Origin of the sequence: Christiangramia sp. 3-2217-3z (genome assembly GCF_051195275.1) — a bacterium.
Taxonomy (GTDB): Bacteria; Bacteroidota; Bacteroidia; order Flavobacteriales; family Flavobacteriaceae; genus Christiangramia; species Christiangramia marina.
The window spans coordinates 172,712-559,229 of the sequence record NZ_JBNJLI010000002.1 but is presented as its reverse complement, the minus strand read 5'-3'; the positions used below and the strand labels follow the sequence as shown (position 1 = coordinate 559,229).

Genomic DNA, 386,518 nt, shown 5'->3' with positions numbered 1-386,518 from the left:
GAAGATTTTGCCACCAAATGGAACTCTAAGTATTCTTATGCGATAAAAAGCTGGAGGGACAACTGGGAAGACCTTACCGTCTTTTATGAGTTCCCGCTGGAGATCAGGCGAATCATTTACACCACCAATCTTATTGAGAACCTGAATGGTAAGATCAGAAAGTACACTAAAAACAAATTATCCTTCCCAACCGATGATGCTGTAATGAAATCTGTATATTTGGCTTTAAGGGAAGCAACCAAAAAATGGTCTATGCCCATTAGAAATTGGGGAATCGTCCTCAATCAGTTCTTGACTATATACGAAGAAAGGGTTCAACTTTAGATAAAAGTTAAACCCCTTTATTTAGAACTTACACACTTTACGGGATAGTGTCTAATTCGCAGATAAGGTTCGTTTTTTGCCCCTTTCTTAAATTCCCAGGTGCCAACGAGACTCGGTCCACAATTCTTATTTTCGCCATTATTGTCTCGAACGCTATGATCATTTGAAAAACTCTGGCGATACTCCATAAAACATGGTCCCATGTTCATTCGAACGTTATTATTTAAACGCCTGGCAAGCTTCCAGGTTTTGGTATCTCCATCTGTAAGTAAAGATTCTGCATCCTCTGGCAAGCTGTACACCTGCTCTTCCTGGCAGGAAAGTATGAGAATCATCATCATCAATATTGAAATTGAATTCTTCATTAAAATTTGAATTTTAATTGTACCGATATTTCCTTTTCCGCCTCTTTATTATCCGATTTTTCAGTGTTCAAATTGGAGAGTGATATTCCAAGAAGTCTAACCGAATTCTTCATTTTTTCCTGGTACAATAATTCTTTCGCGATCTCCAAGATCAGATCATTGTTTGAAATATAGTAGCTAATTGTCTTACTCCTGGTTTGCTGGGTAAAATCACTGTACTTGATCTTCAAAGTGATTGTTTTCCCGGCAACATCAGATCTTTTCAGTCTGCGTTCTATCTCTTCAGCGATATTCTGAAGTTTCTCCAACATAAAGATTTCAGAAGAAATATTCTCATTAAAAGTTCTTTCAGCTCCGAGCGATTTTCGGGTTCTGTGCGGTTTTACTTCACTATGATGAATGCCGCGCACTACTCTGTAAAAATGTCTGCCGCTCTTTCCAAAATGTTCACTCAGATATTCTTCTGTTTTAGACTTCAAATCTTTACCGTTAAAGATGCCGAGCCGATACATTTTTTCAGCAGTTACTTTTCCCACACCGTAGAATTTTCTAATGTCCAGCTCTTCCAGGAACTCTAAAACTGCTTCTGGCGGTACGGTTTTCTGTCCGTTTGGTTTATTAATATCACTGGCGACCTTGGCGATGAATTTATTAACGGATATTCCTGCGGAAGCGTTTAAACCAGTTTTTTCCCTGATCTGGTCTCTTATCTTTTTAGCGATAAGCGTCGCACTCATCAGGCCTTTTTTGTTCTCGGTAACATCAAGATATGCTTCATCCAGGGACAAGGGCTCGACCAGGTCTGTATACTCATAAAAGATCTCCCTGATCTGTGCTGAAATTTCGCGGTATCTTTCAAAGTTTGATTTCACAAAGATAAGATCGGGGCAATTCCTTTTGGCCATCACGCTGCTCATCGCGCTTCGCACACCAAACTTTCTGGCTTCATAACTGGCTGCGCTTACCACTCCGCGTTGTGAACTTCCACCTACTGCGACTGGCTTTCCCCGAAGATCAGGGTTGTCCAGTTGCTCGACTGATGCATAGAAGGCATCCATATCTACATGGATAATTTTGCGAAGTTTTTCCACCTTGCAAATTTAAGTAATATCTTAGTCTAATTAATAGCTACTGCAATGGAACAGGCGAAAACAGCAATCATCCTGGGAGCTACCGGTCTAACCGGTGGAATTCTTTTAGATAAATTAATTAAGGATGATCGTTATAGAAAAATCAAGGTTTTTGGAAGAAATCATGTGTCTCAAAAAAGTGAAAAGATCGAGGAATATCTCATTAATCTTTTTGAACTTGAGAAAGTTCAGGAACTATTTACCGGAGAAGAGGTCTTCTGCTGCATAGGAACTACAAAAAGCAAAACTCCAGATAAGGAATTATATCGAAAAATTGATTTTGGAATTCCTGCGACCGCGGCCAAACTGGCCAAAAGGAACAATATTGACACCTTTATGGTCATCTCGGCATTGGGAGCCGATGAGGAAAGTAATATCTTTTATAATAAGGTAAAAGGAGAAATGGAAGGTGCAGTAATGGAACAGAAAATTTCAAATACTTACATACTACAACCATCTTTGATCGCTGGTGACAGGGCAGAGAACAGGTTCATGGAATCCATATTTATTAAATTAATGAAATTGGGCAATCACTTGCTTATTGGAAATCTTAAAAAGTACCGGAGTATAGAACCAGAAGAGATAGCCAACGCCATGCAATATCTGGCAAATCATCCCTATGAAAGTGGAAGAATCGAATCTGATAAGATCAAGGCTTTCAGCAACACTTCAGCATGATAGAAATAGAAAGAAAATTTTTAATTACTTCAGAAGCATATAAAAGTGAAGCCAGTAGTAAAACATTATTCGTTCAGGCTTATTTAAATACGCATCCGGAAAGAACCATCCGCATACGCATCAAAGCTGAAAAGGCATTTATGACCATCAAAGGAAAAAGCTCTGAAAATGGCGTTTCCCGATACGAATGGGAGAAGGAAATACCGGTTAATGAAGCTGAAGAACTGCTTAAACTTTGTGAACCCGGCAAAATTGAAAAGTACCGTCATCTCGTGAAAGCTGGAGCACATGTTTTTGAAGTAGACGAATTTCTTGGAGAAAATAATGGACTTACGATCGCAGAAGTGGAACTAAGCACCGAAAATGAACATTTTATAAAACCAGAATGGCTGGGTGAGGAAGTCACCGGCGACCATAAATATTACAATTCACAGCTTATTCTTAATCCATATAAAAACTGGGAAAAATGAAAAATCTAGTATTAGTAGCAATCCTGTCCTTATTCTTATCCTGTGATCAATCTTCTAAAGAGGCTTCCGAAGAAACTGTGGAGGTGAAAGGGGATACGATCGTAGAAGAAGCTAGTACAAAGTCTATCGAAGAAGATCTGAAAAAGAAAGGCTACCAGACTTTTAGTTATAAGGAAGGAGATACCACGTATCTAATGCAGCAATATTATATGGTTTTTCTGAAATCCGGACCTACAAGAGGCCAGGATTCTACCGAGGCTGCAGAACTTCAAAAGAAGCATATGGCGCACCTCGAGCGTTTGGCTACTGAAGGTTATACCAGTTTAACCGGACCTATGGGTGATGATGGCGATCTTCGTGGAATTGTAGTTTTTAATACTGCGACTCAAGCCGAAGCAGATAGCCTGGCAAATTTAGATCCCATGGTGAAAGCAGGCAGGCTCAAAGTGGAAATACACCCATGGTGGGTTGCAAAAGGCGGGAAGCTTAAATAGAATTTATTTTGCTTACAATATCATGTTTGGGTAATAAGCCTGACTGTCTCCAGAATTGTTTCCCATCCTTGAAGAGGATCATGGTGGGAACACCTCTAACCTGGTATTTCGAAGCCAGTTCCTGGTTCTTGTCCACATCGATCTTCACGATCTTAACCCCGTCACCAAGATCATTCTTAACTTCCTTTAAAATTGGTGCCAGCGATTTGCAAGGTCCGCACCAGTCGGCATAAAAATCTACAAGTACTGGAGTCTCTCCGGAAATGATATCATTAAAACTACTTTTCATCTTTTTCTTTTAAAGTTAAGAAATCTATAGTTCGAATTATTTTAAAAGCAGGTTAAAAAGTACCTACGATGCCTACCCGGCCAAGACCTACCTGCATTTTCCAGCTTATTTTATTGGGATTCTGTACTCCGTAGTTTCGTTCGTTCTTCAGGTATTTATCTATACTGTCCACAACCGCAACGCTAATTGCAAGACTAAGTCCAACATCGGTAAGCCAGTGTGCACCAGACCAAAGCCTGGAAACCGGCGAGACCATTCCAACTCCAATAAGTCCAGCCTTTACAAAAGGATTATCGAACTGCTTGGATAAAGCATACAGTGTTGTAAAGGAGAGGATCGTATGCCCAGATGGAAAGGAGTGGTATTTTCCTTCACTGCTGAAAGGGTCAAAACTCCCTTTGCCTTCGCCACCTGTGGGTCTGGCTCTTCCTACTATGGTCTTGGAAATCGACTGAATGATCCCGGAAGCAGTAGCTGCAGAGATCATCAAAACCCCTGTTTGTCTTATTTTCTCATTCTTGGTGAATAAACCAACCAGGTAAACCGCACCAGTTACTCCGTAATTATTTTGCGGACTCCCAAAATACCATCCAAAATCCTTTACAAGTTCAGGAGCATCCTCGCCCTGATCCATAAAGTATTCGCTGGTCTCTTCATCAAAAATATAGAGTGCAGCAGTTCCGGCAACTACAGCTCCGGCGGTGATAAAATCATCTTTTTGCCATCTAAGGGGAGAAGAATAAGCATTCTTTATTCCGCCAAAAGCACTGGCACCGTCATATTTTAGAAGTTCCCAGGTGGTGGGAATACTATCATTTTCTGGTTCTGGCTTTTCTGTATCCTGAGCATAGATAAAAGAGGAGATAGTCAAAAACACCAAACAGAAACAAATGGATTGTAATTTTCTAAGCATATTATAATTTTAAAAAGTGACCTCAAACCCTAAAGCCTGAGGTCACTATCAACCAACAACTAACTAACTATGAAAAAACTAAATTTTAATTAATTCCAGCCGCCACCTAAGGCTTCGTAAAGATCGACAATTGATTTTAATTGATTGTACTTTGCGTTAGCAAGATCTAAACTCGAATTTAAGGCATTCTGTCTAGCCGTTAAAACCTCAAGGTAATTGGCAAGCCCATTATTCAGTAATTCTTCGGAATAATCTGTCGCAAGATCATAAGCTTTGAATTCTTTCTGTTTTACATCGATCTTTTCTGAAGCAGCCTCGTAAGAATACATGGCATCTGAAACTTCTTTACTCGCCGTTAGAATCGCTCTTCTAAATTCAAGTCTGGCCTGTTCCTGTTCTGCCTGTGATACTTCATATTCAGTTCTAATAGCTCTTCCTTTCAAAATAGGCTGAGCCAAACCGCCAATTACGGTAGCGAAAAGTGAATTAGGATCAAAAAGATCTCCTTTATCTAAAGCCTGTAATCCACCAGTTGCACTTAAAGTAAGCGAAGGATAGAAATTGCTTTTCGCAACATTGGTCAATTCAAATGCATTCACCAGATTATATTCCGCGGCAATAACATCAGGTCGGTTACGTAAAAGTTGTACCGGAACACCAATATTAAGATCTGTCGTGATCTCCTGCTCGTCAAGGTTGGATCTTTCAATTAACATGGGTGCTTCACCCAGAAGTATAGAAAGTGTATTTTCAAGTAATCTTCCTTCATTTTTAAGGTCTATCAAGATAGCTTTTGCGGTGTATAGCTGCGCTTCAGTTTGCTGCACCCCAACTTCAGTAAGAGTTCCAGCTTCCTTTAAAGCTTTTGTAGTCTCAAGGCTATTCGCCCTGGTTTCTACCGTTCTTTCAGTAATCGCGATCTGCTCGTCCAAAGTCAGCAATTGATAGTAGGTTGAAGCTATATCTGAGATCAGCCTGGTTTTCACTGCCTGATGTGCCGCGATACTTTGCAAATACCTGGCATCAAAAGCACGTTTTCTACTTCTAATCTTACCCCAGATGTCTGCTTCCCAGGAAAGATCTGCACTTAATTGATACTGGTCCAGTGAACTAAACAAACTACCAAACTGGCTGTTTTGAGAAAGTTCCTGGTGAGTAAAGGTGGCATTAGCTCCCAGAGTTGGAAGATAACCAGCTTTCCCTTGTTTTACGTAAGCTTCTGCAGCATTGATCTGTTGCATTGCCACCCGAATATCAATATTGTTTTCCAGGCCTTTAGAAATATAATCCTGTAAGATCGGATCTGTAAACATCTCCTTCCAAGAGACATTTGCCATATTCAAACTATCCTGGTCTATCTCATCGGTTCTGTAGTTCGCTTCTTCAATTACCTCTGGTTGTTCGTAATCTTTAGCAACAAAACAGGATTGAAGGCTAAGGAGTACAACTCCTACCAGACCAAATTTCATGTTATATAATACGTTCATTTTCAATCTTATTTAGTTTCAACAGCTTCAGGTTTCTTACCTACTTTTTCCTGCAACCACTGGAAGAGAATAAACAGGATAGGAATTACGAAGACTCCCAGAATAGTTCCAATTAATAATCCTCCGGCAGCACCTGTACCAATAGAACGGTTTCCTTCTGCACCAACTCCTGTAGCAAGTACAAGCGGCAGTAATCCAAGGATAAAAGCAAAAGAGGTCATAAGAATTGGTCTTAGCCTGGATTTCGCTCCATCAATGGCGGCATCTACGATCGATTCTCCCTGTCGTCTTCGCTGCAAAGCAAATTCCACAATTAGAATAGCATTCTTGGCAAGTAGACCTATTAGCATGATCAATGCGATCTGGAAATATATGTTGTTCTGCAATCCTGAAAATTTTGTGGTGATATAAGCACCAAAAACTCCAAGTGGTAATGAGAACAGCACTGAAAACGGTAATAAATAACTTTCATATTGTGCCGCCAGCAAGAAGTAAACGAACACAATGGATAATAGAAATATCGTGGTCGTTTGGTTTCCGGCGTTTACTTCCTCCCGGGTTAGACCACTGTAAGCAGTCGTATAATTTTCAGGAAGTGTGCTGGCAACTTCTTCGATTGCTGTAATCGCATCTCCTGAACTAAAACCTGGATTGGTCGCACCACTGAGCTTAGTAGAGTTGAACAGGTTGAATCGGGTTACAGATTGTGGTCCATAAACTCTTTTAAGATTCACAAACTGTGTTATTGGACTCATTTCTCCGGAAGACGTACGAACGTAAAGCTTATTAAGATCAGATTTTTGTGCACGATCTTCAGGATAAGCCTGTACATAAACCCGGTATTGTTTTCCGAATTTAGAGAAATCGGCAGCATAAACCCCTCCAATATATCCCTGAAGAGTACTGAATATTTCATTTATCGTAACGCCTTTTTCTTTAGCTAAGGGTACATTCAATTCCAGTTCGTATTGAGGATAATTGGTATTGAAAGAACTTTGTGCATATTGAATCTCAGGTCTTTCAGAAAGTTTCCTGATAAATTCCTGGTTGGCTTCATCCAACTCATTAAAACCAGCCCCAGATCTATCCAGTAAATTCACTTCGAATCCTGATGAATTTCCGAAGCCGGGAATACTGGGAGGTGTGAAGAAAATAATATTTGCTTCCGGGATGGTTGCCGCAACACCGAACAACTTTCCTGTAATGCTTTGAACAGATAATTCATCGCTGTCACGCTCTTCCCAGTTATCCAGTTTAATGAATCCAAGTCCATAATTACTTCCTGCACCACTAATTAAACTTCTACCGGCAATTACTGAAACTCCCTGAATACCTTCAATGTCTTTCACTTTCTGGTACAGGAGATCATTAACTTCCTGGGTTCTGTCTATGGAAGCACCTGCTGGTAGTTCCAGATTTACGAATATAAGTCCGCGATCTTCATCTGGTACAAACCCTGAAGGAGTTGTAGAAGCAGACCACCAGATTCCACCAATCGCGAGGATAAGGATCAAAGCGGTCACCCATTTGTTCTTGTAGAGAAACTTCAGCGATCTTCCATATCTTTCAATAGTCGCATTAAATCCGCGGTTAAATCCATCATAGAACTTCTGAAGGAAACTTTTCTTACCATTTTTCTTTTCGTCATGAGTCTTCAGAAATAATGCACACAGAGCAGGGCTCAGGGTCAAAGCGTTTACTGCAGAAATAAATATTGCTACGATTAAGGTGATTCCAAATTGCTCGTAGAACACACCAGTTGGTCCCTTAATGAATGTCACCGGAATAAATACCGCTGCCATAACTAGGGTGATAGAGATGATCGCTCCAGAAATTTCGTTCATGGCTGTGGTAGTAGCCTGTTTGGCACTTTTAGCACCTTCATCCAGTTTCGCGTGGACGGCCTCCACCACCACGATGGCATCATCTACCACAATACCGATGGCCAACACCAGCGCAAACAAGGTCAGTAAGTTAATACTATATCCAAAAAGGTTCAGGAAGAAAAAAGTACCAATAATAGATACCGGAACCGCAATGGCCGGTATCAAGGTCGACCTGAAATCCTGTAGGAATATAAATACTACCAGGAAAACAAGGATAAATGCTTCAATAAGCGTATGTGTCACCTTGTTGATCGAGGCGTCCAGAAATTCGTTAGTATTGTACGGTACATAGATCTCCAGACCTTCAGGAAGATCTTTTTCAACTTCTGCCAGTCGGTCTTCGATTTCCAGGATGATATCACGTGCATTGGAACCTTTGGTCTGGAAAACACCCATGTTTACCGCAGGATATCCATTAGTCATGGAACTTCCACTATAACTCTGAGCATCGAGTTCGATCTCAGCAATATCTTTAAGTCTTAGAAATTCTCCATTTCCAAGAGCCTTGATCACGATATCGCTGTATTGCTCCTCAGTATTATACCTACCACTGTATTTAATAGTGTAGTTAAAAGCTTTACCGTCATTCTCACCCAGAGAACCGGCAGCAGCTTCCAGACTCTGCTCATTTAAAGCAGCGATCACATCTGTAGGAACAAGGTTGTATGCTGCGAGTTTATCAGGTTGTAGCCAGATTCGCATGGCGTAATCCTTACTTCCAAAAACCTGAACATTCCCAACACCATTTACCCTTTGGATTTCAGGAATTACATTAATCTTTAAGTAATTCTGAATAAAAGTATCGTCAAAATCCTTGTTCTTACTCAAAAGAGAAAAGAACATTAGTGCACTCGTTTGTTGTTTCTGGGTAGTTACCCCGGTTTGTTTAACTTCTGCAGGTAATAGAGGGTTTGCACGGGCCACCCTGTTTTGTACGTTCACCGCAGCAATGTCTGGATCTACCTGTTGATCGAAATAAACTGTGATCTCTGCAGTACCATTATTAGTAGCTGTTGAGGTTAAATAGGTCATTCCCTCCACACCGTTGATCTGTTCTTCAATAGGAATGATCACACTTTCCAGCACCGTTTCTGCATTGGCACCTGGATACGAAGTGCTTACAGTGATGGTTGGAGGTGCGATGTCAGGATATTGCGTGATAGGAAGGTTGGAAAGTCCAAGAACTCCCAGGATCACGATAATAATGGAAATCACCGTAGAGAGTACGGGTCTTTCTATAAATGTTTTTAGCATAACGTTACTTTTTCCTGAAAATTTATCTGAATACCTTATTAATAGGCTTAGCCACACTATCGAAAGCGACTGGTTGTGGCTGGATCTGGGTATCTGGTCGTAATTTGGCCAGGCCTTTTGCAACAATCGTATCTCCCTGCTTCACCCCAGATTTCACAACATATAAATTATCTATTCTCGTAATAATTTCTAAGGTTGAACTGGTCACTTTATTGTTGGCTCCAATCTTATAAACAAGAACATTTCCCTGCCTCTCAAAGGTGGATTCCTGCGGAACTATCAAGGCATTTTCATAGGTCTTCGGAATTAAAATTTTACCGCTATTTCCATTGGAAAGAAGTCTTGAAGGATTGTCAAAAACTGCCCTGAAGGATATGGATCCGGTATTTTCATTCACCTGCGAATTGATGGTTTCGATCTTACCTTTTTCAGAATAGGTTGTTCCATTGGCAAGCTTCAGTTCTACTTCAGGCATATTATTGATCTTATCCTGAACTTTTTCCCCTTCATATTCTTTCAGAAAATCAAGATATTCGGTTTCATTCATGGAAAAGTAGGCATAGACTTTACTTATATTACTCACGGTGGTTAATGGTTGAGTACTGGTAGGACTCACCAATGCACCTTCGCGAAGTCTTATGGAACCAACATAACCGTCTACTGGACTTTTGATATTGGCGTAACCAATATTTGCAGCAACACTATTGTAGCTACTTTGCGCCTGTTGCAGTTTTGCTTTTGCTGTTTCCAGCTGAACGTTACTAATAATGTTCTTCTCCACTAAAGGTTTTAGCTTGTCTACTTCTACCTGGGCAGCATTAACGTTAGCTTTCGCTGCAGCTGCATCCTGGTTAAGAGATTGAGTTTCGAGTTTGAATAGTAACTGACCTTTCTTTACTTCCTGTCCTTCATCAACCAGCACATCTGTAATGTATCCGGAAACCTTTGCACGAACCTCACTATTAATGATCCCTTCGATCTTAACGGGATAAGTGGTATAGCCAGTAAGTGTTCTCTGAGGAACCTCTGTCACCGGAAATGGTTTTGCCTGCGGTGCTGCAGCTTGAGTCTGTGATTCTCCTTCATTCCCGCAGCTTGCCAGGACTAATAGTAGGACGAATAAACCTGAGATTGATAACAATTTTTTCATTTCTGCTTTTCTTCTTCGATAATTAATTTTCCAGTTCCTGGTTCATTTGTTCGATCGTACGTTCCAGGTTTTCTTTTTGCAATTTTAAATGATTCATATATAAACGGCCTACACCGCCAGATCTCTTTAACTTCTCTTTATTATAGGTTGAATTGAACTCGTGAATTTTATCAACGACCCTGATCTCTTCTTTCGTCCTGTTCATCTCGTCGTTAAGAGTATTCTTGAGATATGTTCTGCTTGCCCTGAAATAGCGCTTTCTATCCCCGGGTTTAGTGAAGTATTCTACTTTTTTGGTTTGTAGCAGTAAATTAAGTTGTGTAGAGACAGAACTTTTACTCGCCTGTGTGATTTCGATGATCTCATCAAATGTATGACCGTCGTTAGGGGATAGGATCATAATGATGTAGATCCTTGCCGATAAAGGAGCGAGATTATGTATTTTCTCAAAATGAACCCCGATCTCTTCGATTAGTTTTCGTTTTTCTGGTGAACAACAATCCATGCTATAATTTTAAATGAGCTTGCAAAGATACAATTGGTTCTGAATGCACCGAACTAATAAAACTTAAATGTTCGTTAAAAATTTTAGTTTTTAGATGATAGCCATGGTCTGCCCCAATTTCTGAAAAGCAAAACCTACGGGAAGATTATTTTGTTCGCAAGATATTGAGGTCTGTAGATTTAATAACATAACCAATTCTAACCATACTGGTATACTTGTCGTAATCGATAAGACTTTCAGCATAACCAGCGAACCATTCCAGCATTAAATACTGGTTTCCGGAATTATTGAATAATTTGTAGTAAACCTTTGTACCTACAGATCCTTTCCAATCTTTCAATCCTTTCCGAACTGTCACCTCGCCAATCAATAGATCTCTGAAAAAGGTCTGTTGTACTTTGACTTCAGCTAAACCAACAAAATCCAGGAGATCAGGATGATTTTCGGTATAGGCAAAAGGAACCCATGCTTTCGCGCTTAGCATAGTGCGCCTTCCCAGTGGAGTATGAAACATTCCTGAAACTCTATTCCAGCTCCTACTAGCCAGGCTGTCCCTACCATTAGATTCATGTTCCAGCTGCAGTTCTGCCAGAGCAATAATTCTATTTGATTTATCGAATATTGGCGTCCCAACTCCCACGGCGGGATTAAAGTTGATCTCTTCAAAAGGACTGGATTTGTCATAGATATTCCAGAAAGCTTTCTGTGTATAGCTCACGAACAAATAGCTGTTAAGAGGTAGGGTTGCCCGGGAAATTAGCTGCTTAAAACTGATCTGATATTTGATATCAGAATTCATCTTGTTTGCCGACTTGTTCGTGGGAATCCCACTTATCAGATAGTTGTCATGATAACTACTAAATGAAGGCATGCTTTTGATGGTGTCATTAACTTCCTCACGAGACATTCGTTGCGCGTTGACATTTGAAGAATCGCAAAATATAAGAACGATAAGGCTTAAAAGGCCGATCTTTTTTGGAAATGACATCATATTAGGACTTTGTAGTGAATCTTGGAGTGTACAAAGGTAGCTCTTAGTTCGCGTTAAATCTAATTTGATGCATATACAGAAATATAACTAAACTTACAAAGCTCCTGATTCCAGGAGCTTTGTAAGTTTCAAACGATATATTTTAATCGGTGTTATTCTCTTTGTAGATACCCAATTGTAGATCACCTTTCGCATTCATGCTCGCACGGTACATTCCCTCAGTATTAAATTCCATCGCCACATTTCCTCTATGGTCAATAGCGATGATCCCACCATTACCGCCTAAAGCCGGTTGTTTTTTCTGAATAACTTCACTCGCAGCTTCCTGCAGACTCATACCCTTATATTCCATCATTGCTGAAATATCATAGGCTACAACTCCGCGAATAAAGAACTCACCCCAGCCGGTACTGGAAATTGCGCAGGTGGAGTTATTCGCATAGGTTCCGGCTCCAATAATTGGAGAATCCCCAATCCGGTTATATTTTTTGTTAGACATTCCTCCCGTTGAAGTACCAGCTGCAAGATTTCCATCTTTATCTAAAGCAGCACATCCTACAGTTCCAAACTTTTCGTCCTTAACGAAAGGGTCGTAAAAAGCAGTCTTGTTATCTTCGCGGTTCTTTGCTCTTTCCATTGCTTTAAACCTGTTTTCAGTATAGAAATATGCAGGGTCAACAATTTCGAGTCCTCTTTCTTTAGCGAAATCTTCAGCCCCTTTTCCAGATAACAATACATGTTCCGAATTTTCCATGACTTCAAAAGCCAGGTTAATTGGGTTTTTGACGTTTGTAACCCCAGCCACCGCCCCGGCATTTAGATTTTTTCCCTCCATGATTGAGGCATCGAGTTCATTGATTCCTTCGTTGGTGAATACTGCCCCTTTTGCCGAATTAAATAGCGGACTGTCTTCCATAATATTTATGGTTCGTTGTACAGCTTCCACAGCCGATCCTCCATTGGCCAGAATTTCGTGACCCGTTCTAATTGCCTCTTCCATCTTATCCTTGTAGGCCTGTTCCAGACTATCACTCATATTTTCCTTAAGGATCGTACCAGCACCACCATGGATCACAATTCCAAAATTCTGTGTTGTATCGGTTGTAGTTTTATTTTCTTCTGCTGAAGTTGAAACTTCTGATTTATTTTCTGAATTCTGATCACAGGAAAGTAAAGTGACAAAACTGAATAAGAGTAGGAGTTTTTTCATAGGTCGTATTTGTCTGAAAGTTATAAAATTTCAAATTGACTTCTGAAGCAAACTCTTAATTCAATTTTAATAGATGTTGTTCTAAAGCTTTCCGTAGTATTCAGTAATTTTAGAAAAAATCGAAATATGCCTGTAGAAGGACCTTTTAACCTGAATAAGTGGATCGATCAAAATCGCGAGCACTTAAAACCTCCCGTAGGAAATAAGAATTTATATAGAGAATCTGGCGATTATATTGTCATGATCGTTGCCGGGCCGAACGCTAGGAAAGATTATCATTATAATGAAACAGAAGAATTGTTCTACCAGCTTGAAGGAGAGATCGAGGTTCATATTCAGGACGAAGGTAAAAAGAGAACTATGAAATTAGGTCCTGGCGATATGTATTTGCATCCCGGGAAAGTGCCACATTCACCTGAAAGAAAGGAAGGTTCCATTGGCCTGGTAGTGGAACGCAAAAGACTTAATGAAGCTGGTGAGGACGGTTTGCTTTGGTTTTGTGATAATTGCAATCACAAGTTATATGAGGTTTACTTCCCTTTACACGACATAGAAACCGACTTTCTAAGGCATTTTAAACATTTTTATAATAGTGAGGAACTTCGCACCTGCGAAAATTGTGGTGAAGTAATGCCTGCCGATGAACGATTCACAGCACCGGAGGAATAGCCGTTTATTTTTACTATTTTCGCAATAACTACACAAAATAATCGATAAAAACGCAATTTAATGAGCAAAATCGCTGAAGAATTCGGGATTAAACAAGCCCTGAAAGATTTAGGTTTAAATGACGTAAATAACGGAACATCTACCGGCAAAGACTGGTTTAGTAATGGAGATATCATTGAATCATATTCACCAGTTGATGGTGAACTCATTGGGAAAGTGAAAGCAACCACCAGTGAGGATTATGAAAAAACAGTTTCAACAGCTGCCAAAGGATTTAAGGAATGGAGAACATGGCCAGCACCACAGCGTGGGGAAGTTGTACGACAGTTTAATGATGAACTTAGAAGATTAAAAGAACCACTAGGGAAACTTGTTTCTTATGAAATGGGAAAATCCTACCAGGAAGGTCTTGGTGAGGTTCAGGAAATGATCGATATCTGCGATTTTGCAGTGGGGCTTTCAAGACAATTGCATGGTTTGACCATGCATAGTGAACGCCCTGGGCATCGCATGTACGAGCAATACCATCCTCTTGGAATTGTAGGGATTATTTCAGCTTTTAATTTTCCGGTAGCAGTTTGGTCATGGAACACGGCTCTGGCCTGGGTTTGTGGCGATGCCTGTATCTGGAAAGGTTCAGAAAAAACTCCGCTTACTTCTGTGGCCTGTCAAAACATTGCAGCTAAAGTATTTGCGGAAAATGATGTGCCTGAAGGTATTTCCTGTTTGATCACCGGAGACTACAAAGTCGGCGAAATGATGACTAAGGATGAACGTGTACCATTAATTTCGGCTACAGGTTCTACCAGAATGGGGAAAATTGTAGCTAAGGAAGTAGCTGGAAGATTAGGAAAAACATTGCTGGAACTTGGTGGAAACAATGCGATCATTGTAACACCAGATGCAGATATTAAAAATACGGTAATTGGAGCTGTTTTTGGAGCAGTTGGAACTTGTGGACAGCGTTGTACTTCGACCAGGAGATTGATCATTCACGAAGATATTTATGATAAAGTAAAGGATGCTATCGTAAGCGCTTACAAGCAGATAAGGATAGGGAACCCACTTGATGAAAATAATCATGTTGGACCGCTAATTGACAAGGACGCCGTAAAAAATTATCAGCATGCTTTGAAGAAAGTTGTGCAAGAAGGAGGAACCATTTTGGTTGAAGGTGGTGTGCTTGAAGGTGAGGGTTACGAAAGCGGTTGTTATGTGAAACCGGCGATTGCGGAAGCTAAGAATGATTTTGAGATCGTACAGCACGAAACCTTTGCACCGGTATTGTACATTATGAAATATTCCGGGGATGTAAGTGATGCGCTGGAATTACAAAATGGAGTAAGACAGGGGCTTTCCTCTGCGATTATGACAAACAATTTGAGAGAAGCTGAACGTTTTCTTTCTACGGAAGGATCAGATTGTGGAATTGCTAATGTGAATATTGGAACCTCGGGTGCTGAAATTGGTGGAGCATTTGGAGGAGAAAAAGACACTGGTGGTGGTCGCGAATCAGGTTCTGATGCATGGAAAGTATACATGCGAAGACAAACGAATACGATCAATTACACTACTGAACTTCCACTAGCTCAGGGAATCAAGTTTGATTTGTAATCATTATAAACTTATTAAAAACCCGCTTTGTAAGAATAGCGGGTTTTTTATGTTATCCTTGACCGTAAATCGTTAAATCATACTTAAATACGCGACCCAATTTTGAATCAGGCTTAGATAATCTTTATTTTCGAGGATTAGAAACCAAAAGAAGTTATGAGCGAATTTTCAAAAGAACAGGCTGAAAAGGAACATCAGAAAAGAACGGAAGACTTTTCTAAGGAAGATGTAGGGAAGGTGATCGATGAGGAGGAAAAAATTCTCAATAAGTTCGAAACTAAAGGAAAATTGAAACGTTATCTGGATGATGCCATGATCCTTTTTTCCCTGGTTAAAGATTATGCCAAAGGGGATTACAGGGATATTCCATTTAATATCATAGCAGCGGCCGGTGCGGCACTTTTATATGTATTGTCTCCAATAGACCTTATTCCGGATTTTATACCGGTACTTGGCTATCTGGATGATGCAGCAGTAATCGCTTTCTGTCTGAATTTAATGGAGAAAGATCTGGCAACTTATAAGGTTTGGAAACAAAACTTTAAGCAACTTAGCTAATTCAAAAATTTAGGGCTAAAAAAAGCCGATTCGCAAGAATCGGCTTTTTTTATCTTGAAATTTAATATTAGAATCTATAGCCAATATTTAAACCTGCATTGAATTCGATAGCAGAGAACCTGTCTTTCACTTCATCACTAAAATTTCTTCCAATATTAACGAAAGGTCCTATTACGAAAGTATCATTGAAATTCCATTTGTATCCTCCACCAAGTCCAATGATAAAGGAATTCATATCTGTTATTAGATCACCATTAAATTCTGCATCTGGAGCAGCTTCGCTAAATTCGCCACTTCTGTACTTCAGGAATGGATTTACATATAAACCAGATGCGGCGTATTCTTCTCCAAAATAGTAGTTATAACCAACTTTAAAACTATTGGTTTCAAATTTTCTGGAACCACTTTCAGAATGATAGTTGATACGATCATTGATCAGGATCATTCCTTCGATAGATTGATGATCATCCAGGAATCTTTCATATCCAAATTCAACAGACGCGATTGCAATGGTGTTGGCAATATTCAGTTTGATCTCGTTATTCTTTTCTGTGCTCTGTGCTTGTGCAAAATTGGTAGCGACCAGGCAAGTAAGGGCAAAAATTAATTTTTTCATATGGTTCTTTTAGTGCTTTGTAGCATTTGTAGATTTAAAAAACCCTGCAAGTGAACTGCAGGGTTTATATTTTTTATGGAATTTCAATTATAGCATTCCGTTGCTGGAAACCCATTTGAATGTATGAGGATCCTGTGGTACTGCAATTCTACCAGCGATTCTTGTCATCCTTTCTGGCAGGGCCATCAGGTAATCACGAGCTTTCTCTGCATCGTCATTAAGACCACGCATTTTATCAATTTCCCAATAATCGTTTAACTTCTTCAGAATATCGATATAATCCATAGTAGTATATACTCCTAATCTTTGGGCAGCATTTGAAAAGTTTTCGAAAGCTTCAGCAATTCCCTGTCCAGATTCTCTAATAAATTGAGCAGGCATTACGATCTTCTTTTTCATCATATCTACATAAGCCAGCATCATTTCACTTGGATCATGTTCGAAAATGGTCTTTACAAATTCTCTGTAAGCCATGTAATGTCTCATTTCATCCCCAGCAATGATGTTACACATTTTAGCCAGCATCTTATTTCCCTTTTGCTTAGCCAGTTGTCCTACGCGTTTGTGAGAAATGTTGGTAGCCAGCTCCTGGAAGCTGGTGTAAACAAAGTTTCTATATGGGTCTCTCCCGGTTCCAATATCGAAACCATCGCTAATTAGGTGCTGAGTCGTTTTTTCGATCTCTTTCATATCTACTCTACCAGAGAGGTAAAGGTATTTATTCAACGTATCACCATGTCTGTTTTCTTCTCCAGTCCAGTGTCTTACCCATTTAGCCCATGAATTGGATTCTCCTTTACTGGCATCATGTTGTTTTACACCTTCCATATCCATTAACCAGGATTCGTATGTAGGCAAAGCTTCTTCAGTCACCATATCGGCTACTAAAACCACCCAGAAGTCATACCCCAGTTCTTTAGCTTCTTCACGAATCTGGTGTACACCTTCAAAACCATCTTCAGTTTGAAGATTTGGTAGAAGGTCTGTAGGTTGCCAGATGTCTTCCACCGGGATAAGGTATTTGTCGATGAAACCCTGTACAGATTTCTCCACCGTATTCATTACTTCTAAACGTATATTATCCATTGCCATGCTGTAGTTCTTTGTAGATTTTCGAGTGCTAATTAAAGCCTGTTTGTTCAATAAATTACAATAAACGTGCAAATTTTTTTTAAAACTTCAAAATTTGCGAATTATAACCTCAAAAACTTGAACTTCAAAGATACGAATAAGGATAGAGAAGCTATCGTAAATGAATGCTAATTTCTGCCCTGTTCATCAGGATATAACGTATGAACCGGGTCACTTTGCACGATTTCTTTGGTAATAACATCAATTGCTGTAATTGGTCCCTTAAAAGCTGCTCCAGTATCTACATTCCAGATATTTGCTTTATTCACAGGTGTTGTCTCACCAATTCTAGTCACCGGGGTATGTCCAATGAATATTTCATCAAAATGAGCAAGTCTTTTTGGATAGAACATATCACCGGGTTTGATCGAAGAATCCATAGCTAATGCCATTTCCCATAAAGTCCGGTCCCAGTAAAAGCCTTTGTCTGAATACTCATAATCTGGACCATGTAAGTTTGTAAAGCCGGCATGAACAAATAACCGATTATCATGTCGGTAGTAATTCAGCGTATCCTTAAAGAATTGAATATGAGCCTCGATCTGTTCAGGAGTAAAAGTGCGATAAGCATCGATGCTCGACTGGCCACCATGTTCCAGCCATTTTTCGTTCATTTCTCCACCTTCAAGCCACTTTTGTGCAAGATCATCATGATTTCCACGAATAAAAATACAGCTGTTCTGCTGGGCAAGTTTGATGAGGTAAGTAACCGTATTTGCAGAATCGCTCCAGCCATCTACATAATCACCCAGAAAAATCAGGGTATCCTCAGGCATCAGGTCGATTCGTTCCAATAGCTGAATTAGCGCTTTCTTTCCTCCGTGTAGATCTCCAATAGCGAATGTTCTTGCCATCTTAATTATATTTTACTTTTCTTAAAATTCTCATACTGTCTTTGTAGGACTGGTAATATTCAGCTCCAAAATTCTTCAGATAAGGTCGGGCGTCTTCAAGTTTATCCAATGCATCTGAAAAATTGTTCAAATAGCAAAGTAAATAGGTAGACGGTAAATTCCGCAGATCCTTAAGATCTTCAGTATTAAGATCAATACCGTTCTTTAATTTATCCACAAGACTGCGATTGGTATTATAAATATGATATAGTGTCTTTTTATCGAACTTCGGAGCTTCAAAAATAACATTACTTTCAATTTCATAGCTCCCATTATTACCGAAACTAATGGTTACTTCCTCTAAAGGATAGTACTTAAACTGATCGTGTAATCCAAGATGCACATATTCCAGGATCTTAAAACTGTCTTCATTCTGAATAATACTCACCTCGTCAAGAGCAGAATAGAATAGTTTTACCTGTTCGTTGATCAACTCGATATCTACCCGGGAATAATAGGATTGCTGATTGATCTTTTTCTCCCTTCCTGCCCAGCAAACCACAAAATATTCTTTGAAAACCTTGTAACTAGGACTATAATCCTTCCTTTTCCGCATAAAATCGAATACGCCGTCTAAAGTGTATTCTATATTATTGTGTGAATGATTTTCGATAGATGCTACCTGAGCTGAGTTTACATCATGAATTTCTATATCAAAAACCTTAGGCATGGAGATACTTCCATCCCGCATAAAAATGAACCCTCCGTAATATTTCCAGATATTTTTTCTGAAGGAACAGATCTTAGCATGATTGGGCCTAATGGTGACGAGTCCAACCACCAGGTGATCTGGTAGATGTGGAAAAGGAATATTCTCATAAGAGATTCGCGGAGGATTGCTGAGGTAAGCATTGATCAAATTCTGAATTTTACTATCATCAAAAAAATCAATGCCTACTATTTTGCTATCCTCATCTTCAACTCCAATCACGATATAAGAATTGTTTTCCGGATTGGAATTGGAAAGCGCGCAGATATGCTTCAGGAATTTCGCTTTTCCTTCCCGTTCACCAATGTTCAATTGTCGCTTCTTATCGTAAAAGCTATTCTCATCATTATGAGCCAGCAGGTTTTTAATAAGTAGTCTTTTATTGATCATGTTGCAGTCCTGTTCACTAGTTTTTATCTACAATGGTGCTACTGGCCTGAGCTGTGCACATCACGGTAAGATCTGCGATGTTTACGTGGTAAGGTCTGGTAACTGTAAAGTGAATGATGTCTGCGATATCTTCCGGTTGTAAGGCTTGAAAACCCTGGTAAACCTTATCAGCTTTAGCAGCATCTCCTTTAAATCTTACATCGCTAAATTCAGTTTCGGTGAGTCCTGGATTTATTGCACCAACCCGAATTCCGTTGCCATTGAGGTCGATTCGCATTCCCTGGTTGATGGCATCTACCGCATGTTTGCTGGCACAGTATACATTTCCATTTGGATATACCTCTTTTCCCGCAGTAGAACCAATATTGATAATATGACCAGATTGTCTTTCCATCATTCCCGGGATGACCGCCTTACTCATGTATAAAAGACCTTTAACATTGATATCCAGCATATTGTCCCAATCATCCATATCACCAAATTGTATAGGGTCCAGTCCATGTGCATTTCCAGCGTTATTCACGAGAATATCGATTTGCCTGAATTCCTCCGGAAGACTGTCAATATTATCAAATACTTCCTGTCGATTTCTTACATCAAAGTTGAGGATATGTACCTCGGTTTCTACAGCTAGTTCCTGCTGTAATTGCTGAAGTCTTTCCAGTCGTCGACCACAAAGTATCAATCTAAATCCTTCCACTGCGAAGCGTATAGCAGTAGACTTTCCTATCCCGCTCGTAGCGCCGGTTATAAGGGCTGTTTTCATATTTGGAATTTATTTTCTAAAGTAAGAAAGTATTACTTAGCATTAGGTATCCGTGTATTAAAGCGTGGTTAAGTTGAGTTAAAAAGAGTTAAATCGCTTCAATGGCTGAAATTTAGCACGAGGATTGCCGTTCTCACGCTGAACCAAATAAAATCAATATATGAAATACTTAAGTGTAAGTTTTAAAAGCCTACTTGTCGCAACGCTAATTTCTGTTGGACTTGTAAGTTGTAATGATGATGATTCTGATGGATCTTCTTCTGAAATGGCTAATCTAAGCATTAGAATGACAGATGCTCCTGGAGATTATGACGCTGTTTTTATCGATGTACAGGGAATTGAGATCCAGCTTGAAGCCGATGATGATCTGGATGCGACCGATGATGATGGAACAGAAGGTAGCGAATGGGTGACTGTGGAAGATGTAAACACAGGGATCTACGACTTACTTGAACTTACTGGCGGAGTTTCACAACTACTTGCAGATACTGAAATTGAAGCAGGTTATGTAGGGCAAATGAGATTGATCTTAGGACCTGATAACACAGTGGTTGTAGATGGAGAGACTAAAGCTTTAAATACTCCAAGTGCACAACAATCTGGTCTTAAATTACAATTGAATCAGCGTTTAGAAGGTGGTGAAAATTATGCATTTCTTCTTGACTTTGATGTTGAACAATCAATTGTAGAGACAGGAAATGGAGGTTATAACCTTAAGCCTGTTATTAGATTGAGTGCAGAGGCCAATGCCGGAATGGTAGTTGGAACAACCGTTGTTCCTGCCGCTTTAAGCAGTGATGTACAGTCACTGGTTGTACTTACTGGAAATGGAATTACAGTATCGGCATACACAAACAATGATGGTGATTTTGCACTGAATGGAGTTCCTGCTGGTACTTATGATGTGAAAATCACACCTCAGATTTCTTCAGGTCTTACAGTTTATACGGTAAGTGACGTGGAAGTTCGTCCAAACGAAACTACAGATCTTGGTGAGATAGAGCTATAAGCTTTTAAAACATTTAAGTAGAAAAGGCAGTGCTTCAGGGTACTGCCTTTCTATTTTAACCTTTTTTTAACCAACGTAAATCCAATAAAATAACAATTTGCGACGCTTACATGTTGTACGTATATTCACGACATCAAAATCCGAAAAATCATGATGGAAAACGATTCATCTGTTGATATAGCCAGTATTAACGAAAAAATTGAAAGAGAGAGTGCTTTTGTAGACCTGCTAACCCGGGAGATGAACAAAGTCATCGTAGGGCAGAGTCATATGGTCGAACGTTTGCTAATAGGCCTTTTAGGCCAGGGACATATCCTTTTAGAAGGGGTTCCGGGACTGGCGAAAACTCTTGCGATAAACACCTTGTCTCAGGCTGTTCATGGAAGCTTCAGCAGGGTGCAATTCACACCAGATCTTCTACCTGCAGATGTAGTGGGAACCCTCATCTATAATATGAAGGAGAATGACTTCAGTATAAAAAAGGGACCAATTTTCGCGAATTTCGTACTTGCAGATGAGATAAACCGTGCTCCGGCAAAAGTGCAGTCGGCATTACTGGAAGCCATGCAGGAAAAGCAGGTGACCATTGGTGATGAAACTTTTATTCTGGATAAACCATTCCTGGTGATGGCGACTCAAAACCCGGTGGAACAGGAAGGAACCTATCCGCTGCCAGAGGCACAGGTAGATAGATTCATGCTGAAGACGGTGATCAAATATCCGAAAATGGCTGAGGAACAATTGATCATTCGCGCCAATCTCAAAGGTGCTTTTGAAAAAGTGAATCCTGTTGTAAGCCTTGAACAGATCCTGCGTGCACAAAGTGCTGTTCGTGATGTTTATATGGATGAAAAGATCGAAAAATACATTCTTGATATCATCTTTGCGACAAGAACTCCAGAGAATTACAATCTTTCAGATATCAAACCATTAATAAGTTTTGGAGCTTCGCCTAGGGGAAGTATCAACCTCGCGATCGCTTCCAAATGTTATGCATTTATACGTCGTCGTGGTTATGTGGTGCCAGAAGATGTTCGTGCCGTAGTACATGATGTGCTAAGACATAGAATTGGGATCACTTATGAGGCCGAAGCTGAAAATATTACTTCGGAAGATTTAATCAACAAGATCGTGAATGAAATCGAAGTGCCTTAGCGATCAAGATCGTGCACGGCCGAAGATTGGTAATAAATTTACCGGTTCATAAACATTGTTGAAGGAAGAGATGGATACAAAAGAGCTCCTAAAAAAAGTACGTAAAATAGAGATCAAAACCCGCAGACTGAGCGATCATGTCTTTGGCGGGGAATATCACTCTACTTTTAAAGGACGCGGAATGACCTTTAGCGAGGTAAGATCTTACCAGTTTGGGGATGACGTTAGAAATATTGACTGGAATGTTACCGCACGTTATAATGAACCATTTGTAAAAGTATTTGAAGAAGAACGTGAGCTTACCATGATGTTAATGGTAGATGTTTCAGGTTCTGAACTTTTTGGTACCCGTGAGCAGTTTAAAAAAGATGTAGTTACTGAAATCGCTGCTACACTTGCATTTTCAGCAACAAAAAATAATGATAAGATAGGTTTGATGTTATTTACCGATAAGATCGAACTTTATATTCCGCCGAAAAAAGGGCGTTCTCACGTGCTCAGGATCATTCGGGAACTCCTAGAATTCCACCCGGAAAATTCAGCAACAGATATTACAGGTGCATTGAAATACCTATCTAATGTCATGAAGAAAAAAGCGATCGTTTTTATTCTTTCAGACTTTATGGATGAGGGCTATCAGCATACCCTTAAAATTGCTTCTAACAGGCATGATGTGACCGGGATCAGGATTTTTGACAAAATGGAAGAGAGTATTCCAAATCTTGGTCTTGTACAAATGCAGGATGCCGAAAGTGGTAATTATATCACGGTAGATACCGGGTCTAAATCTGTTCGCAATTCGTATTCAAAATATTATCAGGAGCGAATGGATTATTTTCTACAGAGCTTCTCTGTAAGTGGCGCGGGGACCATTAATAACCGGACAGATGAAAATTACGTAAAGAAACTACTGGGCTATTTCAAAAGAAGAGCTTAACGAATGGACTTGAATAAAATCTCCACATATCGCCAATTAATTCTAAGAAACTTACCCGGGCTTCTGGCAATTTTGTTGTTTCAAAATATCTCGGCTCAGGTTACTTCGAGCATAGACTCAACGAGCATTAGGATAGGTGAGCAGATCACCTATAAAATTGAAGTGAATTCTAATCCTGAGGATTTAGTTGTTTTTCCTGAAGGTGAAACGTTTTCACCGCTGGAAATGGTGGAAAGCCTGCAACCTGACACCATTCGGAAACAGGGAAATTATAAATTGCTTAAAGAATATTTTCTAACCCAGTTTGATAGTGGCAAATATGTGATCCCTTCTCAGGAAGTTCTTATTCAGAATCGTACTTACAGAACAGATTCGTTTGCTGTGGAGGTTAAAGATGTCATCGTCGATACCACTAAGCAGAATTTATATCCATTAAAACCTTCGGTAACGGTTTCACCAGGATTCAGTATTCCAGACTGGTTATGGTGGTTGCTGACAATCCTGGCAATTGCAGGTACGGCAGTTTACCTGATTGTACGAAAAAGAAAATCTGATGATAAGGTGCGCGAACTTCCCCCCTATGAAGAAGCAATGGTGCAGCTCAAACAACTGGACAGTTCGGGACTGCTTGAAAACAGGGAGATTAGAGAATACTATTCACAGTTAAGTTTTGCCGTGAGAAAATACCTGGATCGAAAAATCTACGATCATGGGCTGGAAAGAACTACCGGCGAGTTGATTTTATACCTGCAGGCACAACGCGAATCTGGAAAGCTTAATCTTAATGAAGAAACCCTTCGCAATTTTGAAAAAATTCTTAATCGTGCCGACCTGGCGAAGTTTGCTCGTTCCAAACCAGATATTATTACGGCTAAAGATGATCGTACTAAAACTCAGTTGATAATTGATGATCTACGTGCTGCGGTTCCACAACCCACACAGGAAGAGTTGCTGCAAGACGAAGAATATTTAGAAGCACAACGCAAAAAACGTAAGAAACGCAAGATCATTCTGGGGATTCTCGTGGGCGCCGCCATCGTAATAATTGGCGTTACCACGTTGATTGCTACCAAGGGTATTACCTATGTCATGGATACTTATATTGGTCATCCTACGAAAGAATTACTGGAGGGAGAATGGATTCGTAGTGAATATGGAAATCCTACGGTTGCTGTAACCACTCCAAAAGTACTGGTTCGAGGGGAGATCGAAATGCCGGAAGATGTACAGCGTATGATGGTTGGTTCTGAAACCTTTGTTTATGGAAGTCTGCTTAGTAATTTTTATTCCGCAGTAACTACAATTAAATTCCGCGGAGAAGTACAATTCGATCTTCAGAAAGCTGTAGACGGAATTTACACGAACCTGGAAGGACAGGGCGCGACGAATATTGTCATGAAGCAGGAGGAATTTACAACGCTTAATGGTGCGAAAGGATTAAAAGTCTTTGGAACCTTACAAGCCGAAAATCCTGTTACAGGAGAAGCAATCCCGAATGAATATGTGATCTTGAATTTTGCTGAAAAAGGTGGTTTTGAGCAGATCATTGTCATCTTTAATGAAAACGACACTTATGCTGAAGAGATCTCGCAAAGGATCATCAATTCAGTTGAAATAAATAACCTGAAAGAATAATGTTTGCAAATTTCAATTTTGAGAATCCGGAGTTTTTCTGGTTACTGTTGCTGCTTCCGCTGGCAATAGGCTGGTATATCTGGAAGCGAAATAAGCAAACTGCTGCCCTTAAGATTTCTTCAACTAAAGGATTCAATGGGAAATCTGGCTTGCTTCCTAAATTGCGACCGGTACTTTTTATATTAAGATTACTTACTCTGGCTTTGATTATTACGGCGATGGCGCGACCAAGAACGGTTGATGTTTCTACGCAGTCCAGTAGTACTCAGGGAATCGATATTGTCATGGCAATAGATGTTTCTGCCAGTATGCTAGCGAGGGACTTACAGCCAACACGTCTTGAGGCTACTAAAAATGTGGCAGAAGAATTTATCAAGGATCGTCCTGCAGATAGAATTGGTCTGGTAGTCTATGCAGGAGAGAGTTTTACAAAAACTCCCATTACCAGCGATAAGTCTATCGTACTGGACGCCCTGGAAGGAATTGAATATAATAATGTTCTCGAGAATGGAACTGCGATTGGTTCCGGACTGGCCACAGCAGTAAACAGGATCAAGGATAGTGATGCAGAAAGCAAAGTAATCATTCTGCTTACCGATGGTGTCAATAATTCTGGATTTATAGATCCTAACACCGCCAGTGAGCTGGCACTTGAGTTTGGGATTAGAGTTTATACAATTGGTGTAGGTAGCAACGGGATGGCTTTATCTCCAACTGCCATACTTCCAAACGGTAGGTTTCAGTATGGAAATGTTCCTGTAGAGATCGATGAAGAATTACTTACTCAAATTGCATCTACTACGGGAGGAAAGTATTTCAGAGCGACCGATAACGAAAAGCTGGAAGCTATTTACGAGGAAATTGATGCCCTGGAGAAAACAGAAATTGAAGAATTTCGATATTATAATTACGATGAAAAGTACAGACCATTGGTTTTACTTGCCGGTGGATTGTTGTTGCTGGAAGTATTATTAAGAATGACAGTTTTTAGAAGCTTTGTATAATATGATGTTAGAAGAAAAAATATGGTTTTGGTTGATGCTGGTGATTCCACTAGTGATCTTACTATATCTTCTACTGGTATTCTGGCAGAGAAGAACGCGACGAAAATTTGCTGATAGCCACCTCTTAAAAAGTCTTGTTCCCGACCGATCCAGAAGTAAACCTTTTCTAAAACTTTTATTGATCTTGCTAGGAATTGCTGCGCTTGTTGTAGCGCTGGTCAATCCTAAAATAGGTTCTAAAATGGAAACTGTGAAGCGGGAAGGCGTTGATATCGTTTTTGCCATAGATGTATCCAAAAGTATGGAGGCCGAAGATATTGCACCAAGCAGGATCGAGAAGTCAAAACAACTTGTAAGTCAGATTTTGAATAATCTTGGTAGTGACCGGGTTGGGATTATCGCTTATGCCGGCGGTGCATTTCCGCAATTGCCAATTACGACCGACTATTCTTCAGCCAAAATGTTCCTGCAGGCTTTGAATACAGACATGATCTCCTCACAGGGAACTGCCATTAGCGATGCGATAGAACTGGCAACAACCTATTATGACGATGATCAGCAGACCAATCGGGTTTTGTTCATCATTAGCGATGGAGAGGATCATGAAGGCAATGTAGAGGATATCGCGGAACAGGCTGCGGAAGATGGGATTCGTATCTTTACTATTGGTGTAGGAACCGAGAAAGGTGGGCCAATTCCTATTAAACGAAACGGGGTTATTCAGAATTATAAGAAAGATAACCAGAACGAAACGGTTATCACAAGGTTGAATCCTCAAACCCTTCAGGAAATTGCAGATGCTACTGAAGGTGCTTATATCGAAGGCAATGTTACCGGAGATGTTGTGGATGAAGTTTTGAGTCAGCTTCAGAATATAGAAAAAACAGAATTTGAAGCCAAGCAGTTTGCCGACTATGAATCTCAATTTCAGTTGTTTCTGGGGATAGCTTTGGCATTATTTTTTCTAGATATTTTTGTATTAGAGAAAAGTACCGCCTGGTTAAGAAAACTGAATCTTTTTAATGAAGGTGGCAGGAAAAAGGAGAAGAACGATGCAGCATAAAACAGGTTTTAAAATCACACTCAGTATTTTACTGTTCCACTTCGGAATAGTGACAGTTCTCGCGCAGAAAGATCAGGAGAAACTTCAGCAGCAATCCAATGAATATATTGTAGAGGCGCAGGAAGCTCTTTCAGAAAATAAATTTGCGAACGCTGAAGCTTCTTACCGTAAAGCCATTGCGAAGGATCCTTCCAATATGAAGGCGAAGTATAATATGGGAAACCTGTATCACGCTAAGGAGAAATCGCTGAATGCAGAACAGCGCTTAAAAGAAGCTGCAGAAATCGCTGAAAGCAAAGATGAAAAACACCAGATCTTTCATAATCTTGGGAATTCATATATGCAGCAAAGAAATTATCAGGAAGCTGTAAGTGCTTATAAAAATGCGCTTCGGAATAATCCAAACGATGATGAAACTCGTTATAATTTAGCCTTAGCGAAGAAAAAACTGGAAGAGGAGAAGCAGAATCCAGATCAAAACGACGATCAGAATCAGGATAAGAAGGATAATAAAGAAAACGAAGACCAGAACCAGGATCAGAAAGATCAGAATAACGATGGTGAAGGTGGAGAAGACGAAAAGCAGGATCAAAAGCCTAAGGACGAGGGAGAGAACGAAAAGGATAAGAAAGAAGGCGATCAAAACGAGGATAAGGAAAAGCAGGAAGGCGACGAGAAAAAAGAGGATAAAGGCCAGGGTGATGAAAAGCAGCAGCAAAAGCCTAAACCGGCACAGGGTCAGCTATCTCCTCAACAAATCCAAAGTTTACTGGAAGCCATGAATAATGAAGAAAAGAAAGTCCAGGATAAAATTAATGCCCAGAAAGCTAAGGGCGTGAAAGTTAAAGCTGAAAAGGACTGGTAAGAATTTTTAAAATTTCTGACTAAAATTTGCGTTGATACAGATAATGATGAAAACAAAATTATTGATTTTAAGTTTTTTGATGTTTACCGGAGGTTTGCTCCAGGCGCAGGTGCGCTTTGAAGCAAAGGTTAGCAGGGAGAAGCTGGGAATTAATGAACGGCTTCGGGTTGATTTCGAAATGAACGAAGATGGAGACAATTTTAATGCTCCTACCTTTTCAGACTTTACCGTGGTTGGTGGACCTAATCAAAAGATTAGTACGAGCATCCTGAACGGGAAAATGGCTTATTCCAAGACCTACAGCTTTTATCTCCAGCCGAAAAAGCGTGGAACACTTACTGTTGGACAGGCTGAGATCGTTATCGATGACAAGATCTATAAAACTTCACCCATAGATATAGAAGTGACCGCGGCGGTCGACAAACCTACTGATGGGAATAATACTGAATTATCAGTGGAAGATAATTTGCATTTGGTCGCAGAGGTTTCAAAGTCGAATCCTTATTTAAATGAAGCGATCACCGTGGTTTATAAGCTGTATGTGAGTCCGCGAATTAGTGTAAGTAACTGGAGGGAACTTGACAATCCAAAATATAATGATTTCTGGAGTCAGAGTGTGGATATCAAACAACTTCGTGTCGAAAATGGTGAATACCGTGGTGAGCCGTATCGATACGTGATACTAAGAAAAACGATTCTTTATCCTCAAAAAACAGGTGAATTAAATATTGAGCCACTTACATTATCTGTGGCGGTGGATGTTCCTAGCGAACGCCGCGATATTTTTGGAAGCAGGATCTACAAAACGGTTAATAAAACCGTGGCGGCAGATAATAAGAAGATCAAGGTGAAAGCTTTGCCTACGAATGCGCCAGAGAATTTTACCGGAGCTGTAGGGAAATTTGATTTTAGCGTAAGTAGTAGTAAAAACGAGCTCAATGCAGGTGAAAGTCTGCAGGCCAAAGTTGAGGTAAAAGGAAACGGAAATTTGAAGTTATTCGATCTTCCAGAACTAACCGCTCCTTCATCTCTGGAAATGTATGATCCTGAACGTCGTGAAAATGTGAATACGAATTTGAACGGGATGCAGGGAAGTATCTCAAATTCCTATACGATCATACCAACCAGAAAAGGGAAATATCCAATTCCGGCTTTGTCCTTTTCTTATTTCGATCCAAAAAGCGAAACTTATATCACGCATACTTCAGATGAAATGCTGATAAGCGTTGATAGCGGACCTCTAGCAGGATCTAACAATACGAGCAATTCTGGAGTTAATAAGCAACCGGTTGCTTTCAATCACAGTCAGTTTAGATTTATTAAGCTGAATACTAATTTGAAACCACTTAATGATTCCGGTTTCTTTGGTTCCGCAGGTTTCTGGACAGCTTTAATACTTCCGCTGGCAGCGATTCCATTATTTATTCTCTTCGGAAGAGAAAGAGATAAAAGAGCCGCAGATGTTACCGGAAACAAAATTAGAAAAGCAGATAAACTGGCTAGAAAATATCTTTCAGAAGCAAAAAGGAATTTGGGAGAACAGAAGGAATTTTATCTTGCACTGGAAAGATCGATGCATAATTATCTAAAAGCAAAACTTGGAATTACCACCAGTGAAATGAGTAAGGATAGAATTCAGCAAATACTTAGCGAGAAGCAGGTTGATGAGCAAACTACAACAGAGTTTATATCGCTTTTGTCCAGTTGTGAATATGCACGTTATACACCGGCATCATCAGACGCTATGCAAGAAGACTACGAAAAAGCAGCACGAGTAATTTCAACCCTGGATAAACAACTATAACATGAGAAAAGTAACTGTTCTTGTCTTTCTATTTGTTTCCATTCTTGGGTTTTCCCAGAATCAGGAACTTTTTGATAAAGCGAACGCAGCTTATCAAAATGGAGAATTTGAAGCTTCTATCTCTAGTTACGAGAAGATCATAGAAAATGGTGAAGCTTCAGCAGAGGTTTATTACAATCTTGGAAATGCTCATTATAAATTGAATAATGTCGCGCCAAGTATTTATTATTTTGAAAAGGCACTTCAGCTTCAACCAAATGATGAAAATATTAAGAATAACATCGAGTTTGCTCGCAACATGGCGATAGACGATATCGATGAGGTGGAGCAAACAGGACTTTCCGCTTCTTTTGGTAATTTGATCTCAAAATATACGGCTTCTGGGTGGGCAATTTTTGCCATTATATTTTCGGTGATCTTTGTGGTGTTGTTCTTACTTTACTATGTTTCCCGAAGCTCTTTTCAGAAGAGATTATTCTTGGGTTTTGCATCTCTAAGTGTAATTGCCTGTATTGTATCTGTCGTATTCGCGTTCCAGCAGGAGGCCTATGTCGAGGATAACCAGTACGCGATCATATACCGGGAAGTTGTAGAGGTGCGGGATGAGCCTAATTTACGTGGAGAAGCCAGCTACGAGCTTCATGAAGGTACCAAGGCGAAAGTTCTCGAAGACTTTCAGGAATGGTCAAAAATTGAACTTTCTAACGGAGCTCAGGGTTGGGTTAAGTCTCAAAATATCAAGAAACTATAGATAATCTTGATAAAACCTTAACAATTCAGTATTAGAGTCTTCTATTTAATTCTGAAATTTGCGTTAGTTTTGCAATTGTGAAGAAAATCTCTTACATCCTGGCTTTTATATTTACAGCTTTTCTGTGTACTCCAAGCGTAATTGCTTTGATCGACAGAAATGTTGATATTTCTATTGCCTATAATGTGAACGAAGAGGAAAGTACTTCCAAAAACCAGATCAGCCTGGAATATACTATTGAGGAGATGGATTCTAATTACAAAAGCATCCATTATCTTCAAATTAGAAAGCAGGATGGACATAACTACAGAGAAAGCAGGTATAAGGTCTTTCTTTCCATTACCTCTCCACCACCGAAACTGGCATAATACTCCCACATCTATATTCACGATAAATTCGTGAACCCATTTATTATTCAATTTTAAGATTACAGGAGTTCTTCCTGATATAATATATTATATATGTTTAAGCATTTAAATAAAGATTTTCCGGCAAGTATTGTCGTGTTTTTTGTTGCCATTCCTTTGTGTCTTGGTATTGCCCTTGCCAGTGGTGCACCATTGTTCTCCGGTTTAATTGCCGGTATCATTGGTGGTATCGTGGTTGGAGCCATTAGTGGTTCAAGCCTTGGAGTTAGTGGACCTGCAGCAGGGCTAGCAGCCATCGTTCTTGCAGCGATCACTAATATTGGTTATGAGAATTTACTGCTGGCTGTAGTGATTGGTGGTGCGATCCAAATTGGATTCGGACTTCTAAAAGCAGGTATTATTGGGTATTATTTCCCAAACTCGGTAATTAAAGGAATGCTTACAGGTATCGGGATAATCATTATCCTGAAGCAGATCCCTCACTTCTTTGGTTACGATGATGATCCTCAAGGCGACTGGGCATTTTTCCAGGTAGATGGAGAGAATACGTTCTCAGAAATTTTCAATATGGCGAATGGCATTAGCCCGGGAGCAACTTTGATCGCTATCATTGCGATGATCATTCTTGTACTTTGGGAAACTGTATTAAGCGATAAGGGTAAGTTCTTTAAACTTGTACAGGGACCATTAGTTGCAGTGGGAACGGGAATTATTTTCTTCCTGGTTACCAAGGGAAATGAGACATTCGGAATTTCTCAGGAGCACCTTGTAAATGTTCCAGTACCAGATAGTTTTGATTCATTCATTGGTCAGTTTACTGTACCTTCTTTCGAAATGATAGGAACTTTACAGATCTGGATCACCGGTTTTACGATCGCGTTGGTAGCCAGTCTGGAAACCTTATTATGTGTGGAAGCAACAGACAAACTGGATCCGCACAAAAGAACCACTCCTACTAACCGTGAACTGTTCGCACAGGGGACAGGAAACATGCTTTCAGGTATGATTGGTGGATTGCCAATTACACAGGTAATCGTAAGAAGTTCTGCGAACATCCAGTCTGGAGGTCAAACCAAAATGGCAGCAATTCTACATGGTTTTTTACTGTTGATATCTGTTGTAGTAATTCCTAATATTCTTAATTATATTCCACTTTCAGTACTGGCAGCTATTCTATTTCTTGTAGGATACAAACTGGCGAAACCTGCTTTGTTCAAAGAAATGTATTTGAAAGGCTGGAAGCAGTTCGTACCATTTATTGTAACCATCGTTGGAATCGTATTTGGTGACCTTCTAATTGGAATTGGTCTGGGACTTGCCGTTGGAATCGTGGTAATTCTTATCAAATCTTACCAGAACTCTTACTTCCTTCATATTGAAAATGAAACTGATCAAAACAAAACGGTGAAAATGACCCTTGCTGAAGAGGTTACTTTTATCAATAAAGGAGCGATTATCAAAGAACTGAATAAATTAAAAGAGAATTCTTATCTTATCATGGATGTGCGAAAAAGCAGGTATCTTGATAACGATATCATAGAGATTCTTGACGATTTCAGAGTAAAGGCTGCGGAAAAGAATATAGATATCAAGATTATTTCAGAAAGAGGAACTATTGAGAATCCGGATAGTTACCAGGAATTTTTCGCACAAAAGAAGATCAGCTAAAATTAATCATTAGAAAAAAATATAATTATGGATAAGTTTTATAATCAACTGAAAGAAAATAATAAAAAGTGGGTAGAATCTAAACTGGATCAGGACCCTGAGTTTTTCAAAAAATTAGAAAACGGCCAGCAGCCGCCAGTTCTTTGGATCGGTTGTGCGGATAGTCGTGTTCCTGCAAATGAAATTATTGGAGCAGAACCGGGAGAGGTGTTCGTACACAGAAATATAGCAAATATGGTGGTACATACAGATATGAACATGCTAAGTGTACTGGATTATGCGGTAAATGCACTGAAAGTGAAGCATATTATTGTATGCGGGCATTATGGTTGTGGTGGCGTACAGGCTGCATTAAAACACCAGTCTATAGGATTGATAGATAACTGGATTAGACACATTAAGGATGTTTACAGGCTTCATAAGAAGCAATTAGATGCTATGGAAAATGAGCAGGAAAAATGGGATACATTAGTAGAACTGAATGTGAAAGAACAGGTTTTCGGGTTGGCTAAGACTTCTATCGTTCAAAATGCGTGGCATAATAAGCAGGATCTTCATTTGCATGGATGGGCCTATGGAATTGGCGACGGAATTATTAAAGACCTTGAAGTGAATGTGAGACACGATTCTGAACTCGATAGTGTTTACCAACTAAACTTCTAGGGACTATTTATATATAATAGCAATGATAATCCGGGACTACTTCAATGTGGTTCCGGTTTTTATTCAGCCTCCGCTTCAGAGTCCCAAAGGTCTTTTTCCTTTACCTGTTTTATGATCGATGGTAATATGATAGGGGCAATTACAGCTACCGGTTCATAAAGTACAGATTCCTCAAGTGTTTCAGTTTCTACGAATTCTAGCGTTTTATTGCTAGTCACAAAAAACATGATGATCACGCTTGCCACAAAAGCAGATTTCAGTAATCCAAATATAGCTCCCAGGAGTTTGTTTACGATTCCTAGTGCTGCAAAGTCTGCTACTTTGGTAAGCATTTTACCAACTAAGGATACCACGAAAATGATTATTAAGAAGGTGATAGCCAGGCTCGCCAGATTAATGATTTCGATATCCCAATCCACATGTTTCGAAAGAAATTCACCAGCGTAATAGGAGAAGTGAATGGCACCGTATATACCGGCTATAAGTCCTACCAATGAAGCAAGCTCAGTTAAAAATCCTCTGAAAAAACCACGTACCAATCCGTAAAGCAGGAAAATACCCAGGACAATATCCACTGTATTCATACCTCAAATATAATAATTATAAAATCTTAGATGATATCTTTGCAGTATGGCAAGAGATGAACAATTAAAAGAGCGCTGGCAGGAATTACAAAACAAATTATCTAATCAATTTGCAGATGGAGAAATTTTGGAGCTGGATGCTATTATATACTTAATCGGGGTACAGGAATTGGGTCAGGTTCACCGGAAATTCAAGAAAGACCATAAGCTTGATTTGATGCATATCGCAATCTGTACTTTACTGGAGCCTTATGGCTATTATGAATTCGATTATTATGATGAAGACAGCTGGCCACATTTTAAGGTGAAGGAGGAGTTGCCAAGTTTAAAAGCCGGCGAGCAGTCGGTTTTAATGAAGGAAGCGATCGTGAATTATTTTATGGAAAAAAAGTATATTTCATAAATGAACCTTCTGCTAAGTTTTGATTCGTTTCCAAATGATAGTGGTCCTATCTACCAGGAAACAATGGCCGGAAGATTACCGGTGGAGCCGTTCAATACTTTTAGCAACATTTTCTTTCTACTTATCATAATTTACTTTTCGCTAAAGGTCTATAGCGACTATCGTAATCATAGATTTTTAGCCTGGAGCCTACCGGTTCTTTTTATGGGATTTGTTGGAGGTACCGTCTATCATGCTACCCGAAGTCATGACTTCTGGATGTACCTGGACTGGCTACCCATTATATTTCTATGCCTGGCAGTTTCAGTTTATTATACAATAAAACTGGAAATCACCAACCGGAATAGGATCTGGCTAATCGTACTGATTTTGATTCTGGTGTTTGGAGTACGTATGCTCCCCTGGGATAATAGTGTACAAACCTCTGTAGGTTATGTGGGTACAGCGCTGGGACTTTTACTTCCTGTAATCACCTATTTCCTTACCACACGAGCTGAAAACTGGGTTTATATTTTACTGGCATTCCTCAGTTTTGGATTTGCCATCAGCTTCAGGGTACTGGATGGATTTATGTATGTAATTCCTATGGGAACACACTGGTTATGGCACAGCTTCGGGGCACTTTCCGTATTTTTTCTTATGAGCTTTATTTACCGGGACAGGTTGCTCGTAAAGTCTCTTTCTTCGGAAGTGGTTACTTCAGAATAAGCATTTAAAGCGCACGATTTTCGGTATTAATTTTACTAAATTTGCGCTTCTGAAAAGACTAAACCAATGATTGATAAGATTAAAGGGCATATTGCTGAAGTTGAAAGCTTTAATGCAGCTACGAATGAAGAAATAGAAACTTTCCGAATCAAATACCTTGGTAAAAAAGGGATTCTGAACAACTATTTTGCTGAGTTCAAGAATGTTCCAAATGAGCAGAAGAAAGAGTTCGGCCAGGTGATCAATCAGCTTAAGAATGCTGCAACCCAGCGTGTAAATTCTTTAAAGGCAAGTCTTGAAAACAGTCAGGAAGAAAAAGGTGTGTATGGCGACCTTAGCAGACCGGGAGAACCGGTTGAAATAGGTTCGAGACATCCAATTTCTATTGTTAAGAACCAGATCACCGAAATCTTTAGCAATATTGGTTTCAATGTTTCTGAAGGACCAGAGATGGAAGATGACTGGCATAACTTTACGGCACTGAACCTTCCGGAATACCATCCAGCAAGGGACATGCAGGATACTTTCTTTATCCAGACAGATCCTGATATCTTGCTGAGAACACATACTTCTTCAGTTCAGGTGCGTTACATGGAAGAGAACAAACCGCCTATTAGAACAATCTCTCCGGGAAGAGTTTTCAGAAATGAAGCAATTTCAGCAAGATCACATTGTATATTTCACCAGGTAGAGGGGTTGTATATCGATAAGGACGTGTCTTTTGCTGATATGAAACAAACGATATTGTATTTTACCGAGCAACTCTTCGGAAAATCAAAAATTCGCCTTAGACCTTCTTATTTCCCGTTTACCGAGCCAAGTGCGGAGGTTGATGTTTACTGGGGTCTGGAAACTGAAACCGATTACCGAATCACCAAAGGAACGGGTTGGCTTGAGATCATGGGCTGCGGAATGGTAGACCCGAACGTTCTAAAAAATTGTAATATAGATTCACAGGAATACTCTGGATTTGCGTTTGGGATGGGAATTGAAAGAATCGCCATGCTGCTATACCAGATAGAAGATATCAGGATGTTTTACGAGAATGACCTAAGATTTCTTGAGCAATTTAAATCTGCACTATAATGAAAAAATACGCTATCCTCATTATTGGAGCAATAATCCTGGGAATCATCATTTATGTGACCTTCGTGATCGCGGTTATCAAACTGACTTTAGGATTAATCCTGCTTGCCGTTGCAGCAGCACTCCTGTACTGGTTGTGGATAAAGATCAAACACAAAGCTGAAGATACATTTTGAGGAAAGATATCGAAATACCGGAAGTAGAAGAGGTATACCTCGCTGCGGTCTATGTATTGAACGAACAATTCGAGTCCTACGAATGGAATGCCTATTTGATCAATGCTTCTTCTGAAGCTTTGGAAATGGCGCTTATAGTATCCAAAGGTTTCGACAAAAAGAAGGAAACTTCTACGATGCGACATAAAATTGAAGTACTGCCGGCAAAGAATTTCGCCAAGATCGAATTTCTTCAGGAAGATGTTCTAAAGCTGAACAATGAGTTTAAGGTGACATTCTTCCAGAACAATAAGATGTACGAGAAGACTTTTGTTTTTAAGGCGAATAGCATTCGAGAAAATGTCCGGGTGGAGATCCCGGTAATACCGGAAAAAGGAATTCTTGCAAAATGATGACTCGATACTAGAACTAAAAAAGCCTCCATTTGGAGGCTTTTTTAGTTCTGTATATTAATATGATTCTTATTAAAACCTGTCATTAAGATCTTCAAACTCCCCTTCAAGAGCACCACCATCATGAACTTTTACAGTTCCTCCCACATAAATTTTTGAACCTTCTCCAACGAATTCCAGTTTCCCGTTGCTCTGGATATTAAGATCTCCGTGAATTTCAACCATTCCGTTTACTCTAAGCGTACTTCCAGAAGTGATCGTAAGATTTTCAGCAGATCTATTATTACCAAGATACATAGCTCCAGAAACATTCATTTCTCCGCCGCTACTAAGATTAGCACTTTTCTCGATCATAAGTGTTCCGCAGAAATTAAGCGTTCCATTTACATTAAGATTCTTCACGTTCATAACACCAGAGTAAGACTCAGTGGTAGAAGGTGTAATCGTTAGGTTCTTATTACCGTCAAATACCGGGTAATCTGAGCAACTTAGAAATTCTTCCGGGCTATTATTTGGTGCATCTTCCAAAGAAATGATTCGAAGAATTTTCAAACCTTTTCCAGAAGCAACGTAGATATATTCACCTTTCGCCTGTACGAAGTTTGCACTACCTTCAATTTCTGCAATACCTTCAGCAAGTGGAGTTAGATCTTCACCAAGCTTTAAGATATCAAGTCCTGCACCACCGTTAGCCATATATACATAATTCCCATCAGTAGAAACAGCGTTAGTCACAGCATCTTCAGTAGAAATAGTAGCAGCATCAGGATGCATTTTTAGTGGCAGGCTGCCTACTTTAGAATTACTTTCAAAACTATAGATCCCGACACCTTCTGAACCTTCAGAAACAAGAATATTATCACCATACCAGGCAATCGTTCTTTTTGATTCAGCAGATAATGCAGCAGTACTTATTTGAGAATTAAGAGTAAAACCTTCAGCTACATTGAAGTTCATAAGTCCGTCAACGCCACTTAAAACAGCCAACGTGTTGTTTTTTAGTGCAGCATATCTAAGGTCTCCAATTTCTTCTGTAGAGATTCCTTCAAAAGCAGTAATCATTCCAGGATATTCAAATCTTGTGATCGCACCTGCATCTCCACTAATTGCGATAGCTTCACCATCTATAGGCAGCACATGAACACCTGCATTTCCAGAATTCCCGAAATCAAGATTATAGTTAACTTCTACTCGAATGTCATCAACTTCCTGAACGAGAGTGGAAGGTAAATTACCGTTTTCAAGGTTGAAATACGCCATCATCGTGCGATTTCCTGTTCCGCGATTCTCTTTTGCTGAAGCCCCAGTTATTACAAGCACATTATTGTTATCTACGAATAATGAATTAATATCTGCAACTGTAGAGGTCATTCTGTTTACTAAAACAGGATTGTATTTATCCTGAATGTTGATAACATCGACAGCTCCAAGATAAGTGGCGCCTTCTTTATTATAAGAAACATAAGCGAGATCACCTTTTACATCTACATGTGTAGCTCTTAGTTTTACTCCATCAACTTCAGGAGCTTCAAGCGAAGCGATCTGCTCGATACCAAATACGGTGGAAGCATCAGAATTTCTATTGTTGCTAATTGAGGCAAAACCAATAACGCCAGTTTCGTTAAAATTGATCGCAGAGGAAAGTTCTGAAGCATCTGCAATACTGAAATCAGATTCCTGAGAAGTTTCGTCTGAAATACTGCTCTTTTCGCAGGATGCAAATAATAGGATCGCACTTAGGCTGAATCCGAATAATCTTTTATTCATGGTAAATAGGTTAGTTAAAGTATTTGGGCAGGTAAAAACAGCAATTAATCTCTATTTTTAAAATGAAACTGGTTGAATGACAGGTAAGAAACTACCGATAAGAAAATACTGAAAATGAAAAAAGCCAGCAATTTGCCGGCTTTTTAAGTATAACGAAATTATGAATTTTCTAGTGTTCGTGACCGTCGTGATCATGATCTTCCTCACCATTATAGGTATTGTACATACCGTAAACAAAGGAATAATCGGCAGTTCTAATATCTCCCATTACCCATAACCAGTTATTGTCAAGGTCATCATTCAGGAATTGTAGGGTAGCTCCAGAATTCAGGATTAAATCTCCAGTTACGATCAGGACTCCGTTGATATTGAAGTGCCCACCGTAATTGATGATAAGGTCCTTAGGTTCTTCTTCAGATCCTATAATTGCAAGACCAACTGTTGTCATCTCACCGTTACGTCTAATAACCGTATTTTTTTCTGTCTCGATCTCACCACAAATATTCAGTTCACCAGCTACACGCAGGTTTTCTAAATGAGTATGTTCACTAAAGTCCATAGCTTCACCTTTACCTACATGCAGATCCTTAGGACCATCATAGACAGGAAAGATATCGCAATCTTCGAACCCGTTCTTTAAGAAAACTGGTTCGTGGATCCCCTGTAGAAAAACAGGCTCATGGATTTTTGTAGTAGAAGTTTTTGATTCTTTTACTGCTGATGAAGTTTCTGTTGTAATATCTTCAGAAACACTATCAGTCTCACACCCGGTTAGGAATAGGCCAAGTCCTAAGCCGAGAAAAAGTAATTTTTTGTTCATGATAATTTTTGGTTTAAAATGATTTGGTAGGGTAAAAGTACTATATAAGATGATAACCGTGCAAATAAATCGCTGAAAAGTTTGTCTCACAGCGATTTATAAGATAGTGAGTAAGAAAAAACTGATATTTTAATCTAATTTGTCCACTAGTTTATTAAAAACTTTCTTCGGATTTTTTCCCTCATAGAGGATGGCATATACCGCATTGATAATCGGCGTTTTAGCTCCCTTTTCCTGGTTGATCTTATAAGCACTTTCAGTAGCGTAGTATCCTTCAGCAACCATGCTCATCTCCATCTGAGCGCTTTTAACGGTATATCCTTTCCCGATCATGTTTCCGAACATCCGGTTACGACTAAATACAGAATAACCGGTCACCAATAGGTCTCCCAGGTAAGCGCTGTCGTTGATATTACGCTTCATTTTGTGTACTTTCTTAATAAACTTCTTCATTTCCCTGATGGCGTTACTCATAAGTACACTCTGGAAATTATCACCATAACCCAGACCGTGAGCGATTCCTGCGGCGATTGCGTAAATGTTCTTTAATACGGCTGCGTATTCCGTACCAATAACATCATCTGTAGTTTTACAGGTGATATAATCACTTCCAAGATAGCCTGCAACCAGCTGGGCCTTTTGTTCATCCTGGCAGGCAACGGTTAGATAAGAAAGTCTCTCCAAGGCAACTTCTTCCGCATGACATGGTCCGGTTAATACTCCAATGCATTCCATAGGAACATCGAAATACTGATTGAAATGTTCTCCAACGATTAGACTAGTTTCCGGTACGATCCCTTTAATTGCAGAGAAAACAACTTTGTCATGCAAGGGAATGGTTAGTGCATCCAGTTCTCTCTTTAGAAAAGCGGAAGGGATCGCAAAAATGATGAATTCTGAAGCTTCTACAACTTCATTAATATCGTTGCTAAGTGTAAGCTGATCATTATTAAATTCTACGGAACTTAAGTAATTGGGATTATGATCCTGCTTTTTAATATGTTCTACAGCATAAACACTGCGCATATACCAATTCACATTATCAAGATTCTCACATAGCATTTTCACGATAGCCGTTGCCCAGCTACCTCCACCAATAACACCAAAACTCGGAGCTTTATCCATATAATTACATTCTCTTCTTCAAAAATAGTCAATTTTAGAGGTATTAAAAGAATTCTTCGGTATTTCAGCATAAATATTGAGAATGCTATAATCCCACTATTTAAAGATTAACAATTAAAGTTCAATAGCTGTACAATTTGATAAATCTGTTGTCGTTCTAATATTGTGCTTTACTTTTAATTTTGTAAAGTTTACATTCTTAGTTTTTTTGGTTGGTTATTTAGTTGAAAAAAACCGTTTCGGAAGGAGCGGTTTTTTTTATCCCTTGAATTTTGAGAAAACTTTAGGATGTACAAGAGTTGCGAATCTGGAAGGCTTTTGTACATTTAGATAACTAACTATAAATCATAATAATGGGATTATTTTCGTTCATTAAGAATGCAGGAAAAAAGATCTTTGGTGCTGATAAGCCAAAGGATAATGAAGTAAGTACAACAGATAATCAGTTAAAAGAAAAGAAGGAAAATGAAAGAGTTTCAAGGAATCTTGAAGAAACTATTCGCGACCTGAACCTAAAAGCTGATAATCTTCATATCAATATTGAGCACGATATGGCTACGATCACAGGTACTGCTTTAGATCAGGCAACCCGTGAAAAGATCGTACTGGTTGTAGGTAATTCTGAAGGAATTGCGCAGGTAGATGATAGAATGGATGTTGAAAATAAAGAGCCTGAAGCCGTTTTCCATACCGTAGAAAGAGGTGAAACTCTAAGTAAAATCTCTAAAAAACATTATGGAGATCCAAACCAGTATCCATTGATCTTTGAGGCAAACAAGCCTATGCTGGAGGATCCAGATAAAATTTATCCGGGGCAGGTTCTGAGAATACCTCCAATGGATAGTAAAAGATAGATTTCAAAGACTGTTTAAAAGTCCTGAGAATATTAAATTGAGAGCAGTCGACGTTCTTATGCTTGTAGTTCCACAATGAAAAAAGTAGGTTCAATCAGCAAACTAGGATATTCAAAAAACGGATTTTTAAACAGTCTTTACTTATTTGTAAAAATTCATTTCTTCAATATATTTCCAGACATCATCGGTCAACAGAGGTGTCACATTTTTTCCTTCGGAAATAGATCTTCTTATAAAGGTTGCTGAAATTTCAATGATTGGAGCGTCAACTCTGGTTATTTTGGCATGATCTCGAAATCTTTCGATCTCCGTACCTTCGGCTATTCGGGGATACACATACAACTGATGGTTCTCCAGAATAACTTCATAATTCTTCCAGCGATGGAAACTCTTTAAATTATCCTCACCCATAATCAGGCAAAACTCATTGGTAGGAAACCTTTCCTGTAAGTGTGCCAGCGTGTTTACGGTATAATTTGGTTGTTCCAGACCAAATTCAATATTACTGGGTTTGAGGTTTTCGAAAGGTTCACAAGCCCTATATACCATTTCGAGTCTGTGATGATTATCAAGTAAACTGCTTTTCTTTTTGTGCGGATTGTGCGGAGTCACAACCAGCCAGACCTCATCAAGATCTGAATGCTCTACCATATGATTGGCAATGATCAAATGACCAATATGGATAGGATTAAAGGATCCAAAGAATAAACCTACTTTCCTGTTCATTCCTTAATATTATTTGCGCCAACATAATTGGAAACCAGATTATAAGCTTCCTTTAAAGCAGTTCCCAGGTGATTGTTCTCGATAATAAAATCAAATTGAGGTGCGGTGGCAAGTTCAATAGAGGCTTTTGCTACGCGCATATTTATTTTATCGTCACTTTCAGTCTCACGTTTTTTTAACCTGATCTTTAATTCTTCGATACTTGGTGGTTTCACGAAGACTGCTAGCGTTCTGTCTGGATAGATATGTTTGATATCCAAGCCGCCAACCACATCAATATCAAAAATAACGTGCTTTCCTTTCGCCCAGATTCTTTCCACTTCGCTTTTCAAGGTTCCGTAGAAATTATCGCGATAAACTTCTTCCCATTCCAGGAACTCGTCATTTTTGATCTTTTGTTTAAAATCTGACAGTGAAAGGAAATAATAGTCCTGTCCATGTTTCTCTTCACCTCGGGCTTCTCTAGAGGTAGCTGAAATTGAAAAATCAAGTTTCAATTCCTCATGTTTCAGTAAATGTCTAACTATAGTAGTTTTACCCGATCCTGAAGGAGCTGAAAATACGATCAATTTACCGTCGTCCATTACAATACGTTTAAGATCTGTTCCTTAATCTTTTCAAGTTCATCCTTCATTTGGACCACCATTTGTTGCATTGGTGCATAATTGGATTTGCTACCTATGGTATTAATTTCTCTTCCTATTTCCTGGGAGATGAAGGCAAGTTTACGTCCATTGGAATCTGAAGAATCCAGTGTCTTCTGAAAATAATCTAGATGGTTATCCAGTCTTACCTTTTCTTCAGTAATATCAAATTTTTCGATATAGTATACGATCTCCTGCTCAAAACGATTTTCATCGGCTTGCTCCTTTATCTCTTCTATACCTTTCCGAAGTCTTTCTCTTACAGCTTCCACACGATCCGGATCGATCCTGATCACATCCTCAAGCAAGCTTTTTATATTGTTGATACGAAGTTGAAGATCTTTTTCAAGGGCTTCACCTTCATCTGTTCTAAAGTTATTGATCTCTTTTAAAGCATCTTTTACTGCAGTTTCGATCACAATAAATTCCTCTTCATCGATCTCCTCACGTTCAGTTTTAAGAGCATCGGGCATTTTTACTGCCATTTTCAACAGCTCAATTTCGCTGGTATCTACAATCTTCCGAAGTTGATCCATATAGATCTTTACTACCTCAGTATTCACATTTGTAGTAGTTTGTTCTGCGGTAGATTCCACATAAATGGAAAGATCTACTTTGCCGCGTCCAAGAGAATCGGAGATAATATTTCGAAGTTCGAGTTCCTTTTCACGGTATTGCGACGGAATGCGGGCATTCAGGTCAAAATTCTTACTGTTGAGAGATTTGAGTTCAACAGTGATTTTCTTGGTGGGAATTTGTGTAACGCTCTTCCCAAAGCCTGTCATCGATTGGATCATGCCTGAATTTTAAAAGCTTGCGCAAAGATAATCAATTCTATAGCATGTACAATTGTATGCCTGGTAGATGCAATCTAATCTAAAAGGGAACTCATAAATTCGGTAATTCTTTTTTCATGATAATAAACATTACTTCTGGTTACAAAGCCTACATGGCCACCAAAAGCAGGCATCTCAAGATGTATATTTTCTGAATTTTTCGCAACCTCTTCAGGATAACAACCTGTAGATAGAAAAGTATCATTCTTAGCATTTATCAATAAAGTGGGCACTTCTATATCCTGAAGAAAATTCTGAGCGCTCGCCTGAGCGTAGTAGTCATCTGCATTTTTGTAACCATGAGCCCTGGAAGTATAGAGTTCATCAATATCCCGAAGAGAATTGCAGGAGGCTATCTTATTTTTATCAAGATGATCTGGAAACAGTTCTGCACGTTTATTGAGGTGCTGCTTCAAGTTGATTTCGAATCTCTTACTATAGATAAAATTCCGTATTCTATTGATCGCTCCCAGTGATCCTGCCAGGTCACATGGAACGGAAACTCCCGCAGCACCAATGATTTTCTTCGGCCTGCTACGCTGTTCACCCAGGTATTTCATGAGTAGATTTCCACCCAGGCTAAATCCAACCAAAGCGATTTTCTTATATTTTTTCAAGGACAATACATGGGTTATCACTTCGGCCAGATCATCGCTGGCGCCGGCATGGTAACTTTGAAAATATCGGTTCATTTCTTCGCTGCATCCTCTAAAGTTCATGGCCACGGCATCCCATTGCATATTATTGAAGGCAAGTGCCATACCGTGCATATAAGGTCTATCTGCACTCCCTGCTAAACCATGAAGCAGGATCACCAGCAATTCTGAATCTTTTTTGCATTTGCTCCAGTCCAGATCTATAAAATCTCCGTCACTAATAGTGATACGTTCCCGTGTATAGCTTAGCTCTACCTTCCGGAGTTTGCCAGCGTAAATGGTTGAAGCATCTGCATTCTTGAAAATTCCTGTAGGATGATAGTTGCTTGAGAGAAGCGGCATGTATCTATTTTAATATAAACTTAGGTAAAATTTGTTATGCATGCATACTATTTATTGGTAGTTTTGAATAAAAGTAAGATCATGTATACCAAGAAATTCGAGATACGATGGAGCGACCTTGATGCGAACAGGCATCTGGCCAATTCTGCCTATATAAACTTTATGAGCCATACAAGAATGGGCTTTTTGATGGAAAATGGTTTTGGGCAGAAGCAACTCGCTCATTACAATCTGGGACCTATCGTCTTTTATGAGCATATATATTATTTCAAAGAGATATTTGCAGGCGAACCGGTTACAGTAAGTCTAGAGTTAAACGGACTTTCTGAAGATGGGATGTACTTTGAATTTATTCATAAGATCTATGATCATAAGGGAAGGAATTGTGCAACCTGTGAAATGATGGGATCGTGGATAGACCTTGAAGAACGTAAACTTACCACCCTGCCGGAAGAACTTTTCAAGCAGTTGGACAGTACGCCAAAAACGAAAGAGTTCAGAACCCTAACCAAGGAAGATACCCGTAAATACGGCAAACGACCAGATAATTTAAGCAGCGAAGAGCTGGCTAAACTATAAGCAGTATTAAGTTTATAGAAAGGTCTGTATTGTAGATTTATTCTACAATATCAGGCCTTTACTTTTGTCTTTTTCATACTTACCATATACACCCCAACGAATACCAGTGTAGCCGCAATTCCCTTCGTCCAGTTCAGGGAATCTGCCCCAACCATGATGGCGAAGGTGATCGCGATAAGCGGTTGCAGGTATATGAATGCACTTATCGTTGATGCTGAAAGCTGCTTCAGGGCATAAATATTCAGTAAATAGGTCATAAACGTTGTTCCAAGAACCACAAATCCCATTTTCCAGATCGCATCCAATGGTAAATTGTTCCAGTCCACAGCAACAAATTCAGAATAAGTAATAGGAAGATTGATGAATACGGCGATTAAGAATAGCCACTTCATCAAAGTGATCGCATGATATTTTCTAGTCAGTGGTTTTACGAGTATAAGGTATAGACCATAAGAGAAGGCATTGACGATAAAAAGAACATTTCCTAACGGGATGTTCGGGGCGTTCTGGTTTTGATCTGAGCTAAAAAGCACCAACACCAGCGCACCTGCCATTCCTACAATGATCCCAATAGTTTTTAGTAAAGTGATACGTTCTTTTATCAGGATAGACGCAAGAATCAAAACCATTACTGGCGATAATGTAATGATGACCGAACTATTGATAGGTGTTGAAAGACTAAGCCCTTTAAAAAAGAAGAGCATATTAATAACCATCCCAAAAATAGCACAGCCAATAATACGCGGCCAGTCAGAAGTTGCGATCTTTTCTTTCGGTGCAAAAATGCTTATCGACCAGAAAAGGATCGCTGCACCGGTCACTCGAAGTAATATAAAACCGAAAGGCTCGATATACAAAGGCATTAAACCTTTGGCAAGCGTATGGTTGATCCCGTAAATGGTGCTCGCTCCAATGGCTGCCAGAATGGCTAATAATCTGGTATTATCCATGTACAGAACTTTTTGCAGCTTCCACGGTCTTTTTAGAATTACCAATAAAAATTTTGTCTCCGTTAATAACCACCGGTCGCTTCAGGAATGTATAATGCTCCAGAATAAGTTCCTTATAATCAGATTCCTCTAAGGACTTATTTTTTAGATCACGCTCTTTATACAACCTCGCCCTTTTACTGAAAAGACTCTCATAAGAACCAGCTAATAGATGCATTTCTTCCAATTGTTCCTTAGAAATAGCTTCGGTCTTGATGTCCTGAAGTTCAAAATCATCTGGAAGATCCAGCTCCTTCAAGATTCGTTTACAGGTATCACAGGTGGAAAGATGATAGACTTTTTTCATAACTGAGAGTTTTCGGAAAATGCAAAGAACGAATATTTTGTCGGGAAAACATATATTCTACGCCATCCTTAATCTTCAGATAAAACAGAAAGGTGATTGAGATTCCGTTTATTCACCTATTAAGATCATTAAAAAATCTTGATTTGAATTCCTTAATATCATTTAATAGGGTCAAAATTCACAAAATTTGAAGACATCTACGATCTATAAACTCACAGCAGTACTACGATATGGGTTGGAGGATCATGGCTCCTTCTGGCACCAATTCAGCCACTGATGCCCGATGATATCAATGGAGTTTACGAGCGATTTATTTGTAGTCTGCTGGTGATCTGGCCTGCAGTAATTTCTTATTATTTATGGAATTCTGCTAATTTAGAAAATGCGAGTCACAATTAATTTAAACCGAAGCTATTTCAGATTTCTGGTATATTGCTCTTCTATAGTTTCTTTAGTCTTTAGATATTCTGAAATTTCTGCTCTGGAATAAGTCATTCTGAAACTTCCTGCGGAATAAGGAGCAATCTCATAAGCATTATAATGCAATACGATCTTCCCAGGATAGACACCGATATTAGCTGGAAGGTGGAACTTTTCATTTTCAAAGAAGAAACCGGTATTATTGATACTGGCACCTTCAGGAATGTTCTGTTTAACGCGGAAATCCTGCTCTGCTTTTTTGATAAATTCCGAAGAAAAGAGGTCTTCTACGACTAATAGCCTGCCCGTTTCAGCGTCAAAATTGAGGTAACTCACACTATTATAGCCATGTGCACCACCGGTGAACATATCTGTAGTAAATTCCATGGAAACCAGCTCTTCGTTCTGCTGAATTACTTTTCCAAGGATCGTGGCTTCCCAAGGAAGGTCGTAATCGGGAAAGTCGGCGGCAGTTCTTTCATAATTCTGCAAAAATTGATCTACCAGTTTCCGGGGGGATTGTATACTATCCGCCTCTGTGAAATCCACAGTATTCTGGAGGAAGCTTTCCACTTCTAAATTGATCTTTTTCGAGATCTTTCCATCATTTTTTGCGACCGGGTAGCTGAGACTTATAAAAGTGCAATCTCCATTCTCAGGATCACAATTGTTAAAACTCTTCTCAACGGTTTCCTGCTTAAATTCCAGGATTTCTATTTCGTCTTTTTTCTCCTCATCTGCACAGGAGAATAGAATCAGAATCATTAAAGCTGAAAGAATTGCTTTTTTCAAGGCTATTGGTGTTAAATTAGAGGATAAAGGTAAATTGAATTTTGTGAATGCTCAACGAGCTGATTACATTTGTTTACTACGATTTTCAGGCATTGAAAGGCTAATGTTCAAGAATGAACACAAGCACTTTTCGTAATTAAAAATTTTGCAATTTGAAGTTCAATACCAAGACTATACATGGAGGACAGGACAACGTGGATCCAGCTTATGGATCTGTCATGCCACCTATCTATCAAACCACGACCTATTCTCAAAGTTCACCCGGTGAACACAAGGGCTATGAATACTCCCGAAGTGCGAACCCAACCAGAACCGCACTGGAAAAATCACTCGCCAGTCTTGAAAACGGTGAATATGGTTTGGCATTTGGTTCAGGGCTGGCTGCAATAGATGCAGTGCTTAAAATGTTTAAACCAGGTGATGAGATCATCTCCACAAATGATCTTTACGGGGGTTCCTACAGGTTGTTTACAAAGATTTTTGAAGGTCTTGGAATCAAATTCAAATTCGTGGGAATGCAAGTTGTAGGAGATATTGAGCAGCATATCAATGAAAAAACAAAGCTCATCTGGGTAGAAACTCCTACCAATCCAATGATGAATATTATCGATATCGAGGCAATTTCAAAGGTTGCGAAGAAGCACGAACTGCTTTTAGCTGTTGATAATACTTTTGCCACACCATATCTGCAAAGGCCTTTGGAACTTGGAGCCGATATTGTAATGCATAGCGCTACTAAATATCTGGGAGGTCACAGTGATGTGGTGATGGGTGGACTGGTCGTGAAGGACAAGGAACTTGCCGATAAATTATATTTTATCCAGAATGCGAGTGGTGCGATTTGTGGTCCTCAGGATAGTTTCCTTGTTTTGCGAGGAATCAAAACCCTGCATGTCAGGATGCAGCGACACTGCGAGAATGGTCGAGCAATTGCAGGTTTTCTGAAGTCCAATGATAAGGTGAAAGATGTCTACTGGCCGGGTTTTGAAGACCATCCCAATCACGAGATTGCGAAAAAACAAATGTCAGGTTTTGGAGGAATGATCTCGTTCAATACAATAGAAAACACGCTGGAAAGCGCGCGTAAGATCGTTGAAAATTTGAAAGTTTTCACACTTGCCGAATCTCTTGGTGGTGTAGAATCGCTTGCAGGACATCCCGCCAGTATGACCCATGCCTCAATTCCAAAGGAAGAAAGAGAAAAAACAGGTGTGGTGGATTCCTTAATTAGACTTAGCGTGGGAATCGAAGATGAAGAAGACTTAATCGAAGATCTTCGACAGGCTATTGGATAAATAATATTAATTTTAATTTCTGAAACCCCTCAAATGGGTTTCTTTATATATACCACGATGATTAAAACTTCAATTTTCTCACTATTACTTCTGCTAGTTTCAGGCTTTACTACTGCCCAGAATCTAAGTTCTCCAAATGCTGAACTTAAGATGAATTTTAGCCTGACCGATGCAGGTGAACCAACTTACGAATTGACGTATAAAGGTAAGTCTGTGATCAAACAAAGTAAGCTAGGTCTGGCCTTGAAAGATTCAGAAGATCTGCTTAAGAATTTTGAAGTAGAGAATAGCAGTGAAACCAGCTTCGATAATACCTGGAAGCCAGTTTGGGGAGAAACTAAAGATATAAGAAACATTTATAATCAACTGCAGGTTGAACTAATTCAGAAAGACACAGATCGTAAATTGATCCTTAACTTCAGACTTTTCGATGAAGGTCTTGGGTTTCGATATGAATTTCCGGAGCAACAGAATTTAACTTATTTTGTTATTGAAGAAGAACATTCTCAATTTGCAATGGCAGGAGATCACACCGCATTCTGGCTTCCCGGCGATTATGATTCACAGGAGTATGACTATACCGAATCAAAACTTTCAGAAATAAGTTCAAAATTTGATACGGCGGTTACCGGGAACGCTTCTCAGGAACAGTTTTCAAACACAGGAGTGCAGACTTCTCTTATGATGAAATCCAGTGACGGTCTCTACATCAACCTACATGAAGCGGCTCTTGTAGATTATTCGCTAATGAATCTTAATCTTGATGAAGAGAACCTGGTTTTTGAATCCTGGTTAACTCCAGATGCAGTTGGAAATAAAGGATACATACAGACGCCGGCAGTATCTCCATGGAGAACGATCATGGTAAGTGATGAGGCAACAGAGATCCTCGCTTCAAATTTGAACCTGAACCTTAATGAACCAAATAAACTGGAAGATACCAGCTGGATCAAGCCAGTGAAATATATTGGGGTATGGTGGGAGATGATCACAGGTAAAAGCTCCTGGGCGTATACAGATGAGTTACCTTCAGTACAACTAGGGAAAACCGACTATTCCAAAACAACTGCAAATGGTAAACATGCTGCAAATACAGAGCATATAAAGGAATATATAGACTTCGCCGCAGAGCATGGTTTTGACGCCGTTCTTGTGGAAGGCTGGAACGAAGGTTGGGAAGACTGGTTCGGCAAATCAAAAGATTATGTATTTGATTTTGTAACTCCGTATCCAGATTTTGATGTGGAAGCAATTCATAAGTATGCACAAAGTAAGGGTGTGAAAATGATGATGCACCATGAGACTTCCGGGGCGATCAGGAACTATGAACGTCATATGGATACAGCCTACCAGTTCATGAATAAGTATGATTACCCAGCCGTAAAAAGCGGTTATGTTGGAGATATAATTCCGCGTGGTGAACATCACTACGGGCAGTGGGCGATCAACCATTTTTTATATGCTGTAACCAAAGCTGCAGATTATAAGATCATGGTGAATGCTCATGAAGCGGTAAGACCAACGGGATTGAGAAGAACCTATCCAAACCTTATAGGTAACGAATCTGCTCGTGGTACCGAATTCCAGGCATTTGGAGGTTCCAAACCAAATCATGTGACCGTATTACCTTTTACAAGACTCATTGGCGGACCTATGGATTATACTCCCGGAATCTTTGAGATGGATATTTCTAAGCTGAATCCTGACAACAATTCCCATGTAAATAGTACGCTGGCGAATCAACTAGCTATGTATGTAACGATGTACAGCCCATTGCAAATGGCTGCTGATCTTCCGGAAAATTATATGAGATTCCCAGATGCTTTTCAGTTTATTAAAGATGTAGCATTGGATTGGGATGAAAGTGAATACCTGGAAGCGGAGCCTGGCGATTACATTACTGTTGCGAGAAAAGCAAAGGGAACCAGTAACTGGTTCGTTGGAAATGTGAATGGCGAGAAAACGCGGACTTCAAAAATTGAATTTGACTTCCTGGATAAAGGTAAAACGTACATTGCAACGATCTATGCAGATGCTGCAGATGCGCATTACAAGACTAATCCTCAAGCCTATGAGATCAAAAAGTACCGGGTGAATAGCAAATCCAGGTTGTCACAGCAATCTGCTCCGGGTGGTGGTTTCGCGATCAGCATCATGGAAGCCGAAAAATCTGAAGTAAAGGACCTTAAAAAGCTATAATTTCAAATGGCCGGGATTTCTTTAGATAAGTTCCCGGTCATTAAATTTTCATAAGTGAAAAAACTTTTAGTAATAGTTCTGCTATTTATCACGGTTGAGTCATTCAGCCAGAGATACCGGGATTTTGAGGTGGGTCCAAGTTTGAGCTATGCCCATACCTCCCTGTATCTTTCTCAGAATGTTTTTGATAGCGGGGAGAGCGACAGCTTTACCAATTCAGGTTTTGAGCCTAACTACGCGGTGGGAATCTACGCGATCTACTACTTGTTGCCTAAAACAGGCTTTGGAGCCGAACTCTACTGGCAGCGAACTTCAGCTTCAGATCTTAGTGATAATGAACATTACAATTCTTTGACTTTTATGCCCTATGTTAATTTCGACCCCTTTAACCAGATCGAAAATGTACTTTTCGGGGCGGGAATTGGAGCTTCGTTTATTCAAAATGCTCCAGATTACGGGAACGTTCTGGAGGAAGACATTAGGGTGATCACGATCCCGGCAAAATTATCTGTTTCCTACCGGGTTCGTAATCAATTTACTTTTGAAATCTCCGCACAAGCAGAGGTACTGGAAGTAGTAAAGGATCAGGTACGAAGAAACTCCATTTTATTGGGCTTCAAAATACCTTTTAATCGTGTCTTCGGTAATTACCGTTAAGACTTAAAGATCGTTTTAAAAACTTCTATCAGTTTATCAACTTCTTCCAGGGTATTGTAGTGTACCAGGCTCACTCTTACCACGCCGTTATTATCTTCCATCTGAAGGTCCTGAATTAATTTTTTAGCATAGAAATCACCAAACCTGATTCCAATATTATAAGGATCTACTGCTTCTACAATTTCATTACTTCGGAAGTTTTGGTGCAAAAATGAAATGGTAGGCACTCTTTTTTCAGCAGCAGCACTGGGTTGTCCAATGATCTTTATTTCTGAAACTGAATTTAAATAATCCAGAAGTCTTGTGGCCAGCTTCTCTTCATGGGTAGAAATAAGCTCGTAGGTTTTATTCAATTTTTCCTTAAACTGAAGATCTTTTCCGTCGAAATGATGATCGTGCAATTCAGCATAGTAATCGGTAATTCCGGAAACCGCATAGGTAAGCTCGAAATTGAAATTTCCGGGTTGCAGTTTATAGGGAACAGCATCTTTATCTATAAAATAATGGTTGATACTTTCCAGCTCTTTCAGTAAGTCATACTTACCGTACATCATGGCCAGGTGTGGTCCATAAGTTTTGTACCAGCTAAATGTATAGAAGTCGGCATCCAGCTCCTGAACGTCCACTTTTCTATGCGGAGCGTAGGCGACACCATCTACACAGATCAAAGCACCTGCTTTATGTACTATTTCAGCGTATTGCTTAACGGGATTGATCGTTCCCAGCACATTGGAGGCGTGAGTAACTGCAACGAGTCTCGTCTTATCTGTCAATAAATGTTCAAGATCTTTTATATCCAGTTCCAGGGATTCTGGATTTATCTGCCAACTCTTAACTTTGAAGCCAGACTGTTCAAGATCGGTCCATGGAGAAACATTCGCCTCATGGTCTGTATTGGTAACAATGATCTCATCTCCCTTTACCCAGTTCTTACTAATGCTTAGGCTAAGAATTCGCATAAGCATAGTTGTACTGGAACCCATCGCGATCTCCTCAGGTCTGGAAGCATTGATAAGCTCTGAAACAACTTGGGTAGAAGCCTTTAATCTGTCTCCGGCTTCCTGGGAAACAGCGTAAGAAGCACCTAGCTGTACATTGGAATGAAGCAAATATTCTGTGATCTTGTTGGTGACCTGCTTTAAAACCTGTGATCCTCCAGCATTATCCATAAAAACGAAATCCCGTTCAAGCGCAGGAAATTGTTCTCTTACAAATTTGATGTCTATCATTCTTCCAATAGGTTTTCATTAAATAGTTCAAGTATTCTTCGGTATTCATCTGTCCAGCTACTAGGCTCCACGAATCCGTGATCTTCCACTGGATAAACGGCAAGTTCCCAGTTTTCTTTTCCTAATTCGATCAAACGCTGACTTAATCTAACCACATCCTGAAAATGCACGTTTACATCTACCATTCCATGAGCGATCAACAAATCACCTTTAAGGCCTTCAGCAAAATAAATAGGTGAAGAGCGCTTGTAGGCGATTGGATCCTGGGAAGGTTCGTTAAGAATATTGCTGGTGTAGCCATGATTGTAGTGCGCCCAGTCTGTTACAGACCTTAAAGCAGCACCTGCCTGGAAAGTATCAGCTTCAGTAAATAAAGCCATTAAGGTGATAAATCCACCGTAACTACCACCATAAATACCCACTTTTTCAGGATTGATATCATGCTCATCTATAAGATATTTTACGCCATCCACCTGGTCACTTAGGTCTTTTCCGCCCATATGCCTGTAAATACCAGTTCTCCAATCCCTTCCATAACCAGCACTACCACGATAATCGATATCGATCACGGTGTAACCAAGATCAGTTAAAAGGTTATGGAACATATATTCGCGAAAATAACTGGACCACCATTTGTGAGCATTTTGCAAATAACCTGCACCATGAACAAATACGATTGCAGCATCATTTTTCACATCTTCTTCAGGCAGGTATAGTCTGGCTGGAACTTTTGCGCCATCCTGCGCTGTAAATTTAATAAGTTGAGGTTCACGCCAGTCATAAGCCTTAAAGGCTTCAGATCTGCCATCGGTTACCTGGATCGCTTCAGCAGTTGTTGAGGTTTCTTTTAAAAATAGTTCTTCCGGTTTGTTCATATAGGAATAAGTGATCGCCATTTGCGATTCATCTGGAGATAACCGTACATCGTTATTCCCGGTCATGGAAGTAAGTTGCTCCATGTTACCGCCCATTAAAGGCATCTTATAAAAATGTCTTTCCCCGGCATGAACTTTCGAAGAAGTGAAATACCAGTACTTTCCATCATTTGAGATCATAGGATCAAAAACTTCATATTTCCCGGGAGTAAGATCTTTCTTTTTCCCTGTTTTCGTATTCAGGATCACTAAATGAGAATAGCCTGATTCTTCAGTCTGAAAATAAATATGCTTATTATCTGGCAACCATCCCATAGTTTCATATCCGTAGTAAGTATAACCAATTCCCGGTCCTGCGAGCCATGCTTCATCCCTTTGATGGTCAAGCGTTTCAAATGTTCCGGTTTCAAGATTCACAGCCACGATCCAGCGGTCCTTATTATCTGTAGAACGTATATTTACTACCGCTTTGTCTCCTTCAGGACTAAATTTCATGGAAGATGGAATTACCGGTCGCGGCTCTTCTTTCCATTCTTTTTCAGGATAGTCTGCAGTATAATCAGGTAGTTTTGAAATTCCAGGTAGACTGGTGAAATCAAACTTTAGTACCGTATCCTTTTCAATTTGATAAAGCGCCAGTTCTGCGGAATATTTTAGATCTCCAACCTTGCTTCTGGCCGAAAGATCTTCGGTATACCCACTTTCATCTACATAATTAGGAACGCCTGTGTTTTTTCCGCTTTCCCGGTCGATTAGGCTGAATGCAGCATATTTAGCGTTTGGTGAAATCACGAAATTGCTCATGTTCTTGCTGTCCAGGAAAAAAGTGAATTCTTCAGGATCGCTGGTAGATTCGCGGTACTTTTTCGATGCTTCCCTGTTCTCTTTACGCTCTCTCACAACCTGTAAAAGATCAAGGTTCTCGTCCTGAAGCCATTGATCCTTTTCGTTTAGTTTTTTATCTGCGGAAGCTTTTTTCGATCCAGATTTGATATTGGTAAGTTGCTGAAGCGTTCCGTTTTCGAGCTGATAGATAAATGCGTTGTCTTCAGCTTTAAAAAGAATTTGATTTTCTGAAGCTGAAAATTCAGGATCACTTATTCTGAAGGGCAAACTGATCAATTCCTTTTTGGATCGATCATTCATATCGTAGATGACGAGTTTTCCTTCATCTGTATACAGCATTTTCTTTCGGTCACTACTGAATTTACCGTAAGTTGGGATCATTGCTTTAGATTCTTCCGAAGAAACCTTTAAGATCTTTTGAGGGTCATCTATCGTGATTTTATAAAGACTGTCTGCAGCATTCCCTTCAGGATTGTACTGAAAATAGACATTTTCACTATGAATTCCCCAACGAACTCTATCAGGAAAGTTACCCATCCATTGCGGATCCTGCATGATCTTCTGGACACTAAGTTCTGAAGTTTGGGCATTTAGCTGTAAAAATGGGAGGCATAGGATGGCGAGAAACGCGAATCTTTGAAGCATTGGTGAAAATTTACGATTTTGGAAGGCCAATATAGCCAAATTTTAACTCCGCATTAAACGTTTTCGTACCACTGCGGTCTAATTTCAGAGCAATTGTTCTAAAAAGAACGATATTGTAAAATACATCAACCAATCTTTACATTATGACAAAAAAATTATCCTTAGCCTTTTTATTTTTCATCTCCTTTTCGGCTGCATTTGCGCAAAGCACCCAGGAAATGGTGGAGAAAATCGTAAAAGAAGCAGAAGGCAATTCAGAACTTGAAAATCTTGCGCATGAATTACTGGACGTTGTAGGTCCAAGACTTGTTGGGACGCCTCAAATGAAACAGGCTAACGACTGGGCGGTAAATAAATACAAGAGCTGGGATATTGATGCGAGAAATGAAGAATGGGGAAAATGGAAAGGCTGGGAGCGCGGTATCACACATGTAGACCTTATCTCTCCAAGAATTCAGAGCCTTGAAGCACGACAGCTGGCCTGGAGTCCATCTACCGGCAAAAAAGGAGTGCAGGCTGAAGTTATCATCCTTCCGGCAGCAAAAGACTCTATGGACTTTGTAAATAAATTGAAGTCGGTTAAAGGGAAATTCGTGATGATCTCGATGCCACAGCCAACAGGAAGACCAGATGATAACTGGGAAGATTGGGCGACAGAAGAGTCATTCGAAAAAATGAAAAAGGATCGTGATAGTTTAAGTGAAGTTTGGAGAGAACGTACTTCAGCTAGCGGATTATCTAGAAGAGAATTACCTCAGGCACTGGAAAAAGCAGGAGCAGTCGGGATCATTTCGTCTTACTGGTCTCGCGGATTTGGCGTAAACAAAGTTTTTTCTTCGTATACCGAAGAAATTCCAACCATCGATATTTCACTGGAGGATTATGGGATGCTATACAGGCTTGCAGAATATGGTGATAAACCTGAATTAAAAGTAGTAGCTGAATCTCAGGAGCTGGGAGAAGTTCCTACTTTCAATACAATAGCAGAGATCAAAGGTTCAGAAAAGCCTGAAGAATATGTGATTCTTTCAGCACACTTCGATAGCTGGGATGGCGCAACTGGTGCAACTGATAATGGAACAGGAACTATCGTAATGATGGAAGCGATGAGGATTCTTAAAAAGTTGTATCCAAATCCAAAAAGAACCATTCTGGTAGGACACTGGGGTAGTGAAGAACAGGGATTGAATGGATCCAGAGCTTTTGTGAAGGATCATCCGGAAATCGTTGAAAATACACAGGCTTTATTTAATCAGGATAACGGAACTGGAAGGGTAGTAAATATTTCTGGAAACGGATTCCTGCATGCATATGACTATATAGGACGCTGGTTGTACGAAGTTCCAGAAAATGTTACTACGCATATTGAAACCAATTTCCCTGGATCTCCAGGAAGAGGAGGATCTGATTATGCATCCTTTGTAGCGGCTGGAGCACCAGCATTCAATCTAAGTTCATTGAGCTGGGATTACTGGAATTACACCTGGCATACCAACAGGGACACCTATGATAAGATCGTTTTTGACGATGTTAGAAATAACGTGATCCTTACAGCGGTACTTGCTTACATGGCTAGTGAAGATCCTGAAAAGACATCCAGAGAACAGATTAGCTTACCAAAAAGTCGTAGAACCGGAGAGCAGATGACTTGGCCAGAGCCACGGGATGCAACTCGTAGAGGAGGTCTGGACGAAGATTAATAAATTAAAACATTACTAAAGCGGTCAATTTGCCAATTTCTTTTTGAGCACATTGGCCGCTTTTGTATATCCTCCATTTCCACCATCTATAAAGTGGATATGTTCATCTGTCTTTATGTTTCGAACATAGCAGGACATGATACTTTCTTCACTAATATGAAAACCATATTTAATGAGACCCTGTTTTTCAACACTATCAAGGTATTTGAAAAGTTCTTTTCTTTGATCTGCGCTACCGGTGATCACCGTATTAATTCTGCCATCGAGGCTTAGATTATCAGATAATTCCACCATTCGCTTTAAATATGTTTTTCCAAGATTGGTGTTTCTAAGATAAAACTCCCCGAACAGGCTAATCAAAACTCCTTTTAGAAATTCCGGAATATTACTGTCACCCCACTTAACCTTTACATCATTGCTAATTCGGTCAAAACTGGTGGACATTTTAAGCTTGTCTGTAGAGATTGGTCTTCTGCGTTGCGTGGAACCGTAGATCTCGTTGAGCTTTTCGAGAATATCTGAATAAACTTCCGGGTAGTTAGCATCACCGCATCCAGCTATAAGAAGGCTTAAAACTTCCTGGTTTTCCAATGGTGGTTTGATCTTGTCCCATTTACAATCCATCCCGGATAAATTCAGAGAAATTTGATCTTCTTCGATTTGCGGGGATTCAGGTCTTTCTTTGATAAGCTTTTCTGCAATTAGTAATCCCTGACCCATGATAATCGGGATCACCAGAGATTCTGTAGTACTTACGCGAGCTATCTTTAATTCGATCCCATCCCGATAAAGATCTTTCACAGGATAAGTTCCCAATGAAAGTTCAAATTCAAAATTCTTCTGAACGTTCCTGTTGTGTTTCTCAAGAACAGATAAAGCTTTGGTAGTTATACTATCAGGTATTAAAAAAGTAGCTCCATCGCCTCCAAAAAAGAATGGAACGGTGATCCCTTCAAAAATGGACAAATTAAGTATAGCGATCACACAGCCGGTAGCTACCAGGTTCACTTCTTCATGCCTGCCTTCGTTGACTGCTTTGGTAGAATCCCGAATATCTGCAACCAGGACATGCCAAGTTGGTGGAACCTCCTGAAAATTGCTTCTGTCTCGAAAAAGTTCATGAATAGCCAGATCACTAATCGGGACTTCGGTATAGAAATTACGATGCTTGTCCATCATAGAACTTCTGTCGAAATGGATGTGTAAAAATTTCGGATTTTAGAATTAATTGAGCTCAGCACCCACAGCTACTGAACAGTCATGTCCAGGTTGCCCGTGTGGAGGATTAATCGTTGGAGTGGCGCTCTGCATTCTAACAGGGCTAGTGGTCATAGGTTGGGCCGGAGTGTTTCCCTCACTTGTAAGAGGAGCTCCTACCGGTAGTTCACAACGATGACCTTCTACGCCATGAGCAGGATTGTATTTAAGCTCACTGCCTGCTGCCATATTCGTTTTCATCGAATTCGCAGTGCTTATGGTTTCTTTTTCTTCGGAAGTTTTCTCTTCTTCTTTTTTAGTCTCCTCACAAGCGATGAAGGCTATGAACAGAAGGCTTAAAAAACTAAATTTTATCAATTTTATCATATGGCTATCTTATTTAGTAAGTGTATCTAATTCTTCTTCTGAAATATTCAGAAGTCCTGATGCCGGCAATCTTTTGGTCATTTCTTTCCAGTTTTCATCTGTAGCGAAAACTTTCTTGAAAATTGGTCTTGCTTCTTCCATTCTCCCACTATTAGCAAGAGCTACAGCTTTCCAGTATTTCATTTCCAGGTTTTCAGGAAACATTTTTTCTGCAGTACCATATTCCTGAAGTGCTTTTTCCATGTCGTTGGCTTCCACAGCAAGGTCTCCTTTATTCATATGCTCGTAAGCACGGTGCACCTTCAGTAATCTTCCAAGTTCCTTGATTGGAGTTTCGTGATCATCCACTCTAAGATCCACCTTTTTATCTTCCCAGCTTTTTTCGGTTTTTTCAGGACCTACGACAATAAGAGCAGCAGATTGTTTTCCTCGTATATCACCACCGGCTTCCTGCGCGGCCAGCATCACAGCGACCACTCTTTCAGCTAAAGCAAGATCTGAATTCGTAGCATAGGCATTTGCCATGGCAGGAACTACATTCTCATTTAACATCATATTTGCCTGTACAGAAAAATTATTACCCTGTATATCTTCCGCAGCCTGAACGCATTTATCACCAGTATAGGCAGAAACATTTCCGTTTATATCCAGAAATGCAACCTGACGGAAAGCACGGCCTTCATCTTCATCTACCATTTTAGCCAGCGCGATATCTGCAGGCATTCCATTTTCCATTAATTCAAGTCCCTGAGGACCGTAGGCCGGATTTACAAAGGATTGAGTAGCAACCACTCCAACACCAGATTTGCCCCAGGATACTATAGAACCCACCGAAAACCAGTGACTTTGAACGCCTACAGCCATTTCACCGGTGACAGTATCTCTGGCAACAATTGAAAATGTATGCGCAAAAGCGCTTTTTTCATGTCCAATATTCTGTGCGTGAGTGCTGAATATCGATAAACAGAAAACTGCTAAAACTAATTTTTTCATACTTAACGAACTTAAAGTCTAAAGATATAGAATAAGACTGTAAATTTTAGAATTATGTGGTAGCGAAGTCAATGCCGATTTTTATAAATTCGTTCAATGGCCTCATAGTTCAATGGATAGAATAGAAGTTTCCTAAACTTTAGATCCAGGTTCGATTCCTGGTGAGGCCACTGGAAAGGGTATAGCCTTAACCAAAACCTTGTTAATCTTTTGATTTTCAAGGTTTTAATTTTTTTTGATATTATGTGATATCGTTTGAAATCAAGTATTTCGTCACGCAGATCGTCAACATTTTGTCAACAAAAATTCTTATCTTGAGGAGGCGTAAACCTGCGCGATCACTGATTTGACTTTCGTATTAATGTTTCATTTTAACACGTCAAATCATGCGTACTTCGTCAACATTTTCAGTATTGTTCTGGATATACATCCAAAGAGAAAAGGGCGGTGAAGCCCCTATTTATGTTCGTATATCACTGGATAACAAAAAGTTAAACATCAGTTTAAAGCGTAAGATTGCCATAGAATTATGGGATTCCAAAAGGCAAAGATCAACTGGTGTTGACGCTTTCGATTTAGAGCTCAATGAGTTCCTAGACCACGAATACTCTATGCTTTTTCAATATTACCAGGAATTAAGGATAGAAGGTAAGGTTCGATCCCTGGAAAATATCAAGAAAAAATACTTCGGGGAGACTGAAAAATTGTACTCTTTGGAGGATATATTCGAATACCATAATACAACTTGTTTTTCAAAGTTAAGGCCGAATACTAGGCGGCTTTATAATACCAGCCAGAACTATATCCGGAAATTTATTAAACAGGAGTTTGGTAGAAAGGATTATTACCTACAAGAGTTAGACTATAATTTCGTATTGAAGTTCGAAAACTTTCTAAGGATTCTAAAGCCAAAACATTATCAGAAGAATTTGCAACATAATGCGGTTATGAAGCATATTCAACGACTGAAGAAAATGATATCATTGGCTTACCGGATGGAATGGATCGATGAGAACCCTTTTTTAAAGTTTCAATCTACTTTAGAAGCCAGGGAGCGAGAATTTCTATCATCAGAGGATCTTAGGAAGATAGAAGACAAAGATCTTGAATTAGAAAGATTGGAAAGGGTACGGGATTTATTTGTTTTTAGTTGCTATACCGGGATAAGCTATGGAGATTTAAATTTACTGAAACCTGAAAATCTAACTATTGGCATTAATGGCAAACTATGGATTGTAACCAGAAGAATGAAAAATGGAAATTCTGTAAAAGTGCCCTTGTTGAGAAAGGCCGTTTCAATTATTGAAAAATATAAAAACGATATAAGCTGCCAGGTAAATGATTCTTTATTGCCTGTGATCTCTAATCAAAAGGTCAATCAATATCTAAAGGAAATCGCAATAGCTTGTGAAGTAAAAAAGCATGTAACTTTTCATTTGGCCAGGCATACTTTTGCTGCTACGGTAGCTCTATCTAACGGAATGCCTATTGAAACAGTATCGAAAATTTTAGGGCATAAAAACTTTCTACTACCCAGATCTATGCAAAGGTTGTGGAGAGAAAATTGAGCGATGATATGGATTTTCTCCAAAAAAGACTCGATGGAGAAAATGGAGATATTAGTAAAGAAGTTTCAATTAGCTGATTTTCCAAAAAAGAGGGAATATTGCATTGGCTGATGGCAGCAGGTCTTTGTTAGTTAATTTGATAAATCCGGTTTCGTTTGTTTTAGCTTGTTGAAAACATGTCTAATTATGGCACTTAGCGATTAGTATATTAGAGAGATACTTCCTCTCTTTTTCCTCATAAATTAAAACTCAATGAATCAATTTTTTTATTAAAATTCTTCTGCTTTATGCAAGAGAGTTAAATTTTTTTCTTCGATTTCAATCCTAGTTTCTAAATGGAATGGTCTGGAATTATTTCCTTTAGTGGAGCAAGCATGTCCAATAATCTAAGGTGAGGTTTAAAGAAACACTCACTAAATGCGTAGAGCATATACAACGCGTGGGTTACTCTTATTTTACATATTACCCTCAATATATCTTGCTGATTTTGGACGTATTTTATATTGAAATCCAAATTGCAATCCTATTCTAAAATAAGATAACTCATAACTGTAGGCACTATTATTATCTAGCAAACCAAGATCATATTCAGTTCGTAATTTTATACTGTAGGAAAATGAATCTGTTATTTGTTTTTCCAAACCGAACTGTCCTACCAAGCTGAGCTTTTGCTTTGAGAAAAATTCATCTTCAATCACACTTTTAACCATATCTTCATTTTTATTATAGAGTGTTCTTTTACCATTCTCAATGGTTATAATCTGAAGACGATCCTCAATTTTCAAAAAGTAATCGTTCAAGCTTAGAAATTGACCACCTAAACCAAAAGATATCCTAGTATCCTTTTTATATCCCATTGCCATCCATAATTTATTAGTAATGGAACTTTTATATAACTTAATTCACTAAGATAATGTGATCCTTCTTCAACAAAACTAAGTGCCTTACCGTTATAAGTTTTTTCCGAATACTGCATTCCCCCTTCTACCTGCCAGGAATCTGATGTATTATATTTAATTGAAATACCTAAATTATATCCTCCAGATAGGCCCTCACTTTCTACGTTAGAATCGCTCTCTGAATTTAAGGCTCCAAGAAAAAATGGGTTTAAATTAGCTTCCAATCCCCATTTGTTTTCCTGGGCTTTGACATTTAATGAAATCAAAATTATAGCAACTATGCCCATTTTTTTATCATCTATTCAATATAATTTGTTGGTTCGATTCATTTTTACCGGTAATTATTCTTACACCAGATTCGCGGTACAGAGGCTGTATCAAAAATGCACAGGCACTGGTGCGCCTTGGTTGCATTTATAAGACAAGCAGTGTACCATTACTGTATTGGCACTGTACTACCTGTGAACAAATACTGGAATCTTTTATAAACAATACAAACAGGCAAACAATAATAAACTGCCAAATGACTGGCAGGCATTTTTTACAAATTTAATTCTTTTGAAAAAAGCCCAGAGTCCAGGATTAAAGTTTCCATCTCAGGATGATTTTAGATGCTATTTCTTAGCTTTTTACTAGCCTTTGATGTATGATTATACTGATGAATAAAAAAATCATTAATTGCCCTTAAAATGCCGTATTTAAACGTTTAAATGTTTTCCATTTTATTAGGTTTAATTTATAGCAATTTGATGTTCCGCTAGTCATCAATCATGAATTCTCAGCTATTTTTTCTCCATTCAAATAGCAATTTCGGAGTAATCCTGAATATCTAAATTCTAGATGCTCCAAAAAATGTTTTATTGATAAAAGTGTATTCTCAAACTTTTTACAATTAGTGCTTTCTTTTTAGAAAGTTCTGTTTGTTAAAAACAAGAATCCTATTTCATGGTAATTGCATTGCTGAAGAATGAATTAAATTACAAAAATCATTTACTTTTTTTACCTGGCGCATTTTCCTTTTGCTCTTCATTGAATTTTGCATTCAGATCAAAATGAAACTAATAATGCCTTTTATAATTTACTTCTTTCAGAGCTGTATGCATTACCTTTTGATGCATGACGGCATTTCAGGATTTGAAATTAGAAAAGGACTTATAAAAAGCGAAGCGGCTTTATGCAGTCCGCTAATTTCAAATGCTATTGATTTGGCATCAAAAGGTAAGGCTATGAACGATCAGAGAATTATGAATGATTGATCGGTCTTTTACAGTGAGCCCTTAATTATGGAAATCTATCCAGCGGACTTAAGTCATAAAAGTTCTTCGATTAAGTACTTTAGAAATCCATCATACTTTTTTGACTTGGGTCCAAGACGTTATGAATGAACCTCTTTTTCTGAAACGTAGCATTTGCGAAGAGAAAGGAAATGGGGTGAGTGGGATACTCTAAAATATTGTTTTTCCGTGAAAAATATATCCGTTTATAAGGCCTTCGAAGGTTTTTCCGTGAAAAATTTTAGAGTAGAATTTCTAATTCATTCAATTTGTAGGCAATAAACAACAAATAGGCTCAAAACTAAGGGGGAATGGATTGTAACGGGGCTTTGCCCGTTACCCTCTTGCTATTCCATTCCTTCATTTCATTTTGGAATTCTCATATTAATTACCTAAACCTAATAGTTTTTAGAACGGAATTTCCATCATTGAAAAGAAGGAACATTAGAACCAATTCTTCACTTAAAAACTTCAACACTTTAATAGGAATTATTTAATTTTTTAGAATTAGATAAATTTTTTTCTACATTAACCTAATTTACTTTCAGGGATTTAAATTGATCATAATATGAATATAAGTACTTACTTATTATATCCTGAGCATTTTCCTATTTTCAAGCTGAAGTTGTTTTTTCTAGTATTTAGACTAAATCCAGAACAACCAATCCTCTCTATTTAATTTCTATAGCCTCTATAATCTTTCTGCTAATATCTTAAATAACACTCACAGCAGTCATGTAAGTAATCTAGGAGATGGAAGATTTTAAAAGTCTCATTTAAAACCAATCGAGCTATTTGGAGATTTCTAGGAGAACTTCCATAAAAAGTTTTTCCAGTTTTTAAGGAGGTTCAAGATTTGTTCAATGAAGCTCTGGTTCCAAAACGAAGTCATGTCGTAATAGAGGTTGATGGGGTTTCGGGTGTCATTACAAGTATTCTCTTAAAGTTTGTTCCTTTCATTGGGCTGAGTGTGTGTAACTCAGGTAAAGGAAGTTAAAGGGATCCCATTTATTGATCTCGTAAAAACTAAAAGGGTTGTGATAAAAATCACAAGGAAATTGAGAATAAACCTCTAGAAAATCACCTTAGGAACTCCTTAGCCAGGCATTCTTTGTTATAATCACTATGAACAGCTAGTTAAAAAGGCGTAAAATCTTCAGTAACAACAATTGAAATAGCAATTTCCGAATTACAAAGATTTTTGAGTGATCACAGACATTATAGGGAGACTTACAATTACTTCCCTCTGAAAATTGAGAAACTATTAATGGTAGTGAAAGTTTGTCCTAAATGGATAGTCACTGGTTAAAAGCTTTTCTTTTTACTAATTTTATAAGCTAAAAAAAAGCCTATGATTTTAATCATAGGCTTTAAATGCGAATTTGATCTATTCCAACTAAAACATTTATTCGCATATTAGTTTTACCGTGAAAAAAGAGAAATGAAACTAGCTCCATCAGCTTCAAATTTTAGCTCTCCATTTTTCGGCTTTAATGATTTGCCTTTTTTAAAAGATTCCTTGCTATTAGTAGTATATAGGGTAAATGAACTTACACTTTCCGGAATTCCAATAATAGTAATTTCTCTAGTTGCGCTTTTATTCACCAGATGAAGAGCATATTCACCGTTTTTTTGATCTCCGAGGGCAGTAGCAGTAATCATTTCTTCTTTAGAAATAAGAGGAATAACGTTTAGTCCTTTAGGAGTGGTGCCCAGTTGTTTCAAATTAAAAAAGCGTTGTGTGGGATGTAATTCTTCTTCATCATTACCAAACACTCCACCGCCCGATAGCACCGAATAATCTGAGGTCAACTGCCACTGAAGAATACTCAATGGCTGGGCTATTTTCAGTATTTTTAGGTAAATGCGTATTTCCTCAAGGGCATAAGTAGACTCTTCAAAGATTTGGGGATATCTCCATGCCCCTGCATCAATACTACCTTCACCAACAAAAAGAGGTTCATCAACACGATTCGCAATATCATGCCACTTTATAAGGTTTTCATCAGTCCAGCCTCTCCAGGAATGAAAAGAGACACCACCAATAAAGGGCAGGCTTTCCGGATTTATCGACGCCTGAGTGGTAAAATCCCAACCATTGGCATCTGCCGTATCTCCAAGCAGAAATTTGGTTTTTACGCCTGCATTTCTAAAATACTTTCCAAGCTCTTCTATCAATTGATCGTGTTCCTCAGGCGTTTGTCGCACATCAATTCCAAGGTCCGATTCGTTAAAGGAGAACATCACGGTCTCCACGCCATATTCTTCTTTTAAAAATAAAATATAGGCAGTAATTGATTTATAAATTTCTTCCTTTTTGGACTGATCTAATTGATTCCCCCGGCTTCCGTCAAGATTGACTCCCTCTGCTCTTTTACCTATTATAGCCCAGTCTGGGGCAAACCAGGCAGCCAGAATCACTGGAATACCTTTTTCATCGAGTCGTTGCGCCATTTCCATGGAAGCTTTTACTTTCGGATCTAACTTTCCTTTTTTCGCCTCAGCTATTGGATCCTTGTCAGGGTCTGGATGCCACTGTTTCCATGGAAGTTCTACTCTGCTCCAGGCCACCCGTAAATTTTCCAGTGCATAATCTATCACCTGAGGATCTGCTTTCGGATTTTGTAAACGAAAGTTGCCTCCGATTCCATCAAAAGCATTTCCTTCCTGATCTGGATAAAGTTTCAAAGTCACCGGGGAATTATCCATTTCTCCGGAAACTTCAATATCAAAGGAGTTTTTATAAGTTTTATTTGCTGCAATATTTCCAGTTGCGATAGCAAAATTTAACTGGTATTCTGGATTTAGAGAGTCTGCCCCAGAAGTAATAATTAATTCGGTGGCCTCTTTTACGATAATTGTGATTTCCCGGTTTTCTGAATTGACAGTTACAGATTTTACAGGAGCTTTATATTCAGCATTTTTAAATTCTGAATGAAAATTTGAAACAGTAATCGTTTCGGGATTGCTAATTTTGAAACTGGCGTTTGTGCCAAATGCTTCCGGTAGTTTTATTCTGAAATACGCTCCCTGCAGAAGCGTGTCTTTTGGGGAAGTGAAATCTACCTGAATATTGGCTTTTCCTTCTCCGGTTGTTTGAAGCTTTTGATTCCAGCTGATGTCACGCATTCCGTAATTGAAGGTTTTAACTCCATTTTCCCTTTTAAAGTCCGTTTTCTGACCTTCCTTCCGGGTTTCCCACTCGTTACCGTTTTTATTTATAATCACAAGACTGGAGTTAAAATCGAAAAAACCGTTTTCCGTTCGAATTCCCGTAAGGTTGCCCCAGGTCTCGAATTCAGCCTGTGCTGAGACTTCCTGAGCCACACCCGTGACAAATAGTAGCAGGATTAATGTATGCTTAATTCTTAATTTCATCTTTAGTTAATGTATTTGAAAAATTATATATCTCTTTTACCCGTTTCGGGCTATTTGCAGTTTGTAGCCAGTTAGACCAGACCATAAACCAGGACCATTTTGGCTGTTTTTCCAGAATGTTTGGTTTTGGTAATTCACCCACTTCTCCAAGAGCAATAGGTTTACCCTCTGCGAGTTCCAAAAGTTCCTCATAATCTTTCTGTTCGTAATCATAATGATAAACATCGGTGGCCAGTATATCCACAAAATCAGCTCCCGGATAAAAATCTTTATACGGAAATGCTTCATCGTAAGGAATATCCCGGGGAGCATTCGCATTCCAGACCCAAATCAAATTATTAAGCTTATGATAATTGGTTAAACGGTCGTAAAGCATTTTCCAAAGCTTTTTATATGCATCCGGATTATTTCCCCACCAGAACCAAACCCCGTTCATTTCGTGGTAAGGTCTCCAGAGAATGGGTACGCCGGCTTCCTTTAATTCTTTTAGATGCTGAGCAAGATTGTCTACCTGCTTTAACCAATTTGTATGTGTAGTAGAACCGAGTGTAAGCAACTGATGCCATTGCTCATCGCTAAATTCATTCTGTACACTTTTACTCCAGTTATAAGGAGGATTTTCGGATGGTCTCCCCACATGCCACATAAGGGTTATTATTGAACCTTCGTTATGTTTTTTGATGGTCGCTTTTACAATTCTTTCTCCCGGATCTTTTTCCCCATTCCAGTAAAAGTCGGTTCCCCATACCGCCGGATATTTACCGGTAATTTCCTGGGCGAGATTATAAAACTTATCGGGGTCTTCGTTATAACTATGCTGCCCGGCTAAAATTTTGCCATTTAAGGAATAAATATATTCTAACAACTGTTTTGTTTCAGGACCGGTGTTTGGATTTACGGGTGTTTGCCCATAACATAGAACAGAGGCAAGCAATCCGACAAAAAGGATCATTTTTTTCATTTATTCTGATTTAAAAGTTGGTCTGCAGCGAGTACTAAAAAGATATAATCTGTAGTGCCGCCTCCTAAAACATATTCGGTTTGTTGCCAGAGAAATGGCCATTCCAGTAATTCAGGAAAATCCGGTCTTATTAAAGCTGTTCCAGATCCAATTCCACCCGGAATAAACGAGAATTCCCCGCGATTCACTCCATAGGCCTGGGTTAATGATCTCGAGCCAACTCCAGATGCGAAAGAGGAAGTATTCACGCCCGGGTGAGAACCAAGCACAAAATTCAGGGCATTCAGCATATATTTCTTCGGAAAGATTTCGGGATAGCTCGTATGGAAATAATATTGTTTCATTCCAAAATTCTGAATTCCCCAGCCCGCGCCCCAGATATCCGGTTCATAAGGCATTCCGTAAGGTGTTTTTTTACCTAACTCTACCACCTCTTCATAATATTCCTGAACAGCAGCCTTTATCTGATTCTTAAAATTATCATTTTGGATTAGCGGTAGGGCAGGCCCGACGATCCATCCGGTATTGCTAATATTAGCTATTATTGCTTCCGAATTGTTCACAAGAAAATCTGAATATTCCTGTTTATTAGTAGTTCGAAGCATTTCAACGGCTAGTTCGCTTTTTTGAACAAATGATTCTTTCTTATGTGTGTTCCAGATTGATTCGGCGATCGATAGGCATTCTTCAGCAAGTTCTGGATTAGAATTTTTCAAAACTCTAGAAGCAGCTGCAAGGGCTGCAGCGGTAGAAAGTTCTCTCCCCGGATTTTCTTCAGTAAAAACCCAGCGATCATCTGGAGCTCCCTCTAGGCCTACAGGAATCTGTTCATCTGCTTCAGAATTCGAAAAAACCTTATTATCGCTATGATTTACGGGGTCTCCCAGTAGAATGTATTGTCTTTTGGTAGGCACGATGATTCCGCGATAAAAACGCCCCATAGACTTGTAACCTCCAACGATTGAAAGAACACCGTGTTCTATTTGCTGTAACATATCGGGTTTGCCGTCGGGTTGAAGAATTTCTACGATCCGGGTATTTTCATCGATGCTGGTATTGTCGTAATCTACCCCGAAAAGTTCATAAATATGAGACAGTCCCTGAACCGTTGAAGCCTGGGATTCCACTCTAAGGTCATAATCCCCTGCATCGTGCCAGCCACCAATATTTATTCCGGGCACGTGCTCTCCGGATTCATACTTCGTAAGAGTTTCAGATCCTTGTAAATAACCATCAAAATGGTTATAATCTGTAGGAGCCATTCGCGCATCATCCATATGGCAGAGGCCATGCCAAACCTTATACCGGTCGTTCACGCGCATATGACACATCTGGACAGGTAAAAAATACTCAAGCGTTGGTTGCCAGACGTTCCTTTGAAAAACCTCTTCACTAATCTGAAAAGCTTCAGTGGTATAGTCCCCATATTGAACCACATACATCCCGGGTTCTTTGATGTGAGTAAAATCCATTTGATAATATTTATATCTAAGGAAGTCGCCCCATTCTTCAGGTCGTTTCGAAATCACTTCAGTATAACCGCCTTCATTATCAATTCGAAGTAGTTTTGCTTCTATTTTTCTGCTATCATTTGGATCTATTTCAATAACCGCTATTTTTTCCTGGGCAGGATGGTAACCCACCTGGGAAACCTGTACTACTGGGGAATAAATGAAGTCCTTTAGCGTATTTGGAGTAATAAGCCATTCAATAGCATTTTTAGTTTTTCCTGCGGGTACCAGCGATCTTACTATAAACCAGCCGTTACTATGAATAGCTCTGCCATCTAATAATTCCAAGCTATTTTCACCTAAATTTTCAATATTTATGGTTTGTTTTGGAGTTCCGGGTGCGATAACGAGCTTATTTCCCCTGGCCATAGGTTTTAACCGGAATTCATCTTCATCAGTATAATAACCGGGTCCATTGGCCTGCCTGTTAAAAATCCCAAAATCATCATCCATATAAAAGGATTTTCCGAAGAGGATTCCGGGGAAAAATTCAATATTCATTCCTACTTTTCCTATCCATTCTTCCGGTAGAGGTTTATCGAGATCAACTATGATTTTAAAGGATTTTCCCTGAGGAATTACCTTAAGTTCGTAGCTCATTTCAAGCTCAGGGTAGATAATGGGATTAAATCCTTGTCGGTCTTTGGAAGGATCTGGATAGCTCATATGCACGCTTATTTCCTGCTTTTCGCGATCAATCTGTCGCTCTCCAACCTTCGGAACAGGCTGCCATTGGCCGGGAGCAGGTTCAAGCCTTAGATCTCCATTGGTCGCGACACGAATCCCATTCTGGATAATGCCAACTCCGCCCTGATGACTTTCCGGATAAAAATCGTGGGCAAGCATAACGTTTGCTCCCCGTCTTTCCAGGTATTCCAGGTCATTAATCCTGAAAATATCTATAGAATCGGAAGTTTTTTGAGCATAAATATTTGCTATGCCTAAAATTGAAAAGAGTAAAATAAAATTTCGCATCATCTAAAATTAGAAACTAAAAATAGGCCTATGTACGAAGCAGGACTTAATACTTTTTTATCTATTTCCCATAGGATATTTTCAGCCGTCTTTCTTATTGAAATCATTGCTATATATTTAATCTGAAAAATATTCCTTTATGAAAATACGATACTTTTTAGGACTCATGTTTCTTTCGGTTAGCACTGTTTTTTGTCAGGATAATACCTCGAATGAAGAATTCATCGCTGAAATGAAAACAGACGCTAAAGAAAATTTACTTGATAAATGGTATCCTCTGGCCATTGATAATGAGGACGGAGGTTATTACAGTGAAATCACCTATGATTTCAAACTGGGGGAAAAACATGATAAAATGATCGTGACCCAGGCCAGGCATATCTGGACCAATTCAGTAGCTGCTGAAGTATTTCCAGAAAATGCTAATTACCTTCAGTATGCCGAACATGGATTTAAGTTCTTAAGGGATGTGATGTGGGATAAGGAATATGGAGGTTTTCATAACCTGGTTTCTAAAACCGGGGAGCCAATTGCTAAAAAAGGTGAAGAGAAAACGGCTTATGGCAACGCTTTTGGATTATATGGTTTGGCGGCTTATGCCAGAGCTTCAGAAAATAAAGAAGCACTAGAGCTGGCCAAAAAGACCTTTTACTGGCTGGAAGAGCATAGCCATGACTCAATTAGTAAAGGATATTACCAGTCCTTAAATATGGATGGATCACCAATTATAAGAGATTCCAGTTTTGATTCCACTTCAGACGTTGGTTATAAGGATCAGAATAGTTCTATACATTTGCTGGAAGCCTTTACGGAACTTTATAAAGTGTGGCCGGATGATCTTGTTGCAGAAAGACTGGAGGAGTTACTATTACTAATTCGTGATACTATTGTAAGCGACAAGAATTATATGAATCTCTTTTTTGAAAAGGACTGGACGCCGGTTACTTTTAATGATCAGTCAAAAGAAGTGATTGAAAAGCACTATTATCTGGATCATGTTTCTTTTGGACATGATGTTGAAACGGCTTATTTGATGCTAGAAGCTTCCGAAGCTTTGGGGCGTGAGGACACAGAAGAAACCTTGGTCAAAGGTAAAAAGATGGTAGATCATTCCCTGGAAAATGGATGGGATCCTGAATTGGGTGGATTTTATGATGGGGGCTATTATTTTGGTTCTGATAAAAATCTTACGCTGGTAAATAAAAATAAAAACTGGTGGTCTCAGGCTGAAGGTTTGAATACACTGCTTATTATGGATCATTATTTCCCTGAAGACGAACATGATTATCGTTCTTATTTTAATAAGTTGTGGGAATACACAAACACCTATTTTATGGACGAGCGTTTTGGGGGCTGGTATGAATGGGGACAGGATAACAAACCGGAAACAAAAGATGACCTGAAAGGACATATTTGGAAAGCTACTTATCATAATTTCAGGGCACTCATAAATTGCATGGAAACTCTAAAGAAATAAGGTGATTACTGAAAAATGTATATCCGTTCTTCGTCATAATAGTTATCTCGTTACCCTGAATTTATCTTAGGACCTGAAGATTCTGAAACAAGTACAGAATGACGTATTTGGTCAAATTCAGGATAATTTATGGACAATCAAACTAAAAAATAAGGAGGGCAAAAATTTCAAATTTTCGCCCTCCTTATTTTAAATCATTTCCTCTTTACTTTTTGCTTAGCCTAAGCGTGATCACATCATGAGGTGGCACGACTGCTTTAAAAGGGGACTGAGTGTTTTTCAAATTTTTGTGTTTCCAAAGGTCTCTAATGCTATACGTTTCTGCATTAAAATCGACAGCATAATCAAAATCCGGATCCTTAACCATATGATCTTTCCAATTAAAATTTATTTCATGTTCAGTATCCGCACGATTTAAGAAGGTCACTGCCCAGTTTCCACCTGCTAAGGGCTTAAACCAGGTTTCAAGGCCGTCTTCACTGCTATATTTAAATCCCTGCACTCCAAGAGTATCCTGGTCTATAGCGATCACCTCTTTATTAGTAAGGATATTCACTGTTTCTTCACTCATATTACCCAGATCATTTCCGGCAATTAGTGGAGCAGCCAGCATTGCCCACATAGTAAAATGCGCCCGGTCTTCGCTCACGGACATTCCATTTCCAACTTCCATCATATCAGGATCATTCCAGTGACCGGGGCCGGCGTATTTTCTTAATCCTTCCTGCATATCAAGAATCCTGAGCACTCCCCAGGAAGACCAATCACCATGGTCTTCTTCACAATCCCAACATGGGTAAATATCTCCCGTTGTCCTCCACAAATGCCCAATATCTTCAGCCCATTCCCAGGGTTGACTATCACCCCATTCACAAATGCTAAAAACAATTGGTCTCCCAGCTTCGTATAATGCATCTCTCATGGTAAGATATGCACCTTCAGCCTTTAGACTTTCTGTATTACACCAGTCGTATTTTAAATAATCAACACCCCATTTAGCGTAAGTTTGAGCGTCCTGAAACTCCCTTCCCCGGCTGCCGGGTTTACCTCCACAGGTTTGCCATCCGGCATCTGAATAAATACCAAATTTCAGTCCTTTAGAATGTACATAGTCTACCAGTGCTTTCATCCCCGAAGGAAACTTTTCCTTATTTGCATGAATAAACCCGTTCTCATCTCTTTCGCCATGCCAGCAGTCGTCAATAACAATATATTCGTAACCGGCATTTTTCATTCCGCTGGAAACCATTTCGTCAGCTGCTTCCTTAATAAGCTCTTCGTTTATATCACAGGCAAATTTATTCCAGCTGTTCCATCCCATAGGAGGAGTTTGAGCAAGATTTTCAAATTTCTGGGCATACGTGTCGTTGAATCCTGTAATTACTAGGAATAGGAAAAGGAAATATTTTAATGTCATTTTTTGAAATTTTATGTCGAATATTTATTCATATAATGTTCTTATAAAAGAAATTCCCTACAGTGAACTGCAGGGAATAAACTTATCAAGCAAAAACTAAGCTAACACCAAACAAGCTTATAATTTCTCAAATCTTACATTGTCTATTGCAAAATTAAGTAGAATGTCTGCCCCTTCGAAAGCCATCCCAAATTCAGCATCTACCAGGCTGAAGTCTGGCACTCCTAGTGCGGTAGCGGGAATACTTACCGTAATCCAATCACCATCAGTATCCAGAGCATTTCCAGTTTCGTTCCATGGTTGCCAGTCATAAAATGCATCTACTCCATCTGAGTCATTAAATCTAATCCTGAACATCCCTGCATTAATAGGTTCGAAAGTATTAATTTCAAATTTTAATACATATTCATCTAGATTAGAACCCACCATGTTTGCACCATAGAAAGTAGCATCATTTCTCCAAAAAAGATCCTGCCACCCAGTTCCTCCAGTTTGAAAATTAGCTCTCCCATAATTACTACCATCAAGACTAATAGCTGCATCATTTTCAACACCTACATTTCCCCAATATGGATCTTTTCCATCCCAATCAAAGAAAACTGCTTCTACATCAGCTACAGGTTCGGGACCACCACATCCAGGAGTATCAAATCTTACGTTGTCTATAGCAAAGTTAAGAAGGATATCTGCATCTTGGAATGCCATTCCAAATTCTGCATCAACGATACTAAAATCTGGTACTCCAAGCTCAGTAAGAGGTATTTCGATGGTTTCCCAACCATCAGTAGTGAAAGGTTCCCCTGTATCTTCCCATGGAGCCCAATCATAGAAAACATCTTCTCCAGTTGAGGCATTGAATCTTAACCTAAATCTACCTGCACTTATAGGCTCAATTATATTAATATCAAACTTAATTGAATAAGCTTCCAGATTGCTGCCAACCACCTGAGCACCATTAAAGGTTGCTGGGTCATTTCTCCAGAATAAATCAATAAATCCTGTGCCTCCAGTTTGGAAATTTGCTCTACCATAATTTTCTCCATCCAGTGAAAGAGAAGGATCATTTTCTGCAGTAACATTTCCCCAATATGGATCTTTTCCATTCCAATCAAAGAATACCAGGTTTTCATCCTTTACTGGACACTGTCCAGTTTCAGAAGATTCTATTCCAAGGACGCTTACCAGTTCGGCAGGAATTAATACTCGATTTATTTCATGTAGAATACCATTAGTTGCCCCAATATTTGCATTTACAAATTGAGCAGGAACAGCTTCCTCAAAACTTGATCTCAAGCGGGCATTATCCCCGCTTAGATCTGCTGTAATATTATCGCCGTAAACTGTTGTTACACTGCCACCATCGATTAACTGACTTGACAATAATTGTCCGTCGTATAAATGATAAGTTAGCAATTGCTTTAAAGCTTCAATTTCCTCAGGAGTATCAAAATCTTCCAGGCTATCGAAATTTGTAATTAGTGAGAAAAGGGCGTTAAAGGCATCATTATTAGGAACAAACACAGTAAACTCTTCAGTCTCCAGTTGTTCCGTCAATCCAGCTTTTTCAATAGCTGCCAGGAAAGAAGTAAATCCTCTATCTTCACTTCTCTTTTTTAAATCTAACGTTGCACCTAATATGTCTTGGAAAACAGTCTCCGGTATGAGAACTTTATTCACACCATGTACTACACCATTAACACCCTGGATATCTGTTAAAGTAAAATTTGCCATATCATAGCTTCCGTCCTGTATTACAGAATTATCATCAATCATAAAACTATTACCCTGCATTGTAACCTGCTCCGTACCAGAAATCATGGGAGCAAGTGTATTACTTCCGGTAACAACATGATACATTAATACTTCCTGAAGTATTTCCGTAGGAATTTCACCTAGAGAAGTCCATCCAAATGCTCCATTAAGTTGCATCATAAAACTTTCAAATGCGGCATTAGTTGGAGCAAAAACTGTGAATGGGTAAGTTTCCAATTCAGGATCTGTCATTGAAAGAGTTTCAGAAAGGCCTGCTAATTCAATAGCTTCCGCCAGTTTTGAAAAATTTGGATTTGCTTTTGTATGATCCAAAACTGTAGGAGGAGTTAATAGGTTATCAACAACATGTAAAACACCATTTGTGGAACCTACATCAAAGGAGCCTTGTACCGGAGTCGCCATCCCATTTAACTTCAAACCACCATCAGTATTAATAAATAGACTCAAATTGTTATCATCTGGTCCCGTTGCCATGGTGGGCGTATAACCCGTGGTTAGAGTAGAAGAGAAATCTGCGGTCGTGGTACTAAGTACATGATTCAATAAAAAGTTAGTAAGTTCCTCTTCACTCATTGAAGACATATCAAAATCACCAAAAGCTGCATTATTTGGAGCGAATAAGGTGTAAGTTGAAGTCGATCTCAACGTGGAATCCAAACCAACCTGGGTTAAGGCCTGGGCTAAAGTGGATAAATTCGCGTCATCGTTAACTATTTGAGTAAGATTTCTTGGGTCATCACCGAGTTGTGGATAAATATCATCATCCTCATTACAAGAAGTTACTCCGGCTAAAAGAATTAGCATTACCACATAATATATTCTGGATAATTTCATCTTTTTTAATTTATTTCTATTTGAAAGAGATTCCAGAATTTCTAAATTCTGGAATCTTTATATTTTAAACTAACTATCATCAATTTAAAGAAGCCCAAAATCATCTACGTAAAATATATACTGAGCTTTACCTGTACCCGAAGCTTCCTGGAAATCCAGCCTTGTAATGGTAGCTGGTGCACCTCCATTTGGATAAAAACTTGACAAGGGTACCACGAATTTATTCCATTGATTCGGAATCAACACAAGGTTTACCTGAGCTGCAAAGTCATTTATTGCAAGATTTACAGAATCTCCAGCATCACCAGTTCCGTAGATTGAAAAGGTAAGGGCCTCATAATCATCAAATGGAATATTCGGAGCTAAAAATGATAATCCTGACCAGGCTTCTCGGGTACTTTTAATTGAAAATTGACCCAATGCAGGACTGGTGTTTTCAAGATCGAAAGTTCCGCCCCACTGGCTCATTTCCCAATCTGGATTTAATGCATCGATATAAATTGAATAACTAAATCCATAAGAATCAGATTGTGTAACTGCTCCTCTGGAGGTTTCCAGGTAAATAAATGCCTGTTCAATACCAGATGGCACTATAACCGTAACTTCAGTTTCGGAAACTGAAAGTATATCTGCCTCTATTTCCACGAGGTTCCCGTCTTCCTCTGAACCGGAGACGAAAGTTACCGAGTTTGTCTCTGAAAAATCTCCACCTAATAATGTTACTGTTTTAACTCCATCTATAGTAGCTTCGGTGAAATCATCTATAGTTAACAGTGAAAAGTCATAACTCGTAGACCCTGAAAGGTTCTCCAGCACTAACTCATTAGACTGCCCAACATAAGGAGCACTCTCAGGTACAGTTGCAAAAGTAAGATTATCTGTAGTAAGCGCAAGGTTAACACTTGCCTGGACACCATTGAAGTAAATAGCTTTAAGGGTAGAAAAATTTTCACCTCTAATGATATAGGTATTTTCCAATACACCCTGAGTAACTGCTACATCTTCCCTTGCTTCACTTACGCTGGTGATTACCGGCGGACCATCTCCGCCCTCCGGACTAATTACATCAAAATCACTGTCACATGAAAACAACAGACTAGCAAACAAGACCATGAATATTGGTTCAGCTATCCTAATTTTTATTAATTTGTTTTTCATAATATTTTTTTAAAAAATTATTCATCATCACTAAAATCATAAGGCACCGGTGGCTCCAATAAAGCAGGGTTATTCTGAGTTTCGTTACTTGGATAAGGGAACAAAAGATCGTCCATAGTAGGTGTATACATTTCAGAATTTACAGTGGGCGGAGTAGTGTCATCATTAAAAGTACCTCGCTCCGTATTAGCTAGAAAATCTAAAGCAAATTCAGGTCCCTGACGAACTACATCATACCAGAATTCGAATTCAAAAGCTAACTCAATCCTTCTCTCGTGGAAAACATCTTCTAGAGTAGGATTTGCAATAGGGTCTAATCCGGCTCTTTCCCGAACTTTATTAAGTGATTTAACTCCTTCTTCATATGATCCCCCGCCGTTTAAAGCAGCTTCAGCATGTATTAAAAGTAGTTCTCCATATCGTAATATATAGGTGTTATTAGGATAGCTTTGCTGAGCCCCACCACCATTAGTGGCAGCATTACCTACTACATACTTTTTAATACCCACGTTAGTACCTTGATGGTCCACATTTTCGGAAACGGTGTAACCTCCATTTAAATCCGGATAAAAAGATCCCGGATCCATAATCGTGGCATAATATCTTAAATCCTGTTCTTTGTCTTCATACGCATCCTGCAAATCCAAGGATGGTCCAATGGCTGAATATCCATCGGAAAATCCTGTTATTCCAGCCTGAGCAAACAAGGACTGGATACCGTTACCTTCAGAATATTGTCCAGAAGTAGACCATTGCAGCGCAAAGATTGATTCAGGATTGTTATCGTTAGCGGTTAGGAATAGATCATAATAACTTCCAGACGGATCTCCATCAGCTCCAGTACCACCATAAAGCTTAAATTCTCCCGAATTTATAACGTCATTTGAAAGTTCATATGCCCTGGCCCAGTTTTCTTCATAGAGATAGATCTTGGCGAGCATAGCTTTAGCAGAACCGCTTGACACTCTAGCATTCAAATCGTAGTTGGAACCTCTGGTTTTATCATAGAGATTTTCCATTGCAAACATTAGATCCCTCTTAATGAATTCATACACGTCCTCAACAGGGTTTCTGGGAACTACAGGCTCCAAAACATAATCGGTATTATCAGCTATAATTGGCACAGAACCGAATATTCTTACCAAATAAAAATAAGCAGTTGCTCTAATGAACCTTGCCTCTCCCAACGAATTATTTACTACTTCCTGAGGAACACTCGGATCAACGGAATTAGGCAGAGTATTGATGAGAGAGTTGGATTGAGCAATGACAGCGTAAAGAGATTCCCATGATTGGGTTAAAGTATTATGTTCTCCAGTAATTGCGAAATTGTCAAAATCTGCATTTCTTGCATCCCATGTTCTTCCATTTCCAGAACTTAGTTCTCCAATGGCCCAAGCAACATTTGAAATAAAATTGTACCAAGGCCTGGAATAAAGATGATTAGCCGCGGCCTCTACCTGGTCCGTTGTTTTATAAAAGGTTGCTGCACTATAAGAATCCTCCGGAGGTCTCTCCAGAAAATCTTTGCTACATGAAGGGAAGCATAAAAAAGCAGCGATCACTATTATAGTCTTTGTTTTTAAAAATTTCTTCATCATCATATAATTATAATTCTACGTTCAGTCCTATTGAAAAAGTTCTTGGGGATGGGTACCTTCCATTATCAACCCCAAGTAAAAGGGCGTTCTGATTGTAAGCCCCTACCTCAGGATCGTAACCAGAATAATTTGTAAACGTGTATAAATTTTGAACACTACCGTATACTTTTAATTTTCTCAATCCTAATTGATCTGTGGTACTTGAAGACAAGTTATAACCTAAGGTCAAATTTTGAATTCGTAAATAAGAACCGTCTTCGATATAACGGTCTGAAATATTAATATTCGGAGTGTCATTTCTAGCCAACCTAGGAGCACCTGCATTTGGATTATCAATGGACCAATAATCTAAAACTGATGGCGATTGGTTAACATAATAACTATTTGCCGCGGTAAGAGTTCTTTTTACAGCATTAAAAATATCATTCCCATAAGATCCCTGTAAGAATAAGGAAAGATCAAAATTTTTATAAGAGAAATTATTTTGGAAACCAAATGTAAAATCTGGATGAGGATTACCTATAACTGTGCGATCATCATTGTTGATTAACCCATCACCATTGATATCCTTGAATTTAATATCACCAAGCCAGGTAGTTGAAAATAAAGCATCTTCAAAAGGTCTTCCAAATTGTATTGGAGCTCCTTCAATATCATCTGTTGTTCTGAAAAGTCCCTCAACCTGGTAACCATAAAACATACCAACAGGTTCTCCTACCTTGGTAAGTGTTAGGTTCTGGTTTGACTGGTTTAAACTAAGATCTCCGTTAATTGTTAGATCTCCCAATAGCTCGGTGACTTCATTCTGATAATGAGAGAATGTTAAAGTAGATTGCCAGTTGAAATCACTTTCTCCTAATGTTGAATAATTTATGGTTAAATCTACTCCTTTGTTTACCATTTCACCAAGGTTAACCCAAGGAGCCGTTATAGCTCCAGGTGAATTACCCCCTGTAATAAAATCGGTCACAGCTAATTGATAAAGAAAATCTTTTGAAACTTTGTTATATACTTCTATAGTTGTATTCAATCTTGAATCAAATAATCCAAAGCTCAAACCTAGATTCGTCTGAGTTGATGATTCCCAGGTAAGATCAGGATTTTCAAAATTGGCAAATTCAAAGCCTGTACCCAGTCCAGTAGATATGGTATTCAGTCTTACACCATACGCGAAATTTGGAATAGCCTGATTACCAACTTCCCCGTAACCACCATATACTTTTATATTCTGAATCGATTCAAAATCTTCCATAAAAGCCTCGTTGGAGAGTCTCCAGGATCCAGATACCGATGGAAAATACCCCCACTTGTTACCTTCGGCAAATTTAGAGGAGCCATCAGCTCTTAGGGATGCTGTTATATTATACCGATTATCGTAGGAATAAATCAGCCTTCCAAAATAAGATTCCAAAGCAGAACTTCCTATATACTGATCGTTAAAGTCATTAGCATCACCAGTTCCTAAAACTGGAATATCATTACTAACAAAATTACCATCCTGAGCTATAACTCCCTGCCATTTTGATTCTTGAACCTCCTGCCCCAGTAACATGGTAACATCATGTTTTTCATTGAAAGTATTATCATAAGTCAATAGGTTTTTAATAATCCAGAAATCATTATTTTCTCTTCGAACGTTTAAGGTACTTTCCCCTCTTTCCAATACTCCGTAAGTAAAAGTAGGTTGAAACCGATCACTTAAATTATTACCAAAATCTCCACCAAATTCCGTTCTGAAATTTAAATTATCAGATATATTGAACTGGGCAAAAATATTTCCGAAAATCCTATTTCTTGTTAAGGTATTACGGATGCTTAAAGCTTCTGCGATGGGATTACGAATTCCAAAAGCGATTTCATCGGCCGTTTGCGGACCAGCAAAAGTCCCGTCTGCATTGTAAACAGCAGTAGCAGGATTGTTCAATAATGATAAAGAAATGATACCATTACTAGAACTATTCAAAGTAATATCATCATTAGTTCTACTAGCAGTAAGAGCAACTCCAGTACTAATCCAATCATTTAAATCAGCATTAACATTCGTTCTAACTGTAATACGATCAAATCCAGAACCTATAACAGTACCTTCTTGATCGGTGTAAGAGGAAGAAATAAAATAATTAATCTTATCTGATGCTCCAGAAAAAGATAACTCGTGATTCATTTGCAACGCATCATCAAAAATCTGCGCCTGCCAATCTGTTCCAGGACCCAATAAATCTGGATTTAAGAATTCAATTTGTGGATCTAAACCATATATTTCACCAATAGTATTTTGAAGTCTTGCATATCCCGGCAGATCAAGCACATCAATCTTATTTGTAGGTCTTTGCATCGCAACATATGTGTTATAACTAAGTCTACCCGCTCCTTTTTTACCTTTCTTTGTTGTAATAATAACTACACCATTAGAACCTCTCGAACCGTATATTGCAGTAGCAGATGCATCCTTAAGAATATCAACAGATTCAATATCATTTGGGTTTAAAGCAGCCAGCGGACTTACATCTGTTGCTCCCGTACCATCTCCAATTCCACCATCGGCAGTTGACCTTCCACTGGTTGCGATATTTCTAGAATCTCCAGACACTGGCACACCATCAATAATATAAAGAGGTTCACTCGATCCTGTAATTGTATTTACCCCCCTAATTTTTACAGAAACTGCGGAGCCAGGTTGGCCTGAGTTTTTAGTTACCATAACACCCGCTGCACGTCCCTGCATAAGTTGATCTACGCCAACTTGAGGTATATTTTCAAATTCCTCGCTACTTATACTGGATACAGAGCCACTTATCTCTTCTTTTCGTTGAGCACCATATCCAATAACTACTACTTCATCTAAACTTTCAGAATCAGTATCCAATGTAACACTCAGTTTCTCACCTCCCGAAACACTCACTTCCTTAGTCAAAAATCCAACAAAACTAAAAACAATGACTGCATTATCATCTACACTAATTTCAAAATTACCATCAAAATCGGTAGTGGTTCCATTCGAGGTGTTTTTCTCAATTACATTTACCCCTAATAAAGGTATACCTTCCGTATCAATCACTTTACCGGTCACAACGTTCTGCGCGAGACCAATTTGAGTGAAGGCACAAAAGAAGAGGGCAAAAAATAATATTTTGCTTCTAAGGCTACAGCTGCCTTTACATTGAAGTATCTTTCTTCGCATAAGAATTAAATTGGTTGATTTATATAAAAAATTACGGTATCAATAATATGAAAACAAAACAATTGTTATATTAACAAAAAAACACCCATATTTTTCCCATACTCAAAATTAGAAGGAAAGTTAAGGTCTTGTTAATATTATTTTATCAAATATTAATGATATTTTTTCCTAACTAGATTAATCTGGAATGTGCTAATATTAATTTTATACGAAACTGGTAAGTTCAAAATATATTCAGCAGAAAAATAATAAAGAAATAGTGCTATTCAATAATTTTGGATCTGACATATTTTCCCGACTTACTAAGATTAGATAAGTCCTTTAATTCGTTATGCTTAGTACCAGGTTTAAGGGCTGCAGATGCTTCTTTTTTATCAGCTATAGACCAATTACACCATGACAAATTATTGTCATCCATAAAGTCTAACCATTTTTGAGTTTCCTCATAAAAAACTTCCCCATTACCATCGGCATTTGTAGTTCCAAATTCAGTAACAAAAATTGGTAGATTTTTCTTCATTGCATTAGCAGCTGCCTCTCTAAGTTCTTCGTGATGAGTACCTGCATAGAAATGTAATGTGTAACCAATATTAGCCTCATTAATAGGGTCTTTTGCTGCGTAAACAACATCCTGTGACCATCTAGGTGTGCCACATATTATAATATTATCGGGATCGTTCTTTCTAATTGCTGAGATGATTTCCTGATGATATGGTTTTAGAACTTTACTCCAGGAAACTTCTAACGGCTCATTATAAGGCTCATATATTAAATTAGGGTATTGACCATATTTATCACTTAATTCAGAGAAAAATTTCTTTGCTTCTAAAAGATGATCTTCAGCATGATGATCATGCCAGTCTACGATAACATAAATTCCAAGCTCAATTGCTGCATCTACAACTTTATAAATTTTTCGCTTCTCTTTTTCCGGATTTTCCAGGAAACCTTCGTTTTCAATAGCCATAGCTGCTCTTATAACACTAATCCCCCAATATTCTTTCAATTGTTTTAAGGTGGTTTTATTATAATACTGCGGTTGCCATTGGCTCCAGAACAAAGACATCCCTTTTAACTGAACAACTTCTCCATGCTCACTAACCAATTTAATCCCATCGAAGCTTAACTGACCATACTTGGCTACCGGAGTCAAATTTTCTGTATTTAATGCTTTAACGGCAGATCCTTCGTTGTTTTTCTCTCTGGATGACGAATCCATATTCATAGAAGAACAACCGCAAATAATTAATAACGGAAGTAAGAAAATAGTTAACCCAGATATGCTTTTCATGAAGCCTTTAATAATATTTATAATACTCTTTTTATTCCACTAAATTCCTCCCTGTACTGGCTAGGTGTACAGTCCTTATTCTTTTTAAAAACACGATTAAAATTTGCAATATTATTGAACCCGCATTTAAAGGCAATTTCGGCTATACTTAATTCCTTCTCAATTAACCATCTTGCGGCATAACCAATTCTGGTATCATTAACGTATTCAATAAAGGTTTTTCCTGTCCTGCGTTTAATAAATCGATTAAAAGAAACCGGGCTCATATTTACAACATCCGAGATCTCCTTCAAGCTTATCTTTTTTTGATAATTCTCCTGTATATACTCATATATTTTCTTAATCTTATCACTGTTTTCAAAGTTTTTATTTTCTGAAATATATGATGAAAGAAGGTGTTGATTTCTGGAATTTGCAAGGTCATGTAAGATGGAAATCAGCTCCAGAAAATAATCAATACTATCTATTTTAGATAATCTAAGTATTTTTGGTTTTATTTCTTTTGAAATCTTTTCTGAGAACAATATTCCGTGAGCAGACCTTTCAAACATATCCTTTATCGGTTTCATTATTCTTCGGCTTAACAGCTTATCATCAAAAAGGTCGTTATGAAATTGAATTGTTATTTCGTGAATTTTCTTATTGCTACAGTTGTGGATTTCCCAACCATGATTCAGGTTTGGCCCCACAAGTACTAATTCTATATTATCAATTTCCTCCAAACTATCACCCACTACTCGCCGAACACCTTTACCATTTAAAATAAAATTAAGCTCATACTCAGGATGAAAATGAATTGGAAAATCAAAATCATCCTTAATTCTATCAAAAACAAGGAAGCTATCTTCAGGGGCCAGGGGTGTAATTTCCCGGTGTATCTCCTTTTGCATATTCTTTTAATTACGATTGAGAAAAAATTTAATCAAGAATTGACAATATTCTATTAAAGTTCAATAACCTTGAAAGTTAAATTTGATATTTCTTAACATTTCAGGCGATTTAATTAAATTTTCCTTAAAATTTAGAGATTAAATATATAATAAGACAAAACTAAAGATAAAATATTTTACCAAAAAAATTCAAAATTCACACTTATTACATGAAATATATTGTCAAAATAGGTATTCTTCTAACATTTATTGTATGTATGACATCATGTAAAAGTACGTATCGAATAAATTTAGAGGACATTCACCTTGCAAATATTAAGGCATCAGAAAAAACTAAAATTTTATATGAAAGAATAAAATCCATTCCCAATGATGGTTTCGCTTTTGGACACCAGGATGCTACCATATATGGCATTAACTGGAAACAGCCAGATTCTCCTCTTAAGTTAAGAAGTGATATCAGGGATGTTTCTGGAAAGCTTCCTGCGGTTCATGGGTACGATCTTGGGCACATTGAGTTAAATCATTCTTTCAATCTCGATACCGTTTCCTTTGTGCTTATGAGGGATCAGGTAAAAAAAATGTATAAAAAGGGTGCGATTATAACTTTCAGCTGGCACCTGGATAACCCGGTGACAGATGGGAGTTCCTGGGATACGACGGCAGCAGTTTCCGAAATTTTAAAGGGTGGTTTAAAGCGAGAAAAATATGAAAAATGGGTATCACGACTCTCGATTTTCTTTAAATCCTTAAAAGATGAAAAAGATCAGCCTATACCAGTAGTTTTTAGACCCTTTCATGAAATGAATGGCGGATGGTTTTGGTGGGGAGAAGGGAATTGCAGCGCAGAAGACTACAAGGAATTATGGAGACAAACTTTTATGCTACTTCAGCAAAATAATGTTCACAACCTATTATACGCCTATGCCCCTAATATTATGCAAAGCACCGAAGATTTTGAAAAATATTATCCCGGAGATGAATATGTAGATATTCTGGGGGTAGATATTTATAATTACGGCGGAAAAGAAGCATTTATAAAAAATATTAAAACAAATCTTGAGATTCTAAAATTAGAAGCTCAAAAGAGATCAAAACCCTATGCACTTACCGAAACCGGAAATATAGATCCTGGATCTGATCCCAAATGGTGGACAAAACACTTATATCCCGGAATTAAAGATTCGGGAATCGCCTGGGTACTTCTTTGGAGAAACGCCAGATTAGATCATTATTTCTCTACCTATAAAGATGATGTAACTGCAGAAGACTTCAGAGAATTTGAAAAACTGGAAGAAACTTTATTTTTAGATCAGGTAAAGAAAATAAACTTTAAACTTTAATTTATAATGCTACAGGGCCTTGATGTCATTATCATATTACTTTATCTCACAGGAACTATTCTTATAGGATTAGCGCTTAGAAAAAGAGCGCAAAAAAGTAAGGATGATTATTTAATGGGTGGTAAAAGCCTGCCGTGGTATATGCTTGGGCTTTCAAATGCTTCAGGGATGTTTGATATTTCTGGAACCATGTGGCTGGTTACACTAACTTTTGTGTATGGATTTAAAAGTGTCTGGATTCCCTGGTTATGGCCTGTTTTTAATCAGGTCTTTCTAATGGTATATTTGTCGGTATGGCTTAGGCGATCTAATGTAACTACCGGTGCAGAATGGATATTATTTAGGTTTGGTAGTGGAAGAGGAGGGAGACTCTCGCATAAGATTATAGTAATATTTGCCATACTTAGCTGTTTGGGCTTTTTAGCTTATGGATTCATTGGGTTGGGGAAATTTGTAGAGATATTTATTCCATGGGAGGTTGTTTCAGGCTATGTGCCTTTTAATGTACCGGCCACATATATACCTCATTTCTATGGAATAATTTTCACCATGTTTGCCGTTTTTTATTCGGTTTTAGGAGGGATGTCAGGTATTGTATGGACAGATCTTTTACAGTATACGGTAATGACCATTTCATCTATTGCCATCGCAGTAATAGCATGGCAGGCCATGGGCGCCAATACTTTAAATGTTCCGGACGGCTGGATGAACCCATTTTTTGGCTGGGAACTCAATATGGATTGGAGTGGGATTATAGATGAGGTTAACACAAAAGTTGCTTCAGATGGATATACGCTTTTCAGTATTTTCTTTATGCTCATGTTATTTAAAGGAATTTTATCAAGCATAGCTGGTCCTGCACCCAATTACGACATGCAAAAAATCCTATCTACAAAATCTCCTTTAGAAGCGGCAAAAATGAGCGCATTTTCGATATTAGCACTCATCCCCACACGTTATTTAATGGTTGGAGGCTTTGGAGTCTTAGCTGTACTATTTTACGATCAATTAGATCTTACCACAGCAGGGGTCTTGGATTTTGAAAAAATACTGCCTGCCGCGATTGAACAATTTGTTCCTGTTGGCTTACTTGGATTATTGCTCGCAGGCTTATTAGCTGCCTTCATGTCAACATTTGCAGGAACTCTTAACGCTGCCCAGGCCTATCTCGTTAACGATATTTATCTCAAACACTATAACCCCCAGGCAGCACATTCCAAAGTGAAACTGATGAACTATGGAAGTGGAATTCTTGTTGTAATTATTAGTATAATTCTTGGTTTCTTCATTCAGGACGTCAACTCCATACTTCAATGGATCGTTTCTGCATTGTATGGAAGTTATGTAGTATCCAACGTCCTCAAATGGCATTGGTGGAGATTCAATGGAGCAGGTTATTTCTGGGGAATGCTTTCGGGAATGCTTCCCGCTATGATTTTTCCGATTTTCACAGATACACTGGATTTATATTATTTCCCTGTCATTCTTTTAATTTCTATTGCGGGAAGTATTATTGGAACTTATTCTGCTCCACCTACAGAAGAAGAAGTTCTTAAAGATTTTTATAGACGTACAAAACCATGGGGCTTCTGGAAACCAATCTTTGAAAAAGTAAAGACCGAAGATCCAGCATTTCAAAGAAACAAGGCTTTTGGACGTGATATGTTTAATGTCATTATTGGAACTATTGCTCAAACACTTCTGGTAGTAGCTCCGCTTTATCTTATTCTGCACAAAAACTTACCATTACTGGTTTCACTTGCAGTTCTTGGTGTTTGCATATTAATCCTCAAAAAGAACTGGTGGGATAAAATAAAAATTGAAAATAATATTAGAAGTAAATACTAATACAATGGATTTTACGCAAAAAAACAAAGACGCCGGGAAAATGGTTAATTATGACCGTTTATTGAAAAATCATACGGAATTGCTCGAAAGACCAAATTTCCCTGAGGAATATTCTAATGGAATATTTGAAAGATACACTAATCCGGTCGTGACTGCAAGACACACTCCGCTAGCCTGGAGATATGATTTTAATCCGGAAACGAATCCTTTCGGTCTTGAAAGAATTGGTATCAATGCCACATTCAACCCGGGAGCTATGAAGTGGCAGGGAAAATATATTCTTGCCGTTAGAGTTGAGGGTAACGATAGAAAATCATTTTTCGCGATGGCGGAAAGTCCAAATGGCGTAGATAACTTTAAATTCTGGGAGAAACCAGTGGTTATGCCACAATACGGTGAGCCGGATACCAACGTCTATGACATGCGACTCACCCAACATGAAGATGGGTGGGTCTATGGTATTTTTTGTACAGAAAGAAAAGATAAAAAGAATGGAGATACTACCGCAGCTGTTGCCAATGCCGGAATAGCAAGGACAAAAGATCTTATAAACTGGGAGAGACTGCCAGATCTTGTTTCAAATTCCGGTCAACAGCGAAACGTGGTGATGCATCCCGAATTTGTAAATGGGAAGTATGCTCTTTATACCAGGCCTCAGGACGGCTTTATTGAAGTGGGAAGCGGTGGCGGAATTGGCCTTGGATTTATTAAGGATATCACCAATCCTGTGTTGGAAGATGAAAAGATCATCAATCAAAAGGTGTATCACACTATTTATGAAATGAAAAACGGTCTTGGCCCGGCTCCTATCAAAACGGAAGAAGGCTGGCTACATCTTGCTCATGGGGTACGGAATACCGCAGGAGGATTACGATATACATTGTATCTATTTATGACCGATTTGGACGATATTTCTAAAGTTACCTATCAGCCTGCGGGTTATTTTATGGCTCCAAATTATGAAGAAACAGTGGGAGATGTTCCGAATGTACTCTTCGGGAATGGATGGATAAAAGATGACGACGGCAAGATTTTTATTTATTACGCCTCTTCAGATACCAGGTCACATGTGGCAGTGTCTTCATTAGAGAGACTTCTGGATTATGTTAAAAATACGAAGCAGGATGAATTTACCTCTGCTGCTTCGGTTAAAAACATTCTGTGTCAAATAGAGGAAAATAAAAAGTTTAAAAATGACTGATCTCTCTTCCGATATAAAAACTGAGCTAAATGAAGAACTGAAAAATATCATTCAGTACTGGAAAGCAAATAGTGTGGATGAAAAACATGGCGGTTTTTTAGGAAAACGAGACCATTTTAATAAAGAAGTTCCTTACGCAAACAAAGGAGCTATTCTAAACACCAGATTGCTTTGGACTTTTTCAGCCATAGAAAATTTTCAAACGGATGATTCTTGTCGGAAACTTGCTGAAAGAGCCTATGATTATTTAAAAAAGTATTTCTATGATGAGGAGTACAAAGGTATTTTCTGGGAATTAGATTATAAAGGAAATCCGGTTAACAGGAGAAAACAAATCTATGCTCAGGCCTTTGCAATTTATGCTTTAACAGAATACTATAAATTAACCAATGATAGGGACGCTTTAAACTGGGCTAACCACTTATTCGTATTAATAGAAACAACAGCCCGTGATCGGGAAAATAATGGATATCTGGAAGCTTTTCAACAGGATTGGTCACCCATAGAAGACATGCGACTGAGTGAAAAAGATGATAATTCAGCGAAAACAATGAATACCCATCTTCATATTCTGGAAGCCTATACAAATCTTTTTATTGTTACTGAAGATACTTCCGTAAAAGGAGCATTAATAAACCTAATAGAGTTATTCCTCGAAAAATTCCTGGATACCGAAAACAAGCATTTTCAATTGTTCTTTAATACTAACTGGCAACGAGCGAACAACAACGTTTCTTACGGCCATGATATTGAGGCAGTTTGGCTAATTATTGAAGCCTGCAAAGCTGTTGGAAGTAAAAAATTCCTTGAGAAAGCCGAAATAGTGGCGATTGAAGTAGCTGAGGTTTTTCTTAAAGAGGCCTATGTTCAAAATGCAGGAGTGATCAATGAAAAAGATCTGGATACTGGAAAGGTAGATGAAGACAGGCACTGGTGGCCTCAGGTAGAGGCGATGGTAGGCCTGGATTATGCCTTTAAAATATCTGGTGAAAAGAAATTTCTACTCGCCAAAGAAGATATCTGGGAATACACTAAACAGCATATTAGAGATCATGCCCACGGAGAATGGTATTTCCGGGTAGATAAGAATAATAATCCCTACGAAACTGAAGATAAATTAAGCATGTGGAAAGCTCCTTACCACAATTCAAGAGCCTGTATGATGCTGCTAAAAAACTAAAACAATGAAAAAACATCTATTCCTATTCGTTTTCGTATCGGGTATTTTTCTTTCCGGTTGTTCCAAGGATGAAATTATAGAAGAACCTGTACCAACGCCACCAGAAACCGGCGAGAATCCAGAGGAAATTCCTGAAGAAACTCCAGATGAAGCATTATCAATAAATTTTTTTCCATCAGAAACTCCTGCTTTTATGGTGGATGCTGGTGCTACTGCTGAAACCGTTGCTCTTTTTTATAACCTAAAAGCAATTTCCTATTCCAAATTTATTGTTGGGCAACAGGATGCATTTTCTTCATTTTATAATAATAATGACGGTTTTTCTGATATGAAAAAACTAACTGGTAGCGATCCTGGAATGCTTGGCTCAGATTTTATGTTTATTACAGACGATCAAAATAACGGCGAAGCCAATAACTGGTTCTACCAACAGGAACAGCTTATCAAGGAAAAGACGATAGAAGCCTATGATAAAGGTATGGTGAATATATTCTGCTGGCATTTAAGGGAACCTTATGAGGGTGATGATTTTTACACTTCGGAAATGACAGCTTTCCAAAAGGAAAATGCCTTTAAAAGTATCCTTCCGGGAGGAGCAAATCATGATTACTATAAACAAAAGCTTCAGAAAGTAGCAGAATTCGCAAAGGGCCTTAAAGGCACAGATGGAAGTGTGATCCCCATAATATTCAGACCATTTCATGAATTTGACAAAGACTTTTTCTGGTGGGGAGCTCCCTATAGTACGCCACAGGAATTTATTTCCCTATGGAGGTTTACCGTGGAATATTTAAGAGATGATCTTGGGGTTAATAATATTCTTTATGCTTTTTCTCCGGATAACAGCTATTCTACCACCACATCCTATCTTCAAAGATATCCAGGTGATGAATATGTAGATATTGTGGGCATGGATAATTACGGAGATCTTGCCAATCAACAAGGTGCCAATCTTGCAGCTGCTAACCAGAAACTGAAGGTCGTTTCAGATCTGGCAGAAGAAAGGGTTAAAATACCTGGTTTTACTGAAACTGGATATTTTGTAAGTTCCGGAACTACTCTGGCCTCTAATTTTTATTCTAATAATCTTTATCAGGTTTTAACCGATAATGAGATCAATATTGGTTTTATGATGTTCTGGCAAAATTCTGCCGATTCCTATACCGTTCCAGCTCCGGGAACAGATGGCGCCGCTGATTTTATGGATTTTGTGGAAAAGGATAAAACCTGGCTATTAGATGATATGCCAAATATTTATGACCTCCCTGAAGATAATAACGCCTAGAATGAAAATATTCAAGATCTTTTTTTTCATCTTTTCCCTGGTACTAATTTCCTGTGGAGGAATACAGGAAGTCACTGTTAAAGATGGAAAATTCTTAAAAGGTAACAAGCCTTATTATTTTGTAGGAGCTAATTACTGGTATGGCCCACTCATCGCTGCTAGCAATATTGGCGATAGAGAACGACTCATTAAAGAGCTGGACCTGATGGATAGCCTCGGAATTGACAATCTCAGGATCCTTGTAGGAGCTGAAGGCGGCAACGAAGACTTCCAGGTGAAACCAGCTTTACAGCCGGAACAGGGTAAATATAATCAGGATCTTTTGAACGGTTTGGATTTTCTTCTTGCGGAAATGGCTAAAAGAGAAATGTACGCCGTCCTGTACTTAAATAATAACTGGATATGGTCTGGTGGGATGTCAGCCTACCTTAATTGGAATGGATATGGTGAAGTCGCTAATCCTTTTCTTGAAAAATATAGCTGGCCAGATTATTTTGAATATACCCAGCAGTTCCATACCTGTAAGTCCTGCAGGGAAGCTTTTAAAGATCATATACGCTTTATTGTTGGAAGAACCAATGCTTATAATGGCAAGAAATATACTGAAGACAATACCATCATGTCCTGGCAGGTGGCGAATGAACCTCGCATATTTACTGAAGAAGACCGGGAACCTTTTAAAGACTGGTTAAATGAAGTGGTAAGCATTTTAGAAGAACTGGATCCTGATACATTGATTTCGACCGGTGCTGAAGGGAAAGCAAGTTACCTTCAGGAAATTGAAACTTATAAAATTCTACATGAAAATCCTGATATAGATTATTTAACCATGCATATGTGGCCCAAAAACTGGCAATGGTATTCTCCGGAAAATGAAGTAGAAACACTTCAAACATCTATCGGAAATGCAAAAGAGTATATTCAGGAGCATATTAAGGTAGCTGAAGATCTCAACAAACCCATCGTGATATCTGAATTTGGATTTCCAAGAGCCAAAGAGAGTTTATCGCCTGAAGCTTCTGTGAAGAATCGCAATGATTTTTATGAGGCGCTTTTCTTGGAACTAAAGCAGAGTTTTGAAAACAAAGGAGTGCTAGCCGGAGTGAATTTTTGGGGCTTTGGTGGTTTTGCAAAAACAAATCCTATCACCGGGAAATGGGAGAAAGGTGACGATTTTAGTGCAGACCCTCCTCAGGAACCTCAGGGGCTGAATACTGTTTTTTCCTCAGATAAATCTACGCTGCAAATAATCAAAAAATATAATAAAATTGTTAATCCAGAAGCGGTAGAATAGATGACAAAAAGTAGAAATAATTCTTTGGTTTTCTTTTTTTCTTTGGAAAAGCCAAGGCTCTTTGTTTTGCTTATATTCTTAATGTTTTCACAGTTTTATTTTTACTCTCAGGAAATGCCTTTTTTGAAGGTTAGTAATGACCAGCATTTCCTGGAAACTGAATCTGGCGAACCTTTCTTCTGGATGGGTGATACTGCATGGGAGTTAGTACATCGCCTGGATAAGGAAGAAGTTTTAATCTACTTAAAGGATCGCCGGGAGAAAGGTTTTTCTGTTATTCAAACGGTGATTTTAGCTGAGCAGGACGGGTTGAATGTTCCTAATGCTTATGGGGAGAAACCACTTTTGAAAAATGATCCTGGCCATCTGAATGAGAAATACTTTGAACACCTGGATTTTGTTCTAAACGAAGCTGAAAAAAGCGGACTTTATGTAGGTCTATTACCAGCGTGGGGCGACAAATTTAATAAAAAATGGGGAGTTGCTCCCGAAATCCTTACTCCGGAAAATGCCGAAGTCTATGGAGAATTACTGGGGAAAAGATATAAGCGCTACCCAAATATTATCTGGATCTTGGGAGGTGACAGGATTCCAGAAACTACAGAACATTATAAAATAATACAAAGCCTGGCTCGAGGTATAAAGAAGACAGATAATAATCACTTATTAAGTTACCATCCTTCGGGCGCGGAAATAGCTTCAGATTATTTTGAGGAGGACTGGTTGGATATTGATATGTTTCAAAGCGAGCATTCCAGCCTTGCAAAAGAATATAAATACGTTCTAAAAGCGACAAACAAACAACATGTTCGTCCCGTGGTGAATGGAGAAGCCCGTTATGAGGATATACCCGATCGTTTTTGGAAAGATGACAATTTCGGTCGCTTAAACGAGGCCGATGTAAGAATTTCAGCTTATTGGAGCATGCTTGCTGGTGCTGCTGGTTATACTTATGGCAGTAACGATGTTTGGCAAATGTACTCCAATGAAAGAACTGCTATAATTGATGCGCAGATAGGTTGGAAAAAAGCCCTGCAACTTCCAGGAGCGGAACAAATGAAATTTATGAAGGAGTTTTTTACATCTCTGGAATGGCAGAAAATGAGCTATGCTCCCGGACTAATTTTAAGTGAGAATCCAGAAGACACAGCTTATATCATTGCCGCAAAAGCATCGGAATTTGCTCTTTTTTACACCCCTGAAGGAAGATCGTTCAAAGCTAATTTGCAACAAGTGAATTTTCAAAAAATTAAAGCTTATTGGTTCAATCCGCGCACAGGTGTTTTGGAAAAAATCCAGAAATCAAAGATTCTCAAAAGTGATATTTTTGAACCACCCTCTTCAGGGAAGGGCAGAGACTGTCTGCTTGCATTACTTCCAAAAGCAAAAACTTTTAATTTGAATAAAATTCCGTAAAATGAGAAAAAAACTACTGTTATTTCTGCTGTTAAGTTCAGGGATTCTTCTAAGCAGTTTTTCTATTAAAAAAGATCTTAAGATGATAAATAATGATTCTACTAAAGACAGTACCGATGTTAAAGTAGATTCTCTTTTAACTATTATGACCCTGGAAGAAAAAGTGGGTCAGATGAATCAATATAACGGGTTTTGGGATGTAACCGGCCCTTCTCCAGAAGGTGGAAATGCCGAAAAGAAATATGACGACCTTCGAAAAGGAAGAGTTGGGTCCATGCTTACGGTAAGAGGTACAGATCAGGTAAGAGCAGTGCAAAAAATAGTGGTTGAAGAAAGCCGTTTGGGAATTCCGTTGATTATAGGATTTGATGTGATTCACGGCTATAAAACCTTAAGTCCAATTCCTCTAGCCGAAGCCGCAAGTTGGGATTTGGAAGCTATTAAAAAATCAGCATCGGTAGCAGCGGCTGAAGCGGCTGCATCGGGTATCAACTGGACTTTTGCACCTATGGTTGATATTTCACGAGATCCGCGCTGGGGTCGTGTGATGGAAGGTGCCGGGGAAGATCCTTTCCTGGGAAGTGCCATAGCCAGAGCCAGGGTTCGTGGTTTTCAGGGAGACGACCTTTCCGCAGTAAATACAATCGCTGCGACGGCTAAACATTTTGCTGCTTATGGTTTTGCCGAGGCTGGCCGGGAATATAATAAAGCCGACATAGGAACGGTAACCCTTCATAATATCGTATTACCTCCTTTTAAAGCTGCTGAAGAAGCAGGTGTCAAAACTTTTATGAATGGTTTTAATGAATTGAACGGAATTCCGGTCACCGGAAACGAGTTTCTTTTAGGGGATATTCTTAAAGAGAAATGGAACTTTGAGGGATTCGTGATTTCAGATTGGGCTTCTATTGGAGAAATGGTTACTCACGGTTATGCAAAAGATATGGCCCATGCGGCTGAAATTGCTGTAAAAGCAGGGGTTGATATGGACATGGAATCTTCTTCTTATGTAGATGAACTCGTGGAATTAGTAAAAGCTGGCCACGTAGATGAAGCATTGGTAGATGATGCGGTTCGAAGAATCCTTCGGGTGAAATTTGAATTAGGCCTGTTTGATGATCCCTATAAATACTGTGATCCTGAAAGGGAGGAAACTGTCATTGGCAGCAAGGAAAATCAGGAGGCTGTTCTGGATATTGCTAAAAAATCTATCGTTCTTTTAAAGAATGAAAACAATCTATTGCCCTTAAAAAAGACTGGTCAGAGAATAGCGGTAATTGGTCCGTTGGCAGATGATAATAATAGTGTATTGGGAAGCTGGCGTATCGCTTCTGAAGATAATAGCGGAATTTCGATACTGGAAGGTTTAAAGCAATACTCGGGAAATGAACTCTTATTTGAAAAAGGAGCAGAACTGCTTACCAAGAAGCCTACGTTTATCAATGAACTGGAATTTAATACCACCGATAAAAGCGGATTTGAAAAGGCAATTACTGTCGCTAAAAATTCAGATGTGGTAATCCTTGTATTGGGAGAACACGGTTTCCAGAGCGGAGAAGGTCGTAGTCGTACAGCTCTCGATTTACCAGGCATTCAGCAGGAACTGATGGAGAAAATTTATGAAGCCAACAAAAACGTAATATTGGTTCTCAATAATGGAAGACCTTTAGTGCTCAACTGGGCCTCAGAGAATATCCCCGCAATCGTGGAAGCCTGGCATTTGGGAACTCAAACAGGAAATGCGGTCGCTCAGGTGCTGTATGGAGATTACAATCCTAGTGGAAAATTACCTATGACCTTCCCCAGAAGTGTGGGGCAAATACCTATCTATTACAATCATAAGAATACCGGAAGACCAGTAGATCCTCAACCCGGTGATAATATGGTGTTCTGGTCGCATTATATCGATGAAGAAAGTTCTCCACTCTACCCGTTTGGCTTCGGATTGAGCTATACATCTTTCAATTATTCAAATCTCAAAGTAGAGAATAGCTTTGCTGTAAATGAAGAAGTAAAAGTGAGTGTAGAACTCAGTAATACCGGTGATTATGACGGTAAAGAGGTGGTGCAATTATACATTAGGGATCTTTTTGCAAAAGTAGTAAGACCGGTTAGAGAGCTCAAAGGTTTCCAATTGGTAGAGTTGAAAAAAGGTGAATCTAAAACTGTAAACTTCAGTCTTACTGAAAAAGAACTGGGGTATTATGACCAAAATGGTGATTTTATCGTCGAGCCTGGAGATTTTGAAATCTTTGTGGGTACAAACTCAAATGCGAGTCTTAAAACAACTTTTAGCCTTCAGCAATAATTATTCAATTTCTATAGTAAAACTGGAAGAGGGTAATCCTGCATCGTTGGAAATATTAGGAATACCGGTATTTGTCCAGGAATAGCGAACGAAAACCGGGTCTTTCAGTTTTCCTTTTTTAAGGACGATCTGCTCATCTTTAATTCGGAAATCTACGGGGTGAAATTCCTTATCTTCTCCGGCAATTTCAAACTGACTGGCTTTATTATGCTTATCAATTTGTAAACCTTCTGAATGGTTGAAGCTTAGGATAATGTTGTTTTTTTGAATCACAGCCTTTTCAATTATGGGAGCATAGGCTTTCACCTCTTTTTTGAATTTATCGGCCAGCACAAGATTAGCAAATCGAATACCAACTTCCTTCTTATTTTTAGGATGAATGTCATCGATATTTCCAATATCACCTGTCATCACCATTCCCGTATGAGGCAGTTTTAAAGCCTTTCGTTGCGCATCTCTTATCTTGACTCCGGAAAATTCGGTTTCGTAATTAAATGGTGCTATTTGGGCAAAATAGAAAGGCAATTCGTCCTGGAATTGAGCTCTCCAACTTTTTATAAGCGCGCTAAAAACTTCTTCATAATAATCGGCATTTGCTGTATTCGATTCCCCCTGATACCATAAAATGCCTGAAAATTTAAATTGTTTGAAAGGATTTACCATTGCGTTATAAATCAAACCCGGCTTGCTTGGTCCCCATTCCGTTTCCGGAAGAAGATCTGCAGCTTTGTTTAAAGTGCTGTCATTTTTGATCGTACTAATCGGCATCCAGGGCTCGGCAGGGGTGCCTCCCCAGGTTGCATTTACCAAACCTACCGGAACGTCCAGTTCTTTACTCAGTTTCTGGGCAAAAAAGTAGGCCACAGCACTAAAATTTTTCATCGTTTCCGGAGAACTTTCGCTCCACTCACCTCTTAGATCATTTTGAGGATACTGTGCCGTGCGATGATTCACGGTAAAAAACCTAATATTACTGTTTTCCGAATTTTTTATAGCCTCTTCTCCACCTTCAATACCAGCACCCGCAGTCCATTCCATATTAGATTGTCCGGAAATTAACCAGACTTCGCCCAGCAAAACATTTTTCAGTATCACTTCGGTGTAACCCTTGATGCTTATGGTCTGGCTTCCCCGCTCTTTGTTTGTTGGAATTAAAGCCTGCCAATTACCATTACTATCTGGCTTTACCTTGAAATTTTCTTGACTCCAGCTTACACTAATTTGAATTTCCTCTCCCGGTTTGGCCCAGCCCCAAATTTTTACTTCGGCATTACGTTGAAGCACCATATTATCACCAAATATTGCAGGTAAACTTACATTTGAGTAGATAAATCCCGGGATTAATATTACTGCAAAAAGAAGATTAGAAAATTTAGGTTTCATATAATAATTTAAATTATTCGTTTTTCAGAACCTTCTCCAGAAAGGGAGTTAGCTGATCGGCCATTTTCTTATGATCCTCAATATCAGGATGACCGCCACAACCGTTCGGTTTCATTTGTTCGAATTCAAAGACAAAAACCGGTTTATCGGTAAAATGATCTCTCACTTTCTGAAGACTTTCCAGCAAAATACCCTGTTCATTTTCACCAATCATTGGGCTGGTAAGCAGCGTAACTTTTGTCTCAGGAAAATACTGAAATATCTTTTCTACAAAGCCAATATAATTTTCTACGAATTTATCCTGGCTAAAGTCGCTTCTTTCCTTTTCCCCATCACCTAACGAGAGATCATTAGTCCCCAGTGCTATAGAAACCAGATCTGGTTTTCTATCTAGACTTACTGTTTTGGAGGAATCGACATTTAGCCTGAGATTATCATAAACATCTGGCATAACTGGCTGGTCTTCATCATTCCAGTTTCGGTACATTCCCATCCCTGAAACACAGCTTAGCCGAAAATCGGCTTCTAAAGTTCTTGCTGCTCTTGGGCCATATGCCAGGTAAGCGTTATGCTGATCGTACCATTCTGCGGTATCACATGGAATTTCTTCTCTTTGAGCACCCATTCCGCACGTGATGCTATTACCAATAAATTCAATTAAGGGTTTTTCTTCCGCTTTCGCTTCCAATAAATTTTCCGCCAGGATTTTATTGAAGATAATATCGCCTGTGGTGGCCTCAGTAGCTTTATAAATTTTTATGTTTGAGGTATCAGATGATGTTAATTTGAGTCCAATGGGATTTTCATCAACGAGAAACCTGCCTTTATAGTCTTCATTTACCTCAATCGCGACGTAGGAGTGATCCTGATTTCCATTAGAAATAAAAAAGGTGCAGCTGTCTCCTACAACTTTCATTTTGGCATACGAACCGGAACTTATGAGAGCGACCGCAGAGTCGTTTAGCTGATCGGTTCTGCCTTTATATAAAATAGAAGAATTCCCGGCTAAAAAATATTCAGAAACTTTCTTTTCAGTCTTACAACTTAGTGTTAGAGTCGTTAAAATAATTAAGGCAAAATAACTGAACTTCATAAATTGATTGTTTAGACTAAGGTAATTATCTCCTGCCTTAATTTGTACACTTATTTTTTCAAAGACTTATCATATTATAACAACCTAAACGTTAAGTTTTGTTTTAATTAAATTAAACGAGAGCAAAAAGATTTAATATTAGATGATTATTTTTAATCCAGATTTATTGAATCGGTGAGTTAAAAATTCGCAGATCGTCAACAATCAAGAGATTAGCATTGGGAAAGCCTATAAAGACTAGGCTACAAAGCTAGGGTGTATAGCCCTGGTGAGGCTACAATTTCTTCATATAAACTCGGGTCCATTGTTTTCAATTGATTCTAATATTTCACATCAGAATTATATTTGCAAAATATATATTTTAGAAGATGATGCTATTTGCTAATTTTATATACAGCTAACTAACTGGTGTCTAACGTCATCTATCTGATTAATCTGCACTTAATCGAAATTATTGCAAAGTGTTAAATTGTTTATAAGTCAGTTTAGTCCAGTAAATATCAATCATTCGAAGTTTTATGCCTGTTAATATCCTCCTGATTTAAATCGACAATTGTCTTCTAGTCAGTCTATTAGATCAGTAAATTAAGCTATCCAAATAACCCTACCTGGACAGAACGTATTATTAACCAGTAGTGCCCTATCTGCTACATAGTATTTTAGCTATGAAATCAAGCGTATTTTCGAATCCTCAGGACGAAATAAAAATCGACAAACAGGTTCAGTATTTCTCTGTTCTAACCAAAGTTCTTTTTTCAATCGCAATTAGTCTTCTCGTGTTTCTTATTACTTCAAGTACGTATGCAGATGCTACTTTGATAAAACAGGAACAGATCTTTAAGGAATCAAAGGTAAGGGCGTCGCCTAAGCTCAGTCCGCCAGCTCCTTACTAAAAAAGCTATTTAGTTTTAGAAATCTCAGCTCAAATTTCGGGAGTAAGATTCGTATTTTTAAAAAAAATTATGAAACTTACTCCAAAAGCCCTCATTTTCGATGTAAATGAAACCCTTCTTGATCTGTCTCCGTTAAAGGAAAGCATCAATAAAGCTCTGGGTATTGAATATGCGGCTGATATCTGGTTTGCTGAACTTTTACAGTATTCATTGGTAGAAACGGTAAGTGATTCCTATCACAACTTTAGCCAAATAGCACAGGAGGTATTAAGAATGAACGCCTTAAAATATGATTTAGATCTTTCCGAAGAAGAATTACAGAAAACCTTGAAACCCATCACCAGTCTTAAAGCTTATCCAGATGTGATGCCAGGTTTAGAGGATTTAAAAAGTTCAGGATTTAAATTAATAGCTTACAGCAACGGTAAACCAGATGTACTTCGAAAACAACTGGAATTCGCTGAAATTGATCATTTCTTCGATCATATTGAAAGCGTTGAGAATGTGAAGAAATACAAACCTCATCTTGATAGCTACCAATACATTGTAGATGCTTCCGAAGTAAATAAAAGCGATTGTATGATGGTTGCAGCTCATGGCTGGGATATAGCCGGAGCAGGAAGGGCTGGATTGCAAACAGCTTTCGTGCGCAGGCCTGGGAAATTTCCATTTAAGCTGGCGAAAGATCTTGATCTCGTGGTAGAAACTATAGAACAACTGGCAAAAGAATTATAATAAAAAAGCCACACTGTTAGGTGTGGCCTGAAATTTATAGTATCGAGTACTAGAAGTCAAAGTTTACGGTGAAGTTCAAACGACCTCCTTCGTCTCCTACGTAGTAACCTATATTACCGGTAAAAGCTTTGAATGCGTTGATGAAAATCGATCCACCCACATTAGAATGCCATTCATTACTATCATCTTCATCTACCCAAACTCTACCGTAATCGTATCCAATGCTGGCTCCCATACGAATTGGGATAAAATTAGTTCTGAATTGAGCGATCCCACTTCGAATATCAATATTCTGATAGAATGCATATTTACCATTAAAACGTTCATTACGATAACCTCTTAGCGTATTTCTATTTCCACCGCCAAGTGTCGCCGCATGATAGAATTCGTACTCATCTCCCAGGATCGCTTCACCACCTATTTTTGTCGCAATAGCCGCGAAACCACTTTCGTGTAATGGATAATTCAAAGATAGCATAGGTCTCACATAAGCGAATTTGTTATCAAACTCATCAATATTGCTCTTATAACCCGCGGTTAGATCCACTTCAATTCCTCTTGATGGAAATGCTGCTCTATCCTTATTATAATAGTTGTAATTCACCTCTGCACCAGCATAAAGTTGTTCTTCGAAAACATCATTATCCTGATCAAAAGTTTCTGCTACAATTCTATTTGCATCGTAAGAAACCTGCTTGGATTCGATCATAGGTTTAATACTGAAGAATACATTGTTGTTCTTTCTATAAATAAGTGAGGGCGCAAGTCTCCATTGTTCAATTTTCACCCGGTTGAAATCTCTGGAAACATCGTCGTCATCATACTCTGTATCGTTTCCTGTTCCAAAATAGTTAATTACGAAATTCGGACTCGAATAATAGGCATCTACTCCTAAATTCCATTTGTAGAATACGTTTGCGAATTCGCCATAGTATCCAACATCAAATCCCTGGGTCGCAAAATAGTAATTTGCAGAGAGATTATGTTGAGATGTAAAAGGATTACGAACCAGACCATAGGTAGTAAAGGTGTTTTTAACTCCTAAACTAAATCCCTGGTCAGAATTAAAGTCGGCACTAGGAAAAAAGGTGAATTGGTTACTTTTTCTCTTCTTAGGATCGTAGTTGTTAATATCATAAGAATCTACAAGCATTTTATTGGCGCCTGAAGTTTTTATCGTGTTATCCTTACTCTTATAATCGTAAAGTTTCGCCTTTCTTGTATTCTGAAAGTCGTAGATATCATTCTCTTCGCCACCTATAACTTTTAGTTTTACCAGAGAAGAACCTTCGCCTACAATCTTAAATTCATCATCGCCATCAAGTCCATAAATCCATACTTCTTTGGTCTCGTCGCTGTTGTAAGTTTTTTGAGCTACTACTTTCCCATCTTCATTGGTGAGCTCTATTTGCGTAACACCGTCAGGTTTACGAGTAATAAGGAAAACATCATCATCTTCAGTTCCAAGGAAAATATCAAATTTCACCAGGTAATCGTAGTATTCGCGTGCGATCTCCATCATATTCCCTCTTCTTACCTCAAGAGTGCTTTTGATGTCCTTTACATATTCATCATCTGCTATATCTGCAGGTAATACATCGAAAGCTTCCTGAATAACTTCATCTGTAAGTGTATTCTGAAGATATTCAGCCTGCTCCTTCCAGGTATTCCAGTTATTATCTCTAATTACGGCTTTATCTAGTGGATATCCAGCATGATTAAACCATTTTGGTCTTTTCACAGTTTCTGTAAAAGGTTCCATCGCTCTAATTTGAGGGAAACCTACTCGAAGTAAGGACAGTATAAAACCGTCTGTTTTCGAAAATACCTGGTCACGGTCCTTTGCGATAGGCACATATTTTTTCTTACCTTCTTCGTCCTCGAATTCTGCCCATTCGTATTGTCCTTCATGTCTGTCCCAGTCACCCAGGAACATATCGAGAAGCCTTGCTCTAATGTACATTTCTTCATCTACATAAGCCTCCTTTGATTCCTGCATTTCCAGAAGTAGATCTGATGAGTTCATAATATCTTCAGCTCCATCAAAAATTGGTAGATCTTTATTTTCTCCTCCAATATGTGCTTCGAACATATATAGTTCGTCACCATATTCCTCATTATAAACTCCAAGTGCTTCCTGCTTCGGAACATAGTAAAGTTCAGAATTCGGGTGGAAAATATTTAATTCGTCCATGAATTTTCCTGCCGGGAAAGTACCGTAAGGAAATGCTGTAGTGTAAAAATCCTGTACATAACGCTCAGCTACCGTGTTTTCTAAATAATCTTCTACATAGTGATTTGTGATCACGGTAGTTTGTAAAAACTGAAGTGCGCTTTTCTTCAAAGCTCTCATGGTGTATTCGTGACCATCGTCATCTATAAAACCAAGCGATCTTGATTGATGTCCACCTCCAGCACCCAGTACTTTCATATTCCCTGGAATAGTGTCTAAATAAAGAACAGGGAATTCGAACTTTTTGCTGTAAAGAGATCTATAATGTTCTCCCCAAAGTGCTTTGTAAAGTCCATCTTTATCGGTTTCCTCTGCAGTATAAACAGAGGTGGTAGTAGTTTTACCTAATTTGGTGTCTGGCCATTCTACTTCGTCTAAAGTTGGCCGTTCTCTAGCTATTTCGTAGCTATAGATCTGCTTTTCACCTTCTGGTGAAACCGAGAAATATTCTACGTTTGAAGATCCATTCTTATAGATATTGACCCTGGCATAACCAAGTTCATAACTCACGAAGTCACCTTCTTCTTGATCTGGTCTTGCCTTCGCAATTTCTTTAGTGACACCAGTAATAATTTGTTCAATCCCATCATCTTGTACAAACTGAAGATTTTTATCTTTTCCAGATAAGAAAATCACATCATTATATTGTCTGGCAAGTGCTTCAAGACTACCCATTAATTCTTTTAATTGCGGGTTACGACTTGTTTGTGTGCCATGACCCAACATCTTTTCCATAAAGCCGATTTTGGTTTGTGTCATCACAGGATGATGAACCGCAACAAGAATCGTTTTTCTCTGGCTATCTTCTAATTCATCATTGAATTCATCCAGAAACTGAAGTCTTGTCTTGATCTCACATTTATTGTTGATATAAGGGTGTTTATCCCAGTTTTCAATATACCATTGTGAATCTATCATGATAAGTTGAACGTCGTCACTAAGACTTTCACTCTCTATAGGGCAACCGTCATTGGGCCAGAAATCAGATTCCAGGGTATCCTGTAAAAAAGATTCCAGGTCATCTATATTATCTGGGGCGTCTTCCTGCCACTCATTATATCCAGGAGTGTATATTATTTTTCCGTTGAAATCTTTGATCTCATCCAGTAGATTTTTCTTAAGATCTTCTTCAACTTTAGAACGTCCATTATCTTTATCTGGAAACCCACCTTCTGGAACAATATTACCAACCATTACCAGGCTGTTGGATTCATTCGCCTGGGAAGATTTCACGATTCGATCGAGTATCTGCTTATTATCTTCGTTAGAACGAAGTCCTGTATTGGAAGTGACATAAACCGAATGCACGACTTCTTTAGAATTCGTTTGAGAAAATCCGGTCAGATTCCCCAGAAATGCTAATACTATTCCAAGAAATAAAGTTTTGCTGCCGACTTGTGTTTGTAGGGTTAGTTTAGTAATTATGCTCATTGAAGGTAGGAGTTTGATTGAATTCAATATGGTAGTAGTATTCTGCTAATAACCTTCAAAAAAATTCAATTAATTTAGGATGTCATAACTCTTTATAATACTTTAACAACCACTCCTAAAATTTTTACTAATTAAGGCACATCTGCAATTGTCCAGGCTTCAGTTTAATCTTAATTTCTTTGAGATCCAGCATTCAATAATGTTACTCCTGCTTATTGTTAGCGGACTGGCCTTAGGTAATCTGCCGGCATATGGACAGGAACTCCCACCGGTTACCAATTTCAGCCCTAATGATTATTCCGCAGGAAATCAGAACTGGATGATTTCCCAGGCTGATAATAAGAATCTGTATTTTGCAAATAGTACGGGTCTTCTGGAATATAATGGCGAGCGCTGGAGATTGTTCCCGGTTCCCAATAAATCTATAGTTCGATCTGTAAAGGTCGTTGAAGGCAAAATTTTTACGGGAGCTTATATGGAAGCTGGATACTGGACTCCAACAGATAGCGGAGAGCTGGTTTTTCAGAGTCTGATTTCAAAATTCCCTGGTCTTAGCGATGGCGAACAATTCTGGGACGTCGAATATATAGATGGACAGGTTGTTTTTAGAAGTTTTGCGGGCATTTACCTCTACGATCTCGAACGAAATGAGATTGCGAAAATGGTCAATCCAGGTGGGAAGCCTATTTCCAATATTTTCAATTTTGAAGATGATCTTTATTTTCAGCTTGCAGGTGATGGATTGTATAAATTTGAAAAAGGTCAGCCGAAACAAATAATTACTGGTGAGCAATTAGGAGATATTGCGATTATGCATTTATACGACCTGGCTGATGATGGTCTGTCTTTTATTACCGGGAATTCTGAATTTTATAAAATTCGAGCGGGTAAGCTTGAGCAGTTTAATATACAGCTCAGTGAAAGTATTGGGAAACCAAATGCACTTGACGCACTGGATCTTGATAATGGAAATCTAGTCCTTGGAACGGTAGGAAGTGGTGTGCTTGAAATCGATCGGGATGGTAAGATCATTGGTAGATTTGATCAGAATAATATTCTTCAAAATAATACAACTCTGGATCTGCACCTTGACCAGTCTGGGAATGTATGGGCAGGACTTGATCATGGAATTAGTGTGATTGATCTGGGATCTAGCTTCAGATCCTTTCAGGATAACCGGGGAAAAGTTGGCTCCGTTTACGATTCCTTTGAAAAGAACAATTTGTTATATCTGGGTACAAACCAGGGATTGTATGTAAAACTGGATGGTTCCAAGGAATTTCAGCTGATCCCTGGAACTAATGGACAGGTCTGGTTTCTGAACGAGATCGATGGAAACCTGTTTTGTGGGCATAATAGTGGAACTTTCCTGGTGCAAGGGGCTACTGCAACTAAGATCAGTGAGCGTCTAGGGACCTGGATCGTCAAGAAATATAAAGAGGATATCTATATTCAGGGACATTATAATGGGATCAGTTTTCTACGGAAGCAGGATTCAGGATTTGAAGATCTGCCCATGCTGAATAACTTTCCACATTCCTCCAAAAGTATTGTGGTTGCAAAGGACCTCAGTATCTGGATAGGTAACGAGCATAAGGGAGTTTTTAATCTTCAGCTCAACGATACTCTGAGCGCTGCTTCTAAGACCTCCAACTACAAATTTGACGAGGAATCTGGAATAACTTCCGGAGTATTTCAGTTTAATGATAGTCTATATTATAGTAGCCTGACCAATATCTACAAATTTGATCAGGTTGAAAATCGATTCGATCCAGATAATTCGTTAAATCTTCTAGTAAGCGATGTGGAGAGAGTTTCCGGTAGAATGATCGTCGAGGAAGATGATGTTCTTTGGGGTTTTTCCGAAGAAGGGATTTTTTCCATTGAGCCTGAAGGAATTGGTAAGGATTATCAGCTCGAATATATTTTTATTGATCAGGATTACAGAAATATCGCGGTAGGATATGAGAATATCACTAGATTAAATAATGACAGGTATCTACTTGGAGTTGCTAACGGTTATGTAAGTTTCAATGATTCAGCTGCAGACTTAAATTTTGCCGATTTCGAGATCAGCATAGATAGAATAACTGCAAGCTCCATAGATTCACTTGGAGTTTCTTTAAATTCTTCGGAAGAGATAGAACTTCCATTCCAGAAGAATAACCTGAAATTTGAGTTTAGCGCGCCGGTCTTTAAGAAATACACCAACACTAAATATAGTTACCGTCTCGTTGGTCTATCTTCAAACTGGAGTGCATGGACTGAAGAACATGAGGTATCATACGAGAATCTGAATTTTGGAGATTATATTTTTGAGGTTAAAGCCCGGGTTGGTAATGCCGAAACTGAACCTGTAAGTGTACCATTTAATGTAGAGAGACCGTTTTATTTAAGCACTACCGCCATCATTTTATATGTTCTGAACTTTCTGCTCATCCTGTATGCAGTTCATTTAATGAATAGGAGGCATCATCGCAAATACCTGGCAGAAAATGAACGAGCGCTTAAATTGAAGAACCTGGAAGCCGAAAAAGAGATCATTAAATTAAAAAATGAGAAACTGGAACAGGATATGGCAGGTAAAAACCGGGAACTTGCGGTAACGACCATGAGCCTTATCAAGAAGAATGAGTTTCTAACCAAGATCAAGGATCAACTGAAGGAGTACGAAAAAACCGGAAAGGTGAACTCGGTGATACAAACTATCGATAAGGACATTAGTGAAGAAGACAACTGGAAATTCTTTAAGAAAGCATTCAGCAATGCCGATAAAGATTTCTTTAAAAAGATCAAATCGAAACATCCGGAGCTAACTTCCAACGATTTAAAATTATGTGCTTATTTAAGACTGAATCTTAGCTCTAAAGAAATCGCTCCTCTGCTAAATATTTCGGTGAAAAGCGTGGAAATTAAACGATATCGTTTGCGTAAAAAGATGAATCTTGATCGCGAAACGAATTTAACCGAGTACATTCTCTCTCTATAACCTTTACAACTGTAGAAAATAACTCTACATCACCTCTACATTCTGCTAAATTACTAAAGTTTAACACATTAGGCAATTTGTTTTAATATGGCATCTAATGCCTGTCCTTATTGCGATTTCTATAATTCGAGCCGCTAAAAATTGATAAAACTATAATTGTAGATATTTTGTAAAGGTTGAAAATCCTATCTACGCACTTCATGTTAATATATTGTAAAAGCAAATTTAATTTTAAAACACATGAGGAAATTTACCTGTCTTTTGATTGTATTTCTAAGCGGGTTTTTCGGTGCTTACGCGCAATCGTTTTCGGTTAGCGGAACTATCATCGATGAGAACAAAATGCCTTTACTTGGAGTAAATGTCATCGTAAAAAATGAGTCAAGAGGTACTACTACAGATTTTGACGGAAATTATACGGTACAGAATATCTCCTCTGGAGATGTACTTCAGTTCAGTTATTTAGGTTTTCAAACCCAGGAAATCACAGTAAATGATCAACAAACGATCAATGTAACGCTTCAAACAGATTCAGAAGCATTAAATGAAGTAGTAGTGATTGGGTATGGTACTCAGTCAAGAAAGGAAATAACTGGTGCGGTAAGCGTAGTAGGTTCAGAAACCATAGAGGATTTGAACCCGGCACGAGTGGAACAGGCCTTACAGGGTCGAGTAGCAGGGGTGAACATCACATCTACTTCAGGTTCTCCGGGAAGTGCTTCCACTATTAATATTAGAGGTATAAGTACCAATGGTGATAACCGACCTCTAATTCTTGTGGATGGTAACGTGATCGAAGATCTTAGTGTTATTAACCCTAACGATATAGAAAGCATCAATGTATTGAAAGATGCAACTGCTGGTATATACGGGGTTAGAGCTGCCAACGGGGTAATTCTTATTACTACTAAAACAGGTTCTTACAATGCAGATTTTCAGGTAGCATTTGATGCTTATACAGGTGTTCAGCAAACTACACGAAGATTGCCTGCATTAAATGCTACCGAATATGCAGTGATCGTTAACGAAGCTTACGCAGCAGATGGTCAGAATCCTCCTTATCCAAATTATAGAAACCTTGGAGAAGGAACAGATTATCAGGATGAGGTGTTTACAACAGCACCAATGTCTGATATGAACCTGAATATTTCTGGTGGTGGAGATCGATCAAAGTATTCCTTTGGAGCTTCCTATTTCAACCAGGATGGTATTGTGGGTGGAAGTAAATCCAATTACGATCGTTTTACAGGACGTGTAAACTATAATCTGGAAATTATAGATAACCTGAAACTTAACTTATCAGGGATTTATACCAATAGTAACCGTAAGACTTTAGCTGAAAATGCCCTTGGGTCTGTACTTTTTAATGCGGTGAACATGAATCCAAATATCCCTGTACGTGATGCAGATGGAAATTTCTCTCTTGCTGAAGGGCTCGGAAATGAAGTGATCAATCCGCTAGCTCAGATCAACGATGCTTTCAATGATACACGAGTAGACAAAATTAGTGGTGTTGGTGGACTTGAATATACTATATGGGATAAGTTAACCGCGAAGACTCAATTCCAGTTTAACTATTCTGAAGTTGATGGAAGATATTTCTCTCCAGAGGTTTTCTACGGATCTGGAAAGGTTTTCAACGTAGACCGTAACAATGTTACCGAGAACTTTGAGATCTACAGAGATTATACCTGGGATAACTTTTTAACCTATACTGACAGCTTTGGTGATCATAATCTTAAGTGGTTATTGGGGATGTCTGTTTTTAAAACTACCGGAGATCTTGCTTCTTTAACAGGATTTGAACTTCCATCTAATGAATATGGCTCAGCGAGAGTTTCAAATGCTGCGGAAGTTGTAGATAACTATCAGAATGGTGGAGATACTTTCGATACCCGTTTATTGTCTTACTTCACACGAGTTCAATATGACTATCAGGGAAAATATCTATTTTCTGGTTTGATAAGACGTGATGGCTCAACCGCTTTTGGTCCTGAAAACAAGTTTGGATGGTTCCCTTCTGCTTCTGTAGGTTGGGTAATTTCAGATGAAGATTTTATAAATGACAACGGCGCTTTAAACTTCTTAAAATTAAGAGGTAGTTACGGGATCATTGGAAACGATAGAATTCCTGCTTTTAGATATGCCTCTCTACTAAATGGTGAAGGTGCTTATGTATTTGATGATGAAATTATCTTCGGAAAAGCAAGTGGAGCTCTAGGAAATCCTGAAATTAAATGGGAAAAACAGAAGACACTTGATATTGGACTTGATGCCAGGTTCTTTAATTCCAGTGTTGATGTTACTATTGACTACTTTAAAAAGAAAACCGAAGATCTTCTTGTGATTCCGCAGGTATCAGGAATCTTAGGAGTTGCTGCTCCAGGATCTTCTGCTCCATTTGTAAATGGTGGTGGAGTCGAAAACGAAGGACTTGAATTCTCTATTGGATACAATCAGGTTGTAAACGATAATTTTAAGTTCAATGTAAACTATAACCTTACAGCTCTTAGAAATGAAGTGCTTTACGTAAACAGTGAAAGCGGATTCATTCCCGGAGGAGTTTTTGGAATAGGGCAGGAGCCGCCGTCCAGAATGGAGCCAGGAAAACCAATCGGATATTTCTATGGATTAGAAACCAATGGAATTTTCCAGACACAAGCTGGAGTTGATGCTGCTGCAACGCAGGCAAATGCTGCACCTGGAGATATTCGTTTTGTAGATCAAAATGGTGATGGAGTTATAGATAGTGATGACAGAACAGATATTGGAGATCCAATTCCGGACCTTACCATGGGTGCAAATATTGGGTTCACCTTCAAAAACTGGGATTTCAATGCATATGCTTTCGCTTCCCTCGGAAATGAGATCGTAAGAAACTTTGAAAGAAATCAGCCAAATACGAACAGAACGAATGCATTCTTAGGTAGATGGACAGGACCAGGAACTACAGATAGTTTCCCAAGAGTGACTGTTGGTGCTACCAGTAATAATCAGTTTTCAGATTTCTTCGTAGAAGATGGTTCTTACCTAAGATTACAAAACGTACAGATTGGATACACACTGGATTCAGATCTTATTGCAAATACCGGTGTAGAAAAATTCAGAGTATATGCTTCAGTAAATAATGCATTTACACTTACAGAGTACAGCGGTTATGATCCTTCAGCTTCTAATGGAGCTCCAATTGGTGGTGGTATAGACCAGGGATTCTATCCTGTACCAAGAATTTATATGTTAGGAATTAATATGAAATTTTAATTAAATGAGAACGAAATTATATACAATCAATTGGATACTCGCCTTTGCTTTTCTGGCGCTATCTGGATGTAGTGATGACTTCGTGGATGTAGACAGCCAGGATGAAAATTCTGAGGATTTCTTTAATACACCCGAAGATTATGATCTTGCATTGGTTGGAGCTTATGACCTGCTTCAATCTACTTACCTTAATGTGATGCTGGGCGAGATCGCTTCAGACAATACCCTGGCGGGTGGTGAGAGTGCGAACGATACTCCTGGAATTCAGGAAATAGACAATATGGAGCATACTCCTGTAAATGAGCAGCTAAGAGATATCTGGAGCTGGATGTTCGCAGGTGTGAACCGCGCGAATTATGTATTGGAATTTCAGGATGCTCTGGATTTTGAAGGTAAGACTGAAATCATTGCCCAGGCAAGATTTCTTAGAGCTTATTACTATTTTGAATTGGTAAAATGGTTTGGAGATGTGCCGTTAGCGGTAGATAACAGAATTCAGTTTGGAGAACAATTCGATATTCCTAGAACTCCAAAAGGTGAAGTTTATGCTCAGATCGAACAGGATCTTATGTTCGCTGCGGCAAACCTTCCGGCTGTACAAAGCGTAAAAGGTCGTGTAACTTCAGGAGCAGCTCAGGCTTTGCTTGGAAAAGCCTATTTATTTCAGAATAAATTTGCTGAAGCAGCTACTGCTTTCGAACCTGTAATTAGTGGACCTTATTCCTTAGTGCAGGATTATAACTTCATATTTGAGCCAGAAGGTGAAAATAATGCGGAGTCAATTTTTGAAGTTCAGTATTCAGATGAAGAAGGTGCCGGTTTTGGATGTCTTCAATGTTCAGAAGGAAATGTGGCTGTTGGATTTAATGGTGTAAGAAACATTTCTTATCCTAATCCAGATGATGCTGTATTTGATTCTGGATTTAGTTTCAATGTTCCCGTGCAGGAGGTAGTTGACGAGTTTTCAGAGGATGATATTCGTAAAGATGTAGCTATTCTTGATATCGAGGCACATGCTGCTGCAACTGGAGCAAGCTATGCCATAGGATACGAACATACGGGATATTATAACAGAAAATATATCGCGAGGGCTGGGGATTTGAATACCGGTGACCAAAACCTTACAAATCCAAATAACTACCGCGCAATTCGTTTCGCTGATGTGCTACTAATGGCTTCGGAGGCTAATTTTAAATCTGGAAATGAAGATCGTGCAAGAACTTATTTGAACAGAGTAAGAGATAGAGCAGGACTGGAAGATGTTACATTTTCAGGAAATAATCTGCTAAATCAAATCTATGAAGATCGCAGACTGGAACTTGTAGGAGAAGGACATCGTTTCTTCGACCTGGTAAGAACAGGAAGAGCAGCAGATGAAATCGACGGTTTCGTTACAGGAAAACATGAATTATTCCCTATCCCGGCTATCGAAATTGAGCTTGCAGGAAACAATTGGGAGCAAAATCCAGGATACTAAGAACTACCATTAAAACGAATAAAAATGAAAATATTCAGAATTTTAGCAATGCTTACCATCTCGCTTCTGCTTTTTACAGGATGTGAAGATGATGAAATTACGAACTACGCGTTCCAGGAAATCTCTGCTCCAACAGATGTAACAGCAGATTTTGATATTAGCCAGGATGATACCGGTACGGTAACTATTACACCAAGCGGTGTAGGCGCTCAGACTTTTCAGGTTGACTTTGGAAATGGAGAAACAGCTGAACTTGCCAACGGAGAAACTGCAACTACTGTGTACGATGAAGGTGTTTACCTTGTAAAAGTTGTTGCTGTAGGCTCTACTGGTCTAACCAGCGAGTTTAATCAACGTCTAACTATCGCATTTAAAGCTCCGGAGAATCTGGAAGTGAATGTAAACCAGTTACCTGCAAACCCTGCAATGGTTGAAGTTAGCGCCACTGCAGACAATGCAGCAAGTTTTGATGTGTATTTTGGAGATACAGACGATGAAGAGCCAACTCAGTTAATGCCAGGAGAAACTATCTCTTATACTTATGCTGCGGCTGGAACTTATACAATTAGAGTGGTAGCTAAAGGAGCTGGTGCAGAGACTGCAGAAGAAACTGTAGAAGTTGAAGTGCCTGAAGCTTCAGATCCACTAAAATTACCGGTGACTTTTGATGATCCACTAGTTGGGTACGCCGTAACTCCATTTGGAGCTGCAGAGACTGCTTTCGAGATCGTTGCAAATCCTCAATTATCTGGAACTAACGATACAGAATCTATGGTGGGTGCTATCACAAAGGCAGGAGCTCAATTTGAAGGTGTGACTTTCAATCTTGGTGAAGCCGTGGACTTTTCTGGTGATAATAAAACACTTACAGTAAAAATTTATTCTGAAGTAGCTTTTCCAGTACTTCTTAAATTAGAAACTGGTGTTAATAGCGAGCGATCTAATGAAGTTGATGCACAACACGCTGGAACAGGTTGGGAAACCTTAACCTTCAATTTCGCTACAGAAGCCACAACAAGTTACATAGATAATAATGACACCGGTGGAGCTGCGATTGTTCCAGATGGTCAGTTTGATAGAATATCCTTAATTCTTGACCAGGGTGGATCTACAGCTGGAATTTTCTATGTTGATGATCTAATGCGTGATGGCGATGTTATTGGAGCTCCAATGGCTGCTGAAAATCTTCCAATAGGATTTGAAGATAACACAACATTATCAGGTGTATTTGAAGGTGGAAATGTTACTGGAACGCCAATTGCTAATCCAGATATGAATGGAAATAATTCTGCTACTGTTTATGAATTCGTAAAAGGTGCAGGTTCTCCATGGTATTCAGGAGTTTTCCACATATTCCCTCAAAATATAGACCTATCACGGGGAACTACATTCAGTTTTAAAATGTGGTCTCCAAAAGCAGGAATTAATGTAAGATTCCAGTTGGAAAAAGAAGGTGAAGAAAATCCTGCAAATGTTTTCATTGATGAAACAATTACTGAAGCGAACCAATGGGTAACTTTAACTTATGATTTTTCAGCATTAGTAGATCCGGCTGATGGCTATGATAAATTCGTAATCTTCCCTGAGTTTGATGATGCTGCACAACCAACAGGTGATGGTTCAGTTTATTATTTTGATGATATCATGCAAGGTGAAGGCACAGATGGTGGAGAACCAGCTGCTACAACTACAAGCTTCCCGGTAGATTTCGAATCTGCGGCGAATGGCGGACTTTCTTCAAGCTGGAGAGTTTTCGAAAACGGCGATAATCCTGCTTTGGAAATTATCACAAATCCTGACATGACTGGAAATACATCTATGAGCGTTGCTAAATTTACTGCACGACCTGAAGGTCAATCTTACGCTGGTACTGTTACTACGCTCACTACGCCATTAACATTAGATGCTTCCAATAGTATCGTAAAAGTGTGGGTTTGGAAAACGAAGATCAGTGATGTAGGAATTAAGTTTGAAAATGGAGCTGGAGGCTCTACAGGAGAAATTAAGGTTGCCAATACTAAAACGAATGAATGGGAAGAATTAACTTTTGACTTTTCTGTATTTATTGGAGATCCGAACAATACTGACATTACAGGACTGGTCGTATTCCCAGACTTTGAAGTGAGAACATCTGAATCTATTACATATTTCGATAATATTACTTTGAACTCTTCTACCGGAGGAGGTACAGATGGTGGTTCAGCTAGTGGAGATTTCGCTCTGCCACTTGACTTTGAAAGCGATGATTTCACTCTTGGTGCTAACAGTGTTCCTTTCGAAATAGTTACAAATCCTGAGCAATCAGGAATCAATGCCACGGCAAATGCAGTAGGGAAAGTGACAAATAATGGAGGTCAGTATGAAGCATTATCATTCATTTTAGATGAAGCAATAGATTTTTCAGGGTTCAATAAGACGATCACAATGAAAGTTTATTCAGAAGTGGCTTACCCGGTACTTTTTAAATTAGAAACTGGAGTAAACGGTGAAAGAGCAAATCAGGTTCAGGCACAACATGGTGGAACCGGATGGGAAGAACTTACCTTCGATTTTGCAAACGCTCAAACGAGCTACATAAGTGAAGCAGATCCGGGAGGAGCAAACTTTATTGCCGTTGGTGAGTACGATGAGATCTCAATCTTTCTTGATTTTGCTGGATTTACTGCTGGTGAATTTTATATAGATGATATCGAACAGAACTAGAAAAAGAAAAAACTATGAGATATATTAAATTAATAAGCTTCCTGTTTGCAACTCTCTTTATAATGAGTTGCCAGGAAGATGATCTCACCCTCGATACGATCGTAGTTCCTACAGATCTTCAGGTGAGTACAAATATTAGTGACGATGGTTCTGGCATGGTAGAATTTAATGCTACCGCCAACGATGCGATCACTTACGAGTACAATTTCAGCGATGGATCTTCAGCTGTTGCTCCAAGCGGAAACTATACAAAACGTTTCACGAGAACAGGACTTAATACGTACCTCGTAACCGTAGTAGCCTACGGTAAGGGTGGTGTTAGTAGCTCGATGTCTCTGGAAGTTGAGGTTGAAAGTGATTTCAATGACCCTGAAACTAAGCAATTCCTTACTGGAGGAAGTTCTAAAACCTGGTATGTGGCAGCAGTAGAAGCTGGTCACCTGGGTGTTGGACCTAATTTTGTTGCGGATGGTGTAGCAAGTGCTTTTCCAGAATATTACCAGGCGGCTCCTTTTGAAAAAGCGGGTGATGAGATCTCTTCGTGTTTTTATACCGATGAGCTTACTTTTACTGAAAGTGGCGAAAATATTACCTACAACCAGGATAATATGGGTCAAACGTTCTTCAACGTAGACTACGTGACCGAGTTTGGTGGCGGCGGTGGCCAGGATGAATGTATCGATTATGATACTTCTGGTGATAAGTCGGTTACCCTGGCACCTGCGGAAAATGGAGTTCCTGCCGATGCTACGACCGGAACTGAAATCCAGTTAGGTGGCGGCGGCTTTATGAGCTACTATATTGGAGCAAGTAACTATGAGGTTCTTAGTATTACTGAAAATACCATGCATGTAAGAGCAATTCCAGGAAGTAATCCTGATCTTGCTTGGTATCTAAAATTCACTACAACTCCTTTTGACCAGCAACAAGCTGGTACAGGTGGAGAAGAAGAGGAAGAGGAGGAAGAAGCATTTGTTTCTCAATTCACTGAAATCTTCTGGAGTGATGAGTTCGATGGAGATGCACTGGATACTACTATCTGGAACTACGAAACCGGAAACGGAACTAATGGCTGGGGTAATGGCGAATTACAATATTATACTGAAGATAATGTGTCTGTAGCAGACGGAAGTCTTGTGATCACAGCTCGAAGAGAAACTGAGAGTGGATTTGATTTTACTTCTGCAAGAATTACTACTATGGACAAGTTTGAAGTGACTTACGGTCGTGTAGAAGCTCGTGCCAAGATGCCTGATGGTGGTGGAACATGGCCAGCGATCTGGATGCTTGGGGCCGATTTTGATGTAGTTGGATGGCCTGCTACAGGTGAGATCGACATCATGGAATTTGTAGGAAACAAACCAAATGAAGTTTCTTCAGCATTGCATTTTCCTGGAAATTCAGGAGGGAATGCAATTTTCGAAGCAACCGATATTCAGAATGCAGCTACAGAGTGGCATACATACGCGGTAGAATGGACAGCAGATGAAATAACTTTTCTGGTAGATAATGAAGTGAACTTCACGTTTACCAATGAATCTTCTCTGCCATTTAACAAGGATTTCTTCCTGATCATGAATGTAGCAATGGGAGGCGCCCTTGGCGGAAATATCCCTGCCGAATTTAGCGAAGCTTCCATGGAAGTGGATTACATCAGAGTATATAAATAGTTTGTTTAGCTAACAACTCCCGGGATCTTTCAGGTTCCGGGATTTATTTTTTAAGATTATGAGAAAGTTATTCTTAAGTACCCTTTCACTTGTGCTTGGGACCATAGGGCTGCATGCCCAGGAATCAGGTCTCAAAAGTTCAGTAAAGAATGTCGAAGCCAAAGTAGATTCGGTTTTGAACATCATGACTCTGGAAGAGAAAGTAGGACAGATGATCCAGTACAACGGAAGTTGGGATCTTACAGGACCCGCTTCTGAAACTGGTAACAAACAGAAAGAAGATAGGCTTAAAAAAGGTCTCGTTGGATCTATGCTGAATGTGCTTTCAGTAGAAGCGACCGAAAAAGCACAAAAACTTAACATGGAAAATTCACGCATCAAGATTCCGATTATTTTCGGATACGATGTGATCCATGGATACAAAACTATTTTTCCTGTGCCGTTGGCAGAAACTGCCAGCTGGGATATGGAAGCTGCAAAGGAGTCGGCTCGAATTGCCGCTTTAGAATCTGTTGCAGAAGGTGTGAACTGGACGTTTTCTCCAATGATCGATGTTTCGCGCGATGCTCGCTGGGGACGAATCATGGAAGGTTCCGGGGAAGACCCTTATTTAACTTCCCAGGTTGCAGTTGCCAAAGTAAATGGATACCAGGGAGATGACCTTGCAGATCCTACTACGATCGCAGCAACCGCCAAGCATTTTGCCGGATATGGTTTTGCTGAAGGTGGAAAGGATTATAACACCGTAAATATTGGTAAGAACGAACTTCATAACGTCATTCTGCCACCGTTTAAAGCTGCGGCAGATGCCGGAGCGGCAACTTTTATGAATGCCTTCAACACAATTGACGGTATTCCTGCGACTGGCAGTGTAAGCCTTCAGCGCGAGTTGTTGAAAACTGAATGGGGCTGGGATGGATTTATAGTATCAGATTGGGGTTCTATTTTAGAAATGATACCTCATGGATTCGCCCGTGACAAAGTTCATGCTGCAGAAATTGCTGTAAAAGCAGGTAGCGATATGGATATGGAAGGCGGAGCTTACCAGGCCGGACTGGAGCAATTGGTTGCTGAAGGAAAAGTTGATGAAGAGCTTATTAATGATGCCGTTAGCAGAATCCTGAGAGTGAAATTTATGATGGGTCTTTTCGAGGATCCTTATCGCTATATCAATGCTGAAGTAAAAAAGGAAGTGCCTTACGAGCAGCATCTGGAAACAGCACGTGATATTGCCAGAAAATCCATCGTTCTCCTGAAGAATGAAAAGGATCTTTTACCAATGCCAGCTTCCGCAGGAAAGATCGCGGTGATTGGTCCGCTGGCTAACGACAAGGACACACCAATTGGTAACTGGAGAGCCCAGGGTGAAGCTAACTCTGCAGTATCTGTAGTAGAAGGTTTAAAAAATCAATTACCAGACTCTGATATTGTTTATTCTGAAGGAGTAAAGTTAGGGATGGGAGAACGTAGCTTTTTAATGCCGCTTAAGATCAACAAAACCGATACTACAGGAATGGGTGAGGCAGTTAAAAACGCCAGAGATGCTGAAGTTGTGGTCATGGTTCTTGGTGAAGATGCATTTCAATCTGGGGAAGGTAGAAGTCAGACAAATATTAGTTTAGCCGGATTACAACTGGAGCTACTGAAGAAAGTTTACGCTGTAAATAAGAATATCGTTCTGGTACTTATAAACGGAAGACCAATGGAATTAAGCTGGTCTGCTGAAAATATTCCTGCTATTGTTGAAGCCTGGCAGCTTGGTTCTGAAAGTGGAAATGCAATTGCAGATGTACTTCTTGGAAAGTATAATCCTTCCGGGAAATTACCGGTTTCTTTTCCTAGAGCTGTAGGACAGGAGCCATTGTATTATAACTATAAAAACACAGGAAGACCATACAGCGAACAGCATGTAACGTATTCTCATTATACAGATATCGAAAACGGACCTTTATTTCCATTCGGTTATGGGCTTAGTTACACAGCTTTCGAATACGCTAAACCAACTTTGAGTTTAGCTACACTAACTTCAGGTGAAACTGCGACCTTGAGTGTTGCAGTTACAAATTCTGGTGATACCAAAGGGAAAGAAATTGTGCAATTATATGTGCGTGATATGGTAGCTAGCACGAGCAGACCTGTAAAGGAATTGAAAGGTTTTGAGATAATCGAAATGGAAGCGGGTGAAACTAAAACTGTAGACTTTGAAATTTCAGAAGAGATGCTTCAGTTTTATACCGCTCAGGAAAAGTGGGAAGCAGAAGAAGGAGAGTTCAGATTGATGGTTGGAACCAATTCAGAAGAATTACAGACAGTGACACTTAATTTTCAGAAATAATGAGAGGACCCTACTCCTTTTTAACCCTGTGCCTGGTCCTGGTTTCTACAGCCTGTGCACAGGAAAAAATAATTTTCGAAGAAGATTTCAACGCAGATACTCTAAATATGGAGGTCTGGAATTATGAAGAAGGCAACGGTTGTCCTGATCTTTGTGGTTGGGGGAACAACGAAAAGCAGATCTATAACCGCGATTATATTGCCCTGGAAGATGGTAAACTGGTGATCACTGCAGAAAAAAAAGGTGATACCTACTACTCCGGAAAGATTAATTCTAAAGACAACGTGGAATTTACTTACGGTGTGATTGAAGTAAAAGCAAAACTTGCTACGGGCAAAGGTATCTGGCCAGCTATCTGGATGTTGGGTGCAGACATTAGTGAGGTTGGATGGCCTGCCAGTGGTGAGATCGATATTCTGGAATATATTGGCAGAGAGCCGGGAATCGTTTTTACTTCCCTGCATACTCCGGCAAGTCACGGGAACACGATCAATACTAAGAAAACGAAAATTGCAGATATCGAAGAAGGTTATCACACTTACAAAGCTGTGTGGACGCCAGATTATATCAAATTTTTGTAGACGGTGATCAGTTATATCGCTTTACTCCGGAAAACTATAATGAGGAAGAGTATCCTTTTAAAAAGGATTTCTATTTCCTTATCAATATGGCCGTTGGAGGAAATCTTGGAGGTGCGGAAATAGATGAGTCGGCATTACCAGACAAATTCTATGTAGACCATATCAAGGTCACGGAACTACCTGCAGATTATTAAATTAAAAGCCCCGATGTCGGGGCTTTTTTAATTCAGATTTCTTTTTTCTATAAAAAAACGCTTCAGTAAGGTAGAAGCCTCTTCTTCCAGGATTCCCGAAGATACTTTAGTTTTTGGATGAAGCTGGACTCCGTTCTTTCTATAACCTCTGGTACTATCTTCAGCAGCAAAAACGATCTTTGAAATCTGACTCCAATATAAAGCACCGGCACACATCTGGCAGGGTTCCAGGGTGATATACATGGTACAATCCTTAAGATACTTTCCGCCCAGAAAGCTTGCTGCAGCGGTGATAGCCTGCATTTCGGCATGAGCAGTTACATCGTTCAGCGTTTCTGTAAGATTATGTCCTCTTGCAATGATCCTGTCGTTGATGACCACGACCACTCCTACGGGAATTTCCCCTTTTTCGTAAGCAGTTTCCGCTTCTTCCAGCGCTTTCCGCATAAAATAAGTGTCATCGTATGGATTGATCATTTCCGGGTTTTTGTGCAAGATATCAATTTTGAAAATTCCGTTTTCGTTTCAGGTTTATAATTCAGTTTGCATGATGTAACTTTGTTGCAAATGACCAGAAAACTATTAGATACCATTAATTTTCCGCAGGATCTGCGAAAGCTTCCCGAAGCCGGACTACAGGATCTAGCCAGGGAACTTAGAGAATTTATCATCGAAATCGTAGCAACCAAGGAAGGTCATCTTGGGGCAAGTCTAGGTGTTGTAGAACTTACCATCGCATTACACTATATTTTTAATACGCCTGAAGATCTGCTGGTCTGGGATGTTGGTCACCAGGCTTATGGTCATAAAATATTAACTGGAAGAAAAAAAACTTTTCATACCAACCGACAGCTGAATGGAATTAGCGGATTCCCGAAAAGAGCTGAAAGTGAGTTCGATACTTTTGGAGTAGGACATTCTTCTACTTCCATCTCAGCAGCGCTTGGGATGGCAATCGCTTCCCGACTTAAAGGCAATTATCAAAAACAACATATTGCGGTGATTGGAGATGCTTCCATTGCCAGCGGAATGGCTTTCGAAGGGCTAAATCATGCCGGAGTAACCAAAGCGAACTTGCTGGTTATCTTGAATGATAACGCGATTGGTATCGATCCCAGCGTTGGGGCCTTAAAGGAATATCTTACCAAAGCAAGAGTTGGACATAAACCTGCCAGCGATAATATCATTGAGGCGCTCAATTTTCAATATTTCGGGCCTGTAGATGGCCATGATTTACCTGGATTACTGAAGGTTCTACACGAGATGAAAGAAATTACGGGACCTAAATTTCTACATGTCATTACCAAAAAGGGGAAGGGTTTAAAAAAAGCCGAAGAAGACCAGGTAAAATATCATGCACCTGGTAAGTTCGAACCTGCAACCGGCGAATTGCTGAAGTATAACACTGAAGGTTTACCCATAAAGTTTCAGGACGTTTTTGGTCTAACTCTAGTAGAACTGGCGGAAAAAAATGATAAAATTATAGGGATTACCCCAGCGATGCCTACAGGTAGTTCCCTTAAATATATGATGGACGCATTTCCAGACAGGGCATTTGATGTAGGTATTGCAGAGCAGCATGCTGTGACTTTATCTGCGGGGATGGCCACCCAGGGATTTACTGTTTTTTGTGCTGTTTATTCTACTTTCCTTCAGCGTGCTTACGATCAGTTAATTCACGATGTTGCTTTGCAAAAACTACCGGTGATATTCTGCCTGGATCGTGCTGGTTTGGTAGGTGAAGATGGAGCTACGCATCACGGCGTTTTTGATATTGCCTATTGCCGACTTATTCCAGATCTCATAATTTCAGCTCCTAGAAATGAAACCGAGCTTAGAAACCTACTCTACACGGCCCAGCTTGGTTTAGACCAACCTTTGATAATTCGTTACCCTCGCGGAAGAGGTTCACAGGTTGAATGGAAAACACCCTTTGAAAAGTCTGTTATTGGTAAAGCTGAGTGCCTTCAGCAAGGAACTGGTATTGCTGTTCTAACGATTGGGAATATGGCTGGAAACGCTTCCGAAGCAATTAAAAATTATCAAGGCTTAGGGAGTATTGCGCATTATGATATGAAATTTGTCAAACCGCTCGATAGAAATTTGCTAAAAGAGATTTTCGAAAAATTTGATAATATCATTACTATTGAAGATGGTGTAATTTCCGGAGGTTTTGGAAGCGCGATTCTGGAGCTAGCCATGCAACTTGATTATAGAGGTAAAATTGAGATTATGGGTATACCCGATAATTTTATAGAACACGGAAATATCGATGAATTACAAGAAATCGCCGGAATTAACGTTGAAGGAATACGGCAAAAGCTGGAAACTTTGAACTGATTTTATATTTTTGCGATTCTGTAATTCCTACCTGATGAAATTTTACCTATTAAGCCTTCTATTTATATTTACTTCATTCTATAGTTCAGCTGCTCATATTAAACACGTTAGAGTGAATGATACTACAGCAACGGCAGCGAAGGATACCACGGCATCAGACTCTATGTTGATTTACTGGACCGAGAAGAACACCTTCGGAATGAATCTAAGTGAAGTGGCTTTTGTAAACTGGAATGCTGGGGGAAACAACTCAATTTCGGCTTTATTATATGCCGGTTTTGAACGGGATTTTGAAAAAGATTATACTATCTGGAAAAATTCTGCTAGGCTTAGGTATGGAATTAATGCGCAGGAGGGTAGAGAAATTAGAAAGACAGAGGATGAATTAAGATTGAGTTCCTCTTTTGGTTTTAGAACCGATAGTACTTCGAACTGGTATTATTCAGGTAAATTTAGTTTCAACACGCAATTTACCAACGGTTATAAGTATCCCGATACCGAAGTTCCAATTTCGAAATTAATGGCTCCTGGCTATACCTTTCTGGGGGGAGGGACAGAATTTTCGCATCCTGTAGAGGATCTTACTATCTACCTTTCTCCTATTACCGTGAAATCAACTTTCGTACTGGATCAGAGACTTGCTAATGAAGGGATGTTTGGTGTGGAGCCTGCAGTGACCGATGAACTTGGGAATATTATCAAGGAAGGTGAGATGCTTAGAACAGAATTTGGTTTTCTCTTTACCAGTGAATATAACAAGGAAGTTTTTGAGAATATTGATCTTAGTAATCAGTTGAGTCTCTATTCAGATTATCTCAACAACTTCGGAAATGTGGATGTAGACTGGCAACTGGCAGTAAATATGAAAGTTAACGAATTCGTGAAAGCCAATGTTGGAACCCATATTCGTTATGATGATGATGTCAAGTTTAAGGAAGATACCAATGGCGATGGTAAACTCGAAACTTCCGGAGCCAGGATTCAGCTAAAGCAAATGCTTGGTGTTGGGGTGGTTTATGAGTTTTGAGAGAAATTAATAAAAATGGATATTTTAATTTAATTATATGCTTAAATGACAACAAAAATACATTCTCATATATAATATTTCACTAAAATAACAATCTTTAAAAAAATTACTGTAGTATTGCTCTTGCAAATACTTTTTTGACAATTTTTTGTGAACCCTACCTAAGAAGTAAATTATTCATATTTAAACCAAATCATATGAAAAGAGTTTACTTGTATTGTTTTATGTTTCTCGCATTTATGTCCTGCCAGAAAGAGTCCTTGGAAAATACCCCCCCCCTCCAGAATCTTTAAGTAATACAAACGGGGAAGCAATACTAAAAGAATTAGAATTTCAAGAACTTCCCAAGGAATTTCACTCCTTATTTGGTGATAAAAATCAGCTGCTTGGGCTGGGGAAATCTTCAGTGAAATTTGGGCTTTTAGATACTAATACACCTATCAAAGAAGTTATTAGTCCATTAGGCAAATCAACCTTTACCATTGTTTTAAAGACAGAAGTAAAATCTAATTCTATTAATCCCTATTATTTCGATAATTTGATTATATCTGGTAGCGGTCAGGATAGGGTTCAATACATTGCACGCTATCAACCATCTATAACGTGGCTTAACTCCACTACCCGGGATTTTAGTACGTATTCTGGAAAAACTACATTTTACGATTTGGATGGTTCAATGATAAACTCCATAGAGCTAGAAGCCAATGTCACGAAATTAAATGTACACCTAAATAAAGTTCAGTGTCATTTGGAGATAAAATCAACTAAGATAATATGCGCTCATGTAATTGATGATGATGGTCGTCCTATGGGCGAACCAAATTGTTTAACCACTCTTGTTTATGGTTTTAAATGTACAATTGGTGGAGGTCCAACGGGAGGAGGTGAAGAACCTACGGAACCACGACAGGTAGATGGAAGTTGGTCGCCACCAACTTTGCCGACAGAAATTCTTGATCCATGTGGGCAAATGCAACAACTGGCCTCGAATAGTAGTTTTAAAACTAAAATGACCGAACTTAAAAATAAGGTAAATGATAATTTTGAAAGTGGCTATTTAATACAAAAAGACGGGGATTTATTTTCTTATGTAGATATACCTGGTGATGCGAATACTGCGGAAATTGCCCCACCTACGAATGTGAACAATATTTTTGGATTTATTCATAACCATTATGAAGGTTCAGGAGTACTTTCAACCTTTTCAGGTTCGGATGTTAGGACCATATATCAACTCTATTTAAATGGCCAAGTAGATGATTTGAAAACATTTACCGCCGGAGTGACAACCTATTTTGGCACTAGCTATACCATGAAAATTAATGATACCTCAACATTTTTAAATTTCGGAAGTCAAACCCTAAATAATCAAAATGATTTTGATGCATTTGAGCTATTGTATCAAGCCTGGTATAATAGTTACATTAATGATTCAGGTGAGGTAACCGCTCGAGAAAAGGCGTTATTAAAAATACTCGAAAATTCCGGGATATCCCTTTTTAAAGCAAATTCCACTTTTTCATCATGGAGTGAATTAAAATTTGATACGAATAACAATATTATAAATACAAACTGTAATTAAAAACAGCTAAAATGAAAAAAATAATCTTATTAATAGTGCTAAGTGTTATTTCCTTAAATATAGAAGCGCAGGAATTAATTACTATGCAGAAGGGACAGAGTCTAGGTGAAATTAAAAAAGGAGCTTATTATAAATTTCCCACAGATAAATACCAACCTTTTCTAGGCAAATGGGAGAGTCAAAATGAAAAATATATTTTGAATTTAGAAATGAAGAAACTTTTCCAAAAAGGACCAGATATTTATACAGACCGTATGGTAGGGAAGCTTTGTTCTACAGTATTTGCTTGTGAAGATAATTTTTGGGAACTCAAAGCTTCTGAGGTATCAAGCAGGGATCCAAATATTTCAATTTTCTTAATTTTTGATTCTAATGGGAATAGCACAGGAATATTAATTTTTGAACTTTCTGAAGATGGGAATAGTGCTAAAGGGCAAGTAAAAAAGAAAGAGGGTGTAAAATTGAAACCTGATTATTTGGATCCAGATCTTCCGGAAAATCTTTCCATGAAAAAACTTGAATAATAATAATAAAGGCCAGAACTAAAAATTCTGGCCTTTATTATATAATTCCAATAGTAGCAAGCTGGGAATTTCCGGTGCCAGAATCCAGCTAAAGCAAATGCTTGGTGTTGGGGTGGTTCATGAGTTTTAAACCAGGTTCAGTTTTGTACGAGTTTTTCCAGGCTTATTCGAATTACTGGAAATCCTGATCTTAAATTCTGTTCCTTTATCTTTCTCACTCGTTAGTTCAACCGCACCGCCGTGCGCTTCAGCAACCATTTTAACCAGTGTGAGTCCTATGCCCCAGCTTTTAAACTTAGGCTTTTTAGTTTGCTTTCCGTATTGCAGAAAATCGAAGATCGCCTTTTGTTTTTCCTGCGGAATAGGATTTCCATAATTATGTACAGAAAGCAGCAATTGATCGTCCCCATCTTTCTCGATTTTCATGGTGATTGGGGTATTCGTATCACCATATTTGATCGCGTTGGTAATTAGATTTTCTAACATTCTGCGTACAGCTACAGCGTCATAAATACCATAAAGATCCTTGTCCGGACATTCTAAAATGATCTCTTCAGAATAGATGTCTGAAGCTTCCTGGTAAATGGTTTCTATATCGCTATACAGATCTATTTCAGCATAAGTAAGCATCATCCCTTCACCAGCCTTTACAGTAATACTATCCAGTAATCCTTCCAGCATTTCAAGAGCTTTATTCACACTATGCATGGTCATTTTCTTGACCCTAATACTTCGATCCTGATCTATATCCTCTGTATTGAGCATTTCGATTCCCAATCTCGCGGCAGAGAGCGGATTCCTAATATCGTGTGCAAGAGTAGCAACTAATTTGCTTTGCATCTCTTCGATTGACTTTGTGTAGGCCTCCAGGCTTTTCATCATAGATTTATCAACACAGCACTTTAAAATATTATAGGTATTATGATCTTTGACGCCATTTATATTGAGCACCCTGAGAATCACGTTGTGGAAGATGATATATTCGTGAAGGATCTCATCTGCAGAAAAGCTTCCAGAACTGGCACGATGCCTGCCATGATCTATACTATTGCTTTCGATTAATGCAATTTTAGGATCCTCAAGATTCCAGTTAATGATATCGTATTCTTCCATGATTCCAATAATATCATTCAGGATGTTTGGAACATGATCCCGAAGTGCGATCCTATTGGCAGAAGTTGATGATTTTACAAGTTCGAACACCTGTCGCTCCCAATCCTCGATGATAAGCTGAGAATTGTTCTTTAAAATTTGAGTAACCTTTTTCATAACACTAACTATGTAAGTATCTGAAACTTAAATATTGAAGAACCAGAAGCTTAAGTCGTGAAATTACTTTAGACTGAAAAGAATAAATAATACTAAACGTTAATTTTTTAACGTTTTAAGCATCTAAACCTTGAAATCTTTTAAATGAGGCTACGGTAAGACCGTCGGTTAGCGAAGCGATGTATGAACAGATAGCGATCAATTTATCATAAATCGAATCTTCTTCATTCAAATAACTTAACTGTGGAACAGATTTTTTGACCAGCTTCGTGAAGTTGGAATCTTCATTTTCAGTATCGGCAAGGAAAGCCTGAGTATAAATATCCAGCAAATAAGAAAGCATTTTAAAGCCGGCAATTTCCTTCCCGATCACCTCTTCGCTTTGATAGATTTTTTCCACACTTATCTTAATAATATCCCGAATTTGAGCTTCGTACTTGCTTTTATCGAATAAAGCTTCATGAAATTCACCTTCCAGAATGGCTTCTTCATTCTTTAAAAAGATCTCTGCGGCTTCTGTAATTAGCGTGTTGATAGCTAAAGCACGCAAATACGCCAGCCTGTCTGAAGTAGTTTGAAGTTCATGATATTTGGAAGTATTGATACTATCCTTTACGAGTTTGATAAGGTATTCCAAAGCATAATCTTCATCGATAAGTCCAAGATTGATTCCGTCTTCAAAATCAATGATCGTATAACAAATATCATCTGCTGCCTCAACCAGAAAGGCCAGAGGATGCCGGGCATATCCAATGTGTTTGCCTTCGCGCGTGATTTTCAATCCCAGTTCTTCAGCGATATCCTCAAAAGTTTCTTTTTCACTCTGGAAAAATCCAAACTTTTTATCTTCGATCTTGGAACTTGGTTTATGCGGAAGGGATTCCTTGGGGTATTTTGTGAATGCTCCTAAAGTAGCGTAGGACAATCGCAGGCCACCGCTAATTCCTGGTCTGTTTTCTGTAAGTATTCTGAAACCATTCGCATTTCCTTCAAATTTCACCAGATCCTGATATTCAGCTTCTGAAAGAGATTCTTTAAACCTTTTTCCATTTCCATGGCTGAAGTATTCTCCAATCGCTTTCTCTCCGGAATGTCCAAAAGGTGGGTTTCCAATATCATGAGCAAGAGCTGCCGCTGCGACAATAGCCCCAAAATCATTCATCTGGTAACCTGAAGAATCCCTCAGATGTGGATGTTTCTGCAACAACTTCTGACCCGTTAACCTTCCCAGCGACCTTCCAACTACTGAAACTTCCAGGCTATGCGTTAGCCTGGTATGCACAAAATCTGTCTTGGAAAGTGGAATTACCTGCGTTTTGTCCTGCAGGCTTCTAAAAGCTGAAGAAAATATGATACGATCATAATCTACTTCAAAACCTAAACGTGTTTCATTCTGCTCAATGCGCAGTCGTTTGTTTTTGTCTCCGAAACGTTTAAGTGATAAGAGTTGATCCCAGGTCATGATTTTCCATTTGTTGTGGTCCAAAAATATAAAAAAGGGAAGCAATAACTGCCTCCCTTCCCTCATTCAAATTTGAATTAGCCAAAATTCTTTAAGATCCGCACATCAGGCAGTCGTCACCTTCAGCTTCTCTGGATTGTGCAATGAGTGCTTTGAGTTCTTCTGGAGACAGCGCTCCTTCGGCTTCTGTTTTTTCTGAAACTACAGGCTGTGTGTTTTCCTGAAGTTTTTTAGCAGCTCGCATAGCAGCTTCCGAAGTAACCGCAACGGGTTCCTGCTTTTTCTCTTTCTCAAGCGTAAATTTGATAGCGTCTACCGCCGATTTCGTTCTCAGGTAATACATTCCTGTTTTAAGTCCGCTTTTCCAGGCGTAGAAATGCATAGAAGTCAGCTTGCTGTAATTTGCATTTTCCATGAATAGATTCAGCGATTGAGACTGATCAATAAAATAACCACGATGCCTTGACATATCAATAATGTCCTTCATGCTCATTTCCCAGACCGTTTTATAAAGTTCTTTAAGGTCCTGCGGAATCACATCGATATCCTGAACAGAACCGTTGTTTCTCATTATAGCATTTTTCACATCTTCTGTCCAAAGATCTCTGGAAACAAGGTCCTCCAGTAAATGCTTGTTCACCACGATAAACTCTCCGGAAAGTACTCTTCTTGTATAAATATTGGAGGTATAAGGTTCAAAAGCTTCGTTATTTCCTAAGATTTGGGAAGTAGAAGCGGTTGGCATTGGCGCCAATAATAAGGAGTTACGAACCCCATTTTCTTCGATCTGCTTTCTAAGTTTACCCCAATCCCAGCGACCACTTAGTTCTTCATCTTTAATTCCCCACATATTAAACTGGAATTCTCCCTGGCTAATCGGCGAACCTTCGTAGGTAGAGTATGGACCTTCTACTTTCGCGAGTTCCATGGAAGCCGTAACCGCAGCGAAATACAGAGTTTCAAAGATCTCCTGGTTCAGTTTTTTAGCTTCATCGCTTGTAAAAGGCAATCGTAGTTTAATAAAAGCATCAACAAGTCCCTGTACTCCAAGACCAACCGGGCGATGACGCATATTGGAATTTTCAGCTTCCTTAACCGGGTAGTAATTCCTGTCGATCACCTTATTCAGGTTCTTAATTACTCTTTTCGTTATCCTGAAAAGTTCCCTGTGATCAAATTCATTGTTCTTAATGAACATCGGCAAGGCGATAGATGCAAGGTTACATACGGCGACTTCATCCTTGCTGGTATATTCAATAATTTCTGTACAAAGGTTGGAGGAACGAATCGTTCCCAAGTTCTTTTGATTGGACTTTCTATTAGCGGCATCTTTGTAGAGCATGTACGGAGTTCCAGTTTCTATTTGAGACTCCATGATCTTTTCCCAGACTTCTCGTGCTTTAATAGTTCTGCGGCCTTTTCCTTCAGCTTCATATTTTTCGTAAAGTGCTTCAAAATTATCTCCGTAAGTATCAAAAAGACCAGGACATTCATGCGGACACATAAGCGTCCAGCTGCCATTTTCCTGTACCCTTTTCATAAATAGATCTGGGATCCACATGGCATAAAAAAGATCACGCGCACGCATTTCTTCTTTTCCGTGGTTCTTTTTAAGATCCAGGAATTCAAAGATATCAGCATGCCATGGTTCCACATACATCGCAAATGAACCTTTTCTTTTACCACCTCCCTGATCTACGTATCTGGCGGTATCATTAAATACCCTAAGCATCGGCACAATTCCATTGGAAGTACCATTGGTTCCTGAAATATAAGACCCAGTCGCTCTCACATTGTGGATAGATAGGCCTATACCTCCAGCCGATTGTGAGATCTTTGCCGTCTGTTTAAGCGTGTCGTAAATTCCATCAATGCTGTCGTCTATCATGCTAAGTAGAAAACAGGAAGACATTTGAGGTTTTGGTGTTCCGGAGTTAAAAAGTGTCGGGGTAGCATGGGTAAAGAACTTTTTGGACATAAGTTCATAGGTCTCAATGGCGCTATCAAGATCATCAGGATGAATTCCAATTGAAACACGCATCAACATATGCTGAGGTCTTTCCACGATCTTGCCATCCAGTTTTAAAAGATAGGATCTTTCTAAAGTTTTAAAGCCGAAATAATCGTAGTTGAAATCCCGGTTGTAAATAATGGTGGAATCTAGTTTCTCTTTATTTTCCAGGATCACCTCATATACTTCTTCTGAAAGTAAGGCTGCTTTTTCATTGGTACGCGGATTCACATACTCATAAAGATCTGTCATTACTTCAGAAAAACTTTTTTTAGTATTCTTGTGAAGATTCGAAACCGAGATCCTGGCAGCGAGTTTCGCATAATCTGGATGAGAAGTGGTCATGGTAGCGGCGATTTCAGCAGCGAGATTATCGAGTTCACTGGTAGAAACATTATCGTACAAACCTTCGATCACACGCATGGCAACTTTAACAGGATCTACAAGTTCATTTAGGCCATAGCAAAGTTTCTTAACCCTGGCGGTGATCTTATCGAACATTACAGGTTCTTTATGGCCGTCTCTTTTTACAACATACATAAGCTGGAATTGTTTTTTGGGAGCTTGAGTCTGAACAAAGGCATCCCTGCCCGGTTTTGTAACCGGATTAATAATTTTAGATTTTAAATGGTATTCTTAGAAAAGCTCAACAAGCGCTGCATTGGGGGGCGCAGCGCAGTTGGACTTTAGAAATCGGCATCAAAGCTGATTTCATCTGATTCTTTATCCTTATTCATCACTCCTGCCTTCTGGTATTCGCTCACTCTTTTCTCGAAAAAGTTCGTTTTTCCCTGCAGGTTGATCATGTCCATAAAATCGAATGGATTCGTAACATTAAATTCTTTCTCACATTCCAATTCTACCAGAAGACGGTCTGTTACGAATTCAAGATACTGGGTCATTAATTTCGCATTCATCCCGATCAGGCTTACGGGCAGCGATTCAGTGACAAATTCACGTTCAATATTAAGAGCATCGATAATGATCTTGCGTATTTTTTCCTTCGGAACCTTATTTACAAGGTGGTTGTTATGCAGATGTACCGCAAAATCACAATGCATTCCTTCATCCCTGGAGATCAATTCGTTGGAGAACGTAAGTCCAGGCATGAGTCCGCGTTTCTTTAACCAGAATATAGAGCAGAAGGCTCCGCTAAAAAAAATACCTTCTACCGCAGCAAAAGCGATCAGTCTTTCAGCAAATGAATCTGATTCGATCCAGTTTAGTGCCCAGTCTGCCTTTTTCTTGATAGCCGGGAAAACTTCGATAGCTGTAAAAAGCTGATTCTTTTCCTTTTCATCCTTAACGTAGGTATCAATTAAAAGCGAATAGGTTTCAGAATGAATGTTTTCCATCATGATCTGGAAACCGTAGAAAAACTTGGCTTCAGAGTATTGTACTTCGTTCACGAAATTTTCAGCAAGGTTTTCATTTACAATACCATCTGAAGCAGCGAAAAATGCGAGGATATGTTTTATAAAGTAACGCTCATCGGCGTTCAATTTATTGGACCAGTCGGTTAAATCCTGGTGAAGATCAATTTCTTCCGCAGTCCAGAAGCAAGCTTCCATTTTTTTATACCAGTCCCAAATATCATTATGTTTGATCGGAAAGATCACAAATCGATCTTTATTTTCCTGCAAAATTGGTTCTATTTGAGACATAAATGGGAGGTTTTAAGGATATCGGTAATTTTTGTTCTTTCGTTCTCTAACAAAGATTTAAAAATCAGACATATAAAAGGGGAAATAGGGTGGAACCTTTTCAACAAAGTTTTCAACAGTGAAAAGTGCTATTTTTCTTAGATAATTGTTAAAGTAACGCACTAATACATTGGTATACAGAAAACTATAATGTGTTAATGGTTATTTAAGAAAACCATCAATATAGAGCGTTTCTGGGGGCTTTGTTTAATGATTTTGAGCTGTAGAAAACGATAGGAATTGGTTATAAATTCATCTTATTCAAGGTAAGAACAAGTCCTCAAGATCAATTTTTGAAAAAAATTGGGCGTAAAAGATTAAACAAAATAGAGAATTGTTAACAGCACAGATAAAATTTAGAAACGCTAAAAGTGGGAATTCAATGATCTATTTTTTCTGAATCTCATCTGCGATCACAGTTAATTCCTGATACCATTCTTCGCCAAATTTTCTAACCAGAGCCTCTTTAAGAAATTTGTAAATGGGCACCTGTAGTTCTGCTCCGAGACTGCAGGCATCATCACAAATCTCCCAGCGATGATAGTTCACTGCAGAAAATGAAGTGTATTCCTGGATTCTAACCGGGTATAAGTGGCAACTAACAGGTTTTTTCCAGTCGATATCGCCCTGGTTGTAAGCTTCTTCAATTCCGCAAAGAGCTATGCCCTTTTCATCAAAGGTCACGTAAGCACAATCTGCATCATTGATTAGCGGAGTTTCAATTTCACCATTTTCGCGTGTGATATATACACCCTGGCGTTCGATAGCTTCTATACCTTCAGGACGAAGATATTGCTTCACTTTGGGATAGATCCTTTCCATGACTTCACGTTCTTCTGGCTCTACCGGAGCACCGGCCTCACCATCTATGCAGCATGCGCCTTTGCACGCAGATAGGTTACACAAAAAATCATTCTTGATGATCTCTTCAGAAACTAAAGTCTTACCTAATTGAAACATGCTGCAAAGATAATTCTATCCTTTTACAGACCTAAAAAAAAGTCTTCCAAAATTTATAGAAAATTAATAATCTCATCGATTGTCAATCAGAAATCTTGAATTACTTTTGCCGCTTATTTTTAAAGATTTAGGTTATGTTTAAAGTATTGGACCTCAAGCAAATATTCACCGCTGGGATGATTCTTTTTGCGGTAATAGATATCGTAGGAAGTATTCCTATCATTATAGGTCTGCGCAAAAAAGTAGGTCACATACAGAGTGAAAAAGCATCGATCGTTGCCGGTTGTCTTATGGTAATCTTTCTCTTCCTGGGTAAAGAGATCCTGAATTTGATTGGAATTGATGTAAACTCATTTGCCGTTGCCGGTTCGTTTATCTTATTTTTCCTGGCTTTGGAAATGATCCTGGGAATTAGTCTATATAAAGATGATGCTCCGGAATCTGCATCTATAGTGCCATTGGCCTTCCCGTTAGTTGCTGGAGCTGGTACGATGACTACCTTGGTCTCTTTGCAGGCAGAATATGAAACAATAAATATCATTGTCGCTATCATATTCAATATTATATTTGTATACCTGGTTCTTAAATCTTCCGGACGTATCGAGAGGATTCTTGGATCTCAGGGTATTAATGTAATTAGAAAAGTCTTTGGTGTGATCTTACTTGCTATCGCCGTGAAGCTTTTCGCCGCAAATATTCAGAATTTATTCTAATGAAGTATTTTATTTATTTCATCATTTTCCTAGCTATTGTATTTATTGGAGTGAGCGTAAGTTCACTTGATCTCAATGCTCTTCTTGAAGGTGATAGTGCAAATGCGCTTATCGTTATTCTTGCAAGTCTTTGTGTGATCATATTGATGTCGATCCTTCTGGTATCCAGAACGATTTCAAGAAAACATGGGTAATTTCCATTATGATGTACTAATTGTTGGGGCTGGAGTAGCAGGAATTTCCTGTGCACTGGTGCTTGGTTCTGCTCTCGAGAAGCCTTACGCTTTAAATCGAAAAGTAGGTATTTTGTTACATCACAGGAACTCTCACCTAAACTCGGCTTTGCTCAATAATGCCTTCGGAATAGCTCCCGGAACCAATGGTAAGGAACTCCTTGAGAAAAGTATCCTGCATTTAGAGAAACTTTATCCAGATGTAGAACTTATTCCGAAGGAGAAAGCAAAAGAGATTTTGGCTCTATCTGAAGGATTTCAGCTCACTACAAACAAAAATGTGTACACTTCAGAAAGGATCGTGATCGCTACTGGTTATACGAGTCCTATGCGAATTGAAGGAGTGGAGGAATATGTCGTTCCGCATAAAAAAGCAAAAGCAGAAAAAAAGCGAATACAGTTACAGAATGTTGATCATCTGGTAACTAAGGGTCTCTATGTAGCTGGAACTTTAGCAGGCTGGCGTAGTCAATATTCAATAGCTGCGGGCAGTGGTGCAGCGGTTGCTACCGATATTCTAACTGAGTGGAATAACGGTGAGCATAGCAAAATCCATGATAAGCTAGCGTAGTAAGAACAGGATCAAACTTATTGGAAGTGTAATTGCGGCAAGGATCATAAGCCCGTGATGCAGATTACGAAAGATGAGTGCTGTTTTAAGCTTACTCTTAAAGCGTTCGTCCTCATTGTTTTTCAAGGCGTCACGCATCAATCCCCTTGAAACATTGGAATGATTCACAAGTATATCTTTTTGTAGAAACAGGGAAGTACTGTTATCTAATAGTCTGAAAGTTACTGCAATTATAAATAGCAGTAACGGGGTAAGCGGCCAGATGGCTGACAGATATTCCAGGAATTCATTCATGAGCGTCCTAAAATATTATTTTTCCATCGACAACTGTATTATTTTCTCGATTAATCGATCATCTTCATTTAAATACCGCTCAAATACATTAGTGCCAAATAGTTGCTGTGCAATTTCAGCCTTTAAATATTTCTTTAAAATAGGCTTACGCTCTGCACTAACATTTCCTAAACCAATGTTCTGATATTTTAGATAGCGATTAAAATCATATATGATCTTATCTGTGATTTGGATCTTTTCGCGGTAATTTTTCCTGGTAATACTGTTGTAAAATGTCCGATCCTTTTCAAGAAGATCGAATATAAATCGGCTCATGTAACCACCTCTTAAAAGTAAGGTGAGCTTTTCCTTCTCCAGGTTCGTATCTTTTGGAACAAATATATCCGGGATGATCCCTCCGCCACCATAAACAACTTTTCCACCGGGAGTGATATAACGCAGACTGTCATTGGTAACGATCGAATCCCGACTACTTAATTCTCCATTTTCATATCTTTCCATATAGTCATTGAAGTAGGACTCGTTTCCATTATCATATGGCTTCTGAATAGATCTTCCTGTAGGAGTGTAATACCTTGCAATAGTAAGTCTTACAGCGCTACCGTCGCCTAGCTCCATTTCTCGTTGTACCAGGCCTTTTCCATAGGAGCGACGCCCAACGATAGTTCCTACATCATTATCCTGCAAGGCTCCGGCTACCACTTCACTGGCGGAAGCTGAATTTTCATTGATAAGGACGAAAACTTTCCCGTTTTCAAATTCACCTTTTCTCTGAGCAAAGGTTTCTTCAATGGAACCACTTTTATTCTTGGTGAATAGAATGAGCTTGTCGTCCTTGATAAATTCGTCGGCTATATTGATCGCTTCAGAAAGATATCCTCCAGGGTTGTCCCTTAGATCTAATGCGATTTGTGTAGCGCCAGCTGCTTTTAATTGCTGTATCGCTTCACTAAACTCTTCATAAGTTGTTTCAGAAAAACGATCGATCTTTATATAGCCCAGCTCTTTGGTAAGCATATAGCTGGCATCAACGCTTTTTATGGGGACAACACCTCTTCTTACATTAAATGTAAGCAACTCGTCGCTTCCTTTCCGAAGAACTTTTAAAGCAACTTTTGAGTTTTCCTTTCCCTTTAGTTGTGCGATGACGGAGTCCTCTGTCACATCACTTTTAAAAAGAGCTTTCCCGTTAGCATATAATATTCGGTCTCCACCGCGAATCCCAATCTTTGCACTGGGGCCACCTTCAAGGGCCTGTATGACAACGATTGTATCGTTCACCTGGTAAAAGCTAACGCCAATTCCAACGAAATCACCTTTCATGTTTTCGCTGACTTTCGCATACTCATCCTTCGGAATATATACCGAATGCGGATCCAGGTTTTCAAGAATTTTATTGACAGTAATATCTACGATGCTATCTGTATTTACATCATCAACATATTCATAATCTATATAGTCGATAAGGCGATTTAATTTCTGCTTTTTTGGATTGGCAGAGAATAATTCATCGCCGGTATCAAAATTAAGTCTCGCACCCAGGACCAATCCCGCAGCACAGGCAATACTTAAAAGTAAAGGGGTATATATTTTATTTCTTTTCTTCAATTTTCTTCCAGTTCAGTGATCTGCTCCAGCTCCACGCCAGCTTTCCGAAGAAAGTCCAGCCCGGCATTGTCTTTATAATCAATTTGATAAACCAGGCGTTTAATCCCGGATTGATGTATAAGCTTACTACAATCTTTGCAAGGTGACATCGTAATGTACAAAGTGGCATCTTTACAGCTCTGCGTGGAACCAGCTACCTTCAGGATCGCGTTTGCTTCAGCGTGCAGGACATACCATTTCGTGTAGCCTTCATCATCTTCACAGAAGTTCTCAAATCCACTTGGGGTTCCGTTGTAGCCATCAGAAATGATCATTCTGTCTTTAACTATTAACGCGCCAACCTGTTTTCTATTACAATGTGATAATTTGCTCCATTCCCGGGCGATACGAAGATATGCCCGATCAAATTTGAGTTGTTTTTGCTGATTCATAAGAATTCAATAGCTCTTTGCAATGCATTATTAATTACCTGCAAATTAAAAGATTATTGCGAAACTTTATGATTCGTAGTGCTTAAATCTACAATGCGAGATAGGTTTCCTGCAGAATTGGTAAAATGACTCCAATCACGATAGAAGCAGTCACAATGATCCAGTCCCTTTTAGAGACTTTTAATAGGTTCTGACAAACAAATCCAATGATCATCACGGCCAGCACTACCAGTATTTGTGCAGCTTCGATTCCAAGCGCGAACTCTACTAATGGCCAGAATTTATTGCTAGTACCGGAAGCGATCATTTTAAAATAGGAAGAAAAACCAAGTCCATGGACGAGTCCGAAAAAGGCAGTTGTAAAATAGAGAAGGTTATAATTTGTATTCCGAACTTTTTTACCGGCAGTGGCAATATCGAAAATTGCCGTAGCGAGAATCGTAACTGGAATTAGAAATTCTACATAATTGGGATCTACTTTAAGGATCTTGTAAACCGAAAGAAACAATGCGAGGGTATGTCCAACTGTAAATAAAGTTACCAGGCCAAGCACTCTTTTCCAGGTCGTAAAACCATAAGATGCTACCAGGACAACTATAAAAAGAACATGGTCATAAGCCTGCCAATCTAAAACGTGATCTAAACCAAGCTCGAAATAAACCCAAAATTGTGACATAAAAACGAAGTTATAGGGCCTCGAAAATACGACTTATTCATAAAATTGCAAAGATGAACCTAAGCCTTTCTGGTGTGGTTCCAGGACTTGAAATATCATCCTTAGGTCTTAGTCGGCTTATGCTAGCTTCTTATATTATAACGACTGAAAGAGTTTATTGCGATACAATGTTCAGGGTTGAATATTATGAAAGCTGTTAATTATCTCAGAAAATAGAAAAGTCTGATTTGAATCTGAAATTCAGGAAGTGATGAAAAATAAAAAAGCCCTGTAAACAGGGCTCTAATCTTAGGAAGTAATATTCTTAGATTTGTGGAACTTCAGAAGTTGCTTCAGGAGTTACAGTAGTATCCATCGCAGTTTCAGAGCTCATCATTTCAGATGTAGTCTCAGAATCCTTATCTAGAGAAGCTTCAGCATCTACCGGAGTTGCTACCGGAGAGATAGGAGTTTCAGTAGAATCTTCTTTCTTGTCTGTACAAGAGATGGTTGCAACCATAAGAGCAAGTGCTAAAGCACCAAAAAATTGTTTTTTCATTTTATGTGATATAATTTAAAATCGGGCGAATGTATGTCAAAATTTAATTGCTTTAACATCGGTAATAAAAATTTTCTGAATATTACAAAACACTAGTAATTAATTAGTTACGAGGTTGATAAAACTAATTGAGTTTTATGTCAAGTTCGGAAGTGTCTTTCTCTATATTTTCTGCAAATTATAAGTTGCGGTTACATTTTTTTTATATTTTTGCCGTCCACAAGCTCGAGTGGCGGAATTGGTAGACGCGCTGGATTCAAAATCCAGTTCTTTCGGGAGTGCGGGTTCGATTCCCGCCTCGAGTACTTTTAACATATCAAATTAAACCAAAACCCTATAAACTGTACTGTTTATAGGGTTTTTCTTTTTTCTTGTATTCATATAATACCATTTAAATACATCTAAAAGGTGTCTAATTCGGGGACACTTGAGGAATTCAATTAGGTGTCCCCGAATGGCTTGTAAGTGTCTGTTAAATAAAGCCTTACAAGGTTTGTTGTATTCTTTTTTTAGCTAGATTTAAGTCAAATTAAAGAGGAAAAAGATGCAAAATTTACTATCTGTAATATTTTATGTGAGGAAAAGTAAGAATGAAACCACTACTCATGCTACCGTATATCTCCGAATTACATTTAATGGGAAGAGGGTGGAACTAAGTACTATGCGCAAAGTTCCCCTTGCAAAATGGAACACCAAAGCTAATAAGGTTAGTGGTACTTCGGCTGAAGCAAAGCAGATTAACCGAAATCTTGATATAATTAAAAATAGGATTTATGAAATCTACCAGAAGTTATTAGATAACGATGAAGATATTTCTATCTCAAGAATAAAAGAAGAATACCTCGGTAACAACAGTAAACATAAATCCATCATTGAGATGTTCGAAGAACATAATATGAGGATGGCTAAGCTGGTTGGTAAAGATTACTCTTTCCGAACACTTCAAAGATATAAAACCACCAAAAAGCACCTGTGTGCTTTTATTAATTCAAATTTTAAATTGGAAGATTATCCGGTTAAGGATATTGATGTGAAATTCATCAATGCTTTTATCTACTATCTAAAAACTGCACTTGATCTTTCGCATAATTCAGCCTTGAAATATCTTTCATACTTTAAAAAGATAGTGAGAGTGGCTTATACAAATGGCTGGCTGGAGAAAGATCCTTTCTATAATTTTAAAATGAAGGTCGAGAGGATCGACCGGGAGTTTTTGACTAAAGAAGAAATCATTAAAATAATGGAGAAGGAATTCACTATTCCAAGAATGGAACACGTGAGGGATATTTTTATTTTCTCCTGTTATACCGGGCTCGCTTATATAGATGTTTTTAAACTAACTGAAGATGATATTGTAAAGGGGATTGATGGTAACCAGTGGATTAAACTAAAAAGGACGAAGACTAAATCCCTAAGCAGTATTCCTATACTTCCAGTTGCAGAAAACATTATAGAGAAATATAAAGATATCGAAAATCCAACGGGTAAACTCCTCCCAGTTTATACCAACCAACGAATGAACAGTTATTTAAAAGAAATAGCTGATAGCTGTGACATCAAAAAAAACCTAACTTTTCATATGGCCAGGCATACTTTTGCGACCACGGTGACCCTTTCCAATGGGGTGCCGATAGAATCAGTGAGTAAGATGTTGGGACATCGCTCTTTAAAAACTACCCAACATTATGCTAAGATCCTGGATGAGAAACTTAGTGAGGATATGAACCTCTTAAAAGCACGAATTTTAGCAAATGATCAAGAGGAAAAGTAAAAAATCAATATTTGGTGAATATGATCACCAAAAAACATAATATTTGGTGAATAGGATAGCCAGCGTAATTAAATTTCTATCGTCAATTATCTCCACATTAGACCTTTTTTATTGTTTTTCCATATTTATTGAAAAAACAACAAAATTCAAAACCAATCATTTGATACCATTTAATACATAGAAACCACTTAATATAAATTTCAACGTATCAAATTACATTATTCTCAATCGAATTATATTTTATTGAATATAATTTAAGTATAATCGATTTTTAGTATATTTAATTGATGATTTGTCAGTATGTGTTTAAACTGATTTTGCATCCAGATTAAGATGAAAACTGAAATTGAATATATAAGAGTAGGTACTCAATATTACAAACTTGTAGAGGCTCCTACGATAAACGGGAATGTAAACGAAATTCTAGTTTCCTGGAATATTGAAACCATTCGGCAGGACCATGGGAAAACATTCCTCGCCAGCATTCCGAAATTTGACGGATTTACCTGTATTCCAAGTCATCTAAATTTTCAATCTACCTATCATAATTTTTATAATACTTATTCTCCGCTTGGCCATCATATAATGGAAGGGTGCTGTCCCAAATCTCTGGATTTTATAAAACATATTTTTGGGGAGCATTATGAGTTAGGTTTGGATTATCTGCAATTATTATACACTAAACCCACACAAATACTTCCCATTTTGTGCCTTGTATCCCGGGAAAGATCGACAGGTAAAAGCACATTTTTAAAGTGGCTCAAACAGATCTTTGAAAATAACCTGACCTATCTTACCAATGATAGTTTTAGCAGCCAGTTTAATGCTGATTGGGCCAATAAACTCCTGATCTGTATTGATGAAGTGCTTTTTAATAAAGAAGAACTGACCGAGCGTATTAAATATTTAAGCACTACTAATTTTAATAAGTTAGAGGCAAAAGGTAAAGACAAGCGAGAAGTAGAATTCTTTGGGAAGTTTATCCTTTGTAGTAATAATGAAGAGAATTTCATCAAAATAGACCATCACGAAACCCGGTTCTGGGTCTTAAAAGTGCCCTCGGTAAGAAAAGAACATACCGGATTTTTAGAAGCCCTGGAAAAAGAGATCCCGGCATTTCTACACTTTCTTCAACACCGTTCTTTACATAGCACCCATCAAACCCGAATGTGGTTTACCCCTAAACAGATTGAAACTCCGGCTCTTTTCAAATTGTTTCAGAATAACCGAAACCGGGTGGAGAAAGAGCTGGCCAGCATTTTACTAATGGTCATGGAAGAGCATGATCTTACGGAAATACATTTATGCCCCATGGATGCTTTGAATGCGCTGAGTAAAACAAGGCTTAGGATAGATTTGACCCAGATCAGGAAAATCCTAAAGCAGGATTGGAAACTTGAAAATACATCCAACTCGAACCGCTATGAAAAGTTTACGCTGTGGGAAAACGGCAGCTCCAACCTATCCACTACTAAAGGACGCTATTTCACTATAAATAAAACTTTTATCCTGGATCATTTTGAAGATCAGCATGCAGACTGAATCAGAGAAATAAAGGAGTAAATGATGAATTGATGACAAAGTGATGACACGGAAACTCCTGGTTTTTCGGGAGCTTTCGTCAGTTGGCATCGTTTCATCATTTTTTTGGCTACTGCTGAGAAAATAAGACTAATTATTTCTTCTTTTTTTGATGAATGATGACAGAATCTTATTAGATCAGTAATAGTAAGGCTTAAGGCTGTCATCGTTTTGTCATCAAAGTGTCATCAAAAATAAAAGTGATGCCGAAAATCGAGAAAATAAGGAAACATTCAAATAAGCATATTTTAAGTTAGATAAAATGCTGATGAAAGAAAAAATGAATTTACCTAGACTCACCTGCGAAAGAGCCCGTAGTATTTGCATCATGGAAACACTCGCAAAACTAGGACACTTTCCAAGCAGGATAGCGGAGAAAGAAGCCTGGTTTCTGAGTCCCCTACGGTCAGAAACGCAGGCCTCTTTCAAAGTTTCTCTGATTTTGAACCGATGGTATGACCATGGAATAGGAACGGGCGGAAACGGGCTGGACTTGATTGTAGCAATACAAAAGTGTTCGGTTAAAGAAGCTTTGGAATTTTTAAGCAATAAACAAGATTCTTTTTCTTTTCAACAGCCGATTTTAAAAAAGAACACAGCTTCAAAAATTGAAGTTTTTGAAGTGAAGCCAATACAACATCCGGGAATGATTCAATATTTAGAGTCCAGGGGAATTTCCCTTTTAACAGCAGAACAATATTGTGAGGAAGTCTGGTATGAATTTAAAGGAAAGCAGTATTTCGCTTTAGGTTTACAAAACAATGCTGAGGGATGGGAACTGCGAAACAAATATTTCAAAGGATCCAGTTCACCAAAAACGTATACCTATTTAGAGACTAATTCAGATCACTTGATTCTTTTGGAAGGTATGTTTGATTTATTATCCCTGGCTGAATTATTTCCTGATGAACTTATAAATTCAGATATCGCTATTTTAAACTCTTTAGCTTTTTTACAGCGAATCACTCCTCATTTTAAAAATTACAAGGAAGTTCATCTGTACCTGGACAATGACCTGCCTGGAAATAAAAATAGAAAAAAGCTACTTCAGGATTATAAAAACACCAAAGATAGAAGTGAGCTATTTCAAGGTTATAAAGACCTGAATGAGAAGCTGATTTTAACTGGAAAAACAAGAAAAGAATTAAATAAATGATATAGTATCAAAAAAGTAAATGCCCCAGGGGAGATTTCATTTGGGAGGGCAAAGCAAGATGTGTCATTGTCATGACAATCTTGCTTTGCGCCCGGAGGTTGCAAAGATTTATAGAAAAAAATGAAACGGGAATACATCCAGATACGCTGCTCAATCTACGAGAAAAAGCTACTCAAAAAAAGAGCAGCCAGGGCGGGAATTTCCCTTTCAGAATATCTTAGGGCTACTGCTTTTAAGATCAATATTGTCGAACGCATTACTCCGGAGCAATTGGAATCTTATCAGTTATTGGTTCAATATAAAAACAACTTTAGCCGGATCAGTAATATGTTTAAAAAAAGTAATCCCAAACTATCGAAGGAAGTGCAGCAATTAGCTGAAGAAATCAGAACTCATTTAAAAAACTTCAAAAAATGATCGGGAAAGGACACGCCATAGCTAGTACCGGAGCCTCCATTGATTATGGATGGAATCAGGAAAAGGAGGCCGAAGTGGTATTCAAAGAATATCTTGCCGGAGAAACCCCGCAAGAGATCACCGAAGAATTTAAGATCATCCAGTCGCAAAATGAGCGATGTACCCAAAATACACTCAGTTTTATACTAAGTCCTACCGTTAAAGATGGTCAGAAAATGAGTAAAACGCAACTAAAAGAGATCACGAGCAGATTTCTTAAAGAAATGGAATTAAAAAACAGGCAGGCTATTGCTTTTGTGCACCGGGATAAGGCACACACACATGTGCATGTATATGTGAATAGGATTGGTTTTGATGGGAAAGCTTATAATGACAGTTTTATTGGAAAGCGCAGCCAGATCGCCGCGGATAATGTGGCCAAGGAAATGGGTCTTACCAGGGTTAAGGATGTACAACAGGAAAAATTAAAAGAATTGAACTGGCAGCGTCAAGCAATCAGGCATATTAATAACCGAGTACTGGAAACTAGACCGAAGTCTTTGGATGAATATATCAATAAGATGAAGTCGTGTAATATACAGGTGATTCCTTCTATAAATAAATCAAATCAGTTGCAGGGGTTTCGGTTTGAATATAAAGGAGCTAATCTGAAAGGAAGTGAGGTACACCGATCAATGACGGGTGGGAAACTAATAGCAGAAATCAGCCAAAATGCGAAAGGTATTGGAATGAAAGAAATTTCAACTGGTTTAAAACTGATGAATAAGACCGTACAACTTAGTACCAATATGGCCAGTAAAATTGCTAAGGATCTAATAAAAAAGGTGATTAAAAGGGGGCTGGACACCGGCATGGGGTATTAAATTTTATAAGCTATGAAAAAACTAGATGAAATCATGGAACTAATGGCCGATGAGATGGCCGATTTTAAAACTTCGATTTTAAAACTGCAATTAATTTCGAAACAGTTGTTCGATCTGAGTATTCCAATCAGTACTGAGGCGATCGAAAAGCACCTGAACATTTTTCTGGAAAAACAAGAGGCTGAAAATCAATTAAAGGATGATATACTTAAAAGTATTGATAAGAAGCTGGAGCATGCCTTTATCTTGCCCAATTATATACTCATCATCTTCGGAATACTGGGAATATTGATGTTGGGGCTTTTGGGATATTTTGGATATACCACCCAAGCAGCAAAAGAGGAGAAATTTGAAGTGTACCAGATGATAATGAATTCAGAGAATCGGTATCAAGAATATTTTTCAGAATACCCGGAACTCAAAGAAGGTTATTACCAGTGGCTGGAAGGAAAAAACTAGTATTTATCATGACAGTTTACACTGATGGATAGTAGCCACTATTTACAGTAAATGTTTAGACAAGGCTTGTAAAATGCCGATTTTTTATTGTAAAATACGAACCATAATCAGTTTGCGCCCTATGCTGTTTTTACTATATGCCCATCAGGAATAAATCTTCTAAGGTCCGGGTATCTTTTACTTTCATTTTGAAAATAAATGCTTATTTTCACTAAAGCAAAAGGCAGTTCCTTTGAATAATTTTTTTATGCATGTTGAGAAAACTGTAAAATTATATCAGATTTTTCAATTGAATATATAAAGCCTTGTACAACATTTGTCAATTAATATTCACGAAAAAAAGAATGACAACTTTAGATAATATAAAAAACCGATTGATTGATAGAATATTGGTGACCAAGAACGAACAGTTATTAAAAGCAATCGATACAATATTTAATTCAACACAGAAAGAGGAAAAACTAACACTCAACTCTCATCAGATTGAAATGTTGATGATGAGTGAAAATGATATTGAAAAAGAAAACCTCATTTCTGAATCTGACTTAAAACGAGCAGACTCTAAATGGATGAATTGACTTTATTTTGGACTCACACAGCTAAACGCCAAAGAGACCGTGTATTCGACTATTGGAATAAACGAAATAAAAGTACTAATTATTCAAAAAAACTCAGTATTTCAATTAATAAAAGTACACAATTATTAAAAGCCCAACCAGAAATAGGAAAAGAAACAGATTTCGAAGAAACTAAAACCATATCCATGGGACACTACTCTATTTTCTATAAAATAGATCGGCCGGAATTAATTATAACAGGTTTTTGGGATAATCGAGATAATCTGAAAAAATTATTGGAATTTCTTCAAAATAAATAAAACCTACTAGTAACATTAAATAGCATTTGTCATGACAATCTATGTTGCGGCAAATCACCTTATTTTTACAGTAAATGCCTTACAAAGCCGTGTAAAAGCGTAATTTTTACTGTAAATTTATGAATCATAAGTAGCCTGCGCCCTCTGCTGTTTTTACTTCACGTTTAACTTTCCGTACACTATAAAAACAGCACAGGATCCACGCGCAAGGTTAGTTATGGGAGAAATGGGGCTTAATTTCAACTAATTTCAAACCTAATTAGATATGAAAGTATCAAAAAACCAAAATGCAATTCTAGGAAAAGTATTTATAGAAGGCTGGAAATTCTTGTATTGCTCTTGCTTAAATCTACATTTATTCTTTGGTTAATGCAAAATATCGCAAAAATTTGCACTAGCAACTGTAGTATTGCAAGTAAACAAGATTTTTTGCAAAAGAAATATAACCTATTGCAATTTATTTCTTTTGGCTACTGCTGTTTTCTCTTTAATGAAATACTTTAAGAATTGTATTTTTAACTAGGATTCACAGGGAACCTCCTTTAAAGATATTGGTAAAAGACGATCTGAAGCCGAAAATTTAAAATTCTATAGCGAAAAGCTACCATAGTTATTATTGAACCATACGATCAAGATTGAGGCTTTTATGCTTTTCCGTTTTGGAGAGTGAAAAGTATTATCTTATTTTGTGGTATTAATTTCTCCTTAATAGAATACCCTACTGCGGGAAATTGAATTTTTTAAACCAATCGCAGTATGCCCTGGTATGTAATACGTACAAAACCACAACATGAAGTAAAATCTGCTCAGTTTCTGGAGAAATTAGGTGTAGAAGTATTCTGTCCCGTGATAACTGAAGTACGACAATGGAGCGACCGGAAGAAGAAGGTTACGGTACCATTATTCAAATCTTATGTCTTTGCTAACTTGCTGGAGAAAGATCGCAATATGGTGTTTCAAGCACCTGGTGTTTTAAGTTTCCTGAATTGGTTGCAAAAACCGGCTATCGCTAAAGATGAAGAAATTGACGCAATTAAATCCTGGTTAAAAAATGATAGGCTGGATAATATTAAAGTAAATAGACTGCAGCCCGGTGATGAGGTAGAGATCAAATCAGGGAAACTAGCCAATAAAAAGGCGGTGATCAAAGAAGTTGGAAATAAGAAACTCAAACTTATTCTTACTGATTTGGGCTGGACGCTTACAGCAAATATTCAGGATTTGGTTTAAGCTTTTAGGTGGAACTATTGAGTGTTACTTCTTTTAAGGTGATTTTTTAAGATTTGATGTTGTTTATACGGCTACAATTAAAATCAAAGAGAGGATATTAAATTTTCAGGTTGGTATATAGTTTGTTGTGGTGTATACTTTGTAAATGAATTTTCTATTCCACAAAAGAACCGAAGAATCTTACTAACTAACTAAATTCTTTAATATTAACTTTTAATTAATATTAAAGACAACTATTTTGTGGTGTTCCATTAAATTATTAATGTTAACCACACATATTTGTTTTAATTAGGTTAATTGTTAAAAAAGTAAAGTTAAAAATTTAACAAGTTTAATTTTTGCTAACTCCTATAACCATTTATCTTTGCCGGCTTAAATAAACCTGAACTTTTAAACCCTACTTATGTGATTCATTTCGTCCTGAAATGAATTTATTTTTCTCAGGTTTTATTTTAAATTTTTTACGGGAGTCACATTATGTGATTCACGGCGGCGAAGCCTTATTTATTTTTCAATTATTCAATTTAAAAGATGATCAACGAACAACCGAGAATTGCGGTTATTGGCCTGGGGTATGTAGGTTTGCCTTTAGCCCGACTATTTGCCACTAAATATCCTGTAATAGGATTTGATATCAACTTGGAAAGGGTTAACGAGCTTCGAAAAGGGCATGATGCAACCCTAGAGGTGGAAGATGAAGTATTGAGGAAAGTATTGTTAGCTAATTATCCATTTGTATCTAAGCCATCTTTACATTTGCAATTAAGTGATACAGATTTAAACGATTTTGAATCTGAAGATCAGGAAAACAATACTGAAATTAAAACCGGATTGTACTGTTCTTCTGACCTGAGAGATATTACCGACTGTAATTACTACATAATTACCGTACCCACACCAATAGATAAAAATAACCGACCAGATCTTACTCCGCTTTACAAGAGTAGTGAGTCGGTAGCCAAGGTATTAAAAAAGGGTGATACAGTGATCTATGAATCTACCGTTTATCCTGGAGTGACCGAGGATGAATGCGTCCCGGTACTGGAACGAGTAAGCGGGATGAAATTCAACGAAGATTTCTTTGTGGGTTATTCTCCAGAACGAATTAACCCGGGAGACAAGGAACATACCGTAGAAACGATCCTTAAGGTTACTGCAGGTTCAACTCCTGAAGTTGGAAAGAAAGTAGATGAGCTTTATAAATCTGTGATCACAGCGGGAACCCATTTAGCCTCGACTATTAAGGTAGCAGAAGCTGCTAAGGTGATAGAAAACTCGCAACGTGATATCAATATTGCATTCGTAAACGAATTGGCGAAGATCTTCAACAAAATGGGCATCGATACCAATGATGTTTTGGAAGCTGCAGGAACAAAGTGGAATTTTTTACCATTTAAACCGGGACTTGTTGGTGGACATTGTATTGGCGTAGATCCTTATTATCTGGCGCAAAAAGCACAGGAACTTGGTTACCACCCAGAGATTATTCTTGCGGGGAGAAGGATGAACGATTCTATGGGGGAATATGTAGCTACTGAAGTCATCAAGCTGATGCTGCAAAACGAACTTAAAGTAAAAGGTGCCAACATTTTGGTATTGGGAATCACTTTTAAAGAAAATTGCCCCGATGTAAGAAATACCAAAGTGGTTGATGTAGTTAGAGAACTACAATCTTATGGCACCAACATTACTATTTACGATCCGCTGGCAAATCCTGCAGAGGTGGAACATGAATACGGACTAAAAACTACCAATAAACTACCTGAACAAAAGTTTGACGCGGTTGTTTTGACCGTGGCTCATAAGGAATTTCTAAAGATGGAACTTGACAGTTTTAAAAATGAGAAGTCGGTGGTGTACGATGTGAAAGGGATCTTAGGAAGTAAAGCAGATAACAAATTATGATAATGGAAGATAAATATTTTACCCATCCTACTGCCGTAATTGATGAAGGTTGTGAGATTGCTGAAGGAGTGAAGATTTGGCATTTTTCACACATCATGCCAAATTGTAAAATTGGGGAACGTTGTAATATTGGTCAGAACGTTGTTGTTTTTCCAAAAGTAATTTTGGGTGAGAATGTTAAGATTCAAAATAACGTATCCATCTATACCGGAGTAATTTGTGAAGACGATGTTTTTCTTGGTCCTTCAATGGTTTTCACTAACGTAATTAACCCCAGAAGTGCAGTGAATAGAAGAGGGGAATATACTAGAACTACCGTTAAAAAGGGAGCTTCCATAGGCGCTAATGCAACAGTTGTTTGTGGGAAAGATGTTGGTAGATATGCTTTCATAGGGGCAGGTGCTGTTGTCACTAAATCTATCGCAGATTATGCTCTGGTTGTAGGTAACCCTGCAAAACAAATTGGGTGGGTAAGCGAATATGGTCATAAGCTTCAATTTAATGATCAAGGGATGGCAGTGTGTCCAGAAACTAATCAGAAATACAAATTAGAAAACGCTAAAGTTTTTAGAATTGATGAATAAAACAGGTACCATCGATTTTGCCAATTTGAAATTGGCATATACCGATCATAAAGATGAGATCAACGCATCTATTGCCAATGTATTGGATAACGCCAATTATATAATGGGTGAGCCGGTACAGGTATTAGAAGAAAAATTACAAAAGTTTACAGGAGCTAAATACGCCATTTCCTGTGCGTCGGGCACAGATGCGTTATTGCTTGCTCTTATGGCAATAGATATCCAGCCAGAAGACGAGGTAATCACTACGCCATTTACATTTATAGCAACTGCTGAAACCATTGCTTTTTTAAAAGCTAAACCAGTTTTCGTAGATATTGAAGAGACTTCTTATAACATCGATCCTGCAAAAATAGAGGAGAAAATCACTTCCCGCACCAAAGCCATTATGCCTGTATCCATTTTTGGACAAACAGCAGATATGGATGCGATAAATGCAATTGCAGAAAAACATAATCTAATTGTTATTGAAGATGCAGCGCAGAGTTTTGGCGCAACTTATAAAGGAAAAAGAAGTTGCAATCTTAGCACTTTTGCCTGTACCAGTTTTTTTCCGGCAAAACCATTAGGATGTTTTGGAGACGGAGGAGCAGTTTTTACCAGTGATAAGAAATTTGCAGAAAAGATGAAGAGCCTTCGCCTTCACGGTCAAACTGAACGCTATCACCATAAGTATATTGGGATGGGAGGAAGGATGGACACCATTCAGGCTGCTGTTCTTAATGTTAAGATGAATTATTACCAGGTTGATATTGAAAACCGCCAGAGAGTAGCTGAAACCTATTCTGAATTGTTAAACGAGGTGGTTGTAACTCCTACCATAAAACCGGAAAATACATCAGTTTGGGCTCAGTACTCTATCAGGGTTCAACATCGCGAAACCATTGCAGCAAAACTGAAGGATGTTGGGGTGCCAACAGCAATTCATTACCCTAAGCCATTACATCTTCAGGAGTGCTTCGAATATCTTGATTATGGCGCAGGAGATTTTCCAATTGCAGAAAAAATCTCAGATGAAATATTAAGCCTTCCGATGAATCCGTATCTGAAAAAGGAAGAAATAGAATATATAACTAGTCAATTTAAAACCGAATTATTATGAAAAATTTCGCTCTTATAGGTGCCTCAGGCTATATAGCTCCGAGACATCTAAAAGCAATAAAGGATACTAATAACCTTCTATTGGCTGCACTTGACAGGTTTGATAGTGTGGGCGTTATGGATAGCTATTTTCCTGAAGCCGATTTTTTTGTAGAGCCGGAACGCTTTGACAGGCATATTGAGAAGTTGAAGCTTGAGAAGAATATTTCTCCAGATTATTTTAGTATTTGTACACCAAATTATCTGCATGATTCTCACATTAGAATGGCATTGAGAAGAGGTGCAGATGCTATTTGTGAAAAACCTTTGGTCTTAAATCCATGGAATCTTGATGCCTTAAAAAACATGGAGCAGGAAACCGGACAACGAGTTTGGAATATCTTGCAATTGAGATTACACCAGAGTATAATTGATCTGAAGAGAAAGGTGGAAGCAGCTCCTGCTAATAAGATTTTTGATGTAGATCTTACTTACCTTACTTCTCGTGGAAATTGGTATTATACGTCCTGGAAAGGTGATAAGGATAAATCAGGAGGTATAGCCACAAATATTGGGGTGCACTTCTTTGATATGTTGGGATATATCTTTGGAAAGCTGAAAAGAAATGATGTGCATGTTCATATTCACGACAGGGCAGCAGGTTATTTGGAGTTCGAAAGAGCAAGGGTAAGGTGGTTTTTATCTATTAATTTTGATGTGCTTCCGGAAGAGATAAAATTAAATGGCCAAAGGACCTTTAGATCTATAACTATTGAAGGCGAGGAGCTGGAATTTAGTGGTGGTTTTACAGATCTTCACACCAGGGTCTATCAAGGGGTTTTAGATGGAGAAGGTTATGGTTTGGAAGATGCACGGCAGGCAATAGAGATCGTGCATGATATAAGAAATGCAAAGGTTATAGGGTTAAAAGGAGATTATCATCCATTTGCCGGAAAAGAATTGGCGGAGCATCCTTTTTTGAAAGATGCTAAAGCGTTTTATGAATAGATAAGTGTTAGACTTTATAATAAAACTTCAAATTGCTCAAAAAGTTAAAACGCATATTAAATAGAGAAAGTCACCAAATTTTATTGAGTAATTTCTTTTCATTATCTGCTATACAGGTAGTAGGTATGGTTCTACCATTAATAACTCTTCCATACATTTTGAGAGTTGTTGGGTTTGATAAGTATGGTGTAATTGTTCTTGCTGCTTCGTTAATTGCATATTTTCAATCGGTTACCGACTTTAGTTTTAAGATTACAGCAACGAGAGATGTAGCTAAATTTAAGGATAGTCCTCAAAAGCTTAATATTATATATAGTAGAGTTTTAACGGTGAAGTTTATCCTCTTATTTGTCTCTTTAGTGATTATCACTTCGGTCGTTTATTTATATCCGCCATTTTGGAATGAAAGAGCCGTCTTTTTACTAACCATGCCCTTATTATTTGGGTATGCATTATTTCCTGAGTGGTTCTTCCAGGGAATAGAAAAAATGAAATACATTTCATTTCTTGATATTGGAATAAAGATTTTTTTTACAATTTGTATTTTCATTTTTATCAATAAAAAAGAAGATTACTGGATTTATCCTTTATTACAAAGTTCAGGATATATTGGAGCAGGAATAATAGGTCAAATTATTCTAGCTAAAAAATATAAATTAAAATTTTACTGGTTAAAAGGTAGTAGAATTAGAAGCACTTTGAAGCAAAATTATCCTATTTTTATTAATCAGTTTGTTCCAACGCTTTATAATAATACGACTACATTTTTATTGGGAACTATCGGATCATCTAGTGCTGTTGGAATTTATGCTGCTATTAAAAAGATTGTTGATTTAGCCGTAAAACTTTTAAATATAGTGTCCAGAGTGTTTTTTCCTTTTTTAAATAGAAATCATAATGCTTTTTCTAGTTATAGGAGATTGTTTTTATATTCCACTTTTGCTTTGTGCTTCTTAATTATAGTACTTTCACCGGTTATTTTCTGGTATTTAAATATTGATAATCCTAAAAATATTTGGATTTTAGTCATTTTGGTAATTGGTGTTATTGGTTATGCGTTTTATGATGTTTATGGTTTAAATTATTTTATCGTACATCAAAAAGATAAACTGGTAATGAACAGTACTATTTTAGCATCCTTAATAGGTTTAATTTTTGCTGGTCCATTAATCTCATACTTTAGCATAATTGGTGCAGCCTTAAACCTTACAATTTCCCGAACTTCAATGGGTGGAATATTATTTTTTCATTATAAAAGATTGAAAAAATAGAAATGTTTAACAAAAAAATTAAGTTTCTTTTTTTTCAGATAAGAAGACAGTTTTTAGTTGCTACACATACCAACCTTTTCATAGGATTGAATAGTAAGATAGATCTAAAAACAACTATAAGAATCGACTCTAATTACTTAGCAATTGGAGAAAACGTCTATCTGAGATCAGAATCTAAAGGCTATCATGCTGGTATGCCGTTTCCTACATCCATATTGATTGACAAAGATGGTGGAGAAGTGGTTATTGGGGATAACTGCAGAATTAATGGCTGTTATATTCATGCAAAAGGTAGTATTGAAATTGGTAGAAATTCGGTCATTGCTTCTGGAACAAATATTATTGATAGTAATGGTCATCTTACTTTCTCTGAAAATCGGACAGTTGGTAGAGATTTACCCGAGCCTATTATTATAGGAGAGAATGTTTGGATTGGGTTAAATTCTACAATTTTAAAGGGAACCGTTATTGGAGATAATTCAATTGTTACTGCAGGAACTGTTGTAAAAGGAACTTATCCTAACAATTCTATAATTCAAGGTAACCCAGGAAAAGTTGTAAAGAAAATTTTAAATTCTAAATAATTTAATGAAAATTGGTATTCACTATAGTTTAAAGGGCTTTTCTTCTCAATGGATTGAGTATTGTAAGGAGAAAAATATAAATTATAAAATCATAGATTGCTATTCAAACAATATTGTCCAAGATACAGAAGATTGCAATATTATAATGTGGCATTTTAGGCATGATTTGTATAAGGATATGCTTTTTGCAAAGCAACTTCTTTTTTCCTTCGAGCAATCTGGTAAGATTGTCTTCCCCTCTTTTAATACGGCTTGGCATTTTGATGATAAAGTAGGCCAAAAGTTTTTATTGGAAAGTTTGAAAATTCCATTAGTTCCTTCATTTGTCTTTTTTGATAAATTGAATGCTAAAAATTGGGCTAATCATACTAACTACCCAAAAGTTTTCAAGTTAAGGGGTGGTGCTGGATCAGCAAATGTTGAACTGATTAAAACAAAAAAGGAAGCCTTCTCTAAAATTGACCGTGCATTTTCTAAAGGTTTTTCCCAATTTAGTAAATGGAAAAATTTTAAAGATAACTCAATAAAATTTTACTCCGGGAAAGTAGGATTTCATAAATTCCTTGGGTCTTTTGCTAGACTATTTATTTCCTCTGAATTTGCGAAAATGAGTTCTCGGGAAAATGGATATGTTTACTTTCAAGAATTCATACCTAAAAATAATTATGATATTCGAATAATAGTTATAGGAGAGAATGCTTTCGGCATTAAAAGGATGGTAAGAGAAAATGATTTTCGTGCTTCGGGTAGTGGCACTATACTCTATGAAAAGGAAAATTTCAGTGATAAATTAATTAATCTTTCTTTCGAAATAGCAGAAAAGCTGAAAACCCAGTGTGGAGCTTTTGATTTTATTTTTGATGATAATAATGAACCTTTATTAGTTGAAATTAGTTTCGGTTTTACTTCAAAAGTTTATTCTCCATGCGAAGGATATTGGAATCGAAATCTTGAATTTCATAAAGGACCATTTAATCCGTTTGGATGGATGATTGAAGAAGCTATTAAGGTAGCAATTGACAAAAATAATATAGGTGTTGTTAACCCGGTCTAAGTTAGCTTCCATTTGTGTTGCAAGTTTAGTAGTGATTCTACTAAGTGTTATCAGTTTCGATAACATGGTTGTAGAGTTTCCTTTTTTATTCCAAGTATTTATTACTGTATTGTTCACAAGCTTCCTTTTGCAAATTGCACAGGGTAAATTTTTCTATCTTGAATCTAAGAGGTTTCAGCGAAGTATTTTCTGGTTTAGTTTAATAATTAGGTTGGCTGCTCTATTGGTCTACTATTTTGTCTTTTATGAAATTACTGGAACTGAATTTGATATTGAAGCTAAAGACGCTCTATGGTACCACGATGTTGCTTTAAGACTACATGATAGGTCTTTTTTGGAATTGAAAAATATTAATTTCTTCTCTTTAGATGATTCTGGTTACCCAATTATTTTATCGCTCAAATATTTTATTTCAGGCAATTCCATACTATTTGCAAGATTTGTTCAGGTAATCATTGGGAGCTTTTCGGTGGTATTGATTTATAAAATCAGTAAATCTTTATTTAACGAATCAACGGGTAAGATCACAGCCATAATTATGGCATGCTTTCAACCTTTAGCACTTTATAGTGCATTGCATTTGAAAGAAACCTATATGATCTTTTTTCTTTTGTTAAGTATATATTTTGGAGTAAGGATTGTCCAGGAAAAAAGAAAATCGATTGGAAACATTTTAATTCTGGTTGTTTCACTTGCAAGTTTATTTTTGTTTAGAACTGTACTTGGATTAATTGCTGTATTTTCTTTGGGTATTTTTTTCTTCTACATCAATAAGACAAATTTTATTATAAAAATTCTATTGATTGTTCTGTCAGTTGGCGGGATGTTTTTAGCTCTAAATAATTTTAGTTCAGGAAAAGAAATATTAGACAAAGCAAATGGGTACTTAGGTCTTGAAACAGATACAAATATCGCTTTAGGTGGAAGAAGTCAAGAATTGTATGAGAAACGTGGACATAGTCTTGCAAAATATGCAACTGGAGTGGTTCTTTTACCACAAATGTATGTGACTCCCTACCCAAGTATAGTCAAGACAAATATTTCATTTTACAATCAAACCTTGCAATGGTATTTCGCAGGGGGACTAATGTTTTGGAGTTTCATTTCATATTATGGATTAGTAGGTTTTTATAAGGCATGCAGGTATAATTTTCGCAAATCATTTTTTTTGATTCTAATTACAACTGTATATACTTTAGCTCTTATTTCTGCTTTTTACATAATGTCAATAAGATATAACATTTTGAAGATGGTATTGCTTTTTCCTTTTGTTGGATATGGCTTAATCTCAGGAAATGATAAAAAGCATCATAAATACTTTCTGTTTTATATAGTCGGAATGATATTTATCATTTATATGTGGAATTTTATCAAACTTTTAGGTAGAGATGCGCTTTAAACATAAAACAGTGATTTTTATCAGAAGCTTGCATAAAGGTGGAGCAGAGAAGCAAGCAATATTACTTTGTAAAGGATTAATTGATAAAGGTGTTGATGCAATGCTAATCGTTCTCTATGAAGAAGGAGATTTGTTAGAATATGCAAAGTTGATATTGAAAAAAGATCAATTAATTTTTATCAAAAATGGTAATCTCCTAAAGAAAGCATTTCACTTTAAGTTTTTACTTCGAAAATTACAAGTTCACTCCATTGTATGCTTCTTACCTGTCAATAATATTATCGGGATACTTTCGGCTGGTATAGTTGGAGTGCCAACAATTGTGGGGGGGATTCGAGGATCCAAAATAAAAGACAGCAAACTTAAAATGAAGCTTCAGAAAGTTCTGTTTAATAGATTTTCTACTGCAATTGTTTCAAATAGTTTTAAAGGTAGAGAAGTTTATCAGGCATACGGAATAGATCCTAAGAAGATGCGAACTATTCATAATGGCTTTCCCGTAGAAACATTTAAAACCAATTCAAAAAGAAATATTTCTAAAATTCAGATATTATCTGTGGGAAGGTTTGTGGAGGAGAAGGATTATAATACAGCAATTCTTACAATTTCTTATTTAAAAAAACTCCTGCAAGGACATCAAATAGATTGGGAATATACAATTATTGGTTACGGTACACTTGAGAATAATATCCGGGAACTGATAGAAACGCATTGTTTAGGAAAAGAAATCAATTTGATTATAAATCCACCTAATATTAAAAAATACTATTCAGTTTCAGATATATTCTTAATGACTTCTCGTTTTGAGGGAATGCCAAATGCGGTAATGGAAGCCATGTCTTTCAAATTACCTGTAGTTTGTACGAAAGCAGGTGATACAGATTACTTGGTTTCAGAGAATTTTAACGGATTTTTAAAACCCATAGGAGATTGGAAGAATTTGGCAGAGTCATTAAAAATTTTAATGTTTTCACCTTCTCTAAGAATAGAAATGGGATATAATGGTAGGACGAGATTAGTTAATAGGTTTGGAGTTGATTTAATGGTTGAAAAGTATCTTAATTTATTACAAGAAAATGTCTAAAAAGAAAATTGCCTATATAGGTGTTAAAGGTTTGCCAGGATTCGGAGGTGCAGCTCGATCAACCGAATCATTAATTCATGAATTAAAAGATGAATTTGATATCTCAGTTTATTCTGTTGATTCCCACACCGATGTAAGTGGGCATTATAATGGGATTAAGCAGATAACATTTAAGTCTTTTCCAGTAAAGAAATTGAATACATTATTCTACTATCTTAAATCTTTAAATCATTGTCTATTCTATGAAAATTATGACCTTGTTCATGTTCAACATATTTATGCAGGTTTCATAATTCCGTTTCTCAGGTTGAGATATAAGGTCATAAATACTGTAAGAGGTATTATTCCTAAGGATGATAATAAATGGAATTATTTTGATAAATTATTTTTTAAATTATCTGAATATTCTTCTCTTAAAAGTTCAAATGAAATTGTATCAGTTTGTCAACCTCATATAGGTTATCTCAAAAAAATTTACGATAGGCCCATTAGTTATATTCCTAATGGTGTCTATCTTCCTAAAAAAATCCTTGATAAAAAAAAGCCGGAAAATTATATGACATTCGCGGCGGGAAGAATAATTAGTTTAAAAGGATTACATATTTTATTGGATGCTCTTCACTTAATGGATTATCAGGGGAAGTTGAAAGTTATTGGGTCTTTAGATCACATAGAAAGCTACAAGCGTACAATTATTGAAAAAGCTAAAGGGTTGAATGTAGAATTCCTGGGATTAATAAAAGATAAAAATTTACTGTTTGATATAGTTGGAAATTCTAAATTATTCGTTTTCCCTTCCCTTAACGAGGGTATGTCCAATATGTTATTGGAAACTGCTGCACTGAAAACTCCTATCATTGCGAGTGATATAATTGAAAATAAATATGTCTTTAATGATGAGGAGGTAACTTTTTTTCAATCCAACAATCATTTTGATTTAGAAAAGCAAATAAAGAAATGTTTAGAAAATCAAGACTTAATTGAAAGAAAGGCTGATTTAGCTTTTATCAAAACTTCTCAAGTCCATAACTGGAAATTTATAGCTAATGAGTATGAAAATTTATATTCAAAATTGTTAAATAGCATTCCTGGCTGATATTATTCCAAATTAAAACCACTTAAACTATTGTAATGAATACTTGAAAATTTTTGAAACAACTATTGCCATTCAAGGGGGTAGGAATTTAAATTTCTTTCTTTATAATAGTAAAAATATTTCTGATAACAGGCAATAATAATTTCCCTCTATTCCTAACCAAGAAAAATAAACAATTATGGTTACTACTGAATTTCTGCAAGGTCAGAATATAAGCAAAGAAGATTTTATCAAAGTGAAAATAGGTACAACAGCTTATAAAAAAGTTGTAGCAGATTCCTTAAATGAGGACGCTTGCCAGGTAACCTCCAGTTTATGCCATACTTCAGTTTTAGGGTTAGAAGAAGATTTAGAAAAGATCATAAATCTGGAACGTTTAAATGATATCAGATATTTAAATAAATTTTTGGAAGCGGTGAATTCCAGATTGTCTATTTGTGGGGAATTCATAGGAAGGTTTGAAGAATATAATTCACGAAAGCGAAGAATTATTCATCCACAAAGAAAACCTTTTAATTATGTGGTCCATTCTGGAGACATTCTATTAAACCGGGTAACTCCAAAATTTCCAATTGCGAAAAAAATATATTTTGGAATAACAAAAGGCAAAGGCAGAGTATTATCAAAGGCTGAGGCTTTTGGTCGGCTTTATTCCTGTGGCTTTGAAATAACTGAAGAAAATGATATAGAAGGGGAAACCTATTTTACCGCGCGTAAAATCAAGGAACCGGTCTATGATAAATACCCCAGTTACGGGCCATTGATAAAATTGAGAAGGGTAGGCAAAGATGGAAATCTTATAAAAGTATATAAGTTAAGAACTATGCACCCTTTTTCAGAATACCTGCAGGATTATATCTTTCGAAAAAATGAATTACAGGAGGGTGGAAAATTTAAAGATGATTTTCGAATTTCAAAAGAAGGTAAAATTTTCCGTAAATTTTGGATTGACGAATTACCGATGTTTATTAATTTCTTTAAAGGGGAAATGAAACTGATCGGGGTACGTCCATTAAGTCAGCAATATTTTAATCTCTATACAAAAGAGCTCCAGGAAAAAAGAACAAGGACAAAACCAGGCCTACTACCTCCGTTTTATGCAGATATGCCTAAAACTTTAGAAGAAATCATTGCATCAGAAATGAAATATCTGGAAGCATATGAAAAAGCTCCGATAACAACAGATTTTAAATACTTTTTTCTGGCATTTAAATCGATATTTTTTAAAGGTGCACGGAGCAAATAACTTAGAGAACTGATCAAAGGAAATAACAAAGTATATCTGAACATTCAGATTCTTCACACTTCTTTAACTATTTTATAATTATATATTCGCAAAAATTTAAAATAAAATGAATTTAAACATACTGTTTAAAGCGCCATTTGCTGCACTATTGTTGTTGCTTATTACTTCCTGTGTCTCCAGAAAGGAGATCGTCTATTTCCAGGGTTTAGAAAAAGCGGAGGCTAAAATAGATCAGAATCAAAATAACAGCCTTAAGATCAAACATAACGATCTTTTGACGATTAGTGTTTCTGCCCCGGAGCAGGAAGCTGCGATGCCATTTAACCTGCCTGTTATTGGAGTTCCTCAGGGTGGATCAGAACTAGGCGGACTTTCAGTGAACGGAAGGCAGCAATTACAAACCTATCTGGTAGATTCAGATGGAAATATTGAATTTCCTGTTTTGGGAACCGTGAATGTTGCCGGACTCAATCGCCAGGACCTTTCAGCGAAATTAAAAACAGAGATAAGCGAATATGTACAAGATCCTATTGTAAACGTACGTCTGGTTAACTTTCAGGTAAGTGTTCTGGGAGAAGTATTGAGACCGGGAACTTTTGATATTCGTGATGAATATTTGAGTCTTCCTAAAGCTTTAGGTTTTGCCGGAGACCTTACAATTTACGGAAGAAGGGATAATGTGTTAGTAATGAGAGAACAGAATGGAAAAAAGATCCATGAATATCTGGATCTTACCAATCCTAATGTGATCAATTCTCCTTTTTATTATCTACAACAAAATGATGTGGTTTATGTGGAGCCCAATGGAGCACAGATGCAATCTGCCAGTTATAATCGTAATGCCGGGGTTTATATTTCTATCGCTTCCGTATTAATTTCATTAGCAGTTTTAATTACCAATTAAGTATGGCACAAAATAATCCAAATAATCATCCACAGGAAGAGGAGATTGATTTACGAGAAGAACTGGAGAAGTATTCAAAACACTGGCCTTGGTTTGTACTGGGAGTTTTAATATGTGTTGTTATTGCTTTTACCTATTTAAAAACAACTACTCCTATTTACCATACTTTAGCCAGTATAATCATTAAAGATGAAAAGGCTAAATCTCCATCTTCAGAAATGGCTGCTTTTGCCGATCTTGGTTTGTTGGGTGGAATGGGTACAAATTCCATTGAAAATGAAATTGGGATTCTTCGCTCTAAACGTATGATGACCAATGTGGTCAAGGCTCTTAATTTAAATATTTCTTATTTTGATGAGGATGCTATTAAAAGTGCCGAGCTTTATCTTAATACGCCTTATTTTGTTCAGGTACTTAAAATAGATGAAAAAGCTCTGGCCAGATATTCTAAAGTGGCCGGAAATAATTTTAGGATTTCTATTAAAGAAGATGATGGCCTTCAATTAATAAATTTTGAGACTGAGAAAAGTATAAAAGGAAAAATTGGTCAGCCTATTTCACTTCCATTCGCAGATGTTATTCTTGTGGAAAACACGGAATTTGAATTAGGAAAGGATAATGAAATTCCAAATATGATGGTAAGGTTTTCTAATCTTGAATCGGTAGTTTCAAATTATCGATCGAAGTTGCAGGTCAATCTTACCGATCAAAACTCGAGCCTTATTGAATTAGGACTTGATGATGCAGTAAAAGCAAAAGCACGGGATATTTTAGATCAGTTGATCTTTGAATATAACCAGGAAGCGATACAGGATAAAAATCTGGTAGCTCGAAATACGGCTACTTTTATAGATGAACGCTTACAGATCATCAATGAAGAACTGGATTCGGTAGAAACCGGAAAGGAGAACTTTAAAGAAGCGAACCAGCTAACTGATATTGAAGCTGAATCTGAAATGTTTATTGAAAATGTAAGCGATTACAATAAACGTGAACAGGAAATAGGAACTCAGTTGGAGCTGGCCAATACCATGATCAGTTATTTAAATAGCGAGTCCGGATCTGACCTGCTTCCGGCGAATCTTGGAATTCAGGAGCAATCAGTCAATACCAGTATTGAAGAATATAACAACCTCGTACTGGAGCGTAACAGGATCTTAAGTGGTTCTACAGAAAAGAACCCGGTGGTAAAAAGACTGAATAGTCAAATTGTACAAATTAGAGGAAATGTACTGGCTAGTTTCGAGAGACTAAGATCAAACCTGAGAGTATCGCAGCAAGAACTGGAAAGACAAGGCTCGGTTATAAACTCAAAAATTTCAGCGGTTCCAGGTAAGGAAAGACAGTATCGTGGAATCGAAAGACAGCAGAATATTAAGGAATCGCTTTACTTGTTTTTATTGCAAAAGCGTGAAGAAAATTCCCTAAGTCTGGCGGTAACTGCTCCCAAGGCTAAGATCGTAGACAGGGCCTATAGCTCTATGGATCCGGTTAGCCCTAAACCAAAAATTATTTTACTTGCCGCTCTAATTCTGGGTCTATTGATTCCATTTCTAATCATTTACCTTAAAAGTTTACTGAATAACAAAGTGAAGAACCGCGAAGATGTTTCAAATATGGTTAAAGAAATTCCTTTAGTTGGTGAGATTCCTAAAGTAGCCCGTAAAGAGGATGAAATGATTTTAAAAAATGATAGAAGTGTACTTGCGGAAGCTTTTAGAATTCTTCATACTAACTTACAATATCTTATTGTGAATACTGCGGATAAGGAAAAAGGTAATACCATCTTTGTAACTTCAACTGTCAAAGGAGAAGGTAAAACGCTTGTTTCCTATAATCTTGCGCTCACTCTTGCGAATACAAATAAAAGGGTGCTTATTATTGGAGCGGATTTACGTAATCCGCAATTACAGCGTTTTGAGGAGGATGCAAGAAATAAGCTGGGTGTAAGTGATTATTTAGCAAATGATAGTTTGAAATTGCCAGATTTAGTAGTGAAGTCAAATAATTCTAATAATCTGGAGTTTCTGCCATCTGGAAGCATACCTCCCAATCCTTCAGAACTATGGAGAAGGCAGAAAACAGGTGAAATGTTTAGAGAACTGGAAGAACTTTACGATTATATAATTGTAGATACCGCTCCTACCATTTTAGTGACCGATACTTTTTTGATTAATAAATGGGCAGATATTACCCTTTACGTAGTTCGTGCTGGATATACTGAAAAGAAACTACTGAATTTTGCAAAAGATGCCAAAAAAGACGGAAAACTGCATGATGTAAGTTTCGTGTTGAATGATGTAAAGCTTGCTAATTTTGGATACGGTAACAAGTATGGCTACGCTTATGGAGAAGAAAAGAAATCCTTTTTAAGCAGATTAAAGAATAAAGCTGCTTTTTGGTAAGACTTTTATTCGGATTATAAATTAGGCCCTGAAATTTTTCAGGGCTTTTTTCCTTTAATTATGAAGCTGAATCTATTTGGTCTTTTTTTAATTTTAACCTCTGGTCTAACTGCGCAGGTAGACTTTTCCGGAAGTGTAAATTTAGAAGGTTATTCTTCGTCTAAAGAGGAATTACCATTTTGGTTTTATTCCAATCAGCAAGGTAGGGTTTCAGAAGAAACTAATATTGATGGATGGATTAACGGGAAATTAAATTTCAATATTTCGGAGAATACAAGTCTAGAATTTGGTGGAGGGATGTTCTATCAAGACGCTTTTGAAGATGTAATTTTTGTTGATGAATTGTATGTTGATTTTCAATACAAATGGTTTCAGATTATAGCAGGAAGAAAGCAGGAGCCTGAAGTATACAATGGATTAAGTGCAACCAATGAAAATATATTATGGTCCTTAAATGCGCGCCCAATGCCCGGACTTCAATTAAAAACCAATGGTCCAATTTATTTAGAACCACATGAAAAATTTGCTTTTGAAGCTTCTTGGAATGAATATTTACTAGGCAGTGATAGATATGTAAAAAATGTAAGATTACATCATAAAAGTTTGTATATCATATATCATTCTTTAAAAGGATGGATGTTTAAAGCAGGAATAAAACATTTTGTACAATGGGGGGGGGAGTCACCTGAATTAGGTCAGCAACCTAAAAGATTTTCAGACTACCTTAGAATAATAAGTGGTAGCGAAGGGGATGTAGGTGCAAATCAGGGAGATATTAATAATGCTTTAGGTAACCATTTAGGGTCATGGGAACTTTACGTTTCTAAAGATTACAGGGATTATACCTTGAGTTTGATCTTTAATAATTTATTTGAAGATGGTTCAGGTAGTCGTTTTGCAAACTTTCCAGATGGGAGATATGGGATCAATATTGAAGCAAATAATAAAAATAAAATAGTAAATTCAGTTCTTTATGAGTTTTACTACACTAAAAATCAAAGTAATAATGTTAATAGATGGGGTGCTGATAATTATCTTTCCCACAAATTAGTTTATAATTCAGGCTGGACTTATAAAGAAAGGATTATAGGAGCTCCATTTTTCACTTATAACTCAGAAATAAATCAGATAATAAACAACAAGTTTATTGCTCATCATTTAGGAATAAGTGGTCAGTTTTCTAGCTATTTTCATACATTTCCCTATAAGATATTATTAAGTTATGCGCACAATGAGGGAACTTATAGATCCCCTTTAAATTTAGAAGGCTTAAATGAGGATGTTCTTAACTTTTACTCAAAATGGCGAGTATTAAATCTTCCAATCCAGGCCGATCTTAAATTAGGTTTTGAATTTAACTCTATCAAAGAACCCATATTTGGAGCAGGAATTAGTCTTTCAAAACAATTTTAATATCATCTAATATATTTTTTAGAATTAAGACTTTCTAATATAATCAATTTAGATAAAGGTAGAATAATTAAAACCTGATCAGATTGTTCTTATTTAGATTGATTAGATGTTTCTGAAGGTTAATCTTAAGTTAAAGGTGTCTAATTCGGGGACACTCCAAAATAGACTGCCTGAAAAGTCCAGTAGAACCGGCCTAAACGAATTTTCAGGCACTCCCGCCTCGAGTACTTAAAAACCCTTACAGAATTCTGTGAGGGTTTTTCTTTGCAATCATCCGGCGGTATATGGCAAAATTCAGATCACTTTCTGCTTTCAGTATTCTAGAACAAGAGTGTTGAGGATACAAATAAAATACACTTCTTATCATGCCTACAATCTAGATTCGTTCTCTACAACATTCTGCTTCAAGTTAAAAGCTGTATTTTTCACTTCAGAAGATCTGCACTGTTTTTTTCAAGTTTGATCACTGTAAGGTTTTGGATAGAGTTGAGACGAAATCCCGGCCTGTAGAGATGCAGGCTTCAAATTTTAAATTTATGACCAAACATAAAAATTACTCTATTCTGGATCTTGCAGTAGTCGGCCAGGATATTTCACATTCTCAGGTTTTTAAAAATACCGTAGACCTTGCTCAGCAGGGAGAAAAACTGGGATATAAAAGACTCTGGCTCGCTGAGCATCACAATATGGTGAGCATCGCGAGTTCTGCAACAACCGTCCTAATGAGTCATGTCGCTGCCAAAACAGATAGTATTCGTATTGGAAGTGGAGGGATTATGTTACCAAATCACTCTCCGTTAATTGTTGCTGAACAGTTTGGGACTTTAGGGTCGCTATATCCAGACAGGATCGATATGGGACTTGGCAGAGCTCCGGGTACCGATCAGGTTACTGCGCACGCGATTCGAAGTGATCGCATGAATTCTGTTTTTAAATTTCCGCATGAGATTGATGAAATTCAGCGATACTTTAAGAATAACTTAGAATCTACAAAAGTGAGAGCTACGGTTGCCGAAGGGGTTAATGTACCCATGTATATTTTAGGCTCGAGCACAGATAGTGCGCATGTAGCAGCAGAAAAGGGACTTCCCTATGTTTTCGCCAGTCATTTTGCACCTGGACAGTTATTTGAGGCAATGGAAATTTATTACAGGGAATTCCAGCCTTCAGCATATCTTGATAAACCTTATACTATTGCAGGGATCAATGTGACCGCCGCAGAAACCAACGAGGAAGCTGAGAAACTTTCTACCAGTTCGCTTAGAATGATGGTAGGTGTACTTACAGGGAATCTGGATTATTTGCAAAAACCGGTTGAAATGGATGCTGAATTACGTGAAGTTCGCGATAATCCCGCTTTACAGCGAATGCTGAAATATTCGTTCGTAGGAGACAAAGAGCACATCAAAAACAAAGCTGAAGAATTTCTGAAGGATACCGGTGTTGATGAAGTTATTGTTGCTTCTCATATTTACCATCAGGAAGATAGACTTAGATCGTACCGCATTTTTTCAGAAGTGATGCAAGAGATCAATTCCTAAACTTCCTTAAATGCAGAAGCACAGGCGTTAAGTAAGGTTAAAATACTTCTGCCATTGAGCTGCGTATTTGACTTGTGCTCTCATTTCCACTATCTTGAAAATAAAAAAGTTTATGGAAATGGTAGTGAAGATCAAATCGATTGGGCAGGTAACGCACGATGTAAAGCAATTCATTGTTGAAAGACCCGAAGGCTATGAGTTTACGCCGGGACATGCCACAGAAATTTCGATCAACCAGGAAGAGTGGAAAGATGAAAAAAGACCTTTTACTTTCACCAGTTTAAACGAAGACGAGCATCTCGAGTTTACTATCAAGATCTATCCAGATCATGACGGAGTCACGGAGCAATTATCTAAACTGAAGGAAGGTGATGAACTGATTGTAAGAGATACCTGGGGTGCCATCGAATATAAAGGTCCCGGATATATCATTGCCGGAGGAGCCGGGATCACACCATATATTTCTATGCTTCGAGATCTTAAGAAGAAAGATAAACTGGAGGGCATGAATTTATTCTTCAGCAATAAGACCGATAAGGATATTATGCTAAAAGAGGAGCTTGATAGCATGCTGGGTAATAATGCTACTTATGTTATTACAGATCAGGAAGACACAAATTATACAAATGCTTATTTGAACGAGGAATTTCTGAAAAGCAATATATCTGATCTTAGTAAACAATTCTATGTGTGCGGACCGCCTGAAATGACGGAAGAGATCAACAAAACTTTGAAAAACATGGGAGCAGATACCGATGCTGTTCAATTGGATGATCAATAGGAGTTCTTATATAAACAGAAAAAAAAGGCCGGAAATTTTTCCGGCCTTTTTTTGTTATGATTGCTCTTCAGCATAAGTTTTAAAACTTTCAAGAATAGATTTCCAGCCTTGCTCTTGCTGTTCTACCGGATTCTCATCTTCTGTATCCAGAGTCTCTTTGATCATTACGTTCCCATCTTCTTCTGAAAAAGTTACTTCAGCATTTCTACCATCCTCAAGTTCATAGGTAAGTTTCTCTTTTTCCTTGACCTCTTTATAAGTTCCGGCGAAATCAAAACCGACTTTTCCATCCTCAGATTCCATTCGATATTTAAACTTTCCGCCATCCTTAAGATCATTTTCGGCGTTGGGACATAACCAATCTTCGCTGGCTTTGTTCCATTTGGTAATATGTTCAGGTTTAGTCCAGTATTCCCAAACCTGGTCTAGTTTTGCATTTATCTTACTCTCAATTTCGATCTTTCCTTCTGAAGCCATAATTGTTCTTTTTATTTAAATATATCAAAAATTGAAAGCGCAGTGTGCTCATTTAGCAGACTTATCGGTTTTGTTTAACATTTTGATTCTAGAATCTCCGTAAAATGTAAATAGGAAACATCCGAAGATCAGGTACATCATTTCCACGGAATATCTCATAGCCTCCCCCTTTTTAAAAATCAGGTCTATTGCAATTTTAGTGATCGAGATACCAAACTAAAAGAATAAATCAGTTATGCGTTCGTGAGAAATTTCCGCAAATTCATCCTTTATTTTTCTGAAGCCAACTAGAAAAAGGCCAGTTTCCATGATCAACAAGTTACTGTGTAGTAAGTACAGCTGCTACAATAAGTGGTACAGTAATTAACGCCGAAACTATCGCTGGTTTGGTCCAACTTTTCCGGATAAATTCTCTTTCCATCCCTATATACCTGTTCCAGAAATATTCTGTTAGGATCAAAGCGCCGCCTAAATTCAGCATTAAGCCAATGTAAGTAGTAGAAAAATTAAAAACGGTATAAGCATGACCAGCAGTATATAAAAGTGCAAAAAGCAATACCTGCCATTTTCCTTTATTCTCCTTAATGCTGTTCAGGTTACTCATAAGAATAACTGCTCCAAAGATCGTGGAGAAGAGCAGGCAGAACATGAAAATTACTCTTTTCGAATATAGTGCGGGAATAAGTTCTGTTATGTTATTGTCTTCAAATTCATCGTGGTTATGATCTGTTTCAGGATTGGGGTTTTCAGACCTGGGTGTCATATAGGTTCGGCAAAATTTTTATAATTCAAAATCGAATTTCAGAAAAAGCAATCTATCAAAAATTAAATGATGTCATGACAAAAATCTACAATAGAATTCCATTCAGAAATAATAACACTCGCAATAATAGCAAGTATGATTAAAAACAGGATCAGGAGCCAGTCTATAGATTTGAGCAACTTCATCATTATCTTTATATAAGATACAGTGCAGTGTAGGGACTCTAAGTATTCAGTTTTTTATTAAATTAAGGCTTAAAATTAATATTAAAAATTAAACTTTTCACGGTTAGGTTTGAAAACTTTAATTGTATAAATTACAGCAATTCGGTAGTGAGCTATTTGATATAACTATCATTATATAAAAACTATAGATAAAAATTATCGAGTACCTTTTCGTAAATTCGAATTCTAATCCAATTTATTAATCTAATACTTAACAAAATGGGAAAAAATAATTCTGGAAGCGACGATAATCATAAGGTTTGGGAAGTCAATGAATCCAGTAAATGTCCATTTATGGGTGGAGCTCTAAAGAACTCTGCCGGTAATGGGACATCCAACCGGGACTGGTGGCCAAATCAGCTAAACCTCAATATATTAAAACAGCATTCTACGTTAACCGATCCTATGGACGATGACTTTAACTATGCTGAAGAATTCAAAAGTCTTGATCTGGCTGCGGTGAAGCAGGATCTTTATTATCTAATGACCGACTCCCAGGACTGGTGGCCGGCAGATTATGGTCACTACGGACCATTTTTTATACGTATGGCCTGGCATAGTGCCGGTACGTACAGGATTGGAGATGGTCGTGGAGGAGCTGGTTCTGGACAACAGAGATTTGCTCCGCTAAATAGCTGGCCAGATAACGCGAATCTCGATAAGGCGAGATTACTATTATGGCCAATTAAAAAGAAATATGGTAGAAAACTGTCCTGGGCAGATCTACTGGTGCTAGCCGGGAATTGTGCTCATGAATCTATGGGCTTGCCAATGTTTGGATTTGCCGGTGGTCGTGAAGATGTATGGGAACCAGAAAATGATGTTTACTGGGGATCTGAAAGCGAATGGTTGGATAATGAAGAAAGATATGCTGAAGGCGATCTTGAAAGTCCGCTTGGAGCAGCGCATATGGGATTAATTTATGTAAATCCTGAAGGACATAACGGTAATCCAGATCCGGTAGAGTCGGCTGGCTATATTCGTGATACCTTCGGAAGAATGGCGATGAACGATTACGAAACTGTTGCCTTGATCGCAGGTGGTCACACCTTCGGAAAAACTCACGGTGCTGCAGATCCTGAAAAATACGTGGAAGCTGAACCAGCTGCTGCAGGGATCGAAATGCAGAGTATGGGATGGCAAAATACCTACAATTCTGGAAAAGGGGCCGATACCATCACTAGTGGTATTGAGGGAGCCTGGACAGATACTCCAACAAAATGGAGTAATACGTACTTCGAAAATCTATTCAAGTACGACTGGGAATGTATTAAAGGGCCTGGTGGAGCATACCAGTGGCAGCCAAAGGATAATGCCGGAGCGGGAACTGTTCCAGATGCGCATGACCCGAATAAGAAACATGCACCATTTATGTTGACGACAGATCTTTCTTTAAAGATGGATCCAGAATATGAAAAGATCTCCAGACATTTTCTTGAAAACCCTGAAGAGTTTGCAGATGCTTATTCCCGTGCGTGGTTTAAACTAACCCATCGTGATATGGGACCTATCGAAAGATATTTAGGTCCAGAAGTTCCACAGGAGGAACTGTTATGGCAGGATCCTATTCCAAAAGTTGAATATGAGATCATCAACGATCAGGATGTGGAAAGCTTAAAATCTAAAATTCTTGATAGCGGACTTTCTACTGCAGCGATGGTTTCTGCAGCATGGGCTTCGGCTTCAACTTTTAGAGGTTCAGATAAACGTGGTGGTGCTAATGGAGCACGTGTACGTTTAGCTCCGCAAAAAGGATGGGAAGTGAACAATCCGGCACAATTAGGGAAAGTGATTCAGACGTTGGAAGGAATTCAGTCAGATTTCAACGATTCACAGGATTCTAAAAAAGTATCTATTGCAGACCTTATCGTACTTGCCGGTTGTGCAGCAGTTGAGAAGGCAGCTAAAGATGCAGGACATGATGTAAAAGTGCCATTTACTCCGGGACGTGCAGATGCCACCCAGGAAAAGACCGATGTGGAAGCATTTGAACCATTGGAGCCTAATGCAGATGGTTTTAGAAACTACTTCGGAAACAGGGATAACATCTCCGCTTCAGCTGAAGCATTGTTGATCGATAGGGCACAATTGCTAACTCTAACTGCCCCTGAAATGACAGTTCTGGTAGGAGGAATGAGATCTATAGGTGCCAATTACGATGGTTCCAAACATGGAGTTTTCACAGACAGACCGGGACAATTAACGAACGATTTCTTTAAGAATATCCTTGATTTTGGAGTGACCTGGAAGGCAACTTCAGAAGATGATCAATTCTTTGAAGGAAGAGATAGAAGAACTGGTGATGTGAGATATACCGGAAGCAGAGTGGATCTTATTTTTGGATCAAATTCAGAATTAAGAGCACTGGCTGAGGTTTATGCAACAGATGATGTTGAAGCGAAATTTGTAAAAGATTTTGTGAAGGCCTGGGATAAGGTGATGAACCTGGATCGTTACGATATTAAGGCTTAATATTACTTGATACAATAAGAAAAAGGGTGGCAATTTGCTGCCCTTTTCTATTTCAGATCATGAAATGAAATACTGTATAGATTTAAGGAGGAAGCTTACTATAAAAATCACAAACAAGGCAAGAATGAAAAAACTAAACAGGTTCAGGACTATACGGCTACCTGCAAGATCATACCTATTATTAAACTTTTCACTCAATAGAGATTTGGCTGTTTTTTCTGAATGCAGGGCGTGTAGATACAGCCATCCTATAGGTTTGTAGATTAAATTGTGTCCAAATGGCCGTTCTTGTATATTCAAAACTGTCTGCGATTTTCATCTAGAAGAAACCTCTTCTTTTACGTTTATATCTGCAAAATATAAAAAATCAGGGAGTTTTACGCTTTCAGATAACCCTCGGCAAGCAGATCGGCTTCAGAAGAAATACTGACTAAACTCCCATTTTTCAGAAGAAAATTTTTAGAGGCGACATTCAGAACATCCTGGTAATAATGATCTGTGATGATAATACTTTTTCTAGCTTTCAGGTTTGTAATAAACTCTATAATGCGCTCCTTGTAAAGAGGTTCAACCATAGAAAATGGTTCGTCTAGTAGCAAAAACGGGTGTTCAAGATTGCCTAAAAGAAGTAATTCCAGATACCTTCGCTGTCCAATGGCTAGTTCTTTAATCTTTCTGGAAGCAAAATTCCCTACTCCTTTAGCGTAAAAAATACGATCCTGAGCCTCTCCGTCTGGATGAAAAAATGGAATTATATCCTGCACTTTTGTATTCTTCGGAAGAAAACTATCCTGTGGCAAATAGGCAATCAATTTTTCTAAAATGATGGAGGATGATGTCAGTTCCCGTTCATTAAGATAAATACTACCCTGGTCAGGTTTTACTTTTCCGAAGAGAATTTTTAGAAATGTAGATTTGCCAGTACCATTTCTACCGAAGATTCCGATAATTTCACCTGTTTTGCATTTAAAATTCAGATCATTCAGAATTTTATCTGCATAGGTTTTGTGAATATTTCGGGCTTGAAGAATTCTCAAAATAGCAACAGGATTATTCCGCAGTTAACAGAAATCAGAATATTAAGAATAAAAACACGACTTAGCAGGAATGATTTGCTAAATCCAAGGTTCTCATACATATAGTATTGATGCTTTTTAAAATAATCGAATGCAAGCATACCTATAAAAATACCAAAACTGCTAAAAATAAGCAGGGCATACAAGGGTCCGGCAGCGATCCCAATAATGATCGCTAGCGGAACATTGTATGTGTTGATCTCCTTGAAATACCTGAAAACAGCCTGAGTAAACATCGAATTAGAACGTTTAAATAGGTCTTAAGGTATATATTTCAGTTCACTATTCTATTCTGAATAGGCGCCAGATGAATAAGTGAGTTCGTAACTATGCGTATAAATTTCAAATACGATCCCAAAAGGATCTTCAACATAACACATTTTGAAAGGTTTCTCTTTTGGATAATATTCTCTAATGGGCATTCGCTGTTTCCCACCATTTGCCACAATTTTTTCAATTAGACCTTCAATGTCAGGATCCTGTACACAGAAATGAAACAATCCTGTGTTAAATGGGTTGAATTCTGGCGCTTCTTTTTTGCCCTTAGAAAATGAGAATAACTCGATTCCAACACCGTCTGAAGTAGACATATGTGCGATCTCAAATTCTTCCCAGTCATTTCCAAATACATCGATACACATTTGTCCAATAGCAGTATCAGGGTCTTTCTCTACCTTCGCTGGCTGCATAATCGTGTACCATCCCATTACTTCAGCATAAAAATCTACAGCTTTCTGAAGGTCTGGAACGGTGATTCCAATATGTGAAAATGATCTTGGATAAGCGTTTTCTTTTCTCATAACATTCTTCTTTAGAATCTCAAAATTAAGGTATATTCGTCTCGTAAACAATAAGTTACCTATAAGTGGTATAGGTTACTAAAAGAGTAAATAGTAGGTTTCCAGAGCTTTGTGTCTAAAATTATGTCTAAGAATATTTGTCCTTTAAATGCGACCATGAATTTAATTGGTACAAAATGGAAACCTTTGGTGCTCTATCATTTACTAGATGGTCCGGAAAGATCTGGTATTCTCAAATCCAGAATTCCTGATATCAGCAATAAAATGTTCACGCAAACAGTACGTGAACTGGAGAAGGACTTACTCGTTTCCCGTAAGGTTTACCCGGTGGTTCCTCCCAAAGTTGAATATCAACTTACTGGAAAAGGAAGGTCATTGGAGCATATTCTGCGTGGATTGGATGAATGGGGAAAGCAGATTTAGTGTTTGATCTGTATCATCAAACAAGGAAACTGTAATTTTTAAAATTCCGTTAGCAAATTATGACCTGTTCGCGCGGAAGTTTTTCTAAATTTACGGCACAATAACAAACCCAACTAAACAACACAACAAATGCCGACTACGGAAGCTAAAATCTTTAACTGTACACAAAGCCAGGCGCTGGCCGAGAAAATCGCCGATCATTACGGTACTCATCTTGGGAATGTGATCACTTCCACGTATAGCGATGGTGAATTTCAGCCATCTTTCGAAGAGTCTGTAAGAGGAAGTAGGGTTTTTATCATTGGCTCTACCCATCCGGGTAGTGACCATCTAATGGAGATGCTTCTAATGCTGGATGCTGCAAAACGCGCTTCAGCAAGACATATCACGGCTGTAATGCCTTATTTTGGCTGGGCTAGACAGGATCGAAAGGATAAACCTCGTGTGCCTATTGCCGCTAAAATGATTGCAAGTATTCTCGAAACTGCCGGGGCAACCAGGATCATTACCATGGATCTTCATGCCGACCAGATCCAGGGATTTTTCGAAAAACCTGTGGATCATCTATACGCAAGCACAGTGTTTCTTCCTTACTTAAAAAATCTTGGTCTGGACAACCTTACCATCGCATCTCCAGATATGGGTGGTTCTAAAAGAGCTTACGCATATTCTAAAGCATTAGAAACCGATGTGGTAATTTGCTATAAGCAAAGAGCAAAAGCAAATGTGATTTCCCATATGGAGCTCATTGGAGACGTCACCGGGAAGAATGTAGTCCTGGTAGATGATATGGTAGACACCGCAGGGACTTTGACCAAAGCTGCAGATCTTATGATGGAACGCGGAGCTTTAAGCGTTCGTGCCATCTGTACGCACCCTGTACTTTCTGGAGAAGCTTACGAGCGCGTTGAAAAATCTAAACTTGAGGAATTAATTGTGACAGATTCTATTCCATTAAGAAAGAAAAGCAAGAAAATCAAGGTAGTGAGCTGTGCAAATCTTTTTGCAGATGTGATGAAGAGTGTGAATGATAATCGCTCCATCAGTGAAAAGTTTATCATGTAACTTAAGCATTCGATATAATATAAAAAAGCCGGTTCTATACCGGCTTTTTTTATGCTTGATTCTGGTTCTTTTGACTTTCTATCGTGATGATCTCGATCTCTTTTCCGGTAATATCCTTCAGCAGATCTGCTTTGCGTAAACCTCCCCAGACTTCCAGTTCCGGATCCCCTAAAGTTGTTATTTGCAACCTGATCTTTTCTGAAGATTTAATGATCTCCAGTTCCTGGACGTTCTGATAGTGACTGCGATCCAGGCCGTCGGCAAGTCGGAGTAAAGCGGCTAGTTTCTCGATCCTCTTGCGTAGTTTTTTTGATAACTGTTTATATAAATAATGTCTCTTCTTAGGAACAGTTCTTCGGTGATAGCGAGCGGTGTGCGCCATGATATTGATCTCATCCTCGTTGAAACCACGTAGATCTGCATGCCTAATAATATAAAGTGCATGCTTATGATGTTTGCGATAGTTGATATAATATCCAATATCGTGCATTAATGCTGCATATTCCAGTAGTTCCCGATCTCCTTCTTCCAGTTTCAGATCTTTTTGAAAAGCATCGAATAACTGCAGGCTCATCGCTGCCACATGCCGGGAGTGATCTTCCATCCAGTGGCATTTGCGTAAAAGTTCATGGACACTACGCTTACGCGGTTCAGGATAATTAGCGACAAGATCAAGTTTTGGACGTTCCTTTTTAATAAAATCGAGGATCATCCCATCTCTAAGCGCAGCTTCAGAAATTTTAATTTCTTCGATATTAAATTCCTTGATAAGATATTTTACCAGCACCATTCCCGGGTTAATGATATCTATTCTTTTTTCATCCAGCTCACTTATATCCTCACGTTCTTTGCGATCAAGCTGAATAAAATCCTTGTAGAGTTTTTTAAATTCTGAAACATCAAAAACCAGTTCGTTCAGGCTCATATTGGCCGTATGAGAATTCCTGTTGGCGATCATGGCGCCTATATTTTCCATGGTTCCGGAACTTCCAATTATGGTTCTGACTTGATGTTTTGCAAGTATTTCTGAAAGCTCCCCGAGTTCCTGTTTATAATATTTTTTTAAAGCTTTGATCTCTTCTTTGCTAATAGGATCATGAGAAACGAATTTTGCAGCCATACGGGCAACACCGAGTTTTAAACTTTGGGAATAGAGGAACTCTTCATTATTACCCAGAATAAATTCCACGCTTCCTCCTCCAATATCCACCATCAATACCAGTTCTTCGGAAAGTGCTATACTATGCTGAACCGCCAAACCAATCAATGCTGCTTCCTTACTACCCGAAATCGCTCTTACTTTAATGCCAGATTCAGCTTTCATTCGCTGAATAAAATCTCCTCCATTGGTGGCTTCCCTAATGGCTGAAGTAGCAAAGGCGATAATTTCTTCCACATCCATGCTATCGCATAGAAATTTTATCCTTTTTATGGCGTCAAGGCCACGTTGCATGGCTTCTTCACTCAATTTATTCTCCATTCCTTTTTCGGCAAGAATGACCATCTCCTTCAGCTTGTCTACTGTTCTAAAACTTCCGTCAGGATAAATATCTACCAAAACGGCATGAAAAGAATTCGTACCAAGATCGATCGCGGCGATTCGCTTATTGGCATTTACAGTTTCAGATGGGTTCTCCATGTACTTCAGAATTAATTGAGTTTCAATTTATACAAATAATAGATGAACTTCCAGTTAGAGATACCAAAATCATGATCTCTGTAATCCATCTGAACTTTTTAAGGATCAGTATTTTATAGATTCAGAAAAAGCTTTACTTTTGCAACCTCAAAATTTTGGCAAATGAAGGCAGTCCAAAGCGGACCCGACGACATTTGTTATAACTTTAAATTACAATAATGAAATCAATTACGATCAACGGATCTAAAAGAGAAAGCGTAGGCAAGAAGGCAACGAAGGCACTACGTAATGCTGGACAGGTTCCTTGCGTATTGTACGGCGTAGAAGGTGATCCACTACACTTTGCAGCAGAGGAAATCTCATTCAAAGACCTTGTGTACACTCCAGATGTACATACAGTTAAAATTAAATTGAAAGATGGAAAATCTTTTGATGCGATTCTTCAGGATATTCAATTTCACCCAGTGAATGATGCTATCCTTCACATCGATTTCTACCAGATCTTCGATGATAAGCCAATTACAATGGAAATTCCTGTTCACACTGAAGGTGTTGCAAGAGGGGTTAAGAACGGTGGTGTACTAAGATACAACCTTCGTCGTCTTAAGGTAAGAGGTTTACCCGGAGATCTTCCAGATTACATCGTTGCAGATGTATCTAAACTTAAAATTGGTCAGAAACTTTATGTAACTGGTGTTGCTAGTGAGGATTATGTGATCCAACATCCAGATAACACAGTAATCTGCCAGGTAAGAACATCCCGTAATATTGTCGCTCTTGATGACGATGAGGACGAAGATGAAGTTGCTCCAGATGAAGTGCCAGCTACTGAGACTGATGATGTAGCAGCAGTAAAAGAAGGAGAAGACAACTAGTCTTATTCTTTAATTCATATAGAAAAGCATTCCACTTCGGAATGCTTTTTTTATTAGCAGAATTTTATCATTCGGTTTTTAGTAATCTAATTTCAAAGTAGCTGATAAATTTTATCTTTACGAAAACTAAATTGGATGCTTTCATTCTTCGGAAGGATATTACGTAAGAAAGAGACCGGGAAGCAAATAGATCCCATGAAGAAATTTTTGATCGTAGGCCTTGGAAACATTGGCCCGAAATACGAAAATACCAGGCACAATATAGGATTTAAGATCCTTGACGAACTTGCCAGAGAAAAAGAGGTAAGCTTTGAAACCCAGAAACTGGGCGACGTTGCCAGCTTTAAATTCAAAGGAAGAACTTTCGTGCTTCTCAAGCCCAGTACGTATATGAATCTTAGCGGAAAGGCAGTGAATTACTGGATGCAGAAGGAAAAGATCAATCTTGAGAATTTACTTGTGGTAACAGATGATCTTAACCTGTCCTTTGGCACTTTGAGACTCAAAACCAAAGGTAGCGATGGTGGTCATAATGGCCTTAAAGATATACAGGCACAATTAAATACAACAAAGTACAATCGTTTTAGATTCGGAATCAGTGATGAGTTCGCCAAAGGACAACAAATAGATTATGTACTTGGTGAATGGGAAGATGATGAACTTAAGAAGATGCCGGAACGTTTAAAAACTTCCGCAGAATTAATATTGAGCTTTGGAACAGCTGGAGTTTCCAATACCATGAATTCATATAACGGAAAATAACAGGATTTGGAAGAGCATAAAGGTGCAAACTCATTTAGTAGTGAACGTCAAACTGTAGTGACCATAGGGACTTTTGACGGTGTTCATGCAGGACATCGCAAGATTATAGACCGCCTTGTTAATTCTGCCCATGCCAATAACCTCGACTCGGTAGTGCTTACCTTTTTTCCTCATCCAAGAATGGTGTTGCAGAAGGAAAGCGATATTAAGCTTATTAATACGATCGAGGAGCGCAAGCAATTATTAGATCAAACCGGAATAGATCACCTTGTAATTCATCCATTTACACATCAATTTTCCAGGCTTACTGCACTGGAATTTGTACGGGATATCCTTGTCAATAAACTAAAAGCGAAAAAGATCATTATTGGCTACGATCATAGATTTGGGCGTAATCGCACCGCAGATATTAATGATCTTAAGCAATTTGGAAAGGATTTTGGTTTCGAGGTGGAAGAGATTTCCCAGCAGGATGTGGAGCAGGTAGCTGTAAGTTCCACTAAAATTCGGAAAGCGCTTATAGAGGGAAGAGTGGAACAGGCCAATATTTACCTTCAAAGTGAATTTACACTGAAGGGTATCATAGTTAGAGGAAGAGGGATTGGCAAAGGCCTTGGCTATCCAACTGCAAATATGGAAATTCCTGAAGATTATAAACTAATACCGAAGAATGGCGTTTACGTAGTAAGATCTGTTTTAGATGGACGAAACATTTTTGGAATGATGAACATTGGAACGAATCCCACCGTAGGAGGTAAGGAGCAAACGATCGAAACGTACTTTTTTGATCTTGATAAGGATCTCTACGGAAAAGAATTTACCATAGAAATGCTGGTAAGGATCCGCGATGAAAAGAAATTTAATTCAGTAGAAGAATTAAAGATCGCCATGAAGCAGGACCAGGCATTTTCAAGTCAATATATCAAGGATAATTATGCTGAATAGGTGGTTGTTCAAAGAAGTCGATAATTCAGCACTCGTTGTATTTCGTGCGTTATTTGGATTATTGATCACCATCGAAGCTTTTGGTGCTATTTTCACTGGTTGGATTCGCCGAACCATGATAGAGCCAGAATTCACTTTCAATTTTATAGGTTTCGAATTTCTTCAACCGCTACCTGGAAACGGGATGATCTGGTATTACGCGATCATGGGTGTTTTCGGGATTTTTGTTATGCTGGGTTTCAAATATCGAATGTCCATAGTGCTCTACGGGATCATGTGGGCAGGCGTTTATTTAATGCAGAAATCCTCTTACAACAATCACTATTACCTGCTCATGCTCCTATGTTTTATCATGAGCTTTCTGCCGGCACATCGCTGGTTTTCGATAGATGCGTGGAGAAAACCGGAAATTAGCAAAATTTCCATGCCCAGATGGGTCTGGGCAGTGATCGTACTTCAGTTATGGATCGTGTATACGTATGCTTCCGTAGCTAAGTTTTACCCGGACTGGCTGGACGGCAGTTTTCCTGCGATGCTTATGGCTTCCAAAAAAGATTACTGGCTGGTTGGAGAATTCCTTCAGCAACCCTGGATTCGCTACGCGATCACTTCTTTCGGACTCCTTTTTGATCTGTTAATTATCCCATTACTACTTTGGAAAAGAACAAGAATAATGGCATTTATCGCCGCGATATTCTTTCATCTGTTCAACAGTTTTATCTTTCATATTGGCATCTTTCCTTACATGTCGCTTGCCTTCTGTATTTTCTTTTTCCCTTCGGAAACTATCAATAAAATATTTCTGCGTGGAAAGAAGAAATTCTACACTGGTAATGAGATCAAAGTTCCTTCCTGGAATAAGATCTTTGTTGGTGCTCTGGCCGTGTGGTTCGCCATACAGGTTGCTTTGCCATTACGACACTGGTTTTTCCAGGACGATGTACTCTGGACCGAAGAAGGACATCGCTTAAGCTGGCGAATGATGCTTCGTGGCAAAGGAGGCAGGATCACTTTTAAAGTGGTGGAAAAAGGAACCAGCGACACCATTATTGTTCAGAAAGAAGATTATCTCTCGCCTAAACAACTAAGAGCCATACCAAGCAAACCAGACATGATCTGGCAATTTGCGCAAAGACTCGAGCAGGAATATGCTGAAAAAGGTATGGAAATAGAGGTTTATACTGAAGGGAAAATCAGGGTGAATCGTGGTCCATATAAAACCCTGATCGATCCAAAGGTAGATCTGGCGGCTGAAGAATGGCAGCATTTTCGTCATCATGACTGGATTTTACCTTCTACCGAAGACTAATTTTCTAGCCTGCTTTTGCTACATTTGCAGCTTATAAAAATTTCAACTTCATTTAAAATTTTCAGGCCTTATGTTACAGGTTTCCAAAATAGCAGAACATAAAGACGAATATATACAGGCACTCAAAAAACGAAATTTTGAGGCTGAAGCAGTATTCGATAAGATCCTTGAACTGGATGAGACCAGAAGGTCCACGCAGGCACAATTAGATGATACCCTGTCAACATCCAATAAGCTTTCGAAAGAAATAGGGCTCATGTTCAAAAATGGGGAACACCAGAAGGCTAATGTTTTAAAGCAAAAAACCGGGAAGTTAAAAGAAGATTCTAAAGATCTTTCAGAAAAATTAAATAGCACTACAACTCAACTGCAGGAGTTGCTATATACGGTCCCAAATATTCCTCATCCATCTGTTCCCGCTGGTAAAAGCGAAGAGGACAATGTAGAGATATTTAAAGATGGTGATGTTCCGGTACTGGCCGAAGGTTCTCAACCACACTGGGAACTGGCCAAGAAGTACGATATTATAGATTTTGAGCTAGGGAATAAGATCACTGGTGCAGGATTTCCGGTTTATAAAGGAAAAGGGGCGAGATTACAGCGTGCCTTAATCTCCTGGTTCCTGGATAAAGCAACCGAGGCCGGTTATACTGAATATCAATTACCTCTTTTGGTCAATGAAGCTTCAGGTTATGGAACAGGACAGTTGCCAGATAAAGAAGGGCAAATGTATCATGTTACCGAAGATGATCTTTACCTGATCCCAACGGCTGAGGTTCCTATGACGAACATGTTTCGTGATAATTTAATGTCCGAAAATGACTTTCCAATTAAATGTACCGGTTATACCCCATGTTTCAGAAGAGAAGCGGGATCATATGGAGCGCACGTAAGAGGATTGAATCGTTTGCATCAATTTGATAAAGTAGAGATCGTAAGAGTAGAAACTCAGGAAAACTCCTACGCAGCTTTAGATGGGATGGTAGACCATATTAAAAACCTACTTAAAGAGCTGAAACTGCCATATCGAATTTTGCGTCTTTGTGGTGGTGATCTTGGATTTACGGCAGCGCTTACTTTCGATTTCGAGGTATTCTCTACTGCTCAGGATAGATGGCTGGAAATAAGCTCGGTTTCAAACTTCGAAACTTTCCAGGCAAACCGACTTAAATTACGTTACAAGAATAAAGAGAATCAAAAGGAACTGGCTCATACTTTAAATGGTAGTGCCCTGGCTTTACCAAGAGTACTTGCCGGCATCCTTGAAAATTACCAGACTGAAGATGGAATTAAAGTTCCTGAAGTTCTGGTTCCATATTGCGGTTTCGATTTGATCGATTAACCTGAGGTTCACCATACTGGAACAGCGCAAATGTTTATATTTACATATGCGCTGTTTTTTATTTATGCTGATTTTCCTGCTCACGGGCTCTATAGCGGTTGCACAATCTGAGCAGCTTGCCAAGAATTTCTTCGACCAGGGAGAATACAAAAAAGCACTTGAGATCTATAAGGATATCTACGAGGATAATCCTTCCAATCCAATCATTTTTAACGGTCTTGTAAGTTCATATCAACAACTGGAAAATTTCAAAGCTGCGGAAGATCTTTTGCGGGAGCGTATGAATGCTTCGGCAAATAGTCCAGCTATCCTTATTGATATTGGTCATAACTACGAACTTCAGCAAAATCTGGAACGAGCAGAACAGTTTTACCAGGAAGCTTTGCAGGCGGGTGAATCGCGTCCTAATTATGCGTACTCTATTGCCCGAAGTTTTGAGAAATACAGTTTGCTCGACTATGCAGTAAAGGCTTACGAGCGCGCAATGGAGATCAATCCCGCTCAGAACTTTAATTTGCAACTCGCAAGGATCTACGGGGAACAGGGGAATACAGAAAAGATGTTCTCTAATTATCTCGATCTTATAGAAGATGATACAAAATTTTATAGCCTGGCAAACCGGGAATTTAGTCGTTATATCACGGATGATCCAGCTACGGAAGCCAATATCAACTTTAGAAAATTACTACTGAAGCGTTCACAGGAAGATCCTAGATTATTATATAATCAAATGCTAAGCTGGCTTTTCGTGCAGCAGCAGGAATACGATAAAGCTTTTACCCAGGAACGCGCAATTTATATAAGAGGAGAAAAGAACTTACAGGGAATTCTCAATCTTGCACTGCTGGCCCGGGAAGCGAAGCAATTTGAGGAAGCACAGGAAATCCTGACCTATGCAATCGAAGAATCGCCTTCACCGGCTTTCAATTTACAGGCCAGACATCTATTACTAAAACTCAGAACCGAAACGGTAACTTCAGCAGGCTTGAATGACCATGAATCGGAATTTGAGCAATTGATCGGAGAATACGGAGTAAATAATGAAACGCTGGAACTTCAGATCGATCTGGCAAACTTTAAAGCTTTCCGAAGAGATAAAAAAGAAGCAGCGATCGCTTTACTTGATAACGCTCAGGAACTGCAATTATCCAATTTCGAAAAAGCCAAAGTCAAAATGGCGCTGGCAGATATCCTGGTGATGCAGGAAAAGTTCAACCAGGCTTTGATCTACTATTCACAGGTGCAAAACCTGGTGAAAAACGATGTTATGGCGCAGGATGCAAGATTCAAGGTTGCTAAGACAAGTTATTATAAAGGTGATTTTGAATGGGCGAAAACTCAGCTTGATATTCTTAAAAAATCTACCTCGCAATTGATCGCGAATGATGCCATGGAATTGAGCTTGCTCATCAACGATAATAGCCAGGAAGATAGCACTCAAACTGCACTTAAGAAGTATGCCAGGGCAGACCTGCTGGCATTTCAGAAGCGAAATTCAGAAGCTATTTCCATGCTGGATACGATACTTGAAATACATAAGGGTGAAAGTATAGAGGATGAGGCTTTGTATACGCAGGCAAGGCTTTTCGAGGAGCAGGCAAGTTATGATAAGGCAGAGAATAATTATTTACAGATCATCCAGTCCTATGGTGATGATATCCTGGCAGATAACGCACATTACTACCTTGCCGAGCTTTACGTAAACAAGCTGGAACATCCAGAGAAGGCAAAGACTCTTTACGAGCAAATTATCTTTAACTTTGCCAATAGTATTTATTTCACAGATGCCCGTAAAAAGTACCGGCAACTTCGTGGAGATATACTGGAATAACATCTTTAAAAATTTTCCCATGATTATTTATAATGTTACCCTGAACGTACAGGAAGAGATCCACGACCAGTGGATAGAGTGGATGAAAAAAGAACATATTCCGGATATGTTGAAAACCGGAAAGTTCAGCAAAGCTTTGATGACCAAAGTGATGGTGCAGGAACCTATGGGCGGCATCACATATTCTGTACAATATACTGCGGAAAGTAAGGAGATGCTGGAGCGATATTACAATGAAGATGCCACTAAAATGCGAGCAAGTTCCAAAGCTTTTGAAGGTAAATTCGTCGCTTTTAGAACCGAACTTGAAATAATAGGAGAATTTACTTCCCAGGAATAATTGATCATGAAAAATAACAGGCCACCAAGACAAGATTCCAATACAGATGTTCGTGCAAAGAAACATCTCGGGCAGCATTTTTTAACCGATGAGAATATCGCCAGGAAAATCGCTGATACCCTGGATTATTCCGGATATAAAAAAACTTTAGAGATAGGTCCGGGGATGGGTGTGCTAACCAAGTATCTTCTTGAGAAAGATACTGAAGTTCACGTGATCGAGATCGATTCAGAAAGTGTGGAATATCTGGAAAGTCATTATCTGCATTTGCGTGGTCGAATTCATGAAAAAGATTTTTTAAAACATGATCTCGGTAGTATTTTTAGAGATGAACAGTTCGCCGTAATTGGTAATTTTCCTTATAATATTTCTACACAAATCGTTTTTAAGGTGTTACAAATGCGAGACCAGATCCCTGAGTTTTCTGGTATGTTTCAGAAGGAAGTTGCTAAACGAATTTGTGAGAAGGAAGGAAGTAAAGCTTACGGAATTTTGAGTGTACTTGTCCAGGCATTTTATGAAGCAGAATACCTGTTCACGGTACCTCCAACAGTTTTTAATCCACCACCTAAAGTGGATAGCGGAGTTTTGCGCTTAAAACGTAAGGAAAACTATAGTCTTCCCTGTAATGAAAAGCTTTTTTTTACCGTGGTGAAAACCTCTTTTAACCAACGTAGAAAAACACTTCGTAATTCTTTAAAAAGTCTTAATCTTCCAGATAATTTAAGGGAAGATACTATATTTGGCTCTCGACCGGAACAACTCGGTTTCCAGCAGTTTATTGAACTGACGCAAAAAATAGAGCCGTATGCAGTTTCAAATAAGTGAAGAATTAATTGACAAAATTCAGTACCTCATCGAACAAGGAAACGATGAGGAATTGTTGTTGCACCTTGAAGACGTGCATCACGCTGATATTGCTGAAATTCTTACCGAAATTAACCTGGAAGAAGCTACGTATATCGTAAGACTTCTGGATAGTGAGAAAACTGCGGAAGCTCTTATGGAGCTGGAAGAGAATGTTCGGGAACGCATTCTTGAAAATCTTTCTCCAAGCGAGATCGCTTCAGAGCTGAACGAAATGGATACCGATGATGCGGCAGATATTATTTCTGAACTGTCACCGGAACTTCAGCAAAATGTGATCGCTGAGATCGAAGATGAAGAGCATGCAGATCATATTGTAGAACTGCTTCGCTATGACGAAGATTCTGCCGGTGGTTTGATGGCTAAAGAGCTCGTGAAGGTTAATGAGAACTGGAGCGTTACCGGCTGTATGGCTGAGATGCGCAAACAGGCTGAGAACGTAACCCGTGTTCATTCCATTTATGTCGTTGATTCCAAAAATAAATTAAAGGGGAGACTGTCCCTTAAGGATCTGCTTACCGCTCCAAGCGACGCGAATATCAGCGATGTTTATATTCCGCAGGTGGACTACGTAAATGTGCATACTGAAGGTGATGAGGTAGCCAGGATCATGCAAAAATATGACCTTGAAGCGATTCCCGTGGTGGATGAAATGAATCGCCTCGTAGGTAGAATTACCGTGGATGATATTCTTGATTTTGTAAGGGAAGAAGCTGAAAAGGATTACCAGATGGCCGCAGGTATCTCTGAAGATGTGGAGGCCGATGATAATATTTTTAAACAAACAAGGGCCAGATTACCCTGGCTAATGATCGGGATGTTCGGTGGTCTTGGAGCTGCCAGTATAATTTCCGGTTTTGAAACCATACTTACAACATATCCAAACTTACTGGTATTTGTGCCGCTTATCCAGGCGACTGCCGGGAACGTTGGAGTACAGTCCAGCGCGATCATCGTACAGGGACTCGCGAATGACAGTTTGAGAGGGAATATTCTGTCCAGATTATTAAAGGAATTTGGACTGGCACTTATAAATGGCACTTCTATAGCCCTGATAGTTTTCGCTATTAGTTCCTATTTCTTCGGAACCACTATTCGGGAATCGATCAGTATTGGGGTGGCCCTGATCTCGGTGATCGTACTAGCCGCACTTATTGGTACTTTTATTCCTATTATTCTAAATAAAAATAACATTGATCCTGCTGTTGCTACCGGACCTTTTATCACTACCAGTAACGATGTTTTCGGGATCCTTACTTACTTCCTTATCGCCAAGGCGATACTGGGTTTCTAGGACTGTTTTACGGCTTCTGCCAAATCATTCTTAACTTTGCAGCAGGCATTTTCAGTAGATTACTGAAACTGTGAAAATTGCTAAATTCAAATTAGAAAACATGATCATCCTACACGCAGATACGAATCACCCTATATTAATGAAAAAACTGGCAGAAGCTGGCCATCATAATGTGGAAGGCTTCGAACAAAGCCGGGAAGAAACCCTTCAGAATCAACATCTATACGATGGTATCGTCATAAGAAGCAGGTATAAGATCGATAAAGAATTTATTGATGCTGCGCCAAATTTGAAATTTATCGCCCGGGTTGGCGCCGGACTCGAAAGCATTGATGTGGAATATGCTCAGAAATGCGGAATCAAACTATTTTCTGCGCCGGAAGGAAATGCAAATGCTGTTGGGGAACATGCTCTTGGAATGCTGTTATCCCTGTTTAACCGACTCAACAAAGCAGATCGTGAGGTTCGTGAAGGATTATGGCATCGTGAAGAAAATCGTGGCGTGGAACTGGACGGTAAAACTGTTGGTTTGATAGGCTACGGAAATATGGGGAAGAGTTTTGCTAGAAAGCTCAGAGGTTTTGATGTTGATGTTATTTTCTATGATCTGAAGGAGGGAATTGCCGATGAGAATGCAAGACAGGTTTCCTACGATGAATTTTTCGAAAAGGCTGATGTCGTGAGTTTGCATACTCCGTTAACAGAAAAAACCCATCAAATGATCAATAAGGAATTTATTGCTAGCTTTAAGAAGCCATTCTGGTTTATCAATACAGCCAGAGGGAAAAGTGCGGTAACAGAGGATCTTGTGGAAGCCTTGAAAGAAGGGAAAATTCTAGGCGCAGGGCTGGATGTACTGGAATATGAAAAATCCAGTTTTGAAAGTCTTTTTGGCAATAAAAAGAACGTAAGCATAAGTGCGGCAGATCCTATTCCGGAAGCTTTAAGAGAGCTTATGTTCATGCCACATACACTATTGAGTCCGCATGTAGCAGGATGGACCCAGGAATCTCACGAGAAACTGGCCACAGTGATTGCAGATAAGATCATAGGGAGCTTTGGAGTTGAGAATAAGTAAATAGGGCTTCACGTTAGAGCCTTAGATATCTCACTTAACTTTAAACAAGTAAAGAAATTTAAAATTTACCGGGATAAATTCGATTTATTATGAAAAACAGGGTTACAGGTTTAGGAGGTTTCTTTTTTAAAGCAAAAGATCCGGATGCTTCAAAAAGCTGGTATAATCAGCATCTAGGTTTGGATACAGATCAATACGGTTGTACTTTCTGGTGGAAGGATAAACAGGGAAAAGATTGCTCAACGCAATGGAGTCCGATGGATCATAACACTGAATATTTTCATCCTTCGGAAAAACAATTCATGATGAATTTCAGGGTAGAGAATCTGGAAGAATTACTGAAGGTTTTGAAAGCTGAAGGAGTAGAAGTTGTAGGTGAAATGGAAACCTATGACTACGGTAAATTTGGCTGGATCCTGGATCCTGAAGGAAACAAGATCGAATTATGGGAGCCTGTAGACCAGGTTTTCCTGGATCAGAAAGAAAAAGATAAAGAATAAAAAAAGCCATGCATCGCATGGCTTTTTTCATAATTCAATATATTATTTAAGCTTTAGTCGTAAGATCTAATAAAGCTTCTTTTATAGATTGTGGACCTTCAATTGCCTCAAAAGTCATATTCTTTACTAATGGATCTGCCAGTGACATTACCAGTAAAAATGCTACATCATCTCTGGAGATCTTTCCTCTTTTTCCAAGTGAACCTTCTGCAACTTCAACTTTGGCTAGGCCAAGATCATCTGTCAACGCACCTGGTCTTACGATTGTATAATTCAATCCACTTGCACGAAGATAATCGTCAGCTTCTTTTTTCGCTTCTAGATAATGCTTAAGATCTTCATTCTTTGATGGCTCATCTGCTGCCATTGCGCTCAACATTACAAATTTCTGAACATTGGAATTTTTCGCTGCATCAATAAGTTTTTTAGCACCTTCCTGGTCTACAGCAATGGTTTTTTCCTCACTGGTTCCTCCACCAGATCCTGCGGCGAAGATCACCTTATCAATTCCTTTCATGGTGTGACTTACATCGCCTTCAAGATCTCCCATCACAGCTTCTACATCCATATCTTCAAACTGCTGTCTTTGTTCTTCTTTTCGAATAAGTGCCAGCGGATTAAAACTTTCAGAATTGTTCAGGATTTCGATTACTCTTTTTCCTGTAGCACCGGTTGCACCGGCTATTAATATATTTTCCATGTTGTTAGCGTTTAGATTTGCAAGTTAAGAATCAGGCTTTCCAATGTCCAGTAAAAACATCAGAATAACAGTATCTTAACAGCAGCTTATTTATCTTTTGCAGTTGCTGCCGCCCGCTCTTCAAGTTCTTTCTGAAACTCTTCCATCACCGGTTTTACCGTGCTCTCGGGTAGATCAGCGATCCTTATATACATAAGTCCGTCTACCGCATCATTGAACAAAGGGTCCACGTTAAAAGCAACCACCCTGGCATTTTGCTTAATATATTTTTTTATAAGAACGGGAAGCCTGAGGTTCTCAGGTTCCAGCTCATCTATGATGCGATCAAATTTGTTGAGATCAGCTTCACTTTCATCGAAAACAAGATCTTTATCGGCATCGACAAGTTTTACTTTAAATTCTTTCTTGGGATGAACATACTGTGCAACATAAGGATCGTAATAATTGGATTTCATGAATTCGATCATCAGCGATTTTGAAAAATTACTGAATTTGTCGCTAATGGTAACTCCGCCAATCAGATATTTATGTTCCGGAAATCTTAAGGTACAATGCACGATTCCTTTCCATAATAAGAACAAAGGCATGGGCTTTAGCTGGTATTCTTTAATGATAAACGCCCGACCCATTTCGATGCTCTCGCTCATCATTTTGTAAAGTTCTGGTTCAAAACCAAACAGGTCCTGCAGGTAGAAACCATCGATTCCATGAGCTGCAAAAATCTCATTTCCCATTCCCATTCTGTAAGCACCGGCGATCTTTTTAGCTTCTTGATCCCAAAGGAACAAATGGTGATAATGATCATCGAATTTGTCAAGGTCTACACTTTTATTTGTGCCTTCTCCCACTTCTCGAAATGTGATCTCTCTTAATCTGCCAATTTCATTCAGGATGTTTGGGATTACTTCACGTTTGGCAAGAAAAACCTCGTAATTTTTACTTTGCAGCAGTCGTTTATCCATTCTCCTGCAATTCTCCACTTCAAGACTCATTAATTCTGAATTGGTTTCTTCAGCAACGTCTTTCGGAGATCTGGGAATCTTTAATGTTCTGGGAAGTTTGGACAGTAAATTTTTCTTCTCAAAAACATTGGCAAGCATATATGTTTTCCGTCGTAAAAATGCGGTATACGCTTCCAGATTCGTATGCTCTTTCTGATCTTCTACTGAAATTGGGTGGCCAATTCTAACCTTAATTTTTCTACGTTTTTGGGAAAGCATCTCGCTCGGCAGTTTTGCTGTACGTAACACATCGCTCATACTAGCCAGGCGATAGAAAAATACGCTGTTCTTAGCATGGAAATAGATAGGAAGCACCGGAACTTTCGATTTCTGAATAAGTTTCATGGCTGAAGGTTCCCAGGGTTTATCCACGATTAAATGTTTGTCTTTGCTGGTAGAAACCTCCCCGGCAGGAAAAATTCCCAGGGCATTCCCGGCTTTGATGTGTGCGATCGATCTTTTCATTCCTCCCAGGCTGGACTTGGCATCCTTATGGTCTTCAAATGGATTTACTGGCAGAATGTAAGGTCTAAGAGGTTCAAGACGGTGCAAAAGAAAGTTTGCGATGACTTTATAATCGGGTCTTTTCTCCAGAACCAGCTTCATCAGGATCATTCCATCAATTCCCCCAAGAGGATGATTGGAAACAGTAATAAAAGAACCATCTTTTGGAATTCTTTTCAGGTCTTTTTCCGGAATATCAAAATCAATCTCAAATTCATTCAGAAAAGAATCTATAAAATCAATCCCATTAAGGTTTTTGCGTTTATCGTATTCTCGATTAATGCGGGAAAGTTTCGTGGTTTTAAGGATCATCCAGCCAATGCTGTCACCAAGAAAACCAAATTTGCGAAGATTCATCACTTTGGCTACTTCTCTTGCACTTACAATTCCCATAGTTACCTGGTTTGGTTAGTTTTTGACCTAAAATCAATCTTCAGCTACCAGTTGAACGGTGTTTTGGGTCAATTGTTTTAAAAGTACGGTTTTATCCTTTTCCAGGCTAGCAATCGCTTCCGCATTGAAATGCCTGATGGTATAGAGAGAAACACCGGTTTTGTAATCCACTTTAAATCGCGCCTTGAGATGCTGGATCAGTTTTTCAAGCTGGTTAAATTTGTTATCTACGCAAACCTTGAAACTAATAGCCGAATTCTGAATAAGATCCACCTTCATCTGATATTTATGGAAAAGTCGGAATATTTCAGAAATATTTTCTTCCACCATAAAGCTGAAATCCAGGGAAGACAATGAGATCAATACCTGATTCTTTTTCACGATGAAGCAGGGCACTTCGGGAAAAATAGTCCTACCCTTACTTACAGCAGTGCCTTCTTCCGCAGGATTAATAAAAGAGCGTACATAAAGCGGAATTTCCTTTCGCTGTAATGGCTGTAGTGTTTTTGGATGTATCACCGAAGCACCATAAAACGCAAGTTCTATAGCCTCTTCATAGGAGATCTGGTTGAGCAAATGAGTTTCAGTAAAGTGCCGCGGATCTGCATTTAAGACACCAGGAACATCTTTCCAGATCGTTACATTTTCCGCATTAAGGCAATAGGCCAGGATCGCCGCCGAATAATCTGAGCCTTCTCTACCCAATGTCGTCGTGAAATTGTTCGCATCTGAAGCAATAAAACCCTGAGTGATATTGAGCTTTGAGGTATCGATATGACTGAGTACGAGGTCCTGAGTTAACCTCCAGTTTACCTGAGCTTCCCTATTGGTGCTATCGGTTTTAATGAATTTTCGTGCATCCAGCCATGTTGATTTAATCTGCTGACTATTGAGGTATTCGCTAACTATAGTGGTAGAAATCAACTCACCAAAGCTCACAACCTGGTCGTAAACGAAATCGTATTGTATTGATTTATTATGTTCTAAAAAGTTTTCAAGTTCAGTAAAAAGCCTATGAATTTTAGTAAAAACCTGTGCTCTTGTATCTGGAAAAAGCTCCTGCATGATCTCCAGATGATAAGTTTTCACTTGCTCCAGCGTATTCGAAACTCTGGAATTTTGCAGGTATTCCTGTACAACAAATTCCAAGGCATTCGTTGTTTTACCCATCGCGGAAATTACGATCAGTTTTTCTGCAGTTCCTGTAACTTCAAGAACCTTTAAAAGGTTGCGAACGCCCTCAGCATCTTTTACTGAAGCACCACCAAACTTAAATACTTTGATCACTATTTTTTCACATTTTTATGGATACCACTTTCTTCCATATGTACGGTCTTCCAGCTCTCCTTTATTTGTGCACCTGTGTTTTCATAAAATTCGATCGCATTTCTATTTCCTTCTGAAACGACCCATTCTATACGTTTAACGCCATGTTCATGACCATATTTCACAACTTGCTGGTATAAAGCTCCGCCAAGACCTGTTCCACGCATACTTTCACGAACGATAAGATCTTCAAGGTGTACGGTTCTTCCTTTCCAGGTAGAAAACCTGAAGTATACCAGCGCCATTCCTTCGATCTTACCAGAAACATCGGCTACAAAACATTTAAAGTTTTCATGTTCAAAACCTTCTTTTTCCAGTGCGGCAACATCTACCTCTACATCATCAAGATGGTTTTCATGTGCGGCAAGTTCTTTTATAAGTTCCAGAACATCCCGCATGTCTTCGCGTCTGGCCTCTCTAATTGTATATTCCATATGTCAAATTTTAACAAAAATAGGGATTGTAGATGATAAGTCTATTAAAGCCTTATTAAAGCATGTTTTTATTTAGGAGATAGGCATGCATTCCATCTGCATCCATTTGTACCGTATCCCAGTCCTGCATGACGTTAGCACCACTTCTGCGATAGAAATCGGCAGCGTCTTTATTCCAGTTTAGAACCACCCATTCTGTTCTTTTTACATTTTCTTCGGAAGCAAATTTGATCACGCGGCTGTAAAGTGCAGATCCCAGACCTTTACCTCTATAGCTCTCCCTAACTACCAGGTCTTCAAGATGAACAGTTTTTCCTTTCCAGGTGGAATACCTGAAATATATAAGTGCCATTCCGTGAATCTTGCCTTCAATTTCAGCAACAAAACAGGTGAAAAGAGGTTGCTCACCAAAACCATCCCTTATAAGATCTTCTTCTGAAATAATGACCGCATCTGGCTCCTTTTCGAAGATTGCGAGTTCCTTTATGAGATCAAGAACGTCCTGCATGTCCCGGGCTTCCGCCTTTCTAATGTTAATTTCCATATAAATACTTTTCTACAAATTTAAACAATAGTAGTATTGCCAGCGAAATCGTTATAGTATGATCAAAATTTAATACTTTAGCGGCCAGAAACCCAATTTCATGTCTAAGCCAAATCAAACTCTCGGAGAATTCATCATTGAAAACCAGTCAGATTTTCCGGGTTCTTCCGGAGAATTATCCAGACTTATCAATTCTATTCGGCTAGCTGCCAAAGTAGTTAATCATGAGGTGAATAAAGCCGGACTAGTGGATATCATAGGAGCTTATGGCGAGACCAACATTCAGGGTGAAGATCAGCAAAAGCTGGATGTTTATGCGAATAATAAGTTTATTCAAACTTTGACCAATCGCGAGATCGTTTGCGGGATCGCTTCCGAAGAAAATGATGATTTCATCCGGATCGAAGGGCATAAACGCGATCATAAGAATAAATATGTGGTATTGATGGATCCGCTGGATGGTAGTTCGAATATAGACGTAAACGTTTCTGTAGGTACTATTTTCTCGATCTATCAGAGAGTGACACCTATTGGAACTCCGGTTCAGAAAGAAGATTTTCTTCAGCCCGGTAATATGCAGGTGGCCGCGGGATATATTATTTATGGAACTTCAACCATGTTAGTATATACCACAGGTCATGGAGTGAATGGATTTACTTTAAATCCTGCTCTGGGATCCTGGTATCTTTCTCATCCAGATATGAAATTTCCTGAAGATGGAAGGATCTATTCTATTAATGAAGGGAATTATATTCATTTTCCCCAGGGAGTAAAAGATTATATCAAATACTGCCAGGAGGAACAGGGAGATCGTCCTTATACTAGCAGGTATATTGGTTCGATGGTATCAGACATTCACCGAAATATGATTAAAGGCGGGATCTTTATATATCCAAAGAGCTCAAAAAACAACAATGGAAAGTTACGACTGCTTTATGAGTGCAATCCATTCGCATACTTAACAGAGCAGGCTGGAGGAAAAGCAAGTGATGGTTTCCAGAGAATTATGGACATAAAACCTACCGAGCTTCACGAACGTGTGCCCTTCTTCTGCGGAAGCAGGAAAATGGTAGAAAAAGCTGAAGAGTTTATGCAGAAAGCAGAAACTGAAGATCAGTCTCAGTCATTATCTTTTTCAAGCAAATAACGGTAATCTTCGAAGTTTAAGTGTCCGCTAAAGATCTGGATAGAACGCTCGATAATTCCTTCAGAAGCCTGGCTGGAAAAACCAAGACCAATCGCGTAGCGCTTGATAAGTTCAGTTTCTTCTTCGTCGATCTCATTATCTGCAAAGATGATCTTGAAAAGATCGTGTAGCCGCTCTAATCTTCTTTCCACACTATTGGATCCGGTAAGAGGAAATGCTTTTGGGTTTTCGATCACCTTGGCATATTCTTCTTCGTTAATATCCAGTTTACGGGCAAATCTTTGAAGTAATTTCTCTTCTCTATCATTAATCTCACCGTCTATGGCTGCAAGATTTACGATCGATGCGAAATGACTTAAGTTTCTTAGATGCTCTCCTGAGCCAAATAAATCTGAAAAGGACATTTGTATTATGATTTAGTCTTACAAATATAAATATATCCCGCACTTTAATTATGCAAAGCCAGCATTATTCTTGCTAGTCGTTCGCTAATCTTTTCTTAATCCTTTCCGTTTGAATCGAGTATTATTTAAATTCAATTTTCTTCAGAATTTATGGAAACACCGCTACTGGCATTTAATGATAAAGGAATTTACTGCGCTGCTGCAGATGTATATCTGGACCCGTGGAAACCTGTGGATAAGGCGATCATTTCACATGGTCATGCAGATCATAGCAGGTATGGTCATAAAAAATATATTACGCATCATAGCAACGTGCCTATTATTAGTCACCGGCTGGGAGAAATAAGTGTCACCGGCAAGAAGTGGAATGAAAGCTTTACGATCAACGGAGTGAAATTTTCATTGCATCCGGCAGGTCATATTATTGGTTCTTCCCAGATCAGGGTCGAGTATAAAGGTGAAGTCTGGGTTTTCACCGGAGATTATAAGACAGAGGATGATGGTGTTGCGGTCCCTTATGAGCCGGTAAAATGCCACACTTTTATTACTGAATGCACCTTTGGCTTGCCCGCTTTTAAGTGGACTCCACAGGAGAAGGTCTTTACTGAAATAAATAATTGGTGGGCGCAAAACCAGGCAGATGGCAGAACTTCTGTACTCTTCGGTTATTCCCTCGGAAAAGCCCAGCGATTACTGAAGCATTTAGATCCATCTATTGGAAAAATATATACTCACGGAGCCATTGAGAATATGACTGAAGTTTTACGTTCTCAAATGGATTTTCATGAAACTACAAGAGTGACCAGGGAAACCACGAAAGAAGAATTAAAAGGCAATATCGTACTTGCCCCGGGGAGTGCTCATGGAAGTACCTGGATCAGGAAAATGGTGCCTTATGTAACCGCTTCAGCCAGTGGATGGATGACTTTTCGTGGTGCCAGAAGAAGAAGAGCGATCGATAAAGGCTTTGTGCTCAGTGATCATTGTGACTGGCAGGGTTTATTATCGTCCATCAAAGAAACTGGTTGCGAAAAAGTGATCTGTACTCATGGATATACCGATATATTTTCGAAATATCTACGCGAACAGGGTTACGACGCACGAACTGAAGAAACTCAATACGAAAGTGAGACCGGGCAACTGGAAAGCGATAAAGAAAAGGATTCGGAATGAGAGCATTTGCAGATTTGATCAAAACCCTGGATAGTACCAATAAAACTACTCTGAAAGTAGAAGCTCTTACCGAGTATTTTAAAAATGCTGAAGACAAAGACAAGGTCTGGACCATCGCGATCTTGAGTCATCGACGACCACCCCGACCGGTAAACACCACACTCATGCGAGAATGGGCTTCAGAATTGGCGAATATCCCGCTCTGGCTATTTGAAGAATCTTATCATATTGTTGGAGATCTGGCTGAAACTATTGCACTTGTTATTCCGAAGAGTGACAGTTCTACGGAAAAGAGTCTGAATCAGTTTTTACAGGAGATCCTTGACCTGAAGAAGAAGCCAGAAGAAGTAAAAAAGGAATATCTATTTGATAACTGGCTAAATCTGAATTATTACGAACGTTTCGTCTTCACCAAGCTTATAACCGGAAGTTTTAGAATTGGAGTAAGTCAGAAATTGATGACCCGCGCTCTGGCAAAAGCTACCGAAATTGATGAAGATATCCTCGCTTATAAATTAATGGGGAACTGGGAACCTTCCAAAATCACCTACAATAAGCTTATTCTCGAGGAAAATGAAGAAGATTTTCTCTCAAAGCCTTATCCATTCTATCTTGCTTATGCCATTGAAGATGAGCCTGGGGCACTTGGAGATGTTTCAGAATGGAGCGCAGAGCATAAATGGGATGGTATACGTTCGCAGGTAATTATTAGAAATGACCAGTTATTTGTGTGGTCACGCGGAGAAGAACTCGTAACCGATAAATACCCCGAATTTGAAGCTTTGGTTGGTGTATTGCCCAATGGAACGGTCATAGACGGTGAAATTCTGCCATTTCCCGGTGGTGAAATTGGTACTTTCAATGATCTGCAAACGCGGATTGGGCGTAAGAATGTTAGTAAGAAACTTCTTGAAAAAACACCGGTTATTTTAAAAGCCTACGATATTCTGGAATGGGAAGGTGAGGACATCCGGAATACGGCATTTGGAGAGAGACGTGAGATCCTGGAAAAGCTATATCACGAAGTTCGAAGCGATGAACTGCCCTTGCATCTTTCAGAAAGTATACGATTCAAAACCTGGGAGGAAGCAGCTGTAGAACGCGAAAATTCGAGAGAAGTAAAGTCGGAAGGATTAATGCTGAAAAGACTAGACTCTCCGTATCTAGTAGGTAGAAAAAAAGGAGACTGGTGGAAATGGAAAGTTGATCCTCTCACCATAGATGCTGTACTTACCTATGCCATGCGAGGTCATGGAAGGCGAAGTAATTTATTTACAGATTATACATTCGGGCTCTGGGATGAAGAAAAAAAGGAACTGGTCACTTTCGCAAAGGCTTATTCGGGACTTACCGATAAAGAATTCAGAAAGCTGGATGCCTGGATCAAACGAAATACGCTGGACCGCTTTGGCCCGGTTAGAAGTGTTACTCCGCATTATGTATTCGAAATTGCTTTTGAAGGAATTGCAGAATCCAAAAGACATAAAAGTGGTGTTGCTACAAGATTTCCCAGGATACTTCGCTGGAGATTAGATAAAAAGATCGAGGAAGCCAATACGCTCGAAGATCTAAAAGCGCTCATACCGTAATGAAGAGGGCAGAACTCATAGGACTGGCAGAAGACTGGTTTGCGGGACAGGACTGGAAACCCTTTAAATTTCAGAAGGATACCTGGACAGCCTATCTTCAGAAGAAAAACGGATTGTTAAATGCGCCTACCGGTAGTGGGAAGACCTATGCCCTATGGGTTCCAATAGTGCTGGATTATATTCGTAAAAACCCGGATTATAAAACGAAGCATAAGAAAGGCTTAAAGGCGATATGGATCACTCCGCTTAGAGCTTTAAGTGTTGAGATCGAGCAGGCCGCTTCACGCTTTGCTGAAGAAATGGGAACGCAATTTACTGTGGGTATCAGGACCGGAGATACTTCCCAGAAGGACCGGGCCGCGCAGAAACGATCAATGCCAGATCTGCTCATTACAACTCCTGAAAGCCTGCAATTACTGCTAGCTTCTAAAAACTACGATAAAACATTCAAGGATCTGCAGGCGATCGTGATCGATGAGTGGCATGAACTACTGGGGACCAAAAGAGGTGTTCAGGTAGAATTAGGGCTTTCGCGACTGAAAGCTATCTCCAAAGATTTAAGGATCTGGGGTATTTCTGCTACAATCGGGAATCTTGATCAGGCAAGGGAAGTACTGCTTGGGCCAGAGTCAAAAGCCTTTGAAAATTCGGTTTTGGTAAGAGCATTCCTGAAAAAGAAGATCGATGTTCGATCCATTATTCCGAAGAAAATGGAGAAATTTCCCTGGCGAGGGCATTTAGGTCTGCATTTGCTAGATGAGGTGGTGCCTATTATTAAGGAATCCAGAACCACGCTGCTTTTCACCAATACCAGATCGCAATGTGAACTCTGGTTTCAGAAATTATTGAGTAAATACCCTGAGTTTGCCGGTGAAGTTGCCATGCATCATGGAAGTATTAATAAAGAAACCAGGCTTTGGGTCGAGCAGGCGATAAGAAATGAAAGTCTGAAAGCTGTGGTCTGTACTTCAAGTCTTGACCTAGGAGTAGATTTCGCGCCGGTGGAAACAATCGTACAAATTGGCGGACCTAAAGGTGTAGCGAGATTTTTACAAAGGGCGGGTAGAAGTGGTCACCAGCCGGGAAAAGTAAGTTTGATCTACTTTCTACCAACTCATGCTATAGAATTGATCGAGGCTTCAGCTTTACAAAAGGCCGTAGTTAAAAAGGCGGTGGAGGATCGAGTGCCTTACCTGATGAGTTTTGACGTATTAGTACAATATTTAAATACGCTGGCAGTCTCCAATGGGTTCTTCCCAAAGGAGATCTTTCCGGAAATTGCCAGTACGTTCTGCTTCCAGGGTATTACTGAAGATCAATGGCGATGGATCTTGAATTTTATCACCAAAGGTAGCCAGAGTCTTCAGTCTTACGACGAATATAAAAAAGTGGAGATCGAAGAAGATGGAAAGTTTAAGATCAATAACCGGGGAGTTGCCATGCGGCACCGACTTCAAATTGGAACGATTGTTAGCGATGCGGTACTTAGTGTAAAATATATTAAGGGTGGTTATATAGGAACTATGGAAGAGTTCTTCATTTCGAAATTGAAACCTGGTGATGTATTTACCTTTGCCGGTAGAAACCTGGAACTCGTTCGAATTAAGAACATGCAGGTACTGGTTAGAAAATCGAAAAAGAAAACTGCTAAAGTTCCCAGTTGGTCCGGTGGAAGGATGACTTTCTCTGCTCAAATGAGTGAATTGTTACGCGATGAAATGTATGAAGCTTCAGCATTGGAGCAGGATGAAAAGACCAGTCCTGAATTTGAAGCTTTAAAACCTATTTTTAAACGGCAACAGAGAGATTCAATCATTCCAAAGGCAGATGAGTTTTTAATAGAAACTTTCAAAACCAGGGAAGGTTATCATGCGGTTTTTTATCCTTTTGACGGGAGATTTGTGCATGAAGCTCTGGGTAGTTTGCTTGCTTACCGTATCAGTTTGCTTGTTCCAATCAGCTTTTCGATCGCATTTAACGATTACGGATTCGAATTACTTTCAGACCAGGAGATCGATATGCAGCAGGTATTGGATAACAATCTTTTTTCTGCAGAATATCTTATGGATGATCTCTATAAAAGTTTAAATTCTACGGAAATGGCCCGTAGAAAATTCCGCGATATAGCGGTAATTGCTGGATTGGTATTTACCGGCTATCCTAATAAGCTGATCAAAAGCAAACACCTTCAGTCGAATTCTCAACTATTGTTCAGTGTTTTCAGAGATTATGAAGAGGACAATTTACTTTATCAGCAAGCCTTTCGGGAGACTTTTGAGCATCAATTAGAAGAAGGGAGATTGAGAATCTCCCTTGATAGAATTTCAAAACAAACAATTGTCTGGAAAAAATGTGCGAAACCAACACCTTTCTCTTTTCCTATTATTACAGATAGAATGCGAGAAAAATTATCTTCAGAAAAGCTAGAAGACAGGATCAAAAAGATGCTGAAGCAATTAGAGGCTTAGTTGCTCTCTCTCATTTGCTTATCGATATAATGTCTTACCAGTTCTGTAGTTACTCCAAAGGCAACATGGGCAAAAAGCTCATTGATCTGCATTCTTATAGGCACATCTGTTGGTTTAGGCTCAAGACCCAGAATTGGTAAAGAAGTTTCGTGAGTAGAAGCCCAGGTCGTAGCACCAAAAATGATCCCGTCCATAGGTTTAAGACCAAAACGGTTCTTTTTTCCATATCCATAAGCGGCTCCAAGAGAACCACCCATTGGGATGTTCACTAACTGTTCTGCCAGTGCTTCATTGTGAGTGCTTACGGGGCTACCTGTGATCTTAGTCGAAAGGTCGTCTACTATCTTCATTTGGGAGGACTTCTGGTCAATTTCTCTAACCGGAAGAACCTGCTCAATAAGGGTCTTAACAGCAGTCCCTGCAAGACCACCAATAAAACCTGAAATTACGCTACGACTTGTATTAGAAACATATGAATCCTTCTGAAAGAAATTTGCTACACTCATGATTTTGATTTTTTTGTGGAATAAAACTATTTATAAAGCGGGCGTTGCACAATGATTTAACACTGCTTTGGCACAGCTTTACACGAATTTTATATTTTTGAGTATGGATGATAAATTACAAGTAGCCATTATTCAGGCTGAGCTGGAATGGGAAAATTCTGATGCGAATCTGGAGATGTTTTCAGAAAAGATAGAAGCGATCAGCGATAAGACAGAACTTATTGTATTGCCGGAAATGTTTACGACAGGGTTCAGTATGAATGCTGAAAATCTTGCTGAAGAAACAAATGGAAAGACGCTCAACTGGATGATCCAATCGGCTAAACATAAAAATGCAGCAATTACCGGAAGTGTGATCATCAAAGATCAGGGTGAATATTATAACCGACTATTTTTCGTATTTCCTGATGGGAATTATGAGATTTATGATAAACGACACACCTTCACTCTGGCAAAGGAACATCTTACGTATACCGCTGGAAAAGACAGGTTGATCGTAGAATACAAAGGATGGAAGATTTGTCCGCTGGTATGTTATGACCTTAGATTCCCGGTGTGGGCCAGAAATACCGAAGATTATGATCTATTGATCTATGTAGCAAACTGGCCTGAGAAGCGTGTAAACGCGTGGGATGCATTACTGAAAGCTCGTGCTATTGAAAATATGAGCTACTGCATTGGATTGAATAGAACCGGCGAGGATGGAGATGGCTATATTTACAACGGGCATTCTGCTGCTTACGATGTTTTGGGTAATGCTATAACCGGCTTGAATAGACCTGAAGAATTCGTGGAGGAATTCGAACTATCTAAAAAGGAAATGCTGGAAACCCGCGAGAAATTGAAATTCCTTCAGGATCGTGATTCTTTTAGTCTAGACTAAATTTGTAAGGTTGATCCCAGTTAGCGCGCACTTCCAAAGTATCTCTTAAATACTGAATTCTTTCCGGCTGAATCTTTTTCAGGAAATTGCCTGTATCCCACTTTTGGTTGGCATTACTGTCAAAAATAACTCGCACCAGGATATCCCCGGGATTGAGATAATTGAAAGTAAAATTAGACCGGTCTTCGGAGTATTGCTCCGCTAAAATTTCACCTTTAATATTCGTTAACTGCACGATCACTGGAAATTGCTGAATATTCTGAAGATCTATGATAATAGTGCCAAATGCGGAAAGATCTTTAGTTGTGATATTCTTATAGATCGTGTCATTCGTGTCTTCAAAAAGGTCTGTGATCGCACCAGGAAAGGCAGTGATATTATAATTATTTGAAGGCTTTTTCTCGAATTTCAGTCTCACTTCATTCAGTAATGGATCAAATTCAGCTTCAAAAGGAACATCAGTAGAATCCATATCCATGATTCTGATCTGGTCTGCAGCATATTCAATGATCGGCGTGTTAGCTTTTAACTTAAAATCTTTGATCAAATCGCCATTTTCGGTTGAAACCATCAATGAATCACGATCCAGATTTCCCATTCTCGCGATTAAAGTATCCTGTGTCTTTGGAGAATTCACCGCAAACATGAGGGTGTCCAATCCCGGACTGGTATTATACCAGTAATACAAAGTGTCTTTTACAGGGTCCTTAATTATTCTCGAGCGATAACCTTCAGGCCTGGCGGATAGCAAATCGATTTTAATACTATCGGGATCTGCATATCCTTCGTAACCAAAAATGATCTGGTTCCCTTTAAAATGATTAGGCCTTTTAGGTTCGAATTCGAGCTGTTCCTTGAAAACTGTAAGCTCAAAGGTTTCTTCAGTAGGAATCGTAATATCACCTTCTACGAAACCAATTTTTTCCTTTTTAGGGTTATAGAGGTAATTATCATTACTATCCATAAGCGCGACCATCCTGTAGGTACCCGCCTTAAGATTTTCAAGACTGAAATTAAAAGTGCTATCCTGGGAGTAGGTGATATACCTTGGAGTTTCCTTGAAAACTATGGAATCTGTGTAGGAAGTATCGGCTTCATAAAGCATCACAGATATTACTTCTGAAGGTTCTTTCAGCTTGGCGTCTCTAACAATTCCTGAAACTGACAGTGAATCTATATAATCTCCTGTTGAAAATACATATTTGAAATAATCATAGGGATTCCCTTCATTATTGTCGACGATAGATTTTCCGAAGTTAATCGCGTAGGTAGTATTCTCTTCCAAAGTATCCGTGATCTCTATCTTAATATCTTTTCTCGCTGTTCCCAAAGGCATTATGTTCGGTTTCGGAACCATTGGAGGAGAAATAATAATCTGCTGGGAAGGTTTGTCCAGCTTAATATATTCATCGAAGTAAATTCGTACTTCCTCTTTGTCGAAATTCGTAGTAAAGTTTTCAGGGTTTGCTCTTAAGAATTTTGGCGGATCTTCATCTACCGGTCCGCCTTCGGGCATTCCTTTCTTTGCACACTGTACTGTGGTGAACAGAAGTATCAAAACGAGAATAAAACCGGGTACTCTTTTCTTCATGAATGAAAGGGAATTCTTTTAGCAAAGAAACAATTATTTTGAATTACAACGTAATGCTTAGTGTGTAATTGCCATGGTGGCGATAGATATGCTGATATTTTCTATTTTAAGTAATTTATGAGCACAGGCTTCCAGAGTCGCTCCGGTCGTAACCAGATCATCAACCAGCAGCACATTCTTTCCCTTCAATTCATCGGGCTTCTGAAGTTCGAGCGTTTGTTCAATTTTGCCCCATCTGGAGATCCTGCCTTTCCTCGTTTGTGTTTGCATGGCGTTTATTTTTAATAGAAAATCAGATCTATATTGAGCATTCAATTTTTTGGCGATTTCGATTCCGAATGCTTCTACCTGGTTGTAACCACGTTCTTTTAACCTGGATTTATGCAAAGGAACAGGAAGAACCAGGTCTATTTCTCTGTATTCATCGATCGCTGATAGCTCTTCTCCCAGCCATGCACCAAGATAATTTCCAATTTCCTGGTGTCCGCGATACTTCAGATCATGGATTAGCTGCTGTACCCCAGATTTTTTTCTGAAATGTAATAATGCGGTTGCTTTGGCTATCTTTACCCTGCCCTGGAAAATTTTTTTGACCGGATTGTCGTTATCTAAATGATATCTGGTAACCGGAAGATCATGCAGGCAACTGGTGCAAAGTATATGCTCATTTTTCAGAAGTTCTGTCTGGCAAATGTGACAGGAAGCCGGATAAAGAAGATTGATGAAATCGTGAAACATTTGTTAATGGCTTGTACCAGACTTGGTTAAACGTATAAATTTACAAACTAAATTGATTCATAATGACAGAAAATAAAAGCAATACTGCATTAAAAGTTCTTACAGGTGTACTTGCCGTGGCGCTTATTGCCCTGAGTATTTACACCATCAAATTCTATAACGAAGAAAAGGAGAATAAAGAGATCCTTCAGAAGGAAAAAACAGTTATAGAAGATGAATTGAACGAACTTATCATTAAATACGATGAGGCAATCGATGAGAATGAGGTGATGGATCAGGACCTGGTAAATGCGCGTGATCGAATTACCAGATTATTAGATTCAGTAAAAGATAATGAAGCGAATCTGGTTATGATCTCGAGATATAGAAGAGAGATCGGTAATTTAAAAGCTGAGAAAGACAGATTATTCCGCGTGGTAGATAGTTTAAGTGCGCAGAATCAACAATTGAGTACTTCTCTGGATAGTACAAGCGTTGCTTTGCAGGAAAGAACAAGATTTTCAGATTCTTTGCGTAATACGAACCAAAGTCTTTCCACAAAGGTGGACAAGGCGGCACGTCTTAAGATCACAGGTTTAAAAGGAGAAGGTGTCATCGTTAGGAATAGCGGAAAACTAGTTGAAAATGATAGAACGGGACGGATTGACCAGATTAGAACCTGTTTTACTCTAACGGCTAATGATCTTGCAGATACAGGAGAGAAAACTATGTATGTTCAGGTTTATAACCCTGAAAATGAACTCGTAGGTGACCAGATCGTGGTGCAACATGAAGGTGGAGCCATGGTTTATAGCGCATCTTCGAAAGTATTCTACGAAAAAGATGAACTGGATGTTTGTATTCTTTCTAATACAGATGAGGATAAACTACTGGAAGGAACTTATAAGGTCTATGTATATAATGACGCTGTTCTTCTTGCGAATGGAAGTTTCAGCCTGAGATAGATTATTAAAATATAAAATACAGACCGCCTTGAAGCTTATTCAGGGCGGTTTTTTTATTTTTGTTCCATGGCAAAACAAGAAGACCTTTTTAAGAACGTGATTTCCCATTCGAAGGAGTATGGGTATATTTTTCAATCCAGTGAGATCTATGATGGCCTGAGTGCTGTATATGACTATGGCCAGAATGGAGCTGAGCTGAAGAAAAACATTAAGGAGTACTGGTGGAGAAGTATGACCCAGTTACACCAGAATATTGTTGGTATAGACGCATCGATCTTGATGCATCCCACTACCTGGAAAGCTTCTGGCCACGTGGATGCCTTTAACGATCCTCTTATTGACAATAAAGATTCTAAAAAGAGATATCGCGCAGATGTTCTGGTAGAGGATTATGCTGAAAAGCTACTTCAGAAGGCAGAAAAGGAAATAGCAAAAGCGAAGAAAAGGTTTGGTGAAGATTTCGATGAAGAAATGTACAGGCAGACTAATCCAAGAGTGCAAAGATATCTTAGTGATCGCAAAGAGATCCTTGAAAGACTGGCTCGCTCGCTTACCAATGAAGACCTTGCTGATGTCAAAAAGTTAATAGAAGAACTTGAAATCGCAGATCCCGATACAGGTTCTAAGAACTGGACTGAAGTTAGACAGTTCAACCTCATGTTTGGAACAAAACTGGGAGCTTCAGCCGATTCTGCTACAGATTTATACCTGAGACCTGAAACTGCTCAGGGTATCTTTGTAAACTTTCTGAATGTTCAGAAAACAGGGAGAATGAAAATTCCTTTCGGGATAGCACAGATCGGTAAAGCCTTCAGAAATGAAATTGTAGCCAGACAGTTCATCTTCAGAACGAGAGAGTTTGAACAAATGGAAATGCAATTTTTTGTACGACCAGGTGAAGAACTTGAATGGTACGAGAAATGGAAAGAAATAAGATTGAACTGGCATAGATCACTAGGTCTGGGTGAAGAGAATTATAGATTCCATGACCATGAAAAATTAGCACATTACGCTAACGCAGCTGCAGATATAGAATTTGATTTCCCATTTGGATTTAAGGAACTTGAAGGAATTCATTCAAGAACAGATTTTGACCTTAAAGCTCACGAAGAACACTCTGGTAAAAAGCTGAGGTTCTACGATCCTGAGCTTAAAGAGAATTATGTGCCTTACGTGATCGAAACCTCGATAGGTCTTGATCGTATGTTCCTGGCCGTTCTTTCATCTTCGCTAAAAGAAGAACAATTGGAAGACGGGAATACTCGTACAGTTTTAAAACTTCCTGCGGTACTGGCTCCAACAAAAGCAGCAGTATTGCCACTGGTGAAGAAAGACGGCTTGCCGGAACTCGCACATAAGATCATTGATGAACTACAATGGGATTTCAGAGTGCAGTATGATGAGAAAGATGCCATTGGGCGTAGATATAGAAGACAGGATGCTGCCGGAACTCCGCTTTGTATTACGGTAGATCATGATTCCCTGGAAGATGATTCAGTTACAGTGAGATTCCGAGATACCATGGAACAGAAAAGAGTAAAAATCTCTGAACTCGATGCATTGATAAGAAAAGAAACCGACTTTAAAACCTGGATGAAAGATTTCGTTTAGAAATATTCATTTCTGGTATAGTCCCGATATAAAGGCAATTAAGCGATTAATTGCCTTTTTTATATTGATTAAATTTGATAATGTCTATTTTTAGTCATTATTGAAGTTGATGCATTCGCGATGAAAAAATATATACTATTACTACCTCTTTTATTTCTTTTTCACCTGAACGTTTTTTCCCAGCAGAAAGAAAGAATGGGACCTGCATTCATAGATTCTGCCAGCGTAATTAAATCGGGAGCACTTTCAAAGAAACGATTGATTCCTTCTACCAAAAAGCAAAAGCTTTATAATCCGAGAAACAGGGGGATCAACAAGATCGTTCCAGGAAAAGGCCTGCCAAAAAGAGATGATCCTACTGTTCAAAAGAAAAAAGGTGATATCCCGGCGAAAGCGCCAATATTTACTTTTGATGGAGCAGATACGAGATCAACTCCCTCAGATCCTACCGGTGCCGTAGGCCGAAATCATTACGTGAATGCATGGAATTCTGAATTTGCGATCTGGGATAAGCAGGGAAATGTTTTAATTCCTGGTTCTTCGCTCGCTAGTATCGGTGGAGCTTTCAATGATGAAACCGATGGGGATCCTATCGTTTTCTACGATGAGTCGGCAGATAGGTTCGTGGTAATGCAATTTAGCGATGACCTTGCACCAAGAGGTACGAGTAATTCTCCGGCAGCACTGCTTTTTGCAGTTTCTCAGGGTCCCGACCCCGTAAATAGTGGATGGTATACCTATAGATTTGACCTGGAATCACTGCCAGATTACCCGAAAATTTCACTTTGGAGCGATGGTTATTATATCACTACCAACAAGGATGCTTTAGAACCACAGGGTAAAGAAATAGTTTATGTACTGGAGCGTGATAAAATGCTGGCTGGTGCAAATGATGTTAGAATACTGGGTTTTCCTTTACCGGGAATTCAGAATAACGGTTTCTACAGTCCGGCAGGTTTTAGTGTGATGGGATCAGATCTTCCGCCTGCGGGAGATGCACCAATAATTTATTTACAGGACGATCAATGGGCCGGGGTAAATGAAGATCATTTAAAGATCTGGCTTATGGATGTAAACTGGGAGGACCTTTCTTCTTCCAGCATAAGGTTAAGTCAGGAACTTACTGATGGTGTTTCACCATTTATAGCGACTTTTGATGGTGGTAGCTTTAAGAATCTTGCTCAGCCGGGAAGTGATACAGATATTGATGCCCTGCAAGGTGCCATGATGTATATGACGCAGTATCGCAGGTTCGAAGACCACAATTCGGTCGTAATGAACTTTGTGGTAGATGTGGATGCTAGTCCTGCGGAACATGCAGGCATTCGCTGGTATGAACTAAGACAGGCGAACGATGGCGCAGCCTGGAGCGTTTACCAGGAAGGTACCTACGCCCCGGACCCGAGTGATAGATTTAGTGGAAGCATAGGGATAGATGCCCGGGGAAATATAGCTCTTGGTTTTACAATTCTGGATGATAATCCTGTGGATCCAATTTTCCCATCCATTCGTTATACCGGGCGATATGTGAATGACGCATTGGGAGTCATGAGCATCGAAGAGCAGAGCATTGTGGAGGGATTGAGTCCGCAGCCCAGTCCTTTTGGTCGCTATGGAGACTATGCGCATCTAAGCATAGACCCGGTAGATGATCTTACCTTCTGGCATAATGCGGAATATTTTGAAGGAACAAGACGTCTTAATAAAGTGGGAGTTTTTAGATTTTCTGCAACAGAACTCAACGATATTGGAGTGATTAGCCTGGAAAGTCCCGAAGATGCAAGTTTAACCGCTTCAGAACAAATTAGCATCAGGCTTAGAAACTTCGGACTTAATCCTCAATCTAATTTTGAGATCAGCTATACCATAAATGGTGGTGAAACGGTAACTCAGACCTATACTGAAACCATTCCTGCGGAAAGTGTTGCTGAATTTAATTTTTCTGAACTCGCAGATCTTTCCGAAGTAGGCCAGATCTATACACTGGTGATCTCTACCAGTCTTGAGGGCGATGTCAATCCTGGAAACGATAGTATTGAAGCTGAGGTAAAGAATTTACCGCCAAATGATGTTGGAGTTACTTCCATCGACGCGCCGGAATCTGGAGAGAACTTGAGTGCTTCTGAGCAGGTGACGGTCACGATCGAAAACTTTGGGGGAGAGGCGCAAAGCAATATCCCGGTTTCTTATCAGGTTGGAAATAATGCTACCGTTTCTGAAGTTTTTAATGGTACCCTTGAAGTAGGAGGTCTTGAAGTTTATACTTTTAATCAGACTTCTAATTTTTCAAGTTCCGGGCGATATACGATTACGGCCAGAACCAGGCTGGCAAACGACTTTGATCCATCGAACGATTCAGAAAGAACGTCGGTTGCTAATTTAGATTGTATTCCTGAAGGTTCAGATTGCTCTCAGGGAGATGGCATATTTTATTTCGAGATCAATGATTTTGTAAATGAAAGGATTCCATGTACTACAGGATATCTTGATTTTATTGGAGGTACTACGAATCTTGATCGATCAATCAACGATTACAGCGTAACTGTTCAAACCAATTTTGCAGATGATGATGTGGAGAAGTTTTCCATGTGGATCGATCTAAACGATAACGCGGTTTTTGAAGATTCTGAAAGACTGATCACTTCAGAAGTGATTCCGGAAATCAATACACCTTTTACCTATAATTTCAGTTTACCTGAAAATGCTACATTGGGACAACACTTACTTAGAATAAGAGCTGGTGATACCAGTTTTGATGGAGATCTAAATGATCCATGTTCAGTAATGGCCTATGGAACAACACATGATTATTCAGTAAATATCATTGACAGTACTTTAGATATTGAAGACTTCATCCTGAATGAAGCTGAATTGATCGTGGTTTCAGATCCAACCATAGAAGGACATTACAGGGTAGTAATGGAAACAAGCTTTAATGAACCTCTACGCCTCACAGTTCATGATATTAGCGGCCAATTGCTCCTGGAAAACCTGATCCTTAATGAAGGGGATGGTTATGTCTACGATCTGGATATGTCATATGCTGCGAGGGGAGTTTACCTGGTTCGCGTAGGTACCCGAAAAGTTGGAAAAGTAAAACGCTTTATCGTAAAATAACGATCATTTTAAATAAATCATAACGCTATCCGGGACGACGAAAAGTTCAGATAGCGTTATTTTTGCGCAAATTCGACTCCTATGACTATAATATCATATAATGTAAACGGCATCAGGGCTGCCATCAGGAAAGGTATTCTTGACTGGTTGCAACAGGCAAATCCAGATGTGGTTCTTATCCAGGAAATAAAAGCTACCCCAGAACAACTTGATCTGGAAGTCTTTGAAAAAGCTGGCTATCCATATCAATACTGGTATCCGGCAACTAAGAAAGGATATAGCGGCGTGGCAATTTTGAGTAAAACTAAACCAGATCATGTAGAATATGGCACCGGGATCGATTATATGGATTATGAAGGCCGTGTGATTCGAGCAGATTTTGGAGAACTTTCAGTCATGAGTCTTTATCTGCCATCGGGTACCAATACCGCAAGGCTCGATTTTAAGTACAAATTCATGGAAGACTTCCAGTATTATATAGATGAACTTAAAAATTCCAGACCTAATTTGATCATTGGCGGGGATTATAACATTTGTCACGAAGCCATCGATATTCATGATCCTGTGCGGTTGAAAAACACTTCCGGATTTCTTCCTGAAGAACGACAATGGATCGATAGGTTGATGCAAAGTGGCTTTATAGACAGCTTCCGTCATTTTAATGAGGAACCAGATCAATATTCCTGGTGGAGTTACAGAGCCAATGCACGAAATAATAATAAAGGATGGAGAATCGATTATAACCTGGTAGCAACATCCTTGAAAGATCGCCTGAAAAGAGCAGTTATTCTGCCTGAAGCATACCATAGCGACCATTGTCCCGTTTTAGTAGAAATCGAAAAATAAAGAAATTATGAAACTAAAAATCCTTACAATATCCACTTTACTGGCATTGGGAACTTCCTGTGTGTCATCAAAAAAATACAATGATCTTGAAGGCAGGAATGCAGATCTTCAACGTGAGAACAGAAGTATGAATGAGGACCTCAATTCCTTCCGAAGTAATTCGGAAAAGCTTGGGAATGATCTTGCCAGCTTACAAAAGGAGTACGATGCTGAAACGACAGAGCGAAATGATCTCATGCAGAAATATGCTGCGTTGCAGAAGAACTATTCCAGCCTGGAAGAATCTTATGACGCCCTTGAGCAAAACAGTTCAGCAGCGATACTGGAGAATTCCCGTCAAAACAGGGAGCTATTGGCGCAATTAGACGAAAAGGAAGCCGACCTGCTTACTGAAAAGAACCGACTGGAAAAACTTCAAAAAGACCTTAATCTCCGTTCGCAAAGAATCGATGAACTGGAGTCTGTTATTGCAGCTAAAGACGCTAAGATGAACGCTCTTAAGAATGCTGTTTCCAATGCGCTTACAAATTTTGAAGGTAAAGGATTAAGCGTTGAGCAAAAAGATGGGAAAGTATATGTTTCCATGGAAAACAAATTGCTGTTCGATTCCGGTAGCTGGGCAGTAAATCAGGAAGGAAGAAAAGCGGTAAAACAGCTGGGGAGCGTACTTGCGCAAAATCCCGATATCGCAGTTCTAATTGAAGGACATACAGATAATGTGCCTTATGGTGGAAGCGGACAGTTAAAGGATAACTGGGATCTTTCTACCAAAAGAGCGACGTCCATAGTACAGATTTTACGAGAAAACAACCAGATTGACCCTCAAAGTCTTACTGCTGCTGGTAGAGGTGAATATGCACCAATCGCTAAAAATGAATCTGAAGCAGGAAAAGCCAAAAACCGTAGAATTGAAGTGATTCTTACTCCAAAACTGGATGAAATCACTCGTGTTCTTAATGAAATTGAATAATTAGATGAAATATAGCAATCTACCGAATACCAATATAAAAGTTAGTAAGATCTGTCTTGGTTCCATGACCTGGGGCGAACAGAATACAGAGGCTGAAGGTCACGAGCAAATAGATTACGCCCTGGATAAAGGTGTGAACTTTATCGATACTGCTGAAATGTATTCGATCCCAACGAAGGCAGAAACTCAGGGAAGTACAGAAAAAGTGATTGGATCCTGGTTAAAGAAAACCGGAAGAAGAGACGATGTGGTGATCGCCAGTAAAGTAGCTGGTCCCGGAGATATGGTTTCGCATATTCGCGAAAATCTTGGGTTTCACAAGGAAGCTATCCAGGATGCATTACATAACTCTTTAAAGAGATTACAAACAGATCATATCGATCTTTACCAATTGCACTGGCCGGAACGTAATACCAATTTCTTCGGAAAACTGGATTATAAGCATGATGAATCTGAAGAATGGGAAGAGAACTTCCAAGAGATCCTGGAATCTTTGCAGGAGTTTGTTCAACAGGGAAAAATTGGTCATATAGGTTTAAGTAATGAAACTCCCTACGGACTCATGAAATTCCTTCAGGCAGCGGGAGATAAACTGCCTAGAGTAGTGACCGTTCAAAATCCATACAGTCTGTTGAATCGAAAGGATGAAGTTGGATTGACAGAAATACTTCATCGGGAGAATGTAGGCTTATTTCCGTACTCACCGCTTGGAATGGGAACGCTTAGTGGAAAGCATTTAAATGGTATTCAAAAGAATTCCCGTTTAGATCTGTTTCCGCAGTATAAGAGATATTCAAATGATCTGGCAGTCGAGGCAACCAGGAAATACAAAGATCTAGCAGATAAGCATGAGCTTAGTTTAACCCATCTGGCATTGGCTTTCGTGAACCAGCAGAAATTCGTGACCAGCAATATTATTGGAGCTACCACCATGGAGCAATTAAAGGAAAATATCGAGAGTATTAATATCGTTCTTAGCGATGAAATCCTGAAAGAGATCGATGAGATCCATCAGCAAATTCCCAATCCTGCACCCTAAATATTTGGGCTTACCAGGCTTTCATGTACATACATAGAACGGTCGAGGCTATCACGAACATGGTACCAGTCGGCCGTTTTTCCCTGCACAAACAACAATGCACCATTTCTGGCAGTTTTCATTATTTTAGAATTACTGGCAGCTGCTTTATTCCGCAGGTTTGCTTTCGTTGAAATTACTCTAAGTTGCTGCGCTATTTCATTTTCCTTCGGAATAGCACTTTCCAGGGTTTCAGTTTTATAAACAAATCCCAGCGGATCGATTGCTCCGGTGTTCCTGCGATATATTCCGAAGTGTAAATGCGGAGGTGTTGTTTTAGCGTTTCCAGTGTTGCCAACAAATCCAAGGGTATCACCGGTCTTGACCGAATTTAAATTTGGAACTATACTATCCAGGTGAGCGTAATAAATAGATTGAGAGCGTTTTGAATCACGCAGCCATACTTGTTTTCCACCAAGGCCCTTTTCTCCGGAATAGCTTATTCTCCCAGAAGTCGTGGCGATTACTGGTGTTCCACGATCGGCAAAAATATCGATGCCTTCATGATCACGTTTACCACCATCCCGAATATCTCCCCAGTAACTCCCAATATCTGCATTGTTCCCGCCAGAAACTGGAAATTGATAAGCTGGTAGTATGGAAAGTTGGATTGTAAATGCCGTATGAGCTTCAATTTCTGGCTGAAAGATCACTTTATAGAGTCCGTTTTCTTCCACTTCGTAGGAAACAGAACCTTCAGATTTAGGTTTTAGAACCTGTTCAAATTTCTTAGTTTGTTTGTTACGACGGTAGATTTCAGTAAAAATAAGGGTAGAGGAGGTGTCCGTTTTAAAATTGGTGTTCAGGATCTCACCTGGTTTTAAATACGCCTGGTAGGAGTAAATACTAAAGCTCTTCGGTTTTAGGTTTCCTGCTTCAATATACGGCATTTCAACTTCGATACTATCATTTAAAGCTTTCTGGATTCTTGATTCCCAAAGGCTGAATAGTTCATCAGAAATATTCTGTTCGCGCTGATACTTCTCTTTTTCAGAAAGACCTGAAATAAGATCTTCAGCTTTTTCCAGCTGAGAACAGCCAGAAATAAGCAACAAAATAAGAATATACCAAAGGTTGCATATTTGCTTCATATCGAGCTAAATATACGCAGCAATTGTGCCAGTCTATTCAAAAAGTTGACTTACAACATCTTCAATTTTGGAAACTTTAACGATCCTGATATGATATTCAGATTTGGGGAATTTATTTTGCCTGGAAACCATAATGCTGGCAAAACCAAGTTTTTCAGCCTCAAGAATTCTTTGCTCGACCCTTGTCACAGGTCTCACTTCACCGGCGAGGCCAATTTCAGCAGCAAAACAGATATCTTTTGGAAGTGCAATATCTTCATTTGAAGACAGAATTGCAGCGACAACTGCGAGATCTATCGCCGGGTCATCGACACTAATACCACCTGTAACATTTAAGAAAACATCTTTCGCTCCCAGCCTGAAGCCAGCTCTTTTCTCCAGAACTGCCAGCAGCATATTCAATCTTTTAGCATTATAACCCGTGGTAGAGCGTTGTGGAGTCCCATATACAGCGGTACTTACCAAAGCCTGAATTTCGATCATTAGCGGTCGCATTCCTTCCAGTGTAGAAGCGATGGCTGTTCCACTTAGATCTTCATCATTCTTGGAAATAAGTATTTCTGAAGGGTTATTGACTTCCCGTAGTCCGCTGCCCTGCATTTCATAAATACCCAGTTCGTGAGTGCTTCCGAAGCGGTTTTTATGCGCTCTAAGGATCCTGTATACATGATTTCGATCTCCTTCAAACTGCAAAACGGTATCAACCATATGTTCCAGAACCTTCGGGCCAGCAATACTTCCTTCCTTCGTGATATGTCCAATCAAAATGACCGGAGTATTACTTTCCTTAGCAAATTTTATAAGCTCTGCGGTGCATTCCCTTATCTGCGAAATACTTCCCGGTGCGCTTTCAATATAGTCACTATGTAAGGTCTGGATCGAATCGATAATAACTACTTCAGGCTCGATCTCTTCTACCTGACGGAAAATATTCTGAGTTTTCGTTTCGGTAAGGATAAAACAATTGGCAGGATTAGGATCGATACGTTCAGCTCGCATCTTGATCTGCTGCTGACTTTCTTCTCCGGAAACGTATAAAACCTTGTATTTTAACTGCAGACTTATCTGAAGTAGTAGCGTACTTTTTCCAATTCCCGGTTCACCACCAAGCAAAGTAAGCGATCCCGGGACGAGACCACCTCCAAGTACACGATTTAGTTCATTATTACCAGTGTTAAGGCGATCGTGTGGTGTGGTTTCAATCTCAGCAATGAGCAAAGGCCTAGCTAATTTTTTAGCTTCCTTACTGGCACTCGTTTTCCAGTCCTTTTTTTCAGGTTTTGCAACAAGCTCTTCTACTATCGTATTCCAATCGCCGCAACTGTTGCATTTCCCCTGCCATTTTGCGTATTGTGCACCACATTTCTGACAATAGAATGTTGTCTTTACCTTCGCCATTTCCTAAATTATATTCTGCTAGTAACCGAAATCTTTTTTGATTGCATCTGCCTTCTCCAGCATATAATCCGCATCCAGAAAAGCGATACTTTTTTGTCCGTAGGCATTTTGATACATACGCATTGCCTTTTTAGGATTACCGGTTTCTTCTTCATGTCTAGCTTCGAAGAATGTTCCTAACATGGTTCCCGGATAATGATCAAATGCAAGTTTGTAAAGACCCTTATAGGCTTCCCAGTTACGTGTCTTTTCTATGGCATTATGAACAGCCATAAAATCATTAATGCTTATCTGTCTTTTAAGACCATAAAGCTCTTCTATAGATTCATATTTCTCGGTCAGATATTGGGTAGGAGAAATAGAAGTTTGCAGAAGGATCTCATTGTAATCTTTGGTTGATATAGGACGGTAGATCTCAAACATACTTGAGATTGCCGAAGGTATGGCCTTGCCAACCAGCGAGTAATGAGATTCCCCTGTAAATTCTTCAAATTTATAAGAAACCAGCTTGTTGTTGATATTTTTGAGTTGATTATCGAAAGTTGCAATGCCAGATTTTAGTGCAGGTATATCCTCGTTAGATGTAGCCAGATAGAACCATTTTTTGGATTCTGAAGATTCTAAAGCATCTGTAACCCAGTTCGCTACTTCTGGAGCCAGATCTGGACTAAGATTAATGTAACCTTTGAAAATGGGCTCTTGTTTAAGGAGATAATAATTGATAAAATTGGCGGTAAAATCATGTCCTACGATCATACGGAAATTTGCTGTTCTGTATTTTTGATCGAGACTGGCGAGTAGTTCCATTCCAATAAATTCGAAGAATTTGGCACCTTTATCCACAGGAAGAGAATTTTCTCCATAGGAAGTATCTTCCATACGAATTCCATCCTGGTTGATTCCAACAACGATCATTTCAGGAACGTCTTTCCAGTATGAATAATAATCTACCATACCAGCTACGGGTTCAAACAGGTAGTCTCCATCCAGAACGACCACAACCGGGTATCTTTTTTCTGAATTCTGTTCGTAATTTCTGGGAAGTTGGATTTTGATTTCTCTTTTCTCTCCTAACTTTTGAGAATTGACGGTCTCATGCAGGATCTGAGACCAGCTCACTATAGGCAGAATGAGTGCCAATAGCATGGTTGATAAACGGTTCATAGGTGTAGTATTGATTCGGACCGGAAAGGTAAGTATTATTTCCTGTTATTAAAAAGCGGTAACAGGATAAATGATAGTCCGCCAAATACCAGAACCACAGCGGTTTGAGTTGCCCAGGAGATCCAGCCAAGCGCTTCAGCAGCATGTGATTCGATACCAAAGAACATCAGGATTCCGCCTACGGCTAGTGGATAAACGCCTATGCCGCCATTAGTCGCTGATACGGCAAAACTTCCCACAACGAATGCAGCCAGAATGGTGCCTGGTGTAGCATCTGCAGTCTCAGGAACGCTTAGTTTTATTACGAAGAACATGCATAGATACATTGACCAGATGAAGATGGTATGTGCTATAAAAGCCCATTTCTGGCGCATGTTCAGGATACTTCGCATCCCTTCCAGCAGTCCTTTTGCGAGTTTTTTTATTTTTTTAAAAGGTCCCCAGTTCGATCTTTTGATAACTGTAAGGCCTAAAACCCCGAGTCCTACCAATCCTAGAAAAATGAGTAGGGTATTCATAGGTTTAATGTTCTGGTCATGCAGGTAGCCCAGAAGATCGTCGGTTTGTAAAATAAGCGCAACGCCAATAATGAGCATTAAAATAAGTAGATCAGCAACTCTTTCAGAAATAATGGTTCCGAAACTTTTTTCAAAAGGAACTTTTTCATAAGTAGTGAGCGTGGCAGCACGCAAAACTTCACCAGATCTTGGAATTCCGAAGTTGGCAAGATAGGCGACCATAACCGCCATGAATCGGTTTGGAAGCCGGGTGGTATAACCCATTGGCTCCAGCATAAACTTCCAGCGATAAGCCCTGGAAAGATGTGAAAGCGTTCCAAGAACAAAAGATACTGCAATCCAGAGTTTGTTGGCATCAACAATACTTTTCCACAGGCTTGAACGTTCTTGAGCAGTAGAACTCTGTAATGAGTACCATACCAAAAAAATCCCCAGAAATAAGGGGATACTAATTTTTAAAAACTTTTTGAATTTTTTGCTCAACGACTTATTTCAAAAGATTGGTTTCTTCATCAGGAAATACCAATGAGGGCTTGAAGTTTTTAGCTTCTTCCATTTCCATAATTCCGTAGGCGATAATGATAAGAATATCTCCTTTAGCCACTTTTCTGGCTGCAGCTCCATTAAGCGTGATCTCTCCTGAATTTCTAGGACCTGGAATTACATAAGTTTCAAGACGTTCACCGTTGTTATTATTAACGATCTGTACTTTTTCACCTTCAGTAATATTCGCCGCTTCCATTAGATCTTCATCGATAGTGATACTACCAATATAATTTAGATCTGCACCGGTTACTTTAACTCTGTGAATTTTGGATTTTACTACGTGAATCTGCATCATGAATTAATTATTCAGAGCGATGTTATCGATGAGACGAATGTCGTCTGCATATACTGCGATGAACGCCCTGTATTGTTTTTCTTTTTCTTTGGTTTCAATTTTTTGAAGACTATTAGCTTCAGCAATCATAAAATATTCCAGTTCCAGAACATCCTGATCTAGAAATGCCGCCTCAACCCAGTCTGTCACTTCTTTCGCACTTTTTGTGCCAAATAGCTCGCTGGCAGTTTGTAGCGTTTTATAAATAAAAGCTGCTTTCTGCCTGTTTACATCACTTAGACGTTCATTTCGTGACGACCTTGCAAGTCCGCTATCCTCTCTTAAAATTGGACAGCCAATGATTTCTACCGGTAATTTTGTGAGATCTGTAAGTTTGCGTATAATCTGCAATTGTTGGAAATCCTTTTCACCGAAAAAAGCCTTGTCAGGTTCAGTGGCTTCGAACAATTTTTTCACCACGGTACCAACACCATTAAAGTGTCCATTTCTAAATTTTCCTTCCATGACGGTCTCCAAACCACCAAAGTCAAATTGTTGGGAAACGATCTTACCATCATAAAGTTCAGTCGCATTAGGACTAAAAATCCACAAATCTTCGAATTTTGTCTTTAATAATGCGATATCCTGTTCGAGATTTCTGGGGTATTTTTCCAGATCAACCGGATCGTCAAATTGAGTTGGATTTACAAATATGGATACAACAACCTGGTCTGTCTGTTGCGTGGCGAATTGAACCAGGGATAGATGACCTTCGTGTAAAGCACCCATGGTTGGCACCAGTCCGATGCTCTTTTCTTCAGATTTCTTCTCGCGAATAGCCTCAAGTAAACGTCCTTTCTCCCTAAAAACCTGCATTTTATTTTAAAATTAACAGCGTGCAAACTTAATATATCTGTGGCAATCTGCATAAAATTTTGTAATTTTGCGTGTTTTTTATTCGGAAACGTAACTAAAGCAAAGAATATATGAAAGATAAGAGAGTGTTATACGTCTCGTCTGAAGTTATACCGTACTTACCTGAAACCGATATCTCATCTACTTCCTTCGAAGCTGCAAAAATGGTTAATAACCTGGGCGGACAGATAAGGATCTTTATGCCAAGATTCGGAAATATCAATGAAAGAAGGCACCAATTACATGAAGTGATTCGATTATCCGGGATGAACCTGGTGATCAATGATCTTGATATGCCTCTAATCATTAAAGTGGCTTCCATTCCAAAGGAAAGAATGCAGGTTTACTTTATTGATAACGAAGATTATTTTAAAAGGAAGGCAACCTTAACAGATGAAGATGGAAATCTCTTTTCTGACAATGACGAAAGAGCAATTTTCTTTGCAAAAGGCGTGATCGAAACAGTGAAAAAGCTGAACTGGTCTCCAGATATCATTCATGTACATGGATGGTTATCTTCTCTTCTACCACTTTATTTGAGAAATTATTACGGGAATGAGCCGTTATTCCGTGACGCAAAAATTGTGACCTCTGTTTACAATCAAAGTTTCGATGGAACGTTAGATGAAGAACTACGTGAGAAAATTTTGTTTGATGGTTTTGAAAATGCTAACGTAAAACATCTAAAAACTCCAAACTTCGTAAATATTTTGAAGACGGCAGTAGATAATTCAGATGCTGTAGTAATGGGTGGTGATGATGTGCCTGAAGAGTTGCAGGATTACATTAAGAAGCTTAATAAACCGGTTCTTCCTTATACCGAAAAAGAAAATTTCTCTCATGCGTATCAGGAATTTTATGACACTAAAGTATTGTCAGAATCGTAAGAAAATTTTTAAATGAGATTAAATAATTTATACAGAATAACAGTCTTTATGGCTGTTATTTCCGCTTTTGTAGGGTGTGACGAAGACTTTTCAGAAATAGGTGGAGAGATCATAACAAATCCTTCCAATGTAGAAGTTCGGGAGTTCAATGTGAATGCCTACACTAAAAAGCTTAATTCAGTACAAACCAATAACTCGTCCAACTTATTTCTGGGCGTCACCAATCACGATCTTTACGGTAAATCTGTCGCTAGTATAGTTAGCGAGTTGAGATTATCTACATTAGATCCGGATTTTGGAGACAATGTAGAACTTGATAGTGTAGTTCTTAAAATCCCTTATTATTCTTCGGAAGCAGCCACTTCAGATGATGATGAGGTAACATATGAACTGGATTCTATTTATGGAAATGGTTCTTTTAAATTATCCATTTTCGAGACGAACTTCTTGTTGAATGACCTCGATCCTGATGCTGGTTTCGAATCGGCTCAGAGATATTATTCAGATCAAAAGCAAGTATTCGAGCAGAATATTGTAGGGCCAGCGATCTATGAAGAAGAGAATTTCATTCCTTCGCCTTTAGCTTTCGATTCTTACGAAGTTGGGGAAGATGGAACCGATACTATCGCCAATACACCGTCTTTCAGGATAAAACTTCCTGTGGATTACTTCGAGACGAAGATCATTAATAAGGAAGGTTCTTCGGAATTATCCTCGAATACCGATTTCAGAAACTACTTCAGAAATTTATACATTAAAGCTGAAGAGAATGGAACTGAAGGATCACAAATATTCTTTAATCTGAATAATCAGGATGCAAAGGTTACCTTGTATTACCGCAGTGATCGTGAGGTAGATGATGAAATTGAAGAAAATGTTCGTGGTAGTTATACCTTGAATTTTGCTTCTGGAAACAGAGTGAATCTATTGGAAGGAGCATATCCATCTAATGTTTTGCAGGAAATCCAGTCTCAATCTTCAGAAACCGGTGCTGAAAATCTTTATATTAAAGGACAGCAGGGAAGTATGGCTATTATTGAACTATTTCCAGATACATTGGTGCTTCAGGATCTAAGATCAGAAGATTTATTGATCAATGAAGCTACTCTGGAATTCTTTGTAAATCGTGATGTATATGAAGGTGAAAATCCAGATAGACTATATTTGTATGATTTTACTAATAATGTTTTTCTTGGCGATTATGCGATAGATCTTACGTTAAATGCTGCAGATCCTTCAACTAGTTTGACGACTTTTTCAAGTCCGTTGCAGGTCGAAGAAGGAGAAGACGGTTATTATTATACTTTAAGAATTACTAACCATTTATCCAACATTCTGAATAATGATGGAGATAATGTAAAACTAGGACTTGTAGCAGTACCTAATATTAATACGGTAGTTTCAAGGTCAAGTCAGGGAGTAATTGCAGGTTCCTTAAATTCTGCAGTAAGAAATTCAGAAGAGCTTACCAGAATACCTACGGGTTCTGTATTAACTCCGGAAGGAACCGTATTGCACGGCAGCAATTCCGCAGACGAAAATAAGAGATTAAAATTGAGAATATATTATACCAACTATAATTAAGAAATATGTGTGGAATTGTTGGATACATAGGGCATAGAGAAGCTTACCCTATTGTTTTAAAAGGATTACAAAGACTGGAATATCGTGGGTACGATAGCGCCGGTATCGCTCTATACGATGGTGAGGAGCTGAAGATGTGTAAAACGAAAGGTAAAGTAGCCGATCTAAAGAATAAATTCGAGGAGGAAGTTACTACAAATGGAACTGTTGGAATTGGTCATACAAGATGGGCAACCCACGGAGAGCCAAATGATGTAAACTCTCACCCTCACTATTCAAATTCTGGTGACCTTGTTATTATCCATAATGGGATCATTGAGAATTATGATTCTTTGAAGAAGGAATTGAAAAAACGTGGTTATACTTTTAAAAGTGATACCGATACTGAAGTATTGGTAAATCTTATAGAAGATGTGATTATAAATGAAAAGGTGAAATTAGGTAAAGCAGTTCAGATTGCTTTAAACCAAACTATAGGCGCTTATGCGATCGCTGTTTTCAACAAGACGAAGCCAGACGAAATTGTAGTAGCAAGACTGGGAAGTCCGTTGGCTATTGGAGTTGGAGAAGATGAATTCTTCGTAGCGTCAGATGCATCACCATTTCTGGAATTTACTAATAATGCGATCTACCTGGAAGACGGAGAGATGGCAGTTATTCGTAGAGACAAGGATGTGAAAGTGAGAAAGATCCATGATGATTCACTAGTAGATCCTTATGTACAGGAACTGCAAATGAACCTGGAGCAGATCGAAAAAGGTGGATACGAGCACTTTATGCTTAAGGAAATTCATGAGCAGCCAAATGCAATTAGTGACACCTATAGAGGTAGAATGCTGGTAGATCAAGGCATCATTAGAATGGCCGGGGTAGACGATAATATGGAGCGTATCGCGAATGCAAAACGTATCATAATTGTTGCTTGTGGTACTTCATGGCATGCTGGACTTGTAGCTGAATATATATTTGAAGATATTGCCAGAATTCCTGTAGAAGTCGAATATGCTTCAGAATTTAGATATAGGAACCCGGTGATTTCAGAACACGACGTGGTTATTTCCATATCGCAGAGTGGTGAGACTGCAGATACTATGGCGGCGATTAAGCTTGCTAAAGAAAAAGGAGCTTTCACGTTTGGAGTATGTAACGTTGTAGGATCATCAATATCAAGAGAAACTCATGCAGGAGCTTATACACATGCGGGACCAGAAATTGGTGTTGCTTCCACAAAAGCATTTACAACTCAAATAACAGTGCTTACATTAATGGCTCTTAAGCTTGGAAAGTTTAAAGGGACCATTTCTCATAGCGATTTCCAATTCCATTTACAGGAGTTAGAGCGAATTCCGGAGAAAGTTAAAGAGGCGCTTAAGTCTGATGAGCTTATCCAGGAAATTGCTGCTAAATATAAAGATGCTCCAAACTGCCTTTATTTGGGTAGAGGTTATAACTTCCCTGTAGCTCTTGAAGGAGCTTTGAAACTAAAAGAAATTTCTTACATCCACGCTGAAGGTTATCCTGCAGCAGAGATGAAGCATGGACCAATCGCATTGATCGATGAGCAAATGCCAGTTGTAGTGATCGCTACTAAGAAAGGACATTACGAGAAAGTAGTGAGTAATATACAGGAGATCAAATCCAGAAAAGGAAAGATCATTGGTATCGTTACTAAAGGAGATGAAGAAGTTAGAGATCTTGCAGATTATGTAATCGAAGTTCCAGAAACGTTAGAATCACTTACTCCGTTGCTTACAACGATCCCATTACAGTTATTATCTTATCATATTGCAGTAATGCTTGGAAAAAATGTGGATCAACCGCGTAACCTTGCAAAGTCTGTTACTGTAGAATAGTAATTATTCATATACTTGATAAAAAAGCCTCTTCGATCGAAGAGGCTTTTTCGTTTTTATAAGAATTTTAGCACGGTTCAACGTTGAAAATTCAGGCATTTTTAAATCATTAAAAACTTCTCTTTATTTCAATCTGTTTTTTCAGAGAAAAATTTATCTTTGCACCCTGAAAATGACCTATTTCTGATTTATCAATTTTGAAATCAAGCGAGTAGGTATTTGAATTTTACGTAATAAAATTAAAAGAATTAGATAAATGTCTAAAGTCACAGGTAAAGTTGCCCAGATTATTGGTCCTGTAGTTGACGTTGTGTTCGACTCAGAAAACGCTGAACTGCCAAAGATCTACGATTCTTTGGAAATCGCCAGAAAAGATGGTTCTACTTTAGTTCTTGAAGTACAATCACATATTGGAGAAGATACTGTAAGAACGATCTCTATGGACTCTACTGACGGTCTTAGCCGTGGTGTTGATGTTCTTAATACCGGAAATCCTATTCAAATGCCAGTTGGTAAAGATGTTTACGGACGTCTTTTCAACGTTATTGGTGATGCGATTGACGGTCTTGGAAACTTGCCAAAAGCAGGTGTAGATGGATTGCCAATTCACCGCCAGGCGCCAAAATTTGAAGATTTATCTGTGTCTACTGAAGTTCTCTTTACTGGAATTAAAGTAATTGACCTTATCGAACCTTATTCTAAAGGTGGTAAGATTGGACTTTTTGGAGGTGCGGGAGTTGGAAAAACAGTACTTATCCAGGAATTAATTAACAATATCGCTAAAGGTCACGGTGGACTTTCTGTTTTCGCAGGAGTTGGTGAACGTACTCGTGAAGGGAATGACCTTCTTAGAGAGATGTTGGAGTCTGGAATTATCAAGTACGGTGACGATTTCATGCATTCTATGGAAGAAGGCGGATGGGATCTTCAGAAAGTAGATAAAGAAATCATGAAGGAGTCTAAGGCTACCTTCGTATTTGGACAAATGAACGAACCACCTGGAGCACGTGCACGTGTTGCCCTTTCTGGTCTTACGATCGCGGAATATTTCCGTGATGGAGCTGGAGAAGGTCAGGGGAAAGACGTTCTTTTCTTCGTAGATAACATTTTCCGTTTTACACAGGCTGGTTCAGAGGTGTCTGCACTTCTAGGACGTATGCCATCAGCAGTAGGATATCAGCCAACGCTAGCAACCGAGATGGGTGCCATGCAGGAGCGAATTACTTCTACTAAAAATGGATCTATTACATCTGTACAGGCGGTTTACGTACCTGCAGATGACCTTACCGACCCAGCACCGGCAACAACATTTGCCCACCTGGATGCTACAACGGTACTTTCTCGTAAGATTGCTGAGCTAGGTATTTATCCTGCAGTAGATCCTTTGGATTCTACTTCAAGGATTCTTACTCCAGATATCTTAGGAAATGAACATTATGATTGTGCACAAAGAGTGAAGGAGCTTTTACAGAGATATAAAGAGCTTCAGGATATTATCGCTATTCTTGGTATGGAAGAACTTTCCGAAGAAGATAAGCTGGCAGTATCCAGAGCAAGACGTGTTCAACGTTTCCTTTCTCAGCCATTCCACGTAGCAGAGCAGTTTACTGGTCTTAAAGGTGTGCTTGTAGATATTAAAGATACCATCAAAGGTTTCAACATGATTATGGATGGAGAGCTTGATAAGTATCCGGAAGCAGCCTTTAACCTTAAAGGAACCATAGAGGAAGCGATCGAAGCTGGTGAGAAAATGCTTGCTGAAAACTAAAATTCGTTAAATGTATTTAGAGATAGTTACTCCAGAGGCGGTAGTATTCAGAGCTAAAGTAGATGCTGTGAAAGTTCCAGGTCATGATGGTGAATTCCAGATGCTGAACAATCACGCACCTATCGTATCTGTTCTTACTGAAGGCGATGTAAAGATCGACCTTGCAGCCGGAAGCTCGAACGAGATCAAAGCTAAGGATCAGTCGGCTTTTAGAACAGAAGGAAATAATACTGAAGTTTTATTCTACACCATCAAAGGTGGAGTTCTTGAGATGAAGGATAATAAAGCGATCATTTTAGCCGATTAATATTCTCATTCTTATAAAATTAAAAGCCTTTCATTTCTGAAAGGCTTTTTTTATGTGCATTGTTATACTGGTAATTATTTAGATTCCAGCCATTTCTTTCGGTTCTTTAATTGTTCTTTCGAAGCATTTTCAGATAAAATGATCTTGTATTCAGGGTCTGTTGAAAGTTCTACGGAAGTAGTTTCAGTGTTTCCAAATCGATGATACTCGAGCTTTATCTTTTTACCTTCAGCAGTTCCGGCTATCAATTTTTCCATTGCTTCTGAAGTATGTACTGGAGTTCCATTTACTGAGGTGATCAAATCTCCTTCGTCCAGGCCGGCTTTATAGGCAGGACTTCCTATTACGGTATTCCGACTAATTTCCAGGCCATTCTCTGTTTCCCGGAAACTAGCTCCAAAATGATTCTTTTTGCTGTCCTGAGCGATGCTTACACCTACCTGATCGAACAACTTCATATATTCCGGTTGTCCACCCGTTCTTATATGTTTTGCGAAGAAATTATCTGAGAATTCTTTGCCCGCATATGCTGTAAGTGTATTTTCGATATCCTCTGTATCGTAAGCAACTTCATTCTTGCCATACTTCTGCCATATCATTTTCATAAAATCATCGAGATTCAGATCATTTTCTCTTAATGAAAGATCAAGTGCAAGACCAAGGATACTTCCGTAGGAATAATAAGAGATAAAAGTATTTTCACGATTTACAGGATCTACAGACTTTGCGGCATCTACAAAAGGTGCCTGCATGCTCATCTCCATAGGATTAAAATAGCGGGTGGCAGGAGAATTCCAGACATAATTAAAAGTTCCGGAAAGTCCTTCGATATATTCTTTTTCTGAAGTGATGCCTGCACGATGCAGGATCAATCCGGTATAGTAACTTGTGAAACCTTCAGCAAACCATAAATTTCGACTCATATTTACTTCAGAAAAACTGAAGGGCTCTAGATCCGCCGGGCGAATACGTTCCACATTCCATCCATGAAAAAATTCATGAGCAACGGTGCCAATATTGCCTTTCATTCCACCATCTGCCAGAGCATCTGTCTTTGTGAGAATCGTACTGTTACGATGTTCCATTCCGTCGCCGCTGGCATTCGGCATATAGCAAGCCAGGAAGGTATATCTGCCATAATCATAATCTGGTAATTCGCCGAAAACGGCTGCTTCCTGTTCTACGATCGCTTTGATCTGCTCAAAATATTGATCAAGTTCAGCTTCAGTTCCCTGGTGATGCAGAACAAATTCGATCTTCTGACCATCATGCTCGAAACTTCTGACTTGATGATCGCTGATCTGTATAGGGCTATCCATGAAATAATAAAGATCCGGCGACTTAAAAGTATTCTCATTGATCTTTTCAAGCTGTGTAGCGATCTTCCAGTCTGGTTGATCCCGAAGATCGATCTGTAATTCAATATCACGATCTTTTAATTCTTCAGAATACATAAAGGATGCTGGGATATTTAAATGAGCATGGCTGGCATCAACCTGTGAATAGGTGCCATCTCCGCGATTCGCGTAAAGTATATATTCTATGGTAACAGTGCCATCTGTATTCTTTACCGTCCAGGAATAAGGATCTTCTCTAGTAATTTCTAATTCTTTTCCCTTGCTATTGAAAGCTTTGAAGCCGTACACGTTTTTAGCAAATTCATGCAGGGCGTATCTACCAGGAGAAGTACGGCTCATTCGTACAGTTAGTTCCTGTGATTTTATCTTCGGAAATGTTACTTCTATTTTTGCTTCATGATGAACTGCATTGCTGAAGGAAATTTTATAAGTGTTTACCTGTGAAGTCGCTGCCATGGAAGTTAACAGCAGTAACAATAATAATCGCATAAATTGAAATTTTAGGTAGCTAAATTTAAGAGAATAAATCGGAAATTCTCTAATCTGGCAAATATTCGAGAATATCCCCGGGTTGGCAATCCAGAGTCTGGCAAATAGCTTCAAGTGTGGAAAACCGAACAGCTTTGGCTTTACCAGTTTTAAGGATAGACAGGTTTGCAGTGGTGATGCCAACCATTTCAGCCAGTTCATTGCTTTTCATGTCTCTTTCTTCCAGAATCCGGTCCAGATTTATGATAATGGCCATACTTAAACGGTTAGTTTGTTCTCTTCCATCAATTGATTTCCCTCTTTAAAAATTTCAGCAAAGATAAAAGCCAATAGAGCAATGATTAGAAAATCAAAATCAATATGAAAACCACTTACGTGATAATTGCCAAAAACCCACATGGTAATCCATGATAGTCCGGAAATAATAAGACAATAAATTCCTATCCTATGGAATGCCTGCACATTGGTGGTTTTAAAAGTTTCCAGATTTTCTACTGACTTTAAAACATCTTGAAATTGTTTTATTGCCAGATACATGAGAAGAATTATTCCTGCAAATCTTAGATAATTGAAGTATAGCGATGAAGTGTTCCAATCGGTCATATAGATAACATCCTCTTCTGAAAGTTCTTCTCCTATTACTTTCTGGAATTTTATAGAATTGCCTTTTATCGGTTTGTCTGCATGCCAGCCATTATAAAAATCGCGATCAACTTGAAAGTGGATAAAAACAATCGTGAGAATAACTAAGACAAGAATGAAAGCTCCGTTAATTAACTGACAGAGAAAAGCTGCGGTTTTAAGTAGGCTATTTTTATTCATGATATTTATAATTAGATAGTAAGGTCACTGTCATTTTTAAGTTGGTAGGCTTTTTCAAATATCTTACTTAGCACAATAAAGAATGCTCCAATGGCAATGAAGAGCCAGAAAGTAGATATTTCGAGTTTTAGTTCGAGTCTTGATCGAAAGATGATTCTCATAAAAAAGGAGCCAAAGCTATCGATAATGCTGAGCCAGATAATTAATTTTCCTAATAAGTTGAACCCGGCGATCTGGTATTTAGTGAAGAATTTATTGTTCTGAAAACTGGCTACAATTTTCAATAATAACCAGACGATCAGGCTTATTCCCAAATACAGCAGCATACTGTATAGAAACTGAACTACAGCAGTAGTGTTCGATGTAATCGGGAAGAGCAATTCAATGTCTGTATTGAGATCGTACGTATTGAAGAAACCGTAAGTAATCGCAAATCCCAGTGAAACTAATGCTGTAAATAGAGATAGTGCTAGGCTAACGTAAAGTAAGCCTTTAAGAATTTTAATCGAATCATTCTTCATAATTATCGTTTTACGATAACAAACATATACTAAATTATCGAATATCAATAAATTAATTCGTAAATATTTCTAAGGGCTTGCTGTTATTGATAGAAAATTAAGAGTGAATTAAATAGAGCGTAATTAATGTAGAAATCACGTTTATCTCCAGGATTATTGATTGCGCTAAAACTATTCTTCAATAATAACTATTATATTTGCGACAAACAGATTTACTAAGTATGCTTACCGCAATTCTTACAGGATTTATATTTTCTATTCTCTTGGTTTTTGTAGGGAAGTTTTTTAAAGGTAAGCTCTCGATCCTGGCTTCGATAGTACCACTTGGGCTCTTTTTATACTTTTTCCAGTTTATAGCTCCAATTGCAGATGGTGAAGTAATTACCAGGTCCTTTCAATGGATTCCATCTTTTGGAGTAGATCTTGGTTTTAAGCTGGACGGCTTGTCATTGCTGTTTTCTTTAATGATCACAGGGATTGGTTTCCTTGTTTTTGCATATACCTCTTCTTACTTAAAAGGGCACGAGTACCTGGATAGATTTTATGGATATCTAGCTGCGTTCATGGGCGCCATGCTTGGACTGGTGCTGTCTGATAACATGATCACTTTGTTTGTGTTCTGGGAACTTACCAGTATTAGTTCTTTCTTTCTGATCGGCTTCAATAATACAAATCCGGCTTCCCGAAAATCGGCAATGACCGCTTTGGGTATTACCGGAATAGGAGGGTTGTTGCTTCTTGCTTCAGCCTTATTACTTAATAATATTACGGGTACCTACAGTATTTCTGAAATGCTGAGTATGAGTGAAGCTATTCGTGGAAACGAATTTTATGCAGTTGCTGTTTTATTGTTATTTGGTGCAGCTTTCACAAAATCGGCTCAATTCCCATTTCACTTCTGGTTGCCTGGAGCGATGAAAGCTCCAACACCCGTGTCTACTTACCTGCATTCTGCCACCATGGTGAAAGCGGGAATCTATTTATTAATGCGTTTTACTCCTATTCTTGGAGGTGAAAATATTTGGAATTACACGCTGATCATTGTTGGAGGAATTACTATGCTATATTCTGCGATCCATACCTTGTTCAGAACAGATCTTAAAGGGATCCTGGCCTATTCAACAATTTCGGCTTTAGGTATTCTGGTGTTTTTAATTGGTCTGGGGACCGAAGAAGCATTCCTGGCTGCAGCAGTATTTATAATTGTTCATGCGTTATACAAAGCCACTTTATTCCTGGTGACGGGAATTATAGATCACCAAACACATACCCGTGATGTCACCAGACTTGCGGGACTTAATAAAATCATGCTTCCGGTTGGGATTGCCGGGATACTGGCAGCAATTTCCAGTGCCGGGATTCCTCCAACGATAGGTTTTATTGGAAAGGAACTTACCTACGAAGCTACGTATCATTCAGAAACGATTATCATCATTTCGATGATTGCAATAGTGCTAACTAAGATTCTCCTATTATATGCAGGTTTTGTGGCGGGAATCAAGCCTTTCACAGGGAAACTGCCAGAAGAACACAAAAATGTGAAAGCTCCGGGTCCAATCATGTGGATTCCACCAGTATTGCTTGCAACCTTAGGTCTGGTTTTTGGAATTGCTCCATTTCTAATTGAGGGTGACTTGATCAAACCTGTAGTGACGGCTCTTGGTGGTGATGCTTCTGAAATTCATCTGGCATTATGGCACGGATTTAATCTTATTTTTATCCTTAGTTTGATCACAATTGGCGTTGGAACTACTTTATATTTTATAATCAAGCCTTCAGAAAAACTAGTGGCAGTTGCAGCTGGATATAACAAGATTTCTCCTGAAAATATTCTGAATCTTATCAATAAAGGTTTTGTGCAATTCTCTAATTTCTGGACGAATTTCTTTCAGAATGGATACTTGAGAAACTACATTTCTATCATTATCCTCTTTCTGGTTGTAATAGTTGGATATATCATGATTGGAAATACTCGTTTTGTGATCGATTATAATTCGTTATCTAAGATTACTGTCTATGAGATCACTACTACTTTGATCCTGATTGCGGGAATTTTCTATACTGTTTTTACTGAATCCCGTCTGGCAGCGGTCGCAGCTATGGGTGTGGTTGGTCTTTCGATTTGTTTGATCTTCGTATTTTACTCGGCACCCGATCTGGCCATGACCCAGTTCTCGATTGATACACTTACGGTGATCCTGTTCGTTCTGGTATTGTATAAATTACCTAAGTATTTGAAGCTTTCAGACTATAAAACGCGTGTGAGGGATGGTGTACTATCCAGTGTATTCGGTCTCATCATTACGGTTCTGGCGCTGGAAGTACTTTCTGAACCTGTATCTAAGCAGGTTGGAGAGTTCTACGCTGCAAACTCGTATGTTGAAGCTCACGGAAAAAATGTGGTGAACGTTATTCTGGTTGACTTCAGGGGTGCAGATACACTAATTGAAGTTTCAGTATTATCTATAGCAGCAGTAGGAGTATTCGGCTTGATGAAATTAAGACTTAAGATGAGGGATAGAAAACGATATGCAGATACAAGTCTAAAACAAGAAAATAAGGAACAATAATATGCGAACAACCATCATATTAAAAACAGCTTCTAATTACCTTTTACCGGTATTGTTGGTGTTTTCGATCTTTATCCTTCTCCGCGGCCATTACCTGCCAGGAGGTGGATTTGTAGGCGGTCTTATCGCATCTATAGCTTTTATATTGCATTCATTTGCCAACGGACTAGAAAAAACCAAAGAGCTTTTAATCGTGCATCCGGGATTTTTATTACCGGTAGGACTCGCTATTTCTTTTATGGCCGGTCTGGCTCCAGTGATATTTTTTGATATGCCATTCATGACCGGACTCTGGTCACATGATACAGTTGCTATTCTAGGTAGCGTAGGATCTGCACTATTTTTTGATATTGGTGTTTACCTAGTGGTAAATGGAGTAACTCTTACAATAATCTTTACAATTTCTGAATCGGCATGATATGGAGATACTTTTAGCATTAATGGTAGGTATTCTATACGGCACTGGTATTTATATGATGCTTCGCCGAAGTATGGTGAAACTTATTATAGGGATCATATTGCTTGGTAATGGCGCGAACCTGCTTATTTTTCTCCTCGGAAGAATAACCAAAGGAGCTCCACCAATTATACCCGGGGATTCCAAGGTTTTCGTAGAAGCCTTTGCAGATCCTGTGCCGCAGGCATTGATCCTCACTGCCATTGTGATTAGTTTTGGATTGCAATCTTTTGCCATCGTTCTGGTTAAGAGGGCGCATACCGTAGTTAGAACTGATGATTTGGACGAAATGAACGCAACCGACGAAGATTCATGACACAGCAACTAATTTTATATCCACTTTTCTTACAGATGGCCATCAGTATCATTCTGATGTTTGGCTGGTCCAGGATTCGTTTTCAGAAGATCTTTAGCATCTTTGGAAGTACGCTGAGCGTTATTCTGGCGATCGTGCTCTTCAACTATATCTGGCAAAATGGGACTCAAACTATTCAGGCCGGAAACTGGGAAGCTCCCTTCGGAATTACCTTTGTTGCAGATTCTTTGGCAGCTACGTTAGTCCTGTTAACGGCAATATCAGGATTGGCAGTTTCCATATTTTCTGCAGGTTCAGTATTAAGAGACCGGCTAAGGTTTGGCTACTTCCCCATATTTCATTTCCTACTATTAGGTTTGAACGGAGCTTTTTTAACTGGAGATATTTTCAACCTCTATGTGTGGTTTGAGATCATTATCATTAGTTCGTTCGTGCTTATTACCATAGGTGGTGAAAAGGCTCAGCTCGAAGGTGCAGTAAAATATTTCACGCTCAACATCCTGGCTTCCATGATCTTCCTTACGGCGATCGCTGTACTTTACGGTATTACCGGAAGCTTGAATATGGCCGATCTTGCAGGTCAGGTAGCTGCTGTGGAAAATCGCGGACTCGTTCAAATCACTGCCGTATTATTCTTGATAGGTTTCGGCATCAAGGCAGGAGTTTTTCCGCTGTATTTCTGGTTGCCAGCTTCGTATCATACACCTCCATTCGCCGTATCTGCTATCTTCGGAGGATTATTGACCAAAGTAGGTGTCTATGCTTTAATAAGGGTGTTTACGCTAATATTCGTCAACGAACCCTTTCTAAATAATATTATCATGGTCATCGCCATACTTACTTTAGTGAGTGGTGGAATTGGCGCATTGGTTCAGAATAACATGAGGAAAGTGTTTTCATATCTCATCATCTGTCATATTGGTTATATGATCGCGGGGATCGGGATGTTTACAGAAATTGCTATTGCAGGTGCGATCTTCTACCTTATTCATGATATTATCGTTAAAACCAATCTTTTCATGCTAAGCGGGGTGGTCTATAGAATCACAGGAACTAACAGCATGCGGGATCTTGGAGGTATTTACGCAAAATACCCGAAGATAAGTTTATTGCTATTTATCCCATTGTTTTCCCTGGTTGGGATTCCGCCACTATCTGGTTTCTGGCCAAAGATCAATCTTATTAAAGCTGGATTCTTCGGAGAAAATTATATTACTGTGGCGGCAATAATTTTCGCAAGTTTTATCACACTGGTGATCATCGCGAAAATGTGGGCTGAAGTGTTCTGGAAAGATGCTAAGGAAATGCCGGAAAGAAAATATTTTGGATATTATCATAAGATGACCAATCTAAAACGCTCTCAATTTATCGTGCCAGTAGCTATGCTTAGTATTGTATCTTTGTATATTGGTTTCGGAGCTGAACATATTCAGGAGCTTTCTGCAAGAATTGCTGACGAACTGGTGAATAGTGAAGGATACATTGAGGCAGTTTTAAAGACGAAGAATTAAGAAAATGAAGAATAAATTTCTTTCAAACATATTACTAACGTTCGTATGGGTTGCCCTTACGGGTGATTTTTCTTTCGAAAACTATCTGTTTGGATTTTTTCTGAATTTTCATATTCTCTGGCTTATTACTGTAGGTAGAAAACGAACTCGTTATTTTCTTATAGTTCCGAAGATTATATTGCTACTACTGAATTTCCTTTATGAACTTGTAAAAGCAAATATCGAGGTTGCTTATGAAGTGATCACACCCAGACTGAATGTGACTCCGGGAATAATCATGGTGCCGCTGGATGTCAAAAGTGATATTGGGATTACCGTTCTCGCGAATATGATATCCCTAACACCGGGAACTTTGAGCATAGATGTATCTAATGATAAAAAGGTTCTTTTTGTGCATGCAATGTACCTGAAGGATAGAGAGAAATTCATTCGCGGAATCAAGGATGGATTTGAACGTAGAATTTTGGAAGTGCTGTCATGACGTTAGTAGAATATTTACATTATATCATATTACCCGTGCTGGTGATCTCTGCAGTATTAATACTCTGGAGATTTATCAAAGGTCCAAGCATTGCAGATAAGATTGTATCGCTCGACCTTCTTATTACCACAGGGATCGGGATCATTGCGATATACAGTATAATTTATAGTCAGTCAACTTTAATGGATACTGCCCTTATTCTTGCATTGATAGCTTTTTTAAGTACCGTAGCACTTTCATATTATCTAGAAAAACGTAAAAGGAAATGATAGATATCATTATAGCCGCCATAGCGACACTGGGAGCCCTTTTCGTTCTGTTAGCAGCGATAGGGATCGTTCGTATGCCAGATACCTACCTGCGTATTTCTGTAACGACCAAAGCGGCCACCCTGGGTGTTGGCCTCTTGTTACTTAGTTCCACCATATTCTTTAATAATGCAGATGTAACTTCACAGGCATTTGTCATTATTATGTTCCTGTTCTTAACGGCTCCTGTAAGTGCACACCTTATTGGCCGGGCTTCTTATTTCATCGGAGTTAAACTCTGGGATAAGTCGGTAATGGATGAATTGCAGGGTAAATATCAAAAGAACACTCATATCTTAAAAAGTAAGGTGGACGATACTCCTGAAGATAATGTGGATCACAGTAAAATGGATGACGCCGATAAGTAATTAGCGGTTAATCCTTTTTCTCCTCATCCCATTCATTCTTTTTGATCATTTCGTGTTCAACATAGCCAAAAACGAGGTTGATAATTAGAATAAGTCCGCTAATAATTCCTAACTCTGTATACATTCCAAAACCAGCAAGACACCCGGTAGCAGCACTACACCAGACTGTAGCTGCAGTGGTAAGACCCTGAATTTTCCTCTTCTTTTCCAGAATAGTTCCTGCGCCAATAAATCCAATACCAACAACGATCTGGCCAAGTACCCGGGTGATATCTACCGACCCTTCGTTTTGAAACCTTTAAGCCATTAATATAAAGATCGCAGAGCCAAGTGCCACCAGAGCGTTGGTTTTCAATCCTGCACCTTTGCCCTGGATTTCCCGTTCATAGCCAATTACCAGTCCGGCGATTTTTGCAAGTACGACTCTAAGAGCAAATAGTTCCCAGTTCATATTTTATAAAATTCATTGCTTAAGTTTGTCATATGCAAAAGCTACCGTTAAAATGCGAGAAAAGACTTGAAAAAAGGAAATATGACAATTCCTTTAGAAGTCTTCCTTCAGAAATTGAAGGGGTAGATTTTTTTTCTAATGATTATCTTGGTTTTTCTTCTTCGGAAGTTGTTAGAAATAGGACTTCGGAAATAATGGATGTGCAAGCTTATAAAAATGGAGCTACCGGATCCAGACTTCTTTCTGGTAATCATCCATTATTCAGTAAAGCTGAAAAAATGATAGCTGATTTTCATGATGCTGAATCTGCTCTTATTTTCAATTCTGGTTACGATGCCAATCTGGGTTTTTTTTCCGCAGTACCGCAGAAGGGTGATATTATATTCTATGATGAGTTAAGTCACGCTTCTATCCGGGATGGTATTAGAATGAGCCTGGCGAAATCTTATAGATTTACTCATAACAGTCTGCAGGATCTTGATTCCAAACTGCGAAAATATGATAGTTCATCTAACGATTTTCAGCTTTATATAGTGACCGAATCTGTATTCTCTATGGACGGTGATATTCCAGATCTCGAAGGGCTGACTAAACTTTCCAAGAAGTATAATGCTTTGCTGGTTATAGACGAGGCTCATGCTACCGGCGTATTTGGAGAAAATGGTGTTGGTTTGGTACAGCAACTTGGTCTCGAAGAAAATGTATTTGCCAGAATTCAAACCTTCGGGAAGGCAATTGGAAGTCATGGTGCAGCTATCTTGGGAAGTGATCAGCTAAGAAATTACTTGATCAATTTTGCAAGAAGCTTTATTTATACCACCGCGCTATCACCGCATACCCTTGCTACTATTATTACAGTATATGAAAATCTACAATTGGATGTTGAGAACGTTACAAGATTACGTGCAAACATCAATTTCTTCAAAGCTGAACTTGATAGGAACGCGCTTACTAAAAGATTTATAAACAGCGATTCTTCTATACAAAGCTGCATCCTGCCAGGGAATGAACGGGTTAAGTCAATTGCTTTGCATTTACAAGAAAATGGCTTTGCGGTAAAACCCATATTATCGCCTACGGTTCCTTTGGGACAGGAAAGATTAAGGTTTTGTCTGCACGCCTATAATTCGAAGCAAGAAATTTCGGAGGTCTTGGAAAGGCTGGCTAACTTTGTGCAAAAATCAAATTAATGCCTGCTCATTATTTTATTACCGGAATTAGTACAGATGTTGGAAAGAGCATCGCAGCTGCAATGATCACTGAAGCTCTGGAAGCCGATTACTGGAAGCCTGTACAGGCAGGTGATCTTGATAATTCAGATACGCACAAGGTTGAGCGTTTGGTTAGTAACTCCAGGACGACTTTTCATAAGAATAGCTATGCTTTGAATAGTCCCATGAGTCCGCATGCTGCTGCTGAAATTGATTCAATAAATATCGATCTAAAGAAGATCAAAAGACCTAAAACCAATCGCGATCTCGTCATTGAAGGAGCTGGTGGATTGCTTGTGCCTTTAAATAACAAAAGCACAATTCTGGATCTTATTCAACCGGATGATTGCGTTATTCTGGTTTCCAGGCATTATTTGGGAAGTATAAATCATACTTTGTTAAGTATTGAAATGCTGAAATCACGCGGAATAGAAAATATTAAGATCATTTTTAGCGGGGATGAGAATCAAAGTACTGAACAGGCGATCCAGGATCATAGCGGTATTGAAGTACTGGGAAGAATTGAGCAGGAGCCATATTTTGATAAAAATGTAGTACTGGAATATGCTGAAAAATGGAAGGAGAAATTATGCAAGAAGTAGAAATTACATCGAGTCTTAAAGAAAGAGACAGCAAACATTTATGGCATCCACTTACACAGCATAAAGTATCTTCAGAAATGCTGCCAATTTCAAAAGCCAGCGGCGTCATACTTACTGATGATGAAGGTCGTGAGTATATAGACGGAATCTCATCCTGGTACACTGCAGTATATGGACATTGCAATCCCTATATCACAAATAAAGTTGCTGCGCAGATGCAGAATCTGGATCAGGTGGTTTTCAGCGGATTCACACACGAGCCGGCCATAGAGCTGTCTGAAGCATTGATAAAAATATTACCTGAAGGGCAGCAGAAACTGTTTTTCAACGATAATGGCTCCACAGCGACCGAGATCGGGATTAAAATGGCTTTGCAATATCATCATAACCTTGGAAATGATCGAAAAGTAATGCTGGCTTTTGAAAATGGATTCCATGGAGATACGTTTGGCGCAATGTCAGTCTCCGGACTCTCAGTTTACAATGGAGCTTTTGAAGATCATTTTATACGTGTAGAACGTATTCCGGTTCCAGATGGAACGAACAATATTGAAATTCTTGATCAATTAGAATCTATACTCAATAAGGAAAACATCGCTGGATTTATATATGAACCTTTAATTCAGGGCGCTGCAGCAATGAAGTTCCACGACGCTGAAGGATTGAATGCAATATTGAAACTTTGTCGTCAACATGAAGTTCTTCTGGTAGCAGATGAGGTGATGACCGGTTTTGGTAAAACAGGAACTTATTTTGCTTCAGATCATATCGAGGAAAAGCCAGATGTGATCTGCATGTCCAAAGCTCTTACGGCAGGCTTGCTGCCTATGGGACTAACTTCCTGTAATCAAAAGGTCTATGATGCCTTCTATTCAGATGAAATTGCGAAAGGTCTTTTTCACGGGCATACCTATACCGCGAATCCACTTGCGTGTACAGCGGCTCTGGCAGGGATAGAATTACTGACTTCCGAAGAAATTAAGCAGAACATTCACAGGATTTCTGAAAGTAATAAGCAGTTCGTTCGTGAATTGAAGCAAAAACAGCAAGTTCTCAACGCTCGCTCTATGGGTGTTATCCTCGCTTTTGAACTGAATGTGGAAATGGAGCGCTACGGGAATTTGAGAAACAGGCTTTTCAGGTTTTTTATGGAGATTGGGCTGTTTTTACGTCCGCTTGGGAATACGATCTATATCGTGCCGCCTTATGTTACTTCTGAAGAGCAGATTAAAAAGATCTATAAATTACTTAAGGAATGTATAGATCAATTTCAAGCGTAAATTAACGCTTGATAAGCTTTCCAAAACGACTATCCATATTATTTTTGCTTTAAAATAAGTCCTTGAAAAATCCAATTTCCATAGACGCGATCGCCAGTATTTCACCATTAGGAAGTTCTGCGGAAAAGATCTGGAATAATTATCTGCAAGACTCCCATCATTTTAGTAAAATAACAACGACTGAAAAATCCTGGTGGACAGGAGAATTACCGGAAGATATTAACAATCAATTACTGGAGCTTCAGCAGGAAGACTCCAAGTATCGCCATCTAGACCCTTCAGTTTTAATGGCAATTCTCACCGGTCGAAAACTAAAAAATGAACCGGGTTATGATAATAGCAATTACGGCTTGAACATTGGAAGCAGCCGTGGCGCAACAGAACTTTTTGAGAAGTATCATAAAGAATTTATAGAGACCGGAAAGGCATCTACCTATAGTTCTCCAACTACCACTTTGGGAAATATTTCCTCCTGGACTGCGCAGGATCTGCAACTGGAAGGTCCGGAGTTTTCTCATAGTATTACCTGTTCTACAGGAATGCATTCTATTTTGAATGCGATCGCCTGGTTGGAAAGTGGAATGCGAGAAAGCTTTATTGCCGGCGGTAGCGAAGCACCACTTACAGGTTTTACGCTTGCACAAATGGATGCCATGAAGATCTATGCACAAAGTGATGATGAATTTCCATGTAGATCGCTGGATATGGAAAAACAAAAGAATAGTATGATCTTAAGTGAGGCTGCGGGATTATTGTCTTTAAGTAAAAACCCTTCAGAAAAATCGCAAGCTGTTATTCGTGGAATTGGTTATGCCAATGAAGAATTAAAGCACGGTGCGTCGTTATCCCGGGAAGGTTTCTGTCTTCAGAAGAGTATGAAAATGGCAATTAAAGACACTTCTGAAGAAATTGATGCGATTGTAATGCATGCTCCTGGAACCATTGGTGGAGATCTGGCTGAAGTAAATGCGGTGAAGGCAATTTTTGGCAATGATCAACCAGCTATAACTTCCAACAAATGGAAGACCGGTCATAGTTTTGCTACTTCCGGAATTCTAAATATACAAATGGCGATATTAATGATTCAGCATCAGCAATTTATAGCTGTTCCTTTTTCAAAATTTCAGAAGAAACCCAGGCAATTAAAAAACATTCTGGTGAATTCTGTCGGTTTTGGCGGGAATGCGGTTTCCCTGCTAATTTCTGCAAATTGATATTGTTAGAAATCGCGTTCATAAAACTTATTGCAGCTTTACCCTTTAAAGCTTAGTTTTCTTTATTTTTGAATACAAATCGAATTACATGGCACTTAAACACGACTGGACGAAGGAAGAGATCCTCGATATATATAACAAACCATTTATGGATCTGCTTTACGAAGCTGCAAGCATTCACCGCGAGCATCATGATCCAAATACAGTACAGGTTTCAACCTTGCTTTCAATAAAAACCGGCGGTTGTCCTGAAGATTGCGGATACTGTCCACAAGCGGCCCGTTATCATACAGATATTGAAGGGAATGACCTTATGAGTGTAAACCAGGTGAAAGCCCAGGCGTTGCGCGCTAAAGCTTCTGGAAGTTCCAGAGTTTGTATGGGTGCAGCCTGGAGAAACGTAAAAGATGGGGAAGAGTTTGACAATGTTCTGGAAATGGTAAGAAGTATCAATAAACTTGATATGGAGGTTTGCTGTACACTGGGAATGCTTACTGAAAACCAGGCAGCAAGATTAGCAGAAGCCGGACTTTATGCTTACAATCACAATTTAGATACATCAGAAGATTACTATAAAGAAGTAATTTCTACACGTGGTTTTGATGATAGAGTTGCTACGATCGATAATGTTCGTAAAACGAATGTGACCGTTTGCAGCGGAGGGATCATTGGAATGGGAGAAAGTCCTGCCGACCGTGCAGGAATGCTGGTTGCGCTGGCAACGCTTAATCCACAGCCGGAATCTGTTCCAATCAATGCGCTTGTTCCAGTAGAAGGAACTCCAATGGAAGAACAGGAACCAGTGCCTATCTGGGATATGATCAGGATGGTGGCAACCACCAGGATCGTAATGCCAGAAACACAGGTGAGACTTTCTGCTGGAAGAACTCAGATGAGCAGAGAGGGACAGGCAATGTGCTTTTTTGCCGGAGCAAATTCCATTTTTGCCGGAGATAAATTGCTAACAACTCCAAATCCGGATGTAAATGAGGATATGGAAATGTTTAAAATGCTTGGGTTAAATCCGCAAAAACCTTTTGTTAAGAAATCTCAGCCTGAAAGTGTTGCAGCTGAAAATTCTCAATTTCAGAGTCAGAATGAGAAACCAAAATGGTCCCGACCAGGACACAAGATCGAGCGAAATCTTGAAGCTCAGCAAAAGGCAAAAACCAAAGTTTAATTAACGAATATCTATTGAAACTGGATCTCCAAAATATTCCCAGGCGAAGCAATCTTTCAAAAGAAGATTTTCACCGGGAATATTTTGAACCCAGAACGCCGGTTATTATTGAGGATCTTAGCCAGGATTGGCCTGCTCGTAAAAAATGGAATTTCGATTATTTCAAAGAGAAAGCGGGAGAAATAATCGTTCCCTTGTATGACGGCAAACCCGCCAGCGGTCGTTCTAATTCTCATGGTCCTGCTCGAAAAATACCTTTTAAAGATTATATAGATATCCTACAAGATGGTCCTTCAGACCTTAGGATGTTCTTCTTCAATTTACTTCAGAACTGCCCTGATCTTATTAATGATTTTAAGTATCCGGAACTGGGAATCAAATTCTTCAAGAAGCTTCCTGTATTATTTGTTGGAGGAGAAGGTTCTAAGGTTGTTATGCATTACGACATGGATCTGGCTAATAATTTCCATTTCAACTTTGCGGGTAGAAAGCGCATTATCCTGTATCCGCCAGATCAAACAGGTTTATTATACAAGGTGCCTTATTCCATAGTAAGTATGGAGATCATTGATATGGATGATCCAGATCTGCAAAAATATCCTGCTTTAGCAAAAGCCAGAGGTTTTGAGTGTACTTTAGAACACGGAGACGCGCTATATATTCCCAGTCACTGGTGGCACTGGGTGAAATATGAAACCCCAAGCCTTTCGCTTACTCTTAGATCGCTGCCAACTAAACCATCAGATCTGGGAGAGGTTATATCTAATCTTCTATTTATGCGGAATTATGATAATTTGATGCGTAAATTGAAGGGTCAGAAATGGATAGACTATAAAAACCGCAAGGCAATTGAGCGTACAAATCGCTATGCCGGTATTAATTGAAGGATGAATTTATGAGACTTGAGAACATACCGAAGGTTAAGACCATTTCTAAAGCAGATTTTGTGCGAGATTATGTTCGACCGCAAAAGCCAGTAGTTATCGAACGTTTGATCGAGGATTGGCCTGCTTACGAAAAATGGAATCTGCAGTATATAAGTGATGTTGCCGGGGACAAGGAAGTGCCATTGTATGATGATCGCCCAATTAGTTCAGAATTTAAATTCAACGAGCCGCATACTAAAATGAAAATGCGGGATTATGTAGATCTTTTAAAGTCAGAACCTACGAATTACCGAATATTTCTATATCATTTAATGAAGGAGGTCCCGTCCCTTCAGAAAGATTTCAAGTTTCCGGATATGGGTCTACGTTTTTTAAAGCAATTACCCATGCTCTTTTTTGGAGGAGAGAATAGTAAGGTGTTTATGCATTATGACATAGACTATGCGAATATTCTCCATTTTCATTTCCACGGAACAAAGCGTTGTATCTTATTTCCACCCTCTGAAAGTATATATCTATATAAGGTGCCACACGCTTTGATAAGCCGCGAGGATATAGATTTTACGAATCCGGATTATGACAAATTTCCTGCGCTTAAGGAAGCCACAGGCTTCGTTACAGAACTTAAACACGGAGAGACTTTGTATATGCCTGAAGGTTACTGGCACCATATGACCTATCTTACTGCCGGTTTTTCCATGAGTTTACGGGCAACTCCAAGAACGCTTACAAACTTTTCCAAGGCTATATACAACCTTGTTTTTATGAGGCATTTTGATAATTATATGCGAAAATTACGCGGACAAAAATGGATCGATTACAAGAATGAGCAAGCTATCAGGAATACGCATAGCAAAAATAAGATCGACTAAAGTATTTCCTGGATGGAGTCAAAAACAAGGGAAGACTCATAACCCTTGCGCATTAGATGATCTGCCAGCTTACCTTTTCTTTTGTATTCATTTGGTTCGTTGATCTTCTCAAGTTTCTTTTCAGCAAGTTCAAAAAGCGTTGTACGATAATCAGATTCTTTGATTTCGGTAAGTCCCATTTTAATGATAGGCGACGAAATTCCCCTTTTCTTCAATTCCTGAGTGATCTTAATACGGCCCCATTTTTTAATTCTGAATTTTCCTCTTACAAAGCTTCTGGCAAAACGTTCTTCGTTTAGAAAGCCTTCTTGCATGAGTTCTATGATGATCTTTTCCTTTGCGGCGTCGATCATATGCATTTCATTCAATTTGTCTTCTACTTCCTTCTGAGAGCGATCTCTGTAAGCGCAGAAATGCATCAGCTTCTGTAAAGCTTCGCTTACACTATAAGATTTGAATTTATGCTTCATTTCGGGACAGGTATCTTTTCAATTGAAACGCCCAGTAAATGATAGTAATTAAAAACCAGATTGAAAATAGCGCAACTTCCGCAGGGATTAGATAATACGTATCACCTAAATTGAAGGTAATAATCTCCCCATAGAAGGCAAACCCCAGGATTAGGGTAACACTGCTTACAAGAAGAGGAAATTTTCTCATGTTTCAAATATAGAATTTTGAACTCTAATTGCTAAAAATTAAAAGTTCAAACATAAAAAAACCTTCCTGGAAGGAAGGTTTCATAATACTTATTTGATTGTACTATTTGGCTTTTTTGTTCAGTCGGCTTTCTGCTAGTTTGTCGAGCTTCTCGTCGGCTTTATATTCTTCGTCAAGTGTTTTCTGTAGTTTTTTAGCGATGCTATCGTAGCCGAGTTCCTTAGCATATCGAACTACGGTGCCGTAGCCTGCGATCTCGTAGTGTTCCACTCTCTGCGCGTCGGCAATTAGACCTGCGTCACGCACAGGTTTCTCAGCATCTTCTTTTAGAAACGCTTCAGCTTCAGCAATAAGACCTTTCATTGCTTTGCAGGTTTCCCCGGTTGGTTTCATTTCGAGTTCCTTGCAAACTTCTTCCAGGCGTTGTTGGTGTTCCCTGGTTTCTTCCAAGTGTGCTTCAAATGCTTTCTTCAGCTTAGCATCGGTAGCATTTTCAGCCATCTTAGGAAGAGCTTTTAATAATTGGGTTTCTGCACTGTAGAGATCCTTCAGTTGGTGTTCGAATAAATCTTTTAAATTTTTCATGATTAATTTTAAATGGTTAATAAGATAAAATTAAGCGGAAGAATAAATGGCTGTAGTTAAACCAATGCCAAAGAATTGTTGCTCAAATGCCAATTGGCAATTTCAGAATAGGGCATAAAAAAACGCCTTCCAATTGCTTGAAAGGCGTTCTTGTTATTGGATCACTTTCCCGTCATTATCGTGAAAGTGGTACTCTAAATACGTGTAAGCATCGCGAGGTAAAATTTTCACCCACCTTTTGTGGTCAACAAACCACTTGGAGCGGGGAGATGGAAAGCCTTTAGTTAAAAAGGCTGCAATAAAAGGATGTGCGCTAAGGGTGATCTTTTTATGATCTTTCTTGATAAGCTTTTCAAGATCGACTTTGATCTTATTCACCAAACTAATTGGTGCTTCGATCTCGCCGTTTCCGTTTGGATTATCCTCACGGGTCTTGATATTCATTTCAGGCCTTACGCGTTGTCTGGTAATTTGTATCAATCCGAATTTACTCGGAGGTAGAATCTTGTGCTTAGCACGGTCATCACTCATTTCATTACGCAGGTGATCATAGAGTTTCTTTCTGTTTTCGGCTTTGTTCATGTCTATAAAGTCCACTACAATGATACCACCCATGTCACGCAAGCGTAACTGCCGGGCAATTTCTGTGGCACTTATCATGTTAACCTCTAACGCAGTGTCTTCCTGGTTTTTGGATTTATTGGAACGGTTACCGGAGTTTACGTCAACGACGTGCATAGCTTCAGTATGTTCAATTACCAGATAGGCGCCTTTACTCATAGATACGGTGCGCCCAAAGGAAGTTTTTATTTGTCTCTCGATACCGTGTTTTTCGAAAATGGGTTGATTGGATTGATGCAACTTTACGATTGATTCTTTTTCTGGAGCGATTTCGCTCACATAATCTTTGATTTGCGTATAAAGTGTTTCATCATCCACGCAAATGGAAGTAAACGAATCATTGAATATATCTCTTAACAATGAAGAGGCTCTGTTCAATTCTCCCAGTACTTTCGACGGGTGATGAGGTTTATACAATTTTTTACACATTCCTGTCCAGCGACCAACTAAATTCTGTAGGTCTCTGTCCAGTTCTGCTACTTTCTTGCCTTCAGCTACGGTTCTAACAATTACACCAAAACCTTTAGGTTTGATGCTTTTTACCAGTCTCTTTAAACGTTCCTTTTCTTCTTTGCTTTCAATTTTTTGAGAAACTGAAACCCTGTTTGAAAAAGGTACGAGAACGATATAACGCCCTGGCAGGGATAGCTCTGAGCTAATCCTGGGGCCTTTCGTGGAGATTGGTTCTTTAACTATTTGAACCAGTAGAGATTGATTGGATTTTAGGACATCGGCAATAGAGCCGTTTTTGTCTATATCCTTTTCAATAGAAAAATTCTTTAAAGAATAATCTTTTAGTTTACCTGTGCTTACACGTTTGATGAACTTTACCAGAGAAGAGATCTGAGGTCCCAGATCATGATAGTGTAAAAAACCATCTTTCTCATAGCCAACATTTACAAATGCGGCATTTAACCCAGGAACAGCTTTTCGAATCTTGGCAATATAAATATCACCAACATTGAATTTGGTGCTGTCCTCCTCTTTGTTAAGTTCAATAAGTTTTCCATCTTTTAATAAGGCAAAATCTACAGCAGAAGGTTCGGACCGGATAATTAGTTCTTTGTCCACACTTCCAGATTTTATATCCATACCTGTAATAATTACAGACATAGATGGATTAAACATTATTTTTTCACAGGTTTTGAATCCTGAAGAAACCTTTTTAGCAAAACTCGTTTGCTGAAGGTTTCAATTTCAAAGAACGATTGTAATTAAATAAAAAAAGTAGTTGTCACACTACTTTTTCTTGTGGCGATTAGCTCTTCTTCTCTTTTTACGCTTGTGCGTAGCCACCTTATGTCTTTTTCTTTTTTTACCACTTGGCATAGTGCAATGTCATTTAAATTAATACTTATTTCTTGGAAAGACCGGGTCGTCCGGTATTTCAATTTACTTTACCTCAACATTTGATTTAACTCCTTCTACAAAAATCTTTGCAGGTTTAAATGCAGGAATGTTGTGAGCAGGAATTTTAATGGTCGTGTTCTTGGAAATGTTTCTTCCAGTTTTTTCAGCTCTGGTCTTTACAACAAAACTTCCAAAACCACGAAGATAAACGTTATCTCCACTTTCTAGCGAAGTTTTAACCTCATCCATAAAAGATTCTATAGTAGCTTGTACGTCTGCCTTTTCCATTCCCAGTTTTTCTGAAATGTTTGCTACAATATCTGCTTTCGTCATTTTCGTGCTATTTAAATTTAATTATTGGGGTTCAATTTTTCAAGGGGGCAAATATAAGAATTAAATCTGCAATATTTCAAACCTAATCCACTAATAATAACGGAATAAACCTCTATTATTGCGGAGATTCATAATTTACTATGGTTTTTTCCAAAAGACTGAAGCAATGGTATTTGCAAAACAAACGCGACTTACCATGGAGATCTACTCAGGATCCCTATAAAATCTGGCTTAGCGAAATAATAATGCAACAAACACGGGTTGAACAGGGTTTGCCCTATTACCTGCGTTTTACTGAAGCATATCCTAATGTCCATGCCTTGGCCAATGCCCCGGAGCAGGAGGTGTTAAAACTATGGCAGGGATTGGGTTATTATTCGAGAGCTAGAAACCTGCATACTACAGCGATTAGGGTCTCTAAAGAACTGGAGGGGAATTTTCCAGATCATTATAAAGAACTTAAGACATTAAAAGGTGTTGGTGATTATACAGCCAGTGCTATCGCATCCTTTTGTTTCAACGAACCGGTTGCTGTCGTAGATGGGAATGTATACCGGGTTTTATCCAGAATTTTTGGAGTGGAAACTCCTATTAATAGTACACCAGGAATCAAAGAATTTAAAGCATTAGCGCAGGAGCTTATAGATCATAAGGATCCGGCTACTTTTAACCAGGCGATCATGGAATTTGGCGCCATTCAATGCAAGCCTCAAAATCCTTTGTGTGAGACCTGTCCTTTTAATGATGTATGTCTGGCTTTGAAGAATAATCAAATCAAGGAGCTGCCTGTAAAGATTAGGAAAACAAAGATCAGGCATCGATACTTTAATTATTTGGTTCCTCACTTCAGGGGTGAGCAGACCATTCTTGAAGAACGAAAAGGAAAGGGAATCTGGTCCGGACTTTATCAATTTCCGCTTGTAGAGACGATTAAACCGGTTGGTTATGCAGAGCTTATAGATACAGAGAATTTTCAGGAACTCGTAGGGGGTCAAAATTTTGAGCTAGATATATATAATGAGAAGGAGGTTGTCCATAAACTATCTCATCAACATCTGCACACAAACTTCTGGACTGTGAATATTGATGCTGAAAGCCTCGAATCCATCAATTTCAATGACCTGAAGGATTATCCAGTACCGGTACTTATAGAAAATTTTTTAAATGAGTTCCTTCCGGAGGATTATAAATAGATGCTTGTTTATATCTTTGCTCGTTTTTGCCTTTGTGGCGAAAAAAAATTAGTATTTTAGAATAAATTTAGTCTTACTAAGCCTTTGTTGGCTTCAAAATTATACTGAAATGACAGGTACATTGAACAAGGTAATGTTGATTGGGCATACAGGAGATGACGTGAAAATGCATTATTTTGAAGGTGGAGGATCGCTGGGGCGTTTTCCAATTGCTACGAACGAAAGCTACACCAACAAGACAACTGGTGAACGAGTAACTAATACTGAGTGGCACAACGTAGTTGTTAGGAATAAAGCTGCAGAGATCTGTGAAAAATACCTGAAAAAAGGAGACAAGGTTTATATCGAAGGTCGTATAAAGACCCGTAAATGGCAGGATGATTCTGGAAGCGAGCGATATTCTACAGAAATCCATTGTACAGAATTCACTTTTCTCACTCCTAAAAATGAAAGTTCTGCAGAGCCATCTACTGGAAATCAGCAAATGAGTCAGAATAGACCTGCGCAGCAGCAACAACCGGCGACTCAAAGTCCCGGAAGTAGAAATGAACCTTATAACCAGACAGAAGAAGAGGACGATTTACCCTTCTAAGTTTAACTAAAATTTCAGCCTTTGGATTCGGAACCTCCCAGTTTGCTTTTGTTTCTAGCCTCAATGGGAATTACCCAGCTTATCAGCCTGATAACTTTATTCGTGCTATTATTATGTTCTGCGATGATCTCTGGAGCAGAAGTAGCATTCTTTTCACTTACCCCCGCGAATTTCATTACTGAAGATGGGAAGAGGTCAAAGACACAGAATATAGTCATCAGTCTGCTTGAAAAACCTAAAAAATTACTGGCTACGATTCTTGTGGCTAATAATTTTATCAATATTGCCATTGTTCTGCTATTCGATAGTCTTACCGATGATATCTTCGGAAGGATGAATACCACATATTTTGGCATTGATCTGCGATTTATATTTGAAGTAGGTCTGGTAACATTCCTGATTTTGTTATTTGGAGAGATCCTTCCGAAGGTATATGCGAGTAGAAATAAGGTGCAGTTTTCCAATTTTATGGCTTATCCTATTAATATTCTGGATACGCTATTTTCGCCTTTAAGCACCCCAATGAGGGCCATAACGCTCTATTTTCATGATAAATTTGGGAAACAACGTTCTTTTATAAGCATTGATCATCTTTCCCAGGCGCTGGAACTTACCAGCGAAGAGGATACAACCCGGGAAGAACAGAAAATCCTGCAAGGTATCGTTAGCTTCGGAAATACAGATACTAAGCAGGTGATGCGTCCAAGAATGGACATTTTCGCCCTGAATGAAGAAAGTCCTTACGACGAAATAATTCCTGAGATTATTGAAAACGGTTATTCCAGGATTCCGGTCTTCCGAGAAAATGTAGATAATGTTATTGGGATTCTGTATATCAAAGATCTGTTGCCTTATTTAAATGACAAGAAATTCGTCTGGACGAGTTTGCTTCGTGAACCTTATTTTGTTCCTGAGAATAAAAAACTCGACGATCTCTTGAATGATTTCAAAAACAAGAAGAATCATCTTGCTATTGTTGTGGATGAGTATGGTGGAACCAGCGGACTTATTTCCCTGGAAGATATAATAGAAGAGATTGTTGGTGATATTAGTGATGAATTTGATGACGAAGACCTTATCTATTCTAAACTCGACGAAAATAACTTCGTCTTTGAAGGGAAAACTCCGCTTAAAGATTTTTACAAAATCACCAAAATCGAAGATCCTACGGTTTTCGAAGATCAAAAAGGAGAGGCAGATACTTTGGCTGGATTCTTACTTGAGATCTCCGGAGGTTTTCCAAAGAAAAATGACGACATCATATTCCTGAATTATACGTTCTCAATTGAAGTGATCGACGATAAAAGGATCAAGCAAATCAAGTTGAACATTGCTCCTGTATGAGAAAATTGTTCTTTATAATAAGTCTCTTGTTTTTAGTTGGTTCCTGTCAGGACCAGGTACAACCAAAACCAAAAGCCTTCCTTGCGCTGGAGTATCCCGATGCACACTATGAACAGGTTATTATTGGTTGCCCGTACACATTTGAGAAAAACATTGACGCTCGAATTTCGCCTTCAAGAAATAAAATTCCGTGTTGGATCAACATTAATTATGATGCTATGAATGGGGTGATTTTTCTTACATATCAGCCTGTTCGAAATAATCTGGATTCTTTACTTACCGATGCCCAGAAACTACCATTACAACATACTGTAAAAGCAGATGCTATAGAAGGGGATGTGTACACGAACGACCTGCATAAAACCTACGGCATGTTATATGAGGTAGAAGGTAACGCCGCCTCCCAGGCGCAGTTTTACCTGACAGATAGTACAGATCATTTTATTACTGGTTCTGTGTACTTCAATAGTTTGCCGAATTATGATTCCATTGTTCCTGCGGCTAATTACCTCAAAGAGGATATTAGACATTTAATGGAAAGTCTTCAGTGGAATTGATATTTTATTGATACTTCACCGGTATATTTCTTAATTATTTAGCAAAAAAGGTCTTATATTGTTAATGTAACCATAAATACATTAATTATGAGGCAATTTTATTTGGTATCTCTCAGGTTAATTCTCTTTCTGCTTACCCCAACAATATGTGTGCACAGGAAGTGCTGGAGGGTAAGACCATTAACTAAGCCACTGGTGAGGTGGTACCTTTCGTTAACGTGATTGAGAAAGGAACCACGAACGGGACTACGAGTGATTTTGATGGTAATTATAGTCTTAGCGTAGAATCTCTGCCTACTACTTTAGTTTTTTCCTACCTGGGATTTGAGACTCAGGAAATCAGGGTGACCTCCAATTCCTCTATGACTATTCAATTTGTTGAATCTTCAGCTACCCGCGATGAAGTGGTCGTTACAGGTTTGGCAACTTCAGTAAAACGTGCGCATGCGGCGAATGCTGTGTCATCCCTCTCTGCAAGTGAAATATCAGGTAGAACGCCTCCTCCCACTCTTGATGGTGCACTATATGGTAAATTCGCAGGAGCAACGGTAAGTGCAAATTCCGGAGCGCCAGGTGGTGGTCTGTCGGTAAAACTTCGTGGAGCGACCTCTATTCAGGGTAATACACAACCACTTTATATTATTGATGGTGTTTATATTGACAATAGTTCTATCGCAGCCGGGCTAAACGTAGTATCTGCAGCAGCTGCAGGTGGTAGTGCATCTAACCAGGATAACCCGTCAAACAGGATCGCAGATATTAACCCGGAAGATATTGCTAATATCGAAATACTTAAAGGAGCATCTGCCGCAGCCATCTATGGGTCCAGAGCCGCCGCCGGGGTGGTCATCATTACTACTAAAAAAGGTAAGGCCGGAGAAACTATTTTCAATTTCTCTCAGGCAACCGGATGGACAGAAGTAAACAATCTTTTAGGTCTTCGTGACTATAACGAGCAGCGTGTGCGCGATAGCTTTGGCGATGAAGCCGCGGCAAGTTTCCTGGAAGCTCAGCAGGAAGGCAGACTTGTAGATTATGAAAAAGAAATCTTTGGAGAAAAAGGACTTATTAGTATCACGAACTTCAGTATGAGCGGAGGTAGTGAAAAGACTCGATTTTATACCGGGATTACTCATAATGATGAGGAAGGTATCGTTAAAGGGACAGGTTACAAGAAAACATCCCTGAGATTGAATCTTGACCATAAACCAACCGACTTCATAAAGCTTGGACTAAGTTCCAGTTATGCACATTCATCTGCGAATAGAGGTTTTTTTAATAATGATAACTCAGGAACTACGATTGGGGTGACGCTTACCGGAACTACACCGTGGCTTGAGCTATTCCCTAATGAAGATGGTGTTTATCCAGATAATCCTGCCGGAGCTTCCAATCCTTTACAAACCAGAGATCAGGTTCGAAATAATGAGACCGTGAACAGGTTCATTGTAGGTGGAACCGCTAATGTTGATCTTTATACTGCTAAAAGTTCTAATCTCGAGTTGATCCTTCGTGGAGGTCTTGATTTCTACGGACTAAAAACCAGAGCGATATTTCCAAAATCCTTACAATTTCAGAAGCCATCTAATGGTGGATTGAATGGAGTTGCGGTTCAGGGTGATACTCAAAACAAGAACTACAACTTATCAGCATTCCTGGTCCATAATTATTTTACCGGAAACGATCTCAACTTCCGTACTCAGGCTGGGGTGACCAGAGAGAATTTTGACAGGAATACGCAATTGATCTCTGCTACCGGTCTTGTTGCTTCTGAAACCAATGTAGATCAGGCGGCTAATACTGGTGTGAATCAAACGAGATTGCTGCAGGAAGATTCTGGTTTCTTTGTTCAGGAAGAGGTGAATTTTCAGGATAAAGTAATCGCAACGGTTGGTCTTAGAGGGGATAAGTCTTCTAATAATGGTGATGCGAACGAGTTATATTATTATCCAAAAGCATCTGTAGCTGTAAATCTTAACGAATTCGGATTCTGGAATGAAAGCAGTCCGTGGAGTCAGTTTAAATTAAGAGCAGCATATGGGGAGGCTGGAAATTTCCCGCCATTTGGAGCACTTTTCACTTCATATAATACCTTTTCTACAGATGGATTGCTTGGAATAAGTTTAATTGGAGTACGTGGAGACCGTAATCTTGAATCTGAAAGACAGAAAGAACTTGAATTTGGTACAGATGTAAGCTTCTTTAACAACAGGCTTAATTTCTCTGCTACCTATTATATCAAAACCATTGAAGATCTAATTCTTCAGGCCGCATTGGAACCTTCTTCAGGATTTACCAGTGAATTCGTAAATGCCGGGGAGTTACGAAACCGTGGTATAGAATTAACGCTTGATGCAGTTCCTGTGGCTACAGAAGATTTTACCTGGAATCTTGGGGTAAATTTCTATAAGAACACTTCAGAAATTACCAGGCTTGATGTAGATCCTTTTAATATTGGAGCTTTTGGAGCAACCCTGGGAACCTTCAGAATTGAAGAAGGATCGAGCGCTACCCAAATCGTTGGGATTGGACCAAATCCTGGTGAAAATGGATTTCAGAAGTTTGGAGATGCTGAGCCAGATTTTCAAATGGGTTTTAACTCCCAGTTGATCTATAAGAATTTTGATCTATCCTTTGTATGGCAATGGAAAAATGGAGGTGAAAATGTGAACCTTACCACCTTGTTAACCGATTTGAATGGAACCAGTCATGATTATGATACCGTAGATCTCGATCCAGACGGTCAGGTTGGAAATGGACCATATAGGGTGAGTCAGTTAGGATCTTCTGCAGAGGTTTTTGTAGAAGATGCTTCATATTTGAGAATGCATGAGCTTGGTTTATACTATAATATTCCTGCGGAAGTTTATGACGATTTCCTAAATGGTTCGATCGATAATATCAAACTTGGATTCTCGGGAACCAACCTAATCAACATTTTTGATTATAACAGTTATGATCCTGAAGTGTCCAACTTTGGAGCAAACGGAATTTTTACCGGGGTTGATGTAACTCCATTCCCTTCTTCAAAGAGATTTCTTTTTCACTTAGCAGTTAATTTTTAATACGTAGATGATGAAAAATACATTAACTAAAATATTCATACTCTTCATTTTAATTAGCGGTTTACAGGCTTGCGATGTTGAAGAGTTTTCAGACCTAAATAATCCGGAAGTAGATGCTTTTCGTGACAATCTAACCAGAGGTGATCTTCAGGATCTGGTTGGCGGTGTGCTTTACAGTATGCGCGTAAGCCTCGGGACTTATTATGATGATCTTGGCGTGATAGGCCGTGAATACTGGAGATTTTCCAGTTCAGATCCACGATTTACAGCAGATCTTTTAGGAAAAGAAAACGCGGTGCTGGATAATAATACCTTTTATATTACCAATCCATGGGCGGCCAGGTACAGAACTGTGAAAAATGTGAACTTGATCCTTGAATTTATAGAAGTTCAGGACGTTTCAGCTCAATTTTCAGACTCAGAGATTAGCGCAACTAAAGGTTTTTTAAAGACTGTGAAAGCGCACGAACTGCTGCTTAATTTGAATCTTACTTATCAAAACGGTGTTCGAGTAGAGGCGAGTGATGAAAATAATCTGGGCCCATTCTTAGGATATGATGCAGCGCTTACTGCTATAAGAGCTTTGCTGGATGAAGCGGCGGGAGATCTACAGAATGGAGGCGATTCCTATCCATTTACGCTTACTTCTGGCTTTTCAGGTTTCAATACTCCTGGATCATTCTTAGAGGCAAATAAAGCGATTGCAGCGAGGGTAGCGGCCTACCAGGAAGATTTTCCTGCGGTACTGGATTACCTAGAAGATAGTTTTCTCACCTTGGATGCTTCCATGCTTGATGAGGGTATTTACTACAACTTTAGTGCAGATCAAACTGATATCCTGAATCCATTGTTCTTTCCAGTCGAAGCGACAACAGCCGGAGCAAGGATCGTGCAGCCAGATTTCGTGAGTGATGCTGAGGATGGAGACGAGCGACTTAGTAAAGTTGCCCAGCGAAGTGAACCTTTAACCTTCGATTTTCTAACAGGAGATTACGCTGTTTTCAGATATACTTCCAATATAGATGCGATCCCGATCATAAGAAATGAGGAGCTAATACTTCTTTATGCGGAAGCAAATATTTATCAGAATCCTTCTGAAGCTGTAGAAGCTTTGAATCTAATAAGGAATTCAGCAGGACTGGATGATTATGATGGTGATTCTCCTGAAGTTTCTCTTATTGATGAGATGCTTATGCAAAGAAGATATTCGTTGTTTGCTGAAGGTCATCGCTGGCTGGATGTGCGCAGGTATGATCGTTTGGATGAATTACCTACCGATAGGGAAGGGGATGATGTATTTGAGCAATTTCCGATTCCGCTTACAGAAAACTAGTAATATTGCTGATTTTAGATATAGACCATCCCGTACTGCGGGATGGTTTTTTTATGTTGTCATAAGATTTAAAAATTATCTTCGCCGGACTAAAATTTCAGGTTTGAAAAACATCAAGTGGATCTATCTTATCATCCTTTCTATTGTTTGGGGTAGTTCCTTTATCCTTATCAAAAAAGCACTTGTAGGATTGAGTCCTTTGCAAGTTGGGTCTTTCAGAATCATCTTTGCAGCACTGTTTCTAATATTTGTAGGTTTCCGAAGTTTGATGAAACTGAATGCGAAACAATGGAAATGGATCGTAATTTCAGGATTTCTGGGATCATTCTTTCCGGTATATTTTTTCGCTTTTGCTGAAACCGAAATCGATAGTGCCATCGCTTCTATATTAAATGCGACCACTCCATTATTAACGCTGATAGTGGGCGCTGCATTCTTTCGAGCGGTAGTCACACAGAATAAGATCACCGGCGTGATCATTGGCCTTCTAGGAACCTTCGGACTCATCCTTAGCGGGGCGAGTATCAATCCGGATCAAAATTACTTTTATAGTCTGCTGGTGATTATGGCAACGGCATGTTACGCTGTAAACGTAAATATTCTCAAGACTAAGATGAGTGATATAAGTCCGCTTGGAATTACAGCGGGGAACTTTTTCGTGCTCTTATTCCCAGCCCTTTTGATCCTGTATCTTTCAGGATTTTTTGAACTGGAGCCTATTACTACTAAAGTTGAATTATCGCTTGTATATGTAGGAATACTGGGGGTCATAGGGACCGGTGTGGCAATGATCATCTTCAATAAATTGATACAGATCTCAGATCCTGTATTTACTACTTCAGTTACTTATACTATTCCAGTTGTTGCTCTTGGCTGGGGAATGTTGGATGGGGAGGTCTTTAGTTTCTGGCAGTTAATTTCGGCATTAGTGATACTGCTGGGTGTATTCATTGTGAATCGCTCAAGAAATATTATCGGAAGAAGAAATAGCACCAAATAAAAAAAGCCCCGGAGACGGGGCTTTCATATTTTTCAGAAGAAATAATTATTCTACAGAGAAATCTGCATCTTCTACTCCTTCGTTCACCATAATTTCTGAAACTTTAAATTCAAAAGATTGTGGTCCCATACTTTGTGAGATAGTAAAAGGAAATTTCACTCCTTTTACTTCCTGGTAATCACCGTAACCAGTTGGAATGCTCATTGTCTGGCCTCCCTGGCTAACTGTTTTTACAGACTGTACTTTTAGTCCGCTATCTACAGCATAGTAATTCTTTGTAGTCTCATCAGCACTTACTACGTAAGCATCTTTACCATCTACCTGCTCGATCCCTTCGATCTTAGCGTCACCAACAGTTAATTCTGGAAAAGCATTAGCATCTGTCTTTGCAGCTTTGATCTGGTCTTCGTTGTATGGCATTTTCTGACCCATCTGCATTACGAAACCTGTCTCACCATTAAATACCTGCTTACTTACAACCTGACCACCCATAGTTACTTCCTGGCTTAATTTTCCAGCAGCGGTTCTAGTCATGTCAAGTCCAAGTTCTCTACCCTGAACATTTGCACTAGCGATCATTTTTACAGTTTCGATACCTTCAACAGCCTCACGACCGCCAATAGCTTCAATATACTTGTTGTATACCTTATCAACGCTCATATCAGCATTAACTTGTTTTTGCTCTGGCTTTTCAGTTTTCTCACCAAATCTGTTATAATAATTGATCGGGTAAGTTTTACCTTTATAGGTCATCTTTTCAAGATTCTCCAATACATCGGCACCTTTACCGGCGATCACAATTCTAGAATTGTCTGCTAGGAAATACTTCTTTGCAACACGTTGAACGTCTGCTTTAGTAACCTTGTCGATTCTTTCAAGATACTCCTCGTAGAAATCATCATTAAGATCTTCAGTCTCTATTTCCATAGCGAAATTAGCGATAGTAGAAGGCTGCTCTAATGAAAGAACGAAATCTCCTGTGATCTTAGCTTTGGCATTTGCCAGTTCCTGATCTGTTACCATCTCGTTTCTCATTTTGTAAACCTCGTCCAGGAATGCTACTACAGAGCTATCTGTAACTTCATTTCTTACACTTGCACTGGCTACGAAAGTTGAAGCATATTTATCATTCCCGGTGCTTGAGTAAGCTCCATAAGTATAACCTTTGTCCTCACGAAGGTTAAGGAATAATCTTGCTTCACCACCACCACCAAGGATCTTGTTAGCTACAAGAACCGGGAAGTAATCATCGTCCTTTTTCTTAAGGTTAATCGTATTTACAAGAGCAATTTCAGATTGTACAGCGTTTGGCATATCAACAAAGTTGATCTCTGTTTGCTTTACATTAGATACTGCAGGGATTTTAGCTTCCGGAGTTGCTTTACCGGTCCAAGAAGAAAAGTTCTTTTTTACAAGATCTTTTACATCATCTTCATCTACATCTCCAACAACTACCAGGTAAGCGTTCTTAGGAGAGAACCAGGTTTTGTAATAAGACTTAACGTCTTCCAGTTTCACTGCGTTTACAGTTTCTTCCGTAGAGAATTCACCGTAAGGGTGATCTTTACCATAAGCTAGAGCAGAGCGAACTCTACGAGCGTTATAAGAAACATCCTTTTCACTGCTTTTTAGTCCGTCGATAGTTCTCGCTTTAGACTTATCAAATTCTTCCTGAGTAAATTCAGGATTAATGATTCCATCTGCCATTAAAGCAAGCACATCAGGGAAATATTTAGATAGTGTATTTGCATTAGCACCACCAGCATAAAAATTTAGACGTGCACCAAGGAAGTCAACTTTTTCATTGAATTCATCCTTAGACATGTTCTTGGTTCCTGTTCCAATCAGGTCACCGGTTAGTCCGGAAACACCTGCTTTGGCGCCTTCTGCATGCGGAGCATTGTCAAATCTTAAAGACATGGCAACACGTGGCAACTTATTGTTTTCCACGATCATTACCTGCATTCCATTATCAAGCTTGAAAGTTTCAGGTTCGTCCACATTTACTTTTGGAGCAGGACCCGGTTCGGGCATCTGGCTACGGTCAATTTGAGCTGAAACTCCGACTGTTAGCGTTGCAAACGCTGCCAGAGTTAGTATATTTTTTCTCATTATTTTCAATTTTTAATTATTATTCCGGCTGTTCGCTGGCTGGTAAATACTCAAGCACTACTCTTTGGTTAGGCTTTAAGTATTCTGAAGCAACTCTTTTGATATCTTCTCTGGTGATATTTCTGTAAATATCAATTTGATCGTTGATAAGATCAGTATCTCCGTAAAGAAGGTAGTTTCTGGCTAAAGAGTTAGCGATACCTGCAACACTTGAATTTGAATTTACAAAGTTGTTTTCTGCTTTGTTCTGAAGCTTCTGGAAATCTTTTTCAGAAATAAGTTCACTTCTTAATTTAGCGATCTCTTCTTCGATCTCGGTATTTAAAGTCTCTAGTTCTGTTTCTCCCTGAGGAATACTGAAGATAAGATACATCCCGTAGTCTTCCTGTTCCAGATTGAATGCTCCCACCTGAAGTGCCTGCTTCTGCTCATCTACCAGTTTTTTGTAAAGCTTCGAGCTGTTACCATCACTAAGGTAGTCAGAGATCATATTTAGTACATAAGAATCCTTTTCAGTAAAAGCCGGAGTTCTGTACCCAATTACTGAAGCAGGGATCTGGATGTTTGAGTCATAAGACTTCGCATTGATCTGCTCTGTGATTGGTTCTTCTTTCGGGAAATCTCTGGTTACATCGTCTCCTGAAGGAATTGGACCAAAGTAATCCTTGATCATTTTTTTAGTCTCATCGATCTTAATATCACCAGCAACTACCAATACGGCATTGTTAGGTACGTAATACTTGTCGAAGTAAGCTTTGAACTCATCTAAAGTAGCCGCATCAAGATCTTCCATATAGCCAATGTTCGGATCCTTATAAGGATGATTTTCGAACATATTCTCCTGCATAGCTGGTAATAAGTTACCATAAGGAGAGTTATCCATACGTAGTCTTCTTTCTTCTTTTACTACTTCATTCTGAGTGTCAACACCTTTTTGTTTAATAATAGGGTGTAGCATTCTTTCAGATTCCATCCATAATCCTAATTCAAGGTTGTTTGAAGGGAATACTTCGTAATAATAAGTTCTGTCCTGGCTGGTATTTGCATTGTTGCTACCACCATTTGAACTAACGATTTCGAACCACTTTCCATTTGGAATGTTCTCGGTTCCTTCAAATAACAGGTGCTCAAAAAAGTGAGCCATCCCGGTTCTTCCGTCTTCACGGTCTTTTCCACCAACGTGGTACATCACAGATGTGGTTACAACAGGAGCGGAGTTATCCTTGTGCAGGATCACATGCAGCCCATTGTCTAAATCATACTCAGTAAATTCTACTTCCTGAGCAAATCCTACGATTCCAATCAAGAAAAAGCAGAATAACAGTCCTAGTTTGTTAATCATTTTTTTAAGGTTTTTTCAATTGCCATTATTAGTTTGTATACCTCTGAAATTGTTACAGTAAAATCAGCTTATTATCGAGATTGTGCGAAATGTGTTAAAATTAACAAGCTATTAAGGCAATAAACGCGGTAATTTTAGGAAATTTACGTCTAAAACCAACTTTGCTATGGGTAAATTCAGTATTCCTATTAAATACGGTGTCGCTGTTGCCGCCGGTCTTATTGCTTATTTTCTAATTCTTTCACTATTTGATGCTCACAATCAGCCAATTTATAGTTTATTCAATGGGGTGATCATGGCCTATGGGATGTTTGAGGCCGTAAAGCATTACAGACTTCATAAAGGGAATAAATTTAAATATCAGAAAGGCTTTATGGCCAGTTTGCTAACGGGCTTTAATGCTACTATTATATTTACGATCTTCTTTGGAGTTTATTCTACGGAAATAAATCCAGGTTTTTTAGATGATCTAATTACGGTTTGGATTACAGATTACAATACCAGTATAGGTGTAGTATTATTTGTAGTAGCTGTTATGGGATTTGCTACAAGTTTGGTTCTTACCCTGGCTTACATGCAATTATTCAAAGATTCATGGAATACTAAGGAAGCGAAGAAGCACACGCTTTAATCAATTCTGAAAAAGACAAAAACCTTTGTCAATTAATTAAATAGAATTATATTTGCACCCGCTTGCGTGAAAACGGAAGTGATTTTATTAAGTATTTATATAACTAATTATACGCTATGTACGCAATTGTAGAGATAGCAGGGCAGCAATTTAAAGTTGCAAAAGACCAGAGAGTTTATGTGAATCGCCTAGCAGGTAAAGAAGGAGACAGTATCTCTTTTGATAAGGTACTTCTTACTGCAGATGGAGATAGCATTACTGTTGGCGCCCCGGCTATAGAAGGAGCTTTGGTTGGAGCAAAGATCAACCGTCACCTTAAAGGAGACAAAGTAATCGTTTTCAAGAAGAAAAGACGTAAGGGTTACAGAACCAAAAATGGTCACAGACAAGCACTTACTGAAATTCTTATCGAAGGTATCGATCTTAAAGGCGGATCAAAATCCACTTCAGCTCAGAAAGAAGAGCCTAAGAAGGAAACTAAAAAAGAAGAATCTTCAAACGACCTAAGTCAAAATACAGTTGCAGAACTGAGAGAAATGGCTAAAGATAAAGGTGTTGATGGATATTCTTCAATGAAAAAAGCAGAATTAATTGCTGCATTAAGCTAGTTTAAACTACTAAAAACGAAATAATATGGCACATAAAAAAGGAGTTGGTAGTTCCAAGAACGGTAGAGAATCAGAATCGAAACGTTTAGGCGTGAAGATCTTTGGTGGACAAGCTGCTGTTGCGGGAAATATTATCGTAAGACAAAGAGGTACTGCTCACCGTCCAGGTGATAACGTATACGCTGGAAAAGATCATACTTTACACGCTAAAGTTGACGGACTAGTGAAATTCACTAAGAAGAAAGATGATAAATCTTATGTTTCTATTGAGCCATTTCAGGCATAGTTAGATTCAAATTTATATAGGAACCCTCTTCAGAAATGTAGAGGGTTTTTTATTTCCTCTAATTAAATTGTTTAACTTTGCAATGTAAATAATAAACAGAATTATGATCGCAGAAGAATATGAATTAGATGAGAGGCAGATAGATCGAATAATCGCCATGGCCTGGGAAGACAGAACTACCTTCGAAGCAATCGAATTTCAGTTCGGTTTAAAAGAGGAGGAAGTCATTAGGTTTATGCGTGAGCAAATGCATCCCAGGAACTGGAGAAAATGGAGAGCACGCGTTCAGGGTAGAAAGACAAAACATGAAAAGCTAAGAAGTGATGACGTTAGCAGATTCAAAAGTAAAGCTCAGCGTCAAATCACTGGTAACAGAATTAGCAAGAAGAAATATTAGTGGTAATTAATGGAAACAAAAAATCCCCGGGCAGCGGGGATTTTTCTAAAAACCAAACAAAAAAAGGGTCATCAATTCAAAGAGAATGTACTAATTAAATTAACCTCGTTACCCTTATAGGAATATTGGGAAAGTGTATTATCCCCGATCATTAGCAACTTGTCATCAAGAGGAATGACATCATAGGTGTTAATGTTCGTAAATTGATCTACAAGACTAAGATCGGGGGTGTTTTTAGTATCAAATATTTTTAGCCCTTCATCGCCATCGCAAACAAAAAGCCAGTCATCCTTTACGCCTAAGCCAAAGGGATTATTCATTTCGTAGGAACTTACAATTCTTGGGTTGTTCTTGTCTGAAACATCAACGACATCTAACTGATTAAAATTTTGTCCGCAATTGTTTCCGCCACGAATGGTCACGTATGCGTAATTGTCTTTTACTACTACAGGATCACATCCTAATACGTGCTGAAGGAAAGAAACCTGCTGTGGAGACTCCGGGTTCTCAAGATCGTAGATATACATTCCAGTCGCACTACCCAGATATAGATGATCCTGGTAATGGAAGATCGTTTCTATATTCCAGCCGGCATATTCACTACTTAGCTCAACCGGATTAGAAGGATTGCTAATGTCCACTACAGAGAGTTCGCTTTCTTCAGCTATATAAAGTAATTCGTCATTAATTGTAAACCTGGCCATACTACCGCCAGTACCTGATCCACCGCCGTCTGCTTCTGAGAAGAAAGGCTCGTTGACCAGATCACCTCTGGCATATTCTATTTTTCGGGATTCGGTGATATAGCCTATAATAACTTCAGTATTATAATCAAAGTTTTCGAAGTCTACGAAACTTACCTGTCCAGGTGGTGGATTACGGTAATAATTAGGGAAAATGTCTTTGACTCTGCCTGCTTCTTTAATAGCATTCATATCACTAAGATCGAAAACGACCAGGTCCATTCCATTATTCGCGTATAGCATATTATTTCTAATAGCCACATCGGTATTCCGCGGGATTTTCAGAAATTGAACTTTTACGGGATTGAATGGGTCGGTATTGTTGATGATGTGAACACCTTCGTTTTTGTCATTGATAAATATATAATTCTGCCAGGCGTAGATCTTTCCCGATTCCTTGATTTCCCGGGGAGCCTGAATTTCTACGGAAGCACGGAAATCAGCGATGGACTGAGTAACGGGTACTGCAACTGTAGTGAACCCATCATCACTATCCTCCTCACAGGAGGTGAAAAGGAAAAGTGGTGATAATAGTAACACAAAAAGTAAATTTTTCATGTGTAATTGTGGTTAGGTATCTGTTAGATGCTACACTTTCCAAAAGGTTGCGTAAGATTTAAGAAAATTTTTTCTGTCACTTTGTCAGAACTCTGTTTAGTTCTATCTTTGCGTTTCTAAAAACCCGGAGTTTAGTATAGATTTATGGAGAAGACAATAGACGAGAAAAAGCAAGGGAACTCTTTAGTAATGGAGCCTAAGCATGAGAATACCCGGAAACTTTTTATTGAAAGTTATGGATGCGCAATGAACTTCAGTGATTCAGAAATTGTTGCTTCCATTCTTAGTAAAGAGGGTTTTAATACTACCCAAAAGTTAGAAGAGGCAGATCTTGTTCTGGTAAATACCTGCTCGATTCGTGATAAAGCGGAGCAAACAGTTAGAAAAAGACTGGAAAAATACAATGCGGTAAAAAGAATAAACCCGGGAATGAAAGTGGGAGTGCTGGGCTGTATGGCAGAGCGTCTAAAAAGTAAATTCCTGGAAGAAGAGAAGATCGTGGATATGGTCGTGGGACCAGATGCTTATAAGGATCTGCCAAATCTTGTGAGTGAAATTGAAGAAGGACGTAGTGCGATGAATGTTCTATTAAGTAAGGAGGAAACCTACGGAGATATTTCTCCAGTACGGTTGCAAAGTAATGGTGTTTCAGCATTTGTATCCATTACCCGCGGTTGTGATAATATGTGTACTTTTTGCGTGGTACCGTTTACCCGCGGTCGCGAACGTAGTCGTGATCCTCAAAGTATTCTTGAAGAGGTGAACGATCTGGCAACGAAAGGTTTTAAAGAGATCACATTATTAGGCCAGAATGTAGATAGTTATCTTTGGTATGGTGGCGGACTCAAAAAAGACTTTAAAAATGCTACCGAAATTCAGAAGGCGACCGCTACAGATTTTTCGCAGCTTCTGAAACTTGTTGCAGAAGCACATCCCAAAATGAGAATCAGGTTTTCTACTTCCAATCCGCAGGATATGACGCTGGACGTGATTAAAATGGTAGCAAAATATCCTAACATCTGTAACTATATACATTTACCCGTACAATCTGGAAGTAACCGAATTTTAAAGGCGATGAACAGGCTGCATACTCGTGAAGAATATTTCGAGCTTATTAGAAACATCAGGGAGATGATCCCGAATTGCGGGATTTCTCAGGATATGATTACCGGTTTTCCAACCGAAACCGAAGAAGATCATCAAGATACTTTATCTCTAATGGAGAAGATTACCTATGATTTCGGCTTTATGTATGCTTATTCTGAAAGACCCGGAACCATGGCTGAAAGAAAGCTGGAAGATGATGTGTCTCATGAAGTAAAGAAAAGACGCCTTCAGGAGATCGTAGATCTTCAGCAGAAGCATAGCAAACAGAGAACCAGACGCTTCTTAGGTGAAATTACCGAAGTTCTGATTGAAAGAGAATCAAAGAAATCTGATCAACACTGGAGTGGTAGAAATTCACAAAATACCGTGGTGGTATTTGACAAGCAAAATTATAAGATCGGTGATTTTGTAAATGTAAAAATAAAGGACTGTACCAGTGCTACTCTTATAGGGGAGCCAGTGGGATATAGTGATAATTATTAACGAGAATAATGACGTTCTTCTCACTTGTATTGAAGAATGTCTAATAATACTGAAGTTTTAAATGGAATCAGTTCAGGCAATTAAACAGCGATTTGGAATTATTGGAGACGATCCAAAACTTAATCGTGCAGTAGAAAAGGCAATTCAGGTTGCACCAACAGATATTTCAGTACTTGTTACCGGAGAAAGTGGTGTAGGTAAGGAAAGTATTCCGAAGATTATACATGCGCTTTCTCATCGTAAACACGGGAAGTACATCGCAGTGAACTGTGGAGCAATTCCTGAAGGAACTATCGATAGTGAACTGTTCGGACACGAAAAAGGTGCATTTACCGGTGCGACTCAAACCCGAAGTGGTTATTTCGAGGTAGCCGATGGTGGAACCATATTTCTTGATGAAGTGGGGGAGTTACCATTGCCAACGCAGGTAAGATTGCTTCGTGTTCTGGAAAATGGTGAATTTATAAAAGTGGGTTCCTCGAAAGTTCAGAAAACCGATGTTCGCATCGTAGCTGCTACGAATATCAATATGTTCGAAAACATCAAAAAGGACAAATTCCGGGAAGATCTTTATTACCGTTTAAGTACAGTGGAAATCGGACTGCCACCACTAAGGGAAAGAAAAGGTGATATTCATCTGCTTTTCAGGAAATTTGCTTCAGATTTTGGATTGAAATACAAGATGCCCACGATCAAACTTGATGATGAAGCTGTGGCTTTGTTATTAAAATATCGCTGGGGAGGAAATATTCGGCAGTTACGAAATATTGCAGAACAGGTTTCCGTTCTGGAACAGAAGAGAAATATCAGCGGCGATGAACTAAGGCAATATCTTCCGGATATTGGCAGCAATCTACCCGCAGTAATTTCAGATAAAAAGAAAGAAGGGGATTTCAGTAATGAAAGAGAGATACTTTATAAGGTCTTGTTCGATATGAAAAGTGACCTGAACGACTTGAAAAAATTAACGCTGAAGTTGATGCAGGAGGGAGACAGCAAGCAGGTTCAGGATGAGAATGAAGGTCTTATCGAAAAGATCTACGGGAATAGCGGTGATGATATCGATGAAGCTGATATTGATGAAGATGAGCTGAATGTGCTGCAAATTCCGCAACAAAATTCTTCTTCACCAAGTCAGGAAGAAAAGGATAAGTATTATTTTGCTGAAGAAATTGAAGAGGAAGAAACACTTTCGCTTCAGGACAAAGAGTTGGAGCTTATCAAAAAGTCGCTGGAAAGACACAGTGGGAAGCGCAAGGCTGCAGCAGAAGAATTAGGAATAAGTGAACGCACTTTATATCGAAAGATCAAACAATACAATCTATAATTAATGACAAGATTTCTTAGCATTATCACGGTATTACTCGTGAGTTTGAGCTTATCTTCATGTATGTCATATTCTTTTACGGGAGCTGACACTGGAGACGCCGAAACATTTCAGGTAAATTTCTTCCAGAATAATGCAGATCTTGTGGAACCGGGAATAGACCGTGCATTTACGATCTCTTTGCAGGACCTTATTCAGAATCAAACAAGTTTGAGTCTTACCAATACCAATGGGGATTTGATCTTTGAAGGTGAGATCATACAGTTTTATGTGTCGCCAATGTCTGCAACTGCTGAAAATACCGCTGCGCAAAGTAGACTGACCATTGCGGTAAACGTTCGTTATTACAATACACTGGAACCGGAAAAGGATTTTGAAAAGCGTTTTTCTTTCTATTATGATTATCCGGCACAGCAACAATTGATCGGGGCAAACCTGGAGACCGCACTGGACGAGATATATACGAGAATTACGCAGGATATTTTTAACGCAGCGCTTACCGACTGGTAATGGATAAAAAAGCACTCTTAAGTTTACTAAACTCTCCTGCGGAAATTACTAAAGAACAAACGCGGGAACTGGAAATTTTGCTTGAGAAAGCACCCTATTTTCAGGCGGGTCGTGCTATAAGACTGAAGGGACTTAAAGAACATCAGGAATTCAGTTACAATTCAGCACTAAAGAAAACAGCAGCATATACCACAGACCGTGATATTCTTTTTGATTTTATTACTTCTGAAGAATTTAATCAAAACACGATTGCGAGACAGATCAGGCAGCAGGAAGACCGACTGAAGGAAATGACGGTCTACGAACATGAAGAAGTTCATGGAAGACGAAGCATAGACCTGGATGATGCGATCAAAATGAAGCAGTCTGAATCTGAACGCGTTATGGATCCTGCTTTGTTCGAGCGTGCTCAGATGAAAGATAGTTCTTCAGATATTGAGGTTACCAAAGGATCTTCAGAAGAAGAGAACCTGGAGATTGGAAAACCTCTGGAGTTTAATCAAAAGGAATCACATTCATTTTCAGAATGGTTAAAATTAACCAAGGCAGAACCTGTAAAAAGAGAAAACGAGGCAGAAGAACCTGAAAACGAAGATCGCCAGAGAAAATTTGATCTTATTGAAGAGTTTATTGCTAAAAATCCTAAGATCAAACCGGTAAAATCTGTATCCAAAAGCAATCTTGCCGAAGATTCTATGACCAGCCAGGAATCTCTGATGACAGAGACTTTAGCGCGTGTTTACCTCGAGCAAAAAAACTATAAAAAAGCCATTCAGGCATATAAAATATTAATTTTGAAAAATCCCGAAAAAAGTGGTTTCTTTGCAGACCAAATTCGGGCAATAGAAAAATTACAAGACATTAATAACGATTAAGAATGAGCACATTCACTATATTTTTAGCTTTAATAATTATCGTAGCATTTTTGCTGGTAGTTGTGATCATGGTTCAAAACCCTAAGGGTGGAGGATTATCTTCTTCTTTTGGTGGCGGAGGTCAGCAAATGGGAGGAGTTAAAAAGACGACAGACTTTTTAGATAAATCTACCTGGACTCTTGCAACTTTATTGCTTGTTTTGATCCTACTTTCTAACGTAGCTATTATGGATAAGCCGGCAGAAGCTGGAACAAGGGTTTTCGAAAGTGACGAACCTGTAAATACTGAAATACCTGCAGCTCAACCAGCGACACAAACTGACAGTGAGCAGTAGATAAGATACTCAACAACATTTGTAAATGCCAGCTTATGACAAGCTGGCATTTTTTTTTGCCTTATGGCAGAGAAATAGAGCTGGCATAATTTTAGAAATATGTCTCCCGTATTTGAAAATTAATTAACCTAATAATAAAATTTAATAAAATGGGACTAAACATTAAGCCGCTTTCAGACAGGGTTGTAATTGAGCCTGTTGCTGCAGAAAACAAGACTGCTTCTGGTATCATTATTCCGGAGACAGCTAAAGAAAAACCTCAAAAAGGTAAAGTTGTAGCTGTTGGTGGAGGTACCAAAGATCATCAGATGACAGTTAAAGAAGGTGATACAGTTCTTTACGGTAAATATGCCGGAACAGAGCTAAAGCTGGAAGGAACAGATTATCTGATCATGCGAGAAGATGATATATTAGCGATAGTATAAGTTTCACTTCAATTTTCCAGCAGCCGCTGGAGTTTATAATCTAGAAATTAATTAACCAATTATTCTGTAGTCTAACTATAGAAAATTAAAAATAATAGAAATGGCAAAAGATATAAAATTTGACATTCAGGCTCGTAATGGGATCAAACGTGGTGTTGATGCATTAGCGAACGCTGTAAAAGTAACTTTAGGACCTAAAGGTCGTAATGTAATTATTAGTAAATCTTTTGGGGCACCAACCGTAACTAAAGATGGTGTAACTGTAGCTAAAGAGATCGAACTTGAAGATCCTCTAGAAAATATGGGAGCTCAGATGGTGAAGGAAGTAGCTTCTAAAACCAACGATCTTGCTGGTGATGGTACAACTACTGCTACCGTTCTAGCTCAGGCTATTGTAAAAGAAGGTTTAAAGAACGTCGCTGCGGGTGCAAATCCAATGGACCTGAAACGTGGTATCGACAAAGCTGTTGAATCTCTTACTGCAGATCTTGCAAAACAAACTAAAGAAGTAGGTGACTCTTCAGAAAAAATTAAACAGGTGGCATCTATTTCTGCTAACAACGATGATGTTATTGGTGATTTGATCGCTCAGGCATTCGGAAAAGTTGGTAAAGAAGGTGTTATTACTGTAGAAGAAGCCAAAGGAACAGAGACTTATGTTGATGTTGTGGAAGGAATGCAGTTCGATAGAGGATACTTATCTCCTTACTTCGTAACAAATTCTGAAAAAATGACGGCAGATCTTGAAGATCCATATATCCTTCTTTTTGACAAGAAGATCTCTTCTATGAAAGATTTACTTCCTGTATTAGAGCCAGTGGCTCAGTCTGGAAAGCCTTTATTGATCATTGCTGAGGATGTTGATGGTGAAGCTCTTGCGACACTGGTAGTTAACAAACTTCGTGGATCATTAAAGATCGCTGCAGTGAAAGCCCCAGGATTTGGTGACCGTAGAAAAGCAATGCTGGAAGATATCGCAATCCTTACCGGTGGAACTGTAATTTCTGAAGAAAGAGGATTTACTTTAGAGAATGCTACGATCGATATGTTGGGTACTGCTGAAAAAGTAGCGATCGACAAGGATAATACTACCATCGTTAACGGAGCTGGAAACAATGATGATATCCAGAGCAGAGTAAACCAGATCAAATCTCAGATCGAGTCTACTACTTCAGATTATGATAGAGAAAAGCTTCAGGAGCGTCTGGCTAAATTAGCTGGTGGTGTTGCCGTACTTTATGTTGGTGCAGCTTCAGAAGTTGAAATGAAAGAAAAGAAAGATAGAGTAGATGATGCACTTCACGCAACCAGAGCGGCTGTAGAAGAAGGTATCGTTGCAGGTGGTGGTGTTGCATTGGTTAGAGCTCAGGCTGTACTTAGCAAAATCAAAACTGAAAATGCTGATGAAGCAACTGGAGTACAGATTGTTTCAAAAGCTATCGAATCTCCATTGAGAACTATCGTGCAAAATGCTGGTGGTGAAGGTTCTGTAGTGATCAACAAAGTATTGGAGGGTAAGAATGACTTCGGATATGATGCCAAAACAGATACTTACGTAGATATGCTGAAAGCTGGTATTATTGATCCTAAGAAAGTAACAAGAGTAGCATTGGAAAATGCAGCTTCAGTTGCTGGAATGATCCTTACAACCGAATGTGCGCTTATTGATATTCCGGAAGACAATGCTGGAGGTGGAATGCCACAAGGAATGGGCGGCGGTATGCCAGGAATGATGTAATCATTATTTCATATAATCAGAAAACCCGGCAATTTGCCGGGTTTTTTTATTTGGGGTTTTTGATCATTTCGTAAGAATTTAAAACCACCTACCCTGAGATTTATCCCGTATTCAAAATAGGCTTCCAGACAGGCCAGGAAATTTGCCTGACCTTCTGAGTTTCTACCGAGCCTGGCAATCCCTTGAGCGTCATTTTGCATTCCTTCTTCTGCAACTGAAACCAATGTTTGGTTTTTTTAGTTTCAGTAAGTTCGAAAGTTACCGTGGTAATGTCTTTTTTCGCACCTTCCCAGGTTAGTATTATAATTCGGGATACTCCACTTTAAGCACTTCAACAGAGAAATCACCAAACTTGAATTCCGGGAATTTTCAGGAGATTTGCTTACCTGCTTCGAGATCTGAACTTGCTTCAGAAATAAAAAATTTGCTCAATTCCTTCCGTTTTGTTTTTGTATAGATTACATTTTTTTTTGCGACCTGTATCATTAAACTGATTCTAAGCTTCTCTGGATTCTTCATAAACTGATTTATCGCTTTCTTATTTGACTTTTGCTAAAAGGAAATAATCTATATCTTCAGCTTTTTGAAATATATGAATTCCAGATTCAAAATAATAGCGCTAGTAGCGGGGCCATTTCTTTATGTTATTTTACAATTGTTAGGTACACCTAACTCTATGCCTGAAGCAGCATTTGATGTTCTCTGTATAACTTTGTGGATGGCGATCTGGTGGGTTTCGGAAGCAATTCCCATTTCGGTAACTGCTCTACTGCCCATTATACTTTTTCCACTCACGGGAGCAGTGAGTATAGAAGATACCACTGCAGCATTCGGTCACAAATATGTCTTCCTATACTTAGGTGGATTCATACTCGCAGTGGCTATCGAAAGGTGGGGTTTACATAGAAGGATCGCCTTAAATATCATTCAGTTCATAGGTGCTGATATTAAAAAGATCATTTTGGGATTTATGGTGGCAACAGCATTTCTATCCATGTGGATTAGCAATACTGCTACTTCGGTAATGATGCTTCCTATCGGGACTGCAATTATCAGTCAGTTAAAGGACAACCCGGCAAGTGAGGAAAATGAAAACATGATTTTTGGAAAAGCCCTTATGTTAGCTATTGCTTACAGTGCATCTATAGGTGGAGTGGCAACACTCATTGGAACTCCTCCAAACCTGGTTTTTGCTGGAATCGTTGAAGAAATATATGGGGTTGAGATTAGCTTTACGAAATGGATCATTCTGGGCTTGCCTGTTTCTATCATTCTACTTTTTATATGCTGGAAGTATCTTACCAGCAAAGCTTTTAGTTTTACACAAACTGAATTTCCGGGAGGGAAGGCAGAGATCGACCGACTTAAAACTGAACTGGGTCACATGAGCATACAGGAGAAAAGAGTTTTAGCAGTTTTTGCTATTACTGCATTTTGCTGGATTAGCAGAAGCTATCTCTTACAGCCAGTATTGCCGCTCATAGACGATACCATTATCGCGATGATCGCGGCTGTAGCTCTGTTTCTAATTCCTGCAGGTAAGAGCAACAGAAAACTGGTTACCTGGGAAGAAGCGGTTAAAATTCCCTGGGGAATTATTTTATTATTTGGAGGAGGAATGGCACTCGCAAAAGGTTTTGGTGAAAGCGGTCTGGCAATCTGGATAGGAGAGCAACTAAAGAATCTTGAAAATTTACCATTATTGTTACTTGTGGTTGTATTGATTGCTGCAGTAAATTTTCTTACAGAAGTCACCTCAAACCTGGCCACCACAGCTATGTTGCTACCAATTCTTGCATCAATGGCTTTCGCATTGAATCTACATCCCTATTTCTTGATGGTTGGCGCGACTCTGGCAGCATCATGTGCATTTATGCTTCCTGTGGCAACTCCGCCGAACGCGGTGGTATTTGGTTCAGGTTATCTTAGGATTCCAGATATGATTAAAACAGGTATATGGATGAATATAGTCAGCATAGTATTGCTAAGTCTGATAGTCTATTTCCTACTGCCGTATTTATGGAGTTTTGATCCGGAGGTAATTCCGCAGAAATTTTTAAGAGATAGATCTTAGTTTTCTTCGAATTCTTCTTCTTTGATACTTGCCTTGGTTTGCAGGAAATACTTAGGACTCACACCATATTTCTCTTTGAAAATTTTAGAGAAGTAACTACGATTGTTGAGTCCGATAGATGTTACAATTTCTGAGATGTTCTTTTCTGAAAGTTTCAGCATTTCTTTGGCAGCTTCTAATTTAATATGCTGCATATATTTATTTACAGTAAGATCGTAAACATACTTGAAGCCTTCCTGAAGTTTATTTACATTAGTTCCAGCCTCTTTCGCCAGGGTTTCTACGGAAAGATTTGTGCTAAGATCACCCTGAATTCTTTTGGCAACATAGTTTACCTTTTCAATATCAGACTTTCTTAGGATCTTTGGCAGGTTCTCGCCATTCTCATCATCCTGATACTGGTCTATCTGAATAGTAAGCATTTCAAACGCTTTACCTTCCAGAAACAGGTTACGAAGAAATCCTGTAAAATCTTTGGTATTGATCTCGTCCATTAAGTCTGCCGACTTAATACTATAATTCCCCTGATAGAAAAATTGCTTTTTCGAAACTGAATCTTTAAATAGCTGCTTTAGGGTTGGATCAAGATCTTTAAAATCATAATTGGACCGATGTGCAAAGACAGATCTAATGATCTCCAGGCTTGAAACATGCGTTTGGACATCTTTTTTGAAATATAAGATATGTCCGTCATAACCACTGCTGCTCACAACGATGTTCTGGTAGGTGTCAATACTATGCTCATCATCACTATGCTGAAAGCAATGACTAATACTCCCTTCAGAGCAAAAAATAAATTTTAAGGGGTGTACGGTATTTAGAGAGAAATGAATTTCAACATCCTGCGAAAATCTACAATTGTAGGTAATATAGCCCATGCCGGAGTCAAAACTAATTCCTCGAATAGTACCTTCACCATACTCTGAAGGAATTTCAACTAGAAGTTCGCCGCTACGATTTTGTATATCTGCATCCAGCGATTGCGCTATATTTTGCACAATTTCATTAACCGGTAGCGTTTGAACATCAATTCTCATATAAATACATCTTATTTTTTCGCCTAATAAGATAGGCTTTTTACAGATAAAAATCTTAAAATCTTCGTTCGTAAAATTAATATATGTGTGAAAAAATTAAGAATTTGGAATAGAGAATCTGTCAATAGAGATAATGGTTATGCGAAAAACGTTAGTGTTATGGATAGTTTCAGAAGCAAAAAGTAATTCTTGAACTAATTTTGGGAAATTGGTTAAATTGAAAAAATTTGTTAAAAACAAAAGTCTGATTCCATAGGCTAAGAATTTGGTTTATTTTTCAGTAAAACTATAATTATGAATAAAGATAAAGACAGATCATCGCCTGTACCTAAGGAAGATCGTGACAGTGAACAAAAAGTCAATCAATCTACAGAAACCAGAACTCAGAATTCCAGTTCTAAGTTATGGATAGTAATCGCGATAGTAGCCTTATTCTTACTCATTATTCTTTCTATAACCGGAGTATTATAGTTTAAAACTGTAGCTTCGGTTTTTTCGTAATTATTAGTATTAACACATATAAGAAAATAGTAAATGGCTAAAAACTATTATGATCCTGCAGACCTTAGAAAATTTGGAGAGATTACTGAATGGAGCGAAGAGCTTGGAAATAAGTTTTTTGACTACTACGGTAAAGTGTTCGAAGAAGGAGCGCTTTCTGCCCGTGAAAAGTCATTGATCGCCCTTGCGGTAGCGCATGTTGTAAAATGTCCTTATTGTATCGATGCATATACCAAGGATGGATTACAACGTGGTATTACCAAGGAAGAGATGATGGAAGCTGTTCATGCTGGTGCTGCTATTGAAAGTGGAGCTACACTTGTACATGGTGTCCAAATGATGAATAAATACAAAAAGCTAAGTATGTAAGTTTTTTCTGAAATGAAGAACTAAACATACGTAGAAACAACCATATGATCACAAAATCCCTGAAGGCGCGTAAGGATGATCTTTCAAGCCCTAAGAACCAGTTAGAATTTTTAAGCGAAGGCATATTTGAAGAAGGCGAACTCCCGTATTTCCGGGATAAGATCGCAGAAACTCACAATCTGCCATTTAAACCCAAAAAACTCGAAATCTTACAGCTTAATCTTGGTTATATGTGTAATCAGGTTTGTTCTCATTGCCATGTAGATGCCGGTCCCGATCGTAAGGAGATCATGACGGTAGAAACCATGAAACAATGTCTGGAAGTTATCAAGAATACCGGAGCGCATACGCTGGACCTTACTGGTGGTGCCCCTGAAATGAATCCGAATTTTAGATGGTTTGTGGAAGAAGCTGCGAAAGCAGGGATTCAGGATTTCATTGTTAGATCAAACCTAACGATCATTCTCGCCAACAAGAAGTATCACGACCTACCGGAATTCTTTAAGAAACATAACGTCCACGTGGTTTCTTCATTGCCATTCTATAAAAGAGAAAAAACCGATAAGCAAAGAGGTAGTGGTGTTTTTGATAAATCTATCAAGGCGCTGCAAATGCTGAACGCTGTAGGTTATGCGCAGGAAGGCACAGGTCTAAAACTGGATCTGGTCTATAATCCCTCAGGTGCATTTTTACCAACAGATCAACAGGCAATGGAGCAGGACTTCAAAAAAGCTTTAAAAGAAGATTTTAATATCGATTTTGGCAGTCTGTTCGCAATTACAAATTTACCCATTAGCCGATTCCTTGAATACCTTATAGCTTCTGAAAATTATGAAGATTATATGTATGCCCTGGTAGAGGCTTATAATCCTGCAGCCGTTGAAAACGTGATGTGCACCAATACTATCTCTATTAGTTGGGATGGCTGGTTATACGATTGTGATTTTAATCAGATGCTCGAATTAAAAGTAAATTCGAAAGTTCAGCATATCAGTGAATATAATGAGGATATATTGAATGATCGCAATATTATCATTTCACAACATTGCTACGGTTGTACTGCTGGTGCAGGAAGTAGTTGCCAGGGAACAGTAGCTTAATATGAAATTACAGGGAATCATTTTCAGCTTAATTTTTTTCATTGGAACTTCCGGCTTTAGTCAAAACGCACTGGACGATCTATTGAAAAAATATAATTCTGGCGATGTTGCATACACTTCCGTAGAGCAACTGCGTATGGATCAATTCTATGATGAGGTGATCATTCTCGATGCACGGGAAAGCAATGAGTACAAAACCAGTCATCTTAAGGATTCAAAGTTTATAGGGTATGATAATCTTAATTTTACAGTTCTGGATTCAATTTCCAGGGATAAACAGATCGTAGTATACTGTTCTGTAGGGATTAGATCAGAGAAAATTGCTTGTAAGATTCAGGATCTGGGTTTTAGAAATGTAAAAAATCTGTACGGAGGAATTTTTGAATGGAAAAATACGGGCTATCCTGTTTATAACAATAAAGGCAAGGAAACCGAAAAGGTTCATACTTTTTCAAAACACTGGTCGAAATATCTTAAGAACGGAGAAAAAATTTATTAGGTGTCAAAAGAAAATCTGCTAATCATATTTACAAAAAATCCTGTTCTTGGAAAGGTAAAAACCAGGCTAGCCAAAGGAGTAGGAGTTAAGAAAGCTCTTGAAATTTATAAATTTCTGCTGAAGCATACGAAAGATATAACCGGTAAACTCAACGTAAACAAACAGGTTTATTACGCCTGGAATATCGCTGAAGACGATATCTGGAAAGATGGAGGTTTTCAGAAGAGATTGCAGTTAGAAGGAGATCTGGGAGAGAAAATGGAAGCTGCTTTCAAAGCTGGATTCGACGAAGGCTACAAGAAAATTTTGATTATTGGAAGTGATCTTTACGATCTTGAGACAACAGATCTTGAGGATGCTTTTGAAGAACTTGAAGCTCACGATTATGTTATTGGACCTGCTGAAGACGGTGGATATTACCTTTTGGGTATGAAATCATTAAATTCAGCTTTATTCATCAATAAAGCATGGAGTACTTCGAGCGTATTTGAGCAAAGTCTTCAGGACATGCAGGATGGAACTTATAAAGCGCTGCCACTAAAAAACGATATAGATACGCTGGAAGATATTAAAGATCATCCGGCTTTTCAAAAAATTATAAATAATGACAGATAGAATAAACGAATCGGTAGATTATTTGAAATCCAAAGGATTCGGCGAGCCCGAGGTTGGGATCATATTAGGTACAGGTTTAGGTAAACTACTGGATGATGTTGAAATTGAATTAACCGCCAGTTATAATCATATCCCATATTTTCCAACTGCCACGGTGGAATTTCACAAGGGAAAACTAATTTTTGGTACCCTGGCAGGAAAAAAGGTAGTCATCATGCAGGGGAGATTCCACCTGTATGAAGGTTACAGTCTTTTTGATGTTACATTCCCGGTAAGAGTAATGAAGCGTTTAGGGATGAAACGTTTGCTGGTTTCCAATGCTTCCGGAGCGATCAATCTGGATTATGAAAAAGGGGAGTTGATGCTCATTGATGATCATATTAATCTTCAGGGTGGTTCGCCACTGGCTTTTCATGGCGTTGAACACTTGGGTGAACGATTTGTGGACATGAGCGAACCTTATGATAGATCTATGAACGAGCAATTCGAGAAAACCGCAAAAGAGCTGAATATTACTTTACATAAGGGAGTTTATGCTTCGGTACTGGGGCCTCAACTGGAAACCAGGGCAGAATACAGATATTTAAAAATCATTGGTGCAGATGCTGTTGGAATGAGTACAGTGCCTGAAGTGATTGTGGCCAATCATTTAGGAATCCCAGTTTCAGCAATTTCTGTAATTACAGATAAAGGGGATCCGGATAATCTTGAAAAAGTAGATATTCAGGAAATTCTGGCAATGGCTGCTAAAGCCGAACCTGATATGGTTAAACTATTTAAAGAATTACTTAAGAGATTATAAATGAGTTATTTAGAGATTACTAAAGACGTTTACCGTGAAGCAGCACTTACACCAGATGTGGGACTTTGCTGCACTACGAACCCGATCTGGGAACTTCCGGGATTAAAGATTCCGAAGATCATGCAGGAGATGAATTATGGTTGTGGTTCTACCGTGCATGCCCGGGATCTGACTAATAATCCGCGTACACTTTATGTGGGTGTAGGTGGCGGAATGGAACTTTTACAGTTCGCTTATTTTTCCCGAATGAAATCTGGAGTGGTTGGAGTAGACGTGGTGGATGAAATGCTGGAAGCGTCCCGCAAGAACTTTGTGGAGGCGGAAGCCCAGAATCCATGGTTTAAATCTGAATTTGTTGATCTTAGAAAAGGAGATGCTACGGCATTGCCGGTTGAGGATAACTCTATAGATGTTGCCGCACAGAACTGTCTTTTCAATATTTTTAAAACTGAAGAGCTCACTCAGGCATTGAAGGAAATGTACCGTGTGTTAAAGCCACATGGAAGACTTGTAATGAGTGACCCAACCTGTGAGCAGGAGATGAATGATGAACTTCGAAATGACGAACGCTTAAGAGCGCTTTGTCTTTCCGGAAGCCTGAGCATCAAAGATTATGTAAAAGCATTGACAGATGCCGGCTTTGGAACTATCGAGATCAGGGCCAGAAAGCCTTATAGAATTCTGGATCCCAAAAATTATCCTATAGATGAATTGATCTATATCGAATCTATTGAAGTAGCCGCGATCAAAGATCCTATGCCGGAAGATGGGCCGTGTATCTTTACTGGTAAAGCTGCGATCTATTATGGAGATGAAGATCATCTTGATGATAAAAAAGGACATATTTTATTGAAGAATCAGCCAATTGCAATTTGTGATAAAACTGCAGGTGCATTGGCAGATCTTGGAAGAGATGATATTTACATTAGTGAGTCCACCTGGCATTACGATGGTGGTGGATGTTGCTAATTAAAAAAATCAGATTATGAAGAAGGTATTTTTAAGTTTTCTAATTCTGGTCTCAGGGGCATTTATTTGTCAATCCTGTAACCTTATTTCCAGCGCAGGCTTCAATAGTAATGGATTGCCTACGCCAGATTCTGCAAATACTTCTGCAGCTGCCGAGGAGAAAGTAGATCATTCTGGCTGGGATCAACTATTGAAAAGACATGTGGATAGCGACGGAATGGTAGATTATAAAGGTTTCCAGAAAGATCGGCCAGCACTTGATAAATATTTAAAGATGCTTTCTTCCATGCAGCCAGATGATACCTGGAATCGTGATCAACTTCTGGCATATTATATCAACCTCTATAATGCGTACACGGTGGATCTTATTCTTCGGAATTATCCAACGAAGAGTATTAAGGATATTTCCGGAGCATGGACCAAAGAGTTCGTCAAAATCGGAAATAAGGAAATTTCACTTGGTGCCATTGAAAATAGTCTGTTACGAAAAATGGATGAGCCAAGGATTCACTTTGCGATCAATTGCGCGTCTATAAGCTGTCCAAAACTTATTAATGAAGCTTATACCAGCGAGAATATCGAAAAACAACTGGAAAAGGCTACGAATGAATTTATCAATTCAGATAAAAATGAAATCTCCGCTTCCCAACTGAAGCTTTCATCGATCTTTGATTGGTACAAGAATGATTTTACTGAAAACGGATCTTTGATCGAATACATCAATCAATATTCAGAAGTAAAGATCAATTCGAATGCCCAGGTAGACTACAAGAACTACGACTGGAACCTGAACGAAGCAAAATAAGTTCTGTGATAAGTATCATTATCCCGGTCCATAATGAAGAGAAGCAGCTTCCGGCTTTGCTAAAATACCTGGAAACTGCTTCTTCTACTTATATACGGGAAATTCTTGTTGTGGATGGTGGAAGTACAGATGAAACTTCCCGTCTTGCCATCGAACACCCAAAGGTTACCTATTATCTTTCGGAAAAAGGACGTGCAGTTCAAATGAATTATGGCGCCAAAAATGCAAAAGGTGAACTGCTGTATTTCCTGCATGCCGATAGTTATCCACCAGAAAATTTTGATGATTTTATAATGAAAGCAGTCCGTAAAGGATATAACTGCGGCTGTTTTCAAATGCGTTTTGACAAGGATCACTGGTGGCTAAACCTGATGGGGCACTTCACAAAATTTAATCATCTATCCTGTAGAGGAGGAGATCAATCCCTGTTCGTAACTAAAAATCTCTTTCATTCCCTTAGCGGATTTGACGAAAATTATACGGTTTACGAAGACAACGAGTTTATAAAACGCCTATATGAGCATGGATCATTCACGGTGATTAGGAAATGGCTTACAACTTCTGCGCGTTTATACGAGCGTATGGGTGTCTGGAAAACGCAAAAGTTATTTCTTGAGATCTACTGGAAAAGAAGATTTGGTGCTAGTGCTGAAGATCTGCGTTCTCATTATTGCAAACGGATTAATTCCTGAAGCTACCGTAAAATCTTTTTAGCTCCTTCTCTGCTGGTTTATTTTGTGGCGTAAATCTGGAATTTTCGAGTCCGCCGCTATTGGTTCGTTGATGCCATTTCCAAAGAAAACCACCCGCAAACCACTCTTTAGACCAAACCTGTTCAAAAAGAACTTTATAAGCATTTGCCTGTAAATTTAAATTGAGACCGGGATGTTCCCGTTCAGAATTCCATGGAGTTTTCAAGGCATGATCAATACTTCTATAACCAAATTCTGTAAAAATTATCTTTTTCTCAAATTTGTCAGATACAGATTCAAGTGAACTAAGATGAGGTTCCCAGCCTTCTTTTATTTGATCAATATCGGGAGAAGCTTCGTCACTTATAGGAAAGTAAGCGTCCACGCCTATATAATCCAGCTCATCCCAGATCGTAGTTTGATCATATTTATCCCAGTTTTCCGTATAAGTGATTTCCCCGCTGTATATTTTTCTTACTTCGGAAATCAGGTTTTTCCAGAAATGAGGTCTAATGCTCACAAAATTAAAAAGTTCGGTTCCAATACAGAATAACTCTACATTGAGTTCTTCTGAAATTTTAGCATATAATAGAATAAATTCGGCGTAAGATGCTTCGAATTGCTTCCAGTCTTCTTCAGTTTTAAAACTAAGGTTTCCGGTAAAGGTTCCATTCCTAATCCAGATCTGTGGTTTAACCATAATCTTTAGATTGCGCTCTCTTAATTTTGAAACGGTATGCTCAATACCTTCCTTGCGTTCACCAAACCACTGCCGATTAATGTTAAATTTTAGCTGAGGTTCCTGGCTGTCTGGTAGAAAACCAAAGGGCATCAGGGCAATGTAATTGGCTTCAGTTTCAGCAACATAGTTTACTTCAGTATCGAGAATAGAATCCCGGGAAGCCACGAGGCTAATCCCATTCATTTCTGGAGACCGTTGATTTGTTTGACAGGACGCTGTTAGTAAACCGACCATTAGAAAGACCTGAAATACAATGAGTGCCGATTTCCACTGCATGATTGAGCGATTATTGAGGAGTAAAATTGGGTTTGTGGTTATTTTCAGTTTACTTTACTAAGTGCCTTTCCGGCCTGTAGCAAATTATAAAAATAAATGGAGCATATCGTTATCATTGGAAATGGAATTGCAGGTATCACTGCTGCCCGGCATATTAGAAAAGCTTCAGACTGCAAGATCACCGTAATTTCCGGGGAATCTGACTATTTTTTCTCACGTACAGCTTTGATGTATGTCTATATGGGACATATGAAATGGGACCATCTAAAACCTTATGAAGACTGGTTCTGGGAGAAGAATCGAATAGAACTTAAGAATGCCTGGGTTGATCACATAGATTTTCAACACAAAGAACTTAGTTTTTCTTCCGAAGAAACATTGCACTACGACAAGCTAATTCTGGCTACCGGTTCATTACCAAATCGCTTTGGCTGGCCAGGAGAAAATCTCAATGGTGTTCAGGGAATGGTCACTAAGCAGGACCTGGAAAAGCTGGAGGAAAGAACTTCTGGTATCAAACAGGCGGTAGTTATTGGTGGCGGACTCATTGGCGTGGAACTGGCAGAAATGCTGCATGCACGCAAGATTCCGGTGACTTTACTGGTGAGAGAAAAAGGCTTTTGGAGTAGCGTATTGCCACCACAGGATGCAAAGATGATCTCTGAGCATATCCTTGCGCATGGAATAGACCTTCGTCACGAAACGGAACTGGAGGAGATTCTTGGAGATGAACAGGGTAACGTTCGTGGTATTAGAACCAAATCTGGAGAAGAGATCACTTGCGAATTTGTTGGTCTCTGCGCGGGTGTAAAACCTAATATCAACTTTCTTGAGAATCTGGAAATCGAAACCGAAAAAGGCATTCTCGTGAACGAATTCCTTGAAACCAGTGTTCCCGATGTTTACGCAATTGGTGATTGTGCACAACAAAGAAAAGCCATAGGAGAACGAAAACCGGTGGAAGCAGTCTGGTACACTGGCAGGATCATGGGTGAAACTGTAGCCAGAACGATTACTGGAAACCGAACTCCCTACCAACCGGGAAATTGGTTTAACTCGGCTAAATTCTTCGATATCGAATATCAAACCTACGGCTGGGTGTTTAATAAGCCTGGTCAAAATGAGCAGCATTTTCACTGGCAGCACGAAAGTGGAGAAAAGGCGATCACGATCGCTTTTGATACTGAGTCAGCAAAATTCAAGGGTATCAATACCTTCGGAATACGAATGCGACAGGAGGTATTCGATAAATGGCTGAATGAAGGAAAGACGATAAACCACGTTTTATCAAACCTCAAAGCAGCCAATTTTGATCCCGAATTTTATGAGCATCACGAGGCCGAGATCTTTAAAAGTTTTACAAACAACTTACAAAGCACCTAATGAGTAGAATTGAACAAAATATGTCTGTAACCGGCGAAGCTGCAGCATCTCTTAATACAGGACAGAAATTATCGACTTTGCTTGGGATGTCTGGACTCATCATTCTTTGTCTCGCTGCTTTCAATCTAAATTTCCCTAACAAGATTCTTTGGCTAAGTATTGCTTTAGGCTCGATCACTGCAGGAATTGTGTGGTTTGCTCAGGCTACCTATTCGGGAACGCATGCAGGCATTAAGAACGATGGTGTATGGTTTAAGAGTATGACCAGCCGCGGGTACGTTGCTTATCTTACCGGTGTTGGATTGACCGGATTCTATATATTGCTTTATTTTTATCCCCAATATCTTGGTTTACGGGCAGAAGGGGGTAACGTTGGATTGATCGCTCTTTTCGATCCTTTAAGTTATTTGTTAAGTGGCAATCCCGCTAGCCAGTGGTTCGTGTATGGAACTCTATATACCATCGCTATTCTGGCTTTTGGAGTGAAATTTCTTTGGAAGTACCGGCATAACCGCTATGAGAAACTAAGAACTTTTAGTGTGATGTTCTTTCAGCTGGCATTCGCATTTCTCATTCCTGAATTTATGTCCAGGCTTAACGACGATGGGATGAACCTGCCGTATTATGATCTTAAGAATATCTGGCCACTTAATTATTATAATTTCGAACAATACCGGGTAGATGGTTTTCTTTCATCAGGTAATATAGGACTGGCTTTGCTTATTTTCGGTGTGGTTTCAATTTTTGTGATCACCCCGATTCTGACTTATAAATACGGAAAAAGATGGTACTGCAGCTGGGTTTGTGGTTGTGGAGGTCTCGCTGAAACTGCTGGTGATCCATACCGCCAACTTTCAGATAAGAGTCTTTTTGCCTGGAAGGTTGAGCGATGGGTGGTGCATAGTGTACTTGTTTTCGTCGTTTTAATGACTACCGCTGTCATCTACAGTTACCTTGGCTATGATTCATCAAAATACTGGCTTACAAGAGATGTTTTCCTTATTGGGGTTGGGGTTTTTCTAAGCCTCTTGTTTGCAGCGATCTGGTATTATAAGAGAGAAGAATTACAGAAAGACGCAAGATACGGTGCAATTGGATACCTCGTGATCATCCTGGGATTAATAGCTTTTCACTATTTCGGCGGACAGAATTTATTCTTATTTAATGCAGAAAGCCTTCGCCAGGCTTATGGTTTTCTGATAGGGTCGATATTTAGCGGAGTCATTGGAACCGGTTTTTATCCAATTTTCGGGAATCGCGTATGGTGTAGATTTGGTTGCCCAATGGCGGCAATTTTAGGAATGCAACAACGTCTATTCTCAAAATTCAGAATTACGACCAATGGCGGCCAGTGTATTTCCTGTGGAAACTGTTCTACCTATTGCGAAATGGGGATCGATGTACGGGCATACGCGCAAAAAGGTGAGAACATCGTTCGATCCAGTTGTGTTGGCTGCGGAATCTGCTCAGCGGTTTGTCCCAGAGGTGTACTCAAACTGGAGAATGGATCTACCAGTAACCGGATAACGGCAGAAGAAGGAGTTGTGGGAGATAATGTAGATCTTTTGGATCTTCTGAAGCAGAAAAGCTTATAAATTGTAAGGAGTTCGCTTATTTTCGCACTTCTTAAGCTGAACTGAATAACTACGCATGCATTCTTCCATTAAAGTGATCATTCCAGCCTTTAACGAAGCCGATTCAATAGGTTTAGTGATCAAGGACATTCCGGATATCGTGGAAGAAGTGATCGTGGTTAGCAACAATTCTACAGATGCTACTGAAGCAAATGCTGCCGCCGCAGGTGCTACTGTGCTGCGGGAGAATAGAAAAGGCTATGGCTATGCCTGCTTAAGAGGAATGCAATACATCTCTGAACAGTCGGCTAAACCAGATATTATTGTATTTCTGGATGGAGATTATTCAGATTATCCTTCAGAATTAGTAAGGATCATTCAGCCGATCATTGATGATAACAAAGATTTCGTTGTAGGAGCGAGGGTAAAAGAATGGCGGGAAACTGGTTCGATGACCTTTCCGCAGATCTTTGGAAATTGGCTGGCTACAAGTTTGATGAAATTGTTATTCAATTCTACGTTTACAGATCTTGGACCTTTTCGAGCAATCAAATATGAGAAATTACTTCAGCTGGAGATGCAGGATAAAACCTATGGGTGGACGGTTGAAATGCAATTAAAAGCACTTCGGAAAAATTTAGATTATTCCGAGATCCCAGTGCATTATCGAAATCGGATCGGGGTTTCCAAAGTTTCAGGAACACTTAAAGGTGCTATCTTTGCAGGTGTGAAAATATTAGGATGGATCTTCAAATACAGTTTTAAATGATAGACCTGCTGGTGATCATACTATACACGTTTGCGTTGCTGGTTATTTTCATCTACAGCCTCTCGCAGCTACACCTTTTGCTAAATTACTTCAAAGCTATAAAGTCTAGTGACACTTCAGAAAAATTCAACTTCGAAGCGAATGATGACTACCCCATTGTTACCATACAATTGCCGCTCTATAACGAAGAATACGTAGTTGAACGGTTACTGAAAAATATTGCCAGAATAGAATATCCAAGGGAAAAACTCGAAATCCAGGTCCTGGATGATTCTACAGATGATTCTGTAAACATCACTTCTAAACTTATTAAAAGTCTTAGCCAGCAAGGATTGGATATACAGCATATCTGCAGGCAAACACGCACTGGATTTAAGGCCGGAGCTTTGAAAGAAGGTCTGAAAATCGCTCGTGGAGAGTATATCGCGGTATTTGATTCAGATTTCGTACCTGGCAGAAATTGGCTAAAACAAACATTGCCCTATTTTAAAAATTCCAGGATTGGTGTGGTGCAAACCCGTTGGGGACATCTAAATCGTGATTATTCGCTACTAACCAGGATACAGGCTTTCGCGCTTGATTTTCATTTTATACTGGAACAAACCGGAAGAAATTTTGGTCGCAATTTTATTAATTTCAACGGGACAGCGGGAATCTGGCGAAAGGTGTGTATTCTCGATGCCGGGAACTGGAGTGGCGATACACTTACAGAAGATCTTGATCTCAGTTATAGGGCCCAGATGAAAAAATGGGAATTCAAATACCTTGAAAATGTAGAAACTCCAGCCGAATTACCCGTGGTGATTAGTGCAGCAAGGAGTCAGCAGTTTCGATGGAACAAAGGTGCTGCCGAAAATTTCAGGAAGAACTATGGAAAATTATTAAGAGATAAATCGGCATCATTCAGTACCAAGTTTCATGGGTTCTTTCATCTTTTGAACTCCAGTATGTTTTTGATCGTTTTGTTTCTTGCGGTGCTAAGTTTGCCGGTACTTTACATCAAGAATTCCAATCCGGCTTTCGACTGGTATTTTAATCTGGTCGCAGTATTTGCTCTAAGTACGCTTATCTTTTTTCTTTGTTACTATGTTGCCTGGTCAAGAATACATGGAAAAGGACTCAGATCCTTTCTTAAGTTTGTAGGGATGTTTCTCACCTTTTTTTCAATAGCGATGGGGTTTTCAGTTCATAATTCACTCGCTGTTCTGGAAGGTCATCTCGGGAAACGCTCAGAATTTATAAGAACTCCAAAATTCAATATTGGAGAAAGTGGTGGTAAATGGAAGGGTAATAAATATCTATCGGGCAAGTTTTCAAGAAATATCATTATTGAAGGCGTACTATTTCTTTATTTTGGCTTTGCAATTTTTAGCGCATTCCGACTTCAGGAATTCGGACTCATTATTTTCCACCTTATGCTTTTCGCCGGATTTGGTTTCGTTTTCATTCAAAGTTTAAAGTCTGAAGTTTAACTAACTTAGTCGGAAATCTTCGTACCGGAATGGATCTAAAACTACTCAGGCTTTACAAATTCCCAATGCTTATAGCGCTCTCCTGTGTAGCCTTTTACTGGAGTTTTGCATATGGATTAGTCCGCGAAGATTTTGGTCGGCTGGTGATGCTTTATACAGCCTTATGCATACTTAGTTACAAGCTTTATAACTTACTTCGTCACAATTTCAAATTCCTGGTCATACTCGCGATCATATTTAGATTAGTCTTCTTATTCGCACTTCCAGAACTTTCACAGGATTATTTCAGATTTATTTGGGATGGCCAGCTTATTAATGCAGGGATTAATCCATATCTATTTATTCCTTCGGAAATTTCTAATGAGCTTAATTTTTCAAATACCGAAGTTTTATTACAGGGAATGGGAAGCCTTAGCGCAGGACATTATTCAAACTATCCACCGGTTAATCAGCTGCTATTTGCAGTTTCCTCGTTTCTAGCAAATTCCAGCCAATTGCTGAATGTGATGTTTCTAAGATCGCTAATTATTCTGGCCGATCTCGGCACAGTGTTTTTTGGTGCTCGTTTGCTTTCAAATCTCGGAATGTCCAGGAGTAGGATCTTTCTCTATATTCTCAATCCTTTCATAATCATTGAAATGACGGGAAATCTGCATTTTGAATCGGTCATGGTGTTTTTCCTGGTCTGGTCACTCTATTTATTACATAATAATCGCTGGATAGCTTCTGCTATAGTGCTTGGTTTGTCCATTTCTGTCAAACTATTACCACTGCTTTTTCTGCCACTATTTTTTGGTTTTTTTCTGAAGAATCCGAAGCTGGCTTTCGTAAAGTTGCTTGGATTTTACAGCCTGGTAATCCTAACGCTGGTGATCTCCTTTGCACCATTTTATTCCGAAGAGGTAATGGCAAATTTCATGGCGAGTGTTGGATTATGGTTTGGCAAGTTTGAATTTAATGCCTCAGTATATTATTTGGTGAGGTGGGTAGGTTTTCAGGTGAAAGGATATAACATCATTGAGGCTGCTGGCAAGATCTTACCTCTAATTACATTTGTTACGATCATATTACTCACTTTTTTACGGAAGAATGGGACGATGCAGGACTTAATAAATAGTATGCTATTCGGTATTGTTGTTTACCTACTTCTGTCCACAACAGTGCATCCCTGGTATCTGGCAATTCCACTCTTTCTAAGTGTGTTCACAAGATTTAGACTTATGCTCATCTGGTCCTTGCTGGTCATCCTGAGTTATTCGGCTTATTCCAATGCTCAATATGATGAAAATCTATGGCTGGTAGCCTCAGAATATATTATAGTAATTGGATATTTCCTGTATGAACTATTCCTTCAGAAAAGTTCTAAGCCTGTGGATCGGGTTTATTAGATTTCTTCAGAAGATAGATATCACGCATATAGATGAGTGCACCAAAGAAATGTGCAGCCATAAGTACCGGGTCTTCTCGAAATATTCCGTAGGTAAAAAGCAAGCTGGAACCTATTAAACTAAGGACCCAGAAACCCAGCGGTAATGAAGATTCCTGATTTACTTCAGAATAATACCACTGGTAAAAAAATCTTGAGGTATATACAATTTGAGCTACCAGACCTAAAGCGATGATCCAGCCGGCAATATTTTCAGACCTAAGGACATCATCCCAGGTTTGTGTTCCGAAAAAAGTGATATAGGCGGCAATCGCAAAAGGGAAAATAATGACGAGGCCTTTAAAAAAGATATTTCGGTTTTTCCATTCGTTCATTAAAGAAAGATTTCTCCAGTATACTCCGTAGATGAGGAACTGTCCTAACATGATGGCGAAATCATCCCGCAAATATCCATAGGTAAACAGCAAGATAGAGGCAAGTAAACTGAGTTTCCAGAACAATACAGGCGTTTCAACTTCCTTGGATTTTTCCGAAAGAAACCATTGACTTATCAGTCTAGCACTAAATAATAGCTGCGCTAAAAAACCTATTGCAAATATTGGCCAGTTCTCCATTTTAGTTCTTCATTCTTTTGAGGATCTTCTTTAAACTATTCTTCATCATAGATTGAGCACTTACAGAGAATGCAAAATCCTTACTATCATCAGGAACTTTCAACTCAGACCGTACGTGGCTGTTATAAACACTAACTTTTTCATTTAAATTAATGATTTCCAGCGACACCTTGGTCACATTGGCCTCACCAGGATCGATATTCCCTATCTGTAGAGATCCAAGATCGTCTGCAGGCTTTTCAGCTTTAATATTGATAAAATAGTCATAGCCTTTTGCTCTTGAAGATAATTGTTCAAGATATTCAGCGGAGTTATTGAAACCAGGCTGTGAGTTGATCAAAGTCACCGACGTGTCCTGTATGCTCACTAGTTTCCCATCGGGGATACGATCTTCTAATTTGTCAAAAATCAGTTCTCGCAATTCAAGCCGAACGCTTTCCGGGGCATCAATGATATTTAGTAAATAGGTGCCTTCAGGAAAACTGTAAGTTTTTTGCGAATTATTGGAGAACACATAACTTGGTGTATTACAGGATTGTATTGAGATTGTGACGAGGATAAAAAAAACCAGTTTCTTCATGGAATATAAAACAGAAAAGCTGCTCAATATTAGGCAATTTCGCCTGTTGAGCAGCTTCAATGTAAGGTAATTATTTGTTAATTACATTTCCAGGAGATAGGCAAATATGAGCGGTGCAACGATGGTCGCATCACTTTCAATAATATGTTTAGGAGTGTTGATGTCAAGTTTCCCCCAGGTGATCTTCTCATTTGGAACAGCTCCGGAGTACGAACCGTAACTGGTTGTAGAATCTGAAATCTGACAGAAATAACTCCAGAAAGGAGTTTCTGTACGCTCCATATCCTGATAAAGCATTGGAACCACGCAAATTGGGAAATCCCCGGCAATACCACCACCAATCTGGAAGAATCCAATCCCATCCTTAGAATTTTCAGTATACCAGTCGGCAAGGAAGGTCATATATTCAATTCCAGATTTCATAGTGCTGGCCTTCAGTTCACCTTTAAGCACGTATGAAGCGAAGATATTTCCCAAAGTAGAATCTTCCCATCCAGGAACCACCATGGGCAGGTTCTTTTCCGCAGCAGCATACATCCAGGAATCTTTTAAGTCGATCTCGTAATGCTCCTCCATAACTCCGCTTAGCAATAATTTGTGCAGAAATTCATGCGGGAAATAACGTTCTCCTTTTTCTTCAGCATCCTTCCAGATCTTAAAAATATGATCCTGAATTCTACGAAAAGCCTCTTCCTCAGGAATACAGGTATCTGTAACCCGGTTTAGACCTTTCTCCAATAGATCCCACTCATCCTGAGCGGTAAGGTCACGATAATTTGGAACTCGTTTATAATGTGAATGTGCTACAAGATTCATGACGTCCTCTTCCAGGTTTGCCCCGGTACAGGAAACGATATGCACCTTGTCCTGGCGAATCATCTCGGCAAAGATCTTTCCTATCTCTGCAGTACTCATTGCCCCGGCAAGAGAAACAAGCATTTTTGAACCGCCTTGCAGCTGTTTTTCGTAATCTTTTGCAGCATCTACTAACGCCGCCGCATTAAAATGCAGGTAATATTTTTCTATAAATTGGGAAATATGTCCTTTACTCATCTTCGTCTTCTTCTGTGAAATTTTGGTATTTAAATTTGTAGCTCAGCATTTTGTAATAAAGTTTTGCAGCCAGGAAGTCTGAAGATTTCTCTTTCTTATCCGGGCAAAGTTCTACGATATCAAAGCCAACTACATTCTTTTTCTTGAACATCATTTTCAAAAATTCCAGGGTTTCATACCAGAATAATCCGCCTGGCTCCGGAGTACCGGTTGAAGGCATGATACTCGGGTCAAAAGCGTCAAGATCTATGGTGATAAACACGTTTGGAGTCATTTGTCCAATCGCATCTTCCTGCCAGTCTTCATAAAGATCATGCGCGAAATATACCTGATTCTCGTCCATATGATCTTTTTCTGAAATGTCCATAGAGCGTATTCCTACCTGAATAAGGTTGGTAGTTTTACTGGCTTCATGAAGCGCACAGGCATGGTTGCAGGTTGAACCTTCGTACTCAGGTCTAAGATCTGCATGAGCATCCAGTTGTACAACCGTAAGGTCTGAGAAAGATTCATTAAAAGCTTTGATGCTACCAATAGAAACTGAATGTTCACCTCCGAATAGAGTTACGAATTTCTCCTGTTTAATATAGTTTTTGGTGGTTTTGTAAACCGCTTCGACCATTTTTTCCGGAGAAGAATCCTCGGTCACCGGTGGTGCCAGGTAGATTCCCTTTTTGTAAACCTCGGTATTTGTCTCGATATCATACAGCTCCATATTTTCTGAAGCATCTAAAAATGCATCCGGACCTTTATCGGCTCCTTTTTGCCAGGTACTGGTTCCGTCATACGGCACAGGAATCAATACCACTTTTGCTTCGTCTATACGAGCATATTTATCGGGTATCCCGGCGTAATTCTTTTTGCTCATGGCTAATTGAATTGTTTAGTTAGTTGTTTATTAGTTGGTTAAAGGTATCGTTTTAATTATTTCTATCATAGCCAAGAATACTTAGCATGTCTTCAGAGTTCTGTTGTTCGCTGAAAAGTTTCGTTGTGATCTTGTCATCTTCATCCCGGTCGATTAAAATATGTTTTGGCTGCGGAATAAGACAATGCTGTAATCCGCCGAAACCTCCAATCGTATCCTGATATGCACCGGTATTGAAGAACCCAATATATAAAGGTTTCTCTTTTTTAAACTTCGGAAGATAGATCGCGTTGGTATGTTGTTCAGAATTATAATAATCGTCACTGTCGCAGGTTAGTCCTCCCAGCAAAACTCTTTCATACTCATCATTCCACCTGTTTACTGCCAGCATGACGAATTTCTTGCTGATCGCCCAGGTATCTGGCAATGTAGTGATGAACGAAGAGTTGATCATATTCCATTTTTCACGGTCATTCTGCTGTTTCTGATATAAAACCTCGTAGATCGCACCGCCACTTTCACCAACAGTAAAACTTCCAAACTCAGTAAAGATATTTGGAACATCTACGCCAGCTTCTTCACAGGTTAGTTTGATCTGGTTAATGATTTCATCAACCATATAAGCATAATCATAATCAAATGCCAGTGAGTTCTTGATAGGAAATCCACCACCAATGTTCAGGCTATCCAGGCTAGGGCATAGTTTCTTTAAATTGGTGTATACTTTCAAACATTTATTCAATTCGTTCCAGTAGTAGGCCGTATCGCGAATCCCGGTGTTAATGAAAAAATGTAGCATTTTAAGGTCAACCTGATCGTTATCCTTCAGTTGTTTATGAAAAAAAGGAACGATGTTCTGGTATCCAATTCCCAATCTTGAGGTATAAAATTCAAATTTTGGCTCTTCTTCAGAAGCGATTCTTATTCCTACCTGGAATTTCCCGTCCACTTTTTCTGAAAGTAAATCCAGTTCTTCGTAATTATCGATCACAGGAATACACTTTTTGTGTCCGCTATTGATCAGTCTACTTATGTTTTCAACGTATTGATCTCTTTTGAAGCCATTACAAATTACCCAATGATCATTGGATATCTTTCCTGCAGCTTTAAGCTTTTCAACAATGTTAATATCAAAAGCTGAAGAAGTTTCAATGTGTATGTCATTTCTTAAAGCTTCCTTGAGAACATGTTCAAAATGGGAGCTTTTAGTGCAATAACAGTAATTATAGGAACCTTTATAATCATGTTTTTCCAGAGCGGCCTGAAACCAGCCTTTTGCCCTATTGATATTCTGTGATATTTTAGGCAAGTATGTAAACTTGAGGGGAGCGCCATACTGCTCCACAAGCTTCATAAGATCAATATCATGAAATTTTAATTGTGTTCCTTCCAGTGAAAATTCTTCCTGTGGAAAGTAATAAGTCTGGTCTATGAGATCGCTGTACTTTGTATTCAATTTGCGTAAATGATTTTAGAGCTAAAAATTAGATAATAATTGATAGGGTCAAAAAGATCGACTAATAAATTAATGTTAAGATAAGAGATAGGCTCGCTCCATTGCGTAACGATAGTAATCTGATCGTCATGGAGTTGCAATGCTGAAGGCTTTTCAGCTAATAAAAAGATATTTTTATTCAATTACCTAAAGATCGACAGGAAGCCAGGGAAATTGATCCGACTTTTGACATGGTAAATGTATTTAAAATTAAAATAGAAAAGCTAAAAAATGAATTAGTGCATTCCAAGATTGATAACCTCCTGTTCAGTAAGGTTTCTGGTGCGCCCGCGAGATAGATCTTTCTTGGTTAGACCTCCAAAAACAACGCGATCCAGGCTTTCTACATCGTACCCCATGCTCTTAAAGATCCTGGTTACAATATGTTCCTTAATGCTGTAAAGTTCGATCCCAACTTCAGTATGAGGTTTGTCGTCAATAAAGCTAATGCTGGTCACGATCACTTTAGAACCTTCAAGGAAAACACCTTTTTCGATAGATTCAAGATCTTCCCTGGAAAGAGCTTTACTAAGCGTCACGTGGTAGATCTGGCGTATTCCGTTCTTAGGTTTGGCCAGTTTTTTAGCAAGAGTTCCATCATTGGTGAATAGCAAGAGACCCTTGGCCTGATTGTCTAATTTACCTACCGGACTAACTCTGGCATCGGTCACTTTTGAAACAAGCTCCATCACAGTTTTACCACCTTTTTCAGGGTTTCCAGTTACAAAAAATCCAGCAGGTTTATTCAGAAGTATATATTGTGGTTTCTCCGGGTTGATTCGGCGACCATCAAAACGAACATCGTCTTCAAGTTTTACCCTATAACCCATTTCTGTAACAGACTTCCCGTTTACAGTAACATTTCCTGCAGCAATGTACATATCTGCATCTCTACGGGAACAAATTCCAGAGTTTGCGATATATTTATTTAGACGAATACCTTCGGTATTGGAAAGCGGACTCTTCTGCATTTTCGGTTTTACCGGAGCATTCCCACGTGCGTGAGATTTTTTCCTGGTACCACCACCTTGTCTACCACTATTCTTACCACCTGTAGATCTATCGTTTCTGCTCATTGCCAAAATTTTTGCAAAGATACGTTATCCCGCATGAGGATGCTAAGTATTTGAGAAAACTTTTAAGATGAGGGTATTACCCTAAAAAACCCGGTTGAGCACTTCCTGTAGATCAATAAGCAGAATACTGAATACGCCTACAACAATGATCAATTTCAAAATATTGTGTAATAGGAGGTATTGCCACTTGGCTTTACTGAAGTATAAGAGTAGAAGAAAAACACCGAGCAGTAGCAGTGAAGTGTAAAAATAATAATTCATGTAACCTGTCTGAAATTGAGTGATCAACAGGTAAATAGGTATTATGGCAAGCACAGCACATACAGCAAGACAGAATTTGCTCCATCGCTCTCCGAATGCAAGAGGTATGGTTCTGTAATTCTGGGCGAGGTCACCCTGCATGTTTTCAAGATCTTTTACAAGTTCCCGCATAAGGATCATCAAATAGAGAAATACGGCATGAATAAATATGACCGTCTCAAAATTTCTATAATAAACGAAGATCACAAAGAATGGAGTGATCGCAAGAATGGAAGCGACTAAATTCCCTAGAAACAGGATCTTTTTCAGGCGATGTGAGTAGAACCAGATCACGAAAATATATATGCTGAAAAATACCACCGCTTTGAATGATACATAACTGGCAAAAAAGATTGCAGCAAAATTCAGAATAAAATAAACTGATAATTTTGTACGCTGACTAACCACCCGGTCGAGCATCGTTTTTTTGGGACGATTAATAAGATCTTTTTCGCTATCGTAGAAGTTGTTGATAATATATCCTGAAGCGATCACAGTAGAGGAAGCCAGGATCAAAAAAAACAGGTTAGCATCAAAAAACACATCCCGTAATGGTTTATCTGGGGCAAGTATAAATGCTGAAGTTAAATACTGCGCAAGGACGACCACCAATATATTATATCCCCTAACTACAGAAAATAGACTGAGTATTTTCAGCAGCAGGCGCTTTTTCGCGATCCCTGGCATAAAATTGAGTTTAGAAGTTGTAAACTACTTCCAGGTTGTATCCTTTAAGCGATTTTCTTGCTTTTTCGATATCTTCAGTAAAACCAAGGATGTAACCTCCACCACCAGACCCACAAAGTTTCAGGTAGTAATCATTGGTTTCGATCCCTTTTTGCCACAGTTTATGGAACTGCGCAGGAATCATTGGTTTGAAGTTATCCAGAACGGTATGAGATAGTTTCTTTACGTTCTTGAAAAGCGATTTTACATCTCCTTTCAAAAAGTCATCCACACAGGCATCTGTTTGAGTCACGAACTGGTCCTTCAGCATTTTTCTGAAAGGCTCCTGCTTCATATTCTCCATGAAAATACTCACCATTGGTGCAGTATCTCCAGTAATTCCACTGTCAAGTAAGAATACAGCTCCGGTTCCATTTTCGGTTTGAGAAGGAATTCCTGCAGGTTCAATATTTTCTTTGGAATTAATAAGAATAGGAATGCTCAAATATGAATTTAACGGATCCAGTCCTGAAGACTTTCCGTGGAAAAACGATTCCATTTCTCCAAAGATCTTTTTTAGCTTTAATAATTTGTCCCGGGTTAGATTCTCAAGAACGGTGATCTTATCATGGGCATATTTATCATAAATAGCAGCAACTAATGCGCCACTACTACCAACACCATAACCTTGAGGAATACTTGAATCAAAATACATTCCGCTGGAAATATCAGCCTTAAGAGCTTCAATATCAAATTTCACAAGTTCCGGATTGTTTTCCTGAAGTGCTTCAAGGTAAGCAGCAAACTTACGCAGATTGGTATTCGATTTTTTAGCCTGTTCGGTGTCATTATCAGACAACTTCAGGGCACCATTATAGAAGTTATATGGAATCGATAAACCTTTGGAATCTTTAATGATCCCGTATTCTCCGAAGAGAAGAATTTTTGAGTAAAATAAAGGTCCTTTCATAAGCATTCAGGTTCAGTAGGCAGAAATGTAGCCGTAAACTTGTTAAAATTACAATTTTTTTGCTCCATTCCCAACCTGGTCGCAAATATAGTGTCCATTCTCACAATACGCAACTAACTCATTCTTAATGAACTCTAAAATTTTAGGAGCGTGATCTTCAGGATATAGTAAATGAACGTTGGCGCCAGCATCCAGGGTGAAACAAGCGGGAATACCAGTATTTTCTCTAAACTTCCAGATCCTGTTGATGATTTCCAGCGTGTTCGGTTTCATAAGAATAAAATACGGCTGACTACTCATCATCATGGCGTGAAGTGTCAATGCTTCACTTTCCACAATTTTTATGAATTCTGAATAATCACCAGATTTCAATGCGGGAATCAGCTTGCTTAGATTTTCGTGAGCTTGTTCGAAGCGCTCTTCAGCAAAGGGATGTCCATGCATTAGATCATGACCCACCGTACTGCTCACCTGTTTTTCACCTTTGTCTACAAGTAAAATCGTGTCCTGGAAATTCTGAAAGTTTTTATGTAATTCATCTTCATATCTAATGGCAAAAAGATCTGATGAACTGTCAAATTTATTATGTTTTCCCCAGATCATAAGATCCCCCTGGATACTTCTGGAGGCACTCCCGGAACCAAGTCTTGCCAGGAAAGATGCTTTTCTCTGGAAGTGTTCTTTACTCATTTCAGGATCTAGCTGGCTTTCAAGATCCATAATGCAAAGAGCAAGCGCGCTCATCCCGGAAGCAGAAGAGGCGATGCCGCTACTGTGAGGAAAGCTGTTTTCACTTCTTATAACAAAATTATAATCATTTAAATATGGGCAGTATTCCTGAATGCGCTCAAAAAACTTTTCAATCTTAGGTTTGAAATCTTGTTTAGGTTTATCCTCAAAATAGAAATCGAACGCAAAACTGTCAGATTTATCCTCTTTTTTCTGAAATTCCAGGCTAGTAGTAGACCTGCAATGATTTAGCGTAAAACTAATGGAAGGATTTGCAGGGATTTGATGTTCCTTTTTACCCCAGTATTTGACCAGTGCTATATTACTTGGGGATTGCCAGCTCACCTTGCCAGACTTTATTTCCTTTGAATACATAGAGGGCACAAATTCCTGATGCGTCATTCTGAAAAATTTTTGTCAAAGATAACTTTATGTAAAGATCTGGAGATGTTTCCTTTTTAATAAATTGCTATTTTAGTAAGAGTAACCAACCAGATATGACCACAAATCTTCTCATAAGAAGCACTTTTGCGGTAGGCATTTGTCTTGTCTTCGGTCTTCTTGGTGCGGTCGCTATTCAAACTGGAATGGCAGATTGGTATACAGGCCTGCAAAAACCCTGGTTCTACGTCAAAGACGATATTTTAAGCTCGATCTGGCTTTTTATGTATGTGTTGCTTGGAGTCGCTGCTGGAATCGTTTGGAGTAAAGGTTTCTATCACAAATGGGTGAAAACAGCACTTTATCATTTTGGTTTCCAGTTATTGCTGAATGGTTTCTGGTTCCTGCTGTTCTTTGCACTTGAAAAACCAGTCCTGGCGATGTTGGATCTGGCACTGCTGTTTGTGGTTACACTTTTCACCATAAAATGGTTTAAGATCGTAAGTAATACAGCTGCATATATGCTTATTCCATATGCGGTATGGATTCTTCTAGCCTTCGCTTTTAATTTCGAGATTTGGCGGCTTAACTCATAGCCTTTGCAGCAAGAAATCCACCTGTCCACGCATTCTGAAAATTAAAACCTCCAGTGATTGCGTCTATATTCAAAATCTCTCCAGCAAAATATAGATTAGGGTGTAGTTTGCTTTCAAATGTTTGAAAATCTACCTCTTTTAGATCGATTCCTCCAGCGGTCACAAATTCTTCTTTGAAAGTGCTTTTACCATTTACATTAAATTCGGCCGCTGTAAGCTGTGCGCCCAGATTCGATAATTGCTGCTTGTTGAGGTCTGCCCATTTACTATCCTGAGAAATGCCAGAAGCAAGAACAAGGCTGTGCCATAGTCTTTTTGGAAGGTCGAACTGAGCTCTTTTATAAACCTGTTGTTTGGAATGTTCCTGTTTCAGATCTTTTAAAGTCTCGATGATCGACAGTTCATTTTCACCAGGAATCCAGTTCACTTTTATGCTGAATTTATACTGAAGTTCATTTAAAGCCCTGGCGCCCCATGCTGAAAGCTTCAAGATCGCAGGACCACTGAAACCCCAGTGGGTAATGAGCAATGGGCCATCGCTGCTAAGTTTAGCTCCGGGAATTTCTACTTCTGCATCCAGAGCGATTCCGGGAAGGTCCTTGATCCTGTCATCTTCAATATTAAACGTGAAAAGGGATGGTACAGCATCTACGATTGAATGTCCGCTATTTTTCAATAGATTCCAGATCTTCGAATTGCTGCCTGTAGCAAGCATCAGTTTCTCACAGGAATATTCTTTGGAGCCTACTTCAATTTTCCAGTAATCACCTTCAGAAGAAAAACTTTTTAAACTTTCCCCAGTGCGGACTTCAATTTTCAAGTTATCGCATTCCTTTCTGAAGCAGTCAATAATAGTTTCCGAAGAATCTGTAACCGGGAACATTCTTCCGTCATTTTCAGTTTTAAGAGAAACTCCTCTGTCTTCAAACCAGCCAATGGTATCACCAGTCATAAATTTGTGAAAGGGTCCTCGAAGTTCTTTGCTTCCGCGGGGATATTTACGAACCAATTCGGCAGGAATAAATTCAGCATGAGTAACATTACACCGGCCACCACCTGAGAGGCGAACCTTATTCAAAACTTCCTTTCCTCTTTCCAGGATAAGGACTTTCAGAGACCTGTTATTTTCAGCAATATTGATCGCTGTAAAAAATCCTGCTGCACCGCCACCTACTATGATCCTGTCGAAATATTCCAAAATTGAGCTATTTGCTGGCAAAAATAAACAACTAAAAGCTAGTATTTAGTTTTGCAACAACTTAACAGGATTCTGTAATCGATCCGGGTAATCTGAGATAATACCATCAACCCCAAAATCGATCATTCTCAGGATATCATTCACTTCATTCACGGTCCACACGTTTACTTTAAAGCCATGATCCTGACATAACTTCGTATTATCTCTCGTAATAATTCCTACGGAAGGGTGAATCGCCACTGCATCCAGTTTCTTTCCAAGTTCTATCGCTTCAGGTACACTCGCTTTACTTAGGACTGCCAGCGGGATACTGGAATTGATCTTTTTGACTTCGAATAGTTCATTCTTCTGAAAGCTGGAAACCAGAAAGTTGCCATATTCCCATTGCTCCTTTTCAACTTTATGCTGAATAATTTCTGAAACCGCTTTGGCAGTATTCCTGCCTTTAAGCTCAATATTGATCAGGCATTTATTCTCGATAAGATCCAGTACCTCGTGTAGCGTAGGAATTTTGAACCGCTCTTCGATCAAAAATGACTGCATTTCTGCACTGCTTTTTTTAGCTACTTCTCCGTTGCCATTAGTTGTTCTGTCCAGGGTAAAATCATGAATCACGAACAATTCGCCAGTAGCACATCGATGTACATCGATCTCGATCATATTCACCCCGAGACTGATCGCTTTTTCAATACTTTCCAGTGTATTTTCAGCGAGATGAGCTTTAGCACCACGATGGCCAATTTTGTTGATCTTTTCCATTTTTAAAATTTAGAAATTAATGACTTTGCCTGAAAGTTTAGCGGTTTCACCACAAAACTCGGGAATTTTGAAATGATTATGACTGCTTAACATTTAATTAATTAAAAGCCGGAGTAAATTGAAATTCAACCAAAATTCGGGTAGATCTTGAGAAATTTTTCTTTGAATTACACCCAATTTTAAAATCAAATATAAATGGACAAGTGGTTCGCCTTTGACATTCCGTCCTTTGTTGCAATTATTCTAACAGCAATAGGGATCTATATCGCAATTGTCATCTTCACCCGCATCGCCGGTAAAAGAAGTTTTTCTAAAATGTCCAGTTTCGACTTTGCTATGACCTTAGCACTGGGGTCCATGGTAGCAACTACCGTTCTAAGTAAAAGCGTGAGCTTGTGGGAGGGTATAGTTGGTATTGCAGCAGTATATGTTCTACAACTTTTTGTGGCAATCCTGCGTAGGTTTGAAATCGTTCAGAAAGCTATAGATAATGGTCCTTTGATGCTTATGGAAGGACAAACAATTTTACATGAAAATTTGAAAAGGGCCCGGGTGACTGAAGCAGATCTTCGTTCTAAGTTAAGAGAAGCGAATGTGATCAGGCTGAAAGAAGTTAGAGCGGTGGTTTTCGAAGCAACCGGCGATATTTCGGTTTTACATACTGACAAGGACGACGAGGAACTGGAAGATTATCTATATAAAGACGTTTCAAAATAGAAAGAAGATGCAGGTAAAGGAAAGAACAAAACGGAAGAGTTTAAAAGCTGTTTCAGATGAACAGATAAAGGCAGAATATGCCGAATTCATTCTTGAGAATGAGCACCCATGTATCATGGCTAAGACTATTTTCGCCATGGACCAGTTCACTCTCAAAACTTATGATGACTTTGGAAGTATGGAGACTTCTGCCAGATTATTAAAGGATCTAAAAGACTATATTGAAGCTTACGATTTTGAATCGAATGATTTCAAAACATTCCTGGCAGTATTTCCAAATTCTCCGGAATATTCTGAAATTTGCTTTGAAGAATTACTATGGAAGCAATTAGGCAACATTCATAAACTGGATAATGAGCCATGGGATCCCGCGGTGAGTGATAACCCCAAAGACGAAAATTTTAGTTTTAGCATTGGAGGAAAAGCATTTTATGTTGTGGGATTACATCCAAATTCTTCTAGAAAGGCAAGACAGAGTCCATATACTACTTTGACATTCAATTTACACTGGCAGTTCGAAAAACTCAGGGATATGGGAACCTATCAAAAAGTTCGCGATAGAATTCGTGATCGCGACGTAGCTTTTCAGGGTTCGATCAACCCGATGTTGGAAGACTTTGGAAATAACAGTGAGGCTAAGCAATATAGTGGGCGTAAAGTTGATAAAGAATGGAAATGCCCTTTTCATTAGGAAATTAAAAAATGTACAGACCAAAAAAATACCGAAAAGATGAGGATGAATTTATTCTCCCATTTATTCGGAAATTTCCATTTGCCACCTTCGTCCTGAAAGGCGAAAATCTTCTAGCTACGCATATTCCTGTGCTTATCGATCAATCTGAAGAAGATAGTTGGAAATTATTTTCGCATATCGCAAACCATAATGAACAGCAACAAGTTCTGAAGGATGATGTTGAGGTGTTAGTGATATTTCAAGGTGCGCATTCTTATATTTCCTCTTCCTGGTATGAGGAAGCTGATATTAGTACCTGGAATTATTCGGCAGTGCATGTGAATGGCAAAATCAAACTTCAGTCAGATTCAGAACTAAGAGAATCTCTTTCAAAGCTGGTAGCTAATTTCGAAAAAGAGCAGGAAGATCCTCTTTATTATGATAAAATTCCGAAGAAAATGCTGGAAGATCACCTTCCGCAGATCACAGGGTTCTGGATCGATCCTGTAAAAGTTGAAGGTATCGCAAAACTACACCAGTCTTACCATTCTAAAGATGTTGAAAGAGTAGTAAGCAAATTAGATGCTTCAGAAGATCCTCTAAAAAATCAAATTTCAGAAGATATTAAAAACGAACATAATTTATAATGATCGAAGTAATCAAAAGACAAACGGGTGCGGCATTCAGACTACATAAAGGTCAGAAATTGAGGGTAATCGATCCAAACGGTGAACAGGTAAGCGATATGGTTCTTTTTAATGCGAAAGATACGCGGGAAAAGATCTCATCTGGCAAAACTCTGGATTTTGAGGAAAGTATTTTGATTAGTCAGGGTGATCATCTCTGGAGTAACAGGAGTAATAAAATGATGGAGATCCTGGAAGATACCAACGGTAGAAATGACTTTTTGCTAGCACCGTGCAGTCCTGAAACTTTCCAGATCATGTATAATAATAATGAGTATCACCCAAGTTGCTTTGAGAATCTTTATACCAACCTGGAGAAGTTCGAAATTCAGCCAGATGATATTCCTACCGCATTCAATATTTTTATGAACGTTCAGTTTGACACAAAGGGAAAACTTAGTGTAAATCCACCTTTAAGCAAAGCCGGTGACTATGTTCTGTTCGAAGCGAAAATGGACCTTATAGTTGCTTTAACGGCGTGCTCTGCTGAAGATAGCAATGGTGGAACCTTTAAACCAATTCACTACGAAATTATAGATTAAATATTCTTTCTACGGTAACGCATATTCAACATTTCTATCGCTAAAGAAAAGAATACCGCAAAATAGATGTAGCCTTTTGGCACATGATAATGTGCGCCTTCAACGATAAGCATCACTCCAATGAGTATCAGGAACGATAAAGCCAGGATCTGGATTGTTGGATGATTGTTTACAAATTCTCCTACAGGTTTAGCGAAGATCATCATCACGATGATAGAAACAATTACCGCTATGATCATGAGGATAATTTGATCTGTCAAACCTACAGCTGTAAGTATGGAATCAAAGGAGAAAACAATGTCCAGAAGTACGATCTGTACGATCGCAGAGCTAAAACTTATCGTTGGCTTTTTACCATTTTCGGTAGTCTTATTTTCCTCCTGTCCTTCTACCTTATGGTGAATTTCAAGTGTACTTTTAATTAGTAGAAATATCCCACCGGCGACTAGAATAATATCACGCCAGCTTAATTCAAAATCTGCCACGGTAAGCACCGGTTCGGTAAGTCCTATGATCCATGTAATACTCAAAAGCAACAAAATTCGCATGATCAATGCAATAGATAAACCGCCTATTCTAGCTTTTTTCTGACTCTCTTCGGGAACTTTTCCCGCTACTATAGAAATAAATATAATATTGTCTATTCCCAGAACGATTTCCAGAAAAGTAAGAGTTAGTAGGGCTACCCAGGTATCTGGTTGCAGAAATATTTCCATGATCAATTGGTTGGTACAGCTTCAAAATTAGATAAAAATGAATTACTCATAGTTAATATTATGAGAAACTGATCGAGCCTGTTAATTCTCGAAACCGAATTTAAAATTAGTTCCTCCATAGACAGAAATCTGGAAAAAATCATAATCTGTTCGCCATCGTGATTCAACTCGTACATAAATAAAGAACCTGTAAAGTGAAATTCCAGTCGATTATTGATCGCGAGAGAAGGTAAAGATTTACAGGGTCTCTATATTACAGAGAGGGAGAAATCTGTTGCCGGGATCAGCTTTTTTCAAGGTCTTTACACATAGCCAAGATCAAAACCAAATGAATCATAATTGTTGGCTTGCACATTTTCGCAATATGTTTCGAAGGTAAAATGTTCATTTTTGTATCCCATAGGGTGGAGATATTTCATAAACTAGATTTCAAATGGGTGTCTCGAATTTGACAATTTTTATCTTAAAAAGCTTTAATCTGTTTGTAGTTGGTTCAGTTTATTTAATAATTCTTAAATTCTGCAATTAATTTTGAATGATTGATCATTTCGGTTTACATAAATTATTACTGGGATGGTTAATCTCACTTTACTAACGAACATGAATAAAATTTTCTTCTATTCCATAAGTGCAGCCCTTGCCGGGTTTCTTTTTGGATTTGATACAGTAGTAATTTCAGGAGCAGATAAACAATTACAAGCATTATGGGGGACTTCAGATGCCTTCCATGGTTCTGTTGTGATGGCCATGGCCTTATGGGGTACTGTGGTTGGAGCGATCTTCGGAGGTATTCCTACAAATAAATTTGGTAGAAAAAATACACTTATCGCTATTGGAATCCTGTATTTCGTCTCTGCCCTGGGTTCGTCTCTTGTAAACGATCCTTATACTTTCGCATTTTTTAGGTTCCTTGGAGGACTTGGTGTAGGAGCTTCTACCATTACAGCACCAGCCTATGTATCAGAAATCGCACCGGCCAACAAACGTGGTAAATTAGTTGCCCTTTACCAGTTCAATATTGTTCTTGGGATTCTTATCGCCTTTCTTTCTAATTATCTATTGAGAAATACCGGAGAAGAACCATGGAGATGGATGGTTGGCGTAGAGGCAATTCCAGCTTTCCTCTATATTCTTTTCGTTATTGGTATTCCTAAGAGTCCGCGCTGGTTGGTCTCTAAAGGTAGAATGGCCGAGGCGAAGCGCATTCTGGAAAGGATCAATCCAGGATTGGATGTTAGCGCCAAAGTTCAGGAGATTAAGACACAATCTGATACTGAAGTTACCGGTGAGGATATCTTTATGAAAAAGTACCGTTTCCCGCTTATTCTCGCATTTCTAATCGCATTTTTTAATCAGTTATCTGGTATCAATGCATTTCTGTATTATGCTCCTAGAATTTTTGAAGCTGCCGGACTTGGCGAAAGTACAGCCTTGTTAAGCAGTATTGGAATTGGAGTCGTAAATCTTTTATTTACTTTGTTAGGTGTGTTTCTTATTGATAAACTTGGTCGAAAACAACTCTTGCTATTTGGATCGATAGGCTATATCATATCTCTTTCACTGGTCGCAGCTGCATTTTTTCTGAATTGGGGAGGTTTATGGGTGCCCATATTCTTATTCCTGTTCATAGCTTCGCACGCCATAGGACAGGGAGCGGTTATCTGGGTATTTATTTCTGAAATATTCCCTAACAGATTGCGGGCATCAGGGCAGGCATTTGGAAGTTCAACTCACTGGGTGCTAGCAGCGATCATTCCTTCCAGTATTCCGTATTTGTTCAGTACCATTGGAGCAGGCTGGGTTTTCGCCTTCTTTGCATTCATGATGGTGCTACAACTGTTTTTCGTTATTTTTATGATGCCAGAAACCAAGGGGAAATCCCTGGAAGAACTGGCGGAAGAATTATCCATTAAAGAAATTTCAACTACAACCTGATATTATGAATAAAATTAAATTCGGTTTAACCTCACTGGCTGTTTGCTGCCTGTTTTTCAATTCGTGTAAGGATCAAAATTCTGAAGAAACTTCCGAAGAAATTACTCAGACAGAAGGTGAGGAAAACAGTGACGAAGCCTATAGGCCCAATTTTCACTTTACTCCGGAAAAGAACTGGATGAATGATCCAAACGGGATGTTTTACCTGGATGGCACCTATCACCTATATTTCCAGTATTATCCAGACGATAATGTTTGGGGACCAATGCACTGGGGACATGCCACGAGTAAGGATATGATCACCTGGGAAGAACAGGAGATCGCGTTGTTTCCAGATGAAAAAGGTTATATATTCTCGGGTAGTGCTGTAGTGGATAAGGAAAATACTTCAGGATTTGGTGAGGATGGCAAGACTCCGGTAGTGGCTATTTTCACTTATCATGAACCAAAAGGAGCAGAGAAGGGTGAGAAGGATTACCAGTCACAGGCGATCGCTTATAGTCTTGATAAAGGGATGACCTGGACAAAATATAAAGGCAATCCTGTGTTACCCAATCCAGGAATTGAAAATTTTAGAGATCCCAAAGTAACCTGGGATAAGGAACACAAGCAGTGGCTTATGGCTCTGGCAACGACCGAAAAAACTTTGTTCTATACTTCACAGGATTTGAAAGAATGGAAAAAAGTTTCTGAATTCGGACAGGGAAATGGTGCACATGACGGGGTCTGGGAATGCCCGGATTTCTTTCCAATGCAGGTTGAAGGTACCGGTGAAACCAAATGGGTGCTGATCCAAAGTTTAAATCCTGGAGGCTATAATGGTGGATCTGGAACCCAGTATTTTGTAGGAGATTTTGATGGCACAACATTCACACCGGAAGAAAATATGACCAATCTGGAGGAAAAGCACGACTACTGGATAGACTTTGGAAGAGACAATTACGCTGGAGTAACCTGGGCTAACTTGCCAGAGGAGGATGGAAGGAAATTGTTTCTAGGATGGATGTCTAACTGGTTATACGCACAGGAAGTACCAACCGAAACCTGGAGAAGTGCGATGACCATTGCAAGAGAACTGAAGCTTATCAAAGAAGATGGACAATACCTGGTTACTTCACAGCCGGTAGAGGAATTACAAAAATTCAGAGGTGAAGTAGTCAAGAAAAGCGCACTTTCAGCCAATAAGGATCTGGTACTTATTGATACATCAGCGATCGATCTTTCCAAAGCTGAGGTGAAATTCAGTATTTCCGGATTAGAGGAAAATGGTAACTATCATTTTACGCTTTCTAATCAACAGGGAGAAAAATTCGTGGTGAATTATGATCATTCAAAACAAAAATTCAGCATGGATAGAAGTAAGGCAGGAATAAATGATTTTTCAGATAAGTTTTCCGGGACACCCTCAACAGCACCGAGAATAACAGCGTCTAATTCTATGGAAGTTCATATGCTACTTGATAAAACCAGTATGGAATTATTCATTGATAATGGAAAGACCGTTATTACAGAGATCTTTTTTTCTGAAAAGCCATGGGATACTTTCTCGATTGGTTCCGAAGAAAAAGATTTTATGGTAGATAGTTTTGAAGCTTATGAACTAAATTTTAATAATCAATAATAGTATATGTCAAAAAGGATAAAGGCGGTTTGTTTTGGTGAGGTTTTGTATGACGTATTTCCAGATATGGAACGAATTGGTGGCGCACCGCTTAATGTTGCAGTAAGGTTGAGCAGTCTCGGTATAGATGCTGAAATGATCAGTAAAGTTGGAGTTGATTCCAGGGGAGATGAATTGCTGGACTACCTCAGAACTCAGGGTGTTGAAACCGGTAATATTCTAAAGGATGAAACCCGGGAGACAGGAGCGGTGGATGTAAAACTTTCTCAAAGTGGTTCGGCCAGCTATACGATCAAATATCCTGCAGCCTGGGATGGTATTGTCGCTACTGAAACTATTGAGCAATCGGTTTCCCGTAGTGATGCATTTATCTTCGGAAGTTTGATCTGCCGTGATGATGTAAGCAGAAAGACCTTGTTCGATCTTATACCAAAAGCCTCTTACAGGGTCTTGGATTTCAATTTAAGACCTCCACATTATTCAAAAGATCTCTTAGCTGAATTGATCCAGCATGCAGAATTCATCAAATTTAATGATGATGAATTGTTTGAAATCGCAAAAATGTTAGGTTCAGAATATAATTCACTGGAGCAGAATTTGTTGTTTATCGCGGTGAAATCTACTGCTGAAACTATTTGCGTTACGAAGGGCAGACATGGTGCTGTTTTGATGCATGACAAAAAGCTTTATTATAATTCTGGTTACCAGGTGAAAGTCAAAGACACAGTAGGCGCAGGCGATTCATTTTTAGGTACGCTACTGGCGAAAATGCTTCAAGGAGAAAAGCCTCAGGTAGCATTAGATACAGCTTGTGCGATGGGCGCTTTAGTAGCGGCAAAAGAAGGTGCCAACCCGATAATTTCAGATGAATTATTGCATAGGTTCATGAATCCAATGGATGCTAAAAAAGGTAAATAATAACTGAGTATGACTTATATAGATTGGATAGGTTCGGTAGGAGTATTTCTAATTCTTCTGGCATATGTGCTTAATGCTGCCGGAAAACTTGGAACCAAAGACCTTATCTATATATTACTGAATTTGATAGGAGCCTCTTTGGCCTGTTATGCTTCGGTTTTAATGGACTACGTTCCATTCATAATTCTGGAAGCGGTCTGGGCTACGGTTTCACTCTTCAGTCTCATACGGTACAAAATGTAAAACCGAATCATAAAAAAAGCGATCCTAAACAGGATCGCTTTTATTTTCTTAGTTGTTGGGGTTTAGTGTTATTTCTTTACACTTAGTTCTCTGGTTAACCATCCACTTCTGCTAGCGGTCGCAATCGCGTAAGGGGTGATCCAGAATAGTCCAAAAGTATGTAGAATACTGTATGAGTAAGCCCATAATGACTCTGAAAGCTTATATCTCTTGGCATAAAACAATACCGGGAAACTTGAATAAACCATAATTCCCAGAAATGTGGAGCTTAGAAATAAAAGTGGGTGAGAGACCACGAAAAATAGCATGATCATGATCAATGGATAACTCATAATGATCTTCAGGAACTGGTTGATGAACAACAGTCTTGATCCAAGAGTTGAACCTTCTCTAAACTGTGTAAATACGTATTTAGACATGGCGATATTCTCACGAACATTACTTCGTCCCCATCTAATAAACATCTTATAAAGACCTTTATATTGCTCAGGAACATTAGTGTATGCATACGCGTTTCTCTGGAAAAGTACGTGTTGTCCCTGCCTAAGGATCATATTGGTCATGGCTCTGTCTTCACCAATATCTGAGGGTTTCCCCATAAATGTCTGGTTGATCCACTCAGGAAGACATTCAAATACTGCACTGGCACGGTAAGCGGCTAGAGCTCCCGGAGTACAAAGTACAGATTCCAGTGTACTTTCTGCAGAACGCATAAATTCGAAACTAAGTACGAAATTCACGTTCAACATCTTTGGAAGTAAAGCTTTCTCGTTATTCAGAACTCTAATGTTACCTGCAACGGCACCACATTTCTCATTAACAACAAATGGGCTTACTAGGTTTCTCAAAGTGTCTGCGTTTACTACAGAATCACTGTCCACGGTCACAAAAACCTCACCGGTACCAAGATTAAAACCTCTGTACAATGCATGCCTTTTTCCTTTATTTTCAGGCTGCTGGTAAATCGCTACACGATCACCCAGAACTTTTTTAGCCTCCTGCATCCAGCTCCAGGTATCATCCTTACTACCGTCATCAATAGCAAGTAATTGTAGTTTTTCTGTAGGATATTCACTTTCTGCCAGACTCATAAGCGTAGCATATACCTGTTTTCCCTCGTTATAAGCTGGAACGATCACGGTACAGGTTGGTAACTCTTCGTTAGAAACAGATTCTATAGGCTTGTACTTGAAGTACAACACCAGATTATATATAAAAAATGCTCCTCGATATAAGAACAGGGCAGATGCTAGGATAAAAAAAGCATAACCCCAGGTAGTATTCATTCTGGCAGTATTGATCTCAGTAAAATCACTTTGCAGAAAATATACAAGGTATGCTGATCCTATCATGAGTATGAAAGTGCTAATAAGCACAACGATTCCCCATGTATTCAGCGGATTTTTGGTTGGTAAGAATTTATTTATTCCTGAAGCGTGTTCTTCTTCAGCAATAGATTCATAATTCTTTTTAGTATTCATATTTCAGATGTTTATTCGTATTGGTTTTCATATAGGCAACTCTTATGCCATTAGAAAAGCCCTGGTAATCAGGGCTCAATTTGATCTTATATTAAAATCATGGGTGACAATTCCACACTTTTGCCGTGTAATCTGAAATATTCCTCAATAGTGGAACTTATTCTGAAGGCACTTCTTTAGTCTCTTCTACAACTTCAGATTTTTCAGTTTCTTCCGTTACTTCAGAATCTACCGTTGGTTCTTCTTCATCTGAAAAATATGGGAATACATCCAGGATTGGTGATTCAGTAATTGCAGGAATGCTATAATCGCCCATAGTTTCCTGTAACGCCTGTTCCGTATTTTCATAAGCTTCCTTGACGTCGTTCGCCTGGATAAGCATGTATAGATTGGACTTTCTTTCTTTCCCACTCTCATCATCATAACTAATAAGCGAAACCTTGGACTTGAACCATCGATCTGAATTTTCAAAAGGATGAACTTCAGATAGATTTGCCACCTTGATATTGGTGATCATGAACTCCTCACTTGTGTAAGTCTTCATCTCTTCTGTGATTCTTGCTTCAGCTTCAGTATAAGAAACAGCGTCCAGAAGATAGGTTTCAGTAGTTACTTTACTTTCCCCGGTTTCATGCGTCTTTCTATACTTTACTTTGCACTCGTACCATACTACGCTCATAATGAAAATCTTTTTTTGGGTCGGCAAATATAGATTTTAAAAGCAAAGTGTTCGTAGCAAGTTTGAGAAATTTGCAGAAGTTAGAAATTTGAAAGTGGAAGTGGTTGAAAACCGGCTAATTACGGCTTAGTTTTCTGTAGGTGTGATCCTTTGGTCAGTATTAAGTTGAAATGATTTGCAGCAATAAGTACAGGCCATTAAGGAAGCTTCAGCTGGATCATGCTGAGCGTGCAGTTCCTGGAAATCATTAAAAAAGCCAAGTTTGGTTCTTCCAGTCTTTTCGGGCAGGAGATCACAGCTTTTAAGGTGAACCACATGTTGGTTACCAAAGCGTTTTCTGTTCTCAAGATAAAAGCAAAACATTCCCTTCCTTTTGGGTAAAGATAGCGAAAAATGCTCCCTGAATAATCTCAACCTCATAGCTTAAATTTGAGGGCAAATGTATGTTTGCATCCAGAGCTAAAGGTTCAGAAATTATTAATATCTTTTCTGCAGTATTATCTTATGGTTAATTGATTTGTAACTTAGTAAGTCGAAATACTAATTATGAAAATTACGCTGTTTATTCATTCAGTATGCACAAGAAGAAAGTGTTATTTCACTAGATCCACGGGAGTTTAAGCAAGATCTTTATCTTTCTGGCGTTAGTGTGCCTCGTGCTGTATGGCGTAGATTATTTCAATGATATGTTTGGAAGATTCGATAGCGTACTATTATTCAGCGCTCATTTGATTCTTTTAATATTCTGGAGCCGAATGATATTTAACAAGTCGGTAGTTTCCTAGAACAAACTTGGAATAAATATTAAAATGAAGGGAATCTGGGGGAAGCAGTTTACTTTTGAAAAGATTCGTTCGGTTGAAATTACAGAAAGTGAACTTATTATTATTGGTGGCTACGGAAAAACATCAATTTTTGATATTAAACATGTTTCAATACAGGATAGGGAACGAATCGCAAAGATCTTTGATCGATATTGCACGGCATCTTATTATGAATTGAAGAAATCCAGCTGAATATTTGAGAACTATTATACCTGTTTTTACTGAAATTATGGTGCAGCTGATTGAGGCTTCCATAGACTTTAGGAACGATAGAACATTTTGAAGTGTGATAGCAAAACTTACTTATTGCGAAATTCATTTATATTCTTTTACCTCTTCGAGCTATTCAATATGATAATATCGCACAATTTGTGAGTCTAAGGCGATACAATTGGTAATTGAACCTAAATTGCGATCCATTTATTTAATTTAGTTGCCAGACATTGGAACAATGAACGAAATCATAACTACTATTTTCTTCTTTATTGCCGTGATCGATCCGCTTGGTTCGGTACCGGTTTATCTGGAAGCAACCAAGAACATTCCCGAAAAGAAACGTAAGACAGTCGCGATCAGAGCTTCTATTATTGCTTTTCTAATACTACTGTTCTTTATTATTGTAGGACAGCTTGTTCTTGATGGAATGGATGTTTCCCTGGATGCTTTTCAGATCTCAGGTGGCGTGATTCTTTTCTTGTTCGCCCTTACAATGATCTTTGGTGATGGAAAACCTGAATCTGAAAAAGGACTTATTAAAGATTACAAGCATGTGGTGATCTTTCCAGTTGCCATCCCATCTATTGCTTCTCCAGGTGCGATCATGGCAGTAGTGCTAATGACAGATAATAATCTATATACAATACAGCAACAGGCTGTGACCACGGCGTTGGTTCTCGTGGTTATCGCTATAACTTGCATATTGCTATTAACAGCTAATCGAGTGAAAGATCATGTGGGAGAATATGGGATCACTGTGGTAAGTAAGATCATGGGGCTAATCCTGGCAGCCTACGGAACCCAATCCATACTGGCAGGATTAAGAGGCTTTTTTGTAGTTTTAAAATAGCCTGATAGCCCATTTGATATGACTAAAATAAAATATCCATATAAACATTTCTTCGGCCTTCTGATAGTTTTTCTGGCGCTGCAATCCTGCGAGGATAAGAAGGAGATTAGTTCTATAGATCCTATAAGTTGGGAGTCGAGACAAATTGCTATTCCGCAGAATGATTCCTTGGTTTCCGGAGAAACTTATCTCTCTATTTATTCTGAAATCTATAGTCAGACAGAACATATCACTCATGATCTAACTGCGACCATTAGCATGAGGAACACCAGTCGTGAGGATACGATTTATGTTGAAAGAGCCGACTATTACGCGACTAATGGAAAGCTCATCCGAACTTATTTTGATGCTCCTATTTATATCGCGCCACTGGAGACGATTGAAATTGTGATCGATGAAACCGATAAATCTGGTGGAACCGGGGCTAACTTTGTGTTTGACTGGCAGGCAAATCTGAATACTACCGAGCCGGTATTCGATGCTGTGATGATCTCCACTTCCGGGCAGCAGGGCCTTTCTTTTACTACACAGGGAATTCGTACTAAATAATTACTATTTTAAGAAAATAGAGGTTCCACCGTTAACTTGATCGTTGAATGCTAGTATTTTAACGGATATTTTTTTCATTTCTCAGGATTTAATGCCTAAATTTACCATCCAAATCAGGTCTAAACCTACAAATGCCAGCCCTAATCCGCATTTATTAAGACCATAATAAATTGCGTCATGAATAAAGTGAGGTTGTTGGGATTGGGGATGATCACCTTTGGAATCCTCATTGGCTACCTGAGCACTAGTACAAATTTTCATTTAGTTTCAGGGGTCATGCTGGGTCTCGGTATAGGATGGACTATAACCGGTAGATTCGGTCGAAAACATGATACTACCATCTCTGGAATTAAAACTACTACTTCAGAAGAGCAAACCGTCTAATTTCATTCATTCAGTTAAGGAGATCAATTGTCTTTAAAAATTCTGTTTTAAGGTAACATTATTAACCCAGATCAATCAACCAGGTTAAAATATTTACAAACCCACTCGCCAAATTTATACAGCTCCATATCCCTTCGTATTTTTGTTTCCGAATTTAAAAGAAATCTAAAAATCACAATTATGGAAGATAATATTAAAGGTAAAGTAGTAATAATAACAGGAGGTAGTAGTGGACTTGGGGAAAATACAGCCCGTCATTTAGCTTCACGAGGAGCAAAGGTAGTTATTGCCGCAAGACGTAAGGAAAAATTGGATGCCATTGCTGAAGATATCAGAAAAGATGGAGGTGAAGCGCTGGTAGTGGAGACTGACGTTACTAAAAGAGAAGACCTGAAAAATCTCATTAGACTTAGTAAAAAAGAATATGGAAAAATTGATGTTCTTATCAATAATGCCGGATTAATGGCTATCGCACCTCTTGCTGAAGATAAAGTGGAGGAGTGGGATAAAATGATCGATATCAATGTAAAGGGTGTGCTTTACGGGATTTCCGCAGCGCTACCAGTATTCCAGGAACAGGGATTTGGCCACTTTATAAATCTTTCTTCAGTTGCGGGAATTAAAGTATTTAGTCCTGGAGGAACCGTTTATAGCGGAACTAAATATGCGGTAAGAGCAATTTCTGATGGTTTACGTCATGAGGTTGGTGGGAACATAAGAACAACAACCATAGAACCTGGAGCTATAGATTCTGAATTAAAATATGGTTCAAGCCATGATGAAAGTTCAGAAAACGTAAAAGAGTTTTACAAGCAGGCAATTCCTGGAGACTCTATTGCCAGAGCTATAGCGTATGCTATTGAGCAACCAAATGAGGTAGACGTGAATGAGATCGTAATTAGACCTACAGTTCAGGAATTCTAGTTGAGATGTTTATGCCGAAGTAAAAAAAGTCCTTCAGATAATTCTGAAGGACTTTTTTATAGTGTTAAACTTCAGGTTTTACTAAAGTACTGCAGCTTTCGGTTTTACCTCGTTGTCGGTATTTGCTCCTTCCGAGTAGAAAGTATCCTCATTCCAGGAGTCCATTTCAACATCCTGTGCAATTTTTTAAGCAAGATCTGGATTAGAGATAAATGATTTTCGGAAGGCAAAAAGATCTGCATCAACCTCTTCAATAACTTCATTCCCTATTTCAAAAACAAAAATCTATCAGGAATTTTCTCGAAAGCTATAAGGATTTCTCATTTTCTCAATCAATTTATTCTTTTAAGGTCAGAATATTAAGATAGCTATATCAATGTCTATAACTATTTCGCATTTTTAGATGAGATGATTTTCTGAGGAGTTTATTGGTCACAAAGTCGCTTTCTTATAGCAGCGAAATTTTAACAAAATTATACGAGCTCGCAGGAATCTAAAAAAGTATTTCATACGTAGATTTCCCTTGCGTTTAAAGCGGGTTTCAATCCATTGGATTAAATTCAGGACGTCATTATTCTATAATTTTAATTGTATTTTCGGAATTCTTACAGGATAGCTATGGGGAAGCAGTCGGTAATGTTGGTGTTGGAAGGAACCTATCCTTTCAATGGTGGTGGAGTTTCCACCTGGGCGCATCTATTATGTAGCCAGGTAAGTAACGTGAATTTTAAATTGTACTCCATTAATGCCAATTTTGAAACTACACCAAAATATGATCTGAGCCCTAATATTACCCAGGTGGTTCAGGTTCCATTATGGACTCCAGATGAACCTTATGATTATATTAGCTATGGAGACGAATATTACAAAACCGTAGGTAAAAAGGAATGGACCACGAATGAGATTGTGGAGCGTGAATTTGTGCCGGTTTTTTCAAAATTGTTGCATTTAATTTATGATGATAATTTCGAGGTTGAACATCTGGATGAGGTTTTTAGAGCTCTGTGGTTATACTTTGAAGATTATGATTACAAGGAAACGATGCGAAGTGAACCTGTTTGGAAGGCTTACCGTGAGATCATGTCCCAGTATATTGTAAGGGACTATAATCCAGATGCGGCTTTGATAGATATTACCATTGGGCTTCGATGGATCTATAGGTTTCTAATTCCACTGGCCATCACCGATGTCCCTAAATGTGATATCGCTCATTTAACTCTTTCAGGATTTCCTGTGATACCAGCTTTAATCGCGCATTATAAGTATGGCACGAAAATCATGCTTACCGAGCACGGTGTTTTTATAAGAGAGCGACTACTCGCCTTAAACAATTCTGAATATCCATTTTTTCTGAAACGTTTATTAATACGCTTTTCAGAAGCTATAGCAAGGTTGGCCTATTATAAGTCTGAAGCTATTGTCTCAGTAAATAAATTCAATATTAAATGGGAGAAAATGTATGGAGCAGATCCCAGCAAGATTTCGATCATATATAATGGGATTGATTCTGATAAATTCAAGCCGAAACCAAAACCAGACCATCTTCAAAATGTTCCGACAGTTGTTGCAGCTGCCAGGATCTTCGAGCTTAAAGATGTGATCACCATGATCAGGTCGTGTGCCGTAGTTCAAAAATCTATTCCAGATATTCAATATCTAATTTATGGTGATGACAAAGCGGTTCCCGAATATACAGATACCTGTCTGCATTTAATCGAAGAACTGGGAATAAAGGAGAATTTTATATTTATGGGACCAAGAAGCGATTCGCATAATATTTTCCCGGAAGGTGATCTTTCTATTCTTACTTCTATTTCTGAAGGTTTTCCTTATACAGTGATTGAAAGTATGAGTTGTGGTGTTCCGGTTGTTTCTACAGATGTAGGTGGAGTTAAGGAAGCGCTCGACGAAAACAGCGGCTTTTTATGCAAACCGAAAAATGACCAGGAAATCGGGCATAGAGTCATAGAATTATTACAGAACCATGATTTACGCTCGAAAATGGCAACCCACGCAAGACAACGCGTATTGGATCACTTTACGATCTCGAAATTTATACGGCAATATGAAGATGTTTACGAACAACTTCTAAATGAACATCAAGTGGAGAACCAACCTGTGGAAATATTTTAGATGAACCCGGAACAAAGAAAAGCTGTAGCACATCTCATCATTGCTATTAAAGATCGCAACGGGAAACCGGTAAATTTAAATGTAGTGATTGCCACTATCGAATCTTTAGGCATTAGGGAAGTTGATGTTGAAAAAGATTTTGGCTTTGATAGTATTTTAAGTCTTGCGAACTATATCTATAAAATCTTCGGTTTAAAAGCTTATAATGATTTAAAGAATGACAAGCAGCGAGTAGTTGAGGCCAAGAATTATAAGAAGATTGCCATTTCCTCGTATTTTTCATCTCGTGCGGTCAAACAATTTATACTTGAGAATGGATCTGGGATCTCGAACTTTTTGCCGGTTGCGATACAGGTGATTTCAATTGTGCTTTTCGGGATTTCTCTATGGACATTTTCTAAATTCAATAACCTGCAATCTACTGCCGTAGTTCTTGGTGTAATTGTGGGCTTCGTGGCTACCGGGGGATTTGTGCAGGTAATTGGAAAACAGGTTTCCTATTATTGGTATAATGAAGATTTTTATATGGCCCGGCACTCGGTTCTCAATATCATAAAGTACGGTACGCTTACCATCCTGGTTATATTCATATTTTCAGCCTTGCTTAATTTTATAATACCTTTATATTCTATTAGTTTTGTGATCATCTGTTTTTCTTATTCCTTATTTATTGGCTTCCTGCTTTTGGTACTGGCGCCCTTATATGCATTAAAGCAACGTTGGATGATCACGGTGAGCATAAGTTTAGGAACTGCACTCGCACTTGCTTTACATTTTTTCACTAAAGTCCCGGTATATTTTCTCCATTGGGCAGGAATAGTTGTCGCGGCTTTAACCTCGATCTTATATTTGCAATGGTTCTTAAAACATACTTTAAAGAAGAAGAAATCCAAGTCCATTGTAGAACCAAAAGTGACTTTGTCTATTTACCGCAACTTTAATTATTTTTTATACGGAATTTTCTTCTTCCTTTTCGTCTTTATGGATAGGATTATCGCATGGTCATCTTCTACTAATCGTGAAATACCTTATCTATTCTACTATGAAAAGGATTATGAAATAGGCATGGATCTCGCCATTCTGTTCTTCTTTTTACTGGGTGGAGTGCTGGAATACAGTATTAGCTCGTTTAACCGACACCTGGACTATTTTCAGCTAATACATACTTACTCAAAATTTAAGAAGTTCAATCGTAAAATGACGGGTTTATATCATCGTCATTTGAGATTGCTTCTTTTCACAACGATGGGAGTGGCGATCCTATTATATCTTATCATGACCCAGCCCTGGGGTTATAAAGCGGGATTTGATGAGGCACTTTCAGAACTGAGTATTAAGGTGAGCATATTAGGGAGTATAGGTTATATATTTCTTACTATAGGTGTTTTAAACACGCTGTATCTGTATACTCTTAATCAAAACCGGAAACCGCTGGTAGCAATTATCGCTGCGTTGTTAACAAATTTCATATCAGGAGTGATACTAAGCCGACTCATATCTTATGAGTATGCGGTTGTTGGTTTAATGCTAGGGTCTCTGGTCTTTATGCTGGTAACCTTTAGATATACGAAGCAGTTTTTTAAGAATCTGGATTACTATTATTATGCAGCATATTAAATACTTTGTTATGGGTCTGGTTTGTTTTTCAATCTTCAGTTTCTCTAAATGTAAGCACGAAACCGCAAAACGTGTGCTTGTAAATTATGGTGATTTTGATCCTGAACTCGTTCGGGGTTATGACTATGTAATATTAGAAAGCGCCCATTTCTCTTCGGAAGACATTAAAATTTTAAAATCTAACAACCAGAATGTTCTTGCTTACGTAAGTTTTGGAGAAGTAAATGAAGCTGCTCCACATTATAAGGAGATTTCAGAGTATACGCTGTCAAAAAACGATATTTGGAACAGCTACGTGCTCGACCTGGAGAATGAACAAACACGCCAAACAATTTTTGAAATCGTAAGAAATAATCTGGAAACTAAAGGTTTTGATGGACTCTTCCTTGATAATATAGATAACTACACTTCTTTTGGACCAACCCCAGAAAAACTGACTGCGCTCGTGAGTTTTCTAAAACTTGTTAAAGCAAAATTCCCAAAATCACATTTAATGCAGAATGCTGGACTTGAAGCGCTTGATGAAACCGAAGAGTATGTAAGTTCAATCGCGGTAGAATCTGTAGCAACCAATTATAATTTTGAAACTTCAGAATATAGAATGAGAGAATCGAAAGATTTCAATCAAAGAATTGACAATTTGAAAAGCGTGGCTCAGGATTTTGGATTACCTATTATAATGATAGAATATGCAGATAGTGCAGCTCTTAAGAAGGCCGTGAAAAAGCGTTTGAAGCCTTATCAGGCAAATCTCTTTATTGGTGAAATTGAGCTTCAAAACCTACCGGAAAATGAGTGATGTTTATTTCTGGTTCAGTGCAACTTTACTGGGACCACTAAGAATTCTTTTATTCTTTCTGTTTTTTTACATTCTATACAGGTTAACTGCTGTAAAATTATCTTATCAAACGGGAATCGAATTTTTTGTCCCCAGGTTTGTAATGGGACTTTCCGCAGCGATCATTGTTAGTTTATTTCTAACACAGATCAATGGTTTCGATACCATGCTAATTTTAATGATCATATGCTTATTCTTTGTCCTGAGTTTTTTAAATCTAAAACTAAAAAAACCACTCAAAGCTCAACTTCAGAAGATTTACAGCCGATTAATTTTATATGTGGTAATAAGGTTTGAGGCTAATCGGTCATTGGTAGAGCGTAAAAATTTCAGAAAAAGAAAACCGCAGACTCTGGAAGCTAAAAAAACAAAATTCTGGCAAATTGGAGTTGCTCTGTTCATTTTCGCCGCTATGTTTATGAGTAGGTATTATTTGCTGCAGTATGATAATTACCTTTTAAGTTCATCCTGGTATGAAGATCTGGATAAAGTAAAAGCCATTGCAGAACAAACCTGGTTCAGTGTTGTTTCAGATTCTATGGGTGGTTATGCGATCATATCATTATACGCAAAGATTTCAGGTCTTAGTGATATGCTGGCCTTGAGTAATGCTGGCTTTATCGAGTCGGCATTGCTGGCAGTGATCATATACTGGGCATTATATAAGATAACACATAAACATGGCCCTGGATTACTTGCGGCATTGGTATTCGGGTTTGGCTATACCATCATTCCCTTAAATATAGATTCTGTTCTGCAACATAAATCGGTCTTTCTCTCCATGACTCTGGCATTGCCGTTAATGATCTTCAACTTGTATCCCACAACTTTCCGTCAAAACAAATCGAATTATTTCCTTTGGAACATTATTGGTGTTCTGGCTTTAAGTTTTATTAATCTTTTTATAGCTCTGGCCGTCCTATTGCCGTTTATTCTCATTTGTCTTGTTATTAACCCAGCTGAAAAACGAGCGTATAATTTACGGGCTTTAACGGCATATCTTGTTAGTGCCGCACTAGTCCTCTTGTGTTATCTCGTTGTTTCATACTTCCTGCAGGTAAGCTTTGTGAATCTGTTAGTGTCTAAGTTAGTCTCATTTGATTATTATACCTATACACCAAACCTTATTCTTCCATTTTCAGAATTAGTGTGGTATTACATAAGTATAAACCTGGCTTTGGGAATTGCTGCAAGCTTTATGATCGCCAGAAAATCTTCCCGATGGAGGTCTATATTAGCAATTCTTGTTTTTGTCCTGTTTCTATTCACGATATATGTCCTGGATATTCCCATTCTGGATGATGATCTTTTGCTACAACTCATAGGGGTCTTTCTGCCAATACTAATTGGACTGTTATTCTATCTTATCTATCTGCCATTTTATAGTCTGATTAAAAAATTGAACGCTTCCAACTTTGCAGAAATTAGTGTCGTTCTAATTTTAACCGGAGGTTTATTTTATGTTGGAGAAAGTAAGGCCAGTGTGACCAGCGAGGTTTTTGATACAAAAAAAGATATTCTTCAGGCTTATTATGAGATCGAGAATAGCAGGCTGCCTTACTCTTATGCTGTGGTGAACACATCTATTAATGGTCGGGTAAGCCGCGGCTTGCATTACTTTCTGAGTTATGGAGATTTTAACGCATCATATCTCCAAAAAGATAAAAGTTTTGCACGTTATAAGGCTGATAAGGAGTATTTAAAAACCCATCCTGAAATAATCTTGCCTTCCAGTGTTTTTGTATTTGTTCCGGAAAAACTGAATCCTAAAATTTCGGAAGAAGTACAAAGGAATCTGCAGATCTTAAAACGAAGAGGAAGAGAGTTGAAATTGGTTTACGAAGGTCCTTCGGTACAGGTTTTTGAAATTGTAAATATTCCGAATTCCAGTAAAATAAATGAATTGTTGTTGTGAGAAATTTGAGAGGTAGGTTTATCATATTTTTAGTTAGTATTATATTGATATCTGGCTGTGAAAAAGATAGCAAGGAGCAGGAGACGGGTAAAAGAACAGAACGTATAAGTTATGAATCTTATAGTAAAGACCCTTTGGTGACATTTATCCTGGATCCAAAGGATAAAACCAGTATTAATTATAAAGAGAACATTCATAAAACACTTAATTATTCCAAAATTCCCTTTACGGCTATTCAACTGGATGAATTTAATTCCAAACCAGCCTTCGGGGCAAATAATCGCATAGTTATTCTTACGAATCCCGATGACCTGAATAAGCAAGCATTTAAACAAATCCTTGAATTTCTTGAAAATGGAGGGATGGTCCTGCTGCCTACTTTAAGTTCGGGGGAGCAATTTAACTTTCTTGCAGGAGTGAGATTTGATGGCGTTCAACAAATTGATACAAAGGCTACCGGTTACCTGGCTCCCAATCATATTCTTCCAAATTTTAAAAACAAGGCGTTTAAGAAGGCCACTCTACTGAACGGGTTAAACAGAGAAAGTTTTTCTGCTGATATTAAAGTACTGGCTACCGCAAATAGTGATACAAACTACCCGGCAATTCTTCAGAATGATCTTGGGAATGGTAAGGTGATCCTGATGAACACTTCTCAGGCCTTTGAAAAACGCGATCGTGGATTACTCTTTAGTATTCTTTTGCATGGACTTGAAGGAATACCATATTCCGTAGCAAATACTACAAGCATTTTTCTGGATGATTTTCCTGCGCCACTATATAACATGGCTATGGAGCCTGTTCATACCGAAATGTCCGTGACTCAAGCCAACTTCTATACAGATCACTGGTGGCCAGATATGCTAAATCTTGCCAAGGAACAGGGCTTGATTTATTCCGGTTATGTTTGTTTTGATTACCGAAACCAGACCACACCACCATTTACTTTTGAAGAATGGGAAAGCTCAAAAAAACGAGAATCTGGTAAAACAGTCATCGCATCTGACTGGCTAATGAATCAAATGAAGAATTCTGATCATGAACTCGCCTTTCATGGCTATAATCACGCTTCACTTGTTGAGAACGACTGGCCAAATTACGATTTTATGGTCCTGGGATTGGAAGCCGCGAAAAAGAGGTGGCAGATCAGGAACTATGGAAAGCTACCTTTAAGCTATGTTCCGCCGTCCAATAATATAGATAGTCTGGGTTTTGCAGCGCTACAACAAGTGTTTCCTTCCATAAAATATAACGCTAGCCTGTACCTGGGTAATTTTGAAGATGGTGGATCTCGGGAATTCGACCCAGAACCATTCAACACTCATTTCTATAATTTCCCAAGAATTACCAGTGGATATATCATGGATGTAGCCAATCAATACAACCAGCAAAATCTATATTTATATACAGGTATCTGGTCACATTTTATACATGCAGACGATATTTATCAAATTCCATCAAGTTTTGAAGAGCAGGAACCGCCATACGAATATCGAAATCAGGAACAGCTGGGCTGGAAAATTTCTGAAAACGGTTCTCTTGGATTGTATCCACGATTTGAAAATTATATCAAACAAACAAAAAAGCTGTTCCCGTTAATGCGGTTTCTGGCAGTTAAGAATGCAGCTGAAATTACTGAAGCCTGGAGAAATGCTTCTTATTCGTATAGTTTTGACAATCGGGAAGTTAAGGTAAGAACAAGCAAAGAAAATGAGAATTGGTGGTTTCTTTATGTGAATGATCAAAATAAAACGCTGATCGAAGAATATTTCAATTCCAAGAAATTTGAGTTTTCAAAAACAAACCTGCATACCGGGAATTTGTACATGCTGAAATCTGAGACTGGACAAGTTACTATTCCATATTTTCCGAAGAACACTTCAGCCTTAAAAGTTTCACTGGCAGAACAGTTCGAAAATTATGTCAATCTGGAAGAAACTCCGGCAGACGATTCCATTTCAGAAAAAATCAATGGGTTAAAACAAAGTTTGATATCTTCGAACTCCTTTTCTAAAAATGTATGGCTTGAACTCGCCCGTTATCTGGGGTGGCAGAACAGGCAGGCAGAAATATGGCCCTTGTTAAATATCCGTTACGAGCAGAGCAATAGAGATCAACGATATGTTGAGCTGGCAAGTATGCTGGTAAAAGGCAGTGATTATCCAGATATGCAGACCCGGAAATTCTGGATGGGTGAAAAAGTTGCGGTTTCAGAGGATCCACAGGTGAAACTCGATTATATCGGCTACTTCGGAAATAATAATGGAGTGAAATTAAATTCTGCTGAATTCAAGCAATTGATCGCTTCAAACAAATCAGAAAATGTTCGAAATTATATTGAAATGTTTCTGAAGGAATATCCCGATGAAGCAGCAAATTACTTCACTGAAAGTTCCTGTTCCAATCATCATAATTCAGCAGAGACCATTAGCTGGTTTTATGCCGACAGGCAGAACTATAAAGAAGCGATCGCCTGGGCAGGTTGTGCAGAGACGATAGACGCAGAGACCATAGATCAATGGTATTTAAAAGAGGGAAATGAAGCAGAAATTAGGCAAAGAGGTTATCCTCTTTATATGAATTGGTTGTTGAGTAATTCACCGGCCAAAGCCACACAGCAACTGATAAATATAGAAGCCTGCAATGATGATTTAAAGTCGTTAGCCACAGAGATCGCGTATGCTTTTGGGAACCAGGGAAGCTATAGAATGGCCTTAGCCTGGAGCGAATGTAGCACAGATTTACCGGTTTTGACCAGAATGTACTGGTTGGCACAATTGAGCAAAACACAGGAAATTGAGGATTTATATGCTCAAATTAGTCCTGAAAATGAACAATTCGAAGAGATTCAGGAGTTTTTAGTCTCCTACTATATTTCAGAGGCTAATTTCATTAAAGCCTGGAAAATTGCCGATTCCATGACAGCTTCTGCTAAGAAAACAGAATTCAGAAAGCAGTTGAATAAAGATGTGGTATTTATAGATAGCGACAAGCAAAAACAATTATTAGAGGAAAATCCTGATCTTTTTGAGAGCAAGGTATCAGCGCTTTTGGAAAAGAATATTAGAACTACAGAAAGTGATTTTATCCAGTTAAATGGGAATATGGTGGCAGACAGGCTGGATCCTAATTATTATGAAACAAAGATTGGTTATGGATTGAGAGATCGTTCCTACAATACGCATATTTTTAGCCTGGTTCAAACCAAGGCTTACGAAGTGCCAGTAACAGAAATATATCCTAATAACATAGATCGTAGCTTGTATGGATTCGATTATCAATTTCTAACAGCTATAAAACCTGGAAAATTCAATTTCACGGCAGGTGCGAGGCTGGAGTTGGACCAGGATGAGAATGTGTATTATCATATTCGCGCCGGAGCTAGTATTAGCAAGGACAGCCTTTATAGTTCAGCTTCTGTGTTTAGGCGACCTGCGCTTACCGGAGGAGCGTATGGTTTGGAGATTTACCAGAGTCAGCTTAATATCTACGAGGAGTTAAGGATCAATGAAACTTTTAGAACTACTCTGTATCTGGAAGGAAATCATTATGACGATGATGGTACTATTGACGCTACTGCTGCTTTTGCTTTCTACGGAAAAATATATCGCAATGGAAGATCTGCAATATCTGCCTATACGGAAGTTGCCGGATTACTTGGTAATAATGATAAAAGTAGTGGCTATCCTTACTGGACACTCAAAGAGAGATTGTACGGTGGTTTTGGAGCTGGATATACCTTTGGGAATTTAAATAAAGATATTAATCTAAGCCTTGATGCGGCATATTTCCTCGATACTTTTTCTGATAATTTTCAGCGTTACCGCGGTAGTTTTAGCTATCCTTTTGATGATAAACTGTATTTCACAGGTAGCCTGGAATTCTATACTTTAAAGAACTTTTATTCTAACAACTTTGGCGTTGGATTACGCTACTACCTTGACTAATGAGAGACTAAAATTAAGTTTGACTATTTAAGGATTCAATTTTATCATTCATAACATCGAACTCATTTCAAAAAAAAGTCCTTCAGAAATTTCTGAAGGACTTTTTTTAGTATTAAACTTCCAATTTTTACTGAAGTACTGCAGCTCTTTCAGTTTTAACCTCGTAATCGGTATAGCCTTTTGCTCCACCAGAGTAAAAAGTATCTTCATCCCAGGAGTCCAGTTCAACGCCCTGTGTAAATCTTTCAGCAAGATCTGGATTAGAGATAAATGGTTTTCCGAAGGCAACAAGATCTGCATCCCCATCTTCAATCACGGCATTCCCTTTTTCCCTATCAAAATTCGTATTGATCATTAATGTTCCCTTGTATATAGGGCGATAACGTTTCGCGATATCTGTTTCAGCAAAAGAAATTTCAGAAACGTCTGTAAAAGGTTCAGAAAGGTGAAGGTAAGCCAGATCGTATTCGTTCAGCTTCTTGATGATATAATCGAAAGTAGGGATGGTTTCTTCATCCATAGTTATCCCGAACAGGCCATGCATGGAAGGATTTAAGCGAATAGCGATACGATTTTCCGGCATTACTTCCTTGACCGCATCCAGAACATCAAAAAGTATTCTTGATCTTTTTTCTATAGAACCGCCATATTCATCGTTTCTATGATTGGAAGTCGCATTGAAAAACTGGTGAAAAAGATATCCGTTGCTGGAATGTATTTCTACTCCGTCAAATCCTGCTTCCATAGAATTTTTAGCTGCCTGCTTAAAATCTTCAATGGTTTGCTTGATGTCTTCTAAGGTCATTTCTTTGGGCACAACCGTATCTTTAAAACCTTCTGGTGTAAATGATTTCGAATTCGGATTGATGGGAGATGGCGCCAAAGGCAATTCACCTCCATGAAAATCTGGATGTGACATTCTACCCACATGCCATAACTGGATGAAGATCTTTCCATCAGCATTATGAACTGCTGAGGTTACATCCTTCCAGGCTTCAACCTGTTCATTTGTATGAATTCCCGGAGTATTAATATATCCTACGGCATCTTTTGAAACCTGTGAACCTTCAGTAATAATTAGACCAGCACTCGCTCTTTGCCGGTAATATTCTGAATGGAGTTCAGGAATAGCTTTCTTCTCTGGATTGTCTGCACGACCACGGGTCATAGGAGCCATGATGACGCGATTTTTTAATTCCAGATCCCCTAAATTATATGTTTTTAATAATGCTTGTGTACTCATGATTTAATTCTTAAAAATTGAATACAAAATTATGGCCTGGGAAAGGGAAAATAATTGACATGGAATAACTGGACTTGTTAAAGCATGTTAAGCTGTAGAAGATTTTCTAAAAGCAATTGGCAAAATTGACGTAGTCTGGAATTCTGGCCGGTTGTAAGAAATCTAATGAGGTGAGATTTAATTGTAAGGTTTTCTTCGGAAATGGGAATAAAAAAAAGCTTCAGATTTCTCTGAAGCTTTTTCGTTGTGCGGGCGAGAGGACTCGAACCTCCACACCTTGCGGCACTAGATCCTAAGTCTAGCGTGTCTACCAATTCCACCACGCCCGCATTTTAAAGTTTCACAACACTTAGGACTCGTTGTGATTCCCTGCTTAATTACTTAAGCGGGTGCAAATATAAAGATAAGTTTCAATTTTCAAACAGTCTTCCTGAAAAAAATTAAAAAAAATTTCAGCTAAAATTTAGTGACTACAATTAAGTTTCTGATTTTCAGTAAAGATCAATTTTAATGATTTTGAATAAAATTTATTTTCTTATGAAAACACTAAGAGCTTTGAGACCAATTTTCCGCCGACTTCTTTATAACTTTACGCAAACCTGAAAATTAGTACATGGATTCTATAAAAACATACCTTGAAGAACATAAAGAGAGATTTGTCGATGAATTAAAGGAATTACTGAAGATTCCTTCGATATCTGCAGATGCCAATTACAAGGAAGACATGCTGAAGGCTGCGGAAGCTGTAAAGCAAAGTCTACTTGATGCTGGTTGCGATACTGCAGAAGTTGCTCCAACTCCAGGTCATCCTGTGGTATATGCTGAAAAGATTATTAGCAAAGACCTTCCAACTGTACTCGTATATGGTCATTATGATGTGCAGCCACCAGATCCATTGGATCTATGGAATTCTCCGCCTTTTGAACCGGTCGTGCAAAAAACCGATATTCATCCTGTAGGGGCAATTTTCGGTCGGGGAGCCTGTGATGATAAAGGACAAATGTATATGCATGTAAAAGCCATGGAATACATGACCAGAAATGATGAACTGCCCTGTAATGTAAAGTTCATGATCGAAGGTGAGGAAGAAGTAGGAAGTGAACACCTGGACTGGTACATCAAGAAAAATAAGAAGAAACTTCAGAATGATGTGATCCTGATCTCTGACACTGGAATGATCTCAAAAGACACTCCATCTATCACTACCGGTCTACGCGGACTCTCTTACGTAGAAGTGGAAGTGACCGGAGCGAACCGTGACCTGCATTCAGGTCTTTACGGTGGTGCGGTAGCAAATCCTCTGAACGTGTTAAGTGAAATGATCTCAAAACTTACAGATGATAATAATCATATTACCATTCCTGGATTTTACGATAACGTAGAAAATCTTACTGAAGAGGAACGCTCTAAAATGGCAGAGGCGCCTTTCAGCATTGAGGAGTATAAGGAAAAACTGGATATCAAAGATGTTCATGGAGAGGAAGGATATTCTACGCTGGAAAGAGGTTCTATCAGGCCAACCCTCGACGTAAATGGAATGTGGGGCGGCTATATAGGCGAAGGAGCGAAAACAGTGCTTCCGTCGAAAGCTTATGCAAAAATATCCATGCGACTGGTTCCTAACCAGGATCACAAGGAAATTACCGAATTGTTTACAAAACACTTTGAAAGTCTGGCGCCAGATAGTGTTCGAGTGAAAGTTAAACCTCACCATGGTGGATATCCTTATGTAACTCCAATAGACACGATAGGTTACCAGGCGGCCAGTGCAGCCTATAAGGAGACCTTCGGAAAAACGCCGATCCCGCAGAGAAGTGGGGGAAGTATCCCAATCGTATCCCTGTTCGAAAAGGAACTGGACAGTAAAATAATCCTGATGGGCTTTGGTCTGGATACCGATGCGATCCATTCCCCTAACGAGCACTTTGGAATATGGAATTATCTAAAAGGTATTGAAACCATTCCATGGTTTTACAAACATTTTACTGAAATGAGTAAAAAGTAGAAAATATATCAATATTTCCATATAACGGGGGATCAGGTTCGCAGAATTTGATTTCCCGTTTTAGTATATTTGCCGCACTAAAATTATTTTTATGAATAAAATATTAAGTACCTGCCTTCTAGCATCGGCATTGACTTTCGTTTCCTGTAATGAGGACAAGAAAAATGCAGATAAGGATGAGCAGCAGGAAATCGCGATGAACTCAGATTTTGAGGTAAACGTAGATGAATTTGCAGATATTAAAGTACTGCGTTACCAGATCCCGGGTTGGGAGAATTTAAGTTTGAAAGAGCAGAAATTAGTGTATTATCTTACCCAGGCAGGACTTGCCGGGAGAGATATTATGTGGGACCAGAATTACCGTCATAACCTGGAAATTCGTGAAGCCCTTGAAAATATTTATACCAATTATGAAGGCGACCAGTCTTCAGAAGAATGGAATTCATTTGAAACTTATCTGAAAAGAGTATGGTTCTCGAACGGGATTCACCATCATTATTCCAACGCGAAGATCAAACCTGAATTCAGCAAAGAGTATTTCGATACGCTACTGATGGAAACAAATACTGAACTTACCGGGGAGGCTTACGAAGTGATCTTCAATGATAAGGATGCGAAAAAAGTAAATCTTAACGAAGCTGATGGATTACTGGAAGGTTCTGCCATCAATTTTTATGGTCCAGATGTAACTGCTGCGGAAGTGGATGCATTCTACGCGAAAAAGAAATCTCCAAATCCTGAAAGACCACTTTCTTACGGACTTAATTCCAAGCTCGTAAAGGAGAATGGAAAACTTGTTGAAAAAGTTTATAAAAGTGGCGGACTTTACGGTGAAGCGATCGATGAGATCATCAACTGGCTGGAGAAAGCAAAAGGTGTTGCTGAAAATGAAAAGCAGGCGAATGCTTTAGGTCTTTTGATCGATTACTACACTACCGGAGACCTGAAAACCTGGGATGATTACAACGTTGCCTGGGTTGAAGCTACTGAAGGTAATATTGATTATATCAACAGTTTTATAGAAGTTTATAATGATCCAAAAGGTTACAGAGGATCTTATGAAAACATCGTTCAGATCAAGGATTTTGATATGTCCAAAAAGATGAGCGTTCTTGAAAATGAAGTACAGTGGTTCGAGGATAACTCACCAATCATGGATGAGCATAAAAAAGATTCTGTAGTAGGAGTAACTTATAAAACAGTGATCGTTGCTGGTGAAGCAGGTGATGCATCTCCAAGTACGCCAATAGGTGTAAACCTTCCAAATGCGAACTGGATTCGTAAAGAGCATGGAAGTAAATCTGTTTCTTTAGGGAATATCATTTCTGCTTACGAAAGTGCAGGTGGATCAGATAAACTGAAGGAATTTGCACATGATGAAGAAGAAGTACAACTTTCTGAACAATACGGGAAAGAGGCAGATAAGCTACATACTGCATTGCATGAAGTAGTTGGTCACGCTTCAGGACAAATGAATGCTGGTGTTGGAGAAACCAAGGAAACTTTAAAGAACTATGCATCTACATTAGAAGAAGGTCGTGCAGATCTTGTAGGTCTGTATTACCTGATGGATCCAAAACTGGAAGAACTTGGACTTACAGATGATTCTGAAAAACTGGGAAAAGCTGCTTACAACGATTATATTCGTAATGGGTTGATGACGCAGTTAGTAAGAATTGAGCCGGGTCAGGATATTGAAGAAGCTCATATGCGTAACCGGCAATGGGTGAGTAAATGGGTTTACGAAAAAGGACAGGAAGAAGGAGTTATTGAAAAAGTTGAAAAAGATGGCAACATCTACTTTGATATTAAAGACTACAAGAAGCTTCGTTCATTGTTCGGAGATCTCCTTAAGGAAACTCAGAGAATCAAGTCTGAAGGTGATTTCCAGGCGGCAAAAGACCTGGTAGAAAACTACGGTGTAAAAGTAGATCAGGATATTCACAAACAGGTACTGGATAGAAATTCAAAATTCAAATCGGCTCCATATAGCGGATTCGTAAATCCTGTTTTGGTTGCTGAAATGGATGAGAATGATGAGATCGTTTCGATCAAAGTAACTCAGCCGAGATCTTTCGAAGAGCAGATGCTTGATTATTCTGAAAACTATAGTTTCCTAACTGAAAAGAAAGTGAAGAAAGAAAAAGAAGCTGCTAAAACTGAAGAGTAGTTCTTAGCAGAATTATAGAAAAAAAAGCGGCCAACTGGCCGCTTTTTTTTGTGAGTATATCTCTATTTGAAGTTTGTCTTAAGATACAAACGCTCCACTTTTTCTCTTGCCCAGAGTTCCTTCCGAAGAAACTTTAAACTGGACTTTTTTGTAGGATTGGATTTAAAACAATTAATATTGATCCTTTCTGCAAGTCCTTCCCAGCCATAATGATCATGTAAAGAATCAAGGATATCAGCAAGTTTGATACCGTGCAAAGGATTGTTTGGCTGAGTGTTCTTTTTATTTTCCATAGGCGTGATTAGGTTTTCTTTACAAACTTGGTAAGCAATACGATCTGCTGGCCTTCCACTTTACCTTCAATTTGCTCAGCATTATCATGAACCAAGGATATTCTTCGAACTGGAGTTCCTCTTTTTGCGGTAAGACTGCTGCCCTTTACATTCAGATCTTTGATCAAAACAACGCTGTCACCTGCTTCCAGTACCACACCATTACTATCTTTATGAACGAGCTGAATATCGGTTTCCTCAGTCTGTAAACCTGCTTTAGCCCAGTGCTTTAAATCATCTTCCATATACATCATATCGAGTAGGTCCTGCGGCCAGCCTTCAGATTTAAGTCTGTTCAGCATTCTCCACGAAATGATCTGGACGGCAGGGATGGTACTCCACATACTGTCATTGAGACAACGCCAGTGATTAGGTTCTACTTTTTCCGGATCTTCTATCTGTGATTCACAGTTCTGGCAGATCAGGATCTCAGCTTCATGGTCCTCTGGAGCTTCAGAAACTGTATAGACATTCAGGTGTTCGGTTTGACCGCACAATTCACAGGTGGAATCACTGCGTTCTCTTAATTTATCTTCAGTAATCATTTATTTCAACATTTTGAGAAGCAAAGGTAGTTTAAAGCCATGTTTTATTAAGTATTTATGGCTTTTTCAGTAAAATAGATTCAATTTCCAAGAATTCTGCTCCATAATTCAGGAAGTAAACTTTCTGCATCTTCCATGGAACGTTCAGATTCAGTTGCCGTTAATTCTCCATTCTCTTCCTGTAGTAAAAAGCTGAAAATAAATGGCGCATCGGGATCATTCATATCCAGTTTTCCGAAGCGAAGATCATTAAAATAAAGCTGCTCATTCTTCTCGCTGAAAGTATACCAGCCTTCGCTAATATCAATTAAACGCTTTAAGTTGGGGTCACCTGCAAGACTGTCGGCAAACTCAAGATTCTTCGGTACTTCTTGAAAACTTATGGGTTTGGTGTCAAAAATGGAATAGTCGGCGATCAAAAAATGGTCTTTGGCTTCTATATTTGCGCTCCATAATATACTATTCATAGGTGCAGGTCGTGTATCTATTTTTTGATAGGAAATAGACTGTTCTTCCAGAGCATTTTCGAATTTGTTATAAGTCATCCATTTAAGTGCAGGGGTGATCAATAGCAGGTAAATGCTACTAATAATTAAACCAAGCCGATTGTATTTCCTTCGTTTTGGATCATCTCGTTTTAAGCGCATGGCCATGATAAGCAGCACTAAAAACGGCAAGGTATAAAGCGGATCGATGACAAAGATATTCTTATAAGCCAGTCTTAGATCGAATGGCCAGAAGAGTTGAGTGCCCCAGGTGGTATGTGCATCGAGCAAAGGATGAGTGAAAAGTCCCAAGAACATGAGCCATGACCAGTTCTTCCAGGTTGCGGCAGATTTTGACTCGATCTTTGAAATAAGCCATCCAAAAACCGGTGCGAACAGGACTGAAAATACTATTGAGTGAGAAAAGCCACGGTGGATCTCGGTAGCTGTGATCGTATCATAAGCATAGCCTACAAAAGTATCCAGATCTGGAATGGTGCCGGCGATCGCCCCGTACAGCATCGCTTTATTTCCAACTTTTTTACCCAGAACAGCTTCTCCAACAGCTGCGCCTAATACAATTTGCGTCAATGAATCCATAAGTGGTATAGTATAATTGCCTTGTGAAAACTTACCTGTAGCTCAATCTTCCACGATCTGCATTTTTCTAAGTAAGAACGAAGCATTCATATTCTGACAAATTCCTTTTTTGAATCGGTAGTCGAAATGAAGTTCATTGTTCTCGATTTCGGCATCGAAATAATAATTCTTCACCTGCTCGAACTGGTTGGCAGTTTCGCATAAACTAAGGTCGTGCGTAGCAATGATCCCCGTTGAGTTCGATTTTACCAGGCGTTCAATGAACTTTTTGGAGCCTATCGCCTTATCTGTACTGTTGGTGCCTTTCAGGATCTCATCGAGAATGATAAAGTATTTCTCTGTCTGAATTTTATCGACGATATACTTCAGTCTTTTAAGTTCAGAAAAGAAATAGGATTCATCATCACCTAACGAGTCACTGGTACGCATACTGCTTATCAATTTAATAGGTGAGTAGGTACAGGAGTTGGCACATACCGGAAGTCCCATGTTCGACATGACGATTTGCAGTGCGACCGTTCTTAGAAATGTACTTTTTCCAGCCATATTCGCACCGGTAATGATAAAAAACTGGTCACTTTCTATGCTGAAATCGTTATCTACACGTTTAGTTTGCCTTAAAAGTGGATGCCCTAGATCTTTTGCTTCTATACCCTTTGGTACTTCAGAGATCTTCGGAAAGGTATATTGTTGATGATTAAATGCGAAATTACCAAGACTGTTGTACGCATCGAAGTTTTCTACAGCTTTAAACCAGTTGCTAACTTCTGTTCGATGCTGAAGGATCCATTTTTCGAGTCGGTAAGATTGTTTTAAATCCCAAAGCATAAATCCATTCGCAAGAAATCCAAATAGAAAATTATTCCGTTGATCCAGCGCATCAATTCCTTTACTGAATTCCTTTAAAATTTCTGAAGCTTTGCGTTTTTCCGAAGCAATCGAAGTCTGGAGATCATGGAGAATAACCGACTCAAATTTTTCGTCTTCAATAAAGCCGAGTAGCTGGTAATATTGCTGAAAAGTATCCTGCACCTTTCCAATTGCAGAAGATAGTTTATTGATCCTGCCAACGTAAATGGCGGTGATCATGATTCCTATAAGCAACCATAATAATAACTGATAAAATCCAATAAAACTGAAATAATAGGCAAGGATGACTCCCACAGAAATAGTCGTAAAGACAATCGGTAACCAGCGCATAACTGCCGGAACAAAAGCTTTATAGTTCGCAATCCATTTGAGAATGGTCTTCGAAGAATTCTCGGTTCTTACCAGGGTAGCGGTAGCACTAAACTGCTGCCGCCAGTCGGCTTTGTTCGCGAGTTCCTTGATTGCTTCCTGTTTTTCTGTGATTTTGGTCGTATCATTGCTCAGCAGAAAAGATGCTAGTTTGCTGGCTCCTTCAGCTAAAGCTGTTCTATTGAGATACTGAAAAAAGCTTTTTCTTCCGAAGAGATCAATATCACGACTAAAATCATGATCTTCAACATCAAATTCCTTTCCCTCTGGTAAATTCAGAAAATCTCCTGTTTCGAGAATGTGGATCTCAGTTTCGTTTATAGAGATCAAAGCTTCCGTTTTATCCTTTTCGCGTTTAAGACCTGAATGTCTTGAGATCAGGAAGATGAATAGGGCCAGGCAGCCGATGACCGCAGGAACAATGATCTGTACCTGATCGTAGAAAAAATAAATTGCGGCACATAGTGCGAGAAATATCAGTAATCTCAGGATACTCGAAACCGCCAGTTTTCCTGATAACTTCTTTCTCTCCTGCTCGTATTTGTTCTTTCTATCCTTGTAAAAAGCTAAAGGTTCTTTCATTCTAAACTATCTAATTCCTGCTTAAGTTTTCTGGTTAATCCTGCAACTACCAGCTCATAACTATGATCTATGAGTTTCCTGGTCAATTCCGGATCTACTCCACCATGCATTACTAACGTATTCCAGTGACGTTTATTCATGTGATAACCCGGTAAAATTGTTTCCGGATATTCTTCCCTTAGCTGAACAGCCCATTCGGGATCACATTTTAAATTTACTCTCAGTGGAACTTCATCGAGGCTGGCAAGGCTAAACATCTTACCCATGACCTTAAAAACAAGATTGTCCGGACCAAATGGCAAATGCTCTGAAACACCTCTCTTCATTAAACAATAATCTCTGAACTGGTCTATATTCATAAAAATTAGCGTTTAATAAAAATAAGTAGATCTTATTTTTCCAGTTTGGGAGCTTCCGTATTTTCGATGGTAAGTGCTGAATAATCCAGTTTCCAGCCAATGGTTTCCACGATCTTTTCCATTAGCGCGATCGTACCTAAAGCTTCTTTTTGTGCCTGCTCCATGAGTCCGCTTTGAGGGATCTTGTCTACGATGGTTTTTTTGGCGTCACGATTAATGTCTGTAAGATCTGAGGTCGTAAAAGGATTCGCCCAGCCTTCGCGCTTATCGTAATATTTAAAATCTGTTTCGATCGTTAATAATTCCGGTTGTGGGAAATTGGTAAGTATGATCTTTTTATTCTCATTGTCGCTTTGCATTCTAACTTTGCTCAGATCAAAACCAACGTGGGCTTTCGCCTGTACCAGCACAATGGCTTTCTTTTTTCCGAAGACCAGGCTAATGTATTTTTCCTTTAGATTCTCATAATGATAGATCTCAGAAAAATCACCTTCTACAGTGATAAATTTGCAAACGCTTCTAATCTTATCCATAAGAACAACAGATTGTTCATTGGTCTTCTCCATGGAACGATTCTTATTGAAGATCGAAAAAATAAAGTATGCAGCAACCGCACCGGCTGCAAGTCCTATAAATAGTAATTCCATATTATGTACCTATTTCACCTAAATGAGTGATTTTAAATCCTTTTTCATATTTAAGACCATATCCAAAACAACGATCAAAACTGGAATGTGCAAATAGCATGATTCCCGCAAGCTGTAAATATGCATTATCGAGCGTGATTCCTATCAGGTAGATCGCAATGGCAATTCCTTTATGATGAAAAATATTATAGGAAAATGCACCAATCTTATCACTTGCAAGATAACCCAACATGCCAATATCGGGAACTAAAAATAAGCCTGCAAACCACCACCAGCTATAATCCAGTTTTGTGAAGAGAAAAATACCCAGAATAAGCATTGCAAATTCTTCGATTTTCAAACTAAGCTTCATCTGTCGAGGATTTTATATAAGACCGGTTTCGATGGTGCTGCGTCATTTTCAAAAGATGCCGGCTGCAAACTTAGAAAATAGGCGCCGTCCTCGATCTTGTTTGGAACATAAATCAATTCTGTGATCGTGGCATGGTAACGAATTTCCTTCGGGTAGTTCCAGAAAGCTTTGTGAGCCAGAAGTTTTCCATCATCCTTCTCTTTATCTACAGAAGGCTGGTCTATAAGCAGGTGATCAATTCCCTGTTCTCTCAAAAAATTAGCCGCAGCTTCTTCCAGATATGGCCAGTTCGTATGAGAATGATGTTTGGAGATCTTACCAATATAATTTGGTAGCGTCCTGATAATGATCGCTTCAGCAGTAGAATCCTTTAAAGCTTTTTCGAATTGTGCTCTTCTGAAAATACGGTCTTCACCAGCAGTTTGCGGTTCTAAAGAGATCACTTCTGCCTTAAAAAAGAAACGTTTTAAATGCTGTTGAATAAAATTCGTTTCTTTGGTTATATGACCAACACACTCGGTATGCGTGGCGTGAGCGTGAGGATTAAAGCTGATATTGTTAAAATTCACTGAAGCGCCGGCACTTACTTTGCCAATAAAATTACCATCAATAACCGGCTTGATCTCGGGATGTTCCAGATACCAGGCGATTGGATTTTTTTCATCGCCACGCAGACTAATGGAAATATCCAGAGGTTTGGAAAGATCCACACGAAAATCTGAATTCTGGTAATGTATGCTGGCGATCATAAGAAATGAATATGCTCAACAAATGTAAGATTGTAAACCGATAATAGGCTAGCTGTAAAGTTGATATTTTTGAGACTCACCAAAATTTTAGTCATCAAGGTAAAAGAGTTCTGCAGCAATTCCATCGCTTAGAAATTTACCTTTTTCAGAAATATGAAATCCGGAATCACGCTTTTCAATTTGTCCGTTTTCAAGGAAAACCTGAACTTCCATTATAAAATGTTGTTCGTAAAGCTTTCCAAAGTTGCGTTGAATATCTTCTGAATTTACGCCGAATTTTGTGCGTAACCTCGTCATGATATATTCATTATATGAATCTGTCAGCGATAAAACTTCCTGTTGTTGCGGAATTTTATTTTCTGCTAGTGCTGAAATATATAATGAATTATTCGCCACGTTCCAGCTTCTGGTCTTGCCATCATAAGAATGGGCAGACGGACCAATTCCCAGGTAAGCTTTGCCCAGCCAGTAAGCCATATTATTTTCTGAATGAAAACCTGGTTTTCCATAATTTGAAAACTCGTAATGTTCCAATCCGGCGGTTGTAAGTTTTTGCACCAGGATATCGAAATGCTTTCTGAACTTCTCGTCGGTGACCGGTTGGATCTTTCCTTTTTTGATAAAAGTTTCCAGTGCTGTTTTTGGTTCTACGGTAAGTGCATAACTGGAAATATGAGGAATGTCCAATTCCAGAGCGATCTCCAGATTCTCGATCCATTGCTTATCAGACTGTCCGGGGATTCCATAAATAAGATCAATACTGATATTATCGAAATATCGCTTCGCAAGTTTCAGACTTTCCAATGCTTCTGTTGCGTTGTGTGCGCGATTCATCAATTTCAGATCTGCTTCAAAAAAGGACTGCACACCAATACTAAGCCGGTTTACTGGCGAATCATTCAGCACTTTTAAAACTTCTTCCGAGAGGTCATCGGGATTTGCTTCAAGAGTGATCTCGGCACTGTCTGATACTTCGAAATTCTGGTTGATGCTTAGAAAGATCGATTCAAGTTCTTCCGAAGAGAGTAGAGAAGGAGTTCCACCTCCAAAGTAGATGGTTTGTATAGTTCCGGGAATTTCATTTTTTCGCAATTTCAGTTCCCTGCCTAGCATTTCAACAAGTTGCCCCTTCTTCTTTGTAGAGGTGGAAAAGTGGAAATCACAATAGTGACATGCCTGTTTGCAAAATGGAATATGGATATAGATTCCGCTCATGATCTATTTGATCTTACCCGGATTTTGCTTTACAAACGCGCTCCAGCCTGTGTAACTTTTGCCAATTTCGGTTTTTCCAGAATTATAAAAGTGGCAAACCGCTGCAGCCAGACCATCTGTAGCATCAAGGTTTTTCGGAAGTTCCCCGATCTTCAGCATACTTTGCAGCATTTTTGCAACCTGTTCTTTGCTGGCATTTCCATTTCCTGTTATCGCCATTTTAATTTTCTTCGGAAGGTATTCTGTGATGGGAACTTCTCGTGATAATCCCGCGGCCATGGCGACTCCCTGCGCCCGACCCAGTTTTAACATGGATTGCACATTCTTACCGAAGAACGGTGCTTCAATAGCAATTTCATCGGGATGATAGGTGTCTATAAGTTCAATGGTTCTCTCGAAAATAAGTTTCAGCTTTACATAATGATCGCTGTATTTGTTGAGCTGTAACTCATTCATTTGAATAAAGATCATGTTCTTGTTAACCACCTTGATCAAACCAAAACCCATGATCGTAGTTCCGGGGTCAATTCCCAGGATGATCCTTTCTCCTTGTATCGTCTTTTTCTCTGTCGTGCTACTCACTAAAATTGCCTAATTTGGACTTCTGCAAAACTAATCAATTAAAACCTGGCGATCGCAATTTATGGCCATGCTTCCTGTCTACATCTTAGCCAGCATTTGTCTGTGTTATATGATTTTACTCCTATTACTATTATATGGATGGAGAAATTTAAAATCTAATCCTTCTTCTGTTTCTACTTCTGAAACCGATTTTTCTATCATTATTCCATTTAGAAATGAGCAGTTCCATTTACCCGCTTTATTGGACTCTCTGAAGGATTTGAAGTATCCGAGAAACAAGTTTGAGATCCTTTTGATCAATGACTCTTCTGAAGATGATTCAGAAAAACTGGTTCAGGAATTTGGCGAAATGCATCCTGAACTTTCGATCGAGCTCTTGCAAAACCAGAGAGAATCCGTTTCAGCAAAAAAGGATGCTATTAAAGTCGGCATACATAAATCCAGATTTGAATTCCTAGTCACTACAGATGCCGATTGTAAAGTTCCTGAAAACTGGTTGCAGGGATTTAATAATTATATAGAGTCTCAGGATTCAGATCTAATTGCAGCTCCGGTGATACTCGACGAAGTTCATCCTGAAAATCCACTATTCAGAAAATTTGATCTCATGGATTTTATGAGTTTGCAGGCTACTACGATTGGTGCTTTTGGATTGGAAAGACCGTTTATATGTAATGCTGCAAATCTATGCTTTAAGAAAGAAGCGTTCCAGGAAGTTGGAGGATATAAGCAGTCCAGCAACTATGCAGGTGGTGATGATGTTTTTTTACTTCAGCAATTTAAAGAACACGAAAGAAAGATCGATTTTATAAGAAGCACTAACATGATCGTAACAACCGCAGCGCAGAAAGATCTTCGAAGCTTTATACAGCAACGTTTACGCTGGGCAGCAAAATCTGCCGGTTACAAAGATAGTTTTGCAAGGTTTGCTGCTTTGACCGTGTTTCTAATGAATGCTGCAATAATCATAGGACTAGTGCTTTGCCTGTTCGACGCCAGTTATCTTCAGTGGCTTATGATTGGATTCCTTATAAAGTTTAACCTGGATTTTATGTTGATCTATAAAGCTGCGGTCTTTTTTGATAGGAAGGCAAGTATGCGAAGTTATGCCTGGAGTAGTATTGCTTATCCTTTATTTGCTTCAGGAATTGCGCTGACTTCTCTATTCGTAGGTTTTAAGTGGAAAGGAAGAGATTACCGGAAATAGATTTATTCGGCTTTTACAACTACCGGCATTTTAAACACAGTAGATACAGGAATTCCTCTTTTACTGGCCGGGTAAATTTTAGGCAAGGAATCGATACTCTGCCTGATCCAGTTCTTGATTTCTGGTAATTGATTGGTCACTGTGGTATCAACTTCTATGGATTCAACTTGCGGTTTCCCGTTCTTGTCGATTTCCAGATAAATAAAAAGTGTATCGTCAATGCTTTTGGTCACTACGGGTTGCTGACTCGCCAGGTGACTGTAAATTGTTGTAGAGACCTGTCGTGCGAAGCAATTCTTAGCTTCGGCAAGATTGGTAAGATTCTGGCAATCTTCGAAAGCGGGATATTCATCCACTTCTTTCCAGTTCAATGTGCGTGATTCCTGCTCCAGAACCTCTTCAGAAGAAATTTTCCTGGTTTCGAAATTACAGGAGCACAGAACTGAAATGGCAACTGCGAATAATATCTTCTTCATTAAAAGTTAGCTTTCGGATTCCAAAAATAGTGAAATCTAGCAGGTTAGGAAAATTATCTGCTATTCCGAAAAATGCTCCTCTTTTTTAAGCTCACTCAACCTGTATTTTGCGATTTTGATCATAGCAGCATTTCCATTTCCGGCATACCTGTCAAGGTATCGCTGGTAATGTTCAGCCACAGATTTTTTATCTTCAAAATACCTGTCGGCAGTAAGCGCCAGTTCCAGCAAAGCTCTTTCGTTCTCTTCATTTTCTTCGATCGCAAATTTGAAAAATCGGTAGGCCTCTTTAAAATCTTCGAGTTCCTTTGAAGCCAGTCCAAGATTCAGAAACTCTTTGTCAACTCTGGGATTTTTTATAAACAGGGCATTGTAGAAATGTTCTCTCGCCTCTTTATGTTTGTCCATCTCCATCAGGATGACACCTATATTAGAATGCGCAGCGCTATTCATATCATTGATGTCCAGCATTTGCTTATAAGTTTCCAAGGCTTTTGGTAACTGGCTGGTCATACGATAGGCTTTTGCGAGCTTTTCCAGTACAAATTCTGAAGCTTCCCCTTCTTCCACGATCGTATTAAACGCCGGTATCGCCTTGTCAAACTGAAAAGTGGACATATAGGCCTGGCCCAGAATAGATAACAGACTTACATTTTTTGGACGTTTTTTTAAACCAGCCTGCGCAAGTACAATCGCTTCATGTTTTCTACCGCGAGCTAATTGATATTTGCTTGTTTTATATAATGCACCTTGATGTGAAAAATTGTAACTCACGGTTTCAAAAAATAAACGATTAGCCAGGGTATCCAGTTTGCGTTTTTCTTTAACAAGTCCTAATCTATAGGTAAAGCCAGCATTTTCAGGATATCTTTCTTTTAAATTGCTGAAGATACTATCAGCCAGCTCAAGCTTTCCATTCTCAAGTAAAAGTTCTCCATAGTCCTGCATCGTTAAAACCTTCTCGGGATGTTGTTGAGTTACCTGTTTATAATTCTCAAGTGCGGCTTTGATATTTCCTTCCGACTGCTGAAATTTCGCCAGTTTCAATAGAACTTTAGCATCTTTATCAGGCAGGTCTGTTAGCAATTGAATGGCTTCTTCACGATTGCCAACGGCTGCAAGGCTATCAGCATTATTTAAAATGTCCTGCTGCGCATAGGCGGGCAGCAGGACAATTACAGTAAAAGTTAGGGTTAGCAAAAATCTCAAATCACTAAGTTTTATCCGTTCTTATTTTCTTTTTGAGGCGTAGCAAATTCTATGGGTAAAGCATAGGCGATCGCGACTTTCTCACCTTCAAATTCACCCGCTTGCATCTTCGGTAATGAATTTATCACGCGAGTGGCTTCAGCTTGCAGGCTGGCTCTTACATCAGCCTCTTTTGCCAGAGATCTTGATTCAACGTCTCTAATTTCACCATCTTTTCCTATCACAAATTTCACAACAATACGCTGGCGACCGGTAAGATTCAATTCCTTTCCCAGAGCGGTGTTGAAATTTTTGTTCACATGATTGGTGATTCGTTCGACCGTGCAATCTTTCTGATCATTGCCTATTAGCGATTTACATCCAGGATAAACAGGTGTTTTGTCTGCCACCGCAAAGGGTGTAGCCAAATCCTGGCTGAAACCTGAAAGAGAAATCAGGAATGCAAAAAGGCTTAGCAGAGTTTTAAATTTTATGTTTTTCATAATCTTGTTTTTTAATTTATTATTGAACCTGAAATGCGATTGGTAGACTATACATGACACTTACGGCACGACCATTCTGTTCTCCTGGAATAAATGATGGAAGCTCAGAAATGACTCGTTTAGCTTCCTCTTCTAATCTCGGATGCGGAGCTCTTGATTTAATATCCTGAACCTGTCCGTTTTCATCAATTCTGAATTGAACGATAACACGATTTACACCTACAAGTCCCAATTCTTTTCCCAATGAAGTATTGAAATTCTTGTTGACGAAATCAGAAATTTCTGAAGAAGTACAGTTTTTTCTGGCGTCATCTACCCACTCATCACAACCTTCAAAAGCAGGAACTTTTTCGATTACAGCAAAAGGAACTGAGGTAGCATTATCGTAGGCGCTATAATCAGCACGGTTTTGAATATCTTCGGTAGAACCTGGCGCTGGCGGAGGTGAAGGTGGCAATGTTTGTTCTTCAACAACTTCTATAACCTCTGTCCCATTCGCCTTCGCTTCTTTCAATAATAACTCTTCTCTTTTCTTAAGAAGCTGCAGGAACTCTTCTTTCTCTGATGGAGTAAGGCTCTCCTTATTTTCTAGATGTGCTTTAAGTTCCGCAATTATTTCCGAAGTGCTGGATTTCTGTAATTCTGGTTCTATTTCCGAGGAATTATCATCTGAACATGCTACATAAGTAAGCATAAGCATTAGCATGGGAATGATGAGTAAAAACTTGAATTTTGAAATGTTGGATGATTGATTTTTCTGTAACATAATGATTCGTTTTTTGATTAATGAATGACTAAAAAATTGATTGGTGAATGAAAAGTTTTCTGTTCCGAAGGCGGTATTGAGCAACTGTTCGAAATATTGCTTTTTTCCAGATTTCTGAACAGTGGTGCTATCAGCGATATACTCATGAAGCGTGGCCAGACGTGACTGGAAAATATAGATAAGCGGATTGAACCAGAACAGGATCTTCAATAATTCAAAGACCATCAAATCAAAACCGTGATGATCTCGCAGGTGTACCAATTCGTGCGTGATGATATGCTGTCGGTCTTTTTCTGAAATCTGGTCTCCTATATATAATTTATTGAAATAGGTAAAAGCAGTATCAGAATCTGGAACCTCTCTCAGCTCGTAGTAACGAATATCGAGAGTTTTACTTTTTCGAGCGATCTTCTGAAGTTTAATAAGCTTGAAAATAAATATGCTGAAACTGATGACTACTCCTGCAAGATATAACCATAACATCCAGTTGATTGAAGGATCTGCCTGAACAGAATTCGTAGTTGCAGCGTTGGAAGTTTCACCAATCATTACCTCCGGCATTAAGATCATTGTTTGATCACTAAATTGCTGCATGGCCCGAGCAGGAGCCATTTGCTGTAAGCTACCAATTTTGATAAAAGGGATCAAAAATGCCAGGATAGGAGTGGCAATCAAGTACGCACGGTTAAGTTTAAAAAAGGTTTCTTTTTCCAGTAACACCTCGTAGATCACGAAAAATGCCAGCTGAAATAAAATTACCTGGATGATATAATGTTCCATCACTTATTGTCTTTATTAATTTCCTTCAAAATTGCTTCTAGATCTGTTGATTTCATCTCGTTCTTTTTCATAAAAAAGCTAACCATACTTTGAAATGAACCATTAAAATAATTGTTCATCAACTGGTTAATACTTTGATTACTATAGGTCTCTTTCTCAACTTTTGGAAAATAGATATAACCTTTTCCCTTTTTTCTATGATCTACAAATTCCTTATTCTCCAGGATTCTTACGATCGTCGAAACCGTGTTGTAGGCCGGTTTAGGTTCGGGCATTTCATCAATGATCCCGTTCACATTAGATTCTTTTAGATGCCACAGAATCTGCATGATCTCTTCTTCAGCTTTGGTTAATTGTTTCATGGTAGATAAATAAGTTAAAGCTAATATAGAACTAATCTTTTAGTTTAAACTAATTATTTAGTTAAAAAATGATTTTAAGTTGATTATCTTCGTTCAGAAAAAGAAATAGTATGGAGATAGTATTGTTAAGTGTGGCAGCGATTTTTATGATCCTGGGAATCCTGGGAAGTTTTCTTCCGGTCTTGCCCGGAGTACCATTAAGCTGGATCGGGTTGCTTATATTTTTCCTTATTCCGGGAGTAGGAGTGAACTACGTTTTCCTTGGAATCACGCTCTTTGTTGCTATCCTATTCTATATTCTCAATTTTGCCATTCCAGCGATGGGAACCAAGAAATTTGGAGGAAGCCGAAAAGGAATGATCGGAGCTACTATAGGTTTAATCATTGGAATCTTCGCTCCATTTCCTTTCGCTATTCTTATTTGTCCGTTTGTAGGTGCTTTTATTGGAGAAATTCTAAATAAATCTGATTCCAGAACGGCTGGAAAGGCTGCTTTTGGTTCTTTTCTCGGTCTGCTGGCTTCAAGCTTTATGGAGTTCATCGTCACTTTTGCATTTCTTATCCTGTTCCTCTACCAATTCTGGAGTTATAAGGAGTTTATATTCTGAAAGATCCGATTTTCAGAAACCTTTAAATAAGCGTACTTTTGCAAAAAAGTTAAATGATGTTAGATTTTATTGTGGTAGGAGCGGCACAGGCAGGTTTGGCCATGGCGTATTATCTAAAACAACAGGGTCATAACTTCCTGGTAGTGGATAAAGCAACCGAAATTGGTGCTTCATGGATGAATCGCTGGGATTCTCTTACTCTTTTTACTCCCTCTGAATTTAATAACATGCCCGGGATGGAATTTCCGGCCGAAAAAGGACATTATCCATCTAAAACTGAAGTTGCCGGCTATTTTAAAGAATACGTGCAGAATTTTGATATTCCGGTTCAGTTAGAAACTTACATCCAAAAGATCACACGAGTAAATGATCATTTTCTGCTAAAGTCTCCTCAAGGTGATCTAAAAGCCAGAAATGTAGTTATTGCTACAGGGCCATTTCATATTCCCTATACACCAGCTTTCTCTAAAAAGATCTCTTCTGAAGTTTTTCAGATCCATAGCAACTATTATAAGAATCCAGACCAGTTACAGTCAGGACCAGCGATGGTGGTGGGAGCGGGAGATAGCGGATTTCAGATCCTCGATGAAATTTCTGAAAATAATCGCAAAACCTATTTTTCAGGAACTACAGATGTAAAAGTACTTCCGCAGGAAATAATGGGTAAGACACTTTGGTGGTGGTTTACAAAATCCGGCTTTTTAAGCTTCAGTAGAGATACATGGCTGGGAAAAAAAATCAGTAATTCGCGACAACCCGTAATTGGAACAGATGTAAAAGGGATTTTGGCCAGGAAAAATGTAATCGCTGTAGGAAAAACCAAAGATGCTGAAAACGAGCGTATACTCACTGAGAAGCAAGAACTTCGGGATATAAAGAATATCGTCTGGGCTACTGGTTACCGACCAAATTTCGAATGGATCGAAGGCCTGGAACTGGCAAAAAACGGCTATCCTGAACATTACCGTGGAGTAAGTAATATGGAAGGCCTTTACTTTATTGGTTTGCCCTGGTTGCATACCAGAGGTTCTGCAACCCTTGGCGGAATCAAAAAAGATGCAGCTTACCTCGCCGGAAAGATTAGTGAAAAGCCTTCAGTTTTAGTATAACCACCTTTCAATTACAAGAACTTCATGTAATTTGGTTTTATGATTGTGGCGCATATCTTACTTTTGCGATATGACAATTACAGATACGCACACTCATTTATATAGTGAGTCTTTTGATGGCGACCGGCAGCAACTTATTCAGGATGCCATCGCTCAAAATGTGACCCGTTTTTTTATTCCGGCTATAGATTCAGAAACTACCCAAAGTATGTATGAGCTGGAAAAAGCATTTCCAGAGAACATTTTTTTGATGATGGGATTACATCCTACTCATGTGCAGGAGAATTATGAAGATGAATTAAAGCATGTAGAAGAGGAACTTGCAAAACGTAAATTTTACGCTGTAGGAGAAATTGGGATCGATCTATATTGGGATAAATCCACGCTGGAAATTCAGCAGGACGCTTTCAGAAGACAGATACAGCTTGCGAAAAAATATAAACTTCCAATTGTTATTCATTGTCGTAATGCTTTTGACGAGGTATTTTCAGTATTAGAAGAAGAAAAAGGAGATGATCTTTTTGGAATCTTTCACTGCTTTACAGGGAATTTTGAACAGGCGCAACAGGCGCTTTCCTATAATATGAAACTGGGCATTGGCGGAGTGGTTACTTTCAAAAATGGAGGGATAGATAAATTCATGGCCAAGATTCCGCTGGAGCAAATTGTTCTTGAGACAGATGCTCCATACCTGGCTCCTAAACCTTTCCGCGGAAAAAGAAACGATCCGGTCTATATTTTAAAGGTGGCCGAGAAATTAGCTGAATTATATGAGCTCCCATTGGAGGAGATTGCTGAGGTAACCACCAAAAACTCGAAGGAAGTCTTTGGAATCTAAAGCTGTTAAACATAAATTTTGTTCATTTGTTGAAATAATAAGAGATATAGGTGCAAAATTTTGACGATATACGTTTTTACGACGATGAAGAAGTAAATCCTGCTTTACAGCAGTATGTAAAACATCCCATGGTAAAGGCGCTTCTGCAATTTACCTTTCCCGATCTTGAATATGAAGAGATCAAAACGATCGTGGCAGATTGTTACTCCATAAGGGATTTCCAGAGTAAGGTCATCTATTACAGTGTTGAAAAAGTTCTGGAAAAATCCAGTGAAGGGCTAAGCGACCGCGGTTTTGATAAACTGGATGAAGACGAATCATACTTCTATATTTCCAATCACAGGGATATTCTTTTAGATACTTCCTTGCTTAATTATACGCTGTATAACCATGACCTTGTGATGACTGCTTCAGCCATTGGTGACAACCTGGTACAGAAACCTTTCCTCGCTGCCCTGGCTAAGTTGAATCGTAATTTCCTGGTTCTTCGAAATCAGAGTCCGCGTGAGATGCTGAAAAGTTCCATGCGACTTTCAGAATATACCAGAGGATTACTGGAAGATTCAAGATCGATCTGGATGGCGCAACGAGAAGGCAGAACCAAAGATGGTAATGATGTGACCCAGCAGGGTGTTCTCAAGATGATCGGGATGGCCAAGGGTGACCTGGATCTTCTCGATTACCTGGCTAAGATCAAGATCGTACCGGTTTCCATTTCTTATGAATTTGATCCTACAGATATGCTGAAAATGCCGGAAGTACTGGCAAAAAGGATGCAGGAGGAATATAAGAAAAGCGCCAATGAAGACTTTAATAGTATCATGCAGGGCGCAATGGGGCAAAAAGGTAGAATACGTTTGAATGCGGGTGATGTGATCACTTCAGAAGACCTGGATTATATTCGTGAGCAGAATCTTTCAGTAAACGATCAACTTCAGGCCGTTTCCAAACTCATTGATAGAGCGATCCATAAAAATTACAAATTATGGCCATCGAACTATATCGCCTGTGATCTACTCAGAAACGAGGAGCGATTTACAAATAAATACACAGAAAAAGAAAAGAGACAGTTTGATCGCAGAGTAAGCAGGCGGGTGGATATAAAAAATCCGTTGGCTTTAAATAGCTATTTATTAATGTACGCGAATCCTGTAATCAATAAACTGGGACTTAATGAAGGATAATTCCAAGATACTACTTGTTTATACCGGTGGTACCATTGGCATGATCAAGGATTATGAGACTGGTGCGTTAAAAGCTTTCAATTTTGATGAGCTTTTGCATAATATCCCGGAATTGAAGATCCTTGAGCATGAGATCGAAACCATGACTTTTGGTGATCCTATCGATTCCTCCAATATGAATCCCGAATACTGGATCAAAATCGCGAATGTGATCCATGAAAGATTCGATGATTATGATGGGTTTGTCGTGCTACATGGAAGTGATACGATGTCCTATACTGCTTCTGCGCTTAGTTTTATGTTCGAAAATCTAACGAAGCCAATCATTTTCACCGGTTCGCAGTTGCCTATTGGAGATTTGCGGACAGATGCAAAAGAAAACCTGATCACAAGTATTCAGGTTGCAGGTTTAAGAAAGAATGGAAAGCCGGTTATCTCTGAAGTTGGACTTTATTTTGAATACAAATTGTACCGTGCGAACAGGACGACGAAGATCAATGCCGAGCATTTTCAGGCTTTTTCCTCTATGAATCACCCTGCATTGGCAGAATCTGGGGTATATCTATCGGTTAATTATAAGGCACTTTGGGCTCCTAATAGAAAGCAGAAAACAAAATTACATACAGGTTTTGATGATAATATACTGGTATTAAAAATGTTCCCGGGAATAAGCGAGAGCACGGTGGAGCATATTCTGGCTAAACCTGGGCTAAAGGGAGTGGTGTTAGAGACTTACGGTAGCGGGAATGCACCAAATACATCCTGGTTTCTCGAACTGCTTCGGAAGAAAATAAAGGAAGGGCTTTTTGTGGTTAATGTGACGCAATGTGTAGCAGGAAGTGTGAACATGGGACAGTATGAAACCAGTGTAGGTCTTAAGAAAGTAGGGGTGGTTTCCGGAAAGGATATCACTACCGAAGCTGCGGTAAGCAAACTGATGTATCTGATTGGTAAAGACTTATCTCCAAAAGTTTTCAAAACGATCTTCGAAACCTCGCTTCGTGGTGAAATGTCTTAAAATTAATGGCGGGTTTCTTGACGGGTAATTATTTTTTTCGTTATTTGCCGAGCCTAACAAATACAGAGAGGTGGCCGAGTGGTCGAAGGCGCACGCCTGGAAAGTGTGTATACGTCACAAGCGTATCGAGGGTTCGAATCCCTTCCTCTCTGCTAAGTGTTTATTAAAAATAATTTATATCTTTAACCTTTAACTAATTAAATTAAGACAAACAGTAATGAAAAGATTATTTTCTATTTTGGTAATCGCCGCGATTACGGTTCTTGGAACCTATAATCTACAGGCGGCTAACGGTACGAATAATTTGCCAGGAACGATTGTGAGCTTTGTACAGGATGACGAAGAAGCAATGGCCGGTGATGATCTGGAAGAAGAAGACCTTGGTTTTCACCAGGAGCTTAAGAAACGTTTCATCGAAGGTGGTCCAGGTTTTATGGGGATCGTACTTTTGTGTTTAATTCTTGGTCTGGCCATTGCCATTGAGAGAATTATCTTTTTAAACCTATCTACTACGAATACTAAGAAGTTGGCTCAGGATGTTGAGGACGCTCTTCATAGTGGTGGAGTAGAAGCAGCTAAGGAAGTTTGTAGAAATACAAAAGGACCTGTTGCCTCAATTTACTACCAGGGTCTTGACAGAGCAGATGAAAGTATTGAAGCTGCAGAGAAAGCGGTAGTTGCTTACGGTGGTGTTCAAATGGGACAACTTGAGAAGAATGTATCTTGGGTATCTTTATTTATCGCACTTGCACCAATGCTTGGGTTCATGGGTACTGTAATCGGGATGATTCAGGCGTTTGACCGTATTGAAGCAGCTGGAGATATGCAGCCGTCACTTGTAGCTGGTGGTATTAAAGTAGCACTTCTTACAACTGTATTTGGTTTGATCGTTGCGATTATTCTTCAGATTTTCTACAACTACATCATTGCTAAGATTGATAGCATTGTAAACGATATGGAAGATGCATCTATTCTTCTTATCGATATGTTGGTAGCTTACAAGAATAAAAAACGAATCTAAGACAACGTAAATTATGACCTTACATAAAGTATTAAAATATCTGGCACTCGTGATCGGTGTGATTGGGTTAATTCTTCTGGGAAGAATTATCGCTACCGGTGACGATGCTATAAAAGCCTCGGCAGACCTACAGGGGAGTCATTTAGACCCTTTCATGTGGATCGCATACATTGTTCTTGCAGCAGTTGTAGTATTGGTTGCTATCTTTGTGATCGTAGGTTTATTCAGAGGAAGTATTAAGAACACCATTATTGCCGTAGGATCCTTTGCAGTGATCATTATTGTCGCTTATGTATTAAGTGACGGTGAGGCAACTCAACTAAAAGATGGTACTATGCTGTCTGCATCTGCAGATCATTGGGTAGGCGCAGGATTAATTACCTTCTATATACTTGCAGCAGTTGCGATTGCAGCAATGGTATTCTCTGGAATAAAAAAATTAGCTAAATAATATGGCAAAGAGATCAGCACCGGAAGTGAATGCCGGGTCTATGGCAGATATCGCCTTCTTACTTCTTATCTTCTTCCTGGTAACTACTACCATTGAGACAGATAGTGGGATAAGCAGGAAGTTACCGCCATGGCAACCTGAAGAGCAGGAGCCTCCGGTTATTAAACAACGAAACATCTTCACGGTGCTTGTGAACAGTAATAACGAGCTGCTGGTTGAAGATGAGAGCATGGAAATTGGGGAACTGCGTGAAGCAGCTGTCGAATTTCTTGATAATGGTGGAGGACAAGGCGATGAAGCCTGTAGTTTCTGCCAGGGAGCTAAAGATCCTGCATCTTCAGTGAATCCACAGAAAGCTATTATTTCACTGGTAAATAACCGTGGAACAGAGTATGGTACTTATATCGCTGTACAGAACGAACTTGTGGCTGCATATAATCAGCTTAGAGATCGTGAAGCACAGAGAATGTATGGTACCACTTTCACTAAAATGGAAAGTAACTACAATGATCCAAGATATACTGGTGACAAAGATGCTTTAAAGGAGAAGATCGATGTAATATCTGATATGATTCCTCAGAAATTATCTGAAGCTGAACCTACAAATTAGAACTAGAAACGAAAAAACGACTTAAATTATGTCAAAATTTAAAAAGAAAAAGTCTGGAGATTTGCCTGCAATTAGTACGGCATCTTTACCTGATATCGTTTTTATGCTATTGTTCTTCTTTATGGTGGCAACGGTAATGCGTGACAATACATTAATGATCCAGAATAATTTGCCATTTGCAGACCAGGTGGAGAAATTGGATAAGAAGGATTTGATCATGTACATTTACGCTGGTAAACCGAGCCAGAGATACCAGGCGAAATATGGTACTGAAGCCAGAATTCAGCTAAATGATAAATTCGCAAGTGTTGAAGAAGTGCAGCAGTTTATTTACGCCGAAAGAGAATCCAAGCGAGAAGAACTTGTTCCATATCTTACAACTGCTTTGAAAGTGGATGAAGAAACCAATATGGGACTAGTATCTGATATCAAACAGGAACTTAGAAAAGCTGAAGCGTTAAAAATCAACTATACTACCAAAAAGGGAGAAGCTGGTAATAACATCGATTAAAATCTTTTCAATTTAATTATAGAAAGCATCCTGTCCGGTTTAAAACCAGGCAGGATGTTTTTTATATTTATAGAATTTTTGAAACCATGAGGATCAAATTGATCAATCTTAGTTTAATTCTGCTTTATCCTGTCATCATAATTGCGCAGGAAGAACAGCGGCAATACAAAATCCCGGATTCAGTACCATTTACAATAGATAGCCTTTACAGGGAGGATCAATTCTACGTCGGTTTTAGTTTTAATTTGATCACGAATAAACCTGAAGCGGTCTCTCAGGAAAGTTTTTCCGGAGGTCTCAACCTGGGAGTGATTCGAGACATGCCATTGAACAAACGTAGAAACGTTGCACTCGGTCTAGGGCTAGGTTGGGGAATTGATAGCTATGGGCAAAATTTGCGTATTACTAAGTCTGCTTCCGTTGACACAGAATTTCAATCCTTAGAGGACATAGATTATGATACCAATCGCTACACGACACAACAGTTCGAATTGCCATTTGAATTTAGATGGCGTACTTCAACCCCAGAATCTTATAAGTTCTGGAGGATATATTCTGGAGTCCGTATAGGCTATATTTATAACTTCAGAAGTAACTATAGAGATGATACAGGACAAACTGTTATCAATAATCTTTCAGAATTAAATAAATTCAGAGCTGGAGCAACTTTTACCTTTGGATACAATACTTTCAACTTTCATTTCTACTATTCATTGATCCCTTTTTTCAAGGACGCTTCACTTCAGAATGAGTCTTTAGATGTATCTACCTTAAAAATAGGTCTGACATTCTATATTCTGTAAACCACAGATTGAACAGGAGCAATTGCGGACCTAGACCTAACAGGCTTCCCGCCCATAATTCTGAGCTTGTATGAGCTTTAAAATAAAGTCTTGAAGATGCTGTGAGACCGCAGGCGATGATGAGAAATGCCACGGTATAGATATAATATAGGTGAAAGTAAATACAGAAGCCGGTAACGAACATTAATAGCCCGGTGATTCCCATCATATGCAAGCTGACTTTAAGCCTGAACCAGCTCAAGGTATAGGCTAATAGAGTTGAAATAAGTATGCCTGCGAAATAATAATATAGCCCGGGATAATTATAGAAATTTAAAATTTGATGTAAAACCATCAGTATCAATAAGCAAAAGAAAAATAGTGGCCAGCGCCTTTCCTCAGTTTTCTCAAGAAAAACCGATTCTGCTTTCCCAAGATTCTTCAGTAAAAAATAGAATACTACCGGTATGAATATCGTAATGATCGCTATCGCCATTAATTTAGCTTTAACGATTTCGTCTGGAAAATACCTTGGAATAAAAATAAAGTAAAACAGACTTCCAGAAAATGGCATCCACAATGGATGGAATACGTATGAGGAAAGCCTAAGTAGGAATTTCATTAGATCTCTTTTCGCAATCTTGCTACAGGAATATCCAGTTGTTCGCGATATTTCGCAACTGTTCTTCTGGCGATAGGATAACCTTTGCTTTTCAGGACCTTAGCGAGCTTCTCATCTGTAAGAGGTTTTCTTTTATCTTCTTCCTCTATGGACATCTCCAAAATTTTCTTTATTTCCCTTGTAGACACTTCTTCGCCCTGATCGTTCGTCATCGATTCAGAGAAGAACTCTTTGATAAGTTTCGTTCCGTATGGAGTATCGACATATTTGGAATTCGCCACTCTTGAAACTGTAGACACATCCATTTCAATCTCATCTGCTATATCTTTAAGGATCATGGGTCTAAGATTCCGTTCATCTCCGGAAAGAAAGTATTCCTTCTGGTAATTCATGATCGAACTCATGGTTACCATAAGCGTTTGCTGTCTTTGTTTTATAGCTTCAATAAACCATTTTGCGGCATCTAGCTTTTGCTTAATGAACATGACGGCATCCTTCTGAGCCTTCGTCTTTTCTTTTGATTCCTTGTAACCTTTAAGCATGTTACTGTAGTCCCTTGAAATGTGCATTTCAGGAGCGTTTCTACCATTCAGGCTTAACTGTAAATCACCATCTTCTATTTTAATGGTGAAATCTGGTATAACATGTTCTACCATTCTGGTGTTGCCCGAATAAGCACCACCAGGCTTAGGATTTAGATGTTCGATAACGTCTATAGCTTCACGGAGGTCGTCCTCGCTTATATCGTGGCGTGTAAGAAGTTTGTTGTAATGTTTTTTGCTAAAATGATCAAAAGAGCGTTCCAGCAGATCTTTGGCTAGTTCCACCTGTCTTGTGGGTTCTCTGCGATTTAGCTGAATGATCAAACATTCTTCAAGACTTCGTGCACCAACCCCAGCAGGATCGAGTCGTTGTACTTTTTTAAGTACTTTTTCAACCGTTTCCTCGTCTGTATATATATTTTGGGTAAAAGCAAGATCATCTACAATATCCTGAATGCTTCTTCTTATATATCCGCTTTCATCCACACTTCCTACCAGAAACTCTGCAATATCCTGCTCGATATCATCCAGTCTTATTGTGCTTAACTGAGTTTTTAAATGTTGCGTAAATGAAGTTCCGGCGGCATAAGGCACCTGCTTGTCTTCATCATCTGCACTGTAATTATTGGCATTCAGGCGATAACTTGGAATTTCATCATCACTCAAATATTCATCAACGTCTATTTCAGTTTCAATGCTTTCACTATCGGTATCGTATTCATCGTCTGAATTATCATTTCCTATATCATCATATTCGTCGACACGATCTTCCTTTCCATCTTCCAGCGCCGGGTTCTCTTCCATTTCCTGCTTGATACGTTGCTCAAAAGCCTGGGTAGGCAATTGAATAAGCTTCATCAATTGGATTTGCTGCGGAGAGAGCTTCTGAGATAGTTTAAAATTTAATTGTTGCTTTAGCATAAACGAGTGCTTGTTTAACAAAAATAAGGAAAAATCGATCCAAGTTGGCTTTGGCACGAACTATGTTCGTGGTAAATTTTTGTTAAGACAGCTTATGTCGGGTAAGGTTTCTAAACCTCTTCGGAAGCTTCAATTCAATCTTCATTTCTTCTGAAGTGATAGGATGTCCAAAACTAATTCCGGAGCTAAATAGATACAGATTCTTGTACTTAAAATATCCTTCCTCAATGCCATAAATTGAATCTCCAACTATTGGAAAAGACATATCACTTAGATGAATACGAATCTGGTGCGTGCGACCAGTGATGGGTTTGGCTTTCACCAAGGAAAAAATTTCGTCCTCAATTTCAAAATTATCAACTGGTTCAAATATGGTCGTTGCAGCTTTACCGTCTATGCTTGCAGTCCGTGTCACCACGCATTGTAGCTGGCCGTGAACTAGTGCATGATATGTTTTAAGAATGGATTTATTTTCGAAAGCGCCGTGTAATATTTGCTGCACTATCCTGGTTTTGGCAACGAGAATGATCCCGGCGGTAGGATTATCCAGTCTGTGAACAGGAACCGGATATCTTAAAGCATCTTCAGAATTGGATACAGATAAATTATGCAGAAGGGCATTTTCCAGTGTTCGAAAATAATTGCCGTTGGTAGGAATGCCCGATGGTTTGTGAACCACAGCAAGATATTCATCTTCATATAATACTTCAAGTAAAAATTTGAAGATCTTTCTTTGCTGAAATTTATCTTCCAGAAGTTCGATCTTCTGTCCCGGTTGGATCCAGTCTGCAGTGCTAGCTCTTTCTCCATCCAGTAGGACTAGTTTCTTTGCAATCGCTTTTTTAAGTGCCGACCGACTGTTGATTTGAGGGAATATAGAAATCGCATACTCCTGCAACCGGATCTTTTGTTCGATTGCAGGGACTGTATGCGTTGCTATAATGTTCAATCCTAAAATTCTGCGTTTTGCGGAGTTCTTGGAAAAGGAATCACATCTCTAATGTTACCCATTCCCGTAGTGAACTGAACAAGTCTTTCAAAACCAAGTCCAAACCCACTATGTACACAAGTTCCGAACTTACGGGTGTCAAGATACCACCATAGTTCCTCTTCCGGAATGTTCAATTCTGCCATTTTCTCCTTAAGAACATCCAAACGTTCTTCACGCTGGCTTCCGCCCACGATCTCTCCAATACCAGGGAATAGAATGTCCATCGCTCTTACTGTTTTTCCATCCTCGTTCAAACGCATGTAGAATGCTTTGATATTGGCGGGATAATCGAAAAGAATTACCGGAGTTTTAAAATGTTTCTCAACAAGGTAACGTTCATGCTCACTTTGAAGATCTGCACCCCATTCTTCAATGATATAATTGAATTTCTTCTTCTTGTTTGGCTTCGAGTTCTTCAGGATCTCGATAGCTTCGGTATAACTAACTCTTTTGAAATTATTTTCCAGCACAAAGTTGAGCTTCTCCATAAGACCCATGTCACTTCTTTCGGATTTTGGCTTCAGCTGATCTTCTTTTTCCTGTCTCTCGGCAAGAAATTCCAGGTCATCTTTAGAGTGTTCCATTACGTATCTAAGTACGTATTTAATAAAATCTTCAGCCAGATCCATATTTTGATCCAGATCACAGAAAGCAACTTCTGGCTCGATCATCCAGAATTCAGCTAAATGCCTGGAAGTATTGGAGTTTTCAGCTCTAAAAGTTGGACCGAACGTATAAACCTGCCCCAAACCGAGTGCAAAGGTTTCAGCTTCCAGTTGTCCGGAAACTGTAAGATTCGTCTCTTTTCCGAAGAAGTCTTCCTTATAATTAATGCTGCCATCCTCATTTTTTGGAGGATTTTTCATATCCAGTGAAGAAACACGAAACATTTCTCCGGCACCTTCAGCATCACTACCCGTAATAATTGGTGTGTGAACGTGGTAGAAGTTCTTTTCCTGAAAATATTTGTGTACTGCAAAAGACAATTTACTTCGCACACGCATGATCGCTCCAAAAGTGTTCGTTCGTACACGTAAATGCGCCTGTTCACGTAGCTTCTCCATACTATGCTTCTTCGGCGATAGAATGGTTAGTTTCACTTCTTCAGGATTCGCATCGCCCAGAATTTGAATTTCTGAAACTTCAATTTCAACACGTTGCTGACTGCCAAGACTCTCTTTCAAAGTTCCTTTAACAGATATAGCTGCGCCTACGTTTATGCGATTGATGGTTTCCTCATCAGTATTTTCAAAATCGATAACGCATTGCAGGTTTTTCAAAGTTGAACCATCATTAAGCGCAATAAAACGATTACTACGGAAAGAGCGTACCCATCCCTTGACATGGTGTTCCTGTAAAAACTGATCGCTTTCCAGTATTTCAGCGACTTTTGCTTGTATCATTTAGTTGAAATTTAGAAAAAACAAAGATAGTTTTTCGCCTGAAGCTTAGCAAGCAGGCTGTTTTATATATTAATTTAATTGTTTTGCTGATCTCGATTTGCCTCCTCTTCTTCGGTCTCAAAAATACGCATCGCCGGTTCCTTTAAAGTTTCCTTATTCGCAATACTTCTTTCCAGTGAAAGCAGAAGTGAAGGTAGCAATAGTAAGTTCGACAGCATAGCAAACAGCAGAGTGGCCGAAACCAGTCCACCAAGGGCAACCGTCCCTCCAAAACTACTAATCATGAATACTGAAAATCCAAAGAAGAGAACGATGGACGTATAGAACATACTTACGCCGGTTTCTCTTAGTGCTGCATAAACGGAGCGCTTGATCTTCCAGTCATTGGCTTTTAATTCCTGCCTGTATTTTGCCAGAAAATGAATAGTGTCATCAACTGAAATTCCGAAAGCAATACTAAAAACCAGGATCGTTGAGGGTTTAATAGGAACTCCAAGAAAGCCCATTACTCCCGCAGTAACGATCAAAGGAAGTAAGTTTGGTACCAGAGAGATCAAAATCATCCTGAAACTTCTAAACATCCAGGCCATTAAACCTGCAATAAGCAGTATAGCGAGTCCTAATGAAATTATTAAATTTCTAACCAGGTAACTTGTTCCTTTCTGAAAAAGCAGCGCCTTTCCGGTAAGTGAAACCTCATATCTTTCAGATGGAAAGATCTTTTCTATTTCTGGTAAAAGGTCATTTTCGATCTCCTCCATTTTCTCGGTCCCCACATCCTTCATGAATGTAGTAATTCGAGCATATTGTCCAGTAGAATCCACGTAACTCTGCATAATTCCTTCCGAAGAAGAAAGACCTTTTGCATAGGGCATTATAAAGTTTTGCTCCTGTGATGTTGGTAACTGGTAATATTTCGGGTTCCCATTATAATACGCCTGCTTGCTGTATTTTACGAGTCGGTTGATGGATAATGGCTTGCTTAATTCCGGAATCTCTTCGATCTTACTTTCAAGATCATTCATCCGTTTTAAAGTAGAAAGCTTTAAAACGCCCTTCGGTCTCTTGGTATCGATCATGATTTCCAAAGGCATCACTCCATCAAATTCCCGTTCAAAGAATTTTACATCCTTATAGAATTGGGTTTCCTGAGGCATGTCCTCAAGAATACTTCCTGAAACCTTAATGGTGTAAATTCCAATGATACTAAGAATCAGAAGCCCCAGAGAAGATATATAAATAGCAATTCTATGGTTTCTTACCATATTTTCCATCCAGTCAACAAAGCCGCCAATCCATCGTGTATTCAGATGTTTTAAGTGCCTGTCTCGCGGTGGTTTCAAGTAGGAGTATATAACCGGAATGATCAATAAACTTAAAACAAAGATTGCCAGGATGTTGATAGAGGCCACCACACCAAACTCTCTTAAAAGCTGACTATCGGTTAAAATGAAAGTTGCAAAACCAGATGCGGTAGTTACATTGGTCATCAATGTAGCATTACCAACTTTGGTGATCACTCGTTGCAACGACTTTGCCTGGTTTCCATGTTTTTTGATCTCCTGCTGATATTTGTTGATTAGGAAAATACAGTTTGGAATACCTATTACGATAATAAGTGGAGGAATAAGTGCCGTTAGGATCGTAATCTCATAATGCAGAAGCCCTATAAAACCAAAGGCCCACATAACTCCAATACAAACCGTAACCATAGAAATAATGGTGGCTCGTATGGATCGAAAGAAAAAGAAGAATATTATGGAAGTGACCAACAAGGCTGCCACAATAAAAAGTCCAATTTCATCGACTATGTTTTGTGCATTCAAGGTTCGTATATAAGGCATTCCCGAAACCCTGATATCGATGCCCTTCTGCTCTTCAAATTCAGCGATAAGAGGTTCCAGTTCTTCCAGTACAAAGATCTTTCTGGCTTTAGTGTTTACCAGTTCTTTATTGAGATACAAAGCAGATTGTATAGTATTGGAATGTGAACTATACACCAGGTTCTCATAGAAAGGCAGAGCCGTAAAAAGTTTGTTTTCGAAAGTCGCAAGTATTTCACTATCCAGATCTTCTTCCGGTAGCACTGGCACCATTTCAAATCTTTTGGGATCTTCAAACTTTTTAAGTTCCTGAAGGCTGGCCGGAGAAATGATCTGGTCAACTTCAGGATAAGTAAGTAGCGTATCTGTAAGTTCATTCCAGGCTTTAAACTTTTCAGGAGTAAACAAGGCAGAATCCTGTACTCCTAACAGGATAAGATTTCCCTCTTCACCAAACTTTTCCAGGAAGTCGTTATAACTCACGTTCACCTCGTGATCGTCTGGCATTAAATTAGCCTCAGTAAACGAAAATTGCATGTTTTTCCATTGCGTGGAAAGCAGGTAGGTTGCGATCAGTATAAGAACAATGATCACAATTCGGTTTCGTAAAATAAGGCGTGCGATGGAATTCCAGAATCCAAAGCTAAAGATCTTTTGCATGGCTTTCTATTAGCGGCGCAAAGGTAAAAAAACCCTATTTAAATACTTTGTTATTAATGTATTAATCGAGGTTTGAGCTATAACTGTACCTGTAAAGTGAATTTGAGAGAGAAGTTCTCTTTGAAAGTAGGTAGATGATATGCTCCATATCTATAGGCTGTGCTAAGACCAAAGCCGCCAAATAATTTATTTAACTCCAGTCCTGCTTCAGAAAATCCATTTTCGAGAGTATTGAAACTGATGCCTTCATGCTTAGCAATATCTGTGAAATCACCAATGGCATGCCTTGAAATGAAAACAAGTTCTGGTCGAAAATTTTTACTTATAATAAACGGTCTTAATTGGTGCCTCATATGCATCATTACCTGCCTGTCTGAATAAAATTCATTGAAATACATGGTTTCAAAACTGTTACGACCAGCAACCGAAATTCTTTGAGAAATCCTGGATCTGTTAGGATTATTAGGGTAGGAGTGGAAAGCATGTGTTAAAGGTATATCTCCTACAGCATAATTACCTTCCAGTATAAATTCGGTTCTTGATTGATCGAGCCTTAAGATCTCATGCTCTGCTTTGATTCCAATTCTGGTAAAGTTGAAATCGCCATTCAAGATTTCCATTGCCTGTTCTAACTGACCGGTAAATTGAGGGAATTTTTTCTCTAGTAATACATCACCTTGCGGAGTTCTTAGATATTTTGAAAATGGTTGCCATAGGAATCCCGCTTTAATAAAATGAAGATCATAATCGCTGTACAACTGATTGTTATCGTTATAATTGTAATTTTTGATCTGCCATATTTTCTCTCTTGAAAATCGCAACTGCGTATCAAGCCTTGGTGTGATCTTATGTTCAAGCCCGATGGCAAAAGTCCTGATATTGTAGTAATTATTGGTGTTTACGAATCTAGGTTCCAGGATAGAAAAAGTATTTCTCCCTTTAAGGTAATCTACGGAAGCAATTTCATCAATATCTCTTGAAAAACTGAAGTTTAAAAACGTATGGTTTGTCTTGTTGAGATAGATCTGGCTACCCAAACCATATTTAAAGACTTCATCTTTAAAACCATAAGTCAGATAAGAGTTCAGATTAAAATTCTGTGAAAATTGATCGTTTGTCTTTCCTCCAAATCCAAGCCTTATGCCTTCATAATTACTAAACTTGAAGATCTTTCCAAGGTCTATATCCCAGAAACCTAAAGGGTAAGAGCCAGAAGCGATGGCTTGTTTCACCTGAATCTTACGTTCTATATTCTGAAACTTTATAAGACTGACTACTTTCTGTTCAGTAGCTTCATCGCGATCATCGAATTCCACTTTTCTGTTCTCTTTCCAGAAACTTTGTGTTCTGTCTATAGCGTCTGGATCGATCCTGATCTCAGCTTGACTAACTTTAACTTTTGTCTGTGGCTGCAAGTCAAAATCGTAGTGTACTACGGTTGAATTTAGGAAAAGATCCCCGCTTATTTCATCTGCACCCAGGAGTCTGCCAAGTATGCCAGGGTTTTGCTGAACAGTTCCAATTCCAACCGTACCGCCAAAAACTGCTATTTCTTTTCCTCCCGAACCTGCTCTTATTGTAGTCGTTTGTAGCTTCGGAAACCAGATGGCATGATCAGGGAAATATTGATATTCATAGTCAACTTCCAGTTTTACCGATCCCAGAAGTTGCGCTTTTGCCTTCTGAATAGCGAGGGTTTCTGTATCTAAATATAGAATTCCTTCCAGGCCAGCTACAATCTCTTCACGCTTTGGATTAAAGTAGATCACATAAGCAGGTCTTGAGGTTCGAGTCGTATCCAGAATCTTGTAATCATAGTTCTTAAAAGCTGCTTTTCCCAATGGTCCTGCATAATCTGTTTTATAGAGACTGTAATCGTTCTTATATAGAGAAAACGGATTGACGCCCATAGTGAGAACATTATAAACCGGTTTTTTAAATCCAGCAGTTCTTACACCGAGTACTTCTTCTGAAGTATCTCCATTCCCATCATAACTGTGACTGGCCACTTTTTCTGAAAGATATCCGCGCCCCTCATTTACAATGGTCTTCATTGCTGCTGAAGTACTATCGGCATAAAGCTGAATTCCACCACCTTCGTTGTCTACAATAAACTTGGAATAACTTTTATATTTGAAACCCGGTAAGACCTCCTCGGGATCATTTAGTTCTTTTCGCGAAATCGCTTCAGAAATAAGACTGTCGGCAGGATTAGGTGCATTGGAAAGTTCTACAGTTTGCAGTCTCTCCCGAACGGCGCTTAATTTGATCTGTAGATACTTTGTGTCTTGATTAATACGTGTACTTATTGTTTCATAGCCAACATAACTAATTCTTACTTCAACGACTTCTTTTCCAACTTGCAATTCAAAACTACCGTCAATATTGGTTAATACTGTGCCATTTTTAAAGGTGATCCTGGCATAGGCTAGTGGTTCATTAGTTTCTGAATCGATGACCCGGCCATTCACCTTAGACTGGGCGAAGCTTAAAGTAGTGATCAGTAAAAACAGGCATACTAGCTTCGACATTATCTTAAAATGAATTTGTTCAGAAATAAAAATGCCGGTTCAAATCTGTTTTTCTCCAGACCCGAACCGGCATAAAATTTTGAAATTGTGATCATTAAACGGTCATGATCTCTTTTTCCTTCACCACCAGGATACTTTCGATCTTGGCGATATATTCATTTGTAAGTTCCTGAACTTCATTTTCGGAAGCTTTTAAAGCATCTTCAGAGATATCAGTTTTTTTAAGTTCCTGCATTGCATGCTTACGATCATTTCTAACTCCAATTTTGGAATCTTCCGCTTCAGCTTTTGCCTGCTTGGACAATTGAATACGACGCTCCTCGGTAAGTGGCGGTACGTTAATGATCACACTCTCACCATTGTTCATTGGATTAAACCCAAGATTCGCAACCATGATCCCTTTTTCGATTTCTTGGATCATACTCTTTTCGAAAGGCTGAATTGATAATGTTCGCGCATCTGGTGTGTTCACATTAGCAACCTGTTGCAAAGGCGTTTTTGCTCCGTAATAATCAACCATTACACTTCCAAGCATGCTTGGAGTAGCTTTACCGGCGCGTATATTTGAAAGTTGTTTTTTAAGATGCACAATGGCGTTCTCCATTGCTTCTTTTGCTTCTTCTAAAATAAATTCAACCTCGTCCATTTCTAATATCGTTTTCTATTTAATTATAAATTCACTTTTGTTCCTACAGGCTCTCCAGTCGTAACTTTTAACAAGTTCCCCGGTTTGTTCATATCGAATACAATAATAGGTAATTCGTTTTCCTGGCTCAAAGTAAATGCCGTTGTATCCATTACTTTTAATCCTTTTTTCAAGACATCCTCGAAAGAAATAAAATCAAATTTTGTAGCGCTTTTGTCCTTTTCCGGGTCAGAAGTATAAATTCCATCTACTCTGGTTCCCTTAAGAATCACATCAGCTTTTATTTCAATAGCTCTTAATACTGCTGCAGAATCTGTAGTGAAATATGGATTTCCAGTTCCACCACCAAAGATCACCACACGACCTTTTTCCAGGTGCCTGATAGCTTTTCTTCTTATAAAAGGTTCTGCAACTTCATTAATTTTGATAGCCGACTGTAACCTGGTTTGAATATCTGCATCTTCAAGTGCACTTTGTAAAGCCAGACCATTAATTACGGTAGCGAGCATTCCCATATGATCACCCTGTACTCGATCCATTCCTTTACTGGCACCGGCAACACCTCTAAAAATGTTTCCACCACCAATTACAATAGCAAGCTCAACACCTTCTTCTACTACCGATTTGATTTCCGCAGCATATTCTGCCAGGCGTTCGGGATCGATGCCATATTGGCGCTTTCCCATTAAAGCTTCTCCAGATAGTTTTAAAAGTATTCTCTTGTATTGCATAGCTGTTTTTTATGAACCGTTGCAAATATAGCTAATATCTGAATTTGTGAAATATAAAGTGCCCTTTTTGAAAATGATTGGGAAGCATTTAGAATAAATTAACTCATTAGCCTTTTAATAATCGACTGACAGCCAATTCTGCTGGCGGGGTTTTTGATATATTTGTATCATTACTAAAACTTAAAATATTAGGACCTATGATGGGATATTATATAATTGCCGGGCTCATATTCTTAGTGAGCATGTTTGTGAGCAACAAACTAAAGAGCAAATTTAAGGAGTACTCCAAAGTGCACCTTCAAAATGGAATGAGCGGTAAGGAGATCGCTGAAAAAATGTTGCGGGACCACGGGATTAATGATGTAAAAGTGATTTCTACTCCAGGAATGCTTTCAGATCATTATAATCCGTCTAAGAAAACCGTGAATCTGAGTGAAGGAGTTTACTCTCAACGAAATGCTGCGGCAGCGGCAGTTGCTGCTCACGAATGCGGTCACGCAGTTCAACATGCGAAAGCTTACAGCTGGTTGCAAATGAGAAGTAAATTAGTTCCGTTGGTAAGTATCGCTTCCAAGTTTTCCCAATGGGCGATCTTTGGTGGACTTATATTAATGAGTATGGTGAGCGTAGGAGTAGGGCAAACAGTGCTACTTGTAGGGATCATTATGTTTGCAATGGGAACCTTGTTCAGTTTTATCACCTTGCCAGTAGAGTATGATGCCAGTAAAAGAGCTTTGGTATGGCTGGAAACTGAAAATATGCTGACTTCTGCGGAACATGATGCAGCAGAAGATTCGCTGAAATGGGCGGCTAGAACTTATGTGGTAGCTGCAGTAGGATCACTGGCTACGCTATTATATTTCGTTGGAATATTTATGGGTAGAGATTAATTTAAACTTCAGAATAATAGAAAAGGCTGTTAGAACACTAACAGCCTTTTTTCATTATATCTTGATCTGGCGGTCTATTTGTTGATTGAGACTTATAAAGGTTTCTGTACGGGAGACACCGTCTATCGCCTGTATGTTTTTATTAAGTACAACCATTAGATGTTCGTTATCACGACATAAGATCTTAAGAAAAATTGACCAGTTTCCCGTTGTGTAGTGACATTCGATAACCTCAGGAATTTCACTAAGTTGTTTCACGGCCTGTGGGTTACTTACGGCTTTATCCAGGTAAACCCCTACAAAAGCCATGGTTTTGTAACCTAGCAACCTGGCATCCAGCATCATTTTAGAGCCTTCGATCAAACCAGATTTTTCTAATTTTCTCAAACGCTGGTGTACAGCTGCGCCGGTAATACCAATATTCTTGGCGATCTCCAGGATCGGTTTTTTGGCATCTTTCATTAGATAGTTAAGAATGGTCTTGTCGATCCCATCTAGCTCAACACTATCGTTTACAATCTTCATAAGGATAATTTTTGGTCGTTAAGCTAAAATAGCAAAAATGCTTTTCAATTTTAATTACCTACTTCACCAAGTGGGTTGTATCCTAGATATTCTGTTTCTTTTTCTTTAAAAATGATATCATGAGCTTCAAGTTCTTTCAGAATAGGCTCATAGACCTCCTTGCGAATTGGTAATTGAACACCTGGAGTTTTTATTTCTCCGTTGAGGATCATCAATGCTGAAATGGCTACTGGTAATCCCACGGTCTTAGACATGGCTGTTTTGGACTGATCCTCTCCAATATGAACCATCGTAGAATCAATTTGCTTCTTTTCGCCATCTAGCTCGTAACCAAATTTATGGTACATAACGATCATATCCTTGTCATCTTCAGCCAGCGTCCATTTATCCATCAAAATCTTTTGAAGCGCTTGCGCCGGAGTAGCATTTTTGATGCCGATCTTTTTTTCTGAATTAAATAGATCAAGTTCTATAAGCTTGTCCCACATAATATCATCCTGATCGATTTTAAGACTATGTCTGGTTTTAAGTTCTACGGAATCACTTGGGGAATACGGAAGAAAAGAATTGATGAAATCGCGGTAGCTCATTTCTTCTGAATTAGTCATTTCGAAACTATCATCGGTCATTCCAAGTTGCACGAACATATTCCATGCTCTACTGAAGCCTACTTTTCTTATAGTCCCTCTATATAAGGTAAGTGCATTTTCGAGTCCGTAGACGCTCTGATATTTAAGAGAATTCCTGTTGGCATAACCTTCAAATTTTCCGTAGCCTTCTACTTCCAAAAATTCAGTCCTTCTAAATAGTCTATGGTATGGAATATACTTGTACTTCCCCTCCTGGATAAATTCAGCAACACCACCCTGCCCGGCAACAACTACGTTTCTGGGATTCCAGGTAAATTTATAGTTCCATAGATTGTTATCACTTTCCGGAGCAACAAGTCCGCCGGTAAATGATTCAAAAAGTAAGATCTTTCCACCTTTGTCTCTTATTCTGTCGATTACCTGCATGGCGCTCATATGGTCAATTCCCGGATCCACGCCAATCTCATTCATGAAAACAAGGTTTTTTTTCTTAACCTCTTCATCCAGAGCACGCATCTCATCACTTATATAGGAAGCCGTTACCATATGCTTGTTATACTTCACGCAATCATGGGCGACCTCAATATGGAATCTTGCCGGCAACATGGAAATCACCAGATCTGCCTGCTGAATTGCCGGTTCCCTGCTTTCCTTGTTGAAAACATCCAGTTCGATGGCTTCGCAATGTTTGCGATCCCGGCAGGCATTTTTGGCATTTTCGAGTTCCTTGTCGCCGATTTTTAATTTTAGATTTTGCTCTACCGCCCGGTCGAGCAGGTAGTCTATAAGTGCAGCGGTGGATTTTCCTGCACCTACGATTAATATTTCTCGCATAAATTAAGTTAGTTTTGTGTAGTGCAAACGAATGTATTAAAAAGCTGACTCATATAAAACTATGCAGACAAACAGGAAATTTTTAGTAACCGCAGCCATTTTTGGATTGATCGCCGTGATTCTTGGAGCTTTTGCAGCACATGGTTTGAAAGAAACACTTTCTGAAGCTTCTTTAAATAGTTTTGAAACTGGGGTTAGATTCCAGATGTATCATGCCTTTCTAATGTTGATCCTCGGGATCATTATTACTGAAAAAGATAGCAAACTGTTGTTTTATCTTTTCCTATTCGGCACCCTATTATTTTCCGGATCTATCTATTTACTATCTACATCGGCAGTTACAGGAGTAGACTTTTCAGCAATAGCATTAGTTACCCCAATTGGAGGAGGACTTTTAATTGTTGGCTGGTTCTTATTAGTCCTGAAATTCATAAAGTTAAAAAACAAATAAATTAATTAACGATATCGTTATATCTGCATAAGATTTTTACTTTTGTACGCCTAAACAAACAACAGAATTGATTTTTTTATGGTCGATAACACCCAAATTACGAAAACGATTTCGTTAGAGGATTACGGGATCAAAAATGCCAGAGTACATTATCAACTATCTCCAGAGGAACTTCAGAAGAAAACTATCGCACTAGGACAGGGAGTAGAGAGCTCATTTGGAGCGCTTGCTGTTAACACTGGTGAGTTTACAGGAAGATCTCCAAAGGACAGATTCATTGTAAAAGATGAGATCACAGAAGATAAAGTATGGTGGGGAGATATTAACATCCCGTTTGATCCGGAAAAATTTGATTCTCTTTATAATAAGGTAACAAATTACCTTGGAGATAAAGAGATCTTTGCTCGCGATGCCTACGCTTGTGCAGACGATAACTATCGTTTAAACATTAGGGTGATTAATGAGTATCCATGGTCAAACCAGTTTGCTTTCAATATGTTCCTGAGAGTAAATGATTCAGAACTTGAAAGCTTTAAGGAAGACTGGCTAGTGGTAAATGCGCCTGGATTTAAAGCAGATCCTTCTGTAGATGGAACCAGACAGGAAAATTTTGCCATTCTTAATTTTAAGAAAAAGATCGCGCTAATTGGAGGAACCGGTTATACAGGGGAGATCAAAAAAGGTATCTTCTCAGCGCTTAACTTTGTATTACCTGTTTACAACAATACACTACCAATGCACTGTTCTGCAAATGTAGGAGAAGATGGCGATACCGCTATATTCTTCGGACTTTCTGGAACAGGGAAGACAACACTTTCAGCCGATCCGGAAAGAAAACTCATTGGGGATGATGAGCATGGGTGGACAAAGGAGAACACTATTTTTAATTTTGAAGGTGGATGTTATGCAAAAGTGATCAACCTTTCCGAAGAAAATGAACCAGATATTTACCATGCGATCAAACCTGGTGCTATTCTGGAAAATGTAATGCTTAATGACAACGGCGATGTAGATTTTAGCGATACTTCGATCACCCAGAATACGCGGGTAAGCTATCCTATATATCATATTGATAATATACAGGAACCTTCTATTGGAGAGAATCCTAAGAATATATTTTTCCTAACTGCAGATGCTTTTGGGGTATTGCCTCCAATTAGCAAGCTTACACCAGGACAGGCAGCATATCATTTTATAAGCGGATACACTGCAAAGGTTGCTGGTACTGAAGCGGGTGTAAACGAGCCTGTACCAAGTTTTTCTGCTTGCTTTGGCGCACCATTCATGCCTTTACATCCTACGAAATATGCAGAAATGCTAAGTCGTAAGATGAAGGATGCAGGAGTTAACGTATGGCTGGTAAATACGGGCTGGACCGGTGGGCCTTATGGCGTGGGAAATCGAATGAAATTGAAGTATACTCGTGAAATGATAAGTTCTGCACTTGAAGGCAAACTTGACGGAGTAGAATTTGAAAATCACCAGATCTTTGGATTGAGTATGCCTAAAACCTGTGAAGGGGTGCCGGCAGAAGTCTTAAATCCAAAAAATACATGGGCAGACAAAGAGGCTTATGATAAAAAAGCAAAAGAGCTTTCAACTTTCTTTAAGCAGAATTTCTCCAAGTTCGAGGAATATGCAAATGAAGAAATTATGAAGGGAGCTCCTGTAGATTAGTTTTAAATTGTTAGTTGAAATCAAAAAATCCGGTCGCAAGACCGGATTTTTTATTTATTGTATTGAAGTAAAAGCAAATTTACTTCTTATTCACTTCGCTGATGTATTTGCTAATTGCCATGGTCATACTCGGAGTTTCCGGAGTAGGAGCTTTGATATCTGCTGTTAAACCGTGTTCCTTGGCTGCCTTAATAGTCGTATTTCCAAATACAGCAATACGTGTATTATTCTGCTTAAAGTCTGGGAAGTTTTCAAAAAGAGATTTAATTCCACTAGGACTGAAGAATACAAGAATATCATAAGTTACATCTTTCAAGTCTGAAAGGTCACTCACCACAGTTCGGTAAAAAACTGCTTTTTTCCATTCTACCCCAAGTTTGTTTAATGTCTTAGGAACATCTGGCTTCAGCATATCTGAAGAAGGAAGTAAGAACTTTTCGTTCTTATATTTTTTAATTAGCGGAGCAAGCTCTGCGAACGTTCTTTTACCTACGTAGATCTTACGTTTACGATAGACTACATATTTCTGCAGGTAATAAGCAACGGCTTCACTGAGACAGAAGTATTTTAAGGAGTCCGGCACCTTGAATCTCATTTCCTCGGCAATCCTGAAAAAGTGATCTACAGCATTACGGCTGGTTAAAATGATCGCGGTGTAGTTGGCAAGATCAATTTTTTGTTGTCTAACTTCCTTACTGGGAACGCCTTCAACATGAATAAAGGGGATGAAATCAATTTTAACTTTCTGTTTTTCTTCCAGCTCAAAATAAGGAGAATTTTCTACCTTAGGTTCGGGCTGGGAAACCAAAATTGTTTTCACTTTCATATGCAATTCTTTAAAGTTCCTTTTAGATCGTAATTAACTTGTACAAAATAATATAAGGGGCGATTTCGAGAGCGCAAATGTACAAAATAAAATAGAACCAATTAACGCTAAGCGCACTTTGATTTCTTCTATAGATCATAAACATAGAAAATGCATTTGCAAGTACCGCCGTAACCGCGATGATACTAAGGCTGAGGCCAGTAACTTCCATGCTGTAAACCAGGAAAAGGCAGGCGAAAAGAAGAAAGATTGATATGAAATTGCGATAGCTTAATTTTTGAAAAATATAATAATCTATTCGCTCGTCGATGTCGAAAATATTACCAATGATCTTTTCAACTCCCGCTTTCAATAAAATAAGACAGGTATAACCTGTTAGAATACGAATGAACAACACGATTGAATGAAGATCTGTTTCAAAAAAGTACCTGTAACCCAGAAAGATAAATAAAGAAACTGCGATGGCCTGTACAGAGAATAATATAATGTTAAAACCATGAAAAGCCTTATTCTCCTTTCCTTTAAAGGCTATAAATTTACCAGAGTTGAGAAGCGATATAAATTCTTCAAAACGTTGTGGAAAGGCAACACGGGCTAATACCAGCAAACCAAAGCATAGAAGGAAAGTGATCGTGATCCAATCCTGATATTCACTTAATCTTGCCGTCGCCTGCATTTAATTTTTTTTACAAATGTAAAATTTTGACCCTATTTGCAGATGCTTTCCATGAAGATTTGAAGTTTTAATTTGCATACATTTGCGCAAAAGTTTTAGGAATGGGAAATGGGATAATTATTATACCCACCTTTAATGAAATAGAGAACATCGAGCGCATTGTGAGGAACGTTTTTTCACAAAGACGCAAGTTTCACGTTCTCGTTGTGGATGATAATTCTCCAGACGGTACAGCAACCAGGGTTCGCACTTTGATGGCTGAATTTCCTGAAACATTGTTCCTTGAAGAAAGATTAGGTAAGCAGGGACTAGGAACTGCTTACATTCACGGATTTAAGTGGGCTTTGAAGAGAGATTACGATTTCATCTTTGAAATGGATGCAGATTTCTCGCATAATCCCAACGATCTTATAAGACTTTACAATGCCTGTAAGAGAGATGGAGCCGATGTCGCCATTGGTTCGCGCTATATTACCGGTGTTAATGTCATCAATTGGCCAATGAATCGTGTACTTATGTCCTGGTTAGCATCGAGGTATGTACGCTTTATCACTGGTATGGATATACAGGATACAACGGCCGGCTATGTTTGTTATAAAAGTGAAGTTCTAAGAGCAATAAACCTGGATCGCATACAGTTTGTAGGTTATGCTTTCCAGATAGAAATGAAATTCAAATCCCATTTAAAAGGATTTAAGATTATAGAGGTTCCGGTGATCTTTACAGATAGAACCCGAGGAACATCAAAAATGAGCGGCTCCATTATTTCTGAAGCCGTTTTTGGGGTAATAAAAATGAAGCTGAAAAGTCTGTTTAACAGGAAAAAATTCTGATGAAAAAGGTTTTAATCAAGAACGCTAAGATTGTAAACGAGAATAAGATCACTGAAGGGGATGTGTTCATCGAGAATGGAATCATCGTTGAAATTGCAGAAAGTATAAGTGCAAAATCACCAGATGTAATTATCTATGATGCTGAAGGCACCTATTTGATACCTGGACTAATTGATGACCAGGTACATTTCAGAGAGCCAGGTCTTACTCATAAAGAAAATATAGAAACGGGTTCTAAGGCTGCCGTAGCCGGTGGTATTACTACCTTTATAGAAATGCCGAATACCTTACCGCAGGCCACCACAGAAGAGTTGCTGGAAGATAAATTCAAAATTGCTGAGGAAACTTCTTATGCGAATTTTTCCTTTATGTTTGGCGGTACGAATGATAATCTTGCGGAGATCGAAAAAATCGATCCTAAGAAAGTTGCTGCTTTAAAACTTTTTCTGGGCTCTTCTACAGGAAACATGCTAGTGGATAATGAAAAGGTATTGGAACAGATCTTCAAAAAATCTCCTGTACTTATTGCAGTACATTGTGAAGATGAGCAAACCATTCAGAAAAACCTGGAAGAAGCCAAGGCAAAATTTGGTGATGATATTCCTATTGAAATGCATCCGAAAATTAGAAGTGAAGAAGCTTGTTACAAGTCATCTTCCAAAGCTGTGGCTCTTGCGAAAAAAACCGGCGCTAGATTACACGTCTTCCATGTGTCTACGGCCAAGGAATTATCTCTATTTAATAGCAAGAAGCAATTAAAGGATAAAAAGATAACGGCTGAGGTTTGTATACATCATTTATGGTTTAACGACCAGGATTATGCAACTAAAGGAGCATTGATCAAATGGAACCCTGCAGTAAAAACCAAAAAGGATCAGGAAGCTTTGTTACAGGGGCTTCTGGATAATCATCTGGATGTACTTGCAACAGATCATGCTCCTCATACTAAAGAAGAAAAGAAGAACGTATACACCAAAGCTCCAAGTGGCGGACCATTAGTTCAACATGCTTTACCTGCTTTACTCCAAATGCACCATCAGGGGAAAATATCTCTTGAGAAGATCGTGGAAAAAGCCTGTCATAACCCGGCAATTCTTTTTCAAATTGAAAAAAGAGGTTTTATTCGTGAAGGATACAAGGCAGATCTTGTTCTTGTAGATCTTAACTCACCATGGGCTGTACAACCAGATAATATCTATTCGAAATGCCAGTGGTCTCCATTTGAAGGAACAACCTTTAAATCGCGTATCACTCATACTTTCGTGAACGGTAACCTGGTTTATAAGAACTTCAAACATCAACCATTTACGAAAGTCGCTGAAAGACTAACATTTGATCGCTAAAAAGCCCTACATATTATTACTTGCACTGTCCATCTTTCTGATTGCCTGTCAGGATCTGGATAAGACTGAGAAGCCAGACAATCTCATTCCGGAAGGGAAGATGGTAGATGTGCTTACCGAGTTATCATTGGTTCACGCAGCAAAGAATTATAATAAATTCAAGCTTGAACAAACTGGGATACAACCAGACAAGTTCGTGTTTGAAAAATATGATATTGACAGTCTTCAATTTGAACAAAGCAGTAATTATTACTCAGATCAATACGTGATCTATGAGCGGATCTACGATTCTGTGAGAGGTCGAATTAAAATATTGAAATCAAAATACGATGCTTTGCGGGAAGTGGAGATCAAAAGGGAAGATAGCCTTAAGCGCTTGCAGAAAGATTCTTTGCAGATGATGGATTCTATCATGGCCATTCCAAGATTAAGGGATTCTGTACAACGTAGCAGGCTGAAATTAAAAGTTGACAGTAAAAGAAAAGAAGATAAGCGGGATAGTTTGATTGCTCCCGTGAGCATGGAGGAGGACCGGAACTAGTTCTTGTAATTACCGGCAGTTCGTTTAACAACACTTTCCATAGGCTCGAATTGATAATTCATTTCCTGCGTGATCTTGGAGTTATCGTAAAAGCTTTCTTCATGCAGACTATTGATAGTTTCATAAGTGATAGATCTTTTTCTTCCGAAAATACTTCCAGTCTTTTGAAAGAACCATCCTGATGCGATCATCCATTTCTGAAGTTTTCTCTTAGGTTTCTTCCTTTTCAATGCTTCTGCAGTCCATTCAAAAACTTGCTTAAATGAAATATTTTCTGAAACCAGAACATATTGTTCATTCCCCTTTTCAGAATTCATTAGAATAATCATGGATTTCACAACATCCTGCACTCCTACAAATCCGGTAACTTTTGGAAAGTAATAGGATAAACCGGAATCTATCTTTTTAAAGATTTTGCCAGATCCCGAATTCCAGAAACCAGGACCAATGATCACACCTGGATTCACAATAATGGCATTTATACCTTCTTGTGTTCCACGCCATACTTCGATCTCTGCTCCATATTTGGAAATAGCATAATCGTTGTGCTTTCCTTCCGGATTCCATTTACCGGTTTCATCTATTTTGTCTGCATTCGTAATGTTGCCTAAAGCTGCGATACTACTAACAAAACATAATTTGTGCACTTTACAGGAAATGCAAAGGTTAACGATATTTGCCGTGCCTTCAATATTAACCTTTCGTAATTCCTGCTCATCTGCAGGATCAAAAGATACCAGGGCTGCCGAGTGATATACTTGCTGAATGTCTACAAATGCTTCGGTAAGTTGTGGAATATTATTAAGATCTGCTGCTTTCCATTCAATTTGATGAAATAGTTTATGTGCTTCTTCAGCTTCAGAATAAAAAGAAAATACTTCGAGAACCTTATTCAGATCACTGTTGTCACGATGAATAGCACGAATTTCTTCACCATTACGCGCCAGTTCATATAGTAAATGAGCGCCTACCAATCCCGTACCACCAGTAACAAGTATCATAGGGTAAATATAGTTATTGCACTTAGGAAAAATAAGAGTAAATGGTATCTTTACGGCTATTTTACCTGAATTAGCATATTATGGAGAAGAATTTCGTAAAAGAACTTACCTGGAGAGGGATGTTGCACGACACCATGCCTGGAACCGAGGAACATTTAATGGAAGAAATGCGCGCGGCTTACGTCGGGATAGATCCAACGGCAGATTCGCTGCATATTGGTCACCTTGTGGGAGTCATGATGTTACGCCATTTTCAACTTGCGGGGCATAAGCCTTATGCGTTGGTTGGCGGTGCTACCGGAATGATTGGGGATCCATCGGGGAAGTCGGCTGAACGTAATTTGCTGGATGAACAAACCTTACGTCACAACCAGAATTCGCTTAAAGAACAACTTTCAAGATTTCTTGATTTTGATTCTGAACATGATAATGCTGCAGTTCTGGTAAACAATTATGACTGGATGAAAGACTTTTCTTTCCTCGAATTTATAAGGGATGTAGGGAAGCATATCACCGTAAACTATATGATGTCCAAAGATTCAGTGAAGAAAAGATTGTCTTCTGAATCTTCTGTAGGAATGTCTTTTACTGAATTTACCTACCAGCTGGTACAGGGTTATGATTTCCTGCATTTATACAGAGAACATAACTGTACGCTGCAAATGGGTGGAAGTGATCAATGGGGGAATATCACTACGGGAACGGAACTTATTCGGCGAATTGGAGATGGAAAAGGTTATGCTTTGACCTGTCCTTTGATCACAAAGGCTGATGGAACTAAATTCGGGAAGACAGAAGGTGGAAACATCTGGTTGGATAAAGAGAGAACTTCTCCTTATAAATTTTACCAGTACTGGTTGAATACCAGTGATGAAGATGCTGAAAAATATATCAAGATCTTCACATTCTTATCCAAGGAGGAGATCGATTCTTTAATTGCTGAACATAAGGAAGCGCCACACAAACGTGAGCTACAGAAGGAACTTGGAAAACAGGTGACAACTATGGTACATTCAGAAGAAGATTATAATAATGCACTTGCTGCTTCTGAGGTTCTCTTCGGAAAAAGTACGGCAGCCGACTTCAGGAAGCTTGATGAAGCAACCTTTCTGGATATCTTCGAAGGCGTGCCGCAAGCTGATATCGCAATGCCTGAAATTGAGAACGGACTCGACATGATCGCTGCGCTTGCTGCTCAAACCAATTTTCTGAAGTCGAATGGAGAAGCCAGGCGGGCACTAAAAGAAAATTCGGTAGCAGTGAACAAGGAGAAAGTAAAGGAAGATTATACGATCACTAAAGATGATCTTATTAATAACAAGTATGTTATCTTAAATAAAGGAAAGAAGAATACCTATATCATTAGAGCGATTTAAAACTTTAAAATGCCCGACTTCGTACATAGAAGTATATGGGTAATTTCAAGGAAGAAGATATAATAAGGACGATCATTTTCATAATTTCAATGGGAATGATCGTTTTTTTGGCATTCTACAGCTAATAAATTTTAGAAAGTTAAAATACAAAAGCCTTCAGGAGAGATCCTGAAGGCTTTGTAACTAACTAACCAATCTAATATGAAAATTCACTTAGCGCTAAATGAAGATATGAACCTTCTCCATCTTACAACTATTGAGTCGCGCTCAACTTCAGTAAATTACAGCTGGAAAAGTTAAAATTTCGATTATAGAACTAGAAGGTTGCAACCTCTAATATCGCTATTGTCAAAACGCCCCATGATCTCTATCTGTTCGCCTGAAATCTTTCCAAGATCCTGGGTGGCAATAAATGAACAGGAGTTCAAATTAGCCAGATCTATTACATTAATACCACCGGTTTTACCATCCTGTACGTACGTAAGTGCATCTTCCGGATCCCGTACAAGTATATTCATCCAGTTGGGAGTTTCAAAAACGCCATTCCCACTAGAGTACGCCTGAGATAAAAGTTCAGTCATTCCATATTCACTATGGATATGATCAACCCCAAAACCGGACCTTAGGATTTGATGCAGTTCTTCGCGAATCATTTCTTTGCGCCTGCCTTTCATTCCTCCGGTTTCCATTACGATGGTATGCTGTAGATCAAAAGTTTCATTTTCTACAAGGTCTAGTAGTGCAAAAGAAACACCAATCAGAAATACTTTCTTTCCAGCCTGGTCCAGCTTTTTTAATTTTTCAGAAAGATCTTCCAGGTTATTGAGATAAAATCCGCTATCAGGCTTATTTGATCGTTTGATGAGCGCGTCTGCCATATAGATAAGAGAACTTCCCGTGCGTTCCAGATAACTTGGTAGAAGAGCCAGAAAAGTGTAATCCTCTAGAGAACCATAGAAAGCTTCAAATGCTTTCAAAAAACTCTCTTCATAGATGCGAAGATCGGCAACATGATGCTTGCTGGTAGCAGCTCCGGTAGTTCCGCTACTGGTAAAAGTGATCTCTGCTTTCTGTTCTTCAGTAATGATGTTTTCTTTCTTGAAAAATTCTATTGGTAGAAACGGAATCTCCCTGATAGATAAAACGTTTTCAGGTGATTTCTTCAAAAGTTTACAGAATTTCTGATAAACAGGATTATGCTGATACTGATATTGGTAAACTTCAAGGCTTAGCTTTTCAAATTCTTCCGAAGAGGAAATATTGAAGATTTTATTTTTCAGCATAAAGAAACATTGGAGCTTCAAAATTAAGCAATAAAAAAGCCTCTTTAAAAAGAAGCTTACAAATTAAGGCTTGGTGTATTTTATTTTACCACCAGTTTGCGAGTAGCCTTAGATCTTCCTTCTTCGATCTTAATAATATAAATTCCAGGAGTAAGTGTTGAAACGTCCAGCTCTCTACCTCTTAATCTGGTTTTAAGAACTGGCTTCCCTAAGACATTATAGATCTCGATCTTCTTTTCCTGGTTTTTAGTGGAAGAAATAAAAACTCTTCCTCCAGTAATCGGGTTAGGATAAATGGATAAACCATCGATAGAAATTTCTGTTCGAGCTGAAGCAGATAAAGAGTCCTGAGCGTTCGCAGAGCTTGCAAACATCAGGAAACTAAACAATAAAAAGCTAAATAGGTACTTTTGCTTCATTCTCTTTGGTACAGATTAGACAAACTTACAAATAAAATTTCAAAAATCCTGCCACAAAATGCCGGCTCGCTGTAATTTATAGATAATAAAAAAGGGTTACCAGATGGCAACCCTTAATTTTGGCTAATTATTGACTTTCAATATTTTAAACTAAATCTTGATTTTAGTTTACCCAATCAAAATTTGCAGCGTCTACAGTTGCATCTGCATCGTAAGCTGCTTCAACATCTGCATCTTCTCCGTCGATCTGAATTCCAGAAAGATCTGTTCTGGTATCATCTGCAATATCAATATTGGTTTCAAAACCAGATAAAGAAAGACCGTTGATCGTGGCTCCAGATAGTTTCTTGAACTGCAATGCTGTTCCTCCAGCAGTTGAAACTGCAGTGATCTGGTTCAGCGTTGGCATATTGTTCTCTCCATCTGCCTCCACAACCGTAGAGAAGTTATCGATACTTAAGTTGATGTATGCGTTTGTAACAGAACCATTCCAACCTTCAGTCCAGTCGATCTGGTCATCTTCATTGTTCTCAAAGTATGCATTTGTTACAGAAACTGAACCTCCAAAAAATTCAACTCCATCATCTGCTCCATTGATGATCGCAATATTATCGATCGTAGTCCCAGATCCAACAGCGTAAAGAGATAGTCCATTGTACTGAGATTCAGAATTGATCTGTGCTCCGGCATCTTTCAGAATTAAATAAGAGATAGAACCTGAATTGTCTTCAGCATCAGAACCTCCGTAAACGATCCCTCCAACTTCCGCAGTAGCATTTAAGCCTTCAGTCGTAGCGGCATTTCCAGCGATCACAAGACCACCCCAGCTTCCAGGTTGACCTGAAGTAGAAGACATCATAACAGGATTCGATTCAGTTCCCTGGATATCGATCATTGCTCCTTTTTGTACTACGATATAAATACTTGTAGCATCAGTATCGGCATCACTTCTGGCAGTGATCTTTGTTCCAGCAGGAATAGTAAGAGTTCCTCCGGCATTCACAGAAACCACGTCACTAATTACATATTCGCTATCACCATCTAAAGTTAGGTCGCTATCGATATTGTTTGGAAGTACAGATACCTGACCACGATTAGAGATCCAGTCAAAAGTAGATTCCATTACCGTTGGAGTTAGTGAATATGTATTGTCGATATCTGCATCATCCCCGTTTAATTGAATATTAGACAGATCTGTTCTGGTATCGTCTGGAATATCAACTGAGTTATCGTATCCGTTTAATGAAAGACCGTTAATGATTGCTCCAGAATTTTTCTTGAACTGTAATGCAGTTCCACCTTTAGTAGAAACCGCTGTAAAGTTATTGATGGTAGGTTGCTTGTCTTCACCATCTGCCTCAATCGCAGTAGAGAAATTTCCAATGGTATGAAGAACATATACGTTATCGATTGTTCCATTCCAACCTTCAGTCCAGTCTACAGCATCATCTTCATTATTTTCAAGATAAAGATTCGTAGCATTTGCTGAACCTCCAAAGAATTCAACTCCATCATCTGCTCCATTAATAAGAGCAACGTTCATGATGGAAGTTCCTGAACCAACTGCATAAAGAGAAAGTCCGTTGAACTGAGATTCAGAATTGATCTGAGCACCGGCATCAGAAAGTACGAGGTAATTGATAGAACCAGAATCATCTGCAGCATCGCTACCACCGTAAAGGATACCTCCAACCTCAGCAGTAGCATCAGAACCTTCAGTAGTTTCAGCATTACCTGCGATAATTAGTCCGCCCCAGCTACCAGCCTGTCCATTGGAAGAACGCATGATCACGGGAGCAGATGCAGTACCGTTAATTTCGATATCTCCACCTTTTTGAACAACGATGTAAACATTGGTGGCATCGCTATCATCAAGATCTGGATCTGCAACGATCTCTGTTCCAGCAGGAATAGTAAGGGTTACGCCACTTTCTACGGAAAGAATTCCGGATAATTGATACGAAGTATTAGCATCAAGAGTCATGTCCTCATCAACGCTTCCGTTAAGGATGTTATCTGAAGTTCCTGGATTTGGTGTTTCAGTATCATCTGTAGGATTAATGATCTCAATATCATTATCATCACTACTACAACTTGTGATAAGCAGTCCGCCAAAAAGCGCGCTCATTAACAAAAAGTGTCTTGCTGTTTTTTTCATAATTTAAGTTTTGATTGAAAAGTTGTGTATATAATTTGTGGTTAAATAAATTAGAAATTGTAGCTAAGCCCAAGGCTCAATACGGCACCTCTGGTATAAGATCTTACTGTTTGCTCAGCTTCCGCAGCATTTCCAGAAAGTGGTCTTATAGATTGATATCTTTCAATCTCAGGGTTAAGCAGGTTCTGTCCTTTAAATTCCATTTCGAAATTTTCTCCAAACTCTTTGGATAGGATCAAATCAAGGGTTACAAAACCTTTTTCAATAATCTCGTCATTGTATTGGATGTCGATAAAGTCAAGGTTTTGAGTGTCTGGCGATCCCAGTGCATATATTTTATCTGAAGCGTAGTTTGCTACAATAGTTCCACGGAAAGGATTTTCTGTTTCTGTACTAAAGTTTGCCGATGCATTTACGATCCAGTCTGAGGCTCCCTGAAGTCCAATTTCATCATTCCCGTTATATCTGAAGGTTCTTACAAAAGATCCATCTTCAGCAAAAACATCTTTAAGATCCTGACTGTGCCACATTCTGGTAATATTTCCAGATACACTTAGATCAAGACCATTGTCATTGTCATTTTCGATCACGTCCATTCTCGCTTCAAGCTCCAGACCATAAATATTGGCTTCGTCACTAGCATTAAAATAAGAGAATACTCCTGAAGCACCACGTGCCTGAGTTCTGTTGATTGGGTCAAGGATCTTTTTATAAAAACCTGTAAGAGATAGTAACTCACCTGAACTTGGGAAAACTTCATATTTAAGATCCAGGTTATAGTTATTCGAAGCTTCTAAATTTGGGTTACCACGAGTGATCTGTCCAATCTGTGAAACATATTCGAAAGGAGCGATCTCTTTAAATTCAGGTAGAGAAATCGTTTTGCTGGCTGCAAGTCTAATATTCGAATCTTCGTTTGGCGAATACCTGATATTTAAACTTGGATAGATGTTATCGTATTCCTTAAAGGTGAAATTTGGAAGGTTTTGTGGGTAGTTGTTTACGTCAAAGATCACATCTACCTGATCCTTCTGGTATCTCGCTCCAGCATTAATATTCCATTGTTCGTTTCCAATGTTGAAAACTGCAAAACCGCCATAAGATTCCAGCGTTCCATTATAGATATCTGGGGTAAGACGATTGAATTGCAACAACCTGTTATTGAAGTTTTCTGTAGTAAAGATCGCTCCAAGATTATCAATAGATGGAGGGTTTACAGTATTGAAGTCGGTTTCTTCAGCTCCAAAGAACTGTGAAAAGAAATCACGCTCTTTATTTCTATAGTTACCACCAAGAATAAGGGAAGCATTCTTAGAATCTTCGTTATCCATGCTCAGGAAATTATAGGTGTTCTCGATTCTGGCGTTAAACTCAGTATCATCGATCTCCTGTGTAGATTTTCTTTGCTGAAAACCACCAGTTCTGGCCAATTGCACGAAATTATTGTCTCCAATGTTTACTTCATTACGAATACGATTCGGTTCATCTGCATTTACAAGGTTGTAACCAGCTGACCATTCCAGTTCGTTCTTCCCGTCAAGAAAATCATGGAAACCATGTAACTGATTTACCCAAAGCCTGGTTTGTTTGATATTCTGATCACGAATAAACTGGTTGAGGTTCTCACCTCTGTTGGTTTCCTCGAAGACAAAACCTTCACCGTTTCTACCAGCTTCATAAACCTCATCGGTTACTTTATTGATAAATAAACTGGTTGCTTTTAGGCGATGATTGTCATTGATCTCGAACCCAAGATCTGCCATCAACGTATTGTTATCGGTCTTTTTAAAGTTTTCAGCATCTGTAAACTGATCTTCAAGAACGTTCGTTCTGTAGTTTCTGAAAAGACCTTCGTTGTATTCGAAAGCAACCGAATTAGATGCAGTAACAAATGCTCTTAGCGGTCCAAATTCCTTTCCGGCAGTTATGCTTACCTTTCTATTTACTGGAACTGAAGTCTGTGGATTCCAGCTCTGGTTGTTCAAGGTAAATTCTGTTGGAATGCTCTGATCGTAAACGCCAAAATAAGTGTCTTCCTGGTTTGGAGAAACTTTAAAATTGCTGAATTCTCCGATAGCATTCGTATTCACGCCACCCTGCACACTAATTCCTAATTCATCTTTTCCTCTTAATTCACGAGAAGAAATATCTACATTTCCAGAAGCCTGGTCTGCAGAACTAATTGCAGAATATGCTTTGCTAATCGATACATTCTGAATTACTCTGGTTGGAAACAATCCCAGATCGATATTCTTTCTTTCCACATCATCTGAAGGAATAGGAAGACCATTCATGGTACTATACAGGTAACGGTCACCAAGACCACGTACAAAAAGATCGCCGGAAGCCTCACTGGTGGTTACACCAGAAATCTTGGTAGTAGCAGTAGCCGCATCAGATACTCCTAATTTTGCCAGTTCCTGTGCCCCTATACTTTCCTTTATTTCTACTGAATTTTTTTGCTCTACTAATAAGGCAACTTCAGAATCTCTTCTAGAAACCGTAGTAATAACTACTTCATCTAAGGATGCTGCACTGGATCCTAATTCTGTATTGATCTCTGTCACTTTTCCAGCTTCCACAACTACATCTGGAATTTCCAGAGTTTCATATCCTACAAAACTAAATACGACGGTATAGGTTCCTGGCTGAAGTTTGTCTAAAAGATATATTCCGTCGTAATCTGAAGTGGTTCCCTTAGCAGAATCTTTCAGAAGAACATTGGCAAATGGAAGAGGTTCACCACCCATTTCCTTGTCAGTTAATTTACCTCCAATTGCACCGCTGGTACTGTCCTGGGCTTGCATGTTTGCTGCGAAGAAAAGTAATGCGAGTAAGAATAATTTTTTCATTTTGTTTTTTGCTATAAAATCTCGCTGCAAATAAACATTAAGAAAGTCGCGGGGATGTTACCTCAGATTTAATCCTTCGTCATTAAAGAGTTAGTTAATTGTTACCAATGGGTTAAGCGCCATGTTAATTCAAATTAATCCTTAATTTTATACATTCTTAACCATAGTTATACACCATGAAGAAAAAAGACATTCAGATTTTACTAGTAGATGATGAGCCGGATATCCTGGAAATAGTAGGGTATAATCTTTCTTCGGAAGGTTACCAGGTGATCACTGCAGATAATGGTGTGAAAGCTGTTAAGCTTGCTCAAAAACATAAACCGCATCTTATTATTCTGGATGTTATGATGCCTGAAATGGATGGTATCGAAGCCTGTGAACAAATCCGGAAGTTACCTGATCTTGAACATGCCATCATTACTTTTCTTACCGCAAGGGGAGAGGATTACTCACAAATGGCTGGTTTTGATGCAGGTGCAGATGATTATATTACCAAACCTATCAAGCCGAAAGTTTTGGTTAGCAAAGTAAAGGCATTGTTAAGACGCTATCGTGATGAAGAGGCAGGTTCCAATATTGTAAAACTTTCCGGGATCACTATTAATCGTGACGAATATAAGATCGAACAGAACGGTGAAGAACGCAGTCTGCCCAGAAAAGAATTTGAGTTGTTATCTTTGTTAGCATCCAAACCGGGGAAAGTCTTTAAAAGAGAAGATATCCTTGACAAAGTATGGGGTAATGATATTGTAGTGGGAGGAAGAACTATAGACGTTCATATTCGAAAACTACGTGAAAAGATCGGTGACGATAAGATCAAAACCATCAAAGGTGTTGGGTACAAGTTTGTAGTTTAATGGCGCAACAATTTAAGAGGTCTTATAGATTTGCAATAAGGACTGCTTTATTTATCAGCCTCTTCGTTACCGCGATACTGGCAGTATTCATCTTTCTGGATTTGCAGAACTGGTGGATCGCGCTCCTTATTTTTGCAGGCCTGTGCTACCTGTTCTCTTTTTTGATCATTCAGTATAGAGTAGAGCGGTTTATTTATAGACGTATCAAGAAAGTGTACGATAATGTTTCACTTCTCGATTCTAAAACCTTAAGCCCTAACCAGATCACTACAGATATGTCCAGTCTTACCCGGGAGGTTAAGAAATTCGCCGAGGATAAAAAGCTGGAGATCGAAACCTTAAAAGTAAGAGAAGCTTATCGTAAGGAATTTATGGGTAATGTTTCCCATGAACTCAAAACACCACTTTTCACTGTTCAGGGTTATATCCTAACTCTAATAGATGGTGCACATAAAGATAAGGTCATTCGAAAAAAATACCTCACCAGAGCCAATAAGGGAGTAGAGCGACTTATTTATATCGTGAAAGATCTTGATATGATCACCAAGCTGGAAACCGGTGATCTACATCTTAAGTACGAGACTTTTGATATTATTGAGTTGATACAGGCATCCTTTGATCTTCTGGAAATGAAGGCGGCCAAAAAGAATATTACGCTCACTTTCGACCTGGATTATGAGGAACCTATAAAAGTAAGAGCAGATCGAGAACGTATTCAGCAGGTACTTACCAACCTGATCGTAAATTCCATCAAGTATGGAAAGAATGGAGGAACTACAGAGATCAGTATTGAGAATCTTATCAAAAACAAGGTCATTGTTAGGGTGACAGATAATGGGGAAGGGATTGCCAAAGAGAATATTCCGCGTTTATTTGAAAGGTTCTATCGTGTGGATAAAAGTGGTTCACGGAAAGAAGGAGGTTCAGGACTTGGGCTTTCTATAGTGAAGCACATTCTGGAAGCGCATGAAGAAAAGATCTATGTGGAAAGTGTGTTTGGAGTTGGAAGTGAATTTTCATTCACTCTCGAAAAACGCAAAGAGATCCCGGAGAACTCGGCCATCACCGAAATTACTTAAGCCGGTATAATTATCAATTTCTTTCAGTTTTTCTAAACTGAATTGATTTTGTGAACAGAAAGGAGCAATGCCTAGCCGTTCCAGTCTTTTTGCCAGATATTCCTGTTCTTCCTGTCCGGGAGTTGGAATAAAGAACGCCTTCTTTTCTAATTTTGCCAGATCCATCAGCGTAGTGTAACCAGATCTTGCAATGATCGTCTCACTACTGTTTATAGCCTCTTCCAATTCTCTTCCGAAGAGATAATTACGAATCTGCAGGTTTGAATTAGTTGAACTTAGCTGTTCTTCTTCGGAAATTACTCCGCGTACCAACAATATACTGTCATTAGTATTACTGAAGCATGCTAACAATTTTTCTTCAAGCAGGCTACGCTGAGGTTCCGGCCCGCTAAGCAGCAGCAGGTGTTTGTATTTAATTTGCATTTCACGCTTCTCGAATCTACTTAAAGCACCAATATAGGTGCATTGCTCAGGCAGATCATCTACATGACTCAGTTTTCCGCTTAAATTCCTTTCCATCGAAGCATAATCCGGAATCCAGATCTGGTCAAAATTCTTCAAATGCTGGCGATTAATAAATGTAGAAAGGAAGGTTGTGATGCCACTTAGAACATGGATCTGGTGAGTGATAAAAACATTTGTTTTCAAATCATCGCTATAAACCCCAAACCGATTGTCGGAAATGATTCCTTCAATTTGATAATCTTTGATAATCTGCCTGGTCTTTTCTTTTTCCGCAGCGATGGTCTTTCGAATATGACTGGTTTGGGCAATGATCTTCAAGTTGAGAAGCCATCCTTTCTTTGCATATTGAATATTATAACCGGGTAATTCGAGATGAGTAAGCTCAGGAAATTCCTTTTTCAGTAATTGCAGTGCGGGACCATCTGAAGCCACCATAGGTTCGTAATGTTCGTTTTGAAGCGCATTAATTACAGGAATACTACGAGTGGCATGTCCCAGTCCCCAATTCATCACAGCCACTAAAATTCTTTTCTTGGACATATTCAAAACTATTCTTAGCCGCTCCTAAGCTAAAATCTTTAATTTTGCCAAAATATCAATTTTAAGTGGGAAGCAAGAATAAACTTAAACGTTTCAGAGAGAACGAGCAGTTTGAAAATGTAATTCAGCCGTCAAGAGAAGAACTTACGGACAATGAATTTGAGTTAAAAGGGAACTGGAGCAGGGATTTTTTTAAGAATAACAATCCAATAGTTCTGGAACTCGGCTGTGGAAAAGGTGAGTATACCGTAGAGCTGGCCAGGCAGAATCCAGATAAGAACTTTATTGGGGTGGATATAAAAGGAGCACGTTTCTGGCGTGGCGCAAAAACTGCCATCGAAGAAGGAATGGAAAACGTTGCTTTTATAAGAACGCAGATTGAGCTTATAGAATATGTATTTGCTTCCGCAGAAGTTAGTGAGATCTGGATCACATTTCCAGATCCACAGATAAAATATAAGCGTACAAAGCATCGTTTGACTAATGCAGAGTTTTTAATTCGCTACAAGAATATTCTTAAAGTCGACGGACTCATGCACTTAAAAACAGATTCTGAATTTATGCATGGTTATACTTTAGGCTTATTACATGGTCAGGGTCAGGAGATCCTTTATGCGCATCACGATATTTACAGTAATGAATATTCTCCAAAAGAAGTAACCGGAATTCAAACTTTCTACGAAAAACAGTACCTTGAAAAAGGTAAACCTATTACCTATATTCAATTCCGGATTAAATAGACATTATTGGAAGAAACAAAGATTTTCCTTATTACCTATTTTGCCGCCTTTATTGGTGTGGTGCCTCCAGGTTTGGTAAACATGACCGTGGCCAAGACCTGCGTGGAGAAAGGTAAAAGAAATGGACTTTATGTAGCTATTGGGGCAGGTATTATTGTATTTATACAGGCACTTATTGCGGTACTGCTTGCAGGTTATATTTTTGACCATCCTTTTGTAAAAAAGATGTTATTGCGGGCAGGATTAGTGGTTTTCTGTATTCTGGCAGTGTATTTTTTCATTCAGGCACAGAAGAAGAAAAGAATTGACCCAAGTAAGCGCAAGGCGAATGCGAACAGTATCTATAAAGGCATGTTTATCGCTGCGTTGAATGTATTTCCTATTCCTTATTTTGTAGCAATTGCGGGTGCAATGAATCTAAGCGGTGGCCTGGAATATGATTGGTCCTTAAATTCATCCTTCTCTATCGCTGCGTGTTTAGGAAGTTTTACAGCTTTGTATCTCTACGTAGTACTCTTTGATAAGATCGAAAAGAAAGCAGAGTCATTTGCAAAGTATTCCAACTATTTCATGGCAGCATTAATGGCAGTACTCATTGTCATTGCGCTGGTAAGGATTCTGAATAATTAATTTTGAAAGATAATTCAGGTTTTTTTGATAGGGTTTATGAAGTCTGCCGCCAGATTCCTAAAGGGCGGGTAACCTCTTACGGAGCCATTGCAAAATCTCTTGGTGCGGCCCGTAGTGCAAGAATGGTTGGCTGGGCAATGAATAATTCTCATGATAAAAATGTTCCGGCGCATAGAGTCGTGAATAGAAATGGAATGCTTTCCGGGAAACATCACTTCTCTGGAACCAACGCCATGCAACAACTTCTGGAAGCCGAAGGTGTTGAGGTGAAAGAACTACAGGTAGTCAATTTTAAAGAACTCTTCTGGGATCCCATGAAAGAACTTTAACTGAATTAGATTACCATAAATTACTGCTATCCAGCCATCGATCTAATATTTGTAAATTCTTCGTATTCTTAGCTTTTACCTTTATATTTGCGTTTAGAATCAGTCTAATTAAGCTGCAAAAAATCTGATTAAAATCAGTCTATGAAATTGAACAGAAAAGAAATTTTATCCGCATTAGAAACTATTTCCGTAGCCGGCGACGGCGCTAATATGGTGGAGAGTGGTGCGGTTCAAAATGTAATGACCTTTGGCGATGAAGTGGTGGTGGATCTTGTTTTAAGTACACCGGCTCTTCATATTAAAAAACGCGCAGAGGTTGATGTGATGAAAGCCATTCATGAAAAAGTTTATGAGAAGGCAAAAGTTAAAGTAAATATCAAGATCGAAGCTGCTGAAAAGAAGCCTGAGATCAAAGGGAAACAAATTCCTGGAATCAAAAATATTGTTGCCGTGGCTTCCGGAAAAGGAGGCGTTGGTAAGTCTACAGTGACTGCGAATCTTGCAGTGACCTTAGCAAAAATGGGATTTAAAGTCGGTATTCTGGATGCAGATATCTATGGTCCTTCCACTCCAATCATGTTTGATGTGGAAGCTGAAAGACCATTATCTGTTACAGTAGACGGGAAATCCAAAATGAAACCGGTAGAAAATCATGGCGTTAAGATCCTGTCTATTGGATTTTTCACCAAACCAAACCAGGCGGTAGTCTGGAGAGGACCTATGGCAGCAAAGGCACTTAATCAAATGATTTTTGATGCAGCATGGGGAGAACTGGATTTCATGTTGATCGATTTACCTCCGGGAACGGGAGATATTCATTTATCGATCATGCAATCATTACCAATCACGGGTTCTGTTATTGTAAGTACACCGCAGAATGTAGCCTTAGCCGATGCTAAGAAAGGAGTTGCGATGTTCCAGCAGGAAAGTATCAATGTTCCGGTTCTTGGAATTGTTGAGAACATGGCCTATTTCACTCCGGAAGAACTTCCTGAAAATAAATACTATATCTTCGGAAAAGAAGGTGCTAAAAATCTGGCAGCAGATCTGGAAGTGCCATTCTTAGGAGAGATTCCGTTACTGCAAAGTCTAAGAGAGTCTGGAGATATTGGAAGACCGGCAGCATTACAGACTGCTACTCCGTTGGAAAGCGCTTTTGAGGAGATCACTCGAAATATGGTGCAGGAAACGGTGAACAGAAATAAAAATTTACCACCTACAGAAGCTATTAAGATCACAACGATGGCAGGATGTAGCGCGGTTAAGAAAAAATAAATGACAAGCGAAGAAGTTAAAATAAATGTTGAAAAGGCACTTGCCGAAATTCGTCCGTTTCTTGAAAGCGATGGAGGGAACATTTCCCTGGTATCTATAGAAGAAAATGACCGTTTGGTAAAAGTACAGCTTGAAGGAGCTTGTGTAGGCTGTTCTGTTAATCAAATGACCCTGAAGAGTGGTGTGGAAATGACGATTAAAAAATATGTGCCTCAAATAGAAAAAGTGGTAAATATAGATCGATCTACCCTTTAAAATTTTGCTGAAGAATGATTAAAACTGATATGCTCATTATCGGTGCAGGTCCAACAGGATTATTCGCCGTTTTTGAAGCCGGACTTTTGAAGATGAAATGTCACCTGATCGATGCTCTTCCACAACCTGGAGGACAGTGTTCAGAAATATACCCGAAAAAGCCAATTTATGATATTCCTGGTTTCCCTGAAGTACTTGCAGGAGACCTTGTAGATAATCTTATGGAGCAGATCAAACCTTTCGAGCCTGGATTTACTTTGGGCGAAAGAGCAGAGACCATAGACAAACAGGATGATGGAAGTTTTATCGTTACTACTAGTAAAGGAACAAAACATCATGCTCCGGTAGTAGTCATCGCTGGAGGTCTGGGTAGTTTCGAGCCTAGAAAACCGCCGATTCCTTCCATCAAGGATTTTGAAGATAAAGGTGTGGCTTATATTATTCGTGATCCTGAAGTATACCGAGATCGCAAGGTAGTGATCGCCGGTGGTGGAGATTCAGCTTTAGACTGGAGTATCTTTTTATCAAATATTGCTTCTGAAGTTTCTCTGGTACATAGGAGAAAAGATTTCCGGGGAGCTTTAGATTCCGTAGAAAAAGTTGAAGAACTTTCGAAAATTGGAAAGATAAATCTGATCACAGATGCTGAAGTTGTGGACCTTCAGGGGAAAGATGCGCTTGATGCTGTAGTAATAAGGCATAAAGATGAAGCAAGAGGAGAAGAGATAAAAGAAGTAGATGATTTTATTCCACTTTTTGGACTCTCACCTAAACTTGGTCCAATTGGAGACTGGGGACTGGAAATAGAAAAAAATGCCATTAAAGTTGATAATACGTATGATTATCAAACGAACATTCCCGGGGTTTATGCCATTGGTGATGTGAATACCTATAAAGGAAAATTGAAGCTTATTCTTTGTGGTTTCCATGAAGCTGCGATCATGTGTCAAAGTGCTTATCAGCTAATTAATCCAAACAAGAAGTATGTGATGAAGTATACTACGGTTAGCGGAGTTAGCGGTTTTGATGGAAGTAAGAAAGAAGCTAAAAGAGAAGTTGTAAAAAGTATAAATTAGAAGTAATTAAATGTCTGACGTTAAGATCACCATAATAGACCGTGAAGGCGAGGCTCATGTAATCGATGCCCCAACAGATATGAATATGAACCTGATGGAAGTTATTCGTTCCTACGAGCTAGCTCCGGAAGGTACTATTGGGATATGTGGTGGAATGGCGATGTGTGCTTCTTGCCAGTGTTATATGCTCAATTACCAGCACATGCTGCCGGAGATGAGTTACGAAGAGGAAGATATGCTGGATCAGGCATTTCATGTGGAAGATAACAGCAGACTTAGCTGCCAGATACCTATTACAGATGAACTTGAAGGACTGGAGATTCGAATAGCTCCAACAACCGAATAACAAAAAAGCCTGGAGATCATTCTTCAGGCTTTTTTAATATTATATTCTGAACCTAAATGGTGGGTAACACATTACGCTCTTCAATTTCAGCTTCGATACCGTCCCAGAATTCAATTCTGCTTATCAAAGATTTCTCAGCAACAGCTTTTACTTCCTGCCATTTTTTATCATCATTCCCGCATAATTGTTCAACCATTCTAAATGCCATTGGACCGTGTTCGTCTTCATCCAGTTCGATATGGCGACCAAAGTAGTATTTAAAAAGACTTAGATCTTCTTGAGGGAACTTTTGCTGCACCTTACTTATAATAGAGGTGAACATAGCTGGAATCAGACCTTCGCGTCCAAATGTGAATGCCGACGCGATTTTATGAGGTTCCCGACTATAAACAACTTCGAAAGTATGCTTTAGGAACTGTTTGATGCTTACTGGTAATTTGCTAGTCGCAATGATCAGGAATATATCAGTTCCATGAGTTACCTGCATTAAAAGATCTTCGATTTTGGACTTATTTGCCCCAGCCGCAGTCATTGCATCCAGATACATCTCAAAATGACTCTGGCGTTCTCCCTTCATATTGATATCGGTTTCCTCGGCCAGAACGATCTCATTGATAAGGTATCTCGTTTCCGGATCTCCAATAGGTACCCACGGATTGGTGGTTTTAGTAAGTTTTTCCTGAAGCGCAGTTAGTAAAGACATGAAGTCCCATACCGCAAACACATGATGTTCCATAAACAATTGCAGATGTTCAGGACTATCTATTTTCTGGTAAAGTGAATGATTAATTAACTGGTTGGTTAGAGGTTTTAAACTTTCGTTTATCTCTTTAATCCTCATAAGGTAATTTTCTTGCAAATTTAAGAGCTAGCATACATACTATAAAAACATTAGCCAGTTTTTACAGCTTGTTTAACTAAATCCTGTGCTGAAATCTGTATTTTGAACTATGCTGTTAAGTGGTGTGCTAATTTTCTATTCTGAAAAATCTGTAGAGTATTTGCAGGTGAACGGAGTGGTGGCTAAAAAGCCGAAACCTCTAAAATCGAAATGCTGCGATAAATATAAACAGGGCAAACGTTGCAAACGCTGCCCTTGTTTTGATTTGTTATAGGATTTTATTTCTTCAGCTTATCAGCGTTGAATTTCACTCATAGCCGGACTGAGCCTGTCGAAGGCTGCTTTCTGTCAAAGTGCTTCTAATGTTTTTTTACTAGTTTAGAAAGCGGCATGTCCCGTAATATCAAGTCCGGTAATTAATAGATGAATATCATGTGTTCCTTCATAAGTAATTACACTTTCCAGGTTCATCATATGTCGCATAATGCTGTATTCACCCGTAATTCCCATACCACCTAAAATTTGTCTGGATTCCCGGGCTATTTTGATAGCCATTTCAACATTATTTCTTTTTGCCATGGAGATCTGTGCGGAGGTAGCTTTGCCCTCATTTTTAAGCGTTCCAAGTCTCCAGGCCATGAGTTGTGCTTTTGTGATCTCAGTAATCATTTCAGCAAGCTTTTTTTGTTGCAATTGTTTTGCGGCAATTGGAACTCCAAATTGTTCTCTTTCTTTGGCATAACGCAATGCAGTATCGTAGCAATCCATGGCGGCGCCAATAGCACCCCAGGCGATACCGTATCTAGCTGAATCAAGGCAGCCAAGCGGTGCTCCCAATCCAGATTTATTCGGTAACAAATTTTCCTTCGGCACCTTTACATTGTCAAATATCAATTCTCCTGTAGCACTGGCTCTTAAAGACCATTTATTATGAGTTTCAGGAGTACTGAATCCTTCCATTCCACGTTCCACGATCAGGCCATGAATACGTCCTTCTTCATTCTTAGCCCAGACTACGCCAATATCAGCAAATGGTGAGTTTGAGATCCACATTTTGGCACCATTTAATAGATAGTGATCCCCCTTATCCTTAAAGTTCGTGGTCATTCCTCCAGGATTAGAACCATGATCTGGTTCTGTAAGCCCGAAGCAACCTACCATTTCTCCGGAAGCTAATTTTGGCAGATACTTTTTCCGTTGTTCCTCAGTTCCATACTGGAAAATTGGGTACATCACCAGGGAAGACTGTACTGAAGCTGTAGATCTAATTCCGCTGTCTCCACGTTCTATTTCCTGCATTATAAGTCCGTAGGAAATCTGGTCAAGTCCGGCACCGCCGTATTCTTCAGGAATGTAAGGTCCAAAAGCGCCAATTTCAGCAAGGCCTTTTAAAATCTGTTTCGGGAATGTGGCAGTTTGTGCTGCTTCTTCTATGATTGGGGAGACTTCTCTTTTTACAAATTCACGGGTAGCGTCGCGAACCATTTTATGTTCACTTGATAGCAGGTCGTCAATCTGGTAATAATCAGGAGCCTGGAATAGATCTGGTTTCATTGTGTAGTGTTTCTAACAAATGTAACCAAGTCTTTACTTAGAAGCAATTATAATTTTAGGTAGAAATCCTTTACCAGATTAGTGTATTCCGGAGTATAATTATGTCTGGATATTTCAATGATAAGATCTTGAACTTCAGCTGAAGTTTCTTCAAAACTGAAGCTCAGAAGACTTCTTTTTACGGGTGCTTCAGCAGTTCCTTTTACTCTGGTAATTCTTGCAGGATATAATTTATGAGTCTGGGCGATCCTAATCGCAGTATCCTCTTCAGAAAAAGGAATGATCAAATCAAAGCGTCCGTCTTTGGATAGCAGGAGGGAAGCACCATCTAATAATTCGGAGAGAGGCAAAGCTTCAGCAAAACGAGCCTGATCACGTTGATCATCACCTGTTTTATAATCTTCAGTATAAAATGGAGGGTTGGAAAGAATTAGATCGTAGTGCTCTTCATCTTGCATCTCTTCCACAAACTCATCAAATGCTGCATGATAGCAGAATAAGCGGTCACCCCAGTCACTGTTTTCAAAATTATCTACAGCCTGTTCATAAGCATTTTCTTCGATCTCGAGCGCATCAACAAGTTCTGCGCCAGATCTTTGAGCCATCATCAGGGCAATAAGTCCGGTTCCGGTGCCAATATCCAGGATTCTTTCGGGATCATGTGCAAGGGAAGACCAGGCGCCAAGAAGTACACCGTCTGTTCCAATTTTCATGGCACAACAATCCTGTTCTATTGTAAAATGTTTGAATTTAAATGGCCTGGCAGACATGCATGGTGATTTTTAATGGAGCTGTAATTCTTCAGATTAGTGTTATTTCAGCTTAGCTGGTAAAAACTTAAATACAAAAAAAAGAGGTTTTAAGTACATAAAACCTCTTTTGATATATTATTCAGAATAAATTATCCTAGAGCAACTCTTTCGAAAGCAACTACTTCAAGTTCGCTGTCTACAGACTTCACGTACTCAGCAACGCTTTGCTTGTTCTCCTTGATATAAGCCTGGTGAACCAAAGTGTTGTCTTTGAAGAAACGCTGAAGTTTTCCCTGAGCGATCTTGTCAAGCATATTTTCTGGCTTTCCTTCCTGTCTCAAAGTATCTTTAGCGATCTCGATCTCTTTATCGATAGTTTCCTGATCAACTCCATTTTCATTAAGAGCAACCGGGTTCATTGCTGCAGCTTGCATAGAAACGTTCTTTGCAGCTTCATCAGCTCCATCAACGCTTTTTGAAAGACCTGTAAGAACAGCAATCTTATTTCCCGCGTGGATGTAAGATCCTACGAAAGGAGCTTCAAGAGTTTTGAAAGCACCAATTTCGATCTTCTCACCAATAACACCAGTTTGTTCAGTAAGTTTTTCCTCTACAGTGATCCCTTTGTACTCAGCTTTAAGAAATTCCTCTTTAGAAGAATAGTTAAGAGCGATTTCAGCGAAATCGTTAGCCATCTTGATGAAATCATCATTCTTGGCAACGAAATCTGTCTCACAGTTCAGGGAAATGATAACACCTCTAGTGTTTTCAGTATTTACCTGAGCAATTGCAGCACCTTCAGAAGAATCTCTGTCGGCTCTCTTTGCAGCTACTTTCTGACCTTTCTTACGAAGCAATTCGATTGCAGCGTCAAAATCACCATCAGCTTCCACTAATGCTTTCTTGCAGTCCATCATTCCTGCACCAGTAGCTTTTCTTAATTTATTTACTTCAGCGGCGGATATCTTAGCCATAATATTGTTTTTTTTATTGAAAAAAAGTCGTTTAGAAACTCACTATAAAGAAAGAAGCTAAACGACTTTTAGATTTTATGTAAACGTTATTTTATTCTTCTTCGTTAGATGATTTGGCATTGTCTAAAGTTTCACTTTTAGATTCAAGCTTCACATCTTTCTTAGCTTCTTTCATTGCCTTTTTGTCTTCGGAATCTTTAGAAGGAACTTCAGCTTTCTCTGCTTTAGGAGCAGCAGGTTTTGCTTTTTTCTCTTCTGAAGCATCAGAATCTTCTTTTTTCTTAGCTGGTTTCTCAGATTTTCTTTCTGAAAGACCTTCTACGATAGAGTCTGCAACGTAAGAAACAACTTTGCTAATAGATTTAGAAGCATCGTCATTTGATGGAATTAGATAATCAACCTCACGTGGATCTGAGTTGGTATCAACCATCGCAAAAATTGGAATGTTTAGTTTTTGTGCTTCTTTGATCGCAATGTGCTCACGTGTAGTATCTACAACGAAAAGCGCAGCTGGAAGTCTTGACATGTCTGAGATTGAACCTAAGTTCTTTTCTAGCTTAGCTCTAAGACGATCTACTTGCAAACGTTCTTTCTTAGAAAGAGAGTTGAAAGTTCCATCTTTCTTCATTCTATCGATGGAAGCCATTTTCTTAACAGCTTTACGAATAGTAACGAAGTTTGTAAGCATACCACCAGGCCAACGCTCAGTGATATAAGGCATGTTAGCCTTTTCAGCCTGCTCAGCAACGATCTCTTTCGCTTGTTTCTTTGTAGCTACGAAAAGGATCTTTCTTCCGCTTGCTGCGATCTTTGCAAGAGCATCACCTGCTTCCTGCATTTTAGCAGCACTTTTATATAAGTTGATGATGTGGATCCCGTTACGTTCCATATAAATATATGGAGCCATATTTGGATTCCAACGTCTGGTTAAGTGTCCAAAATGAACACCAGCATCAAGTAATTCTTTTACTTCTACTTTGTTTGCCATTTTTGTAATAGTTTACGTTCTGTTGAGATAGCAACAACCAGGTGGCTACTTAATCGTATGGCCCTGACTGTTTAGATGCTAAACTAACTTCTGCCCGGCATGAACAGAATAACAACAAAAAATTAATTTTTATATGAACTCCCCGGAAAATATTCCGGTAATAATATTAACGTTTAGAGAACTGGAATTTCTTACGGGCTTTCTTCTGTCCGTATTTCTTACGTTCTACCATACGTGGATCTCTAGTAAGAAGACCTTCTGGCTTAAGTGCGCCATGATTTTCCTGGTCTAGCGCCACCATAGCTCTGGATAGTGCCAGACGGATTGCTTCAGCCTGTCCAGTGATACCTCCACCGTAAACGTTAATTTTAACGTCGAAGTTTCCTTCATTTTCGGTAAGCATCATTGGCTGGTTCACTTTATAAAGAAGTGTTCCAGTTGTGAAGTAATCTTTAAGGTCTTTCTTGTTTACGGTAATGTTTCCCTGTCCTTCTGAAACATATACACGGGCCACTGCAGTTTTTCTACGGCCAATTTTGTGAATTACCTCCATTACTTAACGTCGTTTAAGTTAATAGTTTCAGGTTTTTGAGCTTCATGATCATGTTCAGATCCTACATAAACCTTTAAATTTCTGAAAAGATCTGCTCCAAGTTTGTTCTTTGGAAGCATTCCTTTAATTGCTTTTTCGACAAGTCTCTCAGGACCTTTTGCGAATAATTCTGTAGCTGTCAGACTTCTTTGTCCACCTGGAAAGCCTGTGTGACGGATGTACTCTTTCGCGTCCCATTTTTTTCCAGTTAAGTTGATTCCCTGCGCATTCAATACAATTACATTGTCTCCGCAATCAACATGTGGGGTGAAGTTAGGCTTGTGCTTTCCTCTAAGTAGGTATGCTACTTTAGAAGCAAGACGACCTAAATTTTGTCCGTCAGCATCTACCACAACCCATTCTTTGGTTCTGGTGGCTTTGTTAGCCGATACTGTTTTGTAACTTAATGTGTCCACACCAATTGATTTTACTAATTATTAAACATTCCAATCCCACTTACCCGAATCTCAATCGGGAAAACAGGGGTGCAAATGTACAATTATAAATTCATATAGCAAACAGCACTATCAAAATTTAATCTGACTTAAATAGGCTGGTTTTCAGTATGATAAATTCTTTGAATTTTAAAGGTCTATTCTTTTAATAGAGCCGTAGAAATGTAAGTAAAGGACTTCAAAACGAAATATTCATTGATATATAGATCGATAAAGTGCTTTTTTGTGCGTTTAAAGTCAATTTTAGCTGTTAAGGACTTCTTAATTTTTAGCATTCTTCTGTATGTTTGTAATCCCTAAATATATATCATGAAACAAATAATGAATGTTAGATTGGATTGCTGCCTCCTTTTTGCTGGATTTTTATTTCAAAGTTGTAGTAAAGAAGATATTGCTCAGGAATCTCAATTAAAGATTAGTAACGCTACCACGGTTACTACCGCAGATATGGTTGGTAGCTGGGATCTAACGAAAATGATGGCAGATGTGGAAGTAGATCTCAACTCTACTCCGGGTGGGAGCAAAAATCTTCTGGATGAAACTGATTGTTTTAACACAATGAGTATAACATTTGATGCAAATGGTATGTTTATAAGTAACAATGCCAGCATGAGTTTTGAATCTGGAGATGGAGATGACTTCTCCTG

Annotated in this window: 358 protein-coding genes, 4 tRNA genes and 2 pseudogenes (1 of these 364 only partly in view); 213 read left to right on the top strand and 151 right to left on the bottom strand. The window is 38.8% G+C overall.

Annotated elements, in window-relative coordinates; translation table 11 throughout:
- On the top strand, positions 1-324 hold a 324-nt coding region (locus tag ACSHZO_RS05935; RefSeq protein ID WP_298526434.1), incomplete at its 5' end, for a transposase.
- A gap of 17 nt (positions 325-341) precedes the next feature.
- Here the strand turns inward: ACSHZO_RS05935 and ACSHZO_RS05930 are convergent.
- Both ACSHZO_RS05930 and dinB read right to left on the bottom strand, forming a co-directional pair.
- Entirely contained in the window at positions 342-689 is a 348-nt protein-coding gene (locus ACSHZO_RS05930) for a lipocalin family protein (protein WP_298245813.1), read from the bottom strand.
- Positions 689-1,780 carry a DNA polymerase IV gene (gene dinB, locus ACSHZO_RS05925; RefSeq protein WP_298245814.1) on the bottom strand — a complete coding sequence of 364 codons (1,092 nt, stop codon included), beginning with the start codon at positions 1,778-1,780 and terminating at the stop codon, positions 689-691. The genes ACSHZO_RS05930 and dinB overlap by 1 nt, the downstream gene beginning before the upstream one ends.
- 45 nt (positions 1,781-1,825) lie before the next feature.
- On the opposite strand from dinB, the gene ACSHZO_RS05920 reads away from it, so the two are divergent.
- From ACSHZO_RS05920 to ACSHZO_RS05910, 3 genes are read left to right on the top strand one after another with little or no spacing between them, the layout of a single operon-like run.
- Positions 1,826-2,497 carry an NAD(P)H-binding protein gene (locus ACSHZO_RS05920; protein WP_298245815.1) on the top strand — a complete coding sequence of 224 codons (672 nt, stop codon included), beginning with the start codon at positions 1,826-1,828 and terminating at the stop codon, positions 2,495-2,497.
- Positions 2,494-2,967, top strand: a complete 474-nt coding sequence (locus tag ACSHZO_RS05915; protein ID WP_298245816.1) for a CYTH domain-containing protein — start codon at positions 2,494-2,496, stop codon at positions 2,965-2,967. Before ACSHZO_RS05920 ends, ACSHZO_RS05915 begins: the two co-directional genes overlap by 4 nt.
- The gene (locus ACSHZO_RS05910; RefSeq protein ID WP_298245817.1) at positions 2,964-3,461 is read left to right on the top strand and encodes a YciI family protein; all 498 of its coding nucleotides are present in this window, start codon (positions 2,964-2,966) and stop codon (positions 3,459-3,461) included. Before ACSHZO_RS05915 ends, ACSHZO_RS05910 begins: the two co-directional genes overlap by 4 nt.
- Here ACSHZO_RS05910 and trxA read toward each other — a convergent pair.
- The 8 genes from trxA to ACSHZO_RS05870 form a co-directional block, all read right to left on the bottom strand.
- The gene (gene trxA, locus ACSHZO_RS05905; protein WP_298245818.1) at positions 3,454-3,750 is read right to left on the bottom strand and encodes a thioredoxin; all 297 of its coding nucleotides are present in this window, start codon (positions 3,748-3,750) and stop codon (positions 3,454-3,456) included. The genes ACSHZO_RS05910 and trxA overlap by 8 nt on opposite strands.
- A gap of 52 nt (positions 3,751-3,802) precedes the next feature.
- Positions 3,803-4,663: a phosphatase PAP2 family protein gene (locus ACSHZO_RS05900; RefSeq protein ID WP_298245819.1), complete on the bottom strand. Its 861-nt coding sequence runs from the start codon at positions 4,661-4,663 to the stop codon at positions 3,803-3,805.
- Between the two features lie 89 nt (positions 4,664-4,752).
- The gene (locus ACSHZO_RS05895; RefSeq protein WP_298245820.1) at positions 4,753-6,150 is read right to left on the bottom strand and encodes an efflux transporter outer membrane subunit; all 1,398 of its coding nucleotides are present in this window, start codon (positions 6,148-6,150) and stop codon (positions 4,753-4,755) included.
- 8 nt (positions 6,151-6,158) lie between these two features.
- Positions 6,159-9,290 carry an efflux RND transporter permease subunit gene (locus ACSHZO_RS05890; RefSeq protein ID WP_298245821.1) on the bottom strand — a complete coding sequence of 1,044 codons (3,132 nt, stop codon included), beginning with the start codon at positions 9,288-9,290 and terminating at the stop codon, positions 6,159-6,161.
- Between the two features lie 22 nt (positions 9,291-9,312).
- Positions 9,313-10,440 (bottom strand): efflux RND transporter periplasmic adaptor subunit, encoded by a 1,128-nt coding sequence (locus tag ACSHZO_RS05885; protein ID WP_298245822.1) that lies wholly within the window; start codon positions 10,438-10,440, stop codon positions 9,313-9,315.
- A gap of 22 nt (positions 10,441-10,462) precedes the next feature.
- Positions 10,463-10,945, bottom strand: a complete 483-nt coding sequence (locus ACSHZO_RS05880) for a GbsR/MarR family transcriptional regulator (protein WP_298245823.1) — start codon at positions 10,943-10,945, stop codon at positions 10,463-10,465.
- Positions 10,946-11,090: 145 nt separating this feature from the next.
- Complete coding sequence (locus ACSHZO_RS05875; protein ID WP_298245824.1) at positions 11,091-11,936, bottom strand: phospholipase A; 846 nt, start codon at positions 11,934-11,936, stop codon at positions 11,091-11,093.
- A gap of 142 nt (positions 11,937-12,078) precedes the next feature.
- Positions 12,079-13,146, bottom strand: a complete 1,068-nt coding sequence (locus ACSHZO_RS05870; protein WP_298245825.1) for an isoaspartyl peptidase/L-asparaginase family protein — start codon at positions 13,144-13,146, stop codon at positions 12,079-12,081.
- A gap of 126 nt (positions 13,147-13,272) precedes the next feature.
- Between ACSHZO_RS05870 and ACSHZO_RS05865 the strand changes: the two genes are divergently transcribed.
- From ACSHZO_RS05865 to ACSHZO_RS05855, 3 genes and pseudogenes are all read left to right on the top strand, one after another.
- On the top strand, positions 13,273-13,815 hold the full coding sequence (locus ACSHZO_RS05865; protein ID WP_298245826.1) for a 3-hydroxyanthranilate 3,4-dioxygenase: 543 nt from the start codon (positions 13,273-13,275) through the stop codon (positions 13,813-13,815).
- 60 nt (positions 13,816-13,875) lie between these two features.
- On the top strand, positions 13,876-15,429 hold the full coding sequence (amaB, locus tag ACSHZO_RS05860) for an L-piperidine-6-carboxylate dehydrogenase (protein WP_298245827.1): 1,554 nt from the start codon (positions 13,876-13,878) through the stop codon (positions 15,427-15,429).
- Between the two features lie 375 nt (positions 15,430-15,804).
- Positions 15,805-15,909, top strand: a pseudogene (locus ACSHZO_RS05855) (YkvA family protein); the annotation flags it as partial.
- Positions 15,910-16,054: 145 nt separating this feature from the next.
- Here the strand turns inward: ACSHZO_RS05855 and ACSHZO_RS05850 are convergent.
- The 5 genes from ACSHZO_RS05850 to ACSHZO_RS05830 all read right to left on the bottom strand — a co-directional run bounded on the left by ACSHZO_RS05850 (position 16,055) and on the right by ACSHZO_RS05830 (position 20,492).
- Positions 16,055-16,603, bottom strand: a complete 549-nt coding sequence (locus tag ACSHZO_RS05850) for an autotransporter outer membrane beta-barrel domain-containing protein (RefSeq protein ID WP_298245828.1) — start codon at positions 16,601-16,603, stop codon at positions 16,055-16,057.
- An 87-nt stretch (positions 16,604-16,690) separates the two neighbouring features.
- On the bottom strand, positions 16,691-17,695 hold the full coding sequence (locus ACSHZO_RS05845) for an acyl-ACP desaturase (protein ID WP_298245829.1): 1,005 nt from the start codon (positions 17,693-17,695) through the stop codon (positions 16,691-16,693).
- A 167-nt stretch (positions 17,696-17,862) separates the two neighbouring features.
- Entirely contained in the window at positions 17,863-18,588 is a 726-nt protein-coding gene (locus ACSHZO_RS05840) for a metallophosphoesterase family protein (protein ID WP_298245830.1), read from the bottom strand.
- 1 nt (position 18,589) lies between these two features.
- A complete protein-coding gene (locus ACSHZO_RS05835) occupies positions 18,590-19,726 on the bottom strand; it encodes an ATP-binding protein (protein ID WP_298245831.1) in 1,137 nt (378 codons plus the stop codon).
- A 16-nt stretch (positions 19,727-19,742) separates the two neighbouring features.
- Entirely contained in the window at positions 19,743-20,492 is a 750-nt protein-coding gene (locus tag ACSHZO_RS05830; protein WP_298245832.1) for an SDR family NAD(P)-dependent oxidoreductase, read from the bottom strand.
- A gap of 160 nt (positions 20,493-20,652) precedes the next feature.
- Here ACSHZO_RS05830 and ACSHZO_RS05825 point away from each other — a divergent pair, with 160 nt between their 5' ends.
- The 12 genes from ACSHZO_RS05825 (at position 20,653) to can (ending at position 33,414) form a co-directional block, all read left to right on the top strand.
- Positions 20,653-21,501, top strand: coding sequence for a DUF4382 domain-containing protein (locus tag ACSHZO_RS05825; RefSeq protein WP_295180142.1), 849 nt, complete (start codon positions 20,653-20,655; stop codon positions 21,499-21,501).
- A 150-nt stretch (positions 21,502-21,651) separates the two neighbouring features.
- On the top strand, positions 21,652-22,656 hold the full coding sequence (locus ACSHZO_RS05820) for an AAA family ATPase (RefSeq protein ID WP_417919709.1): 1,005 nt from the start codon (positions 21,652-21,654) through the stop codon (positions 22,654-22,656).
- 70 nt (positions 22,657-22,726) lie between these two features.
- Positions 22,727-23,593, top strand: coding sequence for a DUF58 domain-containing protein (locus ACSHZO_RS05815; RefSeq protein ID WP_298245833.1), 867 nt, complete (start codon positions 22,727-22,729; stop codon positions 23,591-23,593).
- A gap of 3 nt (positions 23,594-23,596) precedes the next feature.
- The gene (locus ACSHZO_RS05810; protein ID WP_298245834.1) at positions 23,597-25,228 is read left to right on the top strand and encodes a BatD family protein; all 1,632 of its coding nucleotides are present in this window, start codon (positions 23,597-23,599) and stop codon (positions 25,226-25,228) included.
- The gene (locus tag ACSHZO_RS05805) at positions 25,228-26,232 is read left to right on the top strand and encodes a vWA domain-containing protein (RefSeq protein WP_298245835.1); all 1,005 of its coding nucleotides are present in this window, start codon (positions 25,228-25,230) and stop codon (positions 26,230-26,232) included. Before ACSHZO_RS05810 ends, ACSHZO_RS05805 begins: the two co-directional genes overlap by 1 nt.
- Before the next feature lies 1 nt (position 26,233).
- Positions 26,234-27,295 carry a VWA domain-containing protein gene (locus ACSHZO_RS05800; RefSeq protein ID WP_298245836.1) on the top strand — a complete coding sequence of 354 codons (1,062 nt, stop codon included), beginning with the start codon at positions 26,234-26,236 and terminating at the stop codon, positions 27,293-27,295.
- A complete protein-coding gene (locus tag ACSHZO_RS05795; RefSeq protein WP_298245837.1) occupies positions 27,255-28,160 on the top strand; it encodes a tetratricopeptide repeat protein in 906 nt (301 codons plus the stop codon). The genes ACSHZO_RS05800 and ACSHZO_RS05795 overlap by 41 nt, the downstream gene beginning before the upstream one ends.
- Positions 28,161-28,206: 46 nt before the next feature.
- Entirely contained in the window at positions 28,207-29,964 is a 1,758-nt protein-coding gene (locus tag ACSHZO_RS05790; RefSeq protein ID WP_298246222.1) for a BatD family protein, read from the top strand.
- Position 29,965: 1 nt separating this feature from the next.
- A complete protein-coding gene (locus ACSHZO_RS05785; RefSeq protein ID WP_298245838.1) occupies positions 29,966-30,715 on the top strand; it encodes a tetratricopeptide repeat protein in 750 nt (249 codons plus the stop codon).
- A gap of 77 nt (positions 30,716-30,792) precedes the next feature.
- Entirely contained in the window at positions 30,793-31,083 is a 291-nt protein-coding gene (locus tag ACSHZO_RS05780; protein WP_295180132.1) for a hypothetical protein, read from the top strand.
- A gap of 93 nt (positions 31,084-31,176) precedes the next feature.
- Complete coding sequence (locus ACSHZO_RS05775; protein WP_298245839.1) at positions 31,177-32,751, top strand: SulP family inorganic anion transporter; 1,575 nt, start codon at positions 31,177-31,179, stop codon at positions 32,749-32,751.
- 27 nt (positions 32,752-32,778) lie between these two features.
- Positions 32,779-33,414, top strand: coding sequence for a carbonate dehydratase (can, locus tag ACSHZO_RS05770; protein ID WP_298245840.1), 636 nt, complete (start codon positions 32,779-32,781; stop codon positions 33,412-33,414).
- A 59-nt stretch (positions 33,415-33,473) separates the two neighbouring features.
- On the opposite strand, the gene ACSHZO_RS05765 is transcribed toward can, so the two are convergent.
- A complete protein-coding gene (locus ACSHZO_RS05765; protein ID WP_298245841.1) occupies positions 33,474-33,998 on the bottom strand; it encodes a CvpA family protein in 525 nt (174 codons plus the stop codon).
- Positions 33,999-34,044: 46 nt separating this feature from the next.
- On the opposite strand from ACSHZO_RS05765, the gene ACSHZO_RS05760 reads away from it, so the two are divergent.
- The 5 genes from ACSHZO_RS05760 to ACSHZO_RS05740 all read left to right on the top strand — a co-directional run bounded on the left by ACSHZO_RS05760 (position 34,045) and on the right by ACSHZO_RS05740 (position 36,763).
- Positions 34,045-34,401: a hypothetical protein gene (locus tag ACSHZO_RS05760; protein WP_298245842.1), complete on the top strand. Its 357-nt coding sequence runs from the start codon at positions 34,045-34,047 to the stop codon at positions 34,399-34,401.
- Positions 34,402-35,109: a hypothetical protein gene (locus ACSHZO_RS05755; protein WP_298245843.1), complete on the top strand. Its 708-nt coding sequence runs from the start codon at positions 34,402-34,404 to the stop codon at positions 35,107-35,109.
- A gap of 66 nt (positions 35,110-35,175) precedes the next feature.
- The gene (gene pheS, locus ACSHZO_RS05750) at positions 35,176-36,195 is read left to right on the top strand and encodes a phenylalanine--tRNA ligase subunit alpha (RefSeq protein WP_298245844.1); all 1,020 of its coding nucleotides are present in this window, start codon (positions 35,176-35,178) and stop codon (positions 36,193-36,195) included.
- A complete protein-coding gene (locus ACSHZO_RS05745; RefSeq protein WP_185739439.1) occupies positions 36,195-36,371 on the top strand; it encodes a hypothetical protein in 177 nt (58 codons plus the stop codon). Before pheS ends, ACSHZO_RS05745 begins: the two co-directional genes overlap by 1 nt.
- On the top strand, positions 36,368-36,763 hold the full coding sequence (locus tag ACSHZO_RS05740; protein WP_298245845.1) for a hypothetical protein: 396 nt from the start codon (positions 36,368-36,370) through the stop codon (positions 36,761-36,763). The genes ACSHZO_RS05745 and ACSHZO_RS05740 overlap by 4 nt, the downstream gene beginning before the upstream one ends.
- A 72-nt stretch (positions 36,764-36,835) precedes the next feature.
- On the opposite strand, the gene ACSHZO_RS05735 is transcribed toward ACSHZO_RS05740, so the two are convergent.
- From ACSHZO_RS05735 to ACSHZO_RS05725, 3 genes are all read right to left on the bottom strand, one after another.
- Positions 36,836-38,530: a hypothetical protein gene (locus ACSHZO_RS05735; protein ID WP_298245846.1), complete on the bottom strand. Its 1,695-nt coding sequence runs from the start codon at positions 38,528-38,530 to the stop codon at positions 36,836-36,838.
- A gap of 169 nt (positions 38,531-38,699) precedes the next feature.
- Positions 38,700-39,350 carry a hypothetical protein gene (locus ACSHZO_RS05730; protein WP_298245847.1) on the bottom strand — a complete coding sequence of 217 codons (651 nt, stop codon included), beginning with the start codon at positions 39,348-39,350 and terminating at the stop codon, positions 38,700-38,702.
- A gap of 129 nt (positions 39,351-39,479) precedes the next feature.
- On the bottom strand, positions 39,480-40,475 hold the full coding sequence (locus ACSHZO_RS05725) for an NAD(P)H-dependent glycerol-3-phosphate dehydrogenase (RefSeq protein ID WP_141876252.1): 996 nt from the start codon (positions 40,473-40,475) through the stop codon (positions 39,480-39,482).
- Between the two features lie 353 nt (positions 40,476-40,828).
- On the opposite strand from ACSHZO_RS05725, the gene lysM reads away from it, so the two are divergent.
- Positions 40,829-41,329, top strand: a complete 501-nt coding sequence (gene lysM, locus ACSHZO_RS05720; protein WP_298245848.1) for a peptidoglycan-binding protein LysM — start codon at positions 40,829-40,831, stop codon at positions 41,327-41,329.
- Positions 41,330-41,470: 141 nt separating this feature from the next.
- Here the strand turns inward: lysM and nadD are convergent, their stop codons facing one another.
- From nadD to ACSHZO_RS05700, 4 genes are all read right to left on the bottom strand, one after another.
- Positions 41,471-42,055 carry a nicotinate (nicotinamide) nucleotide adenylyltransferase gene (nadD, locus tag ACSHZO_RS05715; protein ID WP_298245849.1) on the bottom strand — a complete coding sequence of 195 codons (585 nt, stop codon included), beginning with the start codon at positions 42,053-42,055 and terminating at the stop codon, positions 41,471-41,473.
- Positions 42,052-42,639 (bottom strand): guanylate kinase, encoded by a 588-nt coding sequence (gene gmk, locus ACSHZO_RS05710; RefSeq protein ID WP_298245850.1) that lies wholly within the window; start codon positions 42,637-42,639, stop codon positions 42,052-42,054. The genes nadD and gmk overlap by 4 nt, the downstream gene beginning before the upstream one ends.
- Complete coding sequence (locus tag ACSHZO_RS05705; RefSeq protein ID WP_298245851.1) at positions 42,639-43,496, bottom strand: YicC/YloC family endoribonuclease; 858 nt, start codon at positions 43,494-43,496, stop codon at positions 42,639-42,641. Before ACSHZO_RS05705 ends, gmk begins: the two co-directional genes overlap by 1 nt.
- A gap of 74 nt (positions 43,497-43,570) precedes the next feature.
- Entirely contained in the window at positions 43,571-44,533 is a 963-nt protein-coding gene (locus tag ACSHZO_RS05700; protein WP_298245852.1) for a YheT family hydrolase, read from the bottom strand.
- 81 nt (positions 44,534-44,614) lie between these two features.
- On the opposite strand from ACSHZO_RS05700, the gene ACSHZO_RS05695 reads away from it, so the two are divergent.
- A complete protein-coding gene (locus ACSHZO_RS05695; protein ID WP_141879137.1) occupies positions 44,615-45,112 on the top strand; it encodes an acyl-CoA thioesterase in 498 nt (165 codons plus the stop codon).
- Between the two features lie 50 nt (positions 45,113-45,162).
- On the opposite strand, the gene ACSHZO_RS05690 is transcribed toward ACSHZO_RS05695, so the two are convergent.
- Both ACSHZO_RS05690 and ACSHZO_RS05685 read right to left on the bottom strand, forming a co-directional pair.
- Positions 45,163-46,062 carry a DMT family transporter gene (locus tag ACSHZO_RS05690; protein WP_298245853.1) on the bottom strand — a complete coding sequence of 300 codons (900 nt, stop codon included), beginning with the start codon at positions 46,060-46,062 and terminating at the stop codon, positions 45,163-45,165.
- Entirely contained in the window at positions 46,055-46,408 is a 354-nt protein-coding gene (locus tag ACSHZO_RS05685) for an arsenate reductase family protein (RefSeq protein ID WP_298245854.1), read from the bottom strand. Before ACSHZO_RS05685 ends, ACSHZO_RS05690 begins: the two co-directional genes overlap by 8 nt.
- Before the next feature lie 276 nt (positions 46,409-46,684).
- Between ACSHZO_RS05685 and ACSHZO_RS05680 the strand changes: the two genes are divergently transcribed.
- Positions 46,685-46,807, top strand: a complete 123-nt coding sequence (locus ACSHZO_RS05680; protein WP_298245855.1) for a hypothetical protein — start codon at positions 46,685-46,687, stop codon at positions 46,805-46,807.
- Between the two features lie 12 nt (positions 46,808-46,819).
- Here the strand turns inward: ACSHZO_RS05680 and ACSHZO_RS05675 are convergent, their stop codons facing one another.
- Complete coding sequence (locus ACSHZO_RS05675; RefSeq protein ID WP_298245856.1) at positions 46,820-47,620, bottom strand: DUF3298 and DUF4163 domain-containing protein; 801 nt, start codon at positions 47,618-47,620, stop codon at positions 46,820-46,822.
- Positions 47,621-47,772: 152 nt separating this feature from the next.
- On the opposite strand from ACSHZO_RS05675, the gene ACSHZO_RS05670 reads away from it, so the two are divergent.
- From ACSHZO_RS05670 to ACSHZO_RS05660, 3 genes are read left to right on the top strand one after another with little or no spacing between them, the layout of a single operon-like run.
- Entirely contained in the window at positions 47,773-48,915 is a 1,143-nt protein-coding gene (locus tag ACSHZO_RS05670; RefSeq protein WP_298245857.1) for a cystathionine gamma-synthase, read from the top strand.
- Between the two features lie 57 nt (positions 48,916-48,972).
- On the top strand, positions 48,973-51,114 hold the full coding sequence (locus ACSHZO_RS05665) for a glycoside hydrolase family 97 protein (protein WP_298246223.1): 2,142 nt from the start codon (positions 48,973-48,975) through the stop codon (positions 51,112-51,114).
- A gap of 54 nt (positions 51,115-51,168) precedes the next feature.
- On the top strand, positions 51,169-51,771 hold the full coding sequence (locus ACSHZO_RS05660) for an outer membrane beta-barrel protein (RefSeq protein ID WP_298245858.1): 603 nt from the start codon (positions 51,169-51,171) through the stop codon (positions 51,769-51,771).
- Here ACSHZO_RS05660 and ACSHZO_RS05655 read toward each other — a convergent pair.
- Positions 51,768-53,000: a cysteine desulfurase-like protein gene (locus ACSHZO_RS05655; RefSeq protein ID WP_298245859.1), complete on the bottom strand. Its 1,233-nt coding sequence runs from the start codon at positions 52,998-53,000 to the stop codon at positions 51,768-51,770. The genes ACSHZO_RS05660 and ACSHZO_RS05655 overlap by 4 nt on opposite strands.
- Positions 52,997-55,366, bottom strand: a complete 2,370-nt coding sequence (locus tag ACSHZO_RS05650; RefSeq protein WP_298245860.1) for a S9 family peptidase — start codon at positions 55,364-55,366, stop codon at positions 52,997-52,999. The genes ACSHZO_RS05655 and ACSHZO_RS05650 overlap by 4 nt, the downstream gene beginning before the upstream one ends.
- Positions 55,367-55,509: 143 nt before the next feature.
- Between ACSHZO_RS05650 and ACSHZO_RS05645 the strand changes: the two genes are divergently transcribed.
- Positions 55,510-57,066, top strand: coding sequence for a M20/M25/M40 family metallo-hydrolase (locus tag ACSHZO_RS05645; protein WP_298245861.1), 1,557 nt, complete (start codon positions 55,510-55,512; stop codon positions 57,064-57,066).
- A 24-nt stretch (positions 57,067-57,090) separates the two neighbouring features.
- On the opposite strand, the gene ACSHZO_RS05640 is transcribed toward ACSHZO_RS05645, so the two are convergent.
- The 3 genes from ACSHZO_RS05640 to ACSHZO_RS05630 are packed head-to-tail and all read right to left on the bottom strand — an operon-like array spanning position 57,091 to position 59,643.
- Complete coding sequence (locus ACSHZO_RS05640; protein WP_298245862.1) at positions 57,091-58,245, bottom strand: DUF3095 family protein; 1,155 nt, start codon at positions 58,243-58,245, stop codon at positions 57,091-57,093.
- A 45-nt stretch (positions 58,246-58,290) separates the two neighbouring features.
- A complete protein-coding gene (locus tag ACSHZO_RS05635; protein WP_295178152.1) occupies positions 58,291-58,650 on the bottom strand; it encodes a hypothetical protein in 360 nt (119 codons plus the stop codon).
- A gap of 9 nt (positions 58,651-58,659) precedes the next feature.
- Positions 58,660-59,643, bottom strand: coding sequence for a DUF1028 domain-containing protein (locus ACSHZO_RS05630; RefSeq protein ID WP_298245863.1), 984 nt, complete (start codon positions 59,641-59,643; stop codon positions 58,660-58,662).
- A 98-nt stretch (positions 59,644-59,741) separates the two neighbouring features.
- On the opposite strand from ACSHZO_RS05630, the gene ACSHZO_RS05625 reads away from it, so the two are divergent.
- Positions 59,742-59,813: transfer RNA gene (locus ACSHZO_RS05625), tRNA-Arg, on the top strand.
- Positions 59,814-60,029: 216 nt separating this feature from the next.
- Entirely contained in the window at positions 60,030-61,211 is a 1,182-nt protein-coding gene (locus tag ACSHZO_RS05620; RefSeq protein ID WP_298245864.1) for a site-specific integrase, read from the top strand.
- 455 nt (positions 61,212-61,666) lie between these two features.
- Here ACSHZO_RS05620 and ACSHZO_RS05615 read toward each other — a convergent pair whose 3' ends face one another.
- On the bottom strand, positions 61,667-62,074 hold the full coding sequence (locus ACSHZO_RS05615) for a hypothetical protein (protein WP_298245865.1): 408 nt from the start codon (positions 62,072-62,074) through the stop codon (positions 61,667-61,669).
- Positions 62,029-62,397 (bottom strand): outer membrane beta-barrel protein, encoded by a 369-nt coding sequence (locus ACSHZO_RS05610; RefSeq protein WP_298245866.1) that lies wholly within the window; start codon positions 62,395-62,397, stop codon positions 62,029-62,031. Before ACSHZO_RS05610 ends, ACSHZO_RS05615 begins: the two co-directional genes overlap by 46 nt.
- 777 nt (positions 62,398-63,174) lie before the next feature.
- Between ACSHZO_RS05610 and ACSHZO_RS05605 the strand changes: the two genes are divergently transcribed.
- Entirely contained in the window at positions 63,175-63,366 is a 192-nt protein-coding gene (locus ACSHZO_RS05605; protein WP_298245867.1) for a hypothetical protein, read from the top strand.
- Positions 63,367-64,806: 1,440 nt separating this feature from the next.
- On the opposite strand, the gene ACSHZO_RS05600 is transcribed toward ACSHZO_RS05605, so the two are convergent.
- The 3 genes from ACSHZO_RS05600 to ACSHZO_RS05590 are packed head-to-tail and all read right to left on the bottom strand — an operon-like array spanning position 64,807 to position 70,212.
- Positions 64,807-66,762, bottom strand: coding sequence for a hypothetical protein (locus ACSHZO_RS05600; protein WP_298245868.1), 1,956 nt, complete (start codon positions 66,760-66,762; stop codon positions 64,807-64,809).
- Entirely contained in the window at positions 66,746-67,723 is a 978-nt protein-coding gene (locus ACSHZO_RS05595; RefSeq protein WP_298245869.1) for a glycosyl hydrolase, read from the bottom strand. Before ACSHZO_RS05595 ends, ACSHZO_RS05600 begins: the two co-directional genes overlap by 17 nt.
- A complete protein-coding gene (locus tag ACSHZO_RS05590; RefSeq protein ID WP_298245870.1) occupies positions 67,720-70,212 on the bottom strand; it encodes a glycoside hydrolase family 9 protein in 2,493 nt (830 codons plus the stop codon). The genes ACSHZO_RS05595 and ACSHZO_RS05590 overlap by 4 nt, the downstream gene beginning before the upstream one ends.
- Positions 70,213-70,348: 136 nt before the next feature.
- Here ACSHZO_RS05590 and ACSHZO_RS05585 point away from each other — a divergent pair, with 136 nt between their 5' ends.
- Positions 70,349-71,686 (top strand): AGE family epimerase/isomerase, encoded by a 1,338-nt coding sequence (locus ACSHZO_RS05585; RefSeq protein WP_298245871.1) that lies wholly within the window; start codon positions 70,349-70,351, stop codon positions 71,684-71,686.
- A gap of 205 nt (positions 71,687-71,891) precedes the next feature.
- On the opposite strand, the gene ACSHZO_RS05580 is transcribed toward ACSHZO_RS05585, so the two are convergent.
- From ACSHZO_RS05580 to ACSHZO_RS05550, 7 genes are all read right to left on the bottom strand, one after another.
- Positions 71,892-73,103, bottom strand: a complete 1,212-nt coding sequence (locus ACSHZO_RS05580; RefSeq protein ID WP_298245872.1) for a glycoside hydrolase family 27 protein — start codon at positions 73,101-73,103, stop codon at positions 71,892-71,894.
- A 117-nt stretch (positions 73,104-73,220) separates the two neighbouring features.
- A complete protein-coding gene (locus tag ACSHZO_RS05575; protein ID WP_298245873.1) occupies positions 73,221-75,710 on the bottom strand; it encodes a glycan-binding surface protein in 2,490 nt (829 codons plus the stop codon).
- An 84-nt stretch (positions 75,711-75,794) separates the two neighbouring features.
- A complete protein-coding gene (locus ACSHZO_RS05570) occupies positions 75,795-76,868 on the bottom strand; it encodes a hypothetical protein (RefSeq protein ID WP_298245874.1) in 1,074 nt (357 codons plus the stop codon).
- 17 nt (positions 76,869-76,885) lie between these two features.
- The gene (locus ACSHZO_RS05565) at positions 76,886-78,472 is read right to left on the bottom strand and encodes a RagB/SusD family nutrient uptake outer membrane protein (protein ID WP_298245875.1); all 1,587 of its coding nucleotides are present in this window, start codon (positions 78,470-78,472) and stop codon (positions 76,886-76,888) included.
- A gap of 4 nt (positions 78,473-78,476) precedes the next feature.
- A complete protein-coding gene (locus ACSHZO_RS05560; RefSeq protein ID WP_298245876.1) occupies positions 78,477-81,650 on the bottom strand; it encodes a SusC/RagA family TonB-linked outer membrane protein in 3,174 nt (1,057 codons plus the stop codon).
- Positions 81,651-81,912: 262 nt separating this feature from the next.
- Entirely contained in the window at positions 81,913-82,869 is a 957-nt protein-coding gene (locus ACSHZO_RS05555) for a glycoside hydrolase family 5 protein (RefSeq protein ID WP_298245877.1), read from the bottom strand.
- Positions 82,870-82,958: 89 nt separating this feature from the next.
- On the bottom strand, positions 82,959-83,831 hold the full coding sequence (locus tag ACSHZO_RS05550) for an AraC family transcriptional regulator (RefSeq protein WP_298245878.1): 873 nt from the start codon (positions 83,829-83,831) through the stop codon (positions 82,959-82,961).
- 209 nt (positions 83,832-84,040) lie between these two features.
- Between ACSHZO_RS05550 and ACSHZO_RS05545 the strand changes: the two genes are divergently transcribed.
- The 8 genes from ACSHZO_RS05545 (at position 84,041) to bglX (ACSHZO_RS05510) (ending at position 95,706) form a co-directional block, all read left to right on the top strand.
- The gene (locus ACSHZO_RS05545) at positions 84,041-85,174 is read left to right on the top strand and encodes a glycoside hydrolase family 26 protein (RefSeq protein WP_298245879.1); all 1,134 of its coding nucleotides are present in this window, start codon (positions 84,041-84,043) and stop codon (positions 85,172-85,174) included.
- Positions 85,175-85,180: 6 nt separating this feature from the next.
- Positions 85,181-87,022: a sodium:solute symporter family protein gene (locus ACSHZO_RS05540; protein ID WP_298245880.1), complete on the top strand. Its 1,842-nt coding sequence runs from the start codon at positions 85,181-85,183 to the stop codon at positions 87,020-87,022.
- A 4-nt stretch (positions 87,023-87,026) separates the two neighbouring features.
- Positions 87,027-88,223, top strand: a complete 1,197-nt coding sequence (locus ACSHZO_RS05535; protein WP_435066698.1) for a glycoside hydrolase family 130 protein — start codon at positions 87,027-87,029, stop codon at positions 88,221-88,223.
- Positions 88,216-89,403, top strand: coding sequence for an AGE family epimerase/isomerase (locus ACSHZO_RS05530; protein ID WP_298245881.1), 1,188 nt, complete (start codon positions 88,216-88,218; stop codon positions 89,401-89,403). Before ACSHZO_RS05535 ends, ACSHZO_RS05530 begins: the two co-directional genes overlap by 8 nt.
- A 4-nt stretch (positions 89,404-89,407) precedes the next feature.
- Positions 89,408-90,688 carry a glycoside hydrolase family 26 protein gene (locus tag ACSHZO_RS05525; protein WP_298245882.1) on the top strand — a complete coding sequence of 427 codons (1,281 nt, stop codon included), beginning with the start codon at positions 89,408-89,410 and terminating at the stop codon, positions 90,686-90,688.
- A gap of 1 nt (position 90,689) precedes the next feature.
- Positions 90,690-91,982, top strand: a complete 1,293-nt coding sequence (locus ACSHZO_RS05520; protein WP_298245883.1) for a glycoside hydrolase 5 family protein — start codon at positions 90,690-90,692, stop codon at positions 91,980-91,982.
- A 123-nt stretch (positions 91,983-92,105) separates the two neighbouring features.
- On the top strand, positions 92,106-93,398 hold the full coding sequence (locus ACSHZO_RS05515) for a glycoside hydrolase family 140 protein (RefSeq protein ID WP_298331746.1): 1,293 nt from the start codon (positions 92,106-92,108) through the stop codon (positions 93,396-93,398).
- Between the two features lies 1 nt (position 93,399).
- Positions 93,400-95,706, top strand: coding sequence for a beta-glucosidase BglX (gene bglX / locus ACSHZO_RS05510; RefSeq protein WP_298245885.1), 2,307 nt, complete (start codon positions 93,400-93,402; stop codon positions 95,704-95,706).
- Here bglX (ACSHZO_RS05510) and ACSHZO_RS05505 read toward each other — a convergent pair whose 3' ends face one another.
- Both ACSHZO_RS05505 and ACSHZO_RS05500 read right to left on the bottom strand, forming a co-directional pair.
- Positions 95,707-97,089, bottom strand: a complete 1,383-nt coding sequence (locus tag ACSHZO_RS05505; RefSeq protein WP_298245886.1) for a sialate O-acetylesterase — start codon at positions 97,087-97,089, stop codon at positions 95,707-95,709.
- Between the two features lie 13 nt (positions 97,090-97,102).
- Positions 97,103-98,182 carry an SGNH/GDSL hydrolase family protein gene (locus ACSHZO_RS05500; RefSeq protein WP_298245887.1) on the bottom strand — a complete coding sequence of 360 codons (1,080 nt, stop codon included), beginning with the start codon at positions 98,180-98,182 and terminating at the stop codon, positions 97,103-97,105.
- 665 nt (positions 98,183-98,847) lie between these two features.
- Between ACSHZO_RS05500 and ACSHZO_RS05495 the strand changes: the two genes are divergently transcribed.
- Both ACSHZO_RS05495 and ACSHZO_RS05490 read left to right on the top strand, forming a co-directional pair.
- The gene (locus ACSHZO_RS05495) at positions 98,848-99,075 is read left to right on the top strand and encodes a hypothetical protein (protein ID WP_298245888.1); all 228 of its coding nucleotides are present in this window, start codon (positions 98,848-98,850) and stop codon (positions 99,073-99,075) included.
- Between the two features lie 69 nt (positions 99,076-99,144).
- On the top strand, positions 99,145-99,810 hold the full coding sequence (locus ACSHZO_RS05490) for a haloacid dehalogenase type II (protein ID WP_298245889.1): 666 nt from the start codon (positions 99,145-99,147) through the stop codon (positions 99,808-99,810).
- Between the two features lie 49 nt (positions 99,811-99,859).
- Here the strand turns inward: ACSHZO_RS05490 and ACSHZO_RS05485 are convergent, their stop codons facing one another.
- Positions 99,860-103,474, bottom strand: a complete 3,615-nt coding sequence (locus tag ACSHZO_RS05485) for a metallophosphatase (protein ID WP_298245890.1) — start codon at positions 103,472-103,474, stop codon at positions 99,860-99,862.
- A gap of 199 nt (positions 103,475-103,673) precedes the next feature.
- Between ACSHZO_RS05485 and ACSHZO_RS05480 the strand changes: the two genes are divergently transcribed.
- From ACSHZO_RS05480 to ACSHZO_RS05445, 8 genes are all read left to right on the top strand, one after another.
- Complete coding sequence (locus tag ACSHZO_RS05480; protein ID WP_298245891.1) at positions 103,674-106,463, top strand: helix-turn-helix and ligand-binding sensor domain-containing protein; 2,790 nt, start codon at positions 103,674-103,676, stop codon at positions 106,461-106,463.
- Between the two features lie 240 nt (positions 106,464-106,703).
- Positions 106,704-109,724 (top strand): SusC/RagA family TonB-linked outer membrane protein, encoded by a 3,021-nt coding sequence (locus ACSHZO_RS05475; protein ID WP_298245892.1) that lies wholly within the window; start codon positions 106,704-106,706, stop codon positions 109,722-109,724.
- Between the two features lie 4 nt (positions 109,725-109,728).
- A complete protein-coding gene (locus ACSHZO_RS05470) occupies positions 109,729-111,201 on the top strand; it encodes a RagB/SusD family nutrient uptake outer membrane protein (RefSeq protein WP_298245893.1) in 1,473 nt (490 codons plus the stop codon).
- 24 nt (positions 111,202-111,225) lie between these two features.
- The gene (locus ACSHZO_RS05465) at positions 111,226-113,904 is read left to right on the top strand and encodes a PKD domain-containing protein (protein WP_298245894.1); all 2,679 of its coding nucleotides are present in this window, start codon (positions 111,226-111,228) and stop codon (positions 113,902-113,904) included.
- 14 nt (positions 113,905-113,918) lie between these two features.
- A complete protein-coding gene (locus tag ACSHZO_RS05460; RefSeq protein WP_298245895.1) occupies positions 113,919-115,574 on the top strand; it encodes a family 16 glycosylhydrolase in 1,656 nt (551 codons plus the stop codon).
- 58 nt (positions 115,575-115,632) lie between these two features.
- The gene (gene bglX / locus ACSHZO_RS05455; RefSeq protein ID WP_298245896.1) at positions 115,633-117,909 is read left to right on the top strand and encodes a beta-glucosidase BglX; all 2,277 of its coding nucleotides are present in this window, start codon (positions 115,633-115,635) and stop codon (positions 117,907-117,909) included.
- On the top strand, positions 117,909-118,490 hold the full coding sequence (locus tag ACSHZO_RS05450; RefSeq protein ID WP_366877748.1) for a glycoside hydrolase family 16 protein: 582 nt from the start codon (positions 117,909-117,911) through the stop codon (positions 118,488-118,490). The genes bglX (ACSHZO_RS05455) and ACSHZO_RS05450 overlap by 1 nt, the downstream gene beginning before the upstream one ends.
- Positions 118,460-118,684: a hypothetical protein gene (locus ACSHZO_RS05445; RefSeq protein WP_366877750.1), complete on the top strand. Its 225-nt coding sequence runs from the start codon at positions 118,460-118,462 to the stop codon at positions 118,682-118,684. Before ACSHZO_RS05450 ends, ACSHZO_RS05445 begins: the two co-directional genes overlap by 31 nt.
- 27 nt (positions 118,685-118,711) lie before the next feature.
- Here the strand turns inward: ACSHZO_RS05445 and ACSHZO_RS05440 are convergent, their stop codons facing one another.
- A complete protein-coding gene (locus tag ACSHZO_RS05440; RefSeq protein WP_298245897.1) occupies positions 118,712-119,161 on the bottom strand; it encodes a nucleoside deaminase in 450 nt (149 codons plus the stop codon).
- 90 nt (positions 119,162-119,251) lie between these two features.
- On the opposite strand from ACSHZO_RS05440, the gene ACSHZO_RS05435 reads away from it, so the two are divergent.
- From ACSHZO_RS05435 to ACSHZO_RS05420, 4 genes are all read left to right on the top strand, one after another.
- Complete coding sequence (locus tag ACSHZO_RS05435; RefSeq protein WP_298245898.1) at positions 119,252-121,024, top strand: 1-deoxy-D-xylulose-5-phosphate synthase; 1,773 nt, start codon at positions 119,252-119,254, stop codon at positions 121,022-121,024.
- Between the two features lie 34 nt (positions 121,025-121,058).
- A complete protein-coding gene (locus ACSHZO_RS05430) occupies positions 121,059-122,051 on the top strand; it encodes a DUF3078 domain-containing protein (RefSeq protein ID WP_298245899.1) in 993 nt (330 codons plus the stop codon).
- A gap of 217 nt (positions 122,052-122,268) precedes the next feature.
- Positions 122,269-123,633, top strand: a complete 1,365-nt coding sequence (locus tag ACSHZO_RS05425) for a hypothetical protein (RefSeq protein ID WP_298245900.1) — start codon at positions 122,269-122,271, stop codon at positions 123,631-123,633.
- Positions 123,634-123,644: 11 nt separating this feature from the next.
- On the top strand, positions 123,645-124,157 hold the full coding sequence (locus tag ACSHZO_RS05420; RefSeq protein ID WP_298245901.1) for a DUF6705 family protein: 513 nt from the start codon (positions 123,645-123,647) through the stop codon (positions 124,155-124,157).
- A gap of 126 nt (positions 124,158-124,283) precedes the next feature.
- On the opposite strand, the gene ACSHZO_RS05415 is transcribed toward ACSHZO_RS05420, so the two are convergent.
- The 5 genes from ACSHZO_RS05415 to ACSHZO_RS05395 all read right to left on the bottom strand — a co-directional run bounded on the left by ACSHZO_RS05415 (position 124,284) and on the right by ACSHZO_RS05395 (position 131,562).
- Positions 124,284-125,426, bottom strand: coding sequence for a sensor histidine kinase (locus tag ACSHZO_RS05415; protein ID WP_298245902.1), 1,143 nt, complete (start codon positions 125,424-125,426; stop codon positions 124,284-124,286).
- A 115-nt stretch (positions 125,427-125,541) separates the two neighbouring features.
- Positions 125,542-126,888, bottom strand: a complete 1,347-nt coding sequence (locus ACSHZO_RS05410; RefSeq protein ID WP_298245903.1) for a deoxyguanosinetriphosphate triphosphohydrolase — start codon at positions 126,886-126,888, stop codon at positions 125,542-125,544.
- Positions 126,889-126,979: 91 nt separating this feature from the next.
- Positions 126,980-129,439, bottom strand: a complete 2,460-nt coding sequence (locus ACSHZO_RS05405) for a ribonucleoside-diphosphate reductase subunit alpha (protein WP_298245904.1) — start codon at positions 129,437-129,439, stop codon at positions 126,980-126,982.
- 146 nt (positions 129,440-129,585) lie between these two features.
- On the bottom strand, positions 129,586-130,563 hold the full coding sequence (locus tag ACSHZO_RS05400) for a ribonucleotide-diphosphate reductase subunit beta (RefSeq protein ID WP_141876220.1): 978 nt from the start codon (positions 130,561-130,563) through the stop codon (positions 129,586-129,588).
- A 426-nt stretch (positions 130,564-130,989) separates the two neighbouring features.
- A complete protein-coding gene (locus tag ACSHZO_RS05395) occupies positions 130,990-131,562 on the bottom strand; it encodes a DUF3109 family protein (RefSeq protein ID WP_298245905.1) in 573 nt (190 codons plus the stop codon).
- Between the two features lie 134 nt (positions 131,563-131,696).
- On the opposite strand from ACSHZO_RS05395, the gene ACSHZO_RS05390 reads away from it, so the two are divergent.
- From ACSHZO_RS05390 to ACSHZO_RS05380, 3 genes are read left to right on the top strand one after another with little or no spacing between them, the layout of a single operon-like run.
- Positions 131,697-132,275, top strand: coding sequence for a MarC family protein (locus ACSHZO_RS05390; protein ID WP_295180113.1), 579 nt, complete (start codon positions 131,697-131,699; stop codon positions 132,273-132,275).
- Positions 132,275-132,469 carry a hypothetical protein gene (locus ACSHZO_RS05385; protein ID WP_295180115.1) on the top strand — a complete coding sequence of 65 codons (195 nt, stop codon included), beginning with the start codon at positions 132,275-132,277 and terminating at the stop codon, positions 132,467-132,469. Before ACSHZO_RS05390 ends, ACSHZO_RS05385 begins: the two co-directional genes overlap by 1 nt.
- Positions 132,462-133,079, top strand: coding sequence for an FAD-dependent oxidoreductase (locus tag ACSHZO_RS05380; RefSeq protein ID WP_298245906.1), 618 nt, complete (start codon positions 132,462-132,464; stop codon positions 133,077-133,079). Before ACSHZO_RS05385 ends, ACSHZO_RS05380 begins: the two co-directional genes overlap by 8 nt.
- Here the strand turns inward: ACSHZO_RS05380 and ACSHZO_RS05375 are convergent.
- The 5 genes from ACSHZO_RS05375 to ACSHZO_RS05355 all read right to left on the bottom strand — a co-directional run bounded on the left by ACSHZO_RS05375 (position 133,071) and on the right by ACSHZO_RS05355 (position 136,626).
- Positions 133,071-133,373: a hypothetical protein gene (locus ACSHZO_RS05375; RefSeq protein ID WP_298245907.1), complete on the bottom strand. Its 303-nt coding sequence runs from the start codon at positions 133,371-133,373 to the stop codon at positions 133,071-133,073. The two genes, ACSHZO_RS05380 and ACSHZO_RS05375, sit on opposite strands and share 9 nt — an antisense overlap.
- A 15-nt stretch (positions 133,374-133,388) precedes the next feature.
- The gene (locus tag ACSHZO_RS05370; protein WP_298245908.1) at positions 133,389-134,981 is read right to left on the bottom strand and encodes a S41 family peptidase; all 1,593 of its coding nucleotides are present in this window, start codon (positions 134,979-134,981) and stop codon (positions 133,389-133,391) included.
- Complete coding sequence (locus tag ACSHZO_RS05365; protein WP_141876213.1) at positions 134,978-135,412, bottom strand: deoxycytidylate deaminase; 435 nt, start codon at positions 135,410-135,412, stop codon at positions 134,978-134,980. The genes ACSHZO_RS05370 and ACSHZO_RS05365 overlap by 4 nt, the downstream gene beginning before the upstream one ends.
- A gap of 88 nt (positions 135,413-135,500) precedes the next feature.
- The gene (locus ACSHZO_RS05360) at positions 135,501-136,088 is read right to left on the bottom strand and encodes a HupE/UreJ family protein (RefSeq protein WP_295180122.1); all 588 of its coding nucleotides are present in this window, start codon (positions 136,086-136,088) and stop codon (positions 135,501-135,503) included.
- Positions 136,089-136,392: 304 nt separating this feature from the next.
- Complete coding sequence (locus ACSHZO_RS05355; RefSeq protein WP_298245909.1) at positions 136,393-136,626, bottom strand: hypothetical protein; 234 nt, start codon at positions 136,624-136,626, stop codon at positions 136,393-136,395.
- Positions 136,627-136,849: 223 nt separating this feature from the next.
- Here ACSHZO_RS05355 and ACSHZO_RS05350 point away from each other — a divergent pair.
- The 26 genes from ACSHZO_RS05350 to ACSHZO_RS05225 all read left to right on the top strand — a co-directional run bounded on the left by ACSHZO_RS05350 (position 136,850) and on the right by ACSHZO_RS05225 (position 164,335).
- Positions 136,850-136,931 (top strand) — tRNA-Leu (locus ACSHZO_RS05350).
- A 239-nt stretch (positions 136,932-137,170) separates the two neighbouring features.
- Complete coding sequence (locus ACSHZO_RS05345; RefSeq protein ID WP_298245910.1) at positions 137,171-138,397, top strand: site-specific integrase; 1,227 nt, start codon at positions 137,171-137,173, stop codon at positions 138,395-138,397.
- 333 nt (positions 138,398-138,730) lie between these two features.
- A complete protein-coding gene (locus ACSHZO_RS05340; RefSeq protein WP_298245911.1) occupies positions 138,731-139,939 on the top strand; it encodes a primase-helicase family protein in 1,209 nt (402 codons plus the stop codon).
- Positions 139,940-140,258: 319 nt separating this feature from the next.
- On the top strand, positions 140,259-141,134 hold the full coding sequence (locus ACSHZO_RS05335; RefSeq protein ID WP_298245912.1) for a toprim domain-containing protein: 876 nt from the start codon (positions 140,259-140,261) through the stop codon (positions 141,132-141,134).
- 120 nt (positions 141,135-141,254) lie between these two features.
- Positions 141,255-141,551 carry a mobilization protein MbpA gene (mbpA, locus tag ACSHZO_RS05330; protein ID WP_298245913.1) on the top strand — a complete coding sequence of 99 codons (297 nt, stop codon included), beginning with the start codon at positions 141,255-141,257 and terminating at the stop codon, positions 141,549-141,551.
- Positions 141,548-142,414 (top strand): relaxase/mobilization nuclease domain-containing protein, encoded by an 867-nt coding sequence (locus ACSHZO_RS05325; protein ID WP_298245914.1) that lies wholly within the window; start codon positions 141,548-141,550, stop codon positions 142,412-142,414. Before mbpA ends, ACSHZO_RS05325 begins: the two co-directional genes overlap by 4 nt.
- 12 nt (positions 142,415-142,426) lie before the next feature.
- Positions 142,427-142,873, top strand: a complete 447-nt coding sequence (locus ACSHZO_RS05320) for a DUF6730 family protein (RefSeq protein WP_298245915.1) — start codon at positions 142,427-142,429, stop codon at positions 142,871-142,873.
- 344 nt (positions 142,874-143,217) lie between these two features.
- Complete coding sequence (locus ACSHZO_RS05315) at positions 143,218-143,451, top strand: hypothetical protein (protein WP_298245916.1); 234 nt, start codon at positions 143,218-143,220, stop codon at positions 143,449-143,451.
- The gene (locus tag ACSHZO_RS05310) at positions 143,439-143,750 is read left to right on the top strand and encodes a type II toxin-antitoxin system RelE/ParE family toxin (RefSeq protein WP_298245917.1); all 312 of its coding nucleotides are present in this window, start codon (positions 143,439-143,441) and stop codon (positions 143,748-143,750) included. Before ACSHZO_RS05315 ends, ACSHZO_RS05310 begins: the two co-directional genes overlap by 13 nt.
- A 756-nt stretch (positions 143,751-144,506) precedes the next feature.
- Positions 144,507-144,980 (top strand): UpxY family transcription antiterminator, encoded by a 474-nt coding sequence (locus ACSHZO_RS05305; protein ID WP_298245918.1) that lies wholly within the window; start codon positions 144,507-144,509, stop codon positions 144,978-144,980.
- A gap of 531 nt (positions 144,981-145,511) precedes the next feature.
- Positions 145,512-146,885 carry a nucleotide sugar dehydrogenase gene (locus ACSHZO_RS05300; RefSeq protein WP_298245919.1) on the top strand — a complete coding sequence of 458 codons (1,374 nt, stop codon included), beginning with the start codon at positions 145,512-145,514 and terminating at the stop codon, positions 146,883-146,885.
- Positions 146,886-146,887: 2 nt separating this feature from the next.
- Complete coding sequence (locus ACSHZO_RS05295) at positions 146,888-147,469, top strand: acyltransferase (RefSeq protein ID WP_298245920.1); 582 nt, start codon at positions 146,888-146,890, stop codon at positions 147,467-147,469.
- A complete protein-coding gene (locus ACSHZO_RS05290; protein ID WP_298245921.1) occupies positions 147,462-148,571 on the top strand; it encodes a DegT/DnrJ/EryC1/StrS family aminotransferase in 1,110 nt (369 codons plus the stop codon). Before ACSHZO_RS05295 ends, ACSHZO_RS05290 begins: the two co-directional genes overlap by 8 nt.
- Positions 148,568-149,557 carry a Gfo/Idh/MocA family protein gene (locus tag ACSHZO_RS05285; RefSeq protein ID WP_298245922.1) on the top strand — a complete coding sequence of 330 codons (990 nt, stop codon included), beginning with the start codon at positions 148,568-148,570 and terminating at the stop codon, positions 149,555-149,557. The genes ACSHZO_RS05290 and ACSHZO_RS05285 overlap by 4 nt, the downstream gene beginning before the upstream one ends.
- A gap of 32 nt (positions 149,558-149,589) precedes the next feature.
- Positions 149,590-150,828: an oligosaccharide flippase family protein gene (locus ACSHZO_RS05280; RefSeq protein ID WP_298245923.1), complete on the top strand. Its 1,239-nt coding sequence runs from the start codon at positions 149,590-149,592 to the stop codon at positions 150,826-150,828.
- 2 nt (positions 150,829-150,830) lie between these two features.
- Positions 150,831-151,412: an acyltransferase gene (locus ACSHZO_RS05275; RefSeq protein ID WP_298245924.1), complete on the top strand. Its 582-nt coding sequence runs from the start codon at positions 150,831-150,833 to the stop codon at positions 151,410-151,412.
- 4 nt (positions 151,413-151,416) lie between these two features.
- Positions 151,417-152,466, top strand: a complete 1,050-nt coding sequence (locus tag ACSHZO_RS05270; protein ID WP_298245925.1) for an ATP-grasp domain-containing protein — start codon at positions 151,417-151,419, stop codon at positions 152,464-152,466.
- 64 nt (positions 152,467-152,530) lie between these two features.
- Positions 152,531-153,865, top strand: coding sequence for an ArnT family glycosyltransferase (locus ACSHZO_RS05265; RefSeq protein ID WP_298245926.1), 1,335 nt, complete (start codon positions 152,531-152,533; stop codon positions 153,863-153,865).
- A 10-nt stretch (positions 153,866-153,875) separates the two neighbouring features.
- Positions 153,876-154,949: a glycosyltransferase gene (locus ACSHZO_RS05260; RefSeq protein ID WP_298593547.1), complete on the top strand. Its 1,074-nt coding sequence runs from the start codon at positions 153,876-153,878 to the stop codon at positions 154,947-154,949.
- Positions 154,942-156,045: a glycosyltransferase family 4 protein gene (locus ACSHZO_RS05255; RefSeq protein ID WP_298245928.1), complete on the top strand. Its 1,104-nt coding sequence runs from the start codon at positions 154,942-154,944 to the stop codon at positions 156,043-156,045. Before ACSHZO_RS05260 ends, ACSHZO_RS05255 begins: the two co-directional genes overlap by 8 nt.
- A gap of 178 nt (positions 156,046-156,223) precedes the next feature.
- Entirely contained in the window at positions 156,224-157,291 is a 1,068-nt protein-coding gene (locus tag ACSHZO_RS05250; protein ID WP_298245929.1) for a sugar transferase, read from the top strand.
- A gap of 106 nt (positions 157,292-157,397) precedes the next feature.
- A complete protein-coding gene (locus tag ACSHZO_RS05245) occupies positions 157,398-158,195 on the top strand; it encodes a polysaccharide biosynthesis/export family protein (RefSeq protein ID WP_298245930.1) in 798 nt (265 codons plus the stop codon).
- A 2-nt stretch (positions 158,196-158,197) separates the two neighbouring features.
- The gene (locus ACSHZO_RS05240; RefSeq protein ID WP_298245931.1) at positions 158,198-160,600 is read left to right on the top strand and encodes a GumC family protein; all 2,403 of its coding nucleotides are present in this window, start codon (positions 158,198-158,200) and stop codon (positions 160,598-160,600) included.
- Between the two features lie 60 nt (positions 160,601-160,660).
- A complete protein-coding gene (locus ACSHZO_RS05235; RefSeq protein ID WP_298245932.1) occupies positions 160,661-162,013 on the top strand; it encodes a capsule assembly Wzi family protein in 1,353 nt (450 codons plus the stop codon).
- Between the two features lie 536 nt (positions 162,014-162,549).
- The gene (locus ACSHZO_RS05230; RefSeq protein ID WP_298245933.1) at positions 162,550-163,554 is read left to right on the top strand and encodes an LLM class flavin-dependent oxidoreductase; all 1,005 of its coding nucleotides are present in this window, start codon (positions 162,550-162,552) and stop codon (positions 163,552-163,554) included.
- Positions 163,555-163,666: 112 nt separating this feature from the next.
- Positions 163,667-164,335 carry an FAD-binding oxidoreductase gene (locus tag ACSHZO_RS05225; RefSeq protein ID WP_298245934.1) on the top strand — a complete coding sequence of 223 codons (669 nt, stop codon included), beginning with the start codon at positions 163,667-163,669 and terminating at the stop codon, positions 164,333-164,335.
- Between the two features lie 54 nt (positions 164,336-164,389).
- On the opposite strand, the gene ACSHZO_RS05220 is transcribed toward ACSHZO_RS05225, so the two are convergent.
- Both ACSHZO_RS05220 and ACSHZO_RS05215 read right to left on the bottom strand, forming a co-directional pair.
- Entirely contained in the window at positions 164,390-164,812 is a 423-nt protein-coding gene (locus ACSHZO_RS05220; protein WP_298245935.1) for an SRPBCC domain-containing protein, read from the bottom strand.
- A gap of 319 nt (positions 164,813-165,131) precedes the next feature.
- Positions 165,132-165,575 carry a hypothetical protein gene (locus ACSHZO_RS05215; protein WP_298245936.1) on the bottom strand — a complete coding sequence of 148 codons (444 nt, stop codon included), beginning with the start codon at positions 165,573-165,575 and terminating at the stop codon, positions 165,132-165,134.
- 443 nt (positions 165,576-166,018) lie between these two features.
- Between ACSHZO_RS05215 and katG the strand changes: the two genes are divergently transcribed.
- Positions 166,019-168,271 carry a catalase/peroxidase HPI gene (gene katG / locus ACSHZO_RS05210; protein ID WP_298245937.1) on the top strand — a complete coding sequence of 751 codons (2,253 nt, stop codon included), beginning with the start codon at positions 166,019-166,021 and terminating at the stop codon, positions 168,269-168,271.
- 377 nt (positions 168,272-168,648) lie between these two features.
- On the opposite strand, the gene ACSHZO_RS05205 is transcribed toward katG, so the two are convergent.
- From ACSHZO_RS05205 to ACSHZO_RS05195, 3 genes are read right to left on the bottom strand one after another with little or no spacing between them, the layout of a single operon-like run.
- Positions 168,649-169,308: an ATP-binding cassette domain-containing protein gene (locus tag ACSHZO_RS05205; RefSeq protein ID WP_298245938.1), complete on the bottom strand. Its 660-nt coding sequence runs from the start codon at positions 169,306-169,308 to the stop codon at positions 168,649-168,651.
- Positions 169,305-169,583, bottom strand: a complete 279-nt coding sequence (locus ACSHZO_RS05200) for a hypothetical protein (protein ID WP_298245939.1) — start codon at positions 169,581-169,583, stop codon at positions 169,305-169,307. The genes ACSHZO_RS05205 and ACSHZO_RS05200 overlap by 4 nt, the downstream gene beginning before the upstream one ends.
- 51 nt (positions 169,584-169,634) lie before the next feature.
- A complete protein-coding gene (locus tag ACSHZO_RS05195; RefSeq protein ID WP_298245940.1) occupies positions 169,635-170,147 on the bottom strand; it encodes a lactoylglutathione lyase family protein in 513 nt (170 codons plus the stop codon).
- Between the two features lie 123 nt (positions 170,148-170,270).
- On the opposite strand from ACSHZO_RS05195, the gene ACSHZO_RS05190 reads away from it, so the two are divergent.
- Together ACSHZO_RS05190 and ACSHZO_RS05185 are read left to right on the top strand one after the other, a co-directional pair.
- The gene (locus tag ACSHZO_RS05190; protein ID WP_298245941.1) at positions 170,271-170,570 is read left to right on the top strand and encodes a winged helix-turn-helix transcriptional regulator; all 300 of its coding nucleotides are present in this window, start codon (positions 170,271-170,273) and stop codon (positions 170,568-170,570) included.
- A gap of 129 nt (positions 170,571-170,699) precedes the next feature.
- The gene (locus ACSHZO_RS05185) at positions 170,700-171,635 is read left to right on the top strand and encodes a ribose-phosphate pyrophosphokinase (RefSeq protein WP_298245942.1); all 936 of its coding nucleotides are present in this window, start codon (positions 170,700-170,702) and stop codon (positions 171,633-171,635) included.
- Between the two features lie 49 nt (positions 171,636-171,684).
- Here ACSHZO_RS05185 and ACSHZO_RS05180 read toward each other — a convergent pair whose 3' ends face one another.
- On the bottom strand, positions 171,685-173,274 hold the full coding sequence (locus tag ACSHZO_RS05180) for a Ppx/GppA phosphatase family protein (protein ID WP_298245943.1): 1,590 nt from the start codon (positions 173,272-173,274) through the stop codon (positions 171,685-171,687).
- Positions 173,275-173,492: 218 nt separating this feature from the next.
- Between ACSHZO_RS05180 and ACSHZO_RS05175 the strand changes: the two genes are divergently transcribed.
- From ACSHZO_RS05175 to ACSHZO_RS05125, 11 genes are all read left to right on the top strand, one after another.
- Positions 173,493-174,149, top strand: coding sequence for a 50S ribosomal protein L25/general stress protein Ctc (locus ACSHZO_RS05175; protein ID WP_295177777.1), 657 nt, complete (start codon positions 173,493-173,495; stop codon positions 174,147-174,149).
- A 135-nt stretch (positions 174,150-174,284) separates the two neighbouring features.
- Positions 174,285-174,911: an aminoacyl-tRNA hydrolase gene (gene pth / locus ACSHZO_RS05170; protein ID WP_295177779.1), complete on the top strand. Its 627-nt coding sequence runs from the start codon at positions 174,285-174,287 to the stop codon at positions 174,909-174,911.
- A gap of 6 nt (positions 174,912-174,917) precedes the next feature.
- Entirely contained in the window at positions 174,918-175,856 is a 939-nt protein-coding gene (locus ACSHZO_RS05165; RefSeq protein WP_298245944.1) for a bifunctional riboflavin kinase/FAD synthetase, read from the top strand.
- Complete coding sequence (locus tag ACSHZO_RS05160) at positions 175,846-177,165, top strand: HTTM domain-containing protein (RefSeq protein ID WP_298245945.1); 1,320 nt, start codon at positions 175,846-175,848, stop codon at positions 177,163-177,165. Before ACSHZO_RS05165 ends, ACSHZO_RS05160 begins: the two co-directional genes overlap by 11 nt.
- A 70-nt stretch (positions 177,166-177,235) precedes the next feature.
- The gene (gene serS / locus ACSHZO_RS05155; protein WP_298245946.1) at positions 177,236-178,507 is read left to right on the top strand and encodes a serine--tRNA ligase; all 1,272 of its coding nucleotides are present in this window, start codon (positions 177,236-177,238) and stop codon (positions 178,505-178,507) included.
- Between the two features lie 46 nt (positions 178,508-178,553).
- Positions 178,554-180,338: a tetratricopeptide repeat protein gene (locus ACSHZO_RS05150; RefSeq protein ID WP_298245947.1), complete on the top strand. Its 1,785-nt coding sequence runs from the start codon at positions 178,554-178,556 to the stop codon at positions 180,336-180,338.
- Positions 180,339-180,357: 19 nt separating this feature from the next.
- Positions 180,358-180,678 (top strand): DUF4286 family protein, encoded by a 321-nt coding sequence (locus ACSHZO_RS05145; protein WP_298245948.1) that lies wholly within the window; start codon positions 180,358-180,360, stop codon positions 180,676-180,678.
- Between the two features lie 6 nt (positions 180,679-180,684).
- Positions 180,685-181,506, top strand: a complete 822-nt coding sequence (rsmA, locus tag ACSHZO_RS05140; protein WP_298245949.1) for a 16S rRNA (adenine(1518)-N(6)/adenine(1519)-N(6))-dimethyltransferase RsmA — start codon at positions 180,685-180,687, stop codon at positions 181,504-181,506.
- Positions 181,487-182,839 carry a magnesium transporter gene (gene mgtE / locus ACSHZO_RS05135; RefSeq protein WP_295177792.1) on the top strand — a complete coding sequence of 451 codons (1,353 nt, stop codon included), beginning with the start codon at positions 181,487-181,489 and terminating at the stop codon, positions 182,837-182,839. The genes rsmA and mgtE overlap by 20 nt, the downstream gene beginning before the upstream one ends.
- A 100-nt stretch (positions 182,840-182,939) precedes the next feature.
- Positions 182,940-183,917, top strand: a complete 978-nt coding sequence (locus ACSHZO_RS05130; protein WP_298245950.1) for a 2-hydroxyacid dehydrogenase — start codon at positions 182,940-182,942, stop codon at positions 183,915-183,917.
- 89 nt (positions 183,918-184,006) lie between these two features.
- Entirely contained in the window at positions 184,007-184,417 is a 411-nt protein-coding gene (locus ACSHZO_RS05125; RefSeq protein WP_298245951.1) for a VOC family protein, read from the top strand.
- 46 nt (positions 184,418-184,463) lie between these two features.
- On the opposite strand, the gene ACSHZO_RS05120 is transcribed toward ACSHZO_RS05125, so the two are convergent.
- From ACSHZO_RS05120 to ACSHZO_RS05100, 5 genes are all read right to left on the bottom strand, one after another.
- Complete coding sequence (locus ACSHZO_RS05120; RefSeq protein ID WP_298245952.1) at positions 184,464-185,117, bottom strand: SDR family oxidoreductase; 654 nt, start codon at positions 185,115-185,117, stop codon at positions 184,464-184,466.
- 86 nt (positions 185,118-185,203) lie between these two features.
- On the bottom strand, positions 185,204-187,015 hold the full coding sequence (locus ACSHZO_RS05115; RefSeq protein WP_298245953.1) for a lysophospholipid acyltransferase family protein: 1,812 nt from the start codon (positions 187,013-187,015) through the stop codon (positions 185,204-185,206).
- 33 nt (positions 187,016-187,048) lie between these two features.
- On the bottom strand, positions 187,049-188,299 hold the full coding sequence (locus ACSHZO_RS05110) for an aspartate kinase (RefSeq protein WP_298246225.1): 1,251 nt from the start codon (positions 188,297-188,299) through the stop codon (positions 187,049-187,051).
- 2 nt (positions 188,300-188,301) lie between these two features.
- Positions 188,302-188,775, bottom strand: a complete 474-nt coding sequence (locus ACSHZO_RS05105) for a GNAT family N-acetyltransferase (RefSeq protein ID WP_141879052.1) — start codon at positions 188,773-188,775, stop codon at positions 188,302-188,304.
- 55 nt (positions 188,776-188,830) lie between these two features.
- On the bottom strand, positions 188,831-189,319 hold the full coding sequence (locus ACSHZO_RS05100) for a GNAT family N-acetyltransferase (RefSeq protein ID WP_298245954.1): 489 nt from the start codon (positions 189,317-189,319) through the stop codon (positions 188,831-188,833).
- 100 nt (positions 189,320-189,419) lie between these two features.
- On the opposite strand from ACSHZO_RS05100, the gene fbp reads away from it, so the two are divergent.
- Positions 189,420-190,466 carry a class 1 fructose-bisphosphatase gene (gene fbp, locus ACSHZO_RS05095; protein WP_295177806.1) on the top strand — a complete coding sequence of 349 codons (1,047 nt, stop codon included), beginning with the start codon at positions 189,420-189,422 and terminating at the stop codon, positions 190,464-190,466.
- Here the strand turns inward: fbp and ACSHZO_RS05090 are convergent.
- On the bottom strand, positions 190,439-190,870 hold the full coding sequence (locus ACSHZO_RS05090) for a TerB family tellurite resistance protein (RefSeq protein WP_295177808.1): 432 nt from the start codon (positions 190,868-190,870) through the stop codon (positions 190,439-190,441). The two genes, fbp and ACSHZO_RS05090, sit on opposite strands and share 28 nt — an antisense overlap.
- 150 nt (positions 190,871-191,020) lie before the next feature.
- On the opposite strand from ACSHZO_RS05090, the gene ACSHZO_RS05085 reads away from it, so the two are divergent.
- From ACSHZO_RS05085 to ACSHZO_RS05075, 3 genes are read left to right on the top strand one after another with little or no spacing between them, the layout of a single operon-like run.
- Entirely contained in the window at positions 191,021-192,043 is a 1,023-nt protein-coding gene (locus ACSHZO_RS05085; RefSeq protein ID WP_298245955.1) for a ligase-associated DNA damage response exonuclease, read from the top strand.
- Positions 192,040-193,632: an ATP-dependent DNA ligase gene (locus ACSHZO_RS05080; RefSeq protein WP_298245956.1), complete on the top strand. Its 1,593-nt coding sequence runs from the start codon at positions 192,040-192,042 to the stop codon at positions 193,630-193,632. Before ACSHZO_RS05085 ends, ACSHZO_RS05080 begins: the two co-directional genes overlap by 4 nt.
- A complete protein-coding gene (locus tag ACSHZO_RS05075; protein WP_298245957.1) occupies positions 193,632-196,100 on the top strand; it encodes a ligase-associated DNA damage response DEXH box helicase in 2,469 nt (822 codons plus the stop codon). Before ACSHZO_RS05080 ends, ACSHZO_RS05075 begins: the two co-directional genes overlap by 1 nt.
- Here ACSHZO_RS05075 and ACSHZO_RS05070 read toward each other — a convergent pair.
- Complete coding sequence (locus ACSHZO_RS05070) at positions 196,097-196,606, bottom strand: DUF1440 domain-containing protein (protein WP_295177815.1); 510 nt, start codon at positions 196,604-196,606, stop codon at positions 196,097-196,099. The genes ACSHZO_RS05075 and ACSHZO_RS05070 overlap by 4 nt on opposite strands.
- Positions 196,607-196,709: 103 nt before the next feature.
- Between ACSHZO_RS05070 and ACSHZO_RS05065 the strand changes: the two genes are divergently transcribed.
- Complete coding sequence (locus tag ACSHZO_RS05065; protein ID WP_298245958.1) at positions 196,710-197,489, top strand: amidohydrolase; 780 nt, start codon at positions 196,710-196,712, stop codon at positions 197,487-197,489.
- On the opposite strand, the gene ACSHZO_RS05060 is transcribed toward ACSHZO_RS05065, so the two are convergent.
- Together ACSHZO_RS05060 and ACSHZO_RS05055 are read right to left on the bottom strand one after the other, a co-directional pair.
- On the bottom strand, positions 197,476-199,080 hold the full coding sequence (locus ACSHZO_RS05060; RefSeq protein ID WP_298245959.1) for an Ig-like domain-containing protein: 1,605 nt from the start codon (positions 199,078-199,080) through the stop codon (positions 197,476-197,478). The two genes, ACSHZO_RS05065 and ACSHZO_RS05060, sit on opposite strands and share 14 nt — an antisense overlap.
- 57 nt (positions 199,081-199,137) lie before the next feature.
- Entirely contained in the window at positions 199,138-199,818 is a 681-nt protein-coding gene (locus ACSHZO_RS05055; protein WP_298245960.1) for a ComF family protein, read from the bottom strand.
- A 62-nt stretch (positions 199,819-199,880) separates the two neighbouring features.
- Here ACSHZO_RS05055 and ACSHZO_RS05050 point away from each other — a divergent pair, with 62 nt between their 5' ends.
- The 6 genes from ACSHZO_RS05050 to ACSHZO_RS05025 all read left to right on the top strand — a co-directional run bounded on the left by ACSHZO_RS05050 (position 199,881) and on the right by ACSHZO_RS05025 (position 208,345).
- The gene (locus ACSHZO_RS05050; RefSeq protein WP_295177822.1) at positions 199,881-200,762 is read left to right on the top strand and encodes a hypothetical protein; all 882 of its coding nucleotides are present in this window, start codon (positions 199,881-199,883) and stop codon (positions 200,760-200,762) included.
- A gap of 66 nt (positions 200,763-200,828) precedes the next feature.
- On the top strand, positions 200,829-202,373 hold the full coding sequence (locus ACSHZO_RS05045) for a glycine--tRNA ligase (RefSeq protein WP_298245961.1): 1,545 nt from the start codon (positions 200,829-200,831) through the stop codon (positions 202,371-202,373).
- Positions 202,374-202,493: 120 nt separating this feature from the next.
- Positions 202,494-205,490, top strand: a complete 2,997-nt coding sequence (locus ACSHZO_RS05040) for a T9SS type A sorting domain-containing protein (protein ID WP_298245962.1) — start codon at positions 202,494-202,496, stop codon at positions 205,488-205,490.
- Positions 205,491-205,571: 81 nt separating this feature from the next.
- A complete protein-coding gene (locus ACSHZO_RS05035) occupies positions 205,572-206,336 on the top strand; it encodes an exodeoxyribonuclease III (RefSeq protein WP_298245963.1) in 765 nt (254 codons plus the stop codon).
- A gap of 7 nt (positions 206,337-206,343) precedes the next feature.
- Complete coding sequence (locus ACSHZO_RS05030) at positions 206,344-207,306, top strand: OmpA family protein (protein WP_298245964.1); 963 nt, start codon at positions 206,344-206,346, stop codon at positions 207,304-207,306.
- Between the two features lie 4 nt (positions 207,307-207,310).
- Positions 207,311-208,345 carry an NADP(H)-dependent aldo-keto reductase gene (locus ACSHZO_RS05025; RefSeq protein ID WP_298245965.1) on the top strand — a complete coding sequence of 345 codons (1,035 nt, stop codon included), beginning with the start codon at positions 207,311-207,313 and terminating at the stop codon, positions 208,343-208,345.
- Here the strand turns inward: ACSHZO_RS05025 and ACSHZO_RS05020 are convergent.
- From ACSHZO_RS05020 to panC, 6 genes are read right to left on the bottom strand one after another with little or no spacing between them, the layout of a single operon-like run.
- Positions 208,342-209,475, bottom strand: a complete 1,134-nt coding sequence (locus ACSHZO_RS05020) for a peptidoglycan DD-metalloendopeptidase family protein (protein ID WP_298245966.1) — start codon at positions 209,473-209,475, stop codon at positions 208,342-208,344. The two genes, ACSHZO_RS05025 and ACSHZO_RS05020, sit on opposite strands and share 4 nt — an antisense overlap.
- 33 nt (positions 209,476-209,508) lie before the next feature.
- A complete protein-coding gene (gene radA / locus ACSHZO_RS05015) occupies positions 209,509-210,873 on the bottom strand; it encodes a DNA repair protein RadA (RefSeq protein WP_298245967.1) in 1,365 nt (454 codons plus the stop codon).
- An 18-nt stretch (positions 210,874-210,891) separates the two neighbouring features.
- A complete protein-coding gene (locus ACSHZO_RS05010) occupies positions 210,892-212,037 on the bottom strand; it encodes an alpha/beta hydrolase (RefSeq protein ID WP_298245968.1) in 1,146 nt (381 codons plus the stop codon).
- A 35-nt stretch (positions 212,038-212,072) separates the two neighbouring features.
- Positions 212,073-213,038 carry a lysylphosphatidylglycerol synthase transmembrane domain-containing protein gene (locus tag ACSHZO_RS05005; protein ID WP_298245969.1) on the bottom strand — a complete coding sequence of 322 codons (966 nt, stop codon included), beginning with the start codon at positions 213,036-213,038 and terminating at the stop codon, positions 212,073-212,075.
- A gap of 4 nt (positions 213,039-213,042) precedes the next feature.
- On the bottom strand, positions 213,043-213,393 hold the full coding sequence (gene panD / locus ACSHZO_RS05000) for an aspartate 1-decarboxylase (RefSeq protein WP_298246226.1): 351 nt from the start codon (positions 213,391-213,393) through the stop codon (positions 213,043-213,045).
- Positions 213,394-213,399: 6 nt separating this feature from the next.
- A complete protein-coding gene (panC, locus tag ACSHZO_RS04995) occupies positions 213,400-214,251 on the bottom strand; it encodes a pantoate--beta-alanine ligase (protein ID WP_298245970.1) in 852 nt (283 codons plus the stop codon).
- A gap of 110 nt (positions 214,252-214,361) precedes the next feature.
- Between panC and ACSHZO_RS04990 the strand changes: the two genes are divergently transcribed.
- From ACSHZO_RS04990 to ACSHZO_RS04970, 5 genes are all read left to right on the top strand, one after another.
- On the top strand, positions 214,362-215,177 hold the full coding sequence (locus ACSHZO_RS04990) for a glycogen/starch synthase (protein ID WP_141879031.1): 816 nt from the start codon (positions 214,362-214,364) through the stop codon (positions 215,175-215,177).
- Positions 215,178-215,225: 48 nt separating this feature from the next.
- On the top strand, positions 215,226-216,761 hold the full coding sequence (locus ACSHZO_RS04985) for a DUF4270 domain-containing protein (protein ID WP_298245971.1): 1,536 nt from the start codon (positions 215,226-215,228) through the stop codon (positions 216,759-216,761).
- 5 nt (positions 216,762-216,766) lie between these two features.
- Positions 216,767-218,614, top strand: coding sequence for a glutamine--fructose-6-phosphate transaminase (isomerizing) (gene glmS / locus ACSHZO_RS04980; RefSeq protein ID WP_298245972.1), 1,848 nt, complete (start codon positions 216,767-216,769; stop codon positions 218,612-218,614).
- A 256-nt stretch (positions 218,615-218,870) separates the two neighbouring features.
- Positions 218,871-220,382: a F0F1 ATP synthase subunit beta gene (atpD, locus tag ACSHZO_RS04975; protein ID WP_298245973.1), complete on the top strand. Its 1,512-nt coding sequence runs from the start codon at positions 218,871-218,873 to the stop codon at positions 220,380-220,382.
- Between the two features lie 10 nt (positions 220,383-220,392).
- Positions 220,393-220,689, top strand: coding sequence for a F0F1 ATP synthase subunit epsilon (locus tag ACSHZO_RS04970; protein WP_295177850.1), 297 nt, complete (start codon positions 220,393-220,395; stop codon positions 220,687-220,689).
- Positions 220,690-220,763: 74 nt separating this feature from the next.
- Here the strand turns inward: ACSHZO_RS04970 and ACSHZO_RS04965 are convergent, their stop codons facing one another.
- Genes ACSHZO_RS04965 through ACSHZO_RS04950 form a run of 4 tightly spaced genes read right to left on the bottom strand, consistent with a single transcriptional unit; the run spans position 220,764 to position 223,879 of the window.
- Positions 220,764-222,536: a M61 family metallopeptidase gene (locus ACSHZO_RS04965; protein WP_298245974.1), complete on the bottom strand. Its 1,773-nt coding sequence runs from the start codon at positions 222,534-222,536 to the stop codon at positions 220,764-220,766.
- A gap of 49 nt (positions 222,537-222,585) precedes the next feature.
- Positions 222,586-222,792 (bottom strand): helix-turn-helix domain-containing protein, encoded by a 207-nt coding sequence (locus tag ACSHZO_RS04960; protein ID WP_298245975.1) that lies wholly within the window; start codon positions 222,790-222,792, stop codon positions 222,586-222,588.
- A gap of 2 nt (positions 222,793-222,794) precedes the next feature.
- Positions 222,795-223,358 carry a DUF2975 domain-containing protein gene (locus ACSHZO_RS04955; protein ID WP_298245976.1) on the bottom strand — a complete coding sequence of 188 codons (564 nt, stop codon included), beginning with the start codon at positions 223,356-223,358 and terminating at the stop codon, positions 222,795-222,797.
- An 11-nt stretch (positions 223,359-223,369) separates the two neighbouring features.
- The gene (locus ACSHZO_RS04950) at positions 223,370-223,879 is read right to left on the bottom strand and encodes a DUF2975 domain-containing protein (RefSeq protein WP_295177858.1); all 510 of its coding nucleotides are present in this window, start codon (positions 223,877-223,879) and stop codon (positions 223,370-223,372) included.
- A gap of 221 nt (positions 223,880-224,100) precedes the next feature.
- On the opposite strand from ACSHZO_RS04950, the gene ACSHZO_RS04945 reads away from it, so the two are divergent.
- The 7 genes from ACSHZO_RS04945 to mnhG are packed head-to-tail and all read left to right on the top strand — an operon-like array spanning position 224,101 to position 229,890.
- On the top strand, positions 224,101-226,449 hold the full coding sequence (locus ACSHZO_RS04945; protein WP_298245977.1) for a putative monovalent cation/H+ antiporter subunit A: 2,349 nt from the start codon (positions 224,101-224,103) through the stop codon (positions 226,447-226,449).
- A 1-nt stretch (position 226,450) separates the two neighbouring features.
- A complete protein-coding gene (locus ACSHZO_RS04940; protein ID WP_295177862.1) occupies positions 226,451-226,867 on the top strand; it encodes a Na+/H+ antiporter subunit B in 417 nt (138 codons plus the stop codon).
- Between the two features lies 1 nt (position 226,868).
- A complete protein-coding gene (locus tag ACSHZO_RS04935) occupies positions 226,869-227,222 on the top strand; it encodes a Na+/H+ antiporter subunit C (RefSeq protein WP_141879020.1) in 354 nt (117 codons plus the stop codon).
- Positions 227,219-228,733, top strand: a complete 1,515-nt coding sequence (locus tag ACSHZO_RS04930) for a proton-conducting transporter transmembrane domain-containing protein (RefSeq protein WP_295177865.1) — start codon at positions 227,219-227,221, stop codon at positions 228,731-228,733. The genes ACSHZO_RS04935 and ACSHZO_RS04930 overlap by 4 nt, the downstream gene beginning before the upstream one ends.
- Positions 228,734-228,737: 4 nt before the next feature.
- Entirely contained in the window at positions 228,738-229,214 is a 477-nt protein-coding gene (locus ACSHZO_RS04925; RefSeq protein ID WP_026913949.1) for a Na+/H+ antiporter subunit E, read from the top strand.
- Positions 229,211-229,483, top strand: coding sequence for a monovalent cation/H+ antiporter complex subunit F (locus tag ACSHZO_RS04920; protein WP_295177868.1), 273 nt, complete (start codon positions 229,211-229,213; stop codon positions 229,481-229,483). The genes ACSHZO_RS04925 and ACSHZO_RS04920 overlap by 4 nt, the downstream gene beginning before the upstream one ends.
- On the top strand, positions 229,480-229,890 hold the full coding sequence (mnhG, locus tag ACSHZO_RS04915) for a monovalent cation/H(+) antiporter subunit G (RefSeq protein ID WP_295177870.1): 411 nt from the start codon (positions 229,480-229,482) through the stop codon (positions 229,888-229,890). Before ACSHZO_RS04920 ends, mnhG begins: the two co-directional genes overlap by 4 nt.
- A gap of 7 nt (positions 229,891-229,897) precedes the next feature.
- Here the strand turns inward: mnhG and ACSHZO_RS04910 are convergent.
- Positions 229,898-230,341, bottom strand: a pseudogene (locus tag ACSHZO_RS04910) (MgtC/SapB family protein).
- A gap of 32 nt (positions 230,342-230,373) precedes the next feature.
- Between ACSHZO_RS04910 and ACSHZO_RS04905 the strand changes: the two are divergent.
- The 7 genes from ACSHZO_RS04905 to ACSHZO_RS04875 all read left to right on the top strand — a co-directional run bounded on the left by ACSHZO_RS04905 (position 230,374) and on the right by ACSHZO_RS04875 (position 237,587).
- Positions 230,374-231,531 carry an aminotransferase class I/II-fold pyridoxal phosphate-dependent enzyme gene (locus ACSHZO_RS04905; protein ID WP_298245978.1) on the top strand — a complete coding sequence of 386 codons (1,158 nt, stop codon included), beginning with the start codon at positions 230,374-230,376 and terminating at the stop codon, positions 231,529-231,531.
- A complete protein-coding gene (gene bioD / locus ACSHZO_RS04900; protein WP_298245979.1) occupies positions 231,531-232,154 on the top strand; it encodes a dethiobiotin synthase in 624 nt (207 codons plus the stop codon). Before ACSHZO_RS04905 ends, bioD begins: the two co-directional genes overlap by 1 nt.
- On the top strand, positions 232,142-233,434 hold the full coding sequence (gene bioA, locus ACSHZO_RS04895; RefSeq protein ID WP_298245980.1) for an adenosylmethionine--8-amino-7-oxononanoate transaminase: 1,293 nt from the start codon (positions 232,142-232,144) through the stop codon (positions 233,432-233,434). The genes bioD and bioA overlap by 13 nt, the downstream gene beginning before the upstream one ends.
- A gap of 62 nt (positions 233,435-233,496) precedes the next feature.
- Positions 233,497-234,648, top strand: coding sequence for a beta-ketoacyl synthase N-terminal-like domain-containing protein (locus ACSHZO_RS04890; protein ID WP_298245981.1), 1,152 nt, complete (start codon positions 233,497-233,499; stop codon positions 234,646-234,648).
- Positions 234,649-234,736: 88 nt separating this feature from the next.
- Positions 234,737-235,828: a biotin synthase BioB gene (gene bioB / locus ACSHZO_RS04885; protein WP_298245982.1), complete on the top strand. Its 1,092-nt coding sequence runs from the start codon at positions 234,737-234,739 to the stop codon at positions 235,826-235,828.
- 14 nt (positions 235,829-235,842) lie between these two features.
- The gene (locus tag ACSHZO_RS04880; RefSeq protein ID WP_298245983.1) at positions 235,843-236,712 is read left to right on the top strand and encodes a cupin-like domain-containing protein; all 870 of its coding nucleotides are present in this window, start codon (positions 235,843-235,845) and stop codon (positions 236,710-236,712) included.
- Positions 236,713-236,723: 11 nt separating this feature from the next.
- Positions 236,724-237,587 (top strand): cupin-like domain-containing protein, encoded by an 864-nt coding sequence (locus ACSHZO_RS04875; protein ID WP_298245984.1) that lies wholly within the window; start codon positions 236,724-236,726, stop codon positions 237,585-237,587.
- On the opposite strand, the gene ACSHZO_RS04870 is transcribed toward ACSHZO_RS04875, so the two are convergent.
- The 5 genes from ACSHZO_RS04870 to ACSHZO_RS04850 form a co-directional block, all read right to left on the bottom strand.
- Positions 237,584-238,057, bottom strand: coding sequence for a regulatory protein RecX (locus tag ACSHZO_RS04870; RefSeq protein ID WP_298245985.1), 474 nt, complete (start codon positions 238,055-238,057; stop codon positions 237,584-237,586). The two genes, ACSHZO_RS04875 and ACSHZO_RS04870, sit on opposite strands and share 4 nt — an antisense overlap.
- Positions 238,047-238,247 (bottom strand): hypothetical protein, encoded by a 201-nt coding sequence (locus ACSHZO_RS04865; RefSeq protein ID WP_298245986.1) that lies wholly within the window; start codon positions 238,245-238,247, stop codon positions 238,047-238,049. Before ACSHZO_RS04865 ends, ACSHZO_RS04870 begins: the two co-directional genes overlap by 11 nt.
- 102 nt (positions 238,248-238,349) lie before the next feature.
- Positions 238,350-238,832 (bottom strand): ferritin-like domain-containing protein, encoded by a 483-nt coding sequence (locus tag ACSHZO_RS04860; protein ID WP_298245987.1) that lies wholly within the window; start codon positions 238,830-238,832, stop codon positions 238,350-238,352.
- A gap of 153 nt (positions 238,833-238,985) precedes the next feature.
- Positions 238,986-240,524, bottom strand: a complete 1,539-nt coding sequence (locus ACSHZO_RS04855) for an Rne/Rng family ribonuclease (RefSeq protein WP_141879263.1) — start codon at positions 240,522-240,524, stop codon at positions 238,986-238,988.
- Positions 240,525-240,845: 321 nt separating this feature from the next.
- The gene (locus ACSHZO_RS04850) at positions 240,846-241,136 is read right to left on the bottom strand and encodes an HU family DNA-binding protein (RefSeq protein ID WP_026913962.1); all 291 of its coding nucleotides are present in this window, start codon (positions 241,134-241,136) and stop codon (positions 240,846-240,848) included.
- A gap of 140 nt (positions 241,137-241,276) precedes the next feature.
- Here ACSHZO_RS04850 and mutY point away from each other — a divergent pair, with 140 nt between their 5' ends.
- The 7 genes from mutY (at position 241,277) to ACSHZO_RS04815 (ending at position 250,220) form a co-directional block, all read left to right on the top strand.
- Positions 241,277-242,329 carry an A/G-specific adenine glycosylase gene (gene mutY, locus ACSHZO_RS04845; protein ID WP_298245988.1) on the top strand — a complete coding sequence of 351 codons (1,053 nt, stop codon included), beginning with the start codon at positions 241,277-241,279 and terminating at the stop codon, positions 242,327-242,329.
- Between the two features lie 109 nt (positions 242,330-242,438).
- Complete coding sequence (locus ACSHZO_RS04840; protein WP_141879004.1) at positions 242,439-242,921, top strand: single-stranded DNA-binding protein; 483 nt, start codon at positions 242,439-242,441, stop codon at positions 242,919-242,921.
- 21 nt (positions 242,922-242,942) lie between these two features.
- Entirely contained in the window at positions 242,943-244,265 is a 1,323-nt protein-coding gene (locus tag ACSHZO_RS04835; protein WP_298245989.1) for a gliding motility-associated protein GldE, read from the top strand.
- The gene (gene gldD / locus ACSHZO_RS04830) at positions 244,262-244,822 is read left to right on the top strand and encodes a gliding motility lipoprotein GldD (protein WP_298245990.1); all 561 of its coding nucleotides are present in this window, start codon (positions 244,262-244,264) and stop codon (positions 244,820-244,822) included. Before ACSHZO_RS04835 ends, gldD begins: the two co-directional genes overlap by 4 nt.
- Before the next feature lie 200 nt (positions 244,823-245,022).
- The gene (locus tag ACSHZO_RS04825) at positions 245,023-247,887 is read left to right on the top strand and encodes a SusC/RagA family TonB-linked outer membrane protein (RefSeq protein WP_298245991.1); all 2,865 of its coding nucleotides are present in this window, start codon (positions 245,023-245,025) and stop codon (positions 247,885-247,887) included.
- Between the two features lie 7 nt (positions 247,888-247,894).
- Entirely contained in the window at positions 247,895-249,220 is a 1,326-nt protein-coding gene (locus ACSHZO_RS04820; RefSeq protein WP_435066649.1) for a RagB/SusD family nutrient uptake outer membrane protein, read from the top strand.
- Between the two features lie 103 nt (positions 249,221-249,323).
- Positions 249,324-250,220, top strand: coding sequence for a DMT family transporter (locus tag ACSHZO_RS04815; protein ID WP_298245993.1), 897 nt, complete (start codon positions 249,324-249,326; stop codon positions 250,218-250,220).
- A 45-nt stretch (positions 250,221-250,265) separates the two neighbouring features.
- Here the strand turns inward: ACSHZO_RS04815 and ACSHZO_RS04810 are convergent, their stop codons facing one another.
- Together ACSHZO_RS04810 and ACSHZO_RS04805 are read right to left on the bottom strand one after the other, a co-directional pair.
- A complete protein-coding gene (locus ACSHZO_RS04810) occupies positions 250,266-252,332 on the bottom strand; it encodes a M16 family metallopeptidase (RefSeq protein ID WP_298245994.1) in 2,067 nt (688 codons plus the stop codon).
- Positions 252,333-252,351: 19 nt separating this feature from the next.
- Entirely contained in the window at positions 252,352-253,674 is a 1,323-nt protein-coding gene (locus ACSHZO_RS04805) for a M16 family metallopeptidase (RefSeq protein WP_298245995.1), read from the bottom strand.
- Between the two features lie 166 nt (positions 253,675-253,840).
- On the opposite strand from ACSHZO_RS04805, the gene ACSHZO_RS04800 reads away from it, so the two are divergent.
- The 4 genes from ACSHZO_RS04800 (at position 253,841) to ACSHZO_RS04785 (ending at position 255,596) form a co-directional block, all read left to right on the top strand.
- Positions 253,841-254,305, top strand: coding sequence for a DUF4199 domain-containing protein (locus tag ACSHZO_RS04800; RefSeq protein WP_141878997.1), 465 nt, complete (start codon positions 253,841-253,843; stop codon positions 254,303-254,305).
- A 116-nt stretch (positions 254,306-254,421) separates the two neighbouring features.
- Positions 254,422-254,913: a 50S ribosomal protein L21 gene (gene rplU / locus ACSHZO_RS04795; RefSeq protein ID WP_298245996.1), complete on the top strand. Its 492-nt coding sequence runs from the start codon at positions 254,422-254,424 to the stop codon at positions 254,911-254,913.
- Positions 254,914-254,938: 25 nt separating this feature from the next.
- A complete protein-coding gene (rpmA, locus tag ACSHZO_RS04790; RefSeq protein WP_141878995.1) occupies positions 254,939-255,199 on the top strand; it encodes a 50S ribosomal protein L27 in 261 nt (86 codons plus the stop codon).
- Between the two features lie 103 nt (positions 255,200-255,302).
- On the top strand, positions 255,303-255,596 hold the full coding sequence (locus tag ACSHZO_RS04785) for a TIGR03643 family protein (protein ID WP_185739515.1): 294 nt from the start codon (positions 255,303-255,305) through the stop codon (positions 255,594-255,596).
- 71 nt (positions 255,597-255,667) lie between these two features.
- Here ACSHZO_RS04785 and ACSHZO_RS04780 read toward each other — a convergent pair whose 3' ends face one another.
- Positions 255,668-256,897, bottom strand: coding sequence for an LVIVD repeat-containing protein (locus ACSHZO_RS04780; protein ID WP_298245997.1), 1,230 nt, complete (start codon positions 256,895-256,897; stop codon positions 255,668-255,670).
- Between the two features lie 144 nt (positions 256,898-257,041).
- Here ACSHZO_RS04780 and miaB point away from each other — a divergent pair, with 144 nt between their 5' ends.
- The 7 genes from miaB to groL all read left to right on the top strand — a co-directional run bounded on the left by miaB (position 257,042) and on the right by groL (position 263,697).
- Positions 257,042-258,487 carry a tRNA (N6-isopentenyl adenosine(37)-C2)-methylthiotransferase MiaB gene (gene miaB, locus ACSHZO_RS04775; RefSeq protein WP_298245998.1) on the top strand — a complete coding sequence of 482 codons (1,446 nt, stop codon included), beginning with the start codon at positions 257,042-257,044 and terminating at the stop codon, positions 258,485-258,487.
- A 61-nt stretch (positions 258,488-258,548) separates the two neighbouring features.
- The gene (locus ACSHZO_RS04770; protein ID WP_141878989.1) at positions 258,549-259,814 is read left to right on the top strand and encodes a sigma 54-interacting transcriptional regulator; all 1,266 of its coding nucleotides are present in this window, start codon (positions 258,549-258,551) and stop codon (positions 259,812-259,814) included.
- Positions 259,815-259,817: 3 nt separating this feature from the next.
- On the top strand, positions 259,818-260,324 hold the full coding sequence (lptE, locus tag ACSHZO_RS04765; RefSeq protein WP_298245999.1) for an LptE family protein: 507 nt from the start codon (positions 259,818-259,820) through the stop codon (positions 260,322-260,324).
- Positions 260,324-261,199, top strand: a complete 876-nt coding sequence (locus tag ACSHZO_RS04760) for a hypothetical protein (RefSeq protein WP_298246000.1) — start codon at positions 260,324-260,326, stop codon at positions 261,197-261,199. Before lptE ends, ACSHZO_RS04760 begins: the two co-directional genes overlap by 1 nt.
- Positions 261,200-261,201: 2 nt before the next feature.
- The gene (gene secG / locus ACSHZO_RS04755; protein ID WP_295178343.1) at positions 261,202-261,534 is read left to right on the top strand and encodes a preprotein translocase subunit SecG; all 333 of its coding nucleotides are present in this window, start codon (positions 261,202-261,204) and stop codon (positions 261,532-261,534) included.
- 149 nt (positions 261,535-261,683) lie between these two features.
- Positions 261,684-261,959, top strand: a complete 276-nt coding sequence (locus ACSHZO_RS04750) for a co-chaperone GroES (protein WP_298246001.1) — start codon at positions 261,684-261,686, stop codon at positions 261,957-261,959.
- A gap of 100 nt (positions 261,960-262,059) precedes the next feature.
- Positions 262,060-263,697: a chaperonin GroEL gene (gene groL / locus ACSHZO_RS04745; RefSeq protein WP_295178339.1), complete on the top strand. Its 1,638-nt coding sequence runs from the start codon at positions 262,060-262,062 to the stop codon at positions 263,695-263,697.
- A gap of 8 nt (positions 263,698-263,705) precedes the next feature.
- Here groL and ACSHZO_RS04740 read toward each other — a convergent pair whose 3' ends face one another.
- Entirely contained in the window at positions 263,706-263,921 is a 216-nt protein-coding gene (locus ACSHZO_RS04740) for a hypothetical protein (RefSeq protein ID WP_298246002.1), read from the bottom strand.
- Positions 263,922-264,289: 368 nt separating this feature from the next.
- On the opposite strand from ACSHZO_RS04740, the gene ACSHZO_RS04735 reads away from it, so the two are divergent.
- Positions 264,290-265,771: an SLC13 family permease gene (locus ACSHZO_RS04735; RefSeq protein ID WP_298246003.1), complete on the top strand. Its 1,482-nt coding sequence runs from the start codon at positions 264,290-264,292 to the stop codon at positions 265,769-265,771.
- Here ACSHZO_RS04735 and ACSHZO_RS04730 read toward each other — a convergent pair.
- Positions 265,768-266,808 (bottom strand): AraC family transcriptional regulator, encoded by a 1,041-nt coding sequence (locus ACSHZO_RS04730; RefSeq protein ID WP_298246004.1) that lies wholly within the window; start codon positions 266,806-266,808, stop codon positions 265,768-265,770. The two genes, ACSHZO_RS04735 and ACSHZO_RS04730, sit on opposite strands and share 4 nt — an antisense overlap.
- A 294-nt stretch (positions 266,809-267,102) precedes the next feature.
- On the opposite strand from ACSHZO_RS04730, the gene ACSHZO_RS04725 reads away from it, so the two are divergent.
- The 9 genes from ACSHZO_RS04725 (at position 267,103) to ACSHZO_RS04685 (ending at position 273,160) form a co-directional block, all read left to right on the top strand.
- Positions 267,103-267,279: a hypothetical protein gene (locus ACSHZO_RS04725; protein WP_295178331.1), complete on the top strand. Its 177-nt coding sequence runs from the start codon at positions 267,103-267,105 to the stop codon at positions 267,277-267,279.
- A gap of 63 nt (positions 267,280-267,342) precedes the next feature.
- The gene (locus tag ACSHZO_RS04720; protein WP_141878980.1) at positions 267,343-267,678 is read left to right on the top strand and encodes an arsenosugar biosynthesis-associated peroxidase-like protein; all 336 of its coding nucleotides are present in this window, start codon (positions 267,343-267,345) and stop codon (positions 267,676-267,678) included.
- Between the two features lie 44 nt (positions 267,679-267,722).
- Positions 267,723-268,778 carry an arsenosugar biosynthesis radical SAM (seleno)protein ArsS gene (arsS, locus tag ACSHZO_RS04715; protein ID WP_298246005.1) on the top strand — a complete coding sequence of 352 codons (1,056 nt, stop codon included), beginning with the start codon at positions 267,723-267,725 and terminating at the stop codon, positions 268,776-268,778.
- Between the two features lies 1 nt (position 268,779).
- Positions 268,780-269,277: a rhodanese-like domain-containing protein gene (locus ACSHZO_RS04710; protein ID WP_298246006.1), complete on the top strand. Its 498-nt coding sequence runs from the start codon at positions 268,780-268,782 to the stop codon at positions 269,275-269,277.
- On the top strand, positions 269,278-269,892 hold the full coding sequence (locus tag ACSHZO_RS04705) for a TIGR04282 family arsenosugar biosynthesis glycosyltransferase (RefSeq protein ID WP_298246007.1): 615 nt from the start codon (positions 269,278-269,280) through the stop codon (positions 269,890-269,892). It abuts the gene before it with no gap.
- Positions 269,882-270,694, top strand: a complete 813-nt coding sequence (locus ACSHZO_RS04700) for a purine-nucleoside phosphorylase (RefSeq protein ID WP_298246008.1) — start codon at positions 269,882-269,884, stop codon at positions 270,692-270,694. Before ACSHZO_RS04705 ends, ACSHZO_RS04700 begins: the two co-directional genes overlap by 11 nt.
- Positions 270,695-271,663 (top strand): arsenosugar biosynthesis arsenite methyltransferase ArsM, encoded by a 969-nt coding sequence (gene arsM / locus ACSHZO_RS04695; RefSeq protein ID WP_298246009.1) that lies wholly within the window; start codon positions 270,695-270,697, stop codon positions 271,661-271,663.
- Positions 271,664-271,679: 16 nt separating this feature from the next.
- Positions 271,680-272,468, top strand: coding sequence for a DUF547 domain-containing protein (locus ACSHZO_RS04690; RefSeq protein WP_298246010.1), 789 nt, complete (start codon positions 271,680-271,682; stop codon positions 272,466-272,468).
- Between the two features lie 5 nt (positions 272,469-272,473).
- A complete protein-coding gene (locus ACSHZO_RS04685) occupies positions 272,474-273,160 on the top strand; it encodes a TIGR04283 family arsenosugar biosynthesis glycosyltransferase (protein WP_298246011.1) in 687 nt (228 codons plus the stop codon).
- Here the strand turns inward: ACSHZO_RS04685 and ACSHZO_RS04680 are convergent.
- Positions 273,150-274,178, bottom strand: a complete 1,029-nt coding sequence (locus ACSHZO_RS04680) for a glycoside hydrolase family 113 (RefSeq protein WP_298246012.1) — start codon at positions 274,176-274,178, stop codon at positions 273,150-273,152. The two genes, ACSHZO_RS04685 and ACSHZO_RS04680, sit on opposite strands and share 11 nt — an antisense overlap.
- Positions 274,179-274,274: 96 nt before the next feature.
- On the opposite strand from ACSHZO_RS04680, the gene ACSHZO_RS04675 reads away from it, so the two are divergent.
- Genes ACSHZO_RS04675 through ACSHZO_RS04655 form a run of 5 tightly spaced genes read left to right on the top strand, consistent with a single transcriptional unit; the run spans position 274,275 to position 280,764 of the window.
- Positions 274,275-275,561, top strand: coding sequence for an NAD(P)/FAD-dependent oxidoreductase (locus ACSHZO_RS04675; protein ID WP_298246013.1), 1,287 nt, complete (start codon positions 274,275-274,277; stop codon positions 275,559-275,561).
- On the top strand, positions 275,561-277,156 hold the full coding sequence (locus tag ACSHZO_RS04670) for a 4Fe-4S binding protein (protein WP_298246014.1): 1,596 nt from the start codon (positions 275,561-275,563) through the stop codon (positions 277,154-277,156). The genes ACSHZO_RS04675 and ACSHZO_RS04670 overlap by 1 nt, the downstream gene beginning before the upstream one ends.
- Positions 277,157-277,211: 55 nt before the next feature.
- Positions 277,212-277,904 carry a glycosyltransferase family 2 protein gene (locus ACSHZO_RS04665; protein ID WP_298246015.1) on the top strand — a complete coding sequence of 231 codons (693 nt, stop codon included), beginning with the start codon at positions 277,212-277,214 and terminating at the stop codon, positions 277,902-277,904.
- Positions 277,901-279,376: a cellulose synthase family protein gene (locus ACSHZO_RS04660; protein WP_298246016.1), complete on the top strand. Its 1,476-nt coding sequence runs from the start codon at positions 277,901-277,903 to the stop codon at positions 279,374-279,376. The genes ACSHZO_RS04665 and ACSHZO_RS04660 overlap by 4 nt, the downstream gene beginning before the upstream one ends.
- 29 nt (positions 279,377-279,405) lie before the next feature.
- A complete protein-coding gene (locus tag ACSHZO_RS04655) occupies positions 279,406-280,764 on the top strand; it encodes a mannosyltransferase (RefSeq protein WP_298246017.1) in 1,359 nt (452 codons plus the stop codon).
- Here the strand turns inward: ACSHZO_RS04655 and ACSHZO_RS04650 are convergent.
- The 9 genes from ACSHZO_RS04650 to ACSHZO_RS04610 form a co-directional block, all read right to left on the bottom strand.
- Positions 280,739-281,377, bottom strand: a complete 639-nt coding sequence (locus ACSHZO_RS04650; RefSeq protein ID WP_295178296.1) for a lipid-A-disaccharide synthase N-terminal domain-containing protein — start codon at positions 281,375-281,377, stop codon at positions 280,739-280,741. The genes ACSHZO_RS04655 and ACSHZO_RS04650 overlap by 26 nt on opposite strands.
- A gap of 1 nt (position 281,378) precedes the next feature.
- Positions 281,379-281,957: a hypothetical protein gene (locus ACSHZO_RS04645; protein WP_298331772.1), complete on the bottom strand. Its 579-nt coding sequence runs from the start codon at positions 281,955-281,957 to the stop codon at positions 281,379-281,381.
- 81 nt (positions 281,958-282,038) lie between these two features.
- Positions 282,039-283,010 carry a deoxyhypusine synthase family protein gene (locus ACSHZO_RS04640; RefSeq protein ID WP_298246019.1) on the bottom strand — a complete coding sequence of 324 codons (972 nt, stop codon included), beginning with the start codon at positions 283,008-283,010 and terminating at the stop codon, positions 282,039-282,041.
- Positions 283,003-283,878 carry an agmatinase gene (speB, locus tag ACSHZO_RS04635; RefSeq protein WP_295178289.1) on the bottom strand — a complete coding sequence of 292 codons (876 nt, stop codon included), beginning with the start codon at positions 283,876-283,878 and terminating at the stop codon, positions 283,003-283,005. Before speB ends, ACSHZO_RS04640 begins: the two co-directional genes overlap by 8 nt.
- Positions 283,879-283,930: 52 nt before the next feature.
- Positions 283,931-285,334, bottom strand: coding sequence for an arginine decarboxylase (locus tag ACSHZO_RS04630; protein ID WP_298246020.1), 1,404 nt, complete (start codon positions 285,332-285,334; stop codon positions 283,931-283,933).
- A gap of 275 nt (positions 285,335-285,609) precedes the next feature.
- Positions 285,610-286,449: a pseudouridine synthase gene (locus tag ACSHZO_RS04625; RefSeq protein WP_298246021.1), complete on the bottom strand. Its 840-nt coding sequence runs from the start codon at positions 286,447-286,449 to the stop codon at positions 285,610-285,612.
- An 81-nt stretch (positions 286,450-286,530) separates the two neighbouring features.
- Positions 286,531-287,436 (bottom strand): geranylgeranylglycerol-phosphate geranylgeranyltransferase, encoded by a 906-nt coding sequence (locus tag ACSHZO_RS04620; RefSeq protein ID WP_298246022.1) that lies wholly within the window; start codon positions 287,434-287,436, stop codon positions 286,531-286,533.
- A 10-nt stretch (positions 287,437-287,446) separates the two neighbouring features.
- Complete coding sequence (locus tag ACSHZO_RS04615) at positions 287,447-288,385, bottom strand: mevalonate kinase family protein (protein WP_295178282.1); 939 nt, start codon at positions 288,383-288,385, stop codon at positions 287,447-287,449.
- Between the two features lie 48 nt (positions 288,386-288,433).
- Positions 288,434-289,516: a diphosphomevalonate/mevalonate 3,5-bisphosphate decarboxylase family protein gene (locus tag ACSHZO_RS04610; RefSeq protein ID WP_298246023.1), complete on the bottom strand. Its 1,083-nt coding sequence runs from the start codon at positions 289,514-289,516 to the stop codon at positions 288,434-288,436.
- A gap of 95 nt (positions 289,517-289,611) precedes the next feature.
- On the opposite strand from ACSHZO_RS04610, the gene ACSHZO_RS04605 reads away from it, so the two are divergent.
- On the top strand, positions 289,612-290,091 hold the full coding sequence (locus ACSHZO_RS04605) for a TspO/MBR family protein (RefSeq protein ID WP_298246024.1): 480 nt from the start codon (positions 289,612-289,614) through the stop codon (positions 290,089-290,091).
- Here the strand turns inward: ACSHZO_RS04605 and ACSHZO_RS04600 are convergent.
- The gene (locus ACSHZO_RS04600) at positions 290,081-291,292 is read right to left on the bottom strand and encodes an NAD(P)/FAD-dependent oxidoreductase (RefSeq protein ID WP_298246227.1); all 1,212 of its coding nucleotides are present in this window, start codon (positions 291,290-291,292) and stop codon (positions 290,081-290,083) included. The two genes, ACSHZO_RS04605 and ACSHZO_RS04600, sit on opposite strands and share 11 nt — an antisense overlap.
- Positions 291,293-291,334: 42 nt before the next feature.
- On the bottom strand, positions 291,335-292,048 hold the full coding sequence (locus ACSHZO_RS04595) for a glycerophosphodiester phosphodiesterase (protein WP_298246025.1): 714 nt from the start codon (positions 292,046-292,048) through the stop codon (positions 291,335-291,337).
- A gap of 195 nt (positions 292,049-292,243) precedes the next feature.
- On the opposite strand from ACSHZO_RS04595, the gene ACSHZO_RS04590 reads away from it, so the two are divergent.
- The 4 genes from ACSHZO_RS04590 to ACSHZO_RS04575 are packed head-to-tail and all read left to right on the top strand — an operon-like array spanning position 292,244 to position 294,666.
- Complete coding sequence (locus ACSHZO_RS04590; RefSeq protein ID WP_298246026.1) at positions 292,244-292,765, top strand: DUF421 domain-containing protein; 522 nt, start codon at positions 292,244-292,246, stop codon at positions 292,763-292,765.
- Between the two features lie 7 nt (positions 292,766-292,772).
- Complete coding sequence (gene gntA, locus ACSHZO_RS04585) at positions 292,773-293,456, top strand: guanitoxin biosynthesis heme-dependent pre-guanitoxin N-hydroxylase GntA (protein WP_298246027.1); 684 nt, start codon at positions 292,773-292,775, stop codon at positions 293,454-293,456.
- Between the two features lie 11 nt (positions 293,457-293,467).
- Positions 293,468-294,085 carry an FMN-binding negative transcriptional regulator gene (locus tag ACSHZO_RS04580; protein ID WP_298246028.1) on the top strand — a complete coding sequence of 206 codons (618 nt, stop codon included), beginning with the start codon at positions 293,468-293,470 and terminating at the stop codon, positions 294,083-294,085.
- Positions 294,085-294,666 (top strand): urea carboxylase-associated family protein, encoded by a 582-nt coding sequence (locus ACSHZO_RS04575; RefSeq protein ID WP_295178596.1) that lies wholly within the window; start codon positions 294,085-294,087, stop codon positions 294,664-294,666. Before ACSHZO_RS04580 ends, ACSHZO_RS04575 begins: the two co-directional genes overlap by 1 nt.
- Here the strand turns inward: ACSHZO_RS04575 and ACSHZO_RS04570 are convergent.
- A complete protein-coding gene (locus tag ACSHZO_RS04570) occupies positions 294,663-295,382 on the bottom strand; it encodes a TerC family protein (RefSeq protein WP_298246029.1) in 720 nt (239 codons plus the stop codon). The genes ACSHZO_RS04575 and ACSHZO_RS04570 overlap by 4 nt on opposite strands.
- A 600-nt stretch (positions 295,383-295,982) precedes the next feature.
- Here ACSHZO_RS04570 and ACSHZO_RS04565 point away from each other — a divergent pair.
- From ACSHZO_RS04565 to ACSHZO_RS04550, 4 genes are read left to right on the top strand one after another with little or no spacing between them, the layout of a single operon-like run.
- Positions 295,983-297,317 (top strand): sugar porter family MFS transporter, encoded by a 1,335-nt coding sequence (locus ACSHZO_RS04565; protein WP_435066729.1) that lies wholly within the window; start codon positions 295,983-295,985, stop codon positions 297,315-297,317.
- Positions 297,318-297,321: 4 nt separating this feature from the next.
- A complete protein-coding gene (locus ACSHZO_RS04560; RefSeq protein WP_298246031.1) occupies positions 297,322-298,938 on the top strand; it encodes a glycoside hydrolase family 32 protein in 1,617 nt (538 codons plus the stop codon).
- A 6-nt stretch (positions 298,939-298,944) separates the two neighbouring features.
- Positions 298,945-299,856, top strand: a complete 912-nt coding sequence (locus tag ACSHZO_RS04555; RefSeq protein WP_298246032.1) for a carbohydrate kinase family protein — start codon at positions 298,945-298,947, stop codon at positions 299,854-299,856.
- Positions 299,857-299,865: 9 nt separating this feature from the next.
- On the top strand, positions 299,866-300,099 hold the full coding sequence (locus tag ACSHZO_RS04550; RefSeq protein WP_141878946.1) for a CBU_0592 family membrane protein: 234 nt from the start codon (positions 299,866-299,868) through the stop codon (positions 300,097-300,099).
- Between the two features lie 68 nt (positions 300,100-300,167).
- Here the strand turns inward: ACSHZO_RS04550 and ACSHZO_RS04545 are convergent, their stop codons facing one another.
- From ACSHZO_RS04545 to ACSHZO_RS04535, 3 genes are all read right to left on the bottom strand, one after another.
- Positions 300,168-301,580, bottom strand: a complete 1,413-nt coding sequence (locus ACSHZO_RS04545) for a glycosyltransferase (protein ID WP_298246033.1) — start codon at positions 301,578-301,580, stop codon at positions 300,168-300,170.
- A 157-nt stretch (positions 301,581-301,737) separates the two neighbouring features.
- Positions 301,738-302,259, bottom strand: coding sequence for a DUF4494 domain-containing protein (locus ACSHZO_RS04540; RefSeq protein ID WP_298246034.1), 522 nt, complete (start codon positions 302,257-302,259; stop codon positions 301,738-301,740).
- 126 nt (positions 302,260-302,385) lie between these two features.
- The gene (locus tag ACSHZO_RS04535) at positions 302,386-302,679 is read right to left on the bottom strand and encodes a hypothetical protein (protein WP_298246035.1); all 294 of its coding nucleotides are present in this window, start codon (positions 302,677-302,679) and stop codon (positions 302,386-302,388) included.
- A gap of 389 nt (positions 302,680-303,068) precedes the next feature.
- On the opposite strand from ACSHZO_RS04535, the gene ACSHZO_RS04530 reads away from it, so the two are divergent.
- The 10 genes from ACSHZO_RS04530 to ACSHZO_RS04485 all read left to right on the top strand — a co-directional run bounded on the left by ACSHZO_RS04530 (position 303,069) and on the right by ACSHZO_RS04485 (position 316,456).
- Entirely contained in the window at positions 303,069-303,275 is a 207-nt protein-coding gene (locus ACSHZO_RS04530; protein WP_298246036.1) for a hypothetical protein, read from the top strand.
- A gap of 259 nt (positions 303,276-303,534) precedes the next feature.
- A complete protein-coding gene (locus ACSHZO_RS04525; protein WP_298246037.1) occupies positions 303,535-304,149 on the top strand; it encodes a MarC family protein in 615 nt (204 codons plus the stop codon).
- Between the two features lie 18 nt (positions 304,150-304,167).
- On the top strand, positions 304,168-304,698 hold the full coding sequence (locus tag ACSHZO_RS04520) for a DUF3124 domain-containing protein (protein WP_298246038.1): 531 nt from the start codon (positions 304,168-304,170) through the stop codon (positions 304,696-304,698).
- 177 nt (positions 304,699-304,875) lie between these two features.
- Positions 304,876-305,082, top strand: a complete 207-nt coding sequence (locus tag ACSHZO_RS04515) for a hypothetical protein (RefSeq protein WP_295178575.1) — start codon at positions 304,876-304,878, stop codon at positions 305,080-305,082.
- Between the two features lie 180 nt (positions 305,083-305,262).
- Positions 305,263-306,006 (top strand): SDR family oxidoreductase, encoded by a 744-nt coding sequence (locus tag ACSHZO_RS04510; RefSeq protein ID WP_298246039.1) that lies wholly within the window; start codon positions 305,263-305,265, stop codon positions 306,004-306,006.
- 618 nt (positions 306,007-306,624) lie between these two features.
- Positions 306,625-308,139 (top strand): GT4 family glycosyltransferase PelF, encoded by a 1,515-nt coding sequence (gene pelF, locus ACSHZO_RS04505; protein ID WP_298246040.1) that lies wholly within the window; start codon positions 306,625-306,627, stop codon positions 308,137-308,139.
- On the top strand, positions 308,140-309,756 hold the full coding sequence (pelG, locus tag ACSHZO_RS04500) for an exopolysaccharide Pel transporter PelG (RefSeq protein WP_298246041.1): 1,617 nt from the start codon (positions 308,140-308,142) through the stop codon (positions 309,754-309,756).
- Positions 309,743-310,555: an endo alpha-1,4 polygalactosaminidase gene (locus tag ACSHZO_RS04495; protein ID WP_298246042.1), complete on the top strand. Its 813-nt coding sequence runs from the start codon at positions 309,743-309,745 to the stop codon at positions 310,553-310,555. Before pelG ends, ACSHZO_RS04495 begins: the two co-directional genes overlap by 14 nt.
- Entirely contained in the window at positions 310,548-312,509 is a 1,962-nt protein-coding gene (locus tag ACSHZO_RS04490; RefSeq protein WP_298246043.1) for a hypothetical protein, read from the top strand. The genes ACSHZO_RS04495 and ACSHZO_RS04490 overlap by 8 nt, the downstream gene beginning before the upstream one ends.
- Positions 312,506-316,456 carry a DUF2194 domain-containing protein gene (locus tag ACSHZO_RS04485; protein WP_298246044.1) on the top strand — a complete coding sequence of 1,317 codons (3,951 nt, stop codon included), beginning with the start codon at positions 312,506-312,508 and terminating at the stop codon, positions 316,454-316,456. Before ACSHZO_RS04490 ends, ACSHZO_RS04485 begins: the two co-directional genes overlap by 4 nt.
- 127 nt (positions 316,457-316,583) lie before the next feature.
- On the opposite strand, the gene ACSHZO_RS04480 is transcribed toward ACSHZO_RS04485, so the two are convergent.
- Entirely contained in the window at positions 316,584-317,699 is a 1,116-nt protein-coding gene (locus tag ACSHZO_RS04480) for an alkene reductase (RefSeq protein ID WP_298246045.1), read from the bottom strand.
- 247 nt (positions 317,700-317,946) lie between these two features.
- A tRNA-Leu gene (locus ACSHZO_RS04475) sits at positions 317,947-318,028 on the bottom strand.
- 284 nt (positions 318,029-318,312) lie between these two features.
- Here ACSHZO_RS04475 and ACSHZO_RS04470 point away from each other — a divergent pair.
- Both ACSHZO_RS04470 and ACSHZO_RS04465 read left to right on the top strand, forming a co-directional pair.
- Positions 318,313-319,704: a dipeptidase gene (locus ACSHZO_RS04470; protein ID WP_298246046.1), complete on the top strand. Its 1,392-nt coding sequence runs from the start codon at positions 318,313-318,315 to the stop codon at positions 319,702-319,704.
- 91 nt (positions 319,705-319,795) lie between these two features.
- On the top strand, positions 319,796-321,874 hold the full coding sequence (locus ACSHZO_RS04465) for a dipeptidyl-peptidase 3 family protein (protein WP_298246047.1): 2,079 nt from the start codon (positions 319,796-319,798) through the stop codon (positions 321,872-321,874).
- 62 nt (positions 321,875-321,936) lie between these two features.
- Here the strand turns inward: ACSHZO_RS04465 and ACSHZO_RS04460 are convergent, their stop codons facing one another.
- From ACSHZO_RS04460 to ruvC, 10 genes are all read right to left on the bottom strand, one after another.
- On the bottom strand, positions 321,937-322,167 hold the full coding sequence (locus ACSHZO_RS04460) for a VF530 family protein (protein ID WP_298246048.1): 231 nt from the start codon (positions 322,165-322,167) through the stop codon (positions 321,937-321,939).
- Between the two features lie 8 nt (positions 322,168-322,175).
- Positions 322,176-322,751: a PhnA domain-containing protein gene (locus ACSHZO_RS04455; protein WP_298246049.1), complete on the bottom strand. Its 576-nt coding sequence runs from the start codon at positions 322,749-322,751 to the stop codon at positions 322,176-322,178.
- A gap of 80 nt (positions 322,752-322,831) precedes the next feature.
- Complete coding sequence (locus ACSHZO_RS04450) at positions 322,832-323,836, bottom strand: metal-dependent hydrolase (protein WP_298246050.1); 1,005 nt, start codon at positions 323,834-323,836, stop codon at positions 322,832-322,834.
- 42 nt (positions 323,837-323,878) lie between these two features.
- On the bottom strand, positions 323,879-325,657 hold the full coding sequence (locus ACSHZO_RS04445) for a MutS-related protein (protein ID WP_298246051.1): 1,779 nt from the start codon (positions 325,655-325,657) through the stop codon (positions 323,879-323,881).
- Entirely contained in the window at positions 325,654-326,016 is a 363-nt protein-coding gene (locus tag ACSHZO_RS04440) for an MmcQ/YjbR family DNA-binding protein (protein WP_298246052.1), read from the bottom strand. The genes ACSHZO_RS04445 and ACSHZO_RS04440 overlap by 4 nt, the downstream gene beginning before the upstream one ends.
- A gap of 32 nt (positions 326,017-326,048) precedes the next feature.
- Complete coding sequence (locus ACSHZO_RS04435; protein ID WP_141878924.1) at positions 326,049-326,663, bottom strand: DUF4230 domain-containing protein; 615 nt, start codon at positions 326,661-326,663, stop codon at positions 326,049-326,051.
- 1 nt (position 326,664) lies between these two features.
- Entirely contained in the window at positions 326,665-327,015 is a 351-nt protein-coding gene (locus ACSHZO_RS04430; RefSeq protein ID WP_295178543.1) for a DUF4260 domain-containing protein, read from the bottom strand.
- Positions 327,012-327,764: a cyclase family protein gene (locus ACSHZO_RS04425; RefSeq protein WP_298246053.1), complete on the bottom strand. Its 753-nt coding sequence runs from the start codon at positions 327,762-327,764 to the stop codon at positions 327,012-327,014. The genes ACSHZO_RS04430 and ACSHZO_RS04425 overlap by 4 nt, the downstream gene beginning before the upstream one ends.
- Positions 327,765-327,851: 87 nt before the next feature.
- On the bottom strand, positions 327,852-328,979 hold the full coding sequence (gene hemW, locus ACSHZO_RS04420) for a radical SAM family heme chaperone HemW (protein ID WP_298246054.1): 1,128 nt from the start codon (positions 328,977-328,979) through the stop codon (positions 327,852-327,854).
- Positions 328,980-328,982: 3 nt separating this feature from the next.
- Positions 328,983-329,534 carry a crossover junction endodeoxyribonuclease RuvC gene (gene ruvC / locus ACSHZO_RS04415; protein WP_298246228.1) on the bottom strand — a complete coding sequence of 184 codons (552 nt, stop codon included), beginning with the start codon at positions 329,532-329,534 and terminating at the stop codon, positions 328,983-328,985.
- 136 nt (positions 329,535-329,670) lie between these two features.
- On the opposite strand from ruvC, the gene ACSHZO_RS04410 reads away from it, so the two are divergent.
- Complete coding sequence (locus ACSHZO_RS04410) at positions 329,671-330,768, top strand: glycosyltransferase (protein WP_298246055.1); 1,098 nt, start codon at positions 329,671-329,673, stop codon at positions 330,766-330,768.
- Between the two features lie 2 nt (positions 330,769-330,770).
- Here ACSHZO_RS04410 and ACSHZO_RS04405 read toward each other — a convergent pair whose 3' ends face one another.
- From ACSHZO_RS04405 to ACSHZO_RS04385, 5 genes are read right to left on the bottom strand one after another with little or no spacing between them, the layout of a single operon-like run.
- Positions 330,771-331,244: a hypothetical protein gene (locus ACSHZO_RS04405; RefSeq protein ID WP_298246056.1), complete on the bottom strand. Its 474-nt coding sequence runs from the start codon at positions 331,242-331,244 to the stop codon at positions 330,771-330,773.
- Between the two features lie 60 nt (positions 331,245-331,304).
- The gene (locus ACSHZO_RS04400) at positions 331,305-332,453 is read right to left on the bottom strand and encodes a tetratricopeptide repeat protein (RefSeq protein WP_298246057.1); all 1,149 of its coding nucleotides are present in this window, start codon (positions 332,451-332,453) and stop codon (positions 331,305-331,307) included.
- Positions 332,454-332,464: 11 nt separating this feature from the next.
- Positions 332,465-332,935 (bottom strand): energy transducer TonB, encoded by a 471-nt coding sequence (locus ACSHZO_RS04395; RefSeq protein WP_298246058.1) that lies wholly within the window; start codon positions 332,933-332,935, stop codon positions 332,465-332,467.
- Positions 332,936-332,954: 19 nt separating this feature from the next.
- Entirely contained in the window at positions 332,955-334,481 is a 1,527-nt protein-coding gene (locus ACSHZO_RS04390) for a M56 family metallopeptidase (RefSeq protein WP_298246059.1), read from the bottom strand.
- Complete coding sequence (locus ACSHZO_RS04385) at positions 334,481-334,843, bottom strand: BlaI/MecI/CopY family transcriptional regulator (RefSeq protein WP_141878915.1); 363 nt, start codon at positions 334,841-334,843, stop codon at positions 334,481-334,483. Before ACSHZO_RS04385 ends, ACSHZO_RS04390 begins: the two co-directional genes overlap by 1 nt.
- Positions 334,844-334,953: 110 nt before the next feature.
- On the opposite strand from ACSHZO_RS04385, the gene ACSHZO_RS04380 reads away from it, so the two are divergent.
- From ACSHZO_RS04380 to ACSHZO_RS04330, 11 genes are all read left to right on the top strand, one after another.
- Positions 334,954-335,451 carry a DUF456 domain-containing protein gene (locus ACSHZO_RS04380; RefSeq protein WP_141878914.1) on the top strand — a complete coding sequence of 166 codons (498 nt, stop codon included), beginning with the start codon at positions 334,954-334,956 and terminating at the stop codon, positions 335,449-335,451.
- 56 nt (positions 335,452-335,507) lie between these two features.
- Positions 335,508-336,560: a flavin-containing monooxygenase gene (locus ACSHZO_RS04375; RefSeq protein WP_298246229.1), complete on the top strand. Its 1,053-nt coding sequence runs from the start codon at positions 335,508-335,510 to the stop codon at positions 336,558-336,560.
- A gap of 70 nt (positions 336,561-336,630) precedes the next feature.
- The gene (locus ACSHZO_RS04370) at positions 336,631-337,398 is read left to right on the top strand and encodes a TatD family hydrolase (protein ID WP_298246060.1); all 768 of its coding nucleotides are present in this window, start codon (positions 336,631-336,633) and stop codon (positions 337,396-337,398) included.
- Between the two features lie 50 nt (positions 337,399-337,448).
- Positions 337,449-338,582 (top strand): 1-acyl-sn-glycerol-3-phosphate acyltransferase, encoded by a 1,134-nt coding sequence (locus ACSHZO_RS04365; RefSeq protein WP_298246061.1) that lies wholly within the window; start codon positions 337,449-337,451, stop codon positions 338,580-338,582.
- Entirely contained in the window at positions 338,572-339,600 is a 1,029-nt protein-coding gene (locus ACSHZO_RS04360; protein ID WP_141878911.1) for an asparaginase, read from the top strand. The genes ACSHZO_RS04365 and ACSHZO_RS04360 overlap by 11 nt, the downstream gene beginning before the upstream one ends.
- 64 nt (positions 339,601-339,664) lie before the next feature.
- A tRNA-Ser gene (locus tag ACSHZO_RS04355) sits at positions 339,665-339,752 on the top strand.
- 65 nt (positions 339,753-339,817) lie between these two features.
- Entirely contained in the window at positions 339,818-340,621 is an 804-nt protein-coding gene (locus ACSHZO_RS04350) for a MotA/TolQ/ExbB proton channel family protein (protein ID WP_295178516.1), read from the top strand.
- 13 nt (positions 340,622-340,634) lie between these two features.
- Complete coding sequence (locus tag ACSHZO_RS04345) at positions 340,635-341,072, top strand: hypothetical protein (RefSeq protein WP_295178515.1); 438 nt, start codon at positions 340,635-340,637, stop codon at positions 341,070-341,072.
- A 1-nt stretch (position 341,073) separates the two neighbouring features.
- On the top strand, positions 341,074-341,682 hold the full coding sequence (locus tag ACSHZO_RS04340; RefSeq protein WP_298246062.1) for an ExbD/TolR family protein: 609 nt from the start codon (positions 341,074-341,076) through the stop codon (positions 341,680-341,682).
- Positions 341,683-341,710: 28 nt separating this feature from the next.
- Positions 341,711-342,193: an ExbD/TolR family protein gene (locus tag ACSHZO_RS04335; protein WP_026914054.1), complete on the top strand. Its 483-nt coding sequence runs from the start codon at positions 341,711-341,713 to the stop codon at positions 342,191-342,193.
- An 86-nt stretch (positions 342,194-342,279) separates the two neighbouring features.
- Complete coding sequence (locus ACSHZO_RS04330) at positions 342,280-342,996, top strand: porin family protein (protein ID WP_298246063.1); 717 nt, start codon at positions 342,280-342,282, stop codon at positions 342,994-342,996.
- On the opposite strand, the gene ACSHZO_RS04325 is transcribed toward ACSHZO_RS04330, so the two are convergent.
- The 8 genes from ACSHZO_RS04325 to pyrH form a co-directional block, all read right to left on the bottom strand.
- The gene (locus ACSHZO_RS04325; protein ID WP_298246064.1) at positions 342,959-343,597 is read right to left on the bottom strand and encodes a hypothetical protein; all 639 of its coding nucleotides are present in this window, start codon (positions 343,595-343,597) and stop codon (positions 342,959-342,961) included. The two genes, ACSHZO_RS04330 and ACSHZO_RS04325, sit on opposite strands and share 38 nt — an antisense overlap.
- Positions 343,597-345,060, bottom strand: coding sequence for an RNA polymerase factor sigma-54 (rpoN, locus tag ACSHZO_RS04320; RefSeq protein WP_298246065.1), 1,464 nt, complete (start codon positions 345,058-345,060; stop codon positions 343,597-343,599). The genes ACSHZO_RS04325 and rpoN overlap by 1 nt, the downstream gene beginning before the upstream one ends.
- A gap of 82 nt (positions 345,061-345,142) precedes the next feature.
- Positions 345,143-346,009, bottom strand: coding sequence for an RluA family pseudouridine synthase (locus tag ACSHZO_RS04315; protein WP_298246066.1), 867 nt, complete (start codon positions 346,007-346,009; stop codon positions 345,143-345,145).
- 2 nt (positions 346,010-346,011) lie between these two features.
- The gene (gene asnS, locus ACSHZO_RS04310; RefSeq protein WP_298246067.1) at positions 346,012-347,454 is read right to left on the bottom strand and encodes an asparagine--tRNA ligase; all 1,443 of its coding nucleotides are present in this window, start codon (positions 347,452-347,454) and stop codon (positions 346,012-346,014) included.
- Between the two features lie 74 nt (positions 347,455-347,528).
- Entirely contained in the window at positions 347,529-349,937 is a 2,409-nt protein-coding gene (locus tag ACSHZO_RS04305; RefSeq protein WP_295180257.1) for an efflux RND transporter permease subunit, read from the bottom strand.
- A gap of 77 nt (positions 349,938-350,014) precedes the next feature.
- On the bottom strand, positions 350,015-352,468 hold the full coding sequence (locus ACSHZO_RS04300) for a DUF5686 family protein (protein WP_298246068.1): 2,454 nt from the start codon (positions 352,466-352,468) through the stop codon (positions 350,015-350,017).
- Positions 352,469-352,562: 94 nt separating this feature from the next.
- A complete protein-coding gene (gene frr, locus ACSHZO_RS04295) occupies positions 352,563-353,114 on the bottom strand; it encodes a ribosome recycling factor (protein ID WP_298246069.1) in 552 nt (183 codons plus the stop codon).
- 23 nt (positions 353,115-353,137) lie between these two features.
- Positions 353,138-353,845 carry a UMP kinase gene (pyrH, locus tag ACSHZO_RS04290; RefSeq protein WP_141878898.1) on the bottom strand — a complete coding sequence of 236 codons (708 nt, stop codon included), beginning with the start codon at positions 353,843-353,845 and terminating at the stop codon, positions 353,138-353,140.
- A 197-nt stretch (positions 353,846-354,042) separates the two neighbouring features.
- Between pyrH and ACSHZO_RS04285 the strand changes: the two genes are divergently transcribed.
- Positions 354,043-354,735: a zinc metallopeptidase gene (locus ACSHZO_RS04285; protein WP_298246070.1), complete on the top strand. Its 693-nt coding sequence runs from the start codon at positions 354,043-354,045 to the stop codon at positions 354,733-354,735.
- 54 nt (positions 354,736-354,789) lie between these two features.
- Here ACSHZO_RS04285 and ACSHZO_RS04280 read toward each other — a convergent pair whose 3' ends face one another.
- Positions 354,790-355,260 (bottom strand): Lrp/AsnC family transcriptional regulator, encoded by a 471-nt coding sequence (locus tag ACSHZO_RS04280; protein ID WP_026914065.1) that lies wholly within the window; start codon positions 355,258-355,260, stop codon positions 354,790-354,792.
- A gap of 50 nt (positions 355,261-355,310) precedes the next feature.
- Complete coding sequence (locus tag ACSHZO_RS04275; protein WP_298246071.1) at positions 355,311-356,684, bottom strand: saccharopine dehydrogenase family protein; 1,374 nt, start codon at positions 356,682-356,684, stop codon at positions 355,311-355,313.
- 61 nt (positions 356,685-356,745) lie between these two features.
- Between ACSHZO_RS04275 and ACSHZO_RS04270 the strand changes: the two genes are divergently transcribed.
- Together ACSHZO_RS04270 and pckA are read left to right on the top strand one after the other, a co-directional pair.
- Positions 356,746-357,135, top strand: a complete 390-nt coding sequence (locus tag ACSHZO_RS04270; protein ID WP_298246072.1) for a DUF423 domain-containing protein — start codon at positions 356,746-356,748, stop codon at positions 357,133-357,135.
- A gap of 78 nt (positions 357,136-357,213) precedes the next feature.
- Entirely contained in the window at positions 357,214-358,812 is a 1,599-nt protein-coding gene (pckA, locus tag ACSHZO_RS04265) for a phosphoenolpyruvate carboxykinase (ATP) (protein ID WP_298246073.1), read from the top strand.
- A gap of 79 nt (positions 358,813-358,891) precedes the next feature.
- On the opposite strand, the gene ACSHZO_RS04260 is transcribed toward pckA, so the two are convergent.
- The gene (locus ACSHZO_RS04260; protein ID WP_295180250.1) at positions 358,892-359,638 is read right to left on the bottom strand and encodes a uroporphyrinogen-III synthase; all 747 of its coding nucleotides are present in this window, start codon (positions 359,636-359,638) and stop codon (positions 358,892-358,894) included.
- A gap of 22 nt (positions 359,639-359,660) precedes the next feature.
- Positions 359,661-360,314, bottom strand: a complete 654-nt coding sequence (locus ACSHZO_RS04255) for a DUF4271 domain-containing protein (RefSeq protein ID WP_298246074.1) — start codon at positions 360,312-360,314, stop codon at positions 359,661-359,663.
- Positions 360,315-360,415: 101 nt separating this feature from the next.
- Between ACSHZO_RS04255 and ACSHZO_RS04250 the strand changes: the two genes are divergently transcribed.
- The 3 genes from ACSHZO_RS04250 to ACSHZO_RS04240 are packed head-to-tail and all read left to right on the top strand — an operon-like array spanning position 360,416 to position 363,031.
- Positions 360,416-361,147, top strand: a complete 732-nt coding sequence (locus ACSHZO_RS04250; RefSeq protein ID WP_298246075.1) for a polyprenol monophosphomannose synthase — start codon at positions 360,416-360,418, stop codon at positions 361,145-361,147.
- Positions 361,147-362,490 (top strand): dihydroorotase, encoded by a 1,344-nt coding sequence (locus tag ACSHZO_RS04245; RefSeq protein WP_298246076.1) that lies wholly within the window; start codon positions 361,147-361,149, stop codon positions 362,488-362,490. Before ACSHZO_RS04250 ends, ACSHZO_RS04245 begins: the two co-directional genes overlap by 1 nt.
- A complete protein-coding gene (locus ACSHZO_RS04240) occupies positions 362,480-363,031 on the top strand; it encodes a DUF4296 domain-containing protein (protein WP_298246077.1) in 552 nt (183 codons plus the stop codon). The genes ACSHZO_RS04245 and ACSHZO_RS04240 overlap by 11 nt, the downstream gene beginning before the upstream one ends.
- Here ACSHZO_RS04240 and ACSHZO_RS04235 read toward each other — a convergent pair.
- The gene (locus tag ACSHZO_RS04235) at positions 363,028-364,032 is read right to left on the bottom strand and encodes an NAD-dependent epimerase/dehydratase family protein (RefSeq protein ID WP_298246078.1); all 1,005 of its coding nucleotides are present in this window, start codon (positions 364,030-364,032) and stop codon (positions 363,028-363,030) included. The two genes, ACSHZO_RS04240 and ACSHZO_RS04235, sit on opposite strands and share 4 nt — an antisense overlap.
- An 80-nt stretch (positions 364,033-364,112) precedes the next feature.
- On the opposite strand from ACSHZO_RS04235, the gene tyrS reads away from it, so the two are divergent.
- On the top strand, positions 364,113-365,408 hold the full coding sequence (tyrS, locus tag ACSHZO_RS04230; RefSeq protein WP_298246079.1) for a tyrosine--tRNA ligase: 1,296 nt from the start codon (positions 364,113-364,115) through the stop codon (positions 365,406-365,408).
- Between the two features lie 308 nt (positions 365,409-365,716).
- On the opposite strand, the gene ACSHZO_RS04225 is transcribed toward tyrS, so the two are convergent.
- The 4 genes from ACSHZO_RS04225 to ACSHZO_RS04210 form a co-directional block, all read right to left on the bottom strand.
- The gene (locus tag ACSHZO_RS04225; RefSeq protein ID WP_298246080.1) at positions 365,717-366,691 is read right to left on the bottom strand and encodes an acyl transferase; all 975 of its coding nucleotides are present in this window, start codon (positions 366,689-366,691) and stop codon (positions 365,717-365,719) included.
- An 80-nt stretch (positions 366,692-366,771) separates the two neighbouring features.
- Positions 366,772-367,110, bottom strand: coding sequence for a T9SS type A sorting domain-containing protein (locus ACSHZO_RS04220; protein WP_298246081.1), 339 nt, complete (start codon positions 367,108-367,110; stop codon positions 366,772-366,774).
- A 163-nt stretch (positions 367,111-367,273) separates the two neighbouring features.
- Positions 367,274-369,268 carry a hypothetical protein gene (locus tag ACSHZO_RS04215; protein WP_298246082.1) on the bottom strand — a complete coding sequence of 665 codons (1,995 nt, stop codon included), beginning with the start codon at positions 369,266-369,268 and terminating at the stop codon, positions 367,274-367,276.
- A gap of 50 nt (positions 369,269-369,318) precedes the next feature.
- Positions 369,319-372,120, bottom strand: coding sequence for a TonB-dependent receptor (locus tag ACSHZO_RS04210; RefSeq protein ID WP_298246083.1), 2,802 nt, complete (start codon positions 372,118-372,120; stop codon positions 369,319-369,321).
- A 176-nt stretch (positions 372,121-372,296) separates the two neighbouring features.
- Between ACSHZO_RS04210 and ACSHZO_RS04205 the strand changes: the two genes are divergently transcribed.
- Positions 372,297-372,980: a response regulator transcription factor gene (locus ACSHZO_RS04205; protein ID WP_295179588.1), complete on the top strand. Its 684-nt coding sequence runs from the start codon at positions 372,297-372,299 to the stop codon at positions 372,978-372,980.
- On the top strand, positions 372,980-374,059 hold the full coding sequence (locus ACSHZO_RS04200) for a sensor histidine kinase (protein WP_298246084.1): 1,080 nt from the start codon (positions 372,980-372,982) through the stop codon (positions 374,057-374,059). Before ACSHZO_RS04205 ends, ACSHZO_RS04200 begins: the two co-directional genes overlap by 1 nt.
- Here ACSHZO_RS04200 and ACSHZO_RS04195 read toward each other — a convergent pair.
- Positions 373,997-375,064 carry a glycosyltransferase family protein gene (locus ACSHZO_RS04195; RefSeq protein WP_298246085.1) on the bottom strand — a complete coding sequence of 356 codons (1,068 nt, stop codon included), beginning with the start codon at positions 375,062-375,064 and terminating at the stop codon, positions 373,997-373,999. The genes ACSHZO_RS04200 and ACSHZO_RS04195 overlap by 63 nt on opposite strands.
- 65 nt (positions 375,065-375,129) lie before the next feature.
- Between ACSHZO_RS04195 and trmB the strand changes: the two genes are divergently transcribed.
- From trmB to ACSHZO_RS04160, 7 genes are all read left to right on the top strand, one after another.
- A complete protein-coding gene (gene trmB / locus ACSHZO_RS04190) occupies positions 375,130-375,804 on the top strand; it encodes a tRNA (guanosine(46)-N7)-methyltransferase TrmB (protein ID WP_298246086.1) in 675 nt (224 codons plus the stop codon).
- 6 nt (positions 375,805-375,810) lie between these two features.
- Positions 375,811-376,434 (top strand): LysE family translocator, encoded by a 624-nt coding sequence (locus ACSHZO_RS04185; protein ID WP_295179594.1) that lies wholly within the window; start codon positions 375,811-375,813, stop codon positions 376,432-376,434.
- A 2-nt stretch (positions 376,435-376,436) separates the two neighbouring features.
- A complete protein-coding gene (locus ACSHZO_RS04180; protein WP_298246087.1) occupies positions 376,437-376,763 on the top strand; it encodes an MGMT family protein in 327 nt (108 codons plus the stop codon).
- Positions 376,764-376,904: 141 nt separating this feature from the next.
- Positions 376,905-378,038: an Mrp/NBP35 family ATP-binding protein gene (locus tag ACSHZO_RS04175; RefSeq protein WP_298246088.1), complete on the top strand. Its 1,134-nt coding sequence runs from the start codon at positions 376,905-376,907 to the stop codon at positions 378,036-378,038.
- Positions 378,039-378,293 carry a NifU family protein gene (locus ACSHZO_RS04170; protein WP_141878875.1) on the top strand — a complete coding sequence of 85 codons (255 nt, stop codon included), beginning with the start codon at positions 378,039-378,041 and terminating at the stop codon, positions 378,291-378,293.
- Between the two features lie 14 nt (positions 378,294-378,307).
- Positions 378,308-379,369 (top strand): NAD(P)/FAD-dependent oxidoreductase, encoded by a 1,062-nt coding sequence (locus ACSHZO_RS04165; protein ID WP_298246089.1) that lies wholly within the window; start codon positions 378,308-378,310, stop codon positions 379,367-379,369.
- A gap of 10 nt (positions 379,370-379,379) precedes the next feature.
- Entirely contained in the window at positions 379,380-379,715 is a 336-nt protein-coding gene (locus tag ACSHZO_RS04160) for a 2Fe-2S iron-sulfur cluster-binding protein (protein ID WP_026914088.1), read from the top strand.
- Positions 379,716-379,767: 52 nt separating this feature from the next.
- On the opposite strand, the gene ACSHZO_RS04155 is transcribed toward ACSHZO_RS04160, so the two are convergent.
- The 7 genes from ACSHZO_RS04155 to rplM all read right to left on the bottom strand — a co-directional run bounded on the left by ACSHZO_RS04155 (position 379,768) and on the right by rplM (position 385,832).
- Positions 379,768-380,556, bottom strand: a complete 789-nt coding sequence (locus tag ACSHZO_RS04155) for a DUF3050 domain-containing protein (RefSeq protein ID WP_298246090.1) — start codon at positions 380,554-380,556, stop codon at positions 379,768-379,770.
- A gap of 378 nt (positions 380,557-380,934) precedes the next feature.
- Positions 380,935-382,110, bottom strand: a complete 1,176-nt coding sequence (locus tag ACSHZO_RS04150; protein ID WP_298246091.1) for an acyl-CoA dehydrogenase family protein — start codon at positions 382,108-382,110, stop codon at positions 380,935-380,937.
- Positions 382,111-382,157: 47 nt separating this feature from the next.
- Positions 382,158-382,880: a tRNA1(Val) (adenine(37)-N6)-methyltransferase gene (locus tag ACSHZO_RS04145; protein ID WP_298246092.1), complete on the bottom strand. Its 723-nt coding sequence runs from the start codon at positions 382,878-382,880 to the stop codon at positions 382,158-382,160.
- 131 nt (positions 382,881-383,011) lie between these two features.
- A complete protein-coding gene (gene tsf, locus ACSHZO_RS04140) occupies positions 383,012-383,836 on the bottom strand; it encodes a translation elongation factor Ts (protein WP_295179609.1) in 825 nt (274 codons plus the stop codon).
- Positions 383,837-383,927: 91 nt separating this feature from the next.
- A complete protein-coding gene (rpsB, locus tag ACSHZO_RS04135) occupies positions 383,928-384,824 on the bottom strand; it encodes a 30S ribosomal protein S2 (RefSeq protein WP_298246093.1) in 897 nt (298 codons plus the stop codon).
- A 166-nt stretch (positions 384,825-384,990) separates the two neighbouring features.
- A complete protein-coding gene (gene rpsI, locus ACSHZO_RS04130) occupies positions 384,991-385,377 on the bottom strand; it encodes a 30S ribosomal protein S9 (protein WP_141878869.1) in 387 nt (128 codons plus the stop codon).
- Positions 385,377-385,832: a 50S ribosomal protein L13 gene (rplM, locus tag ACSHZO_RS04125; protein WP_295179614.1), complete on the bottom strand. Its 456-nt coding sequence runs from the start codon at positions 385,830-385,832 to the stop codon at positions 385,377-385,379. Before rplM ends, rpsI begins: the two co-directional genes overlap by 1 nt.
- A 348-nt stretch (positions 385,833-386,180) precedes the next feature.
- Here rplM and ACSHZO_RS04120 point away from each other — a divergent pair, with 348 nt between their 5' ends.
- Positions 386,181-386,518 carry the 5' portion of a lipocalin family protein gene (locus ACSHZO_RS04120; RefSeq protein WP_298246094.1) on the top strand. It continues 232 nt past the right edge of the window, so only the first 338 of its 570 coding nucleotides appear in the window; its start codon is at positions 386,181-386,183; the stop codon falls past the right edge of the window.

Excerpts from the sequence above, each read along its gene's own strand:
- ACSHZO_RS05930 (WP_298245813.1), bottom strand. The coding sequence starts at position 689 with ATGAAGAATTCAATTTCAATATTGATGATGATGATTCTCATACTTTCC.
- ACSHZO_RS05920 (WP_298245815.1), top strand. The coding sequence starts at position 1,826 with ATGGAACAGGCGAAAACAGCAATCATCCTGGGAGCTACCGGTCTAACC.
- ACSHZO_RS05915 (WP_298245816.1), top strand. The coding sequence starts at position 2,494 with ATGATAGAAATAGAAAGAAAATTTTTAATTACTTCAGAAGCATATAAA.
- ACSHZO_RS05910 (WP_298245817.1), top strand. The coding sequence starts at position 2,964 with ATGAAAAATCTAGTATTAGTAGCAATCCTGTCCTTATTCTTATCCTGT.
- trxA (WP_298245818.1), bottom strand. The coding sequence starts at position 3,750 with ATGAAAAGTAGTTTTAATGATATCATTTCCGGAGAGACTCCAGTACTT.
- ACSHZO_RS05900 (WP_298245819.1), bottom strand. The coding sequence starts at position 4,663 with ATGCTTAGAAAATTACAATCCATTTGTTTCTGTTTGGTGTTTTTGACT.
- ACSHZO_RS05895 (WP_298245820.1), bottom strand. The coding sequence starts at position 6,150 with ATGAACGTATTATATAACATGAAATTTGGTCTGGTAGGAGTTGTACTC.
- ACSHZO_RS05890 (WP_298245821.1), bottom strand. The coding sequence starts at position 9,290 with ATGCTAAAAACATTTATAGAAAGACCCGTACTCTCTACGGTGATTTCC.
- ACSHZO_RS05885 (WP_298245822.1), bottom strand. The coding sequence starts at position 10,440 with ATGAAAAAATTGTTATCAATCTCAGGTTTATTCGTCCTACTATTAGTC.
- ACSHZO_RS05880 (WP_298245823.1), bottom strand. The coding sequence starts at position 10,945 with ATGGATTGTTGTTCACCAGAAAAACGAAAACTAATCGAAGAGATCGGG.
- ACSHZO_RS05875 (WP_298245824.1), bottom strand. The coding sequence starts at position 11,936 with ATGATGTCATTTCCAAAAAAGATCGGCCTTTTAAGCCTTATCGTTCTT.
- ACSHZO_RS05870 (WP_298245825.1), bottom strand. The coding sequence starts at position 13,146 with ATGAAAAAACTCCTACTCTTATTCAGTTTTGTCACTTTACTTTCCTGT.
- ACSHZO_RS05865 (WP_298245826.1), top strand. The coding sequence starts at position 13,273 with ATGCCTGTAGAAGGACCTTTTAACCTGAATAAGTGGATCGATCAAAAT.
- amaB (WP_298245827.1), top strand. The coding sequence starts at position 13,876 with ATGAGCAAAATCGCTGAAGAATTCGGGATTAAACAAGCCCTGAAAGAT.
- ACSHZO_RS05850 (WP_298245828.1), bottom strand. The coding sequence starts at position 16,603 with ATGAAAAAATTAATTTTTGCCCTTACTTGCCTGGTCGCTACCAATTTT.
- ACSHZO_RS05845 (WP_298245829.1), bottom strand. The coding sequence starts at position 17,695 with ATGGCAATGGATAATATACGTTTAGAAGTAATGAATACGGTGGAGAAA.
- ACSHZO_RS05840 (WP_298245830.1), bottom strand. The coding sequence starts at position 18,588 with ATGGCAAGAACATTCGCTATTGGAGATCTACACGGAGGAAAGAAAGCG.
- ACSHZO_RS05835 (WP_298245831.1), bottom strand. The coding sequence starts at position 19,726 with ATGATCAATAAAAGACTACTTATTAAAAACCTGCTGGCTCATAATGAT.
- ACSHZO_RS05830 (WP_298245832.1), bottom strand. The coding sequence starts at position 20,492 with ATGAAAACAGCCCTTATAACCGGCGCTACGAGCGGGATAGGAAAGTCT.
- ACSHZO_RS05825 (WP_295180142.1), top strand. The coding sequence starts at position 20,653 with ATGAAATACTTAAGTGTAAGTTTTAAAAGCCTACTTGTCGCAACGCTA.
- ACSHZO_RS05820 (WP_417919709.1), top strand. The coding sequence starts at position 21,652 with ATGATGGAAAACGATTCATCTGTTGATATAGCCAGTATTAACGAAAAA.
- ACSHZO_RS05815 (WP_298245833.1), top strand. The coding sequence starts at position 22,727 with ATGGATACAAAAGAGCTCCTAAAAAAAGTACGTAAAATAGAGATCAAA.
- ACSHZO_RS05810 (WP_298245834.1), top strand. The coding sequence starts at position 23,597 with ATGGACTTGAATAAAATCTCCACATATCGCCAATTAATTCTAAGAAAC.
- ACSHZO_RS05805 (WP_298245835.1), top strand. The coding sequence starts at position 25,228 with ATGTTTGCAAATTTCAATTTTGAGAATCCGGAGTTTTTCTGGTTACTG.
- ACSHZO_RS05800 (WP_298245836.1), top strand. The coding sequence starts at position 26,234 with ATGATGTTAGAAGAAAAAATATGGTTTTGGTTGATGCTGGTGATTCCA.
- ACSHZO_RS05795 (WP_298245837.1), top strand. The coding sequence starts at position 27,255 with ATGAAGGTGGCAGGAAAAAGGAGAAGAACGATGCAGCATAAAACAGGT.
- ACSHZO_RS05790 (WP_298246222.1), top strand. The coding sequence starts at position 28,207 with ATGAAAACAAAATTATTGATTTTAAGTTTTTTGATGTTTACCGGAGGT.
- ACSHZO_RS05785 (WP_298245838.1), top strand. The coding sequence starts at position 29,966 with ATGAGAAAAGTAACTGTTCTTGTCTTTCTATTTGTTTCCATTCTTGGG.
- ACSHZO_RS05775 (WP_298245839.1), top strand. The coding sequence starts at position 31,177 with ATGTTTAAGCATTTAAATAAAGATTTTCCGGCAAGTATTGTCGTGTTT.
- can (WP_298245840.1), top strand. The coding sequence starts at position 32,779 with ATGGATAAGTTTTATAATCAACTGAAAGAAAATAATAAAAAGTGGGTA.
- ACSHZO_RS05765 (WP_298245841.1), bottom strand. The coding sequence starts at position 33,998 with ATGAATACAGTGGATATTGTCCTGGGTATTTTCCTGCTTTACGGATTG.
- ACSHZO_RS05760 (WP_298245842.1), top strand. The coding sequence starts at position 34,045 with ATGGCAAGAGATGAACAATTAAAAGAGCGCTGGCAGGAATTACAAAAC.
- ACSHZO_RS05755 (WP_298245843.1), top strand. The coding sequence starts at position 34,402 with ATGAACCTTCTGCTAAGTTTTGATTCGTTTCCAAATGATAGTGGTCCT.
- pheS (WP_298245844.1), top strand. The coding sequence starts at position 35,176 with ATGATTGATAAGATTAAAGGGCATATTGCTGAAGTTGAAAGCTTTAAT.
- ACSHZO_RS05745 (WP_185739439.1), top strand. The coding sequence starts at position 36,195 with ATGAAAAAATACGCTATCCTCATTATTGGAGCAATAATCCTGGGAATC.
- ACSHZO_RS05735 (WP_298245846.1), bottom strand. The coding sequence starts at position 38,530 with ATGAATAAAAGATTATTCGGATTCAGCCTAAGTGCGATCCTATTATTT.
- ACSHZO_RS05730 (WP_298245847.1), bottom strand. The coding sequence starts at position 39,350 with ATGAACAAAAAATTACTTTTTCTCGGCTTAGGACTTGGCCTATTCCTA.
- ACSHZO_RS05725 (WP_141876252.1), bottom strand. The coding sequence starts at position 40,475 with ATGGATAAAGCTCCGAGTTTTGGTGTTATTGGTGGAGGTAGCTGGGCA.
- lysM (WP_298245848.1), top strand. The coding sequence starts at position 40,829 with ATGGGATTATTTTCGTTCATTAAGAATGCAGGAAAAAAGATCTTTGGT.
- nadD (WP_298245849.1), bottom strand. The coding sequence starts at position 42,055 with ATGAACAGGAAAGTAGGTTTATTCTTTGGATCCTTTAATCCTATCCAT.
- gmk (WP_298245850.1), bottom strand. The coding sequence starts at position 42,639 with ATGGACGACGGTAAATTGATCGTATTTTCAGCTCCTTCAGGATCGGGT.
- ACSHZO_RS05705 (WP_298245851.1), bottom strand. The coding sequence starts at position 43,496 with ATGATCCAATCGATGACAGGCTTTGGGAAGAGCGTTACACAAATTCCC.
- ACSHZO_RS05700 (WP_298245852.1), bottom strand. The coding sequence starts at position 44,533 with ATGCCGCTTCTCTCAAGCAACTATCATCCTACAGGAATTTTCAAGAAT.
- ACSHZO_RS05695 (WP_141879137.1), top strand. The coding sequence starts at position 44,615 with ATGTATACCAAGAAATTCGAGATACGATGGAGCGACCTTGATGCGAAC.
- ACSHZO_RS05690 (WP_298245853.1), bottom strand. The coding sequence starts at position 46,062 with ATGGATAATACCAGATTATTAGCCATTCTGGCAGCCATTGGAGCGAGC.
- ACSHZO_RS05685 (WP_298245854.1), bottom strand. The coding sequence starts at position 46,408 with ATGAAAAAAGTCTATCATCTTTCCACCTGTGATACCTGTAAACGAATC.
- ACSHZO_RS05680 (WP_298245855.1), top strand. The coding sequence starts at position 46,685 with ATGCCCGATGATATCAATGGAGTTTACGAGCGATTTATTTGTAGTCTG.
- ACSHZO_RS05665 (WP_298246223.1), top strand. The coding sequence starts at position 48,973 with ATGATTAAAACTTCAATTTTCTCACTATTACTTCTGCTAGTTTCAGGC.
- ACSHZO_RS05655 (WP_298245859.1), bottom strand. The coding sequence starts at position 53,000 with ATGATAGACATCAAATTTGTAAGAGAACAATTTCCTGCGCTTGAACGG.
- ACSHZO_RS05650 (WP_298245860.1), bottom strand. The coding sequence starts at position 55,366 with ATGCTTCAAAGATTCGCGTTTCTCGCCATCCTATGCCTCCCATTTTTA.
- ACSHZO_RS05645 (WP_298245861.1), top strand. The coding sequence starts at position 55,510 with ATGACAAAAAAATTATCCTTAGCCTTTTTATTTTTCATCTCCTTTTCG.
- ACSHZO_RS05640 (WP_298245862.1), bottom strand. The coding sequence starts at position 58,245 with ATGATGGACAAGCATCGTAATTTCTATACCGAAGTCCCGATTAGTGAT.
- ACSHZO_RS05635 (WP_295178152.1), bottom strand. The coding sequence starts at position 58,650 with ATGATAAAATTGATAAAATTTAGTTTTTTAAGCCTTCTGTTCATAGCC.
- ACSHZO_RS05630 (WP_298245863.1), bottom strand. The coding sequence starts at position 59,643 with ATGAAAAAATTAGTTTTAGCAGTTTTCTGTTTATCGATATTCAGCACT.
- ACSHZO_RS05620 (WP_298245864.1), top strand. The coding sequence starts at position 60,030 with ATGCGTACTTCGTCAACATTTTCAGTATTGTTCTGGATATACATCCAA.
- ACSHZO_RS05615 (WP_298245865.1), bottom strand. The coding sequence starts at position 62,074 with ATGGCAATGGGATATAAAAAGGATACTAGGATATCTTTTGGTTTAGGT.
- ACSHZO_RS05610 (WP_298245866.1), bottom strand. The coding sequence starts at position 62,397 with ATGGGCATAGTTGCTATAATTTTGATTTCATTAAATGTCAAAGCCCAG.
- ACSHZO_RS05605 (WP_298245867.1), top strand. The coding sequence starts at position 63,175 with ATGCCTTTTATAATTTACTTCTTTCAGAGCTGTATGCATTACCTTTTG.
- ACSHZO_RS05600 (WP_298245868.1), bottom strand. The coding sequence starts at position 66,762 with ATGAAATTAAGAATTAAGCATACATTAATCCTGCTACTATTTGTCACG.
- ACSHZO_RS05595 (WP_298245869.1), bottom strand. The coding sequence starts at position 67,723 with ATGAAAAAAATGATCCTTTTTGTCGGATTGCTTGCCTCTGTTCTATGT.
- ACSHZO_RS05590 (WP_298245870.1), bottom strand. The coding sequence starts at position 70,212 with ATGATGCGAAATTTTATTTTACTCTTTTCAATTTTAGGCATAGCAAAT.
- ACSHZO_RS05585 (WP_298245871.1), top strand. The coding sequence starts at position 70,349 with ATGAAAATACGATACTTTTTAGGACTCATGTTTCTTTCGGTTAGCACT.
- ACSHZO_RS05580 (WP_298245872.1), bottom strand. The coding sequence starts at position 73,103 with ATGACATTAAAATATTTCCTTTTCCTATTCCTAGTAATTACAGGATTC.
- ACSHZO_RS05575 (WP_298245873.1), bottom strand. The coding sequence starts at position 75,710 with ATGAAATTATCCAGAATATATTATGTGGTAATGCTAATTCTTTTAGCC.
- ACSHZO_RS05570 (WP_298245874.1), bottom strand. The coding sequence starts at position 76,868 with ATGAAAAACAAATTAATAAAAATTAGGATAGCTGAACCAATATTCATG.
- ACSHZO_RS05565 (WP_298245875.1), bottom strand. The coding sequence starts at position 78,472 with ATGATGATGAAGAAATTTTTAAAAACAAAGACTATAATAGTGATCGCT.
- ACSHZO_RS05560 (WP_298245876.1), bottom strand. The coding sequence starts at position 81,650 with ATGCGAAGAAAGATACTTCAATGTAAAGGCAGCTGTAGCCTTAGAAGC.
- ACSHZO_RS05555 (WP_298245877.1), bottom strand. The coding sequence starts at position 82,869 with ATGGATTCGTCATCCAGAGAGAAAAACAACGAAGGATCTGCCGTTAAA.
- ACSHZO_RS05550 (WP_298245878.1), bottom strand. The coding sequence starts at position 83,831 with ATGCAAAAGGAGATACACCGGGAAATTACACCCCTGGCCCCTGAAGAT.
- ACSHZO_RS05545 (WP_298245879.1), top strand. The coding sequence starts at position 84,041 with ATGAAATATATTGTCAAAATAGGTATTCTTCTAACATTTATTGTATGT.
- ACSHZO_RS05540 (WP_298245880.1), top strand. The coding sequence starts at position 85,181 with ATGCTACAGGGCCTTGATGTCATTATCATATTACTTTATCTCACAGGA.
- ACSHZO_RS05535 (WP_435066698.1), top strand. The coding sequence starts at position 87,027 with ATGGATTTTACGCAAAAAAACAAAGACGCCGGGAAAATGGTTAATTAT.
- ACSHZO_RS05530 (WP_298245881.1), top strand. The coding sequence starts at position 88,216 with ATGACTGATCTCTCTTCCGATATAAAAACTGAGCTAAATGAAGAACTG.
- ACSHZO_RS05525 (WP_298245882.1), top strand. The coding sequence starts at position 89,408 with ATGAAAAAACATCTATTCCTATTCGTTTTCGTATCGGGTATTTTTCTT.
- ACSHZO_RS05520 (WP_298245883.1), top strand. The coding sequence starts at position 90,690 with ATGAAAATATTCAAGATCTTTTTTTTCATCTTTTCCCTGGTACTAATT.
- bglX (WP_298245885.1), top strand. The coding sequence starts at position 93,400 with ATGAGAAAAAAACTACTGTTATTTCTGCTGTTAAGTTCAGGGATTCTT.
- ACSHZO_RS05505 (WP_298245886.1), bottom strand. The coding sequence starts at position 97,089 with ATGAAACCTAAATTTTCTAATCTTCTTTTTGCAGTAATATTAATCCCG.
- ACSHZO_RS05500 (WP_298245887.1), bottom strand. The coding sequence starts at position 98,182 with ATGAAGTTCAGTTATTTTGCCTTAATTATTTTAACGACTCTAACACTA.
- ACSHZO_RS05495 (WP_298245888.1), top strand. The coding sequence starts at position 98,848 with ATGAAATCAAGCGTATTTTCGAATCCTCAGGACGAAATAAAAATCGAC.
- ACSHZO_RS05490 (WP_298245889.1), top strand. The coding sequence starts at position 99,145 with ATGAAACTTACTCCAAAAGCCCTCATTTTCGATGTAAATGAAACCCTT.
- ACSHZO_RS05485 (WP_298245890.1), bottom strand. The coding sequence starts at position 103,474 with ATGAGCATAATTACTAAACTAACCCTACAAACACAAGTCGGCAGCAAA.
- ACSHZO_RS05480 (WP_298245891.1), top strand. The coding sequence starts at position 103,674 with ATGTTACTCCTGCTTATTGTTAGCGGACTGGCCTTAGGTAATCTGCCG.
- ACSHZO_RS05475 (WP_298245892.1), top strand. The coding sequence starts at position 106,704 with ATGAGGAAATTTACCTGTCTTTTGATTGTATTTCTAAGCGGGTTTTTC.
- ACSHZO_RS05470 (WP_298245893.1), top strand. The coding sequence starts at position 109,729 with ATGAGAACGAAATTATATACAATCAATTGGATACTCGCCTTTGCTTTT.
- ACSHZO_RS05465 (WP_298245894.1), top strand. The coding sequence starts at position 111,226 with ATGAAAATATTCAGAATTTTAGCAATGCTTACCATCTCGCTTCTGCTT.
- ACSHZO_RS05460 (WP_298245895.1), top strand. The coding sequence starts at position 113,919 with ATGAGATATATTAAATTAATAAGCTTCCTGTTTGCAACTCTCTTTATA.
- bglX (WP_298245896.1), top strand. The coding sequence starts at position 115,633 with ATGAGAAAGTTATTCTTAAGTACCCTTTCACTTGTGCTTGGGACCATA.
- ACSHZO_RS05450 (WP_366877748.1), top strand. The coding sequence starts at position 117,909 with ATGAGAGGACCCTACTCCTTTTTAACCCTGTGCCTGGTCCTGGTTTCT.
- ACSHZO_RS05440 (WP_298245897.1), bottom strand. The coding sequence starts at position 119,161 with ATGATCAATCCATACGATGACACTTATTTTATGCGGAAAGCGCTGGAA.
- ACSHZO_RS05435 (WP_298245898.1), top strand. The coding sequence starts at position 119,252 with ATGACCAGAAAACTATTAGATACCATTAATTTTCCGCAGGATCTGCGA.
- ACSHZO_RS05430 (WP_298245899.1), top strand. The coding sequence starts at position 121,059 with ATGAAATTTTACCTATTAAGCCTTCTATTTATATTTACTTCATTCTAT.
- ACSHZO_RS05420 (WP_298245901.1), top strand. The coding sequence starts at position 123,645 with ATGAAAAAAATAATCTTATTAATAGTGCTAAGTGTTATTTCCTTAAAT.
- ACSHZO_RS05415 (WP_298245902.1), bottom strand. The coding sequence starts at position 125,426 with ATGAAAAAGGTTACTCAAATTTTAAAGAACAATTCTCAGCTTATCATC.
- ACSHZO_RS05410 (WP_298245903.1), bottom strand. The coding sequence starts at position 126,888 with ATGACCTGGGATCAACTCTTATCACTTAAACGTTTCGGAGACAAAAAC.
- ACSHZO_RS05405 (WP_298245904.1), bottom strand. The coding sequence starts at position 129,439 with ATGTATGTTGTAAAAAGAGACGGCCATAAAGAACCTGTAATGTTCGAT.
- ACSHZO_RS05400 (WP_141876220.1), bottom strand. The coding sequence starts at position 130,563 with ATGTCTCAAATAGAACCAATTTTGCAGGAAAATAAAGATCGATTTGTG.
- ACSHZO_RS05395 (WP_298245905.1), bottom strand. The coding sequence starts at position 131,562 with ATGTTTCAATTAGGTAAGACTTTAGTTTCTGAAGAGATCATCAAGAAT.
- ACSHZO_RS05390 (WP_295180113.1), top strand. The coding sequence starts at position 131,697 with ATGTTTAAAGTATTGGACCTCAAGCAAATATTCACCGCTGGGATGATT.
- ACSHZO_RS05385 (WP_295180115.1), top strand. The coding sequence starts at position 132,275 with ATGAAGTATTTTATTTATTTCATCATTTTCCTAGCTATTGTATTTATT.
- ACSHZO_RS05380 (WP_298245906.1), top strand. The coding sequence starts at position 132,462 with ATGGGTAATTTCCATTATGATGTACTAATTGTTGGGGCTGGAGTAGCA.
- ACSHZO_RS05375 (WP_298245907.1), bottom strand. The coding sequence starts at position 133,373 with ATGAATGAATTCCTGGAATATCTGTCAGCCATCTGGCCGCTTACCCCG.
- ACSHZO_RS05365 (WP_141876213.1), bottom strand. The coding sequence starts at position 135,412 with ATGAATCAGCAAAAACAACTCAAATTTGATCGGGCATATCTTCGTATC.
- ACSHZO_RS05360 (WP_295180122.1), bottom strand. The coding sequence starts at position 136,088 with ATGTCACAATTTTGGGTTTATTTCGAGCTTGGTTTAGATCACGTTTTA.
- ACSHZO_RS05355 (WP_298245909.1), bottom strand. The coding sequence starts at position 136,626 with ATGAAAAAACAATTTTTTGGTGCTTTAGCACTTGCTCTTATGGTTGCA.
- ACSHZO_RS05345 (WP_298245910.1), top strand. The coding sequence starts at position 137,171 with ATGCAAAATTTACTATCTGTAATATTTTATGTGAGGAAAAGTAAGAAT.
- ACSHZO_RS05340 (WP_298245911.1), top strand. The coding sequence starts at position 138,731 with ATGAAAACTGAAATTGAATATATAAGAGTAGGTACTCAATATTACAAA.
- ACSHZO_RS05335 (WP_298245912.1), top strand. The coding sequence starts at position 140,259 with ATGAATTTACCTAGACTCACCTGCGAAAGAGCCCGTAGTATTTGCATC.
- mbpA (WP_298245913.1), top strand. The coding sequence starts at position 141,255 with ATGAAACGGGAATACATCCAGATACGCTGCTCAATCTACGAGAAAAAG.
- ACSHZO_RS05325 (WP_298245914.1), top strand. The coding sequence starts at position 141,548 with ATGATCGGGAAAGGACACGCCATAGCTAGTACCGGAGCCTCCATTGAT.
- ACSHZO_RS05320 (WP_298245915.1), top strand. The coding sequence starts at position 142,427 with ATGAAAAAACTAGATGAAATCATGGAACTAATGGCCGATGAGATGGCC.
- ACSHZO_RS05315 (WP_298245916.1), top strand. The coding sequence starts at position 143,218 with ATGACAACTTTAGATAATATAAAAAACCGATTGATTGATAGAATATTG.
- ACSHZO_RS05310 (WP_298245917.1), top strand. The coding sequence starts at position 143,439 with ATGGATGAATTGACTTTATTTTGGACTCACACAGCTAAACGCCAAAGA.
- ACSHZO_RS05305 (WP_298245918.1), top strand. The coding sequence starts at position 144,507 with ATGCCCTGGTATGTAATACGTACAAAACCACAACATGAAGTAAAATCT.
- ACSHZO_RS05300 (WP_298245919.1), top strand. The coding sequence starts at position 145,512 with ATGATCAACGAACAACCGAGAATTGCGGTTATTGGCCTGGGGTATGTA.
- ACSHZO_RS05295 (WP_298245920.1), top strand. The coding sequence starts at position 146,888 with ATGGAAGATAAATATTTTACCCATCCTACTGCCGTAATTGATGAAGGT.
- ACSHZO_RS05290 (WP_298245921.1), top strand. The coding sequence starts at position 147,462 with ATGAATAAAACAGGTACCATCGATTTTGCCAATTTGAAATTGGCATAT.
- ACSHZO_RS05285 (WP_298245922.1), top strand. The coding sequence starts at position 148,568 with ATGAAAAATTTCGCTCTTATAGGTGCCTCAGGCTATATAGCTCCGAGA.
- ACSHZO_RS05275 (WP_298245924.1), top strand. The coding sequence starts at position 150,831 with ATGTTTAACAAAAAAATTAAGTTTCTTTTTTTTCAGATAAGAAGACAG.
- ACSHZO_RS05270 (WP_298245925.1), top strand. The coding sequence starts at position 151,417 with ATGAAAATTGGTATTCACTATAGTTTAAAGGGCTTTTCTTCTCAATGG.
- ACSHZO_RS05265 (WP_298245926.1), top strand. The coding sequence starts at position 152,531 with ATGGTTGTAGAGTTTCCTTTTTTATTCCAAGTATTTATTACTGTATTG.
- ACSHZO_RS05255 (WP_298245928.1), top strand. The coding sequence starts at position 154,942 with ATGTCTAAAAAGAAAATTGCCTATATAGGTGTTAAAGGTTTGCCAGGA.
- ACSHZO_RS05250 (WP_298245929.1), top strand. The coding sequence starts at position 156,224 with ATGGTTACTACTGAATTTCTGCAAGGTCAGAATATAAGCAAAGAAGAT.
- ACSHZO_RS05245 (WP_298245930.1), top strand. The coding sequence starts at position 157,398 with ATGAATTTAAACATACTGTTTAAAGCGCCATTTGCTGCACTATTGTTG.
- ACSHZO_RS05240 (WP_298245931.1), top strand. The coding sequence starts at position 158,198 with ATGGCACAAAATAATCCAAATAATCATCCACAGGAAGAGGAGATTGAT.
- ACSHZO_RS05235 (WP_298245932.1), top strand. The coding sequence starts at position 160,661 with ATGAAGCTGAATCTATTTGGTCTTTTTTTAATTTTAACCTCTGGTCTA.
- ACSHZO_RS05230 (WP_298245933.1), top strand. The coding sequence starts at position 162,550 with ATGACCAAACATAAAAATTACTCTATTCTGGATCTTGCAGTAGTCGGC.
- ACSHZO_RS05225 (WP_298245934.1), top strand. The coding sequence starts at position 163,667 with ATGGAAATGGTAGTGAAGATCAAATCGATTGGGCAGGTAACGCACGAT.
- ACSHZO_RS05220 (WP_298245935.1), bottom strand. The coding sequence starts at position 164,812 with ATGGCTTCAGAAGGAAAGATCGAAATTGAGAGTAAGATAAATGCAAAA.
- ACSHZO_RS05215 (WP_298245936.1), bottom strand. The coding sequence starts at position 165,575 with ATGACACCCAGGTCTGAAAACCCCAATCCTGAAACAGATCATAACCAC.
- katG (WP_298245937.1), top strand. The coding sequence starts at position 166,019 with ATGGGAAAAAATAATTCTGGAAGCGACGATAATCATAAGGTTTGGGAA.
- ACSHZO_RS05200 (WP_298245939.1), bottom strand. The coding sequence starts at position 169,583 with ATGTTTACTCAGGCTGTTTTCAGGTATTTCAAGGAGATCAACACATAC.
- ACSHZO_RS05195 (WP_298245940.1), bottom strand. The coding sequence starts at position 170,147 with ATGAGAAAAGAAAACGCTTATCCAAGATCATTTTCACATATTGGAATC.
- ACSHZO_RS05190 (WP_298245941.1), top strand. The coding sequence starts at position 170,271 with ATGTCTAAGAATATTTGTCCTTTAAATGCGACCATGAATTTAATTGGT.
- ACSHZO_RS05185 (WP_298245942.1), top strand. The coding sequence starts at position 170,700 with ATGCCGACTACGGAAGCTAAAATCTTTAACTGTACACAAAGCCAGGCG.
- ACSHZO_RS05180 (WP_298245943.1), bottom strand. The coding sequence starts at position 173,274 with ATGGAGAACCCATCTGAAACTGTAAATGCCAATAAGCGAATCGCCGCG.
- ACSHZO_RS05175 (WP_295177777.1), top strand. The coding sequence starts at position 173,493 with ATGAAATCAATTACGATCAACGGATCTAAAAGAGAAAGCGTAGGCAAG.
- pth (WP_295177779.1), top strand. The coding sequence starts at position 174,285 with ATGCTTTCATTCTTCGGAAGGATATTACGTAAGAAAGAGACCGGGAAG.
- ACSHZO_RS05160 (WP_298245945.1), top strand. The coding sequence starts at position 175,846 with ATGCTGAATAGGTGGTTGTTCAAAGAAGTCGATAATTCAGCACTCGTT.
- serS (WP_298245946.1), top strand. The coding sequence starts at position 177,236 with ATGTTACAGGTTTCCAAAATAGCAGAACATAAAGACGAATATATACAG.
- ACSHZO_RS05150 (WP_298245947.1), top strand. The coding sequence starts at position 178,554 with ATGCGCTGTTTTTTATTTATGCTGATTTTCCTGCTCACGGGCTCTATA.
- ACSHZO_RS05145 (WP_298245948.1), top strand. The coding sequence starts at position 180,358 with ATGATTATTTATAATGTTACCCTGAACGTACAGGAAGAGATCCACGAC.
- rsmA (WP_298245949.1), top strand. The coding sequence starts at position 180,685 with ATGAAAAATAACAGGCCACCAAGACAAGATTCCAATACAGATGTTCGT.
- mgtE (WP_295177792.1), top strand. The coding sequence starts at position 181,487 with ATGCAGTTTCAAATAAGTGAAGAATTAATTGACAAAATTCAGTACCTC.
- ACSHZO_RS05130 (WP_298245950.1), top strand. The coding sequence starts at position 182,940 with ATGATCATCCTACACGCAGATACGAATCACCCTATATTAATGAAAAAA.
- ACSHZO_RS05125 (WP_298245951.1), top strand. The coding sequence starts at position 184,007 with ATGAAAAACAGGGTTACAGGTTTAGGAGGTTTCTTTTTTAAAGCAAAA.
- ACSHZO_RS05120 (WP_298245952.1), bottom strand. The coding sequence starts at position 185,117 with ATGGAAAATATATTAATAGCCGGTGCAACCGGTGCTACAGGAAAAAGA.
- ACSHZO_RS05115 (WP_298245953.1), bottom strand. The coding sequence starts at position 187,015 with ATGGGAATTGTAAGTGCAAGAGAAGTAGCCAAAGTGATGAATCTTCGC.
- ACSHZO_RS05105 (WP_141879052.1), bottom strand. The coding sequence starts at position 188,775 with ATGGAATATACAATTAGAGAGGCCAGACGCGAAGACATGCGGGATGTT.
- ACSHZO_RS05100 (WP_298245954.1), bottom strand. The coding sequence starts at position 189,319 with ATGGAAATTAACATTAGAAAGGCGGAAGCCCGGGACATGCAGGACGTT.
- fbp (WP_295177806.1), top strand. The coding sequence starts at position 189,420 with ATGTCTAAGCCAAATCAAACTCTCGGAGAATTCATCATTGAAAACCAG.
- ACSHZO_RS05090 (WP_295177808.1), bottom strand. The coding sequence starts at position 190,870 with ATGTCCTTTTCAGATTTATTTGGCTCAGGAGAGCATCTAAGAAACTTA.
- ACSHZO_RS05085 (WP_298245955.1), top strand. The coding sequence starts at position 191,021 with ATGGAAACACCGCTACTGGCATTTAATGATAAAGGAATTTACTGCGCT.
- ACSHZO_RS05080 (WP_298245956.1), top strand. The coding sequence starts at position 192,040 with ATGAGAGCATTTGCAGATTTGATCAAAACCCTGGATAGTACCAATAAA.
- ACSHZO_RS05075 (WP_298245957.1), top strand. The coding sequence starts at position 193,632 with ATGAAGAGGGCAGAACTCATAGGACTGGCAGAAGACTGGTTTGCGGGA.
- ACSHZO_RS05070 (WP_295177815.1), bottom strand. The coding sequence starts at position 196,606 with ATGAGTGTAGCAAATTTCTTTCAGAAGGATTCATATGTTTCTAATACA.
- ACSHZO_RS05065 (WP_298245958.1), top strand. The coding sequence starts at position 196,710 with ATGGATGATAAATTACAAGTAGCCATTATTCAGGCTGAGCTGGAATGG.
- ACSHZO_RS05060 (WP_298245959.1), bottom strand. The coding sequence starts at position 199,080 with ATGAAGAAAAGAGTACCCGGTTTTATTCTCGTTTTGATACTTCTGTTC.
- ACSHZO_RS05055 (WP_298245960.1), bottom strand. The coding sequence starts at position 199,818 with ATGTTTCACGATTTCATCAATCTTCTTTATCCGGCTTCCTGTCACATT.
- ACSHZO_RS05050 (WP_295177822.1), top strand. The coding sequence starts at position 199,881 with ATGACAGAAAATAAAAGCAATACTGCATTAAAAGTTCTTACAGGTGTA.
- ACSHZO_RS05045 (WP_298245961.1), top strand. The coding sequence starts at position 200,829 with ATGGCAAAACAAGAAGACCTTTTTAAGAACGTGATTTCCCATTCGAAG.
- ACSHZO_RS05040 (WP_298245962.1), top strand. The coding sequence starts at position 202,494 with ATGAAAAAATATATACTATTACTACCTCTTTTATTTCTTTTTCACCTG.
- ACSHZO_RS05035 (WP_298245963.1), top strand. The coding sequence starts at position 205,572 with ATGACTATAATATCATATAATGTAAACGGCATCAGGGCTGCCATCAGG.
- ACSHZO_RS05030 (WP_298245964.1), top strand. The coding sequence starts at position 206,344 with ATGAAACTAAAAATCCTTACAATATCCACTTTACTGGCATTGGGAACT.
- ACSHZO_RS05025 (WP_298245965.1), top strand. The coding sequence starts at position 207,311 with ATGAAATATAGCAATCTACCGAATACCAATATAAAAGTTAGTAAGATC.
- ACSHZO_RS05020 (WP_298245966.1), bottom strand. The coding sequence starts at position 209,475 with ATGAAGCAAATATGCAACCTTTGGTATATTCTTATTTTGTTGCTTATT.
- radA (WP_298245967.1), bottom strand. The coding sequence starts at position 210,873 with ATGGCGAAGGTAAAGACAACATTCTATTGTCAGAAATGTGGTGCACAA.
- ACSHZO_RS05010 (WP_298245968.1), bottom strand. The coding sequence starts at position 212,037 with ATGAACCGTTTATCAACCATGCTATTGGCACTCATTCTGCCTATAGTG.
- panD (WP_298246226.1), bottom strand. The coding sequence starts at position 213,393 with ATGCAGATTCACGTAGTAAAATCCAAAATTCACAGAGTTAAAGTAACC.
- panC (WP_298245970.1), bottom strand. The coding sequence starts at position 214,251 with ATGCAGGTTTTTAGGGAGAAAGGACGTTTACTTGAGGCTATTCGCGAG.
- ACSHZO_RS04990 (WP_141879031.1), top strand. The coding sequence starts at position 214,362 with ATGAAAGATAAGAGAGTGTTATACGTCTCGTCTGAAGTTATACCGTAC.
- ACSHZO_RS04985 (WP_298245971.1), top strand. The coding sequence starts at position 215,226 with ATGGCTGTTATTTCCGCTTTTGTAGGGTGTGACGAAGACTTTTCAGAA.
- glmS (WP_298245972.1), top strand. The coding sequence starts at position 216,767 with ATGTGTGGAATTGTTGGATACATAGGGCATAGAGAAGCTTACCCTATT.
- atpD (WP_298245973.1), top strand. The coding sequence starts at position 218,871 with ATGTCTAAAGTCACAGGTAAAGTTGCCCAGATTATTGGTCCTGTAGTT.
- ACSHZO_RS04970 (WP_295177850.1), top strand. The coding sequence starts at position 220,393 with ATGTATTTAGAGATAGTTACTCCAGAGGCGGTAGTATTCAGAGCTAAA.
- ACSHZO_RS04965 (WP_298245974.1), bottom strand. The coding sequence starts at position 222,536 with ATGCGATTATTATTGTTACTGCTGTTAACTTCCATGGCAGCGACTTCA.
- ACSHZO_RS04960 (WP_298245975.1), bottom strand. The coding sequence starts at position 222,792 with ATGGCCATTATCATAAATCTGGACCGGATTCTGGAAGAAAGAGACATG.
- ACSHZO_RS04955 (WP_298245976.1), bottom strand. The coding sequence starts at position 223,358 with ATGAATAAAAATAGCCTACTTAAAACCGCAGCTTTTCTCTGTCAGTTA.
- ACSHZO_RS04950 (WP_295177858.1), bottom strand. The coding sequence starts at position 223,879 with ATGAAGAATGATTCGATTAAAATTCTTAAAGGCTTACTTTACGTTAGC.
- ACSHZO_RS04945 (WP_298245977.1), top strand. The coding sequence starts at position 224,101 with ATGCTTACCGCAATTCTTACAGGATTTATATTTTCTATTCTCTTGGTT.
- ACSHZO_RS04940 (WP_295177862.1), top strand. The coding sequence starts at position 226,451 with ATGCGAACAACCATCATATTAAAAACAGCTTCTAATTACCTTTTACCG.
- ACSHZO_RS04935 (WP_141879020.1), top strand. The coding sequence starts at position 226,869 with ATGGAGATACTTTTAGCATTAATGGTAGGTATTCTATACGGCACTGGT.
- ACSHZO_RS04930 (WP_295177865.1), top strand. The coding sequence starts at position 227,219 with ATGACACAGCAACTAATTTTATATCCACTTTTCTTACAGATGGCCATC.
- ACSHZO_RS04925 (WP_026913949.1), top strand. The coding sequence starts at position 228,738 with ATGAAGAATAAATTTCTTTCAAACATATTACTAACGTTCGTATGGGTT.
- ACSHZO_RS04920 (WP_295177868.1), top strand. The coding sequence starts at position 229,211 with ATGACGTTAGTAGAATATTTACATTATATCATATTACCCGTGCTGGTG.
- mnhG (WP_295177870.1), top strand. The coding sequence starts at position 229,480 with ATGATAGATATCATTATAGCCGCCATAGCGACACTGGGAGCCCTTTTC.
- ACSHZO_RS04905 (WP_298245978.1), top strand. The coding sequence starts at position 230,374 with ATGCAAAAGCTACCGTTAAAATGCGAGAAAAGACTTGAAAAAAGGAAA.
- bioD (WP_298245979.1), top strand. The coding sequence starts at position 231,531 with ATGCCTGCTCATTATTTTATTACCGGAATTAGTACAGATGTTGGAAAG.
- bioA (WP_298245980.1), top strand. The coding sequence starts at position 232,142 with ATGCAAGAAGTAGAAATTACATCGAGTCTTAAAGAAAGAGACAGCAAA.
- bioB (WP_298245982.1), top strand. The coding sequence starts at position 234,737 with ATGGCACTTAAACACGACTGGACGAAGGAAGAGATCCTCGATATATAT.
- ACSHZO_RS04875 (WP_298245984.1), top strand. The coding sequence starts at position 236,724 with ATGAGACTTGAGAACATACCGAAGGTTAAGACCATTTCTAAAGCAGAT.
- ACSHZO_RS04870 (WP_298245985.1), bottom strand. The coding sequence starts at position 238,057 with ATGAAGCATAAATTCAAATCTTATAGTGTAAGCGAAGCTTTACAGAAG.
- ACSHZO_RS04865 (WP_298245986.1), bottom strand. The coding sequence starts at position 238,247 with ATGAGAAAATTTCCTCTTCTTGTAAGCAGTGTTACCCTAATCCTGGGG.
- ACSHZO_RS04860 (WP_298245987.1), bottom strand. The coding sequence starts at position 238,832 with ATGAAAAATTTAAAAGATTTATTCGAACACCAACTGAAGGATCTCTAC.
- ACSHZO_RS04850 (WP_026913962.1), bottom strand. The coding sequence starts at position 241,136 with ATGACGAAAGCAGATATTGTAGCAAACATTTCAGAAAAACTGGGAATG.
- mutY (WP_298245988.1), top strand. The coding sequence starts at position 241,277 with ATGGTTTTTTCCAAAAGACTGAAGCAATGGTATTTGCAAAACAAACGC.
- ACSHZO_RS04840 (WP_141879004.1), top strand. The coding sequence starts at position 242,439 with ATGACAGGTACATTGAACAAGGTAATGTTGATTGGGCATACAGGAGAT.
- gldD (WP_298245990.1), top strand. The coding sequence starts at position 244,262 with ATGAGAAAATTGTTCTTTATAATAAGTCTCTTGTTTTTAGTTGGTTCC.
- ACSHZO_RS04820 (WP_435066649.1), top strand. The coding sequence starts at position 247,895 with ATGATGAAAAATACATTAACTAAAATATTCATACTCTTCATTTTAATT.
- ACSHZO_RS04810 (WP_298245994.1), bottom strand. The coding sequence starts at position 252,332 with ATGAGAAAAAATATACTAACTCTGGCAGCGTTTGCAACGCTAACAGTC.
- ACSHZO_RS04805 (WP_298245995.1), bottom strand. The coding sequence starts at position 253,674 with ATGATTAACAAACTAGGACTGTTATTCTGCTTTTTCTTGATTGGAATC.
- ACSHZO_RS04800 (WP_141878997.1), top strand. The coding sequence starts at position 253,841 with ATGGGTAAATTCAGTATTCCTATTAAATACGGTGTCGCTGTTGCCGCC.
- rplU (WP_298245996.1), top strand. The coding sequence starts at position 254,422 with ATGTACGCAATTGTAGAGATAGCAGGGCAGCAATTTAAAGTTGCAAAA.
- rpmA (WP_141878995.1), top strand. The coding sequence starts at position 254,939 with ATGGCACATAAAAAAGGAGTTGGTAGTTCCAAGAACGGTAGAGAATCA.
- ACSHZO_RS04785 (WP_185739515.1), top strand. The coding sequence starts at position 255,303 with ATGATCGCAGAAGAATATGAATTAGATGAGAGGCAGATAGATCGAATA.
- ACSHZO_RS04780 (WP_298245997.1), bottom strand. The coding sequence starts at position 256,897 with ATGAAAAATTTACTTTTTGTGTTACTATTATCACCACTTTTCCTTTTC.
- miaB (WP_298245998.1), top strand. The coding sequence starts at position 257,042 with ATGGAGAAGACAATAGACGAGAAAAAGCAAGGGAACTCTTTAGTAATG.
- ACSHZO_RS04770 (WP_141878989.1), top strand. The coding sequence starts at position 258,549 with ATGGAATCAGTTCAGGCAATTAAACAGCGATTTGGAATTATTGGAGAC.
- lptE (WP_298245999.1), top strand. The coding sequence starts at position 259,818 with ATGACAAGATTTCTTAGCATTATCACGGTATTACTCGTGAGTTTGAGC.
- ACSHZO_RS04760 (WP_298246000.1), top strand. The coding sequence starts at position 260,324 with ATGGATAAAAAAGCACTCTTAAGTTTACTAAACTCTCCTGCGGAAATT.
- secG (WP_295178343.1), top strand. The coding sequence starts at position 261,202 with ATGAGCACATTCACTATATTTTTAGCTTTAATAATTATCGTAGCATTT.
- ACSHZO_RS04750 (WP_298246001.1), top strand. The coding sequence starts at position 261,684 with ATGGGACTAAACATTAAGCCGCTTTCAGACAGGGTTGTAATTGAGCCT.
- groL (WP_295178339.1), top strand. The coding sequence starts at position 262,060 with ATGGCAAAAGATATAAAATTTGACATTCAGGCTCGTAATGGGATCAAA.
- ACSHZO_RS04735 (WP_298246003.1), top strand. The coding sequence starts at position 264,290 with ATGAATTCCAGATTCAAAATAATAGCGCTAGTAGCGGGGCCATTTCTT.
- ACSHZO_RS04730 (WP_298246004.1), bottom strand. The coding sequence starts at position 266,808 with ATGAGAATTGATGTTCAAACGCTACCGGTTAATGAAATTGTGCAAAAT.
- ACSHZO_RS04725 (WP_295178331.1), top strand. The coding sequence starts at position 267,103 with ATGAATAAAGATAAAGACAGATCATCGCCTGTACCTAAGGAAGATCGT.
- ACSHZO_RS04720 (WP_141878980.1), top strand. The coding sequence starts at position 267,343 with ATGGCTAAAAACTATTATGATCCTGCAGACCTTAGAAAATTTGGAGAG.
- arsS (WP_298246005.1), top strand. The coding sequence starts at position 267,723 with ATGATCACAAAATCCCTGAAGGCGCGTAAGGATGATCTTTCAAGCCCT.
- ACSHZO_RS04710 (WP_298246006.1), top strand. The coding sequence starts at position 268,780 with ATGAAATTACAGGGAATCATTTTCAGCTTAATTTTTTTCATTGGAACT.
- ACSHZO_RS04700 (WP_298246008.1), top strand. The coding sequence starts at position 269,882 with ATGACAGATAGAATAAACGAATCGGTAGATTATTTGAAATCCAAAGGA.
- arsM (WP_298246009.1), top strand. The coding sequence starts at position 270,695 with ATGAGTTATTTAGAGATTACTAAAGACGTTTACCGTGAAGCAGCACTT.
- ACSHZO_RS04690 (WP_298246010.1), top strand. The coding sequence starts at position 271,680 with ATGAAGAAGGTATTTTTAAGTTTTCTAATTCTGGTCTCAGGGGCATTT.
- ACSHZO_RS04680 (WP_298246012.1), bottom strand. The coding sequence starts at position 274,178 with ATGCAGTGGAAATCGGCACTCATTGTATTTCAGGTCTTTCTAATGGTC.
- ACSHZO_RS04675 (WP_298246013.1), top strand. The coding sequence starts at position 274,275 with ATGGAGCATATCGTTATCATTGGAAATGGAATTGCAGGTATCACTGCT.
- ACSHZO_RS04670 (WP_298246014.1), top strand. The coding sequence starts at position 275,561 with ATGAGTAGAATTGAACAAAATATGTCTGTAACCGGCGAAGCTGCAGCA.
- ACSHZO_RS04665 (WP_298246015.1), top strand. The coding sequence starts at position 277,212 with ATGCATTCTTCCATTAAAGTGATCATTCCAGCCTTTAACGAAGCCGAT.
- ACSHZO_RS04660 (WP_298246016.1), top strand. The coding sequence starts at position 277,901 with ATGATAGACCTGCTGGTGATCATACTATACACGTTTGCGTTGCTGGTT.
- ACSHZO_RS04655 (WP_298246017.1), top strand. The coding sequence starts at position 279,406 with ATGGATCTAAAACTACTCAGGCTTTACAAATTCCCAATGCTTATAGCG.
- ACSHZO_RS04650 (WP_295178296.1), bottom strand. The coding sequence starts at position 281,377 with ATGGAGAACTGGCCAATATTTGCAATAGGTTTTTTAGCGCAGCTATTA.
- ACSHZO_RS04645 (WP_298331772.1), bottom strand. The coding sequence starts at position 281,957 with ATGAAGAAACTGGTTTTTTTTATCCTCGTCACAATCTCAATACAATCC.
- ACSHZO_RS04640 (WP_298246019.1), bottom strand. The coding sequence starts at position 283,010 with ATGAGTAAAGGACATATTTCCCAATTTATAGAAAAATATTACCTGCAT.
- speB (WP_295178289.1), bottom strand. The coding sequence starts at position 283,878 with ATGAGCAAAAAGAATTACGCCGGGATACCCGATAAATATGCTCGTATA.
- ACSHZO_RS04625 (WP_298246021.1), bottom strand. The coding sequence starts at position 286,449 with ATGAGCAGAAACGATAGATCTACAGGTGGTAAGAATAGTGGTAGACAA.
- ACSHZO_RS04620 (WP_298246022.1), bottom strand. The coding sequence starts at position 287,436 with ATGCCAGGGATCGCGAAAAAGCGCCTGCTGCTGAAAATACTCAGTCTA.
- ACSHZO_RS04615 (WP_295178282.1), bottom strand. The coding sequence starts at position 288,385 with ATGAAAGGACCTTTATTTTACTCAAAAATTCTTCTCTTCGGAGAATAC.
- ACSHZO_RS04610 (WP_298246023.1), bottom strand. The coding sequence starts at position 289,516 with ATGACGCATCAGGAATTTGTGCCCTCTATGTATTCAAAGGAAATAAAG.
- ACSHZO_RS04605 (WP_298246024.1), top strand. The coding sequence starts at position 289,612 with ATGACCACAAATCTTCTCATAAGAAGCACTTTTGCGGTAGGCATTTGT.
- ACSHZO_RS04595 (WP_298246025.1), bottom strand. The coding sequence starts at position 292,048 with ATGGAAAAGATCAACAAAATTGGCCATCGTGGTGCTAAAGCTCATCTC.
- ACSHZO_RS04590 (WP_298246026.1), top strand. The coding sequence starts at position 292,244 with ATGGACAAGTGGTTCGCCTTTGACATTCCGTCCTTTGTTGCAATTATT.
- gntA (WP_298246027.1), top strand. The coding sequence starts at position 292,773 with ATGCAGGTAAAGGAAAGAACAAAACGGAAGAGTTTAAAAGCTGTTTCA.
- ACSHZO_RS04580 (WP_298246028.1), top strand. The coding sequence starts at position 293,468 with ATGTACAGACCAAAAAAATACCGAAAAGATGAGGATGAATTTATTCTC.
- ACSHZO_RS04575 (WP_295178596.1), top strand. The coding sequence starts at position 294,085 with ATGATCGAAGTAATCAAAAGACAAACGGGTGCGGCATTCAGACTACAT.
- ACSHZO_RS04570 (WP_298246029.1), bottom strand. The coding sequence starts at position 295,382 with ATGGAAATATTTCTGCAACCAGATACCTGGGTAGCCCTACTAACTCTT.
- ACSHZO_RS04565 (WP_435066729.1), top strand. The coding sequence starts at position 295,983 with ATGAATAAAATTTTCTTCTATTCCATAAGTGCAGCCCTTGCCGGGTTT.
- ACSHZO_RS04560 (WP_298246031.1), top strand. The coding sequence starts at position 297,322 with ATGAATAAAATTAAATTCGGTTTAACCTCACTGGCTGTTTGCTGCCTG.
- ACSHZO_RS04555 (WP_298246032.1), top strand. The coding sequence starts at position 298,945 with ATGTCAAAAAGGATAAAGGCGGTTTGTTTTGGTGAGGTTTTGTATGAC.
- ACSHZO_RS04550 (WP_141878946.1), top strand. The coding sequence starts at position 299,866 with ATGACTTATATAGATTGGATAGGTTCGGTAGGAGTATTTCTAATTCTT.
- ACSHZO_RS04545 (WP_298246033.1), bottom strand. The coding sequence starts at position 301,580 with ATGAATACTAAAAAGAATTATGAATCTATTGCTGAAGAAGAACACGCT.
- ACSHZO_RS04540 (WP_298246034.1), bottom strand. The coding sequence starts at position 302,259 with ATGAGCGTAGTATGGTACGAGTGCAAAGTAAAGTATAGAAAGACGCAT.
- ACSHZO_RS04535 (WP_298246035.1), bottom strand. The coding sequence starts at position 302,679 with ATGAGGTTGAGATTATTCAGGGAGCATTTTTCGCTATCTTTACCCAAA.
- ACSHZO_RS04530 (WP_298246036.1), top strand. The coding sequence starts at position 303,069 with ATGAAGGGAATCTGGGGGAAGCAGTTTACTTTTGAAAAGATTCGTTCG.
- ACSHZO_RS04525 (WP_298246037.1), top strand. The coding sequence starts at position 303,535 with ATGAACGAAATCATAACTACTATTTTCTTCTTTATTGCCGTGATCGAT.
- ACSHZO_RS04520 (WP_298246038.1), top strand. The coding sequence starts at position 304,168 with ATGACTAAAATAAAATATCCATATAAACATTTCTTCGGCCTTCTGATA.
- ACSHZO_RS04515 (WP_295178575.1), top strand. The coding sequence starts at position 304,876 with ATGAATAAAGTGAGGTTGTTGGGATTGGGGATGATCACCTTTGGAATC.
- ACSHZO_RS04510 (WP_298246039.1), top strand. The coding sequence starts at position 305,263 with ATGGAAGATAATATTAAAGGTAAAGTAGTAATAATAACAGGAGGTAGT.
- pelF (WP_298246040.1), top strand. The coding sequence starts at position 306,625 with ATGGGGAAGCAGTCGGTAATGTTGGTGTTGGAAGGAACCTATCCTTTC.
- pelG (WP_298246041.1), top strand. The coding sequence starts at position 308,140 with ATGAACCCGGAACAAAGAAAAGCTGTAGCACATCTCATCATTGCTATT.
- ACSHZO_RS04495 (WP_298246042.1), top strand. The coding sequence starts at position 309,743 with ATGCAGCATATTAAATACTTTGTTATGGGTCTGGTTTGTTTTTCAATC.
- ACSHZO_RS04490 (WP_298246043.1), top strand. The coding sequence starts at position 310,548 with ATGAGTGATGTTTATTTCTGGTTCAGTGCAACTTTACTGGGACCACTA.
- ACSHZO_RS04480 (WP_298246045.1), bottom strand. The coding sequence starts at position 317,699 with ATGAGTACACAAGCATTATTAAAAACATATAATTTAGGGGATCTGGAA.
- ACSHZO_RS04470 (WP_298246046.1), top strand. The coding sequence starts at position 318,313 with ATGGATTCTATAAAAACATACCTTGAAGAACATAAAGAGAGATTTGTC.
- ACSHZO_RS04465 (WP_298246047.1), top strand. The coding sequence starts at position 319,796 with ATGAATAAAATATTAAGTACCTGCCTTCTAGCATCGGCATTGACTTTC.
- ACSHZO_RS04460 (WP_298246048.1), bottom strand. The coding sequence starts at position 322,167 with ATGGAAAATAAAAAGAACACTCAGCCAAACAATCCTTTGCACGGTATC.
- ACSHZO_RS04455 (WP_298246049.1), bottom strand. The coding sequence starts at position 322,751 with ATGATTACTGAAGATAAATTAAGAGAACGCAGTGATTCCACCTGTGAA.
- ACSHZO_RS04450 (WP_298246050.1), bottom strand. The coding sequence starts at position 323,836 with ATGGATTCATTGACGCAAATTGTATTAGGCGCAGCTGTTGGAGAAGCT.
- ACSHZO_RS04445 (WP_298246051.1), bottom strand. The coding sequence starts at position 325,657 with ATGAAAGAACCTTTAGCTTTTTACAAGGATAGAAAGAACAAATACGAG.
- ACSHZO_RS04440 (WP_298246052.1), bottom strand. The coding sequence starts at position 326,016 with ATGAATATAGACCAGTTCAGAGATTATTGTTTAATGAAGAGAGGTGTT.
- ACSHZO_RS04435 (WP_141878924.1), bottom strand. The coding sequence starts at position 326,663 with ATGGAATTACTATTTATAGGACTTGCAGCCGGTGCGGTTGCTGCATAC.
- ACSHZO_RS04430 (WP_295178543.1), bottom strand. The coding sequence starts at position 327,015 with ATGAAGCTTAGTTTGAAAATCGAAGAATTTGCAATGCTTATTCTGGGT.
- ACSHZO_RS04425 (WP_298246053.1), bottom strand. The coding sequence starts at position 327,764 with ATGATCGCCAGCATACATTACCAGAATTCAGATTTTCGTGTGGATCTT.
- hemW (WP_298246054.1), bottom strand. The coding sequence starts at position 328,979 with ATGAGCGGAATCTATATCCATATTCCATTTTGCAAACAGGCATGTCAC.
- ACSHZO_RS04410 (WP_298246055.1), top strand. The coding sequence starts at position 329,671 with ATGATTTTACTCCTATTACTATTATATGGATGGAGAAATTTAAAATCT.
- ACSHZO_RS04405 (WP_298246056.1), bottom strand. The coding sequence starts at position 331,244 with ATGAAGAAGATATTATTCGCAGTTGCCATTTCAGTTCTGTGCTCCTGT.
- ACSHZO_RS04395 (WP_298246058.1), bottom strand. The coding sequence starts at position 332,935 with ATGAAAAACATAAAATTTAAAACTCTGCTAAGCCTTTTTGCATTCCTG.
- ACSHZO_RS04390 (WP_298246059.1), bottom strand. The coding sequence starts at position 334,481 with ATGGAACATTATATCATCCAGGTAATTTTATTTCAGCTGGCATTTTTC.
- ACSHZO_RS04385 (WP_141878915.1), bottom strand. The coding sequence starts at position 334,843 with ATGAAACAATTAACCAAAGCTGAAGAAGAGATCATGCAGATTCTGTGG.
- ACSHZO_RS04380 (WP_141878914.1), top strand. The coding sequence starts at position 334,954 with ATGGAGATAGTATTGTTAAGTGTGGCAGCGATTTTTATGATCCTGGGA.
- ACSHZO_RS04375 (WP_298246229.1), top strand. The coding sequence starts at position 335,508 with ATGTTAGATTTTATTGTGGTAGGAGCGGCACAGGCAGGTTTGGCCATG.
- ACSHZO_RS04370 (WP_298246060.1), top strand. The coding sequence starts at position 336,631 with ATGACAATTACAGATACGCACACTCATTTATATAGTGAGTCTTTTGAT.
- ACSHZO_RS04360 (WP_141878911.1), top strand. The coding sequence starts at position 338,572 with ATGAAGGATAATTCCAAGATACTACTTGTTTATACCGGTGGTACCATT.
- ACSHZO_RS04350 (WP_295178516.1), top strand. The coding sequence starts at position 339,818 with ATGAAAAGATTATTTTCTATTTTGGTAATCGCCGCGATTACGGTTCTT.
- ACSHZO_RS04345 (WP_295178515.1), top strand. The coding sequence starts at position 340,635 with ATGACCTTACATAAAGTATTAAAATATCTGGCACTCGTGATCGGTGTG.
- ACSHZO_RS04340 (WP_298246062.1), top strand. The coding sequence starts at position 341,074 with ATGGCAAAGAGATCAGCACCGGAAGTGAATGCCGGGTCTATGGCAGAT.
- ACSHZO_RS04335 (WP_026914054.1), top strand. The coding sequence starts at position 341,711 with ATGTCAAAATTTAAAAAGAAAAAGTCTGGAGATTTGCCTGCAATTAGT.
- ACSHZO_RS04330 (WP_298246063.1), top strand. The coding sequence starts at position 342,280 with ATGAGGATCAAATTGATCAATCTTAGTTTAATTCTGCTTTATCCTGTC.
- ACSHZO_RS04325 (WP_298246064.1), bottom strand. The coding sequence starts at position 343,597 with ATGAAATTCCTACTTAGGCTTTCCTCATACGTATTCCATCCATTGTGG.
- rpoN (WP_298246065.1), bottom strand. The coding sequence starts at position 345,060 with ATGCTAAAGCAACAATTAAATTTTAAACTATCTCAGAAGCTCTCTCCG.
- asnS (WP_298246067.1), bottom strand. The coding sequence starts at position 347,454 with ATGATACAAGCAAAAGTCGCTGAAATACTGGAAAGCGATCAGTTTTTA.
- ACSHZO_RS04305 (WP_295180257.1), bottom strand. The coding sequence starts at position 349,937 with ATGCAAAAGATCTTTAGCTTTGGATTCTGGAATTCCATCGCACGCCTT.
- ACSHZO_RS04300 (WP_298246068.1), bottom strand. The coding sequence starts at position 352,468 with ATGTCGAAGCTAGTATGCCTGTTTTTACTGATCACTACTTTAAGCTTC.
- frr (WP_298246069.1), bottom strand. The coding sequence starts at position 353,114 with ATGGACGAGGTTGAATTTATTTTAGAAGAAGCAAAAGAAGCAATGGAG.
- pyrH (WP_141878898.1), bottom strand. The coding sequence starts at position 353,845 with ATGCAATACAAGAGAATACTTTTAAAACTATCTGGAGAAGCTTTAATG.
- ACSHZO_RS04285 (WP_298246070.1), top strand. The coding sequence starts at position 354,043 with ATGATGGGATATTATATAATTGCCGGGCTCATATTCTTAGTGAGCATG.
- ACSHZO_RS04280 (WP_026914065.1), bottom strand. The coding sequence starts at position 355,260 with ATGAAGATTGTAAACGATAGTGTTGAGCTAGATGGGATCGACAAGACC.
- ACSHZO_RS04275 (WP_298246071.1), bottom strand. The coding sequence starts at position 356,684 with ATGCGAGAAATATTAATCGTAGGTGCAGGAAAATCCACCGCTGCACTT.
- ACSHZO_RS04270 (WP_298246072.1), top strand. The coding sequence starts at position 356,746 with ATGCAGACAAACAGGAAATTTTTAGTAACCGCAGCCATTTTTGGATTG.
- pckA (WP_298246073.1), top strand. The coding sequence starts at position 357,214 with ATGGTCGATAACACCCAAATTACGAAAACGATTTCGTTAGAGGATTAC.
- ACSHZO_RS04260 (WP_295180250.1), bottom strand. The coding sequence starts at position 359,638 with ATGAAAGTGAAAACAATTTTGGTTTCCCAGCCCGAACCTAAGGTAGAA.
- ACSHZO_RS04255 (WP_298246074.1), bottom strand. The coding sequence starts at position 360,314 with ATGCAGGCGACGGCAAGATTAAGTGAATATCAGGATTGGATCACGATC.
- ACSHZO_RS04250 (WP_298246075.1), top strand. The coding sequence starts at position 360,416 with ATGGGAAATGGGATAATTATTATACCCACCTTTAATGAAATAGAGAAC.
- ACSHZO_RS04245 (WP_298246076.1), top strand. The coding sequence starts at position 361,147 with ATGAAAAAGGTTTTAATCAAGAACGCTAAGATTGTAAACGAGAATAAG.
- ACSHZO_RS04235 (WP_298246078.1), bottom strand. The coding sequence starts at position 364,032 with ATGATACTTGTTACTGGTGGTACGGGATTGGTAGGCGCTCATTTACTA.
- tyrS (WP_298246079.1), top strand. The coding sequence starts at position 364,113 with ATGGAGAAGAATTTCGTAAAAGAACTTACCTGGAGAGGGATGTTGCAC.
- ACSHZO_RS04225 (WP_298246080.1), bottom strand. The coding sequence starts at position 366,691 with ATGCTGAAAAATAAAATCTTCAATATTTCCTCTTCGGAAGAATTTGAA.
- ACSHZO_RS04220 (WP_298246081.1), bottom strand. The coding sequence starts at position 367,110 with ATGAAGCAAAAGTACCTATTTAGCTTTTTATTGTTTAGTTTCCTGATG.
- ACSHZO_RS04215 (WP_298246082.1), bottom strand. The coding sequence starts at position 369,268 with ATGAAAAAAACAGCAAGACACTTTTTGTTAATGAGCGCGCTTTTTGGC.
- ACSHZO_RS04210 (WP_298246083.1), bottom strand. The coding sequence starts at position 372,120 with ATGAAAAAATTATTCTTACTCGCATTACTTTTCTTCGCAGCAAACATG.
- ACSHZO_RS04205 (WP_295179588.1), top strand. The coding sequence starts at position 372,297 with ATGAAGAAAAAAGACATTCAGATTTTACTAGTAGATGATGAGCCGGAT.
- ACSHZO_RS04200 (WP_298246084.1), top strand. The coding sequence starts at position 372,980 with ATGGCGCAACAATTTAAGAGGTCTTATAGATTTGCAATAAGGACTGCT.
- ACSHZO_RS04195 (WP_298246085.1), bottom strand. The coding sequence starts at position 375,064 with ATGTCCAAGAAAAGAATTTTAGTGGCTGTGATGAATTGGGGACTGGGA.
- ACSHZO_RS04175 (WP_298246088.1), top strand. The coding sequence starts at position 376,905 with ATGAAATTGAACAGAAAAGAAATTTTATCCGCATTAGAAACTATTTCC.
- ACSHZO_RS04170 (WP_141878875.1), top strand. The coding sequence starts at position 378,039 with ATGACAAGCGAAGAAGTTAAAATAAATGTTGAAAAGGCACTTGCCGAA.
- ACSHZO_RS04165 (WP_298246089.1), top strand. The coding sequence starts at position 378,308 with ATGATTAAAACTGATATGCTCATTATCGGTGCAGGTCCAACAGGATTA.
- ACSHZO_RS04160 (WP_026914088.1), top strand. The coding sequence starts at position 379,380 with ATGTCTGACGTTAAGATCACCATAATAGACCGTGAAGGCGAGGCTCAT.
- ACSHZO_RS04155 (WP_298246090.1), bottom strand. The coding sequence starts at position 380,556 with ATGAGGATTAAAGAGATAAACGAAAGTTTAAAACCTCTAACCAACCAG.
- ACSHZO_RS04150 (WP_298246091.1), bottom strand. The coding sequence starts at position 382,110 with ATGAAACCAGATCTATTCCAGGCTCCTGATTATTACCAGATTGACGAC.
- ACSHZO_RS04145 (WP_298246092.1), bottom strand. The coding sequence starts at position 382,880 with ATGTCTGCCAGGCCATTTAAATTCAAACATTTTACAATAGAACAGGAT.
- tsf (WP_295179609.1), bottom strand. The coding sequence starts at position 383,836 with ATGGCTAAGATATCCGCCGCTGAAGTAAATAAATTAAGAAAAGCTACT.
- rpsB (WP_298246093.1), bottom strand. The coding sequence starts at position 384,824 with ATGGCAAACAAAGTAGAAGTAAAAGAATTACTTGATGCTGGTGTTCAT.
- rpsI (WP_141878869.1), bottom strand. The coding sequence starts at position 385,377 with ATGGAGGTAATTCACAAAATTGGCCGTAGAAAAACTGCAGTGGCCCGT.